Annotated in this window: 363 protein-coding genes, 3 rRNA genes, 9 pseudogenes and 1 other annotated feature (2 of these 376 cut by a window edge); of the genes and pseudogenes, 320 read left to right on the forward strand and 55 right to left on the reverse strand. The window is 46.9% G+C overall.

Going from position 1 to position 461,373, the window contains the following annotated elements; all coding sequences use genetic code 11:
- Window positions 1-1,030, reverse strand: the 5' portion of a protein-coding gene (locus MHI21_RS10295; protein WP_342419959.1) for a nucleoside recognition protein. 254 nt of this gene lie to the left of the window's left edge; 1,030 of the gene's 1,284 nt are visible here — the first part of the coding sequence; its start codon is at window positions 1,028-1,030; its stop codon lies beyond the left edge, outside the window.
- 198 nt (window positions 1,031-1,228) lie between these two features.
- Between MHI21_RS10295 and MHI21_RS10300 the strand changes: the two genes are divergently transcribed.
- Complete coding sequence (locus MHI21_RS10300; RefSeq protein ID WP_341161724.1) at window positions 1,229-2,260, forward strand: S16 family serine protease; 1,032 nt, start codon at window positions 1,229-1,231, stop codon at window positions 2,258-2,260.
- On the opposite strand, the gene MHI21_RS10305 is transcribed toward MHI21_RS10300, so the two are convergent.
- Entirely contained in the window at window positions 2,250-3,485 is a 1,236-nt protein-coding gene (locus tag MHI21_RS10305) for a nucleotidyltransferase (RefSeq protein WP_342419960.1), read from the reverse strand. The two genes, MHI21_RS10300 and MHI21_RS10305, sit on opposite strands and share 11 nt — an antisense overlap.
- 355 nt (window positions 3,486-3,840) lie before the next feature.
- Between MHI21_RS10305 and MHI21_RS10310 the strand changes: the two genes are divergently transcribed.
- The 28 genes from MHI21_RS10310 (at window position 3,841) to MHI21_RS10445 (ending at window position 30,072) form a co-directional block, all read left to right on the forward strand.
- Window positions 3,841-4,359, forward strand: a complete 519-nt coding sequence (locus tag MHI21_RS10310; RefSeq protein WP_069291707.1) for a DUF177 domain-containing protein — start codon at window positions 3,841-3,843, stop codon at window positions 4,357-4,359.
- A 187-nt stretch (window positions 4,360-4,546) separates the two neighbouring features.
- The gene (gene rpmF / locus MHI21_RS10315; protein ID WP_007429979.1) at window positions 4,547-4,720 is read left to right on the forward strand and encodes a 50S ribosomal protein L32; all 174 of its coding nucleotides are present in this window, start codon (window positions 4,547-4,549) and stop codon (window positions 4,718-4,720) included.
- 281 nt (window positions 4,721-5,001) lie between these two features.
- Window positions 5,002-5,598, forward strand: coding sequence for a transcription factor FapR (gene fapR / locus MHI21_RS10320; protein ID WP_007429980.1), 597 nt, complete (start codon window positions 5,002-5,004; stop codon window positions 5,596-5,598).
- The gene (plsX, locus tag MHI21_RS10325; protein ID WP_061832012.1) at window positions 5,582-6,574 is read left to right on the forward strand and encodes a phosphate acyltransferase PlsX; all 993 of its coding nucleotides are present in this window, start codon (window positions 5,582-5,584) and stop codon (window positions 6,572-6,574) included. Before fapR ends, plsX begins: the two co-directional genes overlap by 17 nt.
- Window positions 6,575-6,582: 8 nt before the next feature.
- On the forward strand, window positions 6,583-7,572 hold the full coding sequence (locus tag MHI21_RS10330) for a beta-ketoacyl-ACP synthase III (RefSeq protein WP_069291709.1): 990 nt from the start codon (window positions 6,583-6,585) through the stop codon (window positions 7,570-7,572).
- Window positions 7,573-7,653: 81 nt separating this feature from the next.
- Window positions 7,654-8,598 (forward strand): ACP S-malonyltransferase, encoded by a 945-nt coding sequence (gene fabD / locus MHI21_RS10335; protein WP_342419961.1) that lies wholly within the window; start codon window positions 7,654-7,656, stop codon window positions 8,596-8,598.
- A 50-nt stretch (window positions 8,599-8,648) separates the two neighbouring features.
- Complete coding sequence (fabG, locus tag MHI21_RS10340) at window positions 8,649-9,398, forward strand: 3-oxoacyl-[acyl-carrier-protein] reductase (RefSeq protein WP_025721716.1); 750 nt, start codon at window positions 8,649-8,651, stop codon at window positions 9,396-9,398.
- Between the two features lie 108 nt (window positions 9,399-9,506).
- Window positions 9,507-9,740 (forward strand): acyl carrier protein, encoded by a 234-nt coding sequence (locus MHI21_RS10345; RefSeq protein ID WP_007429985.1) that lies wholly within the window; start codon window positions 9,507-9,509, stop codon window positions 9,738-9,740.
- Window positions 9,741-9,968: 228 nt separating this feature from the next.
- A complete protein-coding gene (fabF, locus tag MHI21_RS10350) occupies window positions 9,969-11,207 on the forward strand; it encodes a beta-ketoacyl-ACP synthase II (RefSeq protein ID WP_061832008.1) in 1,239 nt (412 codons plus the stop codon).
- A 12-nt stretch (window positions 11,208-11,219) separates the two neighbouring features.
- The gene (gene rnc / locus MHI21_RS10355; protein ID WP_342419962.1) at window positions 11,220-11,918 is read left to right on the forward strand and encodes a ribonuclease III; all 699 of its coding nucleotides are present in this window, start codon (window positions 11,220-11,222) and stop codon (window positions 11,916-11,918) included.
- 256 nt (window positions 11,919-12,174) lie between these two features.
- The gene (gene smc / locus MHI21_RS10360) at window positions 12,175-15,744 is read left to right on the forward strand and encodes a chromosome segregation protein SMC (RefSeq protein WP_342419963.1); all 3,570 of its coding nucleotides are present in this window, start codon (window positions 12,175-12,177) and stop codon (window positions 15,742-15,744) included.
- 38 nt (window positions 15,745-15,782) lie between these two features.
- Window positions 15,783-16,799 carry a signal recognition particle-docking protein FtsY gene (ftsY, locus tag MHI21_RS10365; protein ID WP_061832006.1) on the forward strand — a complete coding sequence of 339 codons (1,017 nt, stop codon included), beginning with the start codon at window positions 15,783-15,785 and terminating at the stop codon, window positions 16,797-16,799.
- A gap of 161 nt (window positions 16,800-16,960) precedes the next feature.
- Window positions 16,961-17,611, forward strand: coding sequence for a hemolysin III family protein (locus tag MHI21_RS10370; RefSeq protein ID WP_342419964.1), 651 nt, complete (start codon window positions 16,961-16,963; stop codon window positions 17,609-17,611).
- Window positions 17,612-17,777: 166 nt separating this feature from the next.
- Entirely contained in the window at window positions 17,778-18,146 is a 369-nt protein-coding gene (locus MHI21_RS10375; protein WP_069291713.1) for a putative DNA-binding protein, read from the forward strand.
- A 51-nt stretch (window positions 18,147-18,197) separates the two neighbouring features.
- The gene (gene ffh / locus MHI21_RS10380; RefSeq protein ID WP_254327919.1) at window positions 18,198-19,574 is read left to right on the forward strand and encodes a signal recognition particle protein; all 1,377 of its coding nucleotides are present in this window, start codon (window positions 18,198-18,200) and stop codon (window positions 19,572-19,574) included.
- A gap of 67 nt (window positions 19,575-19,641) precedes the next feature.
- Window positions 19,642-19,914: a 30S ribosomal protein S16 gene (gene rpsP, locus MHI21_RS10385; protein WP_013309862.1), complete on the forward strand. Its 273-nt coding sequence runs from the start codon at window positions 19,642-19,644 to the stop codon at window positions 19,912-19,914.
- A gap of 23 nt (window positions 19,915-19,937) precedes the next feature.
- A complete protein-coding gene (locus MHI21_RS10390; protein ID WP_013309863.1) occupies window positions 19,938-20,168 on the forward strand; it encodes a KH domain-containing protein in 231 nt (76 codons plus the stop codon).
- A gap of 97 nt (window positions 20,169-20,265) precedes the next feature.
- Entirely contained in the window at window positions 20,266-20,781 is a 516-nt protein-coding gene (gene rimM / locus MHI21_RS10395) for a ribosome maturation factor RimM (RefSeq protein WP_165175670.1), read from the forward strand.
- Window positions 20,781-21,599: a tRNA (guanosine(37)-N1)-methyltransferase TrmD gene (gene trmD, locus MHI21_RS10400; protein ID WP_341161720.1), complete on the forward strand. Its 819-nt coding sequence runs from the start codon at window positions 20,781-20,783 to the stop codon at window positions 21,597-21,599. The genes rimM and trmD overlap by 1 nt, the downstream gene beginning before the upstream one ends.
- A 224-nt stretch (window positions 21,600-21,823) precedes the next feature.
- Window positions 21,824-22,168 carry a 50S ribosomal protein L19 gene (gene rplS / locus MHI21_RS10405; RefSeq protein ID WP_010346403.1) on the forward strand — a complete coding sequence of 115 codons (345 nt, stop codon included), beginning with the start codon at window positions 21,824-21,826 and terminating at the stop codon, window positions 22,166-22,168.
- 101 nt (window positions 22,169-22,269) lie between these two features.
- Complete coding sequence (lepB, locus tag MHI21_RS10410) at window positions 22,270-22,896, forward strand: signal peptidase I (protein ID WP_025721709.1); 627 nt, start codon at window positions 22,270-22,272, stop codon at window positions 22,894-22,896.
- An 87-nt stretch (window positions 22,897-22,983) separates the two neighbouring features.
- Window positions 22,984-23,844, forward strand: a complete 861-nt coding sequence (ylqF, locus tag MHI21_RS10415; protein WP_069292106.1) for a ribosome biogenesis GTPase YlqF — start codon at window positions 22,984-22,986, stop codon at window positions 23,842-23,844.
- A 209-nt stretch (window positions 23,845-24,053) separates the two neighbouring features.
- Window positions 24,054-24,701: a ribonuclease HII gene (locus MHI21_RS10420; RefSeq protein ID WP_080682994.1), complete on the forward strand. Its 648-nt coding sequence runs from the start codon at window positions 24,054-24,056 to the stop codon at window positions 24,699-24,701.
- 90 nt (window positions 24,702-24,791) lie between these two features.
- The gene (locus MHI21_RS10425; protein WP_342419965.1) at window positions 24,792-26,903 is read left to right on the forward strand and encodes a DNA ligase; all 2,112 of its coding nucleotides are present in this window, start codon (window positions 24,792-24,794) and stop codon (window positions 26,901-26,903) included.
- Window positions 26,900-27,199: an EscU/YscU/HrcU family type III secretion system export apparatus switch protein gene (locus MHI21_RS10430; RefSeq protein WP_061831852.1), complete on the forward strand. Its 300-nt coding sequence runs from the start codon at window positions 26,900-26,902 to the stop codon at window positions 27,197-27,199. Before MHI21_RS10425 ends, MHI21_RS10430 begins: the two co-directional genes overlap by 4 nt.
- Window positions 27,199-27,582, forward strand: a complete 384-nt coding sequence (locus MHI21_RS10435; RefSeq protein WP_341161718.1) for a YraN family protein — start codon at window positions 27,199-27,201, stop codon at window positions 27,580-27,582. Before MHI21_RS10430 ends, MHI21_RS10435 begins: the two co-directional genes overlap by 1 nt.
- A gap of 155 nt (window positions 27,583-27,737) precedes the next feature.
- The gene (locus MHI21_RS10440) at window positions 27,738-28,289 is read left to right on the forward strand and encodes a nitroreductase (protein WP_025723284.1); all 552 of its coding nucleotides are present in this window, start codon (window positions 27,738-27,740) and stop codon (window positions 28,287-28,289) included.
- Window positions 28,290-28,452: 163 nt separating this feature from the next.
- A complete protein-coding gene (locus tag MHI21_RS10445; RefSeq protein ID WP_342419966.1) occupies window positions 28,453-30,072 on the forward strand; it encodes a YifB family Mg chelatase-like AAA ATPase in 1,620 nt (539 codons plus the stop codon).
- A gap of 368 nt (window positions 30,073-30,440) precedes the next feature.
- On the opposite strand, the gene MHI21_RS10450 is transcribed toward MHI21_RS10445, so the two are convergent.
- Window positions 30,441-30,869 (reverse strand): organic hydroperoxide resistance protein, encoded by a 429-nt coding sequence (locus MHI21_RS10450; RefSeq protein ID WP_069291719.1) that lies wholly within the window; start codon window positions 30,867-30,869, stop codon window positions 30,441-30,443.
- A gap of 147 nt (window positions 30,870-31,016) precedes the next feature.
- Between MHI21_RS10450 and MHI21_RS10455 the strand changes: the two genes are divergently transcribed.
- The 103 genes and pseudogenes from MHI21_RS10455 (at window position 31,017) to MHI21_RS10965 (ending at window position 136,921) form a co-directional block, all read left to right on the forward strand.
- On the forward strand, window positions 31,017-31,487 hold the full coding sequence (locus tag MHI21_RS10455) for a MarR family transcriptional regulator (protein WP_061831856.1): 471 nt from the start codon (window positions 31,017-31,019) through the stop codon (window positions 31,485-31,487).
- Window positions 31,488-31,825: 338 nt separating this feature from the next.
- The gene (sucC, locus tag MHI21_RS10460) at window positions 31,826-32,986 is read left to right on the forward strand and encodes an ADP-forming succinate--CoA ligase subunit beta (protein ID WP_053325253.1); all 1,161 of its coding nucleotides are present in this window, start codon (window positions 31,826-31,828) and stop codon (window positions 32,984-32,986) included.
- 49 nt (window positions 32,987-33,035) lie between these two features.
- The gene (gene sucD, locus MHI21_RS10465) at window positions 33,036-33,965 is read left to right on the forward strand and encodes a succinate--CoA ligase subunit alpha (RefSeq protein WP_165175658.1); all 930 of its coding nucleotides are present in this window, start codon (window positions 33,036-33,038) and stop codon (window positions 33,963-33,965) included.
- Between the two features lie 228 nt (window positions 33,966-34,193).
- Window positions 34,194-35,311 (forward strand): annotated as a pseudogene (dprA, locus tag MHI21_RS10470) (DNA-processing protein DprA).
- 285 nt (window positions 35,312-35,596) lie between these two features.
- The gene (gene topA, locus MHI21_RS10475; protein ID WP_165175654.1) at window positions 35,597-37,699 is read left to right on the forward strand and encodes a type I DNA topoisomerase; all 2,103 of its coding nucleotides are present in this window, start codon (window positions 35,597-35,599) and stop codon (window positions 37,697-37,699) included.
- A gap of 27 nt (window positions 37,700-37,726) precedes the next feature.
- Entirely contained in the window at window positions 37,727-39,067 is a 1,341-nt protein-coding gene (gene trmFO, locus MHI21_RS10480; protein WP_341161716.1) for an FADH(2)-oxidizing methylenetetrahydrofolate--tRNA-(uracil(54)-C(5))-methyltransferase TrmFO, read from the forward strand.
- 26 nt (window positions 39,068-39,093) lie between these two features.
- On the forward strand, window positions 39,094-39,636 hold the full coding sequence (hslV, locus tag MHI21_RS10485) for an ATP-dependent protease subunit HslV (protein WP_013309881.1): 543 nt from the start codon (window positions 39,094-39,096) through the stop codon (window positions 39,634-39,636).
- Between the two features lie 36 nt (window positions 39,637-39,672).
- Window positions 39,673-41,073 carry an ATP-dependent protease ATPase subunit HslU gene (gene hslU / locus MHI21_RS10490; protein ID WP_023988186.1) on the forward strand — a complete coding sequence of 467 codons (1,401 nt, stop codon included), beginning with the start codon at window positions 39,673-39,675 and terminating at the stop codon, window positions 41,071-41,073.
- Window positions 41,074-41,481: 408 nt separating this feature from the next.
- Window positions 41,482-41,889, forward strand: coding sequence for a flagellar basal body rod protein FlgB (gene flgB, locus MHI21_RS10495; RefSeq protein WP_013309883.1), 408 nt, complete (start codon window positions 41,482-41,484; stop codon window positions 41,887-41,889).
- A 6-nt stretch (window positions 41,890-41,895) separates the two neighbouring features.
- Window positions 41,896-42,348: a flagellar basal body rod protein FlgC gene (gene flgC / locus MHI21_RS10500; RefSeq protein ID WP_013309884.1), complete on the forward strand. Its 453-nt coding sequence runs from the start codon at window positions 41,896-41,898 to the stop codon at window positions 42,346-42,348.
- Between the two features lie 39 nt (window positions 42,349-42,387).
- Window positions 42,388-42,702, forward strand: coding sequence for a flagellar hook-basal body complex protein FliE (fliE, locus tag MHI21_RS10505; protein WP_254325830.1), 315 nt, complete (start codon window positions 42,388-42,390; stop codon window positions 42,700-42,702).
- A gap of 35 nt (window positions 42,703-42,737) precedes the next feature.
- Entirely contained in the window at window positions 42,738-44,321 is a 1,584-nt protein-coding gene (gene fliF / locus MHI21_RS10510; protein WP_342419967.1) for a flagellar basal-body MS-ring/collar protein FliF, read from the forward strand.
- A gap of 11 nt (window positions 44,322-44,332) precedes the next feature.
- Entirely contained in the window at window positions 44,333-45,349 is a 1,017-nt protein-coding gene (gene fliG / locus MHI21_RS10515; protein ID WP_013370674.1) for a flagellar motor switch protein FliG, read from the forward strand.
- The gene (locus tag MHI21_RS10520; RefSeq protein WP_069291724.1) at window positions 45,342-46,178 is read left to right on the forward strand and encodes a FliH/SctL family protein; all 837 of its coding nucleotides are present in this window, start codon (window positions 45,342-45,344) and stop codon (window positions 46,176-46,178) included. Before fliG ends, MHI21_RS10520 begins: the two co-directional genes overlap by 8 nt.
- Complete coding sequence (gene fliI / locus MHI21_RS10525) at window positions 46,165-47,484, forward strand: flagellar protein export ATPase FliI (RefSeq protein ID WP_013309889.1); 1,320 nt, start codon at window positions 46,165-46,167, stop codon at window positions 47,482-47,484. Before MHI21_RS10520 ends, fliI begins: the two co-directional genes overlap by 14 nt.
- A 10-nt stretch (window positions 47,485-47,494) precedes the next feature.
- Window positions 47,495-47,938, forward strand: coding sequence for a flagellar export protein FliJ (gene fliJ / locus MHI21_RS10530; protein ID WP_013309890.1), 444 nt, complete (start codon window positions 47,495-47,497; stop codon window positions 47,936-47,938).
- 47 nt (window positions 47,939-47,985) lie between these two features.
- Window positions 47,986-48,969 (forward strand): kinesin, encoded by a 984-nt coding sequence (locus MHI21_RS10535; protein ID WP_342419968.1) that lies wholly within the window; start codon window positions 47,986-47,988, stop codon window positions 48,967-48,969.
- Window positions 48,970-48,995: 26 nt separating this feature from the next.
- The gene (locus MHI21_RS10540; protein ID WP_342419969.1) at window positions 48,996-50,453 is read left to right on the forward strand and encodes a flagellar hook-length control protein FliK; all 1,458 of its coding nucleotides are present in this window, start codon (window positions 48,996-48,998) and stop codon (window positions 50,451-50,453) included.
- A 19-nt stretch (window positions 50,454-50,472) separates the two neighbouring features.
- Window positions 50,473-51,006: a flagellar hook capping FlgD N-terminal domain-containing protein gene (locus tag MHI21_RS10545; protein ID WP_342419970.1), complete on the forward strand. Its 534-nt coding sequence runs from the start codon at window positions 50,473-50,475 to the stop codon at window positions 51,004-51,006.
- A complete protein-coding gene (locus MHI21_RS10550; RefSeq protein ID WP_341161712.1) occupies window positions 51,003-51,383 on the forward strand; it encodes a TIGR02530 family flagellar biosynthesis protein in 381 nt (126 codons plus the stop codon). Before MHI21_RS10545 ends, MHI21_RS10550 begins: the two co-directional genes overlap by 4 nt.
- Window positions 51,384-51,486: 103 nt before the next feature.
- Complete coding sequence (gene flgF, locus MHI21_RS10555; RefSeq protein ID WP_071640489.1) at window positions 51,487-52,296, forward strand: flagellar basal-body rod protein FlgF; 810 nt, start codon at window positions 51,487-51,489, stop codon at window positions 52,294-52,296.
- 60 nt (window positions 52,297-52,356) lie between these two features.
- Window positions 52,357-52,581: a flagellar FlbD family protein gene (locus MHI21_RS10560; RefSeq protein WP_013309896.1), complete on the forward strand. Its 225-nt coding sequence runs from the start codon at window positions 52,357-52,359 to the stop codon at window positions 52,579-52,581.
- Window positions 52,578-53,051 (forward strand): flagellar basal body-associated FliL family protein, encoded by a 474-nt coding sequence (locus MHI21_RS10565; RefSeq protein WP_061831870.1) that lies wholly within the window; start codon window positions 52,578-52,580, stop codon window positions 53,049-53,051. Before MHI21_RS10560 ends, MHI21_RS10565 begins: the two co-directional genes overlap by 4 nt.
- 43 nt (window positions 53,052-53,094) lie before the next feature.
- Window positions 53,095-54,093 (forward strand): flagellar motor switch protein FliM, encoded by a 999-nt coding sequence (fliM, locus tag MHI21_RS10570; RefSeq protein WP_322251976.1) that lies wholly within the window; start codon window positions 53,095-53,097, stop codon window positions 54,091-54,093.
- Complete coding sequence (gene fliY, locus MHI21_RS10575) at window positions 54,083-55,393, forward strand: flagellar motor switch phosphatase FliY (protein WP_028542722.1); 1,311 nt, start codon at window positions 54,083-54,085, stop codon at window positions 55,391-55,393. Before fliM ends, fliY begins: the two co-directional genes overlap by 11 nt.
- A 29-nt stretch (window positions 55,394-55,422) precedes the next feature.
- Window positions 55,423-55,788 (forward strand): response regulator, encoded by a 366-nt coding sequence (locus tag MHI21_RS10580; RefSeq protein WP_010346372.1) that lies wholly within the window; start codon window positions 55,423-55,425, stop codon window positions 55,786-55,788.
- A 12-nt stretch (window positions 55,789-55,800) separates the two neighbouring features.
- Window positions 55,801-56,334 (forward strand): flagellar biosynthetic protein FliO, encoded by a 534-nt coding sequence (locus MHI21_RS10585; RefSeq protein ID WP_023988197.1) that lies wholly within the window; start codon window positions 55,801-55,803, stop codon window positions 56,332-56,334.
- Entirely contained in the window at window positions 56,331-57,086 is a 756-nt protein-coding gene (fliP, locus tag MHI21_RS10590; protein WP_013309901.1) for a flagellar type III secretion system pore protein FliP, read from the forward strand. Before MHI21_RS10585 ends, fliP begins: the two co-directional genes overlap by 4 nt.
- 37 nt (window positions 57,087-57,123) lie before the next feature.
- Window positions 57,124-57,393 (forward strand): flagellar biosynthesis protein FliQ, encoded by a 270-nt coding sequence (gene fliQ / locus MHI21_RS10595; protein WP_007430038.1) that lies wholly within the window; start codon window positions 57,124-57,126, stop codon window positions 57,391-57,393.
- A gap of 10 nt (window positions 57,394-57,403) precedes the next feature.
- Entirely contained in the window at window positions 57,404-58,189 is a 786-nt protein-coding gene (gene fliR, locus MHI21_RS10600; RefSeq protein WP_254325826.1) for a flagellar biosynthetic protein FliR, read from the forward strand.
- Complete coding sequence (flhB, locus tag MHI21_RS10605) at window positions 58,189-59,301, forward strand: flagellar biosynthesis protein FlhB (RefSeq protein ID WP_342419971.1); 1,113 nt, start codon at window positions 58,189-58,191, stop codon at window positions 59,299-59,301. The genes fliR and flhB overlap by 1 nt, the downstream gene beginning before the upstream one ends.
- Before the next feature lie 23 nt (window positions 59,302-59,324).
- Window positions 59,325-61,358, forward strand: coding sequence for a flagellar biosynthesis protein FlhA (gene flhA / locus MHI21_RS10610; protein WP_016820963.1), 2,034 nt, complete (start codon window positions 59,325-59,327; stop codon window positions 61,356-61,358).
- The gene (flhF, locus tag MHI21_RS10615; RefSeq protein WP_342419972.1) at window positions 61,355-62,797 is read left to right on the forward strand and encodes a flagellar biosynthesis protein FlhF; all 1,443 of its coding nucleotides are present in this window, start codon (window positions 61,355-61,357) and stop codon (window positions 62,795-62,797) included. Before flhA ends, flhF begins: the two co-directional genes overlap by 4 nt.
- On the forward strand, window positions 62,794-63,681 hold the full coding sequence (locus MHI21_RS10620; RefSeq protein ID WP_341161708.1) for a MinD/ParA family protein: 888 nt from the start codon (window positions 62,794-62,796) through the stop codon (window positions 63,679-63,681). Before flhF ends, MHI21_RS10620 begins: the two co-directional genes overlap by 4 nt.
- A 30-nt stretch (window positions 63,682-63,711) precedes the next feature.
- A complete protein-coding gene (locus MHI21_RS10625; RefSeq protein WP_342420200.1) occupies window positions 63,712-65,247 on the forward strand; it encodes a chemotaxis protein CheB in 1,536 nt (511 codons plus the stop codon).
- Between the two features lie 33 nt (window positions 65,248-65,280).
- A complete protein-coding gene (locus MHI21_RS10630; RefSeq protein WP_061829450.1) occupies window positions 65,281-67,377 on the forward strand; it encodes a chemotaxis protein CheA in 2,097 nt (698 codons plus the stop codon).
- Window positions 67,378-67,439: 62 nt separating this feature from the next.
- Entirely contained in the window at window positions 67,440-67,901 is a 462-nt protein-coding gene (locus MHI21_RS10635; protein WP_007430046.1) for a chemotaxis protein CheW, read from the forward strand.
- 3 nt (window positions 67,902-67,904) lie between these two features.
- Window positions 67,905-68,531 carry a chemotaxis protein CheC gene (locus tag MHI21_RS10640; protein WP_023988204.1) on the forward strand — a complete coding sequence of 209 codons (627 nt, stop codon included), beginning with the start codon at window positions 67,905-67,907 and terminating at the stop codon, window positions 68,529-68,531.
- Window positions 68,524-69,021: a chemotaxis protein CheD gene (locus MHI21_RS10645; RefSeq protein WP_010346358.1), complete on the forward strand. Its 498-nt coding sequence runs from the start codon at window positions 68,524-68,526 to the stop codon at window positions 69,019-69,021. The genes MHI21_RS10640 and MHI21_RS10645 overlap by 8 nt, the downstream gene beginning before the upstream one ends.
- A gap of 2 nt (window positions 69,022-69,023) precedes the next feature.
- Complete coding sequence (locus tag MHI21_RS10650; protein WP_322159323.1) at window positions 69,024-69,437, forward strand: hypothetical protein; 414 nt, start codon at window positions 69,024-69,026, stop codon at window positions 69,435-69,437.
- Window positions 69,438-69,451: 14 nt separating this feature from the next.
- Window positions 69,452-70,240 carry a FliA/WhiG family RNA polymerase sigma factor gene (locus MHI21_RS10655; protein ID WP_013309911.1) on the forward strand — a complete coding sequence of 263 codons (789 nt, stop codon included), beginning with the start codon at window positions 69,452-69,454 and terminating at the stop codon, window positions 70,238-70,240.
- A gap of 44 nt (window positions 70,241-70,284) precedes the next feature.
- Complete coding sequence (locus tag MHI21_RS10660) at window positions 70,285-71,694, forward strand: FapA family protein (RefSeq protein ID WP_342419973.1); 1,410 nt, start codon at window positions 70,285-70,287, stop codon at window positions 71,692-71,694.
- A 79-nt stretch (window positions 71,695-71,773) separates the two neighbouring features.
- Complete coding sequence (locus MHI21_RS10665) at window positions 71,774-72,094, forward strand: hypothetical protein (protein WP_342419974.1); 321 nt, start codon at window positions 71,774-71,776, stop codon at window positions 72,092-72,094.
- A 41-nt stretch (window positions 72,095-72,135) separates the two neighbouring features.
- Complete coding sequence (locus MHI21_RS10670; RefSeq protein ID WP_342419975.1) at window positions 72,136-72,777, forward strand: hypothetical protein; 642 nt, start codon at window positions 72,136-72,138, stop codon at window positions 72,775-72,777.
- Window positions 72,774-73,421 (forward strand): peptidase, encoded by a 648-nt coding sequence (locus MHI21_RS10675; RefSeq protein ID WP_342419976.1) that lies wholly within the window; start codon window positions 72,774-72,776, stop codon window positions 73,419-73,421. The genes MHI21_RS10670 and MHI21_RS10675 overlap by 4 nt, the downstream gene beginning before the upstream one ends.
- 253 nt (window positions 73,422-73,674) lie before the next feature.
- Complete coding sequence (rpsB, locus tag MHI21_RS10680) at window positions 73,675-74,373, forward strand: 30S ribosomal protein S2 (RefSeq protein ID WP_013309916.1); 699 nt, start codon at window positions 73,675-73,677, stop codon at window positions 74,371-74,373.
- Window positions 74,374-74,504: 131 nt separating this feature from the next.
- Window positions 74,505-75,155 carry a translation elongation factor Ts gene (gene tsf, locus MHI21_RS10685; RefSeq protein WP_013309917.1) on the forward strand — a complete coding sequence of 217 codons (651 nt, stop codon included), beginning with the start codon at window positions 74,505-74,507 and terminating at the stop codon, window positions 75,153-75,155.
- Between the two features lie 121 nt (window positions 75,156-75,276).
- Window positions 75,277-76,005: a UMP kinase gene (gene pyrH, locus MHI21_RS10690; RefSeq protein ID WP_013309918.1), complete on the forward strand. Its 729-nt coding sequence runs from the start codon at window positions 75,277-75,279 to the stop codon at window positions 76,003-76,005.
- Window positions 76,005-76,559, forward strand: coding sequence for a ribosome recycling factor (gene frr / locus MHI21_RS10695; protein ID WP_029517013.1), 555 nt, complete (start codon window positions 76,005-76,007; stop codon window positions 76,557-76,559). Before pyrH ends, frr begins: the two co-directional genes overlap by 1 nt.
- An 84-nt stretch (window positions 76,560-76,643) precedes the next feature.
- Complete coding sequence (locus MHI21_RS10700; RefSeq protein WP_023988210.1) at window positions 76,644-77,411, forward strand: isoprenyl transferase; 768 nt, start codon at window positions 76,644-76,646, stop codon at window positions 77,409-77,411.
- Between the two features lie 17 nt (window positions 77,412-77,428).
- Window positions 77,429-78,220, forward strand: coding sequence for a phosphatidate cytidylyltransferase (locus MHI21_RS10705; RefSeq protein ID WP_029517015.1), 792 nt, complete (start codon window positions 77,429-77,431; stop codon window positions 78,218-78,220).
- Between the two features lie 145 nt (window positions 78,221-78,365).
- Complete coding sequence (locus MHI21_RS10710; protein WP_342419977.1) at window positions 78,366-79,505, forward strand: 1-deoxy-D-xylulose-5-phosphate reductoisomerase; 1,140 nt, start codon at window positions 78,366-78,368, stop codon at window positions 79,503-79,505.
- Window positions 79,506-79,611: 106 nt separating this feature from the next.
- Entirely contained in the window at window positions 79,612-80,883 is a 1,272-nt protein-coding gene (gene rseP, locus MHI21_RS10715) for an RIP metalloprotease RseP (RefSeq protein ID WP_061829443.1), read from the forward strand.
- Window positions 80,884-80,935: 52 nt separating this feature from the next.
- On the forward strand, window positions 80,936-82,384 hold the full coding sequence (gene proS / locus MHI21_RS10720; RefSeq protein WP_069291738.1) for a proline--tRNA ligase: 1,449 nt from the start codon (window positions 80,936-80,938) through the stop codon (window positions 82,382-82,384).
- A gap of 202 nt (window positions 82,385-82,586) precedes the next feature.
- Window positions 82,587-86,903 (forward strand): PolC-type DNA polymerase III, encoded by a 4,317-nt coding sequence (locus tag MHI21_RS10725; RefSeq protein WP_165175630.1) that lies wholly within the window; start codon window positions 82,587-82,589, stop codon window positions 86,901-86,903.
- A 312-nt stretch (window positions 86,904-87,215) separates the two neighbouring features.
- Window positions 87,216-87,677: a ribosome maturation factor RimP gene (gene rimP, locus MHI21_RS10730; protein WP_061829440.1), complete on the forward strand. Its 462-nt coding sequence runs from the start codon at window positions 87,216-87,218 to the stop codon at window positions 87,675-87,677.
- 101 nt (window positions 87,678-87,778) lie between these two features.
- Complete coding sequence (gene nusA / locus MHI21_RS10735) at window positions 87,779-88,876, forward strand: transcription termination factor NusA (protein WP_013309927.1); 1,098 nt, start codon at window positions 87,779-87,781, stop codon at window positions 88,874-88,876.
- Between the two features lie 23 nt (window positions 88,877-88,899).
- Window positions 88,900-89,208 (forward strand): YlxR family protein, encoded by a 309-nt coding sequence (locus tag MHI21_RS10740; protein WP_007430067.1) that lies wholly within the window; start codon window positions 88,900-88,902, stop codon window positions 89,206-89,208.
- On the forward strand, window positions 89,201-89,524 hold the full coding sequence (locus MHI21_RS10745; RefSeq protein WP_025720915.1) for a ribosomal L7Ae/L30e/S12e/Gadd45 family protein: 324 nt from the start codon (window positions 89,201-89,203) through the stop codon (window positions 89,522-89,524). Before MHI21_RS10740 ends, MHI21_RS10745 begins: the two co-directional genes overlap by 8 nt.
- Entirely contained in the window at window positions 89,517-92,072 is a 2,556-nt protein-coding gene (gene infB, locus MHI21_RS10750; RefSeq protein ID WP_342419978.1) for a translation initiation factor IF-2, read from the forward strand. Before MHI21_RS10745 ends, infB begins: the two co-directional genes overlap by 8 nt.
- Window positions 92,073-92,092: 20 nt before the next feature.
- The gene (gene rbfA, locus MHI21_RS10755) at window positions 92,093-92,443 is read left to right on the forward strand and encodes a 30S ribosome-binding factor RbfA (RefSeq protein WP_010346342.1); all 351 of its coding nucleotides are present in this window, start codon (window positions 92,093-92,095) and stop codon (window positions 92,441-92,443) included.
- Between the two features lie 51 nt (window positions 92,444-92,494).
- Window positions 92,495-93,472, forward strand: a complete 978-nt coding sequence (locus MHI21_RS10760) for a bifunctional oligoribonuclease/PAP phosphatase NrnA (RefSeq protein WP_342419979.1) — start codon at window positions 92,495-92,497, stop codon at window positions 93,470-93,472.
- Entirely contained in the window at window positions 93,469-94,404 is a 936-nt protein-coding gene (gene truB, locus MHI21_RS10765; RefSeq protein WP_322159326.1) for a tRNA pseudouridine(55) synthase TruB, read from the forward strand. Before MHI21_RS10760 ends, truB begins: the two co-directional genes overlap by 4 nt.
- 58 nt (window positions 94,405-94,462) lie before the next feature.
- The gene (locus MHI21_RS10770; protein ID WP_342419980.1) at window positions 94,463-95,401 is read left to right on the forward strand and encodes a bifunctional riboflavin kinase/FAD synthetase; all 939 of its coding nucleotides are present in this window, start codon (window positions 94,463-94,465) and stop codon (window positions 95,399-95,401) included.
- Window positions 95,402-95,533: 132 nt separating this feature from the next.
- Window positions 95,534-95,803, forward strand: coding sequence for a 30S ribosomal protein S15 (gene rpsO / locus MHI21_RS10775; protein ID WP_007430074.1), 270 nt, complete (start codon window positions 95,534-95,536; stop codon window positions 95,801-95,803).
- A 214-nt stretch (window positions 95,804-96,017) separates the two neighbouring features.
- The gene (pnp, locus tag MHI21_RS10780) at window positions 96,018-98,120 is read left to right on the forward strand and encodes a polyribonucleotide nucleotidyltransferase (RefSeq protein ID WP_250261597.1); all 2,103 of its coding nucleotides are present in this window, start codon (window positions 96,018-96,020) and stop codon (window positions 98,118-98,120) included.
- A 230-nt stretch (window positions 98,121-98,350) separates the two neighbouring features.
- Entirely contained in the window at window positions 98,351-99,355 is a 1,005-nt protein-coding gene (locus MHI21_RS10785) for a polysaccharide deacetylase family protein (RefSeq protein ID WP_342419981.1), read from the forward strand.
- A 66-nt stretch (window positions 99,356-99,421) separates the two neighbouring features.
- Window positions 99,422-100,687, forward strand: coding sequence for a pitrilysin family protein (locus MHI21_RS10790; RefSeq protein WP_061829434.1), 1,266 nt, complete (start codon window positions 99,422-99,424; stop codon window positions 100,685-100,687).
- Window positions 100,665-101,111, forward strand: coding sequence for a dUTP diphosphatase (gene dut, locus MHI21_RS10795; protein WP_013309936.1), 447 nt, complete (start codon window positions 100,665-100,667; stop codon window positions 101,109-101,111). The genes MHI21_RS10790 and dut overlap by 23 nt, the downstream gene beginning before the upstream one ends.
- A 184-nt stretch (window positions 101,112-101,295) precedes the next feature.
- Window positions 101,296-102,195, forward strand: coding sequence for a dipicolinate synthase subunit DpsA (gene dpsA, locus MHI21_RS10800; protein WP_250261595.1), 900 nt, complete (start codon window positions 101,296-101,298; stop codon window positions 102,193-102,195).
- Complete coding sequence (locus MHI21_RS10805) at window positions 102,192-102,785, forward strand: dipicolinate synthase subunit B (RefSeq protein ID WP_029517031.1); 594 nt, start codon at window positions 102,192-102,194, stop codon at window positions 102,783-102,785. Before dpsA ends, MHI21_RS10805 begins: the two co-directional genes overlap by 4 nt.
- 134 nt (window positions 102,786-102,919) lie before the next feature.
- Window positions 102,920-103,957: an aspartate-semialdehyde dehydrogenase gene (locus MHI21_RS10810; RefSeq protein ID WP_341161699.1), complete on the forward strand. Its 1,038-nt coding sequence runs from the start codon at window positions 102,920-102,922 to the stop codon at window positions 103,955-103,957.
- Between the two features lie 23 nt (window positions 103,958-103,980).
- Window positions 103,981-105,198, forward strand: a complete 1,218-nt coding sequence (gene dapG / locus MHI21_RS10815; protein WP_342419982.1) for an aspartate kinase — start codon at window positions 103,981-103,983, stop codon at window positions 105,196-105,198.
- Between the two features lie 39 nt (window positions 105,199-105,237).
- On the forward strand, window positions 105,238-106,119 hold the full coding sequence (dapA, locus tag MHI21_RS10820) for a 4-hydroxy-tetrahydrodipicolinate synthase (RefSeq protein ID WP_342419983.1): 882 nt from the start codon (window positions 105,238-105,240) through the stop codon (window positions 106,117-106,119).
- Window positions 106,120-106,468: 349 nt separating this feature from the next.
- Entirely contained in the window at window positions 106,469-108,148 is a 1,680-nt protein-coding gene (locus tag MHI21_RS10825) for a ribonuclease J (protein WP_013309942.1), read from the forward strand.
- 229 nt (window positions 108,149-108,377) lie between these two features.
- Window positions 108,378-109,226, forward strand: a complete 849-nt coding sequence (locus MHI21_RS10830) for an ATP-dependent Clp protease proteolytic subunit (RefSeq protein WP_165175612.1) — start codon at window positions 108,378-108,380, stop codon at window positions 109,224-109,226.
- On the forward strand, window positions 109,223-109,435 hold the full coding sequence (locus tag MHI21_RS10835; protein ID WP_165175610.1) for a YlzJ-like family protein: 213 nt from the start codon (window positions 109,223-109,225) through the stop codon (window positions 109,433-109,435). The genes MHI21_RS10830 and MHI21_RS10835 overlap by 4 nt, the downstream gene beginning before the upstream one ends.
- Before the next feature lie 103 nt (window positions 109,436-109,538).
- Window positions 109,539-112,217 carry a DNA translocase FtsK gene (locus MHI21_RS10840; protein WP_165175608.1) on the forward strand — a complete coding sequence of 893 codons (2,679 nt, stop codon included), beginning with the start codon at window positions 109,539-109,541 and terminating at the stop codon, window positions 112,215-112,217.
- Between the two features lie 225 nt (window positions 112,218-112,442).
- Window positions 112,443-113,294 carry a spore cortex-lytic enzyme gene (sleB, locus tag MHI21_RS10845; protein WP_103047848.1) on the forward strand — a complete coding sequence of 284 codons (852 nt, stop codon included), beginning with the start codon at window positions 112,443-112,445 and terminating at the stop codon, window positions 113,292-113,294.
- 160 nt (window positions 113,295-113,454) lie between these two features.
- Complete coding sequence (locus MHI21_RS10850) at window positions 113,455-114,735, forward strand: pitrilysin family protein (protein ID WP_342419984.1); 1,281 nt, start codon at window positions 113,455-113,457, stop codon at window positions 114,733-114,735.
- 2 nt (window positions 114,736-114,737) lie between these two features.
- A complete protein-coding gene (locus MHI21_RS10855; RefSeq protein ID WP_023988233.1) occupies window positions 114,738-116,018 on the forward strand; it encodes a pitrilysin family protein in 1,281 nt (426 codons plus the stop codon).
- Between the two features lie 20 nt (window positions 116,019-116,038).
- A complete protein-coding gene (fabG, locus tag MHI21_RS10860; protein WP_165175604.1) occupies window positions 116,039-116,806 on the forward strand; it encodes a 3-oxoacyl-ACP reductase FabG in 768 nt (255 codons plus the stop codon).
- A 100-nt stretch (window positions 116,807-116,906) separates the two neighbouring features.
- Window positions 116,907-117,161: a DUF3243 domain-containing protein gene (locus tag MHI21_RS10865; RefSeq protein WP_013309950.1), complete on the forward strand. Its 255-nt coding sequence runs from the start codon at window positions 116,907-116,909 to the stop codon at window positions 117,159-117,161.
- A 227-nt stretch (window positions 117,162-117,388) separates the two neighbouring features.
- Window positions 117,389-118,162 carry a DUF3388 domain-containing protein gene (locus tag MHI21_RS10870; RefSeq protein WP_013370747.1) on the forward strand — a complete coding sequence of 258 codons (774 nt, stop codon included), beginning with the start codon at window positions 117,389-117,391 and terminating at the stop codon, window positions 118,160-118,162.
- A gap of 30 nt (window positions 118,163-118,192) precedes the next feature.
- Entirely contained in the window at window positions 118,193-119,269 is a 1,077-nt protein-coding gene (locus MHI21_RS10875) for a RodZ family helix-turn-helix domain-containing protein (protein WP_342419985.1), read from the forward strand.
- 84 nt (window positions 119,270-119,353) lie between these two features.
- Window positions 119,354-119,518 carry a hypothetical protein gene (locus MHI21_RS10880; protein WP_023988236.1) on the forward strand — a complete coding sequence of 55 codons (165 nt, stop codon included), beginning with the start codon at window positions 119,354-119,356 and terminating at the stop codon, window positions 119,516-119,518.
- 144 nt (window positions 119,519-119,662) lie between these two features.
- The gene (locus MHI21_RS10885) at window positions 119,663-120,154 is read left to right on the forward strand and encodes a YajQ family cyclic di-GMP-binding protein (protein WP_013309953.1); all 492 of its coding nucleotides are present in this window, start codon (window positions 119,663-119,665) and stop codon (window positions 120,152-120,154) included.
- Between the two features lie 210 nt (window positions 120,155-120,364).
- Window positions 120,365-120,952 (forward strand): CDP-diacylglycerol--glycerol-3-phosphate 3-phosphatidyltransferase, encoded by a 588-nt coding sequence (gene pgsA / locus MHI21_RS10890; protein ID WP_013309954.1) that lies wholly within the window; start codon window positions 120,365-120,367, stop codon window positions 120,950-120,952.
- A 95-nt stretch (window positions 120,953-121,047) separates the two neighbouring features.
- Entirely contained in the window at window positions 121,048-122,316 is a 1,269-nt protein-coding gene (locus MHI21_RS10895) for a competence/damage-inducible protein A (protein WP_250261587.1), read from the forward strand.
- 242 nt (window positions 122,317-122,558) lie between these two features.
- A complete protein-coding gene (gene recA / locus MHI21_RS10900) occupies window positions 122,559-123,620 on the forward strand; it encodes a recombinase RecA (protein WP_023988239.1) in 1,062 nt (353 codons plus the stop codon).
- Between the two features lie 195 nt (window positions 123,621-123,815).
- Window positions 123,816-124,565, forward strand: coding sequence for a RecX family transcriptional regulator (locus MHI21_RS10905; RefSeq protein WP_061829419.1), 750 nt, complete (start codon window positions 123,816-123,818; stop codon window positions 124,563-124,565).
- Window positions 124,566-124,939: 374 nt separating this feature from the next.
- A complete protein-coding gene (gene rny / locus MHI21_RS10910; RefSeq protein WP_013309958.1) occupies window positions 124,940-126,484 on the forward strand; it encodes a ribonuclease Y in 1,545 nt (514 codons plus the stop codon).
- Between the two features lie 76 nt (window positions 126,485-126,560).
- On the forward strand, window positions 126,561-127,355 hold the full coding sequence (locus MHI21_RS10915; protein ID WP_165176691.1) for a TIGR00282 family metallophosphoesterase: 795 nt from the start codon (window positions 126,561-126,563) through the stop codon (window positions 127,353-127,355).
- Window positions 127,356-127,484: 129 nt separating this feature from the next.
- The gene (locus tag MHI21_RS10920; RefSeq protein ID WP_007430104.1) at window positions 127,485-127,745 is read left to right on the forward strand and encodes a stage V sporulation protein S; all 261 of its coding nucleotides are present in this window, start codon (window positions 127,485-127,487) and stop codon (window positions 127,743-127,745) included.
- 123 nt (window positions 127,746-127,868) lie between these two features.
- Window positions 127,869-128,921 (forward strand): membrane dipeptidase, encoded by a 1,053-nt coding sequence (locus MHI21_RS10925; RefSeq protein ID WP_341161692.1) that lies wholly within the window; start codon window positions 127,869-127,871, stop codon window positions 128,919-128,921.
- 188 nt (window positions 128,922-129,109) lie between these two features.
- Window positions 129,110-130,198: a low temperature requirement protein A gene (locus MHI21_RS10930; protein ID WP_342419986.1), complete on the forward strand. Its 1,089-nt coding sequence runs from the start codon at window positions 129,110-129,112 to the stop codon at window positions 130,196-130,198.
- 143 nt (window positions 130,199-130,341) lie between these two features.
- Window positions 130,342-130,914, forward strand: coding sequence for a phosphate propanoyltransferase (locus tag MHI21_RS10935; protein ID WP_013309962.1), 573 nt, complete (start codon window positions 130,342-130,344; stop codon window positions 130,912-130,914).
- 300 nt (window positions 130,915-131,214) lie between these two features.
- Window positions 131,215-132,768 (forward strand): tRNA (N6-isopentenyl adenosine(37)-C2)-methylthiotransferase MiaB, encoded by a 1,554-nt coding sequence (miaB, locus tag MHI21_RS10940; RefSeq protein WP_165175595.1) that lies wholly within the window; start codon window positions 131,215-131,217, stop codon window positions 132,766-132,768.
- An 81-nt stretch (window positions 132,769-132,849) separates the two neighbouring features.
- Window positions 132,850-133,302 (forward strand): YlbF family regulator, encoded by a 453-nt coding sequence (locus tag MHI21_RS10945; protein ID WP_023988245.1) that lies wholly within the window; start codon window positions 132,850-132,852, stop codon window positions 133,300-133,302.
- Between the two features lie 121 nt (window positions 133,303-133,423).
- Window positions 133,424-133,846, forward strand: a complete 423-nt coding sequence (locus MHI21_RS10950) for a PaaI family thioesterase (protein WP_025719091.1) — start codon at window positions 133,424-133,426, stop codon at window positions 133,844-133,846.
- Window positions 133,847-133,911: 65 nt separating this feature from the next.
- Window positions 133,912-134,700, forward strand: a complete 789-nt coding sequence (locus MHI21_RS10955; protein ID WP_023988247.1) for an NUDIX hydrolase — start codon at window positions 133,912-133,914, stop codon at window positions 134,698-134,700.
- Window positions 134,701-134,767: 67 nt separating this feature from the next.
- Window positions 134,768-135,334 (forward strand): isochorismatase family cysteine hydrolase, encoded by a 567-nt coding sequence (locus MHI21_RS10960; protein ID WP_341161689.1) that lies wholly within the window; start codon window positions 134,768-134,770, stop codon window positions 135,332-135,334.
- Between the two features lie 123 nt (window positions 135,335-135,457).
- Window positions 135,458-136,921, forward strand: a complete 1,464-nt coding sequence (locus tag MHI21_RS10965; RefSeq protein WP_342419987.1) for a nicotinate phosphoribosyltransferase — start codon at window positions 135,458-135,460, stop codon at window positions 136,919-136,921.
- A gap of 66 nt (window positions 136,922-136,987) precedes the next feature.
- On the opposite strand, the gene MHI21_RS10970 is transcribed toward MHI21_RS10965, so the two are convergent.
- Window positions 136,988-137,503, reverse strand: a complete 516-nt coding sequence (locus tag MHI21_RS10970; RefSeq protein WP_341161688.1) for a MogA/MoaB family molybdenum cofactor biosynthesis protein — start codon at window positions 137,501-137,503, stop codon at window positions 136,988-136,990.
- Window positions 137,504-137,765: 262 nt separating this feature from the next.
- Here MHI21_RS10970 and MHI21_RS10975 point away from each other — a divergent pair, with 262 nt between their 5' ends.
- From MHI21_RS10975 to MHI21_RS10985, 3 genes are all read left to right on the forward strand, one after another.
- On the forward strand, window positions 137,766-138,095 hold the full coding sequence (locus MHI21_RS10975; protein ID WP_023988251.1) for a four-helix bundle copper-binding protein: 330 nt from the start codon (window positions 137,766-137,768) through the stop codon (window positions 138,093-138,095).
- A gap of 77 nt (window positions 138,096-138,172) precedes the next feature.
- Window positions 138,173-138,431 (forward strand) — a binding site (T-box leader).
- A gap of 59 nt (window positions 138,432-138,490) precedes the next feature.
- Entirely contained in the window at window positions 138,491-140,221 is a 1,731-nt protein-coding gene (argS, locus tag MHI21_RS10980; protein ID WP_342419988.1) for an arginine--tRNA ligase, read from the forward strand.
- 261 nt (window positions 140,222-140,482) lie between these two features.
- A complete protein-coding gene (locus MHI21_RS10985; RefSeq protein WP_342419989.1) occupies window positions 140,483-141,451 on the forward strand; it encodes an S-layer homology domain-containing protein in 969 nt (322 codons plus the stop codon).
- Between the two features lie 124 nt (window positions 141,452-141,575).
- Here the strand turns inward: MHI21_RS10985 and MHI21_RS10990 are convergent, their stop codons facing one another.
- Both MHI21_RS10990 and MHI21_RS10995 read right to left on the reverse strand, forming a co-directional pair.
- Entirely contained in the window at window positions 141,576-143,660 is a 2,085-nt protein-coding gene (locus tag MHI21_RS10990; RefSeq protein ID WP_342419990.1) for an ABC transporter ATP-binding protein, read from the reverse strand.
- Window positions 143,660-145,417, reverse strand: coding sequence for an ABC transporter transmembrane domain-containing protein (locus MHI21_RS10995; protein WP_165175590.1), 1,758 nt, complete (start codon window positions 145,415-145,417; stop codon window positions 143,660-143,662). Before MHI21_RS10995 ends, MHI21_RS10990 begins: the two co-directional genes overlap by 1 nt.
- Window positions 145,418-146,000: 583 nt before the next feature.
- Between MHI21_RS10995 and MHI21_RS11000 the strand changes: the two genes are divergently transcribed.
- Window positions 146,001-146,303, forward strand: coding sequence for a HesB/YadR/YfhF family protein (locus MHI21_RS11000; RefSeq protein ID WP_061829410.1), 303 nt, complete (start codon window positions 146,001-146,003; stop codon window positions 146,301-146,303).
- Between the two features lie 133 nt (window positions 146,304-146,436).
- Here MHI21_RS11000 and MHI21_RS11005 read toward each other — a convergent pair whose 3' ends face one another.
- From MHI21_RS11005 to MHI21_RS11015, 3 genes are all read right to left on the reverse strand, one after another.
- Window positions 146,437-146,949 carry an ADP-heptose synthase gene (locus MHI21_RS11005; RefSeq protein WP_134902677.1) on the reverse strand — a complete coding sequence of 171 codons (513 nt, stop codon included), beginning with the start codon at window positions 146,947-146,949 and terminating at the stop codon, window positions 146,437-146,439.
- 115 nt (window positions 146,950-147,064) lie between these two features.
- Window positions 147,065-147,508 carry a DUF441 domain-containing protein gene (locus MHI21_RS11010; protein ID WP_029517055.1) on the reverse strand — a complete coding sequence of 148 codons (444 nt, stop codon included), beginning with the start codon at window positions 147,506-147,508 and terminating at the stop codon, window positions 147,065-147,067.
- A gap of 22 nt (window positions 147,509-147,530) precedes the next feature.
- Entirely contained in the window at window positions 147,531-148,502 is a 972-nt protein-coding gene (locus MHI21_RS11015; protein ID WP_342419991.1) for a YpdA family putative bacillithiol disulfide reductase, read from the reverse strand.
- A 295-nt stretch (window positions 148,503-148,797) separates the two neighbouring features.
- On the opposite strand from MHI21_RS11015, the gene MHI21_RS11020 reads away from it, so the two are divergent.
- The 3 genes from MHI21_RS11020 to MHI21_RS11030 all read left to right on the forward strand — a co-directional run bounded on the left by MHI21_RS11020 (window position 148,798) and on the right by MHI21_RS11030 (window position 151,395).
- Window positions 148,798-149,394 (forward strand): metalloregulator ArsR/SmtB family transcription factor, encoded by a 597-nt coding sequence (locus tag MHI21_RS11020; RefSeq protein ID WP_342419992.1) that lies wholly within the window; start codon window positions 148,798-148,800, stop codon window positions 149,392-149,394.
- 482 nt (window positions 149,395-149,876) lie between these two features.
- Window positions 149,877-150,974, forward strand: a complete 1,098-nt coding sequence (rsgA, locus tag MHI21_RS11025) for a ribosome small subunit-dependent GTPase A (RefSeq protein ID WP_250261576.1) — start codon at window positions 149,877-149,879, stop codon at window positions 150,972-150,974.
- Between the two features lie 82 nt (window positions 150,975-151,056).
- Window positions 151,057-151,395 (forward strand): L,D-transpeptidase, encoded by a 339-nt coding sequence (locus MHI21_RS11030; RefSeq protein ID WP_023988260.1) that lies wholly within the window; start codon window positions 151,057-151,059, stop codon window positions 151,393-151,395.
- Between the two features lie 118 nt (window positions 151,396-151,513).
- Here the strand turns inward: MHI21_RS11030 and MHI21_RS11035 are convergent, their stop codons facing one another.
- The gene (locus MHI21_RS11035; protein ID WP_342419993.1) at window positions 151,514-152,533 is read right to left on the reverse strand and encodes a flagellar motor protein MotB; all 1,020 of its coding nucleotides are present in this window, start codon (window positions 152,531-152,533) and stop codon (window positions 151,514-151,516) included.
- Window positions 152,534-152,748: 215 nt separating this feature from the next.
- Between MHI21_RS11035 and MHI21_RS11040 the strand changes: the two genes are divergently transcribed.
- The gene (locus MHI21_RS11040) at window positions 152,749-152,898 is read left to right on the forward strand and encodes a hypothetical protein (protein ID WP_023988262.1); all 150 of its coding nucleotides are present in this window, start codon (window positions 152,749-152,751) and stop codon (window positions 152,896-152,898) included.
- Between the two features lie 127 nt (window positions 152,899-153,025).
- Here MHI21_RS11040 and MHI21_RS11045 read toward each other — a convergent pair whose 3' ends face one another.
- A complete protein-coding gene (locus tag MHI21_RS11045; protein ID WP_013370782.1) occupies window positions 153,026-153,265 on the reverse strand; it encodes a hypothetical protein in 240 nt (79 codons plus the stop codon).
- 389 nt (window positions 153,266-153,654) lie between these two features.
- Here MHI21_RS11045 and MHI21_RS11050 point away from each other — a divergent pair, with 389 nt between their 5' ends.
- The 12 genes from MHI21_RS11050 to MHI21_RS11105 all read left to right on the forward strand — a co-directional run bounded on the left by MHI21_RS11050 (window position 153,655) and on the right by MHI21_RS11105 (window position 168,932).
- The gene (locus MHI21_RS11050) at window positions 153,655-153,975 is read left to right on the forward strand and encodes a hypothetical protein (protein ID WP_023988263.1); all 321 of its coding nucleotides are present in this window, start codon (window positions 153,655-153,657) and stop codon (window positions 153,973-153,975) included.
- A gap of 67 nt (window positions 153,976-154,042) precedes the next feature.
- Window positions 154,043-158,038: a type VII secretion protein EssC gene (gene essC / locus MHI21_RS11055; protein WP_341161682.1), complete on the forward strand. Its 3,996-nt coding sequence runs from the start codon at window positions 154,043-154,045 to the stop codon at window positions 158,036-158,038.
- Between the two features lie 16 nt (window positions 158,039-158,054).
- Entirely contained in the window at window positions 158,055-158,897 is an 843-nt protein-coding gene (locus tag MHI21_RS11060) for a hypothetical protein (protein WP_250261573.1), read from the forward strand.
- Between the two features lie 5 nt (window positions 158,898-158,902).
- Complete coding sequence (locus MHI21_RS11065) at window positions 158,903-159,439, forward strand: WXG100 family type VII secretion target (RefSeq protein ID WP_061829458.1); 537 nt, start codon at window positions 158,903-158,905, stop codon at window positions 159,437-159,439.
- Window positions 159,440-159,688: 249 nt separating this feature from the next.
- Window positions 159,689-159,964, forward strand: coding sequence for a WXG100 family type VII secretion target (locus tag MHI21_RS11070; protein ID WP_013309990.1), 276 nt, complete (start codon window positions 159,689-159,691; stop codon window positions 159,962-159,964).
- 201 nt (window positions 159,965-160,165) lie between these two features.
- Window positions 160,166-162,211 carry a hypothetical protein gene (locus MHI21_RS11075; protein WP_342419994.1) on the forward strand — a complete coding sequence of 682 codons (2,046 nt, stop codon included), beginning with the start codon at window positions 160,166-160,168 and terminating at the stop codon, window positions 162,209-162,211.
- Window positions 162,212-162,284: 73 nt separating this feature from the next.
- Window positions 162,285-163,037 carry a vWA domain-containing protein gene (locus MHI21_RS11080; RefSeq protein WP_013309992.1) on the forward strand — a complete coding sequence of 251 codons (753 nt, stop codon included), beginning with the start codon at window positions 162,285-162,287 and terminating at the stop codon, window positions 163,035-163,037.
- A 12-nt stretch (window positions 163,038-163,049) separates the two neighbouring features.
- Window positions 163,050-163,886: a hypothetical protein gene (locus MHI21_RS11085; protein WP_023988268.1), complete on the forward strand. Its 837-nt coding sequence runs from the start codon at window positions 163,050-163,052 to the stop codon at window positions 163,884-163,886.
- A gap of 264 nt (window positions 163,887-164,150) precedes the next feature.
- A complete protein-coding gene (locus MHI21_RS11090; RefSeq protein ID WP_023988269.1) occupies window positions 164,151-164,960 on the forward strand; it encodes an SDR family NAD(P)-dependent oxidoreductase in 810 nt (269 codons plus the stop codon).
- 263 nt (window positions 164,961-165,223) lie between these two features.
- The gene (locus tag MHI21_RS11095; protein ID WP_342419995.1) at window positions 165,224-166,708 is read left to right on the forward strand and encodes a PLP-dependent aminotransferase family protein; all 1,485 of its coding nucleotides are present in this window, start codon (window positions 165,224-165,226) and stop codon (window positions 166,706-166,708) included.
- Between the two features lie 108 nt (window positions 166,709-166,816).
- Window positions 166,817-167,746, forward strand: coding sequence for a D-alanine--D-alanine ligase (locus MHI21_RS11100; RefSeq protein WP_342420201.1), 930 nt, complete (start codon window positions 166,817-166,819; stop codon window positions 167,744-167,746).
- 1 nt (window position 167,747) lies between these two features.
- Entirely contained in the window at window positions 167,748-168,932 is a 1,185-nt protein-coding gene (locus tag MHI21_RS11105) for an aminotransferase class I/II-fold pyridoxal phosphate-dependent enzyme (protein WP_342419996.1), read from the forward strand.
- Between the two features lie 251 nt (window positions 168,933-169,183).
- Here the strand turns inward: MHI21_RS11105 and MHI21_RS11110 are convergent, their stop codons facing one another.
- Window positions 169,184-169,726, reverse strand: coding sequence for a TetR/AcrR family transcriptional regulator (locus tag MHI21_RS11110; RefSeq protein ID WP_342419997.1), 543 nt, complete (start codon window positions 169,724-169,726; stop codon window positions 169,184-169,186).
- A 216-nt stretch (window positions 169,727-169,942) separates the two neighbouring features.
- Between MHI21_RS11110 and MHI21_RS11115 the strand changes: the two genes are divergently transcribed.
- The 7 genes and pseudogenes from MHI21_RS11115 to MHI21_RS11145 all read left to right on the forward strand — a co-directional run bounded on the left by MHI21_RS11115 (window position 169,943) and on the right by MHI21_RS11145 (window position 175,496).
- Entirely contained in the window at window positions 169,943-171,052 is a 1,110-nt protein-coding gene (locus tag MHI21_RS11115) for an NADH:flavin oxidoreductase (RefSeq protein ID WP_341161677.1), read from the forward strand.
- A gap of 346 nt (window positions 171,053-171,398) precedes the next feature.
- A pseudogene (locus tag MHI21_RS11120) lies at window positions 171,399-171,605 on the forward strand (CRISPR-associated endonuclease Cas1).
- Window positions 171,606-171,711: 106 nt separating this feature from the next.
- Window positions 171,712-171,893, forward strand: a pseudogene (locus MHI21_RS11125) (CRISPR-associated endonuclease Cas2); the annotation flags it as partial.
- An 881-nt stretch (window positions 171,894-172,774) separates the two neighbouring features.
- Window positions 172,775-174,139 (forward strand): helix-turn-helix transcriptional regulator, encoded by a 1,365-nt coding sequence (locus MHI21_RS11130; RefSeq protein WP_342419998.1) that lies wholly within the window; start codon window positions 172,775-172,777, stop codon window positions 174,137-174,139.
- A 391-nt stretch (window positions 174,140-174,530) separates the two neighbouring features.
- Entirely contained in the window at window positions 174,531-174,698 is a 168-nt protein-coding gene (locus MHI21_RS11135) for an aspartyl-phosphate phosphatase Spo0E family protein (RefSeq protein ID WP_019687040.1), read from the forward strand.
- A gap of 105 nt (window positions 174,699-174,803) precedes the next feature.
- Window positions 174,804-174,997 (forward strand): annotated as a pseudogene (locus MHI21_RS11140) (XRE family transcriptional regulator).
- Window positions 174,998-175,121: 124 nt separating this feature from the next.
- Complete coding sequence (locus MHI21_RS11145) at window positions 175,122-175,496, forward strand: DnaJ family domain-containing protein (protein ID WP_076264218.1); 375 nt, start codon at window positions 175,122-175,124, stop codon at window positions 175,494-175,496.
- 64 nt (window positions 175,497-175,560) lie between these two features.
- Here the strand turns inward: MHI21_RS11145 and gluQRS are convergent, their stop codons facing one another.
- A complete protein-coding gene (gene gluQRS / locus MHI21_RS11150) occupies window positions 175,561-176,556 on the reverse strand; it encodes a tRNA glutamyl-Q(34) synthetase GluQRS (protein ID WP_342419999.1) in 996 nt (331 codons plus the stop codon).
- A 323-nt stretch (window positions 176,557-176,879) separates the two neighbouring features.
- Between gluQRS and hrpB the strand changes: the two genes are divergently transcribed.
- The 6 genes from hrpB (at window position 176,880) to MHI21_RS11180 (ending at window position 183,990) form a co-directional block, all read left to right on the forward strand.
- Window positions 176,880-179,408: an ATP-dependent helicase HrpB gene (gene hrpB / locus MHI21_RS11155; protein ID WP_342420000.1), complete on the forward strand. Its 2,529-nt coding sequence runs from the start codon at window positions 176,880-176,882 to the stop codon at window positions 179,406-179,408.
- Window positions 179,409-179,527: 119 nt separating this feature from the next.
- Window positions 179,528-180,115 (forward strand): general stress protein, encoded by a 588-nt coding sequence (locus tag MHI21_RS11160; RefSeq protein WP_103047817.1) that lies wholly within the window; start codon window positions 179,528-179,530, stop codon window positions 180,113-180,115.
- 270 nt (window positions 180,116-180,385) lie between these two features.
- On the forward strand, window positions 180,386-181,558 hold the full coding sequence (locus tag MHI21_RS11165) for an acyltransferase (RefSeq protein WP_165175564.1): 1,173 nt from the start codon (window positions 180,386-180,388) through the stop codon (window positions 181,556-181,558).
- A gap of 142 nt (window positions 181,559-181,700) precedes the next feature.
- Complete coding sequence (locus MHI21_RS11170) at window positions 181,701-182,339, forward strand: CatB-related O-acetyltransferase (RefSeq protein ID WP_342420001.1); 639 nt, start codon at window positions 181,701-181,703, stop codon at window positions 182,337-182,339.
- 264 nt (window positions 182,340-182,603) lie between these two features.
- Window positions 182,604-182,966: a helix-turn-helix transcriptional regulator gene (locus MHI21_RS11175; protein ID WP_013310011.1), complete on the forward strand. Its 363-nt coding sequence runs from the start codon at window positions 182,604-182,606 to the stop codon at window positions 182,964-182,966.
- Between the two features lie 19 nt (window positions 182,967-182,985).
- Window positions 182,986-183,990: a Gfo/Idh/MocA family oxidoreductase gene (locus MHI21_RS11180; RefSeq protein WP_061830313.1), complete on the forward strand. Its 1,005-nt coding sequence runs from the start codon at window positions 182,986-182,988 to the stop codon at window positions 183,988-183,990.
- 93 nt (window positions 183,991-184,083) lie between these two features.
- Here the strand turns inward: MHI21_RS11180 and MHI21_RS11185 are convergent, their stop codons facing one another.
- Complete coding sequence (locus MHI21_RS11185; RefSeq protein ID WP_061830314.1) at window positions 184,084-184,653, reverse strand: TraR/DksA C4-type zinc finger protein; 570 nt, start codon at window positions 184,651-184,653, stop codon at window positions 184,084-184,086.
- A gap of 144 nt (window positions 184,654-184,797) precedes the next feature.
- Here MHI21_RS11185 and MHI21_RS11190 point away from each other — a divergent pair, with 144 nt between their 5' ends.
- The 7 genes from MHI21_RS11190 to MHI21_RS11220 all read left to right on the forward strand — a co-directional run bounded on the left by MHI21_RS11190 (window position 184,798) and on the right by MHI21_RS11220 (window position 188,877).
- Complete coding sequence (locus MHI21_RS11190) at window positions 184,798-185,175, forward strand: DivIVA domain-containing protein (RefSeq protein ID WP_023988297.1); 378 nt, start codon at window positions 184,798-184,800, stop codon at window positions 185,173-185,175.
- Window positions 185,176-185,272: 97 nt separating this feature from the next.
- A complete protein-coding gene (locus tag MHI21_RS11195; protein ID WP_342420002.1) occupies window positions 185,273-185,707 on the forward strand; it encodes an Rrf2 family transcriptional regulator in 435 nt (144 codons plus the stop codon).
- A 24-nt stretch (window positions 185,708-185,731) separates the two neighbouring features.
- On the forward strand, window positions 185,732-186,232 hold the full coding sequence (locus tag MHI21_RS11200) for a metallophosphoesterase family protein (protein ID WP_342420003.1): 501 nt from the start codon (window positions 185,732-185,734) through the stop codon (window positions 186,230-186,232).
- A 35-nt stretch (window positions 186,233-186,267) separates the two neighbouring features.
- Window positions 186,268-186,594 (forward strand): (2Fe-2S) ferredoxin domain-containing protein, encoded by a 327-nt coding sequence (locus MHI21_RS11205; RefSeq protein ID WP_061830316.1) that lies wholly within the window; start codon window positions 186,268-186,270, stop codon window positions 186,592-186,594.
- A gap of 130 nt (window positions 186,595-186,724) precedes the next feature.
- Window positions 186,725-187,003, forward strand: coding sequence for a hypothetical protein (locus MHI21_RS11210; protein WP_165175556.1), 279 nt, complete (start codon window positions 186,725-186,727; stop codon window positions 187,001-187,003).
- A 106-nt stretch (window positions 187,004-187,109) separates the two neighbouring features.
- The gene (locus MHI21_RS11215) at window positions 187,110-187,712 is read left to right on the forward strand and encodes a nitroreductase family protein (RefSeq protein WP_025722870.1); all 603 of its coding nucleotides are present in this window, start codon (window positions 187,110-187,112) and stop codon (window positions 187,710-187,712) included.
- Between the two features lie 241 nt (window positions 187,713-187,953).
- Window positions 187,954-188,877 (forward strand): NAD(P)/FAD-dependent oxidoreductase, encoded by a 924-nt coding sequence (locus tag MHI21_RS11220; RefSeq protein ID WP_342420202.1) that lies wholly within the window; start codon window positions 187,954-187,956, stop codon window positions 188,875-188,877.
- A 10-nt stretch (window positions 188,878-188,887) separates the two neighbouring features.
- Here the strand turns inward: MHI21_RS11220 and MHI21_RS11225 are convergent, their stop codons facing one another.
- Both MHI21_RS11225 and MHI21_RS11230 read right to left on the reverse strand, forming a co-directional pair.
- Window positions 188,888-189,217: a hypothetical protein gene (locus MHI21_RS11225; protein WP_165175555.1), complete on the reverse strand. Its 330-nt coding sequence runs from the start codon at window positions 189,215-189,217 to the stop codon at window positions 188,888-188,890.
- A gap of 142 nt (window positions 189,218-189,359) precedes the next feature.
- The gene (locus MHI21_RS11230) at window positions 189,360-189,680 is read right to left on the reverse strand and encodes a helix-turn-helix domain-containing protein (RefSeq protein ID WP_007430161.1); all 321 of its coding nucleotides are present in this window, start codon (window positions 189,678-189,680) and stop codon (window positions 189,360-189,362) included.
- A gap of 290 nt (window positions 189,681-189,970) precedes the next feature.
- Here MHI21_RS11230 and zwf point away from each other — a divergent pair, with 290 nt between their 5' ends.
- The 9 genes from zwf to MHI21_RS11275 all read left to right on the forward strand — a co-directional run bounded on the left by zwf (window position 189,971) and on the right by MHI21_RS11275 (window position 198,002).
- On the forward strand, window positions 189,971-191,473 hold the full coding sequence (zwf, locus tag MHI21_RS11235) for a glucose-6-phosphate dehydrogenase (protein WP_342420004.1): 1,503 nt from the start codon (window positions 189,971-189,973) through the stop codon (window positions 191,471-191,473).
- Between the two features lie 54 nt (window positions 191,474-191,527).
- Window positions 191,528-192,421 (forward strand): phosphogluconate dehydrogenase (NAD(+)-dependent, decarboxylating), encoded by an 894-nt coding sequence (gene gnd, locus MHI21_RS11240; RefSeq protein ID WP_342420005.1) that lies wholly within the window; start codon window positions 191,528-191,530, stop codon window positions 192,419-192,421.
- 154 nt (window positions 192,422-192,575) lie between these two features.
- Window positions 192,576-193,250 (forward strand): SOS response-associated peptidase, encoded by a 675-nt coding sequence (locus MHI21_RS11245; RefSeq protein WP_342420006.1) that lies wholly within the window; start codon window positions 192,576-192,578, stop codon window positions 193,248-193,250.
- A gap of 20 nt (window positions 193,251-193,270) precedes the next feature.
- On the forward strand, window positions 193,271-193,396 hold the full coding sequence (locus tag MHI21_RS11250; RefSeq protein ID WP_268819851.1) for a hypothetical protein: 126 nt from the start codon (window positions 193,271-193,273) through the stop codon (window positions 193,394-193,396).
- Window positions 193,397-193,629: 233 nt separating this feature from the next.
- Window positions 193,630-194,838 carry an MFS transporter gene (locus MHI21_RS11255; RefSeq protein WP_342420007.1) on the forward strand — a complete coding sequence of 403 codons (1,209 nt, stop codon included), beginning with the start codon at window positions 193,630-193,632 and terminating at the stop codon, window positions 194,836-194,838.
- A gap of 55 nt (window positions 194,839-194,893) precedes the next feature.
- Window positions 194,894-195,340, forward strand: a complete 447-nt coding sequence (locus MHI21_RS11260; protein WP_311082862.1) for an OsmC family protein — start codon at window positions 194,894-194,896, stop codon at window positions 195,338-195,340.
- Between the two features lie 69 nt (window positions 195,341-195,409).
- A complete protein-coding gene (locus MHI21_RS11265) occupies window positions 195,410-196,495 on the forward strand; it encodes a lactonase family protein (RefSeq protein WP_341161667.1) in 1,086 nt (361 codons plus the stop codon).
- Between the two features lie 668 nt (window positions 196,496-197,163).
- Window positions 197,164-197,319 carry a hypothetical protein gene (locus tag MHI21_RS11270; RefSeq protein WP_172828312.1) on the forward strand — a complete coding sequence of 52 codons (156 nt, stop codon included), beginning with the start codon at window positions 197,164-197,166 and terminating at the stop codon, window positions 197,317-197,319.
- A gap of 173 nt (window positions 197,320-197,492) precedes the next feature.
- Window positions 197,493-198,002 (forward strand): hypothetical protein, encoded by a 510-nt coding sequence (locus tag MHI21_RS11275; protein ID WP_165175543.1) that lies wholly within the window; start codon window positions 197,493-197,495, stop codon window positions 198,000-198,002.
- 143 nt (window positions 198,003-198,145) lie between these two features.
- Here MHI21_RS11275 and MHI21_RS11280 read toward each other — a convergent pair whose 3' ends face one another.
- Complete coding sequence (locus tag MHI21_RS11280) at window positions 198,146-198,772, reverse strand: FMN-dependent NADH-azoreductase (protein ID WP_043882169.1); 627 nt, start codon at window positions 198,770-198,772, stop codon at window positions 198,146-198,148.
- A 240-nt stretch (window positions 198,773-199,012) separates the two neighbouring features.
- Between MHI21_RS11280 and murI the strand changes: the two genes are divergently transcribed.
- The 3 genes from murI to MHI21_RS11295 all read left to right on the forward strand — a co-directional run bounded on the left by murI (window position 199,013) and on the right by MHI21_RS11295 (window position 200,619).
- Window positions 199,013-199,867, forward strand: a complete 855-nt coding sequence (gene murI, locus MHI21_RS11285; protein ID WP_165175541.1) for a glutamate racemase — start codon at window positions 199,013-199,015, stop codon at window positions 199,865-199,867.
- Between the two features lie 91 nt (window positions 199,868-199,958).
- Window positions 199,959-200,324: a hypothetical protein gene (locus MHI21_RS11290; protein WP_238807605.1), complete on the forward strand. Its 366-nt coding sequence runs from the start codon at window positions 199,959-199,961 to the stop codon at window positions 200,322-200,324.
- Window positions 200,325-200,328: 4 nt separating this feature from the next.
- Window positions 200,329-200,619: a hypothetical protein gene (locus tag MHI21_RS11295; protein WP_342420008.1), complete on the forward strand. Its 291-nt coding sequence runs from the start codon at window positions 200,329-200,331 to the stop codon at window positions 200,617-200,619.
- A gap of 93 nt (window positions 200,620-200,712) precedes the next feature.
- Here the strand turns inward: MHI21_RS11295 and MHI21_RS11300 are convergent.
- From MHI21_RS11300 to MHI21_RS11310, 3 genes and pseudogenes are all read right to left on the reverse strand, one after another.
- Window positions 200,713-201,721 (reverse strand): annotated as a pseudogene (locus MHI21_RS11300) (MFS transporter).
- A 297-nt stretch (window positions 201,722-202,018) separates the two neighbouring features.
- Window positions 202,019-202,414 (reverse strand): MerR family transcriptional regulator, encoded by a 396-nt coding sequence (locus tag MHI21_RS11305; protein ID WP_342420009.1) that lies wholly within the window; start codon window positions 202,412-202,414, stop codon window positions 202,019-202,021.
- A 314-nt stretch (window positions 202,415-202,728) separates the two neighbouring features.
- Window positions 202,729-203,742 (reverse strand): LacI family DNA-binding transcriptional regulator, encoded by a 1,014-nt coding sequence (locus tag MHI21_RS11310; protein WP_342420010.1) that lies wholly within the window; start codon window positions 203,740-203,742, stop codon window positions 202,729-202,731.
- Between the two features lie 318 nt (window positions 203,743-204,060).
- On the opposite strand from MHI21_RS11310, the gene MHI21_RS11315 reads away from it, so the two are divergent.
- The 5 genes and pseudogenes from MHI21_RS11315 to MHI21_RS11335 all read left to right on the forward strand — a co-directional run bounded on the left by MHI21_RS11315 (window position 204,061) and on the right by MHI21_RS11335 (window position 209,537).
- On the forward strand, window positions 204,061-205,449 hold the full coding sequence (locus tag MHI21_RS11315; protein ID WP_341161660.1) for a glycoside-pentoside-hexuronide (GPH):cation symporter: 1,389 nt from the start codon (window positions 204,061-204,063) through the stop codon (window positions 205,447-205,449).
- A gap of 640 nt (window positions 205,450-206,089) precedes the next feature.
- Window positions 206,090-206,242, forward strand: a pseudogene (locus tag MHI21_RS11320) (metallothiol transferase FosB); the annotation flags it as partial.
- A gap of 59 nt (window positions 206,243-206,301) precedes the next feature.
- Window positions 206,302-207,696 carry an MATE family efflux transporter gene (locus tag MHI21_RS11325; RefSeq protein ID WP_342420011.1) on the forward strand — a complete coding sequence of 465 codons (1,395 nt, stop codon included), beginning with the start codon at window positions 206,302-206,304 and terminating at the stop codon, window positions 207,694-207,696.
- Between the two features lie 219 nt (window positions 207,697-207,915).
- On the forward strand, window positions 207,916-208,896 hold the full coding sequence (locus MHI21_RS11330) for a S8 family peptidase (RefSeq protein ID WP_165175535.1): 981 nt from the start codon (window positions 207,916-207,918) through the stop codon (window positions 208,894-208,896).
- A 155-nt stretch (window positions 208,897-209,051) separates the two neighbouring features.
- The gene (locus MHI21_RS11335) at window positions 209,052-209,537 is read left to right on the forward strand and encodes a tetratricopeptide repeat protein (RefSeq protein WP_342420012.1); all 486 of its coding nucleotides are present in this window, start codon (window positions 209,052-209,054) and stop codon (window positions 209,535-209,537) included.
- 156 nt (window positions 209,538-209,693) lie between these two features.
- Here the strand turns inward: MHI21_RS11335 and budA are convergent, their stop codons facing one another.
- A complete protein-coding gene (gene budA, locus MHI21_RS11340; protein WP_025722973.1) occupies window positions 209,694-210,440 on the reverse strand; it encodes an acetolactate decarboxylase in 747 nt (248 codons plus the stop codon).
- 162 nt (window positions 210,441-210,602) lie between these two features.
- The gene (gene alsS, locus MHI21_RS11345; protein ID WP_341161658.1) at window positions 210,603-212,306 is read right to left on the reverse strand and encodes an acetolactate synthase AlsS; all 1,704 of its coding nucleotides are present in this window, start codon (window positions 212,304-212,306) and stop codon (window positions 210,603-210,605) included.
- A gap of 518 nt (window positions 212,307-212,824) precedes the next feature.
- On the opposite strand from alsS, the gene uxaC reads away from it, so the two are divergent.
- The 3 genes from uxaC to MHI21_RS11360 all read left to right on the forward strand — a co-directional run bounded on the left by uxaC (window position 212,825) and on the right by MHI21_RS11360 (window position 217,013).
- Entirely contained in the window at window positions 212,825-214,249 is a 1,425-nt protein-coding gene (gene uxaC / locus MHI21_RS11350) for a glucuronate isomerase (RefSeq protein WP_342420013.1), read from the forward strand.
- 271 nt (window positions 214,250-214,520) lie between these two features.
- Window positions 214,521-215,921: an MFS transporter gene (locus MHI21_RS11355; RefSeq protein WP_061830333.1), complete on the forward strand. Its 1,401-nt coding sequence runs from the start codon at window positions 214,521-214,523 to the stop codon at window positions 215,919-215,921.
- A gap of 87 nt (window positions 215,922-216,008) precedes the next feature.
- Window positions 216,009-217,013: a LacI family DNA-binding transcriptional regulator gene (locus tag MHI21_RS11360; protein WP_069079639.1), complete on the forward strand. Its 1,005-nt coding sequence runs from the start codon at window positions 216,009-216,011 to the stop codon at window positions 217,011-217,013.
- Between the two features lie 99 nt (window positions 217,014-217,112).
- On the opposite strand, the gene poxB is transcribed toward MHI21_RS11360, so the two are convergent.
- A complete protein-coding gene (gene poxB / locus MHI21_RS11365; protein ID WP_341161656.1) occupies window positions 217,113-218,837 on the reverse strand; it encodes a ubiquinone-dependent pyruvate dehydrogenase in 1,725 nt (574 codons plus the stop codon).
- Between the two features lie 314 nt (window positions 218,838-219,151).
- On the opposite strand from poxB, the gene MHI21_RS11370 reads away from it, so the two are divergent.
- From MHI21_RS11370 to MHI21_RS11385, 4 genes are all read left to right on the forward strand, one after another.
- Window positions 219,152-220,645, forward strand: coding sequence for a tagaturonate reductase (locus MHI21_RS11370; protein ID WP_341161655.1), 1,494 nt, complete (start codon window positions 219,152-219,154; stop codon window positions 220,643-220,645).
- Window positions 220,646-220,662: 17 nt separating this feature from the next.
- Window positions 220,663-222,162, forward strand: a complete 1,500-nt coding sequence (locus MHI21_RS11375) for an altronate dehydratase family protein (RefSeq protein ID WP_209941876.1) — start codon at window positions 220,663-220,665, stop codon at window positions 222,160-222,162.
- 127 nt (window positions 222,163-222,289) lie between these two features.
- Window positions 222,290-222,736, forward strand: a complete 447-nt coding sequence (locus MHI21_RS11380; protein WP_209941877.1) for a GNAT family N-acetyltransferase — start codon at window positions 222,290-222,292, stop codon at window positions 222,734-222,736.
- A 181-nt stretch (window positions 222,737-222,917) separates the two neighbouring features.
- Complete coding sequence (locus tag MHI21_RS11385; protein ID WP_342420014.1) at window positions 222,918-223,775, forward strand: DNA-binding protein; 858 nt, start codon at window positions 222,918-222,920, stop codon at window positions 223,773-223,775.
- A gap of 194 nt (window positions 223,776-223,969) precedes the next feature.
- Here the strand turns inward: MHI21_RS11385 and MHI21_RS11390 are convergent, their stop codons facing one another.
- Window positions 223,970-224,860: a hypothetical protein gene (locus MHI21_RS11390; RefSeq protein WP_342420015.1), complete on the reverse strand. Its 891-nt coding sequence runs from the start codon at window positions 224,858-224,860 to the stop codon at window positions 223,970-223,972.
- Window positions 224,861-225,113: 253 nt separating this feature from the next.
- Between MHI21_RS11390 and MHI21_RS11395 the strand changes: the two genes are divergently transcribed.
- The 6 genes from MHI21_RS11395 (at window position 225,114) to MHI21_RS11420 (ending at window position 232,365) form a co-directional block, all read left to right on the forward strand.
- On the forward strand, window positions 225,114-226,076 hold the full coding sequence (locus tag MHI21_RS11395; protein ID WP_342420016.1) for an ABC transporter permease subunit: 963 nt from the start codon (window positions 225,114-225,116) through the stop codon (window positions 226,074-226,076).
- A gap of 14 nt (window positions 226,077-226,090) precedes the next feature.
- Window positions 226,091-226,978 (forward strand): carbohydrate ABC transporter permease, encoded by an 888-nt coding sequence (locus MHI21_RS11400; protein ID WP_342420017.1) that lies wholly within the window; start codon window positions 226,091-226,093, stop codon window positions 226,976-226,978.
- 26 nt (window positions 226,979-227,004) lie between these two features.
- Complete coding sequence (locus MHI21_RS11405; RefSeq protein ID WP_342420203.1) at window positions 227,005-228,651, forward strand: extracellular solute-binding protein; 1,647 nt, start codon at window positions 227,005-227,007, stop codon at window positions 228,649-228,651.
- 45 nt (window positions 228,652-228,696) lie between these two features.
- On the forward strand, window positions 228,697-230,661 hold the full coding sequence (locus MHI21_RS11410; protein WP_342420018.1) for a sensor histidine kinase: 1,965 nt from the start codon (window positions 228,697-228,699) through the stop codon (window positions 230,659-230,661).
- On the forward strand, window positions 230,633-231,421 hold the full coding sequence (locus tag MHI21_RS11415; RefSeq protein WP_342420019.1) for a response regulator: 789 nt from the start codon (window positions 230,633-230,635) through the stop codon (window positions 231,419-231,421). The genes MHI21_RS11410 and MHI21_RS11415 overlap by 29 nt, the downstream gene beginning before the upstream one ends.
- 131 nt (window positions 231,422-231,552) lie before the next feature.
- Window positions 231,553-232,365 (forward strand): DUF3891 family protein, encoded by an 813-nt coding sequence (locus MHI21_RS11420; protein ID WP_342420020.1) that lies wholly within the window; start codon window positions 231,553-231,555, stop codon window positions 232,363-232,365.
- A 114-nt stretch (window positions 232,366-232,479) separates the two neighbouring features.
- On the opposite strand, the gene MHI21_RS11425 is transcribed toward MHI21_RS11420, so the two are convergent.
- A complete protein-coding gene (locus tag MHI21_RS11425; RefSeq protein WP_023988334.1) occupies window positions 232,480-232,617 on the reverse strand; it encodes a hypothetical protein in 138 nt (45 codons plus the stop codon).
- Window positions 232,618-232,874: 257 nt separating this feature from the next.
- On the opposite strand from MHI21_RS11425, the gene MHI21_RS11430 reads away from it, so the two are divergent.
- The 7 genes from MHI21_RS11430 (at window position 232,875) to MHI21_RS11460 (ending at window position 243,806) form a co-directional block, all read left to right on the forward strand.
- Window positions 232,875-234,020 carry a glucose-1-phosphate adenylyltransferase gene (locus MHI21_RS11430; RefSeq protein WP_069291775.1) on the forward strand — a complete coding sequence of 382 codons (1,146 nt, stop codon included), beginning with the start codon at window positions 232,875-232,877 and terminating at the stop codon, window positions 234,018-234,020.
- A 23-nt stretch (window positions 234,021-234,043) separates the two neighbouring features.
- Window positions 234,044-235,147, forward strand: coding sequence for a glucose-1-phosphate adenylyltransferase subunit GlgD (glgD, locus tag MHI21_RS11435; RefSeq protein ID WP_341161647.1), 1,104 nt, complete (start codon window positions 234,044-234,046; stop codon window positions 235,145-235,147).
- A 45-nt stretch (window positions 235,148-235,192) separates the two neighbouring features.
- Window positions 235,193-237,646, forward strand: a complete 2,454-nt coding sequence (locus MHI21_RS11440; protein WP_342420021.1) for a glycogen/starch/alpha-glucan phosphorylase — start codon at window positions 235,193-235,195, stop codon at window positions 237,644-237,646.
- 190 nt (window positions 237,647-237,836) lie between these two features.
- Window positions 237,837-238,388, forward strand: a complete 552-nt coding sequence (locus tag MHI21_RS11445) for a DUF2062 domain-containing protein (RefSeq protein ID WP_028542387.1) — start codon at window positions 237,837-237,839, stop codon at window positions 238,386-238,388.
- 190 nt (window positions 238,389-238,578) lie between these two features.
- On the forward strand, window positions 238,579-239,595 hold the full coding sequence (locus tag MHI21_RS11450) for a hypothetical protein (RefSeq protein WP_342420022.1): 1,017 nt from the start codon (window positions 238,579-238,581) through the stop codon (window positions 239,593-239,595).
- A gap of 157 nt (window positions 239,596-239,752) precedes the next feature.
- Window positions 239,753-242,428 (forward strand): YhgE/Pip domain-containing protein, encoded by a 2,676-nt coding sequence (locus MHI21_RS11455; protein ID WP_341161644.1) that lies wholly within the window; start codon window positions 239,753-239,755, stop codon window positions 242,426-242,428.
- A 403-nt stretch (window positions 242,429-242,831) separates the two neighbouring features.
- Complete coding sequence (locus MHI21_RS11460; protein WP_341161643.1) at window positions 242,832-243,806, forward strand: aldo/keto reductase; 975 nt, start codon at window positions 242,832-242,834, stop codon at window positions 243,804-243,806.
- Between the two features lie 186 nt (window positions 243,807-243,992).
- Here the strand turns inward: MHI21_RS11460 and MHI21_RS11465 are convergent.
- Window positions 243,993-244,187 (reverse strand): annotated as a pseudogene (locus tag MHI21_RS11465) (multidrug resistance efflux transporter family protein); the annotation flags it as partial.
- A 134-nt stretch (window positions 244,188-244,321) separates the two neighbouring features.
- On the opposite strand from MHI21_RS11465, the gene MHI21_RS11470 reads away from it, so the two are divergent.
- Complete coding sequence (locus tag MHI21_RS11470) at window positions 244,322-245,509, forward strand: GTP-binding protein (protein WP_341161642.1); 1,188 nt, start codon at window positions 244,322-244,324, stop codon at window positions 245,507-245,509.
- Window positions 245,510-245,514: 5 nt separating this feature from the next.
- Here the strand turns inward: MHI21_RS11470 and MHI21_RS11475 are convergent, their stop codons facing one another.
- Window positions 245,515-246,375 carry a LysR substrate-binding domain-containing protein gene (locus MHI21_RS11475; RefSeq protein WP_342420023.1) on the reverse strand — a complete coding sequence of 287 codons (861 nt, stop codon included), beginning with the start codon at window positions 246,373-246,375 and terminating at the stop codon, window positions 245,515-245,517.
- 132 nt (window positions 246,376-246,507) lie between these two features.
- Here MHI21_RS11475 and MHI21_RS11480 point away from each other — a divergent pair, with 132 nt between their 5' ends.
- From MHI21_RS11480 to MHI21_RS11500, 5 genes and pseudogenes are all read left to right on the forward strand, one after another.
- Window positions 246,508-246,837 carry an antibiotic biosynthesis monooxygenase gene (locus MHI21_RS11480; protein WP_025722950.1) on the forward strand — a complete coding sequence of 110 codons (330 nt, stop codon included), beginning with the start codon at window positions 246,508-246,510 and terminating at the stop codon, window positions 246,835-246,837.
- A gap of 78 nt (window positions 246,838-246,915) precedes the next feature.
- Entirely contained in the window at window positions 246,916-247,935 is a 1,020-nt protein-coding gene (locus tag MHI21_RS11485) for an ATP-binding cassette domain-containing protein (RefSeq protein WP_342420024.1), read from the forward strand.
- Window positions 247,932-248,747, forward strand: coding sequence for an ABC transporter permease (locus MHI21_RS11490; RefSeq protein WP_342420025.1), 816 nt, complete (start codon window positions 247,932-247,934; stop codon window positions 248,745-248,747). Before MHI21_RS11485 ends, MHI21_RS11490 begins: the two co-directional genes overlap by 4 nt.
- Window positions 248,748-248,808: 61 nt before the next feature.
- A pseudogene (locus MHI21_RS11495) lies at window positions 248,809-249,356 on the forward strand (response regulator transcription factor).
- Window positions 249,353-250,477: a HAMP domain-containing sensor histidine kinase gene (locus MHI21_RS11500; protein WP_342420026.1), complete on the forward strand. Its 1,125-nt coding sequence runs from the start codon at window positions 249,353-249,355 to the stop codon at window positions 250,475-250,477. Before MHI21_RS11495 ends, MHI21_RS11500 begins: the two are co-directional and overlap by 4 nt.
- Window positions 250,478-250,564: 87 nt before the next feature.
- On the opposite strand, the gene MHI21_RS11505 is transcribed toward MHI21_RS11500, so the two are convergent.
- On the reverse strand, window positions 250,565-251,434 hold the full coding sequence (locus MHI21_RS11505; protein WP_342420027.1) for a DUF421 domain-containing protein: 870 nt from the start codon (window positions 251,432-251,434) through the stop codon (window positions 250,565-250,567).
- 272 nt (window positions 251,435-251,706) lie between these two features.
- On the opposite strand from MHI21_RS11505, the gene MHI21_RS11510 reads away from it, so the two are divergent.
- The 25 genes from MHI21_RS11510 to MHI21_RS11630 all read left to right on the forward strand — a co-directional run bounded on the left by MHI21_RS11510 (window position 251,707) and on the right by MHI21_RS11630 (window position 280,273).
- Entirely contained in the window at window positions 251,707-251,976 is a 270-nt protein-coding gene (locus tag MHI21_RS11510; RefSeq protein WP_023988351.1) for a glutaredoxin family protein, read from the forward strand.
- 41 nt (window positions 251,977-252,017) lie between these two features.
- Window positions 252,018-253,358 carry an LLM class flavin-dependent oxidoreductase gene (locus tag MHI21_RS11515; RefSeq protein ID WP_342420028.1) on the forward strand — a complete coding sequence of 447 codons (1,341 nt, stop codon included), beginning with the start codon at window positions 252,018-252,020 and terminating at the stop codon, window positions 253,356-253,358.
- Window positions 253,359-253,375: 17 nt separating this feature from the next.
- Window positions 253,376-253,906, forward strand: coding sequence for an NADPH-dependent FMN reductase (ssuE, locus tag MHI21_RS11520; protein WP_029519116.1), 531 nt, complete (start codon window positions 253,376-253,378; stop codon window positions 253,904-253,906).
- Between the two features lie 107 nt (window positions 253,907-254,013).
- Window positions 254,014-254,922 carry a LysR family transcriptional regulator gene (locus MHI21_RS11525; protein WP_342420029.1) on the forward strand — a complete coding sequence of 303 codons (909 nt, stop codon included), beginning with the start codon at window positions 254,014-254,016 and terminating at the stop codon, window positions 254,920-254,922.
- 142 nt (window positions 254,923-255,064) lie between these two features.
- Window positions 255,065-255,916, forward strand: a complete 852-nt coding sequence (locus tag MHI21_RS11530; RefSeq protein ID WP_061830370.1) for a transporter substrate-binding domain-containing protein — start codon at window positions 255,065-255,067, stop codon at window positions 255,914-255,916.
- A gap of 76 nt (window positions 255,917-255,992) precedes the next feature.
- The gene (locus tag MHI21_RS11535; protein ID WP_023988355.1) at window positions 255,993-256,772 is read left to right on the forward strand and encodes an amino acid ABC transporter permease; all 780 of its coding nucleotides are present in this window, start codon (window positions 255,993-255,995) and stop codon (window positions 256,770-256,772) included.
- Window positions 256,769-257,479 (forward strand): amino acid ABC transporter permease, encoded by a 711-nt coding sequence (locus MHI21_RS11540; protein ID WP_342420030.1) that lies wholly within the window; start codon window positions 256,769-256,771, stop codon window positions 257,477-257,479. Before MHI21_RS11535 ends, MHI21_RS11540 begins: the two co-directional genes overlap by 4 nt.
- The gene (locus MHI21_RS11545; protein ID WP_025722945.1) at window positions 257,476-258,228 is read left to right on the forward strand and encodes an amino acid ABC transporter ATP-binding protein; all 753 of its coding nucleotides are present in this window, start codon (window positions 257,476-257,478) and stop codon (window positions 258,226-258,228) included. The genes MHI21_RS11540 and MHI21_RS11545 overlap by 4 nt, the downstream gene beginning before the upstream one ends.
- 15 nt (window positions 258,229-258,243) lie before the next feature.
- On the forward strand, window positions 258,244-259,260 hold the full coding sequence (locus MHI21_RS11550; protein ID WP_342420031.1) for an LLM class flavin-dependent oxidoreductase: 1,017 nt from the start codon (window positions 258,244-258,246) through the stop codon (window positions 259,258-259,260).
- Between the two features lie 56 nt (window positions 259,261-259,316).
- A complete protein-coding gene (locus MHI21_RS11555) occupies window positions 259,317-260,474 on the forward strand; it encodes an amidohydrolase (protein WP_342420032.1) in 1,158 nt (385 codons plus the stop codon).
- 673 nt (window positions 260,475-261,147) lie between these two features.
- A complete protein-coding gene (locus tag MHI21_RS11560) occupies window positions 261,148-262,557 on the forward strand; it encodes a discoidin domain-containing protein (protein ID WP_341161632.1) in 1,410 nt (469 codons plus the stop codon).
- Window positions 262,558-262,808: 251 nt separating this feature from the next.
- Complete coding sequence (locus tag MHI21_RS11565) at window positions 262,809-263,744, forward strand: ArsR family transcriptional regulator (RefSeq protein ID WP_342420033.1); 936 nt, start codon at window positions 262,809-262,811, stop codon at window positions 263,742-263,744.
- A 201-nt stretch (window positions 263,745-263,945) separates the two neighbouring features.
- A complete protein-coding gene (locus MHI21_RS11570; RefSeq protein ID WP_342420034.1) occupies window positions 263,946-265,667 on the forward strand; it encodes an ABC transporter substrate-binding protein in 1,722 nt (573 codons plus the stop codon).
- 107 nt (window positions 265,668-265,774) lie between these two features.
- The gene (locus MHI21_RS11575; RefSeq protein WP_342420035.1) at window positions 265,775-266,728 is read left to right on the forward strand and encodes an ABC transporter permease; all 954 of its coding nucleotides are present in this window, start codon (window positions 265,775-265,777) and stop codon (window positions 266,726-266,728) included.
- A 15-nt stretch (window positions 266,729-266,743) separates the two neighbouring features.
- Window positions 266,744-267,670, forward strand: coding sequence for an oligopeptide ABC transporter permease (gene opp4C / locus MHI21_RS11580; protein ID WP_342420036.1), 927 nt, complete (start codon window positions 266,744-266,746; stop codon window positions 267,668-267,670).
- Window positions 267,671-267,683: 13 nt separating this feature from the next.
- Window positions 267,684-268,667, forward strand: a complete 984-nt coding sequence (locus MHI21_RS11585; protein WP_342420037.1) for an ABC transporter ATP-binding protein — start codon at window positions 267,684-267,686, stop codon at window positions 268,665-268,667.
- On the forward strand, window positions 268,660-269,628 hold the full coding sequence (locus MHI21_RS11590; RefSeq protein WP_342420038.1) for an ABC transporter ATP-binding protein: 969 nt from the start codon (window positions 268,660-268,662) through the stop codon (window positions 269,626-269,628). Before MHI21_RS11585 ends, MHI21_RS11590 begins: the two co-directional genes overlap by 8 nt.
- Before the next feature lie 263 nt (window positions 269,629-269,891).
- Window positions 269,892-270,161, forward strand: coding sequence for a 30S ribosomal protein S14 (rpsN, locus tag MHI21_RS11595; RefSeq protein ID WP_342420039.1), 270 nt, complete (start codon window positions 269,892-269,894; stop codon window positions 270,159-270,161).
- A gap of 248 nt (window positions 270,162-270,409) precedes the next feature.
- Entirely contained in the window at window positions 270,410-271,402 is a 993-nt protein-coding gene (locus MHI21_RS11600; protein WP_061831926.1) for a cation diffusion facilitator family transporter, read from the forward strand.
- A gap of 206 nt (window positions 271,403-271,608) precedes the next feature.
- The gene (locus tag MHI21_RS11605; RefSeq protein WP_342420040.1) at window positions 271,609-273,513 is read left to right on the forward strand and encodes a heparinase II/III family protein; all 1,905 of its coding nucleotides are present in this window, start codon (window positions 271,609-271,611) and stop codon (window positions 273,511-273,513) included.
- Between the two features lie 28 nt (window positions 273,514-273,541).
- Window positions 273,542-275,452 (forward strand): glycosyl hydrolase, encoded by a 1,911-nt coding sequence (locus MHI21_RS11610; protein WP_342420041.1) that lies wholly within the window; start codon window positions 273,542-273,544, stop codon window positions 275,450-275,452.
- Between the two features lie 56 nt (window positions 275,453-275,508).
- A complete protein-coding gene (locus MHI21_RS11615) occupies window positions 275,509-276,645 on the forward strand; it encodes a glycosyl hydrolase (protein ID WP_341161622.1) in 1,137 nt (378 codons plus the stop codon).
- A 397-nt stretch (window positions 276,646-277,042) separates the two neighbouring features.
- Window positions 277,043-277,537: an RDD family protein gene (locus MHI21_RS11620; RefSeq protein ID WP_341161621.1), complete on the forward strand. Its 495-nt coding sequence runs from the start codon at window positions 277,043-277,045 to the stop codon at window positions 277,535-277,537.
- A 475-nt stretch (window positions 277,538-278,012) separates the two neighbouring features.
- The gene (locus tag MHI21_RS11625) at window positions 278,013-279,980 is read left to right on the forward strand and encodes an ATP-dependent DNA helicase (RefSeq protein ID WP_250268182.1); all 1,968 of its coding nucleotides are present in this window, start codon (window positions 278,013-278,015) and stop codon (window positions 279,978-279,980) included.
- Window positions 279,974-280,273 (forward strand): DUF6509 family protein, encoded by a 300-nt coding sequence (locus MHI21_RS11630; RefSeq protein WP_342420042.1) that lies wholly within the window; start codon window positions 279,974-279,976, stop codon window positions 280,271-280,273. The genes MHI21_RS11625 and MHI21_RS11630 overlap by 7 nt, the downstream gene beginning before the upstream one ends.
- A 119-nt stretch (window positions 280,274-280,392) precedes the next feature.
- On the opposite strand, the gene MHI21_RS11635 is transcribed toward MHI21_RS11630, so the two are convergent.
- Window positions 280,393-280,755: a hypothetical protein gene (locus MHI21_RS11635; protein WP_336076802.1), complete on the reverse strand. Its 363-nt coding sequence runs from the start codon at window positions 280,753-280,755 to the stop codon at window positions 280,393-280,395.
- A gap of 255 nt (window positions 280,756-281,010) precedes the next feature.
- On the opposite strand from MHI21_RS11635, the gene MHI21_RS11640 reads away from it, so the two are divergent.
- From MHI21_RS11640 to MHI21_RS11650, 3 genes are all read left to right on the forward strand, one after another.
- A complete protein-coding gene (locus MHI21_RS11640) occupies window positions 281,011-281,934 on the forward strand; it encodes a cysteine synthase family protein (RefSeq protein WP_342420043.1) in 924 nt (307 codons plus the stop codon).
- A gap of 1 nt (window position 281,935) precedes the next feature.
- On the forward strand, window positions 281,936-283,066 hold the full coding sequence (locus tag MHI21_RS11645; RefSeq protein WP_342420044.1) for a bifunctional cystathionine gamma-lyase/homocysteine desulfhydrase: 1,131 nt from the start codon (window positions 281,936-281,938) through the stop codon (window positions 283,064-283,066).
- A gap of 195 nt (window positions 283,067-283,261) precedes the next feature.
- Window positions 283,262-286,018 carry a PHB depolymerase family esterase gene (locus tag MHI21_RS11650; protein WP_342420045.1) on the forward strand — a complete coding sequence of 919 codons (2,757 nt, stop codon included), beginning with the start codon at window positions 283,262-283,264 and terminating at the stop codon, window positions 286,016-286,018.
- A 146-nt stretch (window positions 286,019-286,164) separates the two neighbouring features.
- Here MHI21_RS11650 and MHI21_RS11655 read toward each other — a convergent pair whose 3' ends face one another.
- Window positions 286,165-287,082 (reverse strand): hypothetical protein, encoded by a 918-nt coding sequence (locus tag MHI21_RS11655; protein ID WP_341161617.1) that lies wholly within the window; start codon window positions 287,080-287,082, stop codon window positions 286,165-286,167.
- On the reverse strand, window positions 287,075-287,227 hold the full coding sequence (locus tag MHI21_RS11660; protein WP_023988385.1) for a hypothetical protein: 153 nt from the start codon (window positions 287,225-287,227) through the stop codon (window positions 287,075-287,077). The genes MHI21_RS11655 and MHI21_RS11660 overlap by 8 nt, the downstream gene beginning before the upstream one ends.
- A gap of 300 nt (window positions 287,228-287,527) precedes the next feature.
- On the opposite strand from MHI21_RS11660, the gene MHI21_RS11665 reads away from it, so the two are divergent.
- From MHI21_RS11665 to MHI21_RS11735, 15 genes are all read left to right on the forward strand, one after another.
- Window positions 287,528-289,330, forward strand: coding sequence for a vWA domain-containing protein (locus tag MHI21_RS11665; protein ID WP_165175449.1), 1,803 nt, complete (start codon window positions 287,528-287,530; stop codon window positions 289,328-289,330).
- Window positions 289,331-289,354: 24 nt separating this feature from the next.
- Window positions 289,355-292,744: a tubulin-like doman-containing protein gene (locus MHI21_RS11670; RefSeq protein WP_165175448.1), complete on the forward strand. Its 3,390-nt coding sequence runs from the start codon at window positions 289,355-289,357 to the stop codon at window positions 292,742-292,744.
- 3 nt (window positions 292,745-292,747) lie between these two features.
- The gene (locus MHI21_RS11675) at window positions 292,748-295,114 is read left to right on the forward strand and encodes a transcription initiation factor TFIID (protein WP_342420046.1); all 2,367 of its coding nucleotides are present in this window, start codon (window positions 292,748-292,750) and stop codon (window positions 295,112-295,114) included.
- Window positions 295,115-295,160: 46 nt separating this feature from the next.
- Window positions 295,161-296,450 (forward strand): vWA domain-containing protein, encoded by a 1,290-nt coding sequence (locus tag MHI21_RS11680; protein ID WP_103047751.1) that lies wholly within the window; start codon window positions 295,161-295,163, stop codon window positions 296,448-296,450.
- A 19-nt stretch (window positions 296,451-296,469) separates the two neighbouring features.
- Window positions 296,470-297,123, forward strand: coding sequence for a beta-mannanase (locus MHI21_RS11685; protein ID WP_341161615.1), 654 nt, complete (start codon window positions 296,470-296,472; stop codon window positions 297,121-297,123).
- A 16-nt stretch (window positions 297,124-297,139) separates the two neighbouring features.
- Window positions 297,140-298,405, forward strand: a complete 1,266-nt coding sequence (locus MHI21_RS11690) for a hypothetical protein (RefSeq protein WP_254351317.1) — start codon at window positions 297,140-297,142, stop codon at window positions 298,403-298,405.
- The gene (locus MHI21_RS11695; protein WP_342420047.1) at window positions 298,402-301,431 is read left to right on the forward strand and encodes a hypothetical protein; all 3,030 of its coding nucleotides are present in this window, start codon (window positions 298,402-298,404) and stop codon (window positions 301,429-301,431) included. Before MHI21_RS11690 ends, MHI21_RS11695 begins: the two co-directional genes overlap by 4 nt.
- Window positions 301,432-301,658: 227 nt before the next feature.
- Window positions 301,659-302,126, forward strand: coding sequence for a MarR family transcriptional regulator (locus tag MHI21_RS11700; RefSeq protein ID WP_165175440.1), 468 nt, complete (start codon window positions 301,659-301,661; stop codon window positions 302,124-302,126).
- Window positions 302,127-302,218: 92 nt separating this feature from the next.
- Window positions 302,219-303,601: an MFS transporter gene (locus MHI21_RS11705; RefSeq protein WP_342420048.1), complete on the forward strand. Its 1,383-nt coding sequence runs from the start codon at window positions 302,219-302,221 to the stop codon at window positions 303,599-303,601.
- 80 nt (window positions 303,602-303,681) lie between these two features.
- Window positions 303,682-304,251 carry a hypothetical protein gene (locus MHI21_RS11710; protein WP_165175437.1) on the forward strand — a complete coding sequence of 190 codons (570 nt, stop codon included), beginning with the start codon at window positions 303,682-303,684 and terminating at the stop codon, window positions 304,249-304,251.
- A 68-nt stretch (window positions 304,252-304,319) separates the two neighbouring features.
- A complete protein-coding gene (gene rpmG / locus MHI21_RS11715) occupies window positions 304,320-304,469 on the forward strand; it encodes a 50S ribosomal protein L33 (protein ID WP_013310116.1) in 150 nt (49 codons plus the stop codon).
- Window positions 304,470-304,672: 203 nt separating this feature from the next.
- Window positions 304,673-304,960 (forward strand): hypothetical protein, encoded by a 288-nt coding sequence (locus tag MHI21_RS11720; protein WP_341161612.1) that lies wholly within the window; start codon window positions 304,673-304,675, stop codon window positions 304,958-304,960.
- A 17-nt stretch (window positions 304,961-304,977) separates the two neighbouring features.
- Window positions 304,978-305,223: a type B 50S ribosomal protein L31 gene (locus MHI21_RS11725; protein ID WP_013310118.1), complete on the forward strand. Its 246-nt coding sequence runs from the start codon at window positions 304,978-304,980 to the stop codon at window positions 305,221-305,223.
- A 680-nt stretch (window positions 305,224-305,903) separates the two neighbouring features.
- Entirely contained in the window at window positions 305,904-309,074 is a 3,171-nt protein-coding gene (locus tag MHI21_RS11730) for an S-layer homology domain-containing protein (protein ID WP_342420049.1), read from the forward strand.
- Between the two features lie 26 nt (window positions 309,075-309,100).
- Complete coding sequence (locus tag MHI21_RS11735) at window positions 309,101-313,672, forward strand: S-layer homology domain-containing protein (protein ID WP_342420050.1); 4,572 nt, start codon at window positions 309,101-309,103, stop codon at window positions 313,670-313,672.
- A gap of 229 nt (window positions 313,673-313,901) precedes the next feature.
- Here the strand turns inward: MHI21_RS11735 and MHI21_RS11740 are convergent, their stop codons facing one another.
- From MHI21_RS11740 to MHI21_RS11750, 3 genes are read right to left on the reverse strand one after another with little or no spacing between them, the layout of a single operon-like run.
- A complete protein-coding gene (locus MHI21_RS11740) occupies window positions 313,902-315,005 on the reverse strand; it encodes a CobW family GTP-binding protein (protein ID WP_165175434.1) in 1,104 nt (367 codons plus the stop codon).
- Window positions 315,006-315,023: 18 nt separating this feature from the next.
- The gene (locus MHI21_RS11745; protein ID WP_165175433.1) at window positions 315,024-316,001 is read right to left on the reverse strand and encodes a TIGR03943 family protein; all 978 of its coding nucleotides are present in this window, start codon (window positions 315,999-316,001) and stop codon (window positions 315,024-315,026) included.
- Window positions 316,002-316,009: 8 nt separating this feature from the next.
- On the reverse strand, window positions 316,010-317,011 hold the full coding sequence (locus tag MHI21_RS11750) for a permease (RefSeq protein ID WP_165175431.1): 1,002 nt from the start codon (window positions 317,009-317,011) through the stop codon (window positions 316,010-316,012).
- A gap of 234 nt (window positions 317,012-317,245) precedes the next feature.
- Here MHI21_RS11750 and MHI21_RS11755 point away from each other — a divergent pair, with 234 nt between their 5' ends.
- The 14 genes from MHI21_RS11755 to MHI21_RS11820 all read left to right on the forward strand — a co-directional run bounded on the left by MHI21_RS11755 (window position 317,246) and on the right by MHI21_RS11820 (window position 328,957).
- Window positions 317,246-318,238, forward strand: a complete 993-nt coding sequence (locus tag MHI21_RS11755) for a CobW family GTP-binding protein (protein WP_342420051.1) — start codon at window positions 317,246-317,248, stop codon at window positions 318,236-318,238.
- On the forward strand, window positions 318,235-319,359 hold the full coding sequence (locus MHI21_RS11760; RefSeq protein WP_342420052.1) for an iron ABC transporter permease: 1,125 nt from the start codon (window positions 318,235-318,237) through the stop codon (window positions 319,357-319,359). The genes MHI21_RS11755 and MHI21_RS11760 overlap by 4 nt, the downstream gene beginning before the upstream one ends.
- Window positions 319,356-320,144: an ABC transporter ATP-binding protein gene (locus tag MHI21_RS11765; RefSeq protein WP_165175427.1), complete on the forward strand. Its 789-nt coding sequence runs from the start codon at window positions 319,356-319,358 to the stop codon at window positions 320,142-320,144. The genes MHI21_RS11760 and MHI21_RS11765 overlap by 4 nt, the downstream gene beginning before the upstream one ends.
- Before the next feature lie 64 nt (window positions 320,145-320,208).
- Window positions 320,209-321,231: an ABC transporter substrate-binding protein gene (locus MHI21_RS11770; protein ID WP_342420053.1), complete on the forward strand. Its 1,023-nt coding sequence runs from the start codon at window positions 320,209-320,211 to the stop codon at window positions 321,229-321,231.
- A gap of 217 nt (window positions 321,232-321,448) precedes the next feature.
- Window positions 321,449-322,156, forward strand: coding sequence for a metal ABC transporter ATP-binding protein (locus tag MHI21_RS11775; protein WP_025724201.1), 708 nt, complete (start codon window positions 321,449-321,451; stop codon window positions 322,154-322,156).
- Window positions 322,102-322,950: a metal ABC transporter permease gene (locus MHI21_RS11780; protein WP_023988405.1), complete on the forward strand. Its 849-nt coding sequence runs from the start codon at window positions 322,102-322,104 to the stop codon at window positions 322,948-322,950. Before MHI21_RS11775 ends, MHI21_RS11780 begins: the two co-directional genes overlap by 55 nt.
- A 55-nt stretch (window positions 322,951-323,005) precedes the next feature.
- A complete protein-coding gene (locus MHI21_RS11785) occupies window positions 323,006-324,004 on the forward strand; it encodes a metal ABC transporter substrate-binding protein (protein ID WP_342420054.1) in 999 nt (332 codons plus the stop codon).
- Between the two features lie 331 nt (window positions 324,005-324,335).
- Entirely contained in the window at window positions 324,336-324,698 is a 363-nt protein-coding gene (locus tag MHI21_RS11790) for a response regulator (protein WP_023988407.1), read from the forward strand.
- Window positions 324,699-324,783: 85 nt separating this feature from the next.
- Complete coding sequence (locus MHI21_RS11795; protein ID WP_165175423.1) at window positions 324,784-325,272, forward strand: hypothetical protein; 489 nt, start codon at window positions 324,784-324,786, stop codon at window positions 325,270-325,272.
- 104 nt (window positions 325,273-325,376) lie between these two features.
- Complete coding sequence (locus MHI21_RS11800; RefSeq protein ID WP_013310131.1) at window positions 325,377-325,571, forward strand: hypothetical protein; 195 nt, start codon at window positions 325,377-325,379, stop codon at window positions 325,569-325,571.
- 12 nt (window positions 325,572-325,583) lie between these two features.
- Window positions 325,584-325,919 (forward strand): YolD-like family protein, encoded by a 336-nt coding sequence (locus MHI21_RS11805; RefSeq protein WP_013310132.1) that lies wholly within the window; start codon window positions 325,584-325,586, stop codon window positions 325,917-325,919.
- Window positions 325,920-326,035: 116 nt separating this feature from the next.
- Complete coding sequence (locus MHI21_RS11810; protein ID WP_028542344.1) at window positions 326,036-326,380, forward strand: cupin domain-containing protein; 345 nt, start codon at window positions 326,036-326,038, stop codon at window positions 326,378-326,380.
- 66 nt (window positions 326,381-326,446) lie between these two features.
- Entirely contained in the window at window positions 326,447-327,028 is a 582-nt protein-coding gene (locus MHI21_RS11815) for a TetR/AcrR family transcriptional regulator (RefSeq protein WP_341161606.1), read from the forward strand.
- 60 nt (window positions 327,029-327,088) lie between these two features.
- Window positions 327,089-328,957, forward strand: a complete 1,869-nt coding sequence (locus MHI21_RS11820) for an alpha/beta fold hydrolase (RefSeq protein ID WP_341161605.1) — start codon at window positions 327,089-327,091, stop codon at window positions 328,955-328,957.
- A 49-nt stretch (window positions 328,958-329,006) separates the two neighbouring features.
- Here MHI21_RS11820 and MHI21_RS11825 read toward each other — a convergent pair whose 3' ends face one another.
- The 4 genes from MHI21_RS11825 to MHI21_RS11840 form a co-directional block, all read right to left on the reverse strand.
- On the reverse strand, window positions 329,007-329,876 hold the full coding sequence (locus tag MHI21_RS11825) for an aminoglycoside 6-adenylyltransferase (protein WP_342420055.1): 870 nt from the start codon (window positions 329,874-329,876) through the stop codon (window positions 329,007-329,009).
- A gap of 794 nt (window positions 329,877-330,670) precedes the next feature.
- Window positions 330,671-331,504: a class I SAM-dependent methyltransferase gene (locus MHI21_RS11830; RefSeq protein ID WP_075154137.1), complete on the reverse strand. Its 834-nt coding sequence runs from the start codon at window positions 331,502-331,504 to the stop codon at window positions 330,671-330,673.
- A 155-nt stretch (window positions 331,505-331,659) separates the two neighbouring features.
- Window positions 331,660-332,541: an Hsp33 family molecular chaperone HslO gene (gene hslO / locus MHI21_RS11835; RefSeq protein WP_076265340.1), complete on the reverse strand. Its 882-nt coding sequence runs from the start codon at window positions 332,539-332,541 to the stop codon at window positions 331,660-331,662.
- 31 nt (window positions 332,542-332,572) lie between these two features.
- The gene (locus tag MHI21_RS11840; protein WP_342420204.1) at window positions 332,573-333,049 is read right to left on the reverse strand and encodes an Rrf2 family transcriptional regulator; all 477 of its coding nucleotides are present in this window, start codon (window positions 333,047-333,049) and stop codon (window positions 332,573-332,575) included.
- A 243-nt stretch (window positions 333,050-333,292) separates the two neighbouring features.
- Here MHI21_RS11840 and MHI21_RS11845 point away from each other — a divergent pair, with 243 nt between their 5' ends.
- Window positions 333,293-334,306 (forward strand): LLM class flavin-dependent oxidoreductase, encoded by a 1,014-nt coding sequence (locus tag MHI21_RS11845; RefSeq protein ID WP_341161597.1) that lies wholly within the window; start codon window positions 333,293-333,295, stop codon window positions 334,304-334,306.
- 81 nt (window positions 334,307-334,387) lie between these two features.
- On the opposite strand, the gene MHI21_RS11850 is transcribed toward MHI21_RS11845, so the two are convergent.
- A complete protein-coding gene (locus MHI21_RS11850; protein WP_341161596.1) occupies window positions 334,388-334,645 on the reverse strand; it encodes a hypothetical protein in 258 nt (85 codons plus the stop codon).
- Window positions 334,646-334,833: 188 nt separating this feature from the next.
- Here MHI21_RS11850 and MHI21_RS11855 point away from each other — a divergent pair, with 188 nt between their 5' ends.
- From MHI21_RS11855 to MHI21_RS11875, 5 genes are all read left to right on the forward strand, one after another.
- Entirely contained in the window at window positions 334,834-335,046 is a 213-nt protein-coding gene (locus MHI21_RS11855; protein ID WP_341161595.1) for a hypothetical protein, read from the forward strand.
- A gap of 253 nt (window positions 335,047-335,299) precedes the next feature.
- On the forward strand, window positions 335,300-336,028 hold the full coding sequence (locus MHI21_RS11860) for a glycosyltransferase family 2 protein (RefSeq protein ID WP_342420056.1): 729 nt from the start codon (window positions 335,300-335,302) through the stop codon (window positions 336,026-336,028).
- A 462-nt stretch (window positions 336,029-336,490) separates the two neighbouring features.
- The gene (locus MHI21_RS11865) at window positions 336,491-336,844 is read left to right on the forward strand and encodes a hypothetical protein (protein ID WP_341161593.1); all 354 of its coding nucleotides are present in this window, start codon (window positions 336,491-336,493) and stop codon (window positions 336,842-336,844) included.
- A 529-nt stretch (window positions 336,845-337,373) separates the two neighbouring features.
- On the forward strand, window positions 337,374-341,747 hold the full coding sequence (locus MHI21_RS11870; protein WP_342420057.1) for a hypothetical protein: 4,374 nt from the start codon (window positions 337,374-337,376) through the stop codon (window positions 341,745-341,747).
- A gap of 90 nt (window positions 341,748-341,837) precedes the next feature.
- Complete coding sequence (locus MHI21_RS11875) at window positions 341,838-342,110, forward strand: hypothetical protein (protein WP_342420058.1); 273 nt, start codon at window positions 341,838-341,840, stop codon at window positions 342,108-342,110.
- Between the two features lie 131 nt (window positions 342,111-342,241).
- Here the strand turns inward: MHI21_RS11875 and MHI21_RS11880 are convergent, their stop codons facing one another.
- Window positions 342,242-343,771 (reverse strand): glycosyltransferase, encoded by a 1,530-nt coding sequence (locus MHI21_RS11880; protein WP_342420059.1) that lies wholly within the window; start codon window positions 343,769-343,771, stop codon window positions 342,242-342,244.
- A gap of 236 nt (window positions 343,772-344,007) precedes the next feature.
- Here MHI21_RS11880 and MHI21_RS11885 point away from each other — a divergent pair, with 236 nt between their 5' ends.
- The 10 genes from MHI21_RS11885 (at window position 344,008) to MHI21_RS11930 (ending at window position 356,129) form a co-directional block, all read left to right on the forward strand.
- On the forward strand, window positions 344,008-344,874 hold the full coding sequence (locus tag MHI21_RS11885; RefSeq protein ID WP_342420060.1) for a glycosyltransferase family 2 protein: 867 nt from the start codon (window positions 344,008-344,010) through the stop codon (window positions 344,872-344,874).
- Window positions 344,875-344,908: 34 nt separating this feature from the next.
- Entirely contained in the window at window positions 344,909-346,048 is a 1,140-nt protein-coding gene (locus MHI21_RS11890; RefSeq protein WP_342420061.1) for an aminotransferase class I/II-fold pyridoxal phosphate-dependent enzyme, read from the forward strand.
- Window positions 346,045-346,686 (forward strand): acetyltransferase, encoded by a 642-nt coding sequence (locus MHI21_RS11895; protein ID WP_341161587.1) that lies wholly within the window; start codon window positions 346,045-346,047, stop codon window positions 346,684-346,686. The genes MHI21_RS11890 and MHI21_RS11895 overlap by 4 nt, the downstream gene beginning before the upstream one ends.
- Window positions 346,687-346,990: 304 nt before the next feature.
- Complete coding sequence (locus tag MHI21_RS11900; RefSeq protein WP_342420062.1) at window positions 346,991-349,060, forward strand: bifunctional aldolase/short-chain dehydrogenase; 2,070 nt, start codon at window positions 346,991-346,993, stop codon at window positions 349,058-349,060.
- Window positions 349,061-349,394: 334 nt separating this feature from the next.
- The gene (gene rhaI, locus MHI21_RS11905; protein WP_342420063.1) at window positions 349,395-350,615 is read left to right on the forward strand and encodes an L-rhamnose isomerase; all 1,221 of its coding nucleotides are present in this window, start codon (window positions 349,395-349,397) and stop codon (window positions 350,613-350,615) included.
- Window positions 350,612-352,087, forward strand: a complete 1,476-nt coding sequence (gene rhaB / locus MHI21_RS11910; RefSeq protein ID WP_342420064.1) for a rhamnulokinase — start codon at window positions 350,612-350,614, stop codon at window positions 352,085-352,087. Before rhaI ends, rhaB begins: the two co-directional genes overlap by 4 nt.
- Window positions 352,088-352,107: 20 nt before the next feature.
- A complete protein-coding gene (locus MHI21_RS11915) occupies window positions 352,108-352,866 on the forward strand; it encodes a DeoR/GlpR family DNA-binding transcription regulator (RefSeq protein WP_341161583.1) in 759 nt (252 codons plus the stop codon).
- Between the two features lie 269 nt (window positions 352,867-353,135).
- A complete protein-coding gene (locus MHI21_RS11920; RefSeq protein ID WP_254329771.1) occupies window positions 353,136-353,864 on the forward strand; it encodes a (Fe-S)-binding protein in 729 nt (242 codons plus the stop codon).
- A complete protein-coding gene (locus MHI21_RS11925; RefSeq protein ID WP_342420065.1) occupies window positions 353,861-355,381 on the forward strand; it encodes a LutB/LldF family L-lactate oxidation iron-sulfur protein in 1,521 nt (506 codons plus the stop codon). The genes MHI21_RS11920 and MHI21_RS11925 overlap by 4 nt, the downstream gene beginning before the upstream one ends.
- The gene (locus tag MHI21_RS11930) at window positions 355,374-356,129 is read left to right on the forward strand and encodes a lactate utilization protein (RefSeq protein ID WP_342420066.1); all 756 of its coding nucleotides are present in this window, start codon (window positions 355,374-355,376) and stop codon (window positions 356,127-356,129) included. Before MHI21_RS11925 ends, MHI21_RS11930 begins: the two co-directional genes overlap by 8 nt.
- A gap of 12 nt (window positions 356,130-356,141) precedes the next feature.
- On the opposite strand, the gene MHI21_RS11935 is transcribed toward MHI21_RS11930, so the two are convergent.
- The 4 genes and pseudogenes from MHI21_RS11935 to MHI21_RS11950 all read right to left on the reverse strand — a co-directional run bounded on the left by MHI21_RS11935 (window position 356,142) and on the right by MHI21_RS11950 (window position 359,797).
- Entirely contained in the window at window positions 356,142-357,248 is a 1,107-nt protein-coding gene (locus MHI21_RS11935) for a HAMP domain-containing sensor histidine kinase (protein WP_342420067.1), read from the reverse strand.
- 15 nt (window positions 357,249-357,263) lie between these two features.
- Window positions 357,264-357,704 (reverse strand): annotated as a pseudogene (locus MHI21_RS11940) (response regulator transcription factor); the annotation flags it as partial.
- 146 nt (window positions 357,705-357,850) lie between these two features.
- Window positions 357,851-359,062 (reverse strand): acyltransferase, encoded by a 1,212-nt coding sequence (locus tag MHI21_RS11945; protein ID WP_342420068.1) that lies wholly within the window; start codon window positions 359,060-359,062, stop codon window positions 357,851-357,853.
- Window positions 359,063-359,371: 309 nt separating this feature from the next.
- A complete protein-coding gene (locus tag MHI21_RS11950) occupies window positions 359,372-359,797 on the reverse strand; it encodes a CHRD domain-containing protein (protein WP_342420069.1) in 426 nt (141 codons plus the stop codon).
- Window positions 359,798-359,965: 168 nt separating this feature from the next.
- Here MHI21_RS11950 and MHI21_RS11955 point away from each other — a divergent pair, with 168 nt between their 5' ends.
- The 3 genes from MHI21_RS11955 (at window position 359,966) to MHI21_RS11965 (ending at window position 362,221) form a co-directional block, all read left to right on the forward strand.
- Window positions 359,966-360,388 carry a hypothetical protein gene (locus MHI21_RS11955; protein ID WP_342420070.1) on the forward strand — a complete coding sequence of 141 codons (423 nt, stop codon included), beginning with the start codon at window positions 359,966-359,968 and terminating at the stop codon, window positions 360,386-360,388.
- 233 nt (window positions 360,389-360,621) lie between these two features.
- A complete protein-coding gene (locus MHI21_RS11960) occupies window positions 360,622-361,782 on the forward strand; it encodes a GDSL-type esterase/lipase family protein (protein ID WP_342420071.1) in 1,161 nt (386 codons plus the stop codon).
- A 115-nt stretch (window positions 361,783-361,897) separates the two neighbouring features.
- Window positions 361,898-362,221 carry an MGMT family protein gene (locus tag MHI21_RS11965; protein WP_341161577.1) on the forward strand — a complete coding sequence of 108 codons (324 nt, stop codon included), beginning with the start codon at window positions 361,898-361,900 and terminating at the stop codon, window positions 362,219-362,221.
- Window positions 362,222-362,376: 155 nt separating this feature from the next.
- Here the strand turns inward: MHI21_RS11965 and MHI21_RS11970 are convergent, their stop codons facing one another.
- Complete coding sequence (locus tag MHI21_RS11970) at window positions 362,377-362,565, reverse strand: hypothetical protein (protein ID WP_013370989.1); 189 nt, start codon at window positions 362,563-362,565, stop codon at window positions 362,377-362,379.
- A gap of 319 nt (window positions 362,566-362,884) precedes the next feature.
- Here MHI21_RS11970 and MHI21_RS11975 point away from each other — a divergent pair, with 319 nt between their 5' ends.
- The 17 genes from MHI21_RS11975 (at window position 362,885) to MHI21_RS12055 (ending at window position 440,926) form a co-directional block, all read left to right on the forward strand.
- Window positions 362,885-364,048, forward strand: a complete 1,164-nt coding sequence (locus tag MHI21_RS11975; RefSeq protein WP_165175383.1) for a TolC family protein — start codon at window positions 362,885-362,887, stop codon at window positions 364,046-364,048.
- A gap of 13 nt (window positions 364,049-364,061) precedes the next feature.
- Window positions 364,062-365,522 carry an efflux RND transporter periplasmic adaptor subunit gene (locus MHI21_RS11980; protein WP_061832085.1) on the forward strand — a complete coding sequence of 487 codons (1,461 nt, stop codon included), beginning with the start codon at window positions 364,062-364,064 and terminating at the stop codon, window positions 365,520-365,522.
- A 6-nt stretch (window positions 365,523-365,528) separates the two neighbouring features.
- Complete coding sequence (locus tag MHI21_RS11985; RefSeq protein WP_341161574.1) at window positions 365,529-366,248, forward strand: ABC transporter ATP-binding protein; 720 nt, start codon at window positions 365,529-365,531, stop codon at window positions 366,246-366,248.
- Complete coding sequence (locus MHI21_RS11990; protein ID WP_165175377.1) at window positions 366,245-367,456, forward strand: ABC transporter permease; 1,212 nt, start codon at window positions 366,245-366,247, stop codon at window positions 367,454-367,456. Before MHI21_RS11985 ends, MHI21_RS11990 begins: the two co-directional genes overlap by 4 nt.
- Window positions 367,457-367,692: 236 nt before the next feature.
- Entirely contained in the window at window positions 367,693-368,307 is a 615-nt protein-coding gene (locus MHI21_RS11995) for a helix-turn-helix transcriptional regulator (RefSeq protein ID WP_238794854.1), read from the forward strand.
- A 13-nt stretch (window positions 368,308-368,320) separates the two neighbouring features.
- Window positions 368,321-369,124, forward strand: a complete 804-nt coding sequence (locus MHI21_RS12000) for a pyruvate, water dikinase regulatory protein (RefSeq protein WP_069291845.1) — start codon at window positions 368,321-368,323, stop codon at window positions 369,122-369,124.
- A 147-nt stretch (window positions 369,125-369,271) separates the two neighbouring features.
- On the forward strand, window positions 369,272-370,249 hold the full coding sequence (glpX, locus tag MHI21_RS12005) for a class II fructose-bisphosphatase (RefSeq protein ID WP_342420072.1): 978 nt from the start codon (window positions 369,272-369,274) through the stop codon (window positions 370,247-370,249).
- An 882-nt stretch (window positions 370,250-371,131) separates the two neighbouring features.
- Window positions 371,132-372,687 (forward strand): 16S ribosomal RNA (locus MHI21_RS12010).
- 412 nt (window positions 372,688-373,099) lie between these two features.
- Window positions 373,100-376,025 (forward strand): 23S ribosomal RNA (locus MHI21_RS12015).
- Window positions 376,026-376,175: 150 nt separating this feature from the next.
- Window positions 376,176-376,292 (forward strand): 5S ribosomal RNA (gene rrf, locus MHI21_RS12020).
- Together the 16S, 23S and 5S rRNA genes form the textbook arrangement of a ribosomal RNA operon.
- Before the next feature lie 956 nt (window positions 376,293-377,248).
- Window positions 377,249-378,073: an alpha/beta fold hydrolase gene (locus tag MHI21_RS12025; RefSeq protein ID WP_341161572.1), complete on the forward strand. Its 825-nt coding sequence runs from the start codon at window positions 377,249-377,251 to the stop codon at window positions 378,071-378,073.
- 215 nt (window positions 378,074-378,288) lie between these two features.
- The gene (locus MHI21_RS12030; RefSeq protein WP_342420073.1) at window positions 378,289-380,184 is read left to right on the forward strand and encodes an ABC transporter ATP-binding protein; all 1,896 of its coding nucleotides are present in this window, start codon (window positions 378,289-378,291) and stop codon (window positions 380,182-380,184) included.
- Complete coding sequence (locus MHI21_RS12035; protein WP_342420074.1) at window positions 380,159-382,024, forward strand: ABC transporter ATP-binding protein; 1,866 nt, start codon at window positions 380,159-380,161, stop codon at window positions 382,022-382,024. Before MHI21_RS12030 ends, MHI21_RS12035 begins: the two co-directional genes overlap by 26 nt.
- A gap of 50 nt (window positions 382,025-382,074) precedes the next feature.
- Entirely contained in the window at window positions 382,075-424,233 is a 42,159-nt protein-coding gene (locus MHI21_RS12040; protein WP_342420075.1) for a non-ribosomal peptide synthase/polyketide synthase, read from the forward strand.
- 177 nt (window positions 424,234-424,410) lie between these two features.
- Window positions 424,411-435,624, forward strand: coding sequence for an amino acid adenylation domain-containing protein (locus tag MHI21_RS12045; RefSeq protein ID WP_342420076.1), 11,214 nt, complete (start codon window positions 424,411-424,413; stop codon window positions 435,622-435,624).
- Between the two features lie 265 nt (window positions 435,625-435,889).
- Window positions 435,890-437,791: a serine hydrolase domain-containing protein gene (locus MHI21_RS12050; RefSeq protein ID WP_342420077.1), complete on the forward strand. Its 1,902-nt coding sequence runs from the start codon at window positions 435,890-435,892 to the stop codon at window positions 437,789-437,791.
- Window positions 437,792-437,890: 99 nt separating this feature from the next.
- Window positions 437,891-440,926 carry a chitinase N-terminal domain-containing protein gene (locus tag MHI21_RS12055; protein ID WP_342420078.1) on the forward strand — a complete coding sequence of 1,012 codons (3,036 nt, stop codon included), beginning with the start codon at window positions 437,891-437,893 and terminating at the stop codon, window positions 440,924-440,926.
- 236 nt (window positions 440,927-441,162) lie between these two features.
- Here the strand turns inward: MHI21_RS12055 and MHI21_RS12060 are convergent, their stop codons facing one another.
- Window positions 441,163-441,510, reverse strand: coding sequence for a hypothetical protein (locus tag MHI21_RS12060; RefSeq protein WP_025721144.1), 348 nt, complete (start codon window positions 441,508-441,510; stop codon window positions 441,163-441,165).
- Window positions 441,511-441,876: 366 nt separating this feature from the next.
- Between MHI21_RS12060 and greA the strand changes: the two genes are divergently transcribed.
- The gene (gene greA, locus MHI21_RS12065) at window positions 441,877-442,356 is read left to right on the forward strand and encodes a transcription elongation factor GreA (RefSeq protein ID WP_013310174.1); all 480 of its coding nucleotides are present in this window, start codon (window positions 441,877-441,879) and stop codon (window positions 442,354-442,356) included.
- Between the two features lie 131 nt (window positions 442,357-442,487).
- On the opposite strand, the gene MHI21_RS12070 is transcribed toward greA, so the two are convergent.
- Complete coding sequence (locus tag MHI21_RS12070; protein WP_039274627.1) at window positions 442,488-443,027, reverse strand: transcription repressor NadR; 540 nt, start codon at window positions 443,025-443,027, stop codon at window positions 442,488-442,490.
- Complete coding sequence (locus MHI21_RS12075; protein WP_342420079.1) at window positions 443,024-444,178, reverse strand: IscS subfamily cysteine desulfurase; 1,155 nt, start codon at window positions 444,176-444,178, stop codon at window positions 443,024-443,026. The genes MHI21_RS12070 and MHI21_RS12075 overlap by 4 nt, the downstream gene beginning before the upstream one ends.
- 165 nt (window positions 444,179-444,343) lie before the next feature.
- Between MHI21_RS12075 and nadA the strand changes: the two genes are divergently transcribed.
- Window positions 444,344-445,450: a quinolinate synthase NadA gene (gene nadA, locus MHI21_RS12080; protein WP_342420080.1), complete on the forward strand. Its 1,107-nt coding sequence runs from the start codon at window positions 444,344-444,346 to the stop codon at window positions 445,448-445,450.
- A 43-nt stretch (window positions 445,451-445,493) separates the two neighbouring features.
- Here the strand turns inward: nadA and MHI21_RS12085 are convergent, their stop codons facing one another.
- Window positions 445,494-446,849: a PQQ-binding-like beta-propeller repeat protein gene (locus MHI21_RS12085; RefSeq protein WP_342420081.1), complete on the reverse strand. Its 1,356-nt coding sequence runs from the start codon at window positions 446,847-446,849 to the stop codon at window positions 445,494-445,496.
- A gap of 222 nt (window positions 446,850-447,071) precedes the next feature.
- Between MHI21_RS12085 and MHI21_RS12090 the strand changes: the two genes are divergently transcribed.
- The 3 genes from MHI21_RS12090 to MHI21_RS12100 all read left to right on the forward strand — a co-directional run bounded on the left by MHI21_RS12090 (window position 447,072) and on the right by MHI21_RS12100 (window position 449,352).
- A complete protein-coding gene (locus MHI21_RS12090) occupies window positions 447,072-447,401 on the forward strand; it encodes a hypothetical protein (protein WP_223830783.1) in 330 nt (109 codons plus the stop codon).
- Entirely contained in the window at window positions 447,367-448,200 is an 834-nt protein-coding gene (yidC, locus tag MHI21_RS12095) for a membrane protein insertase YidC (RefSeq protein WP_341161563.1), read from the forward strand. The genes MHI21_RS12090 and yidC overlap by 35 nt, the downstream gene beginning before the upstream one ends.
- Window positions 448,201-448,677: 477 nt before the next feature.
- Window positions 448,678-449,352 (forward strand): phosphatase PAP2 family protein, encoded by a 675-nt coding sequence (locus MHI21_RS12100; RefSeq protein ID WP_342420082.1) that lies wholly within the window; start codon window positions 448,678-448,680, stop codon window positions 449,350-449,352.
- Window positions 449,353-449,393: 41 nt separating this feature from the next.
- On the opposite strand, the gene MHI21_RS12105 is transcribed toward MHI21_RS12100, so the two are convergent.
- Window positions 449,394-450,044, reverse strand: coding sequence for an undecaprenyl-diphosphatase (locus MHI21_RS12105; protein WP_342420083.1), 651 nt, complete (start codon window positions 450,042-450,044; stop codon window positions 449,394-449,396).
- Window positions 450,045-450,191: 147 nt separating this feature from the next.
- Between MHI21_RS12105 and MHI21_RS12110 the strand changes: the two genes are divergently transcribed.
- Both MHI21_RS12110 and MHI21_RS12115 read left to right on the forward strand, forming a co-directional pair.
- Complete coding sequence (locus tag MHI21_RS12110; protein ID WP_341161560.1) at window positions 450,192-450,902, forward strand: response regulator transcription factor; 711 nt, start codon at window positions 450,192-450,194, stop codon at window positions 450,900-450,902.
- Window positions 450,902-452,278, forward strand: a complete 1,377-nt coding sequence (locus tag MHI21_RS12115; protein ID WP_342420084.1) for an ATP-binding protein — start codon at window positions 450,902-450,904, stop codon at window positions 452,276-452,278. Before MHI21_RS12110 ends, MHI21_RS12115 begins: the two co-directional genes overlap by 1 nt.
- 80 nt (window positions 452,279-452,358) lie before the next feature.
- On the opposite strand, the gene MHI21_RS12120 is transcribed toward MHI21_RS12115, so the two are convergent.
- Window positions 452,359-452,832, reverse strand: a complete 474-nt coding sequence (locus MHI21_RS12120; protein WP_061830140.1) for a C40 family peptidase — start codon at window positions 452,830-452,832, stop codon at window positions 452,359-452,361.
- Window positions 452,833-453,185: 353 nt separating this feature from the next.
- On the opposite strand from MHI21_RS12120, the gene MHI21_RS12125 reads away from it, so the two are divergent.
- Both MHI21_RS12125 and MHI21_RS12130 read left to right on the forward strand, forming a co-directional pair.
- Complete coding sequence (locus tag MHI21_RS12125) at window positions 453,186-454,220, forward strand: glycosyltransferase family 4 protein (RefSeq protein WP_342420085.1); 1,035 nt, start codon at window positions 453,186-453,188, stop codon at window positions 454,218-454,220.
- Window positions 454,221-454,225: 5 nt separating this feature from the next.
- Complete coding sequence (locus tag MHI21_RS12130) at window positions 454,226-454,969, forward strand: succinylglutamate desuccinylase/aspartoacylase family protein (protein ID WP_342420086.1); 744 nt, start codon at window positions 454,226-454,228, stop codon at window positions 454,967-454,969.
- Window positions 454,970-455,074: 105 nt separating this feature from the next.
- On the opposite strand, the gene MHI21_RS12135 is transcribed toward MHI21_RS12130, so the two are convergent.
- Window positions 455,075-456,418 (reverse strand): sugar phosphate nucleotidyltransferase, encoded by a 1,344-nt coding sequence (locus MHI21_RS12135; protein WP_342420087.1) that lies wholly within the window; start codon window positions 456,416-456,418, stop codon window positions 455,075-455,077.
- A 61-nt stretch (window positions 456,419-456,479) separates the two neighbouring features.
- On the reverse strand, window positions 456,480-457,316 hold the full coding sequence (locus MHI21_RS12140) for a DUF6492 family protein (protein WP_341161555.1): 837 nt from the start codon (window positions 457,314-457,316) through the stop codon (window positions 456,480-456,482).
- 208 nt (window positions 457,317-457,524) lie between these two features.
- Here MHI21_RS12140 and MHI21_RS12145 point away from each other — a divergent pair, with 208 nt between their 5' ends.
- Window positions 457,525-458,394 (forward strand): YheC/YheD family protein, encoded by an 870-nt coding sequence (locus MHI21_RS12145; RefSeq protein ID WP_250268223.1) that lies wholly within the window; start codon window positions 457,525-457,527, stop codon window positions 458,392-458,394.
- An 85-nt stretch (window positions 458,395-458,479) separates the two neighbouring features.
- Here the strand turns inward: MHI21_RS12145 and MHI21_RS12150 are convergent, their stop codons facing one another.
- Complete coding sequence (locus MHI21_RS12150) at window positions 458,480-458,962, reverse strand: DinB family protein (RefSeq protein WP_342420088.1); 483 nt, start codon at window positions 458,960-458,962, stop codon at window positions 458,480-458,482.
- Window positions 458,963-459,099: 137 nt separating this feature from the next.
- On the opposite strand from MHI21_RS12150, the gene MHI21_RS12155 reads away from it, so the two are divergent.
- Window positions 459,100-459,648 (forward strand): CGNR zinc finger domain-containing protein, encoded by a 549-nt coding sequence (locus MHI21_RS12155; RefSeq protein WP_342420089.1) that lies wholly within the window; start codon window positions 459,100-459,102, stop codon window positions 459,646-459,648.
- A gap of 195 nt (window positions 459,649-459,843) precedes the next feature.
- Window positions 459,844-460,623 carry an ABC transporter ATP-binding protein gene (locus tag MHI21_RS12160; RefSeq protein WP_209942069.1) on the forward strand — a complete coding sequence of 260 codons (780 nt, stop codon included), beginning with the start codon at window positions 459,844-459,846 and terminating at the stop codon, window positions 460,621-460,623.
- Window positions 460,624-460,640: 17 nt separating this feature from the next.
- Here the strand turns inward: MHI21_RS12160 and MHI21_RS12165 are convergent, their stop codons facing one another.
- Window positions 460,641-461,373, reverse strand: the 3' portion of a protein-coding gene (locus MHI21_RS12165) for an AEC family transporter (RefSeq protein WP_209942071.1). 194 nt of this gene lie beyond the right edge of the window; only the last 733 of its 927 coding nucleotides appear in the window; its start codon lies beyond the right edge, outside the window; its stop codon occupies window positions 460,641-460,643.

Genomic DNA, 461,373 nt, shown 5'->3' on the forward strand with positions numbered 1-461,373 from the left:
TAAGTGGGACCCATGTCGCTAAGGTAAGTCCAAAAGCAGTAATCCCATGGAGCACTCGTGACAAGGTGAAGGTGATGCCCTTGTCGGAAGGTCTGGTGACGGCGGTAATTTGAAGCCAGCCGCACAGGCCGCCCCAGCCCAACACAGCACTGATCAGGGCTGCTTGTGTACGGAGATCGTAGGGCAGACGGCTGATTTCATAGGAACCCAAATGGATTTCCATCCAGGCAGGCCATATGAAAGAAAGCGATCCTTGGCCTGTGTATATGGACAGCAGTCGAATTAGTACGGAAAAGAAAATAATGAATCCACCTGTCACCATCAGCGTCTGTACAGCATGGGATACGGTTTCGCCCAACAGTTTTCCGAAACTGCGGCCGTCCCGTTCTCTGGCAGAGTGGGTAGCTTCCCATGCGGATCGGATCAGGGAGGGAGAAGTACGGGAAACTGAGGTGCGCCGTAGGGCAGCTGGCGTTTCCCGTTTTTGCAATTCTTTAGACGATACAGGTAGTCTGGCGGTGATCCAGCCTGCCAGCAGCCCGGAAATCCAGTGAACTGCAAGTAACATCACGCCTGCGGTAGCATTGTGCAGTAGCCCTGTCCCGATGACGAGCAGGATGGTAATCGGATTGCAGAAATGAGCGATAGAGGTTAGACGTCGAAGCTGAAACGCAGTCATATCCTCCTGTTGTGCCCATTGGCGCACTGCTTCCGCAGCAGCGGGGAATCCCGCGGTCAGGCCGAGGGCCAACACCCAGCCGCTTCGCCCGGGTAGACGGAACCAGGATCGCATAAACGGCTCCAGCAGGATACCTAGTCCATGTACTAGACCAAAGGCGATGAGCATTTCGGACAGCATCAAAAAAGGCAGCATGGCTGGGAAAATAATACTCCACCATAGCTTAAGGCCTTGAGTAGAGGCTTGAAATACTTCTTCTGGTGAGGCGACAACAGCCAGTACAAGCAAAATGGCTCCGAGGCCAAGCAGTATGGTTGTCCAATAAGGAGCGGAATGGGCTTCCTTTTGCATCAAAGAATTCACCTCTCATAAATATACTAAGGAGAGTGGGATGCTGTCTCCAGTGTTTATTCACGTTCGTTGTCTTGGGATAGGTTGTTCGTATACGTTGTCGTAAACAATGTATGCTTTTTCGGAAGGCTTGAGAACAGGTGGCGCAGAGGCACTTGGATAAGATAGGAGAAGTTAGGCTGCAAGGGGGGAGAAGCAATGAAACGAATAAACCGGAAAAGAGTTTTTTTTACAACCGGTTATGTCTTAATGCTGGCTGCAATGGTCTATGTGCTGGTCTATATGCCAACCCCTTATCTGATCTATGGACCAGGTGGGGCTAACGAGATCAAACCGATGGTTAAAGTCCGGGAGGGTGACAGCATCGAACGGGGGAGCTTTATGATGACGACGGTATCGGCGCGTTATGCCAATGTTATTATGTTGGGCCTGTCCAAGCTGGACCGCAATTCGGAGATTCAGCGCAAAGAGGATCGTCTGCATGGAAGAAGTGAAGACGAATATGCGGCAGAGCAGGTATGGTATATGGGGGATTCCCAATCTTCCGCGATGGAGGCTGCCTACACCCGTGCCCATGTTCCCTATCGCATTGTGCCAGATTACGTGTATGTATTTAAGGTCCCGGGCTCGAACAGCGTGTTTGAGCCTGGAGATGAAATATTGGAGCTGAACGGCGTGCGAGTGACCGATAATCGTTCCATTCGGAAGGCTTTGGAGGACGAAAAATCGGGAAAAATGGCTAAAGTGAAGCTAAAGCGCGATGGAAAGTTGCTGACCGTTCAAGCTCCCTTAACGACCATCACGGACAGTGAAACGGGTAAGCAACGTTCTGGATTTGGCGTCAGTATTGCCACGGTACAGAAGGTAGAGCCGAAGGATGAACGTAAAACGATTCATTTTACATCTACGGATGTTGGCGGTCCTTCGGCAGGTTTGATGTTTACCATGGAAATCTATAACCAACTGACACCAGGTGATCTGAGTAAGGGATATCGTGTAGCCGGTACGGGTACTATTGATAAGGACGGTCAGGTTGGAGCGATTGGTGGTGCAAAGTATAAAATAGTTGCTGCTGACCGTCAGAGTGCGGATTTGTTTTTCGTCCCTGCGGATAATTATAAAGAGGCGAAGGCCAAAGCTGAGCAAATGGGAACCCGGATGAAGCTTGTTCCGGTTCGCAAGCTTGGCGATGCGCTGAATTATATGGAAAAGCTGCCCATCAAACCATAATGGGCGGTCGCAAGTAATCAGCATACATGTCGCGGATGGCGGGACGTGGCATCCCGGCTGCGTGTATGGCGGCTGCGGCTGTATCCCAGTCCAGCTGAGGATGTGATCCGGCAGACAGCTTGACCCATACCGGAAGGGTGGCTGTCTGCTTCATACGTGCCAGCAGCTCGCGTCCAGCCCTGTTAAAGCCGAGCACGCGGATATAGCCCGGACCTTTCGCCAGCTCAGCAGGAGTCATATCGGTTTTGGCATGATTCAGCAAAATATGTGTACACATCCGCTGAAGCTTCGTACGAGTATAGCGCCTTGTCTTGATCGCGGCGAGCAGGGCCTCCACAGAAGGCTGGGGGAGCGTGTACAGCGATTGCCGCAGACGATGCTCCAGCCCTTCGGTGACCTCGTGCAGCTCCGCCAGCTGCTGCGGGCTACGTGTGATCAGGGCGTTCAGCAACGGCTGGCTGAACGCTTCCCAGTGCAGCGGCGCGCGTTCAGCTTGCCACTCGCGCCGCAAAATCTCCAGTGTCGCCGCAGGTATGTAGAGCGACGCGGCTTCCGGCCCGCCGTCCAGCAGCAGACGGCGGATGGCCGTGGCGCTGGCGATGACTCCGTCCGCAGGGGCCACGGCTTCGTGGTAGCCCGATCCTGTGCGGGCTACCGTGAAGGGCTTGATTGTGCTGCCCAGCCGTTCCAGCGCAATCAAATAATGCAGCCCCAACGTATTGTTGGGCTGCTGCATTAGGGCGGCGAGTGCAGCGCCGTCCGCTCCTTCGGCCGCGAGCGCGGCTGCGGCTCCCGCGTAGGCAGCGGGATAGCTCGTGCCACTGCTTAGGCGCTGCGCGATGCCGGCCTTGAGCTCGGCCGGCTCTGCCGCCAGCACGCGAGCCAGCGCGCGCAGCGGGGCGATGTCTCCGCTCTCGCTGCCGAAGCAGAGCGCGTCGACGATGCCCGTCGCATGGAGCAGGGCGACCGCTCCGCGGGCAAACCATTCTGCGGGCTGGACGGCATAGGCCACAGGCAGCTCCAGAACTAGGTCCACACCCATGGCGAGTGCCATTTCGGTGCGGGACCATTTGTCTGTAATCGCGGGTTCACCCCGCTGAAGGAAAGGACCACTCATCACAGCCACTGTGCGTTGTGCGCCAGTGATGCGAAGAGATTCCTCCCAGTGATGGATATGTCCATTATGCAGGGGATTGTACTCTACAACCATACCGAGTGTTTTCAAGACCGTAGTCGGCTCCTTTCTTAAAGTAGCTTATTGGGTAACCCTTTTGATAATAATGGTTAAGTACCCGTGAATGATTGTTTTCAGGGCAGCTATACTGATTTTTCATCGTCGGCATGAACAAGACCATTGAGACCTGGACGAAAAAGCTTTATACTCGCATTATTGTACACGAAGAGTGGCGGGGGTACGAATACTCATCAGTACATGTTTAGCACAATGCATTTTTACTTCTGCATAAAACTTGTCGAACCATTGGAAAACCGGTGGATTTGTGAGTGGTGTAAAGTGAAAGGTGTTGACAAACGACTCGATCAGTCGGTATAATAATTTTTGTTTGTTTGGAGTGATAGTGATGCAACTATTTTTTCGCAAAGTAGCAACAAGTGACGGTCCTTTTCCTATCCGTGAATCTCTTAATGTGAGTGAATTGGTGGATGATCGTGCTGATGTTACGGCCGTTTCCCCGCTGGAGACCGACTTGGTCGCCGTTAGTCTGGGTCAAGGCTTGATGAGCGTGGAAGGCACGTTGACCGCAGGTCTGGACATGCTGTGCTCACGCTGTTTAAGCCCGATGCACGAGGATTTAAAGATTGAATTCCGTGAACGGTTCAAGCAAACCTCTTCGAGTGTTGAAGAGGAGGATGAAGATGGCGATTTTATCGCAGTGACGGAGGACTCCTTCGACATTGCACCGTATTGTGAAGAACTGTTTGTACTGCATGTGCCGTTTGCGCCTTTGTGCAGTGAGGATTGTCAGGGAATCGCACCAAAGACCGGACAAAACTGGAGTATTGGCTCCGATGACAGTAGCGATGGCAATACGGAAAAGATTGATCCGCGTCTGGCAGGGCTTAAGGATTTTTTTAAATGAGAATTGAGTTCAATTCTGAAAAATCATCATCCGCTTGTGCCGGAGAGTTACTGAACCGATGCGTGGATGTTGCAGGCTTGATTCACCGGCTGTAAGATAATAGCTTCTAGCATTTTCTTTCAGTCTTGAATGAGATAAGAAGTCATACCCGTTATGCGGGGTTGATCTGGTTAAGGAGGTGGGAAGAATGGCAGTACCTCAACGGAGAACATCCAAAACTCGTCGCGACAAACGTCGTACTCACTTTAAACTGGCAGTACCAGGTATGGTGAAATGCTCCGAATGCGGCGAATTGAAACTTGCTCACCATGTGTGCAAAGTTTGCGGAACGTACAAAGCTAGAGAGATCATCTCTCAATAATGTCCGATAAGCGGATTCTTTGGAATCTTCGCAGAAAGAGTAGCGCTTCACTTCAGTGAGGCGCTACTTTTTTTGTCTGCATGCTTCCTTTTTACGTCAGCATGCTATATACTGTTTTAGTACCAGGTTCTAAGAAAGAAGGGCCGAAGGGGTTCCTTTATACATACAAGAAGACAAATCGGCTTGAAGTCTCGCCGTTAGAAAGTGAAGTAAAGTAACCCAAACTGTCGTCTGAACGACAGTTTATTGTAGAGAAAGGAGGCGTCATTGATATCGAACGTTTGCCGAAGAGACAGAGACAGCAGCGGCTGACTCAATTAATTGATGATAATCCGTTCGTAACGGATCAGGAATTGACAAGACAGCTGAAGGTAAGTATTCAGACTATTCGGCTGGACCGGATGGAGCTGGGAATCCCGGAATTGCGGGAACGGCTAAAGCTGATGGCTGAGCGCTCCTACGACCAGGTTCGTTCCTTGCCTTTGCATGAAGTGATCGGGGATATCGTTGATCTACAGTTGGATCGAAGCGGTATTTCGATTTTTGAGATTAAAGAGGAACATATTTTTTCGCGTACTGGCATTGCGCGGGGGCATTATGTATTTGCCCAGGCCAATTCATTGGCCGTTGCCGTGATTAATGATGAGATAGCATTGACCGCGTCAGCGGATATACGCTTTGTCCGCCCGGTTCATTTAGGTGAGAAGTGCATTGCCAAGGCATATGTGCGCTCCAATCCAGAACAAAAAGGGAAGGCTAAAGTGGAAGTCTTTGCCTACGTAGGAGAAGAAATGGTGTTCCAAGGCAACTTTGTCATTTATCGCTCCACGGAGGAAGAGTATAGCGAAGGAGGAAGTCAGCATGCGGATCGCCATTGATGCCATGGGGGGAGATAATGCTCCTGAGGCGACAGTAGAGGGCGCGCTATCTGCGGCGGCGGAATGGAAGGATACGGACATTACGCTGGTTGGTGACCGGGAACGAATTGAATCGGTTCTGAACGGTAGGGCGTTGCCGACGAACCTCAGCATTCGCCATGCATCCGAAACGATAGATGCGCAGGACGAGCCTGTAAAGGCAGTGCGCCGTAAAAAGGATGCTTCGATGGTCGTGGCTGGTCGAATGGTCAGAGAAGGCGAAGCGGATGCCATGATATCTGCAGGTAATACAGGCGCGCTAATGACCACAGGGTTGCTGGTGGTTGGAAGAATGGAAGGCATTGAACGTCCGGCTCTCGCGCCGATGATACCAACGATTGATGATCAGGGTATTCTGGCGCTGGACTTGGGAGCCAATATGGATGCCAAGCCTGAGCATCTTGCCCAGTATGCACTGATGGGGAGTTTGTATCGTCAGAAAGTTCACGGTGTGACTTCTCCAAGGGTGGGTCTGCTGAATGTGGGGACTGAAGCTGGGAAGGGCAATGAACTGACGAAGTTGGCATTTCCACTTATTGAGCAATTACCTGTCAATTTTGTGGGTAATGTTGAATCGAGAGATGTGTTAACCGGGAATTGTGATGTACTGGTGTGTGATGGATTTGCTGGAAATATCATGCTAAAATCACTGGAGGGTACAGCCGGAGCCATATTTTCTCTCTTAAAAGAGCAATTCACCAAATCCTTGAAGACCAAGCTTGCGGCAGCCTTGATTATGCCTGAGCTTCGCAGTCTGAAAGGTAAATTGGATTATAAAGAGCATGGCGGGGCTCCTTTGCTGGGTTTGAGTGGACTCGTCCTGAAAAGTCACGGTTCGTCTGACGGCGTTGCCGTCAAAAACGCGGTAAGGCAGGCTCGTACGGCCTTGCAAAACCGGTTGGTGGAAAGTATATCCAAGGAAATCAGCAGGAAGTGAGTGACGATATGAATAAATTACGGCCGGTTGGTGTTATCGGAACAGGGAAATACGTACCTGAGAAAATTCTGACCAATAAAGATTTGGAAGCAATCGTAGAAACGAGTGATGAATGGATTGTCAGCCGTACAGGGATTCAGGAGCGCCATATTGCGGCTCCAGAACAGGCTACATCTGATTTAGCTTATGAAGCAGCAATTAAGGCGTTGGAGTCCGCGGGTATGACGGCACAGGATCTGGATTTAATTATTGTAGCTACGGTTACACCGGATATGGCGTTTCCGTCAACTGCCTGCATTCTTCAGGACAAATTGGGAGCCAAAGGCGCAGCAGCTTTCGATTTGTCTGCGGCATGCTCGGGTTTTGTATACGGACTAGCTACGGCAACAAGCTTCATTAAGACAGGTATTTATAATAATGCATTAATCATTGGGGCAGACTGTCTTTCTCGGATTACAGATTATACCGACCGCAATACCTGTGTTCTATTCGGAGATGGTGCAGGAGCTGTAGTGATTGGCGAAGTGCCTGAAGGTAGAGGATTCCAATCCTTTGATCTCGGGGCTGAAGGTGCCGGAGGCAGCTTACTCAAGTTGGAAGCAGGAGGCTCGCGTTTGCCTGCGAGTGCAGACACACTGGAAAATAAACAGCACTATATTTACATGAACGGACGCGAAGTGTTCAAGTTCGCGGTTCGTGTTATGGGAACGGCAACGGTTGATGTGTTGGAAAAAGCAGGGCTGTCCAAAGATGATATTGATCTGTTCGTTCCACATCAAGCCAATATTCGCATCATCCAATCGGCGATGCAACGTCTGGATTTACCAGAGGAAAAGGTAGTTGTTAATGTTCATAAATATGCGAATACATCTGCAGCATCAATCCCTCTCGCTCTTGTGGAAGCAGCTGAGGAAGGCCGCATGAAGGAAGGCGACCGTGTATTAATGGTGGGCTTTGGCGGTGGCTTGACCTGGGGAGCGTCGGTTCTTGTCTGGTAATGAGTTGGAAGTTTTGATATAATATTGAATTTGTGTAGTGTTTTACAGGACAAGCATTGGATACAGAGAGGTGCATACACGATGGGCAAAACGGCATTTATATTTCCCGGTCAGGGTTCACAAGCTGTAGGTATGGCTAAAGATGCTTATGAAGCAGTTCCAGCTGCAACAGAAGTATTTCGCCAAGCGGACGAACGGTTAGGGTTCGCACTAAGCACGCTGATTTTTGAAGGGCCGGACACAGCTTTGAAGCAAACATCCAATACGCAGCCTGCACTGTTAACGGCGAGCATTGCGTTGTATGAAGCGTTCAAGGAAAAAATGGGCATTCATCCCGATTATGTGGCTGGACACAGTCTAGGAGAATACAGCGCGCTAGTCGCTTCCGGTGTCCTCGCATTTGAGGATGCGGTTGAGATCGTTCGTACACGTGGCGAGTTCATGGAGCAGGCCATTCCTGATGGGCAAGGCGGGATGGCTGCTGTGTTGGGAGCTGATCGTGAAGCATTGGCAGCATTGTGCCGTGATATTACGGAGTCTGGTCAACTGGTCGAACTAGCCAACATCAATTGTCCCGGACAAATTGTTGTATCTGGTACGAAGGAGGGCGTAGCTGCTGCCGCTGAACGTGTGAAGGAAGCAGGAGGCAAGCGCGCTATTACTCTGGAGGTTAGCGGTCCTTTCCACTCGTCATTGATGAAGGAAGCAGCGACCAAGCTCTCCGGCAAGTTGGGGGCTGTAACTTTCTCCAAAGCTCAGATTCCGGTTGTTGCCAATGTAACAGCTAAACCTGTACGTGAGGGGAGCGAAATCCGCCAACTGTTGGTGGATCAGGTCTATTCTCCGGTACTGTGGGAAGACAGTGTAACATGGCTACTAGAACAAGGTGTTGACACCTTTGTTGAGTTTGGACCGGGAAGTGTTTTGACTGGACTGGTTAAAAAAATCGACAAAACGGTTAAGCTGTATAATATAAGCAGCCTGGAGTCGTTTGCTTCTGTAACGGAAGCCTTGGAGGCCCGTTAAAAGTATAATCATTGCCTTAACGGGTTATATACTTGCAAGGGGGGACTATGATGTCTAAGCCATTGAGTGGAAAAACGGCGCTCGTTACGGGAGCGTCGCGCGGAATTGGCCGTAGTATCGCGCTGGCTCTGGCTGAAGCAGGCGCTAATGTGGCAGTAAACTATGCTGGTAGTGAAGCGGCTGCGACTGAGGTAGCAGAGCAGATTCGTGCCAAAGGTGTAGAGGCTATTACAGTTCAGGCTAATGTCGGTCGCGCTGACGAAGCAGATCAGTTGATCAAGGATGTGATTGGCGCTTGGGGCAAGATTGACATCCTGGTGAATAATGCCGGCATAACAAGAGATAATTTAATCATGCGCATGAAGGAAGAGGAATTCGATCAGGTGATCGAAACGAATCTGAAGGGTGTGTTTAATTGTCTTAAGGCGGCAACACGTCCAATGATGAAGCAGCGTTCTGGCCGAATTATCAATATCTCCTCCGTGGTCGGTGTACTTGGCAACGCTGGACAAGCCAACTACGTTGCTGCTAAAGCAGGGGTAATTGGTCTTACCAAATCCTCTGCTCGAGAGCTTGCGTCGAGAGGTATTACAGTGAACTGTGTGGCTCCTGGATTCATCGATACTGAGATGACGCAGGTACTGGCTGATGATTTGCGTGACAATATGCTTAGCGGTATACCGCTGGCCCGTCTTGGACGGCCTGAGGAAATTGCTGACGTGGTGCTGTTCTTGGCCTCGGATGCTTCCTCATATATGACGGGCCAGACTTTGCATGTGGATGGCGGCATGTATATGTAGTAGCATGTTGCCAATCCGCATGCCCCGATGAAGAGTTGTCAATGAAAACTCTCTTCTATGGCATTTTAATTGTAATTTTCGTATAATACCTAAGAGGAGGTGAGCCGGATGTCCGATGTATTGGAGCGCGTAAAACGCATTGTCGTTGACCGTTTGGGAGCCGACGAAGCCGAAGTTACACTTGAAGCATCTTTTAAAGATGATTTAGGCGCTGATTCTCTCGATGTAGTTGAATTGGTAATGGAATTGGAAGATGAGTTTGATATGGAAATCTCTGATGAAGATGCAGAGAAAATTACAACTGTAGGTGAAGTTGTGAAGTACATACAATCTCATACCTAATTCATGTCATCAAAAGTCCCGTTCTGTTACAGGCGGGACTTTCTCCTAATTATACAGATTGAACTAAAGACGGAATTGCCGTGTGTTTTTGAGTTTGGCTCAGCTTCACTTAGTCAAAGGCTGAGAAGTATGCGGCATTACTAACTTTAGTTGATTCTATATTATTTTTACGCACAAGAGTGTGCGGTCTTAAAATACAATATGCAGTAAACATAGAGGTGATTATCTTTGAAACAACGTGTTGTCATAACAGGAATGGGTGTAATCACTTCGCTGGGACAGGATTTGAACACACTATGGGATAATCTGATGGCTGGAAAATCCGGCGTCAGTGAAATCGAAGCTTTCGATACAAGTGAGTACACTACGAAAATAGCCGCTTCCATTAAAGATTTTAATCCAGAGGATTATATTGAACGTAAGGATGCGCGTAAAATGGACCGCTTTGTGCAGTTTGCGGTTGCTGCTAGTAAGTTGGCGCTTGAGGACAGCGGACTTGTAATCGGAGAAAATGCGGACGCTGAGCGTGTTGGTGTATCTGTCGGTTCCGGTATTGGCGGATTGGGAACTTGGGAAGATCAGCACAACGCGCTGATTGAAAAAGGACCTAAACGCGTAAGCCCTTTCTTCATCCCGATGATGATTGCTAATATGGGTTCCGGTCAAGTATCGATTTCACTCGGTGCTAAAGGCCCTAATACATCACCAGTTACGGCATGTGCCACGGGCAGTCATGCTATTGGCGATTCCTTCCGCATGATTCAGCGCGGTGACGCAGACGCCATGATTTGCGGAGGAGCTGAGGCCACTATTCGTCCGATTGGTATGGCTGGATTTTGTTCCATGCGAGCGATGTCCACGCGTAATGACGAGCCTCAAAAGGCAAGTCGTCCTTTTGATACCGAAAGAGACGGGTTTGTTATGGGCGAAGGTTCAGGTGTTCTTATTCTGGAATCGTTGGATCATGCTTTGAAGCGTGGTGCGCGTATTTACGGTGAAGTGATTGGCTACGGACTTTCTGGTGATGCCCATCATATGACGGAGCCTGATCCAGAGGGAGCGGCGCGCTGCATTAGAATGGCGATCCGTGATGCTGGATTGAATCCTGAAGAGATTGATTATATCAATGCACATGGTACATCTACACCAGTCGGTGATAAATCCGAAACGGAAGCAGTTAAGAAAACGCTTGGAGAGCATGCCTATAAGGTAGCGATCAGCTCAACCAAGTCGATGACAGGGCATTTATTGGGTGCAGCGGGCGGCGTTGAAGCCGTGATCTGTGGTCTCGCCCTTCAGCATCAGACGATTCCGCCAACGATTAATTTGGATAATCAAGACCCGGCATGCGATCTTGATTATGTACCTAATAAGCCGAGAAAAGCGGAACTGAATGTGGTTATGTCCAATTCCTTTGGTTTTGGCGGTCACAATGCTACGGTTATTCTAAAAAAATATGAAGCATAAGGGGTCAGTTCGTTGAGTGGAGACTTGAAGCAATTACAGCAGAAACTTCATATTCAATTCAACAATCGGCAGCTTCTGAAGCAGGCCTTTACGCACGCTTCCTACGTAAACGAACATCGGTTCAGTCAGCATGCAGACAATGAGCGTCTTGAATTTTTAGGTGACGCTGTTCTGGAACTGACGGTGTCCGAGCAATTGTACAATCAGTACCCTAACCGACCCGAAGGCGAACTCACCAAGTTGCGTGCAGCTATTGTCTGTGAGCCTTCTCTGGTGAAATTTGCTGTCGGGCTTGAGTTCGGGCAATATGTACTGCTTGGAAAAGGTGAAGAGTTGACAGGTGGACGTACTCGTCCGGCTCTGTTGGCTGATGTATTCGAAGCGTTCGTAGGTGCGCTTTATTTGGATCAGGGTCTGGAGGCCGTCCGTTCGTTTTTGGAATGTTATATTTTTCCTCAAATTGTATTAAATGGTAAGCTTCAGATGAGTGATTTCAAAACAGAGCTTCAGGAACTGACGCAGCATCATAACATGGGGATGCTTGAATACAAGATTGTAGAGGAGCGCGGACCAGCCCATGAGCGCGAGTTTGTAGCTGAGGTATATATGGACAGCGAACGGCTAGGGGCAGGTACGGGACGCTCCAAAAAAGAAGCTGAGCAGCAAGCGGCGGCAGTAGCTTTAAACCGCTTGAAGCTGGCAGAATCGTAATCGGTACCTGAGCAGCCCGGACGGGTTACGCAAGCAGGGGGCACAAAGTAAGAGCAAAGGGCAGTCCGCGGGGAGTCCCGGCCCGTAATGGCGAATGGACTGCGTTTTGCTCTTTTTTCGTGGCTTTGCTGGTGTAATGTGAGTGTCGGTACTGTGCTTTATACAAGCTAGTTTATGCTACAATAGGGATAATTCATATCAATCAGGTATACGGTGTTGTACAAGCATATTTGAAATGTTAGAGGTGAGATTGAGCATGTTTTTAAAGCGCATTGAGCTGGCGGGCTTCAAATCGTTTGCAGATAAAACGGAAATGGAATTTGTCCGCGGCATTACGGCAGTCGTCGGACCCAACGGAAGCGGAAAAAGTAATATTTCCGACGGAATTCGTTGGGTGCTAGGCGAACAGAGTGCCAAATCACTGCGTGGCGGCAAAATGGAGGACATTATTTTTGCGGGTAGTGATGCTCGTAAGGCTGTTAATTACGGTGAAGTATCGCTTACGTTGGATAATGAAGATCAGGCGTTGCCTCTGGATTTTGGTGAGGTCACGGTAACGCGACGTGTACATCGAAGTGGGGATAGTGAATATTTCATTAATCGGCAATCATGCAGACTCCGAGATATTACAGAGCTGTTTATGGATACAGGCATTGGTAAAGAAGCTTATTCAATTATTGGGCAGGGACGCATTGAAGAAATTCTGAGTACCCGATCTGAGGATCGTCGAGGTATTTTTGAGGAAGCTTCGGGTATCGTAAAATATAAATCGCGTAAAAAAGATGCGGTTCGCAAGCTGGATGAAACGGAGCAAAATTTGCTGCGTATTCACGATTTGGTTAGTGAACTGGAGGATCAGATTGGACCGCTTAAGGAGCAGTCTGAAAAGGCGATTCATTTTAAAGAACTGCGCGGTGAATTGAAATCAAAAGAAATTTCAATGTATGTCCATCAAATTGAACAAATTCATACTTCGTGGAGCGATGCGACTTCCAAACTAGCTCTGTTGCAGCAGGAGCAGCTTCAGTTGTCTACGGTGGTGTCCCGACACGATGCGATGCTGGAAAGCGACCGCAACGAATTGCGCCAGCTGGAAGAGCAGGTAGAGCAGTTGCAAAGGGATCTGCTGCAATACAGTGAAGCGACGGAGAAAAGTGAAGGCTACGGCGAATTGCTCAAAGAGCGCACACGCAATCTGGAGGCTAATCGGGAACAATTGATCTTATCACTTAGCACAAGCGAATCACGGCATTCCGAGCGCAGGAGTGAACTGGATCAGCTGAACGAAAAACTGTCTACACTGAATGTAGAGCTTGACGAGCTGCGTGCGCGGCTGTCTGACGAAGAGGCCAAACTGATTGGTGTTACAGGCGGAATCAGCCAGGAGCAGGAAGAAAGCCTAAAGGGTGGTCTGCTGGAGCTGATGAATCAGATGGCGCAGGCGCGTAACGAAATTCGTTATACAGACCAACAGAAGGAAGCATTGGAACGGCGTGTGACTCGCGTAAGTGACGAATCCGGCAAATGGGAAGCCCAGAAAGTACAACTTGAACAGCGCAAAAAGGGATTGGAAGCTGCGGTTCAGAAGCTGGGGCAGGAAATCAGTAGTTTGCGTAGTGGCTATATTCAAGGAAGTGAAAAGTACCAGGCCCTGCAAAAACTACTGGAAGAAAATCAGGGTACGGTTCGTAAATGGGAACAAAAACGTGAGGCTCAAATTTCACGGCGAGATACAATGAAGGAAATGCAGGATGACTTTGACGGCTTCATGCTTGGAGTTAAAGAGGTATTGAAGGCTGCACGAAAAGAAACCTTGCACGGCGTGCATGGAGCGGTAGCGGAACTGATTCGGGTGCCTGAGCATTTAGAGCAGGCGATGGAAACCGCTTTGGGTGCTTCAGTTCAGCATATTGTGATGGAAAATGAATCCGTATCCAGACAGGCGATCAGTTTTCTAAAGCAACGTCAACTGGGCAGAGCGACATTTTTGCCTATGGATGTTATTCGTCCGCGTCAAATCGGTGCAGGAGAACGCCAAATTGCAGAAGGAGCCGAAGGCTTTGTCGGAATCGGTGCAGATCTTGTTCAGTATGATGATCGATATGCCGGAATTGTAGGCAGTCTCTTGGGGAATGTGGTCATTGCCCGTACGTTGGAAGATGCAAACCGTATTGCGGCCCGTTGCCAATATAGATACCGCGTGGTCACTTTGGAAGGCGATGTTGTCAATGCAGGGGGTTCCATGAGTGGGGGAAGCCAGTTCAAGAAAAATGCTAATCTGCTTGGACGCAAACGTCAGCTGGATCAGTTGGACCAGGACATTGTAGATACGGAGCAGCAAATTGCAAGGTTGCGCCAGAGTGCAATAGATACCAAACGCCAGTTGGAGGAGACACAGACCCGTCTGGACGAGTTGCGCCAGGGCGGCGATGTGAAGCGCGGTGAAGAGCAGCAGATGGCAATGGAACTCAAGCAACTGGAGCATGAACTTCGTCATGTTCTGGAGCAGGTCGCTGCGTCTGGTCAGGAGAAAAAGGGCTTTGATCAGGAAATCAAGGAGCTAGAAACTTCCCGTGAAGAAGCGTTGGTAAAGTTGGCTGCGCTGGAGGAAGAAGAAAAGAAAACGCATCAGGCCATTCACGCTGCTGAATTTGCCCGTAAAGCCAACGAATCTGCCAAAGAGCAGCTGCAGGGAGAGCTCACGAATCTCAAGGTAAGAGAAGGAAAGCTGGACCAAGAGCGCTTTTCTTTGGAAGAGCAGTTGCGCAGATTGCGTGGGGATTATGATACTCTTGGTAAAGATTCGAGACAAAACAAAACCTTGCTTGCTTCCATCGAAGCAGATTTGCTGACCAATGAGCAGGAGACCGTGAAACAGATTGAAAATCTCAATCAATACCGTTTGAAAAAGGAAGAAGCCGCACAGCAACTGGAATTCAAACGGGCTGCACGCAGCAGCTTGTCCAAAAAGCTTGAAGTGGCTGAGAACGACACGAAAGAACAGCGAATTCAGCTCAAGTCAGTGGAGGAGTTGCTTCGTCAAACGGAAATTGGAGTAAATCGGCTTGATGTGGAACTGGAAAACGTTCTGAAAAAATTAAGTGATGATTATGAACTCAGCTATGAGTTAGCCAAGCAGCGTTACCCTATACCGGAAGATATAGAAGGTACGCAGAGCGAGGTAGAGAGGCTCAAACGGGGTATTTCCGCGTTGGGTGAGGTGAATCTGGGTGCCATTGAAGAATACCAGCGTGTGCATGAGCGTTATACGTTTCTTGATGAGCAAAAGTCTGATTTGGTGGAGGCCAAGACAACGCTTTATCAAGTTATTCGTGAAATGGATGAAGAAATGTCCAAACGCTTTAAGACAACGTTCGATGCTATTCGGCGCGAATTTGGAACGGTATTCTCCAAGCTGTTCGGAGGCGGACGTGCTGATCTCGTGCTGCTTGACCCGGAACGCTTGCTGGAGACGGGGATCGACATCGTAGCTCAGCCACCGGGCAAAAAACTGCAAAACTTGCAGCTGCTGTCGGGCGGTGAGCGCGCGTTAACAGCGATGGCGTTACTATTTGCCATTTTACACGTTAAACCTGTTCCATTCTGTGTACTCGATGAAGTAGAGGCTGCATTGGACGAAGCAAACGTGGTGCGTTTTGCCCAGTATTTACGGGAATTCTCGGAGCAGACACAGTTCATTGTAGTCACACACCGTAAGGGCACAATGGAAGAATCTGATGTGCTTTACGGGGTTACGATGGAGGAAGGCGGGGTTTCCAAACTCGTATCTGTCAAGCTGGACAACGATGAAGCTGAGATTGCCTGACATTAAACAACATACTTTCAGACCAACGGAGGGAATCCATGAGTTTCTTTAGGAAATTGAAGGAAAGCATTGCAAACAAAACTGAATCTGTCACAAAACAGTTCAAAGATGGTTTGGAAAAAACACGTAAAGGTTTTGTTGAAAAAGTAACGGACTTGATGATTCGCCGTAAAAAGATTGATGAGGAATTTTATGAGGAACTGGAAGAAATTCTGATCGGAGCGGACGTAGGCGTCAACACAGTTATGAACCTCATTGAAGACCTGCGAGAAGAAGTGAAAAAGCGCAAAATTGAGGACGCATCGGAATTACAGCCTGTATTGTCGGAAAAGCTGTCCGAGTTACTGCGGGGGAATGACAATAGTCAGCTCAAAATGAGCGCTGACGGGATTACAGTCATTCTATTCGTGGGAGTCAATGGCGTCGGCAAAACGACAACCATTGGCAAGTTAGCTCACCGTTTTAAACAAGAGGGCAAAAAAGTATTATTGGCTGCTGGAGATACGTTCCGGGCGGGTGCGATTGAACAGTTGGAGGTATGGGGCGAACGGGCAGGTGTAGAGGTTATTAAGCAGCAATCCGGTTCCGATCCGGCTGCGGTTATGTTTGATGCCGTACAGGCTGCCAAGCAGCGTCAAGTGGATGTTTTGTTGTGTGATACCGCAGGACGTCTTCAGAATAAAAGCAATCTGATGGAGGAACTGAACAAAATTTTCCGCGTGATCCAACGCGAAATTCCAGATGCTCCTCATGAAGTGTTGTTGGTACTTGATGCGACGACTGGACAAAATGCACTTAACCAAGCCAAGCTGTTTGGTGAGAAAAGCGGTGTAACCGGGCTGGTACTAACGAAGTTGGATGGTACAGCGAAGGGCGGGATTGTTGTGGCCATCCGTCAGGAGCTGAATTTGCCAGTTAAGCTGGTGGGCTTAGGTGAAAAAGTGAATGATCTTCAACCGTTTGATTCCGAGCAATTCGTTCATGCGTTGTTTGCGGGGTTGATTCAGGAAGAGACCGTCGAAGCAACTGCTGCAGACGAGGAAGAACAGAACTGATACGTTTAAAGTAGGCTTTCATGTACGTTTGGGACTAAGTAGCCATCCTGTTGCTGTTCAAGTTCGCCCAGATGTATAATGAAAGCAAGAGGTCTGTCGATGCTGTATATGTAATGTATGTTGTATGTAAAATATAAATAAGGAAGCCGGGTGAAAAACCGATGGCAAACACCTATACCTACTCCCGACGGGAAGAAGTAGCCAACGCCATTACACATGGAATTGGAGCCGTTTTAAGCGTGGTAGCGCTTGTGTTACTCATTGTTTTTGCTAGCTTGAAAGGAACCACTTGGCATGTCGTCAGCTTTACGATTTACGGGATTACGATGTTGCTGTTGTACACCAATTCAACGTTGCTTCATAGCCTGCGTGAAGGGAAAATGAAGGATTTGTTCGAAATATTCGATCATTCTTGCATTTACCTGTTCATTGCAGGTAGCTACACCCCGTTTATGCTCGTTGCACTGCGAGGTACTCTGGGATGGACACTGTTTGGAGTGATTTGGGGGATTGCACTGTTTGGTGTGTTGTTCAAGGCGTTCTTCACCAAGCGCTTCCTGTTTATGTCTACCGTGTTTTACATTGTGATGGGCTGGCTCATCACAATTGCCTGGAATCCTCTGGTTGCGACTGTTCCCGCCGGAGGGATGACGTTATTGTTCGTAGGTGGTCTTATGTATACGTTGGGCACGATTTTCTATGTGTGGCGGGCATTTCCATATCACCATGCGATCTGGCATCTGTTTGTTTTAGCAGGCAGCATACTTCATTTTCTGGCTGTTCTGCTGTATCTTACTCCAGTAAGGGTTTAAGTAACAGTGGGCAAAAAGCCGATCCGTACTTCCGTTTGAGGGCAGTGGATCGGCTTTTTTTTGTATGACAAGGGATAACGCTTGACATCTTCTTTTCTTTTATGTATCATAAGGAACGTTGAAAAGAACTGTAAAGTGTTTTTCCTTGACGATGGAGGTATACAAGATGAGTCAGGAGAATCGGCTGGAAAAGACAAACCGGATTAACCGACTGTTTGACTTCTATGAACCTCTGCTTACAGAGAAGCAACAGATGTTTTTAAAATATTACTTCCATGATGATTTTTCTTTAGGGGAAATTGCATCGGAATTTCAAATTAGCCGTCAGGCAGTATATGAACATATTAAACGTGCTGAACAGGTATTGGAAATGTACGAGGAAAAGCTTGGTTTGCTAAGCAAGTATGAGCGTAGAATCCAAGATCTCGAAGAATTAAATAAGACGTTGTATGAGGCATTCGGTAAAATCGGTGAGTCCGATGAAGGCATTCTGCAACATGTTCATCAAATTGTAAATCGCCTGCAGGAACTGTAGGACATATAGATTAAGAACAAACAACCCTGGTAGACAAGGAGGTGCGAAAGTATGGCATTTGAAGGATTATCGACTCGCTTGCAAAATGTATTCAGTAAACTGCGCGGTAAAGGGAAAGTGTCTGAGGAGGATGTAGCTCAGGCGATGCGTGAAGTACGATTAGCTTTGCTTGAGGCGGACGTTAACTTCAAGGTTGTAAAGGACTTTATTGCCAAGGTAAAGGAGAAATCCGTTGGTAAGGAAGTGATGGACAGCTTTACGCCAGGCATGGTCATCATCGACATCGTGAACAAGGAACTGACCGAGTTGATGGGGGGCAGTCAGGCCAAGCTTGCCAAAGCAAACAAACCGCCTACGGTCATTATGATGGTGGGTCTCCAGGGCGCAGGTAAGACGACGACGTCTGGTAAACTGGCGAAATTACTGCAAAAGCAAAATCACCGTCCATTGCTTGTAGCTGGTGATATTTATAGACCAGCCGCGATCAAGCAACTTCAGGTTCTTGGGGAGCAGATTAATACTCCTGTATTTACTTTGGGAGATCAGACAAGCCCTGTAGAAATTGCAAAACAGGGTTTGCAGCATGCTAAGGATAATGGTAATGACTACGTTATTATAGATACTGCTGGTCGTCTTCATGTTGATGAAGAGCTCATGGAAGAGTTGCGCCAGATTCATACCAACGTCAACCCGGATGAAGTTCTACTGGTTGTAGATAGCATGACGGGGCAGGATGCGGTTAACGTTGCGGAGCACTTTAATAATAGCCTGGAGCTAACGGGAGTTGTACTGACGAAGCTGGATGGTGACACTCGTGGTGGTGCAGCTTTATCGGTTAAAGCTGTGACGGGATGTCCGATCAAGTTTGCTACATTGGGTGAAAAGCTGGATGCGATGGAGCCGTTTCATCCTGAACGGATGGCTTCACGGATTTTAGGCATGGGTGACATGTTGTCCCTGATTGAAAAAGCGCAGTCCAATATCGACGCCGATAAGGCGAAGGAAATGGAACGGAAAATGCGTAATGCCGAGTTTACTTTTGAAGATTTTCTGGAGCAAATGGATCAAGTTAAGAAGCTTGGCCCAATCGACCAGATTCTTGATATGATTCCCGGTATGGGCAACATGAAGCAAATGAAAGATATCAAAGTGGATGACAAACAGATGGGCCGGATTGAGGCTATCGTTCATTCTATGACCACACAAGAAAAGCAAAACCCAGATATGATTAATCATAGCCGTCGCAAACGTATTTCTGTAGGCAGCGGAACATCACTGGCTGAGGTAAATCGTCTGATAAAGCAATTCGACGAAATGCGTCGCATGATGAAGCAGTTCTCAGATATGATGGGACCTAAGGGTGGCAAAAACAAGGCTATGAAGCAGTTGAAGAGTATGGGTAAAGGTATGAAGTTTCCTTTCCGCTAAGGCCAATAGGCCCTTGGAATTATGGGATAACAATATACAGTCTACTTTTTGAAGGAGGTGAATTTTCGTGGCAGTTCGTATTCGTCTGAAACGTATGGGTGCACATAAAGCTCCTTTCTATCGCGTCGTGGTATCTGATTCTCGTTCCCCGCGTGACGGTCGTTTTATCGAAGAAATCGGTTACTACAACCCAATCACAGTACCAGCGGTTGTAAAAATTGATGAAGATAAAGCGCTGAAATGGTTGCAAGATGGTGCACAAGCATCCGACACAGTCCGTAACTTGCTTAGCAAAGCGGGCGTAATGAAAAAGTTTCATGAGTCTAAACTACAGAAATAAGGTGCTGATACGGAGGGTCAACCATGGAAGAATTAGTGATAATCATTGCTAAGGCTTTAGTCGATCATCCGGAAGATGTAACCGTGAAGACCTTGGAGAAGGATCGGCTTGTTGTATATGAGCTTAGTGTGCATCCTGAGGATGTAGGCAAAATCATTGGTAAGCAGGGTCGTATCGCCAAGGCGCTTCGCACTGTGGTTGCATCAGCAGCCGTTAAGATGGATAAACGGGTTACCGTAGACATCATATCTTAAAGATATACGAAAGTGGGTTAGGATGTATGTCCTAACCCTTTTTCGTACATGATGAAGATGATATGGAGCGGGACCGATTACAAGCAGGAGGAACACGATGCAACAATTGTTTAATGTCGGAAAAATTGTGAACACCCATGGAATCCGTGGGGAGCTTAAAATATTAACGACGACAGATTTCCCAGAGGATCGCTTTGCTAAAGGTAGTGAACTTTTGATTGTTCCGGCTGAAGGTAAAGCCCCGATTCCCGTAACTATTGAAACAGCGCGTTTTCAAAAAAATATGGTTGTCGCTAAATTTAAGGAATATCACAATATCAATGAAGTTGAAAAATATAAAGGTACTTTGTTGAAGGTATCTGCTGATCGGTTAGGCGAATTGGAAGAAAATGAATTCTATTTTCATGAAGTAGTCGGCATGGAAGTGGTGACCGAAGACGGAAATGAGCTCGGCGTGGTTAAAGAAATTTTGACTCCGGGAGCCAATGATGTATGGGTAGTCAAAATGCCTAAAGGCAAGGAACTGCTATTGCCGTATATAGAGGATGTTATTTTGGATGTAAACGTGCGCGAAAAACGGGTTACGGTACGGTTGATGGAAGGTCTGCTGTAATGCGGGTAGATGTGCTGACCCTGTTTCCAGAGATGTTTGATGGAGTATTTAATGCAAGCATTCTGGGAAAAGCAAGGGATAAGGGAATTGTATCACTGCAAGCGGTTAATTTTCGTCAGTATGCCGGCAACAAGCATGGACAAGTGGATGATACGCCCTATGGCGGTGGGGGCGGCATGGTTTTGAAGCCTGACCCTATTTTTGCTGCCGTGGAAGCGCTGTTGGATAAATCAGAGGAATCAACATTAGAAACTGCCGATGAAGTTATTCAACATGAAGGGATAGAACGTAACACAGACATAAAATCTCCGCGTATCATTTTGATGTGTCCACAAGGCGAGACTTTTACGCAAAAGAAAGCGGAAGAGCTGGCCAAAGAGGACCATCTTATTTTTATATGTGGGCATTATGAGGGTTATGATGAGCGTATTCGAAAGCATTTGGTGACGGATGAGCTTTCTATCGGAGACTATGTGTTGACTGGTGGTGAGCTTCCAGCCATGGCCGTCATTGACAGTGTGACACGGTTGCTACCAGGAGTGCTGGGGAACGAAACGAGTGCGGTAACGGACTCGTTTAGTACCGGGCTGCTGGAGTACCCCCATTATACCCGGCCTGCGGAGTTTCGGGGCTGGAAAGTTCCTGATGTACTCCTGTCAGGGCATCACGTCAATATTGATTCTTGGAGACGCCAAGAGGCGTTACGTCGCACGATGGAACGCCGACCAGACCTGTTGGAACAGGTTGAACTGACAGGCAAGGAGCGCGTGTGGGTTGAGGAGCAGCGCAAATCTGACTGTTTGGGGGATAAGCAATAAAGCGTCTTAGGCATGAGTGGATTTGAAAGCAGGCAGTGACCTGTTTTATAATGGAGTCAATTAAATAATGTTTGGTCAAATCCCTTTTTGTTGTTGCAATGCGGTATCCTCCATGATACAATACATCTGTTGTGTGTAATACGGTGGTCCTCTGTGGATGATGAAGGAAACGGTTGTGTTTCCAGAAGAAGCATGAACACCTGTACGGAAGGAGGGAGTCATAGATGAATATCGTCCAAGCGATCACTGAAGAACAACTGCGTAAAGATTTGCCTAACTTTCGTCCTGGTGACACTTTGAAAGTGCACGTGAAAGTTATTGAGGGAACTCGTGAGCGTATCCAGTTGTTTGAAGGTGTTGTCATTAAACGCCGTGGTGGTGGAATCAGTGAGACTTTTACAGTTCGTAAAATTTCTTACGGTGTAGGTGTGGAAAGAACTTTCCCGCTTCATTCCCCAAAAATCGATAAAATCGACGTGGCTCGCCGTGGTAAAGTGCGTCGTGCGAAGCTTTATTATCTTCGTGAACTGCGCGGTAAAGCAGCGAGAATTAAAGAAATTCGTCGTTAATACAACGAAAAACGAAAGGGGCTTGGTTACAAGCTCCTTTCGTTTTTTCTACGTACATAGGGAACTGTGGATTATTGACCGTAAAGAGAGGACAGTGAGCTATGGAGCAAGAAGTAGGACAAGGAGCTGTACAGCAGCCAACTGATCAGGATGGTACGCCCAAGCGTAAACCAAAAAATGAGATTTTTGAGTGGCTCAAGGCCATCATTATTGCGTTAGTGCTTGTCTTTTTAATCCGCTGGCTTCTCTTTAAGCCGTTTATTGTGGATGGCCCGTCGATGCAGCCTAACTTTCATACCGGAGAACGCGTCATTGTGAATGAGATTTTGTATGATTTCCGTGCCCCTAAACCAGGCGAAGTGATCGTGTTTCATGTGCCGGAGGAAGGAAGAGACTTTATCAAACGCGTCATTGCCGTTGAAGGAGATACGGTCAAGGTAGAAGGTGACACAATTACAGTAAATGGCAAGCCGATTCAGGAATCTTACCTGAAAGCTCCTTTGGAAGAAGCGCATCAAAATGGCGAGCTTTACAACAAGTTTACAAATTTTCCAAATGAGAAGTTTAAGGATGGAAAAGTTCCGGCTGGGCATATTTTTGTAATGGGAGATAACCGTTCCAATAGTACAGACAGTCGGATGATCGGATATATTGATTTGAAAGAAGTCGTGGGTCGGGCTGACGTTATTTTCTGGCCGGCGAAAGATATGCAGTGGATTAACCACTAGAATAACTAATAAGCAGCATAGCTGCCGTAATCCTAACGAAGAGCCTAAGGGTAAAAAGTAGGAGTTACGATCAATGGGGTGATGACGGTGACGATTCAATGGTTCCCTGGTCATATGACCAGAGCTCGCCGCCAAATTGAGGCAAAATTAAAGTTAATTGATTTGGTCATTGAGCTGATTGATGCTCGATTGCCGCTCTCCAGCCGAAATCCAATGATTGATGATATTTTGCAAGGCAAGCCGCGAATGATTATTTTGAATAAAGCAGATTTGGCGGACCCGGTAGTATCACAGCAATGGATTGCCTATTTTAAGGAGCAGGGGCATGTGGCCTTTCCGGTGGATGCCACAACTGGGACGGGACTAAAAGAAATTCCGATTCAGGCCAAGCTGCTGCTTAAGGAAAAGATAGATCGGCAGATTAGGAAGGGAATGAACCCGCGTCCTATGCGTGGGTTGATTGTTGGTATTCCGAATGTCGGTAAATCGACACTGATCAACCGAATGGCGGGACGTAATATTGCAGCTACGGGTGACCGTCCAGGGGTAACGAAGGCACAACAGTGGATCAAGATTGGAGAAATTGAATTGCTGGATACACCAGGGATTCTATGGCCTAAATTTGAGGATCAGAATGTAGGCTATCGTCTGGCAGTTACAGGTGCGATCAAGGAAGAAATTCTGAATGTCGAGGATATTGCCTTTTTTGCGACTAAATATTTGGTTCAGTACTATTGGGACGCACTGGCAGAGCGCTTTGAGCTCACCGAACGTCCTGAAGATACAGAAAATCCTGATGAAATTGTCAACGTTATGGAAGCGATCGGACGTAAACGTGGCTGTATTGTTAGCGGCGGACGTGTAGATCTCGAAAAGGCGTCAAAAATCATTTTGCGTGAGCTGCGTGCAGGGAAGCTGGGACGATTCAGTTTGGAAGCTCCTTACTGATTTTACTGGTACACCGATGCAGAACATAGCATTTTGTGGCAAGGAAGAACCTTCCCCATCTCTCCGGAGAGGAGGAAGGTTTTTTTGGTATTTGAAGGCAGTTAGAAAAGGGTTTTGGACGGTGAAGGTCTGTGGTAAGCTGAATTCAATCGCTAGAGCTACGGCATGAATGACGCGTTAAACTACATATAGATGGGCAGGTATTGAATATGGAAAATAAAGAGATTGTAGTGAAGGACATGCTACATTATGAAAAAAAATGCTGGGAGCAGTCTTGTGAGCGGATTGCAGGTATTGACGAGGTAGGTCGTGGATGCCTGTTTGGTGATGTTGTGGCCGCAGCAGTCATTTTACCAGTGGGTGAGTTACTGGAAGGTGTGGATGATTCCAAAAAATTGACGGACAAGAAGAGAGAAGCATACTACGAGCTGATTATGGAGAAGGCTATTGCTGTAGGAGTTGGCTATGTAGACGCGCAGACGATTGATGATATCAATATTAAACAAGCAGCTCGTTTGGCTATGAAGCAGGCTATTGAGGCTTTACATGTGTCTCCTGATTATTTACTGGTGGATGCAGAAAAGGTAGATGTGCCTATTCCTCAGCTCTCTATTATTAAAGGAGATGCCAACAGTCAGTCTATTGCGGCGGCATCTATCATCGCCAAGGTAACCCGTGATCGGCTGTGCAAAGGTGAATGGGATGCGAAGTATCCGGAATATGGGATCGGTATACATAAAGGTTACGCTACCAAGTTACACAGGGAACAAATTTTGGCGCTAGGACCTACAAAGATGCATAGACGCAGCTTTCTGGGCAATTTGTTGACGGAGCAACCGACGCTGTTTGATCTGTAGTTGCTTATTATGAATCAGGACAATGCCGATATAAAGTATAACTAATACCATAAGCCCCTTTGAATGGGGGAGAGTGAGAGGAGGGGCGATATGAACATCGGATCTGTATTTCGTGGATTACTTGGAGATGTGAAGGCTGGAGAGGCTAAAAAACTTGATATGCAGCCAGGTCAGGTTGTACGAGGAGTCGTGCTAAAGGTGTCTGAGGACGGCAGCGAGGCTGTGTTGCAAATACAAGGTTCTCAGGTCAGGGCAAAGCTGGAGACCCCTCTTCAACCTGGACAGACTACAACGTTTCAGGTTCAACCGGCTTCCCCCAGCGGAATGACGGTGCTTAAGCCTCTGAACGATGTGACCAATACACCACAGCAAACCGTAGCGCTGACAGATGTATTGGAATCGGTGGGACTGCCGGATACAGCTCAGAACAGGGAGCTTATACAGGCAATGCAAAAGAATGGTGTGCCGTTGACATCTGAAAATGCGGCCTCTTTGCGAGAAGCTATGGCGAAGCAAAACGGCAATGTACAATTGGGAACGTTTGTGCAGGCGGCGGCAGTTGCCTTTCAGCGGGGACTTCCATTGACGGCAGAAAGCATAAACGGATTGCGTCAAGCGATGTTTGGGCCTCCTTTAAATGATCTGTTGTCTTCGCTGGAGCAAGAGCTTGAAGCGGTATTAAAGCAGCAAGGACAGGGAATATCCACTGACCGTTCAGTGGCGGAATCAACAGCTATAAAGAGCGCTGATCGAATGCCTGCTAGTCCAACAGGTGCTTCTTCCGGGGTGGTTGTAGATGGACAGGAAGGCCAAGCTCCCATACTGTCCAAGGATGCTTCTACCGCTGCAAAGCAGGCAGAAGCTGGACAAACCACAGGCGGCAAGGAATTGTTAAAAGGGACTCAAGCAGCCAACCTTGCTGCTGCAGTGAGTGAAGCGAGTGCTTTAGCAACAGATTCAGATACTGTGACGGGAGCTACATCTGCAGCCAAAGGGACTGCTCCAGGAGAAGCGGAGGCAGTCAATGGACGCGGAGCGACAGTGGCATCGGAAGCTAGCGTAAATGCTCGAGAATCGGATGCTAATGCATTAAATGGTCCCCGCACCAGAGTGGAGCAGTCACAGCAAGCCACTGCGGCAAGCACACAGCTTAAGGATGCGGATGGTGCTCCAGCGGCTGCCACGGCAGAGCCTGCGGGGGCAAAGACAGCCTTAAACGCGGCCACGGCTGACCGTCCCACCGCACAGCAGGCTGGTGCCCCTGTGCCGCAATCCACAGCAGGTAACACTGCTGCGCCAGAGGTGCCGCTCCAGCGGCTGCGCACGTTGCTGCAAGAGCTACGCGCGGCGGTGCCGCCCGCACTGGGCACAGCTGCGCCGGAGCAGCCCGCAACGGAAGTGGCGCAGCCAACGGCTGGCGCCTCACGAGCCGCAGACGCCGCTGCGTCGCAGCCTGCGGCGTCCAGCACGCAGCTTCCCCCCACGGAGGACCCGTGGGTGGGCCGCGTACTGAAGCTGCTCGGTGCAGAGCACGAGCAGCAAGTACACCGCGCGACTACACAGGTCGCGCAAGGGGCGGCGGCACGTATGGAGCCGCCAGAGGGAATGCCGCAGCCGCTGCCGGGATTAGCGGCTGCGTCTGGGGACACGGTGTCAGCAGACGCAGACACCGTAAAAGGGGCGCTGCTCCAGCTGATGAGCAGTGACGATCTGCCGCCCGCTTTGAAAGAGGCGGCCCAGCAGGTTGTACAGCACCTGACAGGTCAGCAGTTGCTACTCAATACAGACCGAACGGCGCCTTTTGCCCAAGTACACATGTTTATACCGTTCGTTGGAACGGACGGTCGTGAAACAGCTACGATCCAGATTCAGTCCCGCCGCGGCAAACGTGGAGAGCTGGACGCCTCCAACTGTCGTCTTTGGTTTGATTTGGACATGAAGGGGCTTGGACCGACCCTGGTAGATGTCCAGGTTGTAGATCGGATTGTAAGTGTCAAGCTCCATAATGATCATGAATGGGCGGCTTCGTTGTTAACCAGTGGGCGTGAGTCCATTCACACAGCGTTGGAGTCACTAGGATACCAACTTCTATCGCTTCGTACCGAGCCTATGCCCATAAGGACTGAACAGAACAGTCTCGCCTCTTCTGAAGTACAAAGCTATGTGCCTCAGCCGTATAAAGGAGTCGATCTTAAAATATGAAAGAGCCGTTGGAACCTCCTTCTCCTTCCATAAAGAAGGCGGTCGCCCTTAAATATACGCCTGGCGAGAGCGAAGCACCGATTGTCGTTGCCAAAGGGAGCGGCCGTATTGCGGATAGCATTTTAGAAAAAGCTAAAGAACATGGTGTTCCAGTACAGGAGGATGCCGCGCTGGTTGAAGTACTATCCAAACTCGATTTGGACGAACAAATTCCTGCTGAGCTCTATCAGTTGGTGGCAGAGGTGCTTACCTATATATATCAAATGGATAGGCTTGCATCAAAGGATGACTGGTGATGTCGAATGAAATGAAGGCTGGAGGCAAGGATCAACGGAAAGCCAAAGGAGCGATGGGCGAAGAGGCAGCGGCTTTGTTTTTAGAAAACTTGGGTTACCGTATCATAGAGCGTAATTGGCGATGCCGCAGTGGTGAAATAGATCTGATTGCCAAGCAGGAGCATACACTCGTGTTTATTGAGGTACGTAGTCGAAGTAGCTCCAAATATGGAACGCCAGCAGAATCAGTTACTGCGCGTAAAATAGCCCAAGTTCGCCAAACAGCCGCTGTATATTTGCATATGAACGGGATTGGAGATGCTCCAATCCGCTTTGACATGATTTCTGTACAATTAACTGACGAAAAGGCAGTTGTTACGGACCATTTAATAGGCGCATTTTAAACGAGTAAGAGCTTATACAAAGGTAAGAGTGCGGGACTGAATTCATATGTGCAGGTTGACAGGAAGGAAAGCTACAGGTATATTTTATTGAGAATAGTTATCATTTTCATCTTAAAATGAATATCTAGAAGTTGTACCTGTGAAGGAGGATTTACGTGACAAAGCATACCTTTAGCGAACATGTCATAGATGTAATTCAGGAACGCCGGACGATTAAACGATTTAAATCCGACTCCATTCCGGTAGATACGATCAAAGAACTGCTGGACGTCGCTGTGTGGGCTCCTAATCATAAAATGCGTGAACCGTGGCGTTTTCTGTTATTTGCTGGTGAAGGACGGAAAAAGCTTGCAAAAGCAATTGCAGCCGATATCGGTAAGGACAACAAGTTTGAGAGCGGCATTTTGCACAACCCGATCCAGCTTTTAGTAGTATTGGAAGAAGACCCGCGTCAAGCGGTTTGGGATGAGGATTTTGCAGCGGTCAGCGCGCTTGTACAAAACTTTATGCTTGCCGCATGGAGCAAAGGAATCGGAACGTTTTGGGTGACAAAGCCATTTTTGTATTCGCCTAAGTTCCGTGAGCACTTGGGAATTCAACCGGGTGAGAAGGTAATAGGAATGATATATGCAGGCTATCCTGACGTTATCCCGGAATCAAGGCCACGTACTCCGGCAGCCGACAAGCTGACCTTGTTTGACAAATAATCTGTCGTCAGATAAACTTAGTCAAGAATTTTGAAAGCATGGTTCGGAGCTAAAAATTCGAACATCACATTTGCAAAGAATGAAAATTTGGAAGCACCTTTTTTCATATATGCAATGATTCCCGAGAGGGAGCATTCCAATATGAGGAGAGGTGCTTTTTGATATGTATGGAAAATTACACGGAGCTTGTTTGTATGGAATAGATGGCGTTCTGATTGAAGTTGAGACTGATTTGTCCAATGGCTTGCCTCAGACAGCGATTATAGGATTGCCGGATTCGGCGATTCGAGAGGCAGTGGAGCGTGTCAGAGCAGCAATTAAAAACTGTGGCTTTAAATATCCGTCCCAGCGTGTCACGATTAATTTAGCTCCTGCTGATTTGCGTAAGGAAGGTTCATCTTTTGACCTTGCTATCGCTTTAGGGTTGCTGACGACCAGTGAACAGGTCGTTTTACCCGCGGGAGAACGAACGTTGTTTATTGGCGAGCTGGCGCTGGATGGCAGTATTCGCCCTGTGAATGGGGTACTGTCCATGGTTGATCTGGCCAAGCGAGAAGGATTCAACTCCGTGCTGCTTCCCCAGGAAAACGCAAGCGAGGCTCGTCTGATTACGGGTATACGTATTTACGCTATACGGCATTTAGCAGATCTTATTCCGATTGAAGATCATGCACAAGGCACTGTTGATAGCCAAGCAACAAATCAGAGTTGTACTGCCAGTAAACAAGTCATGATCTGTTCCTATGACCATTTACCTCAGGCAGAGCATATACCGTTGTGTGAAAAAGAAGGGATAACTAACAACATGGAGGATTACAGCGATGTGTTGGGTCAGTTGCACGCCAAGCGTGCGTTAGTCATCGCTGCAGCCGGAATGCATAATATCCTGCTTATGGGACCGCCGGGGGCTGGGAAAACAATGCTCATCCGCAGATTGCCATCTATCCTTCCGCCTTTGACTGAAAAGGAGGCGCTTGAAGTCACCAAAGTATACAGCGCTGCCGGGAAGTGGAAGGAGTCATCGCCTCATCTGATGAATATTCGTCCCTTCCGTTCGCCTCATCATACGATCTCTGCTGCTGGTTTGGTGGGTGGGGGAGGTATACCCAAACCAGGAGAAATCAGTCTTGCACACCGGGGGATTTTATTTCTGGATGAGTTGCCTGAGTTTAGCCGTCATGTACTAGAAGTGCTGCGTCAACCTTTGGAAGACCACAATGTTACGATCAGTCGTTCACGTGCTGTTTTTAAGTATCCGGCGCATTTCTTACTTGCTGCCTCTTTAAATCCGTGTCACTGTGGCTTTTTCGGAAATGATACGGAACATCAGCGCTGTACCTGTTCACCTGCAGCAGTAGCCCGCTACCGTTCACGTATTTCTGGTCCACTGCTGGATCGGATCGATCTTCAGCTTGAAGTATCGCAGCCAAAGGATTGGCGGGAGGAAAAAGAATCATTGTCGTCCGCTGAAATGCGAAGGCAGGTGCTGGCTGCTCAAGCGATACAAATCCACAGATACAGCAAGCTTCCCTTTTCATGGAATAGTGAGCTGTCTGGTCAGATGCTTCGTAAATATGCCGTATTAGAAAAAAATGCAGCAGAGTTGCTTGACCAGACAATGGACGCACTCGGTTTAAGCATGCGCGCGTATGATCGAATTCTCAAGCTTTCGCGTACCATTGCAGACTTACATGACTCAGAAAAAATTTTGACTTCACATGTGGCTGAAGCTATTCAATACCGCCACATGGATAGAGCAAATGCCAGTTTTCCTGAAAGTTAAAAAGGCGATAAAACTTAATAGTTATAACACATTATTTTTATGAAAGAGTTTTTCCAAGGGGTATGATAGAAAGTGGAAAAAAGAGCAAAAAAAAGCTCCAGGCAAAAAGACCTGGAGAAGAAAAATAAGATTATGACAATAGTGATTATACTATGAGTATATCATTTTCGTATATACGATTATGCATCATCTCCCATGTTACTTGATGGAAAAAAACAAACAGTCTTTAAGGAATGGATAGCTCAAAGGATAATAAACCCCTCGACCAAAACGGTTGAGGGGCTTGTTGTGAACTTTATTCTAACGAAACGATTGAATCCATGAAGAGAGATGAGACGTCCCCCTACATAAGCTTAAGGAAATCTAAGTTACAAAACGTTCAGTTTCACTTCAATATTACCGCGAGTAGCGCGGGAGTATGGACATTGTTCGTGCGCGCCTTCCACCAGTTTTACTGCAGTTTCATGATCGACGCCTTTTACCAGTACGTCGAGACTTACTCCGATTCCGAAGCCGCCGTCTTCCACTTTGCCGAAATGGACCGTAGCTGTTACTTCAGTACCTTCATGCTTAATACGTTGCATGCGAGCAACCATATTTAGGGCACTGTCAAAGCAAGCGGAATAGCCTGCTGCGAACAATTGCTCTGGATTCGTACCTGCACCGCCTGCGCCGCCCATTTCTTTTGGGGTATCAATATCTAAACGAAGTTCAGGGGAAGAAGACTCGATATAACCGTTACGTCCACCAACCGCTTTTACTGTTGTTTCATACATTTTTTGTTGAATGGTCATCATAATCCAATCACTGCCTCTCGCTCAATTTATATTTTACACAATTTAATTTATCAAAATAATTATTGTTTGTAAAGTATTTTGTGCAATTAGCATGTATTTTATTATATAATGTGCTAAAATAATGACGAAAGTAGGTGATCAGACAGCATGAAAGACAATCCTAATGAAGGTACAGCGTTGAAACTTGATAATCAGTTATGCTTTGCCATATATGCATGCTCCAGAGAGATTACGAAGCTATACCAGCCTTATCTGGAAAAGCTCGGTGTGACGTACTCGCAATATTTGGTACTTATCGTGCTCTGGGAGCGTGAAGAGTGTACAGTGAAGGAATTGGGTGAGGCACTATATTTGGACTCCGGCACACTAACTCCGCTATTGAAGAGATTGCAGAACGCTGGGCTTATCGATCGAAAGCGTTCCACTCAGGATGAGCGTAAGGTGCTGATTTCTTTGACGACAGAGGGAAGCGCATTACGGGAAAAAGCTCTGTCCGTACCAGGGTGCATCCAGGAAAAAACAAGTATGACTCATGATCAATTTGGGTCGCTTCTGCTCCAGTTCAATGATCTGCTCGATCGTGTTCATCAAGCTAATGTACAAATTGAAAAATCATAAGGTGTTTTCAGTTGCTCTTGCGAATCTTATGGCATGAGTTGTTCTCAGCTGAAAGAAAAAATACCTAATAATGCTTGAAGAATTAAAGTGCCTCTTAATGTGGATTAGGTAATCCCATGTTGTAGAGGTGCTTTTTTTGTGTGAATTTGTATTAAGAGAAATATCCAATAATATCCAAACATTCGATTTTGGGAATGATAATGATATCAAAATACTGTAATTCATGAGGTTAAATTATAAGGAAAGCGTTTTAAAAACATGTTACAATGATGTAGGTTTAGTATAGATTTCCTTGTGAACCGCCCTTGTTGCAGTCATGTTGATAGGAGGATTCCAGAATGAATATCCATGAATATCAGGGTAAAGAAGTATTGAAGCAGTACGGAGTGGCTGTACCGAACGGTAAGGTTGCCTATACGGTGGAGGAAGCCGTTGCTGCGGCAGAATCGCTTGGAAGCGCTGTTACGGTGGTAAAAGCACAAATTCACGCTGGTGGACGCGGTAAAGCGGGTGGCGTGAAAGTTGCCAAAGGTTTGGATGAGGTGCGGACTTTTGCTTCTGAAATTTTGGGTAAGGTGCTGGTGACGCATCAGACCGGACCTGAAGGTAAAGAGGTCAAACGCCTTTTGGTTGAGGAAGGCTGCGATATTCGTAAAGAATATTACGTCGGCGTTGTCGTAGATCGTGCGACTGGACGTATCGTAATGATGGCCTCAGAAGAAGGCGGTACGGAAATCGAAGAGGTGGCTGCAGCCACTCCGGAGAAGATTTTTAAAGCGGTTGTTGATCCAGCGATTGGGCTTCAGGTGTATCAGGCACGTAAGTTGGCGTATGACATTAATATCCCAAATGAACTGGTAAACAAAGCGGTCAAGTTTATGCTGGCACTATACGAAGCTTTTGTGGACAAGGACTGTTCGATTGCAGAAATCAATCCCTTAGTCGTTACGGGTGATGGGAATGTACTGGCGTTGGATGCCAAACTGAATTTTGATTCTAATGCGTTGTTCCGTCACAAGGATATTTTGGAATTGCGTGATTTGGATGAAGAGGACGAGAAGGAAATTGAGGCATCTAAATACGATCTAAGCTATATCGCTCTGGACGGAAATATTGGCTGTATGGTCAATGGTGCGGGCTTGGCGATGGCAACCATGGATATTATCAAATATTACGGTGGCGATCCGGCCAACTTCCTGGACGTAGGGGGCGGTGCGACGACGGAAAAGGTAACCGAAGCGTTCAAAATCATTTTGTCCGATCCGAAGGTAGAAGGTATTTTCGTGAACATTTTCGGCGGAATTATGCAGTGTGACATCATTGCGAACGGAGTCGTGGAGGCTGCCAAACAGTTGGGGCTGACTCGTCCGCTTGTTGTCCGTCTTGAAGGGACAAATGTTGAGCTCGGCAAACAGATTTTAGCGGAATCCGGTTTGAATATCGTAGCAGCGGATTCCATGGCGGATGGCGCCCAAAAAATCGTCGAACTTGTTCAATAGCCTGTTTGCATTCCGATATGCCGAATAAACGATAGGGGATGTGAAGATCGTGAGTATTTTGGTCGATAAGCATACAAAGGTGATTACACAGGGGATTACGGGAAAAACGGCGTTGTTTCATGCCAAGGGTGCGCTTGATTATGGTACACAAATGGTAGGTGGCACTTCTCCAGGTAAGGGGGGCACCGAGGTAGAAATTACACTGGAGAACGGACAACAGGTCAAATTGCCAGTGTTTAACACCGTAAGCGAAGCCAAGGGAGCTACTGGCGCAACAGCGAGCGTGATTTACGTGCCACCGGCTTTTGCAGCAGATTCCATTTTGGAGGCTGTAGATGCGGATTTAGATCTCGTGATTTGTATCACGGAGGGCATTCCGGTGCTTGATATGATCAGGGTCAAGCGTTTTATGGAAGGTAAAAAGACCGTTCTGATTGGCCCTAACTGTCCAGGTGTTATTACACCAGGAGAATGTAAAATCGGTATTATGCCAGGTTACATTCATCTACCAGGTCATGTAGGTGTTGTGTCACGTAGTGGTACTTTGACCTATGAAGCAGTGCATCAGTTAACGACCCGAGGTATAGGACAATCTTCCGCGGTTGGTATTGGCGGTGACCCCGTTAAAGGTTCAGAATTCATTGACATTTTGCAACGTTTCAATGAGGACCCCAACACTCACGCTGTCATTATGATCGGAGAAATTGGTGGTACAGCCGAGGAAGAGGCTGCCGAGTGGATCAGGGACAATATGACGAAGCCAGTGGTTGGTTTTATCGGCGGTGTGACTGCGCCTCCGGGCAAACGGATGGGGCATGCAGGCGCCATTATTTCTGGTGGAAAAGGAACGGCCAAAGAGAAAATTGCCACGCTTGAAGCCTGTGGGATCAAGGTGGCACCGACTCCTTCCGAAATGGGCTCGACACTGGTAAGTGTGCTAGAAGCACGTGGTATTTTGAATTTGTGTACGACACATTAAATCGTGTTTCTTCATTAATATACAGGCCATAAAACTGCATCGAAATTTGCCGCAGGCTAGTGTATAATGAAAGAAAGGTAAGCAACCTTTTTATCTTCTGAAACAGGGGATGAAAAGGTTGCTTTTTTTTGCGTTAAGACAGGCTTGTCAGGGAAACGCTTGCAAAATGATTCATTGTGCCACAAAATAAGGGAGGGTTCACTCTTCCGTGAATGGGGGAACCATAGTTTGGAAGAAAGATGGCTTTTGTTAGGCTTACATGAGTTAGAGGGAATCGGAAGAAAAACAATTCAGCGTATTTGGTCGAGTGACTATCGATTGCATGAGCTACTGCATTTTAGCGAACAAAAGTGGATTGAGATAGGGTTAAGCCCTGCTCAGGCACGAATTGCGGCTCAGTGTTACGATGAAGAATGGGTGCATGAACGATATCAGCGAGTTCTATCCGGTGATATTGGAACGGTAACTTATGTGGACGAGGATTATCCCCTATTAATGAAGGAAACAGTTGACCCACCATGGGTAATGTATACAAAAGGGGATAAATCACTTTTGCATACATGTTCTGTAGCCATGGTAGGAACCCGTGTTCCCACCGCTTATGGACGTAGAGCAGCGGAGATACTAACAGATGGATTATGTAATGCAGGGATTACAGTAGTTAGCGGATTGGCGAGAGGAATTGACAGTATTTGTCACGAAACAGCCCTGCGCCGGGGAGGAAACACGATTGGTGTACTGGGAACAGCGATTGATCAAATTTATCCTCCCCAAAATGCGTCTTTATTTGCAGAGATGGCTAGCAAAGGCTTGATCGTATCGGAGTACCCTCCAGGCATGAGGTCACATCCAGGAATGTTTCCACAACGTAATCGGATTATAGCTGGCCTAACGAAGGGAACGCTCGTTGTCGAAGCAGATGCAAGAAGCGGCTCCTTGATTACAGCTGATGCTGCGCTAGAGGCAAATCGAGATGTGTTTGCTGTTCCCGGACCCATTACGTCACCGAAGAGTAGAGGCACGCTGAGCTTGATCAAGCAAGGAGCCAAAACAGTCACTGAAGCTTCGGATATTATTGAAGAGTATGAAGCAGATTTGCGTACAAGGGAGGTTTCTTCATACAATAGAGAGCAGAGTCTTAATCTGAAACAGGCCTCCAAAGTGCCAGAAAGTGAGACTTCTGAGGAAAACCGTGTCATACTGTTGCTCGAACAGGGAACCATGACACTGGATGAACTGCTTGATGCTACGGCATGGGATTTTGGACTTTTACACGCAGTTCTGTTATCGTTAATCATAAAAAAAAGGATCGCCCGCTAGCGGGCACAAAATACAAGCTTATTTAGTAGTTGTTTTTGCAAAGTCCTTAGTTAGTAAATGCACAAATTCAATTTTAAACATCAGGTGGAGGGCAGTATGGTATTCATCCGCGCCGCGGATTCCTACTCCTTCCCCACTTCCTGAAATGTGTTGACATTATGACTCGCAGTAGCGGAGCAGATGGAATCTTTCTGAACAAGCACAGCGATCTGGAAAAATAACCAATCTGTTAAGCGCTCTCCGCGTCATAACTCACCACATTTCAGGAAGTCTATCATATTCATGTGTGTAATTGAGAGGAGGAAGAGCCTATGGCGGATTCACTCGTCATCGTGGAATCGCCTTCCAAGGCGAAGACGATCGGCAAATACTTAGGCAGCAAATATATCGTCAAGGCTTCCATGGGTCATATCAGGGATTTACCGAAGAGTCAGATCGGCGTAGAGGTCGAAAATGATTTTAATCCCAAATACATTACCATTCGAGGTAAAGGCTCAATTCTAAAAGAATTAAAGGATGCCCGAAAAAAAGTGAAAAAAGTATATCTGGCGGCTGACCCGGATCGCGAAGGTGAGGCTATTGCCTGGCATCTGGCACATGCGCTGGAACTGGACGATACAGCAGATTGCCGTGTTGTATTTAATGAAATTACGAAGCAGGCTGTCAAAGATGCTTTTAAAACCCCCCGTAAAATCAATATGGATTTGGTCAATGCTCAGCAGGCACGACGGATACTGGATCGACTTGTTGGCTACAAAATCAGCCCGTTGCTCTGGAAAAAGGTAAAAAAGGGTCTATCCGCTGGGCGGGTGCAGTCGGTTGCGGTGAAAATTATTTTGGACCGGGAAAACGAAATTAGTGAGTTTGTACCGGAAGAATACTGGACGATTACAGCTAAACTAGCTATTAAAGACAGTACCTTTGAAGCGAAATTTCATAAGCTGCGTGGTGAAAAGAAAGAGCTCTCCAGCGAAGCGGATGTACAAGAAGTGTTGGAAGCTATCGGAAAATCGTCTTACAAGGTGCGCGATGTGAAAGAGAAAGAGCGTTTACGCAATCCTTCTCCTCCATTCACAACAAGTTCCTTGCAGCAGGAGGCGGCTCGGAAGCTCAACTTCCGTGCATCTAAAACGATGTCTGTAGCTCAGCAGCTATATGAGGGTGTGGATTTAGGAAAAGAAGGGACCGTGGGTTTGATTACGTATATGCGTACGGATTCCACACGGATCGCCGCTTCAGCTCAAGAGGAAGCGAAAGATTTAATTATTCAAAAATATGGCGAAGCTTTTGTACCTGAAACTCCTCGTCAATATTCAAAAAAAGCGGCCAACGCCCAGGATGCGCATGAAGCGATTCGCCCAACCTCTGCGTTACGCGATCCGGAAACAGTTAAGCCGTTTATGAGTCGGGATCAGTTCCGTTTGTACAAATTGGTATGGGAACGTTTCATGGCCAGTCAGATGGCATCTGCTATTATGGATACTTTGTCCGTTGATATTGAAGCGGGTGAGACGATATTTCGGGCAGCAGGTTCTAAGGTTCGTTTTCCAGGTTTCATGAAAGTGTATGTAGAGGGAAATGACGATGGTAAAACCGAAGAAGATAAACTGCTGCCACCACTTCAACCAGGCGATAAATTAAAAAAAGAAGCGGTTGAGCCGAAGCAGCATTTTACACAACCGCCTCCCCGTTATACGGAAGCGCGACTGGTGAAGACGCTGGAAGAACTGGGTATAGGACGTCCAAGTACGTATGCACCAACGCTGGAAACCATTCAGAAACGTGGGTACGTTGCTATTGAAGAAAAGAAATTTTTCCCTACAGAGCTGGGCGAATTGGTCATCGAACAGATGGAGGAGTTCTTTCCAGAGATACTGAATGTGGAGTTTACAGCTAATATGGAAGGTGATCTTGACCACGTCGAAGAAGGCGAAGGTAATTGGGTCAAGGTGTTGAGTGACTTTTACGAGTCATTCGAGAAGCGACTTGAAGTGGCTGAAGAAGAAATGAAAGAAATTGAAATAAAAGATGAAGTATCCGATGTCATTTGTGATAAGTGTGGCAGCCAAATGGTGTATAAGCTTGGCCGATTTGGTAAATTCCTGGCCTGTTCTGCTTTTCCAGATTGCCGTAACACAAAGCCAATTGTTAAGGATATCGGGATTAATTGTCCTACATGCGGTGAGGGCCATGTCGTCGAACGACGGAGTAAAAAGGGACGTATCTTCTATGGATGTGACCGCTACCCGGAATGTGATTTTGTTTCCTGGGATAAACCGTCCATTAAGCCTTGCCCAAGTTGCAGTAGCCTAATGGTCGAAAAACGTACAAAACAAGGGACGAAGCTCAACTGTACGGTCTGCGATCACAGCGAAATGCTGGAAGAGAGCGATGAGAGCGTAGAGACTTCTTAAGAACAACAATAGCAGGGGGATTTAAACGTGAGTGAACTACAAAAGGTAACGGTCATCGGAGCAGGTTTGGCAGGCAGCGAAGCTGCCTGGCAAATTGCAAGCCGTGGAGTGCCAGTCAAGTTATATGAAATGCGGCCGGTCGTAAAAACACCAGCACATCATACAGATAAATTTGCCGAATTGGTATGCAGTAATTCCTTGCGAGCAAACGGCCTAACGAATGCAGTAGGTGTACTGAAGGAAGAGATGAGAATACTAAACTCCTTGATTCTGAGTGCAGCAGATCGTCATGCTGTTCCGGCTGGCGGTGCATTGGCAGTGGATCGTGACGGATTTTCCGGTCATATTACTGAGACGCTTCATCAACATCCTTTGATCGAGGTTGTTAATGAAGAGCTTCAGGAAATCCCACAGGACGGTATTGTGGTTATTGCGACGGGGCCTTTAACTTCTCCGGCTTTGTCGGAACAGATTAAATCACTGATGGGAGAGGAGTATTTCTATTTTTACGATGCGGCAGCCCCGATTGTAGAAAAGGACTCTATCGACATGAGCAAGGTTTATCTGGCTTCCCGTTATGATAAGGGAGAAGCAGCGTACTTGAATTGTCCGATGAACGAAGCGGAATTTGATGCTTTTTATGAGGCTCTGGTTACGGCTGAGGTAGCGCAAGTCAAGGAATTCGAAAAAGAAATTTATTTCGAAGGCTGTATGCCCATCGAAGTGATGATGCAACGTGGGAAACAAACGGCATTGTTCGGACCGATGAAACCTGTGGGTCTCGTAAATCCACATACAGGAGAACTGCCCCACGCAGTTGTTCAGCTTCGCCAGGACAACGCCGCAGGAACGCTGTATAATCTGGTTGGTTTCCAGACTCACCTCAAATGGGGGGAGCAAAAGCGTGTGTTTTCAATGATTCCGGGTCTTGAAGACGCAGAGTTTGTACGTTACGGTGTGATGCATCGCAATACCTTTATTAATTCTCCGCAGCAACTTCATCCAACTTATCAGTTTAAGGGAAGAAGTAATCTATTCTTCGCCGGACAAATGACCGGTGTAGAGGGATATGTGGAGTCAGCGGCTTCTGGTCTGCTGGCCGGGATGAATGCTGCACGAGCAGCGCGTGGACAGGAAATGTTTGTATTTCCTGCGGAAACGACACTAGGTAGCATGGCGCGGTATATTACGACCGCTGATTTTAAGCATTTTCAACCGATGAATGCAAACTTTGGTTTGCTTCCAAAGTTGGAGAAACGGATTCGTAACAAAAAGGAAAAAAATGAAGCTCTCGCTAATCGCGCGTTGGAAAGTTTGCGTGGTTATATCAACGAAACGGGAGTTATGTCAGCTGAAGTACAGGCATAAGGATGAAGGAAAAGGAGGAGCGCGTTATGGATATGTCCTTTCATGCTACTACCATCTGCGCTGTACGCCACAATGGCAAGGGAGCTATTGCGGGTGATGGACAGGTAACGTTCGGCAACAGTGTTGTGATGAAGCAGACGGCTAAAAAAGTGCGCAGATTGTATCGAGGTCAGGTCGTTGCGGGATTTGCGGGTTCGGTGGCCGATGCTATCACGTTATTTGAAAAGTTTGAAAATAAGCTGGAGGAACACCACGGAAATCTTCAAAGAGCAGCCGTGGAACTTGCCAAGGACTGGCGTCAGGATCGTATCCTGCGCAAGCTGGAAGCGCTCATGATTGTGATGGACTCATCCGGAATGTTGCTCATTTCTGGAGGCGGCGAAATTATAGAGCCGGATGATGATGTGCTTGCGATTGGCTCAGGTGGTAATTTTGCATTGGCGGCTGCCCGTGCTTTCAAACGCCATGGCTCTGGCATGGAAGCAAAGGATATGGCACGGGAAGCGCTAGAGGTTGCTTCGGAAATATGTGTGTATACGAACAATCAGATTATCGTGGAAGAACTGTAAATCGGCTCTGAGTATTCAAGGGTGGAGGAGTGCAAAATGAATAATCAATCGTTGACGCCCAGACAAGTGGTATCCGAGCTGGATAAGTATATTGTCGGACAAAAGGAAGCTAAAAAATCTGTTGCTGTTGCCTTGCGCAACCGTTATCGGCGTAGTAAGCTGCCGGATGATATCCGGGATGAAATTGTGCCTAAAAATATTTTGATGATCGGACCGACAGGTGTGGGTAAAACGGAAATTGCGCGTAGACTTGCACGGCTCGTGGGAGCTCCTTTTGTCAAGGTAGAGGCGACCAAATTTACAGAAGTGGGTTACGTCGGTCGTGATGTGGAATCCATGGTGCGTGATCTGATGGAAACCTCTATTCGCATCGTTAAGACGGAACGAACAGAGAATGTGAAGGACAAAGCGGAAGACATGGCAAATGAACGGATTGTCAGCATCCTTGTACCTGCAGAAAAGTCAAACAAATCGCAACGTAATCCCTTTGAAATGCTGTTTGGTAATAACACGGGAACTTCAGTAGAAGAAGAACCACCACAACAGGATGGATCTTTGGCAGAAAAGCGCCGTAAGGTTAAATTCGATCTATTGTCTGGTAAGCTTGAGGATGATGTCATAGAGATTGATGTGGAGGATACTGCCCCCAATATGCTCGATATGTTTGCTGGGCAAGGGAATGAACAAATGGGTATGAATATGCAGGAGATGTTCGGAAGTTTTCTGCCCAAGCGGACGAAAAAGCGCAAGCTACCAGTCAAGGAAGCTCGCAAGGTGTTGATTCAAGATGAGGCCGCCAAATTGATCGATATGGATGATGTGATTCAGGAGTCTGTGAAGCGTGCTGAGCAATCCGGTATTATTTTTATTGATGAAATAGATAAGATTGCCAGCCAGGGTAAGGGTAGCGGCCCCGATGTGTCGAGAGAAGGCGTCCAGCGCGACATTTTACCTATTGTCGAGGGCTCTACCATCATGACCAAATACGGTCCGGTAAGAACAGATTACATTCTGTTTATTGCTGCAGGAGCTTTTCATGTTGCAAAACCATCTGACCTGATCCCTGAGCTTCAGGGCCGTTTTCCAATCCGTGTGGAATTAAGTAGCCTGACTTTGGATGAGTTTGTGTCGATACTGACGGAGCCTAAAAATGCGCTGACCAAGCAATACACTGATCTACTCCGTACTGAGGAGATTGAAGTCGAATTTTCTGCGGAAGCGATCCGTGAGATTGCCAGCATTGCTGAGTCTGTAAATCGCAACACCGAAAATATTGGTGCACGTCGTTTGCATACCATTCTAGAAAAGCTGCTGGAGGATCTGTCGTTTGAAGCGCCAGAGCTTACATTGGATCGTATGATCATTACCCCGGAATATGTACGTGAGAAGCTGGGAGATATTGCCCAAAACAGGGACCTTAGTCAGTATATTTTATGAATAGGGTTTCTAAAAATAGGGTGTCAGGTCCAGAATAACACTATCTTGCACCGTCGTTTAGACCTAGATAATGGTCAAGTTGATGATTTTTCTGTCTATTCCAAAAGTAGGACGTATAATCTTTTACAGGTGTAAAGTGCTAAGAAAACATTCATTTTCTTGAAATAAACCTGAAAAATTTAACATTTTATGCATCTAAAGCCCTCTTTTTTAAAAAAGATAGGGCTTTTTTCTTATTGTAATTAGGTCCCAACTCTACGAAACTTAGAATATATGACAGAAAGTTATTATTTTCTACTTAAGACCTAAAAGAAATGTATAATTATGAAATTTTATTGTCGAAAAAAAGTGAAAAATCTTGTTTTATTGAATCTTACTTTGGAGTAGACGCTGGGAGGGAGGAGCTAAATGAATCTGCTGGGTGATATGAGCTTTCAAAAGCTTCAGGCAGGTGTACAGGCGGCAAATACGAGACAACGTGTGATGGCCGACAATATATCCAATGCGGATACCCCGTATTTTAAGCGTTCGGAGGTTTCATTTGAAGAACTGCTTCAGCAGCAAATGGACGGCGATGTCACACCACTACGTGGAAAAGTAACCAATTCAAGACATTTTCAAATAGGACCTGTGAACTCCATTCCAGATGCCACGGTCACCAAAGATGGGTACTCAGTCATGAATAACAATATGAACAACGTAGATATCGACAGAGAAATGAGTCTTATGGCTGAAAATCAACTAAGATATAATACCTACATCCAAGAAATTAATGAGCGCATCAAGATGATGAGAACAGCGGTAGAAGGGAGATAGGACTAGGTGAAGATTAACAACGGCTTTGATATTAGTGCATCTGCTCTTACGGCCCAACGGTTGCGGATGGACGTTATATCTAGCAACATTGCCAACGCAGAGACAACTCGGGCGAAAGTAGAGAATGGACAAGCAGTTCCATATCGGAGAAAAACGGTTGTTTTGGAGCCGAACCAATCTGGCTTTGCCGATGTTTTGAAGGCTCAAATGGAAGGAAGTAGCACAAGCGCTGCTGGCGTTAAGGTTTCGCAAATTCAGGAAGATCAGTCACCTTTAAAGCCTGTGTACAATCCGGGTCACCCGGACGCTGATAAAGATGGCTATGTATATATGCCTAATGTAGACATTATGAAAGAAATGGTCGACATGATTTCCGCAACACGCTCATACGAAGCCAATGTAACAGCTCTGAATGCATCAAAAGCTATGGTTTCCAAAGCGCTTGAAATCGGTCGCTAAGTTCTAGGACTACTAACTACTTAATAGGGAGAGTAAAACATGATTCAGAACGCCATGTTTAATGTACAGACACCGGCAATACAGCAGATTCAATCGCCTAACAATGAGTTGACGAAAGCGACGCCTTCCGAATCCTTGAAGGATTTTGGTTCCTTCCTAAAGGATGCTCTCAATGAAGTAGGGCAGCAGGAAGTCGCTACGCACCAGATGTCCGACCAATTCATGGCAGGCAAAGTTGATGTAGATCAGGTCATGATCACTTCCCAACAAGCGCTGCTTTCCCTGCAGCTTACTACACAGGTCCGAAACAAAGCGATCGAAGCCTATCAGGAGATCATGCGTACACAGATGTAAAGAGGGTTTAGCAAAGTTTCGGATGGGGTGACGGAGTGAACGAGAGAATCGCCCAATATCGGGATAAGATTTCCGGGTATTGGAATAATTTCAGCAAAAAACAGAAGATATTACTTGTTTCGACATTAGCATTCATCATTATCGCCGTTGTAGTGCTAACGATGCAGTTTACCAAAACCGAGTATGAAGTGGCTTTCCGAGATTTAAATGCTAACGATGCTGCCGGAGTCATTAAATATCTCGATTCTGCGGGTATACCGTATCAACTTAATGCTGGTGGGACACAAATCTCAGTCCCAACCACTAATGCGGATAAGGCGAAGGTAGATGTTGGGTCTCAAGGCCTAATTCAGAAGGGTTCAATCGGCATGAGTGCCTTTGATCAGTCCTCCTCTGCCATTGGTATGACGGAGAACGAGTTCAATGTGAAGTACAATAATGCATTGAACGGCGAAATACAGCAACTGTTGGAACGGATGGATGGTGTCCAAAGCTCCAAAGCTGTCATTAATATGCCAAAGGAAAACATTTTTGCCGGACTTGAAGAAAAGGACAAAGCCTCCGCTTCGATTCAAATGGAATTCGAGCCTGGCTTTACTCCAAATCAGCAAGCGATCGACGGATACTTTAATCTGGTAAAAACGGCCGTGCCGAATCTGCCAGTGGAAAACATTACGATCACCAATAAGGAATATGAGTTGATTCCAACGGCCAAGGGCGGCCAAGGTGGGCTCACTAGTGGTGTTCAGGAAAACATGGCTCTACAGAAGAAGTTTGAGAGCGATGTAAGGAATAATGTCCAACAATTTTTGTCGAAAATTGTTGGAGACGACAAGGTAAACGTGCTGGTTATGTCCCAGCTAAATTTCGACAAAGTCACATCAAAAGAACAAATGGTCACACCGGTTGATCAAACGAAAATGAAGGGTATTGAAATTAGCGCCCAACAAATTCAGGAAAGCTATACGGGCAGTAGTGGACAAACCGGAGGAGTTGCAGGAACAGGAACACAGGATGTTCCGGGCTACCCGGGAGGAGCTAATTCCGGCAATACCAGCTCAGATAAGAGCTCAAGTACGATTAACTACGAAGTTAACCGAATTGCAAGGGATATTATCCAAAGTCCGTACACTGTAAAAGATTTAACCATTAATGTTGCAGTTGAACCACCAACAGGTCAGCAAACGTTGGATACTGCAACTCAGACAGCAATTCAAAATATTTTGGTTAATATTGTAAGAGCATCGTTGGCGAATTCTGGTACTACTATTACAGACGCTGATTTGGCTAAGAAGGTTTCAGTGTTCTCACAAGCTGTTCCAGCGCCTGCGAACACGAATACATTCTTCTCAGCTTCCAACCCTTGGCTATGGGGCATCGGAGCTGCTGTTCTGGCACTGCTGGCGGGTGTAATCTTCCTCATCGTACGCGGTCGTCGTAAGCAGGAAGAAGAGTTGGATGAAGAATTGCAACTCATGCCAACGCCGACGGAGTTCCCGTCTATTACCATGGAAAGTGTGACAAATGAAAGTCAAGTGCGTAAACAGCTTGAAAGTCTGGCGAAAAAGAAACCCGACGAATTCGTCAATCTGCTTCGTACATGGCTGGCTGACGAATAGAGGTGAGTTCATTGGCAAAGGCAAGCAGTCAAGGTTTAACGGGAAGACAGAAAGCAGCTATACTTCTGATCACAATGGGACCAGAGGTATCTGCTCAAATATTCAAGCATTTGCGTGATGAGGAGATCGAGCAACTTACATTGGAAATTGCCAATGTGCGGAAGGTCGATGCCATTGAGAAGGACTCCATCATGGCCGAGTTTCATCAAATTTGTTTGGCTCAGGAGTACATTTCCCAAGGCGGTATTAATTACGCTAAAGAAATATTGGAGAAAGCACTCGGATCGCAAAAAGCAGTTGAGGTCATTAACCGTCTAACAGCGACGTTACAGGTAAGACCCTTCGATTTTGCCCGCAAGGCTGATCCAAACCAGATATTGAATTTTATACAGAATGAGAATCCGCAAACGATTGCTCTCGTGCTTTCGTACTTGCAATTTGAGCAGGCGGCTGCAATTCTGTCGTCTCTGCCACAGGAAAAACAGGCAGATGTGGCCCGGCGTGTCGCTGTCATGGACAGTACATCTCCGGAAGTTATTTCCCAGGTGGAACGAGTGTTGGAGCAAAAGCTGTCTGCAACCGCGACGCAGGATTATACGAATGCAGGTGGTATCGAGTCCATTGTTCAGATTTTGAATGGCGTAGACCGCGGAACCGAACGTACGATTCTCGACTCGCTTGAAATTCAAGATCCAGAACTGGCTGAGGAAATCAAGAAAAGAATGTTTGTGTTCGAGGATATCGTCAATGTGGACAACCGTTCCATTCAGCGCATTATCCGCGATATCGACAATGCAGATTTGCAATTGGCGCTTAAAGTGTCCAGTGAAGAAGTACGCGATGTGATTTTCCGAAATATGTCTAAACGTATGGCAGAAACCTTCAAAGAGGAAATGGAGTACATGGGACCGGTGCGGTTGCGTGATGTGGAAGAAGCACAGACACGTATCGTATCGACGATCCGCAGATTGGAAGAGGCCGGTGAGATTATAATCGCACGCGGCGGAGGAGATGACATCATTGTCTAACTTGATTAAATCTTTCCAATATGTTCCTGTAGAGGCTTTGAAAACAATTGATGTGGCACATACGTATGCGCCAGAAACGACGGATGAAGAAATCACAACTGAATATACGGAGCCGGAGCCTCAGCGAGATCACGAGGCTGAACGGCTGCGGGATGAAATGCTGAATGATGCCAAGGATTTTGCCGAACGTCAGGTTCGCGAGGCAGCTGAAGAAGCGGAACGGATGCTTCAGGAGGCACAGCAGCAGATTGAAGCCTGGTGGCAGGAACGACGCGAGCATGACGATCAGTTGACTCAGTCGTTAAAAGCTGATGGGTTTCAGCAAGGATATGAAGAAGGCCAGAAGCTGGCTGAGGCCGAGCTCCAAACGAAATCGGAGCAGATGATGGAAGAAGCACAGGATATTCTGCGTCAGGCCTATGAGATTAAGGAACAACTGATTCAGGAAGCGGAGCCTTTCTTGGTCGAACTGAGTAGTGCTATTGCTGAGAAGGTCATTGAGAAACAGCTTAGCCTTGAGCCAGAATACACGATTGAATTAATTCGTAAAAATTTGGCTCGTAAGCGGGAAAAAGGAACCATTACATTGTGTGTGTCGCCTCAGCATTTCGCATTTGTGCAAGGTGCACGGGAAGAATTGTCATTAACTGTCGATTCGCAGGCAGAACTGCAAATTATTCCTGATGGTACCGTGAAAGATCGCGGTTGTGTTATCCGTTCTTCCTTTGGAAGCGTGGATGCGCGGATTGATACGCAATTAGCTGAGATCAAAAAGGAACTACTGCGTCTGGCACATGAGAATGAGGAGCGAAGACATGAAGGGGCTTAATGCGCAGCGCTACATGGATCATTTGCGCCAGTTGGACCCGGTTCGGGTAAATGGCAAGGTTACGCAGGTTATCGGCCTGATGGTTGAATCGGAAGGTCCAGACGCCAGTATCGGGGATGTTTGTTACATTTATCCGGGTAAAACGGCAAAGCCGTTGCAAGCGGAGGTTGTAGGTTTCAGGGACAATAAAGTGCTTCTGATGCCACTTGGAGAACTGCAATCCATTGGTCCCGGTTGTGATGTTGTAGGAACAGGGAAGCCGTTGAATGTGCAGGTCGGGTCGGAGCTGTTAGGCAAAGTGCTGGACGGCTTGGGTCAGCCTCTGGATGGCTCATTGATCCCCTCGCGAATGGCGAGATATTCAACCTTCAATATTCCGTCCAATCCGCTGAATCGTCCACGTGTGCAGGAACCAATCAGTATCGGGGTGCGCGCTATCGACGGGTTGCTTACTATCGGTAAAGGACAACGGGTTGGTATTTTTGCAGGTTCGGGTGTAGGTAAAAGTACCTTGATGGGAATGATTGCTCGTAATACGGAAGCCGATGTGAATGTAATTGCCTTGATCGGGGAACGTGGACGCGAAGTGCTGGACTTTATTGAACGCGATTTAGGTCCGGAGGGACTAGAACGTTCCGTGGTCATTGTGGCAACTTCCGACCAACCTGCGTTAATCCGTATTAAGGGTGCACTTATTGCAACGACCATCGCAGAATATTTTCGGGATCGCGGATTGAATGTCATGCTGATGATGGATTCAGTTACCCGGTATGCGATGGCTCAACGTGAAGTGGGACTAGCCGTAGGGGAACCACCGGCAATGAGAGGGTACACCCCTTCCGTGTTTGCTAGTCTACCTAAGCTTTTAGAACGTGCAGGGACAGGTCCTACTGGCTCCATAACCGCTTTTTATACGGTACTGGTCGATGGTGATGATATGAACGAGCCCATCGCGGATGCGGTGCGCGGGATTTTGGATGGACATATTGTCTTGAATCGTGGGATTGCGAACAAAGGACATTTTCCCGCAATTGATGTGTTAGCGAGTATTAGCCGGGTTATGAAGGATATCGCACCACGAGATCAGATAGACGCTGCCGAGAACATTAAGCGCTTAATGGCCGTTTACAAAGATTCGGAGGACCTGATTAATATCGGGGCCTATCAGCAGGGTTCAAATGCAGAAATTGACGAATCCATGGAGCGCATACGGGATATATGGGATTTTACAAGACAAAGAACAGATGAAAAGGCTGAGCTGGACGAGGTAAGGGAGCGTTTGATTTCTGAATTTACGAGGAGATGAAGGTTGAACGATGAGATTTCAGTATTCCTTTCAGAAAGTTGTAGACTTGAAAACCAACGAAAAGTCACAGGCCGAATGGTTGCTTTCCAGTGCTGTTGGACAATTGCAGGCTGAGGAGCAGACATTAACACAGCTTGTAGGCGAAAGGAATCGGGTCATATCAGCCATTCAAAAGGCTGCCGAGGATTGCGCGCCACTCTCTACCATTCAGGAATTACAGGCTTATGTTAATCATCTGGACCAATGTATTACACGCAAGCATAGGGATGTTCAATATGCGCAGCAAAATGTGCAAAGCAAACAAACCGTTTTGACCGATAAAATGCTGGATGAACAGGTTTGGCTGAAAGCGAGAGAGAAGGCCAACGTGAAATTCCAACAGGAAATGCTCCTGCGCGAGCAGAACGAGCTGGATGAAATGGCTTCCGTGCGATTTGCCATGAAAGCCCGGTAAGCGGAAAGTCATAGGATACGCATATCAGCTGCCTGAGGAGGAAGACGATGGCACAGAAGTTAGCAGAAAATGAACTGGATATGGATTTAGGAAAAGAATCAGGCGGGGGATTTGAACGGTTTATGTTTTTCCTGATTCCGATTGTGTTCACAATCGTTCTGGTCGGGGTCCTGCTTACATTGTTCAATATGGACTTCAGAAGCGAAATGATTTCGTTAGGGAACAAAATACCAGTTGTTAAAAATTGGATACCTGAACCGAAAGATAAGGCTACTCAGACGAAAGAGGCAGATCAGAAGGCTCAGTCTGAAAGTTCTGAAGCAACTATTGAGCAGTTAAAGGCAGATTTAGCCAAGCAGACGGAGGAGCTCAAAAAGGCTACCGCTGCTAAGACGACACAAGATAAAAAGGTTACTGAACTGCAGAATCAGGTCAATACGCTGCAAACGCAACAGGAACAGCAGCCACAGGCCAGTCAGCAGGGACAGGCCGATACGCAAACTACAGGTGGAACAACAAATGAAGATCCTTATGTAAAACAGGCCAGAGATCTTGCTAGCATGTATGAAGGAATGACAGCTAGTAAAGCGGCACCGATTATGGAGAATCTGACCACGGAAGAGACTGTGCAGCTGTTAAGCTACATGGACCCTGCCAACAGTGCAAAGATTTTGCAAAAGATGGACGCTAAAAAAGCAGCCGATATTACTATGGCTCTGAAAAACGTAACCCCATCTACGGATTTGTCAGTTGCTGCGTTGCAGTCTCGTCTGAAAAAGGATCAAGGTACCACAGCTGGAACAACGAGTAAGAGTTTGCAAAGCACTCAAATCAGTAGCACATTTGCTTCCATGGACAAGAAGAGCGGTGCCGAACTTATTTTACAAACTTACAAAATCAGTCCAGACAAGGCATTAAACATATTAAATACAGTAGATGATTCGACACGTGGTTCTTTACTACAAAATATGTCTGCCAAGGATGCGGCTCAGACCGCAAAAATTTTGAACAAGCTGATGGGCAGTAAGTAATTTAAATGAAGGGAGGTGAAAAATAAATGACTCTTATTTCTCAAAGTGTATCGCTCGGCTCCAGTCAGACAGCTAGCAGTACAACGGCCTCAACAACGACTACAGCCACAGCTGCTGGAGCAACCACGGGTGCTTTTAATCAAACACTTACGCAAATGATGACAGGCGGGCAAACGGGCTCAGCAGGCACAGATGCGAACGGTTCTCCATTAGTTATGGTACTTCCGCTTATTGCAACTGGAGAATCCACGGAAGCTCCAACCGAGCCGCTGGCCGAAACACTGGCTCCTTTGCTGCAAAATCTTGAAAAGCTGGATGATCAAGTAGCTGCTGATCCTGCTCTGCTTGCAACTCTGCAAGCGTGGATTCAGCAAGTACAACAGTTTTTACAAGGCGACGGAACAAATCAACAGTTAAACGGTGGAGAAACGACAGAGGCGACAGGCTTAACAGCTTTGGCAGCCAACCCGGCTACTCTTCGATTTGCATTACAGGACGCTTTGTCACAACTTGCCAATGTAGCAGAGCAGGCTTCTGGAGACCAAAAGTCCCAAGTGGCACAGTTACTACAATCGCTCCAAAGCGCAACGGCAGGTACGGGAGCTATTTCCGATGAGCAATGGAATGGTGTAATGAAAGCTGTGGAACTTGCTGATGGTGGGGATTCACAAGCAGTTCAGCCTTCTGCAAATCGAGCAAATGGTACTCAGACCGTAGCTACAGCTACTACAGACAAACAGGTTGTTGCTTCTCAGCAGCAAGCAAGTCAGGGTGAAACTAATCAACAAGGTTCAGAAGGGCAACGTTCATCAACTAATATTCTCGTTCAGTCTGCAGTTAAGACGACTGTAACAGATGAAGCGAGTGCATTCGTAGATGCAACTGAGCAAGCGAATTCGACAGCAACTGACAATCAGACTCCAGTGATCACGACTGCGGGACAGCTTTCGATACAAACGCAAGGAACAACACCTTCGGCTCCGGCTCAACCAGTCGTACATGTACGGCAATTTGCCAAGGAGATGACCGAATTTGTAGTGCAGAAACTTGACATTGTAAAACACACTGGTTTGACGGAAGCGACTATCATGCTTCGTCCAGATCATCTGGGCCAGCTGGAAGTTAAGCTGACAATGCAAAATGGTCATCTGGTTGCCCAGTTTATGACTGAGCATAGCGGAGCGAAGGATTTGCTGGAACAGCAAATGTCGCAGCTGCGTTCGAGTCTCCAAAGCCAAGGTATCCAGGTAGATAAGGTAGAAGTAACGCACAATGAGTCGCTTTCCTCCCATATGTATCAGGATGGACGCGGATCTGGAGCTAATCAACAGCAGCAATCCAACCAACGTTCCAAAGCTCGAGGTAGAGAAGAGAGCGAGGATGCTTTGAAGGTAGCTGAAATGGCAGAAGAGCTTCGTAACTGGACAGCTGAACAACGCGCAGATGATATGAATCGGACAGGCTCCTTTACAGCACAAGCGTAATGATGGAGGTGAGAACACAATGACGACTACAGACAACAATGTATCCACCAGTAACGTCTGGCCGAATTACAATGTGAATAATGTCAAAACAGCAAGTGCCAAGGATACTAAAACGATGGGTAAAGATCAGTTTTTGAAAATTTTGATCACCCAGCTACAAAATCAGGATCCGATGCAGCCTTTGGAGGATAAAGAATTTATCGCTCAAATGGCCCAGTTTTCCTCGGTGGAACAACTGATGAACATTTCTACGCAGTTGAATGCATTGGGACAATCTTTAGGTACGGCTTCCGGTTTGATAGGAAAAGAAGTTAGTTGGATTGAGGCAGGTAAAAAAGACTCCATCACAGGTGAATCAGGTGCGGGTACAGTGAAAAGTGGAATCGTGGATTCCATCGTTATTCGCGACGGTGTGCAGTATGCCAAAATGGGAGCGGCTGAGGTGGCATTAAAAGATGTAACATCAGTGAGTCAGGCTAACACAACGACTCCCGCTACAGATACATCGGATACTTCATCTTCTTCCTCTACTGGAAGCGGTGAGAACTCATGAATGACAGGATAACGGTCGGACGCCTTTTTCCCGCCAACGTGCCACCGGCAGCAATCTCACAAAACCGAGTAAATTCGGTATCCAAGGATGCCAGACCGTTCGGTCAGGTGTTGCAGGAACAGGTGCTCAAGCTGAGTAACCATGCAGCCAAGCGTCTGGAGCAGCGGGGAATAGAGTTGAGAAGTGACCAAATGGCGAAAATTAACTCTGCTGTGGATAAAGCAGCTGCCAAAGGCGCCAAAGAATCATTGATTTTAATGCATGATATGGCTTTGATTGTAAGTGTACCTAATCGAACTGTTGTTACCGCGATGGATAAGAAATCCATGGAGGATAACGTATTTACGCAGATAGATAGTGCTGTAATTATTTCATAAAAATGTATACGAAGTGGCTGGCCCGAATAGGAAAGCCATGAAAAAGCCGCGGATCGACTGATGCGGTCAACTAAGCAACCAATCAGAGGAGGATTTATACTCAATGTTGAGATCAATGTATTCAGGTGTATCGGGCATGAAGGGCTTTCAAACGAAGCTGGACGTTATCGGTAACAACATTGCAAACGTAAATACTACAGGCTTCAAGTCCAGCCGTGTGATGTTCAAGGATATCTTGAGCCAAACGAGTTCAGGCGCAAGTGCGCCAGACGGAACAACAACCGCCGGGCAAAATGCCAAACAGGTAGGTTTGGGAGTGTCGGTCAGTTCAATTGATACACTGCACCTTCCAGGTAGTGCAATGACTACGAACAACCCAACGGATTTACGTATTAACGGTGACGGATTTTTCCTGGTCAAAATGAATGATGCACAGGAAGTTCCTTATCTGACTCGTGCGGGTGATTTTCACGTAGATGCGAACCGAAATCTGGTTACTTCTGATGGATTTTTCGTAGGAGATGCGGGTGGAGATCCCATCACACTTGCTGACAATGTTACAGCGTTCTCCATCTCGCAGGACGGTACAATTGTACAACAATTGGATGACGGAACAGTTGATAATGGCACGCAAATCGGATTAGCCAGAGTCACGAATCCGGAAGGTCTGGAAAAAATCGGAGGGAGTTTGTACCGTACTACGGTCAACTCAAATATTGATGCAATTGAGCCTGGAGCGGCCAACTCAGAGGGGCGTGGAGCTATCATCGCGGGTCAGCTGGAAATGTCCAACGTTGATCTGACAGGCGAATTTACCGAAATGATCGTAGCTCAGCGCGGATTCCAAGCGAACTCGCGTATCATTACGACCTCGGATGAAGTTCTTCAGGAAGTTGTAAACTTGAAACGATAATCTCATTTAAACGCGGAGGAGTAGAGGCTCCTCCGCACCTATCAGGAGGTTGGTGCTACGATGATCCCGTTAACGCGGCTGAACGGCTCGCCTATGTGGCTTAATGCGCTGCTCATTGAGACTGTGGAGGAAACACCGGATACATACGTCACTTTGGTGACGGGGAAACGGTTGATTGTATTGGAAAAAGCGGCAGATGTCGTCTCCTTGATCAAGGGTTACAGCCGTGAAATCGGCATGCATGCCGCCACGATAAAAGTGCAACAAATGGAGGAAGACGAATGAAGAAGATGCTGCCATGGCTCATTACAATTTTACTCGCGATTACTTTGATTGCAGGCGCGGCCTTTGTACTTATACCAGCGCTTAGCGGGAAGAAGTCGGAAGTCATAACGAATGCGCAAGCTGCTCAAGCAGAACAACTTCCAAGATTGTCAGCAGATGAATTGGTGGAAGTGAGCTCTGAAATTACCGGTATCAAAACGAATTTGGCAGACGCAGATTATATTGTCCAGATGAACCTATCTTTTCAATTGAACGATGCCAAAGCAAAAGAATCTTTTGAAAAAATTAAAGACATCAGTATTAAGCCCATCGTTATTCAATTGCTTGCAGACACCAAACCTGATGAGCTCAGAACGGCTAAAGGCCGGGACCAGTTCAGTGACAAGCTGACGGATCTCATCAACAAGTCGCTCCCTGAAGGTCACCTGGGGAACGCCAAAATTACAGACTTTTTGCTGGCAGCCATTTGATTCCAGGTGAACTTGTCAGGAACACGTAAGGGGGTGAATAACATTGGTGGATGTACTGTCACAAGGGGAAATTGATGCCCTTTTAGCAGCTCTTTCGTCCGGTGAAATGGATGCGGAAGAACTTAAAAAGGAAGATACCCAAAAGAAAGTTCGCGCTTATGATTTTAAAAGAGCGCTTAGGTTTTCCAAGGATCATATACGGAGTCTGACGCGGATACACGAGAACTTTGCACGGTATCTGACCACATATTTTTCAGCGCAGCTTCGTACTTTTGTCCAAATTAATGTCGTTCAGGTGGAGCAGCTTCCTTATGATGAATTCATTCGCTCCATTCCGAAAATGACCATTCTAAACATTTTTGAAGCTGAACCGCTGGAAGGCCGTATGGTGCTTGAGGTTCACCCGAACGTTGCTTATGCCATGTTGGACAGGCTTCTCGGAGGAACAGGTTCGGCACCGTCAAAGGTTACTGCGTTGACCGAAATCGAGACGACGATCATGGAGCGAATTTTCAGCCGTACCTTTGATAGCCTGCAAGAGGCTTGGAAAACGGTACTGGACATTGAACCGCGCCTAGAGGCGATGGAAACGAATCCGCAGTTTATGCAGATTGTTTCGCCGAATGAAACGATTGCTCTGATTTCGCTTAGTACCAAAATTGGTGATACCACAGGGATGATTAACCTCTGTATCCCGCACGTGGTATTGGAACCCATTATGGCCAGACTGTCTACGCACCAGTGGTTTACATCCGAAAAGAAATCAAGGGCGCCCGAAGAGATCGACGCCTTGAGATTACGGGTCACCAAAGCAGAGCTCCCTATTATTGCGGAGTTGGGTGAATCCCGGATAAATGTAGCCGAGTTTCTGGGTCTTTCGATAGGGGATGTCATTTCATTGAACAAGCCTGTCAAAGAAGGACTATCCATCCGGGTAGGCGAGAAATTGAAGTTTATGGGAAGTCCCGGCATGGTAAGAGATCGTGTTGCCGTACAAATTGATGAAATTGTCAACGAAGGAGTTGAAGAAATTGACGAGTAAAGACTATTTGTCCCAGGAGGAAATCGATGCCTTGCTGAAACAGTCTGAAGCGGGGACGGATTCTACTCCCGCCAACAAGACCGTTGACGATTTTCTGACTCCTCTGGAGCAGGATGCTCTCGGGGAAATCGGTAATATAACGTTCGGCAGCGCAGCTACGGCTCTTTCCACACTGCTCGGTCAAAAGGTGGATATTACGACACCTAAAGTTTCAATTATTACCCGTTCTGAATTTGAAACTGCATTTCCAAAGCCACACGTAGCTGTACATGTAAATTATGTAGATGGATTCGAGGGTATTAACTCACTCGTAATCAAAAAGCGTGATGCACAAGTGATAGCGGACTTAATGCTTGGTGGTGAAGGAAACCCAGTAGATGAAGAATTGAATGAAATCCACATCAGTGCCGTGCAGGAAGCGATGAACCAGATGATGGGATCATCGGCGACCTCTATGTCTACCATGTTTAATCGTTTTGTTAATATCTCTCCACCGGGGATTGATATTTTGGATCCTATGCACGGTGATGGAGTATCTAGTCTGCCGGATGAAGAGACGCTCATTACAGTATCCTTCCGGTTATTGATCGGGGATCTCATTGACTCTACGCTGATGCAACTGTTACCTGTTAATTTCGCCAAAAAAATGGTGAGCATCCTAATGAATGGCGGAGAGGATGAAGAACAACCGCAAGCGTCCGCACAGCAGGTAGCTGCAACAGCTGCTCCCGAAGCGCCGCAACAAGCTAGCGTTCCGCAGCAACCGCCTGCACCAGCCTATCAACAGCCACCTGCAGCCGCGCAGGCGCCGCAAGACGCAGGCTATGGGCAACAACCGCCAATGTATCCTCAAGACCCGGGATATGGGCAGCAGGGCGCTCCAGGCTATGGAACACCGGGTTATGGAATGCCAGCTGGCGTACCGCCGCAAGCTCCTTATGGAACGCCTCATCACTACGGCGCAGTACCGGGACGTAATGTAAATGTACAACCTGTACAATTTTCTAACTTGCAGTCCGGTGCATTTGCGCAAGTGGATGAAAACAATTTAAATTTATTGATGGACATTCCCCTTAGAGTCACCGTAGAATTAGGAAGGACCCAAAAGCAAATTAAAGATATTCTGGAGCTCTCACAAGGTTCAATTATTGAACTGGACAAGCTTGCCGGGGAGCCGGTGGACATTTTGGTTAACAACAAACTGATTGCCAAGGGCGAGGTTGTCGTAATCGACGAGAACTTTGGCGTGCGTGTAACAGATATTGTAAGCCAATGGGACCGTATTCAAAAATTACAATAAAAGCATAATTTAGGGAGGATTTATTTCAGATGGCAAACCGTATTTTGATCGTGGACGATGCTGCATTTATGAGAATGATGATTCGGGACATCCTGTCCAAAAATGGATTTGAAGTAGTAGGAGAGGCCCAGGACGGATCACAGGCCATTGAAAAATTCAAGGAGCTTCGTCCGGACCTGATTACGATGGATATCACGATGCCTGAAATGGACGGCATTGCCGCTCTGAAGGAAATCAAACAAATTGACGCGAACGCAAAGGTTATCATGTGTTCCGCGATGGGTCAGCAAGCAATGGTTATTGATGCCATTCAAGCTGGCGCAAAAGATTTTATCGTTAAGCCTTTCCAATCGGATCGGGTTATCGAAGCCATCAACAAAACACTGGGTGTGTAAGGCGCACCCAGTATGGATACACAACAGGGTGCCTCTGACGCATTGAGTACATCCAGCAATATAGGCAACATTGCCTGGGTCCTTTTCGTGCTAATCTTTATCATCGTACTGATCGTGTACTTGATACGGTTTTTGAGTAAAAGAAATCAGAGCTGGTTCAGCAACCGCTCCGTTCGCATACTGGGAGGCGTTGGACTTGGTCCCAATAAATCCCTTCAGCTTGTTGAAGTTGGTAGCAGTGTGTACCTCATTGGTGTGGGAGAAGATATCCGGCTTGTTGACAAAGTATCCGATCCTGAAGAAGTGGAGCAAATTTTGGCCGCACTGGAGCAGGAAGCTTCTCTGCAGCGCGGCCCGATTGCCCCGCTATTCGCTAAAATTGCGGATAAGCTTCGCCGGAACAACGCGGCACAGCAGCAGCCTGAAGAGGAGACATCTTTTCATGAGATGTTTGAATCCAAGCTTCGGCAAATGCCGAATCGCAAGGATAAACTTGAAAAGCTGCGCAATGAGGAGAATACTACAGATCGGTCGGGAGATTCATGAGAAAAAAGATTATACTTGCATGTTTGCTGCTTGTCTTGTTCAGCTTCATTTCGGTGACGGCGGCCTCTGCGGAACCGATTCCGAACATTGATATTCAAGTCGGCAATTCGGACAAAGGACAGCCCGGTGCCACCTCGCTGTCTATTATTTTACTTATTACTGTCATTAGTGTAGCGCCCGCGTTGCTTGTACTTATGACAAGTTTTACGCGAATTGTGATTGTGCTTGGCTTTGTGCGAACTTCGCTGGGAACCCAGCAGATGCCGCCTAATCAGGTGCTTGTCGGATTGGCTTTGTTTCTCACTTTATTCATTATGGCACCGACGTTCTCAGCTATGAATGAAACTGCACTTCAGCCGTATCTCAAGGGGGATATAACACAGTCTCAGGCGCTGGATAAGGCATCGGTACCGATCAAGACCTTTATGTTCTCTCATACACGTGAGAAGGATCTACTACTCTTTATGAAATACACCAAAATGGAAAAACCAAAGAATTATCAGGATATTCCACTAACGGTGATGGTTCCAGCTTATGCAATCAGTGAGTTGAAGACGGCATTTCAGATGGGCTTTATGATTTTCATACCGTTTTTAGTTATAGACATTGTGGTGTCGAGTACACTCATGGCTATGGGGATGATGATGCTACCACCAGTAATGATTTCACTTCCTTTTAAGATACTGCTTTTCGTACTTGTAGATGGTTGGTATTTGGTTGTCAAATCATTGCTTCTGAGTTTTAACACATGAATACTTCATGCAAGGACAGCAATCAAGGAGGACGGCAATGACTTCGGAGTTTATTATTTCCCTGGCTGGGCAAGCGGTGTACATTGTACTCAAGGTGAGCGCTCCGATGCTGATTTTGGGGCTAGTCGTGGGTTTGATTATCAGTATTTTTCAGGCGACAACCCAAATTCAGGAGCAAACACTGGCCTTTGTTCCGAAGATTGTCGCCGTATTGCTGGCATTGCTTTTGTTCGGGCCCTGGATATTGACCACATTAGTGGACTTTACGTATAACATTCTAGACAATTTGTACAAATATATAGGTTAGGCTGAATGTTATGAACATATTGTTACAGAGTTTTCCTGTTTTTTTACTGATTTTTTGTCGGATTACCTCATTTTTTGTAGTAGCGCCTATTTTTTCAACCCGAGGGGTACCTAATATCTTTAAGGTTGGAATTTCAGGATTTCTAGCTTTGGTCGTGTATCTTACATATGGTACGCATCAACAGGTACCGACCGATGTATCGTACGTGCTGTTAGTGGGTCGTGAAGTGCTGATTGGGTTGTTATTGGGGTTTACTGCATATCTGTTCATGACAGCGATCCAAACTGCAGGTTCATTTATAGATCTACAGGTGGGCTTCGGAATGGCGAGTGTGTTTGATCCTATGACAGGGGCTTCAACGCCTTTAACGGGGAATTTTAAGTTTGCCATTGCAGTATTGTTCTTTTTAAGTATAAATGGGCACCATCATCTGCTAAATGCTATCTTATACAGCTATGATTGGGTACCGTTGACAAATGATTTTTTTGTAAAGCTGTATGGTGGCAGTGTAACTGAATTCCTGGTACGTTCTTTTGCGGAATCATTTATGCTTGCTTTTCAAATTGCTGCTCCCATTGTAGTGGCTACCTTTTTAACAGATGTGGGACTTGGTTTTTTAGCTAAAACAGCGCCACAATTCAACATTTTTGTTATTGGTGTACCTCTTAAAATTATTGTGGGACTGTTCATGTTACTGCTTCTCATGCCAAGTTTTGCTTTTATATTCGAAAGATTGTTTTCAGTGATGTTCGAATCCATGCGCAACTTGTTGGATATTATGGGTAATCGTCCTTAATGTCTGGTCTGGAGGAACGTAGTTTGTCATTTAAATATGCTATGAACCTGCAGTTGTTCTCAGGGGAAAAAACGGAAAAAGCTACACCCAAAAAGAAACAGGATGCAAGACAAAAAGGGCAGGTTGCCAAAAGCATGGAGTTGCCCGCCGCTGGTGTCCTGCTGGTTACGTTTTTTTGCCTCATGATTTTCGGCGGGTATTTTAAGGATCATGCAGTTCGACTATTTCGAGATATTTTTGTGAATCGGCTCTCTATGGAGGTAACGCCGAACACAACGCTGCTGATGATGGGCGAGTATGGCGTGCAAATCTTGATTATGCTGGCACCTATTTTTATTGGGGCTATTGTCATCGGGATAGTAGCAAATTACATGCAGATCGGTTTTTTATTAACCGGAGAGGGCGTTACGCCCAAGTTTAGCAAGATTGATCCGATTAAAGGATTCAAAAATATTTTTTCCATGAGGTCATTGGTTGAATTCCTGAAATCTGTTTTAAAGATGACCGTAATTGGTTATCTGGTGTACAGCGTACTCTGGAAAACAAAGGCTGACCTACCCAAACTAGCTGAAATGTCCGGCGATCAGATGTTGAGCTTTACAGCTTCATTAACAATGGAACTGGGACTCAAAATTGGTGTGGTGCTGTTCGTTTTAGCGGTGTTGGATTATATGTATCAACGTTACGAGCATGAGAAAAACCTGAAAATGTCCAAGCAGGACATTAAGGATGAATACAAGAAAATGGAGGGTGACCCGCTGATCAAGGGGAAAATTCGCGAGCGTCAGCGCCGTATGGCTATGCAGCGTATGATGCAGGAGGTTCCTAATGCAGATGTCATCATCACCAACCCTACGCACTTTGCTGTGGCTTTGAAATATGACGGTTCGGAGATGGAAGCGCCGCAGATTATTGCGAAAGGGCAAGATTACGTTGCACTCCGAATTAAAGAAATTGCCAAGCAAAACGGCGTAATAACGATGGAAAACAAGCCGCTGGCGCGGGCGCTGTTTCAACGAGCCGAAATCGGGGATGCGATACCAGCTGATCTGTTCCAGGCCGTTGCCGAAGTGCTGGCGTATGTATATAAATTAAAAGGTAAAGTGAAATAAAGGGATCGGAGGGCTAGAGACCCGTGAAAATAAAAGAAATAACTGTCCTTGCAGGCGTCATCGGTATCGTTCTTATGATGATTCTCCCGATCCCATCATGGCTGCTGGATATCCTACTCGTCATTAATATTTCTATTGCTTTGATGATTCTACTCGTTTCTATGAATACGAAGGAAGCTTTACAGTTTTCTATTTTCCCTTCATTGCTGCTCATTACAACGTTGTTTCGTTTGGCACTTAATATCTCTACAACCAAACTTATTTTAGGTGAGGGACATGCAGGGGAAGTAGTTGCTACGTTTGGTAGTTGGATTGCAGGAGGGCAAATTGCCGTCGGTTTTGTTGTCTTTCTCATTCTCGTGGTCGTACAGTTCATTGTTATCACCAAGGGATCTGAGCGGGTTGCTGAGGTAGGCGCACGGTTTACATTGGATGCGATGCCGGGTAAACAAATGAGTATTGATGCTGATCTGAATGCAGGTTTGATCAATGAGCAGCAAGCCCGTGAACGACGCAGTAAAATCGAACGGGAAGCTGATTTTTACGGAGCGATGGATGGTGCGAGTAAATTCGTTAAAGGTGATGCCATTGCTAGTATTATCATTTTGATCATTAACTTGGTCGGCGGCTTTATTATCGGTATGGCCGTTCAGGGGAAAGGATTTCAAGAGGCGCTGTCGACTTATTCTGTACTCACCATTGGTGACGGACTGGTCAGCCAGATTCCCGCACTGCTCATATCCACGGCGTCAGGCTTGATTGTTACGCGGGCTACGTCGGATGGCAACTTGGCAGAGGATTTAACTGGACAGCTCTTTTCTTATCCAAAACTGATCTACATTGTGGCTGCCACAATTGCATTATTGGGCCTCTTCACGCCTATTCATATCATTACAACTCTTCCACTGGCGATTCTGCTGTTTTTCGCGGCTCGAAGAATGCAGGGCAATATGGAACGCAAGCAGATAGCCGATGAACAGCTGGAAGAGGAGCAACAAATTGAAGAAGTCCGTAGTCCAGAAAGTGTCATTAATCTGCTTCAGGTAGATCCAATTGAATTTGAATTTGGATACGGGTTAATTCCGCTGGCGGATACACAGCAGGGCGGGGATTTATTGGATCGGATTATTATGATCCGTCGTCAATGTGCTTTGGAGCTGGGTTTGGTTGTGCCGGTCATTCGTATTCGGGATAACATTCAGCTCAAGCCTAACGAATATGTCATTAAAATTAAAGGTAATACCGTGGGCGGCGGGGAGCTTCTGTTAAATCATTACCTGGCTATGAGTCCGGGATACGACGATGATTCTATTACAGGGATTGAAACGACAGAACCGGCCTTCGGATTGCCCGCGCTCTGGATTGATGAAAACACCAAGGATGTTGCGGAACTATCGGGTTATACCGTAGTTGATCCACCTTCAGTTGTAGCTACTCATCTTACGGAGACGATTAAGAAACATGCTCATGAGTTGCTTGGCAGACAGGAAACACGGTCGCTGGTCGACAATCTCAAAGAGAATTATCCAGTGCTGGTGGACGACCTTATTCCTTCTGTGCTTGCGATTGGGGATGTACAAAAAGTGTTAGCCAAGCTGTTGAAAGAAAAAATCTCCATTCGCGATATGGTGACTATTTTCGAAACGCTAGCTGACTACGGTACTTATACAAAAGATCCCGACGTGCTGACTGAATATGTCCGTCAGGCGTTGTCCCGACAGATTACGCAGCAATTTGCCCAACAAGGGGAGACGTTACGCGTTATTACAGTGGGACCAGGATTGGAGAAGAAAATTGCTGAAAGCGTGCAACAGTCGGAGCAAGGTAGCTATTTGGCTCTTGATCCGGTGTCTACGCAAACGGTGTATCAAAGGATGATGGAGCAAATCAACCGTCTCATTCAATCTGGACAGCAGCCTATTGTGTTAACGTCACCGACAATTCGGATGTATTTGCGGCAAGTGATGGAGCGGACTATGCAGGATGTCCCGGTACTGTCGTACAGTGAGCTGGAGCCGAACGTTGAAATTCAAAGTGTCGGGGTGGTGAACTTATGAGAGTGAAACGCTATGTAGTGGATACCATGCCAGAAGCTATGCTGCAAATCAGGGGTGACTTAGGAACAGACGCCGTCATTTTAAGTACAAAGGAAATGAAGGTCGGCGGTTTCATGGGAATGTTCAGTAAAAAGAAAATCGAAGTGGTAGCTGCGGTAGAGGAGAGACAACCTCAAAAGCCACGACGGTTTGGATCATCTTCACAAGAGCTTGCCCAGGCGGCTTCATCTTCAATGAATGCTCCTGAACAGTCAGAAAAATCATTTATGCCTGTGGTTCCCAGACAAGCTGCTCCAGAAGCTTATCGGCGGGTAACGCAGATGACGGGTGGTTCCAAAGAAGAACAAGCTGAATTAACGAATGATGCAGAACAGGCAGCTTCAGCAACTGAGCATTTGTTATCTAGGCCTGCTAATAATCTGGAGACTATGTCTCAAGTACTTGATCATGAAGCATTGCTTTCGAACATGAAATCATCCAGTGAACTGTTTAAACAGCCCATTGAAGTAAGTGTTCCAGAGAAGAGCGGAGCAGAGGAAAATCAGGCTCTGCTTAATGAATTGCGGGAAATGAAGGCTATGATGACTCGGTTTTCCCGAAATTCTTCATTGGAAAGTACTTGGCCGGAGCCGCTGCAAGAGATTTGTGAGCGTGTGCTGGAGCAGGAAGTGGAACGCGATTTACTGGAGTATTGGCTCGAACAGGTATATGTGCGCCGGAGTGAGCATCCTTTTGCGCCTGAAACTTTTGATTGGGAAAAAGCCTTTCGTGAGGAAGTGGCCAGTTTTATTCAGACAAGACTGGACAAAGGGATCTCCAAAGATACCAAAGTTGTGTATGTGGCAGGTCCTACTGGAGTAGGGAAAACGACAACCATTGCCAAGTTAGCAGCAGAGCAGTTGTTTAAGCATCATCGCAAAGTTGGATTTATTACTTCTGACACGTACCGGATTTCAGCCGTCGAGCAACTGCGTACATATGCTACGATTTTGAATGTACCGCTTGAAGTTGTGCAGTCTCCCGGTGACGTCCACAGAGCCATTCAACGTCTGGAACATTGTGACCTGATCCTCATGGACACCGCAGGACGAAATTATCGTAATGAATTACTTGTTTCGGAACTGCAAAGTCTGCTTTCGCCTATTAATGAAAGTGAGACGTATCTGGTACTCAGCCTCACATCCAAAAGCAAAGATATGCTCAATATAACTGGACATTTCAGTAAGTTTGGTCTTGGTAAGGTTGTATTTACTAAGATGGACGAGACAGGTAGCTGCGGTGGAATGTTTAATCTTTTGTATCAATTTCCGATGCAACTGGCCTATATTACCAATGGACAAAATGTTCCTGACGACCTGCTTCATCCCGATACAGAAATGGTGACAAGCATGCTGCTTGGACCCAAAGCATCATCAGGAGCTAACGGAGATTCCATATGAGTGACCAAGCCCAATCACTTAGACAAATGGCTTCTTCCTTGGATAAATATCGATTGCCCCCACGTAATCGTCAAGCCCAAATTATAACGATTACCAGTGGCAAAGGCGGGGTGGGCAAATCCAATTTTACGCTGAATTTTGCTCTGGCTCTGCAATCCCTTGGTCGAAAGGTACTTGTGTTTGATGCTGATATCGGTATGGCCAATATTGATGTCTTAATGGGGGCCAATTCACAATACAATCTTCTTCACCTGTTAAAACGTGAGAAATCAATTGATGAAATTATTCAAACGGGTATAGGTGGTTTGCCTTATATTGCTGGAGGATCGGGCTTGAGCGAATTGTTTACGTTATCGGATGACGATCTGAATTATTTTGCCGAAGAAGTAGAAAAAATGGCGGCAGATATGGATTACATTCTATTTGATACAGGTGCAGGTTTATCTAAAGAAAACCTTAAATTCATCACTTCAGCTGATGAATGCCTGGTCGTAACCACACCGGAACCGACGTCCTTAACAGATGCGTATGCGCTAATTAAAGTCGTCAGCGGGTTGCAAAAGGATACGGTATTCAAAATTATAGTCAATCGTGCCGATAACGATAATGAGGCCCGTCAAGTTGCCGATAAGATCGCACTGGTTGCGAAACGCTTTTTGGAGATCGAAATCCCGTTGCTTGGGCATATCAGTGATGATACTCATGTCATGCAAGCAGTCAAAAGGCAAGTACCTTTTATGGTTGCTTTTCCGGGATGTGCGGCTTCAAGAGATGTATTGAATCTGGCACACCGTTTTGCAGCAATGCCACAGATTCCGCAATCAGGTGCATTGAGTGGAATTAAAGGGTTTATGCAAAAATGGTTGCGACGTTCTGTACATTGATTTTGATGAGAGGAAACAGAGGTGTTTAACATGTGTGCTTACCGGGTGCTGGTTGTAGATGATTCGGCCTTTATGCGCAAAATTATTACAGATTTAATTGTAAGGGATGAGTCGTTCAACATCGTAGGTACAGCCGCCAATGGCAAAGAGGCTGTAGAGAAAGTGAAGGAATTGCAGCCCGATTTGGTCACCATGGATGTCGAGATGCCTGAAATGAATGGTCTTGAAGCATTGCCATTGATTATGGCAGCCCATCCGCTACCTGTTATTATGCTGTCAGGCATTAATGAACAAGGCATGAAGGAGACCATCATGGCTTTGGAGGCAGGAGCTTTCGATTTTATAAGAAAGCCTTCCATTGCTCATGCACAAGATATCGAGCAAGTGAGCAAGGCGCTGCTGGAACAGATGCACACTGCTATGCAAGCAGTGCGGAGCCGCCTGGAGCGCAAGGAAGCTAATGAGCGCAAAGCTGCATTGGAACAAGCGAAAAAAGTGCCACAGGAAAAGCCTACAGGACAGGCTGTGACTGAGAAACGAGCAGGCAGTCAAGCTTCGATAGACAAGCCTCCGGTTGCTCCTTCACCTGCTGTATCAACTCAGCCGAAGCGTGATGCTGGCAAGTCCGTCCCGGCAGCAGCCAAGCAGGAAACGAAACGACAACAGTCTGGAACATCTGTTACGGCGGGGCGCATAGAACAGCCAGCTGCTCAGCCAAGCAAGTCAGTCCAAGCATCTACTGTTCAGAAGAAGGAAGACTTGTCCAAGGGGATGGGACGAACACCTGGTAAACTAAACAGTTCTAATACGGCCGCTGACAAATCGCTGCATGGTAAGGATAAAGTAGGGCTGGTTAAGCCGGAGCCCCGTAAGACGGTGAGTTCATCAGCTACTCCTATTCCAGCGGCTGCTACGCCTCCAGTAACGGCACCTACAGTTCCTGCCGCACCTAAAGGATTTTCTCTTAAAAAAGGTGTGCATACGTCCAGCTTTCGCAAACTGGTGGCGGTGGGATGTTCTACGGGCGGTCCGCGGGCGCTTAAGACGCTGTTGGAACGCATTCCTGGTGATTTTCCTGCTCCAATCGTTATCGTTCAGCATATGCCGCCAAACTTCACTCGTTCGCTGGCACAACGCTTGAACACGTTAAGTCCACTCCGAGTTGTGGAGGCTGAGCAGGGAATGACGCTGGAGACTGGAACGGCCTACATTGCCCCAGGGGGATATCAACTAAGAATTGTGCCAGGAGCCGGTGGTAAATACACTGTGTCACTGAAGATGGAGGAAGCTCGCAATGGTCACCGTCCTTCCGTAGATACGATGTTTGAATCGTTGCTCTCGTTAACCTCGTTGGAGCGGCATCTAGTATTGCTCACTGGAATGGGGAGCGATGGGGCCAAAATGATGAAAAAGCTTTATGATGCTGGGGTACAATCCACATTTGCTGAAAATGAGGAAACTTGTGTAGTGTACGGAATGCCCCGCTCAGCAGTAGAGTTAAAATGTGTGCGTCACCTTCTGCCAATGCAGGAGATCGCCCCCAAGCTTGTACAAGTTGTGAAATAATCGGAGTGTAACTCATGGAGGAGGTGTCTCACAATGGACATGAACCAATATTTAAACATGTTTATTGATGAGTCGAATGATCATCTGCAATCTCTTAACGAAAAAATGCTTCAACTGGAAAGCAATCCAACCGATCTAGGCATCGTTCAGGTGATTTTCCGTTCTGCCCATACCCTCAAAGGAATGGCTGCTACGATGGGATTTGAAGACCTAGCATCGCTAACTCACCAAATGGAAAACGTTCTTGATCTGGTACGTAACAACAAGCTGGCGATGCATGAATTTATATTCGATACCTTATTTAAAGGATTGGATGCTTTGGAGTCCATGGTGCAGCACATTACAGAGGGAGGCGACGGGAAAGCGGATGTCTCCTCTATTGTATCTTCACTACAATCCATTGTGAGTGGGGATTTCCAAAAGTCCGGCACAAATGCTGCAACTGAGGAGTCTCCATCTAAAAAAGTGGACAAAAACGATAGTGCTGGGCTTGTCTTGGATCAGTTCCAGTATTCTGTACTGGAGCAATCTATTTCTGAAGGACATCGTGTTCACTATATACAGGTAACAATCAGCTCAGAGAGCCAGTTGAAAGCGGCACGTGCCTTTATGGTGTTCAACACGCTGGAAAACTCTGGTGAAATCGTCAAGGCCTATCCGTCGGTACAGGATATTGAGCAGGAGAAATTCGAGCAAAGCTTCTCGTTATATTACATAACGCAGAAAGAAGTTGGGGAGCTGGAAAAGGAAATCGCGGGTATCTCTGAAATTGACACTGTCTCAGTGGTACAACTAGATCAGGAATCGCTTAAACAAATGAGCGAAGTTACTGCTGGACTGGCTGAGGCTGCTGCGGTGCAGGAAGCACCTGTTGCCGTGCAACCACCCGCTCCATCCCAGCCGCAGTCTCCAGCTGCGGCCTCTGTGGCTAAGCCAGCAGCAGGTAAAGCGCCAGCAGCTAAAGCAGCTGCGCCTACGCATAACCGTACGATTCGCGTAGATATTGAACGCCTGGATGTACTTATGAACTTATTTAGCGAGTTGCTCATTGACCGTGTGCGGTTAGAGCAGTTGGCAAGTGAAGCTTCCAATCCAGCACTGACAGAAACGGTAGAGCACATGAGTCGTGTGAGCAGCGATTTGCAAAACGTCGTTCTTAAATTGCGGATGGTACCAGTAGATACTGTTTTCAATCGTTTCCCGCGTATGGTGCGCGATCTGGCCAAATCGCTAGATAAAAAACTTGATTTGGTTATTACTGGAGCAGAGACTGAAATGGACCGCACTGTTATCGACGAAATTGGCGATCCTCTAGTGCATTTGCTTCGGAACTCCGTGGACCATGGCATTGAGTCGGTAGCCGACCGGATTGCAGCTGGTAAACCTGAGACAGGAACGGTTCACTTGCGTGCTTTCCATAGCGGAAATAACGTATTCATCGAGATTGAAGATGACGGAAATGGTATTAATCGCGATAAGGTACTAAACAGTGCTATTTCTAAAGGGATTTTGACGGCAGAGCAAGCAGCGGTCATGACCGACGAGGAAGCCTATCAGGTATTGTTTGCTCCGGGCTTCAGTACAGCTGCAGTCATTTCAGACGTATCAGGACGTGGTGTCGGTTTGGACGTTGTTAAATCCAAAATCACCGCTTTGGGTGGCAATGTTACGGTTCACTCTACACTGGGCCAAGGCACTAATTTCTCTGTGCAATTGCCGCTGACCCTATCCATTATTGCAGCCATGATGATACAGATCGGTTCTGAAAAATATGCGATTCCATTGTCATCCATTGTGGAGACTGCGATCGTCAAGCGGACACAAATTCGTTCAGTACATGGCAATAAAATGATTGCTTTCCGCGATTCTCATATCCCGCTCATCTCCTTGAGTCAGCTGTTCGAGGTACCGGACTTCAATGAAGATGAAGAAGAAGAGACAGAGGTCGTGGTCATCCGCAAGGGAGACCGTCTGGCAGCTCTATCCGTACAGGACTTTTTGGGACAAAGTGAAATTGTCCTTAAAAATTTGGGCAAATACCTTCCAAACATCCAAGGAATTTCAGGCGCCACGATTCTGGGTGACGGTCAGGTTGCTTTGATCATCGACCCGAATGTTTTCATTAAATAATGTCTTCATCAAAAATGAAAGAAATGTGAAGTTGCTGACATCAATAAGGAGGGTTTTTAGACATGGGAGAAGAAATTAAAGTTATCGTATTTAAGCTTGGTGAAGAGGAATACGGTGTTGAAGTAGAAAAAGTCCAATCTATTGAACGCATGGTGCCGATTACACGGGTTCCAAGAACCTACGATTTTGTTAAAGGCGTATTCAACATGAGAGGCGTAGTCATTCCGGTTATTGATCTTCGTGGCCGGTTTGGATTACCTGAAGCTGAATATACCGATCAAACTCGCATCATTATCGTTGCAGTGGGTGAAATGCAAGTCGGCTTTATCGTTGACTCAGCGAATGACGTTATTGACCTGAATACTGACAATATTGAGACACCACCGGAAGTGATTGGTGGAGTTAAGGCTAAATACCTTCGTGGAGTTGCTAAGATTGGTGAAGAGCGCTTGTTGATTATGCTGAACTTGTCTGAAGTCCTGAATCGTAGCGAGATGAACCAACTGGAAGGCTTAGAGGATTAACATATGGAAAATCTAGGAAATCTTGAAGACTTCAAGTTGGATGTGTTGAAAGAAGTCGGCAACATTGGCTCGGGGAACGCTGCTACAGCGCTCTCCCGGCTTCTCAATAAACCGGTGGATATGGGTGTGCCCAAAGTACAAATGCTGCCCTTTGAGGAAATTGCCGAGAAAGTCGGCGGCTATGAGCAACTTGTTGTTGCCATATTTTTTAGGGTAGAAGGGGAAGCCCCCGGGAATCTATTCTTCATATTGCAGCCTCAGGCGGCAAAAAGCTTACTTTCCCGTTTGGCAAATATTCCTTCAGATGACGAGGACAGTTTTAACGAAATGGAGCACTCAGCCCTGTCGGAGATCGGAAACATTTTAGCAGGCTCATATTTGTCTTCGCTGGCAGACTTTACGCGTTTATCTATGTATCCAACAGTCCCTGCGCTGGCGTTGGACATGGCAGGAGCAATTCTCAGCTATGGACTGCTGCAGTTTGGGCAGATGGGGGATGCTGCATTATTGATTGACACATCGTTTCTGGAAGGGCAGAATCAGATAGAGGGTCAATTTTTCCTGATTCCTGATCCAGAATCGTTCGGGAAAATCTTTAGGTCGTTAGGAGTCCCGATGAACGATGATTGAGGATAAAAGCATCATTAAAGTCGGTATGGCTGACTTAAATGTTACCAGTAACCCGAACTCGATTCGCACGACAGGACTCGGATCTTGCGTCGGATTGACTCTCTACGATCCTCACTTGAAACTGGCAGGTATGGCACATGTGATGCTACCATCCTCGGATATTGCACGTGAAGGGCAACTGAATATTGCTAAATACGCCGATACGGCGCTGCCCGAGTTATTTGAGCGGATGCTGAAATTGGGTGCTGAACGACGCAGACTGATTGCCAAAATGGCAGGGGGAGCGCAGATGTTCGCCTTTGCCGGTAGTGGAGATACCATGCGCATTGGTCCACGCAATGTAGAATCATGCAAAGAGATGCTCGTAGATCTCGGTATTCCCTTGATTGCGGAGGACACAGGCGGCAATTATGGACGAACGATTGAGTTGGACTCTGAAACTGGCGTTTTGAATATTCGAAGCGTACAAAAAGGTGTAAAGGAATTATAAACATGTTATTTGGCAGCTTACGCATTAATCTTTGGTCTGGAGTAGTCGGATTTATTCTGACTTTTGTGTTGTCCGTTGGCAGCAATCTGCTGACCACGAGCTTAATTCGTGGCTTGATCGCCTTCGTTTTTTGGTTCCTGCTTGCATTTGTGCTGCGCTGGACACTAGGTGTTGTAGCGCGGCCAGATCTGGGGAATGCCCAAAGCCGGGCAAGCTCTCAGGTAGATGGCGTAGGGGGGAATCTGGACTTGACGACACCAGACGAGAATGAAAACCTGAATGAATTGCTGAAACCGAAACCAGATCAGACGGACGAAGGGAACAATGGTTTCGCGCCTTTAAACCCACCTAAGCTGGTTTCCAACAAGGACCCTGAAGAATTGGCCAAGGCCGTTCGTCACCTGACAGACAAATAAGGAGGGTGAAGCCGATGAACGAGCGTAAAGCCGCTCATTTAAACCATTCCGAACTATGGGAGCAATGGAAAGAACACGGTGACAAGGAAGCAAAAAAACAGTTAATTGAAAAGTATCTCCATATTGTGGAATATGTTTCGGGCCGCCTTGCAGTAGGCTTGCCCAAAAATGTATCCAAGGATGATCTGGCGAGTAACGGCGTTATGGGTTTGATTGACGCTTTAGAGAAATTTGACTATGAGCGTGGTTTGCAGTTTGAGACTTATGCTTCTTGGCGTGTTCGCGGAGCGATTTTGGATGGTCTTCGTCAAGGGGATTGGGTTCCTCGTTCAGTTAGGGAAAAAGCAAAAAAAATCGAGGATGCCTACCAGCATCTGGAACAAAGATATTTACGCACGGTAAGCGACGAAGAGATGAGCCATTATTTGGACGTTTCTGAAAAAGAGTTTCAAAATATGATCCAGGAAGTTGCCGTTATGTCGATTGTCTCACTGGAGGACCCGATCCGTGAAGAGGAATCGGAAACACGGCTTTCCCTTTTGGTGGACGAGAAGGCGAAAAATCCGGATCATAAGGTCAATGAATTTACACTTCGTGATGCCCTTGCACAAGGCATTGATAAATTGACTGAAAAAGAACGTATCGTTGTTTCTTTATTGTATTACGAGGATTTGTCACTCAGCGAAATCGCTGAGGTCATGTCGCTATCTCCATCGCGAATTTCACAGTTGCATTCCAAAGCAATATTACGTCTGAGAGCGACATTGGACAAACAGCGGGATTTGCTAATGCGTAAAGATTAACGTACGGGAGGTTACAGTAACAGTTAGACGGAAGGAGCACCCTTGTGGAGAAGCAATATGCTTTGGACCAGTATTTAAAAGTGGTTGTCTCACCTGACAAACAAACAGCCTACTTGGAGTTTGCCAAACGTGAAGAAGGTTTTGCCTGTTCTGTGGAAGAATTAGAGCGTTTTCTAAGCAACCAAAAAATATCCTACGGTTTAATGACCGATGCGATTCGCGTATTTGCGGCAAATCCGGAAGATCATTTCTTCGGAAAATTACTGATTGCTCAGGGAAAGCAGCCGATCCATGGCATAGACGGAAAAATTAATCTGGCTGATATTGTGACTGGGGAAGATGCGCATAAGCCACTTGAAACCGTAGATGGACGGGTGGATTATAAAGAACTAACTCGTTTAAGAAATGTAAAACGTGGACAATTGATTGCCGAACGAGTTGATCCTCTGCCGGGTGTACCGGGGATTGCTGTAACCGGAGAGGAAATTCCTTTTCTTCCAGGTAGAGAGGCGCGTTTTAAAGTTGGAAAAAATGTAGTGATCCATCCGGAAGGTGTTGCCATGTATGCGGCTATTGACGGACTGGTGACTACGACTGAAAAGGGCAAGCTTAATGTGTTCCCCGTATATGAAGTGAACGGGGACGTCGATTATAGTGTCGGTAACATTGATTTTGTTGGAACCGTCGTCATTCGTGGGAATGTCTTGACAGGGTTTCGCGTTCGGGCGGCTGGCGACATTCGTGTCATCGGTGGTGTGGAAGGCGCTGAAATTGAGGCGGAAGGTTCAGTGGAAATCAGTGGCGGTATTATCGGATACCATAAGGGGTTCGTGAAAGCTGCACAAAATGTCAAATGCTCATTCATACAAGATGGTAACGTGATTGCGGGAGGCGATATACTTGTATCCCAGAGCATCTTGCATTCCCAGATTAAAGCGAGTGTAAATGTACTCTGCGAGGGGACCAAAGGGCTTATCGTAGGTGGCAGTGTACAAGCTGGTAAAAAGGTAGTGGCTCGTACCATCGGTAATACGATGTCCACAGCTACTGTTATCGAAGTGGGTGTGCTTCCCGAACTGCGCGATGAACTGACAGAACTCCGCGCACGTTTGAAGCAGCAGACAGACAGTCAGGATAAAACGAATAAGGCTCTTACCATATTGGATCAGCTTGCCGCTGCCGGACAGCTTGCACCTGAAAGAATGGCTATGCGAATCAAGCTGACGTCTACTAAAAAATCTAATGAACAGGAGCTTTTGGAAACCAAGTCCAGAATGCTTGAAATTGAACGAACATTAGAGGATACGAGCCGGGCACGGGTAGAAGTTAAAAATGTGATTTACGGTGGCTCTAAAATAGTTATCGGCAGATATACAAAATTTATTAAAGATTCAGTGGAAAGAATGGCGTTTTATTATCATGAGGGAGACATCAGCATGTCCTCCTACGTGTAATTCAGCACACTGTTAATCATTTAACATTGTATTCCTTGAAAGACAGATACGGATGCCCAATCGGAAAGGGTGTGGTCCAATGAGCTTGAAGGCTGTTGAATTGCAAATTGCCGTACCTCGCACCAGTGAAGCAGGAAAATACCAAAGTGAGTCCCAGCAGCGGCCAATGAATGACCAAGCATTGCTTGGTCAAAAGGCCGCGCTGGAGACAGAGAACATGCGTCAGCGAAGCAGTGCCATAGATCAGTCTGCAGAAACATTCGTCGGTGAGCGGCAAACGGGAGGACAGAGCAGAGCTTCTTCCCAGCAGAGCCGTTCCCAATCAGATGAGACTGAGGTGCCTAAGGAGCATCCGGCAGAGCATCCGTACAAGGGACACCATATTGATTTTTCGCTCTGATCCGACAGGTGGAGAAGCGTTATTAAAGGAGACGATGGGCAGTGGATCAACCATGGATTTATATTGTTCTGCTGGGCGCTGCAGCTGTTGTCTACGCCTGGCTTCTGCCTAAGCGTCAGCCAGGCCGGGGAACAGAAGAGGCCGTCGTTCAAAAGGTCGAGGCCACATTGGAGCAGTATATGGCCGATATTGAAAACGACAATGACGAGCTGATTGAGCTCGTATCTGGTATGAAGCAGGAGTATACAGTTAAACAGGCGGCATTACAGGAACAAGTAGCTGAGCTTCGGAACCGTATCGTGGAGCTTGAGCGCCAGGCTATGTTTACTACTGTTTCTATGCAAACCGAGCCTGTATCTAAGGAAATACAACATACAGTAACTTCTCATCAGGCAGCGGTTGCTTACGGTCAATTTCAAAGTCCGCAACCTGGAGTGTCTGTACAGGAAGGCTATTCTGATTCAGAAGCTCCTCTCGTAACTATGGAGGAGATGGAGGAGCAGACAGTATTGCAAGACCCTGAAACTGAGCAGGAAGTAGAGTCCATCCGTGATCGTTATCAAGGGTTGTTTGCGCTGCATGAGCAAGGCAAGTCGTTGGATTATATAGCCAAGCAATCAGGCATCCAGCGGGGGGAAGTACAGCTTATATTGCAACTCGCGGAGCGGGAGGATGTAACGTGATCAAAAACCGTTCATTTATGCTAGGCATGGGTACGGGCCTTATAACAGGGGCATTGCTGTTGCAACTGGCAATGATCGGTCAGGGACAATCGCAGCAATCTTCAACAGACCCAAAAAACATGACGCGAGAGCAATTAGAAAAGGCAGCTGCCGAATTAAATCTTCAGATCAGTGACAGTTCTGATCCGAAAATGACAGAAGAGGAATGGCGTAATAAGGTGATCAAGGAAGGCAACAAAACTCCGGTTGCACCCCAAAAGGCTAAACCAGCTCAAACGCCGTCAACACCAAAGGTACCTGCAAATAGCACATCCTCGGCGGCTTCTAAACCTTCGACCAGCGCATCGATTCCACAAAGTCCGAATAAGCCGCAAACTCAAAGGCCTGGCACCACAACGACTCCCAACATTCCCAAGCAGCCTGCCACGCCACAAGTGCAGTATAGCATTGCATCGGGAAGCAATTTGAGAAGTGTGGCATTAGGATTGCAACGGGCAGGGGTTGTGTCGGATGCTAGTGCATTTGAGGCAGCAGCTAAGGCCGAAAAAATCAATACCAAAATTCGTACGGGTACCTATCAGTTTGCTAAAGGTGAGGATTTCAGTTCTATTATTACTAAAATTACGAAAAAGCCGTCCAACTGACCAGACCGGGAAGTGGACGGCTTTTATTCATGCTGACAAGTTCGATAAGAGGCGTAAAACGTCACATTTTGCGTTGTTCCAACTATTGTCGAAAAGTTGGTTGCAACGATGCAAGTGTTATGGTATATTAATTGACGGTGTTAAAAACGCACGTCGGTTAATTTTATAGAGGGTGCTTTCCAATGGAAAGTCTTTATGAAAAATGATGTCGGCGGAGGACACACAAAAAACCAAACTTAGGAGGTGCGTGAAGATGGCAGTAATCTCCATGAAACAGCTTTTGGAAGCTGGGGTTCACTTTGGTCACCAAACACGTCGCTGGAACCCGAAAATGGATCGTTATATCTTCACTGAAAGAAACGGTATTTACATCATTGACTTGCAAAAGACAGTGAAAAAGGTTGAGGAAGCTTACAACTTCGTAAAAAGCATTGCAGCTGAGAATGGTACAATTCTGTTCGTAGGCACGAAGAAACAAGCACAAGATTCCGTTAAAGAAGAAGCAGCACGCGCTGGTCAATTCTACATTAACCAACGTTGGTTGGGTGGTACGCTGACTAACTTCCAAACGATTCAAAAACGTATTGACCGTTTGAAACAACTGGAAGCTTGGGAAGAAGACGGTACATTTGCAGTTCTTCCTAAAAAAGAAGTTATCATTCTTCGCAAAGAAAAAGATCGTCTTGAAAAATTCTTGGGCGGTATCAAAAACATGAAGGGCCTTCCGAGTGCTCTGTTCATCATTGATCCACGCAAAGAACGTATCGCGGTTGCTGAAGCTCGCAAATTGGGTATCCCAATCGTAGGTATCGTTGATACAAACTGCGACCCAGACGAAATCGACTATGTTATCCCAGGTAATGACGACGCAATCCGCGCTGTTAAATTGCTGACAGGTAAAATGGCTGATGCAGTTATGGAAGCAAACCAAGGCGAAGAAACTACAGCATAACATTTCCATTAGGAAATAACTATATGAATTAAATGAAAAGGGTGGTTGGCAGGTGTATAACCTCTCACTACCCTTTTTTTAAGGAATAAAGCACGGTATACCACTGAAAATCAAATTTGGAGGGAAATAATATGGCAGTTAATGCTAGCGCAGTAAAAGAGCTTCGTGAAAAAACAGGCGCAGGAATGCTGGATTGTAAAAAAGCGCTTGAAGAAGCAAACGGTGATTTGACAAAAGCGGTTGAAGTTCTGCGCGAAAAAGGACTTGCAGCTGCAGCCAACAAAGCAGGTCGTATTGCTACTGAAGGTGTTGTTGAATCCTACATTCATGCTGGCGGCCGTATCGGCGTACTGGTAGAAGTGAACTGCGAAACAGACTTCGTAGCTAAAACAGACCAGTTCAGAGATTTTGTACGCGACATTGCAATGCATATCGCTGCATCGAACCCTCGTTATGTTCGTCGTGAAGAAGTGCCACAGGAAGAAATCGAAAAAGAAAAAGAAATCCTGAAAGCACAAGCTCTGAACGAAGGTAAACCAGAGAAAATCGTTGAAAAAATGGTTGAAGGCCGCATTGGTAAGTTCTATGAGGAGTTCTGCTTGTTGGAGCAATCTTTCATCAAAGATCCAGACAAAACAATCTCCACGCTTATCAACGAAAAAATCAGTACAATTGGCGAAAACATCTCTCTGCGTCGCTTTGTTCGTTTTGAACTGGGTGAAGGTCTGGAGAAAAAAGAAGATAACTTCTACGAAGAAGTTATGTCTCAAGTGAAACAATAATTACCAACGAACGGTAATTGCATATGGAAAAAACGGAAATGGAACACATCAGTGTTCCTTTTCTTGCAACAGGACACCTATCCTGTTACATAAAGTATAAATGATATTGGAGGGTGATCATTTGGAAAAACCTGTGTTTAAGCGTGTTGTCCTGAAAGTTAGTGGTGAATCGCTGTCAGGTCCTAACGGTTACGGTATTGATGCGGATACAATTGCGTCCATTGCCGAACAAGTCAAAGACGTGGTGGAACTGGGAGTAGAAGTTGCTATCGTGTGTGGTGGCGGTAACATCTGGCGTGGTATTGCTGGAAGTGCCAACGGAATTGACCGGGCCACGGCAGATTACATGGGTATGCTGGCAACAGTGATGAACTCACTGGCCTTACAGGATGCTTTGGAGCAGATTGAAGTACCTACTCGCGTACAAACATCCATTGCGATGCAACAGATTGCTGAACCTTATATCCGCCGTAGAGCTATCCGTCATTTGGAAAAAGGTCGGGTTGTTATTTTTGCAGCAGGTACAGGTAATCCGTTCTTCTCGACTGATACTACTGCTGCACTACGTGCTGCTGAAATTGAAGCGGAAGTAATTCTGATGGCTAAAAATAAAGTGGATGGCGTATATTCTGCTGATCCGTTTAAAGATAGCACAGCCGAGAAATATGAGCAGCTTACGTATTTGGATGTGCTCAACAAAAATCTCGGTGTCATGGATTCTACCGCTTCCTCGTTGTGCATGGATAACAATATTCCGTTGATTGTCTTTGCTATTACAGAGCAAGGTAACATTAAACGTGTCGTGCTGGGTGAGAAAATTGGTACGATCGTCAAAGGGAGTGTAAATTAATGCCACAATCTGTGAAAAAGAGTGCTGAGGAACGCATGCAAAAAGCAATCCAAGCATTGCAACGTGATCTTGCATCTTTGCGTGCAGGACGGGCGACACCAGCTTTACTGGACCGTGTACAGGTAGAGTATTATGGTGCAATGACTCCAGTCAACCAGCTGGCGAATATCAATACACCTGACAGCCGGACCTTGATGATTCAGCCTTGGGACAAATCTTCCTTGGCCGATATCGAGCGCGCTATACAAAAATCCGATTTAGGTTTGACACCTTCGAATGATGGTAACACCATTCGTCTGAGCATTCCTGCTTTGACGGAGGAACGCAGAACTGACTTGGTGAAGTTGACGAAGAAGAACGGTGAAGAAGCGAAGATCGCTATTCGTAACATTCGTCGTGATGCCAATGATGACATCAAAAAATTGGAGAAAAGTGATATTTCCGAGGACGAATCTCGTAAACATCAGGAAGATATCCAGAAAACAACTGATAAGTTTATCGCTGAAGTGGATAAAGTTTTAGCTGCAAAAGAAAAAGAAATTATGGAAGTTTAAAAGATTGGCAGCCCCTCCCTTACGGTGGGGTTTGTCTCTTTTCAAGCCTGAGGCACATTTTCAGAGAATGCTGGAGGAACTGGAATGATCAAACGGGTTCGGTCTTGGTGGAACGGGGAACAAAAACAGCAAACACCGGCCATTTCAAAAGACAATATTCCGCAGCATGTTGCTGTCATCATGGATGGGAACGGCAGATGGGCCAAACGGATTGGAATGCCGCGGATTGTAGGGCACCAAAATGGAATGAAGGCAGTGAAACGCACAGCAATTGCAGCGGATGAACTGGGTATTAAGTATTTGACTTTGTTTGCATTTTCAACTGAAAATTGGACGCGTCCAAAGGACGAAGTTGATTTTCTAATGCGCTTACCGCAGGAATTTCTGGCTATTGAGCTGGATGAGCTGATTGAAAAAAATGTGCAAGTGCGTATGATGGGCAATAAGGAACATTTACCTTCCCATACCGTTGAGGCGCTGACTGAAGCGACTCGACGAACTGAAAATAATACCGGACTTGTTCTTAATTTTGCATTAAATTATGGAAGTCGGTTGGAAATCACAGAATGCATGCAAACATTGGGCCGTCAAATTGCGGATGGGAAGCTTAAAACAGAAGATATAACATCTGAGCTGATCGGTAATACGTTGCTTTCTAGTGGTATGCCAGACCCTGATTTACTGATTCGAACAAGCGGTGAGCTTAGACTTAGTAATTTTATGCTCTGGCAGCTTGCCTACAGTGAGTTGTGGTTTACTGATATTTATTGGCCTGAGTTTAAGAAAGAACACTTATACGAAGCAGTGATCGAATATCAGCAAAGAACACGGCGGTATGGCGGACTGAAGTAAATGGAGGATGAAAGCCGTTGAGACAGAGATTAATTACCGGTATTCTGGCAGGCATATTCTTTTTGGCGATGGTCCTGTGGGGCGGCTTGGCCTACCATTTGCTTATATTGGCGATGGCCCTAATCGGATTTTATGAGTTCGCACGAATGACGCAGGTATCTCCTTTTGGAGGTACAGCAATACTTGGATACGTAAGCATATTAGCTTTTGTATTCCCGTATGAACCTTTTGGTTTGCACTCACCCTTACCCTTTGCCAGTATGCTTTGGCTGGTAATGATAGCTTTTATGATTATCACGGTAGGAACCAAAAATAAAATCCCGATTCAAACGGTAGCTATATTATTTCTTGGTACCGTTTATATAGGGTTTGGATTTTCGTATATTGCGGAATCACGTCATATGGAACATGGACTGTTATGGACATTTTTATTATTGGCTTGTATTTGGGCAAGTGATGCAGGGGCATATTTTGTAGGCAAAATGGCAGGAAAGACGAAATTATGGCCTGCGATCAGTCCGAACAAAACGGTCGAAGGATCCATTGGCGGCATTGTTTTAGCGTTGGTTATAGCTCTTGTATTCGCTGGATTATCGGGTGGACTGCTGCCATGGGGCAAAGCCATCGGCATCGGTTTGTCTTGTGCAGTTGTGGGACAACTGGGCGATTTGGTACAATCTGCATACAAACGAGTGTACGGCATTAAAGATTCTGGTAATCTGCTGCCAGGGCACGGTGGTATACTAGACCGCTGCGACAGCTGGATTGTCGTTTTTCCATTTGTACATATGCTGATGCTGCTTCCATGAGTCTGTTGATTACAGTTTATGCTCAGGCTAATCTCTATGCTGCTCACTCTGCGCTACTAGAAGGTTGGAACCAGTAGCATAACTGCCTGAATAACAATCAATGAGCTCCTGGATAAAAGTGATTTTCAGGATAGGAAGGTGCATCATGAAAAGAATTACGGTACTTGGTTCAACTGGATCTATTGGAACTCAAACGCTGGATGTAGTGTCCATGCACCCGGATCAGTTTACTGTTGAGGCTTTAGCAGGTGGTTCTAATATAAAGTTACTTGCTGAGCAGGCGCATCTTTATAAACCCAAAAAAGTGTCTGTGGGTACTCGGCAGTTGGCGGATGAAATTCGTCCTTTACTGCCTTCTGGAATGGAACTGCATTGGGGAAATGAAGGACTCGTTGAGCTTGCTGCGAACACAGAGGCGGATATGGTTGTGACGGCTGTAATGGGCAGTGTCGGATTGCACTCCACGCTGGCCGCAATTGAGGCTGGAAAACAGATCGGTTTGGCCAATAAGGAAACACTGGTTACTGCTGGTCATCTGGTCACAGCGCGGGCTCGGGCGAAAGGAGTGCCGTTGCTGCCGATTGACAGTGAGCATTCAGCTATTTTCCAATGCTTGAATGGTGAGCGTATGAAAGATGTGGCACATATTACTCTCACAGCATCAGGGGGTTCTTTTCGAGATTTGACAAGAGAACAGTTGCGTGAAGTTACAGTGGAAGATGCACTCAAGCATCCCAATTGGTCAATGGGGGCTAAAATTACAATTGATTCAGCAACGATGGTAAACAAGGGGCTGGAAGTCATTGAGGCGCATTGGCTATTTGGACTTGATTATGAGCAGATTCATGTGTTGCTTCATCCGGAAAGCATTATTCATTCCTATGTTGAGTTTCAGGATACAAGCATTGTTGCTCAACTTGGGAATCCGGACATGAGAGTACCCATTCAATATGCATTGACTTATCCTGAGCGTATGAAGTCCCCGGCGAAGCCGTTGTCACTGGCTGAAGTGGGCAGACTCCATTTTAAGGAAATGGATTATAATCGTTTTCCTTGTTTAAGGCTTGCCTTCGAATGTGGTAAAATGGGTGGTACAGCACCGACCGCATTTAATGCAGCTAATGAGATTGCTGTTGCCCGTTTCCTGCGTGGAGAAATTTCTTTTCTGCATATTGAAGCTATTATTGAACGTTTGCTGGAGCGGCATGTCAATGTGGCTAATCCTGATCTGTCTGCGATTGAAGCATGTGACGGAGAGACTCGTAGCATAGCTGCCGAATTGTAGGCTAATGTTGGGTTAGAAACGAAATGTGATTCTCTTGTGCGGGATCGGAGAATAATGATAATCTAGGAAGACAAACTCGATCTCATTGAAAGGGGAACGGAAACGATTGGAAACGATTCAAATAGTGTTGATGACGGTGCTCATGTTTTTCGTCATAGTGACGGTGCATGAATGGGGGCATTATTATTTTGCCAAGCGCGCCGGGATTCTGGTACGGGAGTTTGCGATCGGTTTCGGTCCGAAACTGTTTTCTTATAAAAGAAACGAGACGCGATTTACGTTGCGTTTGTTGCCGTTCGGTGGCTTTGCCCGCATGGCGGGAGAGGATCCGGAGGTCAATGAAATTGAGACCGGACAAACGATTGCTGTACGCGTAACGGATGACGTCGTGAAAACCATCTATCTGGATCAACTGGATAATCGCAAGAATGTGGTGCGTGGCGAAGTGTTGGATATTGATCTGGAACAGTCGTTAACTTTAAAATTGGATGTAGATGGCGAAGATCAGCAATACACTGTACACCCGCAAGCGATGATGGTAACCAAAGGTCAATCCATTCAGATTGCACCCAAGGATCGGCAGTATGGGAGTAAAACAGTAGGACAGCGTGCGATGGCTATTTTTGCTGGACCACTGATGAATTTTATTCTTGCCTTTATTTTGTTTGGTCTGCATATTCAGATGGTCGGCATACAAGTGGACAACCCGACTTATGTCCAAATTAGTGAAATTACAGCAGGTATGCCTGCTGCTGAAGCTGATTTGCATAAGGGAGATATCATCGAATCGGTGAATGGAATAGCCATTGGTGCGAATGTTGAAAACATGATCAAACTGATTGCGGATTCTCAAGACAAGCCGATGAAGTGGACGGTTCGCCGTGATAATAAGACCTTTGATCTTACTATTACACCTCGTGCAATGGAAGGACAAAAGGGTGGCAAGGTGGGCATTGTGCCTGAACTTCCAAAACGCCAAGCAGGTGTGGGTGAAACGTTCAAATTTGCCGGACAATCCATGGTCAGAACGACCGATATTATTTTCCAAGGATTTAGCCAGCTTATTCAACGCTTTTCTATCAATGACCTGGGAGGCCCGGTACGTACTTTTGAAGTGACGGGGCAAATTGCCAAGCAGGGGATTGAGCAGTTGACGTATTGGACTGCCATAATGAGTCTTTACCTGGGGATATTTAATTTACTGCCTATTCCGGCGCTTGATGGAAGCAGACTTGTTTTCCTTGGTGTGGAGGCGGTAAGAGGGCGTCCCGTCGATCCGAGCAGGGAAGGAATGGTCCATTTCGTTGGTTTTGCTATGCTATTCCTGCTTATGATTGCGGTCACGTATAACGATATTTTACGCTTAATTAATGGTTAATTAGATGACGGACTTATATAAAAACGGTCTGTATGGGAGGACATGCATTTCTATGTCGAACGATAAACAGTTTGTCGAGGAAATTACGCCGCAGAGCGAAGATTTTTCCCGATGGTATATTGATGTTATTAAAAAAGCAGAACTGATGGATTATTCCCCTGTTCGCGGATGTATTGTATTCCGCCCCGATGGTTTTGAAATCTGGGAGCATATCAAGGAAGCCATGGACGTGCGCTTCAGAGAAACAGGGCACCGTAATGCCTATTTTCCAATGTTCATTCCAGAAAGCTTTTTTCAAAAGGAAAAAGAGCATGTTGAAGGGTTTAATCCTGAACTGCCTTGGGTAACCGAGGCTGGCGGGGAAAAGCTGGAAGAGCGTCTTGCAATTCGTCCGACTTCGGAAACCATGATTGGTCATATGTACTCCAAATGGATTCAATCCTATCGTGATCTGCCTGTGCTTATTAACCAATGGGCTAATGTAGTGCGTTGGGAAAAACGCACGCTGCCTTTCTTGCGCACAAGTGAATTTTTGTGGCAAGAAGGTCACACGGCCCATGAAACAGAAGAAGAAGCACGTGAAGAAACGATGAAAATGCTGGAAGTATACCGTGAGGTTATTGAGGAAGTTCTGGCTATTCCGGTTATTACTGGACAGAAAACACCTTCTGAAAAGTTTGCAGGTGCGAAGGATACATTTTCACTGGAAGCGATGATGAAGGATGGACGGGCGGTACAAGCTGGGACCTCCCACTATATGGGAACTAATTTTGCCGTTGCATTTGACATTAAATATTTGAGTCGTGAAAACAACTTGGAATTCGCGCATACGACTTCATGGGGAACAAGTACACGTTTGATCGGTGCACTGATTATGGTACATGGAGATGACCGTGGTCTGGCATTGCCTCCTAAAGTTGCGCCTACGCAGGTTATTATGGTTCCAATTGGACCACCTAAGAAGCGTGATGCCGTTATCGCTCGTGCAGATGAATTATTTGCTGAGTTGAAACAAGCGGGAGTGCGTGTTAAAATGGACGACCGTAGCGATGTAAGTCCAGGCTGGAAATTTAATGAATATGAAATGCGCGGTGTGCCGGTTCGTCTGGAAATCGGACCTCGTGATATGGAAAACGGTGTCTGTGTGCTCGTATCCCGCATCAGCGGTGAGAAAAAAATCGTGCAGCAGGATAATCTGGTTGAGGAAGTACACGCGATGCTCGCACAGGTACAGCAGGAGATGTTTGATCGTGCGAAAAATTTCATGGAAGAAAACTTCTATTCCGTCGATACGTTGGATGAAATGAAGACTCTCATGGAAGAAAAACGCGGCTTTACTTTGGCAGGCTGGTGCGGAGCTGAAGAATGTGAAGACAAAGTTAAAGAAGTAACAGGTGCTACAAGCCGTAACATACCGTTTAAAACAACCGAGCAAAAGTCCACATGTTTGTGTTGTGGCAAACCTGCCAAGCATACAGTAGTGTTTGCACGGGCGTACTAATATAGATGTAGGGCAATATCACTATACTCACTTCATTCTTTTTGCTGACATGGTAGCTATTACGGGACAATGTTCCGAAGGATCTATGTCGTTGTGAGAAGGATTGAAGAGGGCTACGAAAAGCTTTTGCGGTCGGAGATGTTTTTGACGCAGAAGCTTTTCATGTTTTCAGAATGGTAGATTTAAAATTGGGGGGAGAGTCATGGGCGGAGCTGAAGAAAAGAGAAAGCGGCTGGAACTGCTGATGAAGCAAGTTGGGATGCCGGCTGGAGTGGTTGAACCTTATTTTTTGGACGGTTGGATTGATCAAGTGGAGATTAGCCGTACCAATAAGGATTGGAATATCACCATTGCCAAGGAGACACTGGTCCCCGCTCAGGTGTATCGTACGTTCTGTATTCAAGTACAGGAAAAAATGAGTCACATCGCAAAAATTACGTTCCGTTTTCAGTATAGTGAGCAGATTCAGCCTGGTGATATCATCAGTGAATACTGGAAACTTTTTCTAGAGTGGGTGCATCGTGAGATCCCATCTGTTAACGGTTGGATGAATCGGGCTGTGCATGAGTGGGAAGACGGTCTATTATTGCTGACGATGAGCGATAGTATGTCATTGGAACTGGCGCGTAAAAAACAGATAGATCAAGCTATCATCAAATTTTACGATAAATATTTTGGCCTCTCTATGCGCATTAAAGTCCAAGTGGGTGAAAGTAACCAGGAGGCATTACAGCAATTCCAAGAAAAGAAGATGCAGGAAGAACGCGAAGTTATTCAGCAGATGATGGAAAGTATGGAATCCGAAATGCCGCCTTTGGATGAAGAAGAAGGAGACGTACGGCTTCAATTTGGTTATGACATCAAAGAACCGGCTGTTCCGATGCAAGATATTCAGGACGAAGAGAAAAAAGTCACCTTACAAGGAACAATCTTCGGTTTGGATAGTAAAGAATTGCGCAATGGCAGTACGTTGTTTACGTATTATTTGACCGACTTTAGTGATTCCCTGCAAATGAAAATGTTTGCTAAAACTAAAGAAGATCTGAAGATCCTCAGTTTGTTGGCTAACGGGAAATGGGTCAAAGTGCGAGGGCGAGTTGAATATGATCGTTTTATGCAAATTCCCGAGCTGGTTATGATTCCTTCCGATCTAGTTGAAGTACAGGCTCCACCCACACGTAAGGATAATGCAGAGGAAAAACGGGTTGAGTTCCATCTCCACACAAAGATGAGCGCAATGGATGCTGTCGCCTCTATTGACCAATACGTCAAAACAGCCGCCAAATGGGGGCACAAGGCGATTGCGGTCACTGATCATGGCGGTGTGCAATGCTATCCCGATGCAGCAAAAGCAGCAAAGAAAAACGGAATTAAAATGATCTACGGTATTGAGGCCAACGTGGTTAATGATGCCGTTGAGGTTGTAATGCAGGCACAACCATTAAATTTGAAAACAGCGACTTATGTCGTTTTTGATATTGAAACCACCGGTTTATCGGTTACGCAGAATAAAATCATTGAGATTGCGGCTGTAAAAATGCATGATGGCAAAGAAGTTGATCGTTATGCTACCTTTGTCAATCCACATGAGCGTATACCATACAATATCCAGCAACTGACCAACATTAACGATGAAATGGTCAAGGACGCGCCGGATGTAGAACCTGTTATGAAGGAGTTTGTAGCTTTTGCTGGCGATGCTGTATTGGTTGCCCATAATGCGCGATTTGATGTCGGGTTTATCCAGGCCACCCTTCGAAATATGGGGTTGCCTGAAATGACCAATCCGGTACTGGATACGCTAGAATTGGCTCGTTTACTGTTTCCAACAATGAAAAACCACCGTCTGAATACGCTGACGGCCAAATATAAAGTTGCGCTCGAAAGCCATCACCGAGCCATTGACGATACAGTCGCACTGACTGAAGTGCTAAATGGCTTGCTGAATGATGCGGAACAAATTAAGGGTTTAAAAATGCTCGATCGTCTGAATGATTATGTGGGTAAGGATTTATCGACCGTTCGTCCTTTTCACTGCTGTATTTATGCCCTCAATCCGATTGGTAAAAAAAATCTGTACAAGTTGGTTTCGATGTCTCATACCGAATATTTCAAGCGTGTGCCTTGTATTCCTAAATCCAAATTGTCAGAAATGAGAGATGGATTGCTTATTATTTCTGGTTGCGAAAAAGGAGAGTTCTTTGAGGCTGTGTTGAACAAGTCCGAGGAAGAGGCCGAGGAAATTGCACAGTTTTATGATGTGTTGGAGATTCAACCTTTGACGATGTATATGCATTTAGTAGAAAAACAACTGGTAAGCGGGCCTGATGCTCTGAAAACGGCAATACGCAAAGTATGCGAAATTGGACGGCGACTTGATAAGCCCGTAATTGCCACAGGCAATGTTCACTACTTGGAAACTCGCGATAAGTTGTACCGTGATATTACGATACACGGCATTACGGGATTTAGCCCGCTAAAAGATATTCGTAAGCCAGATGCGCATTTACGCACCACAGACGAAATGTTGGCAGAATTCGAGTTTTTGGGCGAGGAGAAAGCCTATGAAGTCGTTGTGAAGAATACCAGTGAGTTGGCGGATCGATTTGAGGAGCTGGAGCTGTTCCCTGACAAGCTGTTCACACCTTTGCTGGATGGGGCGGACGAGGAAATCCGCAACACTTGCTACGAGACAGCTAAATCCATCTATGGTGAGGAATTGCCCGAAGTGGTTGTAGCCCGTCTTGAAAAAGAACTAGAGCCGATTATTAAATACGGTTTCTCTGCCAACTATCTCATTTCCGAGCGTTTGGTTAAAAAGTCTAATAAGGATGGATATCTGGTAGGTTCACGGGGTTCTGTTGGATCTTCTGTGGTCGCTACCTTTCTCGGTATTTCCGAGGTTAATCCACTGCCTGCACATTATATTTGCGGTAATCCTGAATGCAGACATAGCGAGTGGATTTTGGACGGTAGTGTGCCGAGCGGATTTGACTTGCCGGACAAAAACTGTCCGAAATGCGGTGGTAAACTGAAGGGTGAGGGACAGGATATTCCGTTTGAAACGTTTCTTGGATTTAAGGGAGATAAAGTTCCCGATATTGACTTGAACTTCTCTGGCGAATATCAGCCTGTCGCACATAACTATACGAAAGTACTGTTTGGTGAGAAAAGTGTATTCCGTGCTGGAACCATCGGTACAGTTGCCGAGAAAACAGCCTTTGGCTTTGCAAAGAAATATGAAGAGGCGCATCATAAAAAATGGCGTGGAGCTGAGCTGAACAGGCTGGCTTCGGGCTGTACAGGGGTCAAACGCAGTACCGGGCAACATCCAGGCGGAATTGTCGTTGTTCCCGATTATATTGAGGTCGAGGATATTACGCCGGTACAGTACCCCGCCGATGATACAAGCTCGGAATGGAAAACAACGCATTTTGATTATCACGCTTTTGATGCGAATCTACTCAAACTCGATATTCTGGGTCATGATGATCCGACCATGATGAGGATGCTTCAGGATTTGACTGGTGTCGATCCTACGACCATTCCAATGAATGATCCAAAGGTGATGAGCATGTTCAACTCCACGGAGGCGCTCGGTGTAACACCCCAGCAAATCCGCACACCTGTAGCTACCTACGGTGTACCAGAAATGGGGACGAAGTTTGTACGCCAAATGCTAGTAGAGTCGCAGCCAAGTTCTTTTGCTGACTTACTGCAAATATCCGGACTGTCTCACGGCACGGGCGTATGGTTGGGGAACGCACAGGAACTGATTAAGAATAATACCTGTAACATCAAGACTGTAATTGGTTGCCGTGATGACATCATGCTATTTTTGATTTACAAGGCAGGGATGGACGCAGGTCTGGCCTTTAAAATTACGGAGAGCGTACGTAAAGGTAAGGGGCTTAGTGCTGAATGGATTGAGGAAATGAAAAAATGCAAGGTGCCACAGTGGTACATTGATTCCTGTCTGAAAATCCAGTACATGTTTCCGAAGGCGCATGCTGCAGCCTACGTTATTTCAGCAGTGCGCACAGCGTACTTTAAGCTGTATCATCCGATTGAATATTATGCGACTTACTTTTCAGTACGTGCAGCCGATTTTGATATTGAACTGTGCTGTCAGGGATATGATGCAATCGCACGAAAGATTGTCGAAATCGAGCAACTCGGCTTTCAGGCACCGCCCAAAGAAAAAGGGATGCTTCCGATCCTGGAAATGGCCCTGGAAATGACGGCTCGCGGGTTTAGTTTTAAATCCATTGATTTGTACCGTTCTGAAGCTACACGCTTCAAGGTGGATGGAGATTCACTCATTCCGCCATTCGGAGCTCTTCAGGGAATTGGGGACAATGCAGCACGTAACATCGCAGCCTCCCGTGAACATGGTGAATTTTTGTCTGTCGAGGATTTTCAACAAAAATCGAAAGCTAGTAAAACCATTGTCGAAATGCTGTCCCAGATGGGTTGCTTTCGAGGTCTGCCAGAGAGTAATCAGCTGTCTCTGTTTTAATCCGAACCACAGTAGTCAAGCTCTGGCACTTGTCACATAACTATGGTTATGTTATAATTTTTTTGGTAATCATGGAGATAAAACCGTTGCTAAAAGAGTGGGGAAACCCACTCTTTACTGTTTGATATACAGTTACAACGTGAAAAGGTTATTTTTGGGCACGAAACCGGTACGCCGGTTTATTTGCAGTGAGCCCGAAATGAACATTACATCAAATGAAAATGAAAAAGCCGGTGATGGAGAAGCATTGTCCATGGCAATAGGGCGTCTTTTTTTCACCACAGGAAAGTTCACTTTTGGAGGTTATAATCTTTGAGCACACCAAAGATCAAATCAGTAGTAGAAGAAATGGCCCAACCTTTCCTCGATGAGCATGGTTTTGAACTGGTCGATGTCGAGTATGTCAAAGAGGGCAGCAATTGGTTTCTTCGCGTTTTTGTGGACAAAGACGGAGGAATTGATCTGGACGACTGCAGTATGATCAGTGAATATCTGGGTCAAAAGTTGGATGAAAATGACCCTGTTTCTACAGCATATTTTCTGGAAGTGTCTTCACCAGGCGCCGAAAGACCGCTGAAAAAAGCGGAGGATGTTACTAAAGCGGTAGGCAAAAACGTATTCGTTACTACATACGAGCCGATCAACGGCCTGAAGGAATTCGAAGGTCGTTTGCTTTCTTTTGAAGACGGGGAACTCACCGTTCAAAGCGGACAAAAGAAGCATGCCATACCTTATGACAAGGTAGCTGGTGCAAGGCTCGCGATCATATTTTAATTCAGATTTGACTGTTGCTGTTTGACATGTACTACATGTTTTTTTGCCTCGTGTGCCGACCAGTACGCAGGTGCATCATTTGAAAGGGGGAGCAGTAATCCATGAGTATGGATTTTATTGAAGCAATGAACGAGTTGGAAAGAGAAAAGGGGATCAGCAAGGATGTGCTGTTTGAGGCCATTGAAGCAGCCTTGATTTCCAGTTACAAACGGAATTTCAACACCGCACAAAACGTGCGTGTTGATATGAACCGCAACTCGGGAGTCATTAAGGTATATGCCCGCAAGTTGATCGTTGAGGAGGTATTGGATCCTCGCACCGAGATTTCGTTGCCTGCGGCCCGTGAGATTAACCCGCATTTTCAGTTGGAAGATATCGCTGAAATCGAAGTCACACCACGTGATTTTGGACGGATTGCTGCACAAACTGCGAAGCAAGTCGTGACCCAGCGTATCCGCGAAGCGGAACGGGGACTGATCTACAACAAGTTTGTGGACAAGGAAGAGGATATTGTAACAGGAACTGTACAGCGCCAAGACCCACGTAATATTTATATTGATCTTGGTAAGGTGGAAGCGGTTCTCCCGTTAGGTGAATTGATGCCTAATGAGAAATTTAGCCATCTGGATCGAATTAAGGCTTATATCACCAAGGTAGAAAACACAACCAAAGGACCGCAAATTATGCTGTCCCGATCACATCCGGGTCTGCTTAAGCGTTTGTTCGAACTCGAAGTGCCTGAAATTTTTGATGGTGTTGTAGAGATTCGTTCCGTAGCGCGTGAAGCAGGCTTCCGTTCTAAAATCGCGGTTCATTCCCGTAACGCCGAGGTTGATCCGGTCGGCTCTTGTGTGGGTCCTAGAGGTACACGTGTACAGACCATTGTAAATGAGCTGCGTGGCGAAAAAATTGACATTGTACGTTATTCCGATAATGTTGATGAATACGTGGCTAATGCGCTGAGTCCATCCAAGGTGCTCGAAGTGCAAGTATTTGAAGAAGAGAAAATGGCGCGTGTTATTGTGCCTGATTATCAGCTTTCTCTTGCTATTGGTATCAAAGGGCAAAATGCTCGCCTTGCTGCTAAGCTTACGGGCTGGAAAATTGATATTAAGAGTGAAACACAGGCGGAGGAAGAACTCGGCAGACCGAGAACATCCACCGATGAAATGCATCAGGATTCCGTTTCTGTAGATTAAGCGGAGTGTAGGGGGGTTAATGCATGAAACAGAGAAAGATACCTTTGCGCAAATGTGTGGCCTGTCATGAAATGATGCCAAAGAAGCAGTTGATCCGTGTCGTCAAAACCCCTGAAGACGAAGTGTTGATTGACTTGACTGGCAAAAAGTCGGGACGCGGCGCTTACTTGTGCGGCAAAGCCGCCTGCTTCAAGCTGGCTCAAAAGAGCAAGGCACTGGATCGAGCATTGAAGCACTCGGTTCATCCTGATATTTATGAGCAGCTAAGTCGTGATTTTGCTGCCGTCGAGGAAGAATTCCTGGCGGCACAAGGCAGCGTGCAGGATGAATAAGGCGCTGTCTGGATTGGGTCTTGCCATGAGAGCTGGCAAGCTGCTAACAGGTGATGAGATCGTTTTTAAAGCGATCAGGTCTTCAGAAGCCAAGCTGGTCATTCTTGCGAAAGATGCTTCAATGAATACTCAAAAGAAATTCCGCGACAAATGCGGGACGTACAAAATCCCCTTATTGATAGGATTTGACCGGGAAAGCTTGGGAAGCAGTATCGGCAAACCTGAACGGGTTGTGCTGGCTGTGACGGATCAAGGATTCGCGAAATTGATCAAGAAACATGCGGGGATAATGTCGGAGGTGGAGTATATTGAGTAAACAAGAAAGCAAAGACAAAGTGCGGGTATACGAATACGCCAAATCGTTGAACATGAGCAGCAAAGAAATTATCACCATTCTTAAACGGCTGGATATTCCCGTGAACAACCATATGAGCGTCATGGAACATGATGCCGTAGGTAAAGTGGAAAATTTTTTTAAGAATATTAAATCCAATGCTGCGGCCAAGCAAGGCGGAGCAGGTACGGCGCAAGTAAGCTCGAATCAGGCCGGTTCAAGCCAGAATAGTAATCATTCAACTGAGCAAACCAAAAATCAACAGGAAAAGCAGGTAAGTATGAATAGGACAAACAACAACCAAAACAGTAACCGAAGTAGCGCTCCAAAAGCGCAAAGCAGTCAGCAGGGCGGTCAAAACCGCAGTCAACAAAGTACTAGCAGACCCACTGGTCAGCAAAGTACACAGAACCGCAGTAATGGTCAACAACAGGGAGGACAACAGCGTCCTAGTGGCAACACAGGTTCGCGTCCTCAAGGTAACCAAAGCACTAACTCACGCCCTCAGGGAAGTAGTCAGGGTGGTACGGCTGTAAGAACATCATCCTCCACAGGTAGCAACAATGCGAACCGTAGTGGTGGCAACCGTACAGGCAGTAACTCCAACAACGGTGGTAACCGTTCCGGTCAAGGACGTTTTGACGATAACCGTCAAGGCGGCGGACGCGGTGGTAACGGTGGTCGCGGAGGCAATAATCGCGGTGGCAGTAATCGTGGCGGGAAATTTAACAATCGTGGTAAAGGTCAACAACAGGAACGTCGCGAGAAAATCGACAACACGCCTAAGAAAATTATTGTGCGTGGTGAGATGACCGTAGGCGAAACAGCCAAGCTTCTTCATAAGGATGCGTCAGAAGTCATCAAAAAGCTGATTATGCTCGGAACGATGGCGACCATTAACCAGGAACTGGATATGGATACCATCCTCTTGCTTGCCGGAGACTTTGGCGTCGAGGTAGAAGTGAAAATTCCGGTAGAAGAAGATCGTTTTGAAACCGTGGAAGAAAATGATGATCCTGCGGATCTGAGAACACGTCCACCAGTTGTAACGATTATGGGTCACGTCGACCATGGTAAAACAACTTTGCTGGATGCCATTCGCTCGACTAATGTAACCGGTGGCGAAGCTGGCGGTATTACACAGCATATTGGTGCATACCAAGTTGAAATTAATAGCAAAAAAATCACTTTCCTGGATACACCGGGTCACGAAGCCTTTACCGCTATGCGTGCACGTGGTGCTCAAGTGACAGATATGACGATTATCGTGGTTGCAGCTGACGACGGTGTTATGCCACAGACGGTCGAAGCTATTAACCATGCGAAGGCAGCAGGTCTGCCAATTATCGTAGCTGTGAACAAGATCGACAAACCGGATGCTAACCCGGATAAAGTGAAGCAAGAACTCACTGAATATGAATTGGTACCTGAAGAGTGGGGCGGCGATACGATTTTCGTCAACGTTTCCGCGAAACAAAGAATGGGTCTGGAAGACCTGCTCGAAATGATTCTGCTCGTAGCTGAAGTGAATGAGTACAAAGCGAACCCGAACAAACGGGCACGTGGTACCATCATCGAGGCAGAACTGGATAAAGGCCGCGGTTCTGTAGCCCGTATCCTCGTTCAGAACGGTACACTGAAAGTCGGCGATGCTTTCGTAGCGGGTAACTGCTTCGGACGTGTGCGTGCCATGGTCAACGATAAAGGTCGTCGTCTTAAGGAAGCGGGTCCTTCCACTCCAGTTGAAATTACTGGTTTGACAGAAGTTCCACTTGCTGGCGATCCATTCATGGTGTTTGAGGATGAGCGCAAAGCTCGTGCTATTGCTGACAGACGTGCGATCACGCAACGCCAATCTGATCTGGGCAGTAATACCCGCGTAACACTGGATGACCTGTTCCAACACATCAAGGATGGCGAAATGAAGGATCTGAACGTCATTATTAAAGGTGACGTACAAGGTTCCGTCGAGGCGTTGAAAGGTTCCTTGAACAAGATTGAAGTCGAAGGTGTGCGCGTTAAAATTCTTCACAGTGGTGCAGGAGCAATCACCGAATCCGATATTATTTTGGCCGCAGCTTCCAATGCTATTGTCATTGGTTTTAATGTTCGTCCGGATAACCAGGCGAAATCTACAGCGGAAGCTGAAAAAGTGGACATTCGTCTACACCGTGTCATTTACAATGTCATTGAAGAAATAGAGCAAGCCATGAAGGGCATGCTGGATCCTGAATATAAAGAAAATGTGATTGGGCATGCTGAAGTACGTAACGTATTCAAAGTTACTAAAGTCGGTACGATCGCTGGTTGTATGGTGACATCCGGTAAAATTACCCGTTCAGCAGAAGCACGTCTGATTCGTGATGGCATCGTCATTTTTGAAGGTAAAATCGACTCACTGAAACGCTTTAAGGACGACGCAAAAGAAGTTGCCCAAGGTTACGAATGCGGTATTACCCTTGATGGCTATAATGATGTTAAGGAACTCGACATTATTGAAGCGTTCGTCATGGAAACAGTGGAGCGCTAACGGCAGAGAGGTGAGCATCCATGGCTAAAATACGTACAGGTCGGGTTGGCGAGCAGATCAAGAAGGAGCTAAGCCAACTCATACAAACTGAATTAAAAGACCCCCGCATCGGTTTTATCACCGTAACGGGTGTCGATCTTACAAATGATTTGTCCCAAGCGAAAATATACTTGAGCGTGCTCGGGGATGAAGAACAGAAAAATTCTTCCCTGAAGGCATTGGACAAAGCGAACGGTTATCTTCGTTCTGAACTCGGCAAACGGATACGGCTGCGCCATATTCCTGAGTTGATTTTCAAAATTGACGAATCTATTGCTTACGGCAGTCGAATTGAAAAACTGCTGAGTGATATCGACAAGGATGAAAAATAAAACTTTTAGTTTGTCTGAAGGAACCATGAACTGAATGTAAAGGAGAAGGCAATGCATACCTATGAACAGGCGCTTCAACAAGCGAAGGAATTTATTCTGGAGCATGATGATTACCTGATCGTATCGCATGTACAGCCGGACGGAGACGCAGTCAGCTCCACCGTAACGGTGGGCTGGCTTCTCTCATGTCTGGGGAAGAAATTTACCATGCTGAATGAGGGGCCTATTCCCAAACGTATGGATTTTTTATGGCATGCCGATGAGATTATGGATATGAGCCAGCAACCGCCAGAACGGAAATACAACCGGATCATTTGTGTAGATTGTGCGGATTACCGTCGTGTTGGTTTGACAGAGCAGTTTTTTTCGGAAGATGCCATTATCCTGAATATTGATCATCATCCAACGAATGATGCTTATGGTACAGTTAATGTGATTAAGCCGGATGCTGCGGCAACAGCAGAAATTCTTTTTGACCTACTGAAAGAGTTTGCAGTAACCTGGGATGTCGAAATAGCTACGGCTTTATATACAGGGTTGCTAACGGATACAGGAGGTTTCCGTTACTCGAACACTTCACCGAAAGTGATGTCTACTGTGTCACAGCTACTTGCTTACGGTGTAGATGGTCCATCTTTATCCGAGAAATTGCTCGAGGAAATGACCTTTCCACAAATGAAGGTGCTAACAAAAGCATTGCAAACGCTCACGATGTCGAAGGATGGGAAAGTCGCTTGGGTCGTAGTAACCCCTGACGACATGACGGATTGTGGTGCTGTAAATGAGGACTTGGAAGGCATCGTGAATTATCCAAGAAATATTCGTGGAGTTGAAGTAGGCATTTTCTTTAAGGTTATTAATGATCAAGCGGTCAAAGCCAGCTTGAGATCGGCAGGGAATGTTGATGTAGCTGCGCTGGCTCAATCATTTGGGGGCGGTGGACATGTACGTGCAGCTGGCTGCCGGCTAGAGGGTAAGCTGGGAGATATCATTGAGACAGTTGTAGGGCGGGTGAAATCTGAGCTATGAACCCAATAAAAAAGGAACAGGCAACTTGGGAAGGCATTCTACCTGTCTATAAACCTGCTGGATTTACCTCTCATGATGTGGTGGCCAAGGCTCGCCGTTTATTAGGTATGAAGAGAATCGGACACACTGGAACGCTTGATCCGCAGGTAACCGGTGTTTTGCCCTTGTGTCTGGGACGTGCTACCCGTGTGGTGGAATACATGCAGGAGCGGCCCAAGGAATATCGGGCTACACTGCGATTAGGAATTGCCACAGATACCGAAGACCTGACTGGGAAAATCACGGAAGAGAGTGAACGTCCCGTAGAGGTGACGGAAGTGGAAGTCAAAGCGGTTCTGAAGCGTTTTGTTGGTACGATTTCCCAAGTACCTCCAATGTACTCCGCTCTAAAAGTAGACGGCAAACGTCTATATGAACTGGCTCGAGAAGGCAAAACCGTGGAGCGCAAAAGTCGTGAAGTGAGCATTTACGAGTTGGAAATGACGGGATTCGCGGAGACGGGGGTGTATGTGGATATTTCTTTTCGTGCCTTATGCTCCAAAGGTACTTATATCCGTACACTATGTGTTGATATTGGTCGTGAATTAGGATATCCTTCCACGATGGTCAAGCTGGAGCGAACCATGTCTGCGGGAATTCCTGCGGAACGATGTCTGACTTTCGAAGAAATAGAGCGTTTCGTTGCGGATGGCAGTCTTGGAGAGCGACTTATTACAACAGATCAGGCGATTGACTATATGCCTGAGCATATAGTGGCTGAAGCCAAGGTAACTGCGGCTCTGCAAGGCCAACGCCTGTCGCTGAATATGATTTCACCACCTGTGACGGACAATCAGCCCTTCCGTTTGTATAAAGAGGATAAAACGTTTTTAGGTATATATGGTCGGGATGAATCAGACGCGATCGCTCCCATTAAAGTTTTTTTACCTTGAATTGTGCTATAATTTTGACGAAGTTAGTCAAATGATGTGAAATGCAGGTGAATTAATAATGATTACCGTATCGTTATCTTATCCATTGAGTGATGAGCTTTTGCAGCAATGGGGACGTCCACAGGTCACGGCGATCGGTCAGTTTGATGGTCTTCATCTGGGACACGCAAGCGTGATACGTAAGGCCGTTGCGCTGGCTCGTGAACAGCAGGTGCCGGTATCTGTCATGACATTTCATCCTCACCCGAAGGAAGTCATGAAAAAAGGCGATTATGAAGGTTATTTAACACCGCTTGCGGACAAGCAGACTATTCTGGCTGATATGGGTGTGGACGTACTTTATATTTTGAGTTTTAACGAAGAATTTTCCAAGGTCAGCCCTGAGGCGTTTATGAGCGATGTGCTGCTTCCGTTGCACATTCGAACAGCGGTAGTAGGCTTTGATTTTCGGTTTGGCCACCGGGGAGCCGGGGATGAGGATACACTTCGGAAGCTGGGAGGAGAGCTGATGTCGGTGCACACCGTACCACCGTTCGAACTGGATGGGGACAAGGTGAGCAGCTCTGGCATTCGCCGTGCTTTACAGACTGGGGATCTAGCACATGCCTCTCACTGGTTGGGACGTCCTTATCGTATCCAGGGTACTGTAATGGATGGGGAGAAGCGCGGACGTACGATCGGTTTTCCGACCGCTAATCTCAAACTGGATGATACTTACGTGATTCCGACCAAGGGTGTATACGCTGTACGGGCACTCATAGGCGATCATTGGATAAACGGTGTAATGAATGTAGGGGTTAAGCCTACTTTTCATGAAGGTGTGCTGAATCCGTCGTTTGAGGTACATTTATTTGATTTTAATCAGCAAATTTATGGAGAGTCTGTGCTTGTGGAGCTTCACCACTATATCCGCCCTGAACGCAAATTCTCTTCGGTGGATGAGCTGATCAGCCAAATTGGCAATGACGCACAAACGGCTAAAAAGCTATTAGGCTAATTTATTTACATAAGACAGGCGCTGTGTTATACTGACTTATGTTGTGTAAACAACGATGAACCTTAGCTTGGTTGTCCGCTTTCACCGGCGGCTACGAGGCTAATGGCGATTATAATGAAGGAGGTGAACAGGATGGCATTGACTCAAGAGCGTAAACAGCAATTGATCGAGGAGTACAAAACTCATGAATCCGATACAGGATCACCAGAGGTACAAATCGCTATCCTTACTGAAAACATCGTCAACTTGCAAAGTCACTTTCGTTCGCACAAGAAAGACCATCACTCCCGCCGCGGGTTGTTGAAAATGGTCGGTCAGCGTCGTAAACTTTTGGCTTACCTGAAGAAGACTGATGTTAAACGTTACAGTGCGTTGATCGAGCGTCTCGGACTGCGTCGTTAATTTTCAGACATGTAATGAGAAAAGAAGCCTGGTTGTTCACCGCTTGTCCCTGCTAAGGCGACGGCGGACAGCAGCCGGGTTCTTTTTTGAAATGAGGAATCTTTTTTTGAATTACATATCCTGATTTGTCTGCTAGCTTCTTATGAATAAGACCTGCGCAGGAAATACTGGATATGTATAGAACTTTTACAATGAAATGAAATGGAGGGATACCATGGAGCAACGCGTAGAAATGCAGCTCGGCGGAAGAAAGCTGGTGTTGGAAACAGGACGTCTTGCGAAACAAGCCAATGCGGCAGTTAAAGTGAGCTACGGAGAAACAGTTGTGCTTTGTACCGTGACCGCTTCCCGTGAACCGAAAGATTTGGACTTTTTTCCACTGACCGTAAACTATGAGGAAAGATTGTATGCTGTGGGGAAAATTCCTGGCGGATTTATTAAACGTGAAGGACGTCCGAGTCAAAAAGCGATTTTGTCCAGCCGTTTGACAGACCGTCCAATTCGCCCATTGTTCCCGGAAGGTTTCCGGAATGATGTACAGGTGTTGAATCTGGTTATGAGTGTCGATCAGGATTGCGAACCTGAAATTGCAGCAATGATCGGAACCTCGGCAGCACTTAGCATTTCGGATGTGCCTTTTAATGGGCCAATCGGTGGAGTCGCTGTAGGACGTGTAGACGGGCAATTTGTGATTAACCCGGATATTGCACAGCAGAATGCAAGCGATCTGTACCTGGTTGTAGCCGGAACGAAAGATGCCATCATGATGGTAGAAGCCGAAGGCAATGAGATTCCAGAGGAAGTTATGCTGGAAGCTATTATGTTCGGTCATGATGAGATTAAGAACATTGTGGCAGTTATTGAACAATTGGTGCAAGTAGCAGGTAAAGAGAAAATGCAGGTTAAACTGCATGCTGTTGATGAAAAAGTGAACAGTGAAGTACGTGCTTATGCAGCTGAACGTTTAATGCAAGCTGTTAAAATTGCAGAAAAACATGCCCGTCAAGAGGCAATTGATGCAGTCAACGAAGAGACAGTTGCCCATTTTGAAGCACAATACATAGAGACACCTGAGCTTTTGAGCGACGTGAGCGAAGTTCTCTATGATATCGTTAAGGAAGAAGTACGTCGTCTGATCACGCATGATAAAGTGCGTCCTGATGGTCGTAAGCTTGACGAAATTCGTCCGATTGAAAGCGACACTAGCATTTTGCCGCGTACTCATGGTTCGGGCTTATTTACACGCGGTCAAACGCAAGCACTTAGCATTTGTACACTTGGTGCATTGGGTGATGTACAAATTTTGGACGGTATTGATCTGGAAGAAACAAAACGCTTCATGCATCATTACAATTTCCCGCCATTCAGCGTAGGTGAGGCTCGTCCTTTGCGTGCGCCAGGTCGTCGTGAAATCGGACATGGTGCTCTTGGTGAACGTGCGCTTTCCAAAGTAATTCCTTCCGAAACTGAATTTCCATACACAATCCGTCTGGTTTCCGAGGTACTGGAATCGAATGGTTCGACTTCACAAGCTAGTATTTGTGCAAGTACACTGGCTATGATGGATGCAGGTGTACCGATTAAAGCTCCGGTTGCAGGTGTAGCCATGGGATTGATCAAGGATGGAGACCATGTTTCCGTATTGACTGATATCCAAGGTATGGAAGACCACCTGGGCGATATGGACTTTAAAGTTGCTGGTACCGCGGAAGGCGTAACTGCCATTCAAATGGATATTAAAATTAACGGTATTGACCGCCAGATTTTACAGGATGCGCTCAAGCAAGCTAAAGAAGGACGTTTGTTCATTCTTAGCAAAATGATGGAAGCGATCCAGAAGCCGCGTGAGCAGTTGTCTCCGTATGCTCCAAAAATTATGACAATGCACATTAACCCGGACAAAATCCGTGATGTTATTGGGGCTGGTGGTAAAATCATCAACAAAATCATCGAAGAAACCGGCGTGAAAATCGATATTGAACAAGATGGTCGTGTGTTCATCGCTTCCACAAATCAAGAGATGAATGAAAAAGCACGTTCTATTATTGAGGGTATCGTAAAGGAAGTCGTGGTCGGTGAGATTTACATCGGTACAGTAAAACGGATTGAGAAATTCGGTGCATTTGTTGAAATTTTACCGGGCAAAGATGGTCTGGTTCATATTTCTCAACTGTCTACTGAGCGTGTAGCCAAAGTTGAAGATGTAATTGCTATTGGGGATACAATTACGGTGAAAGTAACCGAAATTGATCAACAAGGTCGTGTCAATCTGTCCCGTAAGGCTGTTCTGACTGCAGAAGCACCTGCAAAATCCTAGGTATCTGCATGTAGCAGACTAGAAAGGCAGGAGTAGCTTTTCGTATTAACAGTACAAGGGATTTGAATAGCATTGTTTAAGCTTTTGGAAAGAGGCAGAGCTACGTTTCTGGCTCTTTTTTCATACATATGCACAAGCTGCACCCAAGTGAGCTTCTAGAGCTTGCTACGTCATAGTTCTTGTCCTCGCCGCATACAATGTGGACAAACGGGCGGGGGGATGAAGGAATTATGAGTAGGGCAAAACGAGCAGTGTGGGTGGTAGCCAGTTTAGCCATCACACTCGTAATCGGGCAGTTTAGTGGGGTTCGTGACTACGCTAGTCAATTACGCAATGGAGACGTTACAGGGGTTAAAGAGCCAGAGACTGTAACCACGATGGCGATAGCAGCTTTGCCCGACAATGCGCTTATGCAGCGACTAAGAACAGAAGCAGCACGTCAGCGGCGGGAACCAGTTGATGCCAAGATCGACAGGGTATGGAAGGCTATTCCAGGCTATAACGGACTGGAGGTGGATTTGGATGCTACCTATCGCAAAGCAATTGCATCTCCGGATCGACCCATTCAATATGTTTATCGGCAATTGGCACCTAAAATACATTTAAATCAGCTTGGTAATGTTCCAATTTACAGGGGGAATCCCGAAAAGCCGATGGTATCTTTCATGATCAATGTAGCATGGGGGAATGAATTTATCCTGCCGATACTGAACACGCTGGATCAGGAAAAGGTCAAGGCTACATTTTTTCTTGATGGAAGTTGGTTGAAAAAAAATCCTGATCTCGCCAAGGAGATTCAAAAAAGAGGGCATGAGCTTTCGAACCATGCATACTCTCATCCCAATATGAGCCGTCTGAGTCGAGCCAGAGCCACACAAGAAATTGAAAAGACTCAAGTGCTTCTTCAAGAAACTTTGGGTATCAAAAATAACTGGTTTGCCCCTCCATCGGGTGATTTTAATCAGCAAACGGTGGATATAGCAGCAGAACATGGGCTCAAAACAGTGTTGTGGACATTGGACACTGTAGATTGGAGACATCCGTCACCGGAATCGGTGATTAACAAAATCAGTAGTAAGGTTGAATCAGGCTCCCTGATATTGATGCATCCAACAGATTCCTCATCGGCTGCTCTCAAAGGCATGATTCATGCTATTCGTAGTAAGGGACTTGTGCTCGGAACTGTCAGTCAGACACTTTCCCCTGATCGGCAACTACCTGCTCCGGTTGAGTGAACGTCTTTTTTCTGTTAGGATTGAACATTATGGCTAAGTATGCAATTCAGTTTAGGAGGGCCAATCGTGGAAAGAATTCAACTTAAAAACGGCCTAAGAGTGGTCATTGAAAAAATTCCAACCGTACGTTCAGTTTCTTTCGGTATCTGGGTTAAAACTGGCTCCCGGAATGAAACGCCGGACAATAGCGGTATTTCTCATTTTATCGAACACATGCTTTTCAAAGGAACAGAGCGTTTTAACGCTAAGGAAATCGCTGAGCAATTCGATGCCATCGGAGGAAATGTTAATGCTTTCACTTCGAAGGAATATACATGCTATTATGCCAAAGTATTGGATGAGCATCTACCGATCGCAGTTGATGTGCTGTCTGATATGTTTTTTAATTCCAAACTAGATCAGGAAGAATTGGCAAAAGAGAAGAATGTGATTTTGGAGGAAATCTCCATGTACGAGGATACACCGGATGATATGGTGCACGATCTTGTATCTCGCGCGGCCTATGGTGAACATCCACTGGCTTATCCGATTCTCGGAACCGAAGATCACCTGCTTGCTATGGATAGCTCACACCTCAGTCATTATATGAAGGAGCATTATACAATCGACAATACAGTTATCAGTGTGGCTGGTAATGTTGACGATCGCTTGGTAGAATTGTTGGAGCGACATTTTGGACATTTTGATAATCATGGAACCGTTTCGCCGCTGACAGTACCTGTGTTTAACGGTGAGCTGTTGTATCATGAGAAAGCAACGGAGCAAAATCATATTTGTTTATCCCTGCCTGGATTTGCAGCGGGTGACGAGCTCCAGTATGCTATGGTTTTGCTGAATAACGCGATCGGCGGCGGCATGAGTTCACGTTTGTTTCAAGAAATTCGGGAAAAGCGTGGACTGGCTTATTCGGTTTATTCCTATCATAGCTCCCATGCGGACAGTGGGTTGTTCACGATCTATGCAGGTACGGCTCCTAAGCAAACAAAGGACGTGCTGGATTTGACGCTGGAGCTTTTACGAGATGTGGCTGTCAACGGTTTGGACGCTAATGAGCTTCGTAAAGGTAAGGAACAATTAAAAGGAAGTTTGATTTTAAGCCTTGAAAGTACAGGTAGCCGGATGAATCGGCTTGGAAAAAATGAATTAATGCTCGGTCAGCATTATACGCTGGATCAAATGATCGAACATATCGAGCAAGTGACGGCAAATGATGTGAACAAAGTGCTGGATCGGATGTTCTCGGAGCCGTTTGCCCTGTCGATGGTGGGAGCGAGTGATTCAGCGGTAAAGGATATGAGGAGGGACTATTTTGTTAACTTACGTGGAAATTAACAGACTTGCGGGCAATGAAGATATTGAGCTGCCCCGCAAAATGTCAGAGCTTGCATCAGGGTTTGACTTGTATGCAGCAGTACAGGAAAATCTGGTACTGGAACCCGGCAAACGTTGCCTCGTTCCCACTGGATTTGCAATAGCTATGCCAGCGGGATTGGAGGCACAAATCCGTCCGCGAAGTGGACTGGCTCTTAAGCATGGTATTACTTGTCTCAATACACCGGGAACGATTGATGCGGATTATCGTGGGGAGATCAAGGTACTTCTTATTAATTTGGGGGAAGAATCGTTCACGATTACGCGCAATGAGCGAATTGCACAAATGGTATTTCAGGTTGTACCTGAGGTAGAGCTGAAACAAGTAGACCAATTATCTGAAACGGTGCGTGGTGCTGGAGGCTTTGGCCATACAGGACGCTGAGCTATGGTTGGTTTGCAATGTAAGCATGTCTATTTTGTAAAAGCTTCAAATTTACTTGCTTAAGAGTAAGTATGCATATAAAGGTCGCCTCATCAAGGGGCGGCTTTTTTTTGTGTTTTTTCACCCCTCTCCGGGCACTCGCATAGACTAAAAGCATATCGTGTCTCGGAAAGGAGTGATCCGGATGCTAACAGGAATACGCGTCGTTGTTTTGGGTGGCGATGCGAGGCAGCTTGAGGTAATCCGCAAATGTGTGGACATGGATGCTACCGTCAGTGTGGTCGGTTTTGACAAGCTTGAAGTACCACTCAAAGGAGTGACACTAGAACCAATGTCTGTTAAGCTGCTGGAATCGTCAGACGCACTGATTTTGCCGGTGGTGGGATGCGATGAGGAAGGCAACGTAAATGCACTTTTCGGAGCACAGAAGCTCCAGTTTCTGAATGAACATGCTGCTGCTCTTCCACCGCATTGCGTTGTATATACAGGGATGGCGCGGACGTACTTAAAAGAAATTTGTACCAGACATGAGTTAAAGCTGGTAGAGCTGCTGGAGAGAGATGATGTGGCCATATACAACTCTATACCTACGGCCGAAGGCGCACTGATGATGGCCATTCAGCATACTGATTTTACGATTCACGGTGCAGATTGTATGGTTCTAGGCATGGGACGGACTGGATTTACCATGGCAAGAGCACTACAGGGGTTGGGAGCCAGAGTGAAGGTTGGAGTACGGCGGGCAGAGGATGCAGCAAGAGCCGTGGAAATGGGTTGGGAGCCTTTTATGACAAGGGATTTGGCGCATGAGACAAAGGGAGTTGACTTGATTTTTAATACGATACCCTCTATGATTATCACAGCGCAAATCCTGTCTAAATTGCCATTGAGCACCGTGATTATAGATCTTGCTTCCGCCCCAGGCGGATGTGATTTCCGTTATGCGGAAAAGCGTGGAATCAAGGCTATGCTTGCCCCTGGTCTTCCCGGTATAGTTGCTCCCAAAACTGCTGGTGCCATTATAGCGAATACGCTGGTGCAGTTGTTAATGGAAGATAATCCTGATCGGGGGGATGCACAATGAGTTGGCAAGGGAAAACAGTAGGTTATGCAATTACAGGCTCACATTGCACATTTGAAGAGGTAATGCCTGTTATACAGCGCTTTGTTGATGAGGGTGCGAAGGTCGTTCCTATTATATCCAATACAGTACTAACAACGGATACTCGCTTTGGTACTTCGCAAAGTTGGCAAAAACAGTTGAAAGATATAACAGGGAATGATATCATTTCTACAATTGTGGAGGCTGAGCCACTGGGTCCCTCCCAAATACTCGATGTGCTGGTGATTGCACCTTTGACGGGGAATTCGATGAGTAAGTTAGCGAATGCAATGACAGACAGCCCAGTTTTGATGGCTGCCAAGGCGCAATTGCGCAACGGTCGTCCACTTCTTTTAGCTATATCTACTAATGATGGACTGGGTCTAAATGCTGCCAATATCGCCAAATTACTCGTAGCCAAAAATATCTTTTTTGTGCCGTTCGGACAGGACAATCCAGTTAAAAAGCCGAACTCGCTTGTAGCTAACATGGAGTTGATCCCGGAGGCTGCTTATGAAGCATTGCAGGGCAAACAGCTTCAGCCGATGATTGTGGAACGCAAGACCCCATGAAGTATTATAGTTAACTGCTGAGCATCCCTCGCCTAGAAGATGATTCGATATTGTATCGGGTCTAATTTCTTGTTGGCGGTGGATGCTTTCAGAATAAAAAATGGTTTTTTAGTCGAGAAGGGGAGATACACCAGATGAGCAATAGAAAGTTTAATGTAGCTGTCGTTGGAGCGACAGGCGCTGTAGGAGAACAGATCGTAAATCTGCTGGAAAAACGGGATTTTCCTGTGGACAAAATCAAATTTCTTTCTTCGCCTCGTTCTGCCGGCACGTTAATTAGCTTTAAAGGTCAGCAAATTCCAGTAGAGATTGCTACCCCCGACAGCTTTGAAGGAATCGACATTGCTTTGTTTAGTGCAGGTGGAGACGTAAGTAAGGAATTGGCGCCGCATGCTGTTCGTCATGGGGCAGTTTGCATTGACAACACCAACGCATTCCGAATGGATCCGACAGCTCCTCTTGTAGTGCCTGAGGTGAACAGCGACAAAATTGCCGAGCATCAAGGAATTATTGCGAACCCGAACTGCTCCACCATTCAGATGGTAGCTGCTTTGAAACCATTATATGATCAGTATGGCATTTCTCGTATCATTGTATCCACATACCAGGCCGTTTCCGGCGCTGGAAGCCGAGCTATTGATGAATTGAATCGTCAAAGCGTAGCGATTCTGAACGGTGATGAAGTCCAGCCTGATCTGTTGCCAGTAGGCTCGTTGCCAGTAAAGCATCAGATTGCTTTTAATGCTATCCCGCAAATCGATAAATTCCAGGACAATGGTTATACACTGGAAGAAATGAAAATGGTACGTGAAACGAAAAAAATACTGGGTGACGAATCTGTGGACGTAACAGCAACGTGTGTGCGTATTCCTGTTGTATACGGTCACTCGGAATCTGTATATGTAGAACTTAAAAAAGATTATGATTTAGAAGAAATCCGCAATCTGCTGGCTTCGGCACCGGGAGTAACGCTGGTGGACGATCCTGCTGCTCAGCTTTATCCACTGGCATCTGATGCTGCAGGAAAACCTGACGTATTTGTGGGTCGTGTACGCCGTGATTTGGGCAATAGCCGTGGATTGAATTTGTGGGTCGTATCCGACAACCTGCTCAAAGGAGCAGCATGGAACGCGGTGCAAATCGCGGAAATTATTGCTGCAAACGCGGAGTAACGTTCCGATATGGGGGAAGAATAATGGGTATTTTGGTGCAGAAATTTGGGGGAACCTCGCTGTCCACACCTGAAGCACGTCAACTTGTGCTGGCACATGTGAAGCGGGAGTTGGAACAAAATCTTCAATTGGTTGTTGTTGTGTCGGCCATGGGGAGAAAAGGAGAGCCTTATGCCACCGACACGCTGCTGGATTGGGCGGCGTCTAACGGCGACAGTCTTCCGAAGCGCGAACGGGATTTACTGCTGTGCTGTGGTGAAATCATTTCTGCTGCTACATTATGCAGCCTGATGGAGAAGGAAGATATTCCTGCTACGGTGCTAACTGGGGCACAGGCGGGCTTTATTACGGATGATCAATACGGCAATGCTCGTATTTTGGATATAAAGCCAGACCGTGTTGTTAAAGAGTTGAACCAAGGCAGAGTTGTCATTGTGACAGGTTTTCAGGGACAAACAGCAGACGGTGATATGACTACCTTGGGTCGGGGAGGCAGCGATACGTCAGCTACTGCTCTGGGTGCTGCTCTACATGCGGATATGGTTGATATTTATACGGATGTGAATGGTATATTGACTGCCGATCCGCGCATTGTGGAAAACGCAAAGCCACTTACACATGTTAGCTATACGGAGATTTGTAATATGGCTCATCAGGGAGCAAAGGTTATCCATCCTCGTGCTGTTGAAATCGCCATGCAGGCTAATATCCCGGTCCGTGTTCGCTCTACCTTCTCCGAAGGAGAAGGTACGTTAGTTACCCACCCGGAAGGCTTTAAAGACGTGCAGGCAGACATCGTAGACCGTTTCGTGACCGGTATTGCGTATGTCGGCAATGTCACTCAGATTAATGTTGAGTTAAAGCCGGGTTTGGAGCACTTGCAATTACAAGTATTCAAATCTATGGCTGAACATGGAATTAGCGTTGACTTTATTAACGTAACGCCATCGGGGGCAGTTTATACTGTGTTCGATCATGATGGAAGCAAAGCGGTTGAAGTATTGAACGGTTTGGGTCTAGAACCTAAGATACTGGCCGGGTGTGCTAAAGTTTCTGTCATAGGTGGTGGTATCAACGGGGTACCGGGCATTATGGCGACGATTGTGGAGGCATTGGCAGATTCAGACGTACAGATCCTTCAATCCGCAGATTCCAACACGACGATCTGGGTACTTGTTAAAAAAGAAGATATGGTGCAGGCTGTACGCGCATTGCATAATAAATTTGAACTCCATCAATAGGCGCAGTGTCCGTGCTCGGACTTGCAAAAAGGAGGCAGCATGGTGAACTTCGGCAGATTGATTACCGCAATGGTGACACCTTTTGATCAGCAAGGAGAGATTGACTGGACTGCATTGTCCTCGTTGATTGATTACTTAATAGAAGAACAGCACTCAGAGTCACTTGTTGTATCTGGAACAACAGGGGAGTCTCCTACCCTGAGCGATGATGAAAAAATCAAGTTGTTTGCATTTGTTGTAGAAAAAGCAGCTGGACGATGTAAAATTATTGCCGGGACTGGAAGCAACAATACGCGTCACTCCATTCATCTGACCCGTGCCGCGGAGCAGGCAGGAGCAGATGGTGTTCTACTGGTAGTGCCATATTATAATAAACCGAATCAGGAAGGGATGTATCAGCATTTCGAAAGTATTGCGAACTCCACATCCCTCCCAGCTATACTGTATAATGTTCCAAGTCGTACTGGAGCGAGTCTAACAGCTGAAACAACACTGCGCCTTGCACAAATTCCGAATATTGTGGGAACTAAAGAATGTGCATCACTTGCGCAGGTCACACAGATTGCAGCGGCAGCGCCAGAAGGTTTTCTGGTTTATTCCGGGGATGATGCTTCTGGGTTGCCTGCTATGGCTGTAGGTGCTTATGGTATTATCAGCGTAGCGAGTCATGTGGTAGGTGCTGAAATGAAGCAGATGATCGATTCACTTGTAGGAGGACACTCGCAGGAGGCAGCAAAGTTGCATCAGCAGTTGTTCCCTATTTTCAAGGGCTTGTTTGGCTGTCCTCATCCTCTGCCTAATCCGGTGGCAGTAAAATATGCATTGGAATTACGGGGGGTTAAGGTAGGTTCGGTTCGGTTGCCGCTCATTCCTCCAACTGAGGATGAAGCGGAATTTATTAAGAAATTATTTACCCGCTAAAGAGAAATAGGAATGTAAGATGTTAATTAATACTAAGGAGTATCCTTGTTAAGGGCAGTCGGTAGGTACAAAACCGATAGGGCTTATTGTCTGACAAGGTTTCCAGCGTGAAGGGCGTTCTTACAGGACGCCCTTTTTGCTGTGCTTTTAACCATGTATGTAGACAAAATGACAGATACTAATGGTTTCAGACGGCAATGGGAAACCTAGCGTAACGAACAGGATGACTTGTTTTTTCGTATTTTAATCATGTATAATGGGGTCAAGTGACTGGGTGCGGTATTTTTTTGAAAATTAAATAAACAAATCAAGGTACGACGTCCAACTACCATAGGAGGTTTAGATTCATTTGTCTAAAAAAACAAACAACGATAAATTGATGATTTTCGCTTTGGGCGGCGTCGGTGAAATCGGGAAAAATATGTATGTCGTTCAATACGGCAATGACATTGTCGTGGTGGATTCCGGTTTGAAATTCCCGGAAGAGGACATGCTGGGCATTGATATCGTTATTCCTGATATTTCCTACCTTACAGAGAACCGCGACAAAGTAAGAGGCATTGTGCTGACTCATGGTCACGAGGACCATATCGGCGGTTTGCCTTACGTGTTGAAACATTTGAATGTACCAGTATATGGTACCAAATTGACGCTGGGATTGGTGGAAAACAAGCTGAAGGAAGCGAATCTGCTTGGTGAAACCAAACGTATTTTGATCAATGCTGATTCTGAAATCAAGCTGGGTTCCACACTGAAAGCAACATTCTTCAGAACCAACCATAGTATTCCAGATTCTGTAGGTGTATGTATTGATACTCCTGAAGGCGCTGTTGTTCATACAGGTGACTTCAAATTTGACCATACTCCGGTCAACGGACAATATGCAGATTTGCAGCGTATGGCTGAAATTGGCACACGTGGCGTACTGGCTCTTTTGTCAGACAGTACAAATGCCGAGAAACCGGGCTTTACACCTTCGGAAAAGAGCGTTGGTATTGTCCTGGAAGACATTTTCCGCAAGTCGAGACAGCGTGTGGTCGTAGCCACTTTTGCTTCTAACGTACATCGTATTCAACAGGTAATTAATGCTGCTGAAGCAACGGGACGTAAAGTAACAGTTATTGGTCGAAGCATGGTTAATGTCGTAGGTATTGCTTCGGACTTGGGCTATTTGGAAATTCCAGATGGAATGCTGATTGAGCCTGAAGAAGTTGGCAAAATGTCAGCGGATCGTGTAGTTATTCTCTGCACAGGCAGTCAGGGTGAACCGATGTCAGCTTTGACAAGAATGGCTCGTTCCACACATCGAAAGGTTGACATTCTTCCAGGGGATTCAGTCATCATCGCAGCTACTCCAGTACCAGGTAATGAAAAATACGTTGGACGCACAATTGACGAGCTGTTCCGTCTGGGTGCCAATGTATATTACAGCGCAGCTAATCCAGGTATCCACGTTTCTGGACACGGAAGCCAGGAAGAACTCAAGCTGATGCTGAATCTGATGAAACCAAAGTTCTTCTTGCCAATTCATGGTGAGTTCAGAATGCAACGTCGTCACGCTCTTCTTGCTGAAGGCGTAGGTATTGAGCCTGAAAATATCTTTATCACGGATATCGGTGAAGTCATTGAAATTCAGAATGGTGGAGCACGCAGAGCTGGTAAAGTTACAGCAGGTAACGTACTGATCGATGGACTAGGCGTAGGGGATGTAGGAAATATCGTATTGCGCGACCGCAAATTGCTGTCACAGGACGGTATTTTGGTGGTTGTTGTTACGCTGAGCAAGCAAGACGGAACGATTAAATCGGGACCAGATATCATTTCCCGAGGTTTCGTATATGTCCGTGAATCGGAAGGTTTGCTGGATGAAGCGAATCGTATTGTCTCAAGTACACTGCATAAGCTCATGAGTGAAAATGTAAATGAATGGGCTTCCCTCAAGACAAACGTCAAGGATGCACTAGGTCGCTTCTTGTATGAGCAAACTCGTCGGAGACCGATGATCCTGCCAATTATAATGGAAGTGTGATTCAATTGAAATTTGTTCAAAAACCTGAATTAAAAACTTAAGTCACAGGCACACAGTCGCCTCTCTTCCCGCAGGAAATATTGGACGGTTTCCGCGGGAGGAGAGGCTTTTTTGATTTCCCGAGACAAGGAAAATCATGGGGTCGGGTATAAAATATTCCATTTACATCCCATACTATAGGGTGAATACGGGTCATATAGATGCGTAAAGCGAAAGGAAGATCACCCATATGGAACAATACAGCAATCTAACATCTGGCAACGAGGAAACGGAAGCGCCAGATCAACCAGAAATTGGGCAAAGACCCGCTTTGCCTGCTATGGAGGCTTTGCAGCAGCTGGGTCAAACCTCCATGCCTGGAGGCGAGTCCAATATTTTTTGCATGACGATTATCGGTCAGATTGAAGGGCATCTCATTTTACCGCCTCAAAACAAAACGACAAAATATGAGCACATTATTCCCCAGTTGGTAGCGGCAGAACAAAATCCTCGTATCGAAGGATTAATGATTTTGCTGAATACAGTTGGTGGTGATGTAGAGGCAGGACTGGCTATTGCTGAAATGATCGCATCGATGAGTAAACCAACGGTGACCATTGTCATAGGTGGGGGGCATAGCATCGGTGTGCCTATTGCTGTGTCTTCCACTTATTCCTACATTGCGGAGAGTGCGACGATGACCATTCATCCCATTCGTATGAACGGTCTGGTCATTGGAGTACCACAAACTTTTGAATACATGGAAAAAATGCAGGAACGTGTTGTACGCTTCGTCGTTTCTCATTCTCGTATTACAGAAGAGCAGTTTAAGGAACTGATGTTTAAAACCGGTGAGTTAAACCGCGATATTGGTACAGCGGTTGGGGGAGCCGATGCAGTGAAGTATGGATTGATGGACGCGGTTGGAGGCATCGGAGAGGCTTTAAAACAGCTGAACACCATTATTGAAACGCGGCGTCAGCAAAACGGGATCGCTGGGATTCAACAGCAGGCTCCGTATGCTCCTTTTTCTCCTAGTGCCACAGGAACTCCTACAGAGACACTGTCAGGGGAGCCTAGTGGGGAGCTACCACAATGACACTATATACTGTAATGCCAATGGAAATGGTATGGCAAGGGATGTGGAAAGAGGCTGAGGAGTTTGCAGAGGTTCGGGTAGACGGTCTACTTATGCAAGTACAGCCGCTTGAAACTCGTCGGGGGATCATTGTACGGTTGTTGGACTGTCCACTGGAAGCCTACCTGAATCCGCGTTATGGACCAGGTCAAGTCATCGAGTGGTCGTAGAAGGTGTCGAATAGTTTAGAAATAGGTCATTTACTGTTGAAAAAGAACATATGTGCGGATACCGGGTGACGTGGTATAATATTCTTCTGGGGGGTGACCTTGTATGTCCAGAAGAAGAAAAAGAAAAAAGAAAGCCGCATTTGGCGGAGTTCTAAAATTTGAAATTTACGGCATTGTGCTGATTACATTAGCGGTCATTGCGTTGTCGGGTGAAGCGGCCGTTGGTCGGTCGCTATCCAAGATGTTTGGGCTCGTACTGGGGAAATTCTATTTTGTTATCCCTCTCATTGGCATTTATTATGGTCTGATGGTGATGATTCACCGCAAGTGGCCGAACCAGTGGAACTCGCGTAAAACGGGTTTGCTCCTGTTGGTATTTGCCTTTACACTTATGAGTTCTATTTCATCTATGGAGCAGCGTTTGGGGCCCATCAACGCGCTTCAGCCGGGCGGAGTGATGACCCAGATACATATAGATATGCGTGAGCAGTTGCTATCGCCTGACCAGCAGGGCCATACCTCAATGCTGAACAAGGATATCAGCGGGGGTTACGTAGGCGCATTGCAGCTTACTGTTCTGTTATGGCTGTTTGGTCTCACGGGAGCTAAACTGATCATGATTGTTATGTTCGTCATTTGTTTCATGCTGATGACCCAACTGTCCTATGTGGATTTGGTGCGGATTGTAAAGACCAAGCTGCTGACAGCCGGGGGAAGCGTGCGCAAAAAATGGACTGGTAAAGCTACTCCGCTTTCAGCATCAAGCAAAGGCAGTGGAAATAGAAAAATCAGGTCTGAGCCCATTCCTGCCTATGAGGAAGACATGGATGATGACTTTGACGAAATGCAGCCTCCTGCACGTAAACAGCCGATTTTCTTTCAGTTGTTTGGTCTCAAAAATTCAGATAAAGCGGACAAGGATGAGCATTCCGTCGATACGGATGAGGATGATCATGATCTTCCATATGAAGCTGAGGACGCGCAGGCCCAGTGGAGAAACGGCAACCAGAGTGAAGAGATGTCTGACGTAGTCGAACACGCTGAGCAGGAAGCTGCAACTCCGGTAAAAAGGTCGCCGATTATTAGGGATTTCTTCGAACAAGTAAAGCATGAGGAAAGAAGACCGGAAGCTGAATTTGGAGAGTCCCTGACAGGGGCAGAGCAGACAACTTCCATTATTGACGAATCCCTGGATGATGACTTTGTGGATGCCAGTGCAAATACGGATATGGATGATTCGACAGCGATCCAGGGGACATTAGAAGGTGCTCAGGGACAAGCTCAGACGATTGCAACTGGGGTGGCAGGCGAAGAGGCTGAAGGTAACCATACAGCTATTCCGGCTCCGCCGCCGCCTAAACCGTACAAGCTCCCATCATTTCGTTTACTTGCTAAACCACAAAACGCAGGCAAAGGTATGGGACAAAAGGATTACATGCAAACGGCACGCAAGCTGGAGGCAACGCTGGAAAGCTTCGGTGTGCGGGCGAAGGTGCTGGAGGTCGTCCGTGGCCCTGCCGTAACGCGTTATGAAATTCAGCCGGACATTGGAGTAAAGGTCAGCCGCATTGTGAGTCTGACGGATGACATTGCGCTTGCGCTTGCTGCCAAAGATATCCGTATGGAGGCTCCGATTCCTGGCAAATCTGCTATCGGAATTGAGGTTCCGAATAATGAAGTTTCCATTGTAACGATGCGTGAGGTAATGGAGACAACCGTTTTTCAGGAGTCAGCTTCCAATTTATCTATTGCATTCGGACGTGATATCGCAGGACAGACGATTGTCGGTAATTTGGCCAAGATGCCCCATCTGCTTGTAGCTGGGGCAACAGGTTCGGGTAAATCAGTGTGTATCAATGGGATCATTACGAGTATTTTGTACAAAGCAAAGCCGGATGAGGTCAAATTTTTGATGGTCGATCCTAAAATGGTGGAGTTGAACGTGTACAACGGAATCCCTCATTTGTTGGCTCCGGTCGTGACTGATCCAAAGCGAGCCTCACTTGCATTAAAGAAAATTGTAGTTGAAATGGAAAAAAGATATGAGTTATTTTCCAAATCAGGAACCCGTAATATTGAGGGCTATAATAATCTGATGAAAGATAACCCGGATGCATTTCTGCCTTACATCGTCGTTATTGTGGACGAGTTGGCAGATTTAATGATGGTAGCTGCGGGAGATGTGGAGGATGCGATTGCACGACTTGCCCAAATGGCGCGTGCAGCAGGCATCCACCTTATCATTGCAACGCAAAGACCTTCGGTTGACGTAATTACCGGGGTGATTAAAGCCAATATTCCTTCACGTATTGCCTTCGGCGTTTCCTCGCAGGTAGACTCCCGTACCATATTGGACATGGGTGGAGCCGAGAAGCTACTCGGACGTGGTGATATGCTGTTCATGCCAATGGGTGCTTCCAAACCAGTCCGCGTTCAGGGAGCATTCATGAGCGATCAAGAAGTCGAAAATATTGTTAGCTACGTACGTGAACAGGGTGAAGCGCAGTATGATGAAACGCTAGTGCCGGAGGTGGAAGAGGTATCTGCTGATGCAGATGAAATGCTGGATGAGCTGTACGATCAGGCTGTCAACATCATTTTAGAGGCTAAACAAGCTTCCGTTTCGCTCCTTCAGCGCCGTATGCGGATCGGTTATACACGTGCTGCTCGACTGATTGACTCCATGGAAGCTCGCGGAGTCATCGGCCCTTACGAGGGCAGCAAGCCCCGTGAGGTCCTTATCTCAATGGAGCAATATCAGCAAAATAAAGTAAGTTCCTAAGCATGATCTCTATCCAGCACTACATTAAAACGCTGTTTGTTCGCATGGTGGTTGTTCTAATATGACAACTCCAAGTGCACAAACAGTGTTTTTTTGTGATGTTTTTTGAGGTGTGGCGACTACCTGCTGAAAGAAGATTAAAAGGGTGAATAGCTTTAAGCGGAGCTTGTCATAATAAACGTAGCCATCCTGTTAATCCCACAAAAGAAAGGTAGAGCGCAGCATATGAAAAAGACAATGGTCTGGATTTGCACGGGTATCCTCGCAGCCTCGGCTATTACGTACACAGGACTTTTTAAAAGTGACTCTGCACAGCAGCAAGCAGAGCCGCTGAGCACACAGCAGAAAGTACAAGCGGCGCAACCTTCCCAGCCGACATTCAGCTCGGGAGCGGTTGATTTTGGATCTTACGGTCAGGATGTATATGAGTTGCAATCACGTTTGAAGTTGCTGGGCTTTTTTGGCGGGAAAGTGGACAGCCATTTTGGCAGCAGTACACTAAAAGCTGTTAAGGGTTTTCAAAAGGAATTTGGCATCCGTCCTGATGGAGTGGTCGGAGCAAAGACGAAATTAAAGCTGGTGAATGCTACTCCTAACTGGAAGCCAACGGAAACTCCTATGCATCGTAACAATCAAGGTTCCGCTCAGGGACAGACAGCGGACAATAACGATAAAGCAGATCAAAATGATGAAACGATGGGATCGGCCAACACCATGGGACTATCTGAAAACGATCTTAAAATTATGGCCAACGCGGTCTACGGTGAATCCCGCGGCGAGCCGTTTGAAGGCCAAGTTGCCGTCGCGGCTGTTATTTTGAACAGGGTCAAGTCACCTAGCTTTCCCAACTCACCATCTGGAGTGATCTTTCAACCAGGAGCTTTCACAGCTGTAGCAGACGGTCAAATCTGGCTAACACCGAATGAGACTGCACAAAAGGCGGTACGCCAAGCCCTAAACGGCTGGGACCCAAGCGGAGGATGTCTTTATTATTTTAACCCAAAAACAGCCACCTCCAAATGGATTTGGTCCCGTCCGCAGGTGAAAACCATCGGGGAGCATATTTTCTGCATGTAAAACGCCGAAGCAGCCGGGAGCTTGTCTCCGGTTGCTTCTTGGCTTTTGCATGGTTAGAATAAAGATTGGTACACTTTACCTCTTTACAGGAGGAAGATTCACAGCAGCTAATGCTAATCAAAGGCTAGACGCAAATTGACGTCACAAAGGAGTTTTGGACTTGAACAAAACAGGTTTCGAGCGTGGCACACGCAGACAACTGAGGATTCATGTACTGCCGACCAAGCGCTTTAAGACGTTTGCTATATCATTGTATGTAGGCACTCCGCTACGGGAGGACACCGTAACTCGAGTGGGACTGGTACCTTTCGTTCTGCGACGGGGTACAGAATCGTATCCGCAGACTACACAATTCAGAGAACAGTTAGAGCAATTGTATGGCGCGGGTTTCGGTTTCGATGTGTATAAACGTGGAGATTATCAGATCGTGCAATTTCGCATGGATACGATTAATGACAGCTTTGTAAATAGTCCAGATAGTTTACTGGATCGTTCGTTTTCTTTTCTCGGAGAAGTGCTAACGAAGCCTGCATTGGAAAATGGTGCATTTCAAACGGGATACGTCCAGCAGGAACGAGAAAATGTGCGTAAGAAGCTGGAATCTATAGTTAACGATAAAATACGTTATGCTGGTGAGCGCTGTATGGAGGAAATGTGCAAGGATGAGCCTTATCGTCTGCACCCTCTTGGTCAACGATCTGATCTGGACAGTATAGATGCAGAGAGCTTGTATAAGGCTTATGGAGAATGGCTGAATCATGCCAGCATGGATTTATACGTTGTGGGAGATACGACGCTAGAAGAAGTTGAGAAGTTTGTTGATCGCTATTTTCAATTGAATCGTTCAGCGGAAACAGGGTATGTTCCTGAACAGCCCAAGTCGGTAGAGCGTGATGTTCAAACCGTTGTAGAGCGTCTTGATGTGAACCAGGGCAAGCTCAACATGGGGTTGCGCACCCCTATTACGTATGGAGACGATCGCTATGCTTCCGCTCTGATGTACAATGGCATTCTGGGCGGGTATCCGCATTCAAAGCTGTTCGTTAATGTGAGGGAGAAGGAAAGTTTGGCGTATTACGCTTCATCACGGTATGACGGGCATAAAGGTATTGGTACGATTCAATCTGGTATTGAAATTCCTAATTATGAAAAAGCGGTTACTATTATTCGCAAGCAACTGGAAGATACGCAAAACGGAGCGATTACTGAGCTGGAAATGACCCAAACGCAGGCGATGATTCGCAACTTGCTAAAGGAGATGCAGGATTCCGCTTTTGAAATGATCGCCTATGATTTTAACAGACAGCTTTCCGGTAAAGAACGGACAGTAGATGAGCTGCTGAGTCAGGTGGAGGCAGTCAAGGTGCAGGATGTTCAGGATGCCGCCCGGACGTTCCGACTGGACACTATTTATTTCTTGAGAGACCGGAAGGGGGAATAGCGGTGGAGCATATACCTTATGAGCATTTGCAGGAAACGCTGTACTATGAAGTAATGGATAACGGTTTACACGTTTATGTGTTGCCCAAACCGGGTTTTCAGAAGACATACGCCACATTTGCAACTAAATACGGCTCAGTTGATAATCATTTCCGCGTAGAAGGTCAACAGCCCGTAAAGGTGCCGGATGGCATAGCCCATTTTTTGGAGCATAAAATGTTTGAAGAGCCTGAAGGCGATATTTTTGCTACCTTTTCCTCTAATGGGGCATCGGCGAACGCATTTACGAGCTTTGATCAAACAGTATATCTGTTTTCGGCAACCGAGCGTATTCAAGAAAATTTGACCACACTGGTCAATTTTGTGCAGCATCCTTACTTTACAGATGAAAATGTAGAAAAGGAAAAAGGCATTATCGGCCAGGAAATTAATATGTATGAAGATAACCCCGATTGGCGGAGTTACTTTGGTCTGATCGAGGCGTTGTACAAGGTCCATCCGGTGCATATAGATATCGCAGGTACTGTTCAATCCATCAGTACGATTACAAAAGAAACGCTGTACAGTTGCTATGAAGCTTTCTACCACCCAAGCAATATGATTCTTTTTGTAGTGGGCGGAGTGGATCCAGCTGAAGTAATAGAGCTGGTACGTAACAATCAGGCCAAAAAGGACTATAAGCCGCAGGGAGAGATTGAGCGGATTTTCGACGATGAACCCACTACAGTTGCAGAACCACGTCGTGAGGTGAAGCTGGCCGTTTCTCTGCCAAAGCTACTGTTTGGATTCAAGGAGGCTGAAGTAGGCCTAACGGGTGAAGAATTACTTCGTCATGATCTGGAAACCAAGCTGATGCTTGATCTCCTGTTTGGTTCCAGTACACAACTATATCAAAAGCTTTACGATGAGGATCTGATTTCGGACAGTTTTGGTCATGAGTACAATAGTACGCAGCAATATGCATTCTCTGCAATCGGCGGGGATACCAAAGACCCGGATCGGCTGTTGGCGAGAATACGTGAAGAGGTGGAGTCCATTCAGAAGCAGGGCTTTGCAGCAGAACATTTTGAACGGGCACGCAAAAAGAAAATCGGTGGTTATCTGCGTACACTCAATTCACCAGAAAATATTGCACATGAATTTACAAGACATCGCTTCCGGGGCAGTGATTTTTTCCAACTTCTTCCTATTTATGAAAGTATCACGCTTGAGGATGTAAATCGCCGTCTAAAAGACCATATCCAGTGGGATCAACTCGCAATATCACTAGTGGTGAGTCCGTAATGTCCAGGGAGAGGGAAACGATGACCACCGGGGGCGGAGAATTAAAAGCAATTGGCGATACAACGGTGCTGATTACAGGAGCGAGTGGCGGAATTGGTGCGGCAATTGCTGAGCGTTTTGCAGCTGTAGGGATGAATGTTGTCATTCACTATATGAAGTCTCATGAAAAAGCAAATGAAGTTGCCCGTCGTTGCATGGCTTATTCAGGCAAGGTAATGACCGTGTCAGCGGATCTGCGGAGCAAGGAGCAGATCGAACGCATGCGGGAAAAGCTGGATAATCACGGGATGAAGCCGGATATTCTTGTGAACAACGCCGGATTATCTCATTATGGGCTGTTGACAGATGTTTCGGAAGAGGAATGGGACGAAGTGATGGCCGTCAATGTTAAGGGAACCTTTATGTGCACGCAGGTTTTTATGCCACATATGATTTCCCAACGCTATGGCCGCATTGTGAATGTTTCCTCCGTGTGGGGGATATGTGGCGCATCGTGCGAGGTGTTGTATTCCACCACCAAGGGAGGCATTAACGCTTTCACTAAAGCGTTGGCTCAAGAGGTAGCACCTTCCGGGGTGACAGTGAATGCTGTAGCTCCAGGTGCAGTGGATACGTCGATGCTGGATCATTTGGATAAAGGCGAAATTACCAGTTTGGAAGAAGAAATTCCTGCCGGACGGTTGGCTCGACCTGATGAAATATCGTCCCTGGTTTATTTTCTTGCGCTTCCTGAGTCAGGTTATATTAATGGCCAGGTCATAAGTCCTAATGGAGGATGGGTGACTTAAGGGATAGCGCTTGGAGGAATCCACCAGTATAGTAAGCGTTTGAGAAGAGCATATTATAACTGTTGATTTTAAATCTGAATCATCTAAGGAGGATTTAAGTATGTCAACAGTTGTTCAGAATTTTGATGTTTGGAAAAAGTTCCTTGGTCAGCGTGTAGAGCAAGCGGAGAAGCTGGGAATCAGCCAAGATACCATTTCAGAGCTTGCTTATGAAATCGGTGATTTTCTGGATGAGAAGGTCGACCCAGCGAACCACTCCAACCGCGCACTGAAAGAACTGTGGGGAGTTGCCGATGAGGACGAGCGTCACACCATCGCCCGGCTAATGGTTAAATTGGCTAAGAGCAACGCATAAGTAGGAACCAACATGAAAAGCTCCCTTTTGGGGGCTTTTCTGTAATGGTTACAGAGCTGTTCTTGTAATTCCATTGTAATTTATATATCATAAACGTGATTGAGGCTTACAACACAATGTAGCCTATCGAATTTCAATAATTGGTTTTGTCGAAAGATGTTATTTTATGATACAATAATGCTTTGATTTGGAGTTGTTGACGGTTTGAATGTGAATGAGGTGCTAACGTGACGGAAGAAACGAAACAGTGGTACATGGAGTACAAGATACATAAAAATCGACCCGGACTGCTGGGAGACATTGCTTCCATGCTTGGTATTCTGGGGGTTAATATACTGACAATCAACGGTGTTGAAGGTGAAAGACGGGGGATGTTGCTTGAAACGGACGATGACGAGAAAATACGCATTCTCGGAGACACGTTAAAAAAAGCGAGCAACATTACAGTCACGGCCTTACGTGCTCCGAGACTGGTTGATATATTGGCAGTAAGACACGGCCGTTACATCGATCGGGATTCAGATGATCGTAAAACATTTCGCTTTACACGCGATGAGCTTGGGTTGCTGGTCGATTTTTTGGGTGAAGTATTAAAGAGGGACGGCAATCAGGTGATCGGTCTTCGCGGGATGCCGCGTGTGGGCAAAACGGAATCCATTATTGCCAGTAGTGTTTGCGCGATGAAGCGTTGGACTTTTGTGTCTTCAACGTTACTACGACAGACGGTGCGCAGTCAGCTCTCTGAAGAAGAAATGAACCCAAACAATGTGTTTATTATTGATGGTATTGTGAGTACAATTCGGTCAAATGAAAGACATTATCACCTGCTTCAGGAAATCATGAGCATGCCAAGTACTAAAGTGATTGAGCATCCTGATGTATTTGTACGTGAATCAGGATACAGCTTTGACGATTTCAATATCATTATTGAACTTCGCAATAATCCGGCTGAGGAAATTATTTATGATACCTTTACAGCCAGTTATACAGAAGATCTTTAAATAAGCGTAATTATACAAGGAGATGATGACATGTCAGAACTGGGTCAGCAATTAAAGGAGGCCCGGCTGCAAAAAGGATTGAGCCTTGACGATGTTCAGGAAATGACGAAGATACGCAAACGTTATCTGGAAGCCATTGAGACGGGCGATTACAAAGTGCTGCCGGGAAGCTTTTATGTCAGAGCTTTTATTAAAACATACGCTGAAACGGTCGGGTTGAACCCCGATGAGATTCTGGAAGGGCATCAAAGCAATGTGCCTGAACCTGAGCCGGAAGCAGTGATGGAGCCTGTTACACAGAAACGCTCAAGCCGTCCCGCCACGATTGGTAATCTTAAATGGTTGCCTACAGCGTTAATGTGGCTTTTTCTAGTTCTCATTGTTGGGGTTATTTATGCTTATTGGGTGAGCAACAACCATTCAACTCCAAAAACAGCAGAAAACACAACGCCGATTACAACACCAAGTACAACGCCAAGCACAACGCCAAGCACGTCTACTCCTGATACCACTACGACACAGCCGAACAATGGTCAAACGACGGCTCCAAATGGTGCTGGTGGGAAGACTCCTGATGCGGGGCAAACCGGACAAACTCAGCCAGATGGTACGGGGAATACGGATGCTACTACTCCAGATACTGGACAGCAGCCGGATACGACTACACCACAACAAGGTATAACTGTGGCACAGGACGGCAAGCAAGGCAAGACGACGATTTTCAAAGTTTCCAGTGCAACGGGAGCCACAGCCAAGGTTGATATTAAAGCTACGGGTGAAAGCTGGCTTGAAGTGTACAAGGGACAAAATTCCCGTGGAGAAAAGCTGAGCTACGGTATGACTAAAAGTGGAGATGCCATGTCTTTCGATATTGGTCCGGAAGGTTTATATATCAAATCAGGACGGTCTTCTGCCACAGATATTTCCGTAGCAGGTCAACCGATAACAGATAATAAATCGACTACACGTGTACTGATCCAGCAAGGAGAAGCTTCTTCGACCGGAACGAGTGCAGGAGTGACGGGTTCACCTGCAGATTCTACGACAGGTAGCAGTACGGATTCAGCACAAAATGGTACAGATTCTACAACTACTGATGGTGAATAAACGCCTTGGTGCGAGGAAATACTAATGACTGTAATTCCTGGAAAGGCAGTCATTTCATTTTCCGCAAAGTGAGGTGTATACGTTATGACCGTCAGCTGGATTGTGACTGGGCTCGGTATCATTGTCAGTTTACTGGGCTATTATCTGACACCGAATGCATGGGGCTATGGCATACTGGGCTTTGGTCTTGCTCACATTGTGCTTGGACTCTTGGATATGTTCCGAACTCCAACACGAAGCCATAATTAGATATTTTGACCGTAATTGAAATAAAGGCGTTTTTGTCAGGAAAACTGGCAAGAACGCCTTTTTAGTCAACGGATTATTGGATTTTTGTAAATGACTAGCCTATAATTAGATATTGAACTTTGTTGTGGAAAGGAAAGTGAAACGATGGCTTCAGAAAATTCATTTGATATCGTCTCCAAAATGGATATGCAGGAGTTAACAAATGCGGTTCATCAGACGGAGCGTGAAATTGAAACACGATTTGATTTCAAGGATAGCAAAAGTAGCCTCAAGCTTGAGAAAGAAGCTCTTACGATTGCATCGGAAGACGAGTACAAGCTGAATGCGGTGATTGATATTTTGCAATCTAAAATGGCCAAACGAGGTCTGTCCCTTAAAAATGTGGAGTATGGCAAATTGGAACCCGCTTCTCTAGGTTCAGTGCGTCAGCGTCTTTCGCTTAAGCAGGGAATTGATCAAGATAATGCCAAGAAAATTAATATTCTTATTCGGGACTCCAAGCTAAAAGTCAAAAGTCAGATTCAAGGTGATCAAATCCGAGTGACTGGAAAAAACAGGGATGATTTACAGGCGATCATTCAATTGCTACGTAAAGCTGATTTGCCATTGGAGCTTCAATTTACAAACATGAAATAAAGCCGTTTTCCCTCATATATTTTGTAGGAAAAAACGTTGCTTGATGTGCGGCAGGTTATTTTGACATGCGTTTTGCGCCATATTATACTTGTAACGAAAATGCAGACAATTCAGGTGTATAGCGCTCGTCGAAAGCGATTTACATAGGATTGAATTTAATCCGAAAACTGCCATTTGTAATCAAGTACGATAATCAGGGGAGAGTGTGTTGTGAATTTACCCAACAGAATTACAATAACGCGGATTTGCCTTATCCCGGTGATGATGCTGGCTTTGCTGGTGGACTTTGATTTTTATCCGCCGCCGATTGAGATCGGAGCTTTCAAGCTGCCGTATAATCAGCTGATTGCGGCTATCATTTTCCTTGTAGCAGCCAGCACGGATGGTCTTGACGGATATTTGGCACGTAAAAATAATATGGTCACCAATTTGGGCAAGCTGTTGGACCCCCTTGCTGATAAGCTTTTGGTAACCGCTATTTTGGTTTCCTTGGTAGAAATGGGGAAAATTGATTCATGGATTGTCGTTGTGATTGTTAGCCGTGAGTTTGCGGTTACGGGGCTGCGTCAGATTGCCTTACTGGATGGGTCTGTGGTTGCTGCAAGCAATTGGGGCAAATTAAAGACGATCATCCAGATCGTTGCTATTGTAGCGCTGCTCATTAATAATTTCCCGTTTGTTTTTCTTGGTATACCGTTTGATTTAATAGCGATATGGGCAGCAGTGTTGATCACCATTTATTCGGGTATTGATTATTTCGTGAAAAATATCCATTTGCTGAGCTCCTCCAAAGTTTAACAGGATAAATTTTATGGAAACAGCAATAGGGACTAAACTTATTGCTGTTTCTTTATATAATTCCCATAATATTCGCAGTACAGGAGGAAGAATTGATGAAAGCTGAAATAATTGCAGTAGGAACAGAGTTATTACTCGGACAAATAGTGAATACAAATGCTCAATATTTGTCACAAGAGCTGGCTACAATTGGAATCGATGTATATTTTCAGACTGTGGTTGGCGATAACATAGATCGGCTTCAGGAAGCGATAAGAATTGCTCAGAAGCGTGCGGATATTATTTTGTTTTCCGGCGGTCTGGGGCCGACTCAGGATGATTTGACGAAAGAGGCGATAGCGGCTGTATTGGGGCGAAAATTGCACATAGATCGTCTTGCAATGGACAAGCTAGATCAATTTTTCCGTAACCGTGGGGTAGAAATGACCGAGAATAACCGCCGGCAGGCGCTTTCTATTGAAGGTGCTACTCCACTTGAAAATGAGACAGGGCTAGCTGTGGGCGACGCGATTGCACAGGACGGTAAATTTTATGTAGTTTTGCCTGGACCGCCTAAGGAACTCAAACCCATGTTTGCAAACCATGCGAAACCTTGGTTGCTTCAGCAAGCATTGAGCGGTGAGGAAATGCCAATTTATTCGAAAATGCTAAAATTTGCAGGGATCGGTGAGTCAGCTCTTGAAACCCATTTGTTAGATTTGATCCAATCCCAGACAGATCCTACGATTGCTCCTTATGCCAAGGAAGGGGAAGTCACGATCCGTATATCCACCAAGGCGGCCAGCGAAAGTGAAGCATTAATTAAGTTGACAGCTACGGAAGTAGAAATTCAGCAGCGTCTTTCGGAGTATATGTATGCAAGCGAGGATGTTGCGCTGGAGAAGGTTATCGTAGATCTAATGGCCAAACGCGAACTCACTGTGAGTGCGGCAGAAAGCTGTACAGGTGGAATGCTGATGGAACAGATTACTTCTATACCTGGCAGTGCTGCTATGTTTCAAGGTGGCATCGTGTGCTATTCCAATGAAATGAAGATGAAGTTACTCAACGTGCCTTATGATTATTTGGAAGGGGACCATGCGCCAGGCGCAGTGAGTAAGGAAGTAGCACTTGTGCTTGCAGAGCAGGCGAGAATGATCATGGATAGCGATTTTGGACTTTCAGTTACTGGTGTAGCTGGGCCTGGGTATTCCGAACGGAAGCCAGTCGGTCTAGTGTATATTGGCATTGCTGAACGCGACAAGGAAACGGAAGTACATGAACTGAGACTGAGTGGCAACCGTGAAACAATCCGACTGCGATCAGTTAAAGCAATCCTGTACAGATTGTGGCGCAGGCTGGTAGAGAACGAGAAACTCTCTTAAACATCTATGTACAGTGTGACTCGTAGAGTTGTTTTAGATAGATATTCATGGTATAATCATCTTATCGGAAGAACCGTTGCAAAGCCTTTTGCCAGCGGTTCTTTTTTTGTTTTAAGAGACAGGTGTAATTATAGAAGAGAGTTGTGCAAATAAAAAAAACGAATGTATGTTCGAAAAAATGCTTGGCAAGCGTGTCAAAACAAGGTATTATTAAAGTACAAACAATGAAGGATGTGAGTTTATTGTCAGATCGTCGTGCTGCGCTGGATATGGCGCTCCGTCAAATAGAAAAGCAATTTGGTAAAGGTTCCATTATGAAGTTGGGTGAGTCTACCCATATGCAAGTGGAAACGATCCCCAGTGGTTCGATTGCTTTGGATATTGCGTTAGGAACGGGCGGCTTTCCAAGAGGCCGGGTTATTGAAATATACGGACCGGAATCATCCGGTAAAACGACAGTAGCTCTTCACGCTATCGCAGAGGTGCAAAAAACAGGCGGACAAGCCGCCTTTATCGACGCCGAGCATGCGCTTGATCCGTCGTATGCAAGCAAGCTGGGTGTCAATATTGATGAGTTGTTACTATCGCAACCAGATACAGGAGAGCAGGCGCTTGAGATTGCCGAAGCCCTTGTACGTAGTGGAGCAGTAGACATTGTAGTTGTTGACTCCGTAGCGGCACTTGTGCCCAAGGCAGAGATTGAAGGCGAAATGGGAGATTCCCACGTTGGTCTTCAAGCACGTTTGATGTCTCAGGCATTGCGTAAGCTTTCTGGAGCCATTAATAAGTCGAAAACCATTGCTATTTTTATTAACCAGCTACGTGAAAAAGTAGGTGTTATGTTCGGTAACCCTGAAACAACACCAGGTGGACGTGCCTTGAAGTTTTACTCTACGGTACGTTTGGATGTTCGTCGTATTGAAAGTTTGAAAATGGGTAACGACATTGTGGGTAACCGCACACGTATTAAAGTCGTGAAGAACAAAGTTGCCCCTCCTTTCCGTCAGGCTGAGGTGGATATTATGTACGGTGAGGGTATTTCCAAAGAAGGTAGCTTGATCGATATCGGTACGGAGCATGACATTGTCGACAAGAGCGGAGCCTGGTATTCCTACGAAGGTGAGCGCCTTGGTCAGGGACGTGAGAATGCTAAACAATTTTTGAAGGAAAATCCGAATATTGCTAGTACGATCGAACAAAAAATTCGGGTGGCCAGCAATTTGATTACGACGGTTGCTCCGCCTACAGAAGAAGAGTTGGCACAGCAAGCGAAGGAAGAACAGGAATTGTTGGAGCTTGAATAAAGCTTGGTGAATCCTGGTTTGTGAACTGGGGCCAGGGTTATGGCACCGTCCGTTTGAATAGCATGATTCTGATGCCCTGCACAGTTGTGCAGGGCATTTTTGCATCAACTAAAGTCTGCTTTGTCGGCGGAATCTAACTTTGCGTAGCAGGTGTTCAAAGGCTGCTTTCGTGAATTTCAAAGTGAGGGAAATATATTGCAGTTGGACGATGAAGATGAATACACTTCGGAAGCAAATAAGCAACAAGGGATTTCTCTTTTTCCGGATCATGAGGAATTGATGATTACTAGGGTAGAGCAGGGACAGGGACGCAAACGTGGAAGGTATATCATTCATTTTGGTCCGTATTCGCTGTCTGTATTAGAAGATGTAATGATCAAGTACAATATGTTCAAAGGAACGTCATTTGATAAAAAAGAACTGGAAGATATCGTTCTGGCAGATGAAAAGCAACAGGCTTATGTACTTGCGCTTCGCTATTTGGGGCGAAAGCCTCGCACACGTCAGGAAATTGCCCAACGTTTGTTACAAAAAGAACTGGATCAGTCTGTTATTGACGAAGTAATGGTTCGACTGCAAAGGGAACAACTCGTAGATGATGATTTATACGCCCGCCAATGGGCAAGGCAGCGCATAACTAGCCAACGTAAGGGGAAGATGTGGGTTAGGCAAGAACTTCGTCAGAAGGGCATCTCTAAAGCCTCTATTGGTGAAGCGTTAGGTGAGATCACCGATAATGAGGAGTGGGAGAGCGCTTTGACGGTCGGACGTAAGAAATGGAATCAGATACGTGGTGATATAATGGAGAAAAAAAGGAAAACCTACCCTTTTCTCATGAGACGCGGATATTCGGGGGATATGACACGCCGAGTGGTCAATCATCTCACTGCGGCCGAGCATGACGTTGCTTCAGATGACGAGGAATTGTTGCAGTGGGAGGAATAGTTGCTAAACGGCTGCTGAACCTTTGGCTAGTATGAACGGATAGGATGAGCTAGTTATTACAGGGAAAGCTGCATGGTAGTCTACTAATGTTTGCATTCCCTTGACAATGCCATTTGTCAAATAATAAAATATATATGAAACGATACTTGTGGAACGCCCTTTTTCCTTCCAAAAAAGCGGAATCCACGGGTGAGTTCTCATCGCCAAATAACAAGTGATGCCGCTATGCCAGGCGGAATTGTACATGTGAAAGCATGTGCATATGAAATGAAACGACCTTGTGTCGTTGTCTTAGTTTGACGATCAAAGTAAATGTGACAATTGCAAAAAGTCCCAAGGAATGCCTTGGAGGAACCAACGGGGAGGTGAACAGTATGATGACTGCGATCTGGTTCGTTCTCGTTGCTGTAGCCGCGTTATTCTTTGGGTTCGGGATTGGTTATTTTATTCGCAAATCTATTGCAGAAGCTAAGATCTCCAGTGCGGAAGAAGCTGCCGCGCAAATCGTGGAGAACGCGAAAAAAGAGGCAGAAGCGCTGAAGAAGGAAACGGTATTGGAAGCGAAAGATGAAATCCACCGCATTCGTGCCGAAGCTGAAAAAGAAACTCGTGAACGTCGCAATGAAATTCAACGACAGGAACGAAGATTGCTGCAAAAAGAAGAATCGCTGGATAAAAAATTGGAATCGCTGGAACGCAAAGAAGAACAAGTGGCCAACAAAGAGAAACGAATCGATGAAACCCAGCAGCAAATTGATTTGATTTACAAGAGTCAGGTAACTGAGTTGGAACGTATTTCCAATCTGACGATGGAGGATGCAAGAAGTATTATTCTGACCAACGTAGAACAGGAAGTTCGTCATGAAACAGCTCAGATGATTAAAGAAATTGAGCAGCAGGCCAAAGAAGAAGCGGACAAAAAGTCTCGTGAAATCATCACACTGGCCATCCAACGCTGTGCGGCAGATCATGTAGCAGAAACGACGGTTTCTGTTGTCACATTGCCGAACGAAGAAATGAAAGGCCGGATTATCGGGCGCGAAGGCCGTAATATCCGTGCACTTGAAACTCTTACAGGAATCGACCTCATTATTGATGATACGCCGGAAGCTGTTATATTGTCTGGATTTGATCCGATTCGTAGAGAGATTGCGCGTACTGCGCTTGAAAAGCTCGTAGCGGACGGACGGATACATCCGGCTCGTATTGAAGAGATGGTGGAAAAATCCCGTAAAGAGGTGGACGAACGAATCCGTGAGTATGGTGAGCAGGCCACCTTTGAGGTGGGCGTGCATAGCTTGCATCCGGATTTGATCAAGATCTTGGGACGTCTCAAGTTCCGTACGAGTTACGGACAGAACGTATTGAAGCACTCGATGGAAGTTGCATACTTGACAGGTCTGATGGCCGGGGAACTGGGCGAAGACGTTGTACTGGCAAGACGGGCAGGATTGCTGCATGACATCGGGAAGGCGCTGGATCACGAAGTGGAAGGATCGCACGTTGAAATTGGCGTGGAACTGGCGAAGAAGTACAAGGAACACCCGGTCGTTATCAACAGCATTGCTTCACATCACGGCGACTGCGAAGCGACTTCAGTGATCGCCATGCTGGTTGGGGCGGCAGATGCCCTGTCAGCAGCAAGACCGGGAGCGCGGCGTGAAACGCTAGAGACGTACATCCGTCGTCTTGAGAAGCTGGAACGCATCTCCGAATCTTTTGAAGGCGTTGAAAAATCATACGCGATTCAAGCCGGACGCGAAGTTCGTGTCATGGTACAGCCAGAGAAAATTGATGATGCGGAAGCATTCCGACTGGCCCGTGATATTACGAAAACGATTGAGAATGAACTGGACTATCCGGGACATATCAAGGTTACCGTCATACGCGAGACCCGTGCGGTAGAATACGCAAAATAAAAGCATTTCAATGAAAAGTGGCCGCTGCTTGTAGGGCCACTTTTCATTATGTAAGGCAGACTAGGGAGGGCTTTCTATCAACGTATTATTTATTGGAGACATCGTCGGCAGTGTAGGCAGAAAGGCATTGAGGGAGAATCTCCCTTCGCTAAAATCAAAATACAACCCGCATGTTATTATCGTAAACGGAGAAAATGCGGCTTCGGGAAGAGGAATTACCCCAGCCATCGCCAGAGAATTTTTTGATTGGGGCGTTCATGGGATTACGATGGGAAATCATACTTGGGACAATAAGGAAATATTTGATTTTATAGATGATGAGCCACGGATCATCCGCCCGGCTAACTTTCCACCAGGAACACCAGGCCGGGGGTATACCGTTGTAAAAGGTGGAGGTAAAGAGCTGGCTATTGTTAATCTGCAAGGTAGAACCTTTTTGCCAGCTATTGACTGTCCATTCCGTGCAGCAGATGAAATTGTCGATGAACTACGGAAAAAACATAAGCATATCCTAGTTGATTTTCACGCCGAAGCAACCTCGGAAAAAATCGCTATGGGTTGGCATTTGGATGGACGTGCTTCAATCGTGGTAGGTACGCACACACATGTACAGAGTAATGACGATACGATTTTGCCACAAGGAACTGCGTATCAGACAGATGCGGGAATGGTAGGTCCTTATGAGGGAGTGCTTGGGATGCAAAAAGAGGCTGTGTTACAGAAATTCCAGACCCAGCTTCCGGTACGTTTTCAAGTGGACATGGGCAAATGGCACTTTCATGCCATCAGCGTAGAACTGAATGATAATGATGGAAAAGCCCGCAAAATTCAGAAAATTAGACTTAAAGAAGATGAATGGCGGATGGATTAACTTTTTTGTGAGCTACTTAAGGAAAGAATAAGGAAAACTGTCACCAAAAAGCAGGAATTATTTGCTGACCCTCGAATAACATCTAATAGTGGAATCAAACCATCATCATTCCCAGGGGAGGTACTTACTATGGATGTATTAAAAGTATCAGCAAAATCCAATCCCAATTCAGTTGCAGGCGCACTCGCTGGAGTACTGCGTGAACGCGGAAATGCAGAATTACAGGCGATTGGAGCGGGTGCACTAAACCAAGCCATTAAAGCGGTAGCCATTGCCCGGGGATTTGTCGCACCAAGCGGAGTGGATTTGATTTGTATTCCTGCTTTTACAGACATTGTTATTGATGGAGAAGATCGGACTGCGATCAAATTGATTGTAGAACCAAGATAATAAATGTAAGTTGCCTGAGCCTGTTTACGATTTGTAAACGGGCTTTTTTGCATTGTGAGTCTGTTACTATGATTTTTTAAAATAAATTTGTAGTGCTTCAATCTATAAATGGAGGTAAGATGCATGAATGATAAGCTAAAAGTGAATTGGCCTGTTGTTGACTTTCATTGTGATGTGTTATGTAAAATGCAACTCAATACGCAGATTGATTTCAGTCATCCATCGCTTGATGTCACAAAAGAACGTTTGCTAGAAGGTAACGTGCGGTTGCAAACGTTTGCTATATATATTTCACAGGTATTGGGCATGCCAAGATTTGAGCATGTGGTTCGTCAAATTGAGCTGTTCAGGCAGCATGTTACCTCTATCTCAGGTGGGTTGAGACCATTGCTGTGGAAGGAAGACTTGGCAATGTGGGGGCATCAGATGGAGCAAGTAAAACAGGTAGGAGAAGAGAAGCGCACGGAAAAGTTAACGTATGTGGATGGAAAGGGGACGGATCATACATGGGTACCTTGGGCTTTGCTCTCACTGGAGGGGGTAGATGCGCTGGAAGGGAACCCGTTTTATGCAGAATTGTGCTATGCCATGGGAATACGATTGATTGGGCTGACATGGAATTATGCGAACTGGGCGGCTGACGGCATTATGGAACATAGAGGAGGCGGGCTGACTAGCAAGGGGCGTGATTTGGTCAATCGCTGTAATGACTTGGGACTGCTGCTAGATGTGTCGCATTTGTCCGTACAGGGCTTCTGGGAGGTGCTGGAGGAGGCTGCTCTACCACCCATCGCCTCGCATTCGAATGCCTTTGCGAGATGTGCTCATCCTCGTAATCTACGGGATGAACAGATTCGTGCACTGATCGCTCGTAACGGACGGATTGGTTTGACCTTCGTCACGATGTTTCTCAAAGAGCAGGGTACGGTAACCGCTGAGGATCTGCTACCGCACATTGAGCATATTTGTTCATTAGGCGGCGAAAGGCATTTGATGTTTGGCTCTGATTTTGACGGTATCGAGCACCATGTGCAAGGGCTGGAGCACTCGGGTAAATTTCCGGTTTTTGCAGAACTGCTGCTGAAGCATTACCCTGAGGAGCTAGTCAAGGGGTGGCTGGGAGGACATGCACTGGAATACCTGCAAACGAATTTGCCTTCCAAAGTGTCTTCTTAAATAGCTATATACTAAGAGTTATTATTGGCTGCGAATACCTTGACAAAGTGAGAAGGATTACGAAATAATTGGAGCATCTTAGAATTGCATGGTGCTAAAATAACATTTGCAGAAATACGGCAGACGTTGGAGCGAGACTGACGGGTCACCATGCTGCACCGCCATATCAGAGGGGGCTCCATTACATAATGTTGATAAAAAAGGTTACCTGGCTTGAGCTCTTTTATGACTTGTTGTTCGTAGCTGCTGTCTCCAAGGCCACTCATGTTTTGCTACATGTTGAGCATGGTAGTATCTCATGGGAACATATGGAAAAGTTTATTATGATTTTTATCCCAATATGGTGGGCTTGGGTGGGGCAAACGGTCTACAACAATCGTTTTGGGCAAGACAGTATAACACATCGAATTTTTATGATCCTGCAATTGTTTTTCGTGTTGATCATGACCGCCAGCCTGAATATAGATTTTGATGCGTATTATGTATCTTTTTTTGTTGGCTATATTGGGTTAAGAGGTTTGACTGTCGTTCAATATTTACTTTCGGCACCCAAAGAAACGGCTCATAAACAGGAAACAGCTCGTTTTTTCGGAATTTATTTTTGGATTGGAATAGTCATCTCTAGTTTCTCCCTCTTCTTTGATTCTTGGGTTCGATATTTGATTTTATATACAGGTATAGCTATTGATATCCTCGTTCCTTTGATTGGCCGTAAAAAGTTGGTGATCACACCTATCCATACGGAGCATCTTTTAGAACGCTTTGCACAGTTCACCTTAATTTTGCTTGGCGAATCTGTGATAAGTATGCTTTCTGTTTTACAATCCGATCATTTTACGGTTTCTTCTATTGTATTTGCTGCTTTGGCTTTTGTATTAGTCATCGCAATCTGGTGGCAATATTTTGAGAATATGGAGAAGCGCGTAGATAAATCAAAACAATCAGCAGGCCAGACTATTATTTATGGTCATTTGTTTATTTATCTTTCCCTTAGCATGCTAGCTGCTTCGATTCAGCTCTTGTTTTTGGGACAAGTAGACTATATCTTTGTGCTTTGCTTTACCTTTGCTTCTGTTTTTATTTACTTTTTGTCGGTTTTGCTGGTATTTCATCAGTACAGATTAAGTCATCTTAAACCTCGTCTCAGAGTCATTTTTTTCTTGACTGGAATACTCTGTGTCCTGTTTATCCTTAATATATTTATTGTCGTTCCCCCTCATCTCATCGTAGCTGAAATCATGCTTTTCTTTCTCCTGTTCGCTAAAACGACGGTTTGATCCGACTTTATATGGAGGATATTTAACGCTGATTGGGGCGAAAAAGGGAACTTTATGCGCTCTCCTTTTCTTTCTTGGCAAAATAGGAGTATAATAGCATGGATGTGTAAAGTATTGTATAGAGAAAAAGGAGTGACCACACGATGAGTAAAATCGTACCTGTCGGCGTTTCCGCCCGTCATATTCACCTGACTCAAGAGCATATTGAAATTTTGTTCGGAGCAGGCTATCAATTAACTGAATTTAAACCATTGTCCCAACCAGGACAATTTGCCGCAAATGAAACGGTAGCTGTAATTGGTTCTAAGGGCCAATTTGATAAGGTTCGCATTTTGGGACCTGCTCGTCCCGCTTCCCAATTGGAAATCTCTCGCACTGATTCCTTTGCTATTGGTGTAAAAGCACCTGTACGCGAATCTGGTAGCATTGATGGTACACCAGGAATCACGGTAAAAGGACCAGCTGGTGAAGTGGAACTGCAAGAAGGCGTGATTGTAGCAGCCCGCCATATTCATTTCCATACATCTGATGCAGCTAAATGGGACATTAAGGACAAGCAGTTGCTGAAAGTACGTGTCGGCGGCGAACGTGGCCTTGTATTTGAAAATGTTCTTGCACGTGTGTCCGATTCTTTTGCTTTGGATATGCACATTGATACAGATGAAGCGAACGGAGCCGGTGTGAAAAACGGTGACAACGCTGAAATCGTAGACTAATATACACGTATTTAAATGCCGGAAGGCTTAAAGAGTCCGATTCTTGCAAAAGAATCGGGCTTTTTACATACTATATAATTTATAAATACTTCACTTATGTACAAAAAGAACATGAGTTCAAATTACACTCCATGGTATCTGCGGTTGATCTATGGCGATGGCCTATAAATCATGCTATAATTTAGTGTAATGCCTTTTTTAAAGGTTTTTTAGAACTTAAGATAAATTTACCCATGCCTAAAAATACAGTAAAATTACAAATTAGCTCGTGAAATAGATGGTGTAAGGAGTGACTAAGGAATGGAAAAGAAAACAAAAGATTACTCCAAATATTTTGATTTCTCGGATGCGAAGATTATTTCTGAAGATGAGCATAGCAAAAAGATCCGTATTCGCGGACGTGAAATCAACATTATGGCGGAGCCGAACCATAGAAAAGAAAAGCAGCGCGGTAAAGAGGACGTACAGGTATTGTATGATAACACAGTTCCGGATGAGCTCAAGCATATCGGTGAGGGAAAGCATTATATCGTATACACATTTGGTTGCCAAATGAACGAGCATGATTCCGAAACCATAAAAGGCTTGCTGGAGCAAATGGGCTACCAGGCAACCGAGGATCGGAAGGAAGCAGACATCATTTTACTGAACACTTGTGCTATCCGTGAAAATGCGGAGGATAAAGTGTTTGGCGAGTTGGGTCACCTCAAGCATCTCAAAACAGAAAAGCCAGGATTACTGCTTGGCGTGTGTGGCTGCATGTCACAGGAAGAGAATGTCGTTAACCGAATTATGCAAAAACACGGTTTTGTTGATATGATTTTTGGTACCCATAATATTCATCGTCTGCCTCAGCTCGTCAAGGAAGCACTCTTTAGCAAAGAAATGGTGGTCGAAGTGTGGTCTAAGGAAGGCGACATTATCGAAAACTTGCCGAAGAAGCGTGAGGGTATGCGGGCTTGGGTGAACATTATGTACGGTTGTGATAAATTTTGCACCTATTGCATTGTTCCCTTTACACGTGGTAAGGAAAGAAGCCGTCGTCCAGAGGATGTAATCGCTGAGGTACGGGATTTGGCACGTCAAGGCTTTAAAGAAATTACCTTACTGGGGCAGAATGTTAACGCTTATGGCAAGGATTTGAAAGATTTGAATTACAGATTCGGGGATCTGATGGATGATATGCGCAAAATCAATATCCCGCGTGTACGTTTTACGACATCACATCCACGTGATTTTGATGACCATTTGGTTGAAGTGCTTGGTAAGGGTGGCAATTTGGTGGAGCATATTCATCTGCCTGTTCAATCCGGTAATACGGATATATTGAAGAAAATGAACCGAAAATATACCCGTGAGCGTGTTCTGGAACTGGCCGCGAAGATTAAAGCAGCTGTTCCGCATGTTTCTCTGACAACAGATATCATCGTAGGTTTCCCGGGCGAAACAGACGAGCAGTTTGAAGATACTCTATCTCTGGTGCGCGAGGTCGGATATGACTTTGCCTACACATTTATTTATTCACCACGTGAAGGTACGCCAGCTGCTTCGATGGAAGATAATGTGCCTATGTCGGTCAAAAAAGAGCGTCTCCGGCGTCTGAACATTGCTGTGAACCAAAACAGCCTTCGCTTTAATAGTCGATTGCGTGGCGAAGTGGTTGAAGTGCTGGTGGAAGGCGAGAGCAAAAATGACAGCAAAGTGCTTGCCGGTCGGACCCGTTCCAATAAGCTTGTACATTTTGAGGGTTCTAAGGACCTGATTGGTTCCTTTGTTCAAGTGAAAATTACGGAACCTATGACCTTTTACATCAAAGGTGATCTGGTTGAAACGGCCGTAGCGGTTAACGGATAAAAGAATTTCTAACGGGTTGCATGCGGTCTGAGTAAAGGGCTGTGTGCAAGGCCGTCTAAGTGAGAAAAGGAGCGATGGGCAATGACAGAGGAGCGGTTGCAACAAACAGAACTTCAATCGGCGGCGCGCCAGCATGATCATTTGGTCAATCGCGAAATGATATTGGCAAAAGCCAAAGAATTGGCAGGTATTTTGGGTAGCAGTGAGGAAGTGCAGGTATTCCGGAAAGCAGAAGAAAAGATTCAGGATCATGGGCGCATCCAGCAACTGATTGCAACGATGAAAAAGAAGCAAAAGGAAATTGTAGCATTTGAATCCTTGAAGAATCAAAAAATGATTGCCAAAATAGAGGCCGAGCTACAGGAGCTACAGGAAGAGCTTGACGGTATTCCAATTGTCACGGAGTTTCAGCAGAGTCAGGTGGAAATTAATGAGCTACTGCAAATGGTAATCATGGCGATCCGTGATACCGTTGCTGAGAAGGTGAACGTAGAAGAGGGGAAAAGCACTTCCTCGTCGAATTGCAGTGATTAGAGTGAAATCTATGGTGTGGAGGCGTAGCTTCCACGCCTTTTTTTCGAAAGCAATTTACTATCGTATGTGTTTATAAGACATCAGAGAAATGGGACAACATCGAAGGGATGGAAGCAAGGGAATGGATAAGTTGGGTAAGATGCTAGAGGGAGAAAATAATACTTTTTGGGAGTATTTAGGGTGTGAGCTGATTGCAGCTGATGCAAACGAGGTACAGATCGCTTTGGAGGCCAAACAAGAGCATACCAATGTGATGGGTATTGTCCATGGGGGTGTACTTACTTCATTGATGGATCAGGCGATGGGGATGGTCAGTATGGCTTCACGAAATATGGATCCATGTGTAACGACGAACCTGAATGTTCATTTCTTGTCAGCCATGAGGCAAGGACGACTGGAGGTTAGGGCGCGAATTCTTCATCAAGGAGGTCGCACTATAACCACTGAGGCGGAAGTAAGAGATAGTGAAGGCACACTCGGTTCTACATCTACAGCAACCTTCCGAGTATTACGTACACAAGCAAGTGATTCAGGCAAGGCCTGACACTTGACAAAAATTTTTATTATGTCATAATGAATTTATCAAAACGATATAATATGGTGATGCCAATGGATAGCAATCGTATAAACGAAGAGGCGCAAAAGGCGTCGTACAACATTAAGAAATACCGTACCCCGGATGGAGCTCCAGCGGATATCGTTATGTTTACCTTAACGAAGCGGGAGCGCAAGACGGTAACAAAGACATTGCCTATTCGAGAGCTGAAAGTGATGCTCATCAAGCGCCGCAGTTGGCCGTTTGCAGGACGCTGGGCGTTGCCTGGAGGGTTTTGTCAGGAAGATGAATCTATGTATGGAGCTGCCAAGAGGGAGCTGTTAGAGGAAACGGGTGTGGACGGCGGGCATCTGGAGTATTTGGGTGTATATAGTGGACCGGGACGTGATCCGCGCGGGTGGATTATATCACATGCATTTTTTGCGCTGGTAGAAGAATGGATGTTGGAACAGCGTCAGGCGGCCGATGATGCTTCCGAGGTCGGGTTATTCACGATCCGCGAAGCGTTGGAGGAATTGGAGCTGGCATTCGATCACCGGGATATCATAGTAGATGCTTATCGCAAAATTCAGTTACAGATGCTTCAGACGACGATCGCCAAGCAGTTTTTACCGCTACATTTTACACTGGGTGAATTATATCAGGTGATTCAGAGTGTCGTACCGGATTTCGAAGAGCCAAACTTTATTCGCAAAATAACATCGACTCGTAGCAGGCAGGGAATACTGGAAGAGGTGCGTGATGAGAACGGCAAACCGCTCAGTTCCAACCAGTATTCACAAAGACCTGCACAGTTGTACCGTTTTAGTGACAGAGTACCGCGTTTATCTATCTACACGTAACGTCTAATGTAATAGGTTACGCATAGAATGTACAATTTCACTTTGAGGATAAGGAGCTGACCGTACGATGCAGGCACTAATTGTTATTGATTACACGAAAGATTTTGTGGACGGTAGTTTGCCTGTAGGACAACCTGCGATTGAGTTGGATGAACGGATCGCAGCAATTACGCAGGCATACGTGGATCAAGGGGACTTTGTTGTCATGGCTGTGGATTTGCATGAGGAGAACGACCTTTATCACCCGGAGAGCAAGCTGTTTCCTCCACATAATATACGTGGAACCAACGGACGACATTTGTATGGCAAGCTTCGTAGCCTCTATGAGCAACAAAGTGATCTTATCTACTGGTTGGATAAAACACGGTACAGTGCTTTTGCGGGCACAGATCTGGAGCTCAAGCTGCGTGAACGTGGCATTCTGGAAGTTCATCTGATTGGTGTGTGTACAGATATATGTGTACTGCATACGGCTGTAGATGCTTATAACAAAGGTTTTGCTATTACTGTATACAAGGACGTTGTGGCGAGCTTTAATCAAGCTGGACATGATTGGGCTTTGGGTCATTTTGAAGGAAGTCTTGGAGCCGCGGTACGGTCGGCTGAGGATACGGTTTTACGCCAGAAGAAGTAAAATAACTTAACGATTGTGAACCAATGTCCGATAACAAAATGGAGCCGGATATTGCTGAATCTGGGCAGATGAGGCGGTACGCTGCCACCACAAACCTGGAGACAGTCAGAGAGGATGATTACGATGCAGTCAACGAGCCTCGCATTACATACAGATAAATATCAGATTAATATGATGTACGCCCATTGGGTGAACGGAAGTCATCAGCGTAAAGCTGTGTTCGAGGCGTATTTCCGTAAACTCCCTTTTGGTAATGGATACGCCGTGTTCGCTGGTCTGGAACGCATTGTGAATTATATTGCAAATTTGCGGTTTACAGAAGAGGACATTCGCTACCTGTCTGAACAGGAGGAGAAATACGATCCCATGTTCATGGAGGCGCTTCGCCAGTTTAAGTTTGGTGGAACGGTCCATTCGATGAAAGAAGGGGCACTTGTTTTCCCAAACGAGCCTCTGGTACGTGTTGAAGGAACGATTATGGAAACGCAGCTTGTCGAGACGGCATTGTTGAATTTTATGAACTATCAGACACTCATTGCGACAAAGGCATCACGCATCAAGCAGGTGGCAAGTGACGATACACTGCTCGAATTTGGGACACGGCGTGCGCAGGAAGCTGATGCGGCGATTTGGGGAGCACGAGCAGCTTATGTGGCAGGTTTTGACGCGACTTCTAATATGCTGGCAGGCGAGCACTTTGGAATCCCGACGAAGGGGACACATGCCCATTCATGGGTGCAGACCTTTATGACGGAGCAGGAGGCGTTTGACGTATACGCGAAGGTTTTGCCAGACCAGGTTACACTGTTGGTAGACACCTTTGACACGCTGGAAAGCGGTGTTCCTCATGCAATTCGGACAGCAAAAATGCTGGAGAGTCAGGGCAAGCGTATGAATGCAATCCGTCTGGATAGCGGTGACTTGGCTTATCTATCCATTCAGGCGCGGGAAATGCTCGATGCTGAAGGTTTAGATTACGTACAAATTGTAGCTTCCAATGATTTGGACGAAAATACGATTTTTAACCTGAAAGCCCAAGGGGCACGTATTGATGTATGGGGTGTAGGAACACAGCTTATTACGGCTTCAGATCAACCTTCGCTTGGCGGGGTGTACAAGCTGGTTGAGCGTGAAGTGGATGGCGAAATGTTGCCGACGATTAAGATCTCGGGTAACCCAGAAAAAGTATCCACACCAGGCAAGAAGGATGTATATCGCATTATGGATAAGAAGAAAGGGAGAGCTGTAGCCGATTATATTTCTTTCCCGGATGAAGAGCGTCCGCGTAATGGTAAGCGCCTGAAGCTGTTTAACCCTTTACATCCGTATATGAAGAAGTATGTAGAAAATTATGAAGCCGTGCCAATGCTTGAGCCTATTTTTATAAATGGACAGAAGGTATATGAGCTTCCTGAGCTGGATGAAATTCGTGCCTACCATACTTCACAGTTGAAATTGTTTTGGCCAGAATATTTGCGGAAGCTGAACCCTGAAATTTATCGTGTAAATCTGAGCGAGAAGGTATGGGAGTTGAAGCAAAAGCTGATCGACAGCTATATGCAGCCCGAAGTTGAAGAAAAAGAATAGTTGGAAGAGGCACCTCATGAATGTATGGGGTGCCTTTTTGTGTCGCGGCATGTAGGAAATAGGAGCTTATTTATAAATTTCTCTCATCACATGTCGTAGCTCAGGGACAATAATGCGTTCCATTGCCAAACGAACGGCTCCGCGTGAGCCAGGCATAGAAAATACAGCTGTCCGACCCACAGTACCAGCTACAGCCCGGCTTAATATAGCTGCTGAACCAATGTCCTCAGAAAAGCTTAAATAACGGAAGATTTCCCCAAAGCCAGGTAGTTCCTTATCCAGTAGAGAGGAGACGGCTTCATATGTAGTATCACGTGGAGAAATACCGGTACCGCCTGTCAAAAGTACAGCCTCGATGTCATTCTGTGCCGCTGCTTCGGATACTAACTGCTGAATACCTTCGTAGTCATCCTTGACGATGACATATCGAACAACCTTATATCCATTGGTTTCTAGTAGATCCATGAGCAGTTGTCCCCCGGTATCTGTTTCCACGGTACGTGTGTCCGAGACAGTCACGACCATGCAATTAACCTGTTGCGGGGATTCCTGTCGATGCTCCTCTACGGAAGACATATTCATTAAAATGTTCACTCCTTGATCGATGGTTAGACATACACTTTTTACAATAGAGCAATGACTGAGCGTATGCAAGTCAGAAACAGGGGCTAAAAATCCATGTGATTAATATCCTTGCACTTACATACTGGAATATAGTACACTTCCTTACATAAGTCGGGATTGTTTTGTTTTTATTTTATTGTAAGCGCGCACATCAAATGATTAATCTCAAGGGTCAGCGGGTAATAGTACAGCAGGGTCAACAACTGGGAGGTAATGTAATATGAATCATTCATACCAACAATGCGTGGATGCTTGCCTGGAATGTATGAACGCTTGCAATGTATGTTACGTAGCGAGTTTGAAGGAATATGATTTAGCTATGCTGCGTGAATGTATTCGAGTGAGTAGGGAATGTGCAGAAATATGCGGATTTGCTGCTCAAATGCTGCAGCGCGGAACGGACTTCGCCGAGCAAATCTGTGAGCTGTGCGCCAAGGCCTGTGAGGTATGTGCTGCTGAATGCAGCAAGCATTCCCATGATCATTGCAAACATTGTGCAGAAGCCTGCCGTCGTTGCGTTCAGGCATGCCGCCAATTGGTGGCAGTGTAATTACATATATGGAACTAGTGCCTGAAGAGGAAATAAAAGGTTGCTTTCTACTGAATAGGTTTGTATAATGATTGGAATTAACGTCATGGAACGGGAGAGTAGCAGCGGAGCCGTATCATTACAGCGAGCCGGAAGAGGTGGAAGCCGGTATGAGGTCCGATGTGAAGCGCACCCGGGAGACGGTTGATCCAACGAGCAGAATTTCTAGTAGATCAGCCCGGCAGACACCGTTATTAGTCATTGGAGTGAAATCGCGATTTGTGTAAGTTAGCTTTAGCTGCACAACCGATTTACGAAGAGTGGTACCGCGGGGATATTGAAGTTCTCGTCTCTTGAATTATTTCAAGAGGCGGGAGCTTTTTTTGTTAGATTCTATAAAAAGAAGGAGAGAGATCATGTTAGTGAGTATTGCTGCTCAAGCGATATTGGCCCATACGGGCTTGGAGGAAAAAGAAATTTTATCTTTATTCGAGGTGCCTCCGCAGCCTGAATGGGGAGATGTAGCGTTTCCCTGTTTTGTGCTGGCTAAAAAGTTTCGAAAGTCTCCGCAGCACATTGCAATGGAATTAGCGGAGCTAGTGAGCCATGAAGAAGGTTTAACTGCTTCAGCATCGGGTGCCTACGTAAATATAATATTGGATCGATCGGTTCATATTCCGCTTATGCTTGCTGAATTGAGCAAAGCTGATTTCCTCAGGCCCAATATCGGACACGGACAGCGGGTGGTCATTGATATGTCTTCGCCCAATATTGCCAAACCGTTTGGTATTGGTCATCTTCGCTCTACTGTTATTGGTGCTGCCTTGTATCGTATTCTTGGTGAAACCGGATATGTTCCAATTAGTGTGAATCATCTTGGAGATTGGGGAACACAGTTTGGCAAGCAAATTGCGGCCTATAAAAGATGGGGAAATGAGGAGCAGCTACAACATGATCCGATTGGTGAATCGCTGAAGCTATATGTTCGTTTTCATAAGGAGGCCGAGCATGATCCGACTTTGGAGGATGAAGGCCGCGAGTGGTTCCGACGTTTGGAGCATGGGGATGCTGAGGCTCAACAACTATGGAAATTTTTTGTTGAAGTCAGTCTGGGTGAATTTGATCGTATGTACCAGCGCCTGAACATTACATTTGACCATGTGCTGGGAGAAAGTTTTTACAATGATAAGATGCAGGCAGTTGTTGCTCAATTAAGAGCAAAGGGATTGCTGGAGGAAAGTGATGGCGCGCTCGTAGTTCGTCTGGAAGACGAGGAACTGCCGCCATGTCTTATTCTAAAAAAGGATGGGACTACCATTTATCCGACACGTGATCTGGCAACAGCGATTTATCGTCATGAAGTGATGAAGGCTGATCGGCTTCTGTACGTCGTTGGTGGGGAACAGAAGCTGCATTTCCAGCAGGTGTTTGCGGTGCTGAAACATGCAGGAGAGGCATGGGCGGAGCAGTGTGAGCATGTGGCGTTTGGATTAATGCGGTTTGCGGGTAAGAAAATGTCTACAAGACGTGGAAAAGTTGTCAAACTGGGAGAGGTGCTGGATGAAGCTATAGCCCGTGCTCAAGCCATCATTACTCAGAAGAATCCCGATTTGCAGGAACAACAGGCAGTAGCAGAGGACGTTGGTATTGGGGCGATTATTTTTGGTGACTTAAAAAACAACCGTCTGAATGAAGTGGATTTTTCGTTGGAGGAGGCGCTGACCTTTGAAGGTGAGACCGGGCCTTATGTGCAGTATACTCATGCGCGCATACGCAGCCTTCTGGAGAAAGCTCATGCCCGCGCCGATGTTGATGTTACTACTAATTCTAGCGACAACGCCCTTGTCCAAGATAGCCATTCTCGTGATTTGAATGACATATCGGATGGAATATTTGGTGACGCAGGTTGGGCGCTGCTTAAGCAGTTGGATCGTTATCACGGACAACTGATACGTGCGGCTCGCCAACTGGAGCCTTCGGTTATTGCGAGATTTGCACTGGATACGGCCCAGGCGTTCAACCGTTTTTACGCCAAGGAAAGGATTGTCGATGGTGGACGCTGGCGTATTCAATTGGCGGAACAAACTGCGGATATTCTGGCATGCGCGCTGCAACTTCTTGGTCTGAAAGCACCGAATCGGATGTAAGCAAAGCGAACAAAGGGGAGCGAGGTTTGCCGGCAGGATACTGCTACCCAGATCCGGTTCTTCCAAGGGGATACTGTAAAAGGTAATCTGTCACAGGCACTTTTGAGGATGTATAAAGATAGTGAGCAGAAAAGAGTTAGACGGGTTACACTAATCGCAGCTATTGCACAGTTTTGCAACCAATTTGTGCATATTTGAAACATTTGATGCTTTTATTGCGTCGGTAAGTATAGAAGCAAAGTAAACATGGAGGTGTATCTCATGAAAAAAAATAAAAGCGTGGCAGTTGCCCTGCTTGTCATCTGCTCATTGGCTGTGGCTACGTCGGCTTCTGCTTTTCGTGATATAAAGGGAGCTGAACAGGAGAAGATCGTAAACTCACTTCAGGATAAAGGAATTATCCAAGGAATAACCAAGGATAAATTTGCACCGGATCAAACGCTCACCTATGCACAAGGAGTGCATTTGGTTGTTCGTGCGATGGATCTTCAGGTAATGCCTGATTTCACAACGGGTTCCTTTGCAAACATTCCGGCTTCCGCATGGTATGCCCAGTCCTATCGGATTGCGGCCCAACACCAAATCCCTTTGTCACCAGATATTGATCCAAGCACCCGTATGACAAGAGAACAATTTGCGAATATTCTGTATAAAGCAGTGAGTGCAACGGGTGAATATCCAACTGTCCGTATGTTAATTAATGTAGCGGATGGCAAAAAATTAGATCAGGAATCAAACGCAGCAGTTCAATTCCTGCTGTTGACCAAAATTGCAAAATTGGACGAACAGAGCAACTTTAACCCGGATCGTAAAGTAACGCGGATGGAGGCAGCAGAAATGGTCTATAACGCATCCGAATTTGTACAAAGTCATAAAACGGTTGAAGCTACTCCTGAAAATCCGGCTGAGCCTGTAGATCCGGTTCAACAAAACAATATTAGTATGAGTGTAGAGAAGGCAAATGACCAGCAGAACAAAGTGACAATTACCCGTCTGCAGGCACCTAATCCAGGTTACGGCATTGAAGTGGATCACATCGACTACGTAGATGATACGAATGCAGTAATTTACTACAAGCTGACAAGTCCAAAGCCAGGGGAAATGAATATTCAGGTCATTACGGATACCCACACAAGCACATTGGTAGACAGCAAGTATAAGGTTACGCTTAAAGCAGTAGATGGAACAGTGCTTCCGCCCACCGAAACAGGCACGTCTGTAGCTAAATAAAATTACGAGCCATATGTTATAGATATAAATAAAACCAGCGAGCCTCCAATTTGTAGGGGAGACTTGCTGGTTTTTTTATACCAAATGTTAATCGTTAGCCCTAAGCAATAGGGCTATTCAAGCTTTAAATGCTGACTTTGCCTGCAAGTAGGTCATCTTGCGCAGCATGCGTAGCAGAGGATGCAGCCGAATCTGTTGCAACTGTTCCCGACTGGAGCTGATACATTTGGAAGTAACGACCACCTTGGGCCATAAGTTCGTCATGGCTACCCCGTTCAACAATTTCACCCCGATGAAGCACCAAAATTTGGTCCGCACTGCGAATGGTGGACAAACGGTGAGCAATGATAAAGGTCGTACGTCCCTTCTTGAGTACCTCAAGAGCGGATTGGATGAGCGCTTCCGTTTCGGTGTCAATATTGGCAGTAGCTTCATCCAGAATTAAAATTGCGGGATCAAAGGCTAGTGCACGAGCGAAGGAAATAAGCTGGCGTTGCCCGGCTGATAAAGTGCTACCTTTTTCAATAACAGGCTCATCGAATCCTTGCGGCAAATGGGCCAGCAATTTGTCGGCTCCAACATCATGCAGCGCTTTATTCACCTGTTCTCTCGTGATTCGGCTGTCTTCGAGACTGACATTAGAGGCTACCGTACCTGTAAACAAATATGGATCTTGAAGAACAATACCCATATGATGGCGAAGCCATTGCTTAGGGATGTCTTTGACAGACGTTCCGTCAATGGTGATCGTTCCTTTTTGCGGATCATAGAACCGGAATAGCAGGTTAATAATCGAACTTTTGCCTGATCCGGTATGACCGACAAGGGCAACTGTTTGCCCGGGCTGTGCTGTAAAGGAAATATGTTTAAGTACATCATCCTTTTTGTAGGCAAAGGAAACGTCGTTAAACTCTACCTGGCCTTTGTAGCGCGGCATCGTGCCGTCCGTCACCGGCTCTCCAGTTTCGTCCATCAACTCAAATACGCGTCCTGAGGATACGATGGAAGTATCCAGTACGGCGAGTTGGTTGACCATACCCGTCATAGGTTGGAACAGTCGACCCAGCACATCGACGAAGGCATATAATACGCCTAGTGAAACAGCACTACCTGTAGTTCCGAGCGCCTCAGATCCGAAATACCACAACACGACGGCAAAGGCGAGATTTCTCAACACGTTGACTAAATTGTGCGAAGTGAAGGCGTTCAAATTCAGCATTTTATTCTGATGCTTCATATAGTCATCATTCAGTTCTTCAAACTCTTGCTGCGTTTGTTTCTGGTGCCGAAACACGCGAATAATGGACATCCCTTGAATCGATTCATTGATAATCGCATTAATTTCACTGAGTCTGGACCGAATGATTGTATTATAGCGGGTGGCGACCTTGCGATACAATATAATCCACAAGATCAATAACGGTACAATAAACAGAGAGATAAGACCCAGTCTGAAGTCTAGCAAAAAGAGTGCAACATATACTCCTGCCATCGTCACAATCCCTGAAGTGAAATTGGAGAGCACAGCCACAAACAAATCTTTGACTGCCTCAGTGTCATTCGTAACACGGGATACGACTTTGCCTGCGGGCAAGTTATCAAAAAAGTAAACTGGCAACCGCTGGATGTGCGCGTAGAGATCAAGCCGAAGCTTTTGTATGACCTTGTTCGCAGAGGATTGCAGCCAGTATGTTTTGCCGAATTCAGCAAAAATGGAAATAACCAGGAAGAAGCAATACCAGCCAATCAGCTGAAAGATACCGGGCATTTCCGGTTTGTAAAAGCTATACAGTTCATCAGCTGTCAGAGCCTTAGCTTCATAGCGAAAGGTGTCGGAGCCGCGTGTCACAGTCAGCGTTCCGTTCGTAAAGGAGCGGTTACCGTCAGCCACTTGAACCGAGCCATTGACAAATACGAAAGATTTCCCAACTTGTAAAATCCTCGCTTCGCGACCTTTAGTCTCCCCGGACTCAAAGCGATCTTCACGCTTAAAGTGGGTTCCAGCATAGCTTACAGTTCCGTCCACACGAGTTGTTTCATAAAATGGTTTTTCAATAGCGAGCATATGGTCGTCGATCATCGTTTTGGCGATGAAGGGACCAGCCAGCTCGGCGGCTACTCCGATAGCCAAAGCGATGAGAGCGGCGATAAAGCCTGCTTTGCTCGTCAGCGCGTACTGAAATAGCCTTTTGCCGATATTGGGTTTCATTAGGATACCTCCCCTGAGGTCAGATCAGATTCCACTTGTTGCCGTACATACTGTTGTCGGTACCATCCGTCAGCCTGAAGCAGCTCGCTGTGGGTCCCTTCCTCAATAATGCGTCCTTGCTCCAGCACGACGATCCGGTCTGCATGTTCTACAGCAGAGAGGCGGTGGGTGGAGATCAAGGTTGTTTTACCCGAGCGCTTACGTCGGATATTGTCAATAATCCTTGCTTCCGTCCGGGCATCTACTGCAGATAGTGCATCGTCGAGCAATAGAATATCCGGATCACCGATAAAGGCGCGAGCCAGCGAAACACGCTGCTTCTGGCCGCCGGACAGGGCGATACCTTTTTCTCCGACCAGTGTATCCAGCCCATCAGACAGGGTACCTAAATCCTGGTCGAAGGCAGCAGTACGGATAGCTTCCATAATGTCGTCGTCATCTGCATGAGGTTTTCCGAATTGAATGTTCTCGCGCACCGATTTGGAAAACAAAATTTGCTCTTGTGGCACATAGCCGATCCAGCTGTGTAGTTGTTCTACTGCAATGTCCTCTAGACGTATGCCGGAGATTAAAATATCACCACTACCCGTCGGATATTCATGTAGTAGCTGTTTGAGCAGCGTGGATTTCCCACTGCCTGTTCTACCGACGACGCCTAGCGTTTCTCCGCGTTTGAGCTCCAGACTCACATGTGACAGATTGTCAATAGTAGAGGTAGGGTAACGGAAGGTAACGTCTTTCATCCTGATGGATTCGAGGCGATCCACTGGAACAGGTTGAGCCGCATCTTGAACATCTGGCTGGACATCGAGAGTTTCATTAACCCGGTCCAAGGAAGCGCTACCGCGCTGCATAATGTTAATCAGCTCTCCAATGGCAAACATCGGCCAAATCATCATTCCTAGATACATATTAAAGGAGACCAGTTCGCCTAGCGTGATATCGTTATGAAATACCAGATAAATACCATACCCGAGTCCAATGACGTAGCTAAGTCCTACACATAAACGAATTGTTGGTTCAAAGAGAGCATCCATCCGAGCGACAGCCAGATTTTTACGAAATACATCGTCGGTAATATCAGCGAAACGCTTTTCGTCCATTCGTTCTTGTACATAGGCGCGAATGACTCGGATACCTGCCACGGATTCCAACACCTGATCGTTCATATCACCAAATGCATCTTGTGCCAGTGTGTAACGCTCGTGAACGGCTTTACCATAAATGCTCATAGCCAGTGCGATAAAAGGTAGGGGCAGGATAGCTGCCAGTGTCAACTTCCAACTGATTAGGGTACCCATGGCAACTAATACAACGCTCAGATAGACCGTAGAGTCTGTCAGTGTCAACATGCCGAAGCCTGCTGTACTTGCTACGGAGCGAAGGTCGTTCGTGGCACGAGCCATCAGATCACCAGTACGATTGCGTTCAAAAAATGGAGGGGTCATCCGCAGTAGATGATTCATAAAGCGTGTGCGCAGTAAGCGCTCCACCAGATTGGCACCACCAAACAGCTTGTGCATCCATATGTACGTAATGTAGTAGATGACGGCTAGAATGCCTATGATGTACAAAATATAACGCCAAAGTGAGGACCAGGAAATCGAACCGCGCACAATCTCATCAATGGCACTACCTAGTAGCCGAGGTGGAGCAAGCTCCAGCACACCAACGGCTATCAGCAAAAACAATCCAATGGAGTATCGGCTTCGTTCTCTTTTAAAAAACCAGCTTAAATTTTTAAGTACTGAAAACAAGAGGAATCCCATCCTTTCATGACAAGTTCTTTCGAGAGTTGTGTACCATTTTGAAGAAACAACAGGGCTTGCTGCCACAAGTATGATCCAGCAACAGGCGCAAAAAAGGCATACCGTCCGCAGACGATATGCCCTAAATCTCAATATCATATGGCGCGCAGGTATTTTCAGCACACTCACCACTGAAAAACTGCTCAAACGCAGGCAGCCACTCGTATTAAACCATACAACGTGAATGGCCCAATTCTGAAGGATGCGACAGGGGAGATGCTCCGGTATGAAGTTGTTGTGTTTGTAGATGTGGGTAAAATGCAATAGGAAATTTTAGCACCGGTAACACTCCTTTCTTCCTCAAAATGGGTTCATTCTAACATGAGTAATCGTTCAAATTGGTAATAAATTTCAAAATGGATCTCGTATGGTTGAATCTTAACACCCTTTTTTGCGAATTGTCAAACCTTTTTCAAAAAAATGTATATGACTTGTCCAAGAAGCTCGCTGGATTGGGACGGTTGGTGGTCATTCTAAAAGATGCTATGATATAGTTGGCAGACGTCATTGTACAAGGAGATGAGCATAACGTATGAGCATACAGGTAACTGAACCTGCGGCACAGTGGTACATTAAGGAGCTTAGTTTGAATCGTGGAGATTCGATCCGTTTTTTTGTTCGCTATAGCTCTGGCGGCGGGTTGCATCCAGGCTTTTCTCTGGGAATTGCCGTAGAGCCTCCGCAGCACCCCGTATTACAGCATGAAGCGGCTGGCATTACGTTTTATATGGAGGACCAGGATTACTGGTATCTGAAGGGCCATCATCTGGAAGTTAAGTATTTGGAGGAACATGATGACATTATTTACACCTATGTTGAGGATGAACAAGCTTAGTGTTCCACTGTCAATCATAGCGTGCAAATAGTTGTTCTTGGACATGAAAAGCGGCGGAGTATCGTGTTACAGGAGATGAACCTGTACATGATGCTTCGCCGCTTTTTTGTGCTTAAGGCGGGTATATCGTATGTTAAGGGTTGTTAAGTATCGGGCCATCGAGTGCAAAATCAAAATCATCAATGTCGTACACATGTACAGGTACGGAAGCTTCGATAATGCGGTGGATCCAGTCCAATTGATCCGTCAGAATGGGTAATGATTCACGCTGAGCTGTCAACACCAGTTCAGTCTCAATTGGATCAAAATATTCCCCGTAATGCGCCGTATCAACAGCATTAACGACAATGAGTGATGTATTGGCATCGAATAGAATAGGCAAGCTCTTGGCCCAAGGCATCTGAAGGGCACGCCGAATTTTTTTCTGATTCAACGGTTCCTCAAAATAACTGATCAGCTCGCTTACCTTCCGCTTCACATGTTGATCGTCCATAGGATTATCCATGAGCGGCTCTGTGCTATCCTGGAATTCGTATAGCTCTAGCAGTGATGTGTAAGGCACTATATATTCCACAGGGGCGGGAGATGTAAGTAGTTGGCCGTATATAGCCACCATTACAGCTTCCGTTACAAATTGTCGAGACATCGGTCAAGCCTCCTGCATTTACCAAATTATGCGATATGAGTATACCACAAAGCGGGACTGAATTCAGCCCGACATGCAGATTGCTATCATGTATTCCTATATTTGTTGTACGAATTTAGCTGCGGCCGATTAACAAGGAAAGCAATCCGGCAGCAATCAGAGGTCCAACAGGAACTCCTTTAAAGAAGGCAACGCCAATGACGGTCCCGATCAGTAGACCTGTCACAATAATGGGCTGTCCAGACATTAAAGTTACTCCGCGGCCGCCAAGATAGGCTACCAGAATTCCGATACCAATCGCGAGCAGAGATTTCCAGTGCAGGAAAGACTCCATCACCTGATTAATACTGATTTTACCGCTGGCTAGCGGGGTCATGACCCCGATCGTCAAAATAATAATTCCGATCGTCAGGCCATACTTTTCAAGCCAGGGGAAAGCAGTGTGAAAGCTGGTTACCCGCAGTAGCAGTAATACAACCATGGCAATAGTCACGGTAGAGTTGCCACTAACAATCCCAAGACCAGCCAATACCAGTAAGATAAGTGAGCTGTAATCCATACAGATGTTCTCCTTCGTTTATTTAGCTTTGGATATGTTCGGCGATTTGTTGCCCGTGCCAGCGGCCTGTTTCAATAAACACTTCATTGGCATTGCTGCCTGAAGCGATGACCCCAGCGACATATATACCTGGGATGTTCGTTTCCATCGTGGCAGGATTAAATTCTGGTTTGTCCAGATCCTCAGCCATGTGGACGCCGACAGACTCCAGCAGTTTTCGCTCCGGGTGAAATCCAGTCAGTGCCAGTACAAAATCATTTTCGAGTCGGAATGCTTCAGTGTCCAGCGGAGTGACTACGACATGGTCTGGATGAATTTCGGTAATGCGTGCGCCTAAGTGCAGCGTGATCTTCCCTTTTTGTACCATACTGTCAAACAGTGGACGAACCCACGGCTTGATGTATTGGGACAACTCGCTTCGACGATATACCATATCAATCGTAGCTCCGACCCGCACCAATTCCATCGCAGCATCTACCGCAGAGTTACTGCCACCGATAACTGCGACCCGGGTTCCTGTATAGGGATGGGCTTCGCTGAAATAGTGAGTGACTTTATCCAATTGTTCCCCGGGAATGCCCAAATAGTTCGGATGATCAAAATATCCTGTAGCCACAACGACATAGCGTGACGAATACGTTTTGGTTATTTCTCCTTTGCTCAGGGTATGTACAGTAAATGTACCGTCATCCTGGCGATGAATAGACTGGGCCTCCTCATAATGCTGAATGTTCAAGTTATAATGTGTAGCTACTTTACGATAGTACGCCAGTGCTTCATGACGAAAAGGTTTGTCATTAGGGGTGCTGAACGGTACATCACCGATTTCCAGTAGTTCGGCGGTGCTAAAAAACTGCATGTTCGTCGGATACAGAAAAATGGAGTGAACGATGTTGCTTTTTTCAATAATGACAGTTTGCAAACCTCTGCGGCTGCATTCGATTGCAGCGGATAGTCCGCAGGGTCCGCCACCGATAATGATTACGTCGTGCATTTGGATGAACCTCCAGTTGTATTGGTTTATTACGCCAGTTTTGTAGGGTTAACAATATTTTGACGATTAAAAACAGCTCTCAGGATTGAAGCAAATAGCTCAGTATGTGAGAAGTTTTCAAATAATAATCCTACCGCAATGCGAACACAATATCCAGCCGTTTTCAGAAAGAGATGACGGACGGTGAAGATTGACAGCCACTTTTAGCAAACATATAATTAGATATATATCTATTTACTGTGATTGAATTCGCTTGCATAGTAAGTATGTACTAGTGAAAAGAGGTGCAATAACGATGCAACTGGATAAAATGGTCAACTATCATAAAGCACTTGCTGATCCAACGCGAATGCGGATATTACTTCTTTTGTCCCGTGGGGAGATGCATGGCCAAGCTTTGGCGAAAAAGCTGAATTTGTCCCAGCCGACTGTTACACATCATGCTTCCAAACTCCGTGAGGCAGGGTTGATTAAGGAACGACGTGATAAAAACACGGTGTATTTTACACTGAATCCAGAGCTGATCCGGCAGCATTCCGAGGCGACGGTGCGATTTATTTTCGAAAAAGGAGAGGGGGAGGAAGAGATGTCAGAGTTGAATGAAACGCTGGAGGCGTCGGTCTTACGCAATTTTTTTTCCAAGGACGGCAAGTTGCGCCAAATCCCTGCGCAGTATAAGAAAAAATTAATCGTACTTCAGATGCTGGCAGAAAATCTGGAGCCAGGCCGCATGTATCCTGAACGTGAATTAAACGAGTGGATCAAGCAATACCATGAGGATTTTGCAACGATTCGGCGTGAGCTGATTATGCATCAGTTTATGTACAGGGAACGGGAAATGTACGAATTGAACCCGCGTGAGCTGTGGACGCGCTGGGATCAGGTACGCTAAACGAAACTTGACAAAGATTTCAAAAAAGTTTCGTAGGCAGCCTTGACAGACAATTGATGGACTTGTATGATAAAGGAAATTTTAGGAGGAGGCGATGTTATATGCGTACGAACATGAATGGATGGATTCAGCAGCAGAATGACTTGTCTCCCGCACGGACGATGCACGCTTAAAGACTGTATAGATCTATAGTCTTGGCTTAGCAGTTGGTTGGACAGTAGAACCAACGAAATCCGCAGGGAGTGATTCCCTGCGGATTTTTTATGGTTAGGCGTCTTGTTATCCAGTTGTTGATTCTGGGGAGTGGTCCGTGAGAGACCGCTTGCTTAAGTGAACGAACGGATCACATCGGCCTGAATCGTATACCCTCCGCAGGGAAACCCCTGCGGATTTTTTGCGTTGTTTGCATGCGGGGAGAAAAAATGTACACCTATCGAATAACACTACGATCAAAAATAAACGATGATTTCAGGAGGAAAACAATGAGTATACATGAATACGGTTGGTCTGATTATTGGAACGGTTTTTGGGACCAATGGAAGCAAAGCTATGAGGAAAGAGCAGGAAATACACAGGTACGTCCTGCCCGCTTGATTGCCGATTATGGACAAAAGGTGAAGCTTATCACAATGGATGGAGAACGCTGGGGAGCGGCTTCAGGTAAGCTACGACATGCTATGGTAGATCCGGCGGAAATGCCGGCTGTAGGGGACTGGCTGGCAATCACCACGTCGGATGAAGTGTCGGATGCAGTAATTCATGCCGTCTTGCCACGTAAAAGTCGAATATCTAGGCAGGCCGCGGGCTTTGAGACGAAGGAGCAACTGATCGCGACAAATGTGGATACGCTTTTCCTTGTTAATGCGCTGAATCATGATTTTAATATGCGCAGACTGGAACGGTATTTAATTATGGCTTGGAACAGCGGGGTAAACCCGGTTGTCGTTTTGAGTAAGAGTGATCTTTGTGAAGATGTCGAACAACGGGTTGCTGAAGCGGAGGGAGTTGCCCCTGGTGTACCTGTTATCGTTATTTCTGCTTTGCAGAACGAAGGCAGAGAGCAACTGGAGGCGTTTCTTCAACCTGGCTGTACAGTTGCTTTGACAGGCTCTTCCGGTAGTGGCAAATCCACGATAGTAAACTGGCTCTCCGGGTCTGAAGTTCAACTGACACAGGATGTGAGGGAGGAAGACAGCCGGGGCAGGCACACAACCACTCACCGACAGCTTTTTCCCATCGCAAAGCAAGCTGTTCTACTGGATACACCCGGCATGCGTGAGCTTAATCTGTGGGATGATTCCATGGGTGTCGCTCATACCTTTACGGATATTATGGAAACGGCGCAGCAATGCCGTTTTGCAGATTGCAAGCATAAGGGCGAAGCTGGATGTGCAGTGGAGGAAGCTATAGAGAGAGGGGAATTGTCGGAATCCAGAGTGAACAATTATCGCAAAATGCAGCGTGAACTGGAATATCAGGCGCGTAAGGAAGCAGATCGACGCAGGAAAGATAGCCGTTCAAGCACAGCCCCGGGTCGTAGGGATCAGCGAAGCGGCTGGCGACGTGATGTGGAGTGGTAAGCCAAGCTGCAGTGAAGCATCAAATGTAAAAATATAAGAAAATCTAAGTTGTAGTCGGCATAGGGTATAAAGGGGTGAATATATGCCGAACTACAGCATTGTGGTGGATTTATCGGATCGTCGTTTATATTTGAAAGATGGAGATCAGATTGTTCTTAGTTATCCAGTCGGTATTGGCAAGCTGGCTACACAGACACCGCATGGGCAATTTACGATTATTAACAAACAGCCCAATCCCGGCGGCCCTTTCGGAGCATTCTGGATGGGGCTGTCCAAGCCGCATTATGGCATTCATGGCACCAATGAGCCATGGTCCATTGGCAAGATGGTGTCACATGGCTGCATTCGAATGCAGAATAAGGATGTGCTTGAGCTTCAGGAAAAGGTAAGTATAGGCACGCCAGTCACGATACAGCCGTAGCGGCTAGAAGACACTAGATTCTGTATCTACTCAGACGTGGAAACCGCGTCCTAGGCTGTATCTGTGAAGCGTATCTCATGGCGAACGGCCGTAACTTTAGGTTAGATACTGCGTTTAGTTACGATTTGGGTTGGATAGGGATACGGGCTTCAATCTGTTTGGAGCCCTCTTTGTCGTCTGCGGATTTGGCTAACGGTCCCGAAAGGCGTTCCCCTTGTGTACCGTACGCCTGTTTGGCGTTAGTCCACATATCTTCGTTCGGTTCGAAAATTATGACTATGGTATAGTGGTTGGCAAGGCTCGGCTTTTTGACCCTCATGCTGAAGGAGCCGTCAGGCATAACTTTGGTTTGATCATCGTAGCCAAACTGCCATCGTCCCGGAAAATCAATCGTGAGTTTGACGTCCGACCCTTCCAGCAAATTGCTGCGCGCATATACATGATAATAGTTACCTTCTTGCTTCACATCAGGCTTAATCCACACTTGAGGGCTACCGTAGTCCTTAGGTTTGTTCCAGACGGGCTTAACTAAAGGGGTATTGCGTTCTTGTTCAGGATCAAATTCAGCCCCAATCCGAACTTCATGCAGAAGCTGATTGTTTTCTTCGTATTGATATACATAAGGACCTTCTAATTTGTTGCCACCGCTGCCATACAGATTTCGTATTTCATTGTCTTGGTCATCTGGACGGAACAGAACAGTCAGATCCATACTGCCCTGTATTCCGGGGCGTTGTACCTGGAGTACAAAACTTCCATCCTTTTGAACGGTTGTCTCATCCGTGTACCCAGTTAACAGGGAGTTTTTGACCGCAAGATTCCCTTTGATCCGTGCTCCGGCCGGGAGGTTGGAATGTCCTGTAACCTTCACGGTATTTTTATCAATGCTAACGCCACCTGATATTTCGACATAGCTGCTGCCTTGCTTATGGACAGGTGTATGATTGGCAGCTCGTTCATCAAGGGATGATGCGCCTTGGTTGGGATTACCCGTTACGGTGTAGGCACGTGCTTCAGCTTCATGTTGGGCCATACTCCGGGTTGAAGCTTTTTCCCTGCTGCATGCAGCCAGCATCGTTAGGATTAAGAATGCACATAAAAGGTTCCAGCCTATTTTGGTAATCATGTGTTTACTCATGGTTTTTGCTCGCTCCTTGTCCATAGCTTCCAGGCTTAACGTGATAAAATTTTCGAAACTTTATGTATTTACCCTAATTAAAGGGTATGTAATCCCGTCTGCTTTATCCTATAAGTAGCGTCCTGTTTAAACAACAGACAGAATGGTTAAAAATGGATAGCCTGATCATCCCCTTGAAAAGCAGGGGCAGCTTGCTGTAAAGGAGCCTGAGTCATATGTCCATTGACCGTTTTATCTTAAAAAAGCTGGACAACTGCCGGGAAGAGCATACACGCGCTAATTTACTAGAACTGTTTAGAATACGGATTGAGAAGGCGCAGAATAAGGAACGAGGCGGTAAAAAAGGTTATCGCAGAATACTTTAAATAGAGTCTAATCAAATGCATAAGCTGCGGTAAGTCACATGTATCATGTTTCAAAGCTGCTGATATGGAGAGGGTGCTGAAATGCCCCTCTCTTTTTTGTGTCTAATGTGGACAAAAAAAGTCCCTCTTAATAGAGGGACAATGCCAATGAATCATTTTCACTAACGCTATGCAGGATGGCTTCACAACCGACAATCTCTATACTGATCAAAGAGTTAAGACATTTTTGAAGGGCGCGCTTGCCGCTGGAGATTTTATTCTCCAAAGTGTTACTTAGAAGTTTTAATGTTTTTTGTACCGGTTGCTTATTTTCTTGATTGAAGTATACGGGAATACGTTTGTTTTGAAATGTAATTAATGTTCTCACAAAAATCACCTCGCCTGAGTTATTTCATGGCTTAATTGTAGTGCCCGTTTCTTAAAATTACCTTAAAAACACCTTATAAAAACATAAAGGTCTGAAAAATTTACAAAGTGTTCACAACAATCTAGGTAACAATCGAATTTAGTTCTAACTAATCGACAATATGACGTATATCCCCATATTAAAAACAATTAAATACATATTATTGATGCTAATGGCTCTACTAATGTGAGAAAATATGACTAAAGTCGCTGTTTTATTTTTGGAGTGGGTATTTTGTAACAAATTGACAGTCTAATAGTCGGATGCTACAGTTACGATAGCCATATTTCCGTAGAAATAGGCTTTTTGCGTGAACTTTGCTATATATTAAGGATCGGGAGGGATGACAGATGATCCTGACCGTGCTTTCAGGACGACAGGAAACAGAGTGGTTTGACATCGAGGTAGCTGATGAATACTCGGTGGAACATTTAAAGTTGATGCTGGGTGTGCGCATTTTCGGCGAGCCTCCAGCGGAAGGCATGCAATATATTATGGAAGCAAAGTTCCCGGAAGGGCTTTGGTTCAGGGTGGGGGATAACCAGCTACTCACAGGATCAGGCTTGCGGGAAGGCTGTACTGTGCGTATTCAGCGCGCTTTTTCGACAACTCAGGACGAAGCGCCTGTGTATGGAAGGCGTTCTCTGTTTCAAAGTGAAAAAAATGGGTAAATACACACATGAAATTATATGAAACCTTGGTAAAATGAAATAGTAAGCGAAAAGGGGGACTTTTGTCTTGAATGCATTATACCAGCGATCCCCGAGATTAAGGCCGGCGCTCCGAGAGGAGAAGCTGGAGATTTTACGGCCTCCGGCTGAGCCGAGCAAGCCGTCTTTTTCTATTATATCTATACTTATTCCGTTAATGATGACGTTGGTGACTATAGGCTTTTACGTATATATGAGCAAAACAGGTAAGATGGGCAACAGTAACTATTTGATGTTCCAGATGGTTACTGTGGTCATGATGCTTACATCTTATACGATTCCTTTTTTCGTCTATCTAAATAATAAGAAGGAATACAAGCGTAAGCTTGAGGAACGGGACCGCATGTACCGGGAACAGCTCCAAAAGCATCGTGAAGAACTTGAAATGAAACGCGAGGAGCAAATTCGCACACTATATGAAATTCACGGTGACCCGCAAATATGTACTCAAATTGTCAAAAACCGCAACAGTTCACTCTGGGAACGATCACCGGAGGATGAGGACTTTTTGCAGGTGCGTATTGGGACTGGACAAGTTCCCTTCCATATTAAATTGCAAATTCCACGCCCAGACGGTTATGATCGAGATCCTTTGTTGGGAGCTGCGGATGAACTGGAAGAAGAGTTTCGTCTGGTAGACGCCGCTTCCATTGCATTACCGCTGTTTCAATCCAAAGTGGTTGGATTGGTCGGCGAACGGGAGCATACCCTTGCTGCGTTAAGAGTCATCTTGGCACAAGTGACGGTTCGTCACTCGCCAGATGAAGTGAAAATTGCTTCCTTCTATGACGAGCGAGAGGAAAGTGAATGGACTTGGATGCGCTGGCTCCCACATGTGTGGGATGATGACCGAATCCAGAGAATGATGTCAGACCGCAGTAGCAGTGCACATCAACTAGCTGATTTTCTGTTTGCCAGACTGAACCGCCGTAAAAATAATCGCAATGATCGTCAGGGCAGAGGGATGGAAGTCCCGTGTTATGTCGTGGTTTTATCTGACACCCAGCTGATTGAGGAAGAACCGTTGCTGCCGTTGTTACTGGAGGACGGCCGAGCCATTGATGCGTGTACGATTGTGCTGGCTTCTCGTAAAGAGGCTTTGCCGATGCAGTGTCAACTGATTGTGGAGGCTTCCAAAGAGCAGGGCGTATATGCCCGTAAATCAGAATCGGCGGAGGTTGAACAGCAAAGTTTTAAACCGGATCGTTTATCAAAAGAGGAAGCCGATGCATTGGCGCGGTACATGGCTCCTATTCGCTTGAAGCGTTCCTCTGCTTCTGATATTCCCGCTGTGCTACCTCTGTTTGATATGATGAGCGTAGCGAGTGTAGAAGAACTGGACGTGGCAGATCGGTGGCGACGTAACCGCCATCCTGATACCTTACCCGTACCGATGGGCGTGCGAGCAGGCGGCAAGAAGATTATGATTAACCTGCATGATAAGATAGAGCGTCAAGGACATGGTCCCCATGGCTTGATCGCCGGTACAACGGGTTCAGGGAAGAGTGAGGTTATCCAATCCATCGTAGCCTCGCTTGCTGCCGAGTTTCATCCGCATGATCTGGCTTTTATGCTGATCGATTACAAGGGTGGAGGCATGTCCAACACGTTCGTTAACTTGCCGCATGTGGTGGGTACGATTACGAACTTGGACAATAATTTGATTGAACGTGCCAAAATATCTCTTAAAGCAGAACTGGTTCGTCGACAGAAGATATTGAACGATGCAGGCAATTTACAGCATATTGATGAATATTACAGACTACTCCGGCAGCGGCAGGAACAACCGCTGCCTCATCTGGTTATTATTATTGATGAATTTGCACAATTAAAGCGGGATCAGCCAGAGTTCATGGACGAGCTAATCAGTATTGCTGCGATTGGGCGTACACTAGGTGTCCATCTGATTTTGGCGACGCAAAAGCCCGCAGGTGTCGTGGATGATAAGATCTGGAGTAACTCCAGATTCCGCATCTGCTTACGGGTGCAAAGCGAAGGTGATAGCCGTGACATGTTGAAAATACCGAATGCTGCGTGGATTACGAAGCCGGGACGAGGATATTTTCAAGTGGGTAGCGACGAGGTTTTTGAAGAGATGCAGTTTGCTTGGAGCGGTGCGCCGTATATAGGCAACAGCGATATTTCTTCTGCACTACCTGTCCATGAAGTGAGACTGAACGGGAAACGTGAAGCGCTACTGACGGGTGGAGAACGGGCAAGCTCAGGCTTAAAAGGTGAAGAAGCTCCTAAACAGCTTCAAGTATTTATTGATTATATTGCGAATGAGGCTGCTAAAGCAGGGATCGAACGACTTCAGGGACCGTGGCTTCCACCGCTGCCTGAATTGCTGGATTTAACAAATCTGCCTGCATGCACCGAAATAGATAGTACATCATCATCTTTGGAGCTGAAGGCTCTTATGGGTCTGGTCGATGATTTGCCCAATCAGCGGCAGGAGCCGATTTATGCATCGCTGGATCATGGTCATTGGGCTGTGTATGGCATGCCGGGCATGGGGAAAACTACCTTTTTGCATACATTGCTGATGTCCACGGCTCAGCGTTTTACTGCGAATCATTGGAATGGTTATATCATTGATATGGGTCGAACGATGCGCGACTTTGGGGAACTTCCCCAAATCGGGGCTGTTATGATGGCTGAGGAGGATGACCGGATCAAGCGATTGTTCCGTTATCTGTTCAAGATGGTGGCCGTACGCAAGGAAATGCTTTCCGAGGCTGGTGTCAAGACAATAAGCTCTTATCGACGTTCTGCTGTCGAGGATATTCCGCAAATTGTCGTAGTCATTGATGGATATCTTAATTTCCGTAATGCTTATCCAGATGAAAATGAACTGCTGGAATCTCTTTTGCGAGAAGGAGGTAGTCTAGGTATCACGTTTATCATTACGGCGAACCGGATTACCGATGTGTTTGAGAAATTCCGCAGTAACATACCGAATGCTGTTTCCTTTGAAATGTCCGACCCGAGTGACTATTATTATGCGGTAGGACGACCAGCCAAAACGCCAGGACCGTTAATTCCAGGCCGCGCCCTGGTTAAAGGACATGTTCCTCCGCTGGAGTTCCAAACGGCTTTGCCTTCACCAGGTGAAGATGAGGCGGAACGATCAGCACGGTTACGTCGCAATATCGCTGGCATTGCGCAGGAATGGAAAGGCAAGCACGCACCAGCCATTCTTCCATTACCTGAGCGGATTCCACTGTCGGAACTGCTTCAGCAGTGGGATCGGACAAGTGGACCCTCGGGCGCACTTCCTTATGAGGTGCCTGTAGGTCTACAGAGTGACGATCTTGAGCCTTTTCTCCTGAATCTAAAAGAAGGGCCCAATTTTATCGTGGGTAGTCCAATGGAGGGTGGAAAAACCTCTTTTCTAATGAGTTGGATTATATCGCTCGCTTATTACACATCACCTAATCAATTGGAAGTCTATACGATTGATACACGCTATGGAGGCGGAGGACTATCTAGATTACGGCATCTTCCTCATGTTAAGGCTGCTGCCGAAAGCGAAGAAGAAATGGGGCCTCTGGTACAGAAAGTGTATGATATCGTTCAACAGCGGAACAAGGAAGGGAATGATCCCGAATTGCTCCTGGTCATTGATGATGCGGATATGTTAAGTAAGCAACTGAACGATTTTATGATAAAGGATCAGCTCTCCGCCATTGTACGGTTGGGACGTGATCGCAATGTGCATGTCGTGCTATCGGGTGTGCCATCTGATTTTCCTACCTTTGGGGTGGACTGGTTTAATGATGTCAAGGCAAGCCAAAGCGGTATGCTATTTGGAACACTAGATTCGAATGATCTATCGTTCTTTCGTATCCCTTATTCGGAGGCGAACGCCGCTGCTGGTGGCCTAAAAGTCCTGCCACCTGGGCAGGGATACTACGTACGGCGCAAATTTACCAGGATAAAAGCGGCAATTCCCTTCTCAGAGCAAGTGAGCTGTGAGGATTGGATAACGAAAATTCGTGACCGATGGCATGTTGTAGTTTGAAGGGAGGTGGCTCATAATGTTAACGTTTCAAGCTTCCAAGCAGAAGTTAATAACCCTTAAGGCGAAGGAACTGTTTTTTCTAGCAGGCGTATTGGGCTCTGACAGACTGCTTGGGGTGGAAGATCCGTTTAAGGGCTATCTAGCAGAGGAGTTGGCGGAAGAGTGGGAGCAGGTAAAAGCTACTCTTTTGGAAAAGGGTTATCTAAAGCGGGCAGATAAGGGCAAAGAGCTAGCAATGCCTCCTACCGTTTTTTCAAGAGTCGCTATCGCGGGATTATCCAACAGGGCTTGCCGTATACGCTATGTGCGGGGAGGCAAGCAGTTTGAAGGCTATCTCCATTGCACGAACGAACGTGTAGTGGAACTCGTGAAATCCGCTGATGAACCCGATGAGTATCGACTGTACGATCTGGGTAATGTGGAAAAGGCTTGCGAAACATTGATTGATAAAATGGGTTGGGTAGATCGACTTGTGCCTGAATCCCCCGCACTTATGTTCTCCAAGCAGGCATTTAATAAAATTTACGAGCAGTCGGCAGGAGAAAGTGTATCTCTGATCAGCAGTAAACTGACCGAGGCTAGCGGAGATGCAGAGGGGTCTGCAAGCCTGGCTCAGTCTTTGAGTTCCCGTGTAGCCGAGGGAGAATTGCAATTGCTGGTCTGGAACGGTAGGGAGTGGGAGTCACAACGGGCAGCCTTTGTCCTGTGTCCCGCAATGAACTGGATATTTCGGATGAGCTCTAGTGGTAACGGAGACTGGCTGATTGCAGCTATGGCTTCAAGAGATCAGTTTGTGGATTTATTATTAAATTGGTTGAAACAGTCGGCAGTGAATGAAGAAGTGACAGAAGAAGGGTGATGGATATGCGCATTCGAGTTGAACCGGATGTGCTTCGGGGGCTTAGCGGGCAGCTACAGCATGCGGCGGAGCAAATTCAACAGTTAACAGCAGGTTTGGAGCAGGCATTACAATCGCTGGATTGGGATGTATCTGCACGCGAGGCGATCTTGAATCATTGGATGCAGGCCAAGCGGATGTCAGAACAGATCCATGCTTACCTCCATACATCAGGTACACAACTGAACCGAAAGGCAGAGCAGTTTCAGTCTGTTGACCACAACTATCAAACGATTCTGTCATTTGCCAGCCAACCATTGGGACGACCCGTCACGATGCTCGATTGGTCGAATCAGCAATCACCGTCTATTCTGCCTGGGCAAGCTTCGGAAGGAGGCAGTCTGATTTCAAACCCGCAGTCTGTCGTACATGCCATTGCTGGTGTACAGTCTTCGGATATAGAAACGTTGCATCAGGATATTCTGATGCAGGCGTCTTCTAGCAGTCCGCAGGATTGGTATTTTACTGATCCGTCTACAGCAAGAGATCAGCCTGTCGCATAGTTGGGAACGCGTTCCGGGACAATCTGGATCGACTGCAAAATTTACTTGAATTCGTTTCGCAATTCCCGGCTTTATGGGACTTATTAGGTGGTTGTTTTGTTAATATTATACTGTTAGGTGCTGTTTTATAGTTAAAAAGTGGGATTATAACAATTAGGTCCTTTGCCTTTTGTAGGGAATTAAATAGCCATAGTACAATTTGAACCAGATAAACAAAAACATTATTTATCATCAAGGAGGACGCAAAAAATGGCAGGACGCATTTTAATTACCCCAGAACAGGTTGATCAGGTGGCTAACCAATTTAAACAAAGTGGTGAGCAAAGCCAGCAGATCGTTTCCAGTTTGACACAGTCCATCTCAGGTATGGAAGGTCAATGGGAAGGTATGACTAAGCAACGCTTCTTCCAAGAGTTTCAGGAAGCTAGCAAACAAATGCAAGCTTTCGTAACGACTTTGAATAGCATCAGCCAAGAATTGACAGCTATCGCTAACAAATTCCGTACGGTTGACCAAACGAAATAAGTTGCCTTGCCTGATAGGGATCAACTTATCATACACCACTCTATAAAGAAGCAATATGTGAGCCATTCCTCATGGTTTGGCACAGGATGTTCAGGAAAAACCGGGCGATCTTCGGATACCCGGTTTTCTTGCCATCCATAGATGTATATAATAAGGTGAGGAATACTAGCATACTGAATGATGTAAGGAGAGGGATGTTTCATGTCTTTTCAACCGAATCCGGGAGACGAATTGATCATAAACGGCACAGCTTATGTGGTTGGGCGACATCCCGCTGCACCCGGTTTAGCCTATGCTCAAGCAGGGCGACAGGGAATTGTATACCAGCTAAATGCCAAAAACGGAGCGCCGCATGAGGCCAAAGCCCTTAAGGTGTTTTTTCCGAAGTTCCGCATCCCGGCTATGGTTTATCAATCGGAGCATATGGAAGCATACGGGGATATTCCCGGTTTGCAGGTATGCAAGCGTGATGTGCTCACTCCAGAAAGAAACGGAAGTCTGATCGCCGAGCAGCCTGATTTGCTGTATGCGGTGCTGATGCCATGGGTTCACGGTATGACATGGTTCGATTGTCTCACAGATCAGCGTCAGCTTGAGGCTTCCGATAGTCTGGCTTTGGCCAGAGCATTGGCAGGGATCGGTTCAGCTATGGAGCAAAAAGGATTGGCGCATTGTGATTTATCGGCGCCGAATGTAATGCTTCCGTTTTTTTCTGAAGTGGAACTGCCTCAAGGCACGTCAGCTGTGGAATTGGTGGACGTGGAACAAATGTATAGTACTAAAATGGATCGTCCAGATGCTCTATTGGCAGGTTCGCCAGGGTATGCCGCCCATCGTACCGTTCACAGCGGGTTATGGAGTGCGTATGCAGACCGTTTTGCAGGGGCAATTATTATAGGAGAAATGCTAGGCTGGTCTGACCGTGTAGTAGTGGACAAAGCGTGGGGCGAAAGTTATTTTGATCAGCATGAAATGCAGACGCCTTGTGAACGTTATTTTATTTTACGAAAATCACTTGAATCCCGGTGGGGCAGCAAGGTGGTAGAATTGTTCAGCCGTGCCTGGGATAGTCAGGATTTAAGCAGTTGCCCTACTTTTGGCGAATGGCTGGTTGTACTTAATGCGGTTACTGAGCAGAAAATTCCAGTTGAGGCTATAGAACCGGAGCCTACTGCGACAGAAACAATAGAATCGGCAGCGGTGGGCGGCCTTGCCAGTGAAGCTGCACCCTCTTTGTCAGCGCCTGCACCGCTCAAAGCTGAACAGGCTGCATTGCTAAATCAGGCTGCTCTGGAGCAGGGAGAGCGTGGGGTAACGGACAAGCTGTTCCGACAGGCACGTGATTTGGAGCAGCAAAACAAACCTGCTGCAGCTCTAGAAGTGTACCGGTCGTTGTATCATTTTGTAGAAGACGGTAGTCCTCTGCATGTGGAGGTGTCGGCTGCGATCACAGGGCTAGAGGAGCAGTTGAATCCCAAGACGCCAGAGCAACCTGAAAAATCAAAAGCCTGGTATCGCTCCAAAACATTTATCGTGACAACTGCGGCCGCAGTCGTTCTATTGGCAGCTGGAATCCCAGCCATGAATATTCTTGCAGATCAGTCCAATCAGCGGCAAATCGAGGCAGCCAAGCAGGAAGAGGCAGCGAAGGCTGCAAAGGCGGCCGAGGAAAAGCTGGCAGCCGAGCAGGAAGCGGCTCAAAAATTGCTGACGGAGAAACAACGACAGGAAGCGGAACAGCAGACCAAACAACAGGCACTTGCTGCTCAAAAGCAACAGGAGGAGCAGAAGAAACAGCAAGCCCTTATCGCTCAACAGGTTAAATATGAAGCTTATCTCGCCCAAAAGGAACAAAACAAGCAGGCGGCTGCCAAGTTGGCGAAGCAAAAAGCGTATGATCAACAGGCAAAGTATGAAAAATACTTGGCTTTGAAAAAAGAGCAGGAAGCTCGTGCCGCCCAGGAAGAGGCAGCTCGTAAGGCAGCAGCCGAGGCGGAACAAAAGCAAAAAGAGTCCTTGCATGCACGAAACAAGGAGAACGTTCTTCAGCTTATTTCCCTGTACAACAAGGCGTATGCCTCTCAGGAAGGTGGAAGCGCTGCGAAGGCTAAGAGCTTTGCCAAGCGTTTTAGAACACTATATGATAGTAATCCTTCTTATTATCGTTCGGTAGGTGAAGTGGGATATCGGGCTTCCTCGATTTATAACTTTTTAGGAGATACGAATTTTAGACTGCCTAAAATTTAATATTTCATATGTTTATATATGGGCGGAATGATAGATGGAGATAGAAGGTAACTGAGGGGAGCATGTACAAACCATGAATTATACAATACAGGCTTCACAACGTACTCCCGCCCTGATCATTTACCTGATTGACATCAGCGCGTCGATGAACATGCTGATGGAGGGGCGGCGGCGTATTGACGTTGTATATGAAGCTATATCGTTGGCGATCCGGCAGATGGTTTTTCGGTCAACCAAAGGAAATCGGCTGACAGCGCGCTATCGGATTGCGATTTTGGCTTATAGTGACGACGTGTATGACCTGCTGAATGGTGTTAAGGGGATAGATGAAATTGCGGCCATTGGCTCGTTGCCCGATTTGACACCCAAACGATTCTCAGATTCTGCAAAAGCCTTCTTGCAGGCTGAACGTATTTTGCAGGCAGAATTACCAGGGATGCAGGATTGCCCTGCACCATTGGTCTGTCATATGACAGATGGGGTTTCTACAGGCGATGATCCAGAACCGATTGCGAAGCGTATTATGAGCATGAGTGTACCGGACGGTAATGTACTGGTGGAAAATATATTTTTATCCGACAGGTTGCTGGAAACGCCTATTCAGGACCCCCGTCGATGGAAAGGTCTGACACATAATACGCCGTTGCAGGATGAACATGCTGTGAAATTGCGTGATATGTCTTCTGTACTGCCTGAAAGCTATCGGGAAATGCTATTTGAGGCGGATTATCAGTTAGGTGAAGGAGCCATTATGATGCTGCCCGGAACCTGTGCGGAACTGGTGTCCATTGGGTTCCAAATGTCGGCCGCAACGCCTGTACGGTAAGGAGGTAAAAGCATGAATCCACTGCTGTCCCTGCTCCCCGCGAGCAAAAAAAAGGGAATGAATGCAAGGCTGACTCAGCAATTTGCTTACATAAGCTCTCAGACAGGCGATCAGCCTTTATCATCTCATCACAGTCGTTTTATGTGTCGTTATGGCTATGGAAGGTCTGCCGAATCTGCCAGTATGGGAGAAAGCGGACAGGATTTCGCCGCAGTACGTATTCATAAATCCGTCTGTTGTTTTGTCTTGTGTGATGGTGTCGGGCTCAGTTACCGAGGAGATTTTGCAGCCCGCTATCTGGGTTCTTCTTTACTGGATTGGATGGAACGGGGACAAGATCTGTCTGCTGATCAGTTGAGGGGGTATCTTGAACGTTTGGCAGGTACAGCGGCAGAGGAACTGGATCGGCAGCCTTTGGATCATGAATCAGGCTTAATGCGTTCGGTATTGGAAGATAAACGTCGTCAGGGAAGCCAGTCCATGTATATTTGCGGTAAAATCGAACTGCCGAAGCGTGGTAGCCGTGGCCGTCTCCGACTTGCCTGGCAGGGGGATTCACGTTTGCGACTATGGAATGGTGCCGAGGAAATCAGCGAGCTGTTCGATCATACCTTCTCTACAGCGGAGCGCTGGTCTACAAGTCGTGGGCCGATTGGAGGGAAGCCTCATTGGTATGAAAGAAGCATACCCGCAGATATGCCGATGAGATTACAGGTATATACGGACGGTTTATCCGATTTAGACCCCATTCGCGAGCCTGTCCCTGATGAGCAGATACAGGTATTGCTGGATGCATCCCATACCGGGGGACTTGATGATGATGCTGCATTTATTGAGTTGCAGTGGTAAATAAATAAGAAAAGGACGTTATACAACCATGGATATGGATGTATACGTCCTTTTTTTGATGAATACATAGAACATAACGATTCTTTAAGATATTTGTAGAATGTAACGAGGAAGAGAAGGAAAGAAGCGCTAATACGCGTAATATTCGTACTTTTCTTAAATATCGCAAAGGAATAGCAAAAAATGCGCAAAAATGGTGATTATAAAGTATATCCTTTTGGGTAATCTTGTGATTATACAGATTACAGAAAGGGAGCGATACATATGAGCTACACATATGCAGGAGGCGCGCGCTTTGAAGGCAAAACCGCTCTAATCACGGGAGCTGGTTCTGGGATTGGCAAGGCAACGGCCATTCAGATGGCTAGAGAAGGAGCGAATGTCGCTCTTTTTGACGTAAGTAATGAGCGCATTTTAGAGACGGAAAGAGAAATTAATGCTATACGTGAAGGATCAGCGCGAGCTTTTGACGTGGACATTGCTGATCCGGTGCGTGTGGAAAAGGCAGTTCTGGAAGCGGTTGAATTATTTGGAGGGCTGCATATCATTTTTGCCAATGCGGGGATTAACGGTGTCGTCGGGCCGATTGAGGATCTGAGCATTGAGGATTGGCGGCAAACATTGTCCACGAATCTGGATGGTACCTTCCTGACGGTGAAGTATACAATACCACATTTGAAAAAGAACGGTGGCGGCAGCATTATTATTACCAGCTCCATTAATGGTAATCAGCGCTTTACCAGCTTTGGGATGTCAGCCTACAGCACATCGAAGGCGGGTCAAACCGGTTTTGCTAAAATGGCTGCGCTGGAGCTGGCTAAGTTCCGTATTCGTGTGAATGTCATCTATCCGGGTGCCATCTCGACGAATATTGATGAAACCACGGAGAAATCGGAAGGGTTAAAACAAATTACCATCCCCGTCAAGTTTCCCGAAGGAGGACAACCGTTGGCTGATGGACCGGGTCAACCCGAGCAGGTAGCTGATTTGGTGACATTTTTGGCCTCAGACCATTCGCGACACATTACTGGCGCACAAATTGTCATTGATGGGGCAGAGTCGTTATTGTTTTAGAAAATACTGTCCATACACTGATCGACAGCCTGGATGACAAATATGTTGACTATTACTTTCATCAGCTTCACGATGCTTGGTGATATGTACAATGCTCGCAATGGGCGCGATGAGAGGCAATGATGCAGGGGAATGAGGCAAGAATATGAGGGCGTACAGGGGATAAAATGCGGAAGAACCACCGAAGGATGAAAAATCCAGTGCGGTGGTTCTTTTTTTTCACTCGTCTTGTATGCCATCATTATAGGGGGAGGCGATGAAGGATGTTCCAGGATTTCAAGCTCGTAAGTGACCGCCCGGTCTCGATACAAGTAAAAGAATACGTCAATCGTTTAATTATAAAAGGGGCGCTTCAGGCGGATCAGAAGCTACCTTCCACACGAGAAATGAGCGTTCTGCTTAAAGTGAGCCGCAATACAGTCATTGCAGCCTATGAAGGCTTGGAGGATGACGGATTTACGTATGCGATTCCCGGAAAGGGTAGTTATGTGGCCGCTATGGTGGGCCAGTCGGCCGTAGATAACGGAGGATCTGACGGTTCTGCCACCTGGGAGATCGACTGGAAGGCAAGAATGAACGAGTATGCTGTATCGGCTGTTGATCTGGATATGATGAAGCAGGGCATTCGTACCCAAAAGGGAACTATCTCGTTCACAAGCATCGCTCCGGATGAGCAGCTGTTTGATCTGGGGGATGTAAGGCGAGCTTTTATGGATCGGATGGCAATCGAAGGGCAGGTGCTGCTCAACTACGGCTATGCTAAGGGCTACAAGCCGCTGATTGATTACCTGATGCATTATATGGAGAACAAGGGCGTTGATATAATTGGCAAGGATATGCTGATTACAGGCGGTTTTACAGAAGGCTTTGACATTGTGCTGTCGGCTTTACGCCCTTCTGCACGCCGCGGAGCGGCAATTTGTGAAAATCCGACCCATCACACAGCGATCAAAAATTTGAAGTTGCAAGGATTTGAGATTACCGGCATTCCGATGGAGCGTGACGGTATTGATGTGGAGCGGCTAGAGGAGGTACTGCAGACCAATAGCTTCGATTTGGCCTATTTGACTCCTTCCTATCACAATCCGACAGGCATCGTCATGTCGCCGGCAAAGCGCAGCGCTGTTATGAAATTAATGGCGCGCCATCAGATTCCGGTGATCGAGGATGGATTCAATGAGGAGCTACGCTACTCGGGAGCGCATGTTGCGCCCTTAATAGCGACAGCAGGGCAAGGGAACGGAGTAATCTATATAGGCAGCTTCTCCAAGGTGCTGTTCCCTGGCTTGCGAGTAGGCTGGGTGCTTGGAGACCGAGCACTGATTGACACTCTGGAAAGCATTAAGCGTGCGCGCACCATTCATACCTCAACAATCGATCAATCGATTTTATACCAATATATGCTTAACGGAAATTTCGATAAACATGTAAAAAAAGCACGTACAGAGTATAAACGCAAATATGAGCTTACAAAGGCATGCTGTGAAGCACATCTTCCTGAGGCACAGGTGTCTGGTGACGGGGGCTTGCATTTATTCCTTACCTTCCCGACAGACGTAAATACACGCCAGCTGCTAGAAGCTTGCACAGAACAGGGCGTCATTTTCACACCGGGAGACAAGTTTTTTATTCAAGAAGGCGAAGGGACGAATACATTGCGGCTTGGGTTTTCACGAGTAACAGATGAAAATATCGAACGGGGTATTCAAATAATCGGTAAACAGACGCGTAACTTTCTTAAGGCATAAGGATTAAGAAAAGAGCTATAGAGACGGAATGTTGTTCTGAAGAAGCACTAGCGATCGGATGAACATCCGTAGCCACATAAAGATTTTGAAGAAAAATGAGGTGTCATGATGAAAATTGGCGTTATTATGGGCGGTATTTCCTCTGAGCGTGAGATTTCTCTGCAGACAGGTCAAGAGATGATCAATCATTTGGATCGCAGCCGTTATGAAGTGGTTCCAATGGTGATCGAGCAGCGAGCGGATTTAATCGTGCAGGTCCAGCAGGCAGGCATCGATATCGCGCTGCTGGCACTGCATGGTCAGTATGGCGAGGACGGCACGGTGCAGGGAGCGCTGGAGACACTGGGCATTCCCTACACAGGCAGCGGTGTCCTGGCAAGCAGCTTATGCATGAATAAGCAGTTGTCCAAGACGCTGCTGAAGGCAGCGGGTGTGCATACGCCTGCAGGCCTTTGTTGGCAGGGGATGGACGATTATGATCCGCAGGTGGTGGAGCGTTTGGGCTACCCGGTTATTGTGAAGCCGAATACGGGAGGATCCAGCATTGGCATCCAGCTTGTACAAAATGAGAAGGAGCTGCTACCAGCTGTTCAGGAGGCTTGCAGCTTGGATCAAGCGATCTTGATTGAGCCCTATTATAAAGGGACGGAGATTACCTGCTCCATCGTAGATGGCAAGGTATTACCAATTATTAGCATTAGCTCGGCTCGTTCGAAGTGGTTCGACTACCAAGCGAAATATGAGGTCGGCGGTGCTGAGGAGAAGGTGGTCGAGCTTCCCCCCGTTATTGAGCAGCGTGTGCGCGAGGCGGCACTGGCCAGCTACCGGCTACTGCAATGTAAGGTCTATGCAAGGGTCGATATGATTTTGTGTCAGGATAGACCTTACGTGCTGGAAGTGAACACATTACCGGGAATGACCGCCAACAGCCTGCTTCCGAAGAGTGCGGCAGCTGCGGGTATAACCTTTACACATTTACTGGACCATATTATTGCCAGCTCGCTCCATGAGCGGAAACAGGAATGGAGGATGGCGTAATATGTTTAGTGAAAAGGGGACAGGGCGGTTTGTATCCTCGCGTGTACGGGATATTCGGCCATCGGGAATTCGCGCTTTTTTTGATCTGAATGCAGCAGGCGGAGGTACAATCGCCCTTGGGGTCGGAGAGCCTGATTTTGTTACACCGGAAAAGGTACGTGAAGCTTGCATTCAGGCATTGCGTGAAGGACAGACGAAATATACTTCGAATGCCGGCTTGATGGAGCTGCGGGAGGAGATCTCTGCTTATTTTTCCGGCAGCTTTGCGCTTTCCTATGACCCTGAGCAGGAAATGATTGTGACGGTGGGGAGCAGTGAAGCCGTCGACCTGGCGCTGCGAGCAGTGATCGATCCGGGTGACGAGGTGCTGATTCCAGCGCCAAGCTATATTGCCTATGAACCCATTACCCATCTGCATGGCGGTAAAATTGTAGAGGTGGCGGCTACGGCAGAGGAGCAATTCAAGCTGACCCCGCAAGCGCTGCAAGCGGCAATTACACCTCATTCAAAGGTTTTAATGATCAATTATCCTTGTAATCCGACTGGGACAGTTATGACGGAGCAGGATTGGATGCCAATTACAGAGCTCATTATCAAACATAATCTGGTCGTCATTTCGGATGAAGTGTATGCCGAACTGACTTACGGGAGAAAGCATGTCAGTATCGCCTCCTTGCCGGGCATGAAGGAGCGTACGATTGTCATCAGCGGTTTTTCCAAAGCATTTGCGATGACAGGCTGGCGGGTAGGCTATGCGTGCGGTCCGCATGAGCTGATTGCCGGCATGCTGAAAATCCATCAGTACACAGCCATGTGTGCGCCCACCATTGCACAGATTGCCGCGCTGGAATCATTGCGCCATGGCTTGGCTGCCAAGGATGAGATGATGGCGAGCTACAATGAACGTCGCAAACTGTTTGTGGCCGGCTTGAATGCAATCGGGCTTGCTTGTCATGAGCCTGAAGGGGCTTTTTATGCCTTTCCTTCAATTACTTCTACTGGCATGTCATCTGAGCAGTTTGCACTTCGTATGCTGAAGGAAGCGAAGGTGGCGGTCGTACCGGGACATGTATTCGGATCAGGCGGAGAGGGCTTTATTCGCTGCTCATATGCAGCCTCGCTCGTCGATTTGGAGAAGGCGCTGGAACGGATGGGAAGGTTTATGCAGGTAATGCAGCCGGTATGATGAACAGGGTTAATAACTCGAATTTTGCCGAACGTCTTTATGAAATATTTTACAATACCTTTATGTTTTTTGAAAACATAAAGGTATTTTTCTAGGGCGTGTATTCAAACTATAATTCATAGTTAAATGATGGTAAATTGAGATATGAAAAGACGATACGAAATACGCGACGATCAATGGGATCAAATTAAAAAACGATCATGCCATTTTGCATTAATTGAACATGTGGAACCCGTCGGTGATCAGCGGCATTACCCGCACAGCCAGCTCGGAGGGGGCTCTGTTCTTCCCTCCAGGTTCCAGCGGTAGGTAACACCGTATAAAGACCAGCTTAACAGGGTTGCTGCGGTTGCGAGCGACTTCGAGTCCGCAGCGGCGTCTGCTCCAGAGATCAGCTGAAGGGTGAGTTTCTCAAGATGCAGCTTGATATTTTCTTCAAGCAAGAGGGCCACTGAATCGTATTTCTTGAAGCAGTGGTGGCTTGTTTCATGGTAATTACATAATGCCACAATAAGCTCCAGAAGCGTCTTCTTCGTCAAAGGTCCTTTCGTATCGACTTTACAGACTACCATATTCGTAAATGCGTCCAGCAAAAAGGCTTCGAACAGCGCATATTTATCCGGGAAATGTGCATAGAAGGTCGCCCGGTTAATCGTGGCTGCCTTGGTGATGTCACCGATAGTTATCGAGTTGAAGTCCATGATGTTCAACTGCTGGATGAAAGCATCCAGAATTAATTGACGTGTCCGAATGACGCGCGGGTCGTTTGGATTGGGAGGAAGTACACCAGCCATCCTTTGAACACTCCTTTCAGTAAAGATACTAATCTCTTATTATAAACATGTGTTGAATAGACAACAATTATTATCTCCTAATACGACAGTTTTTTTCACTTCTTGCTTAAGCAACAAATTAGTCGGATTGTTGGTTGAAGCGGGAACAGGAGCTTGATACTATTGCACTCATATCCACTTTGAAAATAATTATTGAAACTATAGGAGGCGTTATTCTTGACTAAAGAGCAGCAGCAAACTCATTCACTGGAGGCCTTATTTGAACCTCATACGGTTCATCAATTAACTATACCTAACCGGATTGTAATGTCGCCGATGGCGCGTGCTTTTGCACCGGAAGGAGTGCCGGGTGAGGATACTGCCGCCTATTACCGACGCCGCGCAGAGAACGGGGTAGGGCTCGTCATCACCGTAGGCATGATTGACCATCCGGCTGCAACAAGTGAGCCCGGACTTCCTAGTATCTTTGGCGAAGCCGCTTTGAACGGCTGGAGGGAAGTGGTCAGACAGGTCCATGAGTCTGGAGGGGTCATATTCCCGCAGTTATCGCATATGGGGATGATTCGCCCCGTGGGTTCCCAGCCTTACCCGGACGCTCCGTCGATTGGGCCTTCGGGACTGGATATGCAGGGGAACAAAGTAAGCGAGCCGATGACGGAAAAAGAAATTGCCAAGGTCATCCAATCCTTTGCCGATGCGGCAGTAAATGCACAGCAGGTTGGCTTCGACGGAATTGAGCTGTCGGGCGGTCACGGCTTACTGATCGACCAATTCTTCTGGAAGAAAACCAATCAACGGACGGACCGCTATGGCGGCGATTTCCTGAAGCGTACCCGGTTTGCAGCCGAGATTGTCCAGGCAGTCCGCGCTGCCGTCGGCCCGGATTATCCGATCTCCATGCGCCTGTCCCAGTGGAAAATGGCAGATTATACGGCGAAGCTGGTAGATACGCCGGAGCAGCTGGAGCAATTCCTGACTGTGCTGGTACAAGCGGGCGTAGACATTTTTCATATCTCGACGCGCCGATTCTGGGAACCGGAATTTGCAGGTTCGGAGCTTAGTCTTGCCGGATGGGTGAGGAAGCTCACCGGGAAGACAACGATTACTGTTGGCTCCGTAGGCATGGACAATGATCCCGCAGATGGAGAGGAGGCAGACAACCAAGGACTGAAGGAGCTGCTGAAGCGGCTGGATAACTGTGAGTTTGATCTGGTAGCTGTCGGACGCGCGCTCCTGGGTGATCCGGCATGGGCGAAGAAAATCCGGGAGGGACGGACAGAGGACATTCTAGCCTTTACTCCTGAGTCTGCAGCCAATCTGTATTGATTGCGTGCTTGTCATAAGAAGGTGACATAAGAAAACCAAACAAGCAGGTTAAGACATCCAGCCTTGATCCGCTTGTTTGATTTCATAAATTAGGGTGATGGTATATTGTATAAAGACAATGTAAACAACCAAACGAAAACAGATGGACGATAAGATCAGAAAAAGAATACACTGACGAAGACGATTGCGGCCTGCTATCCCCAAACCGAAATCCAAAAGTGTATCAGGCTGTGCGGTTTGGAAGGACGGCGATGGTTCAGTACAATTCCGTTAGGATGGGCTGATCTTACAGCAAAAAGATGATTTTCACTTCCATGGACACCATAAACGCCCGCCGTTTGATAATGTGAATGCCCTATTTTCTTTTGCCTATACACTGCTGTCCAACGATATGAAATGGGCACTGGAAGCTGTGGGCTTGGATGCTTATGTAGGTTTTCTGCATAGAGGTTGTTCAGAGTGAGCCTTATTGGCATTGGATGTGATGGAAGAACTTCGAGAAGTATATGCCGGCCGTTTTATCCTTACATTGATTAATAAGAAAAATGATTAAATAAAAGATTTTACAAAAAAAGAAAACGGGGCTGCCATGATAAACGATGTTACAAGGAAAAATCGTAATGAAGGCATGGCACAATGAAACAGGATAGGATTATTTATCCCTATGTGAATGTATTTCGGATTTTACCCAATTCGACGTTTAAAGTACGAACTCGAAGAGTTGATAGACAAAACAGAAGACAGCTTGCGCTTCTACAACTTAGAAGATAACTACAAAAAGAAAGTGGATCATATAGGGGCCAAAGAAGCTTACGATATGGAAAGTCCGCTGATTCTGTAAGGTGCGAATGTGAAGCTCACATAAAAATCCCGGGTCCTTCGCACCTCGAAAAATGTCGAAAAGCAATTGAATCGGTTGCCTTCAGAAAAGGGCAATGGTTGATCCAAGCCTTTTTGGCATCGTTTTTTGCGAGAATGTGTGGAATTGATATCATTAGGGTATGAATTACTGCATTTTCGCTGTCGCACTCCATGTGAGTGCGTGAATGATATGAAAAAAGAAGTCTTATTTCGTGGCCTGCCCAGCAGTGAATAAGTGCAAATTTCTTTTTAACGGATTCCTTATTCGACAAATTCCCCCTTACTTTTATACAATAATGAACTAACATTTACTATGTTGAAGTATAAAATAAGGTGGGAGTTGCTTATGAGGATTTCCATTAGTAAGTTTCTAAAGCGTTATGCAACGATTCTATTGAACTACGCAATAGTTATAGGGGTATTTTATGCTTTGGGATATCAGATGAATGCTATGGGAATCTATGCAATTCTGACAGGAATTGTGAGTGGAGAAATAATCAATTTGGCATTATCAAAGCGAGAGAAATGAACCTATGTATCCCTTGATTACATCAAAATCGGGGGATTTTTCATTTGATTAAAAGGTACAACAGAGTTTCTACCTGGGAACTCTATATCATTTACTAATAGTAAAGAATATGGAGAAATGAAATAGTCATGTCAACTCTGTGAAACCTTTTATTTCGGCAATTCAATTTTACTTTTGCTATTCGTTTTCACAATCTTCCCTTGTGTGTAAGTTATGCTGAATTTTCGTTATAAACATTAGTTGCATAATATATTGACAGATGGTTAATTATGGAGAAGAATAGAGGGTGATTTTTAAAATAATGGAATTTTTATGTGAAGGATGGTTATGACTTGAAGCATACACCTACGATTTCAGCGGAGTTTGAGGATTATCTAAAACAAAATGATATGACGTTGAGTCAATTTGCCGAATATTCAGGGGTTCATCAAAGAACGCTTAGTAATTGGATTACTCAGCATCGTCCTGTTTCCGTACAGCAGCTAGACCGAATCACTGTGGCTATGGATTTGCCAGAAGGCTATTTTTACGATCTATACATAGAAAATTACATCATTGACCTTTCCCCGAATTTTAGGCGAATCGAGCCATTATTGTATCGTTGTGCGGAGCTGGACAAGCTGGATGCAATCCGTCGAATGGTTGGACATATCATGGATAATCCGCTGTATGCGTCCAGGCTATTTGATGTTGCAGAAGCATTATTTGAACAGGGACGACATGCAGCCGCGCTGCCTCTCTATGAGAATGTCGTAGAAGTGGAGAAATATCAGCATTCTGAACGTTTGGCCACCTGCCAATATCGTATATTCACGATTCAAGTTGGAGATGATCAAAGCCGAAATCTCAAGGTAGCAACGCTATTTGAACCCTTCATGGAACGACTGGATGAAATAGATCAGCTTGATGCCCTAAAAGATTTAGCGAATGTGTATCGTTCTTTGCGCTTATGGGATCGGCTTGATGCGACAGCTCGAAAAATGAGAGATAAAGCGGAAATCCAATATTCGTTGAAGCATCAGCAGAAGAAGCGAGAGGGTTCTGGCAAGAAAACAAAGTGTCCGTTATTCGCATACATTACTTATGCTGATTTACTGTGCGCCAGTGTCTGTGAAGCTCAAGGTGATTATCAACAAGCCCTACAATATGCATACGCCTACGCAAACTTGGATTGGGTCATAGAGACGGATGAGAACACTCAACACTGGGTCAACTTGTACAAACATTGGTCAGAAGGTAATACGTATGTAAATAAACTATTGTCCGGAGATATAAGTGTGCTTCCAGATTATGTTGAATATATTAGTGTATCATCAAACACCACTAAAGAAATGGTTACTCAACTATTGAATATTATGATGGCGGCTAACCGATTTCAAGTTGATGTGGATGAAATACTTAAGCAGTTCGAAACGGAGATAGATTCGATCACCCAACAGCAACCATCTGCTGATATGTACACTCATCAAGTGGTTCCAGAACAATCAACGCGTTTTAAATATGAACTGGCTAAATACTACTTAAATAAAGGTAATTACTCATATGGATTTAAATACTTACTAGACGTTTTATCTAAATCATTAGTCATTAACAAAGAAGCCTTTTTCATTAGCTGTATAAGATTATTTGAGCAGTTCAAACAATTTGCAGACTTTAGGATGTGTACGAAGTATGAAAGTTTAGTTAGAGAAGGGTGAAAAGAAAGATTATTTTATTATTAATAGTTATTAATCATTTCTCAGTGTTGATTCCAAGTTGAATAAAATAAAATATATATGGAAAACGAAGAAGGTAGAATGTTGCTGTGCAAGTAAAGCGGTCGCTTTTGCCACGAATTTTAACCCTCCTCTGACTTTTTTAAGGAAATACGGGGGCGGTGACGATGGGAAGCAACATCCGACTGCGTAGTGAAACAATAGTTGAATTTTAAGTTCAGCTTGTAGGAGTCTGTTGCATTTTTTTAAATAAACATAAAACGCCAAAAAAGTGCCTCTGGAATGCTGCAGAAGCACTTTTTTTGTCGAGCAAATTTTCAAAAAATCCAAAAGTTTACGTTTTGTATTAGGATACGACACAGAAGGGGGAATCATGCTGATGAATCCAGGTGTGACTTTACTTCGTGTCGAACGGGCCAGAAAAAGACTGTACCAAGTCCAGAAGAAATATGGATTTTTAACGCATCCCAAAGTGATTGAACAATCCATGAAACTGGATGAACTATTGAATCAATACCAAACCTGCAAAATGAAATCTTAGCTAATGTGTGTGCATGACGCGCTTTTAAAGGAAGAAGACGAACTCCAATCCCCAAACCCCAATCAAAATTCTAAATCCTATACTTATGAAGAGGTGATAACGTTGTTGAACAAACGAAATCCTGTAACTCCTTTTGGCTGGAAAATCAAAGAAAAGCTAGTTGAGAGGCAAATGGATCAGAGAACATTTGTGATACCTATCATATTCCTGCTAGCCGTTTGTCCAATCTCATTCACGGAACACGTAAGGCCAAAAAATATAGAGTGCAAGTATCTCAATTGCTTGGGATCGAAGAATAACCCCCTTTCTCCTTTATGTAAACAGGACATACTAATGATATGTAAGCTACAGTGGCAAAGGACTCCAGGTTTCTTTAATATAGATTGTACATAGGATGTTTAATACAAGGAGTGGAAAGGGGCGATGGGGATGTTCTCCAGAATGGCAGAGCAGAAGATTGCCGAGGCGATGGCCAAAGGTGAATTTGATCATTTACCGGGAGAGGGCAAGCCACTGGTGATCGAGGATTTGTCACATGTTCCAGAGGAGCTGCGGATGTCGTACAAGCTGTTGAAGAATGCAGGCATTTTACCGGAAGAGCTTCAGTTACAAAAGGAATGTGTCCAGTTACGTGATTTGCTTCACGCTTGCCATGAGGCAGGAGAGCAACAGCGGATCAGTCGCAGGCTGACTGAAAAATCACTACGTCTCCGTATGCTGCTGGAGGAAAGAGGGCTGAATACGTCATCTGTATTTTATGAATATGAGTCCGCTATGCGTAAGCGACTGGAGGAATAGAAGCGAGAGGAGCAAAGGGCGGAATGCCCTTGCCCGTACACTTTAATCTCCGCGCTTTACCTCATTACCGTTGCAGTGCAGATAATCTCGTGAGGCATTGTTTCGTCAGGATGACAGGTTCTTTGGGCAGTTTGTCCAAATGAAAGTCATCGATTAAATCCTCAGCCTTCACAGGCTCAGGTGAATCCAGCAGCCCTGAAAAATAGGCGAGCCAGCCAATGACTGCTTCCGGTGTGACCCCTTGTCGGCGCATAGCTCGGAGTGCTACGCCACCATGTCGTTTGGCCAGCCTTCGCCCATCAGGGCCTAGGACAAGGGGAACGTGTGCAAAACGTGGCGGCTGCAACCCCAAAGCTTGGTACAGCAATAGCTGGCGGGGAGTCGAATCGAGAAGATCATACCCGCGTAGTACGTCGGTCATATGCATATCCGCATCATCGACAACGACAGCCAGCTGATAGGAAAACATGCCGTCGGCTCGTTTGACGATAAAATCGCCCCCCTCAGCCGCACCAAAGGCCACATGACCTGCTACCTGATCATGAAACGAAATAACGGCATCTGTATGTTGCGGTACTTTAAAGCGAAGTGAAGGGAGTTTATGCTGTGCTTTGGCTACTGCATCTTGAGAGCTAAGGTTACGACATACCCCCGAATACGCAGGCCCTTCACCAGACAGTCCATGTGGAGCATGGGCGGCGGCCAGAATGTCGGCCCGACTGCAAAAACAAGGATACAGTAAATCTTGCCTCTGTAGTTTCTCCAATGCAGACTGGTAGCGTTCCAGCCGTTGGCTTTGAGTGTAGGAACCGTAGGGACCGCCTATGTCGGGTCCTTCGTCCCAATTCAGCCCGATCCAGCGCAAGTCTTCCATAATCCCTTGCGCCAACTGGCTGCGAGCTCGCGTCATATCAATATCTTCCATGCGCAAAATATAGGTTCCGCCCAGGGAACGAACGTGCAGCCAGGATAATAAGGCAGTACGAGCGTTTCCTAAGTGTATCCATCCCGATGGTGTTGGGGCAAATCGCCCTCTGATGGGTTGGGCCTGTAATTCCATACGAAAGTGACCTCGATTCTATGTTCCGTCCTTCAGCAATCCATATCAAACTACATTATAAAACGATCTTGCCGCGAGTGCATCCCGACAGGTATAGGAGCTAACACAGAAAACTTACATAGCTGCGATGGCCAGACGGGAAATTTAAATATCTGTATAATAGATTTAGAAGAATTATGCACGACAGACCGAAGAGAAGTCCCAGAGGGCAGCTTAGCATTTTCTATTCAGTGCTCGATAATTACAGGTAATGAAAAATTCACAATAATAAAGAAATTAAAACTTAGATTCTACGCATCAAGCGTATCATTGGAGAGATTTCATTGACAGATAAACAACTGCCTATTATGCAAGTGATCCCCGAGCTTAAACATACACTGCAATCCCATTCGGCGGCGGTACTGATTGCACAGCCGGGAGCGGGGAAAACGACGGTAACACCTCTGGAGCTACTGCATGAGCCGTGGCTGGCAGGGCAAAAGATGATTATGCTGGAGCCGAGGCGTTTGGCAGCGCGTGCAGCAGCAGCGCAAATGGCAAAAGCGCTCGGAGAGCCCACCGGGAAGACCGTGGGTTATCGGGTTCGTATGGATACAAAGGTAGGGCCAAACACACGGATTGAAGTGGTTACGGAAGGCGTACTGACCCGGATGCTGCAACATGATCAGGCGTTGGAGGGAGTCGGCCTGATTATTTTTGATGAGTTTCATGAACGCAGCCTGCATGCAGATTTGGGATTGGCACTTGCCCTGCAAAGCCAGGCACTGTTGCGACCGGATTTGAAGATATTAATCATGTCTGCCACCCTGGAGGCAGAGCCTGTATGTAGATTATTAGGGGATGCGCCATTGCTGGAATGTCCAGGCACTGTATTTCCGGTAGAAACCTTTCATATATCCAAACCTTCGTCAACTTCATTAGAGTCCTTTACGGTTGAGACGGTAGAAAAGGTACTCCATGCTCATGAAGGTGATCTGCTGGTGTTTTTACCAGGGGCTAGAGAAATTCACAGAACGGAACGAGAATTGGCTTCAAAGCATTTACCAGCACATGTCAAGGTCATTCCGCTGTATGGGAGCATGAAGCTGGAGCAGCAGGATGAAGCAATACGCCCGTCGGCTTCGGGCAGTCGAAAAGTGGTATTGGCCACTTCAATTGCCGAGTCTAGCTTGACCATCGCCGGAATCACGGTGGTGATCGACAGCGGACTATCGCGGGAGTCTGTATTTTCCGCGCGAACCGGCATGAGCCGTTTGACCACGGTCAAGGTGTCCAAGGCCTCCGCCGATCAGCGGCGCGGACGGGCGGGCCGCCTCCAGCCGGGCGTATGCTACCGGCTGTGGAGCGCGCAGGAGCAAGCCGCGCTCCCCGATGCCAGCCGCCCGGAAATCGCCGCGGCGGATCTGGCCCCGCTCGCGCTGGAGCTAGCGGCCTGGGGCGTGCGCGAGCCCGCCGAGCTGGCCTGGCTGGATGCCCCGCCTGAGGCGGCGTACCGCCAGGCCACAGGTCTGCTGCACCAGCTCGGCTGCCTGGGTGAAGCAGCCGATGGCACTACAGGCGGCATTACCGCGCATGGGCGCGAGGTGTCCGCCCTGGGCACGCACCCGCGCCTCGGGCACATGCTGTTGCGCGCAGCCGCCCTCGGCCTGGCACCAACTGCCAGCCGTCTGGCTGCGCTGCTGCAAGAGCGGGACCCGTTCCGCGCTCATGGCGGAACGGATTTACGCCCGCGACTGGACGCCTTGCGCGAGGCGACCCATGCCCGCAGCACCCACAGCCTGCTGCGGACGGCAGACGATACGGTGATTCGCCGTATCGTGCAGGAGAGCCGGCAGCTGCTAGCCACGCTGCCGACAGCAGCCGCAGCGCAGGACGAGCCTGACGGCTCCGCGGCTTGCGGGCTGCTGTTGGCCTTTGCGTATCCGGATCGGATCGCGCAGGGCCGGGGGGATGGCCGCTTTTTGCTTAGCGGCGGTCGGGGGGCGCGACTCCGACAAGTGGAGTGGATGTCGCGTTCGTCCTATCTCGTCGCCGCTGAAGTGGACGACGAGGGAGCAGACGGTGCCATTCAGTTGGCGGCACCAATTGAACTGCAAGAGCTGGTCGAGCATTGCAGTGAAATGCTGTTGGAACAAGCTAACGTATACTGGGATAGCTCCGCCTCAGCAGTGAGAGCCCGCAAAGTACTGCGGTTGGGCTCACTTGTCTTAAAGGAAACGTCCTATGAGCGACCTCCGGCAGAGGAAGTAGCTGCTGCCTTGATGCAGGGTGTCCGTGAACGAGGTCTAAAGCTGCTGTCATGGAATCGGCAAACCCTCCAGTTGCAGGCGCGTTTGATTTTTATGCACTTCTCGGCCCCTGAGGACTGGCCGGATTGCACGGAATCGGCATTGCTGGATTCTCTGGAAGCGTGGCTGCTACCTTTTGCTATAGGAGCCAAAAATGTATCCGATCTGCAACGGCTGGACAGTGCTGCATTGCTGCTTGGCAGGCTGGATTGGGAACAGCGGCAGCTGCTTGATCAGGAAGCGCCGACGCATATCCGCGTACCCAGCGGTTCCCGCATTCCTGTCGATTATTCAAATCCTGAGGCACCAGCGCTGGCCGTACGACTACAAGAGTTGTTCGGTATGGGGGATACGCCTCGTATTGGACGCGGACGTGTGCCAATTGTATTGCATTTACTGTCACCTGCCCAGCGACCTGTCCAAGTGACTTCCGACTTGTCCAGCTTCTGGAGCGAGGCTTATTTTGAGGTCAAAAAGGATCTAAAGGGCAGATATCCCAAGCATTATTGGCCGGATGATCCACTGGAAGCTGTGGCGACCAACAGAGCAAAGCCAAAGCGTTAAATAGAAGCTATTTTATGCTAATCGACTTTTTGAATTTTTGTAAAATCGTTTAAACGTCATAATAGTGGGGTAATGAAAAACGAACCACTCAACACTAAAATATTTGGGAGGTAACTATCATGGCTAATAACTTAAACGATTATAATGAAAAGAAAATTGTTGGTGTTTTTGATACAGAACAGGAAGCATCTCGTGCGATAGGACAATTGCAGAGCAAAGGAATTCCAAGCAGTGAGATTTCTGTGATCACCCGTGACCGTGACGAGCTGAGGACGATTAGCGAAGAGACAGGCACGAAGGCACCGGAGGGTGTAGCGACAGGTGCGGCTACAGGTGGAGTTGTAGGCGGTGTCGCTGGCTTGCTGGCAGGCATCGGGGCCTTGGCTATTCCGGGTATCGGACCTATCCTTGCCGCTGGACCTATCGCGGCTACTCTTACCGGAGCAGCTGTCGGAGCGGGAGCAGGTGGCTTGGTCGGTGGACTGGTCGGGCTGGGCATTCCAGAGGATGATGCACGTCAATACGAGACCTACGTCGATCAGGGCAAGATTTTAGTGCTGGTGGATTCCGCTGACCATCACAGGGATGTTTATGATATTTTCCGCACCAACCGTTCGCTGAATGCGGATCGTTACAGAACGTATGATGATACGGTGGCGGACACGCCGCGTACAGATGTGTACACAGATACTAGAAGGAACCTGTAAACACCTTACGGCTAGTTAAGAGAGTGATGTACAGTAGGCTTTCCTATTTCCTTTGCATATAGGTTGTTTTTACAGCAGCAGTCTCCCTGAGAGGGAGGACTGCTGCTTTTACATATTTTTACTCATTGATAAACCTGAGATAAACGATGCTTTGCATGCGGTTGGCACGTTTAACCTTCTATATATTTTTACAGAATTGTCGTTATAATAGATTGAGGATTTTGCAAAAATCCTGGATTTATAAATTGCTAGATGTAACAGGAGAGTGACATGAGTCAAAAAGAGAGAATTTCCGAAGTCGCTTTGCTGAGAGGGCTGGCTTTTGCGGCCGTTGTTCTTCAGCATTCCGTCGCACACTATGCGGTTGCGCAGGGGGCGCGCATCCAGGACGGGGTATTGATGACACTTTTACTGCTATGTTCCAAATTTGCAGTTCCTGTGTTTGTATTTATCACTGGAATGGTGTTATTTTACAATTATGATGGAGCCTTAAAGTACGGAACGTTTTTACGTAAAAGATTCATGGACATCATCGTTCCTTATATCATATGGTCTCTTTTATACGAATTGGGAAATCAGCTTGCCCAAAGTGGTGGATATATTCACCCACTTGATTTTTTCCAGAAGTTGTTGAACGGGAAAAGCAGCTATCATCTATGGTACATCGTTATGATTATCCAGTGTTATGTGTTATTTCCCGTGTTTCGTTATGCGGTCCGTCATTTGTCTGCGCTGCTGCCGTCAAAATGGCGACCCGCTGCATTGGCTGGATTCGGCGTGCTATATATTTTGCTCATGTTCGCCGTTGGACCCGTATACCAAGCGATGGATAAGCTCCAGCTTCCGGTTATTACCTCTTGGTTTACCCTGTACGCTGACCGGAATGTGATCTATTTTTTCTTTTATTTTGTGCTAGGAGCGGCAGCCGGGATGAACGTCAAGCGTTGGAATGCTTGGGTAACCAAAGCACAGATGATATACTGGCCGTTGTTTATCGTGATTACAGGCTACTTACTGTATGAGATGATCGGTCAGTTCCAGACGCCGCGAGGTACAGTTATTTCCTTTAACTATTTATCTCTGCTGCGTCCGATCATGGCTGTATATTGCGTTGCGTCTATTTTTGTAGCTTATCGGGTAGCGACGTGGATTGCTCATAAGGGGGGACGTGCGGCGAGTATGCTGACGGCCATCGGAACGTTGTCCTATGGAGCGTATCTCATGCATGCCTTTATGCTACGTATGACCTATTATTTTGACGAGACGTTGTTTGCAGACTGGAGTCACGTTCTTCGTACGCTGGCTTCATTCGTTCTCTGTATGATCTTTTCCGTTGCTGGAACATGGCTGCTGGCACGTTTGCCTCTGGGCAAATGGATCGTGGGGCTTCGGGTTCGTCCTCGCCCGACTGGAGGTCCGCCAGCTTTACAAAAGCAAGCCTGATTTGATAACCCAATCACATATGTTCACATGAGTATCCCAAAGCCAAGAAATAGGGCCAAGGGATACTTTTCTATCTACATTTGTTTAATAGTATACATACTGATAGACTGGATGTTCACATCCATATGGGGAGGGTCGCTAAATGAGTGGTCCAGATATAAGAAGCGTTTTTCCGATGAAAAATATTAGAAGTCTGTGTTTTTTGAACAATGTAGTGGTTAATCCATATATCGAAATCGGGGATTATACCTATTATGACGATGATGATAACCCTTTGGATTTTGAGAAAAATGTCCTTTATCATTTTGATTTTATAGGGGACAAATTAAAGATTGGTAAGTTTTGCGCGATTGCAGCCAAAGCCAAATTTATTATGAATGGCGCTAATCATAATACCAATGCATTTACCACTTTTCCTTTTGGAGCGTTTGGCGGAGATTGGGAAGTTGGTGTACCCAATTTAAGTGGGGGCTACAAAGGGGACACTGTGGTTGGAAATGATGTTTGGATTGGTTACAATGCTACCATTATGCCCGGAGTTCAAATTGGTGATGGAGCGATCATTGCGTCAAATGCCGTGGTGACAAAAGATGTTCTGCCATATTCCATTGTAGGAGGAAATCCCGCGAAGTTAATTCGTTATCGGTTTGATGAGGAAAATATAGCGATGCTCCAAACCCTGAAATGGTGGGACTGGGACATCCAAAAAATAACAGAATATATTCCTGTTTTGACAAGTAACGATACGGAGGCCTTAAAACAATTAATCCAGTCTTCGTAATCTGTAACTCTATTTTTTTAGCTTTAGTTACATTATTTCAACATATGAAAAATTCATAATAGCAAGAACAATAAAATCATTTCTCAGCGCTGCGCACACTACTCTATATCGCCTCATTCTATATCTCTCACCATCTTAAAACAGGTCACAAGGGATGGAGAGTTCTCATAAACTCTTATCTCATCAAAGGAAATAGTGTATGGACGCAGAGTGGTTTATAATGGAAGATAAGGTGCACGAATAAGGTGTGGAGGAGGCTGTGAAATGGCGTTTATGATATCCCAGCGGGCTTTTATCAAAATTTATCTGATCACAATGGTGGAGAGGCATCGCGGTTATGGATATCAGATGCTCGAATCGATGAAGGATGAGTTTAGTGGCTTTGGATATGTTCCGCCTCAGAGCGAGGTTTACCGGGCGCTGCATGAGCTGGTACAGGAAGGCGTTTTTTACCGTACCAAGCGATTGAAAGGAACAGACCCGCGCGTGGATTTTCAGGAGATTGTACTCTATCACTTTACAGATGATGGCGAGGAGAAAGCCCGACTGTACAAGAAGCAGGTCAAAGCCGATTTGGACCGTTGCTTAGGTATGCTGCATAAAGCGGAACAAGACAACTATTCCTAACCACGAAAGGATGAGAATGATGGGTAGAAAGCTGAAATGGGGAATTTTAGGCACTGCGGAGATCGCCCAAATCGCTGTAATTCCTGCGATTCAGCAATCCGAACGCGGAGAAGTGCTTGGGATTGCTAGTCGTAATGCGGATAAAGCCGCTGAGGCCGCCCGGGAGTTCGATATTCCAAAAAGTTATGGAAGCTATGATGAACTGTTGGCTGATCCCGAAATCGGAGCGGTGTACATTCCGTTGCCAAATCATCTGCATGAAGAGTGGACCATTCGGGCAGCGGAGGCTGGGAAGCACGTTTTGTGTGAAAAACCATCTTCTCTTAGCTCGGCTGGGACAAGCCGCATGATTGAAGCATGTCAACGTGCAGGAGTGATCTTTGCAGAGGCTTTTATGTATCGCTATCATCCCAAACATCGAAGAATTAAGGAAATTATCAATAGTGGGGAAATTGGTGACATTCGCGGCATCCATTGCACGTTTACGTTTAACAATACCGATCAGGCAGATAATGTGCGCTTTAATAAAAACATGGGCGGCGGCTCGCTATATGATGTGGGCGTCTATCCGATATCAGCCGCTCGTATGTATTTGGACCGGGAGCCGGAGGCAGTGACGGTACATGCCTTATTTTCCCCGGAGCATGACAACGTCGATATGATGGCTTCCGGCTTGCTGGAATTTCCGGGTGGAGTCAACCTTACTTTCGATTGTGGCATGTGGGCAGCCAACCGTTCCAACATGGAAATTCTCGGTAGCAAGGGTACGATTGCGATGCCCAAAATGTTCGGTTGGGAAAGAACGTCTGTGGTACCGCAAATTTTCGTCCACGTCGGTTCGGTTACGCGTGAGGAACGTCTGAAAGGTTTTAATTCCTTTGAACTGCAAGCGGATGCTTTTGCTAAAGCGGTGCTTGATGGTGTCCCGTTGCCGTATGAGCCAGAAGATGCGGTGAGCAATATGAAGGTGATCGACGCTTGTATTGAGTCAGCTCGCAGTCGAAAACGGATAGAAATTGGATAAACGGGATCACCGTATTCCCGTAAGGCATAAAAAAGCAGCCTGTCCAAAGGACAAGCTGCTTTTTTAGATGAACGAATACATAAGCGTATAGCATTACATATTTTCATCATAATCGGTGACATCACGCTTGGCGGCAGTTGCAGGCGAGTTCGATGTACCGTATTTTTCTACGGCATCCCATGCGCCCGCATCGTCAAATCGTCCTGCATTTCGTTGGCGAACCTCACCTGCACCCTTGGGTGGCGGAGTCATGACCTGTTCCTCTACCGGGCGGTCATTCGATAATTCTCGAGTTGGCGTGTGCTCGACGGTATAGGCTGTATATGGAATGGCTTGCAACCGTTCAAAAGGAATTTCTTCCCCGCTCTCCACACATATCCCGTACGTCCCATCCTTCATCCGTTGAAGGGCTGCATTGACCTGCTCCAGCTCGTCTTGCAGCGAATCATTAATCGCCAGATCACGGGACCGTTCAAAGGTTTCTGTCCCTATATCAGCGGGGTGGTTGTCATAGGACGAGAGCTCACCTGTAGAATCTGTCAGTGTTTCTCCCAATGGAGCGTTTTCCTGACCGTTTTGTTCAAAATGCTTTTCTAAATCCTTTTTCTGCTCCAACAACATATGTTTCAGCTCTGCAAGCTGCGAATCGTTCAAGTGGTTCATGATCATCTCTCCCCTTCTTGGTCTGGATAAGTGACACGTATGCTCTTTTATACCCGTTCATAGGGCTGTGCAATCAGCAGAGGCTTTTATTCCCAGCCTAGAATGTGATATAAAAAGAATAGTGTGTTAAGGAGGGAATAACCGATGGATGAACATATGAAGCGTCGTCTGGATAAGCAAAAGCAGTTGTTTAAGCAACTGGGCATTCAGCTGGACGCGCTCTCCATTCATGAGAAACAGTTTAAGAATAAAATGCGCGGCTATGATCCGGACGAGGTGGATGCCTTTCTGGATGAAGTGATCAAGGATTACGAACGCTTTTATGCGAATATAGCCGACCTGATGGACAAGTGGCAGGAGCAGCAGGCAACCATACGTGATTTGAAAAATGCACCCAAGCCTGCCGCCGACCTTAATGGACTTGACCGTCGTCAACTGGAGGATATCGTTAAGCAGTTGGAATATAGTGTACGCCAATTAAAAGTGCGAGTACGTCCTGAAAATGACTATTTTCCGGAGTAAGGTGCAGTAAGCACTGTGTTGGTGCCTCTATTGTGGTATGATGGAAACATGCATTTTACCAAACATTTAATGAGGCACACACATAAAGGTGGTTAACATGAGTACCCATTTTTCCGTTAGTATCCATTGTCTGCTTCTTCTGGCTGAAGGGGCACCGGAGCGAATGACATCGTCACTTATTGCTTCCAGCATCAATACAAACCCGGTAGTTGTGAGAAGGATTATGAGCCGACTCAAGCAAGCGGGTTTGGTGGATTCGTCGCCTGGAGCACGCGGCTTTCGTCTAAGCATGTCCAGTTCAAACATCAATCTGAAAATGATCTATGAGGCGACCAAGGATGAAGGTCCGTTGTTCGCCATCCATACCGATAGCAATCATAATTGTGAGGTAGGCAGGAACATAGACGCATTGTTGGATGGTTTATATACCGTGGCAGAGCAGAAAATACAGGCGTTTTTCGAGACCGTTACGCTGCGAGATCTGGAGCAGGCACTTCAGCAGTGCGTGGGGCAACAAAGTTCATCTGTGTAAAGACGCTGGTAAGGAGAAATTGATATGAAAATCATCGTACTTTCAGACACTCATATGCCGCATAGAAGCAAAACGTTGCCTAGTCGGCTTGTACAGGAGTTAAAAGGCAGTGACCTCATTCTCCATGCCGGAGACTGGACGGATTGGTTCGTATATGAACGTCTAGCTGAGTTTGCGCCTGTGCAAGGCATTGCCGGAAACAATGATGGAATGGACATCGTGGAGCGTTTAGGCTATCAGCGAATCGTTGAAGTTGAAGGCAAGCGGATCGGTATGGTTCACGGTCACGGCTGGCGAGGAACGACAGAAAATATCGCATTGAATACGTTTAAGGGAGAAACGCTGGATTGTCTGATTTATGGACATTCGCATATTCCGGTGGTCAAAACGATTAACGGTCAGCTTGTCCTTAATCCGGGGTCTCCGACGGACAAACGTGGCGAAGACGAATATTCATTTATCGTGCTGACGATTGAAGCTGATCAGATGGAAGCACAGCTTGTTCTTTATCCAGATAAACATTGATTTAAAACCAACAACTGTTGATTAAAGGGGAAGCTATGGCTATTTTTGAATTAGAACCAATGAAGCATCATGTGTTGATCTGCAATGGAGGCACATGTATGCGACATGAGGGTGAAGAAGTTACACAGGCAATTCGGGATGAAATTCGTAAACAAAATGCAGAAGCATATATTCACACGACCAGAACTCGCTGTAATGGGCGTTGTCATGATGCTGCGGTTGTGATCGTATATCCTCAAGGGGACTGGTATGGTCAAATGACCCCTGACTCGGGGACTCAACTGGTGCAGAAGCTCGTAACGGGAGAGAAGCTGGAACCTCATCTTTTTCATGAGTGTACAGGTCAATCCAGTTCGGAATAATTCAATCAACCATCTATAAGTACATGAGTAGAGAAAATCTTTGCAGAGATTTTCTCTTTTTTGCGTTTAATCCCCGATGTGAAAGGTAAAAGTATACTGTGGACACCAATCCGATAGGGAGGGAAGTAAAATGGCCCCATTTGAAGATAACCTGCACGATCAGAATCAGCAGAAAGGACAGACGGGGAAAGGAATAACGGAGTCTAAACATCAGAAACAGTCGATCAATCGAGATCATGCAGAGCAGTATCCGACAGAGCAGGAAAGCTTGTTCGACCGTTTTGAGATCGAGCAGACGGTAGACGCCATTCCTGTAGAGGATTTGAAGATGGAAAGACAGGAGGAGAGAGACAAGGATGCAACCAAGCACACCTCTTCCAGTGAGAAAAAATATAATGGTGGCGTATAATTATCAACTAACTGGTAATATTTAAAAAGAAATCTCTTGACTTTAAGATATATGTAATGTATATTAAGTTACGAAAAGTAATTAATTTTTCTCAGGAGGTAACAAAATGGCTAAAGACTTCTTCACAGCTCTGAAAGACAGACGCTCCTATTATGGTATTAGCAAAGAACAGGTCATTTCTGACCAACGGATTCAAGAGATTGTAGAGGAAGCTGTTAAGTACACACCTACCTCTTTCAACTCCCAAACTTCACGTGCTGTAGTGTTGCTCGGAGAGCATCATGATAAACTGTGGAATATTACAGAAGATATTTTACGTGAGGTTGTAGGCAATGAGGAGCAATTCAAGTCTACTGCCGAGAAAATGAACGGTTTCCGCAGCGGATACGGAACAGTCTTGTTCTTTGAAGACAATAACGTGGTGGCTGGTCTGCAACAACAATTTGAAGCCTATGCGGACAATTTCCCAATCTGGTCCAACCAATCTAATGGTATGCTGCAATTGGTGGTATGGACGGCTCTGGAGCAAGAAGGACTGGGGGCATCCCTTCAGCATTACAACCCATTGATTGATGAAAAAGTGAAAAACGAATGGAACATTCCTGAGCATTGGAAACTGATTGCTGAAATGCCATTTGGTAAACCGACATTCCAACCAGGTGAAAAAGAATTCCAGCCTGTTGAAGAACGCGTAAAAACATTTAAATAATTATAATTTTCACGATAAAATGATGATTCAGGCTCGACCTGGTAAAGCACTGTGGGTATCCACAGTGCTTTTTGTCATTCCATTTTTAAGGCATGTAAGCTTTTGATATATACGGACACAGGGGTTAATTCATCCGTTAGTGGGTGATATTATGTTTAAAATTGGATGAGAAGTTTACATTGGTGTTATTGCGGTTTTATGCAGATGTCTAGGATAACGCGCATTCAAAGGAGGAAAAATGATGAACTATGATTGCATTATTGTTGGTGGGGGAATTGCCGGATTGCAAGCAGCGATTCAATTGGGGAGATACAGCAGTCATCGAGTTCTAGTGATAGATTCGGGCTATGGTCGATCTACGCTGTGCCACCAGTATCATAATATTTTGGGCTTTCCTGACGGAATTTCTGGTGAAGAGCTGCGACGGCTTGGACGTAATGAAGCCACAAAACTAGGTACTGAGTTTATTGTAGGGAAGGCGGTAAAAGCCGCCAAAAGAGATGAGCTTTTTGACATTCAAGTAGAGGCAGAAACCGTGTATTCATCTAAGACGCTGTTGTTAGCTACAGGGCTAACGGACCGTTTTCCAAAGCTGGATGGGTTACAAGCCTGCTTGGGCAACAGTGTATATGTGTGCCCGGATTGTGACGGTTATGAGGTTCAGGATCGCAGCACGGTCGTCATGGGAGCAGGCAAAGCAGGAGCTTCCATGGCACTGATTTTATCAGCGCGCACCGATCAACTTGTTTATGTCAATCATGAGCGTTCAGAGGTGCCGGACGAGCTGATTGTGAAGCTGCGGGAAAAAGGGATTGGCTATAAGGAAGAAGCCATTTCTGAGATTATAACCGGAGAACCGGGCTGTTTTGAAGGAGTGCGTCTGGCTGATGGACAAGTGGTTCGAGCAGAGCGGGGCTTTTTAGCTTTTGGCAGCAATCATGTTCATTCAGAGCTGGCAGAGCAACTGGGTGTACATCTGCTGCACAATAAGCATATTGAAACTCATCCTCGCAGCAAAATGACAAATGTGGAAAATGTATGGGTAGCCGGGGACTTAGGAGCTCATGCCGAGCAAGCGACTGTGGCGATGGGAGAAGGGGCTATGTCAGCGATTTGGATACACAAGGTATTAACTGGTATGAAAACAAAAGTACCGCAGCTCTGAGAGCTGCGGTTTAGAACGATGGGCGTGTACTCGTTGGGAGTTGAAGTTCAAAGCGTTTAAATTGATCGCTAATGCCATACTTACGTAAAATTTCCGCTTGTTTGTTACCGATGAGATCAAAATGCGGATAGGGCTGACGCTGATGAATATATTGGGGGTCTAATCCGTTTTGGTTGCACCATAAGCGCAGCTTGTCCAAATCAGAACATCCTACCTTGGTGACAGTTGTAATGCCTGGAAAGCGATCATCCAGCCAGTAATGTGTCAGAAAAGCAATTTCACCACGACTGACCTTTCTTTTCCAGGCCATAAGTTCCTGGCGAGTAATGCCAAATGCCATCGTTTTCATCCTTCCTTGGCTCATTCTGAAATCATGAGCTGCTACGCGGTTGTCCCATTAATTTCGTACTATAGTTTGTATTATGATCCACATGGGGTAACACAATAACAGGAGACCATGTATGATGACCTCCTGTTAGCGGTTAAAGCCATCTCTCGGCCCAGCTCTCCACACCATTCAATGCATCACCTAGCTCTTTACCCTTGCGTGTCAGCGAATACTCAGTACGCACAGGCCGCTCTGTGATGACATTGCGAAGGATCAGGCCGGAAAGCTCTAGTTCCTTGATGCGTTCGTTCAGCATGCGTTTGCTAAGATCAGGTATGGAGACGTGAATTTCACTAAATCGTTTGGGATGTTCCATCAAAGTATGAATGATGAGAGCGGTCCATTTTTTGCTGATGATCTGAAAGGACTGTTCCACCTTACCGCACAAAAGCTTAGGCTGCCTGTCGTCGCTCATCTGAATCCCCTCAATTTCATTGTTGTTTTAAACAGTATACTAAAAGTAACTCTGTATACCAATAGTAACTATAACGCTTTGTATCAACTGTGACATATTTAACAGTTTTTTCTCTTTCCTTTCGTCAATCATACCACAGAAAACGTTATCATTACAGGATATATCGAATGTTCACGATTTCGCTAAAATTTGATTGACTTGCCCCTTATTTTGGGTGTATTATGGGTTACGTTAATTCCTCAGGTAACTTTTAATAACCTCATCTTTATAATGGGAAGAAGGAATAATTCATGGATTCAATGACATTTGTCTTATTTGGAGCGACAGGGGATTTGGCAAAACGCAAAATTTACCCTGCCTTGTATAATTTGTTTGTAGAAGGTAAAATTCCGGCTTCCTTTTCTGTAATTGGGATGGGGCGTCGTGAAGTGGCGGACGAGCAATTTCAAAGTAATGTAGAGCAATCCATTAAGGATTTTTCCAGACACGTGAATGAAGACCGTGCACAGATGGATCAGTTCTTAAGTGCTTTCCGTTACAGCGCATTGAACGTCAACCACCCGGAAGATTATAAAAAGCTGCTACAGCTTGCTGAGCAACGTGAAAATGACTTGGGAATTCCGGGGAACCGCATGTTTTACTTATCGGTGGCACCGGAATTTTTTGATGTGATTGCCCTCAATATTCGCGAGAGTGGTCTAGCTGAAACAAAGGGTTGGAAACGGCTCATTATTGAAAAACCATTTGGACATGATCTGGAATCCGCACGTGAGCTGAATGATCGCCTAAGCAGAACCTTTGCTGAGGATGAGATTTATCGTATTGACCATTACTTAGGTAAGCCCATGGTGCAAAACCTGGAAGCCTTAAAATTTGCTAATCCATTGCTCCAAGGAATATGGAACAATCAATACATCGCCAATGTGCAAATTACCGCTTCCGAGACTGTAGGGGTGGAGGAGCGAGCGGGATACTATGATCATTCCGGCGCTATTCGTGATATGGTACAAAATCACATGCTGCAGGTGTTGATGATGACGGCTATGAACAAGCCGGGACATGTCACGGCTGACCAGGTGCGTGACGAAAAAAGCAAGGTGATGGACGCGCTTCGTGCGCTTGATCCTTCCGACATTGCTTCCAACGTGGTTAGAGGCCAATATACCAACGGTGAGATCAACGGAAAAGCAGTTCCTTCCTATAAAGAAGAGCCGGATATCGGACCTGATTCGCAAAATGATACTTTCATTTCAGCTCGCCTATGGATTGACAACGAACAATGGTCGGGTGTGCCGTTCTATATTCGTACCGGCAAACGTATGAAAGAAAAATCTACTCGTATCGTCGTGGAATTCAAAAAGGACAGCACAGATCCTTATGCCGCTCAAGGGCAACCGACTGACCCGAACTTGCTGATCATCCATGTTAACCCGGATGAAAAGGTAACGCTGCGTCTGAATAGCAGAGACCCGCTAAACGCTGGTCAACTGGAAACGGTTCTGATGAATTATCATTCCGAGGCTAAGGATGTACCAGAAGCCTATGAGCGCCTCATCTTTGATGCGCTACGCGGCGATTCCACCTTTTTTGCTCATTGGAACGAAGTTGAGCTTTCATGGGTGTGGGTTCAACCTGTACTGGAAGCTTTTGCTCGTGGTGAGGTCCCACTTCATACGTATGCAGCAGGCTCTTACGGTCCAGAAGCTTCAGATCAATTGTTGGAAGAGCAAGGCTTTACATGGTGGTTGGACGAAAAGTCCGAAAGCACTGAAAAAGCAGTCGTTGGTTCTTAACACCAACAAGAAAGTATATACAAAATATGTTTGCTACGGCAGGAGGCCTTTACTATGCAAGTAGGATTAATTGGTTTGGGAAAAATGGGCTTGAATCTCGGGAAAAATTTGATCGATCATAAGCATGAACTTGTCGCTTACGACGTCAATGCAGCCGCCATCCAAGAAATGAAGGATTATGGAGCTACAGGTGCTTCTACATTGGAAGAGCTTGTACAGGCAACTCAATCCCCTAGAGTATTGTGGATTATGGTTCCTCACCAAATTGTTGATTCTGTGCTGGATCAGCTTCAACCGATGTTGTCCAAAGGAGACATCATTATTGAAGGTGGTAATTCTCATTACAAAGAGTCTATTGCTCGTCATGCCCGTCTAAAAGAATATGGTATCAGCTTCATGGATGCTGGAACTTCAGGCGGGATGGAAGGCGCACGTAATGGCGCTTGTTACATGATCGGTGGCGATCCGGAAGCTTGGGCGGTTGTTGAGCCTATTTTCCGTGACACAGCAGTGGAAAATGGATATTTGTATGCAGGTAAATCCGGAAGCGGACATTTTCTGAAAATGGTTCATAACGGTGTGGAGTACGGCATGATGGCTTCCATCGGTGAAGGATTTGAAGTGCTAGAAAAAAGCAACTTTGACTTTGATTATGAACAAGTAGCGCGCGTGTGGAACAACGGTTCTGTTATTCGCTCTTGGCTGATGGGTTTGACTGAACGTGCATTTTCCAAAGATGCAAACCTGGACGAAATCCGTGGGGTTATGCACTCTTCTGGTGAAGGAAAATGGACGGTTGAAGAAGCATTGGACATTCAGGCTGCAACTCCAGTCATTGCTTTGTCCCTGCTGATGCGCTATCGTTCTCTTGATGCGGACACGTTCAACGGGAAAGTGGTTGCTGCGTTGCGCAATGAATTTGGCGGTCACGCGGTAGAAAAGAAGTAATAACGTATAAGTAGTATCTATCCCCGTAGCTTCACAACTGCGGGGATATTGCTATATGTTTTGTTGTTTATTGGATTTTTGCAAAAGCTGCATATGCATATTTTTCCTTGTATATCCGCACAATAGGTGAAAAAGGCGGAAGGATGAATAGCAAATGTGCAAGAGGTTTTCGTTATCGGCTGATTTGGATGAGGTAAGGGATCACTTTGGTATACAACGGGTGATGTATTATTACAAAACACGCTATAACATGAGTCCCACTCAGCATGTTCCAATTGTGCTGTATCAGGATGGAGAACGGGTACTTGATGAATTTCGCTGGGGATTTATTCCCTACTGGGGCAAGGATTGTGTCAATGCAGACTTGAATACGGTTCGGGTAAATCCGACTTATCGCAAGATGGCGGAAACCCGGCGCTGTATCATTCCATGCAATGGATTTTATTACTGGCGAAAATTGGGTAAACGCATGTGTGCTGTACGGGTGGTACTGCCGGAACAGAAGATGTTTGCGGTCGCGGGGCTATATGAAGTATGGCAGGATAGTCGTAAGGAGCCTTTACGCACCTGTACGATGATGACAGTTCAGGCCAATACGGATATACGTGAATTCGATACCCGTATGCCAGCTATTTTGGAAGCTGATCATATAGATTCATGGCTAGATCCGTCTGTCCAGAACATAGATGAGCTGTTGCCTCTACTGCGCACATATGAGAAAGGGGACATGAGTACCTATCCAGTGACCCCGCTGGTGGCCAATGATGAACATGATAACCGTGAATGTATTCAGGAAATGGATTTGCAGTGGTCCTGGATTAAACCTTAAACATATGGAGATTTTCATCCATGATTGATCATAAGCTTCCCGCCGCCTGCATAGGTATGTATTGGGGAACAAGCGTCATGATCCGGGGAGAGGGGAAACGGCCGAAGGAGTATCTCATATGGGATGGAGGCGATTGGAATGAGTAACGATACACTCATCCAGCTGCTGGTGCTCATGGTGACGATCATCGGTCTGGTCCAAAACCGGTAAGTGGCAGGTTCCAGAAGGCGGGAGAATTGCCGTAGGCAATCTTCCGTTTTTTTTGTGTTAAAAAGCTCGCAGATTAAGGAAGCTTACGGTACAATAGATGCTAGGCTACAGGTGACAAGACACCTGAATATACGTCTACATACGATATATTTTTAAGGGAGAGCAAATCATGAGTGAATTAACTTCATTACCACCAGCCCAAAAAAGAAAATTGCTGTTTAGCGCAGGGCTCAGCTGGTTGTTTGATGCTATGGATGTGGGGCTGCTTTCATTTATAGTCGCAGCGTTGGCAAAGGAGTGGCATCTGGGATCTGAGCAAATTGGACTGCTAACTGCAATGAATTCGATAGGAATGGTGTTCGGAGCCGCTTTGGCGGGGATTTTGGCGGATCGTTACGGCAGACGTGCCATATTAGTGTGGACATTGTTGATCTTTTCTATTGCCAGTGGATTATCCGCTTTGGCGACAGGTCTCGGAATGCTGCTGGTACTGCGTTTTATTGCTGGTGCAGGCTTGGGTGGGGAATTGCCTGTTGCTTCGACGCTGGTGTCAGAATCAGTACCTGTGAAAGAACGAGGAAGAGCGGTTGTCCTGCTGGAAAGCTTTTGGGCGGTAGGCTGGATCCTTTCGGCTCTTATTGCTTATTTTGTTATTCCAAAGTATGGTTGGCAAATGGCGTTTATTCTCGGCGCAGTACCTGCGCTGTACGCTCTTTATCTGCGCAGAGCTATTGATGATTCACCGCGTTATAAGCAGCAAAGCGTCAAACTTCCGCTGCGTGCACGATTGGCTTCGATTTGGTCGGGACCCCATCGCAAGTCTACGCTGATGCTGTGGATTTTATGGTTCACAGTTGTATTTTCATACTACGGCATGTTCCTGTGGCTACCGAGCATGATGTTTATGAAAGGTTTCGAACTGGTTAAAAGCTTTGAGTATGTGCTGATCATGACGCTTGCGCAACTACCGGGTTACTTTACCGCCGCTTATCTAATTGAAAAGCTGGGCCGCAAATTCGTACTGATCATCTACTTGCTGCTCACAGCAGTGTCCGCTATTTGGTTTGGCACCTCGGAAACGGCGGGAATGCTGTTGGCTGCTGGTATCTGCTTGTCCTTTTTTAATCTTGGTGCATGGGGAGCCATGTACGCCTATACTCCAGAATTGTACCCGACAGCTGTACGTTCAACTGGTGTGGGTATGGCGGCTGCGTTTGGCCGTATTGGAGGCGTTATCGGGCCTTTTGCGGTCGGTATACTCGTAGGACAGGGCGTAGCGCTACCATCTATCTTTGTGATTTTCTTCGTAGCTATCTTGATCGGAGCTGCGGCTGTATGGTTGCTGGGTACGGAAACCAAAAATCAGGAGATTGACTAACCTTTACATTCACCTGTGTAAAGATTCATAATATAAGAGAGAGGAGTGACCTGAAATGGAGCATACCTTTCTGCTCAAGGCAGACTGGAACGGGGGGCGCAACAGCGACGGCCATATTGAGGCTGGACAGTTGCGGACAGCAATTTCGATCCCGGCTGAGATGGGAGGCCCTGGTGTGGGCACCAATCCAGATGAAATGCTGCTCGGTGCCGCTGCTACCTGCTATTTGATTACGTTGGCGGCGATGATGGAGCGCGCGAGTCTCCCGGTGGCATCACTGGCGCTGGAATCCGAAGGGATTGTCGATGTAACGAACAATATTTTTACATATCGCCGAATTGTGCATCGTCCGCAGGTTCAATTGGCTGCCGATGCGACAGAATCGCAGATCGAACAAGCATTGCGACTGGCAGAGCAGGCAGAAACCTCATGCATGATCTCGCGTGCCGTTGCGGGAAATGTGGCGTTGTCCACAGAGCCCGTGGTGGAGCGCGCCTCTTAAAGCGATATTTGTAACAGGAGCAATCATTCCAATTGCCCATCATTTTTTTAATCCAAGGAGGACACAACCATGACAGCACAACAAAAATTGCTCGTATTTGCAGGCTCTTACGCCGAATTGGAAGGTAACGGAGTTTATTCGTACACTTTTAATGAACAGACAGGAGCACTTACACTACAGGATGAGTTCTCCGGCTTGAAAAATCCTACATTCCTGAATGTGGACGTCAAAAATCGGAAGCTGTATTCCATTGGAGAGACGACTTCTGCTGCAGGAGCGAAAGTAGGCGAAGCCTCTGCTTTCGAAATTGACCCAGTTAAAGGAACATTTACATTGCTGAATCGTGCGGAAAACGTGGGTGCAACAACTTGCCACATTCAGCGTGATCCATCTGATCGTTACCTTATTGTAGTCAGCTACCACGGTGGCATGGTGGGACTCGTGTCCCTGACTGAGGACGGACGTATCGGTGAGTTGCTGGATGTTAAACAGCATGAGGGCAAAGGAGCGCATCCTGAACGTCAGGATCGTCCACATCCACATTCCAGTTTCTTTAGTCCGGACGGCCGCTTCCTGTTCGTACAAGATCTCGGTCTGGATCTGATCCGCGTTTACACTATTGATGACAGCAAAGGACAACTGGTGTTTCATGGTGAAACGAAAACCCATGCAGGTGCAGGTCCACGTCATTTGACGTTCCACCCGAATGGTAAATTTGCTTTTGTCATTAACGAAGTGGATTCTTCCATTACTTCTTTTGCATATGATGCAGAGGCTGGCAAGCTCACTGAGCTTGAGAGCGTACCGACATTGCCGTCTGACTTTACAGGTGAAAACACAACTGCTGAAATTGCGATTTCGGGGGATGGAGCTTATCTGTACGGTTCCAACCGTGGGCATGACAGCATTGTGGTATACGCTGTAGACGAAGCAACTGGCAAGCTGAGCCTAGTCGAGCATGTATCTGCTGAAGGAGAGCATCCACGCCATTTTGCTTTGACTCCAAATGGTGACCATATGCTCGTGGCCAACCGCGACACCAACAACATCGTTACGTTCAAAGTGGACAAGGCAAGTGGACGCTTGACCTACACCGGGCAACAAGTAACCGTATCCAAGCCAGTATGCGTACAGCCTTTTTACTTTTCTGTGTAAAAGGAGCGTTACATTTATATCATGCGGAGTGGTTAAGTGATAGTGATGCGAATAATGGTCGCTACGAGGACGGTGTATTCTTCCGAACGCTCCGCTTCTTGAGAACGATTCCGTCCTCTCCGCTGCTTTAGTGCTTTTGGCGACCATTTTTTTATGCAGAAACAATAAACGAATACGTTATATGTTGATGGTACTGATAGATTAACCAAGCATATAAAATTTTTTAGTAAAAACGGCTCGTAGAATAACCTACAGCCGTTTTTATTTTAGGACTTAGTCATTTCTAAAGAAGTCACTACCTACAAAAATAATATAAAATTTTATGGTTACAAATAAATACGAATAATCTTGGTAGCAAAAGGGTACATATGTTATAAGCGGGATAAGAACCCCTCAAGCACTCCGATAATGCAAATCTAGGACAAGCATTGTGAGTTCCATATAAGGGTTAGAGGCTTTAAATAAAAGTATTATATTTGGCCTAAGTATCATCTTAGCCCATTATTTTTATAGTGACGATATTATGAAAAATAAGAATGACAAGGATAAGCTGAGTAACGAAGCGGGCAGATGGATTTCGGAGAAGCGATAGCGTTCGCCTTTGGAGAAACCATCTGTTGCGTAGTGGGCCTCACAGACCGATAAGAGTATATAAAGGAGAGATTCACATGAAAATTATCATTACACAACAGGAAGCCGTCGACAAAGGAATATGGACAGAGATCATGGGGATGTTTGCTGTAACCAAAGAGGACGAAGTATGGCAAAATGAAGAGTTTATTCTCACCGAAGAACAGGCACGTCAGGTCGGGTTATTAAGATAGCAAAGATAAATAAGACATGTTATCAAGTTTTAAGACCAAGTCTTAAAAAATCGTAACTTCTTTTTTATGTATCTGATACACTTTTTAAGCGTGCAACGTTTATGATAAGTACACAAGGGTAATGAAGCTTACAGACACCGTGTACATACCCAAACGGCAAGGAGAGATCAGACATGATGAAACTAGCTTCGAAATGGACCGTATTGGCTTTAATGATGATGCTGATTACGACGGCAGGGGCAACAGCGCAAGGCTATACACCCGTAACACCTGCTGAAAATCAGGAGACCGTATATATAAACCAAATGGAGATTCGTGACGGACAGATTTATTTGTCGGCAGACCCGATTGAATGGTATGAAGGCGCGGCAGCTGACAAAGCATTATTGGAGCATGAAGGAAATACAGGATTGGATGGAGCTCCAGATGGCTACTACATCGTAAACAATTCCGTGCAAAATGACGTGTATCAGGTTGCACCAGATGCTTCGGTAGAGGTGCAGATTTATGATCACACGGGTAATATAGAAGATACAGACGTGCAATGGAATGAATCGATTCCTCTGGCACAGTTTGAGAAAGATTTTGCTAAAAAGGACGTTCTGGACCTCAGTCAATTTCCATACCATGTTACGCTTCGTGAGGGTAAAGTTGTAAAAATCGTGCAGCAATTCATTCCTTAAAATAGAAGTAATCTCATTTCACAAACACGTGCTTTCACTTGATTATAGATCAGGGGAGCACGTGTTTTTTATACTTTATAACAAAAAAGAGGATATCCAGCCCATATAGGGCGCGGATATCCTCTTCTCTTCATAATATATGATTAGAACGATTTTGCTGTGTCCACTGCACGTTGTACGGCAGAAGCAACGATTTCTTGTGCTTGATCTGGAGCTTGGTTATGTCCTTCCAGAACAACTTTCACGATGTCTTTCACTCCGAAGAAGGATAAGATGTTGTTCATGTAGTTCAAAGACATTTCAGCTGCAGCAGCTGGTCCTTCGGAATAAACGCCGCCTCTTGCATTCAACAGGGCTACTTTAGTTTCAGTTACGAGACCAACTGGACCTTCAGCAGTGTATTTGAATGTTTTACCAGCTTGGTTCAGGTAATCAATGTACGTATGCAGTACAGCTGGAATCGTCATGTTCCAGAGCGGGAAAGCAAATACGACTTTGTCTGCTGCCAGAAATTGATCCAGGTAGCCATTAGCGATGTTTGCCAGGCGAGCTTCTTCTGCGTTCAGCTCCATGCCTCTAGCGGATTTGAACGTGCCGTTGATCATGTTAGCGTTCAAATAAGGAAGCTCAACGGAGAACAGGTCCAGCTCAGTGATTTCATCAGTTGGGTGGGAAGATTTGTAGCTTTCTACGAAGGCGTTATACAATTTAACTGTTGCAGATTCTTCAGCTGTACGATCATTAGCTTTGACAAATAATACTTTAGACATGATTTATTTCCCCCTAAGTAAGTTGAATAAGTAAGTTAAGTTAGTAAGTTACCACGTAATATTACAATATAAAGATAATATCTGTCAACACTTTTATATTAAATTTACTTTGAAAAGCTACTTTATTTTTTACACTGTAAATTTTACGTGTTTCTTTTGCAAAATATCAGTTTTGCGGTAAAATTTAAATGTAAAGTCTAATGAAGAGAATGGTTTGAGTAGGCGAAGAAGAAAATGAACATGGTGTCTGCAAGATATGGCACAATAGTTGAACGAAAAAAGGTGAGTAGCTTGAAGATAGGTTTTTTTGATTCAGGATTAGGTGGAATTACAGTATTGTCCGAGGCACTAAGACGTTTGCCAAACGAAAATTTTGTATACATGGCGGATACGCTTCATGTGCCTTACGGGACGAAAACTCCCCAAGAGGTGCTTGGTTATGTCAAGGATTCAGTAGAAACGATCCTTAAAGAAGATGTTAAGGCATTGGTCATTGCCTGCAATACGGCTACAAGTATCGCGGTTGCGGAGCTAAGGAAGGAATATCCTATTCCGATTATTGGTATGGAGCCAGCTGTGAAGCCAGCGGTCGAGATGAACCGAGCCAATGGTAAAAGAGTTCTGGTGTTAGCCACACCATTGACGTTGAAACAATCCTGTTATGCAGCGCTGGTATCCAGGGTTGACGATCATGGGAGCGTGGACTCACTACCTCTGCCGGAGCTAGTACATTATTGCGAACAGTTGAATTTTGACCGGGCAGAAATGTTCGAATATTTTAACCGTGAGCTGTCTTCGTTCAATCTCGACATATATGGCACGGTGGTATTGGGATGTACTCATTATCCTTTTTATAAGGAAATTCTAAGGGAACTACTACCTTCTCATATTCAGTTAATTGACGGGAGCCAGGGAACAGTTAGGCGGTTGAAACAGGTGTTGTCTGAGCGTAATTTGCTGGAACCTTCGCCAAAATCCGGTCCATCGCAGGAGGGACACATTACATTTCTATGTTCTAGTCAGGATGAGGCCTATGTGCATAAGATGGAGCGGGCGCTTGAAATCTATGCGGAGCATGAAAAGATTTATTTTTAAAAGAAGAGTGGCTGGCGAACGTGTGGGAGCTAAATGAAATATCCAAGTCGCCAGCCGCATTGTGGATCAGATGCATGGAGGGAGGCGTGAGATGGATGTTCAACTGATCCTGAATGAGCTTCACGAAACGGGCGTGCTTGAAAGCCGTATGCGAAATCTCAAACCACTGACCGGCGGAACTTCGAGCAAAGTGGTAGTTGTCATGGACGGAACTAAGCTGCGATACGTGATTAAGCAAAATAATCCCGCTGTCGTAGAAGCCGAGGCAGAATTCTTACATACCTATGTACAGATTGAGAAACTATCGCGTTTGGTTTATGTAGATCCGTTGCACCGTTATTTGGTATACACGTTCAGGTCAGGGTTCACACAGTATCAAGGAAGAAACAAAAGCGATTTGTTGCTTCGTCTGGCAACGGAGGTGATCTCGCACTACAAGCCTCTGTGGGGTACATAATTTTGTGTTTACCGAAAACGGCACATTGACGGGTATTATTGACCCTGATCCAGTGGTAGGAGAACCTCTGTATGATCTGATATACGCCTTTTGTTCTTCACCGGATAGGCTGACCGTCGATACTATTTTGCCTGCCTTAGAGAAGCTTGAGCCGGAGATGACAGGGGAATACGAGCTGAACAGGGACGTGTTACTGGGATTATACTTTCGTATAGCTACCTGCATTCGCCATCATCCTAAAGACCTCGATAAATATACAGAAGCGTGGACCTACTGGCTAGACAGGGTACGCTGAAAGGAATAGGGAACATGAGCATACAAGGGTGGAATCATATTTGCTTTTCGGTGTCTGATTTGGGAGAAGTCTATACATTTCTATCAAAAAGTACTAGAGAATATCAAAAAACTTGATTTTCAACCCAATGCAGATAGATGCAAGCAACAGAAATAATACTCCACTCCAGGTAATCAGGTGTGTTCCCATCTGTGATAGAAACCATCCGCCTAGGGTGGTGCCAATCGTGACACCTAAATTTGCAAAGGAGACAAACAAGCTATTAGCAAATTCAGGTGCTTCTGAGGCCTCCGAAGTTAACCAAGTTTGACTTACAATCAGACCGCCGGTAAAAACAGCCCCCCATATAATTATTATTATAATCATGGGAATGTAGTAACTCCCGATATAATATATCAGAAAATAGATGGACCCAAGCACAAGGGGATAAAAAATAATTGTTTTTACCATGTTTCTGCTTAAATATTTAGCGGTTTGCATATTGCCAATGATACCGCTCGCGCCAAAAAGAATTAACATGATACTTACTATTTTACCGCTCATACCTGTCACTACTTCGAGATATTCAGCAAAATAGGAATAGACAGAGTATAAGGACGCTAAGATAAAACAAGCGGCTGCGACGTTAAGCCATAGTTGTGGTTTTGCCAAAACATTCAATTGTTTGCCAAAGGTCAACTTTCCCTCAACCGGTAGAGATGGAATAAAAAATAAAATTCCAAGTAGTGCAATTGCATTGATGACTGAAGAAAAAAGAAATGCAGCTTCAAGTGAAAACTGATCCCCAATAAAAGATGTGACCGGAACCCCTAATACCATCCCTATAGTTAACCCGTTAAAAACTTTAGCCACCGCTATGGCACTTTCTTCTTTTGAAACAGAGCTTGCAGCTGCTGCAAATGCTACAGAGAAATAAACTGGATGAAGAAAAGCGGGTAAAAGTCGAAACATCATCAAGGCATTATAACTCGGAGCAAAGGCGGAAAAAAGATTAGAAATTGTAAAAACAACAAGTACGCCAGCCAAAATTTTTTTTTCGATTTATTCCAGAAAATAAAAGAGTCATGAACGGACCGGAAATTGCAATGATCAAAGCAAACATGCTTACGAGCATACCTGCCTGAGATGCACTTATTTGGAAATTGGTGGTGACTTTAGGCAAAATGCCCACTATGCCAAATTCTGTATTTGTAATGCCAAATACGCCGAGAGCAATAGCATATGTGGGAAATGACTTATTCAAGCGCAAGTGAGATCATCCTTTCATTATATAATATGAACTAATCGCATTTGTTTAGTTTGTATTTAGATAGAAACTCTTAAACACCAAATGAAAAACAGCAAAGAACTCATTCCATTTGATGTATTGTGAGTTTTTAATAGAGAAAATCTGTTCTACTTACTCGGAAAATTCTTGCTTTAATTGGTAATTGTTTTCCATCTCCTTATACGTCACGATTTTATCAGCGAGTAAATCAAGATTATTCTGGAGTTCCATTATTTTCTTTTGAACTTCTTTATAGTGTTCTTCGAGAAGAATCCTCCTTGCAGTTAGAGTTGAATCACCTTGCCTCCGAAGTTCGGCGATTTCTAGCATTTTGGTAATCGACATTCCAGTGGCTTTAAGACGAGTTAGAAACTTAATCCAAGTAACGTCCGCTGAAGAATAACAACGATACCCATTTTCATTGCGATCAATGGAACATAGAAGACCTATATTCTCATAATAGCGAAGGGTGTGGACACTAAGACCTGTAACAGTTGCGACTTGTCGAATGGTTAATAACTTTTCCATGAAACAAAGTATATACCTTTGAGTAAACTCTAGTGCAAGTCTTTTTTGTTATATTGATATCTGTAATAGTTGTAGTAGGTCATGTACGACTTGATTTCTCGTTTAACTTCGTCCAGGGGTACATGTTTTTGCCCTTTGAGACCCACCTATATGATAGCCAACTTTAAACCGAGTCTGGTTTATGCGTATCGCCAATCATGCCTCTTTTGGAAAAAAATTCGCAAGAGAACGCTTCCATTATTCGGCGTCGGAGCTGTCAAAGTCCATCCCAGCCGGTGAAGCACTTCCAGCAACCGCGTAGGAACATGCAAAGATTAGGATAGCCCATGTTTTGCACTGCTGTCCCGAATTTCTAACTGATGCGATATGGACCAGTGGACAGCCGCCAATTCCTGTCCTCTAATAAGCTTAATGAGATTGCGGGCGGCGACCATGCCCAGTTCGGATGCTGAATATCGGACAGTTGACAATTTAGGCCGGATTATTGTAGCCATATCAATGTCGTCAAATCCCAAGAAGGAGACCTGTTCAGGTATTTTCACCCCATTCTCGGTCAGAAAGTTCATAGCGCCTATGGCAATTCGGTCCGTCGCGCAGAACACCGCACTAGGCAATGGGCCTGAATGATACAGTTTTCTCATCGAGGTTACGCCATCTTCAACTGAAAAGCCGCTTTCCAACACACGTTCAGGACGTACTGGCAGGTGAGCGGCCTTCAATGCCTGTTCATAGCCCAAAAAACGCTGATTGCCCACTGAAATATCCCCCGCTGCTCCCCGCAGCATCGCGATATCCTGATGTCCCTGCTGAATTAGATAAGTTACCGCTTCAAAAGCAGCCGTTATGTTGTCAACATGTACGGAAGGAATGGATTGGTCTCGAAAATCCCGTCCGACAAGGATGCAGGGAATTCCCGCCGCTTCAATGAGCGCGAATAGCGCATCCCGGATTCCGCTTACCGATATGATAATTCCGCTCGCCTGCATTTCACGGAACATATTGTAATAGTGTATTTCAGAGTCCGCGTCCCCCCCTGACAAGGCGATTATGACATCGAAGCCGTATAGATGCGCTACTTGATTGATGCCTTCAACCATGTCATCAAAGACGTTGTTTTTAATCTCGGGCAGAAGTACTCCAATCAGAGATGTATTATTCTTTACCAGTGTCCGTGCTATGGCATTTGGGCGGAATTGAGTGGCTTCAAGGACATCTAGAACTCGTTTGCGTATTTCACTGTTCACCGTCTGGCTATTATTGATCACTCTGGAAACCGTTGAAATGGAGACGTTGGCCATTCGAGCCACATCTTTTATAGTCATTTTCATTGTACACACCGACTTTCAAGCAAGTATTTATTTAGAAAAAGGTTCTCAAAGTGAATTGAATTTATTATATCAGTTTATTGAATTGTTTATTGAGTTTAACAAAGATTCCAGAGCAAAGAAAGCGCTTGACCTTGGTTTGTAGGGAGAGTATAATCAACTCCGGAAAACGTTTTCTAGCATTTTCTGGTCATAAATTATTGTTTTTACCAAATAACTAGCTGAATTCAAGGTATTTCAGCTTGTTTTTATGATTATAAAGAAAACGTTTTCCTTATGGCTTGGGATTGTAGAGAATAACAAGGGAAAAGGAGCATGAGCATGAGAAGTTCAAGCGATATTGTTGTAATGGGAAATGAGGCTTCAATGCAGACCGGTTCAAATATTACGCTGAAAGAAAAGATGGGTTATGGATTCGGTGATTTTGCCAGCCAGTTGCTGTTTGCCGCCGCAATGACTTTTCTGTCCTACTTTTACACAGATGTAATCGGGATCAGCGCCGGGGTCATTGGTACTTTAATGCTAGTTGCGCGTGTACTGGATGCGTTTATTGATGTCGCGATTGGGGCTTTGATCGATAAAACGAAGAGCAGACACGGGAAGGCCCGTCCTTGGTTACTGTGGATGTCCGGGCCATTTGCGTTGTCTGGAATTCTCTTGTTCACGGTTCCAAGTGGAAATATGACGATCACTATTCTATACATTTACGTTACCTATCTGCTGATGAACATTATCTATTCCAGCATTAATGTCCCTTATGGTGTGCTTAATTCCATGATAACGCAGGATTCTTACCAGCGCTCTCTGCTTAATATTTTTCGTATGTCTCTGGCGAATATTGGTGCCTTGCTAATTAATTTTTTCACCCTTCCGTTAGTGAAGTCGTTCGGCGGCGGTCAAAAGGGGTGGATTTTCACCTTTATTCTGTTTGGTTTGCTCGGAACCTTCTTATTTCTCGTTACCTTCTTCAGTACCAAGGAAAGGGTTACTCCATCTGTTGTACAGAAGCCAATTCCGTTTGGACGTGCTTTTGGAGCGCTGATGCGTAATAAGTATTGGAAATTGATTCTTGGGTTTGCTGTGGTCTATTTCATAAATAACTCACTGGGCACAGGTATGAATATTTACTACGCACGTTATGTGTTAAAAGACGCCAATCTGATTGGGGTGCTCGGCATATCCTTACTCCTTCCTTCCCTGCTTGGTTATCTGTTATTGCCTCCCGTCGTCAAGCGGATCGGGAAACGAAATTCATCCATTATCGGAAGTATCCTCCTGATTGTGGGATCGCTTGTTATTGCCGTCAGTCCCGCAAGTCTTATGGCGGTCTGCCTGGGACTCGTTATTAAAGCCCTTGGACATGCCGCTATTCTCGGAACCTTCTTTGCCATGTTGTCAGATACCATTGAGTATGGCGAATGGAAGACAGGGATGCGCACCGAAGGACTGGTGTACAGTGCGGGTAGTTTCGGCACAAAAGCGGGAGGCGGTTTCGGAGCGGCACTCATCGGTTGGGGACTGGCATTGGGAGGATATGCTGGTGGACAAGCTACAATCAGTGCCACAGCGCTAGCGTCTATTCATTTCATGTTTATCTACGTTCCAATTATCTTGGCTGCCCTGCAAATTTTATTGCTGGCATTTTACAACCTAGATAAATTATTTCCGGGTATTGTCAAAGAGCTTGAATTCTTAAAAAACGCTAAATAAGGAGAGGAAAGCAAATGGAGAAGAAATGGTGGAAAGAAGCCGTATTCAAACCATTATCCACTAAAATCTCTCTAATTCTTTGCTTCCTTTATATTGATGATCATTTCCCCTACTAAAAACAAAACACTTTGCTTAAAAATTCGAGAGTGCTTTATCCCTTCTACTTCCTTTTGAGTTTCTATTCTTTGAATCTCATATTTATCAGAACTATAAGGTAGGTCAACTAAGGTTATGAAGCTCAATGATCTGAGAAGCCCCTACCTGTGGGCTTAGGAAACGTTAGCTGAATAAAAGAGCGGTAGTCTAGAATTTTAACTATAAAAACCGACGATGTTTTTTTCTTGACCAGTTCAAAAAAGGACTATAACATCAATCTTGATGATGTTATAGTCCTTTTTTGATAAGAAATTATTATTTTAACGAGGCATAAACTCTAGGGCGTGTCTTCAAAGTGTTTAAGTAGGAATATATTGGTTAAAACCATTAAATGAGTACACGATATGAAATTCAAGATCAACAATGGCGGCAGATTCAAGATCTTTTTCCACCTGAACGAAAACCACAAGGAGGACGTTCTGCAGTGGACAATCGAATCATGTTGAATACCACGCTTATCAAGCTGAGAACTTTCAATTTCACCATTTTGCCCGGACGAGAACGGAATGAACAGGACAAAAGGTCGGTCTATTTTACAGATCCAGACGGACATAAGTTTGAATTCCACACAGGACAATTGCAGGACCGCTTGGAATATTATAAAAAAGATAAAAAGCATATGACATTTTATGATTGATTAATTGACGTGTAGGTATTAAGTAATAATTGGGTCGCATTTAGGAGGAATACGGAAGGATGTCACTTTCTCAGGAAAACGGTTCCAAGCAAGCACAAGTCGTTAAAACAATGACGGTTTTTGCAATCACTTGGCCGATCTTTATAGAGATGTTGTTTCACATTTTGATGGGTAGCGTGGATACGTTCATGCTAAGCCATGTTTCTGATGAGGTTGTATCGGCTGTGGGGGTGTCAAGACAGTTGATTGAATTTACGATTATACTGTTCAATCTGCTTGGTCTTGGTGTAGGTGTGATCATTGCTCAGCTATTGGGGGCGCAAAAGCATGTGGATGCAAGCCGTGTTACGGCTTCGGCACTAACCTTTAATCTGGTGTTTGGTCTGGCGCTGAGTTTGATGTTTATTGTGAGCCGGGATTTTTTGCTATCTTTTTACCATATTACCCCGACGATCAAGGAAAATGCAGAGATCTATATGATGCTGGCAGGGGGTTCGCTGTTTCTGGAAGCGCTTATGCTAACCGCAGGTCCGGTTATTCGATCGCATGGTTTTACTAAAGATACGATGATCGTGGGCATTGGTATGAATATTTTACATATTGTAGGAAATGCATTGCTCATTTATGGCTGGTTTGGTCTGCCGCAAATGGGAGTGGCGGGAGCAGCGATTTCAACGGTTATTAGCCGTGCTGTAGCATGTGTCTGGATTTTTCTACTGCTGTACAAGCGTGTAAGTGCGCCGATTCGCATACGGTATTATGTACAGCTCCAATGGAGTAAGCTGGTAGCCATCCTGAAGATTGGTATTCCTGCTGGGCTGGAATGGTTGTCTTATCAACTTAGCCAAATGATGGTGACCCGGTTTGTCAGCTTTATGGGTACAACGGCGATTGCAACTCATTTTTATACGAATACGATTGTATACTTCTTTATGGTATTTGGAATGGCCGTAGGTGAGGGGACAGAGATTATTGTTGCCCGCCTGATTGGAGCAGGAGACAAGGAAAAGGCCTATCATCAACTTTTACGGAGCCTGAAATGGTCTTTGGTCATTACGATTGCTGTGATCGTGGTAGTATCCTTTTTCCGATATGAAGTGATGGCGATCTTTACAGATGAGCCGGCGATCATTCAATTAGGGGCAGCGATTTTGCTATTCTGTATATTGCTGGAGCCGGGCCGTGTGTTTAATCATGTTGTCATTAACTCCTTGCGAGCAGCGGGAGATGTTCAGTTCCCGTTAATGATGGCCATTATTTCAATGTGGGGGATTAAAATCCCGCTAGCATATGTGCTGGGCATTTATATGGGATATGGTGTGCTGGGTGTGTGGATTGCACATGCCTGCGATGAGTGGGTACGAGGCATTTTCCACTATTTACGCTGGAAGGGGCGGAAATGGCAGCATAAATCGCTGTTATCTAAGGCTGAACTTCAGGCGGAATCAGTCTAAGGCTGAAAGAGATTCTACAACAGACATTCTCCAAGCGAATTGGGGGATGTCTGTTTTTTTTTTTTTTTTACAAAAATAAGCAAAATGGGGATGTTCAAACTTTCCAAAAATTGCTAGAATATAGTAACCTCGAACGTAGTAGAGGTTTTCAAATTTTTCAAAGTTTCAAAGTTTCAAAGACGGATGGTTTCCGATTGAATCCATGAAGGAGGGAATAGGATGGAACGTAAAGTGCATATCATTCCTTACCAAGTGATCAAGCAGGAGCAACAAGTGAATGAAATACCGCGAGGGGTAGAGCTGATTCAGGCTCCTGCGGTATGGAACCAGACTCGAGGCCGAGGCGTGAAGGTGGCGGTGCTGGACACGGGCTGTGATTCGGACCATCCTGATTTGAAGGCGCGCATTATTGGCGGCCGGAATTTCACGGATGATGATCAAGGTAATCCGGAAATTTTCAAGGATTACAACGGTCATGGTACGCATGTGGCGGGAACTATTGCGGCAGCAGAAAATGCGGATGGTGTCGTGGGTGTTGCTCCAGAGGCAGACCTGCTCATCATCAAAGTGCTAAACAAGCAGGGCTCCGGTCAATATGACTGGATTATTCAAGGCATCTATTATGCGATTGAGCAAAAGGCAGATATCATATCGATGTCACTTGGCGGTCCCGAGGATGTGCCAGAGCTTCATGAAGCAGTAAAAAAGGCTGTAGCTAGCCAAATCTTAGTCATCTGTGCAGCTGGAAATGAGGGAGACGGTGACGACAGAACGGACGAGCTCGGCTACCCCGGCTGCTATAATGAAGTGATCAGCGTAGGTGCTATCAACTTTGATAGGCATGCCTCAGAATTCAGTAATTCAAATAATGAGGTGGATTTGGTTGCACCGGGAGAAGATATTTTGTCCACCGTTCCGGGCGGCAAATATGCGACCTTTAGCGGAACTTCGATGGCTACTCCGCACGTAGCAGGTGCATTGGCGTTGATTAAGCAGCTGGCGAATGCGAGCTTTGAGCGTGATCTTACAGAACCGGAATTATACGCACAACTCATCAAACGCACGATTCCACTCGGCAATTCTCCTAAGCTGGAGGGCAACGGTCTACTGTACTTGACGGCAGTGGAGGAGCTCACCCGCATTTTCGACGCACAACGTGTAGCTGGAATACTCACTACAGGATCATTGAAGGTTAAATAAACCGTAACTTCAGCTTCGGATATATAGCGGCTCTCCTAAAGGGAGGGTCGTTTTTTTGGATTTCAAATCTTAGGAAAAACTCCATTTACATTGCATTCAAATGTCGGGTAACATATACCTCAAAGATAGGCATGAGTCAGAAGTGGAGGATGAATATGAACGATATCATGGCGCAAGCTAACGAGCTTAGACGAACAGGGCAAGCAGAGAAAGCACGTAAGCTTCTTTTAAAGGCATTAGAACAGCAGCAAAATGATGCAGAATTGTGGTATCAGACAGCTTGGACACATGATTCATTGGGCTTAGAGAGGGAAGCGGTTGCCTATTATGAAAAAAGCCTAGGTATGGCGTTATCCGCAGAATCAAGGAAAGGAGCCATCCTGGGATTAAGCAGTACATATCGTGTATTGGGAGATTACGCCAAGGCGAAAGAGTGGTTGGACACAGGAATGAACGAATTTCCGGATTACAGACCGTTTCGGGTATTTTACGCGATGGTGTTATACAATCTGGGGGAATACGGGAAAGCCATGCAGGAGCTGCTAATGGAGGTGGCTGAGACGACCTCGGATTTATCTACACAGGAGTACTCACGTGCTATTCAATATTATGCAGATAAACTGGATCAGATCGAGGCATAGGTGAACCGGAGTGAGAGCATAAGCAGTAACGTATATATATGCTCGTACATAAAAAGATCACAGTCAGAGAGCAGTAATTCTCTTCCCTGACTGTGATCTTTTACTGTTTATTGTTTAGCTATAGGGTCCGTAACTTGATGAGTTATATAACTGTGATTACTGCGCACCTTCAGTAACGGCAATTTCTTTCTCCAGGTTTTCTCTGGACAGGTTGGCCTTCAAGTAATCCGGGGTATCGGGCAGGACCAGATGCAGATTGGATTTTTGACAAATGCGGATGGTACACTTTTCGACGATAAAATCAAAGACATGCCCGCCACCAGTGCGTTCATCGTTAATAAAATGCAGATGAAATCCGGCTACCCCAATACCTTGAGCATAGGCAGGTGTCCAAAAACCTGTAATCACGCCGGAAGCCTCATTAAAAGTGAAGGTAGGCTGTGACTTGGTCGCTTCGATAAAAGGTTTGTATGGTTTAACTTGGTGAGGCACGGTCCGTGTCTTTACTTCATGAAAAGTGCCATCCATACGGAAGGCATAGAACAGATTACGGCTTGGAAACAACGTTAACAGCAGAGCTTCCAGCTCTTCACGATGCATAGGGCGGTCAATAGTATATGTGAAATCTTCCTGGAAAAAGGTGACGGTGGAAAAAGGTGTAGTTTCTTCCGGTTTTACGCGATGGGCCGTACCGTCTGGAAGCAAGTGATAAAATTCACCATCGAACGCGATCATCTCGCCATTCAGTTGATCAAAGGTACCAATTCCGAAATCCCCGTGCTTTTGTAACTCCTCAAAGGCAACAACTCCGTCATAAAGACCATCTAATAGAGCAAGCATAGTGGAGGTTTGGTAAATATCATGATCAGCTTCTTGCTTGGTTTCCAATTGCGCAACGGTCATGGCAATACACTTCCTTTTATAATTGTATGCATTTATTTTCTTTCTTTTTCAATAATAAACGTAAAATTTCAGTAAATAACATGAATAACTCAAAAAAATCATAAAAAAAACGTTATACTCCATAATTGTCATAAAGCCGTCACGAGTGAGGCTTGGTTAAGGTTAGTTTAATTGGTTAGGCAGCAGTTTACGTCCCAACTGGATGTTATCCTGATAATCAATCGGAATATCGACGACCACAGGACCATCGGTATGAAGTGCCTGCTGCAATACACTTTCTAGTTCTTCAGGAGAGTGCACGCGTAATCCAGTGGCGCCGAAGCTTTCAGCATATTTCACTACATCAACATCTCCAAATTTTACACCAGACGTTCTTCCGTATTTAATCTGTTGTTGAAAAGCGACCATGTCATAGGAACCATCTCTCCATACGATATGCACCAACGGTGAGTTAAGACGTACGGCGGTTTCGAGCTCCATGGATGAAAAAAGAAATCCTCCGTCTCCAGAAATAGAAACGACTTTGTGACCGGGATTGACGAGCGTGGCAGCAATCCCCCAAGGCAGCGCTACGCCTAGCGTCTGCATTCCGTTGCTGAATAGAAGGCGCCGCGGTTCATACGAACGGAAATATCGTGCCATCCAAATATAGTGTGAACCGACATCACAGGTGACTGTGACGTTATCATCAATCAGGCTGCGCAGTGTACGAATAAATTGCAATGGATGAATCAGAAAATCATGCTTGTGTGCGGGAACAGCCGCTTGCTCGTTTAGATCATGGCGCAGACGATTCAATTGTTCGCAGGAGGATTTAGGTAGCTTTAAGGTAGGTAATTCTTCTGCAAGGCTACCCACAATCAGGGCTATATTTCCGATTAGCTCGTAGTCCGGTTGATAATCATGATCAATATCGGCTTGATGGTCATCCAGATGAATGAGTGTTCGGTTTGCCGGAATGTTCCAGTTTTTTGGATCGTATTCGATAGGATCATAGCCAATCGTCAGTACCAAATCTGCGGCTCCAAGAAGCATATCACCCGGTTGATTGTGGAACAGACCCACTCTTCCAAAATAGTGGTCTTCTAGTTCACGGGAGATGGCTCCAGCGGCCTGGAAGGTTTCGACAACAGGCAGATCTGTATCTCGGATGAGAGCACGGATAGCTGCGGTGGCTTCAGGCGTGCTGGCTTTCATGCCGAGAAGAAGTACGGGCAGCTTGGCTTTTTTGATTTGCTCTGCGACTTGTTTGATGAGTCCGGCGGGTGCGGTTCCGAGTTGGGGAAGAGAAACCTTCTCAATGACTGTTACTTCAGATGACGAAGTCAACACGTCCTGCGGCAGGCTGACGAATGTGGCTCCAGGCTGGGCTGAGGTCGCAATTCGAAATGCATTAGCAATTGCTTCCGGTACATTATCAGGATGTTCTACTTCTACACTGTATTTGGTGATGGGCTCGAATAGTCCGGCGTTATCCATAGATTGGTGCGTGCGTTTCAAGCGTTCAGATCTTGGGACTGCACCCGCAATGGCGACGACAGGATCACTTTCTGCATTAGCGGTGACAAGTCCTGTCGCCAAGTTAGATGCGCCTGGACCTGAGGTAACAATGCATACGCCCGGTTTACCGGTTAATCGACCGACTGCCGCTGCCATAAAGGCGGCATTTTGTTCATGACGACATACGATCAATTCGGGCCCCCGATCTTGAAGAACATCAAAAACAGAATCGATCTTGGCACCTGGAATGCCAAAAATATGGGTAACCCCTTGCTTGATCAAGCAATCGACAACAAGGTCGGCTCCTTTTGTATCGGATATAGTTTTAGTTTGAACAGCTTGCACTTTTGTACTCAATGCTACCACCTCTTCTTCTTCTCTGTGAAATAACTAATGAAATACTTTTAATGTAAATCAATGGATGTATATTGCAATTATAATACAATAACTGGTATTTTCAAGAAAGAAATTTTCAGAAAAAAAGAGAAAAATATATAAAACGTTTTCAAAGTTTGATCTATCAAGGAAAATTAAAATTGTGGAATTTTCTTGTGGTGTCGGTCATCGAGAAGGTATAGAACAGATCTGTCCCAAATGGAGGCAGATCATTTTTATCCGCTCACATGATAAAAATCACTTTCCTCTACAAAGGATAGCGGTTACAATGTAATTGTTGTTAACGTAAACATTAAATTTAAGGTGAAGCAAACCAGTATGACATGATGTACAGGTATCATATTATAGTTGTATTGTCCTGTACAAATCATATGGATTTCCCACTGCTATGGGGAATGTAATTGTTAAAAGGCAAGTAGTATCTCGAACATTATTGTTAACGTTAACAAATTGCTAGGAAACACGATTACAGAAGGGATGAGAAAGTAATGACCAAAACGTTTTTAGACGAAAACTTTTTGTTGAGCAATCCAACGGCTGAAACCTTATATCATCAGTATGCCAAGGATATGCCGATTATTGACTATCATTGCCATTTAAGTCCACAAGAAATTTATGAAAATAAAAAGTTCAAGAATATTACGGAAGCCTGGTTGTACGGAGATCATTACAAGTGGAGACTTATGCGGGCCAATGGGGTTGAGGAACGCCTGATTACGGGGGATGGTGAAGATTATGACAAGTTTTTAGCTTGGGCCAAAACCGTACCTACACTAATCGGCAATCCGCTGTACCATTGGACGCATTTGGAGCTTCAACGCTTTTTTGGTGTCTATGAGCTGCTGAATGAACAGAGCGCACCTGTAATCTGGGAAAAGGTAAACCAAAAGCTGCAGGGAAAGGGCTTTGGCGCACGAGATCTGATTGTGAACTCGAAGGTAACTGTGGTGTGCACCACGGATGATCCGACGGACCATCTCGAATACCACAAACAAATCAGCAAGCTGAACGATTTCCCAGTGGCAGTGCTGCCAAGCTTCCGCCCCGACAAAGCTTTGGAAATTAATCGCGAAACTTTCCAGCCTTGGGTGACTCGGTTGGGTGAAGTCAGTGGACTGGATGTTTCTGGCCTGGAAGGATTTTTGAATGCGCTGGCGAGCCGGGTGCGCCATTTCCATGCTGCTGGAGGTCGGGTATCTGATCATGCGCTCGATACTGTTGTCTATGAAGAAACGACACTGGAGGAAGCAGCAGCCATATTCAGCAAGGCGCTGGAGGAAGGCCATGTGACTCCTTTAGAGGAGGCGAAATATAAATCGTACGTTTTGGTTTTTCTTGGCAAACAGTATGCAGAACATGGCTGGGCTATGCAATACCACATTCACGCGCTGCGTAACAACAACACGGCTATATTCCGTCATTTGGGACCGGATACAGGCTACGATGCCGTAAATGATGGCTCGATCGCTCGTCCATTGGCGGCATTGCTGGACGCACAGGAGATGGCAGGAGGATTACCGAGAACGATTTTGTATTCGCTTAATTCGGTTGATTATCCAGTACTGGCAAGTCTCGCGGGCTGCTTCCAATCCGGTGGAACTGTAGGGAAAATCCAGTTTGGCACGGCATGGTGGTATAACGACCACATCGAAGGTATGCAGGAGCAGATGAAGTTGCTGGCTAACTACGGGGTGCTGTCCCGCTTTATTGGTATGCTGACGGATTCCCGTAGCTTCCTGTCCTACACACGCCATGAATATTTCCGCCGTATACTGTGTGACTTAATTGGAACGTGGGTTCAGGAGGGTAAGGCGCCTGCGGATCTGGAACTGCTCGGAGCAATGGTACAAAATATTTGCTACAATAACGCGGAGCAATATTTTAATTTCCCAACGGTTGTTCATAGTAAGTGAAGTTATTGCCTAGGTGAGAACTCACTAACTTCATAGAAAGAGCTCTTGCCAGGAGCTTGTTTCAAAACTCCCGGTAAGAGCAATTGAAAACAAAATAGTTATCAACTGAGGATTTTGCAAAAATCTCATAAGCGACTTCCAATGAACAAGATATAGATCGAAATGGTTTAGTTCGTCTATATTTTGCACTTCGGAGCGACTGGAATCGAATTTTGCAAAATCCTGAACTAATTATGTGAAAATAATTACAAACATAGAGGGGTGTGTAGGTATGGGAGTGCCTATCGTGCAGGAGAGCGTCCAAACTGACAACAAGACAGGCGAGCATATTAGCCTGAAAGAAAAGATTTCGTATGGTATGGGTGACTTTGGAAACGGATTCATGTTTGATTTGGGGCAGTTGTATTTGCTGAAATTTTTTACAGATGTAGCTGGGGTTTCTGCAGGAGCCGCCGCAGGCATTTTCTTGGTCAGCAAGCTGTTTGCCGCCGTCTGTGATCCCATTGTCGGGTCCTTTGTTGATTATCGCAAACATATCGGTACACGTGGAAAATTTAGACCTTTTCTTATCGTTGGAAGCGTTATCCTTGCAATTCTTACGATTCTTACCTTTATTTCGCCGAATATTTCGCCTACTGGAAAACTCATTTACGCTTATGCGTCCTATATGATCTGGGGAATTGGCTACTCTATTGTAAACATTCCATACGGCTCGCTGGGTGCCGCTATTACGCAGGATACTCATCAGCGTGCCTCATTGTCATCTTTCCGTCAGGCGGGATCTCTGGGCGCATTATTCGTCACCAGTGTCGTTGTCATGCCGCTTATTTTACTGTTTCCTAACCATCATGTTGGCTATCCGGTTGTGATGGGGATTATGTCACTCATTGGTGTGATCGCTTTCATCATATGTTACCGAGGAACGAAAGAACGTATTATTAGCCAGTCCGGGCCAAAAGAGAAGCTATCTATAGGCGTTATCGTGCATACCTTTACGAATAACAAGCCTTTGCTGGTACTCGTTTTGATGACGATTTTCACCATATCCGCGTACAATATCAAGTCCGCACTGCTGATCTATTTTGCCGAATATAACTTGGGGCATGTAGAATTAATGGCTTATATGAATTTTATTATTATCGGTTCGTCGCTACTGGGTGTGTTATTCCTGCCCAAGCTGGTACGGCGCTTCGGTAAACGAAAAACAGCCATACTGGGGATGCTGGTTAGTGTCATTGCCGACTCCATTAACTTTTTTATGCCTTCCAATGTATACATTTTCACAATCCTGGCCAGTATTTCGTTCATTGGTATTAGTATTCCTAACGGGGTGACCTGGGCATTCGTGTCCGATATCATTGATTATGGCGAATGGTCATCCGGAGAGCGTAAAGAAGGGATTACTTACTCGTTATTTAACTTTTCACGTAAGTTGGCTCAATCCTTGTCTGGCTTTCTATCGGGTATTGGACTAGCGCTCATCGGGTATGTTCCGAATGTGGTTCAGTCCTCTGGAACGCTGCTTGGGATCAAGGCATTGCTTTGTCTCTATCCGGCTGTTGCCCTGGCTTTGGCCATGCTGGTCATCGGTAAAATGTACAAGCTGACTGACAGCAGACATGCAGAAATGGTTCAAGAGTTACAACGTCGACATGCGGATAACCGCGTATAATTTGTGAAAGTCTTCTTTTCCGGGCGGCTCCTGTGGTATGGTGGGTATATAATTTTTTTAGAGCCTCACTAAGGAAAGGATACGTATATGGCAGCTACCATTAAAGACATTGCCAAGTTGGCTAATGTTTCCCATACAACCGTCTCCCGGGCGCTCAATAACAGCCCGCTGATTAAAGAAGATACGAAACGCAAAATTATGGAGTTGGCAGAGCAACTCAATTACATTCCAAATTTTAATGCCAAAAGCCTGGTTCTCCAGCGCTCGCATACGATTGGCCTGTTTTTCACCAGTATTTCAGAAGGCACCAGCTCCAGTTTTTTTGCGGATACCATCCGTGGAGTTAATCATGTCATCGGGGTGGATTACAATCTGTTTGTGCGAGGGATTGACGATTACGCCGATTTTTCGGCCATTCACCGCAAGCGTTTTGATGGTATCATTCTGATGAGCCAGAGCGAGGCGGACAACCCTTTTATTTATCATGTGCTCGGTCAAGGCATTCCGCTTGTTGTACTGAATCGGCAGGTATCCGGGGCGGGGATTGTAAATGTGATTTCAAATGATAAGGAAGGGTCCTATGAAGCGGTCTCCTTTCTCGTTGAAAGTGGGCATGAACGCATTGCGATCATTGAAGGGGTAGAAGGCTTCAAGTCTACCCAGCAACGCCGCGAGGGTTTTATGAATGCGTTGATTGATAGTGGTAAGCCGATTCGACATGAATATATCGTGCAAGGCCATTATGATACTGAAAGCGGAAGCCAGGCAATGAAGCAACTGCTTTCCTTGCAGGAGCCGCCGACAGCGGTATTTTGCTCTAACGATGATATGGCTATTGGGGCAATGAATGCGGTATTCGAAAATGGCTTGAAGGTACCAGAGGATATCTCTGTCATTGGTTTTGACGATATCGGGTTCTCAATGTATACGACTCCACCGTTAACAACGGTCAAAAGACCGATTGAGCAGATAAGTGAGCGCGGAGCCGCCTGCATTCTGGAACGAATTCAGTCACCGTCCAATGAGGGTGAGCTTATATTTATGGAGACCGCGCTCATGAAGCGGAAATCAACGGCAGGCAGACCACGCTGAGTCTCGTTTAATTAACAGGCAGGCCAAAGGGGCAGAAACCATGCTAGATGTATGGTTTCTGCCCCTTTTAGGTTGAAGTGTGCTCTGCTTCGTCTGTATTTAACGAAAGAGATTGGTTTTAGCCAGTTCTACAATCTCGTCACCGCGTCCGTTCAGCATCGCTTTCATCATCCACAGTGTAAATCCTTCTGCTTGTTTAAGATTAATTTTGGGTGGCATGGATAGCTCTTGACGGTTCACCACCACGTCTACCACAACAGGGCCATCATGAGCCAATGCTTGCTGAATGGCATCCTCCAGCATTGTCGGATCTTCAACCCGGATGCCCTTGAGTCCCATGGCTTGCGCTACAGCACCAAAATCAGGATTCACCAGTTCCGTGCCGTTTTCCAGGAATCCGGCCGCTTTCATTTCCAGCTCGACAAAACCGAGAGCGCCATTATTGAAAACAATGACTTTGATAGGCAGCTGATGCTGCTTCAGGGTGAGCAGGTCGCCCATCAGCATCGTGAGTCCGCCATCGCCTGAGAGGGCAATCACTTGTCGGTCAGGCTCAGTGGCCTGCGCTCCGATCGCCTGCGGCAGGGCATTTGCCATCGTGCCATGGTTGAACGAGCCGAGAAGCCGCCGCTGACCGTTCATCTGCAAATAACGCGCCGCCCATACAGTGGGAGTACCGACATCACAAGTGAAAATAGCATTTTCCTGCGCGGCGTCACTGATGACCTTGGCGAGATATTGCGGATGGATCGGCGTATGACCTGGTTTACCGACGGCAAGATCATCCAACTCCTGGCGTACCTTGGTATAGTGGGAGACGGTTTTCTCTAGATGCTTGGAGTCATGCTCTGACGTTAAATGCGGTAGCAGCATTTCCAATGTGGCTTTTACATCCCCGCATAAACCATACGTCAACGGAGTACGTCTGCCGAGATGGGCTGGCTCTATATCTACCTGTAGGACAATCGCATCCTCAGGGTAAAATTGTCTGTAAGGGAAGTCTGTTCCGAGCATAAGCAGGACGTCACAATCCATGATCGCATGGTACCCGGAAGAATACCCGATCAGTCCGGTCAATCCAGCATAATAAGGGTTGTCATACTCCAGATATTCCTTGCCTCGCAGAGCGGATACCATGGGGGACTTTAGCTTGTCACATAACTGCATGAGCAAGTCGTGAGATTGTGCACAGCCAGCACCGCATAGTAACGTAATTCGTTTGCCTTTATTCAAATATTCGGCCAGTCGGGAAATTTCGGAAGCTGACGGATGCACTACAGGTGCAGTGGGATGGTAGACATGTTCAGGGACGGGTACCTTTTCCGCCTCCAAAGCTGCTACATCACCGGGAAGAACAATGACGGATACACCTGAACGTGAAATTGCCTGTTGAATGGCCATGGTCACCGTTCTGGGAATTTGACGCGGTGTCGTAATCACCTCACAGAAGTGACTGCATTCTCCGAAAAGATGCTCAGGATGGGTAGCTTGAAAATATTCACTTCCGATTTCGTCGCTTGGAATATGAGCGGCAATAGCCAGTACAGGCACCCGATTGCGGTGGCAATCATATAAACCATTAATCAGATGTAAATTTCCGGGACCACTGCTTCCAGCACATACAGCAATGCTGCCACTAAGGTCAGCATCTGCTCCAGCTGCAAAGGCAGCCACTTCTTCATGCCTTACATGAATCCATTCGATTTGACCGTTGCTGCGAATGGAATCAACCATATTATTTAGAGAATCTCCAACAATGCCATAAATCCGCTTGACCCCTGCATTGACCAAAACTTGTACAATAGTATCTGCGATTGTCTTCATAGATGTTCCTCCTGCCTAGTAAGTAGTGTTATCCTGCCCGTGCTTTCTTGCGTCTATTCTTCTGAAATGTATATAAGAGCAAGGTCTCGGGATAGGGTGATAGTTAGCCTTAACCGTCTTAGATCAGGTGCGAAACAACAGAAAAAGGACGATATACTTGCAGATTTTTATATAAACGTATATGTTAACGTGTTCATATTATTGTCATTATTATTTTTTTAAACTAAAAATGTTGATAAAACTATTTTGTTAACGTGTGCATTGTGATAAAATAACGATGAAATCATTATGGTAATTGTGGGAGGTTACTCCGGATGAAACAAGTAGATGAATTAGACCAATTAAACAGAAAAAGCTTTATCGTTACTGAACCACTTCCTGAGAGGGTGCTGCAATTCGGGGAAGGGAACTTCCTGCGTGCTTTTGTAGACTGGCAATTTGACAAAATGAATAAGCTGGCAGAATGGAATACGGGAGTTGTGATTGTACAACCGCAGCCAGGAGGCCTCGTGGAGAAGCTTAACGAGCAGGATGGCCTGTATACGGTTATTCTTGAAGGGATCAAGGATGGGAAGGCCATGAAGGAGCATACCGTTGTGGAGTGCGTCACTCGTGGGATTAATCCGTACGGTTCGGACTTTTTGGAGTATGAAGCATTATCCCAAAAGCCGGAGCTGCGTTTTGTCGTGTCGAACACGACGGAAGCGGGGATCGCTTATGCCCCAGAGGATCAATTGGGAGATCGTCCGCAAAAGAGCTTTCCAGGCAAGCTAGCCGCCTTTCTGTACAAGCGCTTTCAATTCTTCGGGGGCGATCAGAGCAAGGGATTGGTGATCATTCCGTGCGAGCTCATCGACCGTAATGGAGACGCTCTCAAGGAAATCGTACTGAAATATGCGGACCAATGGAAGCTTGGGGCTGAGTTTATTGCATGGTTGGAGGAATCGAATACGTTCTGCAACAGTTTGGTCGATCGGATTGTACCTGGTTATCCCAAAGACCGAATCCATGAAATTCAAGCAGAAATGGGTTACAAGGACGATTTGGTTGTTGTGGGTGAACAGTATCATTTATGGGTTATTGAAGGGCCACAGTGGCTTAAAGAAGAATTACCTGCGCATTTGGCCGGATTGAATGTACTGATTGTCGACGATATGGCGCCCTACCGTACACGGAAAGTACGCATTTTGAATGGAGCACATACGGCGCTTACACCTGTAGCTTATTTATATGGCCTGGACACGGTGGGGCAGGCGGTCGAGCATGAGATTATGGGAAACTTTATCCAGTCGCTGATTCGAGAAGAAATTATTCCGACGCTGGACTCGCCAGAAGCGGAATTGAATGTATATGCCGATGATGTTATTGAACGATTCCGTAATCCCTATGTAAGTCATTATGTTATGAGTATCGCACTAAATTCGGTGTCCAAGTTCAAGACACGGAACTTGCCATCTTTGCTCCAGTATGTGGAGCAACGTAAGGCGCTGCCTGTCAAAATCGTGTTTTCACTGGCGTCCTTGCTCGTATTTTACCGGGGTGACAGAAATGGCGAGTCGATTGCGTTGGCTGACGAAGCTGAAGTGTTGAGTACGTTTGGTGAACTGTGGAGTCAATATGACGGTACTCTTGCCGGGGCGAAGCAATTGACTGCGCTGGCACTTGGCCGGCAGTCATGGTGGGGTCAAGACCTGAATCAGATCGAAGGACTGGCTGAACAAACGGCACAGCACGTGTATGAAATTACAAGCAGAGGAATGAAGGAGACGCTCGATTCTCTAACCGGGAACAGCGTGCCCAGAGCATAAGCAAGGAGGAGACCGGAATGCTGGAATTCATTCAAATTCATGATCAAGATAACGTGGCTGTCGCCTTGCGTGATTACAAGCAGGGAGAGACACTGGCGTGGGGAGCACAAGAAGAACAACGGGTGGAGCTAGCCGAGGATGTAGCACGTGGGCATAAAATCGCCTTGCAGGATATACCTGAAGGTGGGTATGTTCTGAAATATGGATATCCCATCGGTCATGCCATTCAGCCCATTCAGGCAGGTCAGCATGTGCATACGCATAATACGAAGACGAACCTGACAGGCGTGGAGGAGTACACTTATAAGCCTAAGCCAGCTCCTCATTTATATGAACAGGAGAGTCGTACGTTTCAAGGTTTTCGGCGAAAGGACGGTCGTGTGGGGATTCGCAATGAGTTGTGGATTGTGCCGACGGTCGGCTGTGTGAACGGGATCGCTGAACTTATTTTAAACCGTTTTAAGCAGGAAGCTGGAGATATTTCACCTTTTGAAAATGCACTTGTGCTCAAGCATAACTATGGTTGTTCTCAGTTGGGTGACGATCATGCACATACACGCACGATTTTGATCGATGCCGTAAAACATGCGAACGCAGGTGGCGTACTTGTACTGGGTTTGGGTTGTGAGAACAATGAAATGAAAGAATTTAAGGAAGCCATCGGGGAATATGATTCGGAGCGGGTAAAGTTTTTGCTTTCCCAGGATGTGTCGGATGAAGTAGAGGAAGGGGTAAGGCTGCTCCACGAAATTTTTGCGGCCGTGCAAGAAGATCGACGGGAACCTGTACCTTTGTCTGAGCTCAACATCGGCTTGAAATGCGGTGGATCTGATGGCTTATCGGGTATTACTGCCAATCCATTACTCGGACGATTGTCGGATTATATGGCCGCGCAAGGTGGAACAACGGTATTGACAGAAGTACCTGAAATGTTCGGGGCGGAGACGATTTTAATGGAGCGCGCTGCCGATGAGCAAGTATTTAATAAGATCGTACATCTGATTAACGATTTCAAACAATATTTTCTGGATTACAAGCAGCCAGTATACGAAAATCCGTCACCGGGCAATAAAGCAGGGGGCATCACGACACTGGAGGATAAATCACTGGGCTGCACGCAAAAATCCGGGTCTTCCACGGTCACTGATGTCATTCAGTACGGGGAACGTCTCAAGACGAAGGGACTCAACCTGCTCAGCGCGCCGGGGAACGATCTGGTGGCATCTTCAGCTCTCGCCGCAGCGGGCTGCCAGCTCGTCATTTTCACAACCGGACGCGGTACGCCGTTTGGCTCCTTTGTTCCGACGATGAAGGTCTCAACCAACTCGCCGTTGTATAAAGCTAAACCTCATTGGATCGACTATAACGCTGGTTCACTGGTGGAGGATGTCAGTATGGAAGAAGCGCTCCGCAACTTTGTTGATTACATTGTCGATGTAGCCAGCGGAACCTGGGTGAACAATGAGAAAAACAATTTCAGAGAGCTCGCTATTTTTAAAAACGGTGTTACGTTGTAAAAGGCTGTAGTGTAAGGGAGGCGGAATTATTCCGCTTCCTTTTTTGTGTTTGTATGCTTCAAAATAGGCATGTTAGACTTACTGCAAAACATGCAATATCGATTTTTAAATGAGGGGGGAAGTACAAGTGCAAAATGAAATTGTTGCTTATCGTGAAGAAAATCATGATCAACTCGTTGATATTTGGGAGCGGGCTGTACGCCGGACGCACACATTTTTGTCGGAAGAGGACATTCACTTTTATCATCATATCGTACGCAATGGTGTTTTAAAAGAACTTGAAGTTTGGATGGAATGGAATACAAGTCAAGAACCAACAGGTTTTATCGGGCTGGACGGATTGAAAATAGAGATGCTGTTTGTGGACCCTGAACGGCATGGGCAGGGCATAGGCAGCCGACTCATCCAGTATGCTGAAAAAATAAAAGGGAAGCATCTCAAAGTGGACGTGAATGAGCAGAACGAGAAAGCGTATGCTTTCTACAGACATTACGGCTTTGTACAAACGGGGCGATCTGCACTGGATGGATCAGGTAGGGCATTTCCTTTGCTTCACATGGAAATGAACAAGTGAACGATCCACTTACATCGCTATTTTAAAAACTGGAATATATTATCATAATGCACTTGTCATATGTTTGAATTTATGATATAACTTAATTACGTAATAACTACGTAATTAAGTTATTTTCAGTTAGGATTTAGATCTTACTTTTGTTTGGTGAATATAAAAGTCGGATAAGGAGGCGGGAACGGTGGATGATCTTGTTCACTCCGACATCACAGATCTAGACACACTTGTTAACATGATTAAGCTGTCTTTTTCATTTGCGGATGGTGCTAATATGATTGCTTTATGCGACCGGCTGTATAGCCATGTCAACCAAAAGTATCAGGAATTACAGCTCTACAAAGCGCGCAAGAAACCTATACAACCCATACATACCAAACGGCCGCTAGTCTACTACTACGGCTACAGTCATCTCATGAAAGGCATGGCTTTCCAAAAACAGGGCAAGTATGAGGCCGCTCGCGATTGCATCGAAAAATATTCAGAATTGGGCTGGTTTAATGGTCTCGATCAATATGGGGAAGCAGAGGTCGAATATTACCGCTATGCTGCCAGAGCTAATTTGTATGCCCTTGATATTTTGTCAGGCCATGCCGAAGTGTTGCAGGAATACATGCAATTTCTTCGTAATAATCCGGAAGAGCTGTTACCGGGGCTTCTTTCCATCGTTGAGGGAGCGTCGAGATATGACTATCCTTTAGAGGCTGTGCTTGAATCATTTGCCGAACAAATTGAAGGTTTTAAATATTTTGAAGAGCCCGTGAATGTATCTTATTATTTTCGCTTCTGCTATCAACTGGCTCTTTATTATATCAAGCAACAACAGTTTACGGTTGCGTTGGGCTATATCCTGCAATCTCTCATGCTGTCCGATACCCTGGGTATGGAACATGAACATGAGTTTAGGAAATGTACCGCTATATTTGAAATTTTCAGATCCCAAGCTACAGCAACACAGCAAGACCAATATATAACTATTTTAAAAGGAGTGTTAAAGGATGAAAAAATTGATTTCACGCCCTCTGTCGCTCAGTATGTTTAGCTTGCTAGTGTTTGTTACAAGTCATGATCTTATCACGGTGTTTTATCATGGAGCCAATCATTAAGAAGGCAGAAGTAAAGTAGAAGTACACCCAATAGCAAGTAAGCTCATTAAGATCAGGGCTTACTTGCTATTTGACGTATTATGAAGACCGATCATAACGTATATATAACGTGGCACATGTCCCAAAATATTTAGGCTGTCGTAGGTTTATGCAGCAAACCTTGTTCAGATGGATGCAAAGAAATTCTTGTCTGTTGGTAGCACGGGAATGGTTCTTCCGTGCTGTATGATCTGCTTTTTAACGCTGCATCTAGTGCCCGTAGCAAGGAGCCTATGAATTGCTCTGGAGAAAAGAAAATGCTTTTCCCGACCATATGAATGTGAAGCTCGTTATGGTCACGGTTACTTACAGACAGCAAAATACCTTGACCCTGAAAACCCGTACCGATTGCGCGTATTTTGTTAATACCCGAGAGCAGCATTTCCGTTTTCACCGCACGCCCCTGTTCCTCCACAAATACAGAAATCAGGCGTTTGTCTGTAACGATAACAATTTGGTTACCCCGAAACGTATGGCTCAGGTGTAGAAAATCTTTATATACCCCAATAGTCTGCTCATGCGGAGAAACAATCCCCATTCGTACAAACTCATCCAGCTCAGTAATATCGGGCTCCTGGTGATTTTTAATTCGTTTTTTGATACTGAACTGAATGGTTAGGATACCCAGAATAGCTATGAGAAAAGCGCTAAGTCGGACGTTAAATATAAAGAACATCAGGACAATAAGGCCGCCTACTAACCACTGTCCCCAAGTTAGATAGCGCAGCTTTTGTTGTACCGTACGGCGATAATAACCGTAGCCCTTTCCCGGTTGATACTCTTTAGTAAACTTTGTCATACCACGCATGATGGTTAATCCATAGACGGATAAAATGGTCATCGCGAGCGCCAAGAGCGTCATAAGCCATTCCTGAGCTGCAATGCCAACTAAAGTACACAGGCCAAACATGATGAGCCCCGCCCAGCAGGCAACCCTTTTAATTCGAACCTGTTTCTGAATCGAACGAACCAATTCTTCCATTCTTAATCCTCCTGATCTAGGTATATAGGTAATGATTGGAATCACATATAGTCTTATCGTACCATCTGATAGTCTTCTTCGTAAATTAATAGATGTAAAAATCCAAAGGCTGGAAGAAGACTTGTGCGTATAGTCAGATCTCCACCTGAACTTTAGATACCAAAATCGAAAAATCCAGTACTACTCATTCGAAGCAGAAGCCTCTAAAATAATAAATGTAAGTGCTTACATTATAAAGAAGGGAGGTTTTCGTATGAGTACAGGATGGAAGAATCCGCAGACACAGCCGCCAGTTCGATCGGGGAGAGGGGCATCACTAGCGCGCAAATGGGTTCAACAAAGACATTTGCAGACTATGGCGCTGCTTGGGGTGGTTTGGATGATTATTTTCCATTACATTCCGATGTACGGCATTTTGATTGCTTTCAAACATTTTGACATCATTGGTACCCTATCAAGCGCACCTTGGGCGGGGTTAGAGCATTTTCGGGCCTTTTTGGAGGATGATAACTTTTGGTACATTGTCAAAAATACACTGGGCATTAGCCTGCTTAAGCTGGCGATCGGGTTCCCGTTGCCCATTGTATTTGCTCTGTTCCTGAATGAAATACGATCTACTCGGTTCAAAAAATCTATTCAGACCATTTCGTACCTTCCTCACTTTTTATCTTGGGTCATTCTTGGCGGGATCTTAACGACGTGGCTGGCAGATACCGGGATGATTAATCAACTGTTGCTAGCCTGGGGTTGGATTGACCAGCCGATCAGTTATTTGGCAGAGCCGAGCTATTTTTGGGCTATCGTCGTTAGCTCGGATATCTGGAAGGAGCTTGGATGGTCAGCTATTATCTATTTGGCAGCAATGGCGGGGGTATCTACGGACATGTATGAAGCGGCCACCATTGACGGAGCCGGACGGTTTCAGAAAATGTGGTACGTCACCCTTCCCGCTATCAAGGGGACAATATCTATTTTATTTATTTTGGCGGTTAGCGGCATATTGAACTCCAACTTCGACCAAATTCTCGTCCTGCGTAACTCGCTGAATGAAAGTGCAAGTAATGTAGTTGATATTTATGTATATCAGTTGGGCATTCAGCAGGGCCGTTTCTCGTATTCTACCGCAGTGGGTTTGCTAAAATCGGTTCTTGCTCTCATTTTGCTGCTAATTGCCAATTCGGTGACCAAGCGGGTGAATAATACATCCCTATTTTGAAGGAGGACGGCTGCATGCAGCTATTGCAACGCAGAACAGCAGGCGAAGCGATATTCGATTTCGTGAACAACGTCTTCATGCTGATCGTTTGTTTTGTGACGTTGTATCCGGTGTGGTATGTGCTGGTGAACTCCTTTAACGAAGGAGCAGACGCTATGCGGGGCGGCATTTACTGGTGGCCGAGGGTCTTCAGTCTGGGCAGCTATCAGGCCGTGTTTGCCAACAACGGTATTATGACCGCGATGGGAGTGACTATTGCGAAGACGCTAATCGGCACGATTGTTCATGTGTTTTTTACCGCTATGATTGCATATGCATATTCCCGTAAGGAGCTGATCGGGCGCAAGCTGTATATGCTGATTGGCACCATCACCCTGTTTTTCGGTGGGGGATTGATTCCAACGTACTTGCTGATTCGTGATCTCGGACTGCTGGACAGCTTTTGGGTGTACATCATTCCTGCGATGTTCAGCTTTTTTGACCTTATTATTTTTATGGCTTTTTTCCGAGAACTGCCGGATGCATTGGAAGAGGCGGCGAAAATAGACGGTGCGAACGATTTCGGTATCTTTTGCCGGATCGTGCTTCCTGTATCTATGCCGGTAGTAGCGACGATTGCGTTGTTTCATGGGGTATACCAGTGGAACGATTATTTTACTGGAATGATCTATATTAATAATACGGATCTTCAGCCGATTCAAACGTATTTGTACCGGGTTGTTGCCCAATCCAGCTCTAATCAGATGATGGCTGCTGCGCCGGGGGGCGTTGCCCAGTCCGTCACTTCGCAATCGATCAAGCTGGCGACGATGGTTGTGACGACACTGCCCATTGTACTGGTATATCCTTTTCTGCAAAAATATTTCGTCAAGGGTCTGATGATCGGCTCGATTAAGGGATAGCACATCATCCAAGGGGGAGATTTATGATGAACATTCGCAAATGGCAGAAGGGGCTGTTGGCTTCTGTTCTGCTGGTGGGTTTGCTCGCGGCATGTACGTCCGGTGGAGGCGGTACTGTCACGGAATTGAAGGACGAGAAGACCAAGGCTACGGCAGATGCACCGGGATGGAAGGCGGATATGGAGCCGATTACGTTTGACTGGTATTTGAACTTTTCCTGGTTCCCGAACAAGTGGGGGACGGATATGACCTCAAAGTATGTTACACAAAAGACTGGGGTCAGCGTCAATTTTATCGTACCGGCAGGGAATGAAAATGAAAAGCTCAATACCATGCTGGCCTCCGGCAAGCTGCCTGATTTTGTCACGCTGGGTTGGGGAGAGGACGCGGTCAAAAAAATGATTGAGGGCAAGATGGTACTTCCGCTCAACAAGCTGGCCGAGAAATACGATCCGTATCTGATTAAAATAGCTGATCCGGCGAAAATGTCCTGGTATCGCCAAACGGACGGGAATGTATACGGGTATCCTAATGCTTCTTCTTCGCCACAGGATTATCAAAAATACGGCCAAAATTTTGTTTCCAACCAGACGTTTATGGTTCGGAAGGACATGTACGAGGCGATCGGCAAGCCGGATATGAGAACACCGGAAGGATTTTTGAAAGCGCTTCAAAAAGTGAAAGAGAAATTTCCGGAGGTGAACGGTCAGCCTCTTATCCCGATAGGATTTCACGAATTTACAGATAACGGAAATTATTCTTTTGAAGACTATTTACTCAATTTCCTAGCCATTCCTCATGAAAAGGACGGCAAGCTATACGATCGTCGTTCGGACGAAGAGTATATTCGCTGGCTCAAAACATTCCGTCAAGCAAATGAGCAGGGCCTGATCGCCAAGGACGTATTTATCGACAAACGTCCGCAAATGGAGGAAAAGGTGGCACAGGGCCGATATTTTGCCATGTTATATCAGCGTTCCGACTTTGCCACGCAACAGGTATTGTTATATGCGAACGACCCGAACTCCGTCTATATCGCGGTGGATGGACCTTCGAACAGTAAGCTGGACCCGCCGACGCTGGCCGGGCCGGGTATTTCCGGCTGGACGGTGACGCTTATTTCAAAGGATGTCAAAGACAAGGAGCGGGCTATTGAATTTCTGACTTATCTGATTAGCGAGGAAGGAAATCGTGACCTGTATCTGGGGGAGCAGGGCAAGCTGTGGGACATGGTTAACGGTAAGCCAGCCTTCAAGCCGGAGGTGCAGGAGCTACTGAACAAGGATCGTTCTGCTTTTGATAAAAAATATGGCGCCTCCTTCACCTTCTGGATGCTGATGGATACGAATATGAATTTGCAGTGGGCGCCGCCCAGCGTCGAGCCGTATAAGCAGCCAGAGGATTGGACGAAAGGCAAGACGAAAGGCTTCTCCCAATATGACAATATTAAACCGACCGGAACTTCGGCAGAGGGCATTGCGTCAGGCCAGATAGATAAAATTTGGGGCAAGACATTGCCGAAGCTGCTGCTGGCTTCCTCAGATGAGGAATTCGACCAGCTGTTTGCTCGCTTTTTGGAAGACCGCAGAAAAGCAGGATATGACAAAGTTATGGTCTATCAACAAAAAGCCTATGAGGAAAACCTTAAGAAAATTGAACAGTTCACCAAATGATTAATTCAATGACTTAATCTATTGAACCCCTAAGGATGTGATTTCATGCCAGGCCGTGCACGTTCACAGATGAAGAGCCTGTTGCGCCGCACTATATGGCAGTGGATGAAGGGTACGGCCGATCGGCTTGGCGGTTGCTCCCTTCAAGTTAAGCTCATTGTCGCGTATATCGGAGTCATTTTAATCCCGGTGGTATTATTCTCGCTATATACCTTTCACCAACTGTACGAGAATACCATGCAAGACATCACCGTACAAAATCAGTATGTGTTGGATACAGAGCTGGCCCATATTCACAGCAATATGGAAATTATGGAGCGAACCGCACAGCTTGCGATCTCAGATCGCAACGTAATTCGTTATCTGACCGAGGAACGTGAAATAAGCAGCGATGAGCTGGTCCAATTCAACTTGAATGTGTTTCCAAATTTACAGCACTTGCTGTACAGTAATCCCAATGTAGAGAACATTCGACTGTATACGAATAATCCCCAGGCGCATGAAATATGGCCGATGATTTTCAAAGAATCACGATTGCCTAAGGCTTCCTGGCTGAAAACGGCCCAACTCCGACAAGGGAAAATATGGTGGGAAATGTACAAGGGGCCGAAAAGCTTACTTCTGGGGCAATCCCGGCAGGAAAGTGAGACAGTGCAGTATATGGCACTGCTGCGTGAAATTCAGTCTACCGGAGGAAGACACGCAGGGTTGGTAGAAACCAACATGAGGCTGGAGCTATTTTCACCTAGAGTGTTTGGAATCCTACAACGTGATCGCGCATGGCAAATGTTCATTCTGGACGGCGACGATTCCAGCTCACGGAACGCTGACAAACCACTGTCTTCTACCGATATAGCTACAGCTTCCTCTCAATCAGATTCACTTTCGATCCCTCTGTCCCATGTGCACCATCTGTTTCAGTCCCGTGTTAAGGGACCGGGTGGTGTTTTTGATTTTTCCTATGAGAATAAGCCTTATCTCGGTATGTACCGTTATATAGAAGGGTTGGACGCCTATCTGCTAAATGTGGTGGCGCTGGACGGTCCGCTAGGTGATCTCCGTCAGAAACGCAATGCCATGCTGCTCATTATTAGTATGCTGATTGTGTTTATGTCCGTCATTTCTTATACCCTGCATGCCTTCATTCTCAAGCAGCTACATACACTGCGTGAATCCATGAAAAAAGTAGAGCAGGAGGGTGACTTTCAGCTTAGAATTCCAGTATATGGGCGGGGAGAAGTGGCTGAGCTGGCTCTATATTTTCGCAGTCTGCTGAGTCGGATTAACGGACTCATTGCCGAGGCAGTACACAAGCAGGCCGCTGCTCAAGAGGCTGAACTGCTAGCGCTCAAGCATCAGATTGATTCCCATTTTCTCTATAATACATTGGAAAATTTAAAAATGATGGCGGAGATAGAACGACAGTATCCGTTGTCGGATGCCCTTACCTCCCTTGGCTCGATGATGCGTTATAATCTCCAATGGTCGGGATCGTGTGTTGCTTTGCGGGATGAAATCCGACATATTCAGCATTATGTGGCCATCATGAACATTCGCCACGATAACCAAATTGGATTGGAAATTCATCTATCGTCGGCGTTTATGGAACTGGAGATGCTGAAAATGTCGCTGCAGCCTGTAGTCGAAAATGCTATCAAGCACGGTTGGAGTGCATTGCAAAGCCCATTCAGCATCACGATTGAAGCCTGCCCTAAGCAGGATATTATAGAATTGCGCATACAGGATAACGGAGTGGGGATACCTGAAGAAAGAAGAAACGCCATCATGGCTGGTCTAGCGCGAACGGATATGGATTCCCACGAGCCCGGGATGAATGGGGGAATCGGTTTGTATAATGTGCATCGCCGTTTAAGTATGCAGTATGGCGAAGAGTATGGCATAAGACTGGACAGCATCCCCGGACAATCGACGACAGTGACCCTAATTTTGCCTAGACGTTACATGATGAGGGGGGCGGACCATGACCACCAAGCTGTTGATTGCGGATGACGAGAAAAATATTCGAATGGGACTTCAAGCTATGATCGAACGGGAATTTTCCGGTCTCTATGAATGTGTACTGGTCAAGGACGGAAGGGAAGCCTGGCAGCATGTGAAGCAGTTTTTGCCCGAGTTGGTGATAACGGATATCCGTATGCCTGTTATGGATGGCATTATGCTGATGCAGCATATTCGCGAGCTGGAGCCGGAACGCAGACCTTTGGTGATCATTCTCAGTGGATATGACGAGTTCCAGTATGCGCGTGAAGCGATTCGCTGCGGGGCACGGGAGTATTTGCTCAAGCCGATCGTAAGGGAGGAACTGTTCGGTGCGCTGGCAGTTTTGAATGAGGAATTGAAGCAGAGAAACCACCTCATAGACGATAGTGTTGTCAGCGTAGAGAAAGATAGACTGGCTGGCGCGAGTGTTATCGCCGATAGAAACGGTAGCATGACACGTGCTATCCAATACATCCATGCTCATTACAGCGAGGATTTAAATATGGCAGTAGTATCCAATTCAGTATCCTTGAATTATACGTATTTTAGTCAGGCTTTCAAAGCCTATACAGGCCTTAGCTTTGTTCAATATGTAAAAAGGCTGCGCATTGCAGAAGCCAAAAAGCTGCTGGAGTGTCAAGGGGGCAAGATTTATGAAATTGCGGCTAACGTGGGTTTTGACAATGCAAAGCATTTTAACAAAGTGTTTCGTGAGCTGGAGGGGATAACCCCACAGCAGTTTCGAGTGCAGAATCAAAAGGGTAATTAGTTATAAAGAGGCGGAAAACTTGCCTGCCTTTTTACCCTTATCCTGATATAATAAACGTAAGTATAACCATGGCCTTCGATCAGAGAGTTTGTACACAATCACACGAATCGCCGAACGGAAGGGGAGAGCATATGGTTATTTATGAAACGGACCAAGCTTATATCATGACGACGCAGCATGACCATGCCCATATTTCGGGTGAGTTGGCTTCACAATGGGAAGAGAGTGCCTTCAAGAATAGACGTCACAAGCAGGATTTTGTATATGCAGCAAGGGAGCATGATCGGGGTTGGATACAGTTAGACGCTGCTCCTTTCTGGAATGATCATGTGTCTGCACCTTATACATTTATTGATTTTCCGCTCAGTCCACGTTTTGTTTTCTATCGTCTTGGGATTGATGAAGTCGAACAAGGAAATACGTATGCGGCATTGCTGTGTAGCTTGATGTACAAGGAGCTAGTCGGACGGACCGAGCACCAAAACGCTCAGGACAAGCAGATTACGCATGCTTATCAGGAGGCGGAGGAACAGCGTCGGCAGAGGCTCAAACAGCAGCTGGCATGTGGCGTAACCTTCGACCATCAAGTGCGGACGGATGTACGGAGAATGTTGTTTTGCGACGAATTGAGTCTGTTTTTGTGCAGCCGAGAGCCGGGTACGCCTACAGCAGATTATGAATGGTTTGCTGAAGGTTTAAGCTTCCCGGCTGTTCGACATGAAAGCGGGCGAGTTTGGGCCGAGTGGCTATCGGATCAGACTGTAGGTCTTTCCTTTTTTCCTTTCAGGGGCAAGGTAGGGATTACTCATACCTTTAAGCAGGTGGACAAGGAGAAAATTCGTACCTTTGGTCTCCTAGAGGCTTACCGTTCTTCCGAATGGACGCATCGAACCTTTACCGTTGAACATATCATGGAAGTAGAAGAACATAAGGAGAATGCCTGACCGTCTACGGATACAGCCTCGAACCATATTTTGTTCGTAGACGCAGAAAAAGTCAGAGCAAAGCCTCCCTGAACCATGATTCAGAGAGGCTCGCTTTTTTCTAACTTTAACATTTTACGATTTTGCAGATGTTTTCGCACGATTGACAATGGTCTGTACCTTATTCAATACCTTATCGCGTGCCCCTTTATTTTTCATCAGATACGTAACACCCATTCCCAATGCTGCTACCACCCATTTTTTATTCTTCATGAATAACGCCTCCTTATGATCATGTTGTCATACACGAATACTTTAAAAGCATCCAAAATGTGAAAAGATGAACGGGATTTTACGATTTAGTGATTCCTTGCACTCGTTCCGCATAACTATGATTTTACCCTTCTCCATCACATCTTACCCGTTCCTTCGCCAATGAAACGATTACGACTGTCTTTTCATGTTTAATGGATATTATTAAATATCCCGCCACAATTGCTTCAGACGCACATGACAGGGAGGTCTTTGTTATGAGAAAGAAGGAAGTGGTTGCCATGCTGCTCGCCGGCGGACAAGGCAAAAGACTCAAAGGACTTACCCGTACACTAGCCAAACCGGCAGTGTTTTTTGGAGGAACTTACCGCATTATTGATTTCCCTCTAAGCAATTGCACTCATTCTGGTATAGACACCGTAGGCGTATTGACCCAATATGAGCCGTTGGTGCTTCATTCCTATATCGGCGTTGGGAGCGACTGGGATTTGGATCGCCTGGATGGAGGAGTTTTTGTTTTACCACCGCACGAGAAAGAAAATGGAAACAACTGGTACAGAGGCACGGCGGATGCAATTTATCGAAACCTGCATTTCTTGGATCAGTATGACCCGGAGCATGTACTCATTCTGTCAGGGGATCACATTTATAAAATGGACTACAGTCGAATGCTCCACTACCACAAGGAGAAGGAAGCAGACTGCACCATTTCTGTCATCAATGTCACGATTCAGGAAGCCCAACGATTTGGGATACTGAACGCCGATGATGATCTGAAAATATATGACTTTGAGGAGAAGCCTGAACAGCCGAAAAGTACATTGGCCTCCATGGGCATTTATTTGTTCAAATGGGAGGTGTTGCGTCGCTATTTACTGGAAAGCGCAAGCGATTCTGAATCCTCACATGATTTTGGCAAGGATATCATTCCATTGCTACTTCAGCATGGCCGGTCGCTGTATGCGTACCCGTTTGCCGGGTACTGGAAGGATGTAGGTACCATTCAGAGCTTGTGGGAGTCCAACATGGATCTTCTGGTTCAGGACCCGCCTTTGGATCTGAACGACCCTTTCTGGCGCATCTATACCCGCAGTCCGAATCAACCGGCCCAGTATATAACCCAACGGGCAATCCTCAAAAACAGTATTGTAAATGAAGGCTGCATGGTGGATGGAGAAGTAAGGCATTCTGTACTATTTTATGGGGTCGAAGTAGGTGAAGGGAGCGTCATTACCGATTCTGTCATCATGCCAAACGTAAAAATTGGGCGCAATGTACGTATCCACCGGGCTATCGTGAATGAGAACATCGTTATTGAAGACAACGCGTTTATCGGACCTGAAGATAGTTCTGATGAGATTATTTTGTTCGATCAGGAAAGCCAGCTTCATGCACGAATTTAACCCGGATAAGGACGGTGTCTGCTATGAGCCGACTCATTGGAGTTATCAACCTAGATCACGAACTGGATCAGTTGAAGGAGTTGACCTATTTCCGGTGCGGGGCCGCAGTTCCCTTTGCCAGTCGATATCGGCTCATTGATTTTACCTTATCCAACATGATGCATGCAGGGGTGCATGATATTGCACTGTTTATCCGCCGCAAATACCGTTCGCTGCTGGATCATCTGGGTGAAGGTCGGCCTTGGGATTTAGACCGCAGACGGGGCGGGTTGTTTATTTTGCCACCGGACTGGAATGATCCGACGGATGCATCACGTGGGGATTTGCAGCATGTGCACAACAATTTGGACTTTTTCCATCGCTCATCGGGGCAAACCATTGTTCACGCAGGAACTCAGCATGTCAATAAGGTTGATATCGAGGATGTATACCGTTATCATCGGGAGAAAAATGCAGATGTTACCCTCGTATATAAACCCATAGACCAGCTCGAATCTGAGCATGCTCCTTGTGCACGACTGGAGATTGATGAGAACGGACGGGTGACTGGTATTCATCAGGAGCAGGATCATCATAATATTTATCTGGAAATGTTCGTAATGGACAAAGGCTTGTATCTAGATCAGGTGAAGCATTGTATAGCCCATCAGGATAATCATTTCTTTCGCGATGCCATCCAGAAAAACCCAAGTGGACTGCGTATTTATGCGTATCGTTATGAAGGTTATCATGCGGTCATTAATTCTATCGAGAGCTACTATAAAAATAGCATGAAGCTGCTGGATCAGCAGCAGTATCAAGCACTGTTTCAGAATCAGCCGGTGCATACCAAAATCAAGTATGAAGCCCCGACTCGTTATACGCACAGCGCCGAGGTGGATCATTCGCTTGTTGCTAATGGCTGCACCATTGGGGGCAAGGTCGAGAACAGTATTCTTTTCCGTGGAGTGCAGGTGGAGGAGGGCGCGCGGGTAAGCAACTCGATTATTATGCAAAAATGTGTCATCCGTAAAGGGGCAGTTGTGGAGAATGTGGTTTTAGATAAAGATGTACAGCTTTCACCAGATCGAACTCTGATTGGAGACATTAGAGTTCCCTATGTCATTGCCAAGAATAGCGTAATTTAAAGGATATACTTAGCCATTAAAACGGAAATAACAGGAGGTACAACTTTGTTCAGCAATAAAGAAGCATTTAAGCAGGCTTTTCGAGAGCAACTGGTCGGAAGGCTGGGCAAACCGATGCAGGAGGCTCAGTCGGAAGACGTATATAAGGTTTTGGGTGGCATGATTCGCGAACAAGTCGGCAAGAATTGGGCAGAAACGAACCAAGCCTACAAAGAAGGACAAGAGAAGCAGATTTATTATTTTTCACTGGAATTTTTGATAGGTCGTCTACTGGGCAGTAATCTGCTGAATTTGGGCGTACTGGATATGGTTCGGCAGGCATTGGGTGAACTGGGCTGGGATCTGGAGGAAATTGAAGAACAGGAGGCGGACGCGGGGCTAGGCAATGGTGGTCTTGGCCGTCTGGCGGCTTGCTTCATGGACTCACTAGCATCCCTTGGCTATGCAGGGCATGGCTGCGGCATCCGATATAAATATGGACTGTTTGAACAGCGTATTGTGGACGGCAATCAGGTTGAACTGCCGGATTACTGGCTACAGAAAGGGAATGTCTGGGAGGAACGCCGTCCTGACAAAAAGATCGAGGTTCATTTTTGGGGAAGAGTGGAAACCCGTGAACAGGAGGGACGTCTTGTATTCGAGACACAGGATGCCGAAACAGTCTGGGCTGTCCCTTACGATATTCCGCTGGTGGGCTATGGTCATGCGCAGGTGAATACGCTGCGGATTTGGAGTGCGGAATCAGCGCTTGATCCCGTTCGAGGACCGATTCGAGGCGAGGGCGGTTATTACCGCTTTCTCGACTACAATCGATCGGTGGAATCGATCTCAGCATTTCTATATCCGGATGACTCCAATTATGAGGGAAAGCTGCTTCGCTTGAAGCAGCAGTATTTCCTGTGCTCGGCCGGATTGCAAAGTATTTTGCGTACGTTCGAGAAGCTTCGTTTACCTTATAGCCAGTTGCCCGATAAAATAGCACTGCACATTAACGATACACATCCGACGCTGGTTATACCGGAACTGATGCGTATTCTGATAGACGTGAAGGGCTTGGGCTGGGACGATGCATGGGATATTACGACGCGAACCGTTTCATATACGAATCATACGATATTAAGTGAGGCGCTGGAACAATGGCCTGTCAATATGGTACGGGAGCTGCTACCTCGTATTTCCTTGATCATTGAAGAAATTAACAAACGTTATTGCGCTATGCTACTGGAGCGTTACCCAGGCCAGGACATCAAAATTGGTGAAATGGCGATTATTCACGGTGAACAAATCCGCATGGCTCACTTGGCAATCGTCGGTAGCTACAGCGTTAATGGGGTGGCTGCGCTGCATACGCAAATATTAAAGGAACGAGAGATGAAGTCGTTTCACGAGCTGTACCCTGACCGTTTTAATAATAAAACAAACGGGATTGCCCATCGCCGCTGGCTGATGCACGCCAACCCGGAGCTGGCAAGCTTGTACGATGAGACCATCGGCACACGCTGGAGGACCCGTCCAAGGGAGCTCATCGACCTGCTTCGTTACAGTGGGGACGAGTCGTTCAAAGAACGGATACAGGCGATTAAGCGAAATAATAAAGTCAGGCTCGCTGAGTATGTTTTTGCAAAACAGGGCGTGCGACTGGATACGTCCTCCATTTTTGATGTACAGGTCAAACGGTTGCATGGTTATAAGCGACAGCTGCTCAACATTTTGCATGTGATGCACTTATACAGCCAGCTTAAAAGTAATCCTGGCCTGGATGTGACGCCGCGCACGTTTATTTTTGGAGCCAAAGCCGCTCCCGGCTATTTTCTCGCCAAACAGACGATCAAGCTTATTAACAACGTGGCGGACACGATCAATCGGGATGTAGATGTCAAGGACAAGCTGAAAGTCGTTTTCCTTGAAAATTATTCGGTCTCGCTAGCGGAGCTGATTATTCCTGCGGCGGATGTCAGTGAGCAGATTTCCACGGCAGGCAAGGAAGCCTCAGGCACAGGGAATATGAAATTTATGATGAACGGTGCGCTCACAATAGGTACATTGGACGGAGCCAATGTTGAAATGCATGAAATGGTAGGCGATGCCAACATGTTCATTTTTGGATTGAAGGTGGATCAGATCGAGGCATATTACCGGGACGGCCAGTATTCGGCGCGCAAAACAGCCAATAGTGACGAAAGACTGCGTGAAGTGTTGGATCAACTCGTGAACGATGCTCCTTTTACGCGGCATGAACGGGAATTTGAGGCCATTTATCAATCCCTGATTGATCATAATGATGAATACTTTGTGCTCAAGGACTTCGCATCCTATGTGGATACACAGGTTCACATTGAACAAGTGTATCGGAATCCCTCGGAGTGGACTCGGCGTGCTATGGTCAATATGGCGCACTCTGGTAAATTTTCTAGTGATTGTACGATTCAGCAGTACGCGGCTGAGATTTGGGACATTGTACCTCTCCAAAACGATGTCAACAAGCGAATTCTGTCCTAAAACGGCGAAACAGGCGGAATAACATTGCTTTTCGAACGCTGAGGGTTATAATGACAGTATAGACATAAGTAAGGATGGGAGCTGTATTGACTCATTCCTGAACTTGAATAGTACTGTTGAAGGAGTCCTCCTATTGATAAAGCTTAATCCGAAAAGGCTCAAACCTCATAAATCGAAGAAGAAATATAATATGTTTCAAAATATATGGCGTGCGATTCGGCTGAATTTCATCAAGCTGTTGCGCGCCCCTGGTGGAGTTAAAAAGATTTCTCTGGGCTTCGCCATCGGCTTTGCGTTGGAGATGATCGTGATTTCCACGGCTTCTCTGGTATACCTTGTTTTTTATCCGATTGTTCGTCTCTCTGGCGGCTCGCTGCCTGCGGCCATTGTGGGTAACGTTGTAGGTAAGCTGACCTTTTTGCCAATTGTACTGATGCCATTCGCCAAGCAAGTGGGAGCTTGGATTTATCCATCTCATTATCCGGTACATGTCAGGGGCGGACGACTTCACGAGCATTCTTTTATGGAGCTGTTTCACGGCAACTGGTCTGTATTCAGAGACTTGCTGCACGGAGGCTTGCACATCCTAATCGGCATGTCGATTTTCGGTGTGGTGCTGGGCATTATCTCGTATTTTGTCATTCAGGTTCTGTATAATCGTTCGCTGCACAAACGGTTGGAAAAGCGGAAGTTGCGTCATGGTGCAGCATTTTCGGCGGCCAGACTGCTGAAGAATGGATAATGTAGTGAATGAGAAGCTCCTTGAGCCTAAAAATTAGGCTTGAGGGGCTTCTTTTGGTTTGGGATTTCTGGATGAGGCTTGAAGAGCGATTAGAGTAGGTAGCAACTTTTTACTTTTGTGACACGTTTAAGGGATATGTGTGCTTTAATCATTAAAGAATTTTTTGTAGACAACAGGAGGAATGGACTGAATGAAAAAATGGAGTTCTGTCACAGTAACTGCGGCGGCAATATCAATACTTTTAGGATCGGCGCCATTGGCATTGGCACAGCAGCCCGCTGCTGCCACAGTTCAAAACGTACAAACCTCTGTTAAACTGGATCAGACTGTCACCAAACGTTTAACGGATGTACTGAATACATTAGCCGGGAAACAAACGATAGAGTTTACAAGTGTCGACAATGCTTTTGGCTTATGGACTATAAACGGAACTTTGCGCGGCACAGCTAATGCTGATTTTATCCAAAATTATGATTCCAAAAAAGGAATCGTGCAGTCCACCAGCATCATCTATGATTCCGCTGATATGAACAAAGTTATGGATCATAACCTGCGCAGCAAGGTTGCATCTTTCCTGAAATCGTTCGATACCGATAAAGTTTTTAAAACGGAGGCCATCTGGCGCGTATATTCCCCGGTAGACGAAGTAGGACTCCAAAATTATTGGGTGCTGTGGGGGAATGATCAAAGCATTTATATTGATCTTGATCATGGAAATCAAATAACAGCCAGCTTTATGTATTCGCTCAAAGATGTTAAAGCTGCCCTGACCAACAAAGCGAACCGTTCGCTTAAAACACTTGGTATGACTACAATCAAGCCGTTTGAATATGCGCTTCGTCAGCAGGAAGGCAATGATACCGTTTGGAATTTCCGGGACGATAATGAGTTAAATAACGTGCTGATTGGCGTGAAAACAGGTAAAGTGTGGGCCGTAAAAAACGAACTTGGTATGGATTGGACGGGGGATAAGGATTTTGTCAAAGCATTCGCTAGACCAAAGCTCAGCAAAACCCAGGCACTTGCAGCCGCCAAGTCGAAAGTACAATCCCTTTTTGGAATTAACCTGAAAGGATACACCGTAAAAATGAAGGATAACGAGTATACGTTCTCCCAAAAAGGCGCGGTTACTGTGGTCGGAAAAATCAATAAAAAAGGAGCATTTTATTCCCTAGAGGCTATGCCCGCGAATGGAGTTCGAAATTAAGCAGATTGATTTTATTGAAAAGCGTATGATCTCTATAAGAGTCATGCGCTTTTTACATATTTTGTAACAGGATTGGCTTCATTTGCTCGAATCGTTTACAATACGTGTGCATACAACAATGGACGACAGGTTAATGTACATACGAGGAGTGATGAAGTTGCGGAAGATATGGCAAATCTATTTAACAGACTGGAGAAATGTATTCAAAGTATCGACCGGGACTTTATTAGTCATTGGCATCATTCTTTTGCCTTCCGTCTATGCATGGGTGAATTTGAAAGCGATGTGGGATCCGTATGCGAATACATCTGGGATTAAAATTGCAGTAACCAGCCAAGACCAGGGTGCAGAAGTGAATGGTAAAAAGATTAATATCGGCGATGAGGTTTTGCATAACCTTCAAAATAACAAGAAGCTGGGTTGGACTTTTGTCAATGAAGCGGAAGCACGAAAAGGTGTGTTGGATGGTGATTATTATGCCAGCCTGCTGATCCCGAAAGATTTTTCAGAGAAAATTACGAGTGTGCTGACGGAAAATCCGCAAAAGCCGGAAATTGATTACGCCGTAAATGAAAAAATTAATGCAGTAGCTCCGAAAATTACATCTTCGGGGGCAACCTCTCTAACGAACCAGATTAGCCAAAACTTTATTGAAACTGCCAGCCAGGCAGTATTGACGAAGTTGAAGGAAGCCGGAGTCAAGTTGGAGGAGGAGCTCCCGACGATTCGTAACATTGAGAACCGGGTGTTGGAGCTGAATAATCGATTGCCGGATATCGAAAGGTTGGGCAAACAGGCATTGGAACTGGAGCAAAATCTGCCCAAAATTAAGGCACAGGGACAAAAGATCATTGCATTGAAGGAGAAAATCCCTGAGATTAACCGTGCCGGTGACCTGGTGCTCAAAATTGACAAAAACATGCCTGAGCTGGACAAGGTAGCCGCTGTTATTTTGGATATCCAAAAAAGACTACCTGATATTCAAAAGGCTGGTGATCGAATTGTTGAACTAGATCAAAATTTCAGCAAGGTAGAAAGCGCACTGGCCACCGCCCTAGAGGACACGCAAACGGCTCTTAAAGTTATTAATGCTGCCCAAAAGGCACTGCCAGAAGTACAGAAGATAGCGGATACAGGCAAAGACTTTACAACCGGTTTACTTGAATTTCTGGACAAAAATGAGGGTGCGCTTGATTCGATTGGTACAATAGTTAAAGAAGACTTACAACTGGTACAACAAATCGCGAATGAAGTTTCTCAGATTACAGACATCATTCGTGGTGTGGATTTTGATCCTAAAGCAGCACAAGCTGCGGTGAATCGTGTCAGCGGTAGGCTGACAACTGCCGTGGGAGTGTTGGATCATATTTCTCAATTGCTGAACCGTGTGAACGGATATTTGCCAAGTAAACCTTTGGATTCACTTATTTCCCGTGTGAGCGGGGTGGAGGATCGTTTCCGTCGTCTGAACAGCACGGTAACTAGCATCGGAGATGCCATCCAGCGCGGTGAAAAGCCTGCGCAAAATCTGCTGGATGACACTGATCGCCTTGCAGGAGAAATCAGTAGCGGAATTGACAGCATTTTGGGCAATTATGATACGGAGTATGCACCCGCCATTCAAAAGACGCTGGATCAGATCAAATCCGTTGCCCGCAATTCTGCCAATGTGCTGACTACAGCTCAAGAGCAGCTACCGAATATTGAAAAGCTATTAAATGACGCACAGGCTGCAGCAGAATTCGGTCAGCAAGAGCTAACACGTCTCCAGCAGGATCTGCCACAATACCGTCAAAAACTGCATGAAGCGGCGACGACGATTCAGGGACGTATGGGCGAGTTTACGAATGCTGTGAACAAAGCGGCAGACTTCGTAAATAACGATTTGCCGGCGGTTAAAAATAAAATTCATCAGGCAGCAGATTTTGTGCGTAATGATTTGCCCAAAGCGGAACAACAGTTTGTCAAAATGGCTGATTTAATTGAAAATAAATTTCCTGAAGCTGAAAAAGCGGTACACCAAGTAGCCAATTTTGTAAGGACCGATCTTCCAGCTGCCGAGGATTCCATACGCCAGGCTGCAGACACAATTCGCAAGCTTAAGGGCGAAAATGCACTCGGACGCGCTATTGCATTGCTCAAGGGAGATGTGAAAAAGGAAAGTGATTTTCTCGGCAGTCCGGTATCGTTGAAGCAGGAACGGATATACCCAATCCCCAACTATGGTTCGGCGATGTCACCTTTTTACACTACATTGTCGATTTGGGTGGGTGCGATGCTACTGGTCTCGATGTTCAGGGTAGATGTGGATGACCCGGAAGGACAATTTAAAAGCTACCAAGTGTATTTCGGACGGCTTATGACATTCTCCACGATTGGTATTTTTCAGGCGCTGAGCGTATCTCTCGGTGACTTGTTCCTGCTCGGGGCGTATGTGGATGCCAAAGTAGCTTTTGTACTGTCCTCTATGCTGATCAGTCTGGTGTTTACGGCGATGACCTATACACTAGTTTCAGTGTTCGGTAATATCGGCAAGGGACTGGCAGTCATCCTACTGGTGCTTCAATTCTCCAGTTCAGGAGGGACATTCCCGATTGCGACGAGTACACCGTTCTTTCAGGCGCTGAATCCGTTTGTACCATTCACCTATGCGGTTAGTCTGTTACGAGAGACAGTAGGAGGGATGTTGCCTTCAACGGTGACACGGGATGTGGTGATGCTGTTTGTATTTATCGGTGTTTGCTTCCTGTTTGGATTGGTGTTTAAGAAGCCGCTCAGCAAGCATACGAAAAAAATGGCCGAGCGAGCAAAAGAAACGAAATTGATTCCTTGATTGTAAAAAAAAGTGAGTTACGGTGGTTGAAGTGAGCCGCTCCGCGAAGGATTTGATCTTACGATCGCTGTTGCCACGGGATTCTTTGGATTAGATAGACATGAAAAGGTAAGAATCCCGTGGCAAAGGCGAACGCTTCGCTTCTCCAGATTCAAATTCTCCGCTCCGCTGGTAACCACCGTAAAGTCACTTCTTTTAATATTTGGGGGTAGTATAAGGGGAGATGGCCTCGCGCTTGCTGCTTTTGCGGTGCGTGGGGCTTTTTTGCATGCGTTATCCAACCTTTAAATTGCATTTGGGGTTGTTTCAATGTGGTTTGTTCTGGTGAATAAACTGAGTATGGTCTTTTTTGGCATGTCATTTTGCGGAATTTTAAAATCCTTAGGCAAAGGCGGGAGATAGTATGGAGTATTCATACTTAGGAAAGTCAGGCTTGAAGGTTAGTCGGTTATGTCTGGGCACGATGAATTTCGGACCGGAAACCGAAGAAAAGGATGCGTTTAAAATTATGGATGCCGCACTGGATGCAGGCATTAACTTTTTTGATACAGCTAATGTATATGGCCATGATCGTAAAGGTTGGACAGAGGAAATTATCGGACGTTGGTTCCAGCAGGGCGGCGGAAGACGCGAGAAAGTCGTGTTGGCAACGAAGGTATACGGAGATATGAAAAATGAACATGACGGACCCAATGCAGGATCAGGCTTGTCTGCTTATAAAATTCGCCGTCATTTGGACGCGTCGCTGAAACGTCTTCAAACCGACCATGTAGAGCTATATCAAATGCATCACATTGACCGTAATGTGTCATGGGATGAACTATGGGGCGTATTCGAGTCCGTGGTGGATCGCGGACAGGTTGATTATATCGGTTCTAGTAATTTTGCAGGCTGGCATATTGCGGTGGCGCAGGCCGAAGCGAAGGCACGACGTTTTCTGGGGCTTGTATCCGAGCAGCATTTGTACAATCTGAACGAACGTTCCGCTGAGCTTGAAGTGTTACCGGCAGCTCAGGAGCTGGGTCTGGGTGTGATTCCATGGAGCCCGCTGGCGGGCGGACTGCTGGGACGGAATGCGTTAGCAGGTACTGGTTCTCGCAGCGCACGCGCCAAAGAAAAGGTGGAGCAGTATCGTGCGAAGCTGGAGCAATTTGCATCATTGTCCCGCGATCTGGGTGAAAAGGAAGACGTGATTGCACTGGCTTGGGTACTGTCCCATCCGGCCGTAACGGCTCCAATTATCGGACCTCGGACCTTGGAACAGTTAGAGGATGCTCTACGGGTACCTGAGGTCAAATTGAGCGAAGATGTGCTTGCCAAGCTGAATGAGATTTTCCCCGGTCCGGGAAAACCTGCGCCAGAAGCCTACGCTTGGTAATAATACTTCGTACTCGTCATAAAGCATCATTCTTTGTGAGAAATAATCGGCAAAAAGCAGCAGATCAGGAGCTTCCTCTTTGATCTGCTGCTTTTTTTCTGGTGCCTGATCCACACTTGAACGACCATGGCAAGAATAAATATATGCTAAACGGGATCTATTTTTTTAGATATTATTTGCTGAGTAGATCACCCCTGAAAACACAGCCACCAAAGCAGACTGTACCGTCTGTTCCTTACTTGGCATTCCCGCGCTGAAAACTCCATATAACGAAAGCAATAACCAGAAGGGGAAGCTGGCTAATGTCATCCCGAGCACACGTTGATAGGCATCCAATCGTCCCGCACAGGCTTCCATCATTTTACGATTATTTAATGGATAGATTATTCATTTCAAGAGTTTCTTCACAGTTGACAAGGCAAAAGGGATGCTGTATATTACTGAAAGTTGATGTTAATAGTAATTATTACGATTTAAAAGAATGAAAAGCTAATATTCAAGGGAGCGTACCAGCGATGAATAAGAAACCAATACCGGTAACCGTGTTGAGCGGATATTTGGGTGCAGGAAAAACAACGATTTTGAATCATGTATTAAACAATCGGGACGGAATGAAAGTGGCAGTCATCGTCAATGACATGAGTGAAGTGAATATAGATGCCGAGCTGGTTAAAAAAGAGGGCGGCTTGTCCAGAACAGAAGAAAAACTGGTCCAGTTGTCTAATGGTTGTATTTGCTGCACATTGCGTGAAGATTTATTACTGGAGGTCAAGAAGCTGACGGAGCAAGGCGATTTTGATTATATTTTAATCGAATCTACAGGCATCAGTGAACCCGTGCCAATCGCTCAAACTTTTACATACGTTGATGAAGGAACTGGCATTGATTTGGCTTCGCTGGCAAAACTGGATTGCATGGTGACCGTAGTTGATGCGAACCGTTTCTGGCATGATTTTGAATCAGGAGAAACGCTATTGGATCGCAGGCAGGCTACTGGTGAAGACGACACGCGTGATATCTCGGACTTGCTGATTGACCAGATTGAAACCTGTGATGTATTGATTCTGAATAAGTGCGATCTGGTTCAGCCTGTGGAGCTGGACAAGCTGGAGGGTGTGCTGCGGAGATTACAGCCTGAAGCCCGAATCATTCGAACTTCCAAGGGAAGGGTCGCTCCTTCGGACATTTTGAATACAGGGCTGTTCAATTTTGACAAAGCTAGTCAATCTGCTGGATGGATTCGGGAGCTGGAGCTTGAAAGCCATACACCGGAAACGGACGAATATGGGATCAATTCCTTTGTATATCGCCGTAGAAGACCATTTCATCCTGCGAGATTGGCTGAATTTATGGGCTACTGGCCGCAGGAGGTTGTTCGCGCCAAAGGTTTGGCCTGGATTGCAACCCCGCAGGATTGGGCAGCGAGTATTAGCCAGGCTGGACCATCTATTCAATTTGGCCCTGCGGGAAGCTGGCTTGCTGCGTTATCTGAAGAAGAACGGCAGGAGATCGTGGCAGCCGATCCTGAGGCTCTGGACCATTGGGATGAACAATGGGGCGACCGCATGAACGAAATCGTCATGATAGGTATCGGAATGAATCGACCGGACTTGGAAGAAGAGCTAGATGAATGCCTACTGAACGATAACGAAATGGATATGGACTGGTCCAGTTTTGAGAATCCGCTTCCTTGGCCGACATGATGAAGCTAGTTGATCCATTCAGTAATAAAGTCCATACATTTTTTAGCGGCTGGAGAAACATTTTTTAAGGAAGCGGTAGCGATACCGATAGTACGGGAATGCCTTTCGTCCAAAGGTCGAATAGAGATGTCGTAAGGAATGTGAGACAGGATCATTTCAGGAAGAATACTCACGCCTAGGCCATTCTGCACCATAGCCATAATCGCATGGTCATCTTCTAATTCATATTTGATTTTAGGTGACATATTATGCTGTGAAAAAATATTTCTTACATCCGTGTCACAGCCTGCAACAGGCATAATGAAAGGCTCATCTCTGAGCTGTTCTATTCGAATTGAGGCTTGATTTCCAAGAATATGATCGGAAGGAAGTAGACAAAGCATGCTTTCTTGTTTTAATGGCAATGCCTCTAATGCGTCTAACGTGGGTAGGTTCACAAAGCCGAAATCAGCTTCCCCACTGACTATCCAGCTCTCAATTTCATGGTAGTTCCCATCGAGCAGTTTTATCTCAATAAGAGGAAACTGCTCATTGAATTTTTTTAGAATACGGGGCAGCCAATGAATAGAGACGCTTGAAAATGTGCCGATCTTTACGGTTCCGATTTCCAATCCTTTAATTAAAGCTACCTCTTGGTAGAGCTTTTCGTCCATTTGTACAATCTCTCTAAATCGCTTCATTAATCTTTCCCCGTTATTGGTCAATCGGATGCCTGAACGACCTCGGATCAGAAGAGTCAACCCTAATTCATGTTCCAGTCCAGAGATCGCATGGCTGATTGCTGATTGTGTAAGATTTAAAACTTCCCCGGCCTTTGTGAAACTCCCCATTTCAACTACGCAAAGAAAAATCTTATATTTAAACAAATTCGTGTTCACTCCTATTTTTTATGAAATATATTCATGTATCATATCAGATATATTCATTTTTTTTATTTAATATTTATGATTATAATCAAATGAAAGAAAGGTTATTTAATTTTGTTTTAGGAGGGGCATATGAATTCAATTGCTAAAACTCCTCGTCCGCCCTATTATGCGGCTATCTTTACTTCTGAACGTACGGAAGGAGATGGCGGGTACGGAGTGATGGGAGACAAAATGGTGGAACTGGCTGCCCAACAGCCAGGTTTTCTAGGTGTGGAAAGTGTTCGTGACCACAATGGAGTAGGCATTACAGTTTCCTATTGGGAGTCTCTGGACGCTATAAAAAATTGGAAACATAACGAGCTGCACAAGGTAGCGCAGGAAAAAGGGAAATCCGAGTGGTATAAAACATTTGGTTTAAGAGTGAGCAAGGTAGAACGAGATTATTTTTTTACAGTGTAAATAGGTTCAATATCGTTCTATTCATATTCAGTTCATAAACGTGGGTTATCCTCTCTATAGAAACCGTATAGGGAGGATATGAATGTGGATTATACAGACAGAAAAGAGACCTTGGCCATTGAAGCAAGGGGACTCGTAAAAGCTTTTGGTGACAAGCAGGCGGTTGACGGTGTCGACCTGAACGTGCGTGCTGGCACGATCTACGGTGTGCTTGGTCCTAATGGAGCAGGCAAAACGACTACCATTCGAATGCTGTCAACGTTATTGCGGCCTGATGGGGGATCAGCCCGTATCTTCGGGCACGATGCAGTAAAGGAACCGCAGGTGGTGCGTCAATTGATCGGGGTGACAGGCCAATACGCATCGGTCGATGAGTCGCTTAGCGCTACTGAGAACCTGATCATCTTCTCCAGACTGCTTGGGCTGGGACGTGTCGAGGCGCGTCATAAGGCAGCGGAGTTGCTGGAGGAATTCGGCTTGGCCGAAGCGGCCAAAAGACCGCTAAAGCATTTCTCCGGAGGTATGCGCCGCCGGCTGGATTTGGCCGCAAGTCTCATTGCCAAGCCGCCGCTGATTTTCCTGGATGAGCCGACTACAGGACTAGACCCGCGCACGCGTGTCCAGATGTGGGACACGATCCGGCGTCTGGTCAAGATCGGTTCCACCGTACTGCTCACTACCCAGTACCTCGACGAGGCGGATCAACTTGCTGATCGAATCGCGGTGATCGATCATGGCCGGGTAGTCGCTGAGGGTACGGTGGATGAACTGAAAGCGGCAGTGGGGGCGTCGACTCTGCAACTCAAAGTACAAAATCAACAGGATATTGAGAGAACTGTTCAGATCGTCGAACAGGTGCTTTCAGTTAAGTCCAGCGTGTCAGTGGAAGCTGGAAAGATTATTTCTCCGATGGCCAATGCAGATCGGGTAACGGACCTGCTGATTGCCCTCCGTACTGGAGAGATTCGCCTAGCAGAGATGAGTGTGCAGAAGCCGACGCTCGACGAGGTGTTTTTGTCCATCACTGGTCATGGGGCACAAGTAAACAGGCAGCAGACGTCGCAAGGAGCGCATGCTGTGGAGGGGGCAAGAGCATGAAGAGCACTACTGTTATGACAGGTTCTGATCGCACATTGAAGAAGTCTGTGAGTTTCAGGCAGGCGTTCTCCAATTCTATGACGATGGCCTACCGGGGCATTCTAAAGATCCGGCATACTCCCGAGCAATTGTTTGATGTCACGCTCCAGCCGATCATTTTCACCCTTATGTTTACCTATATCTTTGGCGGCGCCATCTCAGGAGACGTGCAGCACTATTTGCCGGTTATTATTCCAGGTATCCTCGTGCAGACTGTCATCTCGACCTCCGTCGTTACCGGCGTCCAACTACGTGAGGATATGGACAAAGGAGTGTTCGACAGGTTCAAGTCACTCCCGATCGCACGTATTGCGCCTTTGGCTGGAGCTCTGCTGGCTGACAGTATCCGGTATACTATTGCGACTGTACTCACCTTCGCTATGGGGTATATTTTGGGGTATCGGCCAGAGGGAGTACTGCTGAGTGTTGCTATCGCCGCGCTTCTGGTCATCGTATGTTCCTGGGCAGTCAGCTGGATTTTCGCTTTCTTTGGCGTGATTGCCCGCACTGCTTCCAGTGTGCAGGGCATCTCCATGATTGTTCTGTTTCCGCTCACCTTTGTTTCCAACGCATTTGTGCCTGTTAGCACAATGCCTGGCTGGTTGCAGTGGTTTGTGAACGCCAACCCGATTTCACATCTTGTGAACGCAGTCAGAGAGCTTGCGAATACGGGAACGATTGGCGGGGAACTGGCGATCTCCCTACTTGGCGCTACAGTCATTGTGGCGATCTTCGCGCCGCTTACGGTGCGTGCTTATATGCGTAAAGCATAAGATGGCAGTCTTCTTGACGAGGACGAGAGATTTAAGGCAGAGTTAGTTAGGGGGGATTGAAATGACGCGTGTATTGGTCGTTGATGATGATCCGCATATTCGTGAACTGGTCGGACACTTTTTGAGAATGGAAGGTCTGGAGGTAGTCGAGGCGGTGGATGGTTTGGACGCGATGCGCATTTTTGATCAAATCAAGGTCGATTTGCTAGTTCTTGATATCATGATGCCGGGAATGGATGGTTGGGAGCTGTGTCGTAAGCTGCGAGAGCAAACCGACCTGCCGCTGCTTATGCTTACAGCTAAAGGCGAGACGTCACAGATCGTGAAAGGTTTCGCGCTCGGAACGGACGACTATCTTGTCAAGCCATTCGACCCCATGGTGCTTGTCGCACGTGTGAAGGCTTTATTAAAACGTTATCGTATCATCCTGGCAAAACCTTTACCCGCGACCAGCTGATCGAACAGATCTGGGGTTATGATTATGAGGGAGACGAAAGAACGGTTGATGTCCATATCAAACGCCTTCGGGAACGATTTCCGGAGGCAAGCCACTCCTTCCGGATCAGTACGATCCGGGGATTGGGTTATCGGCTGGAGGTACGGCAATGAAGAGGGAACCGGGGTTACTCCATATTCTTGCGAGAGTCCTGCTGGTAGTATTGGTGCTATATCTTAGCTGGGCTGCCGCGTACTTTATTATGGAGGCGATCTATTCGCACATGTCATGGGCTCCCCATGGTTTGTTCGTCTTTCTTATGAATACGACGCTAGGCTTTTTCTTCTTCGGTATTATCAGTATGACGGTAAGGCGTTTCTTCCAGCCTAGAGAACAGCACGCTTTTACCGAAATGATCGATGCTTTAAAACGTATTTCGCAAGGAGACTTTCACATTAATCTGGATTGGGACCTCGGCGGGCGGAACGGAAAACATCGGAGGCCGCATCCTTATGTACAGTTGGTGGACAGTATCAATGATATGGCTGCAAATCTGAAGGCTATGGAAAAACTGCGGGAGGAGTTTATTTCGAACGTATCCCATGAAATCGGCTCACCGCTGACCTCGATAATCGGATTCGCCAAAGCGCTCAAGGACGAAAATCTGGATCGTGAGCAACGAGATCGGTATTTGACGATCATTGAGACGGAGTGTATTCGTCTATCCAAGCTAAGCGATAATCTCATGAAGTTGGCGATTCTGAATTCGGAGCGGCATCCGTTTCGTCCGTCCCTTTATCGGCTGGACAAGCAGCTGATTTCGCTTATTCTTGCCTGCGAACCGCAATGGGAGGCAAAAAAAATTGATATGACTGTGGATGCTGATATAGTTGAGGTCAACGCGGACGAGGATCTGATGGGCCAGGTTTGGGTGAATATCCTTCACAATGCCATTAAATTTACACCACAGGGTGGAAGCATATCTGTTTCTCTCTCAAGTAACGGTGATCAGGCGGTTATCTGCATTGCGGATACGGGACAGGGCATCAACGAACACGATCAGCAGCGCATTTTTGAACGATTTTATAAAGCAGACCAGTCAAGGGCCCGAACTGCAGGAGGCAGCGGCTTGGGGCTTTCCATTGCCTATAAAATAACAGAGATGCATACTGGCTCTATCTCTGTATCCAGCAAGGTGGGAGAAGGAACGGTATTTACAGTTATGCTGCCGCTGTGCCAGAAAGTAATGGAAGACAGCAGCAACTGTGAAATGTACACCGGCACAGTAAGTTAAAAAGGAGCGTCTTCAAAGCCATAAGTGGCTGAAGGACGCTCCTTTTTAGTTCCCATGCTTCTACTCTTATGGCATATGCGTATGTGCTCAGGACTTAGATGTATTTACCGGCTGCATCTCCTGTATAGCTTCTTTCAAGCTTTGTGAGCATTGCTCATATAGCTGTTTTCTTTGTTGCTCACTGGAACCAGATGCGAGTTTTTGCAACTCCGTTGTGCATTGTTCCAGCAAAGTCAGCACGGCTTGATTCGAATCCTGCACCTTGCTTAGCTGTACATTATCACTATATTGGTCAATGTACAGTTCCCCTTGTGGGTCCACCTGTGCGAAAAACACATCTTTGACCGTTAGGCTCTTTTCCTTTAGCTTGGCATCCAGCCATTGTTGAGTAATCCCCATATATGCCATTTGTTGCTCCATAAGTTGCCCATCCATAATGACGGCTGTGGGTTCCTTCTCCGGTAATTGCTGCATATTCAGATCCTTAAGTGTCACAGGCTGCTTGTCTTTGGTTAACAGCACATTGACTTCGCCACTGGTTTCCATAAGAGCAAATTCCACGTCAGATACTTTGAATACATTCTTGCTTCGAAGCTGCTCCATAAGTTCATCCAGGGTGAGCCGTTCTTTTCTCAGATTATCCTCTAAAATTTTGCCGTCTTTGATCAGGATTGTTGTCCTTCCATCTGTTATATCTCTGATTTTCTTGCTTTTAATTTGCAAATATTCAATGCCAAGTGTTGTCAGTACCCATACTGACAAGGCTATGAGGCCTAGATACCAGGTGGATTCACGCTCCATAGGAATGGTAGCAGCCAGGTTACCTATCGTGATTCCTGTTATATATTCGAACAAGGAAAGCTGGGATACCTGACGTTTTCCAAGAATTTTGGTGATTAAAAATAATATAGCGACAGCCATTAATGTGCGTATAGCAACCTCGGCCCAATCCTGCATTTGCTCAACCTCATTTCATTTCGCCACAAGGGCGCTACTATTCCAAGGATATCCGCGTCAAGGCGCATTTAAACTCCAATTCCCCTAAATTTAAATAACCAGTTTGTCAATAAACCGATTAAATACGATATAAAATTAAAATTTTCTATCGTTGAATTAGCAATATCTATTACACAAGCGATTGACGGAAAAGGGGCAGCAGGATACATTATAAATATAATTCTTATTTAATTCATCGGGATTATAAACATTAAGCTCACGGAGGTATGTATATGTCGTCCAAACCTAAAGTTGTATTGTGGAGCAAAACCGGCTGTCATTTTTGTGGAGAGATCAAATCGTACCTGGAATCCCAAAATCAGCCGTATGAAAATATCCAAGTGGACGGAAATGATGCGCTGCGTGACGTGCTGGAGACCAAATATGGTATTCGTTATGTCCCTGTCGTCGAGGTAGGCGGCGATAACAAATATGAGGCACTGCTCAACCCGGATCTGGAAGAGTTGGGTAAAGTGCTGGAAAGTTACAATCAAGTGGTATAAGCCGACGGGAAATCATTATTTTCAAGAGAGGTGGAAGGGTTATGGCTAAGAATAGACAAATTAAATTTGGTGCGATTATTCACGGTGTTGGGGGAAGCATGACGACTTGGCGTCACCCTGAAGTACCTGCGGATGCGAGTGTTAACTTTGAATTTTATAAAACGCAGGCGCAAAAGGCAGAGGAAGGAAAGTTTGACCTCGTATTTATCGCAGATGGCCTGTTCATTAACGAAAAATCCATTCCCCACTTTCTGAACCGTTTTGAACCAATTACGATTTTGTCCGCTTTGGCTGGGGTGACGAAGCATATCGGACTGGTCGGCACACTGTCGACTTCCTATAGCGAACCGTTCACGGTAGCACGCCAGTTTTCTTCCATTGATCATATAAGCGGAGGTCGTGCAGGCTGGAATGTGGTGACTTCCCCGCTGGAAGGCTCTGCCCTTAACTTTAGCAAAGGCGAGCACCCGTCGCATCCGCAACGCTATAAAATTGCAGAGGAATATTTGCAGGTTACCAAAGGATTGTGGGACTCGTGGGAAGAGGATGCGTTCGTTCGTGATAAGGAAGCCGGCGTATTCTTTGATCCTGAAAAGCTGCATACATTGAACCATAAAGGTGAGTTTTTCTCTGTGCAGGGTCCGCTGAACATTGGACGATCCAAGCAGGGACAACCGGTTATTTTCCAGGCAGGTTCCTCGGAGGATGGCAAAAACCTGGCCGCCAAGGAAGCGGATGCTGTATTTACAGGACATGAAACGTTAGAGGAAGCGCAGCAGTTTTATCGTGATGTGAAAGAACGTGCAGTACGTTATGGTAGATCCGAAGAGGATATTGTCATTTTGCCGGGCATTTCGCCGATTATTGGCAGCACGACGGAGGAAGCGGAACGTAAGTATGAAGAGATCACTAATCTGGTGACGATTGAGGCTGCGTTAAAATATTTGGGACGTTTCTTCGATCATCATGATTTCTCACAATATCCGCTGGATGAGCCATTTCCTGAGCTTGATGGTATTGGCAGCAATGCGTTCCGCAGCGGTACAGATAAAATCAAACGAGTAGCCAAGGAACAAAATTTGACCTTACGCGAGGTTGCATTGCGTTCAGCTACACCGAGAACCTCTTTTATTGGAACCGCTGAGCAAGTAGCGGATCGAGTGCAGGAGTGGTTCGAAAGAAAAGGGGCAGACGGATTCATTATTGGTTCTGATGTGCCATCGGGTCTGCATGACTTCGTAAATCTGGTTGTACCTATTTTGCAGAAACGCGGTATTTACCGTCAGGAATATGAATTTAGCACACTGCGTGAAAACCTGGGCGTGCCTATTCCTGAGAACCGCTATACAGCAGCCAGATCCAAAGTGAAGGTTGACGCATAACAGAAGGAGGGAAAAATATGTCCAAGGTTGTCATCCTATCAGGCAGTCCGTCTACACAATCCCGTTTATACGGCTTGATTAACTATACAACGGAGCAGTTGCAGCAGGCTGGAGCGGAGGTCACATTACTGAATGTGGTCGACTTGCCAGCGGAGGATCTGGTCACAGCTAACTTTAACAGCCCCGACGTCACAGCATCACTTGCATTGATTGCAGCAGCGGATGCCGTTATTGTGGCTTCTCCAGTCTATAAGGCGTCCTATTCAGGACTATTGAAAATATTCCTGGATTTGGTCCCGCAGGAGGGGCTAAGAGGGAAACCTGTCTTGCCTTTATTTATCGGAGGTACACTGGCTCACCTGCTGGTCATTGACTATGCGTTGAAGCCAGTTATTAATGCACTGGGCGGAAGACATATTCTTGGCGGGGTGTATGCAGTGGATCAGTGGGTCGAACGTCTGCCAGATGGAGCATACGGGTTGTCGGAAGAATTGGTTGCACGGTTGGAACGTTCTGTTAAAGAACTAAATGAGCTATTAAAATTATAGATCTTTTCAATATTTCCATTGACAGGTCGTTCAGTGAGTTTTATGATACAAAAAACCAAGTTAACTTATTGGATAAATGTATATAAAACTTACTGGGGGACTTGCGTATGAATATCGAGAATATGGAAGCCTTTGTATACGTGAATCATTATGGGAGCTTTAATAAGGCTGCAGAAGCTTTGTTCTTGTCCCAGCCCTCTGTTACAGCCCGGATTCAGACGCTAGAGCGCGAGCTAGAATGCAAGTTGTTCGACCGCCAAAGCAAGCAAACGGTTCTGACGGAGGATGGACGAAAGTTTCTTCCTTATGCGGAGCAGATGCTTCAGGTGCTGCAAAAAGGGAAACAAAAGCTCCAACAGCGTAAGAAAGCCCCTCAGCAAATTCGAATTGGTTGCACGATATCGGTGTCGAACTACATCATTCCTGAAATATTAAAGCAGCTTCGTGCCCGTTATCCAGAGGTTAACTACAAAATTGTGACGGCTACGACGGATCAACTGGTACATAAACTGTTGAACCGTGAGGTAGACATTAGTTTTGTCCGTAAAGTGATGCATCCGGCTATCCGTACGCTTGCTTTTTATGAAGATCCGATTTCCCTGTATGTATACGACGGCCATCCGTTTATGAAGACAGGAAAGGCCAGTATACAGGATATTCAACGTGAAACACTGGTGTTTTTTGAATGCGGATCATTAGATTGGATGAGAATCCATCGCGCTTTTGAATCACTGGAGCAGCCACCGGACATTGCTTTTCAGGTAGACAATGTGGTTACGGCCAAAAAGCTGGTATTGGAAGAAGCGGGTATTGCCTTTTTGCCAGATGTCTGTGTGAACCGTGAAGTAAAAGATCAGAAACTGTTCCGTGTCCATGTTCCAGAGGTAGCTGGGGTGTCGATGCAGATTAGCATAATAGCGACCAAAGAAGACTGTGCAGTGACCTCGGATTTTGCAGATGCACTGACAGAAGGTTTCCGGGGTGCTGTTTTATTACAGAAAAGTTCTTTGGCTTGATGGATTGACGTATAGGTTTCCAGGTGTTAAATTAATCACATCCTAAAACCAATTAAACTTATAGGAATTATTAATTATTGGATGTTGTAGCTACCATGTATGTCGCAAACTGCTGATATACAAAGAGATGAGGGGGATTCATATGAAAAAGTGGTTTGCAATATTGTCTGTTATGGCAATTATCCTGGTGTTGGCAGGCTGCGGTTCCTCAGATAACGCGTCTAGCGCGTCAGGTTCAAGCGGAGACGTGAAGAAAATTATCGTAGGCACAGGCACTCAATTCAAAAATGTATGCTTTATTGACGAAAACGGAAATTTAACAGGTTTTGATGTGGAGCTGATTAAGGAGCTGGACAAGCGCCTGCCTCAATACGAATTTGAATTCAAAACGATGGACTTTGGAAATTTGCTGCTAAGTCTCGATGCCGGCAAGATTGATCTGGTATCGCATCAAATGGAAAAAAACCCGGAGCGCGAGGCCAAGTATCTGTTCAACAAAAATCCGTATAGCATTTTTCTGAACAGAGTCGCTGTAGCGAAGGATAACAATACCATTCATTCAATTGATGATTTGAAAGGGAAAAAGGTACTCACCAGCCCAACCAGTAATGCGGCGTATGTGCTGAAAGAGTATAACAAAACCCACGCAGATGCCCTAAATATCGTTTATACGAGTGGTGCAGCCAATGATACGGTGCAACAAATTACGAGCGGCCGTATAGATGCTACCGTTACGACAGACTTTGCGAACCGTTTTAACACCGATGAAAAAGGAGAAGTAGCTCTGAAAACCGTTGGTGATCCTTTGACTCAATCGGATGTACTGTATGTACTGAACAAAAATGAGCAAGGGTTGGCGGATGACCTCGACAAAGCCATTCAGGAAGTGAAGGACGACGGTACGCTGTCGAAGCTGAGCATTAAATGGCTTGGAGAGGATTTCACTAAGTCTCTGGAAGATGTGAAAAAAGAAGGCAGCAGCAGTAAGAAGTAAGGATAGACGTGGACATTTCAGCGGTCAGGGTACTCTATGTATTCTGGCCGCTGATGTATAGAAAGGAGGCAGGCATATGAGCAGAGAGTTCAATATTGACTATGTTTTTAGCTTTATCCCGAAAATGTTGTCTTACTTACACATCACCTTGTTTATTGTGGCAAGCTCGCTTGTATTGGGGCTTATCATTGGTCTGTTGGTTGCGCTGCCTCGCATGTATAACATTCCATTTCTCAAACGTGTTTCTCAAGTGTATGTTTCCTTTTTTCGCGGAACACCTATTCTAATCCAATTGTTTCTGGTGTATTACGGCCTGCCGGAGCTACTAAAGCTGGTGGATATCAATTCCTCCAGATGGGATGTGCTGTGGTTTGCCGTAGCAACCTACGCGCTCAATAGTGGAGCCTTTATTTCCGAAATTATCAGGTCAGGAGTAGAGGCTGTAGATCGGGGACAAATCGAGGCTGCACAGTCCGTCGGCATGTCAGGCTATCAGACCTTTACACGTATCATTATGCCGCAAGCGCTGGCTGTCGTGGTTCCGGTATTTTCCAATCTGGTGATTGGCAATCTGAAGGATACTTCGCTGGCATTTACGATCGGAGCGATGGAGATGACAGGGAAATCACAGACATTAGGGTCAGCTACCCAGCATTTTGTTGAAACCTATATCGCGTTATCCCTTATCTATTTGGTGATCAGTCTGATTTTACAAAAATTGTTCAAGGTGCTGGAAAATACGCTTCTCCGGCATGAGCATCGGGATGCAGTACAGAAAGAACCCGAAAAACGAAAAAGTTTTGTGGTGCGTTACCTGAGAAGTCCCCGTCTTAGTAAAGGAGGTAAAGGCATATGAGTCTGGATTTTAGATTTATATATACTGCCTTTTTAGGGTTGTTCTCCGCGTTGCCCAATACCTTAATAATTACGGTGGTTTCCGTACTGGCAGGGTTGGTCATCGGTATTATAACGGCGCTGGCGCGAATTTATAAGGTTCCTGTGTTGTCCCAGATTTCTCACGGTTACGTTACCTTTATCCGTGGCACACCGATGCTGATGCATTTGCTGCTTATTTATTTCAGTTTGCCTTTGTTGATTGATGCGGGAGCGAAGCATTTCGGCTGGCCGCTGCAATCCAAAGATGTTCCTTATATGGTATTTGCACTCATTTCGTTTTCCATTACCAGTGGCGCGTATATGTCTGAGGTCGTCCGTTCTGGAATTCAATCGGTCAACAAGGGACAAATCGAGGCGGCTTATGCCGTCGGTATGACGACGTGGCAAGTGCTGAGACGGATTGTATTTCCGCAGGCGTTCGTGGTGAGTTTGCCAAACCTGACGAATTCCGTTATTGGGATGCTTCATGGCTCTACCTTGGCCTTCACGGTTTCGGTCACAGAAATCCAGGCACAGGCTGAAATTCTAGCATCTACCAACTGGAAATATTTAGAGGTATATATTGCAGCTGCACTGCTATTTTGGGGCTTGACGGTATTGATTGAACGAATATCCGGCTTGGTAGAGAAAAAAATCAATGTGTTTAATGGAGGTCGAGCATCATGATCCGTCTGCAAAATATTACGAAGTCGTTCGGCAAACATGAAGTGCTCAAAGGCATTGATTTGACCGTGAACAAAGGCGAGGTCGTCGTTATTTTAGGCCCGAGCGGTTCAGGTAAAACGACTCTGCTACGCTGCATTAATTATCTGGAAAAGCCGAATGATGGGGAAGTTAGCATTGGCGATTTTACAGTGAACTGCAAGCGACCTGCGAAGAAGGATGTTTTGGCTCTACGTCAAAAGACGGCTATGGTTTTCCAGCAATACAATTTGTTCAAGCATAAAACAGCACTGGAAAATGTCATGGAAGGACTTGTCGTTGTCCGCAAGGTCAAGCAGGAGGAAGCGAAAAAAATCAGCATTGAAGTGCTGGAAAAGGTCGGTCTGGGTGAAAAGCTGAATCATTATCCAAGCCAGCTATCTGGCGGGCAGCAGCAGCGTGTCGGCATAGCGCGTGCTTTGGCGCTGAACCCGGAAGTGATTTTGTTCGATGAGCCGACTTCGGCGCTGGACCCTGAGTTGGTGGGTGAGGTGCTGTCGGTGATCCGCAAGATTGCGAAGGAAGGCATTACAATGATTGTCGTTACACATGAAATGGGCTTTGCGCGCGATGTTTCAAATCATGTGGTATTTATGGATGGCGGTCATATTATCGAGGAAGGCACACCGGACGACATTTTTAACCACCCCAAAGAGGAACGTACCAAACAATTTCTGAAACGGATTACACCGGAATATAACTATTCAATTTAGACGGGAGAGGGAGACATGAGTATTAAAATCGGAGTATTGGATCAAAGCCCTATACACGAGGGGGAAACGGCAGCGCAGGCCCTTCGTAATACGATTAAGCTAGCACAGCGTGTAGAGGAATTGGGATTTACGCGCTTCTGGGTATCAGAGCATCACGATTCCGAGCAGGTTGCGGGCTCTTCGCCAGAGGTACTCATTTCCCATTTGCTGGCATGCACTGAGCGTATTAAAGTCGGTTCTGGTGGAGTGATGCTTCAGCATTACAGCCCTTATAAAGTAGCTGAAAACTTTAATGTGCTGTCCTCTCTTGCACCGGGTCGCGTAGATTTGGGAATCGGACGCGCACCGGGCGGGTTGCCGAAATCCACACAGGCGTTACAACGAAACGTTCATGATGCGCCTTCTCTCGAAGAAAAAATTGATGAAGTAAGTCGCTATATTCATAATATTCCGTCTGAAGAAGGACCGTTAGCCGGGTTACAGGCGAATCCGATTCCAGAAATACCAGCGGATATTTACGTTTTGGGTACAAGTACAGACAGTGCTGGAATTGCTGCGCGTTTGGGGTTGCCCTACGTTTTCTCGCAATTTATCAATAGTAATGAGCAGGTTGCATTGGAATCATTCCGTACGTATCGGGCGTCTTTCGATTATAGTTATGGACGTGAGCCGAAAGCTCTTTTTGCGCTTTCAGTCATCGTAGCGGATACTTCCGAGGAAGCTGCGGAGTTAGCAGGTGAGCACAAGCTGTACAAAATTCATCTGGCCAGTGGCAAGACGGCTACGGTGGGCACGCTGGAAAGTGCAGAAGAGTTTGGCAAGCAATCGGGTGAAGAATATACAATTGAAGCTACACAAGCGCAAATTAACAAAGGGACTAAAGACGAAATCTACGCTGTGCTGACGGAAATTCAAGCGAAGTATCAGGCCGATGAGCTGATCGTTACGACAGGAATAAGAGATATACACAAGCGTGTGCGCTCGTTCGAGTTGTTGCATGAAGCTTTTGCCGGATTGCCTGTGCAGTCCTAGATGTTGTTGGTCTGAGAGAATTGTAACTATTTTGGGTTCACGAAGGAGGAATAGGGATGAGTGGATCAACCGGGACGAAGGAGCAGGTTTTGGAGCAGAAGCTGGTGGACATTCGCCGCCATCTGCATCGAAATCCCGAGCTATCTAACGAGGAGGTTGAAACTACCGCCTTTATCCGCCGTCTGCTGGAAGAACAGAACATAACCATTCTGGATGTGCCGCTGCGTACCGGATTAGTTGCGGAAATCGGCGGACAGCAGGAAGGGCCAACTGTTGCGCTTCGTGCAGACATTGATGCGTTGCCCATTCAGGAGGAGACGGGATTGCCTTATGCTTCGGTGCACCCCGGCAAAATGCATGCCTGTGGGCATGATTTTCATACCGCATCCCTGTTAGGAGCAGCCATACTCCTGAAGCAGCGGGAGCAGGAGCTGAAAGGCACGGTTCGGCTGGTGTTCCAGCCAGCCGAGGAAAAGGCCAAAGGCGCTGCCCAAGTGCTGGACAGCGGTGCGTTGGCAGGGGTGCAGGCCATATTTGGCCTGCATAACAAGCCGGACCTGCCCGTAGGCACGGTCGGCATCAAAGAAGGTCCGCTAATGGCAGCGGCAGACGGTTTTTACATCGAGGTGGAGGGTCTGAGCACACATGCGGCAGTGCCACATGCAGGGATTGACCCCATCGTGGTATCGTCACATATCATTACGGCGCTGCAATCCATTGTGAGTCGGAGCGTTAATCCGCTGGATAGCGCGGTCATTAGCGTCACGAAGCTGCACAGTGGCAACGCCTGGAACATCATTCCAGACCGCGCCCATTTGGACGGAACCATTCGCACATTTGACGAGAATGTTCGCGCCCAGGTGACTGAGCGCTTCGAGCAGGTCGTAAAAGGCGTTGCCGATGCTTTCGGCACGAAAGCGACCATCCGCTGGATCGAGGGCCCGCCGCCTGTGCTGAACGACGGTAAGTTGGCCGTCATCGCGGAGGAGGCGGCAAAATTGGTCGGTCTGGACGTCGTTCGTCCCATACCATCCTCGGCGAGCGAGGATTTTGGGTTTTATCAGAAGAACATCCCTGGTGTATTTGTCTTTGTCGGCACTGCGGGAAGCCAGGAATGGCATCATCCTGCCTTTGATCTGGACGAACGCGCGTTGCCCGGAACAGCGAAGCTACTGGCTTCACTGGCAGATTCGGCATTGATATCCATAGAGTAGGAGTGCGAGCCTAGTCTATGGATACTTATCCCCTCCTTGTAGAGGGGATATTTTTGTTTGACGCTATATCATTCTAATTATAGTATAATTTTGTAATTTTATTCAAAATAAAGAGTGGGTGTAATAAGAGAGTAGGCGTTGTCCTTTTAAATGTCTCGTAAAAATAAAAGGTAGCTCAACCAACCGTGAAAATTTGATTTTTGGTCAAATCTATGCGGGAAAAGGAACGCTAAATTATGTAGTGCGTTGGCAATCCTTTAAAAATATCACTCTCAGCAGCGTAAAGATATGGTTTCCTGCTGAGTCGGCAAATTAATAATTGGAATAAGCAGTTGAAAGGGTATGATAAGGCGGAGCCAGCGGGGATTGTGGAATTGATTTAGTGAATAAACGGTTTTTTCATTTTATAAAATACCAGTTTTGTACATGCAAAGGGTATGTGTATATTCCAAGATACGATTAAAATGACTAATTTAAATCATTAAGGAAAATATTGACGATGTAATAATCCAGTGATAATATGATTTGTGATTATTTACAAAAAACGACAAGGAGGTTTGATAGTGTACTCTTGATCTCCTAGATTTGTTCGTAAATGCGAAAAGAGAGGTGATAGAGATCATCGTTTCAAGAAAACTATTGCAATAATACAAATGGATATGGAGGTACATACATGTTGAACAGAAAAGGAATGATGATGGCTTCTTTTTCAGTAGTCATTGCTAGTTCACTACTGATGGGAAACGCTAGTTTTGTATTCGCGGATTCTCATCTAAACGGGGATTCTGTAATTGCGGCAACGGGTGATTCGACATTGGCTGACATGCCAGCTTATCTCAAATCATCGGTGGAATGGGTTTGGAAGAATAGAATGTTGACCGAAGGCTCGACGGCGCGTAAAAATACGATTTTTGATCAAATTTTTGCGGGAAAAGGGACTCTTAATTATGTTATACGCTGGCAATCCTCTAAGCCCGTTACACTGAAGCAACGTCAGGATATTGCTAGAATGATAGATCGGCAGATGAACCATTGGACAGATCATCTACAAGGATATGACGGCTGGCCCTATAAGAATATTAAAGTAAAAGTGGTAGGCTGGGCTGTTGCCGATCCTTCACTGCTCCTAGACAAGCAGCCTGACGAGGTCATTTATACGGATACCATTACAGATACACTAGCTTCTGAAAAACCGGAAATTCCTGCCGCGCTTCCCGTTGCACCTAATGAAATATCGCGATTTGAGCATTTTTCGGACCCAAACTATTCGTATCCGGGTGGATTGGATAAACGCTTTGATATGTATCTCTGGGCCACAGAAAATTTTGGCGGGGGAGCCGGCGGCGACTGGGGACAGCGTATGAATGATGAATACGTTCTGAGTACGGTGAATTCGGATGAGATTGAGATTACTGAACATGAAATTGGGCATGGATTTGGATTAAACGATTTTTATGAAGAACATGAGCGTCCACCAGGTGGATTCCCAACGAACACTATTATGTGGGCCGGTAATTCCGATCATATCACCGACTGGGATATCTGGATGCTGCGTTATACCTGGAGTCAGCTCAAAAAAGATACTTCTCGTTTCCCAAGCGTGACTAACGGCGATGAGGGTCCCATCGATCCATCACCTGATGAAAACGCAAACATTGCGCCAGCTGCAACGGTCAGCACTTCTTATACTTCGCCTTGGGAAAATGTGAGCGCGCTTAATGATGGATTTGACCCAACCAGCTCTAATGATCGAAGTCATGCCGTGTATGGTAACTGGCCTGAGACGGGTACACAATGGGTCCAATATGATTTTGATCAAGAATATACGTTATCCCAAACGGATGTCTATTGGTTCCAAGATGGCGCTGGCGTTGATGTTCCTAAATCTTACAAGATTAAGTATTGGAATGGTCGCAGCTGGTCCAATGTCAAGCAGGCTAATGGATTGGGTACTTCGGCAGACCAGTATAATACAACTACTTTTACGCCTGTGAAAACAACAAAATTAAGAATTGAAATGGTATCCAAAGGTTCAGCATCCACAGGAATATTAGAGTGGAAAGTAGCAGCTAACAAACTTTAAACATCATATTATTTGTCCAAAGGTTGTCTCCTACGATATTTGTGGGAGACAACCTTTTCTAATTTCATAGCTGAACAGTTAGAGTCTGATGAGATCAGGCTTTTTTTGCGCCTTGATTATGATGCTTGTTACGTTCATATTTGTATCTGTGTTTTGCTACATTCTCGTATGAATGGATCACTAAGAATGAACGGGTGTACGATAGTATGTATAATGGACATCAGATATGAAAGAAAAGAGGACAGAAAGCGATGAGTCACGACGTGAATGCTCCTTACGATGTACATGTAGCATATGGACCGGTGTTTGAGTTGCTCAGCAGCTTACACACCTTTATTTGTCGCAAGGCTTACAAGAAGACCGATTTATCAGCTGGGTGGGCGGAGCAAGTGCGTGGAACGCTGTCTCCAGGTTTGTCCGAATTGCTGGAGTCCATGGAAATCAATGCAGATTGGAAGGTTATTTATGGACTCGTCTGTATGCTTTCTGATCAGGGGAACGTTGAAGAGGTCGTAGACCGTCTGGAGAACCGGACTGTACAGGAATTAAACGAACAGGCATCAGCCTATGGGATACCGCTGCCTGACGACATGGAGAAGCTTCGCAAACTTGCATTGCAGCTGCTATCCGGTTGGGATAAAGAGTATTTTCGTCATGTGGATACAAGGATTCTAAGCGGGCTGAAACAGGAAGCGGAACGCAGAAACCGGGAGAAGGGCGTATATAGCTCTATGGAGTGGGTGGATCGTACAACTAATGGCTTCCGATTCGAGCCTTCCGAAGGGTTGACGCAGGTGTTGCTGGTACCGCAATATCATTTTCAGCCGATAAATATTATTTATCGATTTGGGTCGCTCCTGTTGTGCCATTACTCGGCAGGAATTTATGTTCAGGAGGACGATTTTTTATCCCCACAGGAATATCGAATGATCCGAAGCTTGGGGGAGAAGAGCAGGCTCAAGATTTTAAAATATTTGTACCAAAGCCAGTCTCCACGCACCTTTATTGAGATTGTCCGTCATCTCAAGCTGTCCAAGGGAATCACGCACGACCATATTTTTAAGCTTCGTGCCTCTGGCTTCATCCATGCACATTTTGATGGTGAAACATTGCTCGGCTATAGCGCACGGCTTTTGGCAGTAGATGAAATGCATCGGAGCATCCTGGGCTATATGGAGCGAAATTAGGCTGCACGCACCAGTTAGACTTTAACACTTTAAACAAATAGACGCCGACCATTTGGAATCCAGATGAGTGGACGTCTATTTTTTTACATAAAAATGGAGTTCTCTCTTTACAGAACCGGAATAGATTCCTATAATGAGATTTATCTTATTAATTACAACTTGTTCGATCGGAATTTACTAAATTAACTTGGGGGGATTATTTTGAAAAAGGGAATTATTCTACTCAGCAGTCTACTTCTGGCAAGTTCTACCTTATTAGTAGCTTGCTCTAGTGGTGGATCAGATAGCGCTAGCGATGCTACTTCGCAAAATAGTGATGCCGCACAGACAGCCGCTACAGCGCAGCCATTAACAAGTCTGGTACAAGCGTCTGATTTATCCAAATTGCCGGAAGTGTCCCAAAAGAGAAGCGACACGATTATTGTTGGTCTGACTGACCCAGCTGGGGTGTTTACTCCGTATTTTAACCAAAGCGGCTATGACGGCAACGTGATTTCGCAGTTGTGGACTCCGCTGGTCACGGTAGATGAGAAGGGGCTTCCGCTGCCCAATCTGGCTAAGAGCTGGGATATTTCCAAGGATAATCTAACGTATACGTTTCATCTGGTTCCCGGTACAAAATTCAGTGATGGCTCTCCTTTGACAGCTGAGGATGTCGCTTTTACCTGGACGTTGATCTATGACAAAGCCTATCCTGGTGACAGCCAAATCCGAAAGCTGAACATTAAAGGCGGCAAAGATTATACGGAAGGCAAGGCAAAACAAATTGCAGGAATCAAGGTGATTGATGAGCAGACCATTTCTGCGACGTTGGAAAAACCAAACGCGCTTGCTTTGCCGATTCTGGGTGAGTATGTACTGTCCAAAGCCTACTACGGCAAGGATTATAAGTTCGGAGAGCTGGATTATTTTAAGAATCTACATAGTAGTCCTCTGGGAAATGGGGCTTATAAGTTAGAAAAATTCATTCCGGGGCAAGAAGTTCGTCTAGAGGCGAATGATTACTTTTTCAAAGGCAAACCGAAAACACAGCATTTCATTTACAAAACAGCAGAAGGCGACGCTTGGCAATTCATAGAAACAGGCGATACCGATTTTGCTCAATTCACCGCAACTCAGGAAAATATCGACAAACTAAAAGGGCTTGGCTTTTTAAACATTTTGCCTTATACCCCTAGCACTTACGGATATTTGCAAGTAAATCTTGAAAATGAAAAGCTTAAGGATAAAAAGGTTCGTCAAGCATTGACCTATGGACTGGATCGGAAAAGCATTTATGTCGACGCAGCTCAGGGAGCAGGGGCAGTTGCAAACATTCCAGCTTCCCCAATATTCTGGTCTTACACGACCGATGGAATCAATCCATACAACTACGACCCGGAGCAAGCGAAGAAGCTGCTGGATGAAGCGGGTTGGGTAGAAGGTAGTGACGGTATCCGTGAGAAAAACGGACAGAAGCTGACCATTCACCTGCTGACCTCTAAACGTCCAGAAACAGACACCTTTATTGCGCTTGCGGCTGAAAATTACAAAGCGATTGGTGTTGACCTTCAGCCGGAAATATTTGCAGACTTTAATGCAATGGTCGCCAAAGTAGAAGGTAAAGATTATGATCTTGCCGCCTTCTCGACAGGCATGCTGACAGATCCATCAGATGGAATCGAGCAATTCGTCAATGGAGAAGTCAAGGGATATAACAATCCAAAGGTAAAAGAGCTATATGAAAAAGGCTTGTCTACGACGAATATGGAAGAACGTAAGAAAATATATCAAGAATTATATGTGCTGCTAAACGATGAACTACCCGTTATTTTTACCAACTATAAGAAGACGGTGTATGCCTACAATGGTCGGATGGAACATGTAAAGGTCAGTCCGTTCATTGGCTTGTCTGGTAATCTGTTCGAATGGTCCCTTAAATAAGCCACATTTGCGGGCCCCTTGTGAAGAACATCAGGGTCAGATCAAGGGGCCTCCCAAATGGGGGAAACGTAATGAGTAGCCTGACCTTGAATTGAAAGGAGTCTGTCATGAGCTCGTTTTTAACGAAAAGACTGACGTATATGGTTATTATTTTGTTGGCCGCTTCGATGATGATTTTTTTCCTGTATGCCATGACACCGGGAGATTTCATTAGCGGCAATCTGAAGCTGTCGCCGGAGAGAAAAGCGGAGCTGAGGGAAATTCACGGCCTGAATAAGCCTATTCTTGAACGCTATGGAAATTGGCTAGGCAATGCGCTGCACGGCAATTTTGGTTATTCGCTTGCCCAGCAGAAGCCGGTACTGACCTTATTTAATGAGTACATCTGGAACTCGTTTTTGCTGGCCGTTATATCGACCTTCCTGACCTGGTTTATCGCGGTCATTATCGGTGTGATTGCTGCTTATAAGCAGTATTCATGGTTTGATACTCTGGTAATGGTGGTGATTTTCGCTGCCATGTCTGTTCCCTCCTTTTTTATCGGGTTGTATCTGATTAAAATCGCAGCGGTTGACCTGAAGTGGTTGCCACCCGGTGGCATGCTCAATACGGGCAGTAACGCTACAGGTATGGAGTATGTGAAGGAGGTTCTCCAGCATATGACCTTGCCAGTGATCGTTATGACGCTGCTGGGACTGGGGTCGTTGACCCGCTACTTCCGTAGCAATATGATCGACGTGATCCAGCAGGATTATATACGCACAGCCCGTGCAAAGGGCTTAAAGGAAAGAAAGGTACTTTTTACGCACGCATTGAGGAATGCATTACTGCCTGCCATTACGCTCGTTGGCTTCGAATTACCTGCGCTGTTTGGCGGGTCCCTGATTATTGAAAAAATTTTTAATTGGCCGGGAATCGGTCAGTTGTACATGCAATCCTTTTCGCTCCGGGATTATCCGCTACTTATGGGCTTTACGATGCTAATTGCCATTTTGAGCGTTATCGGAACACTGTTGTCCGATATTTTGTATCGCATCGCGGATCCGCGTGTGAAAGTGTAAGAAGGGGGCTAAGGAATGTCATCCGTGAGCAGTAATTTGAGCAAGAGCAACGGCAGACTGCGAACAACTGTTAAATCTTCAATGTGGCAGCAAGCGCTCCGGCAGCTGTTCAGAAACAAGCTTGCTATGGCTGGTCTGCTCGTCGTGGTATTTATGTTTTTGCTCTGTTTTATCGGTCCGTTATTTTCTCCTTATTCCAATAATAAAACAAATATATTAATGATGAACAAGGCGCCCAATATCCATCACTGGTTAGGAACAGACAAGCTGGGACGGGATGTGCTGACACGTGTGATGCAGGCAGGTCAAATTTCTCTTACCGTGGGTTTGGCTTCAATGGTATTGTCTGTGTTTTTGGGGGCTACGCTGGGGGTCATATCCGCATATTTTCGCGGAATTGCGGATCAGATTATTATGCGCGTTGCTGATTTGCTGCTGACGATTCCCAGTTTGCCGCTGCTATTTATTATGGGCGCGCTGCTATCTGACTGGAAGGTTCCACCCGATCAACGGATGTATATTGTCATGCTGATGCTTAGTCTGGTCAATTGGCCGGGGATTGCACGGATGGTGAGGGGCCAGATGCTTAGTTTACGGGAACGTGAATTTATGCAGGCCGCGACAGTACTGGGACTCTCGAATCGCCGAAAGCTATTCAAGCATCTGCTGCCGAATATTTTGCCGTTGTTGATCGTTATTGCTACATTGAATATTGGCGGAGCCATCCTGAGTGAATCTGTACTTAGCTTCTTTGGTCTTGGTGTGCTGCCCACGACACCGACTTGGGGCAATATGATTGATGCCGCCAACAATGTGCTGGATTTTCAGCAACGACCTTGGTTGTGGATACCGCCAGGACTGTCTATTTTTGCTACAGTCATCGCTATTAATATTTTTGGTGACGGGCTGCGGGATGTACTTGACCCGAAACATAAGAGGTAGGTGATCATACACCATGGACAATTTACTTTCCATTGAACATTTAAGCACTCATTTTTATACAGAAGAAGGAACGGTTAAAGCGGTGGATGATATCAGCTTCCGTGTGAAGCCAGGGGAAACGGTATGCATTGTCGGTGAATCGGGCTGCGGCAAAAGTATTACCGCGATGTCGATCATGGGTCTGATCCAGAGTCCTGGTGGTAAAGTGGCAGGCGGAAGCATCCGCTTTGAGAAAACCGATCTACTAGTGCTTAGCAGAAATGAGATGCGCACGATTCGCGGACATGAAATATCCATGATCTTTCAGGAGCCGATGTCTTCATTGAATCCGGTCATGACCATTGGTGAACAGCTATCCGAACCACTGATTGAGCATTTGAAAATGGGCCGTAAGGAAGCTCGTAAGCGAGCACTGGAGCTGATCGAACAGGTCGGTATATCCCGGCCAGAGCAGATTTTAAAAAGCTATCCGCATGAGCTGAGCGGGGGGATGCTACAGCGAATTATGATTGCCATTGCTGTTTCTTGCGGTCCCAAGTTGCTTATCGCGGATGAGCCAACCACGGCGCTGGATGTAACGATTCAGGCGCAAATTCTGGATATGCTGCGTGAGTTTAAAGCTCAATCCAATATGTCGCTCATGCTAATCACCCATGATCTGGGTGTTGTCGCCGAAATGGCTGATTACGTCATAGTGATGTATGCAGGCAAGATCGTCGAGGAAGGCGAAGTGGTACAGCTGTTCAATCATCCTAAGCATCCATATACACAGGGGTTACTAAAATCCAAACCGGTGCTTAATCAGCGCCAAGAGGAACTGTATTCCATCCCCGGGCAGGTCCCTAATCCGCTGGAGCTGACGACTTCCTGTTATTTTTACGACCGCTGTGGGCATTGCATGGACATTTGTCGTGTAAAGGAGCCTACATTAAAAGAAGTTTCAGCTCAGCAGAAAGCATCCTGCTGGTTATATGAGGAGGCGGTTGTTCATGGCTGAGCCGTTGTTGGAAATAGACCGCTTAAAAACGTACTTTCCGGTGAAGTCCGGGTTTATGAACCGTACTTCAGGACATGTGCGGGCGGTAGACGATATTAGCTTTACGATCCGTCAGGGTGAAACCTTTGGATTGGTAGGGGAATCGGGGAGCGGTAAAAGCACGGTGGGCCGCACGATTGTTAGATTGACAGATAAAACGGACGGTACCGTAAAATACAAAGGGGTAGATGTGCACAGCCTGTCTGCCAAAGGGATGCAGGAACTTCGTCCCAAAATTCAGCTGATCTTTCAAGACCCCTATAGCTCACTGAATCCACGTGTACGGATTGGTGATGCCATTGGTGAGGCGCTACTGGATCATGGTATAGCAACGAAGGAGGAGGTCCGGCAGATTGTGCTGGACGTGCTCAAGCTATGTGGATTGTCAGAGTATCATATCGACCGTTTTCCCCATGAATTCTCGGGAGGGCAACGCCAACGGATCGGCATTGCCCGGGCGCTGGCACTTCAGCCGGATCTAATTATCGCTGATGAGCCGGTATCAGCGCTGGATGTGTCCATACAGGCGCAGATTATTAACCTATTCGCCAAATTGCAGGCCGAACGGGGTCTGACATATTTGTTCATCTCGCATGATTTGAGCGTGGTAGAACATTTGTGTTCCCGTATTGGCGTGATGTATTTAGGCTCCATGGTCGAAACGGCTTCGCGTGACGAGCTATTTGTGAATCCGTTGCATCCGTATACGAAGGCGCTGCTGTCGGCTGTACCTATTCCGGTGCCGAAGCTGAAAAGAGAACGAATTTTGCTCAAGGGGGATATTCCAAGTCCGGTTAACCCGCCATCGGGCTGTAAGTTCCACACTCGCTGCCCCTTTGCAATCGATCGTTGCTCTAAAGAAATTCCACTCTATCGTGAGGCTCGTCCAGATCACTGGGTGGCTTGCCATTTGGCTGAATGAACAGAGCTAGTCAACAAATTTTAAAGCCGTTGAAACGGCAGACCGTTCACCACAATGAATCGGTTCTACTGTTTCAACGGCTTTTTAATGTTGTGATTCAAACCGCTTGGGTTGACAACACACCTGGAGTAACGTTATATTAAATATTAATCGTAATTATTACTATTTAAGGTGTGAAATCATGTCCATATCCGTGTTCATCCATCTCGCGGTAGTGAGGGTGAACCTTCATGATTGGCATATATCACAAGGAGGAGCTTTACATGGCCAAGAAGTCAAAAGTCGTAAAAGAGAAGAAACGCCAGGAAATTGTAGCTAAATATGCGGATCTGAGACGTGAATTGAAAGCAAAAGGGGACTACGAAGCTTTGCAAAAGCTTCCGCGTGACTCATCTCCAAGCCGTCTGAAAAGCCGTTGCGAGCTGACAGGCAGACCCAGAGGATACTTGCGAAAATTCAAGCTGTCTCGTATCGCATTTCGCGAGTTGGCACATAAAGGCCAAATTCCAGGAATTACGAAATCAAGCTGGTAAATAGGCACTTATGTCAATCGTCAGCGCATGGAGATTATCTGTGTTGTTAACCTGAGGGTATGTCTGATAGAAGGTTGTAACGGGAATGCTTCATGTCGTAGGGGACATGGGGCATTCCTTTTCCATGGAAAATATTATCGTTTGTATTGATTCTCCTCAGCTGGTTAGGTAGAATATGGACGGGTTAAAAATAATACATAACAAACGATGATATATCAGATTATGTATACCTCAGGAGGAGCTACAAGATGGAAGTGAAAGAGAGAGAGGACTCCTTTTGGAGTATGGTCAAAAAAGGAAACAAATCCTCAGGCTCGGCGGCGTTAGGGAATACCGGCATTGCTCTGATTAAGGGAATTGCTTTTGCCTTGACAGGCAGCGGTTCTATGTTTGCTACGATGATGCATTCCATTGCGGATGCAGTGAATCAAATGTTTGTATTCGCGGGCAGTGTACTGGCAGAGAAAAAACCGACAAAACGCTTTCCTACCGGCTTTGGACGAGTGATTAACCTGTTCTGTATGGTTGCCGTTATTGTCGTAACGATTATGGCCTATGAAACCGCATTGGAAGGTATTCATTTGCTGCAGCATCCGGCTGAATCTACACATGGATTTTGGATTAATGTTATAGTACTGATTTTGTCACTAGTGGTGGACGGATTTGTATGGAGCAAAGCGATGAAAGAAGTGCTGCATGAATCCAGAGTAGAAGCGAAGGGGTTAGGCATTTTCACCTCTGCGTTCCGTCATGTGGGGCGTGCTGCACCGCCAACCCGGCTGGTGTTTTATGAAGATTTGGTAGCAACAACGGGTGGAGTACTCGCTTTGCTAGCAGTGGTGGTCACATCGCTGACAGATTTTAAACTGCTGGACGGAATTTCGAGTATTCTCATCGGTTGTCTGATGGTTGGTGTTGCTTTCCGGGTCGGTTACGACAACATGGTAGGTTTGATCGGTGTATCTGCTCCTCCTGATATCGAAGAACGTGTGGCTTCCATTATTCTCGCAGATACGCATGTTACGGATATTTATCAAATGCGTATTTTACAGGAGGGACGCTATTATCACGTGGAAGGGTTGATTGAGCTTACGCCGGGCATGACGCTGGCAGATGCTGACGATATTAAATTTAGAGTCGAGGACGCCTTGCTGCGTGATCCTAATATCTCAGATGCAGCACTGGGTATTCTGGAGGATGACGGGATTAGAAAGTGGAAACAAGAGAAACCCACAGTTTAGAAAACATGATCAAAGCGAATCTGGACGGAGATTGGCACTAGTGTAAAACAAGAACTTCCATGACCACGGCAACGGGGCATAGAGGTTCTTTTATTTTTTCTCAATTGTTTTGCTACCCCTTTGAATTTACAATGATTGTTAGATACAATGAAAGCGTTAACAAAAAAGAAGGTGAAACAAATGCTTCTCATGAGGAGGAAATGCAGATGAGTCTTCTGAGGGAGGCTTGGCCTGCTTCGCGGCTCGTTAAGGCGCTGGCTGGCGGCATGCAGGATTCAGCAAGGCAACGGTTAAGGAGTAATTGGACAAAAAGGCTGCGGACGACTGTCTCTGAGCCGATATACGCCGAACTTTGGATGGATATTGTGCGTGTCTGTAAAGATAATCGGGAAACATCATGGCCTGAACTGCCGTTGTCTCTGTTTCGGGAATTTACTAATACAGGAGAGCGCAAGCCGTATGAGGATGTGTACTTTGAACGGCGTGGACGACTGGTTGCTATAGTGCTTGAAGCTGTTGTCAAGCCGGAGCCTCGAAAGATGAAAGAGGTGGAAAGCGGTCTGCTGGACATATGTAGCGAGTACACATGGGCGCTTCCTGCACATGTCAATGAAGAGGACACAGTAACACCGCCTTGGCAGCAGGTGGATTTATTCGCGTCCGAAACAGCACAAACGCTGGTTGAAATTTTATTGCTGCTAGGAGAACAACTGGCTAGCCATGTGGTCGCTCAGGTGCACGAAGAGATTGAACGTCGTGTGCTGGAACCCGTTTTTTGGAAGCCTCGTCATTTTGGATGGGAAACCGCAGATCATAATTGGTCGGCAGTATGTGCTTCCGGTTGCGGAATTGCAGCATTGCTGCTGGTAGAAGACGACTTTTCCAGAGCGGTAGCCATCGAGAGTATGCTGGGCGCGCTGGATTGTTTTTTGGCAGGCTACAGAGAGGACGGGGGATGTCCCGAAGGAGTAGGTTACTGGGTGTACGGCTTTGGTTATTTCACTTATTTTGCCGATATGCTGCGTGAGTTTACCGAGGGAGCTGTGGATATTCTGAACTCGGAAAAGGTTAGGCAAATCGCAGCCTTTGCAGAGCGGGTTCATCTGTCGGATGGTATTTTCGCTAATTATTCGGACAGTAGTGAAACGGAACGATTGCCTTCCGGACTCATTTCTCATTTGAATTCTTTGCAAGGAGGACCATCTACACTCCCTTTCCGCGTACCTGGTCTGTTGGAAGACCCCTGTCGCCGCTGGGCTCATGTATTGCGCAACTTGGTCTGGACGAATCCTCTGGCATTCGGGAGCGGTGAGACCGTTACCAATTATTTGCCGCAACTCGGTTGGCTGATGTGCCACAGCTGCAGTTCCAGCCATAGTGGACCCGAAAGCCAAAAGGGTGAACCAGGTGTCATGCTTGCATTTTCAGCGAAGGCTGGGCATAACAATGAACCGCACAATCATAACGATCTTGGACATTTCATCCTTCATGGCGGTGGCGAAAATATATTGTGCGATCTGGGAGCAGGCTTGTACACGAAAGCCTATTTTTCATCGGGACGAGAGTCGATTATTAATATCTCCTCCGGCGGTCATTCCGTGCCTGTCATCAATGGGACTATGCAGCAATCGGGCGCACAGGCAAAGGCGGCTGTGCTGGATATTGCTTTGGATGAGCAGGAGGAGGTACAGACGGGCACAAGGCTTAAGCTTGATTTGACATCTGCTTATCCTGTAGAAGAATTGGCAGTCTTCACCCGCTCCTTTACATGGAATGTGCTGGAGGGAAACGAGGGGGCAAGGCTTACCGTCACAGATCATTTTGAGTTTGAAACGTCTGGCGTGAGCATGAAGTCACGGGATGTGGAGGAGCTTTTGATCAGTCGTATTCAGCCTAATCTGGGAGCAGGCTTCGTGGAATGGAAGGGAGCGAACGCAGGGGTCAGGTTAGATTATGATGCCAGCGTGCTGCGGGCGGGGTTGGAGGCTGTGAAGCACATAGATCATGACGGAATTCCTTTTGTGTTTTATAAAACATCGCTGCAACTGGACTCCAATCAATGGAACGGTTCTGCAAGCGTAGATTGCAATCTGTTTTTTACCATACATTAATTTTCATTTTGAATGGGAGGCAGACAGGATGAATAAGCTGCAGACAGGCAGCGTGTACCCTTGGCAGACGGAGCTGGAGAGATTTATAGAACAGGTGGAAAGCGCGCCAAATCGAGTGAATGACGGATGGACTCACCAACATAAGCTGGCTGTGCTGGAAAAGCTGGTTCGCGCATATGCCCTGCATCAGGACGAAACCGGAGCTATCATTGACCCCCATTCTGAAAGTGAACGGTACTACTCCACCCCCTCCTATGCGTTGGCTGCGGCGGTGTTGGTCAAAGAAGGTCGGCATGATTTACTGGAATCTGCTGCTGCGGCCTTGACGCATAGCATAGCTTGTGTAGTGGAGGAAAAAGCGCCAGATCACCACCCAGACTTTTTTCCAATTATGATGATGGGCGCGTATCGGCTCCTTAAAAATCTTGTGCCAGAGCAAGCCACGGCTTGGAAACAGCAACTGAGCAGGATTCAGCCGGAGCAGACCTACATTTTTACGATGAGCAAAATGAAAAATCCGAACCGGATGATCAACTGGAATGCGATTATGATTTCCGGCGAGTTTTTGCGTGCAGCGGAAGGAATTGCAGCCGATTCGGAATGGATGGAGACGTATATCTACAGCTACCACCTGCCTCGTTTTACCGGCTTGGGCCTGTACCAGGATGGACCGCTGGATCGGCCCAATAGTCCATTTGCCTACGATATTGTTACACGTTTTCATTTGGGTGTAATGCTGGAGAACGGATATGATGGCAGCTGCGCACTCGAACTGCGTGACCACCTTCGCAGGGGAGCGCTCAGCACATTGCTGGCGCTATCCCCGCACGGGGAAATTCCGCCGCGTGGAAGAAGCGCGCAGCATCAGTGGAACGAAGCGGCGGCGGCCTTTGTCTTTACAACACATGCTCAGCAAGCTTTTACAGCAGGAGAGCATGGGCTCGCAGGTGCGTTCCGACGGGCAGCAGATCTATGCTGGCAAGCCATTAGCCGTTGGCAGACCGATGACGGCAAGCTGCATATCGTCCGCAACCATTATTCGTCCGAGGCACGGCATGGCTTTGAGGTGTACTCGAATCATACCTGCTACAGTCTGTGGACGGCGGCTGTGCTGGCCCACACCCTTCTACATGGGGAGGAGATGGATCGCATTTCCCCAACCTTCATCCCGGCGGAGATCGGCAGCCGGGTGTTGGCAACGGATGGTTGGTTCCAGACTGTCATTGCAGCCGTAGAGGGGCAGCAAATGCTTGTGCAAACATCGGTCAACGATCCGTACAATGTTCCGGGCATCGTGCGTATTCAGCAGTCTGCGCTGCCGTCGCTGATCGGTCCGTCCTCAGCAGGTCACGCAGACCGCGGCTTTACAGGCTTCGCGGAGGGAGATATTTTCCCGCTAAGCTACACCCCGGCCTGGCAAACGGAGGACGGAAAGTGGCACAGCTTGTCGGAGGGCATTCCCGGTACGCTGGAGTTCGACCGGGATGGAGGGATTGACCCGCAGGATGGTGGAGGAACCGTACAGATGGAACAAAGCTCAGCGTCTGACGGAGCAACGGATTTTACACTCCTGTGGGAAGGCCCATTCCCGGGAGTGAGGGAAATCCGAACGCATTATCGTCAGGTACCCGGCAAAATTGAAGTGGCGTATGAGCTTCAAGGCAATATTCAGAATGTAGGGGCACTTATTCCCCTAATGGCGTACGACGGTCGGGAGCGCAGTGTTATTCATCATGTCATGTCAGCTGGGAAAGAAACGGAAAGCATTCGAGTAGAATACGCAGGTGCAAGCCTTGAAGTCATCCCGACGACGGAAGGAACGAACGTGGTTTGGCCGGAAGAATTAGCTTCCGTGGCCTGTCGGAATGGTTTACTTAAGGGAGCGCGTCTGGAATGTGAAGGCAACCGCATTTCCTTTATCATTCGGTTACCTGAATAGATAGAGCTAGAGCCATAAATATGGTTTAACATGTGGAAAAAGGAGAGGAAAAAGAAATGACGAAAGCAGAAGCGTGGCTGGAGCAATCGTGGGAGCTGGCTTTGGATAAGACGCTTGCCTTGGCGGCAAGACTGGGAGACACTTTTCCACATGTTGCTGAGGGTGGACGTTATGATAATCGTGAAGAAGCGTGGTGGACAGCAGGCTTTTATCCGGGGCTGCTATGGCTAGTCAATCGGGCGCGTCCTGACAGTGTGGCTGCCGGGATTGCACAGCGGTGCGAGGGTCGTTTGGAAAAAATACTCTATAATAGCGAAGCTGTAGACCATGATCTTGGCTTTATTTGGCTGCTCAGCGGTGTGGCCGCCTATCGGCTGACCGGAGATTTAGAGTCCAGAAGACGTGGGCTGTTGGCTGCCAATCTGCTGGCTGCCCGTTTTAACGTGAATGGCCGTTTTATTCGCGCGTGGAACTTTCCCTCGAAGGACATGGATACACGGGGCGTTGCGATTATAGACAGTATGATGAATCTACCCTTGCTTTATTGGGCTTCGGAGGAAAGCGGAGATCCGCGTTTTGCCGCTCTAGCTGTGCAGCATGCAGATACCGTAGCACGTGAATTTGTTCGTTCAGACGGTTCTATCACACATGTGGTCGAATTCGATCCGGAGATTGGAAAAAAGGTCGCCGAGCATGGCGGACAGGGATTTGCTCCAGGTTCTGCCTGGGCACGTGGCACGGCTTGGGCTTTGTATGGTTTTACTCTTTCGTATGGGTACACGCGCGATTCGCGTTACTTGAAGGTGGCCGAGAACACGGCTGATTTTTTCCTATCCCAGTTGGGTGATGCTTGCCTGCCTGTGTGGGATTTTAGAGCAGAAGAAGAGCACCGCGGGGCATGGGATTCATCGGCTGCGGCAATTGCGGCCAGTGGTTTGCTGGAGCTGGCAAAATATTCGACGCGTGCGGAGCATTTTACAGAAGCTGCAGAATCTATCCTCGAGGGCTTGCATCATACGTGTACAGCGTGGGGCGAGGAGCATGAGGGATTGCTGATGAACGGGACCGTACATTATCCTGAGCAAAAACACATCAACGTTCCCATTATCTATGGCGATTATTTCTTTGTCGAGGCATTGGCAAAGCTGCGCGGTGAAGAAGGTTTGTTTAGTGTTGAATGCAAAAAAATATAGTGTATAAGCGTGCAAGAACGAACTCATTTTTAATCGTCCTATCGTTTTTCAGATTTACGGAATGAATTGTGAGGCAGCGTGTGTGTAATTTCATTTACATATGCGCTGTTTTTTATGCCTGAAAGGGCTGAATTTATTTCGATGCCAAAGTACTACTTATGGGTAGTTAAGAGATCATAGCTGCGCTATTTTGTACCCAATCAAAGAAAAATCATTGTATATAAGCTCTTAATTCCTATGAAAATTTTCATTTTGATGCATGGAAATAGGTCCTTTTACTTGTTTAAGCGTATTTATTCGTAAATTGACAATATAGGTAGGTAACCGTATGATATCATCTTGTGTAAAGGAATAAACTGGATTTTAAATCTCATTTGCAAAAGGAGTTATACATATCATGACAGCAACAAGTGATAGTACAAAAAGAATATACGGAGGATTTTGGATAAGAACAGCAGCGTTTTTGATTGATCTGATCATCATGACTTTATTAGTCATTTTAGTAGGGAGTATACTTTCTATTACTCCAGCCCTTCTGGGCATAGAGGAGACTGGCTTCATATTAGAGTTTTTAATTTGGATGCCGCTGATTTTTTGGCTCGTGCTACCATGGCTGTATTGTGGTTTATGGGAATCATCGAAAGTACAGGCTACACCGGGTAAGCTTGCGTTCTCTTTAGTTGTCGTGGACAAGGAAGGAAAACGTCTTGGATTTTTACACGCCTCAGGGCGTTATTGGATTAAGGCTATTTCTTTTGTAATTGCTCAAATTATTTATATTGTGGTTGCTTTTACTGCCAAAAAACAGGGACTCCACGATCTTTGTGCCAACACCTTTGTTGTACATAAAAAAGAATTGCAGCGATATGAGCAGCAATCGTCTTTTCTGTAAGTATCAGAGGAGATCACCAAAGCTTCTGTTTAATGCATATTCTTCAATTAACAAGAAACCAGCTAATGCTTGCAATACATTAGGTGGTTATTTGTTTTTTCATTTTGTTATGGTTCTTTTACTTTTTTTGTCAGGAAAGCAAGACATTTATCATTTATAAAATAACGATACAACGGTGGTGTGCAGCGTAGTGGAGGATTTGAATCTGGAGAAGCGTAGCGTTCGCCTTTGCCATGGGATTTCTACCTTTTAAAAGGTTTATGAAAATCTGAGAATCCCGGGGTAACAGCGATTGTAGGATCAAATGCTACACGTAGCGTCTCACTCAGACAAAAGTATGTCCCTTTATTTTAAAGGGATTCTTATAGCGAAATAAAAAATGTAAGCTGTTCTTACAGTTTTCATGTTCTTTTTAGCTTGTTTTGCGTTATAATGAAAGGATGCACATTATGAACGAATTGGAGGCACAGCCCGATTGACTACTTACCCTTTTGCCTTTGATCCGTCCAAGCCGTTTATTGAGCAGGCAAGTGACTGGATTGCGGATGTATTTTATGAAGTTTTGCCTGAAGTCGGTTTTGAGGTTCGGGATGAACAAATTTATATGGCATTCCAGCTAGAACGTGCCTATAAGGAAAAAAAGACCATTTTTGCAGAAGCAGGTGTGGGCACTGGTAAAACGCTCGTATACCTGCTGTACGCTATTGCATATGCCCGATACATGAGAAAACCGGCGATTATCGCCTGTGCGGACGAATCGTTAATTGAACAATTGGTAAAGCCGGAAGGGGATATTGCCAAGCTGGCACAGCATTTGAATCTGACGATTGATGCCAGATTGGGGAAGTCGCCGGATCAGTATATTTGTCTGAATAAGCTGGATGAGGTACGAGGCGGACTGGATGAGGACGCAGATGTTTTCCGTGATATTTATCAGGAACTGCCGGATTTTGTTCATTTTCCAGATACGTTACAGTCCTTCACTCCTTACGGGAACCGAAAGGAATATCCCGAGCTAACAGATGGACAGTGGAGCAGACTCGGATGGGATGTATTTCAAGACTGTCTCGTTTGCCATCAGCGGCATCGTTGCGGTCAGACGTTGTCTCGTGATCATTACCGTAAAGCGGCAGATCTGGTCATCTGCTCACATGACTTTTATATGGAGCATGTATGGACCTACGAAGCGAGAAAGCGCGAGGGTCAGCTGCCGTTGCTGCCGGAGCACAGCTCTGTTGTCTTTGACGAAGGGCATTTGCTGGAGACAGCGGCACAAAATGCGCTTACCTACAAGCTTAAGCACGCTCAGTTTGAATCTATAATTACCCGATTGCTGGAGGGAGAAGTGCGGGAATCTTTGGCAATGACGATTGAAGATGCGATCTCCCAAAGTGAGGCTTTGTTCGCTGCGCTTGATAAGAACAGTCAGCCTGTACAGGGTTCTAATCGCAAAGAGTTCATCCTGAATGAGTCGCTGATTCGAGAGGTAAACCGCTTTGGTGAATTGATCGGCACGATTGAGGAAGAGCTTGTATTTGAAAGCGGGCTATTCTCTTTGGATGAGTATCAAGTCAAAATTGTGGAAGAACATTTGGAAATGATTCAAACCGCGTTGGCTTTGTTTAAGCGTCCTGAACTTCTCATTTCGTGGGTGATGGAGGATCAGGATGGATTAACGCTTGTGGTTATGCCGAAGATGGTAAAAGAGATTCTCAAAGAACGAGTATTTGCGCAGCATATACCGATCGTATTCTCTTCAGCTACACTTTCCGTAGAGAGCTCTTTTGACTATATGGCGCAGAGTCTCGGTATTGAAAATCCGCTAACGTTTTCTGTTGCTTCACCTTATGACTACAGTGATCAGATGCAAGCTGCACTGTACCCGTTGCAAGCGGGGGATGATCCAATCCCGAGAGCACTGGCACTGCTGGAGAAATCACAGGGAAGAGCGCTTATCCTGTTTCCTTCACAGGAAGAACTGGCTGCATTCCAGACGGGTCTCGTTGCCTACCCGGAGGCGTCTGCCTATCGTTTTCTGTACGAAGGTTCGGCTGAAATCAGCCATCTGATCTCAGCTTTTCAGAATGATGAGGAAAGTGTGTTGTGCGCTGTTACATTATGGGAAGGATTGGATATTCCTGGACCTTCTCTGTCGCACGTCATTATCTGGTCACTGCCATTTCCTCCGAATGATCCGGTTTTTACGGCTCTGCGTAAGGATGCAGCAGATCCGTTTATTCAGATAGATATGCCTCACATGGCACTTAGACTCAGACAAGGCATAGGGCGTTTAATTCGCTCGCGTAATGATCGGGGCTGGATATCCATCATGGGTCAGGATTTGAGTCGTCAAGAAGTACGTACACAAGTTGAACAACTACTGCCTGCGGGCGTAGAATGCACCGTAATTGAAGGAAACCCGGGGGGAATAAAAACATGTTGAACTTTACAACGTACACAGTAGATCAGATTAAAGATGCTTTTGGTATTTTGACTGGACAGCGTTATGAATTTATCATTGATGTAGAGGTAGAGGAGGACGACGAGCTATACACTGAAAACGGACTGTATATCCGTTGTCTTTATTTAGTAGACGAAGAAAAGACGGGACTGCTAAAGTATGAATTAATTGAAAAAGTAACGAATCGTTACATTGATCTTGAACTTGAAGATGATGAGTTGCAAGCTGTTGAGACCTTCTGTAAAGAACATGTAAAGGGTGAAACAGTGAAGTAATAGTATAGAACACTTAGCTAGCAAAGCTGGTATATAGCTAACATATAATGAAGATATCAAGGAGTCCTGACATGATCAGGCTCCTTATTTTTATGGCCATTGAAGAGAACTTATTTGCTTTAGCGCAGTCTATCCCACACATTCACCATAAACAGCATAGTCCCCCCGGCGAGTAACACCCATCCTATGACGATCCAAACTCCAGCCTCTGGAACCTTGTAATTTTCACCTATAATCGCCAATATCAACACGGGCAGACCGATATTATGCATCCAAAAATGGATATGTGCCAGAATAGTAACTGAAAGTGCAGGAAAGGTCACATAGATCAGACCTATAATTCCAAGTGCAATCCAACCCAGCAAATGGGTATGAGACTGAACATTGGACAGGCTGTAATCACCCGACACGCCAATAATTACACTAAGCAGCACACTGAGGGCAAAATATACGGCAGCTATCTTCAGAAATTGCTTTCCCATATATGAACTCCTCCTTATGTTGCACGGGGGTATTTTGTGACATCTTCTCTATCATATCGAGTAAGCGGGCAGGGGGTGTGGGTATTGTGACTGGTCCATTTGACAAAAGCTTCAAATACACATAAAATCTTATTGCATCAATACTTACCGTATTACTATGTTTTCTCGGAGATGATAGTGAACTTCTCCGACAATAGGCGTTAATTTTTGACCATTGGTTTATTTTGGATTCGCCATTAAAAGGAGCTTGAAATTATGAATGTATATCAAAATACCCTTGAACTCATTGGACGCACGCCATTAGTGGAGCTGAACAGCTATTCTCTACCGAGAGGAATTCGCCTGTTTGCGAAGCTGGAGTTTATGAATCCCGGTGGCAGTGTTAAGGATCGGGTGGGGAAGGCTCTAATTGAAAAAGCATTAAAAACAGGTCAGCTGAAGCCAGGGGGGACATTAATTGAAGCAACAGCAGGTAACGCAGGTATTGGTCTTGCGATGGCGGCGCTTCATTATAATATCTCGGTTATTTTTGCTGTGCCTGAGAAGTTCAGCCAAGAGAAGCAGGACCTGATGAAGGCATTGGGAGCACGCATTGTTCATACCCCGACAAGTGAGGGAATGAAAGGAGCCATCGAAAAAACAAAAGAATTGGCTGCTGAAATAAAAGATGCCTACTTGCCACGGCAATTCAGTAATCCGAACAATCCCGAGGCATATTATACGACAATGGGACCTGAAATATGGAACGATCTGGACGGCAAAGTGGACGTATTTGTGGCAGGTGCAGGCTCGGGGGGAACATTTATGGGAACCTCGCGTTATCTTAAGGAACAAAATGCAGCCCTTAAAACGGTCATCGTGGAGCCGGAAGGGTCCATTTTGAATGGCGGCGAGTCAGGCCCACATAAAACAGAAGGAATTGGCATGGAATTAATCCCTGAATTTGTGGATAAAGGATATTTCAATGCCATTCACACCATTAGCGATGTCGATGCTTTTGACCGTGTCAAGGAACTGGCTGCACGTGAAGGTCTTCTTGTTGGCAGTTCTTCAGGGTCTGCTTTACATGCCGCTTTACTGGAAGCAGAAAATGCACCGGATGGCGCACATATTGTTACCATTTTCCCGGATAGCAGCGAACGTTATCTGAGCAAAAAAATATATGAAGGCGGGATATAAAATGAAACGCAAAACAAAACTAATTCACGGCGGGCTTCCTACCGATCCCCATACAGGCGCGGTTAACGTTCCTATTTATCAGGTAAGCACTTATGAGCAAGAGGAAATTGGCGTCCATAAGGGATACGAATATTCACGTACAGGCAATCCGACCCGGTTTGCTCTGGAGGAGCTGATCAAGGATCTGGAGGAAGGAAAGCGTGGTTTTGCTTTCGGTTCGGGTATGGCAGCCATTCATGCGGTATTTTCACTGTTTAACGCAGGGGATCATATTTTGCTGACCGATGATGTATACGGAGGCACCTACCGTATTGTAAGCAAAGTGCTCAGCCGTATCGGAATTGAATCCACATTTGTGGATACGACTGACCTGGAAGCCATCTCCAAAGCAATTCGTCCGAATACGAAGGCATTGTATGTCGAAACGCCAACGAACCCGCTTTTGAAGGTTACTGATATCCGTGCTGTTTCGGAGCTTGTAAAAAAACATGATCTTTTACTGATCGTCGACAACACATTTGCTACCCCTTATTGGCAGACGCCAATTACACTTGGGGCTGATATCGTCATTCACTCTGCTACCAAGTATTTGGGCGGCCACAGCGATGTTGTAGCCGGTCTGGCTGTTGTGAACAGCGACGAGTTGGGAGAACAACTGCATTTTCTGCAAAACGCCATTGGTGCTATTCTCGGCCCGCAGGATTCTTGGTTATTGATCCGCGGTATTAAAACATTGGGTCTGCGTATGGAAGCGATTGAGCAAAATGCGAAGGAAATTGCAGCCTTTTTGGAAAAAAATCCGAAGGTTAGCAAAGTGTACTACCCTGGATTGGAAAGCCATGCACAACATGAACTGTCCAAAACCCAGGCTGAAGGCTTTGGCGGCATCATTTCCTTTGATGTAGGTAGTGACGCTAACGCGGTTGCACTTCTGAAAAAGGTAAAATATTTTACACTAGCTGAAAGCTTGGGAGCGGTTGAAAGTCTGATTAGCGTTCCGGCACGTATGACGCACGCCTCTATTCCGGTAGAACGTCGTGCAGAGTTAGGCATTACCGAAGGTTTGGTGCGGATTTCGGTTGGGATCGAAGATCTGGAAGATTTGATCGAAGACTTACAGGCAGCATTGTAAGAAAATAAGTGGGATCAAGAGAGGTAGCTGAGGCTGCCTCTTTTTTTTGTTTTTTTATCATAGCTACTTTTTTGAGAAGAACAGAGGAGTACGTAGAGGTAATAACGAATAGTTTTATATAGTTAAATTGAATGTTAAACGGAATATAACCGCGACTACGTCTCTGAGGAAACAAAAACCTGGAGGGGGAATGTTATGAGGTTCACACATCTGGAAAAAGCAACAACTGTGCTGTCGGATCATCCGGTACGTCTGAGGTCTGCTTATGCAGTCGGTCCGGTCATGCTCCCGGAAAATTGCGGTGTGGGCAGGGAATGGACAAGTTATTTTGCCCATGAGGAATGGAATTTGGAAAAGGCTTGTGATGAAGAAGGAGTAGAGCTTTCAGCCGGAGGAAAGGCAGCGTGCCGATTATTGACCGAGCTGGACCCTCGGACTGCCGAACTAAATCTAGGTGTTTTTCCGCCTTTGGCCGAACAAGAAAGGCTTTTGCTGGTTTCAAATCTTCGTTGTATGGCTGCACAGGAAGTGATTTTCAGACCCTTTGAAGGAACGGGACAAATTTGGATAGATGGCACACTGGTATATGCGGAATCCGGTCCTTTTCGCTTGTATCTGGAGGAAGGCGATCACACGGTAGTTATCATTGCTGCGTTTATTCCCGAGGAGGCCCGCTCTATTCGTATCAGTGGAAATCAGGTATGCGACGAACCAGATGTGACAGAACTGCAACGTGAATTTGTAGAGCGTAATATACGTTTTCATATGGCTTGGTTAGAGGTTGAGAAAAGTGCTGGCAGGGAGGGTGAAGACAGCCCGATCTTATTTTATTTACTGCGTAAGGATCGGATAGATCTTCCCTTAGATCAAACGTTATGGGTCGAGGTAACGAATGATGAAGGCATGAAGCTGGATCGCTTTCCAGCACATTGGGAGCAGGAGCAAAGCTATGACTGGGACGAGGAAAAGGCCAGGAATACGGGAATGCTGCACTTCACCGTTACATATCGGGATCATGAGGCTGTGGAGCATCATTTTGTGTATTCGGCACTTGTGCGGCCTTTGTCAGTCGTCGTGGAGGGCTTGCAGGAAGAGTATGACCGGTACATTCAAGCCCGCGCTATAGATATTCTTCATTCTGCGCAGAAAATACAAATAGAGGGTCTGCTTGAGGAATTAAAAAGGTTAACGGATTTGCCGGAAGATCCTTTTGAAATCTGGGATTACCGGGTTGTACGTGAATATATCAAGCTATTAAAACAAATCTTCACGTGTGGACATGCCGAACAGTCACACTCCCCGTCCTTACTTCAAGAAGAACACATCTTTTTGTCTAATGACGGAATTGGGGAAGGATTTTTTGTCTCCCGTTTGGATAATAGTTTGCAACGCTATACCATTCAGCTTCCCAGAAGCTATTCGACTGACCGACAGTATCCTCTGATCGTTCTGATGCCAGGCAAGCGATATGAGCTGGGTTTGCCGGATTTTCAGAATCGAGGTTTTGGACAAGGCTGGGAAGAGGAAGCTATATTCGTTACTTTTTCGTGCCGTGGTGTAACGTTGGGCAGTTATATTGGAGAAGCTGCTTTTTTGGAGGGGCTGGATGTCATACTGCAAGCGTACCGAGTGGACGAAGATCGGGTCTATCTGACGGGTTATTCGAACGGAGCATATGCGGCCTGGGCGATGGCACAGGCTTATCCTTCTCGGTTTGCGGCTATTGCGGTTATCTCTGGAGCGCCACATCCTAAGCATCTGATAAATCTGTTGAATATGCCAATATTGAATGTATGCGGAGATCAGGATTACTTATTTGCACAAGCATACACAGCCCCTGTAACAGAGCTTCTATCTGATCATTTTAGAGGTGTTGTAGAGCGGCAGTCTAATCACTGGGATACGCATGAGCTGAGACTTCTGGACGGCGTACTGGGTTGGCTTATGCAATGGAAAAGAGATGTCGTACCTCAGCGTATTGCCTATCGGACGGAACGGGGGAGACATAACCGGGCTTACTGGCTGGAACTGACGCGAATGGATGAAAATGAGGAATATGCCGAGTTGTACGGTGAAATGAGTGCCACAGGTGAGTTGGATATCGAGGCAGTTCACGCCGAAGAATTTATCATTCATCTTTCTCAAGAGGTCATGCCCTTGGAGCTGGCCCAGGTTCGTATCGGAGCCCGTATTTTCGTGTTGGACTTGCGGGAATACAGCCGCTTTCGCTTTGTTAAAACACAGTCACATAAACGCCCCTCACCTGAATACCGTTTGATTGCCGAACGGGAGGAAGAAAGCAGTGGATGCTTTACAAAAGAATCGGATGCCAAAATGAAAACGGTGGGCTCGAAAAGCGTGGGAAGAAACGTTTTGAGCCACGGTATGGGTGTGCTTGACGTTTATATGGATCGTCTTCACATTGTCCTTCCATCCAGCTATGCTACACCGGAGGAAGAGCAGGCGGTGAGACGGACGGCGAACGCCTTGGCTAGCCCACGAACAGCAACTTGGAATCCGTATATCGGTGTTCATTATCCCGTGGTGTCTTCTAATGATATTACGGAGGAAGCACTGGCTGATAGCAACGTGATTTGTATCACTTCGGGCTTGTCCAGACATGAGCTGCTTCAAAAGCACCAAGCCGATCTGCAAATTACATGTACGGAGGAAGGGTATACATTGGGCGACGACTTTACGGCAGGCGAGTATTGTCTGTCATATATTCAACCTAGCCCATGGTCTGCGTACCAGCAAATGCTTGTCGTAGCGACCAATTCACCCCGTATGCTGGGTAAAAACCTATTTATGCGCAGACTGATTATGCCTGGATATTTTAATGGTCTACACCCGTATTTGAATAAAGAGATTATTGTGTATGATAGCAAGGGAGTGCGTGCTTTGAACTTTACTTCCATTAGACATTCGCAGCAAAAACTGCAAGGCCAATAGCCAATAAAAAAGTAACAATGTTATAATAATCAATAATTAAAAAAACCGTCCGGAGGCACATTGGCGATCCTGACGGTTTTTTGCTGATTCATTGCAGTGATTTGTGATCGGGATGACGTCATATAAAGAAGGGCATTGTGGGCAGCTTAGCTTTTATATTGCTCCATCAGGTACATGATCTTTACTTCATCGGCCAAATCTCCAAAGGGTTCTAACGGATTCTCTTGAATGATATGATATAAACGCTGGACTCGCTCCTTTGGCAGTTTGCGTACATATCTGGAAATGAAAGCGGCATGGGTGACTACGTAGCGCTTTTTACGGACAGCTGCACTGGCTACGCGGACGAGAATATCTTCGCCCCCTGCCAATTCCAGAATACGGCGCTCATAAAAGACTACGTATCGGAATGTCCGGTCCTTGATCAGCTCACGATTGAGTCTGGCAATCTCTCCGATATATCTGACCATAAGCGGCTCAAAGCTCTTGATCAGGAGAGGATCGAGCGTTAATTCCATGTCTTTACGGAGAACAAAAGATTGCAGCAGGGCAACCTGCTGGAGCCTTATCCGATCATTATGAATGAGTACAGCCATCTCACGCAGCATCTCATAGGAGACACGCTCACTGAGCTGCCGCAGGGCAACCGCGTTTTTATGATTAACGTTTAGCCCTTCCTGGATCTGTTCTATACGGCCTCTAAACAGACGTATAAGCTGCCTACGCTGCTCATAAGGATAAATACCCTGCTGTAGAAGCACTAAGGGCAGCAGAAGCAGCGCACCGACGATACCGCATAGAAACATTTGTTGCTGCGAGTGGCCGAAAAAGACAGTAGCGGCCAGCAGTATGACGCCGACGGCAAAGTCTTTACGAAAATAACGTTTGGCTCTAAGTTTGGCATATTGCTCTACAGGAACTAGTGTATCCCGACCACATGATGTACACTTCTCTTCCCAAAGGGCGGTGAATTGTCCACAACGCTTGCAGACTCTTAGCTTTTGGAAGGCGTGCTCTGTGCGGGTAAATGGGCGAAATTGTACAGCTTGTTTGGAACTATTCATTGCGTTCACTTCTCCGGTTCAGCAGGGCCAGAAGCTCGGTGTCGATTTGTGTAATCGACGGGGCGCGTTTTTTATGTATATAGTAAATTAGTGATTTGATGGCGACAAAAAGAAACATAATCGCCAGACATCCGTATGAGATCATAGTGTACTTCCTCTTTCTGCTTGGATTTTTACTTCAATATTTTACATGGGCGGGTTTCGCTACTGTCATTTTTGTCGTATAAAGGAGAAGGCTGGTGCCCGATTGCCCTTGTTGGGGTATAATTATATCATTACTGCAGGATATTGGTAAAATCTTGCGGTATAACAGGCTTTTTGGTTGGGTTCAGACCATTCGGGCAGTATTTTCAGCTGGCGCTCATGTAAAACTCATTATAATTTAATAGTAGGGGAGTACAACTGTAATTTAGAATGAGAATTAACCGGCAAAGGGGTACAAGCGATGTTTAGTAGAGACAGAAAATGGTTTTTGGTCATCGGAATCATATGTACAATGATCATGACCTCGATTTTGGCATGGCAGCCACAGATGGCGAATGCCGCTTCACCCTCTGCTTCTAAGGTGGATGCGGTGCTGGTCGTCGATGTAAGTAATTCAATGAACACCAGTGATCCTGGGAAAATTGGCAATGAAGCCATGAAAATGTTCATTGATATGCTGTCGACGCAAAATGACAAAGTCGGGATTGTAGCGTATACGGATGTCGTACAGCGCGAGAAAGCCTTGCTTAATATTACATCCGAAGCGGATAAGCAGGAACTGAAGACGTTTATTGACGGACTGAACCGGGGGGCGTATACTGACACCTCCGTGGGTGTCAAGGAAGCGATCCGCATTTTGCAAGATGGTAAAACAGCTGGACATGCGCCTATGATCGTCATGCTTGCCGACGGTAACAACGATTTTAATAAGACGACAGGCAGAACCGAAAGCCAATCCGATCAGGATATGGCACAGGCTGTAGCCGAGGCTAAAAATAACGGCGTTCCAATCTACACCATCGGTTTGAATGCAGATGGAAAGCTGAATAAAAACAAGCTCGCCGACATAGCGCAGCAAACGGGTGGCAAGTCCTTTATTACAAGCTCAGCGGATGACCTGCCGAACATTTTGAGTGAAATTTTCGCCAGCAATTTGAAGTTGAAAGTGGTGCCTTTGCAGTCCATTACGGCAAACGGCGACTATCAGGACGTAACGGTAACCGTACCGAACGATAGTGTGCTGGAGGCTAACATTTCGATCATGTCCTCGAAACCGGTGGATGCGAGACTGATAGACCCGTCGGGTAACACCAAGCCGATTCCTTCGAGTGATGTGCTGCTGTCCAAGTCCAAAAGCTACTCGCTGATTAAACTGCTTAAGCCTGTGGCTGGTGACTGGAAGCTCCAAGTCAAGGGAGTCCAGCAGGATCAGATTGATATTAATCTGGTGTTTAACTATGATTTGGAGCTGAAAATGGACGCACCGTCAGCCAAATCATACAAAAAAGGCGATGCAGTTCAAATTCGTTCCTACCTGACGAGCAATAGCCAGCAGCTCCAGGATCAGGAATTGTATGCGAATATGAATGCTGTTCTGAAGGTCAAGGATCTGGATTCCGGTACAACGAATGAGGTGCCGTTAACCAATGCAGGGGATTCTTTTACCGGTTCCTATACGATTCCAGATGAGCATGACTACGAACTAACCGTTAGAGCAGAGGAGAAGAGCTTTTACCGTGAAACACAGCCTGTAACCATCAGTGCTAAAGCAGGGGCGACGAGCGGTACGAATACGGGCACGACGCAGCCAACAACACCTGCTGAAAAGTCCAAGCTAATGCCACTCATTCTTTTAGGGCTGGGACTGCTCGTTCTGCTGGTTGCCGCGTATTTCATCTGGAAGGCTGTCAAAAAGGCCAACCGTGGCTTTGTCGGTCAAATCGTACTGGAAATCCGGGATGAGAACACCGGCGAAAAAACGTATCCGCAATACAAGAAGCTGAACACCTTCCGAGGCAAATTTAATCTGCACCAGTTGCTGCAACTGGCACCGGAATTTGCTGGAACCGACAAGGTCGTGTTCACACCAGCCAATCAGGATCGTATCATTGTGCGCAGTACCCCCGAGATTACGATTGAAAAATCCGGACGGGCTGTTGACACAGGCAACGGTCTTGAACTCAAAAACGGTGATCGTCTGACGATTCCGTTAGCCAGTGTGGACAAAACCATTTTACTGGAGTTTATTTCAGTAAACAGCTAAACGAACCCTTAGGAGGTCATATCTATGAAACCAGTAGTTAGAGAGCATATCCAACAATTAGACGTATCACTCGGCGGAGGGATCGTAAGCGATAAGATCAGAGTTGATACTATTGATAATCCTATTTTAATTATCGGACTCGGAGGAACGGGGATTGATGCCCTTCTCCGCTTGAAATATCAAATTAACCGTAGATTCAAGCTTCCAGCAGATCCGATTTCCAAGAAAAAGAGTGATAAACCGGACAATGTGGAATTTCTCGCTTTTGAAACGAATGAACAAGACCGCAACAAAAAATACAAGGGGATTGGTTTGGACCCTATCAATGAGTTTGTACTGCTATCCAATGCGGAAATCGGTGGATTGCTGCAAAACCGCAGCATTCTTGAGCCGTACATTACCGATTGGCTGTCTCCCGAACTAAGCATTACCGATGGCATGAATGGTGCGGCAGGGGTGCGGCAGGCAGGACGATTGCTGCTGTTCACCAAAATCAATCAGGTCGTACAAAGCATTGACAAAAAAATCAAAACCTTGTCTGAAGGCACCAACAAGAAGCTTATGGTGTTCCTGCTGTCCGGTTTGTCCGGCGGTACAGGAAGCGGTACCTTCCTCGATATTTCATATATCGTCCGAGGAATTATTGAGCGCGACTATGGCTCTGCAGGCGTAGACCGTGTAAATACATTAGGTTATCTGTTTACACCAGATATTAATTTGGCGAACAAAAGCCTGAGCGAGCATACCCGTGAATATATTAAAAAGAACGGCTATGCTGCACTGAAAGAACTGGACTATTGGATGAATGTAGACAGCCGTGGTGAACGTTTTAAGCAGCAGTACGGCAACATTTTGACCGTGAACTCGCCGCTTCCGCCGTTTAATCTGTGCCACCTCATTTCGGCCACGAATACGGAAGGCAAGCTGTTGGAAAACGCTTATGATTACTGCATGAATGTCACCGCTGAGAACATCACTAACTTTATGGCGAGTGAGGAAAAACAGTCGGGCGAAGAGTTTGCCATTCATGACTATATCAGCAATATCCGTACCAACATCGCACAAATGAATAAGGCGTATCCGGCAAACTACGATTACAATATTATCGGGGCTTCCTCGGCGGTACTGCCAATGGAGGAAATGACGACATATCTGGCCTATCGAATGTTTGGCAAAATGTCCAAAATGTTCGAGCAATCGCCAAATCAAGAGGATGTAGAGAAGTTTGCCCGCAAGCTGGGCGTGGATCTGGATAGCATGATCAAAAACTTTGAATCCCGTGTACCTGAGCCACTTCCTGGCTTTGAAAACAGTGAACGGTTAAGTTATAGCAATGTCGTTAAAATGCAAGTTGTCAATATGGACACCGAGCTTGAGCAAACGTTCCTGACGCGTGCCCGCGAAGAGTATATCAAAGCGAAGAAGCAGCTTCCTGGTGAAATTACTGGACAGTTTACGGATCAAATTCGCCGGATGTTTCTCCATCCTGAGCAAGGGCCGTTCTATGTATCCCGTATGATTTATACTGAAAAAGGATTTAGCTTACTGAAAATGCTGCTTTCATATGTTGAAACGTTGCGTGAATCACTGCACCGTATTCCTACGGACATTGAATGGGCACGTGAGCAGGCGAACGAAAAGCTGGGCGATGCCAAGAGCGCGTTTGTGTCTAAGGATAAAAAGAAAAATGCGTACATCGAAGCGAAAATTAATGAATATTGGCTGCGGGCTGATGTGGAACGTACAGAGCAGCTCATTGAATTTTATGAAGACCTGTATGACTTGTTGAACAAGGAAAATAGCCGCATTTATAATGTATTTACTGAAATTTTGAACGCATTGAGCGCAATTTTCGAGAAGAATGGCGATCTGCTGATTAACGGCGAGGAACAGTCCGATCACAAAGGCAACAAAACGTACTATTGGAATCTGGTAAGTGTACCGGATATTTCTGAAGTTGTGACCAAGCTGCTGGATAACCGCAACGGTGATGATTTGATTCGTGATTTTGCCCAAGAATTGCTGGAAAATTCAGATCAATGGGTGAAGGATCAGGATATGGACATCATCAGCTCAATCTCCAATTTCTTGACTGATAAGTTCGGTGATCTCATTACCCGTTCCATGGAGGATTTCCTCGTCATGAAATACGGGCAAGATGAAGCCATTGAAAAGTTTGTGGAGCGCTACATTGCGAGCAAACTGGATGAGGAAGCTGTACCAGTGTTCCATCTGAGCAATAGCTCTGGCAACTTGTACTTCCCGTCATGGGGATTCGTTTCAGTACCTGTACAGTCGCCTAATATCCTGAAGGGCGTTCGCAATTATCAAAATAATGCAATTGGCAAATCACACTTTACTATTAAAGAGAGTGAAGTTCGTAACCGGATTTTCTGGCTCAATACGCGTAATGGTGTTCCTCTGTTTGTATATACGCCGCTCAAAGTGTATGAAGAAAGCTATGAAAAAACGATTCTTGACCGCGAAGGTATTGGCCGCCATCTGGTACAAACAGGTCAGAACAACTGGACTAATCTTCCGTCGCCGATTCCTGAAAAGTCATGGGGCGAAACTTACGTCAATTCGCGTGTGCAAGCTTACAATGCCCGCATTCGTAATGATTTTGACCGTGCCAAGTCACTTGGCGTGATTCGAGAAAAGGATGTCGATCAGAATACGAGCAGCCGCTTCACTGTAATCCGTTCACATGCGCTAGATCTGAATGCGATGCTGGCAGGCTACGATATGCGCTTGCAGGAATCCAAGCCGAATTTGGGTGAGGTGAAAAGAGCATGGTCTGAGTTGAAACGTCTGCTGGCTGAAGGGCTGGAGCAGGCCGGAAGCAAGGACATCTTTGGCAGCATCAATGAAGAGATGGCGAAGGAAAACCTGATCCGTTCACCAGAGTTAACACAGGTGGTTCGTGAAGAACTAGCGAAATATACACAAATTGAAGCGAAAGCCACTGAACTGGAAGCTTTGCTGGGCAAATATCAGGATGAAGAAAAATGGCTGGATCAGTTCATTCAGGCACTCTATACGGATACGATTACGAAAAAAGGTGCTTTGTACGTCTATGATCGTGACGAAGAAGAAGAGGCTTGGGAGCCGTTTGCCAATGTCATGAAGAGCCGTAATTATGTGGAGTTTGAAGTGTTTACAAACTTCCGTGGTTTGGATGAAAAGAAATTCGCAGCTCTAATGCGCAAGGCGGATCGCCGTGATGCTGTATTGACTTCATCGGAGGATATTACACCACTGCTGTCGAAGCTGGATGAACTGGCTGCTACTTACACAGAGGCCCGCAATCAATTGGAATATGAAAAGGTGGAGCTGGCTAACGGAGCGGAACTATATGCATTTTATGCTCAAATGGCTGGAAAATTAAACGACATCCGCAGAAAGTTGAAATAAAGTATGAGAGAGCAGCTGTTACGTTATGCGGCTGACTATGCAGCCGCAGAGGACCAATTAATCGGAAGCGGGGATGGACGCAGCAGCATCCATTTCCCGTCCGTGTTTCTTTTTATCGGTGATCGCATGAACCCGGTGATGAACACCATTGCAGATATCAACCGGACCAAGTGGGATAACAGCACGGGAGTAACGTATATTCAGATCCGCTCGCAGGAAGAACATGCGGCTGTAGATCGTTCGGTGGATGCTATTGTTCATACGATAGCGGTACCGGAGGAAAGTGGCCACCAAACGATACGCCGTGACTTGCACCAGGCTTTTTATACACATGAATCGCAGCTAATTGAGCTTAACACCGCGTTGCGCCGGGCTAGTGGACATCTGGCAGATTACGGTCGGTTGTATTCTTCGTTCGAGCGTGTCCATTTGTCGATTTTGACGACAGCGGATGACCCCATGAACGTATTAATCCCTGAAATTACGCTGTTGGCGGAGTATATTTTTGCACAGTCTTTTAAATCGGTACAAATGGATCTGTATGTGTTGGTGAATGAAAGCGATCAGGCTGTCCAATTCGGTTACAGTAATGCAACGTCCGTTGCTTTCATGCGGGAGCTGGACTATATCCAGAGTCCAGAGTATACGTTTACGGCACCGCTTCATATGACCGAGGACAAATTGACCATTCCAGTAACCCATGCTCCATCACCGTTGTTCGACCTCGTCTATGTGCTGTCCGACAAGAACGAACGCGGCGTAACGGTGCCGAATAGCCTGCGAGAAAGCTGTGACATCATTTGCCATATTCAGCTTCTTAAAAACCGCTATCAGGCAGGAGATTCCTATCGGTCACAGGATGGGGGATACAACAATACATCGTTTAAAAACAACATCATGACGGAATCCGGGCGGCAGGGTTATGTGTCGGCTGGATTTTCCCGAGTCAACCGCCCTAACCAGTCAATCGCACTTACGGTGCTGTATCACTTTTATGTGAAGCTGTTAGAGCGTATGAGAACAGAGCAGGAGTGGGACATACGCGATAAGCTGAATTATTTTGGTTTAGATGCTGCTGAGCGTGGTCGCACGCGAAATGATCTCGTTCCTGGTAATGAAGCGATCACGGACATGAGCGCACTGATGACCAGCGGAACCAGCTACGGCTCGTTGAAGCGAATGACATTACGTGAGGCGGAGGAAGCCTTGTTTGGTCGGGGCTGCGAAGCCTTTTTCCGCGATAACTGTGAACGGATTGTGCACAAACGGTTGGGAGATTTTCAGGCGGAATCAGGTCTGCAGTCGGCTGTGAATGCAGCTGCCAAGGAATATCCTGAAATCGGCTTATTCGAGTTAACAGACTGGACAGATGAAAATAAAACAGGAAATGTGCTTACCGCCATTCGGGGGCTGATTCGGGATACGTCCAATGACTTGCAGATTAGTGCTGCTGAACTGGACACCCTGTATAGCGGGCGAGTGGAGGACCAACCTTTTCAACGACTGCCACTCATGGATAAGCATAATGTGCGCAGCTTGATTCGTTACCTGACCGAGACGGTTTACGGGCACAAACTGCACATGCTGCGAATTCAAGCCGATTTGGAGCTGCTTCGCCGCTATGAACTGGCACTAGAAAAATGGCATGCACAAGCGAAGCATATTACAGTACAGCTTTCCAGCCTGGAGCGTGAATTACATCAAGCTGCAACAGACAGTATTCGGCAGGCCGACAGTTACACAGGTCAAAACCTGTTCGAGTATTACGAGCGTGTGACGGAGGATGTCATGCGTGAGCTGGAAAGCAAGCGGGGAAAATCTATATTCTTTGATACCCGGCATATGGGGCCTGTATCTGGATTGCTGGACGGGGGCCTGTCCGCATTGGTGGATCGACTTACGCAGACCTGTCGCACCTTGATTCTCAGTTCACAGCCGTTTAATCAGACCTTCGAAGAAGAATTATTGCGGCGTGCGAATGTAGCTGCTGCATATGAAAATCGGCTGGTCGTTCCGAAGGATGAGCTGTTTAAGAAACTGTATCAAACGTTAGAGGAACATGGTGGAATTAACGTACGTTTGCTCGACTATACCCATGAGCATCGGTATGAAGAAAAGTACTTCTTTGGTGACTACGAAGGTGAATTTCTTCCTTATGCGATGGATGTGGACATTACTTCGCGTATTTACAAGCTGGGTTTTGTACATGAGCGTCGCAGCAGCGGGGTGGAAAAGCTGCATTTGATGGGCGGCTTCCATCTGGAGGATCTGATGGTTTACCGCAACGGCAAAACGTATTATGAGACATATACTGCGAATGGTTTCGTGTTTCACGGAATCGACGTGGACCGGTTGCCGGAATTGCGGTAGCCACATATTCATCCTACTTTAATGATGGAAGGAAGCAACGATTCTTATGAAGCAGCGTAAATTTAACGTTCTCCTATTGCTGTTCGGCTTGCTGGGCGCTGTAGTAGGCTTCATCTTGGGAGAGCTTATTCTTCACAAATTGATAGGGCACTGGCCGCATATCGTCGTGATCGGGCTGTATTTTGGCATCATGGCACTGTGTATTGGCCTAGGTTGTCTGATCGGCGAACTAATTTCGCCACAGTTAAATGGGCATTCATGGCGGCAGCGCTACTCCGGGTTATCCTGGAAGTTACTGGTGCCTGCAACGCTGGTGATGTTATTCGTCGCAGGTCTGCTATTGGAGTTGGGCTATCAGGTTAACCCTGAAGGGCGCAAGAGCGTACAGGACCTCGTGCTAGTGATTGATAATTCCGGGAGTATGCAGCAAACAGATCCCGATAATGAACGCCTAACGGCTGCCAAGAGTCTAATTGGCCAAATGGATGGAGACAAGCGGGTAGCCATTGTTTCATTTGATTCTACTGCGCAGTTGGTTCAGCCGTTTACTCCCATTCGCACAGATGCAGAGAAGCAAGCGGTTTATTCCAAAATTGATAGTATGCAGACTATAATGTCAGGCGGTACAGAGATCGGACTTGCTTTGGATGAGACGATCAAGGAGATTGAAACCCAAGGCAATGCAGAAAAAGGTTCTCTCGTTATTATGCTCTCTGACGGCTTTAGCGAGCTGGATACCCAGACGGCATTGGCTCCTTATATCGCCCGCCAGATTCCGATCAATACGATCGGGCTGAAGCTGGCAGAGTCGGATGGTATAGCCTTATTGCAAAATATTGCTGACCTGACAGGCGGAACTTATTCTAATGTAGCCAATGCCCAAGGACTTACTCAGGCGTTCGGTAAAATATATAACAAAATCGGTGATCGCACACTGGTAACGGAGCGGACAGGTGAGTATGCCGACAGTCTGTATTTTGCCATTTATCGCGTAACGGCTCTGGTCATTATCGGCGCTCTATTAGGATTAGCTCTTGGGCTGATGTTTGATAACCGTTTTCTCGCGCGGAATTTTGCGATTGGAGGAGTCCCGGCAGGCTTGCTCGCTGGCTTTATTTTGGAAAAGGGATTATCTGGCTCGCCTATAGGCGACTTGATGATTCGTTTGGTGGCAGCGCTCGTACTGGCAGCCCTTATCGCTGTCTTTTCGCTTGTTCTACCGATTGCGGAAAATACTCGCCGATCTTCCGGTGGAGGAAGTCAGGGTGCGCCGTCAGGACGCCGGAGAGGGGCACCGGAAGCCCCGACGCGCAATCGACGCAGCAGTGGATTTTAGAACGGGAGGCCTGGAACTTATGCAGTATAGGGAAGCACAGCCCGGTGATCCTGTTATTTCGGAGCTGAGCCACAAAATTGATGACAACCGGGTTGTGTTGCGCTGGCAGTGGCCTGAGGGCGCAGCCGTGGTATATATTGCGAAACAATCAGCCGATGCAGGTGTGAATGGGCAAAATGAGGGTGAAGTTTTACCGCCTTTTTCAAGCCTAAAACTGTTTACACGCGAGGAGTATAAGGCTGCTGGTAGCTATCGTGACCGAATTGATGGTATTGGACGCGTACGGTATATCGTATATCCGGCTGTTCGGGAGGATGGAGACACTTACGTGATCCGTCAGCAAGACGGAGCCAACCAACTGGAGTTGAGTACGGGGAGGGCTAAAATCAGATATGCGGTTCACCATAAAAAAAGCTGGTTTCGCAGCCGCAAAACCGTCCAGATTCAGGTGACAGCCGAAGTTCCTGTCCCGCAGGAGGCGCTTTGCTACGTGAAGAAGCGCGGGGGCTATCCCGCAGACCGGGACGATGGAACCTTGTATCCATTCACGGCACCCTTTGCCGCGGGACGGAATGTTTTACCCGCTGTTGAAGTGGGGGGAGATGAATATGTGCGGCTGTTTTTTACAGACGGCCAGAAATATGGCACGGTATTTGAATTAGTTCCTGAATGAAAGGAGGCCGCAACCGATGAGTTTTCTTAGCAATTTATTCAGAAGAAAGCCACAGGCAGCGCCAAGGCCGTTATTTTATGATATTGTGTGCCCTTATTGCTTTAGTAAATTTTCCCCGGAGGACGTGGTATTCCGCGCTTCTCATCACCGTGAAGATGACGAGGACTACGCTTTAGGTGAAGATGAGCTATTGAACAAATATCGGGAGCGTTTTGGCTTGGATAGTGTGCATGATATGGAGGCGATTTTGCATCCCCATGATGTTCCTGAGGAACATCGATTGTATTCTGATCATGTACTGACAGGACTGACGGACCGTTATGGCGAGCTGACGCGCCACCGACTGTGCCCGCACTGCCATAACGAGCTGCCCGTGACGGCGGGTAAGGTGCCTAGCAATATCATTTCGATTATTGGGGCTTCGCAGGCGGGGAAATCTGTCTATATGACCTCCCTGATTCACACGTTGCAGCATGTTACGGCCGATCATTTTGACGCGGCTTGCATGCCGCTCAATGCAGAGATCAGCCGAAAGTTCCGCACCATGTATGAGGAACCCCTATTTGAACGAGGCGATCTGCTTACATCGACACAAAAAGAAAAGATGCAGGAGCCTTTTATCTTCCAGTTTGTATTTAAGGATGAGGAAAAGCCGCCACTGACGCTGGTATTTTTTGATGTCGCCGGTGAGGGAATGGTAGATCAGGACTATCTGGGACTGCATGGACAGCATATTAAGAATTCAGCAGGTATTCTCTTTATGGTCGATCCACTGCAAATCCGCTCTATTCGGGAGCGCATTAAGATTAACCTTGGCGATAAGCCGGGTGAATGGGTCTCACAATATGATGAACCGCGTGATGTCGTACTTACGATGTTCGGTGATTTTATTGCTTATCAGGAAAAAGGGAAAACGGACATTCCGACCGCTGTCGTCCTGACCAAAAGTGATATGCTTACTGCATTGGCAGATGAAGAAGGCACATACATCAAGAGGAATAGCAATATTTTTAATCCGATGGAGCATCGCAAATATATGGATTTGGATGAGTTCGCGAACATTGATGGCGAAGTTCGACGCTTCATCGAAAAGGTGGATAAGCCGTTCAAGGGCACGATGGATGTATATTTTACGGATACGGCCTATTTCGCGGTTTCCGCGCTGGGTAGCAATCCAGTGGAGCAAAAGCTGCAAGGATTGGTTAGTCCGATCCGTGTGGATGAGCCATTCATTTGGCTGCTTTACAAGTTGAAGTACATTGAGGGGAGAGAATCACAGTGAGTTATTCTACCTCTCATTTGATACAACAGCAGATGTACACACGGGAACGGCGTGGAATTTTCCGTTCTACGGAAGGCTTCGATACAGTGGCTAATTCCAAAGGATTGGATGCTTCTTTTATTAAAAAGGTGCTCCATCCCTTATGTGTATATGATGCGCCTGCTGCCTTGACGGCGCGTGGCGAGAAGCAGGAAAGCGTCTATCCGGAAGCCATGCATCTGGTACGGACGGAGTCCGGGGATGTAGTGCTTGGCCGCAGTATTTATAAGGCTGCGGATTTTACTGGGCTGCGGAGCGCCTTTTTCACGCACAACTATGTGATTCCAGCCGGACATGGTGAATCTCCGTCTGACTATAAGCAGTGGCTGAACACATCATTTGTTGATACCTATGATATTGAGCAGGGAACGGATTTACCGGAATTGGAGCGTCTACCGGGTGGAAGTGTATTTCCGGCTGTTGACCCGTCTACAGTGCTGGCTCAATTGCAGCTGAGCGAAGAAGTGTTCAAACAGCTTTTATACGCAGTCATGATGTCCGCAGCGGGTCGCAAAAAGGTATATGTAGCGCTGAATGTTCCTGTAGAAGCGGTCGGTTCTTCAGCCAAGCAGCTGCTGGGTGTGCTGTATGCGGCACTGCCTTATGCATTTCGTAACAGACTCGGATTTCTTACATATGCACAGGAACCGAACAGCAGAAAAGGCATTCACTTGATGTTCGTTGAGCCTTTTAGTTTGCGTCCCGGTGATCGGAATGTGGAAAAGGACTTTGTATTTGACCTGTCTAACCATAGTCGAATACTTAATGTGGATGCAGAGCAGATGAGACAGCCGTATTTTGACTGGATTGTCCGTACGTTGCTGAATGGTGAGACGCCGGATGATTTCTTCAAATTTGCCGAGCAAATGCTGACAGGTATGGAGGCAGGGCGTGATTTGACGCCATCCAGCTATCATGAGCTCATTACGTTGTACAGAATTGAGCAGGGAGAGCGGGCATTATACAACGAACAACGAATCGCTGTATTACGAAGCTTGACTGATTATTTATCGCCACCCGATTCGCTGCCACGTAAAATGAGGCTGAATGATCTGTTTCTATCGTTTTTTGATCATGAATTTGATCGGGTGAAGGATGGATATATTCCAGATGTAGGTCTAGTCGATAGTTTCAAGGACTATTATAAAGTTCATGCACGCAGCAGCGAAAATCGGTTGGTGGAATATTTAATCCGTTCGCTAAACAATGCTTATACTGCCAGAAATACGGAAGCAGTCACGTATATTTACCATACGATTGAGGAGAATCCGTCATTAGGCAAGGCATATTTTACGAAAGTGCTGGGTAATCCGGCGCTTACAAAAATGCTGTTCATTCCCTACATGGACAGTCAGATGAAAAGAACACCGGATGCCAAGGGATTGCTGGCTGTTGTGCATGAATGGGGCAGTCGGTATATCGAAGTGTCGGCGAATGCCGATTTTCAGCTTTTGGCAGAATCTGCACTGATGGGCAGACTGCGTGCCGAAAGAAAACCAGTAGAGGCTGTGGCTGCCATTCACCAACGCTTGCGTCAATGGGACAGCAGCTCTGCCGTAGGCAAACTGTCCCCGCTGGAGCAATCTGGATTGACAGAGCGCCTGCAGGAAGCGTCGGATCGGTATTTACTTACCGAAGTAGAGCTAAAAGAAATATCACCCGATCAGGTCGTACAGATTCCATTTTTTACACGGCCCGATTTGGTGCAGTGGGTTGGAAAGCTGCCTGCTCCCCTCAAGGGACAAGCAGTGCGATTGATTGCGGCTTACGATTGGTTTAATACGGAGGAACCGGAACCGTCGGTACTGGATGGCCTGGAGCCTGGCGAAGTAGAAAAGGTACAGGATTGGGCTTATGGCTGGCTGCCCCAGCAGCTTGCGGAAGGCCATTTTGCCCGTCTGTTGCCTGCTTTCTATCGTTCTGACGGGCCGGGAGAAGGAATATTGGACTTTGCTCGTCTGGTCAGTTCGATCCGCAAATGGGCGAAGGATAACGATACGATGTACCGCTTTATCCGATGGTCGGAAGAACACCCCGAGTTTGCTACTCCACGTGGCGGTTTCGAACCGTCGTATCGACGTGCGCTACTTCTATTCTTCCAAAAGGAAGGACGAGAGGGACTGCATAAAAAAACGCTGTGGCGTCAATATTTTGAACCTGCAAAGCCTGCTTTTAAAAATTTCTATTTGGCAGCAAAGCGGGAGACGGACACACCGTTGGTTAAAACACTTCGTCGTTTTCGTAAAGGTGGGGTGATTTCCGGGATCGTGCTGATTGTCATTGCAGGTACGCTCGGCGGCCTGAAAGCAACCGGGGTGATCGGATCTGGTGACACACCTGCGCCTGTTGCTGCTCCGAAGCCTGTACAACAGCCTGTAGAGCCTACAGTGCCCGTAAAAGAGGAGCCTACGGCGATAGTGACACATGTGCCTAATACCAAGTCCACTACGAAAATGGTCAAGCTGTTGTTTGCGTTTCAGACATCGACAGAGCAGGCAGAATTTAAGCCGAAGAAGCTCGTCATTGTTGGGGCGGATCAACAGGAGCACTTATACGAAAATTTTACGCTTGCTGAACAGAACGACAAGGAAGCTGCCAGTAATGCGAACAATGATCCATCCGGTGACGTAATCACTGGGAGCGCCACTACAAAAAGTACGACAGCAGATGGACAATCCACGGACAGTGGTTCCACAGCTCGTGGTAGTACATCCAGTGGAACAAGCGGCGATCAGTCTGGAGCAGTGACAGGCAACACGGACGGAGGCTCGACTTCGGAGATTTCTACTGAGGGTAGTGGTATAGCAGCCGATAAAACCATAGGTAGCACGTCCGGTGATGGTACAGAGACAAAGGAGTACGATCTGAAGAAGTATCCTTATCGTACGTTGTTAACCATTTGGCAACGGCTGGAGCTGAATGATGCTAGTACGGTTACCGTTGATGAAGAAGAATATCCGCTAGTTCAAGTGAAAGCCGCGGACTAAACAACTATAAAACAAATGAATGATGAATGAAGTAAAAGACGGGTTTCCTTCAAGGACTCGTCTTTTATTATGCCTATATTTCCATAAAGGATGAATCCGTAATTTGAAATTCACCTTATCTTAGTAAACATCATTTTACGAAAGTATTGACACCAAGTAGGCAGCTGATTAAAATTAGTTGGAATTCAAACTATTAAAATTAGATGGATATGGAGGTTCGTAGTGAGATGGGAAGCGAGGTGTATCCCGTTTGTCTTCCTTGGGAGGAAGAGAGCACGATGTATTTAATTAAATGGATTTTCACTACCGTCCGGCGCGAAATTGAAACGGCACTGCGCCCTTTGGGACTCACCTCCCCACAATCGCAGACGCTCTATATACTGGCGGTGTCGCCTGGAGTCACCAATACGGATTTGGAAAGGCTATTGCTTATTGATAAATCAAGCGTTACCAGCCTGGTTAACGGGATCGTTAAGAAAAACTGGGCAATACGCAAAAGTCACCCGGAAGATGCACGAATGAAGCAAATCTATTTGACTGAGGAAGGCTTAGAGATTCACAAAGTAGCTGAACGTACTATTGAGGCAATTAAAAGCTCGGTAGGTGAAACATTATCTGTCGGAGAATCGGAGACGCTGCGCGGCCTGCTTAAAAAAATTCTCCGCGACTACCACCATGAGGACACCCGCGTTTGAGCGGATATATAGAGAATTTGCCCGGATAGGGGTATCAAAAACAGTGAAATATGATCTTAGATAAGAGGTTTACAGGAGAGGGAGACAACCAAATGATAAATGAACAAACTTATCCCAATGCGGATAAGCTTATGCGAGTGCTAGCTTTCACACTTGTTTTTTCAGTGATGAACGCTTTTATGTTTAATGTCGTTATGCCTGTGATTCGAGAGGAGTTTCATATTAGTGCTTCCGATGTAAGTTGGTTGCTGACTGGCTATATGATCGTGTATGCAGTTGGCTCGGTGACCTACGGCAAATTGGCAGATAAATATCGTCTTAAGGATTTGCTGACGTTTGGGATTATCTTTTTTGCACTGGGTTCGCTTATTGGACTGTGGGCCAATCAATTTTGGATGCTCATTGTAGCTCGTTTGCTTCAGGCTGCAGGGGCTGCTGTTATTCCGGCAACTGCTATGATCGTCCCAGTCCGTTATTTCTCGGCTGAAAAAAGGGGACGTGCTTTGGGCGTCACAGCAATCGGCTTGGCGTTAGGTACTGCACTGGCTCCGATTATTTCCGGTTTGATCACAGGCTTTGCAAGCTGGCGTTTTTTGTTCGTCATTTCCATGCTGCCACTGATCGCATTGCCGTTCTTCCGCAAATATTTGGACGATCAGCGTGGAGAGGATCAGAAGTTCGATTTTCTAGGTGGATTATTGCTGGGTGGAACAGTAGCCTTCTTATTACTTTCGATTTCGCAAACCAATATGATGTTTTTTCTGGTCGGTATGGTGTTATTTGCACTGTTTATATGGCGCATTAACACTGCGCATGATCCATTCATCCAGCCGAAGCTGTTCCGTAACAAGCAATATTCATACGGGCTCCTTATTGCTTTTTTAGGGACGGGGATTAGCTTTGGATTGCCGTACTTGGCACCGCAGTTTCTAAACAGTCTCAATCAGCTTACGCCGGCAATAATTGGACTGGTTATGTTTCCGGCTGCTATTGCTTCGGCTCTATTGGGTAAAAGAGGAGGGCGTTTGGCGGATAGCAAAGGAAATTCGTTTCTCGTCTATACAGCTGTATCGCTTTTGTTTATCTGTTTTATCAGCTTGTCTACATTTGTGGGTGCCTCTCCGTATCTGATTTTATTTTTGCTTATTTTCGGAAACGTAGGTCAGACCTTCATGCAAATTGCCATGTCCAACACGATTTCTCGTACCTTGTCGAAAGACCAGATTGGTGTTGGAATGGGGCTGCTATCTCTGCTGAATTTCATTGCCGGGGCGATCACGACAAGTATTTTGGGCAAAACGCTGGATAGTTCGTCGTCCTTTCATTTGAATCCTGTCGTATCTAATGTGCAGGTATTCAATTTTAGCAATATTTTTACGGTGCTTGCACTGATTGCGCTTGTGACGATGGCACTTTATGCGTTGCAATTCAGAAGGGGTTCACGCCGTAATACGCCTGCTGTTGAACAAGGATAAACATTTGATGTAAACTCATGCCAAAACAAGGGTATAATATAGAAGGAAAAGTTCATCTATGGAAGGACGGAGTGTCCGGCATGACAAGAAACCTTCAATATGTACCCTATGGTTATGAGCCTCCGATCGAGACGCATAAAGGGACCCTAGTCTACTATGATACGTTCGAGCAGATTACCGCCAGAGAGCTGGAGCTTTTTGCCGAAACAGGAGCTGCATTATCTTTTACAAAGCTGGTGCTGTATCCGCTGCATGAAGAAACCGTCAGAAGAATGTGGAAGCAGCCGGTACGTTCGTATTACAAGCGGGTGGACGAGCTGGGAGAGTGGCAGCGGGAGCAGGCTTTGAGTGCTGTTGTGATTGAGAGCTGGGAAGGTAAGCGTAAAAAGTATACGCCGATTGAAGCAGCCATCCGTTTTTTGGCGGAAAAGTATACGACCCCGATTTTTTTGTATATGAGTCCTGAAATGGCAAATTTGTGCGCTTCCTATGCATCATTCGGAGAATGGATTAGAAACGTCAGATTGGTGCTTTCGAGCGAACCACTAGAACTTCATCCGAAGCTTGCACAGTACCGTAATCGCTGGAACACGGTAGAAGAAGCGACAAACCGTGACTCTAAGGTTGACAAAGCGGAGCATGAATTATAGAATAGAACTAATCGTAAAAATTACTATTGTAATTGTATACCATGTATTCCAATTAAGGAGGAAGAGAAATGCGCGTAATTGTTACCTTGGCATGCACCGAATCCGGTGACCGCAACTATACAACAACCAAGAACAAAAGAAATCATCCGGACCGTCTTGAAATGAAAAAATACTCTCCGCGTCTGAAAAAGTACACGATCCATCGTGAAACTAGATAATTTTAGGTCTGCTGTATAGCAACCTGAATGATTCTGCTTCCTGAGCGAAGCCTGTTAAGTTTGCAAAAGCCTGCGTTATGGAACCGGCGAAAACTTGAATTAGTCCAGTGGACAGAGCGTCTAAAGTTAAAGCTTGCATCTAAGAGAACGGCTTTTTTCATGGCTGTATGATAGATGCTGAGCTATATTGCACGCTTTGCCTTTTGAATCGAAAGCACGTGGCTACCGACTTCTCCTGTGCTGGTGTCAGCATTTGGGACGAGCCGGAGGACCATTCACTATATGCTTATATAACGATGAAGGCTGACGAAAGATCCGGAGCGTTCGTGCAATGGGCGATGCGATATATGCTGCATCGTTTGCTTGTCGTTTACGAGCTTGAGCGTAACCGTTATGATCTGTCGTCTTTTTTTCTGGGACATAACCGTTCCTTTTGCCAACTGATGGAGTATTGCGCCAGTACGTTTGAGTTTGAAATTAAAACTACATGAAAGATTAGGTGAAACTAATGAAAAAAGATATTCATCCAACATTGAACAAAGTTATCTTTTTGGACCCTAGCTGTGGATTTACTTTCCTGAGTGCTTCCACTAAATATTCGCAAGAAACGATGGAATGGGAAGATGGCAACACATACCCAGTTATCCGTGTAGATACTAGCTCCGCTTCCCACCCGTTCTTCACTGGTAAACAAAGAAACGTGGATATCGGTGGCCGTGTGGATCGCTTTAACAAAAAATATAACCTTAAGTAAGAATCGTCGAGAGCTAGGTTTACGGATTATGCCAATAATTCGTAAACCTAGCTTTTTTATTTTTTACGGATAGTTACATCCGAAACAACGCGAATAACAAATGTATTTTCAAGTCTCGAATTTAACATTCTTCTGGAACAAGTCCGTGAAGCTGCTGCTTTTTAATGCTAAATGAAGCTGAACAATAGTCGACGAGGGCTATGATGAAAAAAAGATACGAATATAACGTTTTAAGATATTCAGCAGCGGCATTGCTAATCTTGGCAACTAATCATTTTAAAACGTAATTCTATACTTCGCATAGGCTGTCTTAATTTAAAAATAATCGCAGGTATCTAGCCTGCGATTATTTTTTTTAGCACAAGAGTCGCGATTAAGGGAGGGTTCCGATAAATCATTTACGGAAATAAGTTATTTGAAGGATATAGTTAGAGACTTGATACAACTAGGCATCATTATAGATAAGCTTTTGTTCAGAATTGGTTCAGTGGTTTCATGTATATTAGTTGAAAACGACATAAATCACTTATTTTCGACAAATATATGAATAAAAGATTAATATAAACACATTTTTATCGGTAAATACAGTGAATAAGCTTTATTATCTTTGAATTATGTAGAAACATTTCGAAGATCGAATAGGGTCGTTTTACTCAAAAGTAAATTAGGAGGTAGAACCATTGAAAGTTTATTCACTTAAGTGGGCAGCCGCTCTTGTTGCTCTTCAGGCGGCGTTTGGTACTTCTGCTTACGCTGCAACGCCTACCAATAATTTGTTTTCAGATACATCCTATGTGACGAGTGATAAAATGGTGGCCATCCAAGAAGCTGTACGCCAAGGGCTTTTATCGGGAGATCCTCATGGAACTTTTCGCCCTGCAGCAACATTAACTCGTCAGGAACTCGCAGTATTATTGGTCAGAGCTTTAAAATTGGACCCTATTTCGAGTTCTTCTACTTTTAAAGATGTGCAAAGTAAACAATTTGCTGCCCCATATATAGAAGCCGCACAAAAAGCCGGGTTTCTATCCGGGGATGGATTAGGAAACTTCCGTCCGAACGATCCTGTTACACGTGAAGAGCTGGCAGCTGTGTTTGTCCGTGCAGTCGGAGGGGTTAATGCAGAGGGCGGATCAAGCATTTTACCCAAAGATCAGTCCTTGGTAAGCCAATGGGCGGCTGGATCGGTAGATACAGCACTTCGTCTAGGTTTAATTGACATTCATGACAGCAAGCTCAATCCCACGGGTGAAGTAAAAAGGGAGGATATTGCTCCTTTCCTGCTGGATATTTTCAAAACTCAAGAGCAAACAGCTACGATCAATAGCATTGATGGAGACATTGTAACAATCGATAATGTTCCTTATTTAATAGAGGGAAATTTGAAAGAGTTAATCGGAAACTCCAATAAAGATGCTTTAAAAGGAGCTAAATTAAAGTTTAATTCGCGCAATCGTAATGTGGACGGGCTGCAACAATTAGAAATCGTACAAAAAGATGTTGTGTTAAACACCAATGGTCTACCGGAAAGCAGCCTGCTTCGAATTTCAGGTGATGGTGTTCAGATTAAAGGGGATATCAAAGGAGTAATCGAGCTTAATGACGGTGTTTCTAATATCCAGCTGAATGGAAACGTAAACCATCTTAATGTGAATTCCGGCAATGGTATTTCTATTAAAGGAACCGGAACAATCGGGGAGCTTCAAGTTGCCAACGCAAACGCTAAAGTGACATTGAACCCGAATTTTAAAGTTGAAATGATTCAGCTGCCTAAAGATGCATCCGTTTCACAAGTTATCCAAAATTACAACGAAGTACAAAAGCAGATTGGACAAATTCAGTCCGCTGACGGAACGGTTCAAGAACCGACTACAGTTACGTCGAGCAGCGTGACATTTTCCTCCGGAGGTGGAACTTCAACAAAATCAGTGACTAACCATGCGCCAGGCGTTACTACCGGGTTTACTGATATTACGTTAAATGCAGCAGATGAGCCTAAAGAGATTAATTTGGCAAATAGTTTTGCTGATGCTGATGGAGACACACTGACCTACACAGCGAAATCTTCAGCAACGAACGTAGCGACAGTATCGGTGAATGGAAGTCAGCTGACTCTCACGCCGGTGAACGCCGGAACAGCCACGATCACGGTTACGGCGAACGACGACAAAGGCGGGACCATAAACAGCCAGTTCAACGTGACGATCACGCCGGTGATCCCGGAAGCCGTGAACCATGCGCCGACGGTGGAAACGTCGATCAGCAATGTGACGACAGGAGCCGCGGATGGAGTTAAGACGGTGAGCCTTGCGAGTGTGTTTGCAGATGAAGACAGCGACGCGCTGATGTACACGGCAACCTCGACAGATACGGGCGTGGCAACAGCAGCGGTAAACGGAAGCGATCTGAAAATTACGCCAGTTAACGCAGGTACAGTCACGATTACGGTTACAGCAGATGACGGCAAGGGCGGCACGGTGGATACGCAGTTCAACGTGACGATTACGCCTGTGATCCCGGAAGCCGTGAACCATGCGCCGACGGTGGAAACGTCGATCAGCAATGTGACGACAGGAGCCGCGGATGGAGTTAAGACGGTGAGCCTTGCGAGTGTGTTTGCAGATGAAGACAGCGACGCGCTGATGTACACGGCAACCTCGACAGATACGGGCGTGGCAACAGCAGCGGTAAACGGAAGCGATCTGAAAATTACGCCAGTTAACGCAGGTACAGTCACGATTACGGTTACAGCAGATGACGGCAAGGGCGGCACGGTGGATACGCAGTTCAACGTGACGATTACGCCTGTGATCCCGGAAGCCGTGAACCATGCGCCGACGGTGGAAACGTCGATCAGCAATGTGACGACAGGAGCCGCGGATGGAGTTAAGACGGTGAGCCTTGCGAGTGTGTTTGCAGATGAAGACAGCGACGCGCTGATGTACACGGCAACCTCGACAGATACGGGCGTGGCAACAGCAGCGGTAAACGGAAGCGATCTGAAAATTACGCCAGTTAACGCAGGTACAGTCACGATTACGGTTACAGCAGATGACGGAAACGGGGGTACAGTGGATACGAATTTCACTCTAACGGTGACTCCTCCACCTGCTGCTAATCACGCTCCTGTTGTTCAAAGCACGATTAATGATGTTTCTACAGAAGCAGGTGCTGTGGACACAACTATTGGACTTGCTTCAACTTTTGCAGATGAAGATTTGGACTTACTGACGTATTTCGCTGATTCATCGGACCCTAGCGTAGCAACGGTTTCCGTTACAGGCGACCAACTGAGTATTACTCCGCTTGCAGTGGGAAGTGCTACAGTCACAGTTACCGCAGATGATGGGAAGGGGGGAACCGTTCAAACGATCTTCCAAGTCACTGCTGGAGAAAAGAAGGGACTTTTCTTCTCTGAGTTGGCATGGGGGGAGAGCGACTCTATGATGCAGATTATTGAGCTTTATAATGCGGGTTCTGAGGAATTGGATGCTTCAAAAATTAGAATTGAACGCAGTGATAGTGGAAATTCGATCGAAATAAGTCAAGACGCTGGTGCTTTTATTCCAGGTGGAGCTACTTTCGTGATAGGAGATACCATGTATTTTGGTGATGCGCATGTAGATTACTTCACAGACATGGGATTTTATAACGATGATTCAGCACCTGTTACTTTATCGCTTTATTACGATAATCAGTTGATTGATACGGCAGTGTTTCAGCCTCATACCACTTTAGCTAGACAATCCGATGTTACCCATGGAAATGCAGACTACGAGGCAAGTGAATGGTTTGATGAAGGAACCGATTATACGGATAATATCGGCATCTTTAGTAGTGAGGCACCATAATGAATAAAAAGAATAGAGGGAACATCATGAGTTCTAAACCTAATAAATGGCTGATTACATTAGCTTTGGCTGCACTTGTTGCTCCAACGGCTTTGCAGACGATTGCATCTGCTGCCAGCGGTGCATCAAACGGAGCAGCTCTGGCCAGTCTGCCTTTTAAAGACATCAATAATATTGCTTCAGAGCAAAAGACAAACATCCTGCGAGCCATTGAAGCTGGACTTCTGCATGGTGACCCATCTGGATCCTATCGGCCAACGGATTTGTTGACCCGTCAAGAAATGGCGGTTCTATTAACTCAAGCTCTGCAACTCTCTATTTCTAAAGCAGTAAGCAGCAGTTTCTCGGATGTAGACCCGAAAAGTTGGTCGAGTCCCTATATTGAGGCTGTACATCGTGCAGGACTCATGAATGGAGACGACGGCTCCAAATTCAGGCCCAAAGCGGCAGTAACCAGAGAGGAGGCTGCGGTTCTGCTTATGCGGGCCGCCGGGCTTCCTATTACAGCTGACGCCACGGAGTCTGCTAAACTTACTGATTGGAATCGGGTCAGTCCGTGGGCACGGCCTTACGTTAATACGGCTTTACAGTCGGGCTCCATGAAGACGGATCAGTCCGGTTTCAAACCTAAATCGTCCGTTCAGCGCCAAGATATAGCCCAGTATATGATGTCTACCTTTTTCCCTAAGGACCATGTAGTCCAACTCCAAAAAGTAGTGGATGGAAAGGCCTGGATTAACGGGATTGAATATAAACTCTCGGATTCAGTTAAAGGAATCCTGCAAACCTCTAACCAAGAGATTCTCAAAGGAGCAGATATTCAATTTGTAGCATCACAGCGGACCATTGAATCGATCACCAAACTGGTCATCCATGCGAGCGGGCAAGCTCCGATAGGGCAAGCTTCCGAATTCAGCGGCAATCTTGTATTAGATGGTCATAACTCCTCGATTGACGGAGATTTAACTATTGACGGTGATTACATTTCGGTTATGAATTTGAATGTCAAAAATAGTTTTACAGTTACGTCAAGCCTTGAACATGATTTCTATGCCTCTAAATTTACGGTACAAGGAAAAACATATATTCAGGGCGGTGACCAGAACACCGTATTGTTTAACACATCTGAGCTGCAGGATGTCGAGGTATCCAAACAGGATGTCCACGTAGTCATTCAAGGAAATTCGACGGTGGATCAAATGTCGTTGATTTCCAATGCAACGATTGAAAATGATTCATCCTCAACGATACAGCAGTTGAATGTTCTTACCGGTGCCAAGCAAGTAGAGTTGCAGGGGATTATTAAGCAATTGTCGGTCAACAGTGATCAGCCCGTGGCTCTGACAGGCCAGGCCTCTATTAATACATTGGCTGTGAACAGTTCCTCTCCGGTCAGTCTGGAGGTAGCTGGAACTATTTCAAATTTACAAGTAAATAACTCTGCAGCAAATATTAGTGTAAGCTCCTCCAGCCAAGTCACGAATACTTCATTTGCAGTAGGTGTGTCTTCTTCGACGGTATCAGGAGTCACTAGAGTCACTACAACTTCTTCTGGTAGCTCGCGTTCTACGGTTGTGACCAATACAGCACCGAAGTTAGTGACCAAATATGACGATCAAGCCGTAACGGTGGGCGATTCTGAACTTCAGATTGACTTACTTGGTCATTTTATGGACGAGGAGCAGTCCGAGCTCAAATATACGGCAGTGTCGTCTAGTACAAAAATCAGTACAGTCCGAGTAGAGGGAACAAACCTGTTTATCAAGGCTGTTGGCAAAGGGACTGCGACCATTACGATCGCCGCAGATGACCAGGCCGGGAAAAAAGCGGGAACGAATTTCAAGGTCCGTGTCAATGAATCTCCTGTTTCATTGAGTATCCCCGATCAAAACGAACAGTTGGGGAGCGGCGATGTAACCTTATCTTTAGGATCGTTTTTTACGGATTCTGAAAATGATCCTATGACTTATGAGGTTGCGATCGATGATCCTTCCATTGCTACCTTTACCCTGACGGGTGATCAATTGGTATTAACTCCGGCAGCTGTAGGACATGCCCAAGTTAATGTCAAGGCATCCGATGGTCGGGGAGGCAGCGCAAGCCAGTCGTTTCAATTGGTTGTAACTGCAGTACCTAATCAAAATCCGGTTGTAAATCAGAAGCCGGGCAACCAAACGCTCACTGTGGGCGATGCGGACTACATCCTGGATTTATCTCCGGTGTTCCTTGATTCGGACAGCAATCCGCTAACCATCTCGGCAGAATCCTCGGATCTATCCATTGCGACGGTCTCCGTTAACGGAAACCAGGCCACAGTTCATGCGGTTTCCTCAGGAACAGCAAACATCCAGCTAAAAGCGGGAAATGGCCTTGGAGGCGAGGTTAAGACCGATTTTGATATTACCGTTAATGAACCTCCGGTATCCTTGCGAATTCCGGATCAGACGAAACAAATCAATTCAGACGACATTCAATTATCTTTAAACGACTTCTTTACCGACCATGAGAAGGATTCGTTGTCATACAGCATTGATATTTCCGATTCTTCGTTTGCGACTGCAGTGCTAAATGGGGACACGCTTACCATTACACCGTTAAAAATTGGCAGCACATCAGTTTCTGTTAAGGCATCTGATGGCCATGGAGGTAGCACAAGCCAGTCGTTTCAAATGGAAGTAACGGCTGTATCTAACCAAAATCCGGTTATAGACCAGAAGCCGGGTAATCAGACACTGAATCTAGGCGATGCGGATTATATCCTGGATTTATCTTCGGTATTCCACGATCCCGATGGCGACCCTGTGGACGTTCTGGCAGAATCTTCGGATTCGTCAGTTGCTGTTGTATCCGTTAACGGATACATAGCCACGGTCCATGCAGTTTCCTCAGGAATGGCAACGATTCAGCTTAAAGCAAAAGATGGCCGTGGGGGCGAGGTCACTACTGATTTTGATGTTACCGTCAATGAATCCCCGATTTCCACAGGGATTCCGGATCAGATGAAAGAAATAAATACAGGCGATATTCAATTGTCCTTAAATGATTTCTTTTCCAGTCCTGATAGCGATGTTTTAACTTACGATGTTCATAGCGTTTCTGACCCGACTGTTGTGACGGCTGCCGTTTATGGGGATATGCTTACTCTTACACCGTTAACGATCGGTAGCACATCGGTATCGATCAAAGCAACAGATAGCCGGGGAGGGGAAGTGATCGAAACTTTCAAAACCACCGTCACGGCTGGAACTCCACAGAATCAGTATCCAGTAGAAACTAAACCTGCCGACCAGTCGCTTACTGTAGGTGGTGCGGTCTACTCACTCGATTTAGGTTCCGTTTTTACTGATCCTGATGGGGATACGTTGACCTTTAAGGCAACCTCTTCTGATCCGTCCGTTGCTTCGGCGGAAATCACTGGAGCTCAATTGGAAGTACAGGCACTAAGTGCAGGGACGACAATCATAGAAATCAAGGCTATGGATGGCCGTGGAGGGGAAACTTCAAGCACCTTCCAAGTCAGTGTCCAATCATCCGGTTCATCTAACCCAACTTCTAATCAGCCGCCTCAAGTAGATGCGACCATTTATGAACAAGTGTTGACTGCAGGAGTTACGAATGCAAGAAGCTACGACCTATCTCAATTGTTCAGTGATGCTGACGGGGATGCCTTGACGTTTACTTCTACTGTTGAATCAACCGGTATGGTAAATGCAGAGGTTAACGGATCAACGTTGACTCTTACTCCGGGTAATCAGGCAGGAAGTACCAAGGTAACGATTACTGCGAATGACGGGCATGGCGGAACAGCCACCTATAATTTTCAGGTAACGAATGCTCCTCTTGCGACGAATGGAATTGTTCAAATCCGAACCAAGCAAGGGGTTAAAGATCCGATTACTTATGACATGTCAACAGTGTTCCCGGGTGAAACTTCATTTAAAATCTATTCGGGTACGGCAGATTCCACCTTTACTGGGCCAATCCCTCTTAATGGGACGGTTTGGACATGGAACGGGGATATTTTTCAATACTTCTGGGTAATCGGGGCGAACGGATCTGCCGCTATATTCCAAGTGACCTCAAATCCTCAAGGACCGGAGGATCTATATTTTTCCCAGTATCTATCTGTGGATAAAACCCGTACTGCTATTGAGCTGTTTTACAATCCGGTAGGAGATACTTCTAAACCTATAGAAAATGCAGGATACTCACTTGAGATTCATCAATACAATTTAGCTACAAATACTCCCAAGGTGTGGAGCCAGCCTATTAATTCGTTTTGGAAAGGCATGCCTTATATATATATCGATTCCATCTTTTATGACTTTTTCGACATTGTTCCTGCGACATACTATAATGATGAATTGATGTTACTAGAAACGAATACAAATGTAACGACAGGTTATGTCCTGAAAAAGAACGGCGTAACGATCGACGTCTTAGGTGATCCTAACGGAAAAACGCAATTTATGCCGAATAATGGGACTATTATCCGAAAATCGGGGATTAAGTCCGGTTCCTCCTCTTATAATCTTCCAGGAGAGTGGAACTCTTATCCAACCGGAACGCTTCAATACTTTAGTCATCATACTCCATAACATTTTGTTGAATTAACGGGAAGCCCTCCAGCGCCGATGGTACTTGGGCCGAAGGGTCCCGGGAGAGTAGGATGTCGCCAAGCAATTAATGTATAACTCTGCATAGTCGTACTCAAGCTGTCGAGACATTCTCGACAGCTTTTTTTATTCCCAATCTTTCAACATGGCATCCTATAAGGTACATACCATACCAAAAGGAATTTTCATCATTACGAGCCGAATATGTCGATTACAGCGACACGAAGCACTGTTCCCATTGGTCGGTAATGGAGGCTTTGTCAAGCTGTTCTCCAATGAGTGTAACATATCCCTGGCTCACAGGAAGTGCAGTAGGCTGCCACTCCAAGTGATTTCCTGAAAATTGCAAAAGCATTGTACCTTCCTGAGGAAGCACGCAATAACCTTTCGCACGAAGCAACGAGGAACCTAACCCGGTCAAAAAGTTTTCCAATCGTTGTTTTTCGAGTGGCTGAGGAGAATATTGATGCAGAGTTAAGCTCTCCAGACGGGAGAACGAATGAGGCTGCTTAGGATCGTGGTTATGACTGTGTGCCGCAATAACTTTGAAAGCCGTACTTCTGGAGACACTACTGGTGCTTCCGATACTTTTGACGGGAATGGAAACGGACGGTACACCTGCATCGGTGGACTGGAGTTGTGCAGGTGCTGGTTGAAGTGTCTGTACAGGTTTTGCGGCAACGGATGCGGAGGCCAGAACAGGCTCTAGTAGTGGTTCAAGGTCAATCCGGCTATATTCAGTAGTTTGCAGCTTGGCCGTATCGTTGAGCTTGCGGATGCTCTTGACGACCTTTGTCACTTCACGGCTACTTGCTGCATCCGTCTTGTTCACCACAATAAAGTCTGCGGTGCGCAGTTGTCCGTGCAGGGTGCGAACCAGTTCTTTATCAGCCGTAAAGCGGCTATTGTATTCATGGAACAGCTCAGCATCCACAACACTGATGCTGTGAACCAGATAAAGCCGATCTGCCAGTAGAGGGGAGCGAAGCTCCTCCAGTACTTGTTCGGGGTTGGCTACCCCGGTGGTTTCCATGAAGATCAGGTCAGGCTTCTGACTGAGCAGGGTATGCAGAGCCCCTGCTAGCTCATTTCTTTTGCTGCAACAAATGCAGCCTTCTAGCAATCCTTCTACTGTTACGTCAGGCATTTCCTCTGAAATTATAGCGCTGTCTACATCATATTCACCCATTTCGTTCATTAAAACAGCAGCACGAAGGGGAATTTGGCGAGTATGGGCTAATAGGCGCAAAAGTAGTGTTGTTTTGCCGCTTCCAAGAAAACCACTGATTAAAATAACAGGAACTTTGTTCATCATTTTTCCTCCTTGATGGGTTTAGTGTGCTGTGTTCAAGCGATCAAAGGTAGCTACCGAGTCTGCTTGGGTATAGACATAAGGGGATTCTGGCTGCTCGACAGCGGTTATTTTTTCGGATCGAATTTCAAGTACTGGAACGTTGCCCTTTTGTGTGGCATGCAGTGTTCCTTCAATGGTCACCCAGGTATCCTTGTCAAAGGACGGGGCCTTCTGGGATTGGACGATGATCCCGAATGGCATGGCATCGGCAGTACAGCACATGACGAGGAATCTTCCTACTGCAAATAGGCCTTTACCCGGCAGGTTGTCGTCTTTATAGACAAAGCCAGTCACCTGTACTTTTTTTCCTTCAAAAGCTTGTTTATATAACTCAATGGCTCCAATAGTTTCGGAAAAAATCTCAGGCTTGATCTGTATGACAGGTTGCTGATACAGGCGTTTCGCCAGCTCGGCGAATTCTACATTGTACTTGTCAGGCGGAACGAACAGCTTATCCAGCGTTTCCTGACTCCATTTTCCCTCTGGAGGGGACGAAGTTGGGACGGAAGATGCAGTTGATAAAAGGGAGGCGGTGGATGCTTTCGTGGTCTGTGTATCTGTTTTTCGTCGGATATCCGGGTTGGGATACGTGAAGGACATGCCTTTTTTGGCGGCCATATCACTACCTAGTGCCTGATTGGGCAGTAGAGAACCGAACAGGAGCGGGATGAGCAGCATTCCATATACGAGTGTTTTTTTGAACCAGCTTTGCGGCAACGGATGCTCACAATCACATACATCCTCACCGTCCCGCTCCCCGACAATTCCGTGCCATGCCATTGCCAATGCGATGAACAAGAGTGGTACAGGACAGAGCAGGAGCAGATTTTGCATATGGGGAGCCAAGTAGTAATGAAGTGCATTCGTACGGTTTAATGAGATAATGTACATAGCTAATCCAATCAGGAGCAAGGAGCGCATGCCATATTGCCAGCGGATGCTAAAGGTTGAATTCACGTTTGTATTCACCTCCCCAATAACCATTCAGCAGCTATAGAACCCACTAGGACGAGTGAAACAATAAGCAAGCCCAGGATGGCGACAAATTTGGTGCGGAAGGTGCTTAGCAGCATGAGCGTGCCTTTGAAGTCTAGCATCGGACCGAGTACAAGAAAGGCTGCCAGCGGACCTAGTGTAAAGGTGTGTGAAAAAGCAGTGGCTACAAAGGCATCGGAGGTGGAACATAGCGACAGTATGTAGGCAAAACCCATCATAAAGGCGTACGATCCGACCGTTCCGTTGCTTAACGAAAGCATCTCATCACGTGGGATGAAGGTTTGGATGCAGGCTGTTAATAATGCGCCGATAGTGAGATATTTACTCATGTCCAAAAACTCGTCACCAGCATGTACAAAAAAGCCCCGCCATGTGCGACTATGCCGATGAGTCTGATTGTTCTGCTTTTGCTGGTTAAAAGAGAGCAACGACCGTTTGAGCGGATGCACTCGCACAAAGGCATACACGATCAGCCCGATGATCGCGGAGACGGCAAAAGCCAAACCCATTCGAACGACAGTGACCTCGGGATGGGAAGGGAAAGCCATCATCGTCGCAGCCAGTACCACGGGATTGATAATGGGCCCGCTTAAAATAAAAGTGATACCCATATAGGCAGGCATTCCCTTGAGCATTAATTGGCGAACGACAGGGATCATGCCGCATTCACAGATGGGAAACAGCATACCTAGTAAGGAGGCCAGCAGGACACCCGGTACAGGATGCGCAGGCGCTATTTTGCGAATCCATGTCTCCGGTACAAGCCACTGCAAAAGGGATGAGACGAGTACACCGATAAGGAGAAACGGAACAGCTTCCAGAAAAATACCCATAAATACCGTTTTTAACGGTTGCAGCTGGCCCATATCTAACAAACGAAGCCACTGGGGAGATAGCGTGACAAGCACAGGGATGAGAAAGGCAAACGGAATCATAAAAGGCAGCATCTTCAACAGCGTACTGTTTTTCATTCCACGTCTCCTTGGGAATAAGGGTTCTTATCTACATCCTATGTCTGTAGAGGGACAATCATGCCCGCTGGATTGTGCTTGTCTCACCTCCTATATTGACAATTCAAAGAGTGGTCATATATATTTATGTTTGTTGTTAGTAATTATTACGATTAAAATCCGATAAATGATTGCAAGAAGGAAACTTTTACGGTACGATCCATACTAAATGTTGTAAAGACAAGGAGGGGTTATATGATACCGATAGTTGTTTTATCCGGTTTTTTGGGTAGCGGTAAAACCACTCTTCTTCAGCATGCGCTGGCTTACTACAAGGAGAAGGGCCTCAAGCCAGCCATTTTGATGAATGAGTTGGGTGATGTTAATCTGGACGGCAGTTTGGTGAATGGCCAAGCACCCATGAAGGAAATGCTCAGTGGTTGTATATGCTGTACTATTCGCGGGGATTTGGGCGTCGAGCTCATGAATCTTGCTGAAGAATATAAGCCGGACGTGATTATTGTAGAATGCACTGGAGTAGCTAACCCGATGGAAATTGTAGATGCAGTGACAGACGCCTCCATCTATTCTTCTATGATATTACAATCCGTTATCACGGTCATAGATGCGCGTCAATTTCTGGACTTTGCCTCGGGGAACGAGAGAGGCAAGTCGCTTCGTTTGATGCAGGATCAGCTTCGGTGCGCTTCCAAACTGATTATTAACAAGACCGATTTATTGGCTGCGGGCGAGTTGCAGAAAGTACAGGCCCTCGTAAAAGAGTTAAATCCATATGCTCTGACTGTGAGTACGCAACGAAGTGACGTGGACGCGGGTATTTTTTTCTCCACTCAAGGAGAGGAGCGTATGGACGTTGACCATCAGTCTCATGATCACCATGACCAAGCCCATGACCACGAACATGGGGAGCATTATCATTCCTACGACCACGTAGTGGTTCACACGCATTTCTTTGGACAACCTGTGCCACGCTCCGAGTTTGAACGGTTGTTCCGCAGTTTGCCAGCTGAAATATACCGGGCCAAAGGAATTGTGCGGTTTCTGGAATCAGAGGGCCAGATGATGTTTCAGTTCGCCTATCGGGAGCTGGAAATCATTCCGATCCGCCCGCAAAAGCCAGTGAACGATGTAGCGGTTGTCATGGGTGAGAATTTCTCTGCTTCCGAGATCGAGGAACAATTGAGAAAGTTGGAAGCGGCCGAAAAGCCATTGAGTAGTAGTTCATGACTTCGAGAACGAGTAACCTTAATCCATCAAGACCTAATCCATCACAACATAATTCTCGCGCACACCTAGCTGGCAAGTCTACTTGGGGATTTACAACAATTCTGCTGCTGACTGCTGGGCTGTTGCTTTCGGTGACACTCGCAGTCATGCTCGGTCCTGTAGCTGTCGCACCGGGGACGATATGGCGAATTGCACTGTCTCATCTTCCCTGGCTGGACCAGTGGATACCCGTGACATGGACCAAGCCTGAGCAATATATCGTTTGGGAAATCCGCTTTCCACGCGTGCTGCTAGGTGTTGTCGTAGGAGCAGGACTTGCTGTTACAGGGACGACTATACAGGCATTAATTCGTAATTCGTTAGCGGACCCCTATATTTTAGGAGTCTCGTCTGGGGCTTCGGTGACAGCCACGTTGGTAATTGTGTTCGGAGCTTTCGGATTTTTAGGACGACTTGCGCTGCCTTTATCTGCTTTTATAGGCTCGTTAGCTGCAATGCTTATGGTGTTCGCGTTGGCTCGTGTGGCTGGGAGCATATCGACGACCCGCTTATTGCTGGCAGGAGTGGCGGTGTCCATGATGCTGTCGGCTGTGACTAGCTTTATCGTTACGATGGCCCCGAATGAAAAAGGCATTCGTGACGCGATGTATTGGATGATGGGAAGTCTGGCAGGTGCTCAATGGGACACGCTTTTCATTCCAAGCCTCATTGTAGCCGTTGGAACGGTAGTCCTCCTGACCCGATACCGTTCGCTGAATGCTTTGCTAACGGGTGAAGAAACCGCAGTAACGCTAGGTGTGAACGTACAGACGTTCCGCGTATTACTGGTTGTTGTGGCGTCTCTTTTAACCGGGGCAGTCGTATCAGTTAGTGGCTCGATTGGCTTTGTGGGGCTTATGATTCCGCACATCGTTAGGCTGATAGTGGGATCAGATCATCGGCGTGTACTGCCCGTCAGTCTGTTGGCGGGAGCTATTTTTGTCGTGTGGGCTGATGTATGTGCCCGGCTCGTGCTGGCTCCACAGGAGCTGCCGATTGGTATTGTGACGGCTGTGTGCGGAGGACCCTTTTTTGTGTGGCTGCTGCGTCGTAGTTCCTACTCGTTTGGAGGCGAAAAATGAATATAGAAGTCGAAAGCGTGACCTTCAGTATTCACGATAAACGGCTGATCGACGGCATCTGTCTCCAGGTAAAAGCAGGGGAGCTGGTCGGATTGATTGGTCCGAATGGCAGCGGGAAATCGACGTTGCTCAAAAATATGTATCGTGTGCTAAAGCCTGACAGTGGTTTGGTTACGTTGGATGGCCAAGATATGCTGCAGATGAAGTATAAAGAGACGGCCCGACAAATGGCAGTGGTGAGTCAGGATGCGCCGCAAACGTTTGATTTTTCAGTACGGGACATTGTCCTGATGGGTCGCCATCCGCATAAGAAACTGCTGGAAGCAGATACTGTCGCCGATCATGAATTGGTCGAGCAGGCGCTGGAGCGGGTAGGCATGAATGCTCAGGCGGATCAGGGCTTTGCCACCTTGTCTGGCGGCGAAAAGCAACGGGTATTGATCGCCAGAGCTTTGGCCGGGCAGGCGAAATTTCTTGTTTTGGATGAGCCAACAAATCATCTGGACATCCGGTATCAGCTGCAAATTCTGGATTTGGTCAAAACACTTCGGATAACTACGCTAGCTGCACTACATGATTTGAATTTGGCTGCATTTTATTGTGATCGAATGTATGTATTAAATGAAGGCAAAGTGGTCGCTTCCGGCATAACAGAGGATGTGCTTCAGCCAGACCTGCTGTGGAGTGTATTCGGGGTGGAGACAGAAATCTGTATTCATCCAAAAACCGGGAAGCCGAATATTACCTTTTTACCGGATTCTCTTAGGAGAGGAGGCTATCCATGATGCTAACAGAAAAGGTGATATGATGAGGTAAGATAAACTACAAATAAAAGAGGAGACGGTACATATGAAAAAATATAGCAAGCTCGCGTTACCGTTGGTTATGCTCGCTTTGGCGATGATGCTGTTGTTATCAGCCTGCGCAGCAGGAAACACGGCTCAAACAAGCGATCCATCGGCAAACGGGCAGCAACCTGCCGCATCGCAATCGGCAACCAATAAGACGTCGGTAGAGCTTGAGAACATGGGCGTTAAAATGGCATTTCCCGAGGCGCCCAAACGCGCGGTTACACTGAACCAGCACGCGACTGAGGTTATGCTGGCTCTTGGACTGGAATCCTCTATGGTAGGAACTGCGTATTTGGACGATCAGATTTTACCGAAATATAAGGCTCAATATGACAAAATCCCCGTACTGGCCGAACAATATCCGTCCAAAGAGGTGTTTATGGCCGCTGCACCGGATTTTGCCTATGCAGGCTGGAAGAGTGCCTTTAATGATAAAAATCTGGGTTCCCGTGAGGAACTAGCCAAACAAGGGGTGCTGACCTATGTACAGGAGTCCTCAAACAAGCCGGGTCCCATATTAGAAGATGTATATCAGGATATACTAAATATTGGGCGTATTTTCAGGGTTGAGGAGCGTGCAGAAAAGCTGGTAAATGACATTCGTGAACAAGTGAAGTCCATTCAGACTCAAATTGGTACTGTTGAGCAGGCACCCAAGGTGTTTGTTTATGACAGCGGAGAAGACAAGCCCTTTACGGCTGCCAACAATTATCTAACGTCTTTGATTGAAAGTGTGAAGGCGAAAAATATTTTTGATGATATTGACAAAAGTTTCACCGAAGTAAGCTGGGAAGAGGTTGTGAACCGTAACCCCGATGTGATCGTCATTCTCGACTATGGTGATACTTTACTGGCTGATAAAGAGAAGCTGCTCCTGAGCAAGCCTGCGCTGGCTGGTGTGGAAGCGATTAAAAACAAACGGTTTATAGTCCTGCCATTATCCGCGGCAGCTGAAGGTGTACGTGCACCGATTGCACTGAAAACCTTGGCTGCAGGCTTGTACCCGGACAAAATGAAGTAAACAAACAAAAGAGTTGCCAAAACATTGACGAACCTTGCCTAAACTGTTAAACTTGCTAATGCGTAAAGGTTACGTTTATCAAACGCTTATTTTTTTATTACCAAATCGTAATAATTACGGTAGATGGTTTAATGATCATAAACGACCTGGAGAATCTGCGCAAATGATGATCGCTCAGATGGCTCCAGGCTTTTTAAAGGAAAAGGAGATTTGCGTCATGTTATTGGCCTCATTGGAACAGGTCACATTTGGCTACGGAGATGTTCCTAACTTGGTGGATGCCAATGTTGAAATTTTTTCGGGAGAATTTGTGGCTATTACCGGACCGAATGGTGCTTCCAAATCAACCATGCTCAAACTATTGCTCGGCTTGCTTCAGCCTTGGAAGGGCAAGGTGTTTATGTCTAACCGTACAGGTGAAGGCAAAAAGCTCGTTGTCGGCTTTGTATCCCAACAAATTGCTGCCTTCAATGGCGGATTTCCAAGTACGATTTTGGAATTTGTCCGTTCAGGAAGATATACTCATGGCTCTTGGTTACGCCGTATGCGGTCTGAGGATCATGATCTGACTGAGCAGGCGCTGCGTCAGGTAGGCATGTGGGATTTGCGTCATCGTAAAATCGGCGAATTGTCCGGTGGACAGAAGCAACGCATTTGTGTGGCGAGAGCGCTCGCTCAGGAATCGGATTTGCTCATTTTGGATGAGCCCACGACCGGCATGGATCAGGAAAGTCGCCATCATTTCTACGATCTGATGAATCAGCAGGTTAAGGAATATGGAAGAACCGTGGTCATGGTGACGCATGGACTATCGGAAGTACAACATTATCTGGATCGAATTATTGAGCTTGAAAGGAAGGAAGATGGCGGATGGAAATGCTGCACTACGACTTCATGCAGCGGGCATTTTGTGCCGGTGGGGTAATTGCACTGCTGGCCTCGGTGCTTGGAGTATACCTGATGCTGCGGCGTCAGGCTCTCATGGCGGACATGCTATCGCATGTATCGCTGGCAGGGGTAGCAGCGGGTGCCTATTTAGGTATTAACCCGACGATAACCGGATTTATTGTTGCCGTAATCGGCGCGATTATCGTTGAATACGTCCGCAGGTCTTATAAAACATATAGTGAGATATCTGTGGCTATTATTATGGTAGGTGGCCTCTCGACGGCCGTTATTTTAATGAATCTGAATCAGAGCATCAACAAAGGGTTTTCCGCTTATTTGTTCGGCTCGGTCGTAGCGGTCAATCAGACAGAGCTGATGTTGATGATTGTAGTGGCTGTGATCGGAGGTATTTTCTTTTTTGTATTCCGGCGTCCTTTGTATCAGATTACCTTTGATGAAGAAACGGCGAAGACCAATGGTCTTCCTGTCAAGTCCATCTCATTTGCATTTAGTATTTTAACAGGGATGATTGTAGCTGCTGCAATGCCGATTGTCGGTGTACTGCTTGTCTCCTCACTCATCGTGCTCCCTGCGGCGCTGGCGATTCGAATTGCACCGAGCTTCGCGGCAGCCATCTGGATATCTATGGTCACTGCGTTGATCGGCGTATTTATGGGTTTAACGGCATCGTACGAACTCAGTACACCCCCCGGGGGGACGATTGCCATGGTGCTGTTATTATTCCTGATCGTAGGAGCTGGTATTCAAAAGCTGGTCCGTAAGCTGGGCAAGCAACAGGCTTCACGGCGGAAGAATGCGACAGGCCAGTGAGTGTAATTACAGTGGGAATTAACTAAAAAATCTAACGCATAAAGGAGTAATGAATATGAATACATGGTTCAAAAAATCATTTGTATTGTCTGCGGGACTAGCACTTATTTTATCTGGCTGCGGAGCTAAATCTGATAATACAGCTACAAATGCTTCCCAAACCGAGCCGAATGCGGCACAAACAGCAGACAGTGGTAAGAAGCTGAATGTAGTCACCACTTTTTATCCAATGTATGAATTCACGAAGCAAGTTGCTGGAGACCATGCTAACGTAACCGCGTTGATTCCTGCTGGTGCTGAGCCGCATGACTGGGAACCGAGCGCCAAAGATATGGCACAGGTTAAGGAGGCTGACGTGTTTGTGTATAACGGTATTGTCGAAGGTTGGGCAGAACAGGCTTTGAGCAGCGCGTCCAATGACAAGCGTGTAGTAGTGGAAGCAAGCAAAGGGTTGAACCTGATGGAAGGATCTGCTGAGGAGGAAGAAGGAGAAGAAGTACATGCAGAGGAAGGCCATGATCACGATCATGTGCTGGACCCTCATGTATGGCTTGATCCGGTCTTAGCTCAAAAAGAAGTAGAAGCTATAGAAGCAGGGCTTGTAAAAGCCGATCCTGCAAACAAAGCAGACTATGAGAAAAACGCCGATGCTTATATCGCTAAGCTGAAAGAACTGGATACCGAGTTCAAAACGGGTCTGAAAGATGTAAAACGTAAAGACTTTATTACGCAGCATGCTGCTTTTAGCTATTTGGCTAAGCAATACGGTCTAACCCAAGTACCCATTGCCGGATTATCTCCGGAGCAAGAGCCTACACCGGACAAGCTGGCGGGTATTATCAAATTCGCTAAAGAAAATAATGTTAAAACAATTTTCTTCGAAACTCTTGTTGATCCGAAGGTCGCTGAAACCGTAGCTACTGAAATCGGTTCAAAAACCGATGTACTGAATCCGCTCGAAGGATTGACGGATGAAGACAAACAGAAGAACCTGGATTACCTTGGTGTGATGAAAAACAATCTGGAGGCTTTGAAAAAAGCCTTGAATGAATAAACAGACTTTAAACGAATAGTACAAAAAATGACGTTGGGAACGATACCAGCGTCTTTTTTTATGTCTGTCTAAGAAGATTGTACTTTTTTAGCTAGTGCTCTAGATACAGTAGATATATAGTGCTTTGTGATTTGCTTTACAGGAAAGATTTACGTCATTGTGAAACGTTTTTTTGAAAACTAATGCTGTAGTAGCTAGTTTCAAATTTCTTTTATAATTCATTGGTAGCGTTTTTATTTTTACAGATTCTTTCTATTAATATTACTAGTTTATTCACCGATATTGAAGTTTGGACGTGCATATCATTTGACAACGGATTGGAGAGGTTAATTTGGCAACAGTTATAGTAGTGGATGACTCTTTATTTATGCGTTCTGTGCTTAAGGATATTCTTTTGGATTTAGGTCACGCTGTTATCGCGGAAGCAGAAAATGGTTATGATGCTGTTTTGAAATACGCACACTTTCGTCCCGATTTAATCACCATGGATATTAATATGCCTAAGATGGACGGACTTGAGGCTGTTAAAAAGATTGTAGAGCTTGATCCCCAAGCCAACATTTTGATGTGTTCTGCTTTGGGGCAGCAGGAAGCGATTATAAAAGCATTTCAGGCAGGTGCAAAAGACTTTATTGTTAAACCATTTGAGATGGAAAGGGTCGTGAATGCAGTCACAAAAATGCTGGGGAGTTAATGAATCAAGATTTTTAATACATAAATATTGAACATGTTAAAGCGAGAATTCCATGCTTATTTTTACGAATATGGAGATGAATAGGATGAGCAATCGAGTGTTGTCTCAAAAAGTATTTATAGACGAACTGATCGCTACGATCAAGAATGGAGGGCTTGTCCCTGTAAATTATGAACACCTCATCAGCGAACAAAGAGAAAGAATGGATGCTCTTAACAATGAACTTACCCTTCGTATTGAGGGACTAGAGACCGATTTGATCTCTGCTTCGACATATTCTATTCCTTTTGCCAATGGCGAAATTATGTTTCTTGCTCGTTATATTGTACTCATTGGAGATCATACCGAGGGATACTTTGTGTTCTATCGAGCAGAAGACTGTGAAAGTCCAGAGGAATATCAGTTTTTAACAAGCTCCTATCAACTTCCACATTTATTACTTGAATTATCTCTTTCTTTAAAGGAACATGGTACTAATGAGCCGCTTGATATTCTGACTTATTGGAATGGCCCTGTCTATCCGCTGAAAGATTTGAATAAAGAAGATATTAAGCTATCCACCTATGAATTTTAATTCCCTTGAGAGAGTCAAATCCCTCAGGGGATTTTTTTACATTGATAATCAAACGCATGTTCGCATATAATACAAACAAACGTTCTGATAAGGAGTGAAGGATCATGTTGGAAAAATACGTGGGGCAGATCGTGGAAATCGTGTATTTGGATCGGAAGGGCAAGCTGTCTCATCGGCGTATCGAGGTGCATCGTGTGCAGAATGGCTTGATACGAGCCACCTGTCTACAGACAGGCCAGCCACGTGTTTTTCGATTAGATCATGTATTGGCATGGCATCCGGTAACCAGAACAGCATAGGAGGGGCTTATGATGGGGAAAAAGCTTGAAGGAAATGGCATATGGGAAAGCTCGCGCATGATTTTGCCTGAGCATCGGGAGGCATATTTAAGACTGATGAAGGAGCAAGGAAGGCGCGGCAAGCCAGCACTGGACGATCAGGAAATGCAGCAGATTGAACAGGCCATCATCGTATCCTATAACGAACGGAAGCCTATTACGCTAAAAGTGTTCAACCCGTTTGATGATGAGGAGCTTCGTGGATTGGTCACGGTGATTAATACAAGTCGGCGAGAAGTGAAGCTGTCCCGTGGGGAGGAGGATTTTAGCTGGATTAAGTTGGAGGAAATTATCGAGGCGGATATATAAAAAAGTCTGACTAAGTCGGACTTTTTTACATTTGTCCTGCCGTTTTATAATTAAGATTGTAGCTCTATGAATTCATATATAAAATAAACTGTAATTGCAAAAGGAGGAGTTCAATAATGAAAATTAGTAAAAATAATGCCGAACATTATATATGGGGAGATCAATGTGATGGTTGGCGCTTGGTGAAAAATAATGATTTGAGCATTATTCATGAGCGGATGCCCGGAAATACACATGAGGTCAGACATTATCATCATCATGCGCGCCAATTTTTCTTTATTTTATCAGGTACAGCGGTACTTGAAGTGGATGGTGAACGAATCCAATTAGGATCTCAGGAAGGGTGTGAGGTTCCTCCTATGGTGCCTCATCAAATGTTTAATGAAACGAATCAGGATGTTGAATTTTTGGTTATTTCTCAGCCTGCGAGCAGAGGTGACCGGGTTCTGGCCGAAAAATAATATTTTGGAGCAGACATGTTCCAGCGAAGGTTGACAAGTCTTTTTTAGTACCGTATAGTGCTAAATATGATGAAAAAAAATAAAATCACGAATCGGGATGTTGTTCTGCGCATCGCCACCTCATTGTTTCTTACCCAAGGATATCATGCAACAAGTATGGATGAAATTGTGGCTGTGAGCAATGTGTCCAAAACGAACATTTACTATTATTTTAAAAGTAAAGAAGAGCTACTTTCAGCCATTCTGGATCAACTGATTCAAACGTATAATGAGATGATTTATGAAGTTGTTTCGCGTAAGGATCAGTCTGTTCAGGAACGTTTTGAAATCCTTCTTCAATTGCTGACAGAGCAAGAGACAGATTATTTGGGAGGCTGTCCCTTTATTACTCTTTATACGCAAATGCCTCAAGATAGCGCCTTGTTTCGGAATAAAATAAGCCAGTTCTTCCAAAGCCAAATCACTACCGTAGAAATATTGTTGAACGAGGGAAGGGAAAGATTAGAGATTCAGGCTGAACTTCCTGCGAGGTCGACGGCGCAATTCATCGTCTCGGCCATTGAAGGTGCGCTCTTTCTGCAGCATGCAAGCCAGGACCCGAGCATACTCGAAAATTTAAAATTTACTTTAGCACTTCTGCTAAAGTGATTTTTTTAATCTTTATTAGTACTACGAAGTACTAAAAATTAAAAAAGGCAGGTTTCGTATATGGCACATATCTTTATCACGGGCGGCACAGGATTTATCGGCATGCATACGTTACGACAACTTTCCAAGGAGGAACACACTATTACCGTCCTGGTTCGTTCGCAGCAGAAGTGGGAACAAATATGCAGGCAAATGGATTTGGAGACAGCATGGCATATCGGGAAATTAACACCGGTTATTGGCGATTTGAGTATACCTGCTCTAGGATTAAATCCTGCTGACAGGCAGCTCGTGGAGACCGCAGATGTGATAATTCATGCAGGAGGTCCGATGGATATTCTGCTGGGAGAGGAGGATGCGAGAGCAGCTTTTCTACAAGCGGCAGAAGAAATGATAACGTTGGCTACATATATTCATGCGAGCAAAGGGTTACGACATTTTATTCATTTGGTTGGGTACAAAAGCCCTTTTAATGATCATAACTGGCTTACTCCCGAGCCGGTCATCGCTCATTTGGAACAGGCACCTCCATATGAACGGATGAAATTTTTGGCTGATTTGCGTATCCGTCAAGGAGCACACAAGGAAGGATTTCCGCTTTCGGTTGTCCATTTGAGCGTTGTCATTGGTGACTCAGAGTCTGGGGATACGCCCCAAACTGGTGGGCTAGGCATTCTCGTAGGTTCTACAGCGCGCAAGCTTATGGGACTTGTCCCCGGCGGAAAATCTCATTGGCTCCCCTTGGTCCATGTAGATCATGCAGCCGAATTGATCAGTGCTCTTACGAAGGAATCACATCCTGCCAGCGAAACATACTACTTGATGGATGACAGACAGCAGAGTCCAACGATGATAGAGCTGGGAACGAATATGGCGAAGGAGCTTCGTGTACGTAAACCGCTCGGTTCGATTTCGCCAGCTTGGCTAACCAGTATACTGGGTACTCCTCTGGGCCAAAAGTTAGGTATTCCGAAGGAATCACTCGATTTTATCGTAGATGTGGACTACCCACTGGATGCAGCACGAGAGATTCAACGTAAATACGGGTTGTCACAGGCGATGAACAAAAGCGTGTTCCCATTTGTCATTACTGATCTTGATTTCAGGATTGCTCATTCCACCATAGATACAGATGGATATGTCCGCAACAGACGTGGGCCATTAGCTACACTGGAGCGAAGGGTGAAGAATGGAAATCCAACGATCGTATTAGTTCACGGTACTTTCAGCGGGGCAGATTGTTTGATACCGCTGGCAAATCAATTTCCGGAATCCTCTGTTTGCTTGGTGGATCTTCCCGGTTTTGGCCGTTCCCCATACCATCATAAGGAGGATGTACTAGAAGGCCACATTGAATCGTTAGTGCAGGCTATTCAGGCTTTGGAAACGCCAATCTGCCTTGTAGGTCATTCGTTCGGCGGACTACTAGCTGCTAAGGCATGGGAACGCGTACCTGAGCGTATCAGTAGCTTACACCTATTGCAGCCTGTATTGCATACTGCTCCGCGCAGATATCGGAGCGCACGAATTACGGAGAGTATGCTAGGCAGATTCAGCGATTCAGGCTTACGCAAGCAATTGCTTGCGCAGACTTGTTTTGAAAGTATCGACGATATCCCGCCAGCATACATCACGTATGTTCTTGAAGAAATGCGTTCCCCACGCGCAAGAAAGACGACTGCGCAAGCCCTAGCCATGCTAACGAAGTCCGATAGCTTCCGGTCGGTTCCTGAGATATCCGAAAGAATGTATAAAGAGGAGGTTTCGATTCTATGGGGTGTGAAGGATCAGATCTATAAGTTGCCCGAGCCATTTCATGCCCTGCATACGCTGAATATTCCGGCAGCTCATCATTTTCCGATCTCGCAACCGGAACGAACAGCGCAATATCTAAAGCAGCACATAGGACAGAATAACGTTAGTGTATAAAAATAAAACCAGCTTAGCACATATAAATCAAGTGCCGACTGGTTTTTTATCAATAAATGTCCTTAGCATCTGCTGGGAGAGCTTTTACGTGATGGAGATAGTTTGTAACACGTTGATCGTCCAGAGTCGGATATTCGTAATCATAATAGTTGGCTACTTCCAAGGCAACTTTTCTAAATAAATTTCCCATGATCAAAAGAGACTGCCACGTATGTTCATAATCTGCATCCGCAAACGTTTGGATATAGAGTGTCCAAAGATCAGGTTCAAGGTGGTTCTCGAAATATTTTCCCTGTTTACCCGGATCTGCAGCGAAGTCTGTTCGTATACCAATATGCCATTCCAGCATCAAGTGAAGCGCATCTCTCACAGGCCGATCCAGCATAAATTTGGCATAGGGTAGCTCCTGTCGCCATAACCCTTTAGCCACATAAGTACTGACCCACCAAAACTCGTTGCAGGAATTCGCATAGACTTGGGCAGTTGGAGGTATCGTCTTATAATCTTGAAGACTTGGCGGTGGGAAAGGCTCCACAAGCCCGTCTTTATCCAGCAGCAGTACACTTAAGCTGTCTCGGGTCCAATTGGCGATGTTATTCGCAGAGTAGAGTGTAAGATCTATGCGATTGCCGTCCGTAAATAACATGAGAAAAGCAAAGCGATCGCGGGGCATCGGGATAGGTTCCATATGCTCATCGGGCGTCTGCATAATGATCAATTCACCAAAATGGTTGATCCAGCGACGTTCCTGAATAAAGCTGTCCATGGAGGATACGAGAAAGACGATATCATAATCCTGAAAAATGTCCCGTGGAGCATGTGGATTGGCGCGTGAACCATTTAGAATCACGGCACGTACCCGCTCGTCCTCTTGAGCAAAATGGAGAATGGTATGAAGCATTTCATGTTCACTTCTCATAATAGTTGTCTCCACAAACGGTATCTAAAGGAGAAAAACGTGGACAAGGGAGCAATAGAAATAATGGCCACTAGCTCAAGGATCATCAAGGAAAACAACCTCCTGTAAGTTCTTTTATCTGGGAAAAGTCTCCTACCCTTACAATAGCCTATACACAGAAGCCATTCAATTGTGCTGCCGAGGCCTTCTTCATTACCAAAAGTACACTTGACCGAATTGTATGTTTTATCCATAATGAAGCGAGGCATCAAGTACAGACCATCGAAACTCTCATAGGCTTATGGGAGGCAAATCAGACAGATGTGTGCTCATCACATGATTCAAGGAATGGAACTCGCAGAATCTTATTTTTATAAGGCATTCGGTCTTTTTAATACAATGAAGCATCACATATCGATTCAAGGTAATCATTAGAGGCACCATACCGGGTAGAATTTTTTTATCTAATAATGGGGATACCGCTGTATTGAGCAACCCCCAAGGCATTTTTCTGGGAGGAAGTCCGGACAATAAAGCCTTTTTAAAAGAAATCAACATGTTGCTTCAAGAAATCCTATTACCTCAACTGGCATCTAAAGGAAAATTAGACTACGTGCTATATTACCCGACAGATGAGAAGTGGGAAGCCGCTCTTGAAACCGTGATGAAGGATTTACGGCCTATGAAGAGTGGACGAATGACGTTTACTCAGCATTTGGACGGTATAGCTAACCCGCTTGGAGAGGATATCGTAGCAATAGATCGTGAACTATTAAAGCAGCGGCATCTGACCGTAATTGTAGAGGTGCTGAGCTTTAAGACTTGGTACCTACCGCAAGCATATGCGGGCTCATACCGATTACGGATTCCTGCTCTTCAACCTGCCGTGATATATCCAGCAAGCGGCTGCGATGGGAAGGAAGCACCCACTTTTCCTCAAATCCGGGTGCAATCCAGACGGGTCCTTCCACGCCCAGTACACGAGGCTTCGGCAATCCAGCCGCCTGCCAGTCTGCGCGCAAGGCATCCGGTGTGTGGAAGTAGGAGCGTGTGAGAAAAGAGGGATAAGCAGCAGGGCGCACATGCTGACCATCTGTTAGCTCCTGTCTGACCATATCCATGAACGCATCTTCCTCCACAATGGTATTGCACTCACCGTACACCGATAGCCCCCACAGTAGCGAGCCAAACCTGGAAATAGCTGAAGTAATCAGCGTTCCACCTTTTTTTAAGACACGCGCCGCTTCTTGCAGTGCTTTTACTCGTTCCTTCTGTTCCGTTAAATGATATAAAGGTCCCATCAATAGCACGATGTCCGCGCTTTCATCTTTACGATCAAGATTTCTGGCATCCGCGGTTTCCAGCTTGCTGATGATGGGTTTATTCAGTTGCTGCTGACGAGCGAATTCAATGGCTTGGGAAGATAGATCAAATAGATGAACTTCGTATCCCAGCTCCGCCAGCCACGAAGAGTAGACCCCTACACCGCCGCCGATATCGTAAATAACATGAGTAGACTCCCTGAGATAACGTGAAATGATTTCTTTTGATCTTTCCAGTTCTATTTTTCCTATGCCTCGCTCTAACCTGCCTATTTCTGCACCGCCATCATAATAAGCCAGAATTTCATGCGTATCTTTTTCGAGCATAGCGCACCTCATCTCAAGTGATTGGAATAATATAACATTATCACTTACATCATGAACAAGTCTACCGTGTTTAGGATTAAGAAACCATCGGAAGCATTGGGAAAGAAAAAAGCTGTTCCCCAGTAGCTAAACCTACTTTTTGGGAACAGCCATATTTAAATGATGTTTGTTTCCAGCATGCCCTCGAGATCTTCTTTGGTAAGATGGTAGTGTGCGTTACAAAAGTGGCAATGAGCTTCAGCCTGTCCATCGGTATGGATCATATCTTCTATTTCCTTATTCCCTAAGCTGATAATGGCATTGGTAACGCGCTCTTCTGAGCAGGGACAATGAAATTGTACAGGCATGGTTTCCAGTATGTTTATGTTGCTTTCTCCTAAAATCTGACCCAGAATCTGCTCTGGTGTAAGACCTTCCATGACCATTGCGGAGATGCTTGGAATGCTCTCAATACGTCTCTCGATAAAACTGATAACCTCTTCTGGTGTATCTGGCATCAGCTGAATAATAAAACCTCCAGCCGCCTGTATAGAGTTATCCGGGTTAACAATAACTCCCGCTCCCACAGAAGAAGGAATTTGTTCGGATTGGACGAGATAAGATGTGAAGTCCTCGCCCAGTTCACCCGATATGAGAGGGACCTGTCCAACAAACGGGTGTTTTAAGCCGATATCTTTGGATACAATTAGCGCTCCATCTGTTCCTACAGCTCTGGCGACATCCAATTTCCCTATCTGATTAAGCTCAAAATGGGTTTGTGGATTTTTTACATAACCTCTAACTTCACCTTTGGAGTTGGTATCGACAAGAATGGTGCCGATAGGTCCGCCACCGTTGATTCTGATCGTCAGTTTATCCTCATCTTTAAGCATGGCTCCCAGCATGACGCCGACCGTCATAGAACGTCCCAATGCAGCCGATGCTGTGGGCCAGGTATAATGACGCCGTTGGGCTTCACTTACCGTTTCCGTTGTTCTCACGGCATAAGCCCGTACCTGATTGTTGTAGGCAAGAGCTTTTACTAAATAATCGTTCATGTTCATATTCCTTTCTGTTCATTAGAGTTCTTTACAAGACCATTTTTTTCTGAATCCAGTTCTCCAAAGAAGTCATTTTGTCATCATATCCTTCTTTAAAAAAGTCAGCGGATAGTGACGCGATGGTTTCTCTTTTCAGAACGGCTTTCCAGGAGGCTTCCGCTTCTTCCATCAAATTTGCCAGTAAACAACACTGATCGTCTTTCTTTAATTCAAGCATATCGTTGTAGATACCGCTGGAAGAATAGAGAGTCTGTTGTCCTTCAATCGCCAGATAAATATCAAATACCCGTATATCCTCAGGTTTTTTCTTTAATTTGAACCCGCCCTTGACACCAGGTACAGAAGTAATCAAATCGGAGCTAACCAATTTACGTAACAGTTTATGGAAATAAGTGGGCGAAGCGCCTAACTGATGGCTAATGGCCTCACCAGGTAAAACAGCTTTGTCCGGTAGCATCGTGAGTAGAAGAAGAGCGTAGACAGATTGTTCGACACCTGTTTTCATATGCACTAGCAATCACCTCGATCTTTATAACCAGGCTAATGTGGATAATGATTATCCATATAAATGCATGATAGACGAGCTTCTCGTAAAAGTAAACTGTTTTTGAACAAAACTAAAAATTTAAATCATTTGCAATTTATAACGGGACACATTATCATAATTGACGTATCAATTGATAGGTCAAAGAATTAGGGCATTGAGGAAAATTCGTAAAATAATATTTTAACAGGGGGTTTATATATAATGACTACGCGTAACGTTGCACTATCTATATTAGATCTTGCACCTGTCCTTGAAGGCGGCACTCCTGCCGATTCCTTCCGCGACACGGTGGATCTTGCCCAGCATGCTGAACAATGGGGGTACCATCGGTACTGGCTAACGGAGCATCATAACATGCAGGCGGTTGCCAGTGCGGCTACGTCCGTGATCATCGGGCATGTGGCTGCACATACAAACAAGATTCGGGTGGGTTCAGGCGGTATTATGCTGGCTAACCATGCTCCACTCATGATTGCAGAGCAGTTTGGAACCCTAGAGTCGCTCTATCCGGGACGAATTGATCTGGGACTTGGCCGGGCTCCAGGCACGGATCAACCTGCGATGAGAGCACTGCGGAGAGGGCTTCACAATACTGGGGAAGATTTCCCCGAGCAATTGAATGAGCTGCGTTCTTACCTGAATCCAGCGCTGAACGGAGCCGTTCCGGGAGTAAGAGCGATTCCTGGAGAAGGGCTGGACATTCCCATCTGGTTACTGGGATCAAGCGGATTCAGCGCACAGCTGGCAGGTCAGCTTGGGCTGCCGTTCGCGTTCGCCAGCCACTTTGCCCCGGCTCATTTGCTACAGGCTCTGGAGTTGTATCATCGCAATTTTCGGCCATCCAAAGCACTGGATAAGCCATATGTGATGGTCGGTGTTAATGTGCTTGTTGCAGATTCTGATGAGGAAGCAAAATGGCTCTTTACATCACAAGAACAACAGTTTCTAAATGTGCTGCGCGGGCACAGCGGAGGACTGAAGCCACCAGTGGATGACATGGAAAAGCTTTGGAGTGAGCACGAGAAGGAGATGGTTCGTGGTAATATGCTGGGGTATTCAGCCATCGGCAGTCCTGACACCGTCAAGCAAAAGATGGATTTGATAATCGACCAGACTAGAGCCAATGAGCTGATTACAACCTCTCAGGTATATGACCATCAAGCGCGCCTGCGCTCGTATGAGCTGCTAGCCAAAGTGATGCGAACAGACGGGTAGCTGGTCAAACCATAAGGCCGTGCTGGAAAAGGTTCTCATAACCTGATCTGGCATGGCCTTATTATATTTTAAAGCTTATACTTACGAATCGAATAGGTTGGGGTAGCTCCACGCGTGACAGTAGCTGTTGATCAGATAACTGCCGTAGGGTGAAAAGGCTTTGTTATGGGGATCGTACAACTCCCAGAACGTATCGGCTCCGTCCCGCAGCATGCCTCCCCAGTAGGATTTGAGGTGCTGCACAGCTCCATCCCGATCACCCGTAATCAGCCAAGCTTCAACTAAATAGTGATGCATATATGGTGTTGTCAGTCTAATTTCGGGTTTCTCAGACAGCAAGTGTTGCTGTCGTAACGTCCTCTAACCGCTGGTTCAGGAACGGAATCCTGTCAGGATCAACCTGTTCAGCCAATCGAATAGCCCTTTTTAACGTGTAAATAAGTATGGCTTGAGAAGGGGGTTGGCTTATCCAACTGCTCATGCCAATCGATAAAAGACCACCATTCGTCGGTATGCGGTGGGAGGTGATGATTGCCCAAGGTGTACTCAATTATCCGCAAGCAGAATTGGTATTGATGGAAAAGTATAGTCTGTTTATGTGGGGAGAAACATCCGAGGCAGCCTATGTGAAAACAATTATTGATATTTGCAATACATTGAGCAGCATTATCGGGATTACACGCTACCCCAATTGGGGACGGCATTTAATTTTAATGCTAATTATCTGGGGAATTTGTTAAAAGAGCAGACTGGCAAAACTTTTCGGGAGCTTGTTCAAACCCAACGTATGCTGCACGCAGAGACGCTACTTAGCTACGATCAGAATGATTAAAGCCTGGTGCAATCCGGCAATTCAGCATTATGATTTATCATCTCTCACATACTCGCTTAACAAAAAGCTTGTCTTCCACGACTTGAACCCCACAAATATAAGTTGCATATATTATCAAGCAAGTTGGTTCATAAGCTTTGAGTTTGAAAGGGGAAGAGCACGTGATAATCCATGTTTATGCTTTATGCTGGAATGAAGAAAAAATGCTCCCGTTTTTTTTAAAGCACTATGATAATATAGCGGATCAATACTATATTTTCGATAACGGCTCAACTGATAATTCTATATCCATGTTAAGGGAAAATCCCAAAGTTGTTATAGATAGATTCGAAATAAAAGGTAATTCTCTCGTGAAATCAGCACAAAATAAATTCAATCAATTTTGGAAAGGAAGCAGAGGAAAGGCAGACTGGGTTATTGTCTGTGACGCTGATGAACATTTCTATCACCCTAACCTTAGAATATATCTGCGAGAATGCACCTCTAAAGGGATAACGTTGATTGTCCCTGATGGTTATGAGATGGTTTCTGATTTTTTTCCGAGTAGCGATCAACCATTACATGAGACGGTAAGGAATGGTGTAAGAAGTCAAACGTACGATAAGCCTCAAATATTTAATCCAAATGCGATACAAGAAATAAATTTCAGTCCTGGCAGGCATACTGCTTCACCTATAGGGGACGTCATAAAGCCATCCAATAATGATGTTTTATTGTTACATTATAAATACTTGGGACTTGACTATATAAATTCACGTTTCTCGGCTTTAAAACAAGGGCTGCGAGAAGGGGACACGGCAAATAGATGGGGATTTCATTATTTATGGGATGAGAAACAAAGGTTGGAACAATTTGAGAAATTAAAAAATAGATCTATTAGAGTGTTCTAGCATGAACTGTTGGCACAAGTGGCATTTGTAAGAAGCTATTATAACTTCATTGTTTCTATGTAAACGTGATAGCAAGAGAATGGAGTTGATTGAAATTGATCTACAAGGCTTAAAGGCACCTTTTTTTCTTGGGGTGCCTTTTTTATGGTTTGAAATGATATTGATGAATAAGCGCCAATAAGTTACTTAAAGCTCGATCACTACCTTTTAATTTCCCCAGAATTTAAAAAGGTTTGAAAAAGTAAATATCTATTTTAATTTTAATAGGTAAACAAACAATCACATGTAACAAATTATTAATATGATACATGGAGCTACAGTAATCCCTATTCTTTTCTATATGGATTGAACTGTAAAATAATATAGTGGATTAAAACCCAAGTATATTTAAGTTCAATATATATAGTATTTTTACATGATATGGATTTGTTGTTAATAAATAGGAAAGGGGAGACCGACTAAATGGCAGTATTATCAACTGGACCTATTGAGAATAGTCCTGTTAGTGGGATCAGGCCTATCCAGCAGGTTACCGTTAAAATAATTAATCGTGATTTGGTCAATTCTTCAACTATTTTAATTCAGGGCTACATTTTAAATGGTTTACGAACATTGTATGTACAAGAACAAATAGCTTTAGCCCCCAATGCAGTTGTTACGAGAAACTATCTAGTGAACTTCGACGCATATGAATTCGTTTTTACCACAAGCGGTTTAGCAGAAGAAAGTACTGATATTTCAGTTTGGGGAAAAAACGCGAGCGGTACAATCATTGATGTTCAGCGTATTGTTGCGGATGAGCAACTAGGGTCTTAAAACTCAACATATGTATAGTGATAGAACCACAATCGCAGCAAATGGTTGAGACATAAAATAGAGGGAACAGGGTCTTGAGAAAGATCATTGTTCACAAAAAAATTTGCTTTTTACTAGAGAGGAGGGAGTATCTAAATGGCAGTATTATCAACTGGACCCATTGCAAACGATCCTGTTCTAGGAGTCAGACCCACCCAACTAGTCACAGTAAAAATAGATAACCGAGATTCTGTAAATTCTTCTACTGTTTTGATCGAGGGTTTTATTTTAAACGGCAGCAGAACATTATATATACAACAACTAGTGGCAGTGGGACCAAATGCGGTTATAACTAGGAATTTCTTTGCAAATTTAGACGCATTTGAATTCGTGTTTACCACAAGCGGACCAGCAGAGGATGAAACTCAAATTTCTGTTTGGGGTAAAGATGCATTGGGGCAATTAGTACCTGCGCATCGGTTAGTATCTGATGAACTTTTAGGAACCGATCAAGGCGTCCAAGGACCTCAGGGTGTTCAGGGAGCCCAAGGTGACCAAGGACCTCAGGGTGTTCAGGGCGTACAAGGCGATCAAGGACCTCAGGGTGTTCAGGGCGTACAAGGCGATCAAGGACCTCAAGGAGTTCAAGGAGCCCAAGGCGACCAAGGACCTCAGGGTGTTCAAGGAGCCCAAGGCGACCAAGGACCTCAGGGTGTTCAAGGAGCCCAAGGCGACCAAGGACCACAGGGTGTTCAGGGAGCCCAAGGTGACCAAGGACCTCAGGGTGTTCAAGGCGTCCAAGGTGACCAAGGACCTCAGGGTGTTCAAGGCGTCCAAGGTGACCAAGGACCTCAGGGTGTTCAGGGAGCCCAAGGTGACCAAGGACCTCAGGGTGTTCAAGGCGTGCAAGGCGACCAAGGACCTCAAGGCGTTCAAGGAGTCCAAGGCGATCAAGGACCTCAAGGAGTTCAAGGCGTGCAAGGTGACCAAGGACCTCAGGGTGTTCAGGGAGCCCAAGGTGACCAAGGACCTCAGGGTGTTCAAGGCGTGCAAGGCGACCAAGGACCTCAAGGCGTTCAAGGAGTCCAAGGCGATCAAGGACCTCAGGGTGTTCAGGGCGTACAAGGCGACCAAGGACCTCAGGGTGTTCAGGGCGTTCAAGGTGACCAAGGACCACAGGGTGTTCAGGGCGTACAAGGTGACCAAGGACCTCAGGGTGTTCAAGGAGCCCAAGGCGACCAAGGACCTCAGGGTGTTCAGGGAGCCCAAGGTGACCAAGGACCTCAAGGCGTTCAAGGCGTGCAAGGCGACCAAGGACCTCAAGGTGTTCAGGGCGTACAAGGCGACCAAGGACCACAGGGTGTTCAGGGAGCCCAAGGTGACCAAGGACCTCAGGGTGTTCAAGGCGTGCAAGGCGACCAAGGACCTCAAGGCGTTCAAGGAGTCCAAGGCGATCAAGGACCTCAGGGTGTTCAGGGCGTACAAGGCGACCAAGGACCTCAGGGTGTTCAAGGCGTCCAAGGTGACCAAGGACCTCAAGGAGTTCAAGGCGTCCAAGGTGACCAAGGACCTCAAGGAGTTCAAGGAGCCCAAGGCGACCAAGGACCACAGGGTGTTCAGGGCGTCCAAGGCGATCAAGGACCACAGGGTGTTCAGGGCGTCCAAGGTGACCAAGGACCTCAGGGTGTTCAAGGAGCCCAAGGCGACCAAGGACCTCAGGGTGTTCAGGGAGCCCAAGGTGACCAAGGACCTCAAGGCGTTCAAGGCGTGCAAGGCGACCAAGGACCTCAAGGAGTCCAAGGCGACCAAGGACCTCAAGGAGTCCAAGGCGATCAAGGACCTCAAGGAGTTCAAGGCGTGCAAGGCGACCAAGGACCTCAAGGAGTCCAAGGCGATCAAGGACCTCAAGGAGTTCAAGGTGTTCAAGGCGACCAAGGACTTCAAGGAGTCCAAGGCGATCAAGGACCTCAAGGAGTTCAAGGCGTGCAAGGCGACCAAGGACCTCAAGGAGTCCAAGGCGATCAAGGACCACAGGGTGTTCAGGGCGTTCAAGGCGACCAAGGACCTCAGGGAGTCCAAGGCGACCAAGGGCCTCAGGGCGTCCAAGGCGACCAAGGATCTCAGGGCGTTCAAGGTGACCAAGGACCTCAAGGTGACCAAGGACCTCAGGGTGTTCAAGGAGTTCAAGGCGACCAAGGACCTCAAGGAGTTCAAGGCGACCAAGGACCTCAAGGAGTTCAAGGCGACCAAGGACCTCAAGGACCTCAAGGAGTTCAAGGCGACCAAGGACCTCAAGGAGTTCAAGGCGACCAAGGACCTCAGGGCGTACAAGGCGACCAAGGACCTCAAGGAGTTCAAGGTGACCAAGGACCTCAGGGCGTACAAGGTGACCAAGGACCTCAAGGAGTCCAAGGCGATCAAGGACCTCAAGGAGTTCAAGGCGACCAAGGACCTCAAGGAGTTCAAGGCGACCAAGGACCTCAGGGTGTTCAGGGCGTACAAGGCGACCAAGGACCTCAAGGAGTCCAAGGCGATCAAGGACCTCAGGGCGTTCAAGGTGACCAAGGACCTCAGGGTGTTCAGGGCGTACAAGGTGACCAAGGACCTCAAGGAGTTCAAGGACCACAAGGTGACCAAGGACCTCAAGGAGTCCAAGGCGACCAAGGACCTCAAGGAGTCCAAGGCGACCAAGGACCTCAGGGAGTTCAAGGCGACCAAGGACCTCAGGGAGTTCAAGGTGATCAAGGACCTCAAGGAGTCCAAGGCGATCAAGGACCTCAGGGCGTTCAAGGCGTCCAAGGCGACCAAGGACCTCAAGGAGTTCAAGGCGTGCAAGGCGACCAAGGACCTCAAGGAGTTCAAGGACCTCAGGGTGTTCAGGGAGCCCAAGGTGACCAAGGACCTCAAGGAGTCCAAGGCGATCAAGGACCTCAGGGAGTTCAAGGCGACCAAGGACCTCAGGGAGTTCAAGGTGATCAAGGACCTCAAGGAGTCCAAGGCGATCAAGGACCTCAGGGTGTTCAGGGCGTACAAGGCGACCAAGGACCTCAGGGAGTTCAAGGCGACCAAGGACCACAGGGTGTTCAGGGAGCCCAAGGTGACCAAGGACCTCAGGGTGTTCAAGGCGTACAAGGTGACCAAGGACCTCAAGGAGTTCAAGGCGTGCAAGGCGACCAAGGACCTCAGGGTGTTCAGGGCGTTCAAGGCGACCAAGGACCTCAAGGAGTTCAAGGCGTACAAGGTGACCAAGGACCTCAGGGTGTTCAGGGCGTCCAAGGTGACCAAGGACCTCAGGGTGTTCAAGGAGCCCAAGGTGACCAAGGACCTCAGGGTGTTCAGGGAGCCCAAGGTGACCAAGGACCTCAAGGCGTTCAAGGCGTGCAAGGCGACCAAGGACCTCAAGGCGTTCAAGGAGCCCAAGGCGACCAAGGACCTCAGGGTGTTCAGGGAGCCCAAGGTGACCAAGGACCTCAGGGTGTTCAGGGCGTCCAAGGCGACCAAGGACCTCAAGGAGTTCAAGGACCACAAGGTGACCAAGGACCTCAAGGAGTTCAAGGACCCCAAGGTGACCAAGGACCTCAGGGTGTTCAGGGAGCCCAAGGTGACCAAGGACCTCAAGGAGTCCAAGGCGATCAAGGACCTCAGGGTGTTCAGGGCGTCCAAGGCGACCAAGGACCTCAGGGTGTTCAGGGCGTTCAAGGTGACCAAGGACCTCAAGGAGTTCAAGGACCACAAGGTGACCAAGGACCTCAAGGAGTTCAAGGCGTGCAAGGCGACCAAGGACCTCAGGGTGTTCAGGGCGTTCAAGGCGACCAAGGACCTCAAGGAGTTCAAGGCGTACAAGGTGACCAAGGACCTCAGGGTGTTCAGGGCGTCCAAGGTGACCAAGGACCTCAGGGTGTTCAAGGAGCCCAAGGTGACCAAGGACCTCAGGGTGTTCAGGGAGCCCAAGGTGACCAAGGACCTCAAGGCGTTCAAGGCGTGCAAGGCGACCAAGGACCTCAAGGCGTTCAAGGAGCCCAAGGCGACCAAGGACCTCAGGGTGTTCAGGGAGCCCAAGGTGACCAAGGACCTCAGGGTGTTCAGGGCGTCCAAGGCGATCAAGGACCTCAGGGTGTTCAGGGCGTACAAGGCGACCAAGGACCACAGGGTGTTCAGGGAGCCCAAGGTGACCAAGGACCTCAAGGAGTTCAAGGACCTCAAGGAGTTCAAGGCGACCAAGGACCTCAGGGCGTACAAGGCGACCAAGGACCTCAAGGAGTTCAAGGCGACCAAGGACCTCAAGGAGTTCAAGGCGACCAAGGACCTCAGGGCGTACAAGGTGACCAAGGACCTCAAGGAGTCCAAGGTGATCAAGGACCTCAGGGCGTACAAGGCGACCAAGGACCTCAAGGAGTTCAAGGCGACCAAGGACCTCAGGGCGTACAAGGCGACCAAGGACCTCAAGGAGTTCAAGGCGACCAAGGACCTCAGGGCGTACAAGGTGACCAAGGACCTCAAGGAGTTCAAGGTGACCAAGGACCTCAAGGAGTCCAAGGTGATCAAGGACCTCAGGGCGTACAAGGTGACCAAGGACCTCAAGGAGTTCAAGGTGACCAAGGACCTCAAGGAGTCCAAGGTGACCAAGGACCTCAAGGTGTCCAAGGCGATCAAGGACCTCAAGGTGTCCAAGGCGATCAAGGACCTCAGGGCGTTCAAGGTGTCCAAGGCGATCAAGGACCTCAGGGCGTTCAAGGTGATCAAGGACCTCAAGGAGTTCAAGGCGACCAAGGACCTCAGGGCGTCCAAGGTGACCAAGGACCTCAAGGAGTCCAAGGTGATCAAGGACCTCAAGGAGTCCAAGGTGATCAAGGACCTCAGGGCGTACAAGGTGACCAAGGACCTCAGGGAGTTCAAGGACCACAAGGTGCTCAAGGCCCTCTAGGTCCACAAGGTGTTCAAGGCCCTCTAGGTGCTCAAGGCCCTCTAGGTCCACAAGGTGCTGGAGGCCCTCAAGGAGTTCAAGGACCACAAGGTGACCAAGGACCTGAAGGACCACAAGGCGACCAAGGACCTCAAGGTGTCCAAGGACCTCAGGGTGTTCAAGGACCGCAAGGCGACCAAGGCCCTCAGGGAGTTCAAGGCGTCCAAGGCGACCAAGGACCTCAAGGAGTTCAAGGCGTGCAAGGCGACCAAGGACCTCAGGGTGTTCAAGGACCGCAAGGTGACCAAGGACCAGCTTAAGGTCAAGGTATATTTAGAGGACTCAAAAGTTATTTATAACTTTTGGGTTCTTTTTTTGTCTTAAGTTCATGTTTGCAGTTCTGCTGTAACGAAAAAAAACCTTTGTCGAAGTCTCATGGAAATGATTCAGAGAGACTTCGGCAAAGGTATTGGAAAATAATTGTTGGCTAATATTCTAATCAGCCTTGTTGTAATTTAGGGCAACACAACCACTTTCTCTTTGCAGGACGCAACAAATTTTCCATATTGAATACAAGTTTCTAATGAATCATTTGGCTCCATAGGCCACCATCGTATGGCTCCCCTGGGAGCTTTGGAGGCATAGGTTTCGATTTCTGATGGAATTCGACCTACAACCACAATTTCAATCTCCCTAAAGTTGTTTTCAATGCCCTTTTGGAGTGTCTTAATTAATTGGGTATGCTCTATTTCAGGGCAGGGATGGGGGATAGGGAACAATATCGAGAATCTTGAAGTATCTTCTTGAATAACATGAGCAGATTTCCGGGCGGGATCATCCGTAGAAGTCTCCCAAATACGACGATAAGGCAATAGCTCTGGTAAATCGAGCTCTTTCAATCTCATTTGGATCCTTTGAAAATAGCATCTATATAGTTCCCTTACAAGAACCTGAATCTGCTTATTTCTGAGAAATGTAGTGTTATTTCCATGTTCGTTACGATATTGGATATATATCAAATCGGGGATGTTTACAAATTTAGTACAAAGAAACGTCCGGACCAGCATATCGTAATCATCTGCTACCAGTAGTTCATTGCGATGGCCTCCGATCAGATGGTAACAGTCCCTCGTCCACGCACGGGGATGATTGGGTAAACCGACCAAATGTCGAATGGTTTTGCCATTAATGGTCGTATGTTTTTGTACATTTTGCCATCTGTTCATTTCATGCAGCCAGACTCGATAATGAACACTGTAGCCAAAGCCACAATCCCAGCCATACCAATGTGCATGATTGCTCCCTGCATACACTTCAGCACAATCCCCATAAACAAAGCCACAGTCAGGGTTTTGTTGAAATGCTTTGACGATTTTCTCCAGGCAGTCAGGAGTTAGCTCATCATCATGATCGACTTCTACCAAAATTTCCCCTGTACATAGACCTGCTGCAAACCTTTTGATAGCCCCTATATAACCATTGCGGGAATCCTGGCGATATCTCCGCACACGGTGATCCTCTAAAGGGAGTAAATACTCCTTGTACGTTTCATCTTCATCACCGGAATCATCCACGATTACCCATTCCCAGTTCTTGTAGGTCTGCTTCAATAAAGATTGATAAGGTCGTTGAATTTTTTCCTTTGATCTGTAGCTGGCAGTAAAGACGGATATTAAAGGTGTGTTTGAAGAAAAATGTGTTGGAGGAATCGTTCTATTCTCCGGCAGAGGATCTGTTGCCTTAAGCCAGCAGAAAAATAAATGCATAGGTTGAATTTCGTTTGGTGATTGGAAGTGCAACCAGCATTTTTTTTCGTGACCAGGCAACGCTTTTAGTGCTGAAAATTCTCCCCACTCTTCTCCGATCGAGACGTAAACCCGAGGCTTTTGGAGGCTATTGTCTATAAGTGGCTGCTCAGCCTCATACAAGTTTATTGTAATGTGACTTTCTTCCAATCTATCTATCAATTCTTTTACATGATCCTTTAAAACCTTCTTCGATACAAATAAATGAGTTGTCAGTAGCGGAGTGAAATTCAATGACATGATCATTCCCCTTTACCAGTTTCGAACACCAACGAGAGGGAGGTGCCGTTTAGACGTAAGTTATTATTTTTATTGAAACAACCATTTTCCTGGCATCATTTTATTTCCCAATAGTATATATGTATGTGTATGTGTTCGGGGATGTGAGGAAAATGCCAGCCCATATGAACATAGCGAATAAACCGTTTGAAACCTCCGACGTAAACACCTAAGCATAAAAGAAAGGTGGAGTAAGTGTGGAATGCCCATTAGTAAGTGTAGTTATACCTGCATATAACCGGCCGCATACACTAAAAATCGCCATCGACAGTGTATTGGAACAAACTTACCCGAACATCGAAATTATTATCTGTGATGACAGTACAACGAATGAAGTACAAGAAATGATTGATTCTTATTTAGATTCTTTTCCCCAAATTAAATATTATAAAAATGATAAAAATCTTTTTCTTGGAAATTGGCATAAATGTTTTGATTTGGCGTCAGGTGAATATATCAATTACTTGATGGATGACGACATGTTTCATAAAGAAAAAATAGCAAGGATGCTCTATTTTTTTGAAAATTTCGAAAACATCACACTGGTTACCTCGTATCGGCAAACCATGAATGAATCAGGGGCTATTCTCCCACCGCTCTATGCAACGGAAAAGTTATACGAAGAAACAAGGATAATGGACGGAAGAATGTTGGCAAACGTTGCATTAACTCGTTGTTTAAATGTGATTGGTGAACCTACAACAGTGTTTTTCAAAAAAACAGATCTTATCGAACGGTTTGGAGTTTATAAAGGAAAACAGTATTCTCTTCTTAATGATTTAGCTTCCTGGTTGAACTTACTATCCAAAGGAAAAGCAGTTTATATTCCTGAAGCGCTAAGCTATTTTCGAATACATCCCAATCAAAATAATCAAACGCTTGGTCAAAATGCATTCACGGAATGGTTAGATATTATGATTGCCTCAAGAGATGATGGATTTCTTGATACTGACGATTTGTTTAAAACTGCACTTCATTCTTATCATGAACGTATAAAAGGCCGTCCACAATTTGTTGCAGATATCAAGCGAATTGAAATGATATTAAAAACATTGGAATCCTAAACTTGCTCATCCCATGTGCAAAGGAGGCTGGCTTATGTTTGAAATTCCCTTCTTACGACCTAGTTTAGTAAAAAAGGAACGATTTATTGCCAATTTCGAGAAAATAGAAGAGACGCGGATTTACTCCAATTATGGCCCCTTAAATAACCTGTTTGAAGAGCGAGTCATTGCGCAAATGTTTGATGGAATCGGTTCGGCTGTGACCGTTAGTAACGCTACCATCGGCTTGATTTTGGCGATCGCTCACAGCAAGCGACCACAGGGCAAATATGCAGTTATGCCAAGTTTTACTTTTGCTGCCACCCCACTTGCTGCTGAGTGGTGCGGGTTAGAACCTTACTTCCTTGACATTGAACCGGAGAATTGGCAAATGAACAGGGAGCAGTTAGAGCAGACAGTCAAGCTGCTGGGAGATGAGATTGCGGTAATCGTTCCTTATGCCACTTTTGGCACAGCCATTGATTTATCCGTATACAATAAGCTGCAGGAGCAGGGAATTCCGGTAGTCATTGATGCTGCTGCCAGCTTTGGAACGATAACACCCGAGGAAGCCACCCATTTTGGTAAAGGCTTTGGAGGATCTGTAGTATTCAGCTTTCATGCCACCAAATCTTTTGGTATCGGAGAGGGTGGATTGGTATACAGTTTGGACCAGGATCTCATTAAGCGAATTCGTCAGGCGGGGAATTTCGGTTTCTCCAGCAGCAGGGAGTCTGTCACCCAAGGTCTTAACAGTAAAATATCCGAGTATACCGCTGCTATCGCTTTAGCCACTCTTGATCATTTCAAGACTGTACGGGAGAATAGAAGGACTATCTACGAATATTATCTTCAAGAACTGCTCCAAGCAGACTTATTAGAACGAGGATGGTCTATACAAAAAACGCAAGGATCGGTTGTTCATCAATTTATCCCTATTCTTAGTCCAGATTCACACACGAATCAAGAGGTCGTTAAGTTATTAGCCTCTAATTCAATAGAAGCCAGAACCTATTTTTCTCCGGCGTGCCATCAGCAAAAACAATTCCAAAGTTATCTCCATTCTACTCTTCATGTTACCGAGCATATTGCCAAACATATTGTCAGCCTGCCCTTGTGGGAGGAGCTGGACGAGATGATCGTTCGAAGAATTGTGAACGTTCTAGGGAACTTGGGAAGAAAGGCAAGCGGATGAGAAAAATCGTTATCTGGGGATCGGGCGGACATGCGAGGGAAGTCAACTGGTTATGTGAAGAGCTGGGAGTTCATGTGACAGGTTTTTTAGACGAACGGCCTGAGACGAAAGGGCAGATCGTAAATGGCGTTCCTGTACTGGGAACGTTGAATGACATTGAAGCATTAAAATATGAGGTGGAGCTGATATGTGCGGGGGTGGGTGACCCGGCATTAAAGAAGCGATTCGTTCATCATACAATTCAAGCGGGATTTCGTATCGCAGCTCCGCTAATACATCCCCGTGTTCGCTTGTCTCGAAGAAACACCATTGGAGAAGGAAGCATGATCTTTGAAGGGGCTATCCTGACGGACAATATTAAAATCAGACAGCATGTAATTATCAATCGGAGTGTTAACGTGAGTCATGATGCGGTTATTGGCGATTATGTAACCATAGCCCCCGGCGTGAATCTGGCAGGTAACGTAACCATAGATGAAGGAGCCTATATCGGGGTCGGTGCCTCGGTACGAGAGAAATGTCACATCGGCTGTTGGTCTATGATAGGTGGAGGTGCCTTTGTTAAAGATGATATACCCAGCTTTACCATGGCTGCAGGTGTACCAGCAGTCGTTAAAAAACGACTTGATATGCCCTAAGCCTCCTTCCTTTGAACCAGAGCGCAATCAAATTCGTAGCAATATGCTTGGTAATGAAGTGATTTACCTGTCAAAAGGCCGTACCGGAAAAGGTCCTTATACCTGATCTGGCACGGCCTTATTATATTTTAAGCTAGACAAATATATTCCTTTTTAAGATGGATAAAATTAAAATTTATTTTTGATTATTTTTGTATTAATCATTTTCAAATCAAAACAAAAGTGTTATAGTCTCCATAAACAAAGAATAACCACTGTAATAAAGCATTTCAAAACTAAAACTAAACTTGGAGGTCTTTTTCCTATGGTACAAAGTCTGTGGATTTCTTCACAAGCATCTGAGCAGAAAAGCATGCTGGAACAGCTCGTATACCGTTCTAACCTGATTGGCACAGATAGGAGTGTGTGCAACTGGGGAGGCGGTAACACTTCGGCCAAAACGACGATACCAGATTTTCGCGGGCGTGAAGTAGAAGTGATGTACGTTAAGGGCAGCGGTTCCGATCTCGCAACGATGAAAGTGCATAACTTCACAGGGCTTCGTATGGAGGATATTCGTCCTTTATTTGAAAGGGAAGATATGTCTGACGAGGATATGGTCGCATATTTGGCGAACTGTATGATAGATGCCAAGCATCCACGGGCTTCAATTGAGACGCTATTGCATGCTTTTCTGCCTTTTACACATGTCGATCATACACACCCAGACGCGATTATTAGCTTGTGCTGTGCGCACAACGGTAAGGAAATTGCTAAGGAAATTTTCGGTGACCGTTTTGTATGGGTGCCTTATATCCGTCCTGGCTTTAAGCTGTCGAAAATGATTGCCCAAGGTGTAATCGATCATCCACAAGCTGAATTGGTATTGATGGAAAAGCATGGTCTGGTTACGTGGGGAGACACATCCGAAGCGGCTTATGCGAAAACAATCGAAATCATTCAAGAAGCAGAAAGCTATATTAAAGCTCGTCAAGAGGAAAAGCAGGCGTTTGGAGGCGTAAAATATAAAGCGCTTACTTCTGAAGAGCGCCGAAGCATTGCGTCCCAAGTTATGCCATCCGTCCGGGGTGCAGTCAGTGATGAGAAAAAGATGATCCTCACCTTTGATGACGCGGAGGATGTGTTGAAGTTTGTGAACGGCCGAGATTCTGCTGTTTTATCCCAGGTTGGGGCAGCATGCCCGGATCATCTGGTTCATACCAAGATGAAGCCACTCTATGTAAATTGGACACCGAATGTGGAGGACGTAGAGGGCTTGAAAGTTAAGCTCGCTGAGGGTATAGCGGCCTATAAGGAACAGTATCAAGCTTATTTCGAGGGCAATCGGCATGAGGGAGATGTTATGTTTGAGGCTGCGCCACGTGTAATTTTGATTCCGGGTATTGGTATGATCAACACAGGAAAAAGCTGGAGCAACGCGCAGGTAAGCGGTGCCTTGTATCATCGTGCTATTGCTGTCATGCGAGGAGCAACGGCGTTAGGAGAGTTTGTTTCGCTGAGTGAGAACGAGTCATATAACGTGGAATATTGGCCGCTGGAGCTTTATAAGCTGTCACTCGCACCAGCAGAAGCTGAATTTTCCCGTAAAATTGCGTTCATTACAGGCGGTGCGGGCGGAATTGGCAGTGCAACCGCACGTCGTTTGGTGGATGAAGGTGCACATGTCGTACTGGCAGACCTGAACCTGGAAGGCGCACAAAAGGTAGCCACAGAGATAAATAGCAGCTACGGAGAAAACCGAGCCATCGCCGTAAAAATGGATGTGACGCAGGAGGAGCAAATTCAGGCTGCCTATGCAGAAACAGCATTGAACTATGGCGGTGTAGATATCATCGTCAACAATGCAGGCCTTGCTACATCCAGTCCATTCGATGAAACATCATTAAAGGAATGGAATTTAAATGTAAATGTGCTGGGAACAGGTTATTTTCTGGTTGCACGAGAAGCGTTCAAGCTCATGAAGGAGCAGACACTTGGCGGCAGCATGGTATTCGTCGGCTCTAAAAACTCAGTCTACGCAGGCAAAAATGTAACGGCCTATAGCTCGGTCAAGGCGCTGGAAGCACATTTAGCCCGTTGTATTGCCGCAGAAGGCGGTGAATATGGCATCCGCGTGAACACCATTTTGCCGGATGCCATTCTGCAAGGCTCGGCAATCTGGAACTCCAATTGGCGCAACGAGCGCGCTACCGCCTACGGCATCGAGCCCGACCAGCTGGAGGAGCATTACCGCAAACGGACGACGCTGCTGGTCAACATTTACCCGCAGGATATCGCCGAGGGCATTGCCTTTTTCGCCTCATCCAAGGCAGAGAAAACGACAGGCTGTATGCTGACCATCGACGGTGGCGTCCCCGCAGCATTTACACGCTAGCCGAATTAAAACGAACCTATGTAAGCCACATGACGATAGTTTCGAAGGGTTGTAAAACACTTTGGAAAACACGTAAATAAGCAATGTAACGTATTTACGTGTTCTCATCCTTTATATACACACTAACACTTTAAAATAGAAGTGACTTTATGGATGGTCAGCAGCGGAGCGGGCGGAATTGTTCTGAAGAAACGAAGTGTTCGCCTTTGCAACGGGATTTTAACCATATCATGTGTTATAAAATGAAAAATCCCGTTGCAACAGCGATCGGAAGAACAATCCGCACGCGAAGCGGCCTCCCGTAACTCGCTTTATTTTCCAAGGAGGAACTACGATGAGTGACAAAGCGTACGCCTTATTCGAGGAGCAACAGCAACAACGAGGCATTGACCTGGAACAAGTAAAGGCAAAGTTGAAAGCGCTTAGCATAGAAACACCATCCTGGGGATATGGCGACTCAGGTACACGGTTTAAAGTCTTTCAGAAAACAGGTGTGCCGCGTGATCCATTCGAAAAGTTGGAGGATGCCGCGCAGGTTCATGCTGTGACAGGCTTATGTCCATCCGTTGCGATCCACATTCCGTGGGATACAGTAGATAATTACGGCAAGCTTCGCAGTCATGCCGAAAGCCTCGGTCTGCGGATTGGGGCAGTGAATCCCAATCTGTTTCAAGACGAGGACTACATGCTCGGCAGTGTCACCAATGTAGACCCGGTCATCCGCCGCAAAGCCATCAACCATTTGCTGGAATGTGTGGATATTGCGAAGGAAACGGGCTCTAACGATTTTAGCTTATGGTTCGCAGACGGAACGAATTATCCCGGTCAGGGGGATATTCGCAAACGGAAAAATTGGATGCTGGAAGCGCTCAGTGAAATGTATAAGGCGCTCACACCTGACATGCGCATGCTGATTGAATACAAGGCGTTCGAGCCAGCCTTTTATCATACGGATATTGCCGATTGGGGCATGGCGTACAATTACGCAACCAAGCTGGGGCCGCAGGCACAGGTGCTGGTGGATACAGGGCATCATCTGCCGGGAGCCAACGTGGAGCATATTGTCGCATTTCTAATTGATGAGCAGCGACTAGGTGGGTTTCATTTTAATAGCTATAAATATGCAGATGATGATCTGATTGTAGGTTCAGCCAATCCGTATGAGTTATTTTTGATCTTTTTTCAAATTTTAAATGCCGCTCAGGATATAGAAGCTGATATCCGCCAAACCGTAGATAAAATCGCGTATTTGATCGATCAGTCGCACAATATTGAACCCAAAATCCCGGCCATGATTCGCTCCGTGTTGAATGTGCAGACTCAATACGCAAAGGCACTCTTGATTAATCATGCAGAGGTGGAAGATGCAGCAAACCGCCAGGATGTGCTGGGTGCAGAGGATGCTGTACGCCAGGCGTTTGAGTTTGATGTGGCACCATTGCTCAGAGCGATCCGTGAAGAGCAGGGATTACCTACAGACCCGATGAAAGCCTACTTAGCGTCTGAGTATGGCACGCAGATTTTGCAAAGAGGCAAGGGTGGTGCAAGCTGGTGAGTATCCTCGCTTATGATTTGGGGGCAAGCAGTGGCAGGGTTCTACTCGGAGAATTGACAGATTCACGTATAGTGGTGGAGGAAATCCATCGCTTTTCGAATGATCCGGTCAAGGTTGGGGAACGTCTGCACTGGGATCTGTTGCGTCTGTATCACGAGGTTCAGCAAGGATTGCTCAAAGCCAAGCATATGGGAGTGAATCCGTCCAGTCTTGCGATTGACTCCTGGGCGGTCGATTTTGGATTAATTGGGGAAACCGGAGAATTATTGGGGAACCCTTATCATTATCGGGATTGGCACACCCATGGGGTGATGGAAGAAATACAGGGACGGCTGGGAAAAGAGTTCATTTTTCAGCGTACAGGCATTCAGTTTTTGACGTTTAATACGATTTATCAGCTGGCTGCTATGCGAAATGCGAGTTCTCCGTTGTTGGAGCAGGCAAAGCATTTCTTGATGATTCCAGATTTGCTGCGGTATTTTCTGACAGGTGAAATGTACAATGAGTTTTCGAATGCGACCAGCACGCAATTATATAATCCGTTGCAGCAAAAATGGGATGAAGAGCTTTTGTCTGGAATCAACATCCCCTGTTCCTGGTTTGGTGAGGTGCTGGAGCCAGGAAATGTTGCAGGAACTATCCGCTCGTCGGTCATGACTGATCTGGGCATTGGAGCGATTCCTGTGATTGCAGTAGCAGAGCACGATACGGGATCTGCTGTGGCTGCCGTGCCTGCCCTGGAGCGCTCGTTTGCGTACTTGAGCTGCGGAACATGGTCCCTGATGGGAACGGAAACGGCACAGCCTGTAATCAATGACAATACGCTTCGTTTTAATTTTACGAACGAAGGTGGGGTCGGTCGAACTTACAGACTGCTTAAAAACATTATGGGCTTGTGGATTTTACAGGAGGCGCGCAGAGAGTGGGAGCGGCAGGGAAGCTCCTATTCCTTCCCCGAACTGGTTCATATGGCAGAACAGGCTCCAGCATTCACTTCTTTGATTGACCCGGACGATGAACTGTTTCTGCATGCCGGGGATATGAAAACACGTATTCGCCAATATTGCCGTAACACCGGGCAGCCATTGCCCGAGACGCCGGGAGAGATTACGCGCTGTATTTTGGAGAGTCTGGCGTTAAAGTATCGTTACATTTTGGAGCTTACGGAACGGGTCTCAGGACAACGGTTTAATGGTTTGCATATGGTCGGAGGAGGGATTCAAAATCGCTTGCTGTGCCAATGGACGGCCAATTCGATTCAAAAACCAGTGTGGGCGGGACCTGCAGAAGCGAGCGCAATCGGCAATCTTGCGGTACAATGGATGACACAGGGAAAGTTCGCCGATATATGGGAAGCACGCCGGGTCATCGCGGATTCTATTTCCGTGGAGGAATATGAACCTGCCGAGTCAGAAGCGTGGGAGGATGCCTACGGGCAATTCCGGCGGGTGGCGGGACTTTTTGTACATTAAAGATGTGGAGTGAGATTGCCATGCTGGTCGCAGAAAGATATGAGATGATTGTGCAGCTCGTTAATGAAAAAGGAAGCATACGGGTGTCCGAATTGAGTGAGTTGTGCAAAGTAACGGAGGAAACGATCCGCCGTGATCTGGACCGCCTGGAGCAGGCGGGGCGACTGCGCCGTTCGCATGGGGGAGCGGTCAGTGTCAAAAACGAGCAGCCTGAAACGCCCTATGCGGTACGGGAAATTATGAACGCAGAGGAAAAGCGTAGGATTGCCGAAGAAGCGGTCAAGCAGATTCAGCCGAATGATCGTATTTTGCTGGATGCTAGCACAACCGCCTGGTATATGGCGTCAAGCTTACCGGATATTCCTTTGACAATATTAACAAATTCGATTCGGGTAGCTACAGAGCTGTCGGGTAAGGAAAAAATCGAGGTCATTTCGACGGGGGGGCAGTTGCTTCAACGCTCGCTGTCATTTGTAGGCCCGCTCGCAGAGCGTTCACTAGAAACCTATTATGTGGATAAATTGTTTTTCTCCAGCCAAGGGGTTCATCTGGATCGCGGTATTAGCGAATCGAATGAACTGCAAGCTCGTTTGAAGCAGAAAATGGTCAGCATTGCAGACCGTGTGATTTTACTGGCGGATGCGAGCAAATTTGGGCAGCAGGCGTTTACGCATGTCGTGAGCCTGTCGCAAGTGTCCGAGATCATTACAGATTCACGGTTGTCGGACCCGATTCGCAGTCAACTTGCGGAGCTGGCGATTCCAGTTACGGTTGTATAAAGCGGGGAGTTTCCAAGGTGAAGGCCGCTTTGCGTTTCATTTGATCTTACAATCGCTGTTGCAGGGGAATTCTTTGATGATGTAAAAAAGTTATAAATGAGAATCCCCCTGCAAGCTTCTAAATTATCACTTCCCCGGATTTTTAGCATTGAGTAAAAAAATCTGGGGGCAACAGCGATGGGAAGCACCATCCGACTGCGCAGTGGCACTAAAGGTAACTTTTCAGTTATAAAGTAATAGCAATTCCATGGACGGAAGGGGTGTTCCGTATGAAGGTATCTTTATTTATTACCTGTCTGAGTGATGCGATTTATCCCAAGGTGGGGGAAGCGATGGCACGCTTGCTTGCCAGATATGGTGTTCAGCTGGATTTTCCGAAGGTGCAGACATGCTGCGGACAGCCGTCCTATAACAGCGGGTATTGGGATGAAACGAGGGCTGCAGCCAAAACGATTTTGAAAGCGTTTAACGACAGCGATTTTGTCGTATCCCCCTCCGGTTCCTGCACATATATGATTCATCATTACCCGGAGTTGTTTAAGGATGAGCCCGAATGGCTCGATTCGGCACGGAGACTTGAGCAAAAGACGTACGAGTTTACGCAATTTATGGTGCAGGTGCTGGGCGTGACCGATGTGGGCGCGTCTTTTCCGCATAAGGTAACCTACCATCCGTCTTGCCATGGCACACGTTTGCTCGGCGTGAAGGAGGAACCGATGAAGCTGCTTGGCAGTGTAAAGGGGCTGCAATTAGTACCACTTCCCTTTGCTGAGGACTGCTGTGGCTTTGGCGGGACTTTCGCGGTGAAAATGCCGGATATTTCGGGAGCGATGGTGACTGAAAAAGTGGACCACATCAGGGAGACCGAAGCCGAGGTACTGGTCGGACTAGATATGGCCTGCTTGATGAACATTGCCGGAAATCTTCGGTATCGGGAGGAGCCAGTTCGGGTCATGCATCTGGCTGAGCTGCTGTACGAAGGGGTGAAGCACGCATGACCGCCGTACATTCACATTCCATGAACCAAAAGGTTAAGAAACGCGCAGAGCTGGCTCTCAATGATGATTTTCTGCGGAATGCAGTTCGTTTCACTACAGATCGGCTGCGCAACGGTAAGCGGGTGGCCTCAGAGCAGCACGGAAATTGGGAGGAATGGCGTGAGCGCGGGCGCCAAATTCGTCTTCATACCATTGCCCATCTGGACTATTACTTAAATCTATTTGTAGAAAATGCCCGTGCCAACGGGGTGCATATCCATTTTGCCGACACAGCAGCCGATGCCGTACGTATTACACTGGATATTGCTGCGCATAGCCAAGCTCGTTCCGTCGTCAAATCCAAGTCGATGGTGTCGGAGGAGCTGCATTTGAATCAGGCGCTGGAGGGTGCGGATATCGAGACGATTGAAAGTGACCTCGGTGAATATATTATTCAACTGGCAGGAGAGCCCCCGTCTCATATCGTCATTCCGGCGATTCACAAAAACCGCTATCAGATTGCCGAGCTGTTATCCAAAGAAGCAGGGGAGAAACTGTCCGCGGATACGACGATTTTGGCAGGCTTTGTCCGCAAAAAGCTGCGTGAAAAGTTTCTGGAAGCGGATATTGGCATGACCGGGTGTAATTTTGCCATCGCCGAGACAGGCTCTATGGTTCTGTTTGAAAATGAAGGCAACGCACGAATGGTATCCACTTTGCCCAAAACGCAAATTACGCTGATGGGCATGGAACGGATTATTCCATCTTGGACGGATTTGGAGGTCATGGCTACATTACTGCCACGATCCGCTACCGGACAGAAGCTGACCATGTACATGTCCGGTATTTCAGGCCCTCGGCGCAGCCAAGATGCCGATGGGCCTGACGAAATGCACATCATCATCGTAGATAACGGACGTTCACTACAGCTAGGCAATCCCGAGTTTCAAGAGCTGTTGAATTGCATTCGCTGCGGGGCTTGCCTGAATGCCTGTCCGGTGTACCGACACATTGGCGGACACGCGTATGGTGGGACATATAGTGGCCCTATCGGTGCAGTGCTTACGCCTGCCCTTCATGGCAACATCGAAGAGTGGAACGATATTGCGAGTGCATCCAGTCTGTGTGGTGCGTGTTATGAAGCCTGTCCGGTCAAAATACCGCTGCATGATATGCTGGTATATTTGCGTAGACGTAATGTAGAGGCGGGACAAGGAGATAAGCTGGAAACAGTAGGAATGAAAGGTTTTGCGACCGTGGTTTCCAGCTCGAAGCGATTCGCAGCGGCGATTCGGCTAGGGCAGATTGCTCAGAAAGCGGTCGTTCGTAAGGGCGAAATTACCCTAAAGCTGGGCCCCCTAAAGGGATGGAATACGTACCGTGTGGCTCCCTCTTTGGCGAAAAAATCCTTCCGTCAGCAATGGAACACGCTGGAGCATAAGCTGGAGCAGGAACGCAATGTGATGCAGCCGGATGTTCTCAGTCGAATGGAGAAGATTTTGGCAGATAGAAGTAAAGGAGGGACGCAGCATGAGTGAACAGAGTAATCCTTCTGCGCAAGCAAAAGCGGCCCATGAAACGTGGCTTCATCAAATGGAAGCAGAATCCCGTGCCAAGCAGGTACGCTTTATGGACGACATCGCGACGCGGCTCAAGCGTCCACGACAAACGGAACCGCCAGTTCAGCCGTTTCGCGGGGCACCTGCATTTTGGCACGAATTCGAATGGAGCGCGGAGCGGCGCATCGAGGAGTTCACCGCCAACTTTACAAGTGTTGGCGGGCATGTCGTGCGTCTGCCGGATTTGGAGCAGACCGCAGACTGGATCGCGCTCAAAGCGCGAGAGCTGGGAGCGGCCTATATCGTCCGGCAGAATGAGCCGGATCTGGATGCGCTCCAGCTGGAATCGGCGCTGCCGGAAGTCCGTTTATCGGTGTGGAACACCGATCCAGTCGAGGACTGGAAGGCCCGCGCTGCCGAGGCGGATATTGGCATCGTCATCGCCGACGAAGCGGCTGCTTACACCGGTTCGGTAGCGGTGCTATCTTCGCCGGAGAAAGGCCGTGCGGTAAGCCTTTTGCCAACCGCACTGATCATTCTTTTGCCAGTAGAGCGCTTGCGAACACGACTGGGCGAGATTCTAAGCCGCTTTGACGAAATCGGGCGTGAGAAACTGCCCGCAGGCATTCATTTTATTACTGGGCCGAGCCGCTCGTCGGATATTGAAAATGATTTGACGATTGGTGTCCATGGACCCGGCATCGTCTATACGTTGTTAGTGGTCTAGCGTGTAGACCGCCTAACGAGCATGATACAGGGGAAAACGGGTTTCAAAATCTGTTTGTCTGCGATTACTCCTAACCGAAATGCGGCCATCGTGCAGCTCAGTAATACTTTTTGTAATCGCAAGGCCTAGCCCGGTGCCTCCAGTTTCCTTGGAGCGTGATTTGTCCACCCGGTAAAACCGCTCAAACAAGTGCGGGACATCTTCCACAGGAATTGGGGTGCCGTAGTTGGTGCAGATTACCACCGCCTCGTCGTCTTCGCGTCCTATGGTGATATCGAGGCGTTTGCCGTCTTTTCCGTACCGAATAGCGTTAGAAAATAAATTTTCATACAGGCGTACCAGCTCGTCTGTATCGGCTAGAATCCGAACAGGCTCGACGATTCGGACACGGTAGGACATGTCCGCCTGTTCCAGCGAGGGTACAAATTCCTCAGCAAGCTGAGTGAGCAATTTGCCGAGATCTACAGGCTCCAGCTCCAGTGGCAGACTGCCACCGCTCACACGCGTGTATTCAAACAGCTCGTCGATCAGCTTTTTAAGCGTCAATGACTTTTCATAAGCAATGTTCACATAATATCGCAGCTCAATTTCATCCCGATAGCGGTCGGTTTCAATATATTCCAAAAAACCGATCACGGATGTTAGCGGGGTACGAAGATCATGAGATACGCCGGTGATCAGGTCGTTTTTGGCTTTGGCGGAAGCCCGTTCTTCTTCCAGTGAGAGACGGAGCTTGTCCGCCATGGTGTTCATATTTTTCGCCAAGGTACCCAGCTCGTCCGCTGAAGAAACAGGAATCGTATAGGACAGATCTCCATCAGCAAACTCCTGCATCCCCGTCGTAATTTCGCGAAGGTAGCCAATCGTATTTTTGGTAAAAAGGAAAAAGAAATAGATATATGTAGGTAGCCCGCCCACCAGCATGATCAGTGGGGACCCGATGTGATTTACGGTCCAGCGAACCAGACGGGTGCCAAAAAATGAACGGGAAGGGTTCAGCCATAGCAGCAAAGATGCTCCATAATAAAACACCATCAAAATCAGTCCGGTTAGAGCGAAAGCGGCAAGGCTAAGGGCTGCCAGCTTCCATCCCAACGTGTCATATCGTTTTGCCTTCAAGACGTGAATCCTCCATTAATCGAATTTTTCCATTTTGTAGCCGATGCCCCAAACCGTTTTCAGGTATTTGGGTTTTCTCGGATCAGTCTCAATTTTCTCGCGAATTTTACGCACATGAACCATCAGCGTGTTGTTGGATTCCAGGTATTGCTCTTTCCACACTTTTTCATAGATCTGTTCCATGCTCAGTACTTGACCACGATTACGGGCCAACAGCTCGACAATGGCAAATTCGCGCGGGGTCAGCTTAATGGATTCTCCGGCGAGAGTGATCTCATGCGTAGCAGAATTAATGGTGAGTTCGTCCAGTATCATTTCATGCTCCAATGCAGGGGACGAGTGGGTATATTTCCGTACTCTGCGCAGCTGAGATTTGATGCGTGCCACCAGCTCCAACGGGCTGAACGGCTTAGTGACATAATCATCGGCTCCAACGCTAAGTCCTGTGATTTTGTTGCATCAGCTTAATAATCTCAGGCTCATCGTCTACTAATAAAATGGTTCCGTTATGCATGGTTGTGCACCCTTTCTGTTCTTTCCAGCAGTAAACAATATGGGCGTATTATATACCTTTTTAAAGATGGAGGCTATGGACACTCATCTCAGTTCGCTTGCTTGAGGTCGTCGCCTTTGGATAGTGCTGTTTCAGTTGAAGAAATACGGTTGTCTTGCTTGAATTGTCTTTTTTCTATTTCTGCTAGTTGACCGAACAAGATCCAAGCAAATGGTAGGAAACGGGAGATGATCGACACGACGAGCCAAGAGCAAAGAAGTGCAAAGAAAAAACCTCCGGCATACCACACATGAATAAGCTGGGGAGAACCGATATGTGGTGAAAACTGCCGATACAGGAGCAGGAAGAACGGATGAACCAGATACACACCAAACGACAGTGTGCCCAGACGTTCCAGTTTGCGAGTGACAAAGGAATGTTGCCGTCTGTACATTAAAAAGGAAATCTGTAAAATTACCAGCGTGCTAGACAGGCTGTACATATTATACATAAGTTCAAAAACTAGCGAATTGTACGAGATTCCGTACATTCTATTTTCGTACCACATATAGACATGCATGGTGGCTGAAATCAGCCATAAAGCCCAAATTGCGATCCATGTCAGCACGCCGGCAACACTTCGTTCCCCCTTACGCATCAGAAACCACGTTTTCAGCTGTGGGTAGTAGTAACCGAGAGCAGCACCCAGCATGTAGCAGGCTATATAAGACAGTGCCCAACTGCCCTTATTTTGAACCTGAAATAGAAATTTATTGCCAATTACAAATGACCACTGTACCAATAGCCCAAGGACAATAGACCATTGTGGAAGTTGCCGACAACGCTGGAACAGCCACAGTACGAATGGAAATGCGAGATAGAATTGCATCATGATAAAAATATAATATAAATGAGTATACGCTTTACCTGTGGTCAGCTTTAGAGCAAAGCTTTTCGCAAGCGTAGCTATATTCCATGGTTCGGAGCTGCCAGCCATAAGGGACAGAATGAAATAAAACAGAGAGAACATGACATAAGGTAAGAGGATGTACAGCAATCTCTGCTTATAAAAGCGGCTCAAGAGCTGTCGTCCCATCGGACGATCCTTGTAGTTGTAGAACAGCACCATGCTGCTAAGCGCAATAAATACGGGGGTTCCATACTTCATCAACACATTGAGCGCATTGTATACAACATAAAGACTGGAATTTGTAAGCTGAACCGTTGCATAAGAAGTGGCATGTACCATCAAGACGGCTAAAATCGCCATGGCTCTGACCAGCTGCAATTCGGGAATTTTTTCTTTGGTCTTAGGCTTCATAAGCTTCATTTCCTTTCAGGAGTGAACTGTATCTTGTTGAACTCTTTCTATTAAAAGATAAAGTTCTTAACAACCTGAAAGGGAATGGCTTAAGAAACGCTTATGAATTTCTTAACTTTTGTTAAGAATTGAGGATTTTGCAAAAATCCCATAAGCGACTTCCAGTGAACAAGATATAGATCGACTATATCTTGCACTTCGGAGCGACTGGAATCGAATTTTGCAAAATCCTGAATTAAAAAGAACTTCCATAGCCTCAAAATGAGTGGCATGGAAGTTCTTTTTTATACTCATACTCATGTTCATTCGTTATTTGCAGCGTTTGATAGGTGCGCGTCTAATTTGTCCACGAATGGCACCGTTCGGATGACGGATCGTGTGGACATTGACGTAGGCATTACCCTCTCTAATTTGGCACACCAAATCATAAATGGTTCTGCCTCTGAGCGGACCGGTAAGATCACATGCACGGAGCACACCGCTAACGACGCCTCTTCTAACGGTTATCCCAAACTTCGAAGGACCAAACAGTGTAGCAACAACAGGGCCATTTTCACCTCTTTGTCCCAGATGAATATGCGCTTCGGTTACCCGTGAGATATTGCGTACAGTCAGTTCAAAGCTTAATTGTTGGCTCGTTGGACGGTAACGAAATTCGGCTGTTCCTGTCGCATTTGTTCTGACAGGAGGCACTTCATTAGCCCCCCTTAAGGTGGCTCTAAACTTATTAGACATGACATCCCTCCTTTCCCAGTGTTGGTTTAGTGTATTCACAGGGCCAGGGAAAGGGCTGCACATTAGCCTATTCATCCAAAGTTGTGTGTTTTACAAGTTATTCAGTCCAAGCACAAAACAAACTTTTTCATAGTCTATGAGTATCTGGTAGAGAGAGGAGGGGAAACCATGGGAACATTTATTGATGGAAGAACATCTCAAAATGCCTCATTTGCAAACTCTATTGCCATTCCGATCACCGTTTTGAATACGCCTCAGTTGTTTGGGCAGATCGGATTAAACACACTGGGAGCTACAGGTACGGCACGGGTTCTGCTTAAAGGAACCATATCAGTCCTACTTCCGCTTGCTTTAGTCGGAATTACGATCACTATTGTAAGAGGTACCCTGGTCACTGACCCTGTTGTTTATTCGGCTACGTCTACTTTTAGTTTGAGTTTATTAGCTCCACAGGTTATTGCGTTCTCAGCAGATGATTTCAATCCGCCTATTACGCCACAACTGGTGTATACCGCTTTTGTTTCTTCGAACCTGCTGGGTACAGTACGAGTAGGCCCAGAGAGCTTTGACGGTATTCTGGTTGCGGATTAATGCAGTAATTTTGAATTAACGAAATTTTGATTCATATAGCTTCGCAGTTGTATCTGCGAAGCTTTTTTGTGTATATGCACAAGTTTTAGCTTAACGAATAAACTACTTTTCTTTTGCATAAGAATTACATAGGCATAACCCTGCAACAATGGGTAGAATTTTATGTATACGCTTACAAAAAAGTGAAATGTCCTTTGCTTCATACAATTAAAAATTTGGAGGAGGAATGAAAAATGAAGTGGAAAAAAGGATTGACTGGTATGCTTTTAGCAGCTTTTTTATGTGGTGCACCAGTTGTGGGCATAGCTACCCCGGCACATGCATCCGCTGGCGAGTACAAGTTTGATTTTGGTGGAGGTACGGTCGAAACGGGTTATACTGGAGTGAGCGCTTCGCTGTCCTATGACTCAGCACGTGGCTATGGCTTTCGTACCCCTGAGAATATGCGTAATGTCAGTGCTTCGGGGACTGGAGTGGCAAGCGATGCGGTACGGTTCCTGGCTACAGGTACGAAAAGCGAGAATACTTTTGACGTTGATCTTCCTCCTGGTTTGTATGAGGTGTCGGTTACTTTAGGAGATACCTCTCGTTCGAGTATTGCGGCTGAAGGGGTATATCAGGTCATTAATATGACAGGGAATGGGGCCAAGGATCGCTTTCAAATTCCAGTGACAGACGGACAGCTAAATCTGCTGGTTACTGAAGGCAAAGAGGGCGCGGTCTTCACACTCAGTGCATTGGAAATCAAGCAATTATCTAGCAATCCGGTTACGAATCGAACGGTTTATATCGGTGGAGATTCTACGGTTTGTAACTATTATCCGCTAGATAGCAGCGTGCAGGCGGGATGGGGTCAACTGCTGCCAGAGTTTGTGAACACGAATACTTTTCAAATTCGCAATATGGCGTCAGGAGGCCAAATTGCTAGAGGCTTCCACCAGGACGGTCAGTTGGAGGCCATCGTCCAATATATCAAGCCGGGGGATTATTTTATTCTCCAATTGGGCATTAATGACACCAATCCAAAGCATAACGAAAGCGAAGCGGAGTTTAAGGACTGGATGCGGGATATGATCCGGCAGGTTAAGACCAAGGGGGCGACGGTAATCCTGTCAACTCCGCAAGGACGAGCCACTGACTTTAATGCTAACCATGTACACAACGCAGAAAACAGATGGTATAGAAGCGCTATTTTGGCGCTGGCTCAAGAGGAACAAACGCCTTTAGTCGATCTGAATGTTCTTAGCTCAGCTTATTTCACTTCTATTGGTAAAGACGCTACACTGGCCTTGTATATGAATGGCGATACACTCCATCCAAACTATGAAGGTGCAAGGGAACTGGCCCGATTGGTAGCACAGGATTTAAAAAGGCAGGGTCTGAGCGGATTCTAAATTTAAACGATGGGTTTTCCCCTGCTTCTTGCATTCGTAGGAGCAGGGGTTTTTAGCCTCTGTTCAGGGTGCTATAATTATTGAAAAAGCAATAGTAATACGGAGGAATTAGAACATGCAGCCTTTCACTGCCCGTGTGCTTCAAATTATACTGTTGATCCCTGAGGGAAAAGTAATGACTTACGGTCAAATTGCGGCAGAGGCCGGAAGCCCAAGAGGTGCCAGGCAGGTGGTGCGAATTTTGCATACATTGAGCCAAAAACACCGACTTCCTTGGCATAGAGTAGTCAACCGCTTGGGGGAGATTGCTTTGCAGGAGGATGAGTCCGCATCCCTGCAGCGTCTGTATTTAGAGGAGGAAGGCATACATTTTAATGAAAGCGGGCGTATTCCACTAGATCAATATCTCTATGATCCTCAGGTGGAGATGGAAGAATAGGAATGGAACAAGCTATGCGGTTATATATTGGGTTTGATCATCACAAAGATCCGGGACAAATCAATTATCGATTTGTCCCGGATCTTTTTATCTAGCATACGAAGCAGATAACTAGAGGTACTCTGTTATTTATAACATAAGATTCACTTGTCATTTTATCCGATAAGATGCTGCTGATCCCGTTGAGCAAGGTGAAAAGAAATGCTGTTCATCAGCGGTATATCGTTATTTTTCCGGGCTTCCCGGATTAGTTGTTTCTTTTTTTGTTCTGATTCACGTAAAAAGCGGGTCATCCACAAATCAGACGGTTCGTTAGTGGTTGTCATGCGAGATTCTTTTATCATCTATTAACCCTCCCAGTGAGCGGCTGTTATTCTTTCTCTAGTATATGTTCCAAACCTTAATAGATGCTGTTGGTTTCCTTAAAATTAGCTGAAAATTAGGTAAAGTTCAGGTGAAAATAGCTTGAATCAATGTCTCATTGGACGAAAAGTAGTATAAAGCGAGTAATCAGGAAGTAAAGGTTACAAAAATGTATTGTTTTGACACCTTGTACCAACATAAACCTGAAAGTACAATTAGAATGCAAAGAGTTCGTGGAAGTTTATGTCGAAAAAAATGGAAAAGATTCGGGGAATGAACCGAAAGGGGAGAGATTCATCTATGAAGCAAAAAGCGGCTGCCGTGCTGCTTGTATTGTCCTTATCATCAGGCTTGGCCTCCACTATACAGGCTGAGAGTTTATCAGGAAATGTAGCATCAAGTACGTCGGTTAGTCCATCTACTGCGGCTACATCGAAGACATCATCCATAACGGGTCAGGCTTTACCTACATTGACACTCAAGCAGGCCGCGGAATGGGCACAAACGAACAGTTACAATACGCGTACCGCTGAACGGGATGTAGAGCGTCGCAGAATGGAACTGAAAAATGCAGAAAAGGATCTGGGCAATTCACCTGTCGACTTTATAGACAATGAGTATGTTGATGATGAAACGTCATGGAGAAATTACAGTTCCTCGACGCTATCTTATCTAGCCAGCAAAAAGCAGGCGCAGTTCGCCAAAGACCAGATTTATTTTAATGTGATGAAAAGCTATCAAAGTGTGTTCGTGGCAGAGAATCAAGTGAAAAATGATCTAGAAGCGCTTGAAATCGCCCAAGCGGAGGAAAAGATTGCACTTGCCAAATTTGCGCGCGGTAAGCTGTCTGAGTATGCGAAAAACGAGAGTACACAGGCCAGAAGCCAGGCTCAGCAAACAGTAGAGCAGGGGAAAATTGCGTTGCAAAAATCCAGGGATGCTCTGAACTTCCTCATGGGACAGCCTAATGGAACAGCTTATGAATTGGTTGATCGGCCCGTGTACAAGGAACCGAAGAAGCTGGATATCGAAATACATATACAACAGCTGACAGACATGAATCCGAATTTATGGAAGCTGGAGGATAGTATCAAAACTTCGGAGCTCAATGTGAGATACTTCGATTTTAACAGCGGCGCAGGTGCTTACGATCTAGCTAAAATGGATGTCGATACAGCCAAAGAGGAGCTCGCCAAAGGTCAAAAGGATTTTGCCGAATCAATCCGCAATTTGTATGCCACGGTTAAGGAAAACCAAAAGAAATACGTACAACTGGAAGAAAGCTTGCGTACGGCAAAAGAGGCCTTGGAGTTATCACGCAAAAAGTGGGCCAGAGGTCTAATTATCGAGACGGAGTTGAAAAATAATCAGCTAAAAGTGAACCAGATTGAACGGCAAATGGAAGAGCTGGCGATCGAGTTGGATCAAAATGAGTATACGTTGAACAAGCCATGGAGCACATAGGGAGGAAAAGGCGTTGGCAGAAACGGTTTTAAATGATGCTTTAATCAAGTTACGGAAAAAACGGAGAAAAAAGTGGATATGGACTGCAATTGTTCTACTGGTTGTAGGTGGAGGCGGAGCGGCAGTATATCTGAATCTGCCCAAGGAGCAGGAGGCACCTTTAGTTCAGGATGAGACGCTTAAAGTAGAGCGCGGCGATGTGAGTGAGAAGCTGGACACGTCCGGCACTGTGCAAGCGTCCAAGGAAGTGAAGTTAAACTTCACGAGTGCAGGTGATAATAAGCTGGCAGCGGTAAATGTGAAAGCCGGGGACAAGGTGAAAAAAGGACAGGTGCTGGCTCTTCTGGACAGTTCAGAAATTAAAATGCAAATTCAGACTGCGTCTGATACTTTGGAAATATCCAAAGCCAAGCTGGCTGAATTGGAAAAAGGTCCGAAGGCAGAGGACATTGAAATTCAGAAGACAAATGTACTTCGGGCCAAAATGGCTATCGATACAGCGCAAGAATCATTTGAATTGGAAGAAGCCGAAAGTCAGAAGAAAACTTCCCAAAAGCAGTTGGAACAGGCGCGAAAGGCATATGAAGACCAAAAGTTTTTACATGATGCCGGGGCGGTGTCCAACAGTGAATTGGAGCAGGCAGAGCAAGCACTGGATAAAGCACAGACGGACTATGATGGTCTGGATCTGCAGTTCCGCAAAATCATGTCGCAAAAACGTCGCACCATTTCAGAAGCTGAAATCGGATATCGTACGGCAATGGCAGAGCTTCGCAAAATTCAGGTTCCTGCTGATGCATCCAATATTCAAGCCTCACGGATAGAGGTTCGAAGACAGGCGACGGAACTGGAGCAGAAGAAAAATGAATTGAACAAGCTTCAGGTCACAGCACCTTGGGACGGAGTGATCTTGAAGGTGAACGGGGATGTGGGGACCAGTCCGACCGCTCCATTCATTGTCATGAATAACTCGGATTCCAACGATCTTAAGGTAGTTGTAAAGGTAAGTCAGACCGACATTGTCAAAGTAAAGAAGGGTCTTTCAGCCGTGTTGACTACCAATGCCTATCCGGGTGAATCTTTTCCAGGGAAGGTGCAATTCGTCTCACCGGAAGCCTCTACGGATGAAGGGATGACGACGTATCTGATGGAACTGTCTGTCCATGACCCGAAAGGCAAGCTCAAAACGGGCATGATTATGAATGTGGCCGTTATTTTGGGAGTACACAAAAATGTACTGTTCGTACCTGCGACTGCGCTGAGATCCGAAGGGGGACAGGATGGCGTGTATGTTGCCGCCAATAACGCTGCGAATCCAGGGGCGCGCACATTCAAGCCCGTAGAACTCGGATTTTATACGCCAGATCGAGTCGAACTCAAGTCAGGTGTAAAGGAGGGTGACACGCTTATTGTGCCTGCTCCTGAACCTCCGCCGGATCCTTCCGCTATGGGCGGCATGCAGGGAGGCTTTTAAACGGGGATGAGATACGTCATTCAGATTGAGGATTTGAAAAAAGTGTACCAGGTCGGAGATCAGGAAATTCATGCCCTGCGTGAGGTACAACTTAATATTGCTGACGGTGATTTTGTTGCGATCATGGGACCGTCTGGATCAGGCAAGTCCACGATGATGAATGTCATCGGCTGTCTGGATTTACCTACATCGGGACAATTTTATTTGGATGGCTATTCGATATTAGATGCCCGCGAGGATGAACTGGCTATTATACGTAATCAGAAAATCGGATTTGTATTTCAAAAATTCCATTTGCTCCCGCGAGCAACGGCTTTGGAGAATGTGGAACTGCCTATGATCTATGCGGGTATTTCTGCCAAGGAGCGTCGTTTGCGGGCAATGGAAGCCCTCACTAGCGTAGGTCTAGGCGATCGGATGAACAATAGGCCGAACGAATTGTCAGGCGGTCAGCAGCAGCGGGTATCCATTGCGCGCGCACTTGTGAACAATCCGGTTATTCTCTTGGCGGATGAACCGACAGGCGCATTGGACTCCAAAACTAGCGTTGAAATAATGGGGATTTTTCAGCGTCTGAATGATCAGGGGAAAACGGTTGTATTGGTTACTCATGATCAGGAAATTGCGGAATACGCCAAGCGTCTGATTCATTTTCGAGATGGGCGGATTGAAGAGGATCAGCCTGTTGGGAAACGAAGAATGGCGGCAGAGGAAGTGAAGGCATGAAGTTTAAGGAAATTATCCGTGTATCGCTCAACAGTTTGCGTACCAATATGCTGCGATCTTTGCTGACCATGGTGGGCATTATTATCGGAGTAGCCGCTGTGATTATGATTGTAGCCATCGGTAAAGGATCAACGGCTACGATTACATCTCAGATCAACAGTATGGGAAATAATCTGCTGATGATCTATCCTTATGCTCCATATGATGGGTCCAGCTCCATGTCGTTCAGTCAGACGAAAGGAATATCTCTGGAAGATATCGATGCGCTAGAGCAGCAAAAAGCAGTAGCAGAGGTAGCACCAAGTGCCATGACCAATGCAGATATTACGTGGAGCCGCAATAAGGTCAGCGGGCAAATTGAGGGAACTTCGCTGGCATTTGTCCATGTGAGAAAGCTGTCGCTAGCTCAAGGTAGGTCCTTTACACACTATGAAGTGGATAAACGAATGAATGTGGCTGTGCTTGGGAGTGATGCGGCCCGTAATATTTTTGGTCCGGATGCCTCCAGAGCGGTCGGTGAGACGATCATGATCAAACAGCTTCCTTTTAAGGTGGTTGGTGTGCTGGCAAATTCCAATTCCAATATGAGTAACAGTGGTCAGCAGGTATATGTACCGATTACAACGGGGATGGAACGGCTAGGCAATATGAGTATTCAGCAGGTGAACGCCTCCGCAACAACAGAGGAGAAGATCAGTCAGGCAAGTGCTGAAATTCGGCAGGTGTTACGTGTCAGACATGAGCTAAAGCCATCAGAGGGTGATGATTTTCAGATTATGACCCAGACGGAAATCTTAAAAACGGTGTCCGGGGTTGATCGTATTATGAATATGTTGCTGGCCGGTGTAGCTGCAATTGCGCTTGGCGTTGGTGGTGTCGGCATTATGAATATTATGCTGGTGTCCGTCACGGAACGCACAAGGGAGATCGGGATTCGCAAAGCGATTGGTGCGCAGCGCAGTGATATAATGCTGCAGTTTGTGGCTGAGGCTGTTTTTCTCAGTCTGATGGGTGGACTGGTTGGCGTAATGGTGGGTCTCGGAGGTGCAAAGCTGCTCGAGAAATTCGTCCAAATGCCGATTGTGTATTCGATAGAGCCCGTGCTGTACTCTTTTCTGTGCTGTATGGCAGTCGGGGTGTTATTCGGAGTATATCCGGCGCGGAAGGCGTCGAAGCTACGTCCGATTGATGCTTTAAGATACGAATAAGGGAGCGGGTACTTCGCCTTACTCGAAAGAGCAGGGTGTAAGTACCCGTTTTTTGTGTGTAATAAGTGTTTTAAATGATGAAAAGACATGAATAAACACTTTAGTTTTATATATATGATGTTTTATATGATTTTTAAGGTTGATTTATTGTTATATATGACGTATTATATTCAATATCAGATTGAAAGAAAAAAGGAGGGACGTTCATCATCGACCTTACGGCAAGACAAGTAGAAATTTTAAACATTGTACAAAAGCATGCCCCGATTACCGGGGATCAGATTGCGGAAATGCTTAATCTCAGCAAGGCGACCATTCGGACCGACTTATCCAAATTGGGCATTCTGAATTACATAGATGCAAAGCCCAAGGTCGGATATTTTGTTGGAAAGCGGGGCACGCCGAACCGGGAGGAAAAATTCCGGCTGTTGCAAATGAAGGTCGGCGATCTTCATGGGGTTCCAGTCATCGTACGTGAAACAACAACGATTCAGGAAGCTGTCGTGGCTCTCTTTTTGGAAAATGTGAGCAATTTGATCGTCACCGATGAAGACGGAGATTTGGCAGGGGTAGCTTCCCGCAAGGATTTGCTTAAGGTAACGTTAGGGAATCCCAATGCAGCAACCATTCCTGTCAGCCTTGTGATGACCCGACAGGCGAATGTTGTCACCGTTTCCCCAGAGGATACGGTATTAGAGGCAGCGCGCAAAATTATTGCCCGTCAAATCGACAGCCTGCCTGTCGTCGTCCCTTCCGACTCCGACAAGCAAGGGGAGCACTGGAAAGTCGTGGGACGCATTACAAAAACGAATATTATTAAAATGTTGCTCGATATGGTAGCAGAGGATTAATGGGAGGAATCGAATGGTTCAGGCGAGCAGTCATTTTATAGCGATCTGTTCAGACTCAATTGGCGAAACGGCAGAAGCTGTCGTACAGGCGACCATGCGCCAATTTGAGTTACCAGACACAGAGATCAAAAGATTTATGAACGTGAGGGATGAAGACGAGCTGAGCCGGGTGATGGAGGAAGTTGCCGAGCGTAAAGGCTTTGTAGCTTATACGCTGGTACAGCCGGAATTGAGAGAGGCGATGAAAGAGGAGGCTGTCCGGCTGAATGTGCGGGCTGTCGACATTATGGGGCCGATGATGCAGGCGTTTGCCGATACGTTCCATGACGATCCCAAAGAGAAGCCTGGTCTGCTGCATCGACTGGACGACAACTATTTTCGCCGTGTAGAGGCCTTGGATTTTGCGGTTCAATACGATGATGGCAAAGATGTGAGCGCCATTCTTAAAGCGGATATTGTATTGCTTGGGGTATCCCGTATTTCCAAAACCCCTTTATCCATGTTTCTCGCGCATAAAGGTTATAAAACGGTCAACATACCGGTTGTACCGGAGCTGACACCCCCTGTTCAGTTGAAAGATGTTCAGCGTGGTCGAGTGTTCGGATTAACGATCGAGCCAGAGTTACTGTTAAAAATACGCAGTGAGCGACTAAAGGTTATGGGGCTCCCTAATAATGTGCAGTATGCTACAGCGACGAGGGTGGAAGAGGAAATAGCGTATGCGCAGTCTTTGTTTAAAGAGCTGAATTGTCCGGTTATTGATGTTACAGATAAGGCGATTGAAGAGACGGCAGGTTTGATTATCAGAATGTTATAGAGCCTAGTAGCTGCTCATATAACTAAAAATTAAAATCGTAGGATACAGGAGTTTAATAGATAAATAGAAAGATTGCAGCAAAGCTACCCTAAATAATTCATTTGCTTAAGGGTAACTATTATTTTTAGAAGAGGTGGAGGGATAGGTATGGAGAGTCAAATGGCTTTGGAATTCGTTCGGGTAACAGAGGCAGCGGCACTGCAATCAGCACAATGGACAGGGCGTGGAGATAAGAATAGCGCGGACGAGGCGGCTACGGTAGCCATCCGCACTCATTTTAATGCGGTATCCATGGACGGCACGGTCGTCATTGGCGAAGGCGAAATGGATGAGGCTCCCATGCTGTATATCGGAGAAAGAGTAGGCAATCGTAGAGGACCGGCTATGGACATCGCTGTCGATCCACTAGAGGGAACCGAAACAGTAGCAAATGGTTTGAATAACGCTCTGTCGGTCATTGCTGCTGCACCTCGTGGTAGTCTACTCCACGCTCCAGATATGTACATGCAAAAAATGGCCGTTGGCCCAGCATTGGCTGGAAAGCTGTCACTTGAGGACCCAATCCCAACTACATTGTCAAAAGCTGCACGAGTACTCGGTAAATCCTTGTCTGATCTTACCGTGTCCATTCTGGATCGTACACGGCACGCCGGGATCATCCAGCTTCTGCGGGAAAGCGGCGTTCGAATCAAATTGCTTGGCCATGGGGATGTGATGGGCGCGATTGAAACATGCCTGGATAGCGGTGTAGATTTGCATATCGGTTCTGGTGGCGCTCCTGAGGGTGTATTGGCCGCTGCAGCGCTGAAATGCATGGGCGGAGAAATTCAGGGTCGTCTGCTGCCTCATGGTGAAGAAGAGATTGAGCGTTGCAAACGTATGGGCATTACTGACCCCGGTGCGTTGCTTACCATGGATGATATGGTCGGACGCCAAGGCGTGATGTTTGTGGCTACAGGTGTGACACCTGGAGAGTGGTTGCAGGGGGTTCGTTCTCTTCCCGGTCACAGAGCGGAAACTCATTCAGTCGTAATGCACTCGGAAACAAAAACGATTCGCTTTGTTCGGAGTATTCATCATACAGCTGATTCTTCCGGCACGCTTGCGGTAGCGGCATCCTCTTGAATATTGAAGTCATGGCTTCCTAAATCTGTTTCCACAGTAAGCAAAAGGTTCTTCTTCGCCTTGCATCGTCGAGAGGTGAACTCAAAGCAGGAGTTGCGTATGCTGTAAACACAATACGGAGATTAAGTTTATCGTTTAACAAACGAGGAACGATAGTTCAATAAAACAGCGGTATCTAGGACTCGTCTAAAGATACCGCTGTTTTTCATATTTCGGGATCAATCTAACTGTCATAGAGCAGATGAAGTTATCAACTCTTGGAATACACATCGAGTAACCTCACTTTCATTGAGTGACGTAAGCATAATTGTTTTTGCCATAACTAATTGACAAAGCAAATCCTCATGTAAAATTAGAATAACACAGATTTAAGTAATACTTCCGCCTATTGGCATTATGAATTACTTTGGTGTTTATCTATAGTTGTCTATTAAAAGGAATTAATTGCAAGTAGAATTAATTTGGTATACGTGTTAAATTACTAGTCCAGCCGATAAAACAAGATCAAAGATTTTTAATAAGTTTGAACAAGCTGGAAATTTTTACATGTATACTTAATTGCTTTAAATTGATATATTGTTAATCCAGCCCGAAAATGATTATTAAAAATATGGGTTGGATGAATCGCCTGGAATTATTTACAGGTTGAACAAATTAGACGAAAATGTTATATTATTATTCTGGCTCAAACAAAGCCGTATGAAAATTTGATCTTTGAAAACTGAACAACGAGTGAGTATGGATTTTGTTTACAAAATCCAACGCAGAAATTTTGGTACATGCCATTAGGCTGTATGAAATGGAAGCGAAAATGAGATGTTTTATCTCGTCAGTTTCAACATGAGCTTATCGCTCTTTCTATAAACCAACTTCGGTTGGTCTTTAATGGAGAGTTTGATCCTGGCTCAGGACGAACGCTGGCGGCGTGCCTAATACATGCAAGTCGAGCGGGGTTGTGTAGAAGCTTGCTTCTACACAACCTAGCGGCGGACGGGTGAGTAACACGTAGGCAACCTGCCCACAAGACAGGGATAACTACCGGAAACGGTAGCTAATACCCGATACATCCTTTTCCTGCATGGGAGAAGGAGGAAAGACGGAGCAATCTGTCACTTGTGGATGGGCCTGCGGCGCATTAGCTAGTTGGTGGGGTAAAGGCCTACCAAGGCGACGATGCGTAGCCGACCTGAGAGGGTGATCGGCCACACTGGGACTGAGACACGGCCCAGACTCCTACGGGAGGCAGCAGTAGGGAATCTTCCGCAATGGGCGAAAGCCTGACGGAGCAACGCCGCGTGAGTGATGAAGGTTTTCGGATCGTAAAGCTCTGTTGCCAGGGAAGAACGTCTTGTAGAGTAACTGCTACAAGAGTGACGGTACCTGAGAAGAAAGCCCCGGCTAACTACGTGCCAGCAGCCGCGGTAATACGTAGGGGGCAAGCGTTGTCCGGAATTATTGGGCGTAAAGCGCGCGCAGGCGGCTCTTTAAGTCTGGTGTTTAATCCCGAGGCTCAACTTCGGGTCGCACTGGAAACTGGGGAGCTTGAGTGCAGAAGAGGAGAGTGGAATTCCACGTGTAGCGGTGAAATGCGTAGAGATGTGGAGGAACACCAGTGGCGAAGGCGACTCTCTGGGCTGTAACTGACGCTGAGGCGCGAAAGCGTGGGGAGCAAACAGGATTAGATACCCTGGTAGTCCACGCCGTAAACGATGAATGCTAGGTGTTAGGGGTTTCGATACCCTTGGTGCCGAAGTTAACACATTAAGCATTCCGCCTGGGGAGTACGGTCGCAAGACTGAAACTCAAAGGAATTGACGGGGACCCGCACAAGCAGTGGAGTATGTGGTTTAATTCGAAGCAACGCGAAGAACCTTACCAGGTCTTGACATCCCTCTGACCGGTCTAGAGATAGACCTTTCCTTCGGGACAGAGGAGACAGGTGGTGCATGGTTGTCGTCAGCTCGTGTCGTGAGATGTTGGGTTAAGTCCCGCAACGAGCGCAACCCTTATGCTTAGTTGCCAGCAGGTCAAGCTGGGCACTCTAAGCAGACTGCCGGTGACAAACCGGAGGAAGGTGGGGATGACGTCAAATCATCATGCCCCTTATGACCTGGGCTACACACGTACTACAATGGCCGGTACAACGGGAAGCGAAATCGCGAGGTGGAGCCAATCCTAGAAAAGCCGGTCTCAGTTCGGATTGTAGGCTGCAACTCGCCTACATGAAGTCGGAATTGCTAGTAATCGCGGATCAGCATGCCGCGGTGAATACGTTCCCGGGTCTTGTACACACCGCCCGTCACACCACGAGAGTTTACAACACCCGAAGTCGGTGGGGTAACCCGCAAGGGAGCCAGCCGCCGAAGGTGGGGTAGATGATTGGGGTGAAGTCGTAACAAGGTAGCCGTATCGGAAGGTGCGGCTGGATCACCTCCTTTCTATGGAGAATCGTTTCCTGCAATGGAAACATTCAAATCAGCAGGTACAACGTACCTGCAACTGGATATTCAATTCGGTTCATCACGTTCGTGTGAATGAAATGAATATCCTTAACTTACTCACTCGTTGCTCAGTTTTGAGAGTTCAAACTCTCACATCAGATTTCCAAAATATACTTGTATTCAAGTGTTGAGGAATTTGATATGATGTTTTTCCGGGGTTAAAGCCGGAGAGAATATTGCACCTTGAAAACTGGATACCGAAACGAAATTGCGTTTTAGAATATTCCTTTAAGCTGATCTTGTGTAAACAAGTGAAATAAAGGTAGCAGGTAAGGAAAGATCTTTTGCCTTTGGCAAAAATCATTCTTTATCGAACATCGACATTTTCTTTCTTTGAAAGAAAAGTCTAGGTTAAGCTACAAAGAGCACACGGAGGATGCCTAGGCGCCAGGAGCCGACGAAGGACGTGGCGAACAACGATAAAGCCTCGGGGAGCTGTAAGCAAGCTTTGATCCGGGGATGTCCGAATGGGGAAACCCGGCTGTCTTCATCGACAGTCACTTTCTGCTGAATACATAGGCAGAATAGAGGCAGACCAGGGGAACTGAAACATCTAAGTACCCTGAGGAAGAGAAAACAATAGTGATTCCGTCAGTAGCGGCGAGCGAACGCGGATTAGCCCAAACCAAGGAGCTTGCTCCTTGGGGTTGTGGGACGTCTCACATGGAGTTACAAAGGAACCGGTTAGATGAAGAGGTCTGGAAAGGCCCGCCAGAGAAGGTAAAAGCCCTGTAGTTCAAAACTTGTTCTCTCCGAGACGGATCCCGAGTAGTGCGGGGCACGTGAAACCCCGTATGAATCCGGCAGGACCATCTGCCAAGGCTAAATACTCCCTGGCGACCGATAGTGAAGCAGTACCGTGAGGGAAAGGTGAAAAGCACCCCGGAAGGGGAGTGAAATAGATCCTGAAACCGTGTGCTTACAAGAAGTCAGAGCCCTATTTATGGGTGATGGCGTGCCTTTTGTAGAATGAACCGGCGAGTTACGTTCCCGTGCAAGGTTAAGGTGAAGAGCTGAAGCCGCAGCGAAAGCGAGTCTGAATAGGGCGAATGAGTACGTGGACGTAGACCCGAAACCGGGTGATCTACCCCTGTCCAGGGTGAAGGTGCGGTAACACGCACTGGAGGCCCGAACCCACGCATGTTGAAAAATGCGGGGATGAGGTGGGGGTAGCGGAGAAATTCCAATCGAACCCGGAGATAGCTGGTTCTCCCCGAAATAGCTTTAGGGCTAGCCTCGGAAAGAAGAATCGTGGAGGTAGAGCACTGATTGGGTGCGGGGCCCGCAAGGGTTACCAAGCTCAGTCAAACTCCGAATGCCATAGATTTAGTTCCGGGAGTCAGACAGTGAGTGCTAAGATCCATTGTCGAAAGGGAAACAGCCCAGACCATCAGCTAAGGTCCCCAAGTGTGTGTTAAGTGGGAAAGGATGTGGAGTTGCACAGACAACCAGGATGTTGGCTTAGAAGCAGCCACCATTGAAAGAGTGCGTAATAGCTCACTGGTCGAGTGACTCTGCGCCGAAAATGTAACGGGGCTAAACACACCACCGAAGCTATGGCTTGATGCTTGCATCAGGGGTAGGGGAGCGTTGAATGCGGGTTGAAGGTGTACCGTAAGGAGCGCTGGACTGCATTCAAGTGAGAATGCCGGTATGAGTAACGAAAAGATCTGTGAGAATCAGATCCGCCGAAAGCCTAAGGGTTCCTGAGGAAGGTTCGTCCGCTCAGGGTAAGTCGGGACCTAAGGCGAGGCCGATAGGCGTAGTCGAAGGACAACAGGTCGAAATTCCTGTACCACCGTAATCCGTTATGAGCGATGGGGTGACGCAGTAGGGTAGTGACGCGGACTGATGGATGTCCGTCTAAGCAGTGAGGCTGATGTGTAGGCAAATCCGCACATCGTTAAGGCTGGGCTGTGATGGGGAGCGAAAATTGTAGTAGCGAAGGTCATGATCTCAGACTGCCAAGAAAAGCCTCTAGCCAGGAGAAGGTGCCCGTACCGCAAACCGACACAGGTAGGCGAGAAGAGAATTCTAAGGCGCGCGGAAGAACTCTCGTTAAGGAACTCGGCAAAATGACCCCGTAACTTCGGGAGAAGGGGTGCCTCGGTAGGGTGAATAGCCCGAGGGGGCCGCAGTGAAAAGGCCCAAGCGACTGTTTAGCAAAAACACAGGTCTGTGCGAAGCCGCAAGGCGAAGTATACGGGCTGACGCCTGCCCGGTGCTGGAAGGTTAAGGGGAGTGGTAAGCCTTCGGGCGAAGCTATGAACCGAAGCCCCAGTAAACGGCGGCCGTAACTATAACGGTCCTAAGGTAGCGAAATTCCTTGTCAGGTAAATTCTGACCCGCACGAATGGCGTAACGACTTGGGCGCTGTCTCAACGAGAGATCCGGTGAAATTTTAATACCTGTGAAGATGCAGGTTACCCGCGACAAGACGGAAAGACCCCATGGAGCTTTACTGCAGCTTGATATTGAATTTGGGTACGATCTGTACAGGATAGGTGGGAGCCGTAGAATCTTGAGCGCCAGCTTGAGAGGAGGCATCCTTGGGATACCACCCTGATCGTATCTAGGTTCTAACTTGGTACCGTGATCCGGTGCGAGGACAGTGTCAGGTGGGCAGTTTGACTGGGGCGGTCGCCTCCTAAAGAGTAACGGAGGCGCCCCAAGGTTCCCTCAGAATGGTTGGAAATCATTCGAAGAGTGCAAAGGCAGAAGGGAGCTTGACTGCGAGACCTACAAGTCGAGCAGGGACGAAAGTCGGGCTTAGTGATCCGGTGGTACCGCATGGAAGGGCCATCGCTCAACGGATAAAAGCTACCCTGGGGATAACAGGCTTATCTCCCCCAAGAGTCCACATCGACGGGGAGGTTTGGCACCTCGATGTCGGCTCATCGCATCCTGGGGCTGAAGTAGGTCCCAAGGGTTGGGCTGTTCGCCCATTAAAGCGGTACGCGAGCTGGGTTCAGAACGTCGTGAGACAGTTCGGTCCCTATCTGTCGTGGGCGTAGGAAATTTGAGAGGAGCTGTCCTTAGTACGAGAGGACCGGGATGGACGTACCGCTGGTGTACCAGTTGTTCCGCCAGGAGCACCGCTGGGTAGCTATGTACGGAAGGGATAAGCGCTGAAAGCATCTAAGCGTGAAGCCCCCCTCAAGATGAGATTTCCCAGTATGTAAGACCCCTTGAAGACGACGAGGTAGATAGGTTGGGGGTGGAAGTGCAGTAATGCATGGAGCTGACCAATACTAATCGGTCGAGGGCTTATCCTAAGAATAAAACGCAATGAGTTTCGGATCCAGTTTTCAGGGTGTAACCTTGAAGGTATGTAGAAATACATACAACAAGCGCATGGCTATTCATTCTCACGATAAGTGATGAACTGAATAACCGTACGGTAGAATTTACGATGTAAATTCATGTTTGGTGGCGATAGCGGAGGGGTTCCACACGTACCCATCCCGAACACGACCGTTAAGCCCTCCAGCGCCGTTGGTACTTGGACCGCAGGGTCCTGGGAGAGTAGGACGTCGCCAAGCAAGATTAAAGAGCACACCCTTAATGGGCTGTGCTCTTTTTGTATACCATAAGGCTTTCGCGTTTTGGAAAATATACAAGAAACCCATACATATACTCCATTCCACTAAATTAATATGATTGGGGGATAACTACAATAAAGCTTACAACACTCTGCATATCGACCGATAGTGAAGTCAAACATAATGAAATTTATAAAGCAGCAAGTCTCCAACAACAGGGAGCCTTGCTGTTTGCCGTTACTGTTTTTTGAGGGGGAAGATTAAAAGTAAGGCTATAAATTTCTAGAGAACAGGTACTTTTGAAGCGAGATAGAAACGTTTCTATTAGAGTTTGAAAAGAAAATTCATAGCTTTGGGAGAGAAAAACTCAATCCGAACTGAATTTTTTAGACGAAGAGTCAGAAAAAAATATGCAAAATATGGTCCTTCAGGACTATGAAATAACAATATTTATTACAAAATTAAAGAGTTATTAATTTTGGTTTATGTGAGCTTGATATAAATTAAATCCATTATTTAGGATGTTAAAGAGAGTTGCGGAAAAAGGCGGAATTTGTCGGATGATATCAGGTTGAATTTGTTACATTTATGTTAATGGCATGTAAAGATAAAATTGTTGTAGGATAAGGGGGTGGAGCTTCAATGTAAATCATAATGAGTTTAGTTTTACAAAATTCGTGAAAACCTAAAATTTCGTTTCAAACTAAATTAACAGATCATGATTGACAGATAACTAATACAAAAACTGAAATTGTTGCTTTTGAATTTTGGAAACAAATAACATAATATGGATTTTGTTTTATTTTTATGAGCTCTATCAATTTAGCCCTTTTGTCCCATGCCAAGTGGTTTTAAAGTTTGTATATTTAAAAACAGTTAGAAAGTGTTGGAATAAAAAAAGAGATATAAGGATTTACTGTAAAATTATGAAATGCATAGAGGATGGAGGAATTCATATGACGACTCGATCGCAATCTTGGTTCGCGAAAACAGAGGTCCAACTGACTGCGAAGCTCCAACTATTTTGCTTCCCCTACGCCGGTGGTGGTGCTTACATATTTAACTCTTGGAAGTCTAGGTTTGCGCCTGACATTACCGTGTTGCCTATACAACTTCCAGGACGTGAAAGCCGTTCAACAGAAGCTCCAATGGATACTCTTCAAGATATCGTTCAATCGTTGGTTCCCGCAATGGCTCCATACATGCATAAGCCGTTCGCTTTTTTTGGGCACAGTATGGGGGCACTGATTGCATTTGAAACAGCACGACAGTTGTACAGCAAAACTGGAAAGCTACCTGTGCATATCATTATATCTGGTAAATCCGCACCACATCTTCCATACTCCAAAAAACGACTCCATGATTTAGCAGACGATTCTTTCACAGAAGAGCTTCGTTTAATGCAGGGAACCCCTGAAGAGGTGCTGCAAAATGCAGAATTGATGCAAATTATTATGCCTCGTCTGCGTGCAGATTTTAAGGTATGTGAAACTTATGTTTATCAGCCGGGAAATCCACTGGTATGCCCGATGACCGTTTTAGGCGGAATGAAGGATTTTGAGGTTAGCACAGAGTCACTCCATGCCTGGCAACAACATACGACATCACCTATGGATGTTCGGATGTTCGAAGGTAATCACTTTTTCATCCATGAACAAGAACAAGAGGTTATGAGCGCAGTCGAGAACATTCTTTCTACATCCTCGCCGATGGCCCACGCAGCGGCATCTCATACAGCTTACAACACAAGCACCCTACAACCACGATTCAGACAGAGTTGAATGTCCCACACATCACGATACACTTCCTTATTACCATCTCAGCAACAATCAACAACCAGCCCACACCAAGATGCAAATTCCAGCATAGTTCAAAATCGCATTTTATTCTGCACGGATACTCATGCATCCAAACCCAGAGTTTATCTCATCGACGTCCACAGCCAATATAAAAAGTTCGCACTGATAAAGTGTGGGCAACGAAAAGAGGGATGCCCTTGTTTCGATTAAATTCTGCTTTTCGGAGACTCATACGTTATGTAAGACCGTACAATCTATGGGTTTTCATAACGGTGATCGCCTCCTTGTGTTTGGCAGCTATTGACATTGTTTTGGGTAAGGCCATTGAGCAAATGGCACAGGGGACATTCTCCTCTACCCAGAACATGATCTATCTGGTTGTTGGTATGACGCTAATTGGAATGCCCTGTAAGTTTGTGATGAGGTACGCTTCAGCGCGATTTAGTGTTAGTGCTCTGCGCGACTTGAGAGGCGATCTCGTACATAAGTTTTGCGATTTACCGGTTTCCAGCGTGGAAAGGAAATTTACCGGAGATTTGGTATCCCGTCTAACCAATAATACGGCAGTATTACAGAACTTTTTTATCCAGCAGTTTTCCAATCTGTTTTATTTACCGCTTGTGTTTACGGCATCACTCATATTGCTTTTACTGACAAGCTGGAAACTGATATTGGCAAGTATTGCGCTCATGCCAATAGGAATGATCATAACATCACTAATGAGCAAGCCGATTGAAAAATATTCTGCGGATCTTCAGGAGAAAATTGCTCATTTGAACGCTGTGGGGCAAGATGCAATCGGAGGAATCCCTATCGTCAAGGCATTCAATATGCAAGCTGTGCTGTTGAAGAAGTATATGGTGATTATGGAGGAGGTCGTCAAGCGCGGCTTACGGCTAGAAAAGCGCTATGCAGCCATTACTCCGGTAGGTGTGATGATGCTGGCAACACCAATTATTTTGGTCATTGTATACGGAGGATACCTGATACAACAAGGAGAGCTGAATGCTGGAGGCATTGTACTTTTTTTATACCTGATTTCGTTCATATTGCAGCCGATTGCCATGCTGCCGACGATCATTTCGCAAATGAAGGAAGCGGGTGGAGCCGCAAAGCATTTGTTTGAGGTACTGGATTGGCAGAATGAACGTCAGGATGGCGAAATGACCTTGGTAGATCAGAAGCGAGAGAATGAGGCGCCTCATTTGAAAGACGATGCAAATGGGGAAGCCAACCGAATGAGTGAAGGCGGAGCAGAAAGTGATGATGACGTTGATAGTGTTGCTGTAGTCAGCTTTGAGCATTTGACCTTTGGCTACGATGAAGGGAACACAGTGCTGAAGGATATTAGCTTCCAGGCAGGGCAAGGGGATATGGTGGCGATTGTCGGTGCCAGCGGTGGAGGTAAAAGCACGATTTTCAAGCTACTTTGCGGATTTAATGAACCTGGAGAGCATGCTGGAACCATTCAACTATTTGGAAAGAGTTTGACAGATTGGAATTTAACAAGCCTGCGCAGTCATATTTCGATGGTATCTCAGGAGCCGTCGCTTTTTCCGGCCACTATTGCAGAAAATATCGGATATGGACGTTTGGAGGCGACTCGGGAAGAAATTGTCGAGGCGGCGAAAGCGGCACATGCGCATGATTTTATTGTTCAACTTCCCGAGGGCTATGAAACCCTGTTGAGCGAGCGGGGAGGCGGATTGTCTGGCGGTCAAAAACAGCGTATTTCCATAGCAAGAGCATTACTGAAAAATGCTCCGCTGCTTCTATTGGACGAGCCGACTTCAGCACTCGATAGTCAGTCGGAGGCTCAGGTGCAGAATGCGATGAATGCGGTAATGCAAAACCGGACGGTACTGGTCATTGCTCATCGACTGTCAACCGTACGTCAGGCGAACCGCATTATTGTACTCGATCAGGGGAGCATTGTGGAATCGGGTTCTCATGAGGAATTACTAGGTCGTGATGGTGTGTACCGAAAGCTGTATTTGAAAAATTTTGAAGAAGAACAGCATACGGCGGAAAACGGTAATTCGTTGCCTGAGGAAAGGGGTGAGCGTCGTGACCTTCAAACAGGGGTTTTATGAATTTAAGCAGTTGATATCCCTGATGAAGCCGCACCGAAAATGGTATTTTACCGGGCTGGTTGGCAATAGTCTGACCAATGCCAGCATCACGATTTTACTTTCTTTTGTGGTGCATTATTTGCTGAATTTCGCGGTTAATGGCGATGTACAGGAGCTATACCGAGCGGTCTATTTGGTCAGTGGTACATTTTTGGCATTAAGTCTTATTTCCCCCCTGTGCAGCTATATGTATAAACGGTGTGTAAAGCTGGCGATTGCCGATGTACGAATGAAACTATTTGGCCACATTGTTAAGCTATCGTACGATAAAGCCGAAAAACACCATTCGGGTGATCTTGTATCCCGTATGACGAATGATGTACAGGCGCTGGAGCAGGCTTACACCGTTCATATCCGCTCGATTATACTGGAAATTTCGCTTTTCTTGGGCTCGTTGGTCATTTTGATGGTTCTGGATTGGCGATTTGGGATTATGGCGGTTTTACTTGGGCTGGCTTCAGCCTGGATAAATGCTCATTTCGCAAAGAAAATGCGAAAGACGAGTGAAGAGTTACAGGGACGGATGAGCAGGTTCACGGAACGATTGAGTGATTTGCTTTCCGGTTTGCAGACGGTGAAGTTGTTTGGATTGAGGACAAAGGTAGGTGGACTATGTAACGATGCAAGCGAGGACATAAACCGTATCAGCATCCGGCAGGGACGTCATATGGGCTTGCAGGATATGTGCAATTTTGTCATAGAGTTCATTACGCTGGGCGGTGTGCTTGTCGCCGGATTGATTCTGGTATCGCAGAAGCAAATGGAACTGGGGGTATTGGGACAGATTGTGCAGCTGCAAACCGGTATTTCAACGGTGTTTTTGGAGCTAGGGGCGGCTGTAACACTGTTACAAAACTCCTTGGCAGGCTTGGCGCGTATTCGCGAAATTCTGGATGAGTCGAAGGAAGAGGAGCAGTTCCCCGCGGCTAAAAAGAAGGGACCGCTGACTATGCTTATCGATCCCGAGACGGCAGTTTTATCAGCCCGTGAATCTGGGGAATTCTATGGCGATGTTGAGACCTTGCGTTCAGACCATGCCATTGAACAGACTCCGGCTGCGCTGGAGCTGCACGACATCACCTTTTGCTATCAGCCTGACCATCCAACGCTGCAAAGGTTAAACTTGGTTGTGCCAGAAGGACAGGTAACCGCGCTTGTCGGCCCGAGTGGTGGCGGCAAAAGCACAGTCATGAAGCTGTTGTTGGGATTTTACCCACCGGACGAAGGTGTGCTGCGGGTTCGTGGTCGCTTGGCAGAAGAATTTCCGTTGGATGAGGTCAGGGATTTGATGGCCTATGTACCACAGGAGGCTACGCTGTTCCACGGTACAGTAGCGGATAATATCCGTTTTGGCTCACCGACTGCCACGGATGAGGAAGTAGAGGCTGCGGCCAAAACAGCCTATGCCAGCGGCTTCATAGGCGAGCTGCCAGAGGGGTACGACACGATTGTCGGTGAACGCGGAGCCAATTTGTCCGGCGGTCAAAGACAGCGGATCGCAATTGCCCGTGCTTTGCTCAAAAATGCACCGATTTTGCTGTTGGATGAAGCGACCTCGGCTTTGGATGCAGAATCGGAGTATGAAGTCCAGCAGGGCTTAAATGAGCTGATGAAGGATCGTACGACATTAGTTATTGCCCATCGATTGTCTACGATTGAACGGGCGGATACGATCTGTGTCCTTGCCGATGGCGAACTGAAAGAGCAGGGTACCCACGATCAGCTCCTTGCCGAGGGAGGTCATTATGCAGAGCTGTATGAGCTTCAATTTCGAAAGCATCCCGAGGAACAAACCGCATAAATATGCGAATTTCCTTTTTACCAATATCTATTTTGCGAGGAGAGAAACGGATGACACAGCAAGATGTTCAATTGTTTTCGCTAAGCCAGCCACAGCAACGGATTTGGTATACGGAGCTTCTGTATCCTAATCGGAACACATCAACAATTATTGCAACAGTAAAAATCAGGGGAACTGTTCGTATAGATGCCTTGCAGCAAGCAATGAACCGGGTGATTGCCCAAAATGATTCTTTCCGTATCAAGATCACTGCTCAGGATGGGATTCCATATCAATATGTAGAGCCGTTTACGGCGGAAAATATAGAAACGCTCCAAGTTGCCCCGGAAGAAGCGAATGTATGGTTAAAGCGTCATAATCCACAGCCGTTCTCATTGTTGGATTCGCAGCTGTACCGATTTGTTATCTTGCAGCTCGGAGCAGAAGAAACATGGTTTAATTTTAAAATGCATCATATTATTTCAGACGGTGTGTCCATGAATCAGGCCATTAATGAAATCACCGGACATTATATGGATATTGTGCATGGTACAGGTCAAGATGCACCGACCAAAGACAATCCATATCTGGATTTTATCCAGGTAGAGCAAAGCTATGAGCAATCAGACCGTTATCAAAAGGACAAAACGTACTGGACAGAAAAGTTTGCCGATTTGCCAGAGACTACAGGTTTGAAATCATATAACCCGCTGACACTGAGCACAGCTGCACGCCGGGAGAGCTTTATACTGGAACATGAGTTGTATCGTGGTGTTACGGCTTTTTGCGAGGAACATAAAATTAGTATTTTCACGTTCTTCCTGGCGGCTCTGTATATTTATTTGCATAAAGTGACGGGAGAGCAGGACCTAACCGTGGGGACACTCTATGCCAACCGTACGTCTAAGAAGGAAAAGGATACCATCGGTATGTTCGTCAGCACCGTGGCTACGCGTCTGTTGGTCGAACCAGAATCCGAACTGCTGACCTTCCTGCAAGGTGTAGGGAAGGAGCAGGCGTCCATTTTGCGGCATCAGCGTTACCCGTACAACAAAATTATTCAGGATTTGCGTGAACAGCAAAGCAGTCTGGACATTCAGCGTCTGTTTGGTGCTTCCATTCAGTACCGTACCTTGAGTTTCTCCCGGTTTGATGAAGCGATTCAGCAGGTTGATAACGATTTCTGCGGAGATACGGTGAACGACTTCGATATTCACATGGTTGAAATGCTGGATGACGATAGACTCGTGCTGTACCTGGATTATCGTACCGAGCTGTTTAGTGAACAGGAAATTGCTCGAATTATTCGACAATTTTTGAGTGTGGCGGAGCATATGGTGCAGGGCCCACACAAGCGGATACAGGAATTGTCGCTGATCAGTGAGGAAGAACGGGCGCAAATCATCGATGTATTCAATGCTACAGCGGTGGAATATCCACACGAAGCAGGCATTCATGAGTTGTTTGAGGAACAGGCTGAACGTACACCGAATCAGATAGCAGTTGTGTTCGGAAATGCCCGTTTAACTTATGGCGAACTGAATGTTAAAGCAAATCGACTGGCTCACACGTTGCGCGGATACGGTGTTACCGCCGAGCAAACTGTAGGTATCGTTGCTGAGCGTTCCACGGATATGATTGTCGGCATGTTGGCGATTCTCAAAGCGGGCGGCGCATATGTGCCGATTGACCCTGATTATCCGGCTGAACGTGTACGTTACCTGCTGGAAGATTCGGGGGCAAAGTTGCTGCTGGTGCAGCATGCAGAACAGCAACTGGAGGAATACACCGGAATCGTACTGGATCTGAGCGATGCTAAGGTGTACGGGGCAGAGAATGACCAAGGCTTGAATACCGTACATTGGGAGCAAAACGAGGCTTATCATGCGGATTATACCAATTATACAAATCTGAAAAATGAGATTTTAAATGAATCATCCTCGTCTGTCGTAGACAGCACTGCTGGAGAACAAGAACGTAAATTTGGAAACCGACTAGCTTATTTGATGTACACTTCGGGCACGACCGGACAGCCCAAAGGGGTTATGGTAGAACATCGCAATGTCGTGCGTTTGGTGAAAAGTACAAACTATGCGCAATTAGATGCTGATACACGCATTTTGCAAACTGGCGCCGTTGTCTTTGACGCGTCCACCTTCGAAATTTGGGGTGCGCTATTGAATGGTGGACAGCTCGTGCTGGTAAGTCAGGATGTCATTTTGGACGCTCCAAAGCTCAAGGCAGCCGTGCGCAACCATGGTATCACGACAATGTGGCTGACTGCGCCGCTCTTTAACCAGCTATCTCAGCAGGACTTGGAGCTGTTCGAGGGGGTACAAGAACTGCTGGTCGGTGGTGATGTGCTGTCTGTACCGCACATTAACCGGGTGCTGGAGGCTCATCCGTCCCTGCGGATCATTAACGGCTATGGGCCGACAGAAAATACAACTTTTTCTACAACTCATGCGATTGCTAGCGTGCAATTGGAAGCGGTGCCGATTGGGCGTCCGATTCACAACTCCACAGCGTATGTCGTAGACCGTTCCATGCAGCTTCAGCCTGTCGGGGCATGGGGGGAGTTGATCGTCGGCGGCGACGGGGTGGCACGTGGCTACCGGAACCGTCCGGATTTAACAGCTGAAAAGTTTGTAGACAGCCCGTTCCGCAGCGGAGAGCGCTGCTACCGCACAGGCGATTTGGTGCGCTGGAATGAGGACGGAACGCTGGAATACAAAGGACGGATTGACGCACAGGTGAAAATCCGGGGCTACCGGATTGAGTTGGGCGAGGTGGAAGCACAGCTGCTGAAGCTGGAGGCGGTGCAAGAAGCCGTCGTCATTGCACGTGAGGATGAGCAGGGGCAAAAGCAGCTCTGTGCATATGTAGTCACCCTTGCGGATATCGCGGCTAGTGAGCTGCGAAGCGCCTTGAGCCAAGAATTGCCGGGTTACATGGTACCGTCATATTTTGTGCAGTTGGAGCAATTGCCGTTGACACCAAATGGCAAAGTGGATCGTCGGGCATTGCCGCAACCAGAAGGAAGCGTGGATTCCGGTGAGGATTACGTAGCGGCACGTAATGAGGTAGAACGTACGCTAGTGTCTGTGTGGCAATCTGTACTTGGTATTGAGCATATTGGTGTGCTGGATAACTTTTTCCATCTGGGGGGCGACTCGATTAAGGCCATCCAGGTGTCTTCAAGACTGCTGCAAAATGGTTACAAGCTGGAAATGAGGGAGTTGTTCCAGTATCCGACGATTGCTGAGCTGAATGGACGAGTGCAGCGGGTGAGCCGTGTTTCCGATCAAGGAGAAGCCAGTGGAAACGTGGTATTGACACCGATTCAACACTGGTTCATTGAACAGCAGCCATCCAATCCTGAACACTATAACCAGGCTCTGATGCTGCATCGTGAGGATCGATTGGATGAAACGGCGCTTCGTCAGGCACTGCAACGCATTGTCGAGCACCATGATGCTTTGCGCATCGTATTCCGCCAAAATGCGGACGGTGGGTATGAAGCATGGAACCGTGGCGTGCAAGAAGGAGAATTGTACAGCCTCGAAGTAGTTGATTTTACAAATGAGTCTGACTTTGCTCATTTGCTGGAGAACAAAGCCAGCGAAATTCAAAGCAGTATCCGTCTAGATGAAGGCCCTTTGGTGAAGCTGGGTCTGTTCCGTTGCACCGATGGAGACCATTTGTTGGTAGCGATCCACCATTTTGTGGTCGACGGTGTGTCTTGGCGTATTTTGCTAGAGGATTTGGCATCCGGTTATGAGCAGGCTTTACAGGGCGAGTCTGTCCGTTTACCCAACAAAACGGATTCCTTCCGTCTGTGGGCAGATCAGCTATCCGCTTATGCGAACAGTGGCGCGTTGGAGAATGAGCGTACGTATTGGGAGCAGATTGAGCAAGCAGGGAAGAGTCAGGCATCCTTGCCTAAAGATTACACTCGTAAATCTCAGGCTAAGCCACAGCTTCGCGATGATCGGACACTGACAGTAGCGTGGACGGTAGAAGAAACGGAACAATTCTTGAAACAAGCTCATCGTGCCTACAATACGGAAGCAAACGACCTGTTGCTGACAGCTCTGGGCACTGCAATTCAGGAGTGGGCAGGCATCCGTCAGGTGCTTGTAAATCTGGAGGGTCACGGACGGGAAGCTATTTTGCCGGATGTGGATATTACGCGGACGATCGGTTGGTTTACCAGCCAATTCCCGGTTGTACTCGATATGGGCGAGGAACAGAATGTGGGACGGCGTGTCAAGAACGTCAAAGAAGGGCTGCGTCGTTTGCCGCATAAAGGAATTGGATACGGGATTTTGAGATATCTTGCTGACAGGGAAGGGGAAGCACCTTTTATCAGCGAGCCGGAAATCAGCTTTAACTATCTCGGACAATTCGATCAGGATTTAAAGAATAATGCCTTTCGCATGTCTCCTTATTCCATCGGAGCTTCCATTAGTGACACGTTAACCAAGCGGTATGCTCTGGATATCAACGGCATGATCACGGACGGTGCACTGGAGCTGACGATCAGCTACAGCAACAAAACGTTCATGAAAAAGTCAATCAAAAAGCTGGCTGATCTGCTTCAGGAGAGCTTGCGTGAGGTATTGGCTCACTGTGTGGAAAAAGAGTTGCCAGAGCTGACGCCAAGCGACTTGTCCTTCCAAGGACTGACGGCTGGAGAGCTGGATCATATTGTAGAGCAGACGGCTGTTGCGGGAGAACTGGAAAACATTTATTCGCTCACACCCATGCAAAAAGGCATCCTGTTCCACGGCTTAATGGAGCCGAAATCAGGGGCGTACTTTGAGCAGGCGACATTTGATCTGCAAGGCAGCTTTCAAGTGGAGGCTTTTGCCGAAAGCTTAAATCAACTGGTGGATCGCCATCAAATATTCAGAACGAATTTTTATAGCGGCTGGAATGAGCAGCCTTTACAGGTGGTGTACCGCCACAAACATGCCGGGTTCCGTTTTGAAGATCTGCGTTCAATCGGACAAGGAGAGCAGGACGCATACATTGCTGATTTTGCTGAGCGTGACAAAGTCGAAGGTTTTAATTTCAGCTCAGGCGAGCTGATGCGGGTGTCTGTTTTGCGTACAGGCGAGGAGTCGTACCGTTTTGTATGGAGCTTCCACCATATTTTGATGGACGGCTGGTGCTTGTTCCTAGTTGTGGGGGAAGCATTTAATACGTACTTTGCCATCCTCGAAGACCGCAAGCCGGAGCTTGTCCCGATAACGCCATACAGCGAATATATTGAATGGCTGGAGCGACAGGACAACGCGGAGGCTGAACGGTTCTGGAGTGATTACTTTGCTGGTTTCGAGCAGCAGACGGTATTGCCGCAGGCAAAACAGCTGGACGGTCACGCTAAAGAATATGAAGCGGACAAACTTTCGTTTACACTGGACCGCGAAGTGACGGAACGGATGAACAAGCTGGTTAAGCAAAAGCAAGTGACGGTCAATACACTGCTGCAAGCAGCGTGGGGCGTTGTGCTGCAACGGTATAACAACAGTCGGGATGTTGTATTTGGCAGTGTCGTATCCGGCAGATCAGCGGATATTCCGGGTATCGATACAATGGTTGGTTTGTTCATTAATACGGTTCCTGTACGGATTCACAGTGAGAAAGATATTACGTTTGCTGCGTTAATGAAGCAGATACAGGAGCAGGCACTGGCTTCCCGTGCTTATGAAACCTATCCGTTGTATGAAATTCAGGCCCTGACAGAGCAAAAACAGGACCTGGTGAACCATATTATGGTGTTTGAAAACTACCCAGTGGAACAGCGTATGGAGCAAATGGGTAGCCGTGGTGAGAATGGTTTTACAATTACAAATGCTTCCGTATCGGAGCAAACGAACTATGATTTCAACATTACGGTTGTGCCGGGTGATGAAATTCATGTCCATTTAGAGTACAACGCGCGAGTATTGGAACGTACAGCTATAGAGCAAATCCGCGGGCATTTGCTGCATATGATTGAAGAAGCGATTAACAGACCAGATGCGCCGGTAGATGAGCTTGAGTTGGTGACTGCTTCGGAAAAAGCGAAAATCATCGACGGTTTTGGATCAGTAGGCGTATCTGCATGGAGTGATGAAAAGCAATCAGAAGGGTTGTTCCACGCCTATGTGGAAGAACAAGCGCAGCTTGTGCCGGATCACGTGGCAGTTGTATACGAGGAGCGGCAGCTTACGTATCGCGAGCTGAACGAGCGTGGGAACCAACTTGCTCGTAGATTGCGGAATGAAGGCATTGGGCGTGAATCCATTGTTGGTATTTTGAGCGAGCGCTCGGTGGACATGCTGGTCGGCGTATTGGCGGTATGGAAAGCCGGAGGTGCATATGTACCTTTAGATGCGGATTATCCGTCTGACCGTATCCGCTTTATGCTGGAGGACAGCGGCGCTACGGTGCTACTGACTCAAACAGGTTTGCAGGAGCGTGCCCAAGCATGGCTGAATGAAAGCCGATGGGCTTTGGCCGAAGGAAAGGCTGAGGGTGAGCTGGAAACGGCGGTTAGCATTGAAACGATGGAAAGAGACAGCCTTAATGAGAAATTAAGCTTGAAATCAGATTCGTCATCTGATAGTGAAGCAGCATCCGAACCCGCAACGGGACTGCGTCTGCACACCGTGCTGGCGTTGGACGATGAGTCGCTGTACATCGGGGATGCCACGGATGTGGAACCTATCAATGAGCCGCAGGATCTGGCGTACGTGATCTACACGTCCGGTACAACGGGGCGTCCAAAAGGGGTCATGATTGAGCATCGCAGCTTGGTGAATACGGCTGCGGCCTATCGCCGGGATTACCGTCTGAACCAGTTCCCGGTACGCCTGTTACAACTGGCGAGCTTCTCCTTCGACGTGTTCGTCGGCGATATCGCGCGGGCGCTCTATAACGGTGGCACGATGGTCATCTGTCCGAAAGATGATCGCATTGACCCAAGCCGTCTATACGGCTGGATTCGCGACTATCAGATTACGGTGTTCGAATCAACCCCGGCCTTGATTGTACCGTTTATGCAGCATGTGCATGAACACGGGCTGGACATGAGCAGTCTGGAATTGCTGATCACCAGCTCGGATAGCTGCAGCGTGACGGATTACCGGGTGCTGCAAGAACGATTTGGCGCGGATATTCGCATTATGAACAGTTACGGCGTCACGGAAGCGGCAATCGACTCTAGTTTCTACGACGAAGAACTGTCGAAGCTGCCAAGTAGCGGCAATGTACCGATTGGCCAGGCGTGGCTGAACGCACGCTTCTACATTGTGGACAGCCAGCTGAATCCGGTGCCGATCGGCGTACTGGGTGAGCTGTGCATTGGCGGAGCCGGGGTAGCACGAGGCTACCTGAACCGTGCCGACCTGACGGCCGAGAAATTCGTAGCGAATCCGTATGTACCGGGTGAACGATTGTATCGCACAGGTGACCTCGCGCGGTGGATGCCGGACGGCAATGTGGACTTTATCGGCCGGATGGATTATCAGGTCAAAATCCGGGGATATCGGATCGAGCTGGGCGAGATTGAAACGGCAATCCAGCGGGTGCCGGGTGTGCGTCAAGCGGTAGTCATCGACCGGACGGACGAACGCGGACACAAGTATTTGTGCGGATACATCACGGGAGAAGTGGAGCTGCGGATCGAGGAGGTACAGGCCGAGCTGGAAGCAGGACTGCCAGCACATATGGTGCCGGCACGCTTGATGCGACTGGAGACCTTGCCACTGACCCACAATGGAAAAATCGACCGCAAGGCCTTGCCGGAACCGGAAGGAAGCATCCATACCGGTGCAGCCTATGTGGCTCCACGTACTTCGGTAGAACAGGTTTTAGCTTCAGTGTGGGCCGGGGTGTTGGGTGTCGAAACGGTAGGCACGCAGGATAACTTCTTTGAACTGGGCGGCGATTCGATCAAAGCGCTGCAAGTATCCTCCCGATTGCTGCAAGCAGGTTATCGACTGGACATGAAAGACCTCTTCAGCAATCCGACGGTAGCGTTACTCAGTCCTTTACTTCGTACTGATGGCAAGATGGCCAGTCAGGAAGAAGTCGTAGGCCAGGTGGAATTGACACCCATTCAGCGGTGGTTCTTCGAGCAGCGGCCGGTTGATCTGCACCACAGCAACCAGGCGATGATGCTGTATCGAGCTGGGCGCTTTGACATAGACGCGCTGCGCCGTACGATGGACCGTATTGTCCAGCATCATGACGCATTGCGCACTGTATTCCGTGAGACGGAGCAGGGTTATGTCGCTTGGAACCGCAGTGTGGAGGAAGGCGAGCTATACACGCTGGACATTATAGATTTTAGCGGAGTGGAAGACGAATTCACCGCTGTCGAAGCCAAGGCGAGTGAAATTCAAGCGAGCATTCACTTGAGCGAGGGTCCACTTGTGAAGCTCGGTCTGTTCCATTGCGCTGAGGGCGACCATTTGCTAATCGTCATTCATCATCTGGTTGTGGACGGTGTATCATGGCGCATTTTGCTGGAGGACTTGGCAGCCGGATATGAGCAGGCCGTTGCAGGTAAAACGGGTAAAGCTATTCAACTGCCGCATAAAACAGATTCCTACCAGGTATGGGCCAAACAGCTGTCAGCCTACGCAAATCGTGTAACGATGGAGCGGGAGTTTGCCTACTGGCAGCATATCGAACAGGCGGAAGCCAGCCTCGCGAAGCCTCTGCCGAAGGATTTTGCGAATGACAATGCTCTGCTTGGAGACAGCGAGGTAGTGACAGTCAGCTGGACGAAGCAGGAAACCGAGCAGCTGCTCAAACAAGCTCATCGCGCGTACAACACGGAAATGAATGACCTGCTGCTGGCCGCACTCGGCAAAGCCGTGTATGAATGGTCTGGTTCCGAACGGGTGCTGGTTAACTTGGAAGGCCACGGACGGGAAGCCGTTGTACCCGACGTGGATATTACGCGCACAGTCGGCTGGTTTACGAGCCAGTTCCCGGTTGTTCTGGATGGAAGTCTGGGACAAGGTGGAAATACCGCTCGTTTGATCAAACGGGTCAAGGAAGGGCTGCGTCATATTCCGCAAAAAGGCATCGGTTATGGTATTTTGCGATACCTGTCGGATACAAATGTTCTGGAGAAAGCAGGCGTGCAGTTAAAGACTCAGCCTGAGATCAGTTTTAACTATCTGGGCCAATTCGATCAGGATTATAAAGGTAACGATCTGAAGCCTTCCTCCTATTCCATTGGTGTGCCTGTTAGCACGAACGCGGCTATGGATTTTGCACTAGATATCAATGGATTAATCGAGGATGGCGAGCTGATGTTCACTATTCGCTACGGCACCACACAATTCCGGCACGAAACGATTGCACGGCTTGGAGAACTACTGGCATCCGGCTTGCGTGAGGTGATTAGCCATTGCATTGCGCAGGAAAGAACGGTGTTGACCCCAAGTGATGTCTTGTTAAAACATGTAACGCTGGACGAGCTGGAGCAATTGGTGAAAGATACACAAGATATGGGTGAACTAGAAAATGTGTATGCTTTGACGCCGATGCAAAAAGGTATGCTCTTCTTCAGTCTAATGGATGAGAGTTCGGCAGCTTATTTTGAGCAGGCAACCTTTGAATTGAATGGACGTTTTGATGTGGTTGCTTTCAGCAAAAGCTTTGATTTGCTCGTACAGCGTCATGAGGCGTTACGGACGAACTTTATCAGTTTATGGAAGGATGAACCTGTGCAGGTCGTCTTCCGTAATCGTAGCGGGCAATTATATTATGAAGACTTGCGCGGATTAGAAAAAGAGGAACGAGAAGCGCGTGTTGAGGCTTTTACCCTTGCCGATAAAGCGAAAGGATTCAATCTCGCAGAGGATGCACTCATTCGTATTTCGATCCTGCAAACCGGGGATGAAACATATCACTTTATCTGGAGCTTCCATCACATTTTGATGGATGGCTGGTGCTTGTCCTTTATGACACAGGAGGTATTCGGTAGCTATCTGGCACTGCGTGCGGGTCATGAGCCAGCGCTGGAGCCAGTCACGCCGTTCAGTCGATTTATTGAATGGCTGGAACGTCAGGACCGTGAGGCAGCTTTGCAATACTGGCGTGGGTATCTGGCGGACTACGAGCAGCAAATTACGCTTCCACAGCAAAAAACACAGCCTAAATCGATGCACACCGGGGAATATGTTGCTGAAGATCTGGATTGCGAATTCCAGCCAGAGCTGGTTGCCCAGATCGAACAAGTGGCGAAGCAAAATCAGGTGACGATCAATACGCTGATTCAGACGGTATGGGGCGTCTTGTTGCAAAAATATAATAATAGTTCGGATGTTGTGTTCGGCAGCGTTGTGTCCGGTCGCCCAGGGGATATTCCAGGTGTGGAGCACATGATTGGGCTATTCATTAACACGATTCCAGTGCGCGTGCAGTCTGAACAAGGTGAAACCTTTGTCGAGCTGATGAAACGAACACAGCGGCAGGCGCTGGCTTCCAATGGTTATGATGCGTTCCCGCTGTATGAAATTCAAGCACTGACCGAGCAGAAGCAGGATTTAATCAATCATATTATGATATTTGAAAATTATCCGGTGGAGCAGCAGGTAGAGCAGTTGGGCAGTGATGGACAGGATAAATTTACGATTTCGAACGTGGTGTCTACAGAGGAAACCAACTATGATCTGAACGTCGTCGTTATGCCAGGTGAAGGCATCAAGATTCGTTTTATGTATAACACGCTCAGCTTTGATCAAGCAGGTATTGAGCGTCTGTATGGGCATTTTGCACGCCTACTGGAGCAAATTTCGCTCAATCCGCATGTTCGTGTTGAAGAGCTGGAACTACTCACAGCGGCAGAAAAGCAGCAGATTACAGCGGCATTTAATGACACCGCTTGTGCATTCCCATGCAAACAGACGATCCATCAGCTGTTCGAGGAGCAGGTAGAATATACGCCGGATCAGGTGGCATTGGTGTTTGGACATCAGAGTCTGACTTATCGGGAACTGAATGAACGGGCGAATTCATTGGCACGAATGCTTCAAGCACAAGGAGTAGGACCTGACAAACGGGTCGGACTGATGGTACAGCGTTCAGTGGAAATGATCGTAGGTCTCCTGGCTGTTCTCAAAGCAGGTGGTGCTTATGTACCGATTGATCCCGAATTTCCGTCCTCTCGTATTGCATACATGCTGGAAGATAGCGAGGCCACAGTGCTTCTAACCAGTCGTGATCTGTTGGAAGAGCATCATTGCAACGCCAATGCCATATTTCTTGAGGATGCAGCCTTGTATCAGGGAGAAAGCGGCAACCTGGAGACGGTTGCCCTCCCAGAGCATTTGGCTTATGTCATCTATACGTCTGGTTCGACTGGAAATCCGAAAGGAGTTATGCTCCAGCATCGCTCGGTCCTCAACTTTATTACCGGAATGCGCGAAGTCATTGACTTTGAAGCGAGCCAAACCATTTTGTCACTGACGACCATTTCATTCGATATTTTCGTCTTGGAAACCATCTTGCCCCTGTTGGGTGGAATGACGGTGGTGCTTGGCGACAGCCAGCATCAGGTGAATCCGCAGGCGCTGGGTGAATTGATTGCACATCATCATATTGAGATGTTGCAAATGACCCCATCCCGGTTGCAAATGCTGCTGGGTCATGAAGCAGGTTCCCGCGCACTGCAAAGCGTGAAGGCCATTATGGTCGGGGGCGAAGCCCTTCCGTCCAAGCTGCTGGCAGCACTGCAAGAAATAAACGGTCCTCGCATTTATAACATGTACGGACCTACAGAAACGACGGTGTGGTCGACCGTGCAGGAACTGACCCATGCGGAGCACATTAATATTGGACGTCCTATTGCGAATACCCAAATCTATATCATGAATGCGAATGGAGAATTGCAGCCCGTCGGCGTACCGGGTGAGTTATGTATTGCAGGGGAAGGATTGGCCCGTGGGTATTGGAAACGTGAAGAACTGACGGGCGAGAAATTTGTGAATAATCCGTTTGCTGATGACAAGTCAGACCATGAGCGGATGTATCGTACAGGCGATTTGGCAAGATGGATGCCGGACGGCAACATTGAATATTTGGGTCGGATGGACCATCAGGTCAAAATCCGGGGCTACCGGATCGAACTGGGCGAGATCGAATCGCAGCTGCTGCAGGTGGAGTCGGTACAAGAAGCGGTCATCATGGCACGCACGGACGAAACGGGTCAAACACAGCTCGTGGCGTACTACGTGGCGAGCCAAGAGCTTGGAGCTGGTGAACTGAGACATGAGCTGGGGCGGGAGCTGCCAAGCTATATGATGCCGTCGTATTTCATTCAGTTGGAGCAGATGCCGCTGACACCGAACGGTAAAACCGACCGCAAGTCCCTGCCAGCACCGGAAGGTAGCCTGCAAAGCGGAGCGGATTATGTAGAGCCGCGCACTGCACCGGAACGGGCACTCGTAACGGTCTGGCAATCCGTCCTAGGCGTGCCAACCGTCGGTATTTTAGACAATTTCTTTGACCTGGGTGGCGATTCGATCAAGGCGATTCAAATCGTATCCCGTGCGTTCCAGGCAGGCTACAAGCTGGACATGAAGGATTTGTTCCGCTATCCCCTCGTCGCAACCCTGGCACCGCATATGCACGAGGTCAGTCGTATGGCAGATCAGGGAGAAGTGAGCGGAGAAACGGCGTTGCTTCCGATCCAGCATGGGTTCTTTGCGCAGGAGCAAGTGGATGCGCATCACTTTAATCAGGCCGTTATGCTGCACCGGGAGCAGGGGTTTGACGAAGCTGCTTTGCGTCAGGCGCTTGGCAAACTAGCAGAGCACCATGATGCACTGCGGATGGTGTTCAGCAAGACTGAGCAAGGCTATAAAGCATGGAACCGCGGAATACAGGAAGGCGAGCTGTATCATCTGGACGTGCTGGACTTTAGGGATTTGACGGATGAAGCCATGCTCAGCGCAGCAATGGAGGCAAAATCCACTGAAATTCAAAGCAGTATCCAACTGCATGAAGGACCGCTGTTAAAGGCTGGTTTGTTCCACTGTGCCGATGGGGATCATCTGCTGATGGTGATTCACCATTTGGTGGTGGACGGGGTATCCTGGCGTATTTTGTTTGAGGATTTGGCTACTGCCTATGAACAGGCCGTTCATCAGGAAGTGCTTCAGCTGCCGGACAAAACGGATTCCTTCCGTTCCTGGTCACAAAAACTGTCCACCTATGCGAATAGCACAGCTATGGACAGTGAACACGCCTACTGGGAGCAATGGAACGCAGCGGCTTTGTCTGACCAAGTACGTTTACCTGAGGATCAAGCGCAGGCTGAGCCCTTTACCTTGGCTGACACCGATACAGTGGTCGTCCAGCTTACGGAGGAAGAGACATCAAAATTATTGAAGCAAGCACACCGCGCATATAACACGGAAGTGAATGATCTGCTTCTGACGGCACTGGGCATGATGCTGTACACGTGGACGGGTCATGAACGCAGCCTGATTAGTTTAGAGGGACACGGACGTGAAAACATTTTGCCGGATACGGACATTTCTCGTACGGTAGGCTGGTTTACGAGTCCATATCCGGTATTGCTGGACGTTGGTCGTGATCCCGCTTTGTCAGAACGCATCAAACAGGTCAAAGAGAGCCTGCGCCTTATTCCGAATAAAGGACTGGGCTACGGAATCTGGAGATATTTGAGTGAATCCGGCCAAGTCGCCAGTCAGCAAGCAGATACACTGAACCCTGGTCAACAGCAAGCTTTTGCCGAGCCGCAAGTGAGCTTCAATTATCTCGGACAGCTGGATCAGGACTTGCAAAACAGCGATATGCGTATGTCTCCTTACTCAATTGGATCGGTCGTTAGTGACCGGACGAAGATGAAATATGCTCTCGATGTGAGCGGAATCGTAACGAACGGCATCCTAGAACTGGACATTCGGTATAACGGCAAAGCCTTCCGTAAGGACACCGTCCACATGCTGGCTAATCTGTTAAAATCCAATCTGCTTGAAATGATCGAGCATTGTGTCACACGGGAGCGGACTGAATTGACTCCAAGTGATGTGCTGTTTAAAGGTCTGACACTGGAGCAATTAGATACGATTAAGGAGCAGACCAAGACGGTTGGAGAACTGGAAAATATGTATCCGTTAACCCCCATGCAAAAGGGGATGCTGTTCCATAGTCTGATGAATGCAGAAACAGGCGTGTATTTTGAACAGGCGACCTTTGATCTGGAGGGCTACTTTGAACCGTCCCTATTCGAGGAAAGTCTGAAGCTGCTGGTTAGCCGACATGCTATATTACGGACGAATTTCTACAGTGGTTGGTATGGCCAACCGTTGCAGATCGTCTATCGTCATAAAAATCCGAGCTTCCGTTATGAGGATGTCCGAGGCCGTGAGCACGCTATAGCTGAATTTGTGGCCCAGGATAAAGCTCAAAACTTTGATTTAGGCAAGGATGCGCTCATGCGCGTAACCGTCTTCCGCACGGGTGATAGCTCCTACCGTTTTGTATGGAGCTTCCATCATATTGTGATGGACGGATGGTGCCTGTCCCTGATGACGGACGAAGTGTTTGGGGCATATGTTGCCTTGCTGGAGCACAAGCAGCCAGAGCTCGCACCTGTCAAGCCGTATAGTGACTATATCGAATGGTTGGAACATCAGGATGCACAGGAAGCGACCCGTTATTGGAGTGACTATTTGGCAGGTTTTGAGCAGCAAACCTTGTTGCCTGGGGAGAACGCACAAGCTTCTGTCGTCGCACGGGATGAAGAACCGGACAGAAGTGGTGAAAGTTCAAATGTCGGCTATGTTTTGGAAAAGCTACCCTTTAGGTTGGGTAAAGAACGGACTGCGGCATTGAACCAAATGGCCAAGCAACAACATGTCACGATTAACACATTGCTGCAAAGTGTGTGGGGCGTTATTTTACAGCAATACAATAATCATCAGGATGTTGTGTTTGGTGGTGTGGTATCCGGTCGTCCGGCAGACCTTCCAGGCGTGGAGAACATGATTGGATTGTTTATCAACACGATTCCGGTACGCATTTGCAGTGCACCGGGTGCTACATTTGCTGAAGTATTGCAGCGCACCCAGGAACAGGCTTTGGCCTCCAGTATGTATGACACGTTCCCATTGTACGATATCCAGGCACTGACTGAACAAAAACAAGATCTGATTCATCACATCATGGTCTTTGAAAACTACCCAATCGGGCAGCAGATGAAGCAGATGGGCGGTTCTGACGAGACAAGGTCACAGACGGAATTCTCGATTGCCAATGTGGCACTTGCCGAGCAAACCAACTACGATTTCAACCTGATTGTCGTGCCTGATGAGGATATCTCTATCCTGCTTGAATACAATGCTCAGGTGTATAGCCGGTCTGCCATGGAGCGTATCCAGGGCCATATCGACCATGTCATCGGACAAATTGTGGACAATCCGAATATCCGAGTGAATGAGCTGGAATTGGTAACACCGGAAGAACAGGCACAGCTCGTTCAAGTCTGGGGGGATACGGCGGCAGCCTATCCGCAGGATCAAACGCTAAGTGCACTGTTCGAGCAGCAGGCAGCGAAAACACCGGATCAGGTGGCCGTGTTGTGCGGAGCGGAATCGCTGACCTACGCGGAGTTGAATGAGCGCGCGAACCGTTTGGCTCGAACGCTGCGTGCGGAAGGTGTTGAACCGGATCAGCCCGTGGGCATTTTGGTTCACCGCTCGCTGGACATGATTGTCGGCATCTATGCGATCCTCAAGGCAGGCGGGGCCTACGTACCCATCGATCCAGAATATCCGGCGGACCGCATCCGCTTTATGCTGGAGGACTCGGAAGCGAAGCTGGTGCTGACGCAATCGCATTTGGCGGAGCAAGCGTCACTGAGTTTCGACGGCCAGGTGCTGGTGTTGGATCGTCATGCGCAGGATGGCCAAGACATTTACCACGAAGACGGTTCGAATCTGGAGCCACTGGCTGGCCCACACCATGTAGCCTATGTTATCTATACGTCCGGTTCCACGGGAAAACCGAAGGGCGTGATGGTGGAGCACCATTCTGTGCTAAATCGGATTTTGTGGATGCATGATCGTTATGGCTTGAGTGGGGAAGATACGATTCTGCAAAAGACCGCCTTCACCTTCGACGTGTCAGTGTGGGAGCTGTTCTGGTGGTCGCTGGTCGGCTCGAAGGTGAGCCTGCTGTCGGTTGGCGGGGAAAAGAACCCGGAAGACATCGTCGACACGATTGCCCGCGATGGCGTGAGCACGATGCACTTTGTACCTGCGATGCTGCATGCGTTCCTGGAGTACGTGGAGCAGCAGCCACGAGAAGTGATGCAAGCGAAGCTGGGTACGCTGCGCCATGTGTTTGCCAGTGGTGAAGCATTACCGCCACAGCATGTGGCGCGATTCCAACGGCTGGTGTCGAGCCTGTCCGGAACGAAGCTGATCAATCTCTACGGTCCAACCGAAGCGACGGTGGACGTATCGTACTTCGATTGCGAGCCGGATGAGGAATATGGAGTTATTCCGATCGGGAAGCCGATTCAGAATATTCGTCTGTACATCGTGAAGGAAGGCACGGAGCAATTGCAGCCGATCGGGGTTGCAGGGGAGCTGTGCATCGGCGGTATCGGGGTAGCCCGCGGTTACCTGAACCGACCGGAGCTGACGGCCGAGAAATTTGTGAAAGATCCGTTTGCTGGCGGGGAAGCCGGCTATGAGCGGATGTACCGCACAGGCGATTTGGCGAGATGGATGCCGGACGGCAACATTGAATATCTGGGCCGGATCGACCATCAGGTGAAAATCCGGGGTTACCGGATTGAGCTGGGTGAGGTCGAATCGCAGCTGCTCCAAGTGGAATCGGTACGAGAAGCCGTGGTCATGGCGCGTGCAGACGAAACGGGCCAAAAACAAATGGTGGCGTACTATGTCGCGGGGCAAGAAATGGGTGCCAGCGAGCTGAGAAGTGAGCTGGGCCGGGAGCTGCCAAGCTACATGGTGCCATCGTACTTTGTACAGCTGGAGCAGATGCCGCTGAGTCCAAATGGCAAAATCGACCGCAAGGCCCTGCCAGCACCGGAAGGCAGCCTGCAAACCGGAGCGGATTATGCTGAGCCGCGTACCGCGCAAGAACGTGCTCTGGCAGCGGTCTGGCAGTCAGTACTGGGACTACAGACTGTCGGTATTTTGGACAATTTCTTTGATCTGGGCGGCGATTCGATCAAGGCGATCCAAATCGCATCGCGTGCGTTCCAGGCTGGCTATAAGCTGGACATGAAGGATTTGTTCCAGTATCCAACGGTTGCAGCACTGGCACCGCATTTGTATGAGGTCAGTCGTATGGCAGATCAAGGAGAAGTAAGCGGGAAAACCGCTTTGCTTCCGATCCAGCATTGGTTCTTTGCGCAGGAGCGCGAGCGTCCGCAGCACTTTAATCAGGCGGTCATGCTCTATCGTGCCAAGGGCTTTGATGAAACGGCGGTTTGCCGGACCATGGATCATATCGTGAAGCATCATGATGCGCTTCGTACGGTTTTCCGTCAGGCTTCAGCCGATTACGAGGCTTGGACACGCGGCGTAGATGAAGGCGCGTTGTATACGCTGGAAACCGCAGACTACCGTGAACAAGCATCCTATGCGGAAGCGCTGGAAGCGAAGGCAAATGAAATTCAAAGCAGCATCCACCTGTCCGAAGGGCCTCTGGTCAAGCTGGGATTGTTCCGCACAGCCGAGGGCGATCATTTGCTCATAGCCATTCACCATTTGGTAGTGGACGGGGTATCGTGGCGAATTCTGTTTGAAGATTTCTCGACAGGCTACGAGCAGGCGATCAAGGGTGAGCCTGTACGATTGCCCTATAAAACGGATTCCTTCCAAACATGGGCACGGGAGTTGTCGTCTTACGCCAACCGTTCAGAGGCTGCATCGGATGAAGCCTACTGGCAGCAGCTGGAACAGGCCAAAGCGAAAGCGGCACCGCTGCCTAAGGATTTTGCCTACGAGGGTTCCTTGAATGCTGACAGCGAAGTGCTGACAGTAGAGTGGACCGAAGCTGAAACCCAGCAACTGCTAAAGCAGGCACATCGCGCCTATAACACCGAGGTCAATGATTTGCTATTGACCGCGTTAGGATTGGCGATGCACAACTGGACAGGCGCAGGACAGGTGCTGGTGAATCTGGAGGGACATGGCCGGGAAGCAATCCTGCCAGAGGTGGATATTACACGTACAGTAGGCTGGTTTACGAGCTTGTATCCGGTGCTGCTGGACACAAATGTCAACCTGACGCTGGCCCAGCGGATTAAAGAAACGAAGGAAGGTCTGCGCCGGATTCCACATAAAGGGCTGACGTATGGCACATGGCGCTACTTGTCCCCTGCGTTCGCATCGGATGAAACGCATGCGATTGGAGCAGAACCGGAAATCAGCTTTAACTATTTGGGGCAGGTCGATCAGGGTGTGCAAAACAGTGGAATCACATGGTCATCCTATAGCGCAGGGGAGACAGAGGATGCCCATTCACCGCTGCAATATACGCTGGATTTGAATGCAATGATCTCGGAAGGCACGCTGCGCTTGACGATTGCTTACAGCCGTAAGCAGTATCGCCAAGAAACGCTGGAACGTGTGGCGGGACTGCTGCAATCTGCTTTGCAAGAGGTCATTGCGCATTGTTCCGCTCAGGAGCATCCGGAACTGACGCCAAGTGATGTGTCCTTCAAAGGTTTGACGACTCAGGAACTGGAACAGATCGCGGAACAGGCAGCACGTATCGGTGAGCTGGAAAATGTGTACGCACTGACGCCGATGCAAAAGGGGATGCTCTTTTACAATCTGATGGATTCGCAATCGGGAGCGTATTTTGAACAGGCATCCTTTGATCTGCGAGGACAGTTTAATATCGCTGCATTTGCGGCCAGTCTGGATGTATTGGTGCAGCGGCATACGGTACTGCGCACGAACTTTTACAGTGGCTGGAAAGATGAACCGCTTCAGGTCGTGTATCGGAATAAGCGCAGCGAACTGTATGTAGAGGATTTGCGGGATATGGAGCAAGAGCAGCAAAACGAGTACATCCTCGAATATACGCGTAAAGACAAGCAAAGAGGCTTTGATCTGGCACAAGATGCTTTGATGCGTGTGGCTGTTTTGCGCACAGGTGAGGATGCGTACCGTTTTGTATGGAGCTTCCATCATATCGTGATGGACGGCTGGTGCTTGTCGTTGGTGACAGGCGAAGTGTTTGCGAGTTATTTTGCGATACTGGCTCATAAGCAGCCTGAACTGGCACCTGTAACGCCGTACAGTCAATATATCGAATGGCTGGAACAGCAGGATCGTCAGGCCGCATCAGGTTACTGGAGCAAGGTTCTGGAAGGATATGAGGAACAGTCCCGCCTGCCACAGGCTAAAATTCAGGGCAAAACGGAATATCAGGCGGAGCGTCTGGATTTTGACTTGGGCGCGGATCTAACGGCAGGCATTCAGCGCGTAGCCAAGCGTTATCAGGTAACGATCAATACGTTGATGCAGACCGTTTGGGGCCTGTTGCTGCAAAAATATAATGGTACAGATGATGTGGTGTTTGGCAGCGTGGTATCTGGACGTCCAGCAGACATTCCGAATGTGGAGCATATCATTGGTCTGTTTATCAATACCATTCCTGTACGCATCCGCAGTCAAGTGGACAGTTTATTCTCCGATGTGATGAAGCAAACCCAGGAGCAATCGATTGCTTCCCATACCTATGATACGTATCCGTTGTATGAAATTCAGGGGTTGTCGGAGCTTAAGCAGGATTTGATCAATCATATTCTTATTTTTGAGAACTATCCGGTAGAGGAACAATTGGAGCAATTAGGTAGCAGTGATGAGTCCAGCTTCAGCATCACCGGAGCCGAGTCTGTCGAGCAGACCAACTATGACTTTAACCTGGTGGTGCTGCCAGGGAACACCATTCATATGAGCTTTGGGTATAATGCCCTGGCCTTTGAACGGGAAAGTGTAGAGCAAATTCGAGGTCATCTGGTACAGCTGCTGGAACAGGTGACAGCGAAGCCGGACATTCGCGTGTATGAGCTGGATATGGTAACCACGCGGGAACGTGAGCAAATTCTCAGCGTATGGGGAGATACGGCGACCGAGTATCCAAGCGAGCAAACGATCCATGGCTTGTTCGAGGCGCAAACCGCGCAGACGCCGGAGCAGACAGCCTTGTTCTTTGAAGGAGAGCAATTAACCTATCGCGAGCTGAATGAACGCGCCAATCGATTAGCTCGTACCTTGCGCAGTCAAGGCGTGACGAAAGATCGTTTGGTGGGTCTGATGACTGAGCGGTCGGTGGACATGATCGTAGGTATCTTCGGGATTTTAAAAGCCGGAGGTGCATATGTACCCATCGATCCAACCTATCCGGAAGAGCGTATCCGCTATATGCTGGATGACTCGGGTGCGAAGCTGCTGTTGACACAAGGTCATCTGGTGGACAAAGCAGTTATCGATGGCCAAGTGCTGGTGCTGGATGGAGCGCAAACGGTGTATCACGAGGATGGTTCCAACCTGGAGCGGTGGTCCGGTCCGAACGATTTGGCGTATGTGATCTACACGTCGGGTACAACGGGGCAGCCGAAGGGCGTGATGCTGGAGCATCACGGGCTGTGCAATCTGAAAACGTATTTTGATCAGACACTCAAGATCCGTACGTCGGATCATGCGCTGCTGTTCGCCAGCTATTCGTTTGATGCGGCTTGCTGGGAAATCTTCCAGGCGTTGTTCTGTGGAGCCACGTTATATGTGCCAACGACAGAAACGATTTTGAACTACGAGCGGTTTGAGCAATATATGGCGGATCATCAGATCACGGTGGCCGCTTTGCCGCCGACCTATGCGGTGTATCTGGAGCCAGAACGGATGCCAAACCTGCGTATTTTGTTTACGGCGGGTTCAGCATCCTCAACCGAGCTGGTATACAAGTGGAAAGATCAGGTGGCGTACTACAACGGCTACGGTCCCACCGAAAACTCAGTGGCGACGTCGATCTGGCCCGTATCCGAGGATGAGAGAGCCGGACAACTGATTTCCATCGGACGCCCTGTGCCGAATCATCGGGTGTACATGGTGGATGTGTATGGACATTTGGCTCCGGTCGGCGTAGCGGGTGAGCTGTGCGTGTCCGGTCCGGGTCTGGCGCGTGGTTATCTGGATCGTCCAGAGCTGACGGCGGAGAAATTTGTAGCGAACCCGTTTGCGGTTGGGGAAGCAGGCTATGAACGAATGTACCGTACGGGTGACTTGGCGAGATGGATGCCGGACGGCAACATCGAATATTTGGGCCGGATCGACCATCAGGTGAAAATCCGGGGCTACCGGATCGAGCTGGGCGAAGTCGAGGCACAAATATTGAAAGTGGAAGATGTGCAAGAGGTCATCGTGCTGGCCCAAGCGGACGAGCAGGGGCAGAACCAACTGGTGGCGTACTATGTTGCTGAACGGGAAGTAAGCGCGGGTGAGCTACGCAGCTTACTGGGCGAGGAGCTACCAAACTACATGGTGCCTTCGTATTTCATCCAGCTAGAGCAAATGCCACTGACGCCGAACGGTAAAATCGACCGCAAGGCCCTGCCGGCACCAGAGGGCAGTCTGCAAAGCGGAGCGGATTATGTAGAGCCGCGCACAGCGCTGGAGCAGACTTTGGTTTCGATTTGGCAGGCTGTATTAGGAGCGAAGAGAGTCGGGATTTTGGATAATTTCTTTGATCTGGGCGGCGATTCGATCAAAGCGATCCAGGTATCCTCCCGTTTGCTGCAAGCGGGCTACAAGCTGGACATGAAGGATTTGTTCCAATATCCTTCCATCTCGCTGCTGAGTGGTCATGTACACAAGGTCAGCCGCACAGCCGATCAGCGGGTGGTTTCGGGGGCAGTTAGATTGACCCCGATTCAGCAATGGTTCTTTGGACAATCCTCAGCAGAGCCACATTATTTCAACCAGTCGGTGATGCTGTATAGGGCGCAAGGCTTCGATGAAGCCGCATTGCGTGAAACGGTGACCAAGGTAACGGAGCATCATGATGCGCTACGTATGGTCTTCCGTCAGACCGAACAGGGCTATGAAGCGTGGAATCGCGGTTTGAACGAAGGTCAGCTGTACAGTCTGGACGTTGTTGATTTGACGGGTATCAAAGATGCTGCGGATGTGGCGGTGGCGATTGAAATGAAAGCGAATGCCATCCAAAGTTCCATTCGTCTGGACGAGGGACCACTGGTCAAGCTGGGGCTTTTCCGCTGCATGGATGGAGATCATTTACTGATTGCGATTCACCATTTGGTCGTAGACGGGATTTCATGGCGGATTGTGTTTGAGGATTTTGCCGCGGGATATGAGCAGGCGGTTCGTGGAGAAGCCATTCGTTTGCCATATAAAACGGACGCTTTCTCCACTTGGGCAGAGCGCTTATCACAATATGCGAATAGTCCGGCCATCGAAGACGAACGCGAATACTGGCACCGTCTTGCCCAAACGGAAGTTGCATCGTTGCCTAAGAATCAAGAGAGAGCAGAGGGACAACATTCTCTAATCAGAGACACTGCGACGGTGAGCGTAGCTTGGAGTGAACAGGAAACACGACTGCTGCTTCAGGAAGCACACCGTGCGTACCACACCGAGGTCAATGATCTGCTGTTAACCGCACTCGGCACAGCATTATATAACTGGAGCGGTCAGGAGCGTGTGCTGGTCAATCTGGAGGGACATGGCCGGGAAGCCATTGTTCCAGATATTGACATCACCCGTACCGTGGGCTGGTTTACAAGCCAATATCCGGTGCTGCTGGGTGTGGACGGAAAGGCAGCAGTCGGGCAGCGAATCAAGCGGGTGAAGGAAGACCTGCGCCATGTGCCGCATAAGGGCATTGGCTATGGTGTTTTGAAATATATGTCTCAGCATGATGCCCATCCTTCCTGGACCCTGCAGCCTGAAATTAGCTTTAACTATTTAGGACAATTTGATCAGGACTTGGAAAATGGGGATATCGTTCTGTCTTCACATCCAGGTGGAGAGCCGATGAGTGACCATACCGTTCTGGAGCATCCTTTGAATGTGAACGGAATGATTACAGCGGGCGCGCTGACACTGGACATTCGCTATGACAGTAAGGTATATCATCAGCAAAATGTAGAAAAATTTGCGCAGTTGCTGCAGGAAAGCTTGCAGGAAGTGATCGCTCATTGTGCCTCCAAAGAGCGGAGTGAGCTAACACCAAGCGATGTATTGTTCAAGGGCTTGACGCTTGGGCAACTGGAGCAATTGACGGAGCAAACAGCTTCTGTGGGCGAGCTGGAAAATGTGTATGCTCTTTCGCCTATGCAGAAGGGGATGCTGTTCCATAGCTTGATGGAGCCGGAGTCAGGTGCCTACTTCCAGCAAGCGTCGTTTGATCAAAAAGGCAGCTTTGATGTAGCTGTTTTCCGCAAGAGTCTGGATGTACTGACACAGCGTCATGAAGCACTGCGAACGAATTTCCATATGTTTGAGACAGGGCACAGTCAGGAGCCATTGCAGATCGTGTTCCGTCACAAAGATAGCGACCTTTCTTTCCAAGATATACGGGAAATGCAGGAAGCGGAGCAACAGGCGTATATCCAGGCGTTTAAGCAAGAGGACCAGGCTAGAGGCTTTAATCTTGGTACGGATGCACTCATGCGCGTACAGGTATTGCAAACCCATGAAGAAACGTATCATTTGGTATGGAGCTTCCATCACATTGTCATGGATGGCTGGTGCTTATCGCTGGTTACGGGTGAAGTGTTTGGTACGTACTTTGCGCTGCTGGAGCAGAAGCAGCCGGAGCTTGCAGCGATTACACCGTATGGCCAATATATCGAATGGCTAGAGCGTCAGGATGAACGTGCGGCAAAAGAATACTGGAGCAGCTATTTGGCGGGCTTTGAACAGCAAACGTTGTTGCCGGGTGCAGATGCTTTATGGAAGGAGCCAACGCCGGACAGCAAGGAAAAAGAAAAGGAACATGTTCCATCCACTACAACAAGCGACACCAGCAAATATATCTCTGAAAAAATAACGGTAGATCTGGATCCAACATGGAGCGAAGCCATACACCGGATTGCGAAGCAGCAGCAGGTCACGATTAATACGCTGATGCAGAGCGTGTGGGGCCTTATTTTGCAGAAATATAACAACAATGAGGATGTTATTTTCGGTAGTGTCGTATCTGGACGTCCAACAGATATTGCCGGCGTAGAGCATATGATTGGTTTGTTCATTAATACGATCCCGGTGCGGATTCAAAGTGAACGGAATGCCACTTTTGTGGAAGTGATGCGGAAAACGCAGGAACAGGCACTGGCCTCGGGAGCCTATGACAGCTTCCCGCTATATGAGATTCAGGCATTGACCGAGCAGAAGCAGCATCTGATTAACCACATTATGGTATTTGAGAATTATCCGGTAGAGGAGCAAGTCGAGCAGCTTAGTGAAGTTCGTCCATCCGCTTTTGAAATTACGAATGTAGAGGTTGTCGAGCAAACGAATTATGATCTGGACTTGATTGTGATGCCCGATGAAACCTTCCGCATCATGTTCAGATATAACGCCAATGTATACGATCGGTCTACGATAGAGCGAATGCAGGGACATGTACTGCATGTCATCGAGCAAATCGTGAATAATCCGCATATCCGTGTGAATGAGCTGGAATTGGTGACACCCGAAGAGCAGACGCAGATCGTTCAGGTCTGGAAGGATACGGCGGCAGCCTATCCGCAGGATCAGACGTTAAGTGCGCTGTTCGAGCAGCAGGTAGCGGAAACACCAGATCAAGTGGCAGTGCTGTACGGATCGGAATCGTTGACCTACGCGGAGTTGAATGAGCGCGCGAACCGTTTGGCTCGGACGCTGCGTGCCGCAGGTGTTGAACCGGATCAGCCCGTGGGCATTTTGGTTCACCGTTCGCTGGACATGATCGTAGGTATCTATGCGATCCTCAAAGCAGGCGGAGCCTACGTGCCCATCGATCCGGAATATCCGGCGGACCGTATCCGCTTTATGCTGGAGGACTCGGGAGCGAAGCTGGTACTGACGCAGTCGCATCTGGCCGAGCAAGCAACGCTGAGTTTCGGCGGCCAAGTGCTGGTACTGGAACACGAGGACATCTACCACGAAGATGGCTCCAATCTGGAGCCACTGGCCGGGCCACACCATGTAGCCTATGTCATCTATACCTCCGGCTCCACGGGAAAACCGAAGGGCGTGATGGTGGAGCACCATTCTGTGCTAAATCGGATTTTGTGGATGCATGATCGATACGGCTTGAGTGCAGAAGACACAATCCTGCAAAAGACCGCCTTCACGTTCGACGTATCGGTGTGGGAGCTGTTCTGGTGGTCGCTGGTCGGCTCGAAGGTGAGTCTGTTGTCCGTTGGCGGGGAAAAGAACCCGGAAGACATCGTCGACACGATTGCCCGCGATGGCGTGAGTACAATGCACTTTGTTCCCGCCATGCTGCATGCGTTCCTGGAGTACGTGGAGCAGCAGCCACGGGAAGTGATGCAAACGAAGCTGGGCACGCTGCGCCACGTATTTGCCAGCGGCGAAGCGTTGCCGCCACAGCATGTGGCCCGGTTCCAGCGGCTTGTGTCGAGCTTGGCCGGAGCGAAGCTGGTCAATCTCTACGGCCCGACCGAAGCAACGGTGGACGTATCGTACTTCGATTGCGAGCCTAATGAAACCTATTCGGTCATTCCAATCGGAAAACCGATTCAAAATATTCGTCTGTACATCGTGAAGGAAGGCACGGAGCAATTGCAGCCGATCGGGGTTGCGGGTGAGCTGTGCATCAGCGGTGTCGGCGTAGCCCGAGGCTATCTGAACCGTCCAGAGCTGACGGCAGAGAAATTCGTAGCCGATCCGTTTGCCGGCGGGGAAGCAGGCTATGAGCGGATGTACCGCACAGGCGATTTGGCGAGATGGATGCCGGACGGCAACATTGAATACTTGGGCCGGATCGACCATCAAGTCAAAATCCGCGGATACCGAATTGAGCTGGGCGAGGTCGAATCGCAGCTGCTCCAAGTGGAATCGGTACGCGAAGCGGTGGTCATGGCTCGTGCAGACGAAACGGGCCAAAAACAAATGGTGGCCTACTATGTCGCCGGGCAAGAGCTCGGAGCCAGTGAGCTGAGAAGTGAGCTGGGCCAGGAGCTACCAAGCTACATGGTGCCGTCGTACTTTGTACAGCTGGAGCAGATGCCGCTGAGTCCAAATGGCAAAATTGACCGCAAAGCCCTGCCAGCACCGGAAGGCAGCCTGCAAAGCGGAACCGATTATGTCGCACCGCGAACGTGGGTGGAAGTGAAACTGGCGCACATTTGGCAGGATGTACTGGGTCTCACGCAGGTTGGTGTGAAGGAAAACTTCTTCGAGATTGGCGGACACTCGCTGCGGGCGACGACACTGGCCTCGAAGATTCACAAGGAGCTGAACAAGCCGCTTCCACTGCGCAGTATTTTTGAAGCACCAACGATTGAGCAACTAGCAGTCGTACTGGAAGGTCTCGATCAAGTAACCTATGCGTCCATTCCGGTAACGGAAGAACGCAGCTTCTACCCGTTATCCTCGGCGCAAAAACGACTGTATGTGCTGCATCAGTTTGATCCAAGTGATGTGAACTACAACATGCCGTCGGTGCTGCAAGTGAGTGGTCCGCTGGATGTGAAACGAGTAGAAGATGTGTTCCGTCAATTGATCGCCCGCCATGCGACCTTGCGTACCCGCTTTGAGCTGATCGACAGTGAGCCAATGCAATGGGTTGAGGACACCGTGCCGTTCGAGGTGGAATATACGAAGGTACAAGCAGAGCGTGCAACTACGGATACAGATCAGGACACATCTACAGATTTGGATACAGCTACGGACACGACGGTCAGCCAGGAAGCACAAGAACAGGTCCGGCAGTTTGTGCGTCCGTTCGATCTGAAAGCTGCGCCGCTGCTGCGGGTAGGCTTGGTGGATCTGGGCGCACAAGGAGCAGAGCAGGAATCCCAGCATTTACTCATGCTCGATATGCACCATATCGTTTCGGATGGTGTGTCGATGGAGGTACTGACCAATGAATTTGTCCGCTTGTATGGCGGTGAAGAGCTACCGGCATTGCGGATTCAGTACAAGGATTATGCGGTATGGCAGCAAAGCGAAGCCCACCAGGAGTGGATGCAGCGTCAGGAAGCGTACTGGCTGGGTACCTTCCGGGGCGGCGTGCCTGTGCTGGATCTGGCAACCGACTTTGCCCGTCCGGCGGTGCAGAGTACGGCAGGGGATACGATCGAATTCGGACTGGAGCGTGAAGTTAGCGAACGCCTGAAAGAACTGGCTTCGCAAACAGGTTCAACCTTGTATATGGTGCTGCTGGCGGCGTACACTACGCTCTTGCATAAATACACAGGCCAAGAAGATATCGTAGTCGGCACGCCGATTGCTGGAAGACCGCATGCGGAACTGGAGAGTCTGGTAGGTGTCTTCATCAACACGCTGGCAATCCGAAATTATCCGTCTGGCGACCAATCGTTCATGGATTATCTGCAAGAGGTGAAGGAGCATGCGCTCAGTGCTTATGAGCATCAGGACTATCCTTTTGAAGAGCTGGTTGAAAAGCTGAATTTGACGCGGGATACGAGTCGAAATGCGCTGTTTGACACGATGTTTGAGTTGAAAACATTGGAGCAGCAGGAGTTCGAGCTGGAAGGTCTGACCTTGAATTCATATCCGCTGGAAAATAATACGGCCAAATTTGATCTGAGCTTGGATGCAATAGAGCAGCCAGAAGGCATTCTGTGCCGTCTGGAATACAGCACGGCGCTGTACAAGCCTGAAACGATTGCGCGATTGGCGCAGCATTTTACCGAACTCGTACGTGCAATTACACTGCATCCACAACAGCCACTGGCAGCTTTGGATATGGTACCTGCCGAGGAAAAAGCACAAATCATCTCCGGTTTTGGAAATGTGGGGGTAACGGATTGTGCTGCTGTTGAAGCAGGAGCCTTATTCCATACCTATGTGGAAGAACAGGCACAGCTTGTGCCGGATCGCGTGGCGGTGGTGTACGAGGAGCAGCAGCTTACGTACCGAAAACTGAACGAGCGCGCGAACCAATTGGCGCGGAGATTGCGGAACGAAGGCGTTGGACGCGAGTCGATGGTTGGCATTTTGAGCGAGCGCTCGGTGGATATGCTGGTCGGCGTATTGGCGGTATGGAAAGCCGGAGGTGCATATGTACCGTTAGATGCAGACTATCCGTCCGAACGTATTCGTTTCATGCTGGAGGACAGCGGTGCCACGGTACTGTTGACCCAAACGGGGTTGCAGGAGCGTGCACAGGTCTGGCTGGATGACAGCGAAGCAGCATCCGAATCCGCAGCGAACTTGCGTCTGCATACCGTACTGGCGTTGGACGATGAGTCGCTGTACATCGGAGACACCACCGATATCGAGCCGATTAACGAACCGCAGGATCTGGCATATGTGATCTACACCTCCGGTACAACAGGACGTCCGAAAGGGGTCATGATTGAGCATCACAGCTTGGTGAATACGGCTGCGGCGTATCGTCGGGATTACCGTCTGAACGAGTTCCCAGTACGACTGCTGCAACTAGCAAGCTTCTCCTTCGACGTGTTCGTCGGGGATATTGCGCGGACGCTCTATAACGGCGGCACGATGGTTATTTGTCCGAAAGACGACCGGATTGATTTTAGCCGTTTGTATGACTGGATTCGCGATTACCAGATTACCGTATTCGAATCGACCCCGGCCCTGATCGTACCGTTTATGCAGCATGTGTATGAACAGGGGCTGGACATGAGCAGTCTGGAACTGCTGATTACCAGCTCGGATAGCTGCAGTGTGACGGATTACCGGGTGCTGCAAGAACGATTTGGCGCAGATATCCGCATTATGAACAGCTACGGCGTCACAGAAGCAGCAATCGACTCCAGCTTCTACGATGAAGATCTATCGAAGCTGCCAAGCAGCGGTAATGTGCCGATTGGTCAGGCGTGGCTGAACGCCCGCTTCTACATTGTGGACAGCCAGCTGAATCCAGTGCCGATCGGCGTACTGGGCGAGCTGTGCATTGGCGGAGCTGGAGTGGCACGAGGCTATCTGAATCGTGCAGACCTGACCGCCGAGAAATTCGTAGCGAATCCATATGTGCCGGGTGAACGATTGTACCGCACAGGCGATTTGGCGCGGTGGATGCCGGATGGCAATGTGGACTTTATCGGCCGGATGGATGATCAGGTCAAAATCCGGGGCTTCCGGATTGAACTCGGCGAGGTGGAAGCGCAGCTGCTGACCGTGGACGGCATTCAGAAAGCCATCGTCACCGCCTGGGAAAACGAAGACGGAGACAAGGATTTGTGTGCGTATGTCGTAGCCTCTGAGGCGCTGAATTTGCCCGAGCTGCGCAACCTGCTGCAGCCCAAGCTGCCGGGGTATATGATCCCGACGTATGTCGTACAACTGGATCATTTCCCGCTGACACCAAACGGGAAAATTGACCGCAAAGCGTTGCCTGCGCCGGAAGCGCGCCTTGAAGGAGGCACGGCGTACGTGGCACCGCGGACACTGCTGGAAGAGCAGTTGGTACGTATTTGGCAAAGTGTTTTGAATCACCCGCGGATAGGCATCCAGGATAACTTCTTTGAAGTGGGAGGACATTCTCTGCGCGCGACAACACTGATGGCGAAAATCCATCAGGAGCTGAATTACAAGCTGGCGCTGCGAGATATTTTCCAATATCCGACGATTGAGCAACTGGTGCAGGTGATGGGAGAAGATCAGACACAGCAAACGTATGTATCCATCCCTGTTGCGGAGGAACGTGCATATTATCCGGTTTCCTCGGCGCAAAAACGGATGTACGTGCTGAGTCACCTCGAAGGCGGAGAGGTTAGCTACAATATGCCAGGCGCTTTGATCATTGAAGGTTCCTTGGATAAAACGCGACTGGAGCAAGCCTTCCGCCAGCTGATTGCCCGTCATGAAGCCCTGCGAACTAGATTCGACATGGTGGATGGCGAGGTGATTCAACGGATTGAATCGGGCGTCGCATTCAATGTGGAGCATGTGCAGGCAAGCGAAGAAGAGACCCAGCAGTACGCACAGGACTTTGTACATGCATTTGATCTCGCACAAGCACCGTTGCTGCGGGTTCAGCTGGTGGAAACCGGACCGGAGCGTCACGTCATGCTCTATGACATGCACCATATTATTTCGGATGGCGTGACTGAAGGAATTATCGTGCAGGAGTTCTCTCAATTGTATGAAGGCAAGGAACTGCCGCCCCTGCGCATCCAGTACAAGGACTATGCGGTTTGGCAGCATGCCGATATGCAAAGTGAACGTCTTCGTGAGCAGGAAAGCTACTGGCTGAACACGATGGCTGGTGACATTCCAGCACTGGATATGCCAACGGATTTTGCAAGACCAGCCGTACAGCGTCTAGAAGGAGCTCGATTGGAATTTGCGATCAGCTTGGAGGACAGCGAGCAGTTGAAACAGCTGGCCGCGCAAACGGGATCGACCTTGTACATGGTGTTGCTGGCCGCGTATAGCACGCTCTTGCATAAATATTCGGGGCAGGAGGATATTATCGTCGGCACGCCGATTGCCGGAAGACCGCATGCGGAACTGGAAGGCTTGGTAGGCGTATTCCTCAACACGCTGGCGATCCGCAATTATCCGGCTGGCGACAAAACGTTCCTGGATTATCTGCAAGAGGTCAAAGAGCATGCGCTCAGTGCTTATGAGCATCAGGAATATCCTTTTGAAGAACTGGTTGAAAAGCTGAATTTAACGCGGGATACGAGCCGGAATGCGCTGTTTGACACGATGTTTGAGCTGAAAACATTTGAACAGCAGGAGTTCGAGCTGGAGGGTCTGACCTTTAAAACGTATCCGACGGACAATCATACGGCCAAATTTGATCTGACCTTGGATGCAGTGGAGCAGCCGGAAGGCATTCTGTGCAGTCTGGAATACAGCACGGCGCTGTACAAGGCTGAGACCATCGCGCGATTGGCACAGCATTTTACCGAACTTGTACGTGCAATTACCCTTCATCCACAGCAGCCACTGGCAACTTTGGATATGGTAACTGTCGAGGAAAAGGCACAAATCATCTACGGTTTTGGAGATGTGGGAGTATCGGATGTTGCTGCTGTTGAAGCAGGAGCCTTGTTCCATACCTATGTGGAAGAACAGGCGCAGCTTGTACCAGATCACGTGGCGGTGGTGTACGAAGAGCAGCAGCTTACGTACCGCACACTGAACGAGCGTGCGAACCAATTGGCCCGTAGACTGCGGAATGAAGGTATTGGCCGCGAGTCGATGGTCGGCATTTTGAGTGAACGTTCGGTAGACATGCTGGTCGGCGTGTTGGCAGTGTGGAAAGCTGGTGGCGCATATGTGCCGCTAGACGCAGATTATCCGTCCGAACGTATTCGTTTCATGCTGGAGGACAGCGGTGCGACGGTACTGTTGACCCAAACGGGGTTGCAGGAGCGTGCACAGGTCTGGCTGGATGAAAGCGAAGCAGCATCCGAGCCGGCAACAGGGCTGCGTCTGCATACCGTACTGGCGTTGGACAATGAGTCGCTGTACACCGGGGATACCGCTGATGTAGAGCACATCAACGAACCGCAGGATCTGGCGTATGTGATCTACACCTCCGGTACAACGGGACGTCCGAAGGGCGTCATGATTGAGCATCGCAGCTTGGTGAATACGGCTGCGGCATACCGTCGGGATTACCGTCTGAACCAGTTCCCGGTACGGTTGCTGCAACTGGCGAGCTTCTCCTTCGACGTGTTCGTCGGGGATATCGCGCGGACGCTTTATAACGGCGGAACGATGGTTATCTGTCCGAAAGACGATCGCATCGACCCAAGCCGTCTATATGGCTGGATTCGCGACTACCAGATTACGGTGTTCGAATCGACCCCGGCCCTGATCGTACCGTTTATGCAGCATGTATATGAACAGGGACTGGACATGAGCAGTCTGGAATTGCTGATCACCAGCTCGGATAGCTGTAGCGTGACGGATTACCGGGTACTGCAAGAACGATTTGGCGCAGATATTCGCATTATGAACAGCTACGGCGTCACGGAAGCGGCGATTGACTCTAGCTTCTACGACGAAGAACTGTCGAAGCTGCCGGACAGCGGCAATGTGCCGATTGGCCAGGCGTGGCTGAACGCGCGCTTCTACATCGTGGACAGCCAGCTGAATCCGGTGCCGATCGGTGTACTGGGTGAGCTGTGTATTGGCGGTGCCGGGGTGGCACGAGGCTACCTGAACCGTGCAGAACTGACGGCCGAGAAATTTTTAGCGAACCCGTACGTACCGGGTGAACGATTGTACCGCACAGGCGACTTGGCGCGGTGGATGCCGGACGGCAATGTGGACTTTATCGGCCGGATGGATTATCAAGTGAAAATCCGCGGCTACCGGATCGAGCTGGGCGAGATTGAAACGGCGATCCAGCGGGTGCCAGGCGTGCGTCAAGCAGTAGTCATCGACCGGACGGATGAGCGTGGACACAAGTACTTGTGCGGATACATCACGGGAGAAGCCGAGCTGCGGATCGAGGAGGTACAGGCCGAACTGGAAGCCGGGCTGCCAGCGCACATGGTGCCAGCACGTTTGATGCGACTGGAGACGATCCCCCTGACGAGCAACGGCAAAATCGACCGCAAGGCCTTACCGGAACCGGAAGGAAGCATCCATACCGGTGCAGCCTATGTGGCACCGCGTACCACGGTGGAGCAAGTACTGGCTGCGGTATGGGCCGGAGTACTCGGCGTGGAAGCGGTAGGCACGCAGGATAACTTCTTCGAGCTGGGTGGCGATTCGATCAAGGCCTTGCAAGTATCCTCCCGATTGCTGCAAGCAGGTTATCGACTGGAGATGAAAGACCTGTTCAGTCATCCAACCGTGTCTGCCTTGGCACTGAAAGTTCAATCGGTGACCCGATTGGCGGATCAGAGCGAAGTGGTGGGCGCTGTGAAACTGACACCCGTTCAACAATGGTTCTTTGAGCAGAACCTGACGGATGCTCATCATCATAACCAGTCCATTATGCTGCATAGCAAGGACGGTTTTGATGAACCGGCATTGCGCACGGCGATGGATCAAATCGTTAGCCATCACGACGCACTGCGTATCATTTTCCGTCCTAGTGAGCACGGTTATGAAGCCTGGAACCGCGCGGTCGGTGAGGGCGAGCTGTATACGCTGGATCGGGCCGACTTCAGAAATGAGTCTGAGGTGTCTACGGCGATCGAGGCTAAAGTGAATGAAATTCAGGCGGGTATTCAGTTAAGCGAAGGACCGCTGGTGAAACTGGGGCTGTTCCATTGCCCAGATGGTGATCATTTGCTGATGGCGATTCATCACTTGGTGGTGGATACCGTATCTTGGCGCATTTTGTTCGAGGATATTACAACCGCCTACGAGCAGGCATTGAACGGACAAGCGGCTCGTCTTCCGCACAAAACGGATTCGTTCCGCATCTGGGCGGATGGGCAGTCTCAATATGCGAACAGTCCGGCCATGGCAGCAGAACTCGCATTCTGGCAGGAAATGGAACAAGGCGTATATCAGCCGCTTCCAAAAGACGAGTCCCCTTCTCATTCCTTAAATAGGGACAGCGAGAACATTACAGTTACGTGGACAGCTCAGGAAACGGAGCAGCTGTTAAAACAGGCGCATCGTGCCTACAACACGGAGATGAATGATTTGCTGCTTACCGCATTGGGACTGACGATTCATCGCTGGGCGGGCCTGGAACGAGTGCTCGTGAGCCTGGAAGGTCATGGACGGGAGTCCATTCTGCCAGAACTGGATATTACGCGCACCGTGGGTTGGTTTACGACCCAATTCCCGGTTGTGCTGGATATGAGCGTGGGGCAAGACCTTTCACAGCGCATCAAACAGGTGAAAGAAGGACTACGCCGCATTCCGCAAAAGGGCATTGGCTACGGTATGTTGAGATACCTGTCCACAGCACGTGAGCAAGAGCGTTTTGTAACCGAGCCTGAAATCAGCTTTAACTATTTGGGACAATTTGATCAAGATATGCAAAATCAATCCATTGGCGTATCTCCTTACGCTAGCGGTGCAGAGCTTAGCGCCCATGCAGCCAGATCGCACACGCTGGATATGAACGGACTGATTTCGGAAGGCGAACTGCAATTGACGATCAGCTACAGCAAGCAGGAATATCGTCGTGAAACGATGGAGCAGCTAGCTGAAGCGTTCCGAATCAGTTTGCAGGAAATCATTACGCATTGCACAAGCCGCAAACAGCAAGAGCTGACGCCAAGCGATGTCATGCTGAAACATGTAACCATGGCCGAGTTGGATCAATTGGTCGAGCGGACTCGTGACATCGGGGAACTGGAGAATGTCTATGCGCTGACGCCGATGCAAAAAGGCATGTTGTTCCATAGTCTGATGGATGCAGCGTCAGGTGCTTATTTTGAACAAACGACCTTTGATTTGCACGGACGCTTCCAAGCGGATATTTTCCAAGACAGCTTGAATCATTTGGCACAGCGGCATGAGATATTTAGAGCCAATTTCATCAGCGGTTGGCAGGATGAGCCTGTGCAGGTTATTTTCCGACGCAAGGAGGTTGGTTTTAGATGTGAAGATTTGCGTCATCTGAATGAGCAGGAGCGTGACGCGTATGTGAAGGAATTTATTCGCAAGGACAAGGCAGCCGGATTCGATTTGTCCCGGGATGCGTTGATGCGCGTGGCGATTTTACGAACAGGTGATGAGGATTATTATTTTGTGTGGAGCTCTCATCACATCTTGATGGATGGCTGGTGTGTGGCGTTAGTCACGGATGAGGTGTTTGAGGCTTATTTTGCAGCCGTGGAGCATAGACAGCCGAAGCTTGCCCCCGTGACTCCATACAGTCAGTATATTGAGTGGCTTGAAGCACAGGATGTAGAAGCAGCAGCTTCCTACTGGAAGGATTATTTGCTCGGCTATGATCAGCAAACTTCGATTCCGACCGGAAAAGCAGGCGTGAAAGCGGACGGTGCACAATTTGAGCATATCCTGTGCGATCTCGGCAAGGACTTGACCGGACGTATGGAAATGGTGGCCAAGCAGCACCACGTGACCGCGAATACATTGCTGCAAACAGCCTGGGGCTTGCTGCTCCAAAAGTACAACGGTAGTGACGACGCTGTTTTTGGCGGTGTAGTGTCTGGTCGTCCAGCGGATATTACGGGGATCGAAAATATGGTGGGCTTGTTCATTAACACCATTCCAATACGTATCCGCAGTGGGGCTGAGGACACCTTTGCTGACATGATCAGAACGAATCAACAGCAGGCGCTGACTTCTCAAGATTATGAAACGTATCCGCTGTATGAAATTCAAGCCTTGAGCGAGCAAAAGCAAGATCTGATCAACCACATTATCGTGTTTGAAAACTATCCGGTGGAGGAGCAGGTCGAGCAACTTGGCGAAGGTGCAGCGTCGGATTTTGAAATTCGCAATGCCGGCATGATTGAACAAACCAACTATGATTTCAATCTGGTCGTCATGCCGCTGGAAGCGATGAAAATCCGATTTGAATACAATGCGAAGCGATATGATCGAGAAGCTGTTGAACGGACTCAGGGCCATCTGATACAGCTGTTGGAGCAGGTGGTGGCGAAGCCGGACATTCGAGTGCATGAGCTGGATATGGTAAGTGAGCAGGAGCGCGAGCAAATTCTCAGCGTATGGGGCAATACAGCTGCTGAGTATCCAAGCGAGCAAACGATTCATGGCTTGTTCGAGACACAAACGGCGCAGACACCGGAACAGCCAGCGTTGTTCTTCGAAGGAGAGCAGTTGACCTATCGCGAGCTGAATGAACGCGCCAATCGTCTGGCTCGTACCTTGCGTAGTCAAGGCGTGACGAAGGATCGATTGGTGGGTCTAATGACCGAGCGTTCGGTAGACTTGATCGTGGGGATCTTAGGCATTTTGAAAGCCGGGGGTGCATATGTGCCCATCGATCCGACGTATCCGGAGGAGCGTATCTGCTACATGCTGGACGACTCGGGTGCGAAGCTATTGTTAACGCAAAGCCATCTGGTGGATAAAGTGGCTTTCGACGGTAACGTGCTGGTGCTGAATGGGGAGCAAACGGTGTACCACGAGGATGGTTCCAATCTGGAGCCGTGGTCCGGTCCGAACGATCTAGCCTATGTGATTTATACGTCAGGGACCACGGGGCAGCCGAAGGGTGTTATGTTGGAGCATCGCGGTCTATGCAATCTGAAAACGTATTTTGATCAGACGCTCAAGATCCGCACGTCGGATCATACGTTGCTGTTCGCCAGCTATTCGTTTGATGCGGCTTGCTGGGAAATCTTCCAGGCGCTGTTCTGCGGAGCCACGTTGTATGTGCCAACGTCAGAGACGATTTTGGACTATGAGAGATTCGAGCATTACATGACAGAACATCAGATTACGGTGGCGACATTGCCACCGACCTATGCGGTGTATCTGGAGCCGGAGCGGATGCCAAACCTGCGTATTCTGTTCACTGCGGGTTCTGCATCTTCAACAGAATTGGTGTACAAGTGGAAGGATCAGGTCGCGTACTACAATGGCTACGGTCCAACTGAAAACTCGGTGGCGACATCCATCTGGCCGGTATCCGAGGATGAGAGAGCCGGACAACTGATTTCCATCGGACGCCCTGTGCCGAATCATCGGGTATACATGGTGGATGTGCATGGACATTTGGCTCCGGTGGGCGTAGCGGGTGAGCTGTGCGTGTCCGGTCCGGGTCTGGCTCGGGGTTATCTGGATCGTCCAGAGCTGACGGCTGAGAAATTTGTACCAAATCCGTTTGCGGCTGGTGAAGCCGGCTACGAACGAATGTACCGTACGGGTGACTTGGCGAGATGGATGCCAGACGGCAACATCGAATATTTGGGCCGGATCGACCATCAGGTGAAAATCCGGGGCTATCGGATCGAGCTGGGCGAGGTCGAGGCACAAATTTTGAAGGTGGAGGACGTACAAGAGGTCATCGTACTGGCCCAGTCAGACGAACAGGGGCAAAACCAACTGGTGGCGTACTATGTTGCTGAACGGGAAGTGAGCGCTGGTGAGCTGCGCAGCTTACTGGGCGAGGAGCTTCCAAACTACATGGTGCCTTCGTATTTGGTGCAGCTGGAGCAGATGCCGTTGACACCGAATGGTAAAATCGACCGCAAGGCACTGCCAACACCGGAAGGCAACCTGCAAAGCGGAGCCGATTATGTAGCACCGCGGACATGGGTGGAAGTGAAGCTGGCGCAAATTTGGCAGGATGTGCTGGGTCTGGCGCAGGTCGGTGTGAAGGAAAACTTCTTCGAGATTGGCGGACACTCGCTGCGGGCGACGACGCTGGCCTCGAAGATTCACAAGGAGATGAACAAGCCGCTTCCACTACGCAGTATTTTTGAAGCGCCAACGATTGAACAACTGGCAGCGGTCATGGAAGGTTTGGATCAAGTGGCGTATGCGTCCATTCCGGTGACGGAAGAACGCAGCTTCTACCCGCTTTCCTCGGCGCAAAAACGACTGTATGTGCTGCATCAGTTCGACCCGAATGATGTGAACTACAACATGCCGTCAGTGCTGCAAGTGAGTGGTCCGTTGGACGTGAAGCGAGTGGAGGACGTGTTCCGTCAACTGATCGCCCGCCATGCAACGTTGCGTACCCGCTTTGAGCTGGTGGACAGTGAGCCGGTGCAATGGATTGAGGACACCGTGCCGTTCGAGGTGGAGTATACGAAGGTACAGGTAGAGGGTGCAACTGCGGACACGATGGTCAGTCAGGAAGCACAAGAACGTGTGCAACAGTTTGTACGTCCGTTCGATCTGCAATCCGCTCCGCTGCTGCGGGTAGGCTTGGTAGATTTGGGTGTACAAGGAACCGAGCAGGAACTACAGCATTTGCTCATGCTCGATATGCACCATATCGTCTCGGATGGTGTGTCCATGGGAGTACTGACCGATGAATTTGTCCGCTTATACGACGGTGAAGAGCTTTCCCCATTGCGTATACAGTACAAGGATTATGCGGTATGGCAGCAAAGCGAAGCCCATCAAGAGTGGATGCAACGTCAGGAAGCGTACTGGCTCGACACCTTCCGGGGTGAACTGCCTGTGCTGGATCTACCGACGGACTTTGCCCGTCCGTCGGTACGAAGTACGGCAGGCGATACGGTGGTGTTCGGGCTGGAGCGTGAAGCTAGCGAACGCCTGAAGGAACTGGCGGCGCACACAGGCTCTACGCTGTATATGGTGCTGCTGGCTGCATACACCGCGCTCTTACACCAATACAGCGGGCAAGAAGATATTGTAGTCGGCACACCGATTGCAGGACGACCGCATGCAGATTTGGAACCGATCCTCGGGATGTTCGTCGGTACGTTGGCATTACGAAACTATCCGACAGCGGAACATACCTTCCGCAGCTACGTGGAAGAAGTGAAAGTTTGTGCTCTGCAAGCCTATGAACATCAGGACTACCCATTTGAGGAACTGGTGGAAAAGTTAAATGTGAAGCGGGATATGAGTCGCCATCCGCTGTTCGATACGATGTTTACCCTGCAAACCACCGAGGAAGGCGAACTGCAACTGGCAGATCTGAGCTTCCGTCCATACGGCTTGGAGCAAACGCCAGCGAAGTTTGATTTGACGCTGGAAGCCAGAGAGGAAGAGGCAGGTATCCAGTTCGGATTGCAGTATGCAACTGCGTTGTACGAGCGCGAAACGGTAGAACGGATGACGCGTCACTTTGTTCGCTTGGCCGAAGCCGTGGCGGCGAACCCGGATGCGAAGCTGGGTGAGCTGGAGTTGATTACGGCAGAAGAAACCGAGCAGATTCTGAAGGTGTTCAATGATCCGAATGCGCACAGCCTGCTTGGAGCATTACAAGGCCGTTCGCTCAGCGAACGCTTTGAAGAGCAGGCTGAGCGCAACCCTGAGCGGATAGCAGTTGTGTCTGGAGCCACCGCGATGACCTATGCCGAGCTGAATGAGCGTGCGAACCAATTGGCTCGTGTGTTACGAGCCAAAGGGGTCGAAGCAGATCAACCGGTTGGCGTATTGCTGGAACGTTCTGCGGATATTCTGGTGAGCATTCTGGGGGTACTTAAGGCCGGAGGCGCATATGTGCCGATGGATACGATGTATCCACAGGAGCGCATCGACTACATGCTCCAAGACAGTGGGGCCAAGGTCGTGATTACAAGCAGAGTCGCCAACCTGTCGCTCAGCTTGCCATCCCTAGTACAAGCTGTAGTTCTTGACGACGAGGACGTTCAAGCTCAGTTGGGAGCACAGGATGCGAGCAATCTAATCCCTGTCGCCCGCCCGCATCACCTGGCCTATATGATTTACACGTCAGGCACCACCGGTCAGCCGAAAGGGGTCATGATCGAGCAGGGCAGTGTTAGCAATCTGGTAGATGCTTTATTGGAGCGAGTATACAGCCGTTATGAACAGCCGCTTCATGTTGCATGGCTGTCGGCATTTGTATTTGACGCTTCAGTGAAGCAAATCTTTGCCAGCTTGCTGTTAGGCCACACCCTGCACGTGGTGTCCCGTGACGTCAGTCTGAGCGGAGAGCATTTGATCGCCTACTACCGCACGCACCGGATTGATCTGTCGGACGGCACACCTGCGCATCTGCATATTTTGAACGAAAGCGTCAATGTGACGGAAGCGCCGGAAGTGAAGCATTACCTGATCGGTGGCGAAGCATTATCCGTGCAGCTGGTAAATGTGTTCCTGCACAAGTGGTCCGGGTATCATCCGGTCATTACGAACGTGTATGGTCCGACCGAAACCACGGTAGATGCGACTGCTTATACGGTTGAAGATGTAGAGTCCCTGAACGTACTGCTGGAAAAAGGGGAGCATACGGTATCTATCGGAACGCCGATAGCGAACCAGTCTGTGTACATCTTGAACAGCCAGCAACAGCTGGTGCCGATCGGTATCGCAGGTGAGCTTTATATCGGAGGTGCAGGTGTCGGACGAGGATACCTGAACTTGCCGGAGCTGACGGCAGAGAAGTTCGTCCCGAATCCGTTCGCTGATGCAGCCGATCAAGCGGACAGCACTCACGCAAACCGGATGTACCGGACGGGCGACCTGGCACGGTGGTTGCCAGACGGCAGCATTGAGTATTTGGGCCGGATCGACCACCAGGTGAAAATCCGGGGTTACCGGATCGAGCTGGGCGAAGTGGAAGCGCAGCTGCTGACCGTGGCCGGCATTCAGAAAGCCGTGGTCACAGCATGGGAAAACGAAGACGGACACAAGGACCTGTGTGCCTACATCATAGCTTCAGAGTCCCTGAGTTTGCCGGAGCTGCGCAATGCGCTGCAGCCGAAGCTGCCGGATTACATGATCCCGACGTATGTGGTACAACTGGATCGTTTCCCGCTGACACCGAACGGGAAAATCGACCGCAAAGCGTTGCCGGCACCGGAAGCACGTCTCGAAGGAGGCCAGGAGTACGTTGCACCGCGGACGCCGCTGGAAGCCAAACTAGCCCAAATCTGGCAGGATGTCTTGAAGCTGTCCACCGTAGGAGTCACCGACTCATTCTTTGACGTGGGTGGGCACTCCCTGCGGGCAACGACGCTGGTGGCCAAAATCCATCAGGAACTGGACAGCCGGATTACGCTGCGTGAGGTGTTCCAACACTTTACGATTGAGCAGCAAGCCCAGCTCATAGCTACGCACGGCACAGACACCTATACGATGATCCCTGCGGCGGCGAAACAGGCGTACTACCCGGTTTCCTCGGCTCAAAAACGACTGTACATTTTGAGCCATCTGGAAGGTGGGGATCTTAGCTACAATATGCCGGGTGTATTAACCGTAGAGGGACCGCTTCAGGCCGATCGGCTGGAGGATGCGTTCCGTCAGTTAATAGCCCGCCATGAAACGTTGCGGACTTCCTTTGAAATGGTGGAAGGCGAGGTCGTTCAGCGGGTGTACGATCAAGTGGAGTTTGCAGTAGAGCACTTGCAGGCCAGGGAGTCCGAAGCCGAAGCCTATATCGGGTCCTTTGTACGCAGCTTTGATCTTCGTCAGGCACCACTGCTGCGTGTCCGTCTCCTTCAAACTGGACCAGAGCGCCATCTCCTGATGTACGACATGCACCATATTATTTCGGACGGTGTATCGTCTAACAATATCGTGCAGGAGCTGGTACAACTGTACGAGGGACAGGCATTGGAGCCGTTACAAATTCAGTACAAGGACTATGCCGTGTGGCAGCAGCAGGAGATGCAGCGTGAATCATACCAACGCCGGGAACACTTCTGGCTGGAGCATTTAGCCGGAGAATTGCCGGTACTGGATTTGCCGATTGCTTATCCTAGACCTGCTGTTCGCAGCTTCGAGGGTGCGATGTATGAATTTACAGTGGACGCGAATGTATCCGAGCAACTGCACCGAATTGCGGCACAGACCGGAAGCACGCTGTACATGGTGCTATTGAGCGCCTACACCGTTCTGTTGTCCAAATATAGCGGTCAGGACGATTTAATCATCGGTACGCCGGTAGCAGGCCGCTTGTTGCCTGAGCTGGAGCCACTGATCGGAATGTTCGTCAATACGCTAGCCATCCGGCATCAGCCGAAGGGCAACCAAACGTTCCACAACTACTTGCTAGAAGCCAGAGATCGTACGCTGCAAGCCTTCGAGCATCAAGATTATCCACTGGAAGAGTTGGTGGAAAAGCTGGATGTAGCACGGGATGCAAGCCGTAACCCGTTGTTTGACACCATGTTTGTACTGCAAAATACAGAGTCGCAGGAAACGAGGCTAGAAACGCTGTCCTTTAGTCCATATGTTCAGGAGCATCGTATCTCCAAATTCGATTTGACCTTGTCTATGAGTGATGAAGACGGGGTGATCAAGGGTTCCTTTGAATATTGCACGAAGCTGTTTGCGGCCGACGCAATAGAACGATTAACGAGAGATTTGATAGCGATTCTATCCCAAGTCACAGCAAACCCAGATGTACTGCTAAGCGACATTCAGGTGAACTCAGACGAGCAGCCGGAAGGTTTTTCACCGGATTCCATCGACTTTGTTTTTTAAAATCAGTTTCTAAATCAGTTTTCTAAATGTAATGAATTCACTTTGCGTGTGCAGAGGGCGGCGGCTTGTCCGACTGCCCTTGCCTGCAAAGTATTCTTTTTCTGACACAACGCTCATGTACGTAACAACGCACCATCCAACCGGGGGAACAGGCCCCGAGAAGCAGGAGGGATGTCATTGAAAGCCTTATTTGAGAAAGAAAAAAATTACTGGAGTCATAAGCTGGAATCTGAGGATCATATCATCTGTCTTCCATATACTAACAACGTGTCCAAAAGTACAACTGCAACGAGTTTAAATTCCCACACATACACACTCACATTTCCAACTGAAATTTCCAAAAGAATATCATCTATAACAGGTGGCGCTCCATGGGCCGTGTTTATGGTCCTGCTTGCTGGAGTAGAGAGCTTATTGCATAAATACACATGTGAGGAACGTGTGCTGCTGGGCATTCCGGTAGCCAAGTCTAGCAACGGTGCTACAAAGCCGATCAACCATCTGCTTTTATTGAAAAATACGCTGGATTCCAGCACAACCTTCAAAGCCTTGCTGTCTCAAATCAAAACCTCTGTCGGCGAAGCTATTGAACATCAAAACATTCCTTTTTGGAACTATTCTGAATTACTTGACATTCAACGTAATGAGGATGGAAAGCCTCTTATTCACACCACAGTATCCTTGCAAAATATTCATATTTTTGATTTTTTGAATCACGTACAATCTGAACTAGATTTCCAGTTTCAATGGGAAAATGAAGCAGTCTCCCTGAACGTAAAGTATAATAGCGACCGTTATAGCGAGACGACGATTGAGCACTTTGTTGAGCAGCTTCTGCGGCTGTACACTATTGTTTTGCAGCAGCCAGAGTTGGCGATTTCCACAGCACAAGTGCTGTCAGAGCAAGAAGTAGAGCAGCTGCTCCATACCTTCAACGATACAAATGTGGATTATCCACGTCATGCGTCTATTCATGAATTGTTCGAGAAACAGGTGAAGCAGACACCACAGCAGGTGGCGGTAGTGTGTGGGCAAGATAGCCTAACCTATGCAGAATTGAATGAAAAGGCCAACCGACTGGCTCATTCTTTACGTAAGCAGGGAATCCGCACCGAGCAGACGGTCGGCATTGTAGCTGAACGCTCGATTGAGATGATTGTCGGTATGCTCGGAATTCTCAAAGCAGGTGGAGCGTATGTACCTATTGATTCTGATTACCCGGATGAGCGTGTACGCTATTTACTGAAGGATTCCGGTGCGGACATACTGCTCGTGCAGCGAATGGAACATCGGCCCACTGATTTTAAGGGAAGGGTGCTTGACCTTAGCGATGCTGCAATTTATGGAACGGATGATGCTGATCGTTACGATCCCATTTTGCCGAATGATCACGGAACGAATACTGATCCGGGATACGTGGACTGCCTAGATCCGTTCTACTCCATTTCCGCCAGTCCCGAACTTGCTTCTACGACAACCATACAACCAGAAAACATGCAACCCAAAGCTACGCAATCAGAACAAGCAAAACAAATACAGCAGACTTATGCAGCTAAAGAACAACCGAAGGCGAGCGCAGCTGATTGCTTGGCCTATATTATGTACACCTCAGGGACTACAGGCCAGCCCAAAGGGGTTATGGTGGAGCACCGTAATGTCGTGCGTTTGGTGACAAATACAAACTATGCACGCTTGAATGCCGACACACGCATTTTGCAGACCGGGTCTGTTGTCTTTGACGCGTCCACCTTCGAAATTTGGGGTGCGCTATTGAACGGTGGACAGCTTGTGCTGGTGAGTCAGGATGTTATTTTGGACGCGCCCAAGCTCAAGGAAGTTGTTCGCAATCACGGCATTACCACGATGTGGCTGACCGCACCACTCTTTAATCAGCTATCCCAGCAGGACTTGGAACTATTTGAGGGAATGCAGGAGCTGTTGGTCGGTGGTGATGTGCTGTCCGTACCGCATATTAACCGGGTATTGGAGGCCCATCCGAATCTACATATTATTAACGGCTACGGTCCGACGGAAAATACGACCTTTTCCACCACACATGCCATTACCGGCGTTCAATCGGCATCTGTGCCCATTGGTAGCCCGATCCATAACTCGACGGCATATGTTGTGGACGGTTCGATGCAGCTCCAGCCTGTTGGAGCGTGGGGAGAACTGATCGTCGGCGGTGACGGGGTGGCTCGCGGATACCGCAACCGCCCAGAACTGACGACCGAAAAGTTCATTGACAGTCCGTTCCGTGGCGGCGAACGCTGCTATCGAACAGGGGACCTGGTGCGTTGGAATGCGGACGGGACGCTGGAATATAAGGGACGAATCGACGCGCAGGTGAAAATTCGAGGCTACCGGATTGAGCTGGGCGAGGTGGAAGCACAGCTGTTGAAGCTGGAGGCAGTCCGAGAAGCTGTTGTAATTGCACATGAAGATGAGCAGGGGCAAAAGCTGCTCTGCGCATATGTGGTCACCCATGCGGAAGTAGCGACAAGTGAGCTGCGTAGTGCTTTGAGCCAGGAGCTACCGGGCTACATGGTACCGTCGTATTTTGTGCAGCTGGAGCAATTGCCACTGACGCCCAATGGCAAGGTGGATCGCCGAGCGTTGCCACAACCAGAGGGAGGTGTGAGCTCAGGCGCAGAATATGTACCTCCTCAAAATCAATTACAAGCACAACTGGCTAGCATCTGGAAAGATGTGCTGGAGCTTGAGCGCATTGGGATTAAGGATAACTTTTTTGAGGCAGGAGGACATTCCCTGCGGGCGACACATGTCATATCACTCATCTATAAGGAATTGCATAAAAATGTGCAGCTAAAGGATCTGTTCCAGCATCCGACAATTGAACAGCTGGCGCAGGTTATTGAAGCACTGGAGCAAACCACCTATGAATCCATCCCTGTTACGGAGAATAAGCCATTTTATGCGGTTTCTTCAGCTCAAAAACGGATGTATATTCTCAATCAGCTTGATGGAGCGGGAATTAGCTATAACATACCTGGTGCCCTGACTCTGACCGGTTCACTTGATCACAAGGCACTGGATAACGCGTTCCGTCAGCTTATTGACCGCCATGAAACATTGCGCACAAGTTTTGAGACCATGAACGGTGAACCTGTCCAGCGAGTACATGACGAGGTTCCTTTTTGCATGGAATTGACCTATGCTCACGGAGCTACCCCAAAGGAAACGGATGAGCTGGTACGTAACTTTGTCCAACCATTCGATCTGGGGCAGGCCCCGTTATTCCGAGTTGGTTTGATTGAAACAGACCCAGAGCATCATATTTTGCTCATGGACATGCATCATATCATTTCGGACGGCACCTCTATAAATGTACTAATTCAGGACTTTATTCATTTATATGCAGGCGACACGCTGCCATCGCTACGCATTCAGTATAAAGACTACGCCGCTTGGCAACAGAAGCAGCAGCAAAGTGAACGCTACCGGGAACAGGAAAACTACTGGCTCAATACCTTCGCAGGAGAGCTACCTGTGCTTGATCTACCGACTGATTATCCACGCCCAGCGGTGAGAAGCTTTGAAGGAGATGTGCTGGAATTTACGCTTGACCAACGGCAAAGCGAAGGCTTAAAAAGCATAGCGGTGCAGACGGAATCGACATTATATATGGTGCTGTTGGCTGCCTATTCGGCTTTGCTTAGCCACTATAGCGGGCAGGAGGATATTATTGTCGGTTCGCCAATTGCAGGGCGGCCCCATGCGGATCTTGGCAGTCTGATCGGGATGTTCGTGAATACACTGGCAATCCGTAATTATCCAGAAGGCGGGAAAACGTTCCGTGATTATGTGTTGGAGGTCAAGGAAAACGCGTTAAAGGCTTTTGAACATCAGGATTATCCGTTTGAAGAGCTGGTGGAGAAGCTGGGCGTGGATCGAGATTTAAGCCGTAATCCGTTATTTGATACCATGTTTGCACTGCAAAATCTAGAGCAAAAAGAGCAGCAGCTGGCAGGGCTGCAACTGGCATCCTATCCAAGTGAACAAACGACCGCCAAATTTGATTTAAGTCTGTTCGCAGTGGAGGATGGAGATCAAATTTCCTGTGCTCTTCAATACGGAACTCGGCTGTACAAACGGGAAACCATTGAACGACTGACTGAACATTTGCAGCAGCTTATCAATGCGGTTATTGAACAGCCGGATATCGTTCTTTCGGCTATTGAAATGGTTTCGGCCCAAGAAAAAGAGCTGCTTGTGCAGAGATTCAATGATACGGTAGCAGACTATCCGTATCCACGAGATCAAGCACTGCATGTGCTGTTCGAGGAACAGGTAGCGCAATCACCAGATCGGCTGGCCGTCACCTTTGCGGACATGCAGCTTACCTACCGCGAGCTGAATGAACGTGCCGACCGTCTGGCACGCATACTCGCTTCCCATGGGATACAGCGCGGGTCCGAGCCAGAGACACAGCGAGTAGCCATTATGGCTGAACGCTCCATTGAAATGGTCGTCGGTATGCTGGCGATTTTGAAGGTCGGAGGGGCTTACGTTCCCATTGATCCCGATTATCCTGAGGAGCGTATCCGTTATTTACTGGAGGATTCCAGTGCGGGGCTGTTACTGTTACAGCGACGTGAGCAGATGCCTTTTGAACCCGGCATTCCGGTCATTGATTTGAGTGATGAACAACGATGGAATAGCAAATCTGAATGTGACGCTCATACCGATGGAACAATTGCGATTACAACAGTGGGATCTTCCTCAGATCTTGCGTATGTGATCTACACTTCTGGTACGACAGGCAAACCGAAGGGCGTGATGATTGAGCACCGTAATGTCGTGCGTCTAGTGAAAAACAAAAGCTATGCCATGCTTGATGAAAATACACGTATGCTGCAATTGGGCGCAGTTGTGTTCGATGCCTCCACATTTGAAATTTGGGGAACGCTGCTGAACGGGGGACAACTGTATGTGGTAAGTCATGATACTATTCTGGATTCCTCCAAGCTCAAGCAGGCGATTGACAAGTATCGTGTTAACACGATGTTCATGACCACGGCTTTATTCAATCAGTATTCGCAGCAAGAAATCGGAGTGTTTGCGTCCTTGAAGGAGTTGCTCGTGGGTGGTGATGTGTTGTCTGTACCACACGTCAATCGTGTGTTGAAGGAGTACCCGCAGCTTCGCCTGGCCAATATTTATGGGCCGACGGAGAACACCACCTTTTCCACCATCTATGACATTACAGAACCGCAAACCCAGGCTATTCCCATTGGACGTCCAATTGATCACTCGACCGCTTATGTGGTCAATCGTTCGTTGAAGCTGCAACCTATCGGAGCCTGGGGAGAGTTGATCGTCGGTGGCGACGGTGTTGGGCGAGGATATCTGAATCGGCCCGAGCTTACGGCGGAAAAATTTATTGAAAGTCCATTCCGGTCTGGAGAATATTGCTATCGTACAGGAGACTTAGTGCGTTGGCGTGCTGATGGTGTACTGGAGTACAAGGGAAGAATGGATGAACAGGTCAAAATTCGCGGCTACCGCATTGAACTGGGTGAAATTGAAACCCGATTGTCCACAATTCCAGGTGTGAAGGAATCGGTTGTTACCGTGCGGCAGGATGATCACGGACAAAAACAGCTGTGTGCCTATTTTGCAACAGACAGTGAATTGAGCGCCAGCGACTTACGTAACATTTTGTCGCAGGATCTGCCTGGCTATATGGTGCCGTCCTACTTTGTGCAGCTCTCCAGACTGCCTTTGACGCTGAATGGCAAAGTAGACCGTAGGGCACTGCCCGCACCTGAGCACAATCTCGATACAGGTATGGATTATGTGGCACCCGAGACGGATGTCCAACAGGCACTGGCTACGGCTTGGGGAGCCATTCTTGGTATCCCGAAAGTCGGAATACAGGATAACTTTTTCCATTTGGGTGGTGACTCCATCAAGGCCATCCAAGTATCGTCCCGCTTGTTTCAGGCTGGATACAAGCTGGAAATGAAGGATTTGTTCAAATACCCGACAATTGCGGGACTAAGCACATATATTCAGCCTGTTAACCGAATAGCCGAGCAGGGCGAGGTTACAGGAAATGTAGTGCTTACACCGATTCAGCGCTGGTTTTTTGAACAGCCAACGGAAGAACCACACTATTTTAACCAATCTGTCATGCTCTATCGTCAGGAAGGCTATGACGAACAGGCACTACGGCGGGCGCTCCATCAGATTACTTCGCACCATGATGCATTGCGTATGGTTTTTAGTTTGTCGGAGAACGGATGTACAGCATGGAACCGCAGTGTAGAGGAAGGCGAACCGTACCATCTGGAATGCTTTGACTATAATGACAGCGATGTAAACAAGCAAGATTTGGCGAAGATAATTGAAGCGAAATGTAATGAAATTCAATCTGGTATTTCCCTAAGCGAAGGTCCGCTGATGAGACTGGGGCTGTTCCGTTGCCCGGATGGAGATCATCTGCTGGTCGTGATTCATCATTTGGCGGTGGACGGAGTATCCTGGCGCATATTATTCGAGGATTTGGCGACTGCCTATGATCAAGCCTCCAAGGGTGAACAGGTGATTCAGCTGCCTCATAAAACAGATTCGTTCCAAACATGGGCCGAGCAGCTGCACGCTTATGCCAACAGTCCAGCTATGGAACGTGAGCGAGCGTATTGGGGGAAACTTGCACAAGCGGATCCGGCTCCTTTGCCGCAGGATTACGGGCATAACGAGCACGAAAAGCCATTGATTGGCGATAGTGAGTCGGTTACTGCTTTGTGGACACATGCAGAGACAGAGCAGCTGCTCAAGCAGGCCAATCGTGCCTACCGTACAGAAATTAATGACCTGTTGTTGACGGCGGTAGGAATGGCATTGCAAGCATGGAGTGGAAATGATCGTTTCCTGATAAATCTAGAGGGACATGGACGTGAAGCCATTTTACCAGAGGTGGACATTACTCGAACGATAGGGTGGTTTACAAGCCAATATCCTGTTTTGCTCGATATGCCGGAAGAACTGGCACTTTCGCAACGGATTAAGCGTGTGAAGGAAGGACTGCGCGGCATTCCGCAAAAAGGGATTGGCTACGGTGTACTGAAATATTTATCCGACCGTCAGACACAGGCACCAGAGGCATCTCCAACCATATTTACGACAGATCCCGAAATCAGCTTTAACTATTTGGGACAGTTCGATCAGGATATGAAAGGGAACGACTTGCAATCATCCTCATATGAGGGTGGGATGCCGCTGAGCCCGACCATGGCTCGAACGTATACGCTTGATTTTGGCGGCATCATTTCGGGAGGCCAACTGGGTCTGACGATTAGCTATAGCCGTACCAGCTATAAACCGGAGACCATCGAGCGATTGGCGAAATTCCTGGAATCAAGCCTACGTGAAATTTTGGCGCATTGCATCCATAAAGAACACCCGGAGCTTACCCCAAGTGATATTTCTTATAAAGGAATGAGTGTGGAGGGCTTGGACAGCCTCTTATCTGAAATGGGTGCTGCGGGTGAGATCGACAATGTATATGCACTGACCCCCATGCAGAAAGGGATGCTGTTTCACAGCCAGCTAGATAGTCAAGCAGCTGCGAATGACGCATATTTTGAGCAGGTTTCTTATGATATGCGAGGTCAGATGGACATTCGGGCTTTTGCAGAAAGCCTGAATATTCTGGTTCGGCGACATGAGGCGCTGCGTACACATTTTTATTTTGGCAGAGATACGGAACCGTTGCAGGTGGTGTATCGAAATCGGGATTGCGGCTTTCAATATGAAGATTTACACTATCTGGATGAGGATGAAATAGATACCTGGGTGAAAAATTTCAAGCTACAAGATAAAGCACGGGGCTTTGATCTGCGCCGGGATGTCCTGCTGCGTGTAGCGATTTTACGTACTGGAGAAGACAGCTATCATTTTGTATGGAGCTTCCATCATATCGTCATGGACGGCTGGTGTCTCTCCCTTATAAATAAAGAAGTGTTTGAAAGCTATGCAGCACTTCAGGAGGGCAGAGTACCAGAGCTGGCACCGGCAGTGCCGTACAGCCGCTTTATTGAATGGCTGGAAGCACAGGATCGCAAGGCGGCAACCGACTACTGGAGCAGCTATTTATCCGGATATGAGCAGCAAACAGCGTTACCAGCTGTAAAATCCGGTCGCAAGAGTGAAGGCAACACGGCTAGTGATTGGGTGACGGTTTTGGAACGTGAGTTGACCCTCCGGGTGGAGGAGACGGCTAAGCGATATCAAGTGACCATGAATACGTTATTACAAACCGCATGGGGGATTGTGCTGCAAAAATATAACAACCACAGTGATGTCGTATTTGGCAGTGTCGTCTCAGGCCGTCCATCAGATATTATCGGGGTAGAGGATATTATCGGCTTGTTCATTAATACCATTCCCGTTCGCATTCTTAGTGAGGCAGGGGAATCTTTTGCAGAAGTTATGAAGAAAACACAGGAGCAGGCGCTGGCTTCTCATGCGTATGATACGTATCCACTGTTTGAGATTCAGGCATTGACCGACCAGAAACAGGATTTAGTTAACCATATTATGGTGTTTGAAAATTATCCGGTAGATGAGCAGGTCGAAGAACTGGGAAGTGACGTGCAGGATACATTCCCGATTTCCAACGTGGTGGCTGCAGAGCAGACTAACTATGATCTGAGCTTAGTCGTTATGCCGGGAGAATGCATCAAGATTCGTTTTATGTATAATGCGTTAAGTTATGATCAAACAGGCATTGAGCGTCTGCATGGGCATTTTGTGAATCTGTTGGAGCAAGTTTTGCTTAACCCGAATGTTTGCGTAGAAGAGCTGGAACTCGTTACAGCGGCGGAAAAACAACAAATTACAGGAGAGTTTAATGACACTGCCTCTGCATATCCAAGCAATCACACGATCCAAAAACTGTTTGAGGAGCAGGCAGAGCGCACGCCGGATCATATTGCTGTAGCTTTGGGTCATCAATCATTGACCTATCGGGAACTCAATGAGACAGCCAACCGTTTAGCGCATACGCTACGTGATGCAGGGGTGAAATCCGATGAACCTGTGGGCATTTTGACGGAGCGCTCACTGGATATGATTACGGGAACACTCGCTATTTTGAAGGCTGGAGGCGCGTATGTGCCGGTAGACCCTCAATATCCGGAGGACCGTATCCGTTATATGCTGGAGGACTCGGGAGCTAAGCTGCTGCTGGCTCAGCAGGATTTACTGGATCGTTGCTATTTTGACGGACAGATTGTCAATCTGAATGAGGATACGTCCTACAGTGCAGATGCTTCCAATCTGGGTATAGATGGAGCGGGTAATCATGCTGCTTATGTCATTTATACCTCAGGTTCAACAGGTAAGCCTAAGGGTGTCGTAGTTGAGCATCAAAGTGTCGTGCGCCTTGTCCGCAATACGGATTATGTGCCATTTGATGAATCGACCCGAATGCTGCAGACTTGCGCGTTTGTATTTGATGTATCTACGTTTGAAATTTGGGGTGCGCTACTGAATGGTGGTCAGCTTGTTCTTGTGCATAAGAATGATCTATTGGACGCGGCCAAGCTTAAAGAGACGATACGGGATCATCACGTCACCATGATGTGGCTGACCACACCGTTATTTAATCAGCTTTCACAGCAGGATAGTAAACTTTTCGGCGATGTGAAGTATTTGCTGGTTGGTGGTGATGTTTTGTCTGCACCCCATATTAACCGGGTCCTGCGCGATAATCCGGACATGAACATCATTAACGGCTATGGGCCAACGGAAAACACAACCTTTTCGACAACGTATCACATTACGGAAGAACAGCTGGATTCTGTGCCGATCGGACGGCCCATCTGCAATTCGACGGCGTATGTTGTAGATTCGTCATTTAACCTGCAACCGGTCGGAGCTTGGGGTGAGCTGGTCGTCGGCGGAGACGGAGTTGCACGTGGTTATCTAAATCGTCCTGAGCTGACGGCTGAGAGATTTCTTGCTAACCCGTGGAGGGACGGAGATCGCCTGTACTGCACGGGAGACCTTGTTCGCTGGCGTGAAGACGGCATACTGGAATACGCTGGACGGATTGATCAACAGGTTAAAATTCGCGGTTACCGGATTGAGCTGGGTGAGGTGGAGGCGCGGCTGGCAAGTGTACCGTCCGTGCGGGATAGCGTGGTTATTGCTTTGCGGGATGGAGCAGGTCAGCAGCAATTATGTGCTTACTTTACTGCCGATGAACAGCTGACCATCCGTGAGATTCGAGCTGCGATGTCGGCCAGTCTGCCGAGCTATATGATTCCATCCGCATTTGTACAGCTGGATCGGTTTCCGCTGACGACAAACGGCAAAATCGACCGCAAAGCTTTACCTGTGCCGGACAAAGGGCTGCACACGGGTATAGAATATGTCGCACCGCGAACCGATGTGGAGCAGTTGCTGGCATCCATTTGGCAGGAAGTGCTTGAAATTCCACAAGTGGGTATCCATGATGACTTTTTCACGTTGGGTGGACATTCCTTGAAAGTACTGGAGCTTATACGCAAAGTTCACCTTGCCACAGACATTGAGCTCCCCATCCGTAGTGTTATGGACTTCCCGACTATAGAAGAGCAGGCGCTCACATTATTGAAAGCCGATCTGGAATACAAGGCCGATAGTCCAATCATTCGGTTGAATGAACACGGTCCGATCTCCATCTTCTGCTTTCCTCCTATGCTTGGATACGGGCTGTCGTTCGCGGAGCTGGCGAAACAACTGGATCAGGACGCAGTCGTGTATGGATTAGAGTTCGTGGATGATGCTGCGGATGAGCAGGCCATGCTGGCACGTTACGTTGATTTGATCGTCAGCACGCAAGCGCAAGGTCCGTATGTGCTGCTTGGTTATTCCATAGGTGGTAATCTGGCGCATAAGGTTGCTGACACACTGGAACGTCAAGGCTATGCTGTATCCGATATTTTTATGCTCGATTCGGTCAAAAGGGCGGAAGCCCTGCCCTTCACAGTTGAAGAAACAGAGCATGAAATTCATGATATGCTGGAACAGGTTCCCGACTCCTACCGTGAGCTGTTGAATGAAACGTACCAACGTAAAATGATCGCTTACGCGGTGTATGGCAACCAGCTTGTGAATACAGAGAGCGTTCAGGCGAATATTCACGGCTTTGTCGCCGTTGGATCGGAAACGGTGAGGGGTACAGGAGATAATCGACTTTTATGGAAAGACGCTACACAAGGTAGCTATGAAGAGCATAGCTTGATTGGTAATCATTATGAACTACTGGAACCCGGATTTATCGAGGAAAATGTAAAAAGTATCCGTGCCACAATACAAAAGATAACTCGGAACACGGACAAAGACATGACACAAGATTTGGCACATCATAAATCTTGAAAATCTATGGTCGATGATGTAACGAACTGAATCACTAATTTTTAATCTGTAACACATGAATCCTGATCGACAGGTAAGAAGCCTTCTGCTTACACGATTCGATCAGGATTCGCTTTATCATGTGCACTCCCGCGATGGGAAGTGCGATGATTCCATAGCGCCATGCTGATGGCTTCCATACGGAGTATAAATATCTGCTCGCTATGCAATCACCGCACGGTTCAAATCATTAAATCAACTTCATACGTAAGGATGGTACTTCAATATGAAGAATAAAGGCATTTGCTACCTATCCGCATTTTTAGCAGCGTTGTTTCTCTGGAACCTGCTCATTGCTTCAGCATGGGCAACAGACAGCATAACATCTGATTCATTGGAAAAAACAGTGGACGATATCATGAATACAGAATTGGAAAAATTGCATATTCCGGGGGCTGCGGTCGTCGTGACCCAAGAAAACCAAATCCTTTTTAGTAAAGGCTATGGATATGCAGATCTGGAGCGGAAAGTGGCATTCGATCCAGCGAAGACCATTGTTCGTGTCGGCTCTCTAACCAAATCATTTAGTGCAAGCGCCACGATGCAGCTGGTTGAGCAAAACAAGCTTGATTTGAATGAAGACGTGAACAGCTATCTCCACAGCTATAAAACTACGCAATACCAAAATCAGCCTTTCAATTTGCATCAGCTTTTGACACATACCTCAGGATTGGATGAAGCACTGTACGACATTAACAGCTCGACTCGGGCAGGCGTTTTGCCCACAGAGCAGTACCTCAGCACGTATTTTCAAAATCAGCCTCCCATCCGCAAACCTGGAATTCAGTATGATTACAGCAATGTCGCCTACGGTCTGATCGGTAATATCGTGGAGCAAGTAAGCGGTCAGGGACTGAACGATTACCTCCGTACACATCTGTTCCAGCCGATGAATATGCCCAGCGCGACGCTGGAATTGCCGTTAAATCATCCGGCACTGGCCCAATCGTATCAGTGGAAGGATGGAGCGTATTTGAAACAACCTTTGTCATATATCAATCTGCCGGGAGCAGGAGCGTTGAACGTCACACCCAACGAGTTTTCCCATTATCTGATCACTCATTTAAACCAGGGCAAGTATGAGGGCAAAGTGGTGCTCCAGCCACATACGGTAAAAGTGATGCATGCGCAGCAATTTGCAGTCGATGCACGCCTGGATGGCGTAGGCTACGGATTTTTCCGTGGTCATTTGGAGACGGGAGTACCTATGCTGTGGGCTACCGGGGAAATTGATGATTTTATTTCGGAAATGGTACTGATTCCGTCGCAAAAGATCGGTATTTTTGTGATCATTAATTCAGCTGACACGGACACCCTGCTTCATGGAAAAGTCATCCATGCGATAGCCCAAATGCTGCCCTCAGAGCCGCAGGCCGTTTCGCAGTCACTAGCTCGTTCTTCCACCCAAGTGAAGCTTTCGCCAGAGATTGAGGGCGTATATCAGGTGGATTCTAATCCTGTTCATGGGTGGGGAAAATGGATTCGGATACTGGGAAACATTACATACACCGTGCGAATTCAAGATGATCATACGTTAATTGTTAAAGGAAAATACCCAAATGAGAATGAAGCAACAGACAAAGTTTTTCAAGCAGCAGGCGATGGATTGTTTGTGGAAAAGGGGGGCCAGCTTAAAATTTTGCTGTATCTGGAAAACGGTACGTGGATGATGGTTGCCCCGGATAGTAAGACCATGAAGCAGACGACACTTTGGCACCGTACCTGGACTCTGCTTGTCAGCTACGCTGCCGCCTCCTTATTTTTCATCACGACCTTGCTGATTTGGATCGTAAGATATGTGATCAGAGATATCCGTAAAACGAACAATCACATTTCGTCCAACCTTGCATTCATTGCGTCACTAAATACGATTTTTCTCGGGGTGCAGGTCATCTATGGTAACAATCAGATCGTGTATGGCTATTCCGCATGGTATATCTGGGGAATTTGCACGCTGCCACTCATTTCAGCACTCATTGCCGTGTGGGTATTAATCGTGAATGGCGCAAAGCTGATTACAGGGGAAAGAAGAACCCGGGCTGCCGGGAAAATCCTATTTGCGGTACTCACATTGCTGCATACGGTGTATCTTTTTTATTGGAATTTCCTTCCTATTCATTATTCCTAAAGATTTACAAAACCATGCATATTCGAACATAAATGAATGCTAAAATTTGTATCTGATGCCCCCCAGAGGGGCTTTAAACCAACAAACAGGAGGGAAAGAATGGGAATCTTTCGTCGTTTTACATCCCGTAGCTTCAAATACGCAACTGCTATGGTTTTCACTTTATCGTTGTACGCTGGTGTTGCGGGCAGCATGCAACCGGCACGGGCAGAAGGTCCGGCGGACCCAGCCCCCTTCATTGCAGCGAAAGTGGTCAATGAGAACGCTGGTAAAAAAGTGCTGTTTGATAATACACATGGACAGACAGCTGGCGCAGCAGATTGGGTGATTGATGGCGGATTTTCAGACTTCGGCCAAGCCCTCGCGAGTAATGGCTATGATGTACACGAGCTTCGCCAATCTACGCCTATTACTTACAATGATCTAAAGAATTATGATGTATTTGTTACGGCAGAGCCGAATATTCCTTTTAAACAGAGCGAACAGGCTGCAATGGAGCAGTATGTAAAAGCAGGCAATAGTATTTTTTTCATTGGAGATCATTATAACGCGGACCGCAACAAGAATCGCTGGGACGGATCGGAGAGCATTAATGGCTATCGTCGTGGTGCATGGGAAGATCCTGCGAAGGGAATGAGTGCGGAAGAAAAAAGCTCGGCAGCAATGCAGGGTGTAGTCAGCTCAGATTGGCTGGGCAGCCAGTTTGGTGTGCGATTTCGCTACAATGCATTAGGCGATATCACGGCCAATCAGATTGTCGAGCCAGCGCAGGCGTTCGGCATTACAGCTGGAGTGAATAATGTCGCAATGCATGCAGGATCAACACTCGCGATTATCGACCCAGCGAAAGCCAAGGGAATCGTATATCTTCCTAAAACCAATCAGGCTTGGGGCAACGCGGTAGATCAGGGCGTTTATAACGGAGGCGGCATTCCGGAAGGACCTTATGCAGCTGTATCGAAAGTAGGGCTAGGCAAAGCTGCTTTCATTGGGGACTCGTCTCCTGTCGAAGATGCAACGCCAAAATATTTGCGCGAAGAGACAGGAACCAAGAAGACAACGTATGACGGCTTTAAGGAGCAGGATGACGCTGTGTTACTGGTCAATATCGTAGACTGGTTGTCCAAGAAGGAGGAGTATACCAGCCTGACGGAAGTGAAAAGCTTACAGCTGGACCAGCCGACGGCATTACTGCCTTTTGAAGAGCCGCAGACCTCCACGGAACCACAAGCCGAGCCTTGGTCCGCTCCCGCAGCCGGCTACAAATGGTGGGATCAGCGAACATTCAAAGCAGGGTCCTATGGCGGATCTACAGCCAGTGCGCAACCCGTGTACAGCATCGTTCGTCAAGAGCAGCTGCCCAATGCACAGCCTTTTCAAATTCGGGTTACTGCCGACCAACTGGCTCCTAACAGCACGATTAGCGGATTCAGCACAGGTATTTATGTTGCAGGCGGCAATCAAGTAGCCCAAATTCAAAATCCGGATGGAAGCTGGCCAACCTCTTACGGCTATAGCGGAACATTTAGCCTGGAGTCCAACGGCAAAGGTCATGCCTATAAGGACTTGACGGTGCGGATCAAGCCGGGAACCAGTGGTTCAGCTAATCTTAGACTGAGGCAAAACGGCAGCAATCTGCTGACCCAATCCGTCGTGCTGGCTGATGTCCCGGCCCAGCCGTTGCCTGAGGAAGGCAATACGGTTCCAGCTCGTATCAGTGTCGCAGAAGCACGGAGTCTCCCGGCTGGCAAAGTCGTGACCTTAGAGGGTGTTGTGACGACAGAACCAGGTGCATTCGGTGGTCAAGTCTTTTACATGCAGGATGAAAGTGGCGGTATTTATGTATATCAGAACCAAAGCGGCTTTCACCAAGGGGATCGAGTAAAGCTTACAGCAAGCTTGGCACTGTATAATAGTGAGCTAGAGTTAACCGATCCAGTGGCAATTGAAAAAACGGGAGAAGGACAACTTCCGGAAGCTGTACAAGTCACCGAACTCAGTGATGCGAACCAAGGGCAGTTGGTTGAGCTTCCTATGGCAATGATTCGTAATGTGATAGACGCCACTCCCGTAGGTTCGTTTGAATTTGATGCAGTATCTGGTGAAGTAAGTCACCATGTGCGCGTCGATGCACGGACAGGCTTAACTCGGACATCTTTTCCATATCAAGAAGGACAGCAAGTGAAGCTGAAGGGAATTTCGGCGATTTTCAAAGGGAATTATCAGTTAAAACCGCGTGGACTGGATGATTTTTCAGCTCAGGCAGGCGCAGCTTTGCAGGAAGTAGAGCTTTCACTGGATCAAACGACCCTCAATATTGGGGATACGGCAGCGACACATCTCAAGGGTACGCTGACAGATGGCAGCGAAGCTGATTTAAGCCGCGCTTCTGTTCAGTATATCAGCAGTCATGAATCCGTTTCGCTGGATACGTATGGAGAACTTAAGGCCCTAAAAGAAGGGACCGCGGAGATTACAGCCAGCGTTACTTTGGGCGGTCAAACAGTGGTGTCCAATCCTGTAACCGTTAGAGTCGAAAAGACTGCTGTAGGTGAAGTGCCGGGTAAACCTGTGCTGTCGCATGATAACGGGCAGGACACCGGGCTGAAGGATGGCAACTACAACATCACCATGAATCTGTGGTGGGGTACGAATGGTGATGAACTCAAGTTGTACGAAAACGACAAGCTGATTGGCACCCAATCGTTGCAAGCCGCTTCCCCTGGAGCACAGCATGCAGTCATTCCTGTTACAGGTAAGACCAACGGTACCTACACGTATACTGTAGAATTGATTAACGCTTCTGGTAAAACGACCAGCGACCCATTAACTGTCGAAGTGACCGATGCTTCCCCTGGCATTCCAGTGCTGTCTCATGACAATTGGGACGGTGACGGCACCTACACCCTTACAATGAACATGTGGTGGGGCACGAATGCGACGAAATACAACTTATATGAAAATGGAGAACTGATCGATGCCCAGGATCTGCCAAGCCAAAGCCCGCAGGCCCAAAGTGCAGTCACCAACATCCAAAATCAAAAGCCGGGTACATATGAGTATCGGGCCGAGTTAGTCAATGCTTCAGGAGAAGTTTCTAGTCAAACGATAAGTGTAGAAGTAAAGGGCCATTAAGTAGAAATGATGGGCCGTTAAAAAGTAAGAGCATCTATTGACCTCGTGAGAGTCTATAGATGCTTTTTTTTATGAAGCGGGAATTATCATTTTAGGATTGGGTTGGCGAAGCGGAAAGTCCCTCTATATCTGAGGAGCCATAGAAGAACATGGCAACTAGAATCACAATAATGACAACCTCTGCAAAATATTCTCCATCAAACTCACTCACCACATAAGTCTCCTTTCGCCACTTGTTAATTATTTATTTTCTGTGAAAAGGCTTGTATCACCTGGTCCAGTGTCATATTCCCGTTATCATTTAAAAATTTCACCATATTATCGACATTGGATGGAGTGGATGCTAGTGTTTTGTATTTTCCTGTGAGTCCTAAAAACAATGTTGCTTGTCTGTATAAAGTCACGGAATCGACGTTTAGTTTTCCTGTTAGTAGGAGGGCTGCCACGAGGACCTCCACATTTTTTCCTTGAAGCGCAGAAAAGATAGCCGAATTACTGTTTAATCCATTTTTCTTTTGACCGTTGAGGGGGGATTTGGATTTACGATTCCCGTTCCCATTACCATTCTTTCCTAAGGAAGCCATTGAATCTTCCTCCCGCCATATACTGCTCCTGCCTGGTTTTTACAAAATTCGAGACAAGGACAGCGGCACTCCATGTGCTCATCAATATACGTTATGATCATACGATATGCGAATAAGAGAGCATTGGTTACTATAAGAATCACCCTGGCTGAAGGCTGTTGGCTACTGTTATCCAGTAATTTATTTCGCATGTTGGTCCGATTTAGAGTAAACTACAATAAAGCAAGCCAAATGAGCATTTGCATAAATCCCAGGAGCGTTTTCAATCAGCAATGTTTAGACTGAAACGGTTTAGTTCGTTTATTGTATTTTTGAGCGTTGAATTGGAATTAAGCAAAATGCTGAAATAGGAGTTGTAGATAAAATATGTCGAATGAAGAAGTATTGTTAACTAAAGAGGGATTGGCCAAGCTGGAGGATGAGCTTAAGGAACTGAAGACCGTAAAACGCAAGGAGCTAGCCGAACGCCTTAAGTTGGCTATCAGCTACGGCGATTTGAAAGAAAATAGTGAGTATCACTCAGCCAAGGACGACCAAGCGTTTATGGAAACCCGCATTCTGATATTGGAGAAGATGCTGACCAAAGCCCGGGTCGTGGATGAGAGTAATTTAGACCTTAGAACCGTTAGTATCGGATCGACTGTCATTCTGAATGACATCGAATTTTCAGAGAAGATGGAATACAAAATTGTAAGTCCTGCTGAGGCGGATGTCCTTGATAACAAAATTTCCTATGAAAGTCCTTTAGGCAAGGCACTTTTGGGAAAAGAAGTGGGCAGTATCATTCATGTGGATGCACCCATGGCTGTAATTAAATATGAGCTGCTTGAAATTAAGCTCACATAGTTCATTCCCGATTCCCTTATATGAGGGGGCCGGGATTTTTTATTTCTCGCTGCCTACAATACCGTCCATGTGGAGCACAGTTGCACTCCACATACTGGACAGGATTTTCTTTACTCCGCTAGCGCACTAAGTTAGTCCGTCATTAGGAAGCCTGCTTGCTCCAATGCAGCGCAGGCATCATTAATTTTATCTTCATCCGAGGCATTCAAGGTGTGCAGGTGGATGCCTCCCGTCAGCTGGGACAAATAAGTGGCCTGGGTGGAGCTGATTTTACGGATAAAATCGTCCACTTCCTTGCGAGTTCCAACCCGTATCGGAGCAGTCAGATCCCCGTATACCGGATGCTCAACAATAACATCCTGCACACTTACACCGTAGTCCACAATCAGCTTTAGTTCCTCTTCTGTCTGTTCAGGTCGATGTTTACACACAATAATACGTGAAGCTAAGGGAGTTGCCTGACTCGCAGGCTCCATATAAATGTATCCTTGACTTGTTGCAAGGATAGGTTCTTGGCTTGCTTTTAACAGGGAAATATCCTGTACAATTACTTGTCGGGAGACGGAGGATCTGCGCGCCAGTTCGCTCCCGGTCAGTGGTGATTCGCTCTTGAGCCACAATAGTAGCTGTTCGCGGCGATCCGTACCTGACCGTTTTAAAGATTCAGTCAACGGGATAAGCTCCTTTCTTTTCGATGCGTCAGGTCTGTCAAAATATCTACCAATACATTCAATTCCTCGATGGTGGTCGTTCTTCCGAAAGAAACACGGATAAATTGTAACGCTTCACGGCCGGATGCTCCAAGCGCCTGTAAAGCAGGCGAAGGATCGTGGTGTCCGGCAGCACATGCGCTTCCAGTTGATATACAGACACCTCTGCGATTACATTCCAGCATAACATATTGTCCCTCGTAACCGTGAAAAAAACATCCTACTATATGATGAAGCACTGCTTTATTCTCGCTTTCCTGTACGGCCCAACGTAACGGAATGGATCTTTCCTGGATTTTCGTAATAAAGTGTCTTCTCAGGGTAGTATATCGCTCCCGATGCGACTCCATCTGTTCGGTCATCATTTCTGCCGCCGCGACAAAGGCTGCAATCCCGGGAACATTAACCGTTCCAGGACGAAATCCGTTTTCATGTAGTGTATCAGGGTACACGGGACGCCACGGGGTTCCGGGTTTGAGATATGCAGCACCGACACCTTTGGGGCCATACACTTTATGGCTTGATACAGAGAGTGCATCTACTCCCATGGATTCTACATCTACGCGAATATTCCCAAATGTCTGTACCGCATCACTATGCAACAAAATACCCCGTTCGCGTAGCAGGGGAGATAAGGCAGCAAGGTCCTGAACCAGTCCCGTTTCCGAATTAGCGTGTTGTACGGAGACAAGTCCGGTGTCTTCTCTCAGGTGAGGTAAAAGAGTTTCGCGAGTCATTCGTCCTTCCCGATCCGGTTGCACAATGGTCAGTTCATAGCCCTGACGTTCCAGCAAAGTAGCAAGGTTGTACATCGAGTGGTGTTCCAAAGCGCTCATGATCCAATGCTTTTTATGCTGCGGCAACCCGTTCAGGATCGATTGCACAATCAACATATTGGATTCTGTTCCCCCGGTTGTAAAATAGATGCCTTCCTTTTGCCCGCCAATCATATTTGCTATTCGTTGCCTGCTGTAATCTAGCGTATAGGCTGCTTGACCGCCCGCATCATGGAGACTGCTGGAATTTCCGAACATTTCCTTATTTAATACGTTATACATATTTAAAGCTTCGTCACACATAGGTGTGGAAGCGGCATAGTCCAGATAAATCACACCAAATCCTCCCTGCTTAAAATAATTCCATTCAAAAACTCTTGAGATTATTGTAGGCATGTGTAAATATAAGTGTCAAGACACTTGTAAACATGTATGTACACAGAGCGGTTATCTGTTCGTGAGAGCGGGAACGATCAGCCGCATCGATATGGAGGGATTCTAATGTCTATGCTTGACGTTTTACAAGGAAATCGAGGGCTTATGCCAGAGCATTATAAGACACTGACGGTTGCTGACATGGAGCAGCGAGTGGCCGAGCTGAAACAAAAATGGGGACCCAAGCTGCTCATACCGGGCCATCACTATCAGAAGGACGAGGTTATTCAATTTGCTGATATAACAGGAGATTCTCTACAGCTTGCTCAATTGGCTGCACAAAATCAGGAAGCGGAGTTTATTGTATTTTGTGGGGTACATTTTATGGCGGAGACAGCGGATATGCTGACTACTGATCGACAGACTGTTGTCCTGCCGGATATGCGTGCAGGCTGCTCGATGGCAGATATGGCGAATGTGGAGCAGACAGAACGAGCATGGAAGCATTTACAGGAGTTGGTAGGAGATACGATCATTCCGTTAACGTATGTAAATTCCACAGCAGAGATCAAAGCCTTTGTAGGACGGCATGGCGGGGCTACCGTGACTTCTTCGAATGCTAAGCAAGTGCTGGAGTGGGCGCTGAAGCAAAAGGAACGTATTTTGTTTCTGCCGGATCAGCATTTAGGTCGCAATACAGCTTACGATCTTGGAATTCCGCTAAATGAAATGGCCGTGTGGAATCCAATGACCGATCAGCTTGAGACTGAACAGGACCCGGCAACTGTAAAAATTATTTTATGGAAAGGACATTGCTCTGTTCATGAAAAGTTTACAGTAGATCATATTCGCAATGTCCGCGAGCGTGATAAGAACATCCGGGTCATCGTTCACCCCGAATGCTCTTATGAGGTCGTACAGCTCGCAGATTGCGCGGGCTCCACAAAATTCATCATCGATACCATTCGCACGGCAGAGCCGGGAACCCAATGGGCTGTTGGCACAGAAATGAATCTCGTGCAACGAATCAAGCAGCAGTACCCTGAACAGCAGATTGAATCGCTCAATCCCGATATGTGTCCCTGTCTGACCATGAACCGGATCGATCTTCCCCATTTGCTGTGGGCAATGGAGCAGTTTGATCGGGGTGAGCCTGTGGGTGTGATTCGTGTGGATGCTCAGATCAGACAGGATGCTGTACTAGCATTGAATCGTATGCTTGCTATCCGTTAACCTTTTGCTGTTCCAGCGAGAATGCTGCTTGAAATCTTTGGCCTTATTTTAAAGAAGCAGGGAGCTTAACAGCATGTAGACGGTTCCCGCTTTGAATAAATATCATTCCACCGGATTTGAGCGTTGGACCGAAGGAGCGTGAGCCTGTGTTGACAGTAAACACGGGCTTTAAGCTCATCAAATCATAGCCATGAAATACGCCATCTGATTGCCCGACATAGACTCCTTTACCGAATACGTCAGCTTGAACGGTCGGATTATCGCCGTCGTAATGAATGAATTGACCTGAGGACAGCTTCATAGCAGTCAGTCTGGATGTACTAAAATCTTGGTAGAACATGCGACCTTCATGAATAGACAATAAAGGAACAAGTTGATCATAGCCATTTTGCGCCCACTTGCGAGCAGGTTTGCTGTCTGGCTTGTAGTTCCAAAAATCATAGGAAGCTAGTGTCTCTCCCTGAAAGACATAAAGATCTTTGCCGTACAAAAAAGCAGAACCATATACACCTCCAGATCGGTAGACACCGTCTTTATTTTTAGGCTCGGTCCAGCGATACTGACGATCTCCTTTGGATTTACCTGTCTTGAGGTCGTACTGTGCGATCGTAACTTTATGGTTTACCGGGTCATCATCAATCATAAACGTGTTGGCTTCAGAGTATACGATTCCGTCTTTAACCGCCAGTGGAAAGGAAGTTCTAAAGCTGTCCCAAAGCTTTTTACCGGTATTAGCGTCATAGGCATTGATCTGTTCAAAGGTGAGACTGCCTTGTACGTTATAGTTGCGGATAAGCACACCGTCAGTTTCCATTATTTCGCCCAAACCACTGTATGAGTTCTTATCCTCACTGATTTTCCACTTCACCTTGCCACTGACAGCATCAATGGCAGCCGTTTGCACCGATTGCATAATATATATAGTTGGACCAATGTGCTCAATACCATATGCTTCAGTAAATCCCAGCGGAGTGGACCACACTTTCTTGCCAGCTTCTGTAACAGCATAAATAGAACCGCTTCGTGTCATTCCGTAGATGATACCTTTGTTGTACGTTAAAACAGGGGTAAGCTGATCACCATATTGCCACAATTTCCGACCCGAACTGGCCTCAAGGGCAACCAGTCTATGGTTCGAGTCAACCGCGAACACCTTACCGTTTTCCGCTATTGTTACCGCCTGATCTGGATATCGGTTTCTATCGATTGGGATAACGGGAAAAGACCAGGAAGGTTTGATCACAGGTACTTGGATTGAGGTGCTATAAGCGCCGTTACTCATGGAGACCGCAGACGGCTCTGCACTTGCCTTTTCAGCGAATCCACCGCTGATCAAGGGCAGCCCAATGCTGGCTACCGCCAATCCTGTAAACAATGTGCTATGTATCGTTTTTCTCATACGCGCTGGCTCCTTTAATGGTTAATAGGGGAGTAAGGATTTCAGAAAGTCACCTTTGATTAGACTGTAAAAAAAACCAAAAGTTTCATGTTGTATTTGCATTTTGGTTGTTTTGAGCATAAATCCTTAAATTCAGTTGCTTGTGTCGAACCTGTATCTCTAATTAAAGATTAGTCGCTTGTCCGGTTTTCGTGCTATAATTGTGGCAACCAACCGAAGGAGGTGAATCCCTTGTTTGAGCTTCAGGACCTACTCCCTTATTTATTTACAATCGGCTTACTGTGCACAGTGACTTATACGTATCTCGCTCATTTGCACGGCAATGTACCCGAATGCTGGGTCGAAGGCGGGCCCGTAAGGTCTCATGCTTCTCCACAGATGCCGATGTCTGCCCGTGGACAGGACATGCCTGTCCGGCTGGCCCGACATATCCGGCGTAAGGAAGCACCGGATGAAGATGCATCCGATTGTTCTCCCTCGTTGAACGATGGCACAGCCAATCAACGAGGAGGAACATATGAAACGATTCAAGGGATTCACCTTTTGGGGTAAAAAAGAACGGATATTTGGATTAATGGTAGCGTTGGCGGTGGTCATGCTGCTGTCTGGTTGTGGTGCGAATGCTGCGGAGATAAATGCACAGACACCCGGATTTTTTAATCATTACGTGGTGTTCCCGCTTTCTTGGCTTATTCAGCAATTGGCGCAATGGTTTGGTGGAAGCTTTGGGCTGGCGATTATGACTTTGACATTTATTGTCCGGCTGGCCTTACTTCCTCTTATGATGCGTCAAACGCGTGCCCAGCAGGGGATGAAGCGCAAGATGAGCGCCATGCAGCCCGATTTGGACCGAATTAAGAAGAAGTATGAAAACAAAAAAGATGCCGCCAGCCAGCAGAGTATGCAGCAGGAAATGATGTCGCTTTACAAAGAGCATCAATTCAATCCGCTTAATATCGGTTGTCTGCCTATTCTCATTCAGCTCCCGATCTTGAGCGGTATGTACACTGCAATCCGCTTAACCCCGGAGCTGGCGTCTCACTCCTTCCTATGGTTCCGGCTCGGACAGCCGGACTGGATTTTGGCAATCGTCGTCGCAGTTGTATACTTGGCGCAGGCCAAGCTTTCTCAGTTTCAGATGACGCCTGACCAGCGCAAGCAATTTGCGATCATGGGTTATCTTTCACCGATTATGATGGCGGTCTTTTCCTTTAATGCCCCTGCTGCCATGCCATTATATTGGACAGTAAGCGGCACCTTTTTGCTGCTTCAGTCGCTGTGGTTCCGCAGACGCTATCCAATAGAGGAAGCAGAGAGTAAGGTTAAACTTGGAGAAGTCACACCAACCTAAATAGAAGATCATGTTTGTTTAACTTGGGAATTGCACTTGTAGTATGCCACGTGTAATCATAGGATGTCATTCGAGCCGTTTATAAGGCTTGAATGGCGTCCTTTTTTGATGCTACTTTTTTTCGCTACATTCCGCTTGCGATTTTGTAGTCAATATGAAATCCTTATATTATAAAGTGATACTAAAGTTGGGAGAGGCTAGTATGAGAAGTCCAACCACATCCATAGAATGGTATGATAACCAAATAAGGTAGGACGGTTGCTATTGCATGTGAAGATTAGGCTCTCAACTCATTCAACGTTGCATCGAAGACGCTGTTACGTTGGGTAAAAGGGAGTGGCAGTGGTTACCAACAGGGAGGCACCTAATTCTTTTAATGAAATGATAAGAGAAAAATGGGCAAAGTAAGACCTATATGTAAGCTAATGCTGAACTTTGTTTTATCACGCAATGAATATTATGGAGGAACTATAGAAAATGAAGCAAACATCAACAAAGCTGCCCATTTCCTTGGCTCTGCTCACATGTATAGTATGTGCATTCGGTTTTGGCTTAGTCGCATTATGGGTGAGTGACCATCAAGTTCGGCATTTTGACCAGGAAATTATTTCGGCTATTGGACAACTAGAGTCGACCGCCATGACCCGTCTAATGAAATTTTTTACCATGATCGGCAGTGGGATTCCAGTTGTGATCATTATTTTAATTGCCATGTTCGTGCTCTATAAAGTATTGGGACATCGCAGAGAACTGCTTTTTTTGGCGGCTGGTGTATTGGGATCGGTAATGCTGAATACGATACTAAAATTGCTTTTTCAGCGTGCGAGACCGGAGATTAACCGTATTATTGAAGAGAACGGATACAGCTTTCCGAGCGGACATTCCATGACAGCTTTCAGCATGTACGCGGCGCTGACATTTTTAGTGTGGAAGCATGTTCCTTCTAGGCTGGGGCGTATCCTTCTTATTGTACTCAGCAGCCTACTGATTGTAGTAATCGGGACGAGCCGCATTTATTTGGGCGTACATTATCCGAGCGACGTTGTGGGTGGTTATTTTATGAGTGGCTGCTGGATGGCGGCTTGTATTTGGTTTTATCAGCGGTACGAAGAACGACGAATGCTGCCACTTCGCTCCAAATCGACAGCATAACGGGTAGCATAAATAATAAAGCTTATAAAAAAGCAGACGCTTTAGCGTCTGCTTTTCATTTGGACAGAGGAAGTGTGCTCAGTCATCTTAGTTCTGGCTTGTTCACCAGGCTTGAGCCCCAGCTTCTGCTCCCATTTTTCATAAAATATAATAGCCGCCTGTATGAAGATGCCAGGAAGCTTCCGGCTTCGAATGAATTGATGAACGCCGACGGCACAACCTGCACCAATAAGTGCACCTGCCAAAATATCCGAGGGATAATGCACTCCGGTCCACACGCGGGATACTGCGATGAGTACAGCCAAGATAACCCAGAGGACACGAAATTTTTGATGATGAAGCCATAAAATGGTAGCCAGAGCAAACGATCCAAGGGCATGGTTACTCGGAAATGAAGCATTAGGATCATGATGAATAAGCTGAATGACTGAATGTCCGACAAAAGGCCGATCTCTGTAAAACAAATGTCCAAGGCCCCAACTAATCACAAAGCCGATACAAACCGTTATGACGGCTTCTAAAACCATCATCCGATGCGGCATTTTAAAAGTGAACCAGTACATCAGCAAAGCCACTCCGAATAAATACGGTTCATATTGCGCCAAGAAAAGCATGGTTCCATTCAAAAAGGCGAGGGAATTAGCCAGTTTATTGATCCAGTGAAATAAAGCATAGTCTACATTAATTAACATGAATAAATTACTCCTTAACATCAAAAAATTGAATATCAAAGTTATATTATAGAGCGACTACACGGATAAAAGCTTAAAATCAAATAAAAAATGAATGTCATTTCCATTACTCATTTGTTTTTTCTATAGAAAATAGGTGGTTTTGCGATGGAAAAGTCGGTGCTGGTTATTGATGATGAAGAGAAGATATCCAGATTGCTTCAGTTGGAGTTATCCCATGAAGGATATGCAGTTGAAATCGCACAGACGGGCAGAGAAGGATTGGAAAAAGCTCTAGCTGGTAAATGGGATATCATCATTCTGGATGTAATGCTGCCGGAGATGAACGGGGTCGAGGTGCTAAAGCAGATTCGAAAAGTGGACAATCATACACCAGTAATTATGGTCACTGCACGTAACACGACTCCTGATAAGGTTTCAGGTCTGGATGAAGGTGCCAATGATTACATTACGAAGCCTTTTGAGATCGAGGAGTTATTAGCGCGGATGCGGGCCAGTATGAGGCATCAAATGGAGCCAACAGCTACCGCTTTACAGGAAGAGGATAAGCCGCCGCCTAGGCTCCAAGTGGACAGCTTGGTGTTGGAACGCAAGACACGGTTAGTGGTGCGGGAAGGCAATCGAATCGAACTGACGCCAAAAGAATATGATCTGCTTCTTTATCTGATGGAGCACAAAAATCAGGTATTGCAGCGGGATCAAATGATTCAGGACGTGTGGGGATTTGATTTTGTCGGTGATACGAATGTCGTAGATGTGTATATCCGGTATGTTCGCAAAAAAATTGATCATGGATACAAAAAGAAATTGATAAAAACCGTGCGCGGCGTTGGGTACTGCATCCGGGAGGAAGACTAGTGAAGCTTCGGACCAAAATAACCCTGCTCAGTTCTATTTTAGTGATGTCGATACTCCTGTTTGTGGATGTTACAGTTCACCTATTGTTCGTCAAAATCGCTACGCGAAATGAAAGAGAAGTGCTGCAAAATAAATGGACTGAAATCATTGCCGAAACAGGGCCCACGATGATTCTAAAGAATGCATGGGGCCCCAAACTGAAAGATGAGCTTTCTGGAGACACCACTCTAAGAGTGTTTGATCAGCAATCCCGACTTCTGTATGAAGTAAGTCGCCAGTCTCGCTTTAAGCTGGGCGATATACGTTTTAACACTTCACAAAGTTCTCAACTGACAGATGTACAGGGTCATAAAATTCTGGTAATCCATCTCCCTGTGCTTTCTCCAGAGGGTCATCAGAAGGGGACCCTGGAGATTGTAGAAAAATGGGATGCACTCGAAACCAATCTCGATATTTTAAATACGATCCTCATCACATCCACTGTAGGGGCTATGTTGCTAAGTTTGGTAGGGAGCACGATTTTGGCGAATGCGATATTGCTGCCGATTTCAAGTAGTATTCAAACGATGCAGGAGATTGAAAGAAGCTTGAAATTCAAAAAAATCCCTACTGGCAGTCACAATCAAGATGAATTGTCCCAAATGACTGCTACTTTTAACCGAATGATGGAGAGATTAGAAGAAAGCTTTCAGAGTCAGCAGCAGTTTGTTTCAGATGCCTCACATGAGCTGAATACGACACTTATGATTATTGAGGGCTATGCCAACATGCTGCGGCGGTGGGGTACGCGTGATGAGGAGATTCGTAAGGAATCCATTGAGTCGATCTATGAAGAAACTCAGCGAATGCGTACGATGACACAGCAGTTGCTGACTCTTGCCTCCTCACAGCAGAAAGACCCTGAGCCGCATGAGCGGATCGAAATGATCGGTTGTTGTCAACAGGTAGTAGCGCATCTCAAGCCTGTACATGATCGTCAAATTTCTGTTTTAACAGAAGAGAAAGAAATTTGGCTAGATGCCAACCTGACGAAAATGAAGCAGTTGCTAGTGATCCTGCTGGATAATGCATTAAAATACAGCTCGGATGAGATCGAAATAGGGTTATCTACAGATGAAAAACATGTCTATATCCAGGTTAAGGATTATGGGATCGGAATACCTGAGGGCGAGATCAAGCGGGTCTTTGAACGATTTTATCGGGTAGATAGCTCCAGACATCGTAAAACCGGAGGAACCGGGCTGGGGTTGCCGATTGCCAAGGCAATTACAGACGCCCATCAGGGTACGATACGTATGGAGAGCGTAGAAGGAGAAGGAACGGTAGTCATCGTCACGCTGCCCCAAAGACAACAGGAAAGGCTGTCCCTCCAGTAGAATATCTACTCGCGGAACAGCCTTTTTATTGTTACTTGTAAGTTAAGCATTCGGTGGATGGAAATCATTTAAAATTTATGCTAAAGGACACGACGTGCTGTTGTATAATTGCGACTCCACCATCCCGAATTTAGATCTGTAACCGTTACGCCGCCTTTACCATACGTATGCAGAATTTTGCCATTCCCCATGTAAATGGCTACATGATGAATTGGCGCATAGAAAAAGACCAAATCGCCTTTTTTCAGCTGGCTACGCGGTACGAAAGTGCCAACAGTTGATTGCTGTCTGGAAGATCGCGGAAGCTTGATGCCATTTTGTGCAAATACATATTGAGTGAATGAAGAGCAGTCAAAAGAGCTTGTACTACCAGCTGGGGCTCCATGTTGATAACGCACGCCCATATACTGGGAGCCTTTAGAAATAATCCGATCAGCTTTACTTGCCGAAGCGGCATGAGTGGTGGCTGGTCCAACGACGAAGCTCCCTGCGCTCAATGCCAAAGTCATAGTAAAGCAAATACCCATCCACAATTTTTTAGAAGTACGTTTCATATATAAATTCCTCCGTTATTCGTATTGTGTTGATGTCCTGAAATGACAATAACACAAATAAAATGTCCGGAATTTACCACTCATGGTTACAAACCTGTTACCCCAACGCTTTGTCCTCGTTTATTAGAAAACGATGAGAATTTCCTCCTTAATTTTGGCTTGACAAAATGTATAGACTCCACTTATAGATAGGCTCGTATGACAAAAAGCGAGTTGCAGACGATTGGCACAAGCAATCACGCAAAATATACATACCTATATACTACAATTTATAACCTGTACGGGAGTATGTTCTAATTCCCGTTGACATTGTAAGGATCACACCGTATTTCCGGTCAGGAAGGGGAATTCGTATGGCTTCAAAGCAGAATAAAGCACTCAAAAAACCACGTCTAACCATTGTTCAGGTCATTTCCAACTATCCCGATGCACAGCCGGTACCCTCCAACAAGGGCGGAACGGAAAAGGTCGTGTATGAATTAACGGAGGAATTGGTGAGACGAGGACATCATGTATCTCTTTTTGCCGCCCGTGGGAGCAAGAGCAGTGCGCGGTTGATTCCCTATCCCAAGGGGTTGAAACATAGTCAGATCCCCCAATATGTACTCCGGCATATGCCTTCCGACACACATATCATTCATGATCATACCTTTCGTTCTGCTGTAGGGCGTAGGAAGCTGCCTTGTCCATCGGTATGCACCGTTCATCTTCCAGTGAAGAGACACGGTAAAAACCCAGTATATGTAAGTAAACGAGCGCGCCAGCTGATGGGCAGGGGCAAAGGTTTTTATATCTATAACGGTATCAACACACATGAATACGAGTTCAGCAGTGAGAAGCGTGGCTATTTGCTGTTCATGGGCAGAATCATACGAGATAAAGGTGTATTGGAGGCCATTCAGGTTGCAGAACGAACAGGAAAAAAACTGCTTATTGCAGGTCCTATCAAAGCTCCAGAATTTTTCCGTAAAGAGATTCAGAAACGAATTCAGCGCAATCCGAATATACGCTATGTGGGGGCAGTTGGAGGCGATCAGAAACAGAAGTTGCTGAAACATGCAGAATGTCTGTTGTTTCCGACATTGTGGGAAGAGCCATTCGGACTCGTTATGGTTGAGGCCATGGCTTGTGGAACACCGGTGCTGGCATTAAAAAATGGCTCCGTTCCCGAGGTACTATTGGGCTTTCCACAGTTGATCTGCAAATCGGTTAGCCAAATGGCACGAAAAGCACAGCAAAAAAATTACCCGTCACCAGCGCAGCTACGTTTGTATGTGACTCAAAGATTTACCAACAAACAAATGACCAGTAACTACTTGAGACTATACCGTGAAATCATCCGTCGGCGAGAACAGAAGAGAGGACAACGGCAGCCTATACGGAGGTGAAGGAGATGCAGGTCAAACGATATATGCTCGGAAAGGGCTCTTGGGCAACTCCTTATTATATAGCTGCAGGGGGACAGAAAGGTCCGTGTGTGATGGTAGTGGCGGGAATACATGGTAAAGAAATAGCAAGCATACGAGCTGCTGAGAAATTGGTAAAGCTTTTGAATCAGCAAAAACTGCGATTTAGCCATGGTAAGCTTATAATTGTACCGATTGTAAATCAAGAGGCTTACCGCAAACGGATTAGAGGAATACCTGATCTTAATCGAACCTTTCCGCGCAAAAAAAAGCAGCTGGCAACACAACCACTTTCCGCTGCTCTATTCAAATTGACACAAAAGTATCAACCTGAATGGTATCTCGACTTGCATGAGGCCAATGGATTGTCACAAAAAGATGCCAAGGTGCTTGGTCAAACGCTAATCTCCAACAAGGCCAATCCGGTGGTACCTACGGTTCGTCGGATTATTAAGCGAATGAATCGCTCCATCCAGATGAGCGACCGACATTTCAACATTCGGTTGCATGAGCTTCCAGGTTCCTCCCGCACTGCTGCAGCCCGTATTTTAGGTGCACGCGCGGTTACCGTGGAAACGGGTTGGAGCCTGCCCAAGAAAGTACGCATACACTATCAGTTGGAGATCGTCCAGCATTTTTTAAAAGAAGCCGGAATAGTCAAAGGCAACGAGGTATATTTATCTGCCAAGGTTAGAACGGTTACCTCAAGAAAATATGGCATCACAAAATAAAATCGCTTCTGGAGCAAGGATTTTTGCACCTTGCTCAGGGAGCGATTTTTTATGTGCGACCATCGTTCAGAATCCGTGGCGTGCTGATATTATATCTATGTGTTGTCAGGCTTCGGATTTATAGAAGGCGTTCACTAAGCTGTTCCCCAGACGTACCTCAATTAGCTCCAGTGGTGTATCCAGATCGGCACGGATCGTGTGATACGTATCGACCGGAATGCTAAATACAGAACCGCTTGCCGCAGCAAAACGTTCTCCGTTCAGCATGACCTCTCCCCGGCCGGACACGATCGTCCATACTTTAAGTCCACTGCCGTGAATACGGCCATTCAAGCGGTGATCTGGCAGTACCGTCAGCCGTATGGCCAGTATATCGTTCAGACTCCGATGATCAAATTCGTCCAGCACCCGGTAACTGCCCCAAGAGGTTTCGCCATGCTTGGGGTGAAGTTGAAGTTTACCTAGCTGGTCCTTGATGGCGTGAGCATGGCTCTTGGAGGCGATGAGAATGCCGTCGGGGCTCGCAGCTGCAATAATATCTTCCACACCAATGACATGAAGTGGATAGGGCAACTCATTGACGATGTGCGTGCCATGAGTTTGGCCACTGATCTGTCCACGCCCGATCACTTGGCAATTTAGCTGCTCTGTTAGAGCCTGCCAGTTGCCGATGTCGTGCCATTCGCCATCGTAGGGCAGGACGATGGCATGTTCGGCACGCTCTGCAATCTCCTCGTCGAAACTGCGAACCGGGAGGCCATCATACATTGCGCATAATGCTTTATCGTTCAGCGGCAAATAACTTCGCTCCATACAGGAGAGCATATACCGTAATGTAAAAGCGTAAATACCACAGTTCCACAGCGCACCCTGATGAATAAGCTGCTGTGCCCCGGAATGATCCGGCTTTTCTGTGAAGCGAGCAACTTGCGCATAAGAAGGTTTCCCTTCCCGTATCATTTGCAGACCCGGAACGACATAGCCGTATTGGTCGGAGGGATGAGTGGGCCTTGTCCCAAGCATAGCCAAATCGGCTCCGCTCTCAAGCAATAAGCCGGAGAGCGCTGCTATGCTATGGAAGAAATCCTCCCCTGCAAACATGTCCGCTGGAGCAATGCAGAGAACTTCATCCAGCCCCATGCCTCTGGTGTGAAAATATGCAGCCGCCAGTGCAGCAGCGGTGAAGGTTCCCCGTTTGGCAGGCTCGCCCAAAACGGGCAGACGACCTTCTGTATGGCGAAAGGCTAGATTTACCTGGCTTCGATGAGCCAGAAGCAGGGCAGAGGAATCCAGCCCGGCTAAGGTAAGCTGACGGTACACCCGGCCGAGCATAGATTCCTTTCGCCCGTCAGGGGCGGGCAACAACTGGAGAAACAGCTTCGACCGGATTTCGTTGGATAGTGGCCATAGCCGTTTTCCAGCACCACCGCATAACAATACGATGCGCACGGATGTTTCCTCCTTCAATGCAGATCCATTTGGATTGCATCATTTTGCAGGATTTTAAGAACTATTTTAGCGATGATTCAATCTTTGTTTTTGGAGCAAGCTGGTACACCTTGCGTTGATGAAAAGATAAGGAACGATAGCTCTTGGCCAAGACATCCAATTGTTTTTGCGACAGGGAAGAAGCCCGACTATGAAGCGCTTTATTCAATGACTTGCGCAAAATCATCTGAGAAGGCTTATTGCTGTATAAATAGTTGGCATACGTTTCATATTCGGAAAACCCAAACTGTTTTGTCCGGTTTATACTTTGGATAATCGCGTTGTACCAAGGTTTTCCATGTCGGGCCTCGATAACTTGCTTGAGCTGGCTGAGCCGCGCTTTTTCAAAAAGCATATAGTGAGTGACAAAGGATTTTGGTGAGGGTGCTTTAACGCCCATCAGCTTGTGGTAGGTGCGAAAATACTCAGGCTGGCTCCAGCTGCGGTAGTAAAAAATCGTTTTTCCGTCTTTACGGAACGTATGTGGACGAATCAAAATCGTGTCCGCGTCAATGACGAGAAAAAAAGAGGCTTTACTGATTTTGTCGCCATTCATTTTGAGTAATTGTTGATACAGCCAGCCTGAGCGGTCCCAGCGCGTTGTCCCGTAATGAATATGTTTTTTGGTGATGGGCAGCACCGTTTTTTCGTCAATAAATGTACATTTCTTGTTTGCGCACAGACGGCGAATCCCGGTGCTTTGCGGTGAGACGATATAAATAGTTCCAATTCGGTGCTGCACGTGACGGCGCAGACTGTCAATCACCAGCGGTAGTGTGGCAAGATCTTTATCAATTGCTGGAATCAGAACATCGATTGTAAGGGAACCCTTCCGTGGCCCATCCGATTGCGCTGACATGTTATTCACTCCCTATATGTGCAAATATACGCTCCCAGCGTCTCTCCATATCGTATGCTTGGACAGGCGCTTTCGACCGGGCAAGGTCAAACGTCCATTTCTATGCAGGACAGGGCTGATGAAGCTTCGAATGGGGAGTTAGCGCATACGATAGATTGATCTTTTTTAACAGGAGCGTTCTACCTGAGAGTAGAGAGGAGAGGGGCAAGTGAATTCTTCACAAGCGCAGGCGTTGCGCAGCAAATGGCATAAAACCCAATTGTTGCTCCAGCATGGCAGCATCAAGCCGTATGTACCTGAAACTCGCAAATATAATAAAGCAAATTTGAAATCAATGCTGGAGAAGTATGGTATGGTCTATGTAAAACCCGAGCGAGGTACCTTTGGTAAAGGTGTAATGAGAGTAGAGCAGGAGGCCGGCCAGCGTTTCGCCTATCAATATGAGGAAACGCGCCAAGAATTCAAACATTTGGATGCACTATATATCAGCCTATCGAAACATACGGGGAAGAAAAGTTATCTCATTCAAAAGGGAATCCATTTACTACGCCATCAAATGCGTTATTTTGATATTCGGGTCATGGTGCAGCGTAATGAAAAAGGGCTATGGGAGTCTACCGGAATTATTGGACGTCTTGGTCATCCCCGTAAAATCGTGACCAACTATCATAGTGGTGGTAAGCCGATGGCCTTGGAGCAGTTACTAAAATCCCATTTATCGCAAAGCAAGCAGGCGGAGCTGGTTAAGAAACTAAATGAATTGGGTCTTACTATCGCCAAACAACTGCAAAAAACATATCCGAAATTCCGGCAAATTGGTGTGGACATTGGACTGGATCATCGCTTTATCCCGTGGATTATTGAGGTGAATACGAAGCCGGACCCATATATTTTTAACCAATTAACAGATAAGTCCATGTACCGTAAAGTGTTAAGCTATTGGCGACTGGCTAATGAAAAAAGGAAGGTCACCGTCCCAAGCAAAGATACAAATAAAGATAAAAATAAAGACAAGAATAAAGGTAAAAATAAAGATAAGAATGTAATTAAAGATTCTAAAAAACAAAAAATATCTTGACCAGTAGATTGCTTCATTGCCAGCAGGTAATACAGAAAAAAGGATGAATTTTTCATAATTCATCCTTTTTATTTAGGATTACATTTTAAACTCGCCAAGTCCCCAATTGTTTGCGTATAAGTACGATTTGTCCGCTATGATATGCATCGTGCAGCGTCCACCGCGATAATTCAGCACCGAGAGTGTCGGAGCCGAGAGGCTTATCCAGATCAGCATCATTCAGAGCAGTAATGGCGACAAGCAGTTGGTTTACAAGAGCTTCCGCTTCTTTCAGCGTCTCCTGCCATCCTTCATCGTCTTCAGCATCCCCTGGCGGACCGAATGTCTCATCATTGCTTATTCCAGTTGAACTTATAGGGCGGTCAGTTAAACGTCTCAAAATACGCTCATTGTAATAATTAATGTGACGAACCGTTTGCCAAATCGTGTTTCCTCCACCTGGTGGTGTCCAAGTGGCTTCCTGTGTATTCACACCGTGAAGTGCGGCGGCAAGAGGAACAATCCATTCTTCCTTATCCCATGAATTTTCTCTTTGCCATACCAGCATATTTACTCGATCTCGGCTCACCTAACCCAACTCCTTTTGTAGGGATGTAACTAGCTAAACATAGGATAAATCGTTACAATTAACAATGTAGCATGACAAATTAAGATTTGCAACCAGTTAAAATGATTTTAGTGGTTACAGACGGTGGAGGAACTCTTTTGAATACACTTTGGACTGATTTTGTAAACAGCGAATGGCACGATTGGAGAGGGAGCGGACGTTCAGAAGATCGTTTGTTGAAGCCCGAATGGCAAAATGAATTTCTTATGCGGTGGCAATTTACCGCTTCGGTCCCAGCTAGTGCGGAAGATATCGAAGAAATGCAAATTCTCCGGCGGGAATTACGTAGCTTCGCTGAGCACCTGACTTCTGGCGGACAAATGACAACTGATCTGATGGATATGATTAACCGAAAGATGATGGAAGGGGGGCCGGTCACTCGCTTATTAAAGCAACAGGATGAGCATTTCAGCATTGTGCTGGAACCCGTGGCAAATGGTTGGAAAAAAGTGCTGGCAGAGGTTGTAGCCGATTTTGCCCAGGCACTTGTCAATAGCGGCGGCTCCAGAATTCGTATTTGCGATAATATCGATTGCCGATGGGTATTTTACGATGATACCCGAAATCGGTCAAAGCGATTTTGCGACGATAAGATGTGTGGTAATTTGATGAAGGTACGCCGTTTTCGCGAGCGTAAGAAAAATTAGATGGAGCAAGAGAATTTACATGAGCAGTACATGTTGAGCCCACTCCTATATGAACAATGGAGTGGGTTATTTAAAATTGAACAACCTGTGACCCTGTGCTATGCTTACATAAAAGAGGAGCTAGCCGTACTAACGATGATCTTTACTATGCGTATAAACATCTGATGATACGACGAATAGAAAGGGTGTACAGCCATGAATTCTGTCATTGAACTTAATAATGTAAGCTGGAAGAGAGATAACCGTACCATACTGGACCAAATCAATTGGCAGGTAGCTGAGGGGGAGCACTGGGCTGTACTCGGCTTGAATGGATCAGGTAAAACAACGATGCTCAATATGATTAACGGTTACATATGGCCAACCACAGGTAGTGTCGGTGTATTGGGCCATACCTTTGGGGATGTGGATCTGAGGGAGTTGCGCAAATCTATTGGTTGGGTCAGTTCCTCTTTACAGGAAAGAATTAATGGGAGTCAGCGTACGCAGGATGTTGTCATTAGCGGCAAATTTGCCTCCATTGGACTTTATGATCAGACGACGGATACAGAGTATGAACAGGCCATTCAGCTTATGACGCAACTGGGGTGTGCTCATCTCGTGGATCGGTTGTATCAGGGATGCTCACAGGGAGAAAAGCAAAAAGTGCTTATCGCCCGCGCATTAATGGCCTCGCCCAAGCTACTGATTTTGGACGAGGCGTGTAATGGTTTGGACTTTTTCTCCCGGGAAGCATTGCTGGATAGCATTCGCCAGTTATCGGAGTCGCAGGCTTCGCCGAATTTACTGTATGTTACACATCATATCGAAGAAATTCTACCGATGTACACGCATACGATTCTAATCCGCCGGGGCACGGTATTTGCCAAAGGTAAAACGACTGATATTCTGAGTAGTGACACACTTAGTGCTTTTTTTGAAACGCCTGTACAAGTAGAATGGAGACAGGATCGTGCATGGCTCTCTATGGTGTAGAGAGTCTTTTTTTCTCGCTAACCTGCTACCAACATAATCAGAATAGGCAATATCAGGAATGAGGCAAGCGTGCTCCACAGGATGCAGGTGGAAACCAGTTTTGGCGATGCATTAAATTTTTCTGCTAAAATGACAGCATTCACAGCAACCGGCATCGAGGCCAAAATGAAGAGAACGGAGAACAAAAGGCCTGAAATTCCCAGTATCAGCATAGCAAGACAAGCCGCAAGCGGAGAGAGCAAAAGGCGAATTGTTAGTCCGGCGTAGCTGGCTTTTTTAATAGACGACTCCAGTTTGAATATTTTTACATAAGCCATCTGGGTACCAAGGATCGCCAGCACGACTGGAGAATAAGCGGCAGCAATCATCGAGACGCCCGACTGAATGCCAGAGGGAAGATGCCAGTTCAGCAGCCGCAGTCCCATGGCGAGTAGAGCTGCATAGATCGCAGGAAGTGAAAACACCGACTTAACGGCACTTTGAACAGAAAACTCAGAGCGGGCTGCAAAGTAAACGCCAATGGTATTGACCATGATTATCTGGATGACGACATACACGGAGGCTTTATCCAGACCGAGCTGCCCAAAGGCAAGTAAAATAAGGGGCAGGCCATAATTTGCACTATTGGTCAGCGTCGAGATTAAGGTAAGTCCAGCCGTTTCCGGAGTGCTCAGTCTAAAGATTTTCCCCGCTAATTGTGCAATTCCCCACAACAGCAGCAGGTTCAGTATTGAAAAAGCGGCAGTCTGC

This window comes from Paenibacillus sp. FSL H8-0168 (assembly GCF_038592955.1).
In the GTDB taxonomy this organism is placed as follows: Bacteria; Bacillota; Bacilli; order Paenibacillales; family Paenibacillaceae; genus Paenibacillus; species Paenibacillus polymyxa_B.

Coding starts and splice junctions, on each gene's coding strand:
- MHI21_RS10300 (WP_341161724.1), top strand. CDS start 1,229: ATGAAACGAATAAACCGGAAAAGAGTTTTTTTTACAACCGGTTATGTC.
- MHI21_RS10310 (WP_069291707.1), top strand. CDS start 3,841: ATGCAACTATTTTTTCGCAAAGTAGCAACAAGTGACGGTCCTTTTCCT.
- rpmF (WP_007429979.1), top strand. CDS start 4,547: ATGGCAGTACCTCAACGGAGAACATCCAAAACTCGTCGCGACAAACGT.
- plsX (WP_061832012.1), top strand. CDS start 5,582: ATGCGGATCGCCATTGATGCCATGGGGGGAGATAATGCTCCTGAGGCG.
- MHI21_RS10330 (WP_069291709.1), top strand. CDS start 6,583: ATGAATAAATTACGGCCGGTTGGTGTTATCGGAACAGGGAAATACGTA.
- fabD (WP_342419961.1), top strand. CDS start 7,654: ATGGGCAAAACGGCATTTATATTTCCCGGTCAGGGTTCACAAGCTGTA.
- fabG (WP_025721716.1), top strand. CDS start 8,649: ATGTCTAAGCCATTGAGTGGAAAAACGGCGCTCGTTACGGGAGCGTCG.
- MHI21_RS10345 (WP_007429985.1), top strand. CDS start 9,507: ATGTCCGATGTATTGGAGCGCGTAAAACGCATTGTCGTTGACCGTTTG.
- smc (WP_342419963.1), top strand. CDS start 12,175: ATGTTTTTAAAGCGCATTGAGCTGGCGGGCTTCAAATCGTTTGCAGAT.
- ftsY (WP_061832006.1), top strand. CDS start 15,783: ATGAGTTTCTTTAGGAAATTGAAGGAAAGCATTGCAAACAAAACTGAA.
- MHI21_RS10370 (WP_342419964.1), top strand. CDS start 16,961: ATGGCAAACACCTATACCTACTCCCGACGGGAAGAAGTAGCCAACGCC.
- MHI21_RS10375 (WP_069291713.1), top strand. CDS start 17,778: ATGAGTCAGGAGAATCGGCTGGAAAAGACAAACCGGATTAACCGACTG.
- ffh (WP_254327919.1), top strand. CDS start 18,198: ATGGCATTTGAAGGATTATCGACTCGCTTGCAAAATGTATTCAGTAAA.
- MHI21_RS10390 (WP_013309863.1), top strand. CDS start 19,938: ATGGAAGAATTAGTGATAATCATTGCTAAGGCTTTAGTCGATCATCCG.
- rimM (WP_165175670.1), top strand. CDS start 20,266: ATGCAACAATTGTTTAATGTCGGAAAAATTGTGAACACCCATGGAATC.
- trmD (WP_341161720.1), top strand. CDS start 20,781: ATGCGGGTAGATGTGCTGACCCTGTTTCCAGAGATGTTTGATGGAGTA.
- rplS (WP_010346403.1), top strand. CDS start 21,824: ATGAATATCGTCCAAGCGATCACTGAAGAACAACTGCGTAAAGATTTG.
- lepB (WP_025721709.1), top strand. CDS start 22,270: ATGGAGCAAGAAGTAGGACAAGGAGCTGTACAGCAGCCAACTGATCAG.
- MHI21_RS10420 (WP_080682994.1), top strand. CDS start 24,054: ATGGAAAATAAAGAGATTGTAGTGAAGGACATGCTACATTATGAAAAA.
- MHI21_RS10425 (WP_342419965.1), top strand. CDS start 24,792: ATGAACATCGGATCTGTATTTCGTGGATTACTTGGAGATGTGAAGGCT.
- MHI21_RS10430 (WP_061831852.1), top strand. CDS start 26,900: ATGAAAGAGCCGTTGGAACCTCCTTCTCCTTCCATAAAGAAGGCGGTC.
- MHI21_RS10435 (WP_341161718.1), top strand. CDS start 27,199: ATGTCGAATGAAATGAAGGCTGGAGGCAAGGATCAACGGAAAGCCAAA.
- MHI21_RS10445 (WP_342419966.1), top strand. CDS start 28,453: ATGTATGGAAAATTACACGGAGCTTGTTTGTATGGAATAGATGGCGTT.
- MHI21_RS10450 (WP_069291719.1), bottom strand. CDS start 30,869: ATGATGACCATTCAACAAAAAATGTATGAAACAACAGTAAAAGCGGTT.
- MHI21_RS10455 (WP_061831856.1), top strand. CDS start 31,017: ATGAAAGACAATCCTAATGAAGGTACAGCGTTGAAACTTGATAATCAG.
- sucC (WP_053325253.1), top strand. CDS start 31,826: ATGAATATCCATGAATATCAGGGTAAAGAAGTATTGAAGCAGTACGGA.
- topA (WP_165175654.1), top strand. CDS start 35,597: ATGGCGGATTCACTCGTCATCGTGGAATCGCCTTCCAAGGCGAAGACG.
- hslV (WP_013309881.1), top strand. CDS start 39,094: ATGGATATGTCCTTTCATGCTACTACCATCTGCGCTGTACGCCACAAT.
- hslU (WP_023988186.1), top strand. CDS start 39,673: ATGAATAATCAATCGTTGACGCCCAGACAAGTGGTATCCGAGCTGGAT.
- flgB (WP_013309883.1), top strand. CDS start 41,482: ATGAATCTGCTGGGTGATATGAGCTTTCAAAAGCTTCAGGCAGGTGTA.
- fliE (WP_254325830.1), top strand. CDS start 42,388: ATGATTCAGAACGCCATGTTTAATGTACAGACACCGGCAATACAGCAG.
- fliI (WP_013309889.1), top strand. CDS start 46,165: ATGAAGGGGCTTAATGCGCAGCGCTACATGGATCATTTGCGCCAGTTG.
- fliJ (WP_013309890.1), top strand. CDS start 47,495: ATGAGATTTCAGTATTCCTTTCAGAAAGTTGTAGACTTGAAAACCAAC.
- MHI21_RS10535 (WP_342419968.1), top strand. CDS start 47,986: ATGGCACAGAAGTTAGCAGAAAATGAACTGGATATGGATTTAGGAAAA.
- MHI21_RS10540 (WP_342419969.1), top strand. CDS start 48,996: ATGACTCTTATTTCTCAAAGTGTATCGCTCGGCTCCAGTCAGACAGCT.
- MHI21_RS10545 (WP_342419970.1), top strand. CDS start 50,473: ATGACGACTACAGACAACAATGTATCCACCAGTAACGTCTGGCCGAAT.
- MHI21_RS10550 (WP_341161712.1), top strand. CDS start 51,003: ATGAATGACAGGATAACGGTCGGACGCCTTTTTCCCGCCAACGTGCCA.
- flgF (WP_071640489.1), top strand. CDS start 51,487: ATGTTGAGATCAATGTATTCAGGTGTATCGGGCATGAAGGGCTTTCAA.
- MHI21_RS10560 (WP_013309896.1), top strand. CDS start 52,357: ATGATCCCGTTAACGCGGCTGAACGGCTCGCCTATGTGGCTTAATGCG.
- MHI21_RS10565 (WP_061831870.1), top strand. CDS start 52,578: ATGAAGAAGATGCTGCCATGGCTCATTACAATTTTACTCGCGATTACT.
- MHI21_RS10580 (WP_010346372.1), top strand. CDS start 55,423: ATGGCAAACCGTATTTTGATCGTGGACGATGCTGCATTTATGAGAATG.
- MHI21_RS10585 (WP_023988197.1), top strand. CDS start 55,801: ATGGATACACAACAGGGTGCCTCTGACGCATTGAGTACATCCAGCAAT.
- fliP (WP_013309901.1), top strand. CDS start 56,331: ATGAGAAAAAAGATTATACTTGCATGTTTGCTGCTTGTCTTGTTCAGC.
- fliQ (WP_007430038.1), top strand. CDS start 57,124: ATGACTTCGGAGTTTATTATTTCCCTGGCTGGGCAAGCGGTGTACATT.
- fliR (WP_254325826.1), top strand. CDS start 57,404: ATGAACATATTGTTACAGAGTTTTCCTGTTTTTTTACTGATTTTTTGT.
- flhB (WP_342419971.1), top strand. CDS start 58,189: ATGTCTGGTCTGGAGGAACGTAGTTTGTCATTTAAATATGCTATGAAC.
- flhF (WP_342419972.1), top strand. CDS start 61,355: ATGAGAGTGAAACGCTATGTAGTGGATACCATGCCAGAAGCTATGCTG.
- MHI21_RS10620 (WP_341161708.1), top strand. CDS start 62,794: ATGAGTGACCAAGCCCAATCACTTAGACAAATGGCTTCTTCCTTGGAT.
- MHI21_RS10625 (WP_342420200.1), top strand. CDS start 63,712: ATGTGTGCTTACCGGGTGCTGGTTGTAGATGATTCGGCCTTTATGCGC.
- MHI21_RS10630 (WP_061829450.1), top strand. CDS start 65,281: ATGGACATGAACCAATATTTAAACATGTTTATTGATGAGTCGAATGAT.
- MHI21_RS10635 (WP_007430046.1), top strand. CDS start 67,440: ATGGGAGAAGAAATTAAAGTTATCGTATTTAAGCTTGGTGAAGAGGAA.
- MHI21_RS10640 (WP_023988204.1), top strand. CDS start 67,905: ATGGAAAATCTAGGAAATCTTGAAGACTTCAAGTTGGATGTGTTGAAA.
- MHI21_RS10645 (WP_010346358.1), top strand. CDS start 68,524: ATGATTGAGGATAAAAGCATCATTAAAGTCGGTATGGCTGACTTAAAT.
- MHI21_RS10650 (WP_322159323.1), top strand. CDS start 69,024: ATGTTATTTGGCAGCTTACGCATTAATCTTTGGTCTGGAGTAGTCGGA.
- MHI21_RS10655 (WP_013309911.1), top strand. CDS start 69,452: ATGAACGAGCGTAAAGCCGCTCATTTAAACCATTCCGAACTATGGGAG.
- MHI21_RS10665 (WP_342419974.1), top strand. CDS start 71,774: ATGAGCTTGAAGGCTGTTGAATTGCAAATTGCCGTACCTCGCACCAGT.
- rpsB (WP_013309916.1), top strand. CDS start 73,675: ATGGCAGTAATCTCCATGAAACAGCTTTTGGAAGCTGGGGTTCACTTT.
- tsf (WP_013309917.1), top strand. CDS start 74,505: ATGGCAGTTAATGCTAGCGCAGTAAAAGAGCTTCGTGAAAAAACAGGC.
- frr (WP_029517013.1), top strand. CDS start 76,005: ATGCCACAATCTGTGAAAAAGAGTGCTGAGGAACGCATGCAAAAAGCA.
- MHI21_RS10700 (WP_023988210.1), top strand. CDS start 76,644: ATGATCAAACGGGTTCGGTCTTGGTGGAACGGGGAACAAAAACAGCAA.
- MHI21_RS10710 (WP_342419977.1), top strand. CDS start 78,366: ATGAAAAGAATTACGGTACTTGGTTCAACTGGATCTATTGGAACTCAA.
- proS (WP_069291738.1), top strand. CDS start 80,936: ATGTCGAACGATAAACAGTTTGTCGAGGAAATTACGCCGCAGAGCGAA.
- MHI21_RS10725 (WP_165175630.1), top strand. CDS start 82,587: ATGGGCGGAGCTGAAGAAAAGAGAAAGCGGCTGGAACTGCTGATGAAG.
- nusA (WP_013309927.1), top strand. CDS start 87,779: ATGAGTATGGATTTTATTGAAGCAATGAACGAGTTGGAAAGAGAAAAG.
- MHI21_RS10740 (WP_007430067.1), top strand. CDS start 88,900: ATGAAACAGAGAAAGATACCTTTGCGCAAATGTGTGGCCTGTCATGAA.
- MHI21_RS10745 (WP_025720915.1), top strand. CDS start 89,201: ATGAATAAGGCGCTGTCTGGATTGGGTCTTGCCATGAGAGCTGGCAAG.
- rbfA (WP_010346342.1), top strand. CDS start 92,093: ATGGCTAAAATACGTACAGGTCGGGTTGGCGAGCAGATCAAGAAGGAG.
- MHI21_RS10760 (WP_342419979.1), top strand. CDS start 92,495: ATGCATACCTATGAACAGGCGCTTCAACAAGCGAAGGAATTTATTCTG.
- truB (WP_322159326.1), top strand. CDS start 93,469: ATGAACCCAATAAAAAAGGAACAGGCAACTTGGGAAGGCATTCTACCT.
- MHI21_RS10770 (WP_342419980.1), top strand. CDS start 94,463: ATGATTACCGTATCGTTATCTTATCCATTGAGTGATGAGCTTTTGCAG.
- rpsO (WP_007430074.1), top strand. CDS start 95,534: ATGGCATTGACTCAAGAGCGTAAACAGCAATTGATCGAGGAGTACAAA.
- pnp (WP_250261597.1), top strand. CDS start 96,018: ATGGAGCAACGCGTAGAAATGCAGCTCGGCGGAAGAAAGCTGGTGTTG.
- MHI21_RS10785 (WP_342419981.1), top strand. CDS start 98,351: ATGAGTAGGGCAAAACGAGCAGTGTGGGTGGTAGCCAGTTTAGCCATC.
- dpsA (WP_250261595.1), top strand. CDS start 101,296: ATGCTAACAGGAATACGCGTCGTTGTTTTGGGTGGCGATGCGAGGCAG.
- MHI21_RS10805 (WP_029517031.1), top strand. CDS start 102,192: ATGAGTTGGCAAGGGAAAACAGTAGGTTATGCAATTACAGGCTCACAT.
- MHI21_RS10810 (WP_341161699.1), top strand. CDS start 102,920: ATGAGCAATAGAAAGTTTAATGTAGCTGTCGTTGGAGCGACAGGCGCT.
- dapG (WP_342419982.1), top strand. CDS start 103,981: ATGGGTATTTTGGTGCAGAAATTTGGGGGAACCTCGCTGTCCACACCT.
- dapA (WP_342419983.1), top strand. CDS start 105,238: ATGGTGAACTTCGGCAGATTGATTACCGCAATGGTGACACCTTTTGAT.
- MHI21_RS10830 (WP_165175612.1), top strand. CDS start 108,378: ATGGAACAATACAGCAATCTAACATCTGGCAACGAGGAAACGGAAGCG.
- MHI21_RS10835 (WP_165175610.1), top strand. CDS start 109,223: ATGACACTATATACTGTAATGCCAATGGAAATGGTATGGCAAGGGATG.
- MHI21_RS10840 (WP_165175608.1), top strand. CDS start 109,539: ATGTCCAGAAGAAGAAAAAGAAAAAAGAAAGCCGCATTTGGCGGAGTT.
- sleB (WP_103047848.1), top strand. CDS start 112,443: ATGAAAAAGACAATGGTCTGGATTTGCACGGGTATCCTCGCAGCCTCG.
- fabG (WP_165175604.1), top strand. CDS start 116,039: ATGACCACCGGGGGCGGAGAATTAAAAGCAATTGGCGATACAACGGTG.
- MHI21_RS10865 (WP_013309950.1), top strand. CDS start 116,907: ATGTCAACAGTTGTTCAGAATTTTGATGTTTGGAAAAAGTTCCTTGGT.
- MHI21_RS10875 (WP_342419985.1), top strand. CDS start 118,193: ATGTCAGAACTGGGTCAGCAATTAAAGGAGGCCCGGCTGCAAAAAGGA.
- MHI21_RS10880 (WP_023988236.1), top strand. CDS start 119,354: ATGACCGTCAGCTGGATTGTGACTGGGCTCGGTATCATTGTCAGTTTA.
- MHI21_RS10885 (WP_013309953.1), top strand. CDS start 119,663: ATGGCTTCAGAAAATTCATTTGATATCGTCTCCAAAATGGATATGCAG.
- MHI21_RS10895 (WP_250261587.1), top strand. CDS start 121,048: ATGAAAGCTGAAATAATTGCAGTAGGAACAGAGTTATTACTCGGACAA.
- rny (WP_013309958.1), top strand. CDS start 124,940: ATGATGACTGCGATCTGGTTCGTTCTCGTTGCTGTAGCCGCGTTATTC.
- MHI21_RS10920 (WP_007430104.1), top strand. CDS start 127,485: ATGGATGTATTAAAAGTATCAGCAAAATCCAATCCCAATTCAGTTGCA.
- MHI21_RS10925 (WP_341161692.1), top strand. CDS start 127,869: ATGAATGATAAGCTAAAAGTGAATTGGCCTGTTGTTGACTTTCATTGT.
- MHI21_RS10930 (WP_342419986.1), top strand. CDS start 129,110: ATGTTGATAAAAAAGGTTACCTGGCTTGAGCTCTTTTATGACTTGTTG.
- MHI21_RS10935 (WP_013309962.1), top strand. CDS start 130,342: ATGAGTAAAATCGTACCTGTCGGCGTTTCCGCCCGTCATATTCACCTG.
- miaB (WP_165175595.1), top strand. CDS start 131,215: ATGGAAAAGAAAACAAAAGATTACTCCAAATATTTTGATTTCTCGGAT.
- MHI21_RS10945 (WP_023988245.1), top strand. CDS start 132,850: ATGACAGAGGAGCGGTTGCAACAAACAGAACTTCAATCGGCGGCGCGC.
- MHI21_RS10950 (WP_025719091.1), top strand. CDS start 133,424: ATGGATAAGTTGGGTAAGATGCTAGAGGGAGAAAATAATACTTTTTGG.
- MHI21_RS10955 (WP_023988247.1), top strand. CDS start 133,912: ATGGATAGCAATCGTATAAACGAAGAGGCGCAAAAGGCGTCGTACAAC.
- MHI21_RS10960 (WP_341161689.1), top strand. CDS start 134,768: ATGCAGGCACTAATTGTTATTGATTACACGAAAGATTTTGTGGACGGT.
- MHI21_RS10965 (WP_342419987.1), top strand. CDS start 135,458: ATGCAGTCAACGAGCCTCGCATTACATACAGATAAATATCAGATTAAT.
- MHI21_RS10970 (WP_341161688.1), bottom strand. CDS start 137,503: ATGAATATGTCTTCCGTAGAGGAGCATCGACAGGAATCCCCGCAACAG.
- MHI21_RS10975 (WP_023988251.1), top strand. CDS start 137,766: ATGAATCATTCATACCAACAATGCGTGGATGCTTGCCTGGAATGTATG.
- argS (WP_342419988.1), top strand. CDS start 138,491: ATGTTAGTGAGTATTGCTGCTCAAGCGATATTGGCCCATACGGGCTTG.
- MHI21_RS10985 (WP_342419989.1), top strand. CDS start 140,483: ATGAAAAAAAATAAAAGCGTGGCAGTTGCCCTGCTTGTCATCTGCTCA.
- MHI21_RS10990 (WP_342419990.1), bottom strand. CDS start 143,660: ATGAAACCCAATATCGGCAAAAGGCTATTTCAGTACGCGCTGACGAGC.
- MHI21_RS11000 (WP_061829410.1), top strand. CDS start 146,001: ATGAGCATACAGGTAACTGAACCTGCGGCACAGTGGTACATTAAGGAG.
- MHI21_RS11005 (WP_134902677.1), bottom strand. CDS start 146,949: ATGTCTCGACAATTTGTAACGGAAGCTGTAATGGTGGCTATATACGGC.
- MHI21_RS11010 (WP_029517055.1), bottom strand. CDS start 147,508: ATGGATTACAGCTCACTTATCTTACTGGTATTGGCTGGTCTTGGGATT.
- MHI21_RS11015 (WP_342419991.1), bottom strand. CDS start 148,502: ATGCACGACGTAATCATTATCGGTGGCGGACCCTGCGGACTATCCGCT.
- MHI21_RS11020 (WP_342419992.1), top strand. CDS start 148,798: ATGCAACTGGATAAAATGGTCAACTATCATAAAGCACTTGCTGATCCA.
- rsgA (WP_250261576.1), top strand. CDS start 149,877: ATGAGTATACATGAATACGGTTGGTCTGATTATTGGAACGGTTTTTGG.
- MHI21_RS11030 (WP_023988260.1), top strand. CDS start 151,057: ATGCCGAACTACAGCATTGTGGTGGATTTATCGGATCGTCGTTTATAT.
- MHI21_RS11035 (WP_342419993.1), bottom strand. CDS start 152,533: ATGAGTAAACACATGATTACCAAAATAGGCTGGAACCTTTTATGTGCA.
- MHI21_RS11040 (WP_023988262.1), top strand. CDS start 152,749: ATGTCCATTGACCGTTTTATCTTAAAAAAGCTGGACAACTGCCGGGAA.
- MHI21_RS11050 (WP_023988263.1), top strand. CDS start 153,655: ATGATCCTGACCGTGCTTTCAGGACGACAGGAAACAGAGTGGTTTGAC.
- MHI21_RS11060 (WP_250261573.1), top strand. CDS start 158,055: ATGTTAACGTTTCAAGCTTCCAAGCAGAAGTTAATAACCCTTAAGGCG.
- MHI21_RS11065 (WP_061829458.1), top strand. CDS start 158,903: ATGCGCATTCGAGTTGAACCGGATGTGCTTCGGGGGCTTAGCGGGCAG.
- MHI21_RS11070 (WP_013309990.1), top strand. CDS start 159,689: ATGGCAGGACGCATTTTAATTACCCCAGAACAGGTTGATCAGGTGGCT.
- MHI21_RS11075 (WP_342419994.1), top strand. CDS start 160,166: ATGTCTTTTCAACCGAATCCGGGAGACGAATTGATCATAAACGGCACA.
- MHI21_RS11080 (WP_013309992.1), top strand. CDS start 162,285: ATGAATTATACAATACAGGCTTCACAACGTACTCCCGCCCTGATCATT.
- MHI21_RS11085 (WP_023988268.1), top strand. CDS start 163,050: ATGAATCCACTGCTGTCCCTGCTCCCCGCGAGCAAAAAAAAGGGAATG.
- MHI21_RS11090 (WP_023988269.1), top strand. CDS start 164,151: ATGAGCTACACATATGCAGGAGGCGCGCGCTTTGAAGGCAAAACCGCT.
- MHI21_RS11095 (WP_342419995.1), top strand. CDS start 165,224: ATGTTCCAGGATTTCAAGCTCGTAAGTGACCGCCCGGTCTCGATACAA.
- MHI21_RS11100 (WP_342420201.1), top strand. CDS start 166,817: ATGAAAATTGGCGTTATTATGGGCGGTATTTCCTCTGAGCGTGAGATT.
- MHI21_RS11105 (WP_342419996.1), top strand. CDS start 167,748: ATGTTTAGTGAAAAGGGGACAGGGCGGTTTGTATCCTCGCGTGTACGG.
- MHI21_RS11110 (WP_342419997.1), bottom strand. CDS start 169,726: ATGGCTGGTGTACTTCCTCCCAATCCAAACGACCCGCGCGTCATTCGG.
- MHI21_RS11135 (WP_019687040.1), top strand. CDS start 174,531: ATGCTGATGAATCCAGGTGTGACTTTACTTCGTGTCGAACGGGCCAGA.
- MHI21_RS11145 (WP_076264218.1), top strand. CDS start 175,122: ATGGGGATGTTCTCCAGAATGGCAGAGCAGAAGATTGCCGAGGCGATG.
- gluQRS (WP_342419999.1), bottom strand. CDS start 176,556: ATGGAATTACAGGCCCAACCCATCAGAGGGCGATTTGCCCCAACACCA.
- MHI21_RS11160 (WP_103047817.1), top strand. CDS start 179,528: ATGGCTAATAACTTAAACGATTATAATGAAAAGAAAATTGTTGGTGTT.
- MHI21_RS11165 (WP_165175564.1), top strand. CDS start 180,386: ATGAGTCAAAAAGAGAGAATTTCCGAAGTCGCTTTGCTGAGAGGGCTG.
- MHI21_RS11170 (WP_342420001.1), top strand. CDS start 181,701: ATGAGTGGTCCAGATATAAGAAGCGTTTTTCCGATGAAAAATATTAGA.
- MHI21_RS11175 (WP_013310011.1), top strand. CDS start 182,604: ATGGCGTTTATGATATCCCAGCGGGCTTTTATCAAAATTTATCTGATC.
- MHI21_RS11180 (WP_061830313.1), top strand. CDS start 182,986: ATGGGTAGAAAGCTGAAATGGGGAATTTTAGGCACTGCGGAGATCGCC.
- MHI21_RS11185 (WP_061830314.1), bottom strand. CDS start 184,653: ATGAACCACTTGAACGATTCGCAGCTTGCAGAGCTGAAACATATGTTG.
- MHI21_RS11190 (WP_023988297.1), top strand. CDS start 184,798: ATGGATGAACATATGAAGCGTCGTCTGGATAAGCAAAAGCAGTTGTTT.
- MHI21_RS11195 (WP_342420002.1), top strand. CDS start 185,273: ATGAGTACCCATTTTTCCGTTAGTATCCATTGTCTGCTTCTTCTGGCT.
- MHI21_RS11200 (WP_342420003.1), top strand. CDS start 185,732: ATGAAAATCATCGTACTTTCAGACACTCATATGCCGCATAGAAGCAAA.
- MHI21_RS11205 (WP_061830316.1), top strand. CDS start 186,268: ATGGCTATTTTTGAATTAGAACCAATGAAGCATCATGTGTTGATCTGC.
- MHI21_RS11210 (WP_165175556.1), top strand. CDS start 186,725: ATGGCCCCATTTGAAGATAACCTGCACGATCAGAATCAGCAGAAAGGA.
- MHI21_RS11215 (WP_025722870.1), top strand. CDS start 187,110: ATGGCTAAAGACTTCTTCACAGCTCTGAAAGACAGACGCTCCTATTAT.
- MHI21_RS11220 (WP_342420202.1), top strand. CDS start 187,954: ATGAACTATGATTGCATTATTGTTGGTGGGGGAATTGCCGGATTGCAA.
- MHI21_RS11225 (WP_165175555.1), bottom strand. CDS start 189,217: ATGGCATTTGGCATTACTCGCCAGGAACTTATGGCCTGGAAAAGAAAG.
- MHI21_RS11230 (WP_007430161.1), bottom strand. CDS start 189,680: ATGAGCGACGACAGGCAGCCTAAGCTTTTGTGCGGTAAGGTGGAACAG.
- zwf (WP_342420004.1), top strand. CDS start 189,971: ATGGATTCAATGACATTTGTCTTATTTGGAGCGACAGGGGATTTGGCA.
- gnd (WP_342420005.1), top strand. CDS start 191,528: ATGCAAGTAGGATTAATTGGTTTGGGAAAAATGGGCTTGAATCTCGGG.
- MHI21_RS11245 (WP_342420006.1), top strand. CDS start 192,576: ATGTGCAAGAGGTTTTCGTTATCGGCTGATTTGGATGAGGTAAGGGAT.
- MHI21_RS11250 (WP_268819851.1), top strand. CDS start 193,271: ATGATTGATCATAAGCTTCCCGCCGCCTGCATAGGTATGTATTGGGGA.
- MHI21_RS11255 (WP_342420007.1), top strand. CDS start 193,630: ATGAGTGAATTAACTTCATTACCACCAGCCCAAAAAAGAAAATTGCTG.
- MHI21_RS11260 (WP_311082862.1), top strand. CDS start 194,894: ATGGAGCATACCTTTCTGCTCAAGGCAGACTGGAACGGGGGGCGCAAC.
- MHI21_RS11265 (WP_341161667.1), top strand. CDS start 195,410: ATGACAGCACAACAAAAATTGCTCGTATTTGCAGGCTCTTACGCCGAA.
- MHI21_RS11270 (WP_172828312.1), top strand. CDS start 197,164: ATGAAAATTATCATTACACAACAGGAAGCCGTCGACAAAGGAATATGG.
- MHI21_RS11275 (WP_165175543.1), top strand. CDS start 197,493: ATGATGAAACTAGCTTCGAAATGGACCGTATTGGCTTTAATGATGATG.
- MHI21_RS11280 (WP_043882169.1), bottom strand. CDS start 198,772: ATGTCTAAAGTATTATTTGTCAAAGCTAATGATCGTACAGCTGAAGAA.
- murI (WP_165175541.1), top strand. CDS start 199,013: ATGGTGTCTGCAAGATATGGCACAATAGTTGAACGAAAAAAGGTGAGT.
- MHI21_RS11290 (WP_238807605.1), top strand. CDS start 199,959: ATGGATGTTCAACTGATCCTGAATGAGCTTCACGAAACGGGCGTGCTT.
- MHI21_RS11305 (WP_342420009.1), bottom strand. CDS start 202,414: ATGGAAAAGTTATTAACCATTCGACAAGTCGCAACTGTTACAGGTCTT.
- MHI21_RS11310 (WP_342420010.1), bottom strand. CDS start 203,742: ATGAAAATGACTATAAAAGATGTGGCTCGAATGGCCAACGTCTCCATT.
- MHI21_RS11315 (WP_341161660.1), top strand. CDS start 204,061: ATGAGAAGTTCAAGCGATATTGTTGTAATGGGAAATGAGGCTTCAATG.
- MHI21_RS11325 (WP_342420011.1), top strand. CDS start 206,302: ATGTCACTTTCTCAGGAAAACGGTTCCAAGCAAGCACAAGTCGTTAAA.
- MHI21_RS11330 (WP_165175535.1), top strand. CDS start 207,916: ATGGAACGTAAAGTGCATATCATTCCTTACCAAGTGATCAAGCAGGAG.
- MHI21_RS11335 (WP_342420012.1), top strand. CDS start 209,052: ATGAACGATATCATGGCGCAAGCTAACGAGCTTAGACGAACAGGGCAA.
- budA (WP_025722973.1), bottom strand. CDS start 210,440: ATGACCGTTGCGCAATTGGAAACCAAGCAAGAAGCTGATCATGATATT.
- uxaC (WP_342420013.1), top strand. CDS start 212,825: ATGACCAAAACGTTTTTAGACGAAAACTTTTTGTTGAGCAATCCAACG.
- MHI21_RS11355 (WP_061830333.1), top strand. CDS start 214,521: ATGGGAGTGCCTATCGTGCAGGAGAGCGTCCAAACTGACAACAAGACA.
- MHI21_RS11360 (WP_069079639.1), top strand. CDS start 216,009: ATGGCAGCTACCATTAAAGACATTGCCAAGTTGGCTAATGTTTCCCAT.
- poxB (WP_341161656.1), bottom strand. CDS start 218,837: ATGAAGACAATCGCAGATACTATTGTACAAGTTTTGGTCAATGCAGGG.
- MHI21_RS11370 (WP_341161655.1), top strand. CDS start 219,152: ATGAAACAAGTAGATGAATTAGACCAATTAAACAGAAAAAGCTTTATC.
- MHI21_RS11375 (WP_209941876.1), top strand. CDS start 220,663: ATGCTGGAATTCATTCAAATTCATGATCAAGATAACGTGGCTGTCGCC.
- MHI21_RS11390 (WP_342420015.1), bottom strand. CDS start 224,860: ATGGAAGAATTGGTTCGTTCGATTCAGAAACAGGTTCGAATTAAAAGG.
- MHI21_RS11395 (WP_342420016.1), top strand. CDS start 225,114: ATGAGTACAGGATGGAAGAATCCGCAGACACAGCCGCCAGTTCGATCG.
- MHI21_RS11400 (WP_342420017.1), top strand. CDS start 226,091: ATGCAGCTATTGCAACGCAGAACAGCAGGCGAAGCGATATTCGATTTC.
- MHI21_RS11405 (WP_342420203.1), top strand. CDS start 227,005: ATGAACATTCGCAAATGGCAGAAGGGGCTGTTGGCTTCTGTTCTGCTG.
- MHI21_RS11410 (WP_342420018.1), top strand. CDS start 228,697: ATGCCAGGCCGTGCACGTTCACAGATGAAGAGCCTGTTGCGCCGCACT.
- MHI21_RS11415 (WP_342420019.1), top strand. CDS start 230,633: ATGACCACCAAGCTGTTGATTGCGGATGACGAGAAAAATATTCGAATG.
- MHI21_RS11420 (WP_342420020.1), top strand. CDS start 231,553: ATGGTTATTTATGAAACGGACCAAGCTTATATCATGACGACGCAGCAT.
- MHI21_RS11425 (WP_023988334.1), bottom strand. CDS start 232,617: ATGAAGAATAAAAAATGGGTGGTAGCAGCATTGGGAATGGGTGTTACG.
- MHI21_RS11430 (WP_069291775.1), top strand. CDS start 232,875: ATGAGAAAGAAGGAAGTGGTTGCCATGCTGCTCGCCGGCGGACAAGGC.
- glgD (WP_341161647.1), top strand. CDS start 234,044: ATGAGCCGACTCATTGGAGTTATCAACCTAGATCACGAACTGGATCAG.
- MHI21_RS11445 (WP_028542387.1), top strand. CDS start 237,837: ATGTTTCAAAATATATGGCGTGCGATTCGGCTGAATTTCATCAAGCTG.
- MHI21_RS11450 (WP_342420022.1), top strand. CDS start 238,579: ATGAAAAAATGGAGTTCTGTCACAGTAACTGCGGCGGCAATATCAATA.
- MHI21_RS11460 (WP_341161643.1), top strand. CDS start 242,832: ATGGAGTATTCATACTTAGGAAAGTCAGGCTTGAAGGTTAGTCGGTTA.
- MHI21_RS11470 (WP_341161642.1), top strand. CDS start 244,322: ATGAATAAGAAACCAATACCGGTAACCGTGTTGAGCGGATATTTGGGT.
- MHI21_RS11480 (WP_025722950.1), top strand. CDS start 246,508: ATGAATTCAATTGCTAAAACTCCTCGTCCGCCCTATTATGCGGCTATC.
- MHI21_RS11485 (WP_342420024.1), top strand. CDS start 246,916: ATGAATGTGGATTATACAGACAGAAAAGAGACCTTGGCCATTGAAGCA.
- MHI21_RS11490 (WP_342420025.1), top strand. CDS start 247,932: ATGAAGAGCACTACTGTTATGACAGGTTCTGATCGCACATTGAAGAAG.
- MHI21_RS11500 (WP_342420026.1), top strand. CDS start 249,353: ATGAAGAGGGAACCGGGGTTACTCCATATTCTTGCGAGAGTCCTGCTG.
- MHI21_RS11505 (WP_342420027.1), bottom strand. CDS start 251,434: ATGCAGGATTGGGCCGAGGTTGCTATACGCACATTAATGGCTGTCGCT.
- MHI21_RS11510 (WP_023988351.1), top strand. CDS start 251,707: ATGTCGTCCAAACCTAAAGTTGTATTGTGGAGCAAAACCGGCTGTCAT.
- MHI21_RS11515 (WP_342420028.1), top strand. CDS start 252,018: ATGGCTAAGAATAGACAAATTAAATTTGGTGCGATTATTCACGGTGTT.
- ssuE (WP_029519116.1), top strand. CDS start 253,376: ATGTCCAAGGTTGTCATCCTATCAGGCAGTCCGTCTACACAATCCCGT.
- MHI21_RS11525 (WP_342420029.1), top strand. CDS start 254,014: ATGAATATCGAGAATATGGAAGCCTTTGTATACGTGAATCATTATGGG.
- MHI21_RS11530 (WP_061830370.1), top strand. CDS start 255,065: ATGAAAAAGTGGTTTGCAATATTGTCTGTTATGGCAATTATCCTGGTG.
- MHI21_RS11535 (WP_023988355.1), top strand. CDS start 255,993: ATGAGCAGAGAGTTCAATATTGACTATGTTTTTAGCTTTATCCCGAAA.
- MHI21_RS11540 (WP_342420030.1), top strand. CDS start 256,769: ATGAGTCTGGATTTTAGATTTATATATACTGCCTTTTTAGGGTTGTTC.
- MHI21_RS11545 (WP_025722945.1), top strand. CDS start 257,476: ATGATCCGTCTGCAAAATATTACGAAGTCGTTCGGCAAACATGAAGTG.
- MHI21_RS11550 (WP_342420031.1), top strand. CDS start 258,244: ATGAGTATTAAAATCGGAGTATTGGATCAAAGCCCTATACACGAGGGG.
- MHI21_RS11555 (WP_342420032.1), top strand. CDS start 259,317: ATGAGTGGATCAACCGGGACGAAGGAGCAGGTTTTGGAGCAGAAGCTG.
- MHI21_RS11560 (WP_341161632.1), top strand. CDS start 261,148: ATGTTGAACAGAAAAGGAATGATGATGGCTTCTTTTTCAGTAGTCATT.
- MHI21_RS11565 (WP_342420033.1), top strand. CDS start 262,809: ATGAGTCACGACGTGAATGCTCCTTACGATGTACATGTAGCATATGGA.
- MHI21_RS11575 (WP_342420035.1), top strand. CDS start 265,775: ATGAGCTCGTTTTTAACGAAAAGACTGACGTATATGGTTATTATTTTG.
- opp4C (WP_342420036.1), top strand. CDS start 266,744: ATGTCATCCGTGAGCAGTAATTTGAGCAAGAGCAACGGCAGACTGCGA.
- MHI21_RS11585 (WP_342420037.1), top strand. CDS start 267,684: ATGGACAATTTACTTTCCATTGAACATTTAAGCACTCATTTTTATACA.
- MHI21_RS11590 (WP_342420038.1), top strand. CDS start 268,660: ATGGCTGAGCCGTTGTTGGAAATAGACCGCTTAAAAACGTACTTTCCG.
- rpsN (WP_342420039.1), top strand. CDS start 269,892: ATGGCCAAGAAGTCAAAAGTCGTAAAAGAGAAGAAACGCCAGGAAATT.
- MHI21_RS11600 (WP_061831926.1), top strand. CDS start 270,410: ATGGAAGTGAAAGAGAGAGAGGACTCCTTTTGGAGTATGGTCAAAAAA.
- MHI21_RS11605 (WP_342420040.1), top strand. CDS start 271,609: ATGAGTCTTCTGAGGGAGGCTTGGCCTGCTTCGCGGCTCGTTAAGGCG.
- MHI21_RS11610 (WP_342420041.1), top strand. CDS start 273,542: ATGAATAAGCTGCAGACAGGCAGCGTGTACCCTTGGCAGACGGAGCTG.
- MHI21_RS11615 (WP_341161622.1), top strand. CDS start 275,509: ATGACGAAAGCAGAAGCGTGGCTGGAGCAATCGTGGGAGCTGGCTTTG.
- MHI21_RS11620 (WP_341161621.1), top strand. CDS start 277,043: ATGACAGCAACAAGTGATAGTACAAAAAGAATATACGGAGGATTTTGG.
- MHI21_RS11630 (WP_342420042.1), top strand. CDS start 279,974: ATGTTGAACTTTACAACGTACACAGTAGATCAGATTAAAGATGCTTTT.
- MHI21_RS11635 (WP_336076802.1), bottom strand. CDS start 280,755: ATGGGAAAGCAATTTCTGAAGATAGCTGCCGTATATTTTGCCCTCAGT.
- MHI21_RS11640 (WP_342420043.1), top strand. CDS start 281,011: ATGAATGTATATCAAAATACCCTTGAACTCATTGGACGCACGCCATTA.
- MHI21_RS11645 (WP_342420044.1), top strand. CDS start 281,936: ATGAAACGCAAAACAAAACTAATTCACGGCGGGCTTCCTACCGATCCC.
- MHI21_RS11650 (WP_342420045.1), top strand. CDS start 283,262: ATGAGGTTCACACATCTGGAAAAAGCAACAACTGTGCTGTCGGATCAT.
- MHI21_RS11655 (WP_341161617.1), bottom strand. CDS start 287,082: ATGAATAGTTCCAAACAAGCTGTACAATTTCGCCCATTTACCCGCACA.
- MHI21_RS11660 (WP_023988385.1), bottom strand. CDS start 287,227: ATGATCTCATACGGATGTCTGGCGATTATGTTTCTTTTTGTCGCCATC.
- MHI21_RS11665 (WP_165175449.1), top strand. CDS start 287,528: ATGTTTAGTAGAGACAGAAAATGGTTTTTGGTCATCGGAATCATATGT.
- MHI21_RS11670 (WP_165175448.1), top strand. CDS start 289,355: ATGAAACCAGTAGTTAGAGAGCATATCCAACAATTAGACGTATCACTC.
- MHI21_RS11675 (WP_342420046.1), top strand. CDS start 292,748: ATGAGAGAGCAGCTGTTACGTTATGCGGCTGACTATGCAGCCGCAGAG.
- MHI21_RS11680 (WP_103047751.1), top strand. CDS start 295,161: ATGAAGCAGCGTAAATTTAACGTTCTCCTATTGCTGTTCGGCTTGCTG.
- MHI21_RS11685 (WP_341161615.1), top strand. CDS start 296,470: ATGCAGTATAGGGAAGCACAGCCCGGTGATCCTGTTATTTCGGAGCTG.
- MHI21_RS11690 (WP_254351317.1), top strand. CDS start 297,140: ATGAGTTTTCTTAGCAATTTATTCAGAAGAAAGCCACAGGCAGCGCCA.
- MHI21_RS11700 (WP_165175440.1), top strand. CDS start 301,659: ATGGGAAGCGAGGTGTATCCCGTTTGTCTTCCTTGGGAGGAAGAGAGC.
- MHI21_RS11705 (WP_342420048.1), top strand. CDS start 302,219: ATGATAAATGAACAAACTTATCCCAATGCGGATAAGCTTATGCGAGTG.
- MHI21_RS11710 (WP_165175437.1), top strand. CDS start 303,682: ATGACAAGAAACCTTCAATATGTACCCTATGGTTATGAGCCTCCGATC.
- rpmG (WP_013310116.1), top strand. CDS start 304,320: ATGCGCGTAATTGTTACCTTGGCATGCACCGAATCCGGTGACCGCAAC.
- MHI21_RS11725 (WP_013310118.1), top strand. CDS start 304,978: ATGAAAAAAGATATTCATCCAACATTGAACAAAGTTATCTTTTTGGAC.
- MHI21_RS11735 (WP_342420050.1), top strand. CDS start 309,101: ATGAGTTCTAAACCTAATAAATGGCTGATTACATTAGCTTTGGCTGCA.
- MHI21_RS11740 (WP_165175434.1), bottom strand. CDS start 315,005: ATGATGAACAAAGTTCCTGTTATTTTAATCAGTGGTTTTCTTGGAAGC.
- MHI21_RS11750 (WP_165175431.1), bottom strand. CDS start 317,011: ATGAAAAACAGTACGCTGTTGAAGATGCTGCCTTTTATGATTCCGTTT.
- MHI21_RS11755 (WP_342420051.1), top strand. CDS start 317,246: ATGATACCGATAGTTGTTTTATCCGGTTTTTTGGGTAGCGGTAAAACC.
- MHI21_RS11760 (WP_342420052.1), top strand. CDS start 318,235: ATGACTTCGAGAACGAGTAACCTTAATCCATCAAGACCTAATCCATCA.
- MHI21_RS11765 (WP_165175427.1), top strand. CDS start 319,356: ATGAATATAGAAGTCGAAAGCGTGACCTTCAGTATTCACGATAAACGG.
- MHI21_RS11770 (WP_342420053.1), top strand. CDS start 320,209: ATGAAAAAATATAGCAAGCTCGCGTTACCGTTGGTTATGCTCGCTTTG.
- MHI21_RS11775 (WP_025724201.1), top strand. CDS start 321,449: ATGTTATTGGCCTCATTGGAACAGGTCACATTTGGCTACGGAGATGTT.
- MHI21_RS11780 (WP_023988405.1), top strand. CDS start 322,102: ATGGAAATGCTGCACTACGACTTCATGCAGCGGGCATTTTGTGCCGGT.
- MHI21_RS11785 (WP_342420054.1), top strand. CDS start 323,006: ATGAATACATGGTTCAAAAAATCATTTGTATTGTCTGCGGGACTAGCA.
- MHI21_RS11795 (WP_165175423.1), top strand. CDS start 324,784: ATGAGCAATCGAGTGTTGTCTCAAAAAGTATTTATAGACGAACTGATC.
- MHI21_RS11800 (WP_013310131.1), top strand. CDS start 325,377: ATGTTGGAAAAATACGTGGGGCAGATCGTGGAAATCGTGTATTTGGAT.
- MHI21_RS11805 (WP_013310132.1), top strand. CDS start 325,584: ATGGGGAAAAAGCTTGAAGGAAATGGCATATGGGAAAGCTCGCGCATG.
- MHI21_RS11810 (WP_028542344.1), top strand. CDS start 326,036: ATGAAAATTAGTAAAAATAATGCCGAACATTATATATGGGGAGATCAA.
- MHI21_RS11815 (WP_341161606.1), top strand. CDS start 326,447: ATGATGAAAAAAAATAAAATCACGAATCGGGATGTTGTTCTGCGCATC.
- MHI21_RS11820 (WP_341161605.1), top strand. CDS start 327,089: ATGGCACATATCTTTATCACGGGCGGCACAGGATTTATCGGCATGCAT.
- MHI21_RS11825 (WP_342420055.1), bottom strand. CDS start 329,876: ATGAGAAGTGAACATGAAATGCTTCATACCATTCTCCATTTTGCTCAA.
- MHI21_RS11830 (WP_075154137.1), bottom strand. CDS start 331,504: ATGCTCGAAAAAGATACGCATGAAATTCTGGCTTATTATGATGGCGGT.
- hslO (WP_076265340.1), bottom strand. CDS start 332,541: ATGAACGATTATTTAGTAAAAGCTCTTGCCTACAACAATCAGGTACGG.
- MHI21_RS11840 (WP_342420204.1), bottom strand. CDS start 333,049: ATGAAAACAGGTGTCGAACAATCTGTCTACGCTCTTCTTCTACTCACG.
- MHI21_RS11845 (WP_341161597.1), top strand. CDS start 333,293: ATGACTACGCGTAACGTTGCACTATCTATATTAGATCTTGCACCTGTC.
- MHI21_RS11855 (WP_341161595.1), top strand. CDS start 334,834: ATGATTGCCCAAGGTGTACTCAATTATCCGCAAGCAGAATTGGTATTG.
- MHI21_RS11865 (WP_341161593.1), top strand. CDS start 336,491: ATGGCAGTATTATCAACTGGACCTATTGAGAATAGTCCTGTTAGTGGG.
- MHI21_RS11880 (WP_342420059.1), bottom strand. CDS start 343,771: ATGTCATTGAATTTCACTCCGCTACTGACAACTCATTTATTTGTATCG.
- MHI21_RS11890 (WP_342420061.1), top strand. CDS start 344,909: ATGTTTGAAATTCCCTTCTTACGACCTAGTTTAGTAAAAAAGGAACGA.
- MHI21_RS11895 (WP_341161587.1), top strand. CDS start 346,045: ATGAGAAAAATCGTTATCTGGGGATCGGGCGGACATGCGAGGGAAGTC.
- MHI21_RS11900 (WP_342420062.1), top strand. CDS start 346,991: ATGGTACAAAGTCTGTGGATTTCTTCACAAGCATCTGAGCAGAAAAGC.
- rhaI (WP_342420063.1), top strand. CDS start 349,395: ATGAGTGACAAAGCGTACGCCTTATTCGAGGAGCAACAGCAACAACGA.
- MHI21_RS11915 (WP_341161583.1), top strand. CDS start 352,108: ATGCTGGTCGCAGAAAGATATGAGATGATTGTGCAGCTCGTTAATGAA.
- MHI21_RS11920 (WP_254329771.1), top strand. CDS start 353,136: ATGAAGGTATCTTTATTTATTACCTGTCTGAGTGATGCGATTTATCCC.
- MHI21_RS11925 (WP_342420065.1), top strand. CDS start 353,861: ATGACCGCCGTACATTCACATTCCATGAACCAAAAGGTTAAGAAACGC.
- MHI21_RS11930 (WP_342420066.1), top strand. CDS start 355,374: ATGAGTGAACAGAGTAATCCTTCTGCGCAAGCAAAAGCGGCCCATGAA.
- MHI21_RS11945 (WP_342420068.1), bottom strand. CDS start 359,062: ATGAAGCCTAAGACCAAAGAAAAAATTCCCGAATTGCAGCTGGTCAGA.
- MHI21_RS11950 (WP_342420069.1), bottom strand. CDS start 359,797: ATGTCTAATAAGTTTAGAGCCACCTTAAGGGGGGCTAATGAAGTGCCT.
- MHI21_RS11955 (WP_342420070.1), top strand. CDS start 359,966: ATGGGAACATTTATTGATGGAAGAACATCTCAAAATGCCTCATTTGCA.
- MHI21_RS11960 (WP_342420071.1), top strand. CDS start 360,622: ATGAAGTGGAAAAAAGGATTGACTGGTATGCTTTTAGCAGCTTTTTTA.
- MHI21_RS11965 (WP_341161577.1), top strand. CDS start 361,898: ATGCAGCCTTTCACTGCCCGTGTGCTTCAAATTATACTGTTGATCCCT.
- MHI21_RS11970 (WP_013370989.1), bottom strand. CDS start 362,565: ATGATAAAAGAATCTCGCATGACAACCACTAACGAACCGTCTGATTTG.
- MHI21_RS11975 (WP_165175383.1), top strand. CDS start 362,885: ATGAAGCAAAAAGCGGCTGCCGTGCTGCTTGTATTGTCCTTATCATCA.
- MHI21_RS11985 (WP_341161574.1), top strand. CDS start 365,529: ATGAGATACGTCATTCAGATTGAGGATTTGAAAAAAGTGTACCAGGTC.
- MHI21_RS11990 (WP_165175377.1), top strand. CDS start 366,245: ATGAAGTTTAAGGAAATTATCCGTGTATCGCTCAACAGTTTGCGTACC.
- MHI21_RS12000 (WP_069291845.1), top strand. CDS start 368,321: ATGGTTCAGGCGAGCAGTCATTTTATAGCGATCTGTTCAGACTCAATT.
- glpX (WP_342420072.1), top strand. CDS start 369,272: ATGGAGAGTCAAATGGCTTTGGAATTCGTTCGGGTAACAGAGGCAGCG.
- MHI21_RS12025 (WP_341161572.1), top strand. CDS start 377,249: ATGACGACTCGATCGCAATCTTGGTTCGCGAAAACAGAGGTCCAACTG.
- MHI21_RS12040 (WP_342420075.1), top strand. CDS start 382,075: ATGACACAGCAAGATGTTCAATTGTTTTCGCTAAGCCAGCCACAGCAA.
- MHI21_RS12050 (WP_342420077.1), top strand. CDS start 435,890: ATGAAGAATAAAGGCATTTGCTACCTATCCGCATTTTTAGCAGCGTTG.
- MHI21_RS12055 (WP_342420078.1), top strand. CDS start 437,891: ATGGGAATCTTTCGTCGTTTTACATCCCGTAGCTTCAAATACGCAACT.
- MHI21_RS12060 (WP_025721144.1), bottom strand. CDS start 441,510: ATGGCTTCCTTAGGAAAGAATGGTAATGGGAACGGGAATCGTAAATCC.
- greA (WP_013310174.1), top strand. CDS start 441,877: ATGTCGAATGAAGAAGTATTGTTAACTAAAGAGGGATTGGCCAAGCTG.
- nadA (WP_342420080.1), top strand. CDS start 444,344: ATGTCTATGCTTGACGTTTTACAAGGAAATCGAGGGCTTATGCCAGAG.
- MHI21_RS12085 (WP_342420081.1), bottom strand. CDS start 446,849: ATGAGAAAAACGATACATAGCACATTGTTTACAGGATTGGCGGTAGCC.
- yidC (WP_341161563.1), top strand. CDS start 447,367: ATGAAACGATTCAAGGGATTCACCTTTTGGGGTAAAAAAGAACGGATA.
- MHI21_RS12100 (WP_342420082.1), top strand. CDS start 448,678: ATGAAGCAAACATCAACAAAGCTGCCCATTTCCTTGGCTCTGCTCACA.
- MHI21_RS12105 (WP_342420083.1), bottom strand. CDS start 450,044: ATGTTAATTAATGTAGACTATGCTTTATTTCACTGGATCAATAAACTG.
- MHI21_RS12110 (WP_341161560.1), top strand. CDS start 450,192: ATGGAAAAGTCGGTGCTGGTTATTGATGATGAAGAGAAGATATCCAGA.
- MHI21_RS12120 (WP_061830140.1), bottom strand. CDS start 452,832: ATGAAACGTACTTCTAAAAAATTGTGGATGGGTATTTGCTTTACTATG.
- MHI21_RS12125 (WP_342420085.1), top strand. CDS start 453,186: ATGGCTTCAAAGCAGAATAAAGCACTCAAAAAACCACGTCTAACCATT.
- MHI21_RS12130 (WP_342420086.1), top strand. CDS start 454,226: ATGCAGGTCAAACGATATATGCTCGGAAAGGGCTCTTGGGCAACTCCT.
- MHI21_RS12140 (WP_341161555.1), bottom strand. CDS start 457,316: ATGTCAGCGCAATCGGATGGGCCACGGAAGGGTTCCCTTACAATCGAT.
- MHI21_RS12160 (WP_209942069.1), top strand. CDS start 459,844: ATGAATTCTGTCATTGAACTTAATAATGTAAGCTGGAAGAGAGATAAC.